Origin of the sequence: Dyadobacter chenhuakuii (assembly GCF_023821985.2) — a bacterium.
Lineage (GTDB): Bacteria > Bacteroidota > Bacteroidia > Cytophagales > Spirosomataceae > Dyadobacter > Dyadobacter chenhuakuii.
Genome location: NZ_CP098805.1, coordinates 3,114,254 through 3,575,626, shown reverse-complemented (window position 1 = coordinate 3,575,626; position 461,373 = coordinate 3,114,254). Strand labels below are relative to the sequence as shown.

365 protein-coding genes, 3 tRNA genes and 1 pseudogene (2 of these 369 only partly in view) are annotated in these 461,373 nt (G+C 45.4%); 182 read left to right on the top strand and 187 right to left on the bottom strand.

What is annotated here, in order from left to right:
• From NFI80_RS14740 to NFI80_RS14710, 7 genes are all read right to left on the bottom strand, one after another.
• A protein-coding gene (locus tag NFI80_RS14740; protein ID WP_235162571.1) for a putative oxidoreductase C-terminal domain-containing protein crosses the window boundary here: on the bottom strand, positions 1–622 show its start. The gene continues 758 nt to the left of window position 1, outside the view; only the first 622 of its 1,380 coding nucleotides appear in the window; it begins with the start codon at positions 620–622; its stop codon lies beyond the left edge, outside the window.
• A gap of 45 nt (positions 623–667) precedes the next feature.
• Positions 668–1,444 carry a glucosamine-6-phosphate deaminase gene (locus tag NFI80_RS14735; RefSeq protein WP_235162572.1) on the bottom strand — a complete coding sequence of 259 codons (777 nt, stop codon included), beginning with the start codon at positions 1,442–1,444 and terminating at the stop codon, positions 668–670.
• A 12-nt stretch (positions 1,445–1,456) separates the two neighbouring features.
• A complete protein-coding gene (gene nagA, locus NFI80_RS14730; protein ID WP_235162573.1) occupies positions 1,457–2,638 on the bottom strand; it encodes an N-acetylglucosamine-6-phosphate deacetylase in 1,182 nt (393 codons plus the stop codon).
• A 30-nt stretch (positions 2,639–2,668) separates the two neighbouring features.
• On the bottom strand, positions 2,669–3,991 hold the full coding sequence (locus NFI80_RS14725) for a sugar MFS transporter (RefSeq protein WP_235162574.1): 1,323 nt from the start codon (positions 3,989–3,991) through the stop codon (positions 2,669–2,671).
• A gap of 238 nt (positions 3,992–4,229) precedes the next feature.
• The gene (locus NFI80_RS14720) at positions 4,230–5,582 is read right to left on the bottom strand and encodes a Gfo/Idh/MocA family protein (protein ID WP_235162575.1); all 1,353 of its coding nucleotides are present in this window, start codon (positions 5,580–5,582) and stop codon (positions 4,230–4,232) included.
• A 31-nt stretch (positions 5,583–5,613) separates the two neighbouring features.
• Positions 5,614–6,621 (bottom strand): Gfo/Idh/MocA family protein, encoded by a 1,008-nt coding sequence (locus NFI80_RS14715; RefSeq protein ID WP_235162576.1) that lies wholly within the window; start codon positions 6,619–6,621, stop codon positions 5,614–5,616.
• Between the two features lie 172 nt (positions 6,622–6,793).
• The gene (locus tag NFI80_RS14710) at positions 6,794–7,852 is read right to left on the bottom strand and encodes a LacI family DNA-binding transcriptional regulator (protein ID WP_235162577.1); all 1,059 of its coding nucleotides are present in this window, start codon (positions 7,850–7,852) and stop codon (positions 6,794–6,796) included.
• Between the two features lie 346 nt (positions 7,853–8,198).
• Between NFI80_RS14710 and NFI80_RS14705 the strand changes: the two genes are divergently transcribed.
• Positions 8,199–9,653 carry an arylsulfatase gene (locus tag NFI80_RS14705; RefSeq protein WP_235162578.1) on the top strand — a complete coding sequence of 485 codons (1,455 nt, stop codon included), beginning with the start codon at positions 8,199–8,201 and terminating at the stop codon, positions 9,651–9,653.
• Positions 9,654–9,698: 45 nt separating this feature from the next.
• On the opposite strand, the gene NFI80_RS14700 is transcribed toward NFI80_RS14705, so the two are convergent.
• From NFI80_RS14700 to NFI80_RS14690, 3 genes are all read right to left on the bottom strand, one after another.
• Positions 9,699–10,406 (bottom strand): hypothetical protein, encoded by a 708-nt coding sequence (locus tag NFI80_RS14700; RefSeq protein WP_235157197.1) that lies wholly within the window; start codon positions 10,404–10,406, stop codon positions 9,699–9,701.
• A 70-nt stretch (positions 10,407–10,476) separates the two neighbouring features.
• Complete coding sequence (locus NFI80_RS14695; RefSeq protein WP_026630505.1) at positions 10,477–11,094, bottom strand: response regulator; 618 nt, start codon at positions 11,092–11,094, stop codon at positions 10,477–10,479.
• A gap of 44 nt (positions 11,095–11,138) precedes the next feature.
• Positions 11,139–13,067: a tetratricopeptide repeat-containing sensor histidine kinase gene (locus tag NFI80_RS14690; RefSeq protein WP_235162579.1), complete on the bottom strand. Its 1,929-nt coding sequence runs from the start codon at positions 13,065–13,067 to the stop codon at positions 11,139–11,141.
• A gap of 201 nt (positions 13,068–13,268) precedes the next feature.
• On the opposite strand from NFI80_RS14690, the gene NFI80_RS14685 reads away from it, so the two are divergent.
• Positions 13,269–13,673, top strand: coding sequence for a hypothetical protein (locus NFI80_RS14685; RefSeq protein WP_235162580.1), 405 nt, complete (start codon positions 13,269–13,271; stop codon positions 13,671–13,673).
• Positions 13,674–13,747: 74 nt separating this feature from the next.
• Here the strand turns inward: NFI80_RS14685 and NFI80_RS14680 are convergent, their stop codons facing one another.
• Complete coding sequence (locus tag NFI80_RS14680) at positions 13,748–14,911, bottom strand: peptidoglycan DD-metalloendopeptidase family protein (protein ID WP_235162581.1); 1,164 nt, start codon at positions 14,909–14,911, stop codon at positions 13,748–13,750.
• A 136-nt stretch (positions 14,912–15,047) separates the two neighbouring features.
• Here NFI80_RS14680 and NFI80_RS14675 point away from each other — a divergent pair, with 136 nt between their 5' ends.
• Complete coding sequence (locus NFI80_RS14675) at positions 15,048–16,169, top strand: PDDEXK nuclease domain-containing protein (RefSeq protein ID WP_235162582.1); 1,122 nt, start codon at positions 15,048–15,050, stop codon at positions 16,167–16,169.
• Positions 16,170–16,171: 2 nt separating this feature from the next.
• On the opposite strand, the gene NFI80_RS14670 is transcribed toward NFI80_RS14675, so the two are convergent.
• On the bottom strand, positions 16,172–16,669 hold the full coding sequence (locus NFI80_RS14670) for a DUF1579 domain-containing protein (RefSeq protein WP_235162583.1): 498 nt from the start codon (positions 16,667–16,669) through the stop codon (positions 16,172–16,174).
• Positions 16,670–16,900: 231 nt separating this feature from the next.
• Here NFI80_RS14670 and NFI80_RS14665 point away from each other — a divergent pair, with 231 nt between their 5' ends.
• Positions 16,901–17,914: a GlxA family transcriptional regulator gene (locus NFI80_RS14665; protein ID WP_235157213.1), complete on the top strand. Its 1,014-nt coding sequence runs from the start codon at positions 16,901–16,903 to the stop codon at positions 17,912–17,914.
• A gap of 77 nt (positions 17,915–17,991) precedes the next feature.
• Here NFI80_RS14665 and NFI80_RS14660 read toward each other — a convergent pair whose 3' ends face one another.
• From NFI80_RS14660 to NFI80_RS25615, 3 genes are all read right to left on the bottom strand, one after another.
• On the bottom strand, positions 17,992–22,152 hold the full coding sequence (locus NFI80_RS14660) for a carbohydrate-binding protein (protein WP_235162584.1): 4,161 nt from the start codon (positions 22,150–22,152) through the stop codon (positions 17,992–17,994).
• Positions 22,153–22,224: 72 nt separating this feature from the next.
• Positions 22,225–23,613 carry an alpha-amylase family glycosyl hydrolase gene (locus NFI80_RS14655; RefSeq protein WP_235162585.1) on the bottom strand — a complete coding sequence of 463 codons (1,389 nt, stop codon included), beginning with the start codon at positions 23,611–23,613 and terminating at the stop codon, positions 22,225–22,227.
• Between the two features lie 93 nt (positions 23,614–23,706).
• Positions 23,707–23,973 (bottom strand): filamentous hemagglutinin, encoded by a 267-nt coding sequence (locus NFI80_RS25615; protein WP_235157222.1) that lies wholly within the window; start codon positions 23,971–23,973, stop codon positions 23,707–23,709.
• A 243-nt stretch (positions 23,974–24,216) separates the two neighbouring features.
• On the opposite strand from NFI80_RS25615, the gene NFI80_RS14645 reads away from it, so the two are divergent.
• From NFI80_RS14645 to NFI80_RS14630, 4 genes are all read left to right on the top strand, one after another.
• A complete protein-coding gene (locus tag NFI80_RS14645; protein WP_233795270.1) occupies positions 24,217–24,492 on the top strand; it encodes an ArsR/SmtB family transcription factor in 276 nt (91 codons plus the stop codon).
• A gap of 167 nt (positions 24,493–24,659) precedes the next feature.
• Positions 24,660–25,736 carry an efflux RND transporter periplasmic adaptor subunit gene (locus NFI80_RS14640; RefSeq protein WP_235162586.1) on the top strand — a complete coding sequence of 359 codons (1,077 nt, stop codon included), beginning with the start codon at positions 24,660–24,662 and terminating at the stop codon, positions 25,734–25,736.
• A 15-nt stretch (positions 25,737–25,751) separates the two neighbouring features.
• Positions 25,752–28,877, top strand: coding sequence for an efflux RND transporter permease subunit (locus tag NFI80_RS14635; protein ID WP_235162587.1), 3,126 nt, complete (start codon positions 25,752–25,754; stop codon positions 28,875–28,877).
• A 32-nt stretch (positions 28,878–28,909) separates the two neighbouring features.
• A complete protein-coding gene (locus NFI80_RS14630) occupies positions 28,910–30,274 on the top strand; it encodes a TolC family protein (protein ID WP_235162588.1) in 1,365 nt (454 codons plus the stop codon).
• Between the two features lie 87 nt (positions 30,275–30,361).
• On the opposite strand, the gene NFI80_RS14625 is transcribed toward NFI80_RS14630, so the two are convergent.
• Positions 30,362–31,207 (bottom strand): hypothetical protein, encoded by an 846-nt coding sequence (locus tag NFI80_RS14625; protein ID WP_235162589.1) that lies wholly within the window; start codon positions 31,205–31,207, stop codon positions 30,362–30,364.
• A gap of 166 nt (positions 31,208–31,373) precedes the next feature.
• Positions 31,374–32,291 carry a hypothetical protein gene (locus NFI80_RS14620; protein ID WP_235162590.1) on the bottom strand — a complete coding sequence of 306 codons (918 nt, stop codon included), beginning with the start codon at positions 32,289–32,291 and terminating at the stop codon, positions 31,374–31,376.
• 273 nt (positions 32,292–32,564) lie between these two features.
• On the opposite strand from NFI80_RS14620, the gene NFI80_RS14615 reads away from it, so the two are divergent.
• The 4 genes from NFI80_RS14615 (at position 32,565) to NFI80_RS14600 (ending at position 39,453) form a co-directional block, all read left to right on the top strand.
• Entirely contained in the window at positions 32,565–33,446 is an 882-nt protein-coding gene (locus tag NFI80_RS14615; protein WP_235162591.1) for an SHOCT domain-containing protein, read from the top strand.
• Between the two features lie 102 nt (positions 33,447–33,548).
• Entirely contained in the window at positions 33,549–34,415 is an 867-nt protein-coding gene (locus NFI80_RS14610; RefSeq protein WP_235162592.1) for a mechanosensitive ion channel family protein, read from the top strand.
• A gap of 155 nt (positions 34,416–34,570) precedes the next feature.
• Positions 34,571–39,067: a M4 family metallopeptidase gene (locus NFI80_RS14605; RefSeq protein WP_235162593.1), complete on the top strand. Its 4,497-nt coding sequence runs from the start codon at positions 34,571–34,573 to the stop codon at positions 39,065–39,067.
• Between the two features lie 11 nt (positions 39,068–39,078).
• Positions 39,079–39,453, top strand: a complete 375-nt coding sequence (locus tag NFI80_RS14600; RefSeq protein ID WP_235162594.1) for a T9SS type A sorting domain-containing protein — start codon at positions 39,079–39,081, stop codon at positions 39,451–39,453.
• A gap of 152 nt (positions 39,454–39,605) precedes the next feature.
• On the opposite strand, the gene ahcY is transcribed toward NFI80_RS14600, so the two are convergent.
• Complete coding sequence (gene ahcY / locus NFI80_RS14595; RefSeq protein WP_235162595.1) at positions 39,606–40,922, bottom strand: adenosylhomocysteinase; 1,317 nt, start codon at positions 40,920–40,922, stop codon at positions 39,606–39,608.
• 299 nt (positions 40,923–41,221) lie between these two features.
• Here ahcY and NFI80_RS14590 point away from each other — a divergent pair, with 299 nt between their 5' ends.
• The 7 genes from NFI80_RS14590 (at position 41,222) to NFI80_RS14560 (ending at position 47,102) form a co-directional block, all read left to right on the top strand.
• Positions 41,222–42,322 carry a sensor histidine kinase gene (locus NFI80_RS14590; RefSeq protein ID WP_235162596.1) on the top strand — a complete coding sequence of 367 codons (1,101 nt, stop codon included), beginning with the start codon at positions 41,222–41,224 and terminating at the stop codon, positions 42,320–42,322.
• On the top strand, positions 42,322–43,047 hold the full coding sequence (locus NFI80_RS14585; RefSeq protein WP_235162597.1) for a LytR/AlgR family response regulator transcription factor: 726 nt from the start codon (positions 42,322–42,324) through the stop codon (positions 43,045–43,047). The genes NFI80_RS14590 and NFI80_RS14585 overlap by 1 nt, the downstream gene beginning before the upstream one ends.
• 150 nt (positions 43,048–43,197) lie before the next feature.
• Entirely contained in the window at positions 43,198–44,667 is a 1,470-nt protein-coding gene (locus NFI80_RS14580) for a PKD domain-containing protein (RefSeq protein ID WP_235162598.1), read from the top strand.
• A 2-nt stretch (positions 44,668–44,669) separates the two neighbouring features.
• Positions 44,670–44,987, top strand: a complete 318-nt coding sequence (locus tag NFI80_RS14575) for a hypothetical protein (RefSeq protein ID WP_235162599.1) — start codon at positions 44,670–44,672, stop codon at positions 44,985–44,987.
• On the top strand, positions 44,974–45,450 hold the full coding sequence (locus tag NFI80_RS14570) for a hypothetical protein (RefSeq protein ID WP_235162600.1): 477 nt from the start codon (positions 44,974–44,976) through the stop codon (positions 45,448–45,450). Before NFI80_RS14575 ends, NFI80_RS14570 begins: the two co-directional genes overlap by 14 nt.
• Before the next feature lie 60 nt (positions 45,451–45,510).
• Positions 45,511–46,344 (top strand): TapB family protein, encoded by an 834-nt coding sequence (locus tag NFI80_RS14565; protein WP_235162601.1) that lies wholly within the window; start codon positions 45,511–45,513, stop codon positions 46,342–46,344.
• Entirely contained in the window at positions 46,344–47,102 is a 759-nt protein-coding gene (locus tag NFI80_RS14560) for a carboxypeptidase-like regulatory domain-containing protein (protein WP_235162602.1), read from the top strand. Before NFI80_RS14565 ends, NFI80_RS14560 begins: the two co-directional genes overlap by 1 nt.
• 117 nt (positions 47,103–47,219) lie before the next feature.
• Here the strand turns inward: NFI80_RS14560 and NFI80_RS14555 are convergent, their stop codons facing one another.
• The 3 genes from NFI80_RS14555 to NFI80_RS14545 form a co-directional block, all read right to left on the bottom strand.
• Positions 47,220–47,810, bottom strand: coding sequence for a carboxymuconolactone decarboxylase family protein (locus NFI80_RS14555; RefSeq protein ID WP_233795288.1), 591 nt, complete (start codon positions 47,808–47,810; stop codon positions 47,220–47,222).
• Between the two features lie 11 nt (positions 47,811–47,821).
• Positions 47,822–48,373 (bottom strand): peroxiredoxin, encoded by a 552-nt coding sequence (locus NFI80_RS14550; protein WP_026630531.1) that lies wholly within the window; start codon positions 48,371–48,373, stop codon positions 47,822–47,824.
• Positions 48,374–48,591: 218 nt separating this feature from the next.
• Positions 48,592–49,896, bottom strand: a complete 1,305-nt coding sequence (locus tag NFI80_RS14545; protein ID WP_235162603.1) for a UDP-N-acetylmuramoyl-tripeptide--D-alanyl-D-alanine ligase — start codon at positions 49,894–49,896, stop codon at positions 48,592–48,594.
• Positions 49,897–50,000: 104 nt separating this feature from the next.
• Between NFI80_RS14545 and NFI80_RS14540 the strand changes: the two genes are divergently transcribed.
• The 4 genes from NFI80_RS14540 to NFI80_RS14525 all read left to right on the top strand — a co-directional run bounded on the left by NFI80_RS14540 (position 50,001) and on the right by NFI80_RS14525 (position 55,521).
• Positions 50,001–52,250: a T9SS type A sorting domain-containing protein gene (locus tag NFI80_RS14540; RefSeq protein WP_235162604.1), complete on the top strand. Its 2,250-nt coding sequence runs from the start codon at positions 50,001–50,003 to the stop codon at positions 52,248–52,250.
• Between the two features lie 47 nt (positions 52,251–52,297).
• A complete protein-coding gene (rhaT, locus tag NFI80_RS14535; protein WP_235162605.1) occupies positions 52,298–53,380 on the top strand; it encodes an L-rhamnose/proton symporter RhaT in 1,083 nt (360 codons plus the stop codon).
• 79 nt (positions 53,381–53,459) lie between these two features.
• Positions 53,460–54,665, top strand: coding sequence for an FG-GAP repeat domain-containing protein (locus NFI80_RS14530; RefSeq protein ID WP_235162606.1), 1,206 nt, complete (start codon positions 53,460–53,462; stop codon positions 54,663–54,665).
• A 1-nt stretch (position 54,666) separates the two neighbouring features.
• Positions 54,667–55,521, top strand: coding sequence for a sugar phosphate isomerase/epimerase family protein (locus tag NFI80_RS14525; RefSeq protein WP_235162607.1), 855 nt, complete (start codon positions 54,667–54,669; stop codon positions 55,519–55,521).
• An 88-nt stretch (positions 55,522–55,609) separates the two neighbouring features.
• Here NFI80_RS14525 and NFI80_RS14520 read toward each other — a convergent pair whose 3' ends face one another.
• The 6 genes and pseudogenes from NFI80_RS14520 to NFI80_RS14495 form a co-directional block, all read right to left on the bottom strand.
• Positions 55,610–56,803 (bottom strand): phage tail-like protein, encoded by a 1,194-nt coding sequence (locus NFI80_RS14520; RefSeq protein ID WP_235162608.1) that lies wholly within the window; start codon positions 56,801–56,803, stop codon positions 55,610–55,612.
• A 198-nt stretch (positions 56,804–57,001) separates the two neighbouring features.
• Positions 57,002–58,096 (bottom strand): phage tail-like protein, encoded by a 1,095-nt coding sequence (locus tag NFI80_RS14515; RefSeq protein ID WP_235162609.1) that lies wholly within the window; start codon positions 58,094–58,096, stop codon positions 57,002–57,004.
• Positions 58,097–58,291: 195 nt separating this feature from the next.
• Positions 58,292–58,411: pseudogene (locus tag NFI80_RS14510) on the bottom strand (malate:quinone oxidoreductase); the annotation flags it as partial.
• Positions 58,412–59,208: 797 nt separating this feature from the next.
• Positions 59,209–59,637: a hypothetical protein gene (locus NFI80_RS14505; protein WP_235162611.1), complete on the bottom strand. Its 429-nt coding sequence runs from the start codon at positions 59,635–59,637 to the stop codon at positions 59,209–59,211.
• A 15-nt stretch (positions 59,638–59,652) separates the two neighbouring features.
• A complete protein-coding gene (locus NFI80_RS14500) occupies positions 59,653–59,913 on the bottom strand; it encodes a phage tail-like protein (RefSeq protein ID WP_235162612.1) in 261 nt (86 codons plus the stop codon).
• Positions 59,914–60,074: 161 nt separating this feature from the next.
• Positions 60,075–61,601: a malate:quinone oxidoreductase gene (locus NFI80_RS14495; protein WP_235162613.1), complete on the bottom strand. Its 1,527-nt coding sequence runs from the start codon at positions 61,599–61,601 to the stop codon at positions 60,075–60,077.
• A gap of 471 nt (positions 61,602–62,072) precedes the next feature.
• On the opposite strand from NFI80_RS14495, the gene porU2 (NFI80_RS14490) reads away from it, so the two are divergent.
• On the top strand, positions 62,073–65,069 hold the full coding sequence (gene porU2 / locus NFI80_RS14490; RefSeq protein WP_235162614.1) for a putative type IX secretion system sortase PorU2: 2,997 nt from the start codon (positions 62,073–62,075) through the stop codon (positions 65,067–65,069).
• Positions 65,070–65,135: 66 nt separating this feature from the next.
• Positions 65,136–68,468 carry a putative type IX secretion system sortase PorU2 gene (porU2, locus tag NFI80_RS14485; RefSeq protein WP_235162615.1) on the top strand — a complete coding sequence of 1,111 codons (3,333 nt, stop codon included), beginning with the start codon at positions 65,136–65,138 and terminating at the stop codon, positions 68,466–68,468.
• Positions 68,469–68,472: 4 nt separating this feature from the next.
• Here porU2 (NFI80_RS14485) and NFI80_RS14480 read toward each other — a convergent pair whose 3' ends face one another.
• The 9 genes from NFI80_RS14480 to gcvT all read right to left on the bottom strand — a co-directional run bounded on the left by NFI80_RS14480 (position 68,473) and on the right by gcvT (position 78,517).
• Positions 68,473–70,248, bottom strand: coding sequence for an asparagine synthase-related protein (locus NFI80_RS14480; RefSeq protein WP_235162616.1), 1,776 nt, complete (start codon positions 70,246–70,248; stop codon positions 68,473–68,475).
• A gap of 172 nt (positions 70,249–70,420) precedes the next feature.
• The gene (locus NFI80_RS14475; protein WP_157486698.1) at positions 70,421–70,582 is read right to left on the bottom strand and encodes a lasso RiPP family leader peptide-containing protein; all 162 of its coding nucleotides are present in this window, start codon (positions 70,580–70,582) and stop codon (positions 70,421–70,423) included.
• 108 nt (positions 70,583–70,690) lie between these two features.
• Positions 70,691–71,389, bottom strand: coding sequence for a hypothetical protein (locus NFI80_RS14470; protein ID WP_235157308.1), 699 nt, complete (start codon positions 71,387–71,389; stop codon positions 70,691–70,693).
• An 83-nt stretch (positions 71,390–71,472) separates the two neighbouring features.
• A complete protein-coding gene (locus NFI80_RS14465; protein ID WP_233795302.1) occupies positions 71,473–71,973 on the bottom strand; it encodes a hypothetical protein in 501 nt (166 codons plus the stop codon).
• A 121-nt stretch (positions 71,974–72,094) separates the two neighbouring features.
• Positions 72,095–72,742, bottom strand: coding sequence for a uridine kinase family protein (locus NFI80_RS14460; RefSeq protein WP_026630544.1), 648 nt, complete (start codon positions 72,740–72,742; stop codon positions 72,095–72,097).
• 51 nt (positions 72,743–72,793) lie between these two features.
• On the bottom strand, positions 72,794–74,611 hold the full coding sequence (locus NFI80_RS14455) for a PorZ beta-propeller-like domain-containing protein (RefSeq protein ID WP_235157311.1): 1,818 nt from the start codon (positions 74,609–74,611) through the stop codon (positions 72,794–72,796).
• A 39-nt stretch (positions 74,612–74,650) separates the two neighbouring features.
• Complete coding sequence (locus NFI80_RS14450) at positions 74,651–76,660, bottom strand: hypothetical protein (protein WP_235157314.1); 2,010 nt, start codon at positions 76,658–76,660, stop codon at positions 74,651–74,653.
• A gap of 22 nt (positions 76,661–76,682) precedes the next feature.
• The gene (locus NFI80_RS14445; RefSeq protein WP_026630547.1) at positions 76,683–77,393 is read right to left on the bottom strand and encodes a 2-phosphosulfolactate phosphatase; all 711 of its coding nucleotides are present in this window, start codon (positions 77,391–77,393) and stop codon (positions 76,683–76,685) included.
• A gap of 41 nt (positions 77,394–77,434) precedes the next feature.
• Complete coding sequence (gene gcvT, locus NFI80_RS14440) at positions 77,435–78,517, bottom strand: glycine cleavage system aminomethyltransferase GcvT (protein ID WP_235157316.1); 1,083 nt, start codon at positions 78,515–78,517, stop codon at positions 77,435–77,437.
• 158 nt (positions 78,518–78,675) lie between these two features.
• Between gcvT and NFI80_RS14435 the strand changes: the two genes are divergently transcribed.
• Positions 78,676–79,845: an FG-GAP and VCBS repeat-containing protein gene (locus NFI80_RS14435; RefSeq protein WP_235157323.1), complete on the top strand. Its 1,170-nt coding sequence runs from the start codon at positions 78,676–78,678 to the stop codon at positions 79,843–79,845.
• A gap of 63 nt (positions 79,846–79,908) precedes the next feature.
• Here NFI80_RS14435 and NFI80_RS14430 read toward each other — a convergent pair whose 3' ends face one another.
• From NFI80_RS14430 to panD, 4 genes are all read right to left on the bottom strand, one after another.
• A complete protein-coding gene (locus NFI80_RS14430) occupies positions 79,909–80,589 on the bottom strand; it encodes a zinc metallopeptidase (RefSeq protein WP_026630550.1) in 681 nt (226 codons plus the stop codon).
• A 7-nt stretch (positions 80,590–80,596) separates the two neighbouring features.
• On the bottom strand, positions 80,597–81,085 hold the full coding sequence (gene rfaE2 / locus NFI80_RS14425; protein ID WP_235157327.1) for a D-glycero-beta-D-manno-heptose 1-phosphate adenylyltransferase: 489 nt from the start codon (positions 81,083–81,085) through the stop codon (positions 80,597–80,599).
• Positions 81,086–81,167: 82 nt separating this feature from the next.
• Complete coding sequence (locus tag NFI80_RS14420; protein WP_235157329.1) at positions 81,168–82,205, bottom strand: lysylphosphatidylglycerol synthase transmembrane domain-containing protein; 1,038 nt, start codon at positions 82,203–82,205, stop codon at positions 81,168–81,170.
• A gap of 46 nt (positions 82,206–82,251) precedes the next feature.
• Positions 82,252–82,602 (bottom strand): aspartate 1-decarboxylase, encoded by a 351-nt coding sequence (panD, locus tag NFI80_RS14415; RefSeq protein ID WP_233795310.1) that lies wholly within the window; start codon positions 82,600–82,602, stop codon positions 82,252–82,254.
• A 192-nt stretch (positions 82,603–82,794) separates the two neighbouring features.
• Here panD and NFI80_RS14410 point away from each other — a divergent pair, with 192 nt between their 5' ends.
• Entirely contained in the window at positions 82,795–84,267 is a 1,473-nt protein-coding gene (locus tag NFI80_RS14410; protein ID WP_233795312.1) for a Gfo/Idh/MocA family protein, read from the top strand.
• A 252-nt stretch (positions 84,268–84,519) separates the two neighbouring features.
• Here the strand turns inward: NFI80_RS14410 and panC are convergent, their stop codons facing one another.
• Complete coding sequence (gene panC / locus NFI80_RS14405; protein WP_235157330.1) at positions 84,520–85,362, bottom strand: pantoate--beta-alanine ligase; 843 nt, start codon at positions 85,360–85,362, stop codon at positions 84,520–84,522.
• A gap of 205 nt (positions 85,363–85,567) precedes the next feature.
• On the opposite strand from panC, the gene NFI80_RS14400 reads away from it, so the two are divergent.
• The 4 genes from NFI80_RS14400 to NFI80_RS14385 all read left to right on the top strand — a co-directional run bounded on the left by NFI80_RS14400 (position 85,568) and on the right by NFI80_RS14385 (position 89,947).
• Positions 85,568–86,374 carry a glycogen/starch synthase gene (locus tag NFI80_RS14400; protein WP_026630556.1) on the top strand — a complete coding sequence of 269 codons (807 nt, stop codon included), beginning with the start codon at positions 85,568–85,570 and terminating at the stop codon, positions 86,372–86,374.
• Between the two features lie 221 nt (positions 86,375–86,595).
• Positions 86,596–88,434 (top strand): glutamine--fructose-6-phosphate transaminase (isomerizing), encoded by a 1,839-nt coding sequence (glmS, locus tag NFI80_RS14395; protein ID WP_235162617.1) that lies wholly within the window; start codon positions 86,596–86,598, stop codon positions 88,432–88,434.
• Between the two features lie 138 nt (positions 88,435–88,572).
• Positions 88,573–89,157 carry a gliding motility lipoprotein GldD gene (gene gldD / locus NFI80_RS14390; protein ID WP_235162618.1) on the top strand — a complete coding sequence of 195 codons (585 nt, stop codon included), beginning with the start codon at positions 88,573–88,575 and terminating at the stop codon, positions 89,155–89,157.
• 73 nt (positions 89,158–89,230) lie between these two features.
• Complete coding sequence (locus NFI80_RS14385; protein ID WP_233795316.1) at positions 89,231–89,947, top strand: hypothetical protein; 717 nt, start codon at positions 89,231–89,233, stop codon at positions 89,945–89,947.
• Here the strand turns inward: NFI80_RS14385 and NFI80_RS14380 are convergent.
• On the bottom strand, positions 89,944–90,741 hold the full coding sequence (locus NFI80_RS14380; RefSeq protein WP_235162619.1) for an SDR family NAD(P)-dependent oxidoreductase: 798 nt from the start codon (positions 90,739–90,741) through the stop codon (positions 89,944–89,946). The two genes, NFI80_RS14385 and NFI80_RS14380, sit on opposite strands and share 4 nt — an antisense overlap.
• 42 nt (positions 90,742–90,783) lie before the next feature.
• Positions 90,784–92,502 carry an IlvD/Edd family dehydratase gene (locus tag NFI80_RS14375; protein ID WP_235157341.1) on the bottom strand — a complete coding sequence of 573 codons (1,719 nt, stop codon included), beginning with the start codon at positions 92,500–92,502 and terminating at the stop codon, positions 90,784–90,786.
• Between the two features lie 151 nt (positions 92,503–92,653).
• On the opposite strand from NFI80_RS14375, the gene NFI80_RS14370 reads away from it, so the two are divergent.
• Positions 92,654–93,868 carry a serine hydrolase gene (locus NFI80_RS14370; RefSeq protein WP_235162620.1) on the top strand — a complete coding sequence of 405 codons (1,215 nt, stop codon included), beginning with the start codon at positions 92,654–92,656 and terminating at the stop codon, positions 93,866–93,868.
• Between the two features lie 3 nt (positions 93,869–93,871).
• Here NFI80_RS14370 and NFI80_RS14365 read toward each other — a convergent pair whose 3' ends face one another.
• On the bottom strand, positions 93,872–94,264 hold the full coding sequence (locus tag NFI80_RS14365; protein ID WP_235157345.1) for a MerC domain-containing protein: 393 nt from the start codon (positions 94,262–94,264) through the stop codon (positions 93,872–93,874).
• Positions 94,265–94,529: 265 nt separating this feature from the next.
• On the opposite strand from NFI80_RS14365, the gene NFI80_RS14360 reads away from it, so the two are divergent.
• The gene (locus NFI80_RS14360) at positions 94,530–94,940 is read left to right on the top strand and encodes a Fur family transcriptional regulator (protein ID WP_235162621.1); all 411 of its coding nucleotides are present in this window, start codon (positions 94,530–94,532) and stop codon (positions 94,938–94,940) included.
• Here the strand turns inward: NFI80_RS14360 and NFI80_RS14355 are convergent, their stop codons facing one another.
• Together NFI80_RS14355 and NFI80_RS14350 are read right to left on the bottom strand one after the other, a co-directional pair.
• Positions 94,941–95,489, bottom strand: coding sequence for a hypothetical protein (locus NFI80_RS14355; protein WP_235157347.1), 549 nt, complete (start codon positions 95,487–95,489; stop codon positions 94,941–94,943).
• A gap of 43 nt (positions 95,490–95,532) precedes the next feature.
• Positions 95,533–97,854, bottom strand: coding sequence for a TonB-dependent receptor (locus tag NFI80_RS14350; protein ID WP_235162622.1), 2,322 nt, complete (start codon positions 97,852–97,854; stop codon positions 95,533–95,535).
• A gap of 207 nt (positions 97,855–98,061) precedes the next feature.
• Between NFI80_RS14350 and NFI80_RS14345 the strand changes: the two genes are divergently transcribed.
• Positions 98,062–98,787: a hypothetical protein gene (locus NFI80_RS14345; RefSeq protein ID WP_235157352.1), complete on the top strand. Its 726-nt coding sequence runs from the start codon at positions 98,062–98,064 to the stop codon at positions 98,785–98,787.
• A gap of 27 nt (positions 98,788–98,814) precedes the next feature.
• Here NFI80_RS14345 and NFI80_RS14340 read toward each other — a convergent pair whose 3' ends face one another.
• From NFI80_RS14340 to NFI80_RS14320, 5 genes are all read right to left on the bottom strand, one after another.
• Positions 98,815–99,876, bottom strand: a complete 1,062-nt coding sequence (locus tag NFI80_RS14340; RefSeq protein WP_235157355.1) for a 6-bladed beta-propeller — start codon at positions 99,874–99,876, stop codon at positions 98,815–98,817.
• 67 nt (positions 99,877–99,943) lie between these two features.
• Positions 99,944–100,903 carry a 1-phosphofructokinase family hexose kinase gene (locus NFI80_RS14335; protein WP_233795327.1) on the bottom strand — a complete coding sequence of 320 codons (960 nt, stop codon included), beginning with the start codon at positions 100,901–100,903 and terminating at the stop codon, positions 99,944–99,946.
• Between the two features lie 134 nt (positions 100,904–101,037).
• Entirely contained in the window at positions 101,038–101,814 is a 777-nt protein-coding gene (locus tag NFI80_RS14330) for an SDR family NAD(P)-dependent oxidoreductase (protein ID WP_235162623.1), read from the bottom strand.
• A gap of 106 nt (positions 101,815–101,920) precedes the next feature.
• Positions 101,921–103,165, bottom strand: a complete 1,245-nt coding sequence (gene clpX / locus NFI80_RS14325) for an ATP-dependent Clp protease ATP-binding subunit ClpX (RefSeq protein WP_233795329.1) — start codon at positions 103,163–103,165, stop codon at positions 101,921–101,923.
• A 255-nt stretch (positions 103,166–103,420) separates the two neighbouring features.
• Positions 103,421–104,095: a ClpP family protease gene (locus NFI80_RS14320; RefSeq protein WP_026630572.1), complete on the bottom strand. Its 675-nt coding sequence runs from the start codon at positions 104,093–104,095 to the stop codon at positions 103,421–103,423.
• Positions 104,096–104,342: 247 nt separating this feature from the next.
• Between NFI80_RS14320 and NFI80_RS14315 the strand changes: the two genes are divergently transcribed.
• A complete protein-coding gene (locus tag NFI80_RS14315; RefSeq protein ID WP_235162624.1) occupies positions 104,343–104,723 on the top strand; it encodes a helix-turn-helix domain-containing protein in 381 nt (126 codons plus the stop codon).
• A 55-nt stretch (positions 104,724–104,778) separates the two neighbouring features.
• Here NFI80_RS14315 and tig read toward each other — a convergent pair whose 3' ends face one another.
• Positions 104,779–106,128: a trigger factor gene (tig, locus tag NFI80_RS14310; RefSeq protein ID WP_235157363.1), complete on the bottom strand. Its 1,350-nt coding sequence runs from the start codon at positions 106,126–106,128 to the stop codon at positions 104,779–104,781.
• Positions 106,129–106,292: 164 nt separating this feature from the next.
• Positions 106,293–106,374: transfer RNA gene (locus NFI80_RS14305), tRNA-Leu, on the bottom strand.
• A gap of 171 nt (positions 106,375–106,545) precedes the next feature.
• Here NFI80_RS14305 and NFI80_RS14300 point away from each other — a divergent pair.
• From NFI80_RS14300 to NFI80_RS14290, 3 genes are all read left to right on the top strand, one after another.
• Positions 106,546–108,837, top strand: a complete 2,292-nt coding sequence (locus NFI80_RS14300) for a RelA/SpoT family protein (protein WP_233795332.1) — start codon at positions 106,546–106,548, stop codon at positions 108,835–108,837.
• 117 nt (positions 108,838–108,954) lie between these two features.
• Complete coding sequence (locus NFI80_RS14295) at positions 108,955–109,455, top strand: Fur family transcriptional regulator (RefSeq protein WP_026630576.1); 501 nt, start codon at positions 108,955–108,957, stop codon at positions 109,453–109,455.
• Positions 109,456–109,530: 75 nt separating this feature from the next.
• Positions 109,531–110,826 carry an adenylosuccinate synthase gene (locus NFI80_RS14290; RefSeq protein ID WP_235157364.1) on the top strand — a complete coding sequence of 432 codons (1,296 nt, stop codon included), beginning with the start codon at positions 109,531–109,533 and terminating at the stop codon, positions 110,824–110,826.
• Positions 110,827–110,961: 135 nt separating this feature from the next.
• Here the strand turns inward: NFI80_RS14290 and NFI80_RS14285 are convergent, their stop codons facing one another.
• The 7 genes from NFI80_RS14285 to NFI80_RS14255 all read right to left on the bottom strand — a co-directional run bounded on the left by NFI80_RS14285 (position 110,962) and on the right by NFI80_RS14255 (position 118,000).
• Complete coding sequence (locus NFI80_RS14285; protein WP_235162625.1) at positions 110,962–113,901, bottom strand: DEAD/DEAH box helicase; 2,940 nt, start codon at positions 113,899–113,901, stop codon at positions 110,962–110,964.
• Positions 113,902–114,107: 206 nt separating this feature from the next.
• Entirely contained in the window at positions 114,108–115,019 is a 912-nt protein-coding gene (locus NFI80_RS14280; RefSeq protein ID WP_235162626.1) for a bestrophin family protein, read from the bottom strand.
• Positions 115,010–115,468, bottom strand: a complete 459-nt coding sequence (locus NFI80_RS14275; protein ID WP_235162627.1) for a hypothetical protein — start codon at positions 115,466–115,468, stop codon at positions 115,010–115,012. Before NFI80_RS14275 ends, NFI80_RS14280 begins: the two co-directional genes overlap by 10 nt.
• 142 nt (positions 115,469–115,610) lie before the next feature.
• On the bottom strand, positions 115,611–116,987 hold the full coding sequence (locus NFI80_RS14270) for a HAMP domain-containing sensor histidine kinase (RefSeq protein ID WP_235162628.1): 1,377 nt from the start codon (positions 116,985–116,987) through the stop codon (positions 115,611–115,613).
• Positions 116,971–117,669, bottom strand: coding sequence for a response regulator transcription factor (locus NFI80_RS14265; RefSeq protein ID WP_235157382.1), 699 nt, complete (start codon positions 117,667–117,669; stop codon positions 116,971–116,973). Before NFI80_RS14265 ends, NFI80_RS14270 begins: the two co-directional genes overlap by 17 nt.
• Positions 117,670–117,776: 107 nt before the next feature.
• Positions 117,777–117,862 (bottom strand) — tRNA-Leu (locus NFI80_RS14260).
• 65 nt (positions 117,863–117,927) lie between these two features.
• Positions 117,928–118,000, bottom strand: a tRNA-Gly gene (locus NFI80_RS14255).
• A gap of 356 nt (positions 118,001–118,356) precedes the next feature.
• Between NFI80_RS14255 and NFI80_RS14250 the strand changes: the two genes are divergently transcribed.
• Together NFI80_RS14250 and NFI80_RS14245 are read left to right on the top strand one after the other, a co-directional pair.
• Complete coding sequence (locus tag NFI80_RS14250; RefSeq protein WP_235162629.1) at positions 118,357–119,421, top strand: TerC/Alx family metal homeostasis membrane protein; 1,065 nt, start codon at positions 118,357–118,359, stop codon at positions 119,419–119,421.
• Positions 119,422–119,449: 28 nt separating this feature from the next.
• Positions 119,450–123,442: an AAA domain-containing protein gene (locus NFI80_RS14245; RefSeq protein WP_235162630.1), complete on the top strand. Its 3,993-nt coding sequence runs from the start codon at positions 119,450–119,452 to the stop codon at positions 123,440–123,442.
• On the opposite strand, the gene NFI80_RS14240 is transcribed toward NFI80_RS14245, so the two are convergent.
• On the bottom strand, positions 123,437–124,147 hold the full coding sequence (locus NFI80_RS14240; RefSeq protein WP_235157391.1) for a 3-keto-disaccharide hydrolase: 711 nt from the start codon (positions 124,145–124,147) through the stop codon (positions 123,437–123,439). The two genes, NFI80_RS14245 and NFI80_RS14240, sit on opposite strands and share 6 nt — an antisense overlap.
• A gap of 127 nt (positions 124,148–124,274) precedes the next feature.
• Here NFI80_RS14240 and NFI80_RS14235 point away from each other — a divergent pair, with 127 nt between their 5' ends.
• Positions 124,275–124,667 carry an HIT family protein gene (locus NFI80_RS14235; RefSeq protein ID WP_235162631.1) on the top strand — a complete coding sequence of 131 codons (393 nt, stop codon included), beginning with the start codon at positions 124,275–124,277 and terminating at the stop codon, positions 124,665–124,667.
• A 22-nt stretch (positions 124,668–124,689) separates the two neighbouring features.
• On the opposite strand, the gene NFI80_RS14230 is transcribed toward NFI80_RS14235, so the two are convergent.
• The 22 genes from NFI80_RS14230 to aspS form a co-directional block, all read right to left on the bottom strand.
• Positions 124,690–126,162: a capsule assembly Wzi family protein gene (locus NFI80_RS14230; protein WP_235162632.1), complete on the bottom strand. Its 1,473-nt coding sequence runs from the start codon at positions 126,160–126,162 to the stop codon at positions 124,690–124,692.
• Positions 126,163–126,274: 112 nt separating this feature from the next.
• Positions 126,275–127,609: a capsule assembly Wzi family protein gene (locus tag NFI80_RS14225; protein WP_235162633.1), complete on the bottom strand. Its 1,335-nt coding sequence runs from the start codon at positions 127,607–127,609 to the stop codon at positions 126,275–126,277.
• A 155-nt stretch (positions 127,610–127,764) separates the two neighbouring features.
• On the bottom strand, positions 127,765–129,180 hold the full coding sequence (locus NFI80_RS14220; RefSeq protein ID WP_235162634.1) for a capsule assembly Wzi family protein: 1,416 nt from the start codon (positions 129,178–129,180) through the stop codon (positions 127,765–127,767).
• 39 nt (positions 129,181–129,219) lie between these two features.
• Positions 129,220–130,221, bottom strand: a complete 1,002-nt coding sequence (locus tag NFI80_RS14215) for a sugar transferase (RefSeq protein WP_254414149.1) — start codon at positions 130,219–130,221, stop codon at positions 129,220–129,222.
• A 257-nt stretch (positions 130,222–130,478) separates the two neighbouring features.
• A complete protein-coding gene (locus NFI80_RS14210) occupies positions 130,479–131,645 on the bottom strand; it encodes a glycosyltransferase family 4 protein (RefSeq protein WP_255703238.1) in 1,167 nt (388 codons plus the stop codon).
• Positions 131,646–131,708: 63 nt separating this feature from the next.
• Positions 131,709–132,701 carry an SDR family oxidoreductase gene (locus NFI80_RS14205; RefSeq protein WP_235162636.1) on the bottom strand — a complete coding sequence of 331 codons (993 nt, stop codon included), beginning with the start codon at positions 132,699–132,701 and terminating at the stop codon, positions 131,709–131,711.
• Between the two features lie 59 nt (positions 132,702–132,760).
• On the bottom strand, positions 132,761–134,026 hold the full coding sequence (locus NFI80_RS14200) for a nucleotide sugar dehydrogenase (RefSeq protein WP_235162637.1): 1,266 nt from the start codon (positions 134,024–134,026) through the stop codon (positions 132,761–132,763).
• A gap of 178 nt (positions 134,027–134,204) precedes the next feature.
• On the bottom strand, positions 134,205–136,394 hold the full coding sequence (locus NFI80_RS14195; protein WP_235162638.1) for a right-handed parallel beta-helix repeat-containing protein: 2,190 nt from the start codon (positions 136,392–136,394) through the stop codon (positions 134,205–134,207).
• Between the two features lie 255 nt (positions 136,395–136,649).
• Positions 136,650–137,756: a glycosyltransferase gene (locus NFI80_RS14190; protein ID WP_235162639.1), complete on the bottom strand. Its 1,107-nt coding sequence runs from the start codon at positions 137,754–137,756 to the stop codon at positions 136,650–136,652.
• Positions 137,757–137,802: 46 nt separating this feature from the next.
• Positions 137,803–139,128 (bottom strand): right-handed parallel beta-helix repeat-containing protein, encoded by a 1,326-nt coding sequence (locus NFI80_RS14185; protein ID WP_235162640.1) that lies wholly within the window; start codon positions 139,126–139,128, stop codon positions 137,803–137,805.
• Positions 139,129–139,201: 73 nt separating this feature from the next.
• Positions 139,202–140,320, bottom strand: a complete 1,119-nt coding sequence (locus NFI80_RS14180; protein ID WP_235162641.1) for a glycosyltransferase — start codon at positions 140,318–140,320, stop codon at positions 139,202–139,204.
• Positions 140,286–141,578, bottom strand: a complete 1,293-nt coding sequence (locus NFI80_RS14175) for a hypothetical protein (protein ID WP_235162642.1) — start codon at positions 141,576–141,578, stop codon at positions 140,286–140,288. Before NFI80_RS14175 ends, NFI80_RS14180 begins: the two co-directional genes overlap by 35 nt.
• A 21-nt stretch (positions 141,579–141,599) precedes the next feature.
• Entirely contained in the window at positions 141,600–142,643 is a 1,044-nt protein-coding gene (locus tag NFI80_RS14170) for a hypothetical protein (RefSeq protein ID WP_235162643.1), read from the bottom strand.
• Between the two features lie 25 nt (positions 142,644–142,668).
• The gene (locus tag NFI80_RS14165) at positions 142,669–143,970 is read right to left on the bottom strand and encodes a lipopolysaccharide biosynthesis protein (RefSeq protein ID WP_235162644.1); all 1,302 of its coding nucleotides are present in this window, start codon (positions 143,968–143,970) and stop codon (positions 142,669–142,671) included.
• Between the two features lie 52 nt (positions 143,971–144,022).
• On the bottom strand, positions 144,023–145,060 hold the full coding sequence (gene pseI / locus NFI80_RS14160; RefSeq protein ID WP_235162645.1) for a pseudaminic acid synthase: 1,038 nt from the start codon (positions 145,058–145,060) through the stop codon (positions 144,023–144,025).
• Positions 145,041–146,489 (bottom strand): UDP-2,4-diacetamido-2,4,6-trideoxy-beta-L-altropyranose hydrolase, encoded by a 1,449-nt coding sequence (gene pseG / locus NFI80_RS14155; RefSeq protein ID WP_235162646.1) that lies wholly within the window; start codon positions 146,487–146,489, stop codon positions 145,041–145,043. The genes pseI and pseG overlap by 20 nt, the downstream gene beginning before the upstream one ends.
• Positions 146,479–147,168, bottom strand: coding sequence for a pseudaminic acid cytidylyltransferase (gene pseF / locus NFI80_RS14150; protein ID WP_235162647.1), 690 nt, complete (start codon positions 147,166–147,168; stop codon positions 146,479–146,481). Before pseF ends, pseG begins: the two co-directional genes overlap by 11 nt.
• Entirely contained in the window at positions 147,161–148,336 is a 1,176-nt protein-coding gene (gene pseC, locus NFI80_RS14145; protein WP_235162648.1) for a UDP-4-amino-4,6-dideoxy-N-acetyl-beta-L-altrosamine transaminase, read from the bottom strand. The genes pseF and pseC overlap by 8 nt, the downstream gene beginning before the upstream one ends.
• Before the next feature lie 11 nt (positions 148,337–148,347).
• Positions 148,348–149,364, bottom strand: a complete 1,017-nt coding sequence (gene pseB / locus NFI80_RS14140; protein ID WP_235162649.1) for a UDP-N-acetylglucosamine 4,6-dehydratase (inverting) — start codon at positions 149,362–149,364, stop codon at positions 148,348–148,350.
• A 44-nt stretch (positions 149,365–149,408) separates the two neighbouring features.
• A complete protein-coding gene (locus NFI80_RS14135) occupies positions 149,409–150,458 on the bottom strand; it encodes a Wzz/FepE/Etk N-terminal domain-containing protein (RefSeq protein WP_255703239.1) in 1,050 nt (349 codons plus the stop codon).
• Between the two features lie 6 nt (positions 150,459–150,464).
• Positions 150,465–152,870, bottom strand: coding sequence for an SLBB domain-containing protein (locus NFI80_RS14130; RefSeq protein ID WP_235162651.1), 2,406 nt, complete (start codon positions 152,868–152,870; stop codon positions 150,465–150,467).
• Positions 152,871–153,011: 141 nt separating this feature from the next.
• The gene (gene aspS, locus NFI80_RS14125; protein ID WP_235157452.1) at positions 153,012–154,769 is read right to left on the bottom strand and encodes an aspartate--tRNA ligase; all 1,758 of its coding nucleotides are present in this window, start codon (positions 154,767–154,769) and stop codon (positions 153,012–153,014) included.
• Between the two features lie 92 nt (positions 154,770–154,861).
• On the opposite strand from aspS, the gene NFI80_RS14120 reads away from it, so the two are divergent.
• The 5 genes from NFI80_RS14120 to NFI80_RS14100 all read left to right on the top strand — a co-directional run bounded on the left by NFI80_RS14120 (position 154,862) and on the right by NFI80_RS14100 (position 163,618).
• Complete coding sequence (locus tag NFI80_RS14120; protein ID WP_235162652.1) at positions 154,862–155,779, top strand: PE-PGRS family protein; 918 nt, start codon at positions 154,862–154,864, stop codon at positions 155,777–155,779.
• Positions 155,780–155,788: 9 nt separating this feature from the next.
• Positions 155,789–157,672 (top strand): CocE/NonD family hydrolase, encoded by a 1,884-nt coding sequence (locus NFI80_RS14115; RefSeq protein ID WP_235162653.1) that lies wholly within the window; start codon positions 155,789–155,791, stop codon positions 157,670–157,672.
• Positions 157,673–157,704: 32 nt separating this feature from the next.
• The gene (locus NFI80_RS14110; RefSeq protein ID WP_235162654.1) at positions 157,705–159,792 is read left to right on the top strand and encodes a prolyl oligopeptidase family serine peptidase; all 2,088 of its coding nucleotides are present in this window, start codon (positions 157,705–157,707) and stop codon (positions 159,790–159,792) included.
• 291 nt (positions 159,793–160,083) lie between these two features.
• Complete coding sequence (locus tag NFI80_RS14105; RefSeq protein ID WP_233795368.1) at positions 160,084–162,207, top strand: bifunctional aldolase/short-chain dehydrogenase; 2,124 nt, start codon at positions 160,084–160,086, stop codon at positions 162,205–162,207.
• A gap of 127 nt (positions 162,208–162,334) precedes the next feature.
• Positions 162,335–163,618, top strand: a complete 1,284-nt coding sequence (locus tag NFI80_RS14100; RefSeq protein ID WP_235162655.1) for a sugar isomerase — start codon at positions 162,335–162,337, stop codon at positions 163,616–163,618.
• Between the two features lie 308 nt (positions 163,619–163,926).
• Here the strand turns inward: NFI80_RS14100 and NFI80_RS14095 are convergent, their stop codons facing one another.
• Both NFI80_RS14095 and NFI80_RS14090 read right to left on the bottom strand, forming a co-directional pair.
• Positions 163,927–164,946, bottom strand: a complete 1,020-nt coding sequence (locus tag NFI80_RS14095; protein ID WP_233795370.1) for a GntR family transcriptional regulator — start codon at positions 164,944–164,946, stop codon at positions 163,927–163,929.
• 95 nt (positions 164,947–165,041) lie between these two features.
• Complete coding sequence (locus tag NFI80_RS14090; protein ID WP_233795371.1) at positions 165,042–166,397, bottom strand: DUF6600 domain-containing protein; 1,356 nt, start codon at positions 166,395–166,397, stop codon at positions 165,042–165,044.
• A gap of 303 nt (positions 166,398–166,700) precedes the next feature.
• Between NFI80_RS14090 and arfB the strand changes: the two genes are divergently transcribed.
• Complete coding sequence (gene arfB / locus NFI80_RS14085; RefSeq protein WP_235162656.1) at positions 166,701–167,108, top strand: alternative ribosome rescue aminoacyl-tRNA hydrolase ArfB; 408 nt, start codon at positions 166,701–166,703, stop codon at positions 167,106–167,108.
• Positions 167,109–167,142: 34 nt separating this feature from the next.
• The gene (locus tag NFI80_RS14080) at positions 167,143–168,384 is read left to right on the top strand and encodes an MFS transporter (protein ID WP_235162657.1); all 1,242 of its coding nucleotides are present in this window, start codon (positions 167,143–167,145) and stop codon (positions 168,382–168,384) included.
• 12 nt (positions 168,385–168,396) lie between these two features.
• Here the strand turns inward: NFI80_RS14080 and NFI80_RS14075 are convergent, their stop codons facing one another.
• From NFI80_RS14075 to NFI80_RS14065, 3 genes are all read right to left on the bottom strand, one after another.
• Complete coding sequence (locus NFI80_RS14075; protein ID WP_235162658.1) at positions 168,397–168,738, bottom strand: DUF6984 family protein; 342 nt, start codon at positions 168,736–168,738, stop codon at positions 168,397–168,399.
• The gene (locus NFI80_RS14070) at positions 168,735–169,781 is read right to left on the bottom strand and encodes a hypothetical protein (RefSeq protein ID WP_235162659.1); all 1,047 of its coding nucleotides are present in this window, start codon (positions 169,779–169,781) and stop codon (positions 168,735–168,737) included. The genes NFI80_RS14075 and NFI80_RS14070 overlap by 4 nt, the downstream gene beginning before the upstream one ends.
• 86 nt (positions 169,782–169,867) lie before the next feature.
• On the bottom strand, positions 169,868–173,311 hold the full coding sequence (locus tag NFI80_RS14065) for a DUF7133 domain-containing protein (protein WP_235162660.1): 3,444 nt from the start codon (positions 173,309–173,311) through the stop codon (positions 169,868–169,870).
• Between the two features lie 216 nt (positions 173,312–173,527).
• Between NFI80_RS14065 and NFI80_RS14060 the strand changes: the two genes are divergently transcribed.
• Both NFI80_RS14060 and NFI80_RS14055 read left to right on the top strand, forming a co-directional pair.
• Positions 173,528–174,820, top strand: a complete 1,293-nt coding sequence (locus tag NFI80_RS14060; RefSeq protein ID WP_235162661.1) for a hemolysin family protein — start codon at positions 173,528–173,530, stop codon at positions 174,818–174,820.
• 65 nt (positions 174,821–174,885) lie between these two features.
• On the top strand, positions 174,886–175,278 hold the full coding sequence (locus NFI80_RS14055) for a hypothetical protein (RefSeq protein ID WP_235162662.1): 393 nt from the start codon (positions 174,886–174,888) through the stop codon (positions 175,276–175,278).
• A 170-nt stretch (positions 175,279–175,448) separates the two neighbouring features.
• On the opposite strand, the gene galU is transcribed toward NFI80_RS14055, so the two are convergent.
• The 6 genes from galU to atpA form a co-directional block, all read right to left on the bottom strand.
• On the bottom strand, positions 175,449–176,312 hold the full coding sequence (gene galU, locus NFI80_RS14050) for a UTP--glucose-1-phosphate uridylyltransferase GalU (protein ID WP_026630622.1): 864 nt from the start codon (positions 176,310–176,312) through the stop codon (positions 175,449–175,451).
• A gap of 112 nt (positions 176,313–176,424) precedes the next feature.
• The gene (locus NFI80_RS14045) at positions 176,425–177,420 is read right to left on the bottom strand and encodes a mevalonate kinase family protein (protein ID WP_233795379.1); all 996 of its coding nucleotides are present in this window, start codon (positions 177,418–177,420) and stop codon (positions 176,425–176,427) included.
• A 153-nt stretch (positions 177,421–177,573) separates the two neighbouring features.
• Positions 177,574–178,101: a YceI family protein gene (locus tag NFI80_RS14040; protein WP_235162663.1), complete on the bottom strand. Its 528-nt coding sequence runs from the start codon at positions 178,099–178,101 to the stop codon at positions 177,574–177,576.
• Positions 178,102–178,225: 124 nt separating this feature from the next.
• Positions 178,226–178,960, bottom strand: coding sequence for an outer membrane lipoprotein-sorting protein (locus NFI80_RS14035; protein ID WP_235157491.1), 735 nt, complete (start codon positions 178,958–178,960; stop codon positions 178,226–178,228).
• A gap of 128 nt (positions 178,961–179,088) precedes the next feature.
• Positions 179,089–179,973, bottom strand: a complete 885-nt coding sequence (atpG, locus tag NFI80_RS14030) for an ATP synthase F1 subunit gamma (RefSeq protein WP_026630626.1) — start codon at positions 179,971–179,973, stop codon at positions 179,089–179,091.
• A 6-nt stretch (positions 179,974–179,979) separates the two neighbouring features.
• A complete protein-coding gene (gene atpA / locus NFI80_RS14025; RefSeq protein ID WP_233795383.1) occupies positions 179,980–181,557 on the bottom strand; it encodes a F0F1 ATP synthase subunit alpha in 1,578 nt (525 codons plus the stop codon).
• Positions 181,558–181,847: 290 nt separating this feature from the next.
• Here atpA and bamJ point away from each other — a divergent pair, with 290 nt between their 5' ends.
• Both bamJ and NFI80_RS14015 read left to right on the top strand, forming a co-directional pair.
• Positions 181,848–182,606 (top strand): BamJ family beta-barrel-assembly machinery protein, encoded by a 759-nt coding sequence (gene bamJ / locus NFI80_RS14020; RefSeq protein WP_235162664.1) that lies wholly within the window; start codon positions 181,848–181,850, stop codon positions 182,604–182,606.
• A gap of 13 nt (positions 182,607–182,619) precedes the next feature.
• Entirely contained in the window at positions 182,620–184,743 is a 2,124-nt protein-coding gene (locus NFI80_RS14015) for a carboxy terminal-processing peptidase (protein ID WP_235162665.1), read from the top strand.
• Positions 184,744–184,839: 96 nt separating this feature from the next.
• Here the strand turns inward: NFI80_RS14015 and NFI80_RS14010 are convergent, their stop codons facing one another.
• Positions 184,840–185,100, bottom strand: a complete 261-nt coding sequence (locus NFI80_RS14010) for a helix-turn-helix domain-containing protein (RefSeq protein ID WP_235162666.1) — start codon at positions 185,098–185,100, stop codon at positions 184,840–184,842.
• 169 nt (positions 185,101–185,269) lie between these two features.
• Here NFI80_RS14010 and NFI80_RS14005 point away from each other — a divergent pair, with 169 nt between their 5' ends.
• From NFI80_RS14005 to NFI80_RS13990, 4 genes are read left to right on the top strand one after another with little or no spacing between them, the layout of a single operon-like run.
• Positions 185,270–186,256 (top strand): hypothetical protein, encoded by a 987-nt coding sequence (locus tag NFI80_RS14005; RefSeq protein WP_235162667.1) that lies wholly within the window; start codon positions 185,270–185,272, stop codon positions 186,254–186,256.
• 2 nt (positions 186,257–186,258) lie between these two features.
• A complete protein-coding gene (locus tag NFI80_RS14000) occupies positions 186,259–187,269 on the top strand; it encodes a thioredoxin domain-containing protein (protein WP_235162668.1) in 1,011 nt (336 codons plus the stop codon).
• Positions 187,270–187,303: 34 nt separating this feature from the next.
• Positions 187,304–188,152: a DUF4249 domain-containing protein gene (locus tag NFI80_RS13995; protein WP_235162669.1), complete on the top strand. Its 849-nt coding sequence runs from the start codon at positions 187,304–187,306 to the stop codon at positions 188,150–188,152.
• A gap of 18 nt (positions 188,153–188,170) precedes the next feature.
• The gene (locus NFI80_RS13990; protein ID WP_235162670.1) at positions 188,171–190,528 is read left to right on the top strand and encodes a TonB-dependent receptor; all 2,358 of its coding nucleotides are present in this window, start codon (positions 188,171–188,173) and stop codon (positions 190,526–190,528) included.
• A gap of 111 nt (positions 190,529–190,639) precedes the next feature.
• Here NFI80_RS13990 and NFI80_RS13985 read toward each other — a convergent pair whose 3' ends face one another.
• The 4 genes from NFI80_RS13985 to NFI80_RS13970 all read right to left on the bottom strand — a co-directional run bounded on the left by NFI80_RS13985 (position 190,640) and on the right by NFI80_RS13970 (position 197,051).
• Entirely contained in the window at positions 190,640–192,082 is a 1,443-nt protein-coding gene (locus NFI80_RS13985; RefSeq protein ID WP_235162671.1) for a TolC family protein, read from the bottom strand.
• A gap of 53 nt (positions 192,083–192,135) precedes the next feature.
• Complete coding sequence (locus NFI80_RS13980) at positions 192,136–195,288, bottom strand: efflux RND transporter permease subunit (RefSeq protein WP_235162672.1); 3,153 nt, start codon at positions 195,286–195,288, stop codon at positions 192,136–192,138.
• A 25-nt stretch (positions 195,289–195,313) separates the two neighbouring features.
• Entirely contained in the window at positions 195,314–196,462 is a 1,149-nt protein-coding gene (locus NFI80_RS13975) for an efflux RND transporter periplasmic adaptor subunit (RefSeq protein WP_235162673.1), read from the bottom strand.
• A 172-nt stretch (positions 196,463–196,634) separates the two neighbouring features.
• Positions 196,635–197,051 (bottom strand): hypothetical protein, encoded by a 417-nt coding sequence (locus NFI80_RS13970; RefSeq protein ID WP_026630637.1) that lies wholly within the window; start codon positions 197,049–197,051, stop codon positions 196,635–196,637.
• Positions 197,052–197,337: 286 nt separating this feature from the next.
• Between NFI80_RS13970 and NFI80_RS13965 the strand changes: the two genes are divergently transcribed.
• Positions 197,338–197,892, top strand: coding sequence for a GNAT family N-acetyltransferase (locus tag NFI80_RS13965; RefSeq protein WP_235162674.1), 555 nt, complete (start codon positions 197,338–197,340; stop codon positions 197,890–197,892).
• Position 197,893: 1 nt separating this feature from the next.
• On the top strand, positions 197,894–198,511 hold the full coding sequence (locus tag NFI80_RS13960; RefSeq protein ID WP_235162675.1) for a YdeI/OmpD-associated family protein: 618 nt from the start codon (positions 197,894–197,896) through the stop codon (positions 198,509–198,511).
• 53 nt (positions 198,512–198,564) lie between these two features.
• Here the strand turns inward: NFI80_RS13960 and NFI80_RS13955 are convergent, their stop codons facing one another.
• The 5 genes from NFI80_RS13955 to NFI80_RS13935 form a co-directional block, all read right to left on the bottom strand.
• Complete coding sequence (locus tag NFI80_RS13955) at positions 198,565–199,053, bottom strand: HmuY family protein (protein WP_235162676.1); 489 nt, start codon at positions 199,051–199,053, stop codon at positions 198,565–198,567.
• A gap of 56 nt (positions 199,054–199,109) precedes the next feature.
• Positions 199,110–199,646 carry a YceI family protein gene (locus NFI80_RS13950; protein WP_235162677.1) on the bottom strand — a complete coding sequence of 179 codons (537 nt, stop codon included), beginning with the start codon at positions 199,644–199,646 and terminating at the stop codon, positions 199,110–199,112.
• Between the two features lie 24 nt (positions 199,647–199,670).
• A complete protein-coding gene (locus tag NFI80_RS13945; protein WP_233795392.1) occupies positions 199,671–200,009 on the bottom strand; it encodes an avidin-fold protein in 339 nt (112 codons plus the stop codon).
• Between the two features lie 2 nt (positions 200,010–200,011).
• Positions 200,012–200,398, bottom strand: a complete 387-nt coding sequence (locus NFI80_RS13940; RefSeq protein ID WP_233795393.1) for a VOC family protein — start codon at positions 200,396–200,398, stop codon at positions 200,012–200,014.
• A 68-nt stretch (positions 200,399–200,466) separates the two neighbouring features.
• Positions 200,467–201,276 (bottom strand): helix-turn-helix domain-containing protein, encoded by an 810-nt coding sequence (locus NFI80_RS13935; protein ID WP_235162678.1) that lies wholly within the window; start codon positions 201,274–201,276, stop codon positions 200,467–200,469.
• A gap of 213 nt (positions 201,277–201,489) precedes the next feature.
• Here NFI80_RS13935 and NFI80_RS13930 point away from each other — a divergent pair, with 213 nt between their 5' ends.
• The 4 genes from NFI80_RS13930 (at position 201,490) to NFI80_RS13915 (ending at position 205,014) form a co-directional block, all read left to right on the top strand.
• Positions 201,490–202,344 carry a cupin-like domain-containing protein gene (locus tag NFI80_RS13930; protein ID WP_233795395.1) on the top strand — a complete coding sequence of 285 codons (855 nt, stop codon included), beginning with the start codon at positions 201,490–201,492 and terminating at the stop codon, positions 202,342–202,344.
• A gap of 75 nt (positions 202,345–202,419) precedes the next feature.
• Positions 202,420–204,438 (top strand): excinuclease ABC subunit UvrB, encoded by a 2,019-nt coding sequence (uvrB, locus tag NFI80_RS13925; RefSeq protein WP_233795396.1) that lies wholly within the window; start codon positions 202,420–202,422, stop codon positions 204,436–204,438.
• A gap of 43 nt (positions 204,439–204,481) precedes the next feature.
• Positions 204,482–204,700, top strand: coding sequence for a hypothetical protein (locus NFI80_RS13920; RefSeq protein WP_235162679.1), 219 nt, complete (start codon positions 204,482–204,484; stop codon positions 204,698–204,700).
• Complete coding sequence (locus NFI80_RS13915; RefSeq protein ID WP_235162680.1) at positions 204,685–205,014, top strand: type II toxin-antitoxin system PemK/MazF family toxin; 330 nt, start codon at positions 204,685–204,687, stop codon at positions 205,012–205,014. The genes NFI80_RS13920 and NFI80_RS13915 overlap by 16 nt, the downstream gene beginning before the upstream one ends.
• A 12-nt stretch (positions 205,015–205,026) precedes the next feature.
• Here NFI80_RS13915 and NFI80_RS13910 read toward each other — a convergent pair whose 3' ends face one another.
• The gene (locus NFI80_RS13910) at positions 205,027–205,554 is read right to left on the bottom strand and encodes a 5' nucleotidase, NT5C type (RefSeq protein WP_235162681.1); all 528 of its coding nucleotides are present in this window, start codon (positions 205,552–205,554) and stop codon (positions 205,027–205,029) included.
• 113 nt (positions 205,555–205,667) lie between these two features.
• On the opposite strand from NFI80_RS13910, the gene NFI80_RS13905 reads away from it, so the two are divergent.
• A complete protein-coding gene (locus tag NFI80_RS13905) occupies positions 205,668–206,417 on the top strand; it encodes a DeoR/GlpR family DNA-binding transcription regulator (protein WP_235162682.1) in 750 nt (249 codons plus the stop codon).
• 8 nt (positions 206,418–206,425) lie between these two features.
• On the opposite strand, the gene NFI80_RS13900 is transcribed toward NFI80_RS13905, so the two are convergent.
• From NFI80_RS13900 to ileS, 6 genes are all read right to left on the bottom strand, one after another.
• Positions 206,426–206,578, bottom strand: a complete 153-nt coding sequence (locus NFI80_RS13900; protein ID WP_235162683.1) for a hypothetical protein — start codon at positions 206,576–206,578, stop codon at positions 206,426–206,428.
• Between the two features lie 82 nt (positions 206,579–206,660).
• Positions 206,661–207,056: a hypothetical protein gene (locus tag NFI80_RS13895; RefSeq protein WP_235162684.1), complete on the bottom strand. Its 396-nt coding sequence runs from the start codon at positions 207,054–207,056 to the stop codon at positions 206,661–206,663.
• Positions 207,053–207,832 carry a 3-hydroxyacyl-CoA dehydrogenase gene (locus NFI80_RS13890; protein WP_235162685.1) on the bottom strand — a complete coding sequence of 260 codons (780 nt, stop codon included), beginning with the start codon at positions 207,830–207,832 and terminating at the stop codon, positions 207,053–207,055. The genes NFI80_RS13895 and NFI80_RS13890 overlap by 4 nt, the downstream gene beginning before the upstream one ends.
• Before the next feature lie 4 nt (positions 207,833–207,836).
• On the bottom strand, positions 207,837–208,007 hold the full coding sequence (locus NFI80_RS13885) for a hypothetical protein (RefSeq protein ID WP_233795404.1): 171 nt from the start codon (positions 208,005–208,007) through the stop codon (positions 207,837–207,839).
• 19 nt (positions 208,008–208,026) lie between these two features.
• Complete coding sequence (locus tag NFI80_RS13880) at positions 208,027–208,476, bottom strand: DUF6934 family protein (protein ID WP_235162686.1); 450 nt, start codon at positions 208,474–208,476, stop codon at positions 208,027–208,029.
• On the bottom strand, positions 208,476–211,922 hold the full coding sequence (gene ileS, locus NFI80_RS13875) for an isoleucine--tRNA ligase (protein ID WP_235162687.1): 3,447 nt from the start codon (positions 211,920–211,922) through the stop codon (positions 208,476–208,478). The genes NFI80_RS13880 and ileS overlap by 1 nt, the downstream gene beginning before the upstream one ends.
• A gap of 196 nt (positions 211,923–212,118) precedes the next feature.
• On the opposite strand from ileS, the gene can reads away from it, so the two are divergent.
• From can to NFI80_RS13830, 9 genes are all read left to right on the top strand, one after another.
• Positions 212,119–212,751, top strand: coding sequence for a carbonate dehydratase (can, locus tag NFI80_RS13870; RefSeq protein ID WP_026630650.1), 633 nt, complete (start codon positions 212,119–212,121; stop codon positions 212,749–212,751).
• Between the two features lie 108 nt (positions 212,752–212,859).
• Complete coding sequence (locus NFI80_RS13865; RefSeq protein WP_235162688.1) at positions 212,860–214,026, top strand: PepSY-associated TM helix domain-containing protein; 1,167 nt, start codon at positions 212,860–212,862, stop codon at positions 214,024–214,026.
• Positions 214,027–214,144: 118 nt separating this feature from the next.
• On the top strand, positions 214,145–215,164 hold the full coding sequence (locus tag NFI80_RS13860) for a bile acid:sodium symporter family protein (RefSeq protein WP_235162689.1): 1,020 nt from the start codon (positions 214,145–214,147) through the stop codon (positions 215,162–215,164).
• 11 nt (positions 215,165–215,175) lie between these two features.
• Positions 215,176–215,790, top strand: a complete 615-nt coding sequence (locus NFI80_RS13855) for a DUF4230 domain-containing protein (RefSeq protein WP_235162690.1) — start codon at positions 215,176–215,178, stop codon at positions 215,788–215,790.
• A gap of 28 nt (positions 215,791–215,818) precedes the next feature.
• Positions 215,819–217,195 carry a glutamine synthetase family protein gene (locus NFI80_RS13850; RefSeq protein ID WP_235162691.1) on the top strand — a complete coding sequence of 459 codons (1,377 nt, stop codon included), beginning with the start codon at positions 215,819–215,821 and terminating at the stop codon, positions 217,193–217,195.
• A gap of 34 nt (positions 217,196–217,229) precedes the next feature.
• Positions 217,230–218,003, top strand: coding sequence for a glucose 1-dehydrogenase (locus NFI80_RS13845; RefSeq protein WP_235162692.1), 774 nt, complete (start codon positions 217,230–217,232; stop codon positions 218,001–218,003).
• A gap of 2 nt (positions 218,004–218,005) precedes the next feature.
• Positions 218,006–219,397, top strand: a complete 1,392-nt coding sequence (locus NFI80_RS13840; protein WP_235162693.1) for an aldehyde dehydrogenase family protein — start codon at positions 218,006–218,008, stop codon at positions 219,395–219,397.
• Positions 219,397–220,101 (top strand): glutamine amidotransferase-related protein, encoded by a 705-nt coding sequence (locus tag NFI80_RS13835; protein WP_235162694.1) that lies wholly within the window; start codon positions 219,397–219,399, stop codon positions 220,099–220,101. The genes NFI80_RS13840 and NFI80_RS13835 overlap by 1 nt, the downstream gene beginning before the upstream one ends.
• 30 nt (positions 220,102–220,131) lie before the next feature.
• Complete coding sequence (locus tag NFI80_RS13830) at positions 220,132–220,650, top strand: phosphoribosyltransferase family protein (protein WP_235162695.1); 519 nt, start codon at positions 220,132–220,134, stop codon at positions 220,648–220,650.
• Here the strand turns inward: NFI80_RS13830 and NFI80_RS13825 are convergent, their stop codons facing one another.
• Positions 220,651–222,597 (bottom strand): KUP/HAK/KT family potassium transporter, encoded by a 1,947-nt coding sequence (locus NFI80_RS13825; protein WP_233795415.1) that lies wholly within the window; start codon positions 222,595–222,597, stop codon positions 220,651–220,653.
• Between the two features lie 183 nt (positions 222,598–222,780).
• Entirely contained in the window at positions 222,781–224,130 is a 1,350-nt protein-coding gene (locus tag NFI80_RS13820; RefSeq protein ID WP_235162696.1) for an Nramp family divalent metal transporter, read from the bottom strand.
• A 154-nt stretch (positions 224,131–224,284) separates the two neighbouring features.
• Between NFI80_RS13820 and NFI80_RS13815 the strand changes: the two genes are divergently transcribed.
• From NFI80_RS13815 to NFI80_RS13770, 10 genes are all read left to right on the top strand, one after another.
• Positions 224,285–224,947 carry a metal-dependent transcriptional regulator gene (locus NFI80_RS13815; RefSeq protein ID WP_026630661.1) on the top strand — a complete coding sequence of 221 codons (663 nt, stop codon included), beginning with the start codon at positions 224,285–224,287 and terminating at the stop codon, positions 224,945–224,947.
• Positions 224,948–224,966: 19 nt separating this feature from the next.
• Positions 224,967–226,043 carry an LptF/LptG family permease gene (locus NFI80_RS13810; RefSeq protein WP_233796326.1) on the top strand — a complete coding sequence of 359 codons (1,077 nt, stop codon included), beginning with the start codon at positions 224,967–224,969 and terminating at the stop codon, positions 226,041–226,043.
• A 2-nt stretch (positions 226,044–226,045) separates the two neighbouring features.
• Positions 226,046–226,960, top strand: coding sequence for a DMT family transporter (locus NFI80_RS13805; RefSeq protein ID WP_235162697.1), 915 nt, complete (start codon positions 226,046–226,048; stop codon positions 226,958–226,960).
• A 90-nt stretch (positions 226,961–227,050) separates the two neighbouring features.
• Complete coding sequence (locus tag NFI80_RS13800) at positions 227,051–228,001, top strand: glycosyltransferase family 2 protein (RefSeq protein WP_235162698.1); 951 nt, start codon at positions 227,051–227,053, stop codon at positions 227,999–228,001.
• A complete protein-coding gene (locus NFI80_RS13795; RefSeq protein WP_235162699.1) occupies positions 227,994–229,427 on the top strand; it encodes a DUF6056 family protein in 1,434 nt (477 codons plus the stop codon). Before NFI80_RS13800 ends, NFI80_RS13795 begins: the two co-directional genes overlap by 8 nt.
• Complete coding sequence (locus NFI80_RS13790; RefSeq protein ID WP_235162700.1) at positions 229,414–231,114, top strand: hypothetical protein; 1,701 nt, start codon at positions 229,414–229,416, stop codon at positions 231,112–231,114. The genes NFI80_RS13795 and NFI80_RS13790 overlap by 14 nt, the downstream gene beginning before the upstream one ends.
• A 72-nt stretch (positions 231,115–231,186) precedes the next feature.
• Entirely contained in the window at positions 231,187–232,134 is a 948-nt protein-coding gene (locus NFI80_RS13785) for a glycosyltransferase family 2 protein (protein WP_233795421.1), read from the top strand.
• 4 nt (positions 232,135–232,138) lie between these two features.
• The gene (locus NFI80_RS13780; RefSeq protein ID WP_235162701.1) at positions 232,139–233,599 is read left to right on the top strand and encodes an MBOAT family O-acyltransferase; all 1,461 of its coding nucleotides are present in this window, start codon (positions 232,139–232,141) and stop codon (positions 233,597–233,599) included.
• Positions 233,600–233,689: 90 nt separating this feature from the next.
• Positions 233,690–234,070: a co-chaperone GroES gene (locus NFI80_RS13775; RefSeq protein ID WP_233795423.1), complete on the top strand. Its 381-nt coding sequence runs from the start codon at positions 233,690–233,692 to the stop codon at positions 234,068–234,070.
• Between the two features lie 89 nt (positions 234,071–234,159).
• Complete coding sequence (locus tag NFI80_RS13770) at positions 234,160–235,476, top strand: DEAD/DEAH box helicase (protein ID WP_235162702.1); 1,317 nt, start codon at positions 234,160–234,162, stop codon at positions 235,474–235,476.
• Between the two features lie 78 nt (positions 235,477–235,554).
• Here the strand turns inward: NFI80_RS13770 and NFI80_RS13765 are convergent, their stop codons facing one another.
• Positions 235,555–235,746 (bottom strand): cold-shock protein, encoded by a 192-nt coding sequence (locus NFI80_RS13765; protein WP_026630672.1) that lies wholly within the window; start codon positions 235,744–235,746, stop codon positions 235,555–235,557.
• A 112-nt stretch (positions 235,747–235,858) separates the two neighbouring features.
• Here NFI80_RS13765 and NFI80_RS13760 point away from each other — a divergent pair, with 112 nt between their 5' ends.
• From NFI80_RS13760 to NFI80_RS13690, 15 genes are all read left to right on the top strand, one after another.
• A complete protein-coding gene (locus tag NFI80_RS13760) occupies positions 235,859–236,830 on the top strand; it encodes a YheT family hydrolase (RefSeq protein WP_235162703.1) in 972 nt (323 codons plus the stop codon).
• Positions 236,831–236,939: 109 nt separating this feature from the next.
• A complete protein-coding gene (gene serA, locus NFI80_RS13755; protein ID WP_235162704.1) occupies positions 236,940–238,847 on the top strand; it encodes a phosphoglycerate dehydrogenase in 1,908 nt (635 codons plus the stop codon).
• A 92-nt stretch (positions 238,848–238,939) separates the two neighbouring features.
• Complete coding sequence (locus NFI80_RS13750; RefSeq protein WP_235162705.1) at positions 238,940–240,013, top strand: aminotransferase class V-fold PLP-dependent enzyme; 1,074 nt, start codon at positions 238,940–238,942, stop codon at positions 240,011–240,013.
• A gap of 70 nt (positions 240,014–240,083) precedes the next feature.
• Positions 240,084–240,980 carry an Rpn family recombination-promoting nuclease/putative transposase gene (locus NFI80_RS13745; protein WP_235162706.1) on the top strand — a complete coding sequence of 299 codons (897 nt, stop codon included), beginning with the start codon at positions 240,084–240,086 and terminating at the stop codon, positions 240,978–240,980.
• A 160-nt stretch (positions 240,981–241,140) separates the two neighbouring features.
• On the top strand, positions 241,141–241,758 hold the full coding sequence (locus NFI80_RS13740; protein ID WP_235162707.1) for an RNA polymerase sigma factor: 618 nt from the start codon (positions 241,141–241,143) through the stop codon (positions 241,756–241,758).
• 41 nt (positions 241,759–241,799) lie between these two features.
• Positions 241,800–242,990 carry a FecR family protein gene (locus tag NFI80_RS13735; RefSeq protein ID WP_235162708.1) on the top strand — a complete coding sequence of 397 codons (1,191 nt, stop codon included), beginning with the start codon at positions 241,800–241,802 and terminating at the stop codon, positions 242,988–242,990.
• Between the two features lie 256 nt (positions 242,991–243,246).
• Complete coding sequence (locus NFI80_RS13730; RefSeq protein WP_235162709.1) at positions 243,247–246,750, top strand: TonB-dependent receptor; 3,504 nt, start codon at positions 243,247–243,249, stop codon at positions 246,748–246,750.
• Between the two features lie 17 nt (positions 246,751–246,767).
• Positions 246,768–248,690, top strand: a complete 1,923-nt coding sequence (locus NFI80_RS13725) for a RagB/SusD family nutrient uptake outer membrane protein (protein WP_235162710.1) — start codon at positions 246,768–246,770, stop codon at positions 248,688–248,690.
• Between the two features lie 28 nt (positions 248,691–248,718).
• The gene (locus NFI80_RS13720) at positions 248,719–249,420 is read left to right on the top strand and encodes a DUF3823 domain-containing protein (protein WP_235162711.1); all 702 of its coding nucleotides are present in this window, start codon (positions 248,719–248,721) and stop codon (positions 249,418–249,420) included.
• Between the two features lie 34 nt (positions 249,421–249,454).
• Positions 249,455–252,991, top strand: a complete 3,537-nt coding sequence (locus NFI80_RS13715; RefSeq protein WP_235162712.1) for a PVC-type heme-binding CxxCH protein — start codon at positions 249,455–249,457, stop codon at positions 252,989–252,991.
• A gap of 48 nt (positions 252,992–253,039) precedes the next feature.
• Positions 253,040–253,771 carry a ThuA domain-containing protein gene (locus NFI80_RS13710; protein WP_235162713.1) on the top strand — a complete coding sequence of 244 codons (732 nt, stop codon included), beginning with the start codon at positions 253,040–253,042 and terminating at the stop codon, positions 253,769–253,771.
• A 546-nt stretch (positions 253,772–254,317) separates the two neighbouring features.
• A complete protein-coding gene (locus tag NFI80_RS13705) occupies positions 254,318–255,436 on the top strand; it encodes a Gfo/Idh/MocA family protein (RefSeq protein WP_235162714.1) in 1,119 nt (372 codons plus the stop codon).
• 37 nt (positions 255,437–255,473) lie between these two features.
• Positions 255,474–256,322 carry a sugar phosphate isomerase/epimerase family protein gene (locus NFI80_RS13700; RefSeq protein ID WP_235162715.1) on the top strand — a complete coding sequence of 283 codons (849 nt, stop codon included), beginning with the start codon at positions 255,474–255,476 and terminating at the stop codon, positions 256,320–256,322.
• Between the two features lie 11 nt (positions 256,323–256,333).
• Positions 256,334–258,409 carry a CehA/McbA family metallohydrolase domain-containing protein gene (locus tag NFI80_RS13695; RefSeq protein ID WP_235162716.1) on the top strand — a complete coding sequence of 692 codons (2,076 nt, stop codon included), beginning with the start codon at positions 256,334–256,336 and terminating at the stop codon, positions 258,407–258,409.
• Positions 258,410–258,531: 122 nt separating this feature from the next.
• Positions 258,532–259,689, top strand: coding sequence for a cellulase family glycosylhydrolase (locus NFI80_RS13690; protein WP_235162717.1), 1,158 nt, complete (start codon positions 258,532–258,534; stop codon positions 259,687–259,689).
• A 68-nt stretch (positions 259,690–259,757) separates the two neighbouring features.
• Here NFI80_RS13690 and NFI80_RS13685 read toward each other — a convergent pair whose 3' ends face one another.
• Complete coding sequence (locus NFI80_RS13685; RefSeq protein WP_235162718.1) at positions 259,758–259,919, bottom strand: hypothetical protein; 162 nt, start codon at positions 259,917–259,919, stop codon at positions 259,758–259,760.
• Between the two features lie 12 nt (positions 259,920–259,931).
• A complete protein-coding gene (locus NFI80_RS13680; protein WP_235162719.1) occupies positions 259,932–260,381 on the bottom strand; it encodes a DUF6934 family protein in 450 nt (149 codons plus the stop codon).
• On the opposite strand from NFI80_RS13680, the gene NFI80_RS13675 reads away from it, so the two are divergent.
• From NFI80_RS13675 to NFI80_RS13605, 15 genes are all read left to right on the top strand, one after another.
• Positions 260,381–261,967 (top strand): sulfatase family protein, encoded by a 1,587-nt coding sequence (locus tag NFI80_RS13675; protein ID WP_254414148.1) that lies wholly within the window; start codon positions 260,381–260,383, stop codon positions 261,965–261,967. The two genes, NFI80_RS13680 and NFI80_RS13675, sit on opposite strands and share 1 nt — an antisense overlap.
• A 69-nt stretch (positions 261,968–262,036) precedes the next feature.
• Entirely contained in the window at positions 262,037–263,071 is a 1,035-nt protein-coding gene (locus NFI80_RS13670; RefSeq protein WP_235162721.1) for a T9SS type A sorting domain-containing protein, read from the top strand.
• 111 nt (positions 263,072–263,182) lie between these two features.
• Complete coding sequence (locus tag NFI80_RS13665; protein WP_235157672.1) at positions 263,183–263,791, top strand: RNA polymerase sigma factor; 609 nt, start codon at positions 263,183–263,185, stop codon at positions 263,789–263,791.
• A gap of 116 nt (positions 263,792–263,907) precedes the next feature.
• Positions 263,908–265,032: a FecR family protein gene (locus NFI80_RS13660; RefSeq protein ID WP_233795446.1), complete on the top strand. Its 1,125-nt coding sequence runs from the start codon at positions 263,908–263,910 to the stop codon at positions 265,030–265,032.
• A 210-nt stretch (positions 265,033–265,242) separates the two neighbouring features.
• The gene (locus tag NFI80_RS13655; protein WP_235157682.1) at positions 265,243–268,554 is read left to right on the top strand and encodes a TonB-dependent receptor; all 3,312 of its coding nucleotides are present in this window, start codon (positions 265,243–265,245) and stop codon (positions 268,552–268,554) included.
• Between the two features lie 27 nt (positions 268,555–268,581).
• The gene (locus NFI80_RS13650; RefSeq protein ID WP_235162722.1) at positions 268,582–270,021 is read left to right on the top strand and encodes a RagB/SusD family nutrient uptake outer membrane protein; all 1,440 of its coding nucleotides are present in this window, start codon (positions 268,582–268,584) and stop codon (positions 270,019–270,021) included.
• A 32-nt stretch (positions 270,022–270,053) separates the two neighbouring features.
• Complete coding sequence (locus NFI80_RS13645) at positions 270,054–271,715, top strand: FAD-dependent oxidoreductase (RefSeq protein ID WP_235162723.1); 1,662 nt, start codon at positions 270,054–270,056, stop codon at positions 271,713–271,715.
• A 121-nt stretch (positions 271,716–271,836) separates the two neighbouring features.
• Positions 271,837–273,078 (top strand): MFS transporter, encoded by a 1,242-nt coding sequence (locus NFI80_RS13640; RefSeq protein WP_233795450.1) that lies wholly within the window; start codon positions 271,837–271,839, stop codon positions 273,076–273,078.
• Between the two features lie 41 nt (positions 273,079–273,119).
• On the top strand, positions 273,120–273,641 hold the full coding sequence (locus NFI80_RS13635) for a gluconate 2-dehydrogenase subunit 3 family protein (protein ID WP_235125355.1): 522 nt from the start codon (positions 273,120–273,122) through the stop codon (positions 273,639–273,641).
• A gap of 29 nt (positions 273,642–273,670) precedes the next feature.
• Positions 273,671–275,383, top strand: a complete 1,713-nt coding sequence (locus NFI80_RS13630) for a GMC oxidoreductase (protein WP_235162724.1) — start codon at positions 273,671–273,673, stop codon at positions 275,381–275,383.
• Positions 275,384–275,548: 165 nt separating this feature from the next.
• Positions 275,549–276,214, top strand: coding sequence for an RNA polymerase sigma-70 factor (locus NFI80_RS13625; RefSeq protein ID WP_235157719.1), 666 nt, complete (start codon positions 275,549–275,551; stop codon positions 276,212–276,214).
• Positions 276,215–276,271: 57 nt separating this feature from the next.
• Positions 276,272–277,276 carry a FecR family protein gene (locus NFI80_RS13620; RefSeq protein WP_235162725.1) on the top strand — a complete coding sequence of 335 codons (1,005 nt, stop codon included), beginning with the start codon at positions 276,272–276,274 and terminating at the stop codon, positions 277,274–277,276.
• Positions 277,277–277,295: 19 nt separating this feature from the next.
• The gene (locus tag NFI80_RS13615; protein WP_235162726.1) at positions 277,296–280,769 is read left to right on the top strand and encodes a SusC/RagA family TonB-linked outer membrane protein; all 3,474 of its coding nucleotides are present in this window, start codon (positions 277,296–277,298) and stop codon (positions 280,767–280,769) included.
• Positions 280,770–280,795: 26 nt separating this feature from the next.
• Positions 280,796–282,301 (top strand): RagB/SusD family nutrient uptake outer membrane protein, encoded by a 1,506-nt coding sequence (locus NFI80_RS13610; RefSeq protein WP_233795456.1) that lies wholly within the window; start codon positions 280,796–280,798, stop codon positions 282,299–282,301.
• A 145-nt stretch (positions 282,302–282,446) separates the two neighbouring features.
• Entirely contained in the window at positions 282,447–282,947 is a 501-nt protein-coding gene (locus NFI80_RS13605) for a hypothetical protein (protein ID WP_235162727.1), read from the top strand.
• Between the two features lie 210 nt (positions 282,948–283,157).
• Here NFI80_RS13605 and xylA read toward each other — a convergent pair whose 3' ends face one another.
• The 3 genes from xylA to NFI80_RS13590 all read right to left on the bottom strand — a co-directional run bounded on the left by xylA (position 283,158) and on the right by NFI80_RS13590 (position 287,294).
• Positions 283,158–284,486 (bottom strand): xylose isomerase, encoded by a 1,329-nt coding sequence (gene xylA, locus NFI80_RS13600; protein ID WP_233795458.1) that lies wholly within the window; start codon positions 284,484–284,486, stop codon positions 283,158–283,160.
• 144 nt (positions 284,487–284,630) lie between these two features.
• Positions 284,631–286,748, bottom strand: a complete 2,118-nt coding sequence (locus NFI80_RS13595; RefSeq protein WP_233795459.1) for a peptidylprolyl isomerase — start codon at positions 286,746–286,748, stop codon at positions 284,631–284,633.
• A 57-nt stretch (positions 286,749–286,805) separates the two neighbouring features.
• Complete coding sequence (locus NFI80_RS13590) at positions 286,806–287,294, bottom strand: hypothetical protein (RefSeq protein ID WP_235162728.1); 489 nt, start codon at positions 287,292–287,294, stop codon at positions 286,806–286,808.
• Positions 287,295–287,450: 156 nt separating this feature from the next.
• Between NFI80_RS13590 and NFI80_RS13585 the strand changes: the two genes are divergently transcribed.
• Positions 287,451–287,753 carry an SCP2 sterol-binding domain-containing protein gene (locus tag NFI80_RS13585; protein ID WP_233795461.1) on the top strand — a complete coding sequence of 101 codons (303 nt, stop codon included), beginning with the start codon at positions 287,451–287,453 and terminating at the stop codon, positions 287,751–287,753.
• A 72-nt stretch (positions 287,754–287,825) separates the two neighbouring features.
• Positions 287,826–289,280 carry a Gfo/Idh/MocA family protein gene (locus tag NFI80_RS13580; protein WP_235162729.1) on the top strand — a complete coding sequence of 485 codons (1,455 nt, stop codon included), beginning with the start codon at positions 287,826–287,828 and terminating at the stop codon, positions 289,278–289,280.
• Between the two features lie 94 nt (positions 289,281–289,374).
• On the opposite strand, the gene NFI80_RS13575 is transcribed toward NFI80_RS13580, so the two are convergent.
• Entirely contained in the window at positions 289,375–290,094 is a 720-nt protein-coding gene (locus NFI80_RS13575) for a pyridoxine 5'-phosphate synthase (RefSeq protein WP_235162730.1), read from the bottom strand.
• Between the two features lie 311 nt (positions 290,095–290,405).
• Between NFI80_RS13575 and NFI80_RS13570 the strand changes: the two genes are divergently transcribed.
• The 6 genes from NFI80_RS13570 (at position 290,406) to nadB (ending at position 296,955) form a co-directional block, all read left to right on the top strand.
• On the top strand, positions 290,406–290,855 hold the full coding sequence (locus NFI80_RS13570; protein WP_082213687.1) for a GatB/YqeY domain-containing protein: 450 nt from the start codon (positions 290,406–290,408) through the stop codon (positions 290,853–290,855).
• Positions 290,852–291,415: a CvpA family protein gene (locus tag NFI80_RS13565; protein WP_233795464.1), complete on the top strand. Its 564-nt coding sequence runs from the start codon at positions 290,852–290,854 to the stop codon at positions 291,413–291,415. Before NFI80_RS13570 ends, NFI80_RS13565 begins: the two co-directional genes overlap by 4 nt.
• A 130-nt stretch (positions 291,416–291,545) precedes the next feature.
• The gene (gene rlmN / locus NFI80_RS13560) at positions 291,546–292,598 is read left to right on the top strand and encodes a dual-specificity RNA methyltransferase RlmN (protein ID WP_235162731.1); all 1,053 of its coding nucleotides are present in this window, start codon (positions 291,546–291,548) and stop codon (positions 292,596–292,598) included.
• 104 nt (positions 292,599–292,702) lie between these two features.
• The gene (locus tag NFI80_RS13555) at positions 292,703–294,124 is read left to right on the top strand and encodes an inorganic phosphate transporter (protein WP_233795466.1); all 1,422 of its coding nucleotides are present in this window, start codon (positions 292,703–292,705) and stop codon (positions 294,122–294,124) included.
• 183 nt (positions 294,125–294,307) lie between these two features.
• Positions 294,308–295,303: a quinolinate synthase NadA gene (gene nadA / locus NFI80_RS13550; protein WP_235157775.1), complete on the top strand. Its 996-nt coding sequence runs from the start codon at positions 294,308–294,310 to the stop codon at positions 295,301–295,303.
• 74 nt (positions 295,304–295,377) lie between these two features.
• Entirely contained in the window at positions 295,378–296,955 is a 1,578-nt protein-coding gene (gene nadB, locus NFI80_RS13545; RefSeq protein ID WP_235162732.1) for an L-aspartate oxidase, read from the top strand.
• Positions 296,956–297,008: 53 nt separating this feature from the next.
• Here the strand turns inward: nadB and NFI80_RS13540 are convergent, their stop codons facing one another.
• Entirely contained in the window at positions 297,009–298,358 is a 1,350-nt protein-coding gene (locus tag NFI80_RS13540; protein WP_235157785.1) for a vanadium-dependent haloperoxidase, read from the bottom strand.
• Between the two features lie 486 nt (positions 298,359–298,844).
• Between NFI80_RS13540 and NFI80_RS13535 the strand changes: the two genes are divergently transcribed.
• The 4 genes from NFI80_RS13535 to NFI80_RS13520 all read left to right on the top strand — a co-directional run bounded on the left by NFI80_RS13535 (position 298,845) and on the right by NFI80_RS13520 (position 308,747).
• A complete protein-coding gene (locus NFI80_RS13535; RefSeq protein WP_235162733.1) occupies positions 298,845–302,081 on the top strand; it encodes a SusC/RagA family TonB-linked outer membrane protein in 3,237 nt (1,078 codons plus the stop codon).
• Positions 302,082–302,092: 11 nt separating this feature from the next.
• Positions 302,093–303,976, top strand: coding sequence for a RagB/SusD family nutrient uptake outer membrane protein (locus NFI80_RS13530; protein WP_235162734.1), 1,884 nt, complete (start codon positions 302,093–302,095; stop codon positions 303,974–303,976).
• 96 nt (positions 303,977–304,072) lie between these two features.
• The gene (locus tag NFI80_RS13525; RefSeq protein WP_235162735.1) at positions 304,073–307,459 is read left to right on the top strand and encodes a VCBS repeat-containing protein; all 3,387 of its coding nucleotides are present in this window, start codon (positions 304,073–304,075) and stop codon (positions 307,457–307,459) included.
• Complete coding sequence (locus NFI80_RS13520; RefSeq protein ID WP_235162736.1) at positions 307,443–308,747, top strand: vanadium-dependent haloperoxidase; 1,305 nt, start codon at positions 307,443–307,445, stop codon at positions 308,745–308,747. The genes NFI80_RS13525 and NFI80_RS13520 overlap by 17 nt, the downstream gene beginning before the upstream one ends.
• A 4-nt stretch (positions 308,748–308,751) precedes the next feature.
• Here the strand turns inward: NFI80_RS13520 and NFI80_RS13515 are convergent, their stop codons facing one another.
• Positions 308,752–309,510, bottom strand: coding sequence for a patatin-like phospholipase family protein (locus NFI80_RS13515; RefSeq protein WP_235162737.1), 759 nt, complete (start codon positions 309,508–309,510; stop codon positions 308,752–308,754).
• 4 nt (positions 309,511–309,514) lie between these two features.
• A complete protein-coding gene (locus tag NFI80_RS13510; RefSeq protein WP_235162738.1) occupies positions 309,515–310,360 on the bottom strand; it encodes an MBL fold metallo-hydrolase in 846 nt (281 codons plus the stop codon).
• Between the two features lie 217 nt (positions 310,361–310,577).
• Between NFI80_RS13510 and NFI80_RS13505 the strand changes: the two genes are divergently transcribed.
• On the top strand, positions 310,578–311,726 hold the full coding sequence (locus tag NFI80_RS13505; RefSeq protein ID WP_235162739.1) for an FAD-dependent oxidoreductase: 1,149 nt from the start codon (positions 310,578–310,580) through the stop codon (positions 311,724–311,726).
• Position 311,727: 1 nt separating this feature from the next.
• Here NFI80_RS13505 and NFI80_RS13500 read toward each other — a convergent pair whose 3' ends face one another.
• The gene (locus NFI80_RS13500) at positions 311,728–311,925 is read right to left on the bottom strand and encodes a hypothetical protein (protein ID WP_235162740.1); all 198 of its coding nucleotides are present in this window, start codon (positions 311,923–311,925) and stop codon (positions 311,728–311,730) included.
• A gap of 64 nt (positions 311,926–311,989) precedes the next feature.
• On the opposite strand from NFI80_RS13500, the gene NFI80_RS13495 reads away from it, so the two are divergent.
• A complete protein-coding gene (locus tag NFI80_RS13495) occupies positions 311,990–313,009 on the top strand; it encodes a threonine aldolase family protein (protein WP_235162741.1) in 1,020 nt (339 codons plus the stop codon).
• Here NFI80_RS13495 and NFI80_RS13490 read toward each other — a convergent pair.
• From NFI80_RS13490 to NFI80_RS13395, 20 genes are all read right to left on the bottom strand, one after another.
• The gene (locus NFI80_RS13490; protein ID WP_233795479.1) at positions 313,006–313,407 is read right to left on the bottom strand and encodes a DUF1398 family protein; all 402 of its coding nucleotides are present in this window, start codon (positions 313,405–313,407) and stop codon (positions 313,006–313,008) included. The two genes, NFI80_RS13495 and NFI80_RS13490, sit on opposite strands and share 4 nt — an antisense overlap.
• A 70-nt stretch (positions 313,408–313,477) precedes the next feature.
• Positions 313,478–314,170: a DUF421 domain-containing protein gene (locus NFI80_RS13485; RefSeq protein ID WP_235162742.1), complete on the bottom strand. Its 693-nt coding sequence runs from the start codon at positions 314,168–314,170 to the stop codon at positions 313,478–313,480.
• A gap of 96 nt (positions 314,171–314,266) precedes the next feature.
• On the bottom strand, positions 314,267–314,680 hold the full coding sequence (locus NFI80_RS13480; protein ID WP_233795481.1) for a hypothetical protein: 414 nt from the start codon (positions 314,678–314,680) through the stop codon (positions 314,267–314,269).
• A 302-nt stretch (positions 314,681–314,982) separates the two neighbouring features.
• A complete protein-coding gene (locus NFI80_RS13475; protein WP_235162743.1) occupies positions 314,983–315,933 on the bottom strand; it encodes a DUF4249 domain-containing protein in 951 nt (316 codons plus the stop codon).
• Positions 315,934–315,943: 10 nt separating this feature from the next.
• Positions 315,944–318,352, bottom strand: a complete 2,409-nt coding sequence (locus NFI80_RS13470; protein ID WP_233796327.1) for a TonB-dependent receptor — start codon at positions 318,350–318,352, stop codon at positions 315,944–315,946.
• 136 nt (positions 318,353–318,488) lie between these two features.
• Complete coding sequence (locus NFI80_RS13465) at positions 318,489–320,543, bottom strand: M3 family metallopeptidase (RefSeq protein WP_235162744.1); 2,055 nt, start codon at positions 320,541–320,543, stop codon at positions 318,489–318,491.
• A 70-nt stretch (positions 320,544–320,613) separates the two neighbouring features.
• Positions 320,614–321,534, bottom strand: coding sequence for an SMP-30/gluconolactonase/LRE family protein (locus tag NFI80_RS13460; protein WP_235162745.1), 921 nt, complete (start codon positions 321,532–321,534; stop codon positions 320,614–320,616).
• 100 nt (positions 321,535–321,634) lie between these two features.
• Positions 321,635–322,015: a hypothetical protein gene (locus tag NFI80_RS13455; protein WP_235162746.1), complete on the bottom strand. Its 381-nt coding sequence runs from the start codon at positions 322,013–322,015 to the stop codon at positions 321,635–321,637.
• Positions 322,012–322,389, bottom strand: a complete 378-nt coding sequence (locus NFI80_RS13450) for a HEPN domain-containing protein (RefSeq protein ID WP_254414147.1) — start codon at positions 322,387–322,389, stop codon at positions 322,012–322,014. The genes NFI80_RS13455 and NFI80_RS13450 overlap by 4 nt, the downstream gene beginning before the upstream one ends.
• 152 nt (positions 322,390–322,541) lie before the next feature.
• On the bottom strand, positions 322,542–323,537 hold the full coding sequence (locus tag NFI80_RS13445; protein WP_235162748.1) for a glycosyl hydrolase family 18 protein: 996 nt from the start codon (positions 323,535–323,537) through the stop codon (positions 322,542–322,544).
• A 21-nt stretch (positions 323,538–323,558) separates the two neighbouring features.
• Positions 323,559–324,671: a Gfo/Idh/MocA family protein gene (locus NFI80_RS13440; RefSeq protein ID WP_235162749.1), complete on the bottom strand. Its 1,113-nt coding sequence runs from the start codon at positions 324,669–324,671 to the stop codon at positions 323,559–323,561.
• Between the two features lie 105 nt (positions 324,672–324,776).
• Complete coding sequence (locus NFI80_RS13435; protein ID WP_235162750.1) at positions 324,777–325,379, bottom strand: transcriptional regulator; 603 nt, start codon at positions 325,377–325,379, stop codon at positions 324,777–324,779.
• Positions 325,349–325,690 (bottom strand): type II toxin-antitoxin system HigB family toxin, encoded by a 342-nt coding sequence (locus NFI80_RS13430; RefSeq protein ID WP_235157831.1) that lies wholly within the window; start codon positions 325,688–325,690, stop codon positions 325,349–325,351. The genes NFI80_RS13435 and NFI80_RS13430 overlap by 31 nt, the downstream gene beginning before the upstream one ends.
• A 167-nt stretch (positions 325,691–325,857) precedes the next feature.
• The gene (locus tag NFI80_RS13425; RefSeq protein ID WP_235162751.1) at positions 325,858–326,238 is read right to left on the bottom strand and encodes a hypothetical protein; all 381 of its coding nucleotides are present in this window, start codon (positions 326,236–326,238) and stop codon (positions 325,858–325,860) included.
• Positions 326,239–326,524: 286 nt separating this feature from the next.
• On the bottom strand, positions 326,525–327,766 hold the full coding sequence (locus tag NFI80_RS13420; protein ID WP_235162752.1) for an MFS transporter: 1,242 nt from the start codon (positions 327,764–327,766) through the stop codon (positions 326,525–326,527).
• A gap of 24 nt (positions 327,767–327,790) precedes the next feature.
• Positions 327,791–328,561 (bottom strand): 3-ketoacyl-ACP reductase, encoded by a 771-nt coding sequence (locus NFI80_RS13415; RefSeq protein ID WP_235162753.1) that lies wholly within the window; start codon positions 328,559–328,561, stop codon positions 327,791–327,793.
• Positions 328,558–329,703 (bottom strand): Gfo/Idh/MocA family protein, encoded by a 1,146-nt coding sequence (locus NFI80_RS13410; RefSeq protein ID WP_233795494.1) that lies wholly within the window; start codon positions 329,701–329,703, stop codon positions 328,558–328,560. The genes NFI80_RS13415 and NFI80_RS13410 overlap by 4 nt, the downstream gene beginning before the upstream one ends.
• Before the next feature lie 9 nt (positions 329,704–329,712).
• Positions 329,713–330,537, bottom strand: coding sequence for a sugar phosphate isomerase/epimerase family protein (locus NFI80_RS13405; protein ID WP_235162754.1), 825 nt, complete (start codon positions 330,535–330,537; stop codon positions 329,713–329,715).
• A gap of 6 nt (positions 330,538–330,543) precedes the next feature.
• Positions 330,544–331,926 (bottom strand): glycosyl hydrolase, encoded by a 1,383-nt coding sequence (locus NFI80_RS13400; RefSeq protein WP_235162755.1) that lies wholly within the window; start codon positions 331,924–331,926, stop codon positions 330,544–330,546.
• Between the two features lie 92 nt (positions 331,927–332,018).
• A complete protein-coding gene (locus NFI80_RS13395) occupies positions 332,019–332,942 on the bottom strand; it encodes a helix-turn-helix domain-containing protein (protein ID WP_233795497.1) in 924 nt (307 codons plus the stop codon).
• Between the two features lie 168 nt (positions 332,943–333,110).
• Here NFI80_RS13395 and NFI80_RS13390 point away from each other — a divergent pair, with 168 nt between their 5' ends.
• Positions 333,111–334,889 (top strand): ABC transporter ATP-binding protein, encoded by a 1,779-nt coding sequence (locus NFI80_RS13390; RefSeq protein WP_235157849.1) that lies wholly within the window; start codon positions 333,111–333,113, stop codon positions 334,887–334,889.
• 58 nt (positions 334,890–334,947) lie between these two features.
• Here NFI80_RS13390 and NFI80_RS13385 read toward each other — a convergent pair whose 3' ends face one another.
• From NFI80_RS13385 to NFI80_RS13375, 3 genes are all read right to left on the bottom strand, one after another.
• Positions 334,948–337,506, bottom strand: coding sequence for a penicillin-binding protein 1A (locus NFI80_RS13385; RefSeq protein ID WP_374759636.1), 2,559 nt, complete (start codon positions 337,504–337,506; stop codon positions 334,948–334,950).
• Positions 337,507–337,588: 82 nt separating this feature from the next.
• A complete protein-coding gene (gene msrB / locus NFI80_RS13380; RefSeq protein WP_233795500.1) occupies positions 337,589–337,981 on the bottom strand; it encodes a peptide-methionine (R)-S-oxide reductase MsrB in 393 nt (130 codons plus the stop codon).
• 73 nt (positions 337,982–338,054) lie between these two features.
• Positions 338,055–339,602 carry a DUF5723 family protein gene (locus tag NFI80_RS13375; protein ID WP_235162757.1) on the bottom strand — a complete coding sequence of 516 codons (1,548 nt, stop codon included), beginning with the start codon at positions 339,600–339,602 and terminating at the stop codon, positions 338,055–338,057.
• A 234-nt stretch (positions 339,603–339,836) separates the two neighbouring features.
• On the opposite strand from NFI80_RS13375, the gene NFI80_RS13370 reads away from it, so the two are divergent.
• On the top strand, positions 339,837–341,267 hold the full coding sequence (locus NFI80_RS13370; RefSeq protein WP_233795502.1) for a circularly permuted type 2 ATP-grasp protein: 1,431 nt from the start codon (positions 339,837–339,839) through the stop codon (positions 341,265–341,267).
• Positions 341,268–341,384: 117 nt separating this feature from the next.
• A complete protein-coding gene (locus NFI80_RS13365; RefSeq protein WP_235157873.1) occupies positions 341,385–342,116 on the top strand; it encodes an esterase family protein in 732 nt (243 codons plus the stop codon).
• 73 nt (positions 342,117–342,189) lie between these two features.
• On the opposite strand, the gene pheS is transcribed toward NFI80_RS13365, so the two are convergent.
• Positions 342,190–343,230, bottom strand: a complete 1,041-nt coding sequence (pheS, locus tag NFI80_RS13360) for a phenylalanine--tRNA ligase subunit alpha (RefSeq protein WP_235157894.1) — start codon at positions 343,228–343,230, stop codon at positions 342,190–342,192.
• Between the two features lie 298 nt (positions 343,231–343,528).
• Here pheS and NFI80_RS13355 point away from each other — a divergent pair, with 298 nt between their 5' ends.
• Positions 343,529–343,927: a LytR/AlgR family response regulator transcription factor gene (locus NFI80_RS13355; protein WP_233795505.1), complete on the top strand. Its 399-nt coding sequence runs from the start codon at positions 343,529–343,531 to the stop codon at positions 343,925–343,927.
• Between the two features lie 145 nt (positions 343,928–344,072).
• Here NFI80_RS13355 and NFI80_RS13350 read toward each other — a convergent pair whose 3' ends face one another.
• The gene (locus NFI80_RS13350) at positions 344,073–344,792 is read right to left on the bottom strand and encodes a porin family protein (RefSeq protein WP_235157898.1); all 720 of its coding nucleotides are present in this window, start codon (positions 344,790–344,792) and stop codon (positions 344,073–344,075) included.
• Between the two features lie 167 nt (positions 344,793–344,959).
• Between NFI80_RS13350 and radA the strand changes: the two genes are divergently transcribed.
• Positions 344,960–346,333: a DNA repair protein RadA gene (gene radA / locus NFI80_RS13345; protein ID WP_082213645.1), complete on the top strand. Its 1,374-nt coding sequence runs from the start codon at positions 344,960–344,962 to the stop codon at positions 346,331–346,333.
• A gap of 24 nt (positions 346,334–346,357) precedes the next feature.
• Here the strand turns inward: radA and NFI80_RS13340 are convergent, their stop codons facing one another.
• Genes NFI80_RS13340 through NFI80_RS13330 form a run of 3 tightly spaced genes read right to left on the bottom strand, consistent with a single transcriptional unit; the run spans position 346,358 to position 348,934 of the window.
• Positions 346,358–347,506 (bottom strand): hypothetical protein, encoded by a 1,149-nt coding sequence (locus NFI80_RS13340; protein WP_235162758.1) that lies wholly within the window; start codon positions 347,504–347,506, stop codon positions 346,358–346,360.
• 48 nt (positions 347,507–347,554) lie between these two features.
• Positions 347,555–348,469 (bottom strand): DUF58 domain-containing protein, encoded by a 915-nt coding sequence (locus NFI80_RS13335; protein WP_233795509.1) that lies wholly within the window; start codon positions 348,467–348,469, stop codon positions 347,555–347,557.
• A 12-nt stretch (positions 348,470–348,481) separates the two neighbouring features.
• Positions 348,482–348,934, bottom strand: a complete 453-nt coding sequence (locus NFI80_RS13330; RefSeq protein WP_235162759.1) for a septal ring lytic transglycosylase RlpA family protein — start codon at positions 348,932–348,934, stop codon at positions 348,482–348,484.
• Positions 348,935–349,173: 239 nt separating this feature from the next.
• Between NFI80_RS13330 and NFI80_RS13325 the strand changes: the two genes are divergently transcribed.
• Both NFI80_RS13325 and ychF read left to right on the top strand, forming a co-directional pair.
• Positions 349,174–349,521, top strand: a complete 348-nt coding sequence (locus NFI80_RS13325; RefSeq protein ID WP_255703254.1) for a DUF3276 family protein — start codon at positions 349,174–349,176, stop codon at positions 349,519–349,521.
• Positions 349,522–349,679: 158 nt separating this feature from the next.
• A complete protein-coding gene (ychF, locus tag NFI80_RS13320; RefSeq protein WP_026630756.1) occupies positions 349,680–350,780 on the top strand; it encodes a redox-regulated ATPase YchF in 1,101 nt (366 codons plus the stop codon).
• Between the two features lie 56 nt (positions 350,781–350,836).
• Here ychF and NFI80_RS13315 read toward each other — a convergent pair whose 3' ends face one another.
• Positions 350,837–352,120, bottom strand: a complete 1,284-nt coding sequence (locus NFI80_RS13315; RefSeq protein WP_235162761.1) for a type IX secretion system plug protein — start codon at positions 352,118–352,120, stop codon at positions 350,837–350,839.
• A 124-nt stretch (positions 352,121–352,244) separates the two neighbouring features.
• Here NFI80_RS13315 and NFI80_RS13310 point away from each other — a divergent pair, with 124 nt between their 5' ends.
• Positions 352,245–352,802, top strand: coding sequence for a Uma2 family endonuclease (locus NFI80_RS13310; protein WP_252172064.1), 558 nt, complete (start codon positions 352,245–352,247; stop codon positions 352,800–352,802).
• 61 nt (positions 352,803–352,863) lie between these two features.
• On the opposite strand, the gene NFI80_RS13305 is transcribed toward NFI80_RS13310, so the two are convergent.
• Entirely contained in the window at positions 352,864–354,819 is a 1,956-nt protein-coding gene (locus NFI80_RS13305) for an ABC-F family ATP-binding cassette domain-containing protein (protein ID WP_235157936.1), read from the bottom strand.
• A 108-nt stretch (positions 354,820–354,927) separates the two neighbouring features.
• On the opposite strand from NFI80_RS13305, the gene NFI80_RS13300 reads away from it, so the two are divergent.
• The 5 genes from NFI80_RS13300 to NFI80_RS13280 all read left to right on the top strand — a co-directional run bounded on the left by NFI80_RS13300 (position 354,928) and on the right by NFI80_RS13280 (position 362,846).
• Positions 354,928–355,506, top strand: a complete 579-nt coding sequence (locus NFI80_RS13300) for a precorrin-2 dehydrogenase/sirohydrochlorin ferrochelatase family protein (RefSeq protein WP_235157939.1) — start codon at positions 354,928–354,930, stop codon at positions 355,504–355,506.
• Positions 355,507–355,700: 194 nt separating this feature from the next.
• The gene (locus NFI80_RS13295; protein ID WP_235162763.1) at positions 355,701–359,057 is read left to right on the top strand and encodes a SusC/RagA family TonB-linked outer membrane protein; all 3,357 of its coding nucleotides are present in this window, start codon (positions 355,701–355,703) and stop codon (positions 359,055–359,057) included.
• A gap of 44 nt (positions 359,058–359,101) precedes the next feature.
• A complete protein-coding gene (locus tag NFI80_RS13290) occupies positions 359,102–360,574 on the top strand; it encodes a RagB/SusD family nutrient uptake outer membrane protein (protein WP_235157966.1) in 1,473 nt (490 codons plus the stop codon).
• A gap of 18 nt (positions 360,575–360,592) precedes the next feature.
• Positions 360,593–361,519, top strand: a complete 927-nt coding sequence (locus tag NFI80_RS13285) for a zinc-binding metallopeptidase (RefSeq protein ID WP_235157968.1) — start codon at positions 360,593–360,595, stop codon at positions 361,517–361,519.
• Positions 361,520–361,541: 22 nt separating this feature from the next.
• Positions 361,542–362,846 carry a DUF4302 domain-containing protein gene (locus NFI80_RS13280; protein WP_233795519.1) on the top strand — a complete coding sequence of 435 codons (1,305 nt, stop codon included), beginning with the start codon at positions 361,542–361,544 and terminating at the stop codon, positions 362,844–362,846.
• A gap of 99 nt (positions 362,847–362,945) precedes the next feature.
• Here the strand turns inward: NFI80_RS13280 and NFI80_RS13275 are convergent, their stop codons facing one another.
• From NFI80_RS13275 to NFI80_RS13260, 4 genes are all read right to left on the bottom strand, one after another.
• Complete coding sequence (locus NFI80_RS13275; RefSeq protein WP_235157973.1) at positions 362,946–364,322, bottom strand: RagB/SusD family nutrient uptake outer membrane protein; 1,377 nt, start codon at positions 364,320–364,322, stop codon at positions 362,946–362,948.
• A gap of 28 nt (positions 364,323–364,350) precedes the next feature.
• Positions 364,351–367,443 (bottom strand): SusC/RagA family TonB-linked outer membrane protein, encoded by a 3,093-nt coding sequence (locus NFI80_RS13270; RefSeq protein WP_235157976.1) that lies wholly within the window; start codon positions 367,441–367,443, stop codon positions 364,351–364,353.
• Between the two features lie 130 nt (positions 367,444–367,573).
• Entirely contained in the window at positions 367,574–368,350 is a 777-nt protein-coding gene (locus NFI80_RS13265) for a glycosyltransferase family 2 protein (protein ID WP_235157978.1), read from the bottom strand.
• Entirely contained in the window at positions 368,343–369,596 is a 1,254-nt protein-coding gene (locus NFI80_RS13260; RefSeq protein WP_235162764.1) for a glycosyltransferase family 4 protein, read from the bottom strand. Before NFI80_RS13260 ends, NFI80_RS13265 begins: the two co-directional genes overlap by 8 nt.
• 135 nt (positions 369,597–369,731) lie before the next feature.
• On the opposite strand from NFI80_RS13260, the gene NFI80_RS13255 reads away from it, so the two are divergent.
• Positions 369,732–370,640 (top strand): class I SAM-dependent methyltransferase, encoded by a 909-nt coding sequence (locus tag NFI80_RS13255; protein WP_235162765.1) that lies wholly within the window; start codon positions 369,732–369,734, stop codon positions 370,638–370,640.
• A gap of 71 nt (positions 370,641–370,711) precedes the next feature.
• Here NFI80_RS13255 and NFI80_RS13250 read toward each other — a convergent pair whose 3' ends face one another.
• The 4 genes from NFI80_RS13250 to NFI80_RS13235 are packed head-to-tail and all read right to left on the bottom strand — an operon-like array spanning position 370,712 to position 374,615.
• Positions 370,712–371,518 (bottom strand): FkbM family methyltransferase, encoded by an 807-nt coding sequence (locus NFI80_RS13250; RefSeq protein WP_235162766.1) that lies wholly within the window; start codon positions 371,516–371,518, stop codon positions 370,712–370,714.
• Between the two features lie 15 nt (positions 371,519–371,533).
• Complete coding sequence (locus NFI80_RS13245) at positions 371,534–372,436, bottom strand: glycosyltransferase (RefSeq protein ID WP_235162767.1); 903 nt, start codon at positions 372,434–372,436, stop codon at positions 371,534–371,536.
• A 2-nt stretch (positions 372,437–372,438) separates the two neighbouring features.
• Positions 372,439–373,053, bottom strand: coding sequence for a class I SAM-dependent methyltransferase (locus NFI80_RS13240; RefSeq protein WP_235162768.1), 615 nt, complete (start codon positions 373,051–373,053; stop codon positions 372,439–372,441).
• 41 nt (positions 373,054–373,094) lie between these two features.
• Positions 373,095–374,615 (bottom strand): lipopolysaccharide biosynthesis protein, encoded by a 1,521-nt coding sequence (locus tag NFI80_RS13235; RefSeq protein ID WP_235162769.1) that lies wholly within the window; start codon positions 374,613–374,615, stop codon positions 373,095–373,097.
• 123 nt (positions 374,616–374,738) lie between these two features.
• Here NFI80_RS13235 and wecB point away from each other — a divergent pair, with 123 nt between their 5' ends.
• Positions 374,739–375,872 carry a non-hydrolyzing UDP-N-acetylglucosamine 2-epimerase gene (gene wecB / locus NFI80_RS13230; protein ID WP_235162770.1) on the top strand — a complete coding sequence of 378 codons (1,134 nt, stop codon included), beginning with the start codon at positions 374,739–374,741 and terminating at the stop codon, positions 375,870–375,872.
• On the top strand, positions 375,869–376,513 hold the full coding sequence (locus tag NFI80_RS13225) for an FkbM family methyltransferase (protein ID WP_235162771.1): 645 nt from the start codon (positions 375,869–375,871) through the stop codon (positions 376,511–376,513). The genes wecB and NFI80_RS13225 overlap by 4 nt, the downstream gene beginning before the upstream one ends.
• Here NFI80_RS13225 and NFI80_RS13220 read toward each other — a convergent pair whose 3' ends face one another.
• Positions 376,514–377,413 (bottom strand): GNAT family N-acetyltransferase, encoded by a 900-nt coding sequence (locus NFI80_RS13220; protein WP_235162772.1) that lies wholly within the window; start codon positions 377,411–377,413, stop codon positions 376,514–376,516.
• 300 nt (positions 377,414–377,713) lie between these two features.
• Here NFI80_RS13220 and NFI80_RS13215 point away from each other — a divergent pair, with 300 nt between their 5' ends.
• The 3 genes from NFI80_RS13215 to NFI80_RS13205 all read left to right on the top strand — a co-directional run bounded on the left by NFI80_RS13215 (position 377,714) and on the right by NFI80_RS13205 (position 379,545).
• Positions 377,714–378,334: a response regulator transcription factor gene (locus NFI80_RS13215; RefSeq protein WP_233795532.1), complete on the top strand. Its 621-nt coding sequence runs from the start codon at positions 377,714–377,716 to the stop codon at positions 378,332–378,334.
• A 116-nt stretch (positions 378,335–378,450) separates the two neighbouring features.
• A complete protein-coding gene (locus tag NFI80_RS13210) occupies positions 378,451–378,981 on the top strand; it encodes an RNA methyltransferase (RefSeq protein WP_445438749.1) in 531 nt (176 codons plus the stop codon).
• Between the two features lie 138 nt (positions 378,982–379,119).
• Positions 379,120–379,545 carry a histone H1/H5 family protein, HCT subfamily gene (locus tag NFI80_RS13205; protein WP_235162774.1) on the top strand — a complete coding sequence of 142 codons (426 nt, stop codon included), beginning with the start codon at positions 379,120–379,122 and terminating at the stop codon, positions 379,543–379,545.
• 53 nt (positions 379,546–379,598) lie between these two features.
• On the opposite strand, the gene pgeF is transcribed toward NFI80_RS13205, so the two are convergent.
• Complete coding sequence (gene pgeF, locus NFI80_RS13200) at positions 379,599–380,375, bottom strand: peptidoglycan editing factor PgeF (RefSeq protein ID WP_235162775.1); 777 nt, start codon at positions 380,373–380,375, stop codon at positions 379,599–379,601.
• Between the two features lie 210 nt (positions 380,376–380,585).
• Here pgeF and NFI80_RS13195 point away from each other — a divergent pair, with 210 nt between their 5' ends.
• Entirely contained in the window at positions 380,586–381,572 is a 987-nt protein-coding gene (locus tag NFI80_RS13195) for a glycosyltransferase family 2 protein (protein WP_235158059.1), read from the top strand.
• A 42-nt stretch (positions 381,573–381,614) separates the two neighbouring features.
• On the opposite strand, the gene NFI80_RS13190 is transcribed toward NFI80_RS13195, so the two are convergent.
• Positions 381,615–382,130 carry a DinB family protein gene (locus NFI80_RS13190; RefSeq protein WP_233795537.1) on the bottom strand — a complete coding sequence of 172 codons (516 nt, stop codon included), beginning with the start codon at positions 382,128–382,130 and terminating at the stop codon, positions 381,615–381,617.
• Positions 382,131–382,222: 92 nt separating this feature from the next.
• On the opposite strand from NFI80_RS13190, the gene NFI80_RS13185 reads away from it, so the two are divergent.
• Positions 382,223–383,452 carry a metallophosphoesterase family protein gene (locus tag NFI80_RS13185; protein ID WP_235158061.1) on the top strand — a complete coding sequence of 410 codons (1,230 nt, stop codon included), beginning with the start codon at positions 382,223–382,225 and terminating at the stop codon, positions 383,450–383,452.
• Positions 383,453–383,507: 55 nt separating this feature from the next.
• Here the strand turns inward: NFI80_RS13185 and NFI80_RS13180 are convergent, their stop codons facing one another.
• Positions 383,508–383,699, bottom strand: a complete 192-nt coding sequence (locus NFI80_RS13180) for a hypothetical protein (RefSeq protein ID WP_233795539.1) — start codon at positions 383,697–383,699, stop codon at positions 383,508–383,510.
• A 158-nt stretch (positions 383,700–383,857) separates the two neighbouring features.
• On the opposite strand from NFI80_RS13180, the gene NFI80_RS13175 reads away from it, so the two are divergent.
• A complete protein-coding gene (locus NFI80_RS13175; RefSeq protein ID WP_235162776.1) occupies positions 383,858–385,318 on the top strand; it encodes a gluconokinase in 1,461 nt (486 codons plus the stop codon).
• 64 nt (positions 385,319–385,382) lie between these two features.
• Here NFI80_RS13175 and NFI80_RS13170 read toward each other — a convergent pair whose 3' ends face one another.
• From NFI80_RS13170 to NFI80_RS13150, 5 genes are all read right to left on the bottom strand, one after another.
• Complete coding sequence (locus NFI80_RS13170) at positions 385,383–387,761, bottom strand: TonB-dependent siderophore receptor (RefSeq protein ID WP_235162777.1); 2,379 nt, start codon at positions 387,759–387,761, stop codon at positions 385,383–385,385.
• A gap of 193 nt (positions 387,762–387,954) precedes the next feature.
• Complete coding sequence (locus NFI80_RS13165; protein ID WP_233795542.1) at positions 387,955–388,362, bottom strand: c-type cytochrome; 408 nt, start codon at positions 388,360–388,362, stop codon at positions 387,955–387,957.
• Positions 388,362–389,528: a PQQ-dependent sugar dehydrogenase gene (locus NFI80_RS13160; protein ID WP_235162778.1), complete on the bottom strand. Its 1,167-nt coding sequence runs from the start codon at positions 389,526–389,528 to the stop codon at positions 388,362–388,364. The genes NFI80_RS13165 and NFI80_RS13160 overlap by 1 nt, the downstream gene beginning before the upstream one ends.
• Before the next feature lie 83 nt (positions 389,529–389,611).
• A complete protein-coding gene (locus tag NFI80_RS13155; protein ID WP_235162779.1) occupies positions 389,612–390,607 on the bottom strand; it encodes an aldo/keto reductase in 996 nt (331 codons plus the stop codon).
• A gap of 124 nt (positions 390,608–390,731) precedes the next feature.
• A complete protein-coding gene (locus tag NFI80_RS13150; protein WP_235162780.1) occupies positions 390,732–393,014 on the bottom strand; it encodes a GH92 family glycosyl hydrolase in 2,283 nt (760 codons plus the stop codon).
• A 222-nt stretch (positions 393,015–393,236) separates the two neighbouring features.
• Here NFI80_RS13150 and hslU point away from each other — a divergent pair, with 222 nt between their 5' ends.
• Entirely contained in the window at positions 393,237–394,634 is a 1,398-nt protein-coding gene (hslU, locus tag NFI80_RS13145; protein ID WP_233795546.1) for an ATP-dependent protease ATPase subunit HslU, read from the top strand.
• Between the two features lie 93 nt (positions 394,635–394,727).
• Here hslU and NFI80_RS13140 read toward each other — a convergent pair whose 3' ends face one another.
• The 4 genes from NFI80_RS13140 to fmt all read right to left on the bottom strand — a co-directional run bounded on the left by NFI80_RS13140 (position 394,728) and on the right by fmt (position 398,442).
• Positions 394,728–395,516 carry an alpha/beta hydrolase gene (locus NFI80_RS13140; protein ID WP_235162781.1) on the bottom strand — a complete coding sequence of 263 codons (789 nt, stop codon included), beginning with the start codon at positions 395,514–395,516 and terminating at the stop codon, positions 394,728–394,730.
• 41 nt (positions 395,517–395,557) lie between these two features.
• Positions 395,558–396,055: a dihydrofolate reductase gene (locus NFI80_RS13135; protein WP_235162782.1), complete on the bottom strand. Its 498-nt coding sequence runs from the start codon at positions 396,053–396,055 to the stop codon at positions 395,558–395,560.
• 959 nt (positions 396,056–397,014) lie between these two features.
• Positions 397,015–397,476 carry an IS200/IS605 family transposase gene (gene tnpA / locus NFI80_RS13130; RefSeq protein ID WP_235162783.1) on the bottom strand — a complete coding sequence of 154 codons (462 nt, stop codon included), beginning with the start codon at positions 397,474–397,476 and terminating at the stop codon, positions 397,015–397,017.
• Positions 397,477–397,521: 45 nt separating this feature from the next.
• Entirely contained in the window at positions 397,522–398,442 is a 921-nt protein-coding gene (fmt, locus tag NFI80_RS13125; RefSeq protein ID WP_255703270.1) for a methionyl-tRNA formyltransferase, read from the bottom strand.
• Between the two features lie 232 nt (positions 398,443–398,674).
• Here fmt and greA point away from each other — a divergent pair, with 232 nt between their 5' ends.
• From greA to NFI80_RS13100, 5 genes are all read left to right on the top strand, one after another.
• Complete coding sequence (gene greA, locus NFI80_RS13120) at positions 398,675–399,157, top strand: transcription elongation factor GreA (protein WP_026630790.1); 483 nt, start codon at positions 398,675–398,677, stop codon at positions 399,155–399,157.
• Between the two features lie 97 nt (positions 399,158–399,254).
• A complete protein-coding gene (locus tag NFI80_RS13115) occupies positions 399,255–399,587 on the top strand; it encodes a hypothetical protein (RefSeq protein WP_235162785.1) in 333 nt (110 codons plus the stop codon).
• Between the two features lie 54 nt (positions 399,588–399,641).
• Positions 399,642–400,712, top strand: a complete 1,071-nt coding sequence (locus tag NFI80_RS13110; protein ID WP_235162786.1) for a M20/M25/M40 family metallo-hydrolase — start codon at positions 399,642–399,644, stop codon at positions 400,710–400,712.
• Between the two features lie 87 nt (positions 400,713–400,799).
• Positions 400,800–401,852: a PA0069 family radical SAM protein gene (locus NFI80_RS13105; RefSeq protein ID WP_235162787.1), complete on the top strand. Its 1,053-nt coding sequence runs from the start codon at positions 400,800–400,802 to the stop codon at positions 401,850–401,852.
• A 17-nt stretch (positions 401,853–401,869) separates the two neighbouring features.
• Positions 401,870–403,138, top strand: coding sequence for an exo-beta-N-acetylmuramidase NamZ family protein (locus tag NFI80_RS13100; protein WP_235162788.1), 1,269 nt, complete (start codon positions 401,870–401,872; stop codon positions 403,136–403,138).
• On the opposite strand, the gene NFI80_RS13095 is transcribed toward NFI80_RS13100, so the two are convergent.
• From NFI80_RS13095 to NFI80_RS13065, 7 genes are all read right to left on the bottom strand, one after another.
• Positions 403,129–403,779: a hypothetical protein gene (locus NFI80_RS13095; protein ID WP_235162789.1), complete on the bottom strand. Its 651-nt coding sequence runs from the start codon at positions 403,777–403,779 to the stop codon at positions 403,129–403,131. The two genes, NFI80_RS13100 and NFI80_RS13095, sit on opposite strands and share 10 nt — an antisense overlap.
• Positions 403,780–403,784: 5 nt before the next feature.
• Complete coding sequence (locus NFI80_RS13090; protein WP_235162790.1) at positions 403,785–404,828, bottom strand: ATP-grasp domain-containing protein; 1,044 nt, start codon at positions 404,826–404,828, stop codon at positions 403,785–403,787.
• 18 nt (positions 404,829–404,846) lie between these two features.
• Positions 404,847–405,548, bottom strand: coding sequence for an NRDE family protein (locus NFI80_RS13085; RefSeq protein ID WP_235162791.1), 702 nt, complete (start codon positions 405,546–405,548; stop codon positions 404,847–404,849).
• A complete protein-coding gene (locus NFI80_RS13080) occupies positions 405,536–406,024 on the bottom strand; it encodes a DinB family protein (RefSeq protein ID WP_235162792.1) in 489 nt (162 codons plus the stop codon). Before NFI80_RS13080 ends, NFI80_RS13085 begins: the two co-directional genes overlap by 13 nt.
• A gap of 422 nt (positions 406,025–406,446) precedes the next feature.
• A complete protein-coding gene (locus NFI80_RS13075; RefSeq protein WP_233795557.1) occupies positions 406,447–407,181 on the bottom strand; it encodes a LytR/AlgR family response regulator transcription factor in 735 nt (244 codons plus the stop codon).
• Positions 407,182–407,374: 193 nt separating this feature from the next.
• A complete protein-coding gene (eat, locus tag NFI80_RS13070; RefSeq protein ID WP_235162793.1) occupies positions 407,375–408,709 on the bottom strand; it encodes an ethanolamine permease in 1,335 nt (444 codons plus the stop codon).
• Between the two features lie 109 nt (positions 408,710–408,818).
• Positions 408,819–409,604, bottom strand: coding sequence for a phosphatidylinositol-specific phospholipase C/glycerophosphodiester phosphodiesterase family protein (locus tag NFI80_RS13065; RefSeq protein WP_235162794.1), 786 nt, complete (start codon positions 409,602–409,604; stop codon positions 408,819–408,821).
• A gap of 206 nt (positions 409,605–409,810) precedes the next feature.
• Between NFI80_RS13065 and NFI80_RS13060 the strand changes: the two genes are divergently transcribed.
• Complete coding sequence (locus NFI80_RS13060; RefSeq protein WP_235162795.1) at positions 409,811–411,496, top strand: amino acid permease; 1,686 nt, start codon at positions 409,811–409,813, stop codon at positions 411,494–411,496.
• Here NFI80_RS13060 and NFI80_RS13055 read toward each other — a convergent pair.
• Both NFI80_RS13055 and hxpB read right to left on the bottom strand, forming a co-directional pair.
• A complete protein-coding gene (locus tag NFI80_RS13055) occupies positions 411,493–412,833 on the bottom strand; it encodes a sensor histidine kinase (protein WP_233795561.1) in 1,341 nt (446 codons plus the stop codon). The genes NFI80_RS13060 and NFI80_RS13055 overlap by 4 nt on opposite strands.
• 27 nt (positions 412,834–412,860) lie before the next feature.
• Positions 412,861–413,535 carry a hexitol phosphatase HxpB gene (gene hxpB / locus NFI80_RS13050; RefSeq protein ID WP_235162796.1) on the bottom strand — a complete coding sequence of 225 codons (675 nt, stop codon included), beginning with the start codon at positions 413,533–413,535 and terminating at the stop codon, positions 412,861–412,863.
• 79 nt (positions 413,536–413,614) lie between these two features.
• On the opposite strand from hxpB, the gene thiD reads away from it, so the two are divergent.
• The 6 genes from thiD to NFI80_RS13020 all read left to right on the top strand — a co-directional run bounded on the left by thiD (position 413,615) and on the right by NFI80_RS13020 (position 418,576).
• The gene (gene thiD, locus NFI80_RS13045; protein ID WP_235162797.1) at positions 413,615–414,436 is read left to right on the top strand and encodes a bifunctional hydroxymethylpyrimidine kinase/phosphomethylpyrimidine kinase; all 822 of its coding nucleotides are present in this window, start codon (positions 413,615–413,617) and stop codon (positions 414,434–414,436) included.
• Positions 414,437–414,565: 129 nt separating this feature from the next.
• Entirely contained in the window at positions 414,566–414,778 is a 213-nt protein-coding gene (gene vapB / locus NFI80_RS13040; RefSeq protein WP_235162798.1) for a type II toxin-antitoxin system VapB family antitoxin, read from the top strand.
• Complete coding sequence (locus NFI80_RS13035; RefSeq protein ID WP_233795565.1) at positions 414,775–415,164, top strand: type II toxin-antitoxin system VapC family toxin; 390 nt, start codon at positions 414,775–414,777, stop codon at positions 415,162–415,164. Before vapB ends, NFI80_RS13035 begins: the two co-directional genes overlap by 4 nt.
• A gap of 86 nt (positions 415,165–415,250) precedes the next feature.
• Positions 415,251–417,569 carry a TonB-dependent receptor gene (locus tag NFI80_RS13030; protein WP_235162799.1) on the top strand — a complete coding sequence of 773 codons (2,319 nt, stop codon included), beginning with the start codon at positions 415,251–415,253 and terminating at the stop codon, positions 417,567–417,569.
• A gap of 163 nt (positions 417,570–417,732) precedes the next feature.
• Positions 417,733–418,008: a 2TM domain-containing protein gene (locus NFI80_RS13025; protein WP_233795567.1), complete on the top strand. Its 276-nt coding sequence runs from the start codon at positions 417,733–417,735 to the stop codon at positions 418,006–418,008.
• A gap of 67 nt (positions 418,009–418,075) precedes the next feature.
• Positions 418,076–418,576, top strand: a complete 501-nt coding sequence (locus NFI80_RS13020) for a pyridoxamine 5'-phosphate oxidase family protein (protein WP_235162800.1) — start codon at positions 418,076–418,078, stop codon at positions 418,574–418,576.
• Between the two features lie 115 nt (positions 418,577–418,691).
• Here the strand turns inward: NFI80_RS13020 and NFI80_RS13015 are convergent, their stop codons facing one another.
• Complete coding sequence (locus NFI80_RS13015; protein WP_233795569.1) at positions 418,692–419,231, bottom strand: YciE/YciF ferroxidase family protein; 540 nt, start codon at positions 419,229–419,231, stop codon at positions 418,692–418,694.
• 256 nt (positions 419,232–419,487) lie between these two features.
• Here NFI80_RS13015 and NFI80_RS13010 point away from each other — a divergent pair, with 256 nt between their 5' ends.
• Positions 419,488–420,411, top strand: coding sequence for an LEA type 2 family protein (locus NFI80_RS13010; RefSeq protein ID WP_235162801.1), 924 nt, complete (start codon positions 419,488–419,490; stop codon positions 420,409–420,411).
• Between the two features lie 76 nt (positions 420,412–420,487).
• Here NFI80_RS13010 and NFI80_RS13005 read toward each other — a convergent pair whose 3' ends face one another.
• Complete coding sequence (locus tag NFI80_RS13005; protein ID WP_235162802.1) at positions 420,488–422,437, bottom strand: glycoside hydrolase family 127 protein; 1,950 nt, start codon at positions 422,435–422,437, stop codon at positions 420,488–420,490.
• A gap of 63 nt (positions 422,438–422,500) precedes the next feature.
• On the bottom strand, positions 422,501–423,868 hold the full coding sequence (locus tag NFI80_RS13000; RefSeq protein ID WP_235162803.1) for a sigma-54-dependent transcriptional regulator: 1,368 nt from the start codon (positions 423,866–423,868) through the stop codon (positions 422,501–422,503).
• Positions 423,869–424,229: 361 nt separating this feature from the next.
• Here NFI80_RS13000 and NFI80_RS12995 point away from each other — a divergent pair, with 361 nt between their 5' ends.
• The 20 genes from NFI80_RS12995 to NFI80_RS12900 form a co-directional block, all read left to right on the top strand.
• Entirely contained in the window at positions 424,230–425,477 is a 1,248-nt protein-coding gene (locus NFI80_RS12995; RefSeq protein WP_233796328.1) for an efflux RND transporter periplasmic adaptor subunit, read from the top strand.
• Positions 425,478–425,562: 85 nt separating this feature from the next.
• The gene (locus tag NFI80_RS12990; RefSeq protein ID WP_026632278.1) at positions 425,563–426,240 is read left to right on the top strand and encodes an ABC transporter ATP-binding protein; all 678 of its coding nucleotides are present in this window, start codon (positions 425,563–425,565) and stop codon (positions 426,238–426,240) included.
• A gap of 10 nt (positions 426,241–426,250) precedes the next feature.
• Positions 426,251–426,664 (top strand): DUF1129 domain-containing protein, encoded by a 414-nt coding sequence (locus NFI80_RS12985; RefSeq protein ID WP_235162804.1) that lies wholly within the window; start codon positions 426,251–426,253, stop codon positions 426,662–426,664.
• 11 nt (positions 426,665–426,675) lie between these two features.
• Positions 426,676–429,105, top strand: a complete 2,430-nt coding sequence (locus NFI80_RS12980) for an ABC transporter permease (RefSeq protein ID WP_235162805.1) — start codon at positions 426,676–426,678, stop codon at positions 429,103–429,105.
• 41 nt (positions 429,106–429,146) lie between these two features.
• Entirely contained in the window at positions 429,147–431,531 is a 2,385-nt protein-coding gene (locus NFI80_RS12975) for an ABC transporter permease (RefSeq protein WP_235162806.1), read from the top strand.
• A 229-nt stretch (positions 431,532–431,760) separates the two neighbouring features.
• Complete coding sequence (locus NFI80_RS12970; protein WP_235162807.1) at positions 431,761–433,365, top strand: ABC transporter permease; 1,605 nt, start codon at positions 431,761–431,763, stop codon at positions 433,363–433,365.
• Positions 433,366–433,394: 29 nt separating this feature from the next.
• Entirely contained in the window at positions 433,395–434,216 is an 822-nt protein-coding gene (locus NFI80_RS12965) for an ABC transporter permease (protein WP_235162808.1), read from the top strand.
• Positions 434,217–434,241: 25 nt separating this feature from the next.
• A complete protein-coding gene (locus NFI80_RS12960; RefSeq protein WP_235162809.1) occupies positions 434,242–436,662 on the top strand; it encodes an ABC transporter permease in 2,421 nt (806 codons plus the stop codon).
• Positions 436,663–436,712: 50 nt separating this feature from the next.
• Positions 436,713–439,127 (top strand): ABC transporter permease, encoded by a 2,415-nt coding sequence (locus NFI80_RS12955; RefSeq protein ID WP_235162810.1) that lies wholly within the window; start codon positions 436,713–436,715, stop codon positions 439,125–439,127.
• A 25-nt stretch (positions 439,128–439,152) separates the two neighbouring features.
• Complete coding sequence (locus tag NFI80_RS12950; protein ID WP_235162811.1) at positions 439,153–441,531, top strand: ABC transporter permease; 2,379 nt, start codon at positions 439,153–439,155, stop codon at positions 441,529–441,531.
• 320 nt (positions 441,532–441,851) lie between these two features.
• The gene (locus tag NFI80_RS12945) at positions 441,852–442,223 is read left to right on the top strand and encodes a hypothetical protein (RefSeq protein WP_235162812.1); all 372 of its coding nucleotides are present in this window, start codon (positions 441,852–441,854) and stop codon (positions 442,221–442,223) included.
• 319 nt (positions 442,224–442,542) lie between these two features.
• Positions 442,543–444,978 carry a TonB-dependent receptor gene (locus NFI80_RS12940; RefSeq protein WP_235162813.1) on the top strand — a complete coding sequence of 812 codons (2,436 nt, stop codon included), beginning with the start codon at positions 442,543–442,545 and terminating at the stop codon, positions 444,976–444,978.
• A gap of 171 nt (positions 444,979–445,149) precedes the next feature.
• Positions 445,150–447,552: an ABC transporter permease gene (locus NFI80_RS12935; RefSeq protein WP_235162814.1), complete on the top strand. Its 2,403-nt coding sequence runs from the start codon at positions 445,150–445,152 to the stop codon at positions 447,550–447,552.
• Between the two features lie 28 nt (positions 447,553–447,580).
• A complete protein-coding gene (locus NFI80_RS12930) occupies positions 447,581–449,992 on the top strand; it encodes an ABC transporter permease (RefSeq protein WP_235162815.1) in 2,412 nt (803 codons plus the stop codon).
• Positions 449,993–450,003: 11 nt separating this feature from the next.
• A complete protein-coding gene (locus NFI80_RS12925) occupies positions 450,004–452,379 on the top strand; it encodes an ABC transporter permease (RefSeq protein ID WP_235162816.1) in 2,376 nt (791 codons plus the stop codon).
• A 27-nt stretch (positions 452,380–452,406) separates the two neighbouring features.
• Positions 452,407–454,839, top strand: a complete 2,433-nt coding sequence (locus NFI80_RS12920; protein WP_235162817.1) for an ABC transporter permease — start codon at positions 452,407–452,409, stop codon at positions 454,837–454,839.
• 116 nt (positions 454,840–454,955) lie between these two features.
• A complete protein-coding gene (locus tag NFI80_RS12915; RefSeq protein ID WP_235162818.1) occupies positions 454,956–455,366 on the top strand; it encodes a hypothetical protein in 411 nt (136 codons plus the stop codon).
• A 183-nt stretch (positions 455,367–455,549) separates the two neighbouring features.
• Positions 455,550–457,931: an ABC transporter permease gene (locus tag NFI80_RS12910; protein WP_235162819.1), complete on the top strand. Its 2,382-nt coding sequence runs from the start codon at positions 455,550–455,552 to the stop codon at positions 457,929–457,931.
• Positions 457,932–457,966: 35 nt separating this feature from the next.
• Positions 457,967–460,345: an FtsX-like permease family protein gene (locus tag NFI80_RS12905; RefSeq protein WP_235162820.1), complete on the top strand. Its 2,379-nt coding sequence runs from the start codon at positions 457,967–457,969 to the stop codon at positions 460,343–460,345.
• Between the two features lie 33 nt (positions 460,346–460,378).
• Positions 460,379–461,373 carry the start of an ABC transporter permease gene (locus NFI80_RS12900; RefSeq protein ID WP_235162821.1) on the top strand. 1,420 nt of this gene lie beyond the right edge of the window, so only the first 995 of its 2,415 coding nucleotides appear in the window; its start codon is at positions 460,379–460,381; the stop codon falls past the right edge of the window.

The following is a 461,373-nucleotide window of genomic DNA, read 5'->3' as shown; positions in this document are numbered from 1 at the left end:
CAACGGCTGGGTTTTCCGCTGTTCCTTTTTGCAGTTCTCCGAAAATGTCGGGCATATTGGCCAGTTCGCGCTGTAATGCGTTGGTGATCTCATAACGCTCGGTCATGATGTCGTAAAGGAGCACTTTGTTCTTTTCTGCACTTGCAAATGCTTCTTTTAGTTTTTCAAAACCAGCCGCGTCGATGGCCATGGGCTTGTCCGCAAGCACATTTAGTCCCGCATCTACGGATTGCTTGATATAATCGGTCTTCTTCTGGTTATTTCCAGCCAGTATGACCACATTTCCCTTCTTTTCCGAAAGCATTTTTTCAAGAAAATCAGAACCCGTGTACACTTCCTCTTTCCAGCGGGTCGGGTCTTTTGGGCTTGCATTGTATTTCTCCACTTTATCCAGATACGCCTTCACATCCGGGCCTTCCGACGAATACACATGCACGACCGAATCGACATCCGGATACATGGATTTCTGAACCAAAGCAGCATGAAAATGCCCCGGTTCAACCACAATAAGGCTCAATGGTTTTTTGGTTGTCTCGTCTTTGGCTTCTTCTTTTTTCGTATCACATCCCTGATTTAATGCCATTGCGCTCATGAAAGCGATTGTCAAGAGTTTGTTTCTCATGTTGGTGGATTGAGGTAATAATGCAAGATAGGCCCAAAAATAATGTTACGCCTGACTGTAAGACGAAATTTCTTTCAGCTTCCCTGAACTGGCTTTATCAATAAACAAAATCGCATTGGGATGCTTGCGGAGGATTGTGGATGGATATTCTTCCTGAATTTCTTCGGCAACAGTGTGGTAAATGGCCTGCGCTTTTTTCTCACCCGGGACCATCGCAAAAGCCCATTTGGCCTTCATTAATGTTGGGATTGTTAATGTCAATGCCATTTGCGGCACTTCATCAAATGTATCAAAACAAGCATCATTCACTTGCTGCTGACGACAAGCCTGGTCCAGATCAACCTGTTTTACAATCAGCGGATCATCAAAAAACGCCACATGCGGATCATTAAATGCCAAATGTCCATTCTCTCCAATGCCCAGGCAAACAATGTCAATCGGATTCTCTTCCAATAGCAGCGCATAACGGTCGCACTCGGCCTCTATATTTTCAGCATTGCCATTCAGATAGTTAACCGATTTCAACGGCACAAAATCAAACAACTTGACTTTCAGGAAATTTCCGAAATTCTGGGGGGCATCGTCCGGCAGGCCTACATATTCGTCCATGTGAAAAGCATTAATTTTCTCCCACGTAATGCCCTTTTCTTCTTTCAATGCTGCCAGAAACTCATTTTGGGACGGTGCAGAAGCAAATATGATATTGACCGAATCTTTGGTTTGTTGCAATTCACGGATTTTATCAGCCACCATGTTGGCCGCATTGAGTCCCATTTCCTGTCTGGTGTCGAAAATTTTTATTTCCAAATCGTCAACCTTCATAATTTGTGTTCGTTAAAATTGCTTGTCGTATATAACCCTGCCACTTACTATTGTCTTTTGGATGTTGATATCACTGTCGAAAATCACGATATCCGCATCTTTGCCAGCCACCAATGTGCCTTTTTTGTGATCCACGCCCATGATTCGAGCAGGCGTGGCCGTCATCATCCGCACCGAATCAAGTAGCGAAACATCGGCCATTTGCACCATATTTCTGACCAGTCGGTCCGTCGTGGATACGCTTCCTGCGAACGAGGTGCGGTCGGGTAATTTGGCGACGCCGTCTTCAACGATCACTTTCAGGCCGTTTTTCAGGGAGCCTAATGTGCTTTCGCCCTCAGGCATTCCGGCGGCGCGCATGGCGTCGGTGATCAGTGCAATGCGGTCGGGACCTTTTATTTTGTATATCAATTTCAAAAGCGGTGCGGGCAAATGCACGCCGTCGGCAATGATCTCCACGTCCATATCGAGCAAAAAAGCGCTTTCAATGGTGCCCGCATAACGAAACGCATTCTTGCGTGTCACGCCGGACATGGCTGAATATAAGTGCGTTGCCAGCGTGTAACCGTTTTCATAAGCATCCAGCACTTCCTCATAAATAGCATCCGTATGCGCTACGGCTGCCAGAATGCCTTTTTGTTTTAATCTTTTGCCAAAATCAATGGCTCCGGGAAGCTCCGGCGCAGCGCTCCAACGCGTGATCGACGAGGAGTAAGCCAGCACTTCTTCATATTCCTTGGGGTCGGGATTGCGGATGTATCGCGGGTCCTGCGCACCGCGCTGACTTAATGCGAAATATGGCCCTTCCAGATGCATTCCGAGAAATTGCGCACCTTTCAAGTTCGTCGCATTGGCCTCTTCGTAATTGTCCAGCGTTTGCATCAGATCTTCTTTTTCACTGGTTAATGTCGTGGGAACCAGCGCTGTGGTTCCGTATTTGGCATGGGTTTCGGCAATGCGTAAAAAGGCATGCACGGTCCCATCCATAAAATCATAACCGCCGCCGCCGTGAATGTGCAGGTCAATGAAGCCCGGCGCAATGTAATTTCCTCCCGCATCAACGGTCTCCGCATCCGGAAAATCGACATTTCCTTCTTGTATGCCCAGTATCACACCATCTTCAACCAGCAATGTTCCGTTCCGGATGTAGCGGAATGGCGTGATAATGTGGCCGTTTGTTATTTTCAATTTCATAAGCAATGTGTTATTTCCTGTCAGGAGATTTTAAAATCCCCATCTCCTCAGCTTATGCCCTTTCACTGCATAAAAAACGAGATACAAATAGCAGGGCAGCAGCACCCAGTAAGCCTGATGCACATCCAGCATATCTGCAAAATAGCCGTAAAAAAGGGGCATAATGGCGTTTCCGCACAGTCCCATGATCATAATGGAAGCGCCGAGCTTGGTAAATCTTCCCAGATCATCCAGCGCCAGCGGCCATATTCCTGCCCAAACGAGTGAATTTGCCAATCCCAGCAGCACCACAAACCAGATGGAAATGTCCGCCGTATGCCCCAGGAATACCAATTCACCTTTGGCAAAAATGATCAGCAGCGTAAAAATGGTCCCCAGCAATGTGCAAATTCGAAGCGCCGTAACCTGACTAATGTATTTCGGAATGACGGTGATCCCGATCAGATATCCGCAAATGGTGCAAAAAAGCGTGTAAGAAGGGAAAACCTTTGCTTCCAGCAGATCAATGCCCATTGAATTGGCATAACCAATAATGGTGTCAATGGCGATCACCTGCGTTCCCACGTGCAAAAAGATCGCTAATGCGCCCAGAATGAGGTGTGGAAACTGAAAAATACTTGTTTTACCCGCATTCGCAGTGGCCAAATGTTCGCTTTCATGCTCGGTGTCAATCTCTGGCAAAGGTGATTTGTAAACTAAAAAACCAAGAATGAAAAGAAAACTTCCCAGCCCAATGTAAGGATTAATGACCCGCCGGATCAGCTCGTCCAATGCGGCACTTCGTTCAATGTCAGTCATCGAGCTCAGCTGCTGGAACATCGCCGTGTCGGTAGGACGGAGGATGACGGCTGCAAAAACGATGGGAGACAAAATCCCGGCCGCTTTATTGCAAATCCCCATGATGCTGATCCGCTGCGCTGCCCGTTCTTTTGCTCCGAGAATGGTAATGTAGGGATTAGCAGCCGTTTGTAAAATAGCTAGCCCAATGCCAATCGTAAACAATCCCAGCAGAAATATCTCGTAAGTCCGCGACATAGCCGCAGGCACAAAAATGAATGCGCCCAAAGCCATCGCCCAAAATCCAAACATCATTCCCTTCTTAAAACCCACCGCCCGCAGCAGATAGGAAGAAGGGACTGACATCACGAAATAGGCAATGTAAAAAGCAAAAGCGACGAGGTAAGCCTGAAAACTAGTCAGTTCGCAAGCGATTTTGAAATACGGAATAAGGATGGAATTCACCCAGGAAACAAACCCAAAGATGAAAAACATCAGCCCGATCAGAAAGATCGAGATCATTGTTTCCCGCTTCGTCAGGTTCTCTACCTTTATTGCTACGGAGGCGCTGCTCATGTGTTCGTTGGCGTTAGGCCCTGGACTGAGGTCCCGGGGTAATAAAATCTTGATCTTCTGATGGGAACCCTTTCTATTCTCCTTGATTTTGATCTTTTAAACCCCAGATTGAAATCTGGGGCTAGTTATGCTTCTCCCCTGACGGGGATTATTGCCATTATCCCTGTCAGGGGATTTTTATTTGTTGCCCCAGATTTTAATCTGGGGGCTTAATAATCTCAGATTTTGTTCTAGGATCTTAAATAGTTGGTTCCCAGCCTTTTTGGTATTCTCTTTTCCAAAGCTTTTCGGCTTCTTTGTTATTTTTAATGTGGCCGTTTGTGGAATCTATATGTAATGTGCCTTCGGAGCGGTAGGCAATGTTGCCGAGTTGCGCGAGCAATGTGCTTTGGTGGCCGCCAACAATTTCGGAAGCCAGTGGTGTCCCTTTTTTAATGGCATCAAAGAAGTTCTGAATGTGCAATGCATCCAGTCCCTGCGACGGGTTCATCTTATTTCTCGGATCAATTACAAAGTCATTTTTAACTTCCTTAATTACTTTGTTATCCAGCCCGTAAATGGTGTAAGTGTTGCCTTCCCCAATTTGCAATGAGCCCGTTTCTCCATAGAAAATCACTCCAACGCTGCTGCCTTCGTTGGTTCGGCCATTGCAGCTTCTGCCTTCCCACGACATCGCAGTGTTATTGTCAAATTGAAGGTTAATAATCTGCGTATCAGGTGTTTCCCAGTCATCCTTGTAACGATAACGTCCGCCTGAGGATGTTACGCGATTAGGATACTCAACCTGTAATCCCCAGCGCATCAAATCCAGCATATGGGTGCCGTTGTTAAGCGCTTCGCCGGTTCCCCAGTTCCAAAGCCAGTGCCAGTTGTAATGGATCAGATTATCCTTATAAGCGCGCCGCGGCGCAGGGCCTTGCCATAACTCATAATCCAGCCACGACGGCACGGCAGTTTCTTTTCCTACGCCAATGGACGCTCTGTTATTCGTATACCAACCCTTTACAAAATACGGACGGCCAATCGCACCGCTATGCACTTCCTTAATCGCAGCCATCACATTCGGCCACGAACGGCGTTGGTTGCCCATTTGAATCACATTCTTGTATTTTTTTGCGGCCTTAATCAGCATTTCACCTTCGTGGGGATTGTGGCTGCAAGGTTTTTCGAGGTAAACATGCTTTCCTGCTTTGGAAGCCAGGATAGCCGCAGGCGCATGCCAATGGTCGGGAGCAGCAATCACCAATGCGTCCATATTCTTATTTTCCAGTGCTTTCCGAAAGTCAGGCGTGTTCGCAGGCTTTGATTTTTGAATGTCGTTAACCGTATTAATGCACTTTTCTGCGGCTCTCGAATCGACATCCGAAATTGAAACAACCTCACAGTTTGGCTGCAATGCATAGTTGGAAGCAAGCGCCAGTCCACGACTGTTTACGCCCATAACGCCCACGCGAACTTTTTCATTTGCGCCAATGATCTTCGCATAACTTTTTGGGCTGAAACCCGGCAGAATGCCACCCACGGTCAGTAATGCGCTCCCTGCGAGTGTTTTCTTCAAAAAATCTCTTCTTTCGTTAGGAATATTTTTCATATCGTATGGATGATTAAGGGATTTGGCGGAATTACTTAGCAGACTTCCGGGCTTTATTCAGCACACTTTCCAACATAACGCTTTTTCCCCCCTGGCGCTTGCTTTCATCCGCAGCTTCCATAAATGCGAAAATTTCAATGGTTTCCTGAGGTGTAACAGGCATTTCACCCGTTTTGAAATACTTAATAATGTCCACCAAAAGTGGCTCATAACCTGCATATGGGCCTAAAACCTTATTGCCGTCTTCTGTAAAAACCGTCCCGCCGTAGTCGTGTTTGCCGGTCCGCGTTCCCCGGAATGTGCCGGTGCGGCCATCGCTCCATATGCCTACGACAATGTCCGTGTTAGGCGTGCCTACACGTGTGACGCTTTTACAGCCCGTTCCCATGACGGTGTAAAGCGTTTCAACACCATGAACGCCATACCAGAAAAAGTCAGGGTGTGTTTTTTCCAAAACCGCAGGGCTGTAAGTGTCAGCGCCCAAAACCTTGGCTTTGTCTATATTTTCAAGTCCTTTGATATAACGTAGGGAAGAAGCCGAGAAAACAGGGATCTTGTATTTTTCAGCAGCATTATAAATCGCAATAGTGTCTGATAATGAACCTGCTACTGGTTTGTCGATGAACATTCTTTTGCCAGCTTTGAAAACTTCCAATGCTTGTTCCAGGTGCAACCGGCCATCATTGGTTTCCAGAAGGATCACATCCGTTTCTGCGAGTAATTCCTGGATCGAGCCAGTGATTTTGACACCGAGCTTTTTCACTTCTTCAATGTAACCCGGGATGCGTTTGGTGCTGGATTCAATGTCCTTACTTCCTTGCGGATAGGCTGCTGTGACCTTGTAACCGTCATAAACCGGGTCCGGCGTGGCAGCATTTAGTGCCTTTGTAAATGCAATGCTGTGAGAGGTGTCCAGGCCGATAATGCCCACCCGTTTTCCATCAGCCGGCCTGGCAATGGCAGGTAAATATTCCAGTAATCCGAGTCCCGCACCGGTCGCGACGGATTTGAGAATGAAGTTTCTTCTGCTCAAATGCATATACTTATTATAAAGTGTTTAGGAATAGTCAGTCCGAAAAAGTCATTTCGGGCACGTACCCGTAAATATACAAACATATTTTTATTAACAACTTACTGTGCAATTTGATTATAAATTATTTTGAACAAGTAAGAAAAAGAAAGGTTTTATACTGCATTTGGCTGAATAGCGATCAATTCTGATAAAATGCCTGGTTCTCTTTTGTAATGATATCAATCGGCATGAAATGCATTTTTTCAACAGGCGCGCCGAGCACCAAAGTTTGGTATAAGGCCATTAATCCCCGGTAACCCTGCTCCTCAGGTTTGTGGCAGATCAGAAAATCAATCAGCCCTTCATTCAAAAAGCGAATGTTCTCCTTAAGGAAATCATAGCCAATTAAAGAAATGTCTTTTCGATTGTCTTTTTCTAGAAAGGAAGCCACGGCGGAAACGCGTGAATTGGTTACAAAAATAGCCTCAATATGCTCGTGCGTGTGCAGCATGCGTTTCAGATCTCTTGTCACGGAAAGGTTATCTGTATCCTTAATGTCCATCCGAATGATCTCACCGGGCAAGTTATGATCTTTAAAATATGACCTGAAACCCTCTTCGATCTGCAAATAATTGTAAGTATCCGTGTCTTTCGAAATATTGACAACCAGCACTTTATGATTTTCCTTTAAGCGATAAGTCAGCAATTTGGCCCCTACATAGCCACTTTGGAATAAATGAGGGCCGATATAGGTCAGGTTATCCTGATCCGGAATGTCGGAATCGATGAAGGCAAACGGGATTTTCAGTTTGGTACATTCAGCGGCAAACTCACGCGCTTCCTCTACAAAGGAAGGAGCAAGCAAAACACCATGAAAAGTGCCCGCCAAAATTAATTTCGTCTGTTCGTTGAAAGAATTATGGTCATTTAAATCAAAAAGAAATGTGCTCACCTGAACGCCATATTTCTTGATTTCCTGCTGCGCCCGGACGGTCCCTTTAAGTGGCGCCTCCCAGAAGTCTGTCTCGGCAGAAACCTTAGGAAGCAGCACAGCCAGGGAAATGATCTTGCGTGACGCCAGCCGGCTTGCTAATATATTAGGTTGATAATCAAGTTCTTTAATGATCTCATTGATCTTCTTTTTGGTTTTTTCAGAAACGCCGGTGCGGTTGTGAATGACCCTGTCTACTGTTGCAATCGAAACATTGGCCCGCCGCGCGATTTCCTTCACGCCGAAATAAGTATTGTCTTTCTCCATCCGGGAAGTTAACTATTGGTAGATGTGCAAAGAAGTTTTATTTCAAAAAATCTACCTGTTGATTAAGTATTATTGCTTTCGCCTGTTGTTTGTTTGATTTTAATATCTTTATTTTGTCTATCAAGTAAGTAGATTATACTTTCAAGGTCGCATTCAGGATAGATGTTATTGAACCCTGATACCCTATGAGACAGCTCAGGTCCGACTTGCCGGAATTTTCGGTGGTTGTCAATTCATGCCGGTCGTCTGTGCTGTCGTAGGGTATCAGGGCAAAGATAGCCGCCGATTTTCAAGTATTCCAGCGGTTGCAATGTCTTTTGGAGTATATCAAATATAGGAGTAAATAATGAAAAACGTTATTGCACTGTTTTGCTGCTTGCTAGTTTTATTCCCGGGAGCGCATTCACAAGCCCAGACACCAGCTACAAAAACAGTTCGTCCAAATATCATTTTCATCCTCGCCGATGACCTGGGTTATGGCGACGTCGGGTTTAACGGACAAAAATTCATCCGAACCCCGAACATTGACCGGCTGGCCCGAGAAGGGATGATTTTTAATCAATTTTATGCAGGAACTTCCGTCTGCGCACCTTCCCGATCTTCCTTGTTGACCGGCCAGCATACCGGGCATACCTATATCAGAGGAAATAAATCCGTTTTACCCGAAGGACAGCAGCCCATCGCCGATTCCGTACTGACGGTTGCTGAAATTTTGCAAAAAGCCGGTTACGTCACCGGTGCATTTGGTAAATGGGGGCTCGGGCCGGTCGGCTCTGAGGGAGATCCTAACAAACAGGGTTTTAATCAGTTCTACGGCTACAATTGCCAAAGCCTGGCGCATCGCTACTACCCGGACCATCTTTGGGACAATGCTAAAAAAGTTGTTCTTGAGGCAAACAAAGATCTGCTATATAATAAGGAATACGCACCCGATCTGATCCAGAAAAAGGCATTGGATTTTATGGATACCAGAGATGGTAAACAGCCGTTTTTCCTGTTCTTGCCATATATTCTGCCTCACGCAGAACTGATTGTGCCCGACGACAGTATTTTTCAATCATATAAAGGCAAGTTTGAAGAGAAATTTTACCGTGGAGCAGATTATGGCTCCAATGCAAAAAGTGGCGGGTATACGTCTCAGGAATTCCCCCGCGCCACATTAGCTGCCATGGTCACGCGTCTGGATCTTTATGTGGGGCAGGTTTTGGATAAATTAAAAGAAAAAGGACTGGATAAGAATACGCTTGTCATATTTACGAGCGACAATGGTCCGCATGTAGAAGGCGGTGCTGACCCCAAATTTTTCAGGAGCAGTGGCGGTTTCCGGGGTGTAAAGCGTGATTTGTACGAGGGTGGGGTTAGGGAGCCGTTCGCCGCACGCTGGCCGGGCGTAATCAAACCGGGATCGAAAAGTGATTTTATAGGCGCATTCTGGGACATTCTGCCCACATTCACCGAACTCGCCCAGGCACAAACGCCGCGAAACATTGACGGCATTTCCTTCACAGATGCACTAAAAGGCAAGCCTACCCAGAAAAAGCACGATTATTTATATTGGGAATTCCACGAGCAAGGCGGCAGGCAGGCTGTGAGGCAAGGAAACTGGAAAGCCATCAGGTTAAAAGCTGCCGGGAACCCGGATGCATTGGTGGAACTCTACGACCTCTCCAAAGATCCAGGTGAAACCACAAACCTAACCCCTCAATTCCCCGAAAAAGCAAAAGAGCTAGGCCAGATCATGAACAAAGCACACGTGTCATCTGCATTATTCCCGTTTGGGAGCCTGGTGACGAATGAATGACAAGCTGAGCATTATTCAATGCCGTTTTCATTACGCTAAATAAATTCAGGGAACGTAAGTCACTTGCAGGACCCAGCCTTGGGAGCCGTCGGCGTTGGAGCGTTGCCAGCCAACGGATACGGGTAAATGTTTCAGAAAATAGATGCCGACGCCTGTGGAAAGCTGCCCCTTGGAATGCGAGCCGGAAAGCCAGTCGGCGAGTAAATGTATTTTTTCATACCAAATGCCGGCGTCAAGTCCCAGCTGCACACCCTCGATCGGGCCTTCACCCAGGTAGCCATTGTTTGCCAGATAGCCGCCCGCCGCTAATTTATAATGGTCATCTGCAAGCGATGCCGCAAGATTGGTATATGTAAAATAAACCAAATGCTTCTTATGGGCAAGATTTGTCCCGATCAATCCCCCAATTCCGATTCCCAGCACTTTGTTAATCTTAAATAACTTCTGCGTATTGACGAGAAGCAAAGGCGCATAAGGCTCAACTACACTGGAATCGTTGCGGACAAAGTGATGTGAAGCCCGTTCATAATTTACATTAAACACATTGACCCCCACTTCCCAAAATTTCCCAAGCCCGTAAGTTGCAGTGGTTGTGGAATTAATAACGTCCTGGATTTCAAATTGCTGCTGAAAACTAAGCTTATTCTTTTCCGTAATCTCAGACGAGGAAACATTAAAAATAGTAAGCTGCGCAAAAGAGCTCGTCGCTGAAAAAATTAGTGCAAAGAAGAAGTAGTAAATCGTTTTTATCATGTGGATAGGATAAATATTCTTAACAGGAATAAAAAATCCTTGCCAGTATACGTCTAAAATGACTTTTTCCTCAAATCAGCCCCAGCCCAGCTGCAAGCTTAATAAGCGAGGCTGTGTTGGAAACTTCGAATTTCATTAGCAGATTTTGGCGGTGGCTGTTTACGGTGGTTACGCTGATGAAGAGTTTGTCGGCGATTTGGGGGTTGGTGAGACCTTCGGCGATGAGGAGAAGGACCTCTTTTTCGCGGCGGGTCAGGAATGGGATTGTTTTGGGCGTTGGTGTTGCTGCGGCCTGATCGAAATTGACATTCATAAAATACCCACCGGCTTGCACTTGCTGAATCGCTTCCAGGATTTCTTCCTTGCTCGAACTTTTAATGAGATATCCCGAAGCCCCGTTCTGGATCATGCGCGAAACGTAAGCGCGTTCACTAAATGTGCTCAACGCAAGCGTTTTTACTTCCGGGAATTGATCCTTAACCTTCTTACAAAGCTCAATACCGCTGATATCGGGCAGGTTAATGTCCAGAAAAGCGATATCCACTTCGTTGGATTTCAGAAATGCAATGGCGTCGATGGCATTAGAGGCGGTGCCTACGACCGATATCCCCTCGCTTTCAGATAAAAGGGATTTCAGGCCTTCCAACACCATTGGGTGGTCATCTACAATCAGGATTTTGGTGCTCATAAGTTGAGGTAAATTTGGGTTACGTTCTTTTTGCTAAAAGCACTTTATACTTCAATTTCTACCAGCACCGACGTGCCTTCTTCGGGCTTGGATTGAATGTCGAGCTTACCATTGAGATAATCCACCCTTGCCTGTACATTCCTGAATCCAGCGCCTTTGCTGGTTTCCAGGCTCTTGACATCAAAACCTTTACCATTATCTTCCACGGTAAGGCTTACATTGCTGCCTATCCTGGTAAGCTGCACCTGCGCTTCGGTTGCTTCGGCGTATTTCAGAACGTTGTTCAAAAGCTCCTGTACGACGCGGTAGAGCACGATTTCGATGGATGAATCGAGACGCTCTCCGAAGCCGAAGTCCTGCATTGTTACTTTTAACTGTCCGGATGCGCTGATCCCTTCGCAGAAATCGCTGAGGGCTTCGATCAGGCCAAACCTGACCAGCGTTTCGGGCATCATGCTGTGTGCTACGCGGCGCATTTCGCTGATGGCGCCATCCAGTTGTGTGATTGCCCGGGTAAAGGTCATAGCGCTTTCCTCGGGAAGAATTACATTTCCTTTCACGGAATTTAAAGTTAATTTAATACCAGATAATAATCCGCCGAGACCGTCGTGCAAGTCCCTGGCTACGCGGGTGCGTTCCTCTTCCTGGCCCTTCAAAATCGAGTTTGTGGCTACCAGCTGTTTTTCCTGTTGTAATTGTAAAACCTCCTGCTCAGCGATCCGCTTGCGGATCGCAATGTTCCTGTAAATCAAAACTGCTATAATGATGAATGCGATAAATCCTCCTATGAGGCTGTAGATTAGTGTGTTGCGGGTTTGTTTTTCCTTTTCTAATGTTACGATCTGCTTTTCTTTTTGGGCCGTCAGATACTTTGTGTCCAGTTCCTGTAATTGTTTTTGCACGTCAAGACCCTGGATTGCATCATTCATGAGGTTGTATTTCATCAGATAATCATAGGCGCCTTTGTAGTTGTTTTCCCGCGCCAGATCGGTTGCGTAATCCTCGTACAGCTCCACCAAATGGTCTGTCATTTCATTAGCTTCTGCAATTTTGAGGGCCTCCCGGGTGTATTTGGCGGATAGGGCAGTGTCATTATAATCCTCTGCAACGAACATTAGCGCTCGCAGGCACTCCATTTCCAGAAACACATTGCCCGTTTTTCTGGCGAGGGCCAATCCTTTTTCTCCATATTCCCGGGCAATGTCCAACTTTTTCAGCCCCCGGTTCACCCGGCAAAGCCCGCCGTAAGCTTGCACGATGAAAATGTCCGATTTGATTTTTTGAGCCACCGCAAGGCCCTCGGTATAAACTGCCAAACCTTCTTTGTAGCGCTTTAAATTGAAATAGTTGCCGCCAAGATTGGTCAGGATGTCGGCCAGTTGCAGGCTGTCCTTCATTGGACGGGCGAGCTGCAATGCTTTTTGTTTGTATACCAATGATTTATTGAAAAGATTGGCGTGTTCAAATGCGGAGCCGATGCTGATGTAAAGTCTGGGTAAAAATTCCTTCATTCCCAGCTTTTCAAACTGATCCGCTGAGCGTTGGTAATATTTAATAGCTTCGGTAAAATTGCCCATATAGACGTAACTGGTGGCAATATTGGCCAGACTTTTACCAATGTTCACCTGATGTTTCATGTCTGTTGCAATTTTCAGGCTCTCCTTATTCAATTTAAGTCCTTGCTCAAACTTGCCTTGCAGGTTCAGTATATAAGTGTAGTTGGAGCGGAATTTGAATTTCCCAATGTTATAATCCAGCTTTTGACTTAATGCTTCTGCTTTGAGATAATATTTGCCTGCGCTGTCGATGTTCTGGTTTTCGAGCAGATTGCCATATTCAATGTAAGCCAGCACGCGGTTTGTATCCTCCTTACTCTCCCTGATCTTCTTTAAAATCGAATTTGCATCACCGCTTTGCGCGCTAACATGACCATAAATAAGAATGAGTAAAGCCGTCGTAAAAACTGATTTCATCGATCGTGGAGGAGTTTTGACTTGAAAATTACGGGTGTAAAATTCCTAAATAAAACCTTTCAATAATATCCTCTAAAAGCATGATTTTTCGAAAATCCTACTTTCAGAGGATTGATTGGCGGGCTTGCACCGATCTACCTTTGTCGGGTCAAAAAGGACATTTTATGACATTTATTTATTCAAACATTAATTAAAACAGCCATGAAAAAGATTTTCCTGATTTTATTCCTGAGTACATTATTTTTTGCCTGCCAAAAGGACAAAGACAAAGATCCGGCACCCGAACTGGCCGCGCAGGTTGCGGGCTCGTATAAAGTTACCGAGTTAAATGTAGACGGGGTTAAAAAGCCCTTGAATGGAGCAGTAATAACGGTTCAGCTCGACAAGTTCTCTGCCGAAGTGGTAACTGCAAAAATGAAAGCCAAGATTGACGGCGTTTCTGAGCCCGATGAGGATCTGGGAACATTAAATCTTAAAAATTCCGGAAGCACGGGAATTGACATTTACGAGGGCTCCGAAAAAGTGGGCAGTGTAAAGTCCAATAAGCTGAACATTTTTGTAGTTTTTGAAAATCAGGAAATTGAAATGATCGCTGACAAGCAATAGTGCCCCCCATCATTTAGTATAGCCATGAAATAAAAGTGCGGCACAGATATACCAGTTATCTGTGCCGGAATTTGTTATTTAATTGAAGAGATCTCTTTCGAATATGCTTCCAGTGGCACGTTAGGGATATATCCTTTTGTTCCGTCTTCTGTTTCGACTCTGAAACCTTTTGCCATTTCACCCAATATCCTAACCAATGTATTAGCGGACAGGGAAGCAATCTGACCGGACTTTTCAAACTGCGGTGAAACATACAAATTGGCTTTACGCCGAATGCGGACCGTATCGCCAAGCCAGCGTGAGCGCTGGGGCAGACCGGTAATTTTTTCTTTCCGATTGTCTATGAATGGTAACGGATTAACGGCACCGGAGCCACGTGCATAAATCCCGAAATGCAAATGTGGTGCAGTGGTAATCGCATTTCCCGTGTTTCCAACCAATCCTAGTGTATCTCCAACCACAACGCGCTCACCAACCGAAACCAGCTGACTGTCTAAATGCGCATAATATAGGGAGTATGGGCTGCTCATGGAAGAGAGAAACACGACTTTTCCACCGAGATTATTGGTCCCTGTTTGTGTTACGAAGCCATTTTGTGCCGCAACGACCGGCGTTCCGCGTTTGGCCCGGATGTCAATCCCCTCGTGAGACCGCACACCTCCGTCGCGATCGGCTCCCCAGAAACTGATTACAGACGACATACTATGCCCGGAAACCGGGAAACCTAATACAGGTTCAGTGGTTAGTGAAAGCGAAACGGCCGTTTGCTCGTTCAGGCCGGTTTGCAAGCGCAGGAGTAAAGTGTCGGAGTCGTTGTTGGTATAGGTCAATGATTGTGTCTTGTCACTAATGTAGTCGAGTCGCTGCGGCTTGCCGTTACGCTTGATTTTATAAAGTTCCATGAAGAAATGTGCAGACGTGTCGCCCGGCTCCCTCGAAGGTGTGATGACTAATCTCCTTCCCTCCGGAATGTTCAAACGGATTGCCTGCGCCGGGACAGAATCGCCCAGATAAAAACGCTCCTGATAGGGCACATTGGAAAACACCGAATCATTCAGCACAGCTTCACCAACGCTGAACCACGTCTGGCCAGCCGCAGTGTTCTCCATTTTGGCCCTATACAGCTCCTTCTCATAATGTTCCCGCGGCGTTACAGGAAACCAATGCGAAACCGGCACCGGCTTACAGGAAACGGCGAAGGCTACAATAACCAGAAATAGTATAAAGCGAACAAACATGCTTACGGGGATAACGGCATTACCTATTTCCCGATAGTTAACAAATTCGTGCCATTGGAAAAGTGGATTGACCAGTTGCAAATCAGCCTCCCTATATTATCCGGCAGTATCATTCATTCAACAAACTTTTCTACCCATGCAACAATTCGATTCATTGATCAGCGAAATCAAAGGCCTCCACAGCGTAATGGAACAGAGCGCTGCGAAAGCAATCAACAGACATATAACAGTTCGGAATTGGTTAATTGGTTTTTACATTATAGAATTTGAGCAGAAAGGATCGAATAGGGCTACTTACGGAGATCGCTTATTAGAGGTTCTAGCTGAGAAGTTAGCAACAAACGGACTGAGTTTTCGTAACCTGAAGTTGTTCCGCCAATTCTATCTTGCATATCCTCAAATTGGGCAGACGGTGTCTGCCCAATTGCAATATTTTGGTTTACAGCCCTTTATAAAAAATTTACCGTCAGGCGGCACCATAAGTGATAATGCCCTTGCACCAATTGATAACATCATTTCAACAACGGATCAATTGGATTCGAACACACTGATTTCAAAGCTTTCCTTTTCGCATTTTAGTTTGCTGTTACCATTGAAAAACGCAGAAAGCAGAGTCTTCTACGAATCCGAGTGCATTAAGGGCAATTGGAGTGTGAGTGAGTTGAAGCGTCAGATTAATACGCTTTACTATGAGCGATCGGGGTTGAGCATTGATAAGCAGAAGCTCCGTTTGCATGCGAATGAAACTTCTGAAAAAACGAACATGGCAGATCTTATTAAATCGCCATTCACATTCGAGTTTTTGGGGTTGAAGGCTAAGGATGTGGTTTATGAAAACGATCTGCAACAGGCGCTGATTGATAATCTGGAAGAGTTTTTGATAGAACTTGGTCATGGATTTTGTTTTGAAGCGAAGCAAAAACGCATTACGATAGGGGGGGAATATTTTTTCATTGACCTGGTATTTTACCATCGCATACTAAAATGCCATGTGCTGGTCGAATTGAAGACAAAAGAGGCTAAGCATGAGCATATCGGGCAGCTCAAAACTTACATTAACTATTATAAAAAGGAAATAGCGCAACCAAGCGACAACCCACCCGTTGGGTTGTTACTTGTTACGGACCAGAATAAAGCGCTGATCGAATATGCAGTTGCAGATAGTGATATGCCGCTGTTTGTCAGCAAGTATATCGTTGAGTTGCCTACAAAGGAGGTACTTGAAATTTTTATCAATAAAGAACTTGCACAGCTATAATTTTACCCAACCCGCTTATAAACGGTCTCCGTGGCTTTGTCTTCCTGGCCTTCGGGAGAGATGTTGTAGGCTGTGATGATGAGATTATCGTTGTCGAGGAGCTCGATTACGGTGCGCCAGCCCCAGGGTTCGGGGATTTCCGGGCCACCGTAACTGCCGAGGACTGAAAAGCCGGAGGCCTGGGGAGCGCCGCTGGATAACATGATACCTGTGCCCATATGGAAGCTGTCGATCCAGGCCGATTGCAATTTGTTGTTCTGAATGTCGAAACCGTAAATTGCGATGCCTTCGAAGGGCTTGTCGGTTAAGGAGCCTTTGTATTCGTGCATGACAAATCTGCCTCCCAGTATAGGGCGGATCGTTCCTTCCATGGGTGACTCATCTGCTACTACGCCTGGCTCGAACCAGGTTTTGGTGGTCCCTTTCCAGGTTCCGATCAGGGATTGCAATCGATTATGGACGCCTGATTCCAGGGAAGTTTCAAATTTTGATTTGCTCATTGTTTTTTGTTTTTAGCCACGGATGCACGGATTAACACAAATAGCATTTAAACCCGGCAAACTTGCGCTGGATTGGGAATTACACTTCATCGTATGTCAATTTAATGCTTTTATTTATGACAAAAATAAGGGTATCATTGATAATTTATGTCTTTTAAAATCAGCAAATAGGGGCATTTGAGACAAAATAATATTATATTGTCGGGCATTTTGCTTTAAATCGCTATAACAATGATACAGTTAGGTCTTTTGATTACCAATAAGCATCGTTTGCTAAGTGTAGCGGCTATTCTGGATGTTTTCGAATCGGCAAACATGTTCTATGAACGCGAGCACGGAGCTCCGTTTTTCAATATTAATCTTTTTTCTCCCGAAGCTTCCCCATCTCAGTTTTATGGGGCTTATGAGATCAGTTCAGTCACTTCCGCCGCGCAGCAAAATCTGATTTTAGTGCCCGCATTCGGTGCTGGCGACCTGAAATCGTCCATTGCAAAGAATCAAATCTGTATCCCCTGGCTTTGGGAACAGTATCAAAACGGAGCCGAGATAGCGAGCTTTTGTACAGGCGCATTTTTACTGGCCGCTGCGGGGTTACTCAATGGGAAAGAGGCTACGACGCACATCGATTCCGCGATGGCGCTGGCGTCTAACTTCCCGGACGTGATCATGAAAAGTGATGCGGTTGTGACCGACGATAAGGGCATTTACACAAGTGGCGGAGCGACAAGCAGCTTTCATTTAATGCTGTATCTGATCCAGCGGTTTTGCGGAAAGGAACTGACCTTGCGTACGGCAAAAATGTTTGCAATTGATATGGACCGTGAGCAGCAGACCTATTTCGGGACATTTTCCCCATCATTGGATCATGGTGATGGTTTGGTGAATATGGCGCAGCAAAAAATTGAAAAGGAATACCAGGAAGGAAGCACGATTGAAACCCTTATCCAGGACATTCCGGCCAGCAGGCGCAATGTAGTTCGCCGTTTCAAGCAGGCGGTTGGCGTTACGCCCATCGAATATTTGCAGCGAACGCGCATAGAAGCTGCCAAAAAATTGCTGGCGCAAACGGATCAGAGTGTCCTGGAAGTGATGCTAAACTCAGGTTATAACGACCTGAAATCGTTTCGGCAGCTGTTTAAAAAAAGCACGGGCGTTACGCCAAAGGAATACCGGGACAAATTCAACATTTCAAAACTCGATGGCAGTCGCATGGCAAATCGCGGCACGGCGCATTATTTGAATTAAACCAAAAATGCCTGGGCTTAACTTCAATGTTAAATCCCAGGCGCGTTACAAGAATGCCTCAATGTACTAATGGTTCCTCAATGCACTTTTGCTACTTTTCGAAATGTGCTTTGGTTTCCCTGCTTCACTTCAATAATATAAGCGCCGATGGGCATATGCGTCAGGTTCAGTTTGTGAGATAGCTTGTTTGCAGACTTGTTTACAACGTCATTTTTGTATAGTCTTCCTGTTTTTGCATCAAAAACCTTCACTTCAACATTTGCACTGCTTTCATTTGCCAACTCAACGTTTACAAAGTCTGTTGCAGGATTTGGGAAGACATTTACATCTTCGTGCAAGGGCAGTTCCGGGATTAATTCAGGAGCAGGCGATGCGGCGGTCCGCGCATTAGGGGCGTTTGAAGCGATTACGAAAATCGGAGTTTCGGTAACAGTAACTGTCACTTTTCCATCCACGATGCCTTTTTCCTGCACAGCCATATAGTCGCTTCCTGCGGTTGGCGTGTAGACTTTTGCAATCCCGGATTCTCCCAGATTAAGCGTGTATTCGGTTGTGCGGCCCACTTCATCAGGGACAGCAAGGATAAACAGCGACTTGCCATTCAATTCATAACGGTCTACAACCGGGTCGGCGTGAATGGTCTCTTTGTAAACATAATCACCGAAAAGGTTTTTGGTCTGGATAAAATAATCTGTGACAGGTCTGCGTGAGAAATCGTCGTTGATCATTCCCGATGTTCCAAACATCCAGTCGTAAGCAGGATTGTCATCATACATTTGATAAAAGAAAACTTTTTCAATTCCGTGTCTGGCGGAGAAAAGGGAAGTTCTCAAAATCCAGTCGGCCTGAGTTTGCTGCGCTGATTTATTGCCGATCGGGATGGCTTTGAGCGGGCTGCTCTGATGCAGGTCATAACCGGCTTCTGTAATCCAGACGGGCATATCCTGAGAAACTTCTCTTGATGCCTTTACAAAATTGTCAAGGATAACGTTTGCATTGGTCACCTCCGGCGCAGCTCCACGGGTCGAATTTCCACCCTGGCTGGATGAGGCATCATCCGTATAAAGGTGGAAGTTCACAACGTCCCAGCACAGATTCACACTTCCATCCGCACGGTAACCTCTGAATTCTTTGCACCAATCCACCATTCCCCTGAGATAATCAGGCCCTGTTACCATTCCGGCAATGACCACTTTCATATTCGGGTCAGCGTTTTTCACGCCAACAGCGGTTCCCATCGTATTCTTGTGACCATCATAAAATGCGGACATATTAGCCGCATATTCCCGGGCTGTCTGATAACCTTTGCGGCCTTTCCACCATTTATCCCGTTCGTTATCACATTCAATGTATTTGATCAGATCCATGCCGATTTTCACCTCATTAGGCGGATCATTGGTCCAGCGTGGAATCGTCGAGACACTTAGCAAGCTTGGGTCAACATTCAAATTGCTGCCATAACGGGCTACATACTGGAATGCAACTTTGGCCTGCTCAATGTAAGAAAGCGGATCTTTAAAGTCTTTTCCATAGCGTACAGGCACATTTTCGGAATCTCTCTCATTTTCCGGATACGATTGCAGCATCCATGGCGGCAATGTTTTCAAGCAAGCGAGCACTTCGATGTTTTCCTGTTTCAGCCTTTGATAAATAAGGTCATAGTTCCAGCTTCCGCTGCGCGTAGGGTTAAAAGAAAATACGCCCTCATCGGCTTCCAGTTTTTCCCAGTCCATATAGTGACGGAATCCTGAAAAACTTTTTGCTGCCGTCACTTTTGGTTCTACGAGCGATTCAATATGTGCGCCGTCCTGAAAGTTCCACTCGTAACCGTTAACACCCATCATGTCTTTCAATCTGATATTCTTGGCGCGGGTAGGGCCATTGGAAGGTGCTGCGGGCGTATGACTTCCGTAAAATTCTATTTCGGTAGGAAGGACGTCAGGAAGAGTCAAAACGAGATAACGAATGTTGGAAACGGGTGCATCCAGGTTGAATTGGTTGTTCGAAGCGCGGTCAGGATAGGGACCTACCCATCCATTATATACGGTTCCGGTAAACGTTGCAACAGGAATGCGCTGCCATTGATCATTTATGACCGACAAAACCATTGGGCGATCAACTGTCGAACCCACATAATCAAAGAATTTAACACCTTCGAGTGTTATTTGCTCACCATCCAGAAGCGGATAATATGCATCGTAATAGTTGACAACTTTTCCCCAGCCCGTCAAAACTTCCGTTTGCGTGTCGCCGTCAAACAGTTTGTCCAAGCCAGTCGTTGCATTGGTTACCTGGTACCAGCGTTTCGGATCTAATGCAATTTTCGCCCCGGCAGTCGGATTCGTTGGATTGGATTGTCCGGTTACGGTTAAGTTCCTGCTTACATTTTCTGCGGCCAGGAAATGCTCACTGCCTGTTTGCGAAGCTGTTATCGTAGTCTGACCAGCACCAACAAGTGTTGCTTTCCAGGAGCCCGTTGCATTGGAAACGGTTGCTACTGCGGTGTTGGAAGACGTGAATGTGATTGGCGACTCATTATTATTGCTGCTGGCTACCAGATCAAATGTTCCTATATTCAAGCCCTTATCGCCTATTTCGTTGAATGTGATCGTCGATTGTTCCTGAACCGAGCCAGCCGAAATCTCAAACCAGTTCAGATTGAATGCGCCGCGATTTGCATAAATGCGCAGGATCTGACTTCCTGCCGGAAGATTCACAGTTGTGCGGATCGTGTTATAGTTGTTCCAGCCACCTGTTTGAGGGACATTAATGCTGCCCAAGACAGTGCCTGCGCCATTTTTAACTTCGATATTGCCATTGCCATAACTGTTGGAAACCCGAAACCCGATCGTATAAGCACCGGCTGCTGCGATTTTCACATTGTAATCAAGCCAGTCGCCATCGTCAATGTAGCCAACGGTCGTACCGCCATCCGTGTCGGTTGTTGATTCCAGACGCACGTCGCTGGATAGGTCGAAAGTTTCTGCTTCCATTTTGCCTGCCAGCGGGCGCGATGCCTTGGCTTCAAACCAGTTGAAATTCCAGCCGGTTTTCAGCGCCTGCACCCTCAATGTCTCGTTTCCAGCCGGAAGTGAAACCAGCATATTTACTGTTTTGTAAACCTGCATTCCCCCGGTTTGTGGCACCGTGGTTCTGCCCAGTTCCGTTCCGTCACTTTTTTTAAGGGCAAAGGAAGCTTCCGGGCTGTAACCATTCGATACGCGGTAACTCATTGTGTAAATACCTGATTCATCAGTGTTTACCTGGTATTCCATCCAGCTGTCTTCCTGGATCCAGCCCACATTTTCACCGCCGCCATCGTCAGCTGTTGTTTCGGTTCCTACATTATTGGAAGCATCGAAACTTTCAGCCTCAATTTTTGCTGGTAACGCCGTGCCGCTGGCTGCTGCCGCTTGCGGAACAAGCTCAAACCAGTTGAAATTGAACGCGCCCTGAGGCGTTGCGAGGTGAATAACCTGGCTTCCGGATGGTAAAGTTAATTGTGTAGATATGGTGGCCCAATTCTGCCAGCCGCCTGTTTGCGGTACATTCAGTTGCCCTAGTAACGTTCCGGCTGCGTTTTTAATCTCAATTATACCTGATCCATAACTATTGGCAATCCGGAAATTGGCCGTATAAGTGCCGCCTGCAAGATTAATGTTGTAATCCAAAAAATCGCCGTCGTCAATGTAACCGACATTCAGGTTTCCGTCTGTATCAGATGTGGTTTCGGTTCTGACATCGCTTACCGCATCGAAATCTTCCGCTTCAATCCTTCCCGAAACATTACGGGACGCCGCAGCTTCGAACCAGTTCAGGTTGAAACCGCCTTTCTCGGCATATACTCTTAATGTTTGATTGCCTTGTGGAAGGAATACTACAAACTTTACGGTGTGATAATTTTGCATTCCGCCCGTCTGTGGCAGAACACGTTGACCTAGCTTATCGCCATTAGCAGATTTCAGGGAAAGGGCAGCTTCCGGACTGTATCCATTGGCAACTCTGAAACGAAATGTGTAGTAGCCTGCAACTGTGACAGTAACGCTATAATCCATCCAGCTGCCGTCCTGGATCCATCCCACATTTTGACCGCCATCGGCATCTGACGTCGCCTCAGTGCCTACTGAGTTCATGGCTGCATAGTCTTCTGCTTCTACTCTTCCGGGAAGTGCTTTATAGGACTGTGCCTGAATTAGAAAAGAAGCAAATAGAAAATAGGAGAGTAAAATTTTTTTCATTCGTGACGGGTATAATTTTCGTCGGAAGATACAATTTGTTTAAAGTATTTTATAAAATATGTAGAAACTTTTCTAGGCTTTGTCTGCCACTACTTCCATTAAATAGAATCCGTATGGTTCCAGTACTAGAAATTCAGCATCATTCCCGGGCTCAACACAAATTTCCCGCCAATGGTCGTAAAGCTTTTCAGGCGCAATGCCGTTGTGCCTGAACGCCTGCCAGGTAAGGTAGGCACTTTCATTACTATAATTAAAAATGCAGTAAAGTGCTTTCTCCCGCCCATTTCGTACAAAACCGGCAATGTGAATATTATGCCTGGGCAACCATCTGGTATTTTTTGTATCAGAAACGACGTCAAGGCTTTTTCTGATCCGCAGCAATCTTTTGATCCCTGAAAAAATTTCCTCGCGAACGTTGCCTTCGACCTCATTTTCATAAGACAGAAAAGGAAGCCCGCCGAGAAAGAAGCTGTTTGCCTGCATCAGCAAAATGCGTTGAATAGCCATGCTGATCTGCATTTCACTTTTCTCCTGAATTGCCTTGTCCAGACCGCATAGCGAAGCTAATGTGGCGCTGTTTTCGTCATCATCTGGTGTTACAAAGTTAATCCAGGTTGTGCCAAAAGGTTTCTGAGTTAAAATAGTTTCTGCTTCGATCATGGCGGTAACCTGACCCGAAGCCAACGCATCCCATTGCAACGAAATTTGCGTATCGTTATATACAAAATCACATTCCTTGGCACTATATCTTCCCTCACCAAAGAACTTCAAAGCATGTTCTGATGAAGTCGTTGCTTTTACAGCCAGAGCCAGGCCAGGCGCCGTAACCTGCAAGCATTGTTTGATTAATTGCAGCGTGGTATGAATTTGCGATTGGGCGTCCTGGAAATCTGGAGCATTAATCCGCAATATATCCGCACCATGATTGGCGCAGAGAAAAATTTCTTGCAATAAGTTTACTATCGACGCAGATTGAGAATAATCCGATCTGTCCTTGTCTTTCAATGCAAGGTCTAGCATCAGATACATGCTATGCTCGTGAATTACTCTCGTTACTTCGTTAAGATTTTCTTTAACCTGTGTCAGATGCAGGACATTGATACCCAAATCCTGCAAATAGGGAAGCCTTTCTGCTAAATTGTTCAGCGTATCATTCATACGGTCCGTCTGAATATGCATTCCGACAAGCTCGTTGCTCAAATACCAATTTTCCGACTTTCTATTATCGCGTTCCTTTAAATCCTGGGGCCTACTCAGATGAGCGGATATCAGCACTTCGATCAGCTTTGTGAAGTTGGCGCTGGATTCCGGGTGGTCATTATAAAGTTGTGTGTATAAGTCTCGAATTTCTGCCGCATGCAAAACAAGTTTCGTATAAAATTTCTTATCTGCGTCGGCAATGTCAAGATTATTGTTTTGTACGGCGTCAAAAAGTGCCGTTACGATCTGATTGTTGTCCATGATTCTAAAATTAAGCCACTTCACTCCGAACTGATATTTAATCGACAGAACTGTAATAGGAGTAGATGAGACTTATTCAGGCGGTGCCGCGGCTTAATTAAAAGCAGGGAAACCGGGTTCTCCGCCTGGTTCACGCAGTGGTTCAACCTCTGGAATAACCGGCTCGACAGGCGGAAGTTCAGGTTCCGGGGCAATCGGCGGCGTTTCAGGTTCCCGCTCAAATGGTGGGGTTTCTTCCGGTGATTCAGGCGATGGCACTTCCGGGCGCGGATCAAAAGGCGGTGTTTCGCGCGGATCAGAAGGGTCATTCGCAATGCCAGCCCCGTCCCAGTATTCAGAAGCTATTTGATAAATATCCATGGTTTCAAACGTTTGTTGCTTGGTAGAAATGTAAATGGCAAGGATACAATAACTGTGCCGAGGCAAGATGCACGTTCCGGATTGTCAATGCTTTCTGATGCAGATTGATTTTAAGCTTGTTTAGTGCTCTTTCAAAATTTTTCAAAGTTTTCTCTCTTAGGGGAATTTTTTGTGAGGTTGCTTTGTAATGTACGCACTGTGCAGTTTATTAATACATTCAAATTTATCTATATATCGTAAATCATGGAGGTCAGGAGAGTGGAGCGGATATCGAAAGCGTTGAGCGACCCCAGCCGTATTCTCATATTACAGGAGTTGCGCCAGAAAGAAGATTGTTTGTATTGTCACGAGATTTCTGATTTTATCGATTTAACCCAGCCCTCGATTTCCCACCATGTTAAGCAACTGGCAGACGCTGATCTGATCCTGGTTGAAAAAGAAGGAAGAAACGTGAAATACAAATTGAACAAAGAGGTTCTCAATGAATACGTTGAGTTTTTGAACAAATTAAAAATCTGAGTTTTTTTACCCTAATATATCGATATATTTCGATATATTAATAAGTAACCGAAGTTTACTTGATCCGTCTCGGTTTCTGGAATGAAATAAATGCTGCGAAGCGATATTAGCCATGAAAAATAATAAACCATTATCTAATCAATCGAAATATTTAAATTAATCTATATATGGAAAAGACCATTCAGTCAGCCAAAATCATATCAGGCCTCATTATTACGGGCGTAATATTGCTATCCGTATTCTTCAAAGGATACACATCCGAAAAGCCAAAGCCAGCTACGCCGGCAGCTGCCACGCAGCCAACCGGAACTCCGGTCGACGGGCAGGTGCTTAAAGCGGAATCGTTAAATGAGGAAATGACCGTTTCAGGAACGCTGATGGCGTATCAGGAGGTGAATATTTCAAGCGAACTCAACCGCAAAGTGGTTGCGGTGCATGCCAGAGAAGGAAAATTCGTAAACGCAGGAACATTGTTGTTCAAATTGGATGACGCGGACCTTCTTGCCGAATTGGAACAATTGAAACAGCAGGAAAAACTGGTTTTGCTTAAGGAAAGAAGACTTAAAGATCTGATTGACAAAGAAGCAGCGATTCAACAGGACTACGACCAGGCATTTACAAACCTAAAAGTTTTACAAGCAAAAATTGAACAGCTGAAAGTAATGATTGCGAAAACGAGCATACGTGCTCCGTTCAGCGGTTACCTGGGCATTGTGAATGTTTACACCGGTGCTTTCGTCACGCCGGGAAGCCCGCTTGCCTTGCTAACAGACAACAGCCGCCTGAAAATTGACTTCGCCGTTCCCGAAAAACATGCAAATACGCTGAAAACAGGCGATGAAGTGCAGTATAATGTTGAATCCAACGACAAAATTTACAAAGGAAGGATTGTAGCGCATGAAGCCGGATTGGATCAAAAAACCAAAACATTGCTGATGCGTGCGGTGACGGATAACAAGGGGAGTGAACTTTTACCCGGGCAAAGTGCGCGCCTGACGTTACGTTTAAGCAACACCGGTAATGCATTAATGGTCCCGAACCAGGCTCTGATCCCTTCTTCAAAAGGTTATAGCGTGTATGTGGCCAATGCAGGCAAGGCAGGTTTTAAAGCCATTGAAGTAGGCGAGCGAAACGCTTATGCTGTGCACGTTACAAAGGGACTCGCGCCCGGCGACACGATTATTACAAGCAATATGCTGCGTCTGACACCCGGTTCCGCCATTCAATTGGTCTCTGTTAAATAAAAAAATCTATTAGTCATGAGTGCTATTTCACAAGTAAGTATTTCCCGGCCGGTTCTGGCCGGGGTGATGTCCGTACTGCTTATACTTTTCGGGATTGTGGGTTACACCTTCCTTGGGACACGCGAATATCCCGTTACAGATTCGCCGATTGTGATGGTAACAACGGTTTATCCTGGTGCCAGCGCCGATATCATCGCTTCGCAGGTTACAAAACCATTAGAGGAAGCCATTGCCGAAGCGAACGGAATCCGTTCTGTTTCATCCACTTCCCGCGAACAGGTGAGCATTATCACCGTTGAATTTGAATTGAATGCAGACCTGGAAGCAGCTGCGAATGATGTTCGGGATAAGGTTTCAAAATCCCGCCAGCAACTGCCGACAGACATTGAACCAACCATTGTAGAGAAAGCCGGGCCTGCGGATTTCCTGGTTTTTCTAACCGTTCAGAGTAAGACCAAAACACTGGAAGACGTTACCGATTTTGTTAATATCAACATTAAGGAAAGGCTCCAATCCATTCCCGGGGTAAGGCTGGTGGATTCGTATGCAGGCAGAAAGCGCGCGATGCGGTTGAGAATGGATCCCGTGAAACTGGCCTCTTATGGTCTGACGCCAACAGATATTCAGACTGCATTGCAACGTGAAAATGTGGATTTACCAAGCGGTCGCATTGAGGGCCAGAACACAGAAGTGACATTGCGAACGCAGGGAAGGCTCGTTACCGAGGATGATTTTAACAACATGATCCTGCGGGAAAGTGACGGCGCTATTGTTCGCTTCAAAGATGTGGGCCAAGCCGTAATGTCATCGCAGAATGAGCGCACGGCGATGATCATTTATAATGGTAAAATTGCTGAATACGGCGTTGGAACGGGTGTAAGCCCGCAACGTGGCGCCAACTCGCTGGCTATTGTGGATGAGTTTAAGAAACGGTTTGAAGAAATTAAAAAAACAGCTCCAAAAGAATATGAAATCGCCCTTGGTAAAGACTTTACAGTTCCCGTAAGAAATTCATTATCAGAAGTTGAAGAAACATTGCTGCTTGCCTTTGCATTGGTTTCACTCATTATATTCGTCTTTTTGAGAGACTGGCGAAGCACATTGATCCCGCTGCTGGCCATCCCCGTTTCGATCGTTTCGGCATTCTTTATCATGTACATGGCCGATTTCTCGATCAATGTTTTAACACTCTTAGGACTGGTTCTGGCGATTGGGCTGGTCGTCGATGATGCCATCATTGTTTTGGAAAATATATACAGCAAGGTGGAAGAGGGGATGTCGCCCATTCAGGCGGCGCGGGAGGGCTCCAATGAGATCTATTTCGCGGTAATTTCAACCACTATTACACTTGTTGCTGTGTTCCTGCCCATCCTCTTTTTGGGTGGCCTTACAGGTCGTTTGTTCAAAGAATTCGCGATTGTTGTGGCCGGTTCGGTGACTGTTTCAGCTTTTGTAGCACTTACTTTAACCCCCATGATGAGCGCCTATCTGCTCAAATCGGGCACTTCACAAAACTGGCTTTACAAGAAAACGGAGCCGTGGTTCATAGCCATGAACGACGCTTACGGAAGATCACTTTCCGCATTTATGAAAGTGCGCTGGCTGGGAATTGTGCTGCTTTTGGTGTCGTTTGGAGTCGCCTTCTGGCTTGCGCCGAAGTTACCTTCCGAGCTGGCGCCCCTGGAAGACAGGTCCATGATCGGGCTGGCCGTAATGGCTCCCGAGGGAACATCTTATGAGAGTATGGAGCAGAGTATGAAGGAGATAGGGAATTTTATCGGCGATTCTATTCCGGATTTGAACCAGCAGCGCACTTATACAGCCGTTGCAGCAGCGGGTGGAACATTAACGCAGCCGGTGAATGGTGGATTTCAATGGATTTTCCTGGAAGAACCAAAAGACCGTAAAAGCGGACTTACGCAGGGAGAGATTTTCAATAAATTGGTTATTGCTTCTCAGCGGTTTAGAAATGTCCTCATTATTCCAGTCCAAACACCAACAATTGGAGGTTACGGAAATACGCAGCCCGTTCAATATGTGGTTCAGGCCCCTGATTTAAAAGCGCTTATCGACATTATGCCCAAGTTAATGGGGGAGGTAAGTGCAAATAAAAAACTCGTTTTCGCCGACGCAGATTTTAAAATAAACCGTCCCGAAATCAGCATCAGCATTGACCGTCAGCGGGCTGCGCAACTGGGTATTTCCACCCAGGCCATCGGGCAGACGTTACAACTTGCGCTGAGCAGCAGGAGATATGGCTATTTTATTCACAATGATCGCCAGTACGAAGTGATCGGCCAGCTCGATCGGGAAGACAGATCCGCGCCTTATGACTTGAAATCGTTGTATTTAAAGTCAGGAAGTGGTCAAATGGTGTCCCTGGATAACCTTACGAAGCAAAATGAAGGCATCAGCCCTCCCGCCATTTACCGTTACAACCAATCTTACAGCGCAACCATTTCTGCAACCCCGGCGGCCGGCGTAAGTTTGGGGGAAGCCATTCAGGAATTGGATAAAATTACGTCCAAAGAACTTCCTAAGGGTTTCAGCACCGCATTAGCAGGACAAAGCCGGGATTACTCCGAAAGTAGTTCAAGCCTGATTTTTGCATTCATTTTTGCTATTGTGTTGATATATCTGGTTCTGGCAGCACAGTTTGAAAGCCTCGTAGATCCGTTTATCATTCTGTTGACAGTTCCTATGGCATTAACCGGCGCATTGCTAAGTCTTTGGTTCACAGCACAAACTGTCAATATTTTCAGTCAAATCGGGATCATAATGCTCATTGGTTTGATCACCAAGAATGGAATCCTGATCGTGGAATTTGCCAACCAGAGCAAAGAAGGAGGTGCTTCCACATTTGAAGCCGCAAAAATAGCAGCGATATCCAGGTTCCGCCCAATCCTGATGACCACACTCGCGATGATTTTCGGAACATTACCCATCGCATTGTCGCTCGGAACAGCATCGGGAAGTCGCCAATCGCTCGGTATCGTGGTTGTAGGAGGCTTGATCTTCGCCGGCGTGCTCACTCTTTATGTCATTCCTTCCATCTATTCTTACCTGTCCCGACCACACAAAAAGCGAACGGAGGACGGAAACGAGTCGGTTGCAGAAGAGGCTTTACTACACACGCATTAATCCTTTCAGGAATATTAATACCACATGAAATCATGAAAAAGTCAATTTTAAATCCATATAAAAGATCGGCGCAAGCATTTGTTATTGCATTGCTGCTGAGCCCTTTACTGTCTTTGGGGCAGAGTCAAACATTGTCTTTGCAAAAAGCCATTGAGTTAGCGCAAAGCCGGAACCGTGATCTCCGGATCGATTCGATCAACATTCACAAAGCCAAGCAACAGACCGCCATTACGCGCGGTTTGTTGATGCCAAACATTAGTCTTACAGGGCAGTTTCAGCATTATTTTCAAAAGCCGGTTTTCTTTGGTTTGAATGGGAATACCGGGAATTCTGAAAAAATCGGTTATGCACGTTTTGGTGGTGAAGACATTGGTGCCGCCCAAGTTTCGCTGGTCCAGCCCATTTATAATTCCGGTGCTAAGCACGAGATCGAGCGCCGCAAACTGCTTGAAAAACAAAGTCAGCTTTCATTTCGCCAGAGAGAAGTGGATGTGGTGGCGCAGGTGAAGCAAAATTACGTTCAGCTGCTTGTTCTGAATGAAAGACTGAAATTGCAAAAGGAAAGCATTGTCAGAAACCAGAAAGCCTTGAATGATTCACGCTCGCTGCTCGCGCAAGGCCGCGCATTGCGGGTGGACACATTACGCGCATATACATCCGTAAAGAATCTGGAACCGGACGTGCTCAGGCTGACGTATGCATTACAAATAAGCCAACAGCAACTAAGGAATTTGTTAGGGGACGTTTCGAAAACAAACTACATTCTTTCGGATTCGTTAGAGCTTAATGCCAGTGAATCAGTCCCGGCGGAAGACGAAACCTACAAGCTGTCCATCCAGCAGCGCCCTGATTTACAAATTCTGACATTGAACAAGGAAATCAGTGACAAAGAAATTGAGTTATACAAAACTGCGCGATTGCCGGTTGTGAGCTTTATCAGCCAGTATCAGATCCAGACGCAAACCAATCAGTTTCGCTTCGGAAATGCTGCTTATCCACCTGTTTTTTATGCCGGCGTGCAGTTTGCTATTCCCATTTTCAGCGGAAACCAGAACATTAACAAAATAGCATTAGGCAAAATTGAAAGGCAGCAAGCCGATGTCATTTACAGCAATGCGCAGGAGCAACTTAAATCCGAAGTAAAACATGTTCTGGCTAGTTTAATTGAAACCTCCGAAAGGATCAAAACCCAGCAGAATGTTTCCGAAACCGCAGAGCTAAGTTATTCCATCACCAAATACCGCTACGAAAAAGGAGTGGCATCGAGGCTAGAACTAATCGATTCCGAATTCGCATTAACCTCCGCCAAGTCCAATTACCTGGAAGCGGTTTACGATTATTTATCTTCAAAAATAGAGCTGGATCGTATTACAGGAAATGTAAAGGAGCAGTTGTAAGATTTTACTCAGCTTTAATAAGGAACAACTGGTTTTATATTGAAGAAGAACCCCAGATTGGGGTTCTTCTTTTGATTGTTACTGAGACTAGTTACTTGCCATGGTGGTTGAGTATATTCGTTCTTGCGCAGAATAAGTGTCTCCGTTCTTAGTGATTAACTTAACCCTTCCATTTACATAAAAATCGTAACTGAGCTCATTTGGTGTTGTTACACATTTATACGGTTTGTATTTGTGTTGTTTCTCAGTCATGGCTGTTGGTAGATGTGTTATGGGCGTCCCAAATATGGACAAATATTTGCCAGTTCCATACGCTGTTGAAGCATGGTTTATTGGATAGAAATCATGCTTCGCACCCATATAAGTGTAAATGATTTCTGATGTTTTGTAGTTGTTTTTATCATAAAATTCAACTGCAGTCAACCATTTTGTTTTACCATCAGAACTGTTGATATACTTGAATTCTTGTCGTTCACTTGGTGCCATCTTATTGTACGACTTGATCAATTGGCCATGATCATTATATTCATGGATTAAGGTTCCAACGCTGTTATAGCCAACACCAAAGATTGTTTCAGCGCACAATCCACTAGAATTTAAAATAAACGTAGCAGTCTTGATTTGCATTTTTGTAGTCAAGTCATAGCATGTAGCTTTAATGGCTTGACTAGAGTAAATGTACTCGATGAAATAATTTCCCTCTTCGTGAGTTTCTTTTGTAAGCAAATTTCTTGGGCCTGAATATTCAAGTTTTACCTTGCCATCTTTAATCAACTTGCTATCAGCCGAAATTTTAGCATTTTTATAACCTGCATTTTGTGCGTCTTCAGCAGCTGGGGTTACAACCGCATCTTTCTCATTCTGGCAAGCTCCCAGCATGCCGGCGATAATGATTGCTTTTGTAAGTGTGGGTAAATTTTGAAGTATTTTCATGTTATTCATAGTTGTGTTTGGAAATTCATTTTAACCGGGTCAAGTTATCGCTTGATTATGCCTAAGCGAGAATCAAATGGCTAAGTGGTTATATTAATTTAATTCGGCGGAAAGTAAAGTGGTCTGTTAACATTTGCTGACAGACGACTTTGTTTAAGTAATAAGACTACTGGCCTATCATTACAGCCTGTGGTGTAGTCGAGTATTTTCGCTCAACTTTTGACAATATCTTCCCAAAATCATCTTTTGTTATAAAATCATATGTTGTAATTTCTCCTCCCAAGCTTTTTGCTGATAAATTGTAATTGAAAACTGGGTATGGATAAATGATCTGCCCAACAAATGCTTTATGAACCGTTTGTTTTAAGACATATCTGCTGAATTTGCCGAATATTGGTAGGTATGCGCTATTTGCTTCCGCAAGTCCTACTGGATTTAAAGGATTCGCTTCAAGCGAAGTTTCGTCGTCGTTACCACTACTATTGCTTTGCGCTACGAACTTGCCGTTGGCGTGTTTAAAAATAATTTCCTTCTCTTTTTTGTCATATTGATCATAGAAAGTGATCTTGCTTAGAGATTTTCCCTGCAGGCTATTGTCGGCATCTTGTTCGTATTCAAATACCTGGCGCAGCTTAGGAAGGGATTTGTGATACACCAAGGTAAGTTGGTTCAGTTCATTGTATACATAAATGTAAGTTCCTCCAATAACTTTGTCAGTGGCAGTATGTACACTTTCAACACATTGCCCTTTCGCATTCAAAGTATAAGTAATGAAGTTTTTGTATACCGTAATCCCATTCGTTTTGAGGGCACAAGTAATATTGTTGCCGCTGTAAGTGTACTCTTTGAGCCATCCGGCGCCATCCAGTTCTTTCACCAATTGGTTTCTGATTCCGGAATAAGTAAGCTTGGTTCCGCCGTCTTTAATTAGATATGTAATAGCTGTTTTTGCATTTGCATCCTTTTCCTGCTCCACCGATGTTGCAGGAGAAATAACCGCATCTTTCTCATTTTGGCAAGCGCTCATCATGGCGGCTAGAACGATCGCTTTTGTGATTGCTGGGGCATTGTGAAGTAATTTCATAATGTTTGTGTTTTGTTAAAAAATTTTACTGCATCAAACTTATTGCAAGCTTGCTATGGAAAGAAATGCGTTGGTTGAATGGTACGGTTGGATGAGCCTGCGGCAGAATGGATCATCCAAATTAGATTGCCCAAATAGTAATTTGACAGGTTATTAGTAGTAGTAATTAGTGGGCTGCGGATTGAAAACAGACGCTGGTATTTATAGGATGAAATGCTTAAAATCTCCCAATGGCACCATTTTTTAATACATATAGGAAAAGAAAGAACAATTATGAAAGCACTTACAGGTTCAGGCAGGCAATATGTTGAAGACATTGCTGCGAAATATAATCTTAAGACCGAGAGCGTTGAGGCACTTTTGCGTGCTGTGATCAGCGGGAACGGGACAATGGCCCAATTTAACATTGCCGAATTGGGCGGCTCGGGACAGTGGATGAAAGGAGGGATGACCATGGTAGGGGATATGTTTAACAATTCCCTCAAAAGCACAGTTGATAAGGTTTGCAGTGAGCTGTCGGAGCAGGTCTCGACGAGGGTTTTATACGAGGATTCGGCTGATGAACCAAGTGAAGATCGCTCGAATGTGCAGCGCCAGGAAAGCGGCGCATCGTCTGGTAGGGATGGTTCCTGGCCTTCAGTTTTCGGAACTCCTACTGCGAGCGGATCCCAGAATAATTTTCGTTACGCCTATTTTGCGCCAGTAAGAAGGCTGGTTATTGAAGAAAATGGTAAACGGACTATTTATGACACGAAACATCACCACATTACCGGCATTTCGCAGCAACAGGGAGGTGGGAATTCGTATACATTTACGAGCCAGGATGGTTCGGTCGACTTGCAAAGCTTGGCCCTGATATCCGAACCGGGCGAACAGACACAGCCCACACCGGAAATTGCGTATGACGTTACGTCTAATGCCGATTTGCACGCTGAAACGCTTGATCTGAGTGCTGCTGACCGAAACGCGGCTGACAGTGGCTCGGCTGACCGCAGGCTGAGTGAACGCAGCCTGACTGACCGCAGCCCGACTGATCGCAGCCCGCAGGACATTATCATTGCTACTATTGAAAAGGTAAATGTTTTGTTTGAGAAAGGACAGATTACAGAGGAGGAGTTTAAAGCCAAAAAGCAAGAGCTGCTTTCGAGGTTGTGAGTTCGCTTCGTTTAAGATAACATTGAAGGGCCGGGAAAGTCAATTTCTTGGCCCTTTTGCGTGATGATTGTTATTCACGTTATTTGCGTGAAAATTGCACCCATGTTATTCGCGCAGATTTCAAAAATAACAGACCCGATCGTCGTGAAGCTGGACAAATGGTTTGACGAGAGCATTCGGTTTGTTCCTAACCTCATCATTGCGATCCTCATCCTGGTCGTTTTCCGTTTCCTGGCGCGTTACGGAAGTCGGTTCATGGAAAAAGGCCTTGCCAGGGCGTCTCAAAATATCGCGCTGGTAAGTCTCATTTCTGCAATAACGCGTATTGCCATTGTGATGACCGGCTTGTTTTTCGCACTTGGTGTTTTGGGACTGGATAAAACAGTAACGTCGTTGCTGGCAGGAGCGGGGGTGCTTGCTCTGGCACTTGGGTTTGCTTTTCAGGATCTTACCACCAATTTTATTTCCGGTGCATTTATCGCCATTCAGCGTCCTATTAAAGTAGGCGACGTTATTGAAACCAATGGATTTACGGGCAAAGTGCTTTCCATAGGTTTGCGTTCTGTTAAGCTGGATAATTTCGCCGGCCAGCTTGTAGAGCTTCCAAGCAAGGATATTTTTCAAAAACCCATTGTAAACTTTACAAATTCAGGCGATCGCAGGGTGCAGCTCGAATGCAGCATCGGCTACAAAGACGACCTGTTTATGGTAGAAAATGTCGCGCTCTCAGCCATCAAACCCCTCCCTTTTTTAGACAAAAAAAAGCCAGTCGAACTCAACTTCATCCGGTTCAGCGAAAAAAGCATCGACTTTGAAATCCTGTTTTGGATCGACCAATCAAAAATCGGCCCTGGCCCTGCAAAAAGTGTCGCTATGAAGGGCATTAAAAAGGTTTTTGATGAAAATAACATTGCGTTCCCGACGCCGGCGCGGCCGGTGGACCTGTTACCTCCGCTGACGAAGGATTAGCGATAACCGTAATTTTCTTACACCCTCTGAAGAGCTCACATTCACCGGAGGCTAATTGCATTCGTGCTCTTAAATGGCTTGTGCTATCCTTTGCATTTCAGTACAAAGGATAGCACAAGCTATCTTTTATTTAGCACATTTTAACCCGACTTTTTATGCAAGAATTCTATCCAATGACTTGGAAGGAAGAAGTAAGACATGCCCTGTTTCGAAAATCTTTGTTAACGCTGGCCTTGTCCATTTTATCTTTCTTATGCTATTCACAGCTTTATTATTTACCTAATGAAAAGCCGGGTCCGTTCGGAACAATGTATGCTCCGCAGCACTATAAAATTCCAGCTGGAAAAACTTACTATCATGACAAGGTCCCTTTGTATGCAACCAAATATCTGCGAAATCCAAATGATCCAACATCAACCTCGGTTGCACTATGCTCTTTTAAGGATGAATTAAAGGGGTTATATAGTAATACAGAAGTTATCGGTGAGGGTATCGATCCGGTTAACGGCGTGGATAAGGTTGCCTTACTTTTTGCATCGCCCGTAAGTGCAAAGGGGCAAAATGGGCCATTTAACACAATGGAATTTTTAAATTCCTTATCAGCCGACTTTACCCATCAATATCCTACGGTACATGGGATCAGCGTTTTGGCCCATACTCAGGAGTTTCATCGGATGACATATGATCTTTTCGGCTGGAAAGGAGTCGACATTGGTGGCTTAAAAACGGTTACAAGCGTCATTACAAACTCTCAGCCGACAGCTGTAACTCAGTTTGACCCAGCCATAGTTGCTTATAATGTGGGGCAGGGATTATCCAATCCATGTCTGACCAGGGATGTGATAGGTCACGAGCTTACACACCTTATTTGGCTGTCAGCTTGGGGACCAGGTCAGTATAACAAGGAAAGCAGTTCGCTAGGGGAAGGTTTTGCAGACGTAATTGGTAGTGCCCTGAAAAACTATTTTGCCATTCAGAACACACCAGGAGCAGGTTTTGCAAATCCTGACTGGGGATTTCTGATACAAGAAATGGGGCTAGATAGCAAGAGGAATTTTTCAATTTCACCTCATTTTTGGTCATTGCCTGAGTGTTACAAAGGATTGTTTTGGAAAAACCCAGATGAACCTGGATTCGATTCACATGGTAATGGTATGGTTCTCAGCAAGATCTTATTTCGGATGAATGTTGGGGAGACAGGTTATATTGATCAGAACCCCGCAAACGGAACTTTCATTGTATTGCCGCTTATTCCCAACAATCCAGCGGCAACTTATGCACTGTCATTAAAACTCTTTTTTAAGACGTTTACGGAGAAACTCTCATGGTCATCGACATTCCCTGATGTCCGCGTCAAAATGCTGGAAGTGGCAGAGGAAATGGGATATGGGGATGGCTCGCATGTTTACCAACAAATTAAAAATGCTTTCAAGGCAGCTGGAATTGGCGACGGATGGGGTTTCGCTAATCCAAATTGTGTTTCAGGTCCAAAGACGCTTGCGCAAGGTTGGAATGGATCAGTCCCAATTAACGTACAGGTTACAGACCTGGACAATGACCCCCAAGGTAAAAAAGTTCAATGGATTGGAGATTGTCAGGATGTTGATGTTTTAATACTTACGGAAATTTTTAACCCAATAAGTCCCAACGCTCCCTATTATCCAATTGATCTGGATAACGATGGCATTTATACTATTGATAATAATGTATCTCTGTCTAAATCGATTGTTAGTCTCAATCATGGTATAAGAGCAAGTGTGGACCATTTTGCTAAAAAGTTCAATTTTATAGGGCTTAAGGGCTCAAGCAAATTTATCGAACACCTTATTGGCTCTCCGAGCCCTGACTTTATCCCAGGAGCATATCTTGCTCAAATTAAATCTGATTCAGATCCTGCAAAAATGACCTTGGATCAGATTGCAGGAAATTACTTCGCGGGGATCTATAATACAGTAAAAAGTGTCCAACTCCCTGAATCCAAAGAATCGATAGCTATTCGCAAGGCCTTGATAGACATTTTCGGATTAGAAATCAGCAATGAATACCGACTTTCCAAAGGTGATGAAGCGTTATGGACGATTGGTTCAGATTTATTCGGAGACGGCAATTACTTGCGCAGTTTTGATAACCCAAAATCAAAAGGTCAATTGAATTTTTACAATGGCAAGGGTTGGGACATTGCAAATCCGGATGAAATGGCCGGAGTATGGACACAGTTTTATTATTTAATCTCGAAGGGAACCCCGCTAACGGGTTTTACCAATGAAAATGGGCAGACCCGCTTTTTTACCGGGCTTGAAGATGGCGTTCCGGAAAAGATCATGTTTGCGGCTTTCCTGTATTTTCTTCCCTCAAATCCGACTTTCAACGATGCGGTCGCGGCCATTCAATCTTCAATTCTGTTTCATGGTTATAAAGAGACATCAGGAACATGGAAGAAATGCAATGATGCGCTGACCTGCGTAATTGGCAAAGAATTTGTTCCTCAACCTAAATTATGGGCGGTTGATGCGGATGGTAACGAAGTTAAAGTGGTGGATCCATTTAATGCACAATTTCGCTCAGACGAATATTTCCCGGACAAGATCGAATATCGCCTGTTCGAAGTTTCCAAAGATGTAGCATTCAACGATTTGGTATCACCGGTTTACCGCGCCTTTCAGCATACAACCGAGGTGTTGCTTCCTTACATTGATGAAAAAGACCCGGGTAAGCGTACCAATACCACAAAATTTTTCTTGGATGAAGGGACATATTATGTTCGAAGCAGGCTTTACGCCGCTGGTGGACTGGGGTGCGCGAGCTCTTTGGGTGGGAACCTGGAATGCCGTGCTCTTGAAAAGATGGTAAATAATTGGAGCCCTATCCTGCAAGTAACAGCTGCTCCAATTACCACGAAACCAATCAACCCGTTGGAACATGATAAGCTCACAGCCTGGAAAAGCGTCTTTGAGTGGCAGGCGACACCTGGTGCTGCCGGTTATATTCTGAGAGTGACCGATTTGACAGGAAAAGTGCCTGTGCAGGATATCCCAGTCGAAGCGACTAGTGATGAGGCAGAAGCCAAGGAGCTTGCATTGGCTAAGGAACGTGATTATAGCTGGCAAATCACAGCCACACACAAACTAGGTTCAGAAGAGGGTGTTACCTGGGATAAGGGATTGAAAAAATTCGTACAAACTGGTTTGACTGATACGGACATTTTCGGCACCTGGACTGATGCAATGTCTTTTCAGACCAACCTGCCTGAATCGCCGTTGCTAGTTCCTCCCAGCCCTGCTGACGGCGAACACGTGCCTCCGTTTGGAGAAGACATTTTGCTCACCGCTAAGGAAGCGCCCGGCGCTGGCGGTTACCGCTATCACATTCAGGACAAAAAAGATGACAGAAACCTGCCGCAGGTGCTTTATGATCACGAAGATTTAAGGCTTCCTGATGTCTCGGATGGCAAAATATACACATGGGCGTTCGAACCATACAGGGACGTTACACCTCCCTTTATCACTGAAAAAGAGTTCGGCAAAAAGTACTTTTCGACTTTTGTGGTTGACTATTCTTTGATCCCGGCGCCAAAGTTGCTCTTACCATTTAACGATGCAGTTTTCAAATATGATAAAGCAACAGAAGTCTTTTCATGGTCGCCCGTTGCGGGCGCAGAAGAATATGATGTTTATTCTGATTTTGTTGAGGATGAAATAACCAATAATTACGGTTCTACGTCTGAGACAAGCATGCCAAAGGAGGTTGGTGGCGACCCGACGGGCACAAAAGGTGGGCATAAATGGCGCGTCAGGGCAAAGGCCAAAGACGAGAACGGCGATTGGATTGTAGGGCCTTATTCTCCCATGTCTTTTTATTGGTTAAGGCCGCCAACCACCAAACTGAAATCTCCATCCGACGGTGCGAAAACTGTCAACAATGATAAAGTCGAATTCTCCTGGTATGAACAATGGGCACCAGCCGGGCATTTATTCCGGTTGTATAAAGACAACAAGAAAATATTCGAGCAAGTTGTTCACGGAACAAGTATTACCATTGCAAACCTGAACGTAAACACGGATTACACCTGGGATGCCCCGGCCATGACCCAAACCCCAACGGCAACCCACTTTCCCGAAACCTACATTTTTGGACATTTTAGAACTGCAAATGCAAAAGAAGAAAAGGAGGATGGAGAAAATATCAAGGAGTATGATCCTAATGAGGAGCAGGAAACGGAACCGGAGCCTGGGGATAACGGCAATGACAATAATCCGCAGATAAAAAAAGATTTGGGTTTCACGCTTGACTTAGATGACAATGAAGGATTGAATTTGGGAACATTGTCTTTTAGCGTAACTGTAACAAGACCAGACGGTGCTATTGACCATTTTTCGTACGGAAATGACATAGCTCCCGTGAGCTTTATCCCTGGATCCAAAATATTAGGAAACGGCGATTTAAGTGAAATGGCAGGTACATACATAGTGCGTATTGAAATTACAGACCTGTATGACGAACACGACTTTGCAGAGGACCCAACTTACACTTTCAACTTGCTCGAATACGAACCGGCAACTGGTTTGTTCGAAAGTAAGGCCGCAAACGGGACGATAACAGGCCGTTATGTAGGTTCATACCTTGAATTCAGCTTTACCTACTTTCCACAATAAACTGCAATGAGATGAAAAGAACATATTTAACATTGGTGGTAAGCTTTGTGGCCTTGCTATCTGTTTCGGAGGGAATTGCACAAAAAAGACAAGACAAACCTGTTGTTTTCGATAAGCGCGTAGTGTTCCATCTACCGGATTATCCAAAGAATGAAATCAACCTGTTTCCTAACCCTGCAATTACAAGAGTGAATGTTAGATTTCCCAAGAGATTGGCTGGCATGAACTGTGAAGTATTTGATCAAGCCGGATCAAGGTGTGTTAAAAAGCAACTTCGGCCAGGGGACTCGATAGATGTCTCTAACCTACAAACTGGGACTTATATTGTCAGATTTACGAAAGGCAAGGAACATTATTCCCAAAAGCTGATTGTGCAAGATCAATAAGCTACTAACTTATTAATCAGAGATAGCAACTCATTACTTGATTATCTCTGATTGATACAATAAAACTTTTGAAGTTTAGAGTCATAAAAAACTCCCCCAGGTCTGAAAACCAGGGGGAGTTAAAAATTCAACCGATTCGGCCAAATCCAATATCAATAGCGATAAGTCTCCGACTTGAACGGCCCCTCGGTGCTAACACCAATGTAAGCCGCTTGCTCGTCTGAAAGCGTTTCCAGCTTCGCGCCTACGTGCGCTAAGTGGAAGGCTGCTACTTTTTCGTCTAGTGCTTTTGGAAGTACGTATACTTTTTTCTCGTAAGCTGCAGTGTTGGTCCAAAGTTCGATTTGAGCCAATGTCTGGTTAGAGAACGAGCAGGACATTACGAATGATGGGTGACCCATTGCGCAGCCCAGGTTTACCAAACGGCCTTCTGCAAGAATGATAATGTCTTTGCCGGCAACAGAATAAATGTCAACCTGTGGTTTGATTTGCACTTTTGAATCGCCATAAGTGGAGTTCAACCAAGCCATGTCGATTTCGTTGTCGAAGTGACCGATGTTACATACTACCGCTTTGTCACGCATTGCCAGGAAGTGACGGTCTGTGATGATCTTGTAATTTCCTGTTGCTGTTACAAAAATGTTCGCACGCGTTGCAGCTTCGTCCATTGTAACCACTTCAAAACCGTCCATTGCAGCTTGAAGCGCGCAAATTGGATCAATTTCAGTAACCAATACACGGCATCCTGCGCCACGAAGCGATTCTGCTGAACCTTTACCAACGTCACCGTAACCTGCTACAACTGCCACTTTACCAGCAAGCATCAAGTCAGTTGCGCGACGGATCGAATCTACAAGTGATTCGCGGCAGCCGTATTTGTTATCAAATTTAGATTTTGTAACAGAGTCATTTACATTGATTGCAGGCAAATGAAGCGTTCCGTTTTTCAAACGATCATACAGACGAAGCACGCCCGTTGTGGTTTCTTCTGAAAGTCCTTTAATGCCTTCGATCAGCTCTGGATATTCGTCGAAAACCATGTTCGTAAGGTCACCGCCGTCGTCCAGGATCATATTCAATGGCTTGCGGTCTTCACCGAAGAACAATGTTTGCTCGATACACCAGTTGAATTCCTCTTCGTTCATGCCTTTCCAAGCGTAAACCGGGATACCCGCTGCTGCGATTGCCGCTGCTGCGTGATCCTGCGTTGAGAAAATGTTACATGAAGACCAGGTAACCTCAGCTCCTAATGCTGTCAATGTTTCGATCAAGACCGCAGTCTGGATCGTCATGTGCAAGCAACCGGCAACACGTGCACCTGCAAGGGGCTGAGATGGACCGTATTCAGCGCGGATTGCCATTAAACCTGGCATTTCAGCTTCTGCAAGTGTAATTTCTTTACGGCCCCATTCGGCCAAAGTGATGTCTTTTACCTTATAAGGAATGTACGTTTCTGTTGACGTTGCCATTATTTGACAGTTTAGTTAATATCTTTATTTTAATACAAAACTAAGTAGAAAAACCACGGACGGGAAGAATTTTAGATACAAATTGTGATTTTGTGCGTGAATTTGGATGTTTTATCTTCCTATTGTGCCCTATTCCTCAATTTGTAAGTGAGTATCGGCTCAATCCACATGCCTGGCAGATATTTTGTCTTAACAGGGCTGAACCTATGGCTTTTATGCTGTTTGTCGATCTTAGGGTGATCTTTGTCGACAATGTTTTCAGGCTCGAAAAATAGGCGCTGAATTATTTATATTTGCCTATGCGCCCAAACGTTTACCCTACTCATCAGACCCGACTTAGGGTTTTGCAGCATGCAGCATTCTGGATCGCAGTCCTGGTTATCCTGACACTGATTTACGGCGCGGGAATGCCGGATTATTGGATTGCGATCGGGGTTGTTGCCTTGTTTTTGCCTATACACATTGCCTATTTTTATTCGATCGGGTATGTTATCATTCCGAAATTTTTCAACAGGAGAAAGCGGATCGAATTTTTTATCCTGCTCATTGCCGCCGTGCTGCTATCCACGCTGGCGTTCCGGTTAATGGAAATTTTTGTTGCTGATCCCATCATTTACGGCGCAGTTAGAAAGACGGACCCGACATTTGTCTGGAAAAAACTGGAAGGGAATTTCTGGCAGCAGCTTTCGAAACCGGTGTATCTGATCAGCGCGTTCGAGCAGACCAATATTTTTGTGTGGATCGCCTTATCAGTTAAATTTTTTAAAATGTGGTTTGAAAGAAGACAGGCGGCGATAGAGGCTGAGCTGAACTTTTTGAAAGGTCAGTTACACCCGCATTTTCTATTTAACACACTCAACAATCTCTACGCATTAACATTGAACCAATCACCGCAATCCCCTTCGGTGGTGATTGGGCTGGCAGAAATATTGCGTTATATGCTTTATGAGGCCAATACGGATGTGGTTGATTTAGAGCGTGATATAAGCATTGTCGAGCGTTATATTGAGCTGGAAAAAATCCGTTATGAAGAACGCTTGGACATTAATTTCAGCATCAATGGTCTTTCCGGCGAATACAAAATTGCGCCGCTGCTGATCCTTCCATTAGTTGAAAATGCATTCAAACATGGCGCCAGCGAGCAGGTAGGGCAGGCGTGGATTAATATGGATCTGCGGGTCAAAAACAATTTTCTTAAATTTAAAATATCAAACAGCAAACCCGAACGACCAGATTTGAAAGACAACCGAAGCCATCATGCAAGCATCGGCTTAGCCAACGTCAGGAAGCGCCTGGATATCTTGTATCCGTCTGCATATCAGCTCAAAATCCTGGAAGAAGATGAGGTTTTCGCAGTGATTCTGGAATTGGAATTGGATAAGAAAATGGAGATAGCCTGATGATTAAAATCAAAGCAATTTTGGTCGACGATGAGCCGCATGCTATTGAAGTGCTGGACAACTATCTCCGGAATTTCAGCGAAATTGAGATCGTTGCGCGATGCCAGGATGCCATTCAGGCTTTTCAGGTGCTGCGGCAGCGGGAAGTGGATCTGATGTTTTTGGATGTGAAAATGCCCGGGTTAACCGGGACTGAACTGTTAAGAAGCCTCAAAACGCCGCCAAAAGTGGTTTTTACAACGGCTTACCAGGATTATGCTGTGGAAGGTTTCGATTTAAATGCAGTCGATTATTTGCTGAAACCTATCCCGTTCGAGCGATTTTTGAGGGCTATGGACAAAGTTTTCACAAGCCTGAATGTCACCAATCAGTCCGTTTCTATCGCGCAAAAAGCCACTGTGAGTAACCAGGACGTCTTTTTGTATCTCAAAGTGGATAGGAAAATGGTGAAGGTCAATGTGAATGATATCCTTTGGGTAGAAAGCCTTCGGGATTACATTAAGGTGGTTTTGAAAGACAAAGTTTTGATTACAAAACAAAAAATCAGCCTGCTGGAAGAGTTGCTTCCCGAAGACAGCTTCATCCGCGTGCACCGGTCGTTTATTGTGCCGGTGGATAAGGTGGAAAGTTACCATGCCCACAAAATCGAAATTGCCGGGAAAGAACTTCCCATCGGCCGTAATTTCAGGAATGATTGTCAGCGACGCTTCAAGCTGACTTTTTAGCAAACGGTAAAAATTAGCGTCTACTGACGCCTTTTGTCGATAAAACCTGCTGTTAATCGACAGTAATTTCTCACGTCGCTATTTCGACTTACCATTGCACCGCCATTGAGCCGATGGCGAAAATCAGTGTCCAGTTAATTCAAAATAGCCATGTTAAAAAGTAAAAGAATTCTGCTTGCCCTCTTTTCACTTGCCCTTTTCGCAGCAAGCTGTAAGGAAGATGAAGACGTAAAACCAGGCAACACGCTTACCGCCCGCGCCGGTGCGGACCAGAATGTGAAGGTCGGTGACATCGTAACCCTCGACGGAAGTGCTTCGACCGACAGCGAGAACAAACCATTCGATTTCCGGTGGACGTTTACCAAAAAACCTGCCGGAAGCACAGTAGCGCTGAGTTCAGCAACGGTTAATAAGCCAACATTCAAAACAGACCTCCCCGGTGAATACGAAGTTGAGCTGACGACCAGCAATGCGAACGGCGAAAGCAAAGACAAAGTCCTGATCACAGCAGCTGCTATTCAGCCGATTGTGCTGGATGCGAATATTAATGCAAAAACCACATTGGAAGACCGCATTGATAATCCTGACCTTCCCGACTACATTGCTAACGGCAATATTGCAGTGAATGCCGAACTGACAGTGAAACCAGGCGTAGTGATCGCTTTCGCAAGGGACGCCCGTTTCGAAGTAAATGATAGAGGCGGGATATTGCTTGCATCCGGTGAACCTAACAAACCGATCCGCCTGATAGGTCAGGAAGCAAAAAAGGGCTTTTGGGCTGGCGTGATTTTCCGTTCTGCAAGCAGTGCCAATACATTGGAAAATGTGCATGTGCTGCATGCGGGCAGTAAGGTGCTTTACAGCGGAATTAAAGCTGGTATGGCCGTTACGGGCAGTTCCAAGGCAGAATTGTCAATCAAAGACTGCCTTTTTGAAAAGAATGACGGTTATGGTTTGTGGGTTGAAGATGCTGTTATTTTGTCCGCATTTGCTTTCAATGTGTTCAAGGACAACACGGAAGCGGGCATTTTGCTGACTGCCAGAAACGTTGCGAAACTGGATCCTAACTCCGTTTTTACGGGTGGAAACGGACGGAATGTGGTGGAAATATCTGCATCGCAGCTTCCCAAGAGTTCTGCCGGGGAAATTGTTTGGCAGGGTTTCAAAGACAAAACACCTTACCGCGTCCTGGAAAGCCTTACGGTGGATGCAAACTGGAAATTATTGCCAGGTGTAATCATTGAAATGTCAGCAGGCGCCAGAATGTCCGTTGACAACGGTTATATCAACGCAAAAGGAACCCAGGCTTCGAAGATCATTATCAGAGGCGCAGAGAACAAGCCTGCTTACTGGAGAGGGCTGATCTGCTTCTCGACCAGTGCGATGAATGTATTCGAATATGTGGAAATATCCGGCGGCGGCAGCACAGCGCTGGTTTCGGGTAAGAAAGTGAACATTGCCGTTTACGGAAGTCAAGCCAGTTTCCAGATCAAAAACTCGAAAATCTCGGGCAGCGGCGGATATGGTGTCTATGTGAATTATCAGGCTAACGTGAATGAAGACATTGAGACCGCGAACACATTTGCGGACAATGTTGAAGGCAAAGTCCTGAAAGAATAACAATGGTGACGCTCAATGTAATGCTCGCGGCTATGCTCATGGTCGCGGGCATGCAATACACGATGAAGTCTCCAAAAAGACCATTGCGGCAACCTTATCCCGCAACCGGTTTTTGGGTGACCGAAAGCAAGCCCGGGAAAACCGGCACGATCGTGCGGTATTATGCAAACAGCAATCGCCTTGTTTCGACAGTCGCGGAACCTGCAAACCTGGATATTACCAAACTTTCGGTTAGGAGATATTTGAACAAAAAACTTGCCGGAGAGCTGTCAAGGGATACAACAAAAGCCTCAATTCAAAAACTGTATGAAACCAATTGAGTTAATTTCCGTGGTGCGGATTGTTGGCATTGTGCTTTACTTTTTCATTGCTGCACAAGGCGCATTTTACCATTTTGGTTTTGGCAAAGCATTGTATAACATTCCATCCGAGGACTTTATCGTGCTGCGCAAAGCCGTCGATCCGATCGTGAGGGGCAGATTCAAAGTGCTTTATCTCTCGGCATTGGCGATTATGTTCATCTGGTTTCTGATGAGTGATAAAAGTGCGGGATTCCTTTCCTATGCGCCCGTTTTGATGGCCTTCCTGCTGTTAGTGGCTGATTTGGCGCTGATCGTCAAAGTTAGCGAACCAGTTAATGCATTGATTAACAGCGATACGCTGAGCACAGCAGAATCTTCAACTGTAAGATCCGAGTGGCTGAAATTCATCATGATCAGGGGCTATCTGTCCATTGCAGGGTTTTTCTTGCTCCTGATCCATCTCGTTTTCAAAGTCAGGTAATGCAATTTTAATACGTATAACATTATCCGTTTCCATGTTTCATTTTTTTACAAAAAAGCCATGTTAAATAAAATTCAACCTTCTATTACAACCGCCCGTCAGGCAAGGCAGGCATTTTTCGCACTGGCCATCGCCGCGCTCTCGTTCGCATCCTGCAAGGACGACAAAGACAACATTAAGCCAGACGACGGCAACCCGGCGACGGAAGACAAAGCATTTCTGCCAAACAAAGACGAGGTTTACACATACAGGATCTCCGACAGCGACGGCTCAAAAAGCAGCTCCACAATGAAAGTGGTCAGTGTAAAAGATTCCTCGGGTATTTCAGTTTATAACATTGAAAATGAAATCAAAGAGGGAAATGTTTATGTTACCACCAGAAACCGCGCATTCAGCAAAGGTGGTGTGACGACTTACGAGTTGTTTTACGAAGATGCAATCAATTCGCTTTATGCTAACACGGAGGAATTCGCTACGATTGAGAAAGTTACGATGAAAGGTTTTCCGCAGAAGCAGGTTATGGAAAACAAGGGCACGGTGGGCAGCAACATTACTTTCAGCAAGGAACCCATGGAAATCGGTCTGGAATTGTTGATCCCGATTGACGAAAACGACTCCATAGAAGCAGATTTGGAAACCAAAATCACTTATCTGGATGGAAAGGCGACCAAGCAAGAAATGATCACAACCCCCGCAGGAACATTCAATTGTACGAAATGGGAGTATAAATATGAGATGTACCTGAAATTATCGAGCCTTTTCATCCCGGTTGAAGAGAAGGAATTTGTGTACAACGTTGAGCTGTGGACAGCGCCCGGAATTGGCATTGTGAAAACCGTCGAAACATCCGATGACGACGTTTCTACCACAGAATTGCAGAAAATCACCAAGTAATGAAACAGATTTCATTCCTATTTCAATGGGCGCTTTTGGTGCTCATGGCGGTGGCCTGCAAAGATTCCGGAAGCCCCTCGCCGGATGGATTGAGCCCGGAAGAAGGGTATACCACCGGAAAAATCACGAGTACGGACGGTTCGCCCATGCCAGGGGTGAAAGTGGTGGTCGATAACACAATGTTCTATGCTTCCTACTCAATCGGTTCGTCGGATGAGAATGGGAATTATAAAATCCAGTTGCCGAAAGTGGGCACATTCATGGCGTCAGCTCATATTGTGAAAAAGTACAACGGCAAGGAATATGAACTGGACCTGCACCCCGATGTGTATGAGGAATTTAGCATTGACGGAGCGGTCAGGAATTTTCAATGGAAACTTACGGGCAGGCGGCCGGTGGAAGCACAAGGTTATTATGGTGTCACGATCGAGGTCAATAAAGACGTGATGAGCAGCATTTATGACTCAGAAAACATTGAGTTTACACTCATTCCGGTCGGCAACCTGATTGATGGCTCAAAAGGTAAAACCTTAAAATTAAAGCATGGGAAGCCGTTCACTGCTGAATACGGGAAACTGGTTGACATCCCGCTTGGCCGGTACACCATAACCGCCCATTACAACGGCGAGGCTGGCAAAATGCCATTGAAACTTAGAAAGCACTTTTCTGAGGATGCATATGAGAGCGAGATCACCATAGATTTTGAGCCTTCGACAATGTGGGGGAATAACATTGCTTTCATCAGCTATTTAGAATAGAAGAAAAAATCCCAAGTCGTGGAGACAGGATCGCCAGGACTTGGGATTGTAAAAGTTACGGAGTAAAGAGTAGTAGTGCAGACTTCCCGACCCTTTTATGGGACGGGAAGTTTTATTTTACACCAATACTGAAAAGCTTTTAAAGATAGCGCCAACCCTAACCGCGTCGAAAATACGCGCAGGTGTTCCGCCATGGTTCAGCACCGACTGTTCGTGTGAAGTCACGCACATTTCGCAGCCGTTCAATGCAGAAACCACAAGGCTCAGCAGTTCAAAGAATTCTTTACCCAGAACCGGATTCACCATAATGCTCATTTTAATTCCGGCAGGAGCATTGTCGTAAAATTCCTTGTGCATGAAGTGCCTGAAACGATAGAAAACGTTGTTGGCATTCATTAAAGAAACGCAGGCTGTAACTTCTGCAATCTCCTTCTCGTCTGCGCCTTCTGCTTTCGCCAGTTCTTCAAGAGCTGTGATCAACGCTGCATTTTTCTCATTCACAGCTACTGAAAGCGCAATCAGCAATGCTTCTTTACGGTTCAATGTCTGAGATTTCAACACATTACCAACATTAATCTTCAAATCTTTAAGATAACGATGGTCCAATGCCGCCAGCTTGTTGATCAGCACGCTTTCGAATTCAGCTGGCAAATTCACTTCTTTATACAGGGAATCTTTCGTATTTCCTGTTGTTGCGAATGGATACATTTGGTTTTTGATTAAGCTAATGTTGCTTCTCCTTTAACCCAGTTGCAAGGGCAAAGTTCGTCTGTTTGCAAAGCATCCAGAACGCGGATTACTTCACCAACATTACGGCCAACAGAAAGGTCATTGACACTCACCCAACGAATAATTCCTTGTGGATCAACGATGTAAGTTACACGGTAAGCGATTTTTTCGTTTGCTTCAAGAATGCCCAGTTCTTCTGCCAATGACTTGGAAGTATCAGCCAGCATCGGGAATTGCAGGTCGCGAAGATCATCGTGGTTTTTTCTCCAGGCCAGGTGAACAAATTCGCTGTCCGTAGAAGCGCCGATCAGCATTGTATCGCGATCCGCGAAGTCTTCAACGTGTTTGCCAAACTCAGCAATCTCAGTAGGGCATACAAATGTGAAATCCTTTGGCCACCAGAACATTACCATCCACTTTTCAGCGTTTTTGTGATCCTCTGAGGTAATATCGTAGAATTCGTTTCCTTTTTCAAGAGAAACAACAGATGTTTTTTTAAATGCAGGGAAGGTAGATCCCACGGATAAAATCCTATTTGACATGATATGCGTTGATTATATATTTTGTACTTTTTAGTGTTACAAAACTACAACCGCCGCTCTCAGAAGGCAACTTTTCGCCTGGTACTATATCAGGAAAGAGTTGTTAGAATCAAATGAATTTGATTTTATTGATTAGAATCTGATATTTATCAATTTTGTCGATAATAGGATAGATTCAGCCAATATAATTTAACTAATAATTACTTAAATTATAGAACTCATTCCGGCATCAGGTTCAGTACCGTTTCCAGCGCCATCCCGCGCGAGCCTTTTATGAGCATGTATGTATTTTCTTGCGGGTTGTCCATAACCCAATTATGCAGGGAAAATTTGTCGGGAAAATAATAGGCTTTCGGCAGTGCAGGCAATGCATGTTGCATTAAGGAGCCGGCCAGAATCACAATGTCAAAATTATGCTTTGCAATTTGTTTGCCCAGTGCCAAATGTTCTGCCGGAGCAGCCTCGCCAAGCTCAAACATATCGCCCAGGATTAGCATTTTCCTTGGCGCATCAATCGTGGCAAAGTTGGCAACAGCAGCCGACATGGAGGATGGATTGGCATTATAGGCGTCCATTATCACCGTGTTACTTCCTTTTTTTACAATTTGCGAACGGTTATTGTCGGGTTTATACGTTGCCACGGCTTCATTGGCATCGCTATCTTCCACACCGAAATATTTTCCAATGGCCAGCGCGGCGCACATATTGTCGAAGTTATATCCGCCTGTCAGCTGCGTAGAAACAGTTTTTCCATTGTTTTGATAAATTACAAAAGGACTTTCCTGCACCAAAACAGGATTAACCGCAGCATTCTCCGAGCAGTAAAACACAATTTCTCCAAAAGCCCTGCGCTTGCTCGCCATTTCCATGATCACGTCGTCCTTGGTGTTGACGAAAACGGTGCCCTTCTTTTTGGAAAGAAAATCGAAAAGCTCTCCTTTGCCTTTCATAATGCCCGCTATTCCGCCAAAACCTTCCAGGTGCGCTTTGCCAATGTTGGTGATCAGGCCGTGCGTGGGAATGGCAATGGTGCTTAACAAGGCAATTTCCTGCTGATGGTTTGCGCCCATTTCCACAACCGCCATCTCGTGTTTCTGCGGATCAATCGATAGGATGGTCAGCGGCACGCCAATGTGGTTGTTCAGGTTTCCCTTGGTTGCGTACGTGTTGTATTTCATGGATAACACCTTCGCTATCAGTTCTTTCGTTGTGGTTTTTCCGTTCGAGCCGGTTAATGCGATCACCGGGAAAGTGAATGTTTTGCGATGATGTCTTGCCAAGTCCTGTAATGCTTCCAGCACATTTTCAACCAACAGGAATTGCTCGTTAATCACAACTTCCGGATCGTCCACCACGGCATAAGCGGCACCTTTGCCCAATGCCTCGGCCGCATATTGATTGCCGTCGAAATTGTCACCTTTTAATGCGAAAAACAGACATCCCTCGCTGATTTTGCGGGTGTCGGTTGAGATCACAGCGCCGTTTTGGAAGTGGTTATAGAGCGTTTCGGTTGAAGTATACATGAAATCTGGAATCAATATAAAGTAATAAGCGCTTATTTCGTTAGGTTTAAAAGCCCGATCAGTAAGCCCTTTAACCTGCAAAACTAACAGATTATTCCTCAACGATGCGAACGAAATTTACCTCCTTTTTTCTCTTCCTTTTTTACATTATAACGCTTACGAATGCTTTTTCACAAAAGTCATGGTTTAAAATTGACACCCTGACCAGCGTAACATCCAAAGGCGTGAAACTGACCAATCCCTGGGCCGGTGGTCTTAATGCCTCGCAGTTTTTGAAAATGCATTTGAACAATGATGCTGATGAAGATCTGGTCGTTTATGATCGTACAAACAGCAAGATCACCACATTCCTGACCGCTGCCGACCCGCTGAACCAGGGCAAAAAGACATTCATTCACGCACCTTATTACGAATCGCTTTTTCCAAAAGCAGATAACTGGATGATTCTGGCCGATTATGACGGCGATGGTCATAAAGATCTGTTTACCAGCACTTCGCTGGGAATCAGCGTGTACCGACAGGCAAAAACCGCGCAATCCTGGACATTCAGGCAAATGCAGGAAGTGCTTTATACCAAAGGTTTTTCAGGAAATATCAATTTACAGGTTTCCGGAACGGACATTCCGGGCATTGTGGATGTGGACGACGACGGTGATCTTGACTTGTTGCTCTTTGATTTTTCGGGAAATTACATTGAGCTGCACCAGAATCTGAGCATGGAAAAATTTGGCAAGCCGGACAGTCTGGGTAACGTTCAAAATCCGGTGTTCCAGCGTAATGGGGATTGCTGGGGCAATTTCCATAAAGGCACTAATGAGGGTTTTGATTTTGGATTAGATTGTGGCGTCACTATCAAATCGGGTAACCGCGAAATGCATGCGGGGAATTCTATTCTGCTGCGGGATTTAAATGGGGATGGCAAAAAGGACCTTTTGGTAGGGCACGTCAGCAACACGCACGTCTCTTTCCTTACCAATGCAGCAAGCGGATTGATTGGAAATTTCACTGCTTATACCAACACATTTCCGGCGGTCAATCCTGTGCAATTGCACATTTTTCCGGCTGCGTATATGGAGGATGTAGATTTTGATGGAAAAAAAGACTTGCTTATTGCGCCCAATGTGGCTTCCAATGATGGTAATCTTACTGATTTCAAATCTTCCGGCTGGCTTTATCACAATGCCGGAACGGATAGCAAGCCGGATTTCAAGCTTTCGAAAAAGAATTTCCTGCAAGATCAAATGTTGGATGTCGGTGAAAATGCAGCGCCCTCGTTTTTTGATATTGATGGGGACGGCGATCTGGATTTGCTGGTCGGCACCGGCGGAGTACCGGGTCAAAGCGGTTATAAGGGCAGTTTCTGGCTTTTGAAAAACACCGGGAATAACACAACGCCTGCTTACGAAGTCGAATCGGAAAATTATCTGAATCTGGCTTCCGCATTCGCAGTTTACAACATCAAGCCGCAATGGGCTGATTTCAATGGAGATGGGGTGACAGACCTCGGTTTTGCAGCCACTTCAACCTCAACATTAAAACCCGAATATCGCTACATTCCTAATAAAGCGCCAGCTGGCGCGCCAGCGCAATTGAACGTAGCCGATGCCGTAACCATTGCCTTGCCGACCGAATCGCAAACGGGCGATTCGCCACATTTTTACGATGTGGACGGCGACGGCGACCTGGATTTGCTGGTAGGCAAGACGCAGGGGAATTTATATTATTATGCCAACACGGGAACCAGCAAGCAGTTCACTTTCAAGCTGGAAAGTGATGCTTTTGCGGGTGTTAGCATCAGTTTCGAAGGCCGCTCACCGCAACTGGCCGTAGCCGATTTCGACCTCGATGGCCGAGCAGACCTGATTACTGCGGATCATACCGGCAACATTCGCCTTTTTCACGGCGCTGAATGGGGTAAATGGACAGCGCGCGAAACATTGCTCGTTGAGCAAAACGGAAAAGTTGCCGCACCATCATTCGGCACTTATCTTTCAGTGGCCATTGGGGATTATAATGGTGATAAAAAGCCCGATATCGCTATTGGCAGCAACGCAGGCGGGCTGAGGCTGTTGACCAACGTTGTTCCTGTGACCATTACGGGCAACGAACCGGGCGCAGGGCCATTGGTGAACGTTTTTCCAAATCCGGCAGCCAACTATTTGAAGATTAAATCCTCAAAGCCCGCCACGTTTGACATTGTCAGTGTAAGCGGCAGGAAAGTCGTCCAGGATCAAAAGCTGAATGCAAATGTCGAACAGGAAATCGTCACGCAACACTGGTCTGCGGGGTTGTATTTGATTGAAATAAAATCGGGAAACAGCCGTGTAGTGAGGAAGGTGATGGTGGCAAATTAGCAAGTAGATAGCCGCAGGAAAGCTCTTACAAGATAAAATTCAATTTCATGCAAGCTCTTCTCGGCGTAATTTTCCATTTTATTGGCGGTTTTGCTTCCGGCAGTTTTTACATTCCATACAAACAAGTCAAAGGCTGGGCCTGGGAATCCTATTGGATCGTAGGCGGACTTTTTTCCTGGCTCATTGTTCCCCCGCTCGCCGCTTATCTGACCATTCCGGGCTTCACAGACATCATTGCCGCAACCGATGGAGGGATTTTACTAATCACCTACATTTTCGGTGTTTTGTGGGGAATAGGCGGCCTCACTTACGGGCTGGGAGTCCGCTATCTCGGTGTTTCGCTCGGAAGTTCCATCATTCTCGGGCTTTGCTCCGTTTTCGGTGCCTTAATCCCTTCCGTTTACTACCAATTTTCACCCAGACCGGGAAAAGACACGATTTCCGACTTGCTGACAAACAGCTGGGGGCAAATGGTCTTGCTTGGTTTGCTGGTCTGTGTGATTGGCATTGTCATTTGTGGCAAAGCAGGCGCGATGAAGGACAGCGACCTCAAAAAATCGGGATATGTAGCCGATGATAAAACGGAATTCAAAATCGGCCTAGGGCTTACCGTTTCCATCATTTCCGGCGTATTAAGCGCTTGTTTTGCTTTCGGGATAGATGCCGGAAAAGTAATGGCTGAGGAAGCAAACGCAGCCTGGAAAGCGCTGAACCCGGATCAGGGAGAGTTTTTATTTCAAAACAATGTGACTTATGTCGTGATCCTTTTGGGCGGGCTTACCACCAATTTTATCTGGTGCATGCTGCTCAATGCGCGCAACAAAACATTCGGCAATTACACCGATTCCCGCACGCCATTACTATCCAACTACATTTTCTCTGCCCTAGCCGGCACGACCTGGTTCCTGCAATTCTTCTTTTACGGCATGGGCGAAAGCAAGCTGGGCAACGGTCCGAGTTCATGGATCCTGCACATGGCATTCATCATATTAGTCGCCAATTCGTGGGGCTTAATCCTGAAAGAATGGAAAGGGATCAGCAAAAAAACGCTCACAACGATCATTTCGGGCATTTTGGTGATTGTGTTGTCTGTTTTGATAGTTGGATATGGTAATTATTTGAGGGAGTAGTTTCGACGGCATTTCAGTAAATGGCAGTAAAATTGACTTGCTTTTCTTTTTTATAATAAGAAATCTAAATCCTTGATAAATGAGAACAATTGCAAAACAGCTAAAATGGCTTTTCCTGATCCCGGTTTTAATGTTATCGGGCTATGCGTCGCAAGCGCAGACCAAAGCGAAACTGGGCAAGACTGTCTCATTTAAAAAACAGGTTTTAGTCAACAAATTCATTGCCGAAGGAGCAGCGATGGGGGATGTGAACAAGGACGGCAAGAAAGATATACTCGCCGGTGCATATTGGTTCGAAGCGCCCAGCTGGAAAGCGCACGAATTGGCCAAGCCGGATTCATTTATCGTCAATGGGGGTTATAGCAACTCTTTTCTCGATTTCGCCATGGACGTGAACCAGGACAGCTGGATCGATCTGATCAGAATTGACTGGCCTGGTAAAGCTGCCGTTTGGCATGAAAATCCGAAGGGCAAGCGCGGCCACTGGCCCACGCATGTGATCCATTCTTCGGTAGGAAATGAGTCGCCGATGTTGGTGGATATGGACGGAGACGGTCGTCTGGACTTGCTATGCAATGATCCGACGGCAAAAAAAGTGATTTGGCTGCGTTGTCCTGCTGAAAAAGGCAAGACGGAATGGGAAAAATTCACGATCAGCAATGATCCGAACATTGCTACACATATGTACACGCATGGCATCGGTTACGGGGACATCAATGGCGATGGCCGTAAGGATGTTATAGTCAAAAACGGCTGGTGGGAAGGTCCGGCAGAAGGGCCTTCTAAGGTTGCAAAAGATGCAGACTGGAAATTTCATCCCGCTGATTTAGGAAAAGATTGTTCTCAAATGTACGTCATGGACCTCAACGGCGACGGCTTGAACGATGTTTTAAGTGCATCCGCGCATGATTATGGCATTTGGTGGCATGAGCAAGGCAAAGACGAACAAGGAAACGCCACATGGCGGCATCATACCATCGACAATACATTCTCCCAGACGCACGGCCTTGCTTTGGCAGACATTAATGGCGATGGCAACATTGATTTTGTGACCGGAAAAAGATACTTCGCTCACCACGGAAACGATCCGGGTGAATTTGAGCCTGCTGTAATTTATTGGTTTGAATATAAACCGGGAAAAGTCCCAAGCTGGACCAGGCACGAAATCGACAATGATTCAGGTGCGGGTCTGCATGTCACCGTGGAAGATCTGAACAAGGATGGACTGCTGGACATTGTAACAGGAAACAAAAAGGGTGTTCGCATTTTTATTCAAAGCCGGTAACATGAAATTCGGTATCAACACCTATTTGTTCTCTTCGCCATTCACAAATGAAAGCGTTTCCTTCTTTCCGCAATTCAAGGAATGGGGTTTCGATTTCGTAGAAATTGCCGTTGAGGATCCTTCGAACGTTGATGCCAAATATGTCAGAAAGGCGCTGGATCACAATCAACTGGAATGCCGTTCCATATGCGCCGCAACCGGCCTCGGCCGCGACCTGCGCGGCACCCGAAAAGAGCAGGTTACGTCATTGGAATATGTTCAAACATTAATCGACATCGCCCCGATCCTGGGAAGTCAGCTCGTAGCCGGGCCTGTTTATTCTTCTGTCGGCAGGGCTGATCTTGTTCCTGAAGATAAAAAGGAAAAGCAATGGAAAACAGTTGTAAAAAATCTCACAATCCTCGCTGATTACGCAGGTGAGCGCAATGTTAAGCTGGCGTTAGAGCCTTTGAACCGCTATGAAACCGATTTCATTAACACCTGCGAACAGGTGCTTAAATTAATTGCCGACGTAAGAAGCGACGCGCTAATGGTGCACCTCGATTCCTTCCACATGAACCTAGAAGAAAAGGACCCAGCCCTAGCCATAAAAATGGCCGGCTCCAAACTAGCCCTCCTCCACGCATCAGGCAGCGACCGCGGAACCCCCGGCAACGACCAAATCAACTGGGACCGAATCTTCGCCGCCCTGGACAACATCAACTACCAGGGCGACATTGTTATTGAATCTTTCACGCCTGATGTAAAAGTCATCGCCAAAGCAGCTTCGATATGGAGGCAGGTGGAGCCTTCCAAAGAGGCGATTGCGGTGGATGGGTTACGGTTTTTGCGGGGGTTAGGTTGTTACATTAGATAATCACAATTTCATTGTTACTAACTTAAATTCTAATCTTGCATTAATTTTTCACGTAGTATTAAAGCAATTTTGTATTTAAGAGTTAAGCTTAAAGTTCAAACACTAGTCTTCCGGAAAAGAAAGATTTTTCGGGCATCGTGGTAAGAGTCGTTGGGCCGTAAGTTGCAGTTGAAGAGGCTATTAGATGTACTTTATCTCCTGCTAGAAGTTTTAAATCTGTTGATATTGTTGATGAATACCTTAAAGTCATCACTGTATTGTTTGTTGCTACATTAAAGGTTGAGTTGCCACGAGTCACGATGATCTGGAGACTCTGTTCGAAAGTTTTTGGGACTGGATTTCCCCCCGTATCATTATAGTTAAAAAATTCTACCTGAGCATCGAAATGATAAAGCCCGGCTTTTGGTGCAGTGAAGGTGCTGTGCGGGAAGCCATTCGCATCTTGATAATTATCACCTACATCATAATTCTCTCCTGCGAACGTAATCTTAACTTGTGTTCCGTCGACTGGTATCAGTTCACTTCCTCCGCCCTTAATCCCACTCGCCCGAAAAGCAACATTCCCCGAAACATTCTCCCAAGTAGCATTCCCACTCCCATCTGACATGAGCACCTTACCGTTGCCAGGTGACTGCCCAGGCCCTGCGATTTTCATTGGGCCGCTTACTTCCAGCGCTTTTCCGTTAGTGTTTGCAGCGGAGGCGATGACTCCTGTTCCATCTGAAACAGCGTAACCAGAAACGGCCACTCCCGATCCATTGCTCGTTCCGACTACAGCACGACCTGTATTCGTTACACCTTTCACACCGATCGAGCTTTCGCTTTCGCCCGTGATGGCTGAGCCTACTGAGATTCCCCCTGTGTTATTAATGTGAAAAAGCGAGCTTAGGCTACTTCCATTTTGGGAAAATGGTAAGGTTAAATTTCCTCCTTCACCGCCACCAACCAGACTCCAAACCGGACTCGCCGCCGTTCCGGAATTATAATAAAAACCTACTTTGCCAAGTCCCGCATTCGTATTATACACTAGCAGCGCTGTTGCAGGATTTGGAATGGTGGCATTGTCTGTCAGGGATTGGAGGGATACTCTTGGAATTAGTAGGCCTTTGTCTGTTCCTACAATGTCCAGGGCTGAGCTGGGATCAGGTTGTTGGGTGTTGATACCTACGTTTTGTGCGAAGATGCCTGGCCCGTATGAAAGTAGGATCGCTGATAATGCAAGTTTGCCAAAAGTTAGTTTTAGCTTTTGGTTGCTGAATGATGGTAAATGGAATGTTCTCATGTTATTGTCGGATGTGTGAAATTTATAAAAGCCCAAGGTTCGCCAGAATAGACAAGCAGAGCAAAAGCGTTGAGCAGACGGTATGCTTGGATGATTGATCGGAAATAAAAAAGTCCCGGCATTGCTGCGGGACTTTGAAATGAAAACTGCATTGAGACGAACCAATCAGGGATTGAATTTGAAAACCTTAGCCAGTCTCTATTGTTTAATAACCAGTCGCCCGTTGAAGAAGCTATGCTCTGCTGTTGTAAAGAGTTGAATGCCGCCCTCGGTGATGGGATTTTTAACTTCGACGTGCATCATGTCTCCTGCCAAAAGATTAACCTCGGTGGACAACTTGGATGAATTGTCCACTTCGCTATGCACAAAGTCACTGGCTATTACAACCTTTACTCCACCTCGTGTTCGGACCAAATGAGTCTCCGCGTAAAAGGAGGGGACATCTAGTGGCTTCTTCCAGGCAATGTTTAAATCAAAATGATATACACCATTAACTGGTGCAATGAAAGTGCTGTTAGGAGCGCTATTAGCGTTATTGTAATTTTGATTAAGATCATAGACTTCATTTTCAAAAACGACTTTTGCGGTAGCCCCAAGTGCTATGTTTTGGTTTCCACCACCCAATACACCATTAGCCCTGAAAGCAACGTCTCCCGAAATAGTCTGCCAGGTTGCATTCCCATTATCATCAGAAGTAAGCACTTTGCCATTCCCAGGTGACTGCCCGGGACCGGCGATTGTAATTGGGCCACTTACCTCCAGCGCTTTTCCGTTAACGTTTGCAGAGGAAGCGAAAACCCCTGTGCCTCCGGAGGCAGAATGTCCAACAACACCTTTGCCGGATAATGTAGCACCTCTTACTCCAATCGCGTTTGCAGCAATCCCACTAATACCAACTGACGTGCCATTCGCATCATTATTATTGATCAGAAACAATGGTCCATTATTTGTTCCGAGCTGCGAAAACGGAAGTGTCAAGCTTCCTCCTCCGTTTATTAGACTCCAAGCAGGATTTGCAGGTGTTCCGGAATTATAATAAAACCCAACCTTCCCTAATCCTGCATTTGTATTATAGACCAGCAATGCGGTGGCGGGATTAGGGACTGTTGTATTGTCTGTCAGCGACTGCAGCGAAACACGGGGAATAAGCAAGCCTTTGTCCGTTCCTGTAATGTCGAGCGCAGCGCTGGCGTCAGGTTGGGTGGTGTTGATGCCGACACCTTGTGCGAATGAGCCTTGGCTGGCAAAAAAGAGTGCAGCTGAGATCGCGAGAGGAGTAATTAGTTTTCTCATCGTTTTTTTGAGTGAATAGTATGAAACATTTGAACGTCCAATATTCACAAGAAAGGATAAGAACAATGAAACCGATGAGCCTGCGGTGGAGTAGGATGAGTGTACGGTCAAAAACAAGCAACGCGCTGGATTTAAATCCAGCGCTTTGGCAAAAAATAGATATAATGTCAGCAGCTAATTAATGTAGTCGCCTGAGCCGCCTACTTTCTTGTCTTTCTTAATGACTTGTACACGCTGTCCGGCCATTTCAAGATCCCAGTCTTCCAGTTTCGCCTCGGGCAGGTAATCTTTCAATGCTTCCAACCTGTCCTGCGGCCCTGGCAATCATTATGGCAGGCAGCAAAACTCGCCCTTCTCCAGGCATCAGGGAGCGAGCGCGGCACCGGCGGCAACGACCAAATCAGCGGGACCGAATCTTCGCCGCCTGGGACAACATCAACTACCAGGGCGACATCGTCAACGAATCTGTCACTCCAGATGTAAAATCATAGCCAAGGCCGCTTCGATACAGAGGCAGGTAGAGCTTTCGAAATAGGCGATGCAGTGCATGGATTGCGGTTTTTGTGGGGGTTGGTGATTTAGATTAAGTGCAGTACTTATTGTGGATAATATTTCTATTCAAAATCAATAAATTAGTGTAACTAAAATTGGGTCGCTTACTGTTTAAATAAGAGGCGGCCACTGAAATTACTTGATTCATTGTTAATGAAGATTTCCACAGTTTCTGATCCTATATTCTCTACCTCAACATGGATCATGTCTCCCTGAATCAATTGCAAATCTACTGAGGTCTTGGATGATACATCAAATATACTTTCGGAAAATTCAATTGATACATCAACCGGATTTCCTGCTCTTGTTCTTACTAGTCTTGTAAAAGTCTGGTATGAGTCAGTCACGCCATATGAATTCCAGGCCAGCTTTAAATCAAAATGGTAAATTCCATCGAATGGTGCTATAAATGTGCTGTGTGGAGATGCATTGACATCATTATAATTAGAATTCAAATCATACTCTTGATTCGCGAAGGCAACCTTGACTTTTGCACCAGCGGGAATGCTTTGGCTTCCATTTGGTGGGATTCCGGCGGCCTTGAAGGCTACTATCTCTTGTCAACTAGCGTTCCCATTCCCATCAGAAGCAAGCATCTTACCCTTTCCCGGAGACTGACCCGGTCCTGCAATCCGCATTGGGCCGCTTACTTCCAGCGCTTTTCCGTTAGTGTTTGCAGCGGAGGCAATGACTCCTGTTCCATCAGAGACTGCGTAGCCAGAAACGGCAGTTCCTGATCCGTTGCTCGTTCCCACAATGGCGCGGCCTGTATTCGTTACACCTTTCACACCGACCGAGCTTTCACTTTCGCCAGTGATGGCTGAGCCGACTGAGATTCCACCTGTGTTATTAATGTGAAATAATGAGCTTATGCTACTTCCATTTTGGGAAAATGGTAATGTTAGGTTTCCTCCTTCACCGCCGCCTACCAGACTCCAAACCGGAGCTGCCGCCGTTCCGGAATTATAGTAAAAACCTACTTTCCCCAATCCCGCATTCGTATTTTACACCAGCAGCGCTGTCGCCGGATTTGGAATTGTAACATTGTCTGTTAGGGATTGAAGGGAAACTCTTGGGATTAGTAAGCCTTTATCTGTTCCTACAATATCCAGGGCGGAGCTGGTATCGGGTTGCTGGGTGTTGATACCGACATTTTGTGCGAAGATGCTGGGACCGCATGAAAGTAGCATTGCTGATAATGCAAGTTTGCCGAAAGTCAGTTTGAGCTTTTGATTGCTGATTAGTTGTAAATCGAATGTTCTCATGTTATTGGCGGATATGTGGAATTTATAAAAGCCAAGATTGTCAGGAACAGCGAGGAATAGCGAAAGCGATGAGCCGGCGGCGAAGTAGGGTGATTAAACGGAAATGAAAAAGTCCCGACGCGATGCCGGGACTTTACATTAATATAATATGAAGCGAAATTTTAAGCAGTAAACTCCTCGGAATAATGTGAAGCACCCAGTTCCAGGATTTCAGTTGTTCTGGCGCGTGTTTTGGCTGCCAGTTCGGCATTTTTGGAAAGGGATTCTCCGAATGATGGGATGATCTTTTTGAATTCAGCCTGCCATTCGTCTGATCTGGCTTCTTTGAAACACTTCTGAATGAGTTCCAGCATGATCGAGACAGCCGTTGAGGCACCCGGGGATGCTCCCAATAATGCTGCAAGCGAACCGTCGGCAGCGGTGACCATTTCCGTTCCGAATTCCAGGACGCCGCCTACTTTCTTGTCTTTCTTAATAACTTGTACACGCTGTCCGGCCATTTCAAGATCCCAGTCTTCCAGTTTCGCCTCGGGCAGGTAATCTTTCAATGCTTCCAGCCTGTCTTGCGGCGACTGTCTTACCTGATCAATCAGGTATTTGGTCAACGGAATGTTATGGATCCCGGCGGCGAGCATAGGGCGGATGTTGTCGAGCTTAATGGACAATGGCAGATCCAGAAATGATCCGTTTTTCAGGAATTTGGTTGAAAAACCGGCATATGGGCCAAATAGGAGCGCTTTCTTGCCATCAATCATTCGTGTGTCCAAATGCGGAACCGACATAGGAGGAGAGCCCACAGACGCCTTTCCATAAACTTTGGCCTGATGCTTTTCAATGATTTCCTGATTGTTGCAAACCAGCCACTGGCCGCTCACAGGGAAACCGCCAAAGCCTTTTCCTTCCGGAATGTTGGATTTTTCAAGAAGCGGCAGTGATCCGCCGCCAGCTCCGATGAAAACGAATTTTGTCTGGACTTTTGAAGTTTTTCTGGTTGCGCGGTCTTTAACTTCAATGACCCAGGATCCATCTTTTTTCTTATCAAAATCATCCACTTCATGATTCAGATAGAGCGCAACGCCCTCTTGCTTTTCCAGATATTCAAACATGAATTTGGTGAGCGTTCCAAAGTTGACGTCCGTACCCAGATCCATTTTGGTTGCTGCCACTTGTATGTCAGGATCCCTTCCTTCCATGACCAGAGGAATCCACGAATTGATCTCGCTTTTGTCCTCCGTATATTCCATTCCGTGGAACAGGTGGTGTTTTGTGAGACCGTCGTAACGCTTTTTAAGATATTCTACATTATCATCGCCCCATACGAAGCTCAGGTGTGGAATGTTGTGAATAAATGCGTCAGGAGAATCAATAATATCATTCTCAACCAGATAGGCCCAGAATTCCTTAGAGACTTCGAAGGATTCAGCGATCTTAATCGCTTTTTTGGTGTCTACCGTGCCATCTTCCAGCTGCGGTGTGTAATTGAGCTCGCAGAAAGCGGAGTGTCCCGTTCCTGCGTTATTCCATGGGTCAGAACTTTCGGCGGTAACCCGGTCCAGTCTTTCAAAGATCGAAATGGAGATCGCTGGATTTAATTTTTTAAGTAAAACTCCAAGAGTTGCACTCATGATACCGGCCCCTATCAAAACGACGTCGGGGGCGATCGTCTTTGAAGATTTTTTGGTAATCATCGGAGAAAAAATGGTATGTTACAGGGCGGTAAAGCCCGGAATAGTACAAAAAATAATCTGCTACAATGTAATTAACACATCCTGCCCCGAAAATAGTTTAATTAAAAAAATAAAAGTTATGACGGGTTACAAGTTCTTGGATGAGGGCAATTAAAACTTTATTGATTGCAATCGTTTAAAACTCGACACAGTGTGCCTTGAACGTACACGAGATGCTATAATGATGGCCGTGTGGCTAAAACAACCGTTCCATTCAAAATACAACGTCGGAGAGTATCTCGCTGGAAAAGAGCATAATCAACCCAAACTTGTAACCGCCAATATTTGTCAACCTCAAAACTTGTCGTAAATTTATGTCGCATTGGTGTTACAAGTCGGTCGTAAGAGTGTTGTTGTCAAGTCCTTGAAACGCATTTTGAGTCATTATTTGAACACAATTCGTTGTAACAATTAATTCATCTAACAATTGGTATGAAAGCAAACTTTACTTTTTACACACTTCGCTTGTTGAATTTCTCCAAAATAGTCTTTTTCCTCTTTCTTACGATCGGTGGGGCCAATGCTCAGAAGTGGAGCGGGGTGAACGGGAACGAGTGGTTGGCAGGAAAGTATAGCCAGCCCTGGGTTAAAATTGGTGTCACTGCGAAAGGCATACACAAAATCAATGTGAACGACTTGCCGGACGCTTTTAAAAATGCAAATAAGGACAAAATTCAGATGTGGTATCGCGGTCAGCAGATTGCGATCATCAAAGCCGATGCATCGGAGATTTTGTTTTACGGCGTTCCGAACGACGGAGCTTCGGATGCGCTTCTTTATCGATTCAGCACAACCAGAAAAAATCCTTATTACAGCATTTATTCTGACCAAAGTACTTACTTTTTGACAGTTAGCTCTGGTGATAACGGCCTTCGGGCTGCTGCACCGGCCGTGGCAGCAAATCCTGGCGCTGTTGCATTAACAGCTCAGGTTCAGACAGATTTGAAACTATATCAGAATGAGCACACGCACTCAACGATACCTTTTTACAGACCAAGTGCACTGAACAGCTATTTTGAAGAAGGTAAGCAAACCACCGGGTCATCCATCATGGACGAGTTTGTGGGAACTGCGATTCAAACTTCTAATCCAAAGCCAGTAGCATATACCAACTCTTATGTGCCGGTTCCGTTCTCTTTTCAATTAAAATCGCCTGTTGGCGCTTTGGCCAAAAAAATTACGATCCATATCAAATCCAGGACCGGAACTACGATCGCAGGTATCTACGTCGGTAAAACGCCCGGCACTTTGAGATCTGTCGGGACATTGAACGTCAATGAGTTGAATGATTACGATTACACATTTAATCTCGAACCGACAGACTTTGATGCGAGCGGGAACGGAACATTGGGTTTCAAGTCTACCAAAATCGGAAGCGATGGCAGTGGTTTTTCGATCTCATATTTTACAGTTGAATACGAGCAAGCGATTAACATGCAAGGCTTAACCTCTTATGAGCTTACCTTCCCAGCCGTTGTAGCAGGATCCCAGTCAACACTTTCCATAGCAAATGCACCAGCAGGAACCAAAGTTTATAACATTTCGAATCCGAGTGCACCGCAGATCGTGTCGGGAACACCTTCGGCGCTGGTCATTAATCGTGACGATAAGGCCTTGAAATTGTTGGCGGCCAGTACTGTAACAACAGTTCCCACCTCAAAAATTTCAACGGTTAAGTTTACAAGCTTATCTCCCGCTGCCAATGATTACCTGATTATTTGCAGCAATTCTCTGAACACATCCGCAACCGATTATGCAAAGTATCGTAGCACAACGACGCCAGGCAGGAAGTTCAAACCTTTGGTCATTAACATTGACGACGTTTATAACCAATTCAATTATGGAGAGCCAAGCCCGGTTGCTATAAGAAGATTTGTTGATTTTATGGTCTCTGACGGACAATTGGACAAATATCTGTTGCTGATAGGCCGATCAATCACTTACTTCGAGCGTTCCATAAGAGAAATTCCTGACGAGGTGCCGACTGTTGGTTATCCGGGATCAGATCTTTTGCTTGTAGACGGCCTGGGCGGCGTGCAGGATGATGTTCCCGCTATTCCGGTAGGTAGAATATCGGCTACGGTAAATCAACAGGTTTATGATTATTTGGAAAAGGTTGTGACCTACGAAAGCCAACTGGATGTGGCTTGGCGGAAAAACGTGGTTCATATGAATGGCGGGAAGACTAACAATGAAATCACTCAGTTTTCTAATTATTTAAATGGTATTTCAAATGTAGTATCGTCTGCACCTTTTTCAGGAGCGGTTCTTCCCAGATTAAAAACGGTTGCTTCCAATAATGTTATCGAAATGACATTGGCCCCCGAGCTGAATGGTGAGGTTCCGGGTGTAGAAGGAGTGGGTATGATTACTTATTTCGGACACGGCGGTGTAGATAAAACAGATTACAATGCTGGCTATGTTTCAAATCCGAGCAAGGGCTATAAGGACACAAACAAGTTTCCAATCCTTTTCTACAATGGGTGTGGAGTAAACAACCTGTTCAGTGGGCGTAATGGCGAATTTGGCTCACTTCCTACGATTCTTGTCCGTCCTATGTCACTGGACTGGCTGCTGGCGCCTAACAAAGGCGCGGTAATTGTTTTTGGAAATACCTGGGATGCCTATGCGTCTACATCCAACCAATATCTGGATAAACTTTACGAGCAGATATTTTCAACAGCGGACGGAACGAGACCAGCCATTGGAAATATTCTTAAAAATGTAGCGCTGCAGACGAAGCTAGAGAAAAACTATTCGTATAATCCAGCTCAGAATGGGCGGACAATGTCTTATTACGATGCCGATCGCGCCAATGTGCATCAAGTGATCCTGCAAGGAGACCCATCATTACGCGTGCTAATCACTGAGGGTGCGCTGCCGGTTAACCTTATTTCTTTCAACGCGCATGCTGAGCAGGATCAGGTTAAGGTAACTTGGAAAACTGCATCAGAAAGTAATAACAGCCATTTCCTGGTTGAAAGAAGTTACAATGGGAAAAACTTCGAATCCATTGGAATGGTTGAGGGTAAAGGAACCACAGAAGTACAGTCTGACTATGTTTTCCAGGACCTTAAACCTTTAAGTGGAACGAGTTATTACAGACTTAAACAAGTTGATGGTGATGTAACGATCAACGGTAAGTTGGTGAAGGGAAAAGTGACGCAATCAAGATTGGTGTCTGTTTCAAGGGAAGTCAGCAAATTCCTGGTCATTTCTCCAAATCCTGTTTCAGATGTAGCGGAGATAGCATTGGATGCACCGGTAGCAATCAAAAGCTGGAATCTGATAGATGTGAAGGGAAGAGCAATCAAGTCCAACCAAACCGGCCTGAAAATCGATGTTTCGAATCTTGCTTCGGGAGAATATATTGTTGAAATACTGACTGAGAACGGCGACTTGTATCACAAAAAAGTAGTTAAGAAATAATCAATTAAATTCGCGGCTAAGGAAGTGCTTATCAGGTACTTTCTTAGCCGTTTCGCTTATATCGACATGAGATTAGGTAAAATTTTTCTATACACATTCTTACTTGTAACATCCGGAATGTTACAAACCGTCAACGCTCAATGGGGGGCACCATATACTAACAATTGGATTGTGTATGGCAAGCCTTATGTAAAGATCGGCGTAACACAGAAAGGGATTCACAAATTGCCGTTTTCACTTTTACCGACTAGTTTCCCGGTGGGCGATGCAGGTAAACTGCAACTATGGCATAGGGGAGAAGAGGTCGCAATCATCAGTACCGAAAATAAAGAAATTGTCTTTTACGCCGTGCCCAATGACGGTGCAAGTGACTCCTTGTTGTATCGCCCGATGAGTTCGCGTATTAACCCGTATTATAGCTTGTATTCCGATGAAAGTGCCTATTTTCTTACAGTAGGCGACAAGGCGGGAATGAGGGCTGAGCAGATTACGAGCAATGTTGACACCAATGTTCCGGTGACAACATTTCATACAGGCACCAATTTAAGCTTGTATAAAGATGAATACTCGTTAGGAACTATTCCCTTTTACAGACCAGCCTTTTTTAACAGTTATTTCGAGATAGGAGCCAGCAAAACTGGAAAGTCTTCCATGGAAGGCAAAGCCACAGACTATACACTACAGCTAACAAATTACTATAAAGAAAGCGGCATCAAACCCAGATTAAAGCTGCTCTTGCATGGCCGGACACCCGGCAATAAGAATATTGAAATTCGGGTAGGAAAAACGGCACAGTCACTACGGCTTGTGCGTGCACTGAATAACAACGGCTTTTCAGGATCAGAATTTTCCTTTGACCTGGAACCGGAAGATCTGACGGCTGATAATAAAATAATACTGAATTTAAAGGCAGTAGGCAGCAACTCAGCAGACGGTTACTCGCTGACTTACTATTTACTTTCATATCCGCAGCTCACGGATATGAAGGACAAGAAGAGTTTTGAATTTTCTCTTGCCAAATCAGCTCAACCAATAAACAGGCTGAATATAGCGAATGCACCTGGCGGTGCTACTATTCTTGATATATCTAATGTTAACAAGCCAAAAGTAATCAACGGACAGCCTGGCAACTTAATGGTTCCGCATTCTTCTGCGCGGACGCTTAACCTGCTTGTCACGAGTGAAGCTAAAACTATTGAAAAGGCGAAGGTTACGGAAGTTAAATTCTCAGCTAAATATCCTACCAATCCAAACTACATTATCCTAACCAGTGAAAATTTACTGGATGGAGCCAATAAGTATGCGGCATACCGTGCTTCGGCTGCGGGCGGTGGGTTTGTTCCTATTGTAGTGAACATTAAAGATGTCTACAATCAGTTCAACTATGGCGAGCCAAGCCCGGTTGCAATCCGCAGATTTGTGGATTACATGGTATCGAGCGGCACCAGTGGGAAATATTTACATCTGATCGGAAGGAGTATTACGTTCAACGAAAGGATGATACGTGAACTGCCTGATGAAGTTCCCTCTGTGGGCTATCCCGGTTCGGATATACTTTTGGTAGAAGGCCTGGGCGGGGTGCCGAAAGACGTACCCGCTGTTTCCATAGGCCGGTTAAGTGCGGTGACGAATCAGAATGTTCTGGATTACCTGCAAAAGGTGAAAGACTACGAGCAAGGTGCAACCAGCGATTTTGGCTGGAAGAAGGATGTTTTGCATTTGAATGGTGGCAAAACAGTTGGGGAAATTACTCAATTGAAAAATCTGTTAGCGGCATTGGAGCCGAAAGTTGTGAATGGTGTGGTTGGTGGAAAAGTAATCCCATTTGTGAAGCAGCAGGCAATCGGCGAGGTTGAATATGTGAACATTACGCCTGAGGTTAATGACGGAGTTGGGCTGATAACCTACTTCGGACACGGCTCGACCACCGTAACAGATCTTAATATGGGATACATTACAGATGCAAACCGTGGTTATAACAACAAGGGAATGTATCCAATGATGTATTTTAATGGATGTGGGGTTGGAAATATCTTCGCTGGACGATTTAATCCAAATCCAGCAGCTACCGACAGATACACCTTATCAATGGACTGGTTACTTGCTCCGAATGGTGGGGCCATTGCCGTCATTGCCAATTCTTTTGAAAGCTTCGTCGGACCTTCCTCGAAATATTTAAGTCAGTTGTACACATCCATGTTCACGGATTCAACCAGCTATAATCTTCCAATTGGTGATATTCAGCGGATTGTTGCCAGGAAAATTCTAGCGGAAGATTCAGGAATGTACAGCGTGGCTAATATACATCAGTCTATTTTACAAGGTGACCCTGCGTTAAAGCTGGTTTCTGTGGCAAGTTCCGACTATGCCATTAGTGCGGATAATGGAATAAAGATATTTTCTGAAAGTCCGGACAAGACGATAGCCAGTTCTTCCAAATTAAAGGTCAACCTGCTCATTCGCAATCTGGGCCGATTTGTAAAGGCTGAAAAAGTCCCGGTGGAGATTACCTACATTTATAAGGATTCACAAACCAAGTCTGCGCAAACTTTGCAAGGGTTTGCTTACAGCGACACATTGATCCTGGATGTACAGAATCAAAAGGAATTGCAAAGCATCGTTGTTAAAATTGATCCCCAGAATACATTAAAGGAACTGAACAAGCAGAACAACACGGCTGAACTGCTGGTTGATTGGGAAATTGCTAAAAATGAAAGTTATTACCCGCTAACGAGTGGTAAAGACATTATCGCGCCGTTGCTGGATGTTACATTCAATGATCGGACGATCAAAAATGGTGAGCAGATCAGCCCTAAACCACAAGTAACACTGACTTTACAGGATGACCGGGTTTTGACAGCTGATACCGCCCGGATCAGTATTTTCTTAAAGACCTGCGAAGACAATAGCTGTGAATTTGAGCGGGTTAATTTTTCGGACAAGTGGAAGATGGATCTGAAAAATATTTCAGATCACGTTATACAATTAAACTTAGACCCGGATCTGCTTGCCGAAGACGGAAACTACGAAATGCTCGTGATTTCAAGTGATGATGCTGGAAATAGCATTGCATCGCCTTTCACAATTCAGTTTTTAATAGGCGACAATGATGAAAATGTGAAGGTGATTGCAAGTCCTAACCCAGCCGTTGATTACATTCGGTTTGAAACACAATTGAATTCCAAGCAACCGGCAGCGAGTATTCATTGGAAAGTCTTTAACATTGCGGGCAAGCTTATGGATGAAGGGGAACGCACAGCGCCGTTATCCGGTACAAACGAATGGTATTGGAAGCCAAATTACGTTTCCGATGGACTTTACATTTACCAGGTTATATTTAAATATCTTAACTCAGAGGAAGACAAGACTGTAACGGGGAAGGTTGTGATCATCAAATGAGGCACTAGCTATTGTATCCTTTGCTTTTTAGCCAATTCAGCCAGACAGACAGCGATATGGTGCGCGTAATGAGAGCGTATGTAGTGGTTTTTTGCGCGAACGGGATTTTGCTGTTTTGCGCAATTTTAACTTGCTCCTGAAACTTAGCTCTGTCTACATACATCCATACTTCCTGCGAATCATCAAGGTAATCTTGTGATTCGCGGTACAGGTCCAGCGCCATTTTTTCTCCCTCACTCGAACTGACAGTGGCTTTATTGCCCCGGGTCCTGACCTTATCGATCAAGATTCCTTTCATTGATTCCCTGAAATGAGCACGGCCGATGCCATCTCCGAATTTGAGAATATTGGGGATGGCCATATTGAGCTCAAAAAGCTCTTTGTCCATGAAAGGCGCCCTGTTACTTACGCCATAGTGGCAACTCAAAACGAAGTCTTGTTCTTGCGTCCTGATGACTTGTGGATGGAATACATCATTCAGCAATTCCTGAAAATTCGCTGGAAGATCGCCTCGCAGGGATTGCGGAAAGTTTGGTTCCACTGAACCAGGATCAGCGCGGAGATCGCTTCGGATAATAGAGCCCGGGCGCTTTGTATTCATGTCAGCCGTGCGAAGCAGCAAACTTTTCAGCGCCCTGCCGAAGAAGTAACTTAATGAAATATTTAAATGAGGGGACACTTCCCGATATAATTGCAGCAGTTTCGAAACCGAGCCGGACGAAGCAGAAAACCTTCTGTATAGGGCGTTCTGTAGAACCAGATGATACTTTTTATCAAAATCATATTCATCCCAGGAAGGATGCAGGCGCTGCCGTGAAAAATAATTGACTCTCTTTTTAAGTAGCTCCTGGAATAGTTCGTAATCTTTTTGATGGAATGACTGAATAACCAACTCTGATCCATCCCCAATGACCGAATCCCCTCCAAAGCCATTAAGCAGAACGTCGCAGCCTAAGCTTTGCGCCGTTTTAAGCGTTTTGTGATTCGTTGCCGGCGAAAGAAATCCATTCTCTGGCTGGCCATATAGCTCAGTAGCAAGTTGTAATGATGCTAAATTGTCATTGGCCGGATCGATAAAATGTTGCTTTGAACTGATATGATTTGCAACGGCCTCGGCATACTCCCGTTCGTCAGCCTCTTTGCTCGTTGAGGGAATGTGAAAAGTGTGAATTGCCTTATCCGGATATAGATATCTCAGCGCCGAGCTAACAGACGAAGAATCCAGTCCGCCACTCAGGTGAGAGCCTAAAATGGAGCAATCTTTCGAAGCATAGGAAACCGAACCCTTGAACAGTCGAGCCAGTTCTTCGTTATACTCCGTTGACGTAAGGTGCGCCCATTTACCGGGGTTGAGCTGTACATGTGGCCTCGTGCTCACATTTTGGCTGTTCACCGTTAATAAGTGACCAGGCAGGACACATTTAATTTTGGTAAAAAATGTTGAAGATGCGTTGGATGTGTAATCATGACCGTTTAAAGAGATGTAAGCAGGGATTCTGCTTTGATCAACCGCGAGATGTGGTTGAACGTCTTTTAACGCAATTAAGCGCGTAAGGCTGGTTGAAAATGCAAAAAATGTATCCGGGATGTGAATGTAGAACAGGGGGATTTTTCCGAATAGCTCCCTAAACAATGAAAAGCTTTTGGTGGATTCATCAAACCATGCTGCAATTGCAACCTGAGAGTCAGAAAGACTGCGGATGTTATCGTTGTAAGAGTTTGCAGAAGGTGCAGCTGAGTTTGTGACAAAATCCGCCTTGACTTCATCCTGGTAACCCATAAAAAAGGAATAGTAACTATCAGTGCGAGACTTTAAGCCCTTTTCCGCAACAAACCAATTATCAAAAAAAAATCCATTATCATAAAAATGTTGAATCAAGTCGACATTTTTATGATAATGGATAATTCCTTCTAGTAACACCGACTAAGAAATGGTAGAAGCCATGCCTTGACTAGCTCTCTCCCAAATCATCGCGGAAGGCTGGTTGTCCTGATCCGTCGAATCCGCTTCCCAACTTACCCTTCGTCAGTTTACTTACACTTCCAAGCTTGTTAAGGCTAGGCTTAGCATAATTTTTTTTCGTCTGTGTAGAGTGCATATTAACTGTTTTCATAACTGTTTTGTTAGATTTTTTAATAGTCCGTTGTAAAGGTAAGTATTTTTGTCAATTTTCAAAAAGATAATAAAAAAAAGTATAAGCTGCTAATGTCTGTTGTAAATCTTACTTAACTGTACCAAACTGAGATACCATTTTAACTCTATGGTAGCCTGACTCAATTTTTTTGATGTCACTTGCGAAGCATTCTTCAGTTTGACAATACTCATAGGCTATTTGATCATCAAAAATCAGGCCAACTCCAAGTGCATACTTTTTGATGCCTATATATTGATTGATTGCTGAGGAGTCCTCACGTTCGACAACCGTTATTGAATTGTCAAACGAAAGTTTAGAGACTGTTGCAGGCTTATTAAGAGATTCGTAATGGTATTTCTGCGGGTCTGCACTGTGATAAGTGTTTCCATTCCACTCAGTTTGTCCGTTGAGAGGAAAAATCAAATTCATATCCGTTCTATTGTCAACAGTAGTTAGAACCTTATCCGGATATATTTTAACGCTGTATTCCTTTAATTTTTCCCAGGGCGCTGTTTCGGAAGTTCGCAATGATCTCGAAAAAATAAGCGTAGTAATCGATTCACTATCAACCGATTTTTTTATAACCTGGTCTTTTTCCTGCCATTTTTTAACTACCGGTTGATCTTTACCGGCAGAATAAATCTGCTCTTCAATATCTGAAATTACAAACTGGCCCAAGGACGTTGGCACATATTGATAGGGGTCAACGGAGGGGCGATCTGACTTTTCGCAGGAAGCGAGAAGTATAATCATGGGCACTATAACCCAGTTTAAATGTTTTTTCATAGAGTGTATTATAGTGTTGTGGCAAACATTTAAGCAATAGCTGGTAGTGAAACATATGCTAATACTTCACTACCAGCGTTATTCTACTGTTTTGTGAATATTTGAACTGGTGGAGTTTCTACCCTGCCAGTCTTTTTAGACGTTGCGGTAGAAGAGAACGTTAGTGTTTTTCCAGAAACGATTCCGACCCCTTTAATCATCAGGACATCACCTGGTACGATTTCTTCATCAGTTAAATTTAAGACTACGCTATTTGCCAAAGTGGTTGAAAGCGTGATGTTTTCTATGGGAGTAACAACAGTCTGCGACGTGTATTTCGGGTCTTTGGAGACAAACCTGTAAGTGGACACAACCTTTACAGCATTCTCAGACGCCTTCGAAATTTCCCAGTCGGAGCTATATTCGTATCCTTTCTCTTGTTTTACTTCGCCCTTCCAGGTTCCGACAAAATCCTTTGTCAGATCCGGATCAACATCGTCTTCTTTGCATCCTAAAAGCACAAATGAAAACAAGAAGATAAATAGCAACGCTTTCATTTTGCCTAAATGATTAGATAAGTTTGGTGTTAGCAAGGTGGTTTTCATATTGGAACTTAGTAGAATTGGTAAAAATGATTCCTTTGGTGTCTAAAAAAATTGTACCAACGCGGGACTCTATATCAGCACGTGATGTATTTAACGCAGCCCGACGTATATGCATTGCAATTTAGAGATTATTTTTCCTCTCTGCCAGCTTTCCTTTTAAAAAACCTTTTAACACTTCCAGGCCGGTGTCGAAGCGGGTGTTGTTGTTGATGATCATATCCGCCTCGGAGCGCAGGGGCAATATAAATTTATCATAAGTTGGCGCTACGTGATGTTCCCAGCGGTAGAGCACATCGTCCAGGTCGTAACCGCGCTCGTTATTATCACGAATAATTCTGCGTTTTATTTTAACGTGCTCCTTTGCATCTACAAAAATTTTTAAATCGATCAATCTGGCTATTTCCGGGAAGTAGAAGACAAAAATACCTTCTACAATGATGATTGGCCGTGGTTCGAAGACCAAAATTTCGGGTTTGATCAATGGATTGTTGAATGTGTACTCTTTCTGATGCACTTCCCGCCCTGCCCGCAGCACGGCAATGTGTTCGGCAAATAAATGGTGGTCAATGGTTTCGGGCAAATCAAAGTTTTCGACGCCGTTTTCGTCCCGGGGGATCTCGTGAATGGGGCGGTAATAATTGTCCTGGGAAATGCGGGTAATCTCTTCTTTCTCAAACGAATCGATCAGGCTTTTCATGAAGAATGTCTTTCCCGAAGCACTTCCGCCGGTGATGCCTACAATATAGGGTGCAAATTCTGGGGTTGTCATAGTTAGATTTATTGATTTACGAGGGCGTAAATCGCATTTCTGTTTTAATTATTAATCAATTACTGCCAATTTTCCGGCAAATGTTTCACTGCCATCTGGCGTTACTACCAGGATCATATAAATCCCTCCTCTGGCACGCTTGCCCGTATAATCATTCAAATTCCAGGTCGCAGTGCCACCTTGTGATTTTGTTTCATAGATCAGGCGGCCGGAAAGTTCGGTGATTTTTACAATGGATTCATTTTTCAAACCTGTTACTCCAACAAACCCGCCATAACCAGGATGAACCGGATTTGGGAAAATTTTAACATTCGAAAAATTTTCAGCTGAGGTTGTCGCATTGCTGCGGTAAGACACCATTCCATTCGGGGTATCAATAAACAAATTGCCCGTTTCTGAATCAAATTCCAAAGCACGGATTGAATCTGATGGCAAAGGACTGTCTGCTGATGTGAATTTTTGGACAAGCTCCGTGCCATCGGCATTAAAAAGATAAAGGCCATTCCGCGTTCCGATCCACTTTCGGTTACCCGGCTCAATGGCAAGGGCTGTACATTTCTCGTTGGCAAAAAGCTTCCTCTGACCGTATATTGGCAAAACCGCATCAACCCTGGCTGCATTCAGGATATTTTCTGATACAAAATACCCGATCCCCCTGTCGCTCGCAAACCAAATGTTTCCATCCAAATCCATGGCCAGATTATTAATGATGGAAGAGGGCAGGCTCCCATTGCCAACGTTCGTAGAAAGTACGCGTTGCTGGTTTTGCACATTTTTTACCAAAATTCCTCCTCCCAGATAATCAGGAAGCCGTGTCCAGATCAAACCGTTCAGATCCGTAATGACAGAGTCTTTCTTATCTACAATGGTGGTGTCAGCCTGCAATGGTGTGAAAGATTGAAATGCTTGACCTACGTTGTGGAGCAGGCCGTTTTTCGAATCGGCCACCCAGATTTTCTCACTATTTGTATGGACAGACTCCTTAGGTGACTTAAATAAAGGGCTTGTAAAAGTGCTTACGCCGTTTTTTGGATCCAATAAAACGACCTTATCATCTAATGTGACAGTAAGTCCGCTTTCGGATGCAGATATAAAATAAGCCTGACTGCCTGATGATAAGACGGACTTCCAGTTCCCTTTTTCTTTTAAATACAAACCCTTCCCTGCACAACCTATATATAACTGAGAAGCATTTGACGCAACGGCCACTATTTTTGCCGGCGTAGCAATGACTTTCCAATTGGCAAAATACTGGCGGTTAACAGCGGGCGACATGGATGTGCCGATCATTCCTTGCGGTGTTATGGCGTAAAGCGAGTCCGAAGCAAATGCAATGTCAATGACTGAAACTTGCATTCCGTTGGGGCCTATGTAGCGGTAAGTTTCATCAACTTGTTGATTTTTGGTGTCCAAAACCACAATACCAAAGCTGGTGCAGAGATAAGCCAGATTTTCCCGGATAATGATGCGCTTAATGTCCTTGTTTTCTGGTAAATCGGGATTTTGAGAAAAAACAGGCCAGGGTTTAATTTGTTCTGCCTGAGCAGATTCATTCAGATACACCAGATCAACATGGCCATCCCGATAAGCTAAAAGCAAAAGATTCTGCTCTTCGTCGAAAGCCAAACTTGCAATGCCGGTGCTGGTCAGGCCATCCGATTTTGACCAGATTTTGACTTGTTTGTCAGCAGTATGAATGCTGAAAAGGCCATTATGCGAGGCGCAGAAAATATGATCATTAACCTGTACAATGTGCTTTGCGGAAAGATAGTTGAAATGCGTTTCCCACTGGCCCAACGCCACATTTTGCCCCCAACTAATCCGGGACAGCGCGCCGCAAAGAAGCACAAATAAAACCAGCCGCTTCATGATCACATCCTTTTACGGCGATAAGCTGCCTTTTGCGTGTTAATTGGAAACCGTAACCAATGCCGATCCTTTTCCTGTTCCCGTGCCGCAGCCACTTTTCAGCGAGCTGATCGTGTATTCCGTCGTCGTCTTGGGAGAAACGGAAATCAGATATGGGTTCAGGAAAGTGCCGTTGATGGCGGTTCCGTCCGATAATGTGAACGACCAGGGCGGTAATCCGTTTTTGAATTTCAATTGAATGCGTGTGGTTCTTCCGGCCGTAATGGTGCCTTTGCCCGAAACTTCTGCAATTGCCTTGTCAGGCGCGACAATATCCAGCTCTTCAATGGCGCTTGACACGGCAGGCGATGAGGAAATGATCCTTATTTTCTGCGTCCTGATCGTATCGCCTTGCGCTGCACTGCTCAGTTTTACTTTCATCGTTGCAGCCGTTACGGTGGTCGGCAGGCTCACAAACCGGCCCGATTTGTCCGTAATCTGGACACTGAATTTGTTGTTAGGATTGTAACGGCCTTCTGTTTTGTATGGTATTTCAATGGTAGAACCGGCGCAGACCATATTCTGAGGCAGCTTTTCCAATGTAATGCTGGCAGGAGGGCTCTTCACCGAAACTTTTGCAGATCCTGAAAATTTACCTACTCCGCACAAACCTCCCGCGGAAGTGATCTGATAATTTGTGTCAAAAACAGGCTTAACCTTCACTTTGTAAGGCGATTCCTGAATGTTATTCTCATATGTGCCGTCGGAAAGCAGCACAAACCAGGGGCCGCCGCCGGTAAATTTTAGTGTCAGTTCTCCTGTTTCATTTTCGCCCAGTCTGAGGGAATCCCGCTGCAAAGTGGCAACAGTAGGCGAAACAATGGTAATGTTGGTTGTCTGGCTTACCAGGTAGGGAGCAGAAGAAACAACGCGCAGTTTGTACTCGCCAGGCTTGTAATCGGTTGGGATCTGGGTGGTAATGTAACCCGTTGTGTCCGGCGTGGAAATGGTTTTGAAAGCACCCGTCCGTTCTGCGATCTGCACCACAAATTTGTTTCCATCCTTATATTTCCCTGTTGCATTGAAAGGAACCTGGAATGGAATGCCGCTGCAAAGCTTTGCAATTTTTTCCACTTCTTTCAATTCCAGTTTCGGCTCGGGATTGTTATTCACATTCACAATGGCTTCTCCTGAAACATTCCCACTTCCACACGCATTGGCAACGCCGGTTAGTCTGTAAGCTTTTACATCGTTTGGTTTTACAGTAAGATAATGTGGATTAGACATTGTCTGATATACAACTGTGCTGTCCGACATAAGAAACGACCATGGCGCAGCACCCGTAAAATTCACTTTAAGATTAACTTCCTGACCCGGCATAATGCGCACAGACTGAGTTCCGTCGATCACTTCCAGTCTCGCGCTGGCCATTTGTAGCAGGCGGATAGGCACTTCCTGGCTCCTTACCACCGGGATAGAAGCTACAATTTGTATCCGGTAAACCTCGCCGCCTATTTTGTAAGATGGAATTACTGCCTTAACCGGACTTTTACTCACCGGCAGCGAGATAGGAACCGATTTGCCACTCGCGTCAATCAGATGTGCAATGAATGTGTTGCCTTCGTCATAAGGCCCGACCGTTTTAAATGGGATGTTAATGGTTGTTCCCGGACAAACGGACAGATAAGAAATATTGTCAATGATGATTTTGAAGGACCGTACGCTGTCTGCGGCCGGTTCTGTTTTAGCAAGCCTTTCTTCTGCTTCTTTCTCCGTGAGCGTGTCCGAAGAGATTTCAACATTGCTGCTATCCGGCGTAATAATGGTGTCCCGGACAGCGTCGCGAATTGCTGTTGTGTCCGCGGTGGGAGCAGTTACGGGCGCTGCCTGCGTTGCCCGTGGCGCGATGGCCGTGTCAGCTTTGGGCGTTACGGCTGGCCTGGTAGGGACAGGTGGCTTTTTCTTTGGCGCAAAAATTTGTCTTTTAGGTGTGCTGGTTCTTCGCTGGGCATTGGCCTGATTTGAAAAAATCAACAACCCGCAAAAGATAATAAAGACGAATCTGAACATGTAAAAGTTGTTAGTATTTAACTTAATTCATTGCTACCAAAGTGCTTCCGCGCAAAACAGGCACAACATCATAAAGGTCTTTTTGCAAGCAATAAGATATATCTTTCTGGATTCCCAAACGCTGCAGCCTGCGCACGTGGGATGAATTGGAAACGCTGGCCAGTAAGTTGTTACGGCTCTGGTCGTAAAGTCGCTGCGCCATCAATGTGCCATCTTCCAAAAGCATAAACTGGTCTTTCAGCGCGTCGGCAAGCGCACCTGCAAACAATGTATCTTCCAGGTTGGGCCGTCCTTTCCAGCCTGCGCAAAGCACCAGGATGTCATAAGGCTCCGAACGCAAATGATTCGTCAATGCACCCAGGTTCAGGAACGATCCGATCATTACTTTCACTGCCGATGCCTTTGCCTTAGCGATTGATAACGTTCCGTTTGTGGTTGTCATTGCGATCTGCGAGCCGATCAGCCGCTCATTCATATAACTGAAAGGCGAATTGTCCAGATCAAAACCTTCTACTTTCCGTGCGTCGCGTTCCGCAGCTGCAATGAAACCCTTATCCTGTAACAATTTACATTCTTCAATACTGGCAACAGGCGTAATGCTCTTGACACCATAAGCGAGGCCGGTAACCATGCACGAAGTAGCCCTGAAAACGTCTGCTACAACTACAATTGAATTATCCAGTTTGTGTAAATGAAGCAGGTCGGGTGTAAGGCAAACATCAAGTTGTTTCATAAAATGCAATCGATACTATGGAGTAAATTGGGGGGAGTTAATTAGTTTTTTACAAAAGGCAGTTTGACAACTTTGGCTTTCAACAACCTGTCGCGCACTTTTACGAAAATTTCCGTTTCAGGCTTGGCAAATGCGGCTGGGACGTAGCCCAGGCCAATTCCTTTTTGTAATGTGGGTGATTGTGTTCCCGAAGTCACTTCGCCCAATCTGGTGCCGGATTCATCGCAAAGCTCATAATGTCCGCGTGGGATTCCCCGGTCGATCATTTCAAAGCCCACCAGTTTTTTCTGCAAACCCGCTTCTTTCTGCTCTTTCAATTCCTTTGCGTCGATAAAGTCTTTGGTGAATTTGGTAACCCAGCCTAAGCCAGCTTCCAGCGGTGAAGTGTTATCGTCAATGTCGTTTCCGTAAAGGCAGAAGCCTTTTTCAAGTCGCAATGTATCACGGGCGCCTAGTCCCACAGGTTTTATTCCAAATTCCGCTCCGGCCGCAAATATGGCTTTCCACATGTTTACTGCGTCGGCGTTTTTAACATATATTTCAAATCCGCCTGCACCGGTGTAACCTGTTGCCGAGATGATCACATCCGGAATCCCAGCCATTTCACCGATTTTGAATGTATAATAATCCATTGCACTCAGATCTACCGCAGTAAGCTTTTGCAAAGTTGGCGTCGCATTCGGCCCCTGGACTGCAAACAGGCACAAGTCATCGGAAAGATTTTCCATCGTAACGCCTTCTGCATTGTGGCTTTGGATCCAGTTCCAGTCCTTTTCAATGTTGGACGCGTTCACAACCAGGAAATATTCGTCTTCTTTTATTCTGTAAACCAATAAATCGTCGACCACACCGCCTTTTCCATTAGGCAAATAACTGTACTGCACTTTTCCATCAAACAAAGCAGCAGCATCGTTGGACGTAACTTTTTGTATCAAATCCAAAGCCTTCGGCCCCTTAATGCTGAATTCGCCCATATGGGACACATCAAATACGCCGACGTTATTTCTTACAGTGTGGTGTTCATCCAGATCCGAGGAATAACGCACAGGCATTTCAAAACCTGCAAATGGGACCATTTTGGCACCCAAATCAATATGGACCTGGTGTAATGGGACAGTTTTCATGAATGGTAAATTGGTTCACAATAATTTACAAAAGTAGGTAAAGCCGATCAAAGCGACACAAAAAAGTCTTTTTTCAAATGCTGTTGCGCACTTTTGAAGTATATTGGGAAAAAATATGCTTAAATAATTAGAAGGGCAACTGCCCCGAAACGGAGACTATGAAGAGAAAATTTTTACTTTTTGCCCTCACATTGGTTGCAGCGAAAACGGTTGCTCAGACAGCGACTTTTGTAGGGGAGGTTATTGATGATAAGATCAGTATAGGTTATGGCGTCACGTCCGGCGACGTGGACGGAGACGGCAAGCCGGATATTTTACTGGCAGATAAAAAGGAAATTGTTTGGTATAAAAATCCAGGTAAAAAGGCTGAAAAATGGACGCGTTATGTCATTGCGAGAGACCTGACCGAGCAGGATAATGTATGCATTGCTGCGAGGGACATTGATGGCGATGGAAAAGTAGAAGTGGCCGTTGGTGCGCAGTGGAACCCTTCGGAAACAAAGAATTTGAAACAATCGGGAGCGGTTTACTATTTATCTGCCCCCAGTGACAGGACGCAGCTTTGGGAGCCAGTCCGCCTGCATCACGAAGTGACCATTCACCGCATGCAATGGTTGAAGAAAGCCGACGGCACATTCCAGCTTGCCGTGCTTCCCTTACACGGTGAAGGAAATTCGGGTGGCGAAGGCGCTGGCGTAAAACTTATTGCATTTGATGTTCCTCAAAATAAAACAGGAATCTGGGGATTTGATCTGGTAGAAACCGGCATGCACATGACGCATAATATGCACCCTATGGAAGTGCCCGGCAGAATGCTAGGCTTAGCTGTTGCTGGTAAAGAAGGTGTGCAAGTTTTTCTGGACGGAGCCGAAGGTTTGGCGCCATCAGGCACCTGGATGGTTCCGCAAACGGGAGTAGGAGAGGTTAGAACAGGAAGTCTGGGCAAAAACCAGCTTTTCACCGCCACCATCGAGCCCATGCATGGCAACACATTAGTCGTTTATTCCAAAGACAACAGAACAGTTTTAACAGACAAAATCAAAGAAGGCCACGCATTAGTCTGCGCCGATTTCTTCGGCCAGGGCCGCGACCAGGTCGTAATGGGCTGGCGCAACCCGAATGTTACCGGTGAAACAGGCGTAAGAATTTTCGTAGGATCAGATCCCGAAGGAAAAAAGTGGCAGGAATATGCGCTCGATGATAAAATCAAAATCGCTTGTGAAGACATTACGGCTGCGGATCTGGATGGCGATGGGGATCTGGATATCCTGGCATCGGGAAGATCGACGCATAATGTTGTTGTGTATTGGAATCAGAAGAAGAAATGAAAAAAGGTCTGAGAGCTTGTCTCTCAGACCTTTTTAGTTGTTGGTGTTGACTAGTAACTTCCCTTAGTCCCGTCTTCCCATTAACAAGCTTACATAATAAAGCAATGTTGCTAATGAACCAATTGCAGCAACCAGATAAGTCCTGGCAGCCCATTTCAATGCATCGGCAGACATAACATATTCTCTCTCATTCACAATCCTGTTGTTCTTAATCCAGGCAAGTGCTCTGTTACTTGCGTCGTATTCAACAGGCAATGTGATAAAACTGAATATTGTTGTTGCGGCAAATAATGCTACGCCGATTGCCAATGGAATCGGCGTTGTGTTTAACAAAACGATTCCGCCCAGGATGATCCATTGCATGTAAGACGAGGCAATGCTCAAAAACGGCACCATTTGAGACCTGAACTGTAACCATTTATAAGCAGTTGCGTGCTGCACTGCGTGCCCGCATTCGTGGGAAGCGACAGCGGCAGCGGAGACACTTCTTCCGTGATAAACGTCAGGGCTCAGGTTAACGGTTTTATCCTGAGGATTATAATGGTCGGTTAGGCGTCCTTCGACTGACAACACCCGAACATCATATATTCCGCTTTCGCGCAGCATGGTTTCAGCGATTTCTTTTCCGCTCATTCCATTACTCAGCCCTACTTGCGAGTATTCTTCAAATTTACTTTTGAGACGCCATTGCACATAAAGGCTAATAAGCATCACCAAAATACCAATTACATATGCACCAGCCATATTTGTGTTAGTTATATCCTTGTTTTATTTTCTCAATCAGTGCGGTAGTCGAGTAACCCTTTACAAGAGCGATCGTTTTTACCTCACCTCCTTTACCCAAAACAAAATCCGCGCCAGCAATAGTTTCAACGGTATAATCGTCTCCTTTGACCAAAATGTCAGGTTTTACAGCTTCAATCAACTGACTAGGCGTCGGTTCGTCGAACAAAATGACAGCATCAATGAAGGAAAGCGCTGCCATTAATCTTGCTCTTGCATACTCATTGACGACGGGTCTTAATGATCCTTTGAGGCGGCTTACGGAGGCATCAGTGTTCAGGCCTAAAACAAGCCTGTCGCCCAATGCACGCGCTTTTTCGAGATAGTCTATATGTCCTAAGTGAACAATGTCGAAGCAGCCATTTGTAAAAACAACCTTTTGTCCGGCGCGTTGCCAGTCTTCAATGGTTGGAATGGCTTCTTCGAGTCTTAAAATCTTGCTTTCGGTGAGGTTCATGGAATGAATCGGTGTAAGGATTTTTGTAAGGTTAGTACGATGTCATACGCGCTTTTGATATAACCGGACTACAAAACAGCCATTAATTTTCAATCGCAACCTGATTGTTTTCGGAAACCGATTTTTTGTTTTGAACTAAAACGTATAGGAATGCCAGTGCGCCGATAATAAGCATAAAAATCATTTGCGCTCCATGAATAAACGTAGCCAATGTAATGCCATCGTTTTGAGATAATCCGTACAAAATCATCACATTACCAACCAGCAAATGATAAGCTCCTATTCCGCCCTGTGTGGGTGCGGTCATACCAATGGCGCCTACAACCAACAATGTCAAGCCAGCCAATGGTCCGAGGTTGGAAGTTTCGGGAATGCAGAAAAACAGCACGTAGGACACGAAGTAATAGAAAACCCAGATGCCGATCGTGCTAAGAATAAACAATCCCGGATTCTTCAATTTACGGATGCTCAAAAAACCATCAAGCATTCCTTTTGCGAACGTAACGATCTTCTGGATCAATGCATTCTGCTGCAAACGGTCCCTTAAGGCGACATTTTTATAAACCGCAATGCCCGCGGCAACCACCACAACCATGCCCGTAACCAAAATCCCCGCCAGGATTCCAGTCCCTGTGCTGCCGCCCTCGCCGCCTGAAACTTTACTTTGAAAAAAATCAGTGAAGAATTTACTGAGCCGGTCAAATTCCAGAATAAAATTCAAACCGATCATGATGAGCAGGATCAGCACGTCGAATATACGTTCCGCAACAACGGTCCCGAAGCTGAGGTTGACGGGAATGCGTTCCAGCCTGTATAGCGTGCCGCAGCGCGTCACTTCGCCCATTCTGGGCACAATGTAATTGGCAAAATAACCGGTTAATACGGAAATAGAACTATTGAAAAGCCCGGGTTTGTGACCCAGCGGCTCCATCAGCATGCCCCAGCGCCAGGCTCTCGTTACGTGTGCGCAAAGCAGCAAAAAGCAGGATAATGCAATCCATCGCCAGTCCGATTTGGCAAACCTGTCCAGCATTTCTGCGAAGTTGATGTCTTTAAAGACAAACCAGATCAGGCCGCCTGCCAGCGCAAGCGAAATGATGTAACGTAAAGCGCTTTTCATAGCTGTTTAAAGAATTTTGAGAACCCGCAAAGAAAAGAAGTTTGGCCTACACCACAAGATGATTATTATGATCCGGAAACACGACCATTGGCTTGAATGTCTTGGCCTCTTCCTGGCTCATGGAGCCGTATGCAATGATAATGATGATGTCGCCGATCTGAACCCTGCGTGCCGCGGCGCCATTCAGGCAGATCATTCCGGACCCTCTTTCGCCCTTGATAACGTACGTCACAAAGCGCTCCCCGTTATTGTTATTGACAATGTGAACTTGTTCATTTTCAACCAATCCGGCAGCGTCGATAAGATCTTCGTCGATGGTGATGCTGCCTACGTAATTCAACTCCGCCTGAGTCACCTTAACCCGGTGAATCTTCGATTTCATGAGTGTTATTTGCATTACCAGGTAATGTAAGTCGGGAATTTATTAATGTCCTTATTCACCCCAAAGTTAAGGGAATAATATACAGCCTTCAAAACATCGGCGTTATGGTTACGGTTCCCGTTCACAAATGCGGACACTGCAAGTAATTATTATAACAAGTATGCTTTAAACAATATTATCCACTTTATCTTTTCACTATCAAATCAGATGCGTTCAGAAAATAAACCGAAGGATGTGAAGCGCCGGGAGTTTTTGCAAAAAACGACGGCAGCAGCGATTGGAAGCTTTTTTATTGTCCCACGGCACGTGCTGGGCAAAGGCTTCGTGGCACCAAGTGACAAATTGAACATTGCGGGAATAGGGGTTGGCGGAAAGGGTTTTTCAGATACAAATAATGCTTGGAATAAAGGTGCCGAAAATCTGGTAGCACTTTGCGACGTGGATTGGAACCAGGCCAAAAAGAATTTTGAGCTGCATCCGACTGCGAAAAAATACAAGGATTTCAGGAAAATGTTTGATGAAATGGAAAAGGACATCGACGCCGTAACCGTTTCCACAACCGACCATATGCACGCCATAATCGCGATGGCGGCCATGCAGCGCGGCAAGCACGTATATGTGCAAAAGCCGTTGACGCACGACATTTATGAAGCGCGGATGCTTACAGAAGCAGCCCGTAAATATAAAGTGGTAACCCAAATGGGTAACCAGGGCGCTTCCAACCCTGCGCAAACGCAGATGAAAGAATGGTTTTCCAAAGGTCTGATCGGTAATGTGCACGAAGCGCACGTTTGGACCAACCGTCCGGTGTGGCCGCAAGGAATTCCCGTTCCAACCGAAAAATTCCCCGTTCCTGCTGACATTGACTGGGAACTTTGGGTAGGATCGGCTGAATGGGTTGATTATAATCCGGCGTGGCATCCATTCAAATGGAGAGGCTGGTGGAATTTCGGAACAGGCGCATTAGGCGACATGGGCTGCCACCTGATCGACCCTGCTTTCCGCACATTGGGACTAGGCTATCCAACCGAACTGGAATGCAGCGTAGGACAAGTTTTCATTAAAGACTGGACGCCCGAATACATTCCCGAAGGCTGCCCGCCATCATCGAGGGTTCAGCTTAAATTCCCTGCGAACAAGATCAACAAATCCGAAGTAACATTAACCTGGCACGACGGCGGCCTGCGTCCTTTCCATCCGGACATTATCCCTGCCAACGATCCGCTAGGCGAGCCAGACAGCAGCAATGGTGTTTTGTTAATAGGTCAAAAAGGCGTTATGACTTGCGGGACTTATGGTATTAACCCAAAAGTTTACCTGAACGACGGCACGAAGCTCGAATACAAGCAAGGTGATTTTGGAAACAAATACACACCAATGCCAGAATTCGGTCACCACGTCTCCTGGACCGACGCCTGCAAAGCCGGTTTCAATAGCAAAGAACACAAAGCGTTAACCTCATCATTCGACTACGCCGGACCATTGACCGAAACCGTCATCATGGGTAACCTCGGAATCCGCAGCTACAACCTCCGCACAGCGAAAGCAGACGGCAAAGGATTTGACTATCCAGGTCGGAAGAAGTTGCTTTGGGATGGTAATAATATGAAGATCACCAACTTTGACGAGGCTAACCAGTTTGTGAAGAGGAAGTACAGAGGGGACTGGAAGTTGTCGTAAGGGCGGAGGAAGCGTTTATGTCGGCTGGGCTGACCCGGTCAGCCTGAGTTGACCAAGCCCTGTCAGCCTGAGTTAACCAAGCCCTGTCAGCCTGAGTTAACCAAGCCCTGCCAGACGGAGCCAACCAAACCCTGCCAGCCTGAGCCAACCAAGCCCTGTCAGCCTGAGCGGAGACGAAGGCGCGTTACCCAGAAGTAGCGCGCCTTCGTCTCCGCTCAGGCTGACAGGGCTTGGTAGCTGCTGACAGGCCTTCTAAAACACAACATTATCAATCAACCTCACCGGCCCTAAAAACGCAGCCACGCAAATAGCATTTGTTCCGGCAGCGCTGAGGCTGGGAATCGGCTGCAATGTCTTTACATCCGCCACTTCAAAGTAATCTAGCTTAAACTCCGGAATAGCATTAAATGCATTGCTAGCAGCGGAAACGGTTTCTGTAATGTCCTTTCCTGCCAGCAAACTTTGCTTCGCTTCTTCCAATATCCGATAAATATGCGGAGCAATGTTGCGTTCAGCGTCATTAAGCCTGCGGTTGCGGGAGGACATGGCCAGGCCATCCGTTTCTCTAATAGTGGGGCAGACGATCAGTTCCAGGTTAAACGCAAGGTCTGAGACCAACCTTTTGATGATGGAAACTTGCTGTAAATCCTTTTGTCCAAAATAAGCGCGGTGCGGGCTTACGATGTGGAAGAGCTTGGAAACGACTATGCCTACACCATTAAAGTGACCCGGTCTTGAAGCCCCTTCCATCACGCTTTCCAATGTGCCGAAGTTGATCAGTAAGGACGATTTTTCAGGATACATTTCCTCCACGGATGGCGCGAAGACGGCTGTGCAGCCTGCTTGTTCCAGCATAGCACAATCTGCTTCTAACGTACGCGGATATTTCAGCAGATCTTCGGGGTTATTAAACTGGGTCGGATTGACGAAAATGCTGGCGACTGTGACGTCGTTATCTTTAATGGAAGCGTCAACGAGTGAAATGTGGCCTTCGTGCAATGCGCCCATGGTGGGAATTAGCCCAATGGTTTTTTGCTCTGAAAGTTGTTGATCGAGTAAACTGCGCAGGCCTTTGATTGAAGTAAATACTTCCATTGAAAAAGTGGAATCAGAGGGAGTAATCAAACCGCAGCGGATGCTTTTCTTTCATGTGAGCAACTATCCGTGGGCGATGAAAAAATTTGGAATGGGAATTCCCAAACTGAGCGCAATATGACATTTAGTTTGGAATATTTTTTGATTTTGCCATTTTTTTTGTATAATTTTGCAAAACTTTTTTTCACAAACTGCTGAAACATCTATGGAGAAACTACGAATTTTGTATGTAGCCAGTGAAATCAATCCTTTCCTCCAAACCACCGATGTTGCCGATTACGTTAGGAAACTTCCTCAGGCAATGCAGGAACGAGGTGCAGAAATCAGAATTCTTGTTCCCCGTTTTGGTCTTATCAATGAACGCAAAAACCGGCTTCATGAAGTAGTTCGACTGTCAGGAATAAATATTACCGTAGGAGATGAAGAAAAGCCTTTGATTATCAAAGTGGCTTCTATCCCTAATGCGAAGTTGCAAGTCTATTTTATTGACAATGATGATTATTTTCACCGCAAATCGGTGTTCTTTGATAAGGAGAATAACTTTTACGATGACAATGACGAGCGCGCGATCTTCTTCTGCAAAGGTGTATTGGAAACGGTAAAAAAATTGGGTTGGGCTCCTGACGTGGTGCATTGCAACGACTGGATGACTGCTTTGATTCCATTGTATCTGAAAACTACTTACCGCAACGATCCAATGTTTAAGGATACGAAAAGTGTGTTTACGGTGCATAACAATGCTTTTGACTATAAATTTGACGCAGATTTACATAACAAGGCGAAAGCAATGGATGTAAGCGATGAAGCTTTGGCTCATTTGCGCTCTAACGACTTTGAAGGATTTGTTAAAATTGGCTGTGCATATGCGGACGCGGTTTTGAAGGCGGACGATCATTGCAGCGAAAGTCTGAACCAGATTTTCAACAATGCGCCGAAACGTGTTGAGCTTGACGAACAGGATGAGAAGTTCTCGGAATCATATTACAATCTTTATACGGATCTGATGAACTGATCCCGGATATATCACTGAAAATGATGGCGGCCATAATGGTCGCCATTTTTTTTGTACTAATCGTAAAAATCACGGAATAGGATATTTACGATGTGTTCGAGCACTCTTATGAAATTGGATAATTTTTAGTAATTAATTATAATATAGCTTGTTAAGCATTCCTGATTGCTATTTATTTGCACCGTATCATTTAACATACACTCAATTTAAATTCTTAAAATATGTGTGGAATTGTAGCTTACGTAGGAAGCAGAGAAGCTTATCCCCTAATTCTCAAAGGTCTTAAAAGACTAGAATATCGGGGTTATGACAGCTCGGGAATTGCCTTGCTGGAAAATGCCAAATTGGATATTTATAAGAAAAAAGGCAAGGTGTCCGACCTCGAAAGTGAGCTTGCTTCCAAACATTTAACCGCCACAATCGGCATCGGGCACACGCGCTGGGCCACACACGGAGAGCCAAATGACGTAAATGCACACCCGCATTACTCCAATAACCGCCGGCTTTCCATCATTCACAACGGCATTATAGAGAATTATGCTTCGATCAAACAAAATCTGGTCACAAAAGGGCATAAGTTTCTCAGCGATACAGATACAGAAGTTCTCATTCATTTTATAGAAGACATTCAGCAGGAGACGGGCGGTTCGTTGGAATCTGCCGTGAAACACGCGCTGAAAGAAGTCGTAGGCGCTTATGCGATAGTGGTGATGTCGCTGGATCATCCGGGACAACTTATTGCTGCCAGAAAAGGGAGCCCGCTGGTAATTGGCATCGGGGAAGATGAATTTTTCTTCGCTTCCGACGCCACGCCGATCATCGAGTATACTAAAGATGTGGTTTACCTGGATGATTATGAAGTTGCTGTGATCAGTGACGGCCGGTTAAGCATTCAAAATCTGGATAACACGGAAACGATTCCTTATATCCAAAAGCTGGAAATGGAGCTTGAAACCATCGAAAAAGGTGGTTATGACCATTTCATGATCAAAGAAATTTTTGAACAGCCGCGTTCCATTGCCGACAGTATGCGCGGAAGATTGCGTGCGGACGATGCACATTTGCAATTAGGCGGGCTGGCAAATTATCTGGATAAACTGGCCGAAGCAGACCGCATTGTGATCGTAGGCTGCGGCACTTCATGGCATGCAGGTCTTGTAGCGGAATATCTTTTCGAAGAATTGGCGAGAGTGAACGTAGAGGTCGAATATGCTTCCGAATTCCGTTACCGAAATCCTGTAATTAACGAAAAGGACATTGTTATCGCCATTTCACAATCCGGTGAGACTGCGGATACACTGGCTGCCATTGAGCTGGCTAAGTCAAAAGGGGCGACGATATTCGGTGTTTGCAATGTGGTGGGTTCTTCCATCGCCCGTGCAACGCATGCAGGCGCTTACACGCACGCCGGCCCCGAAATTGGTGTGGCCAGTACAAAGGCATTTACTGCGCAAGTGACTGTGCTTACTTTGATCGCCATTGCTACTGCGAAGCGCAAAGGCACGATATCCGAAGAAACTTACCGCCAACTGCTCGTTGAGCTGGAAACGATTCCGGCAAAGGTGGAAAAGGTGTTCGAGAATGCTAATAAGATCAAGGAAATCGCATTTATATTCACCTATGCACGCAACTTTATTTATCTGGGAAGAGGTTTGAATTTCCCGGTGGCACTGGAAGGCGCTCTCAAATTGAAAGAGATTTCCTATATCCACGCCGAAGGTTACCCCGCCGCAGAAATGAAGCACGGGCCTATCGCGCTCATTGATGAGGATATGCCGGTGGTTTTCCTGGCAACGAAAGATGGCTCTTACGAGAAAATCGTTTCCAACATTCAGGAAGTGAAGGCACGGAAGGGAAGGGTGATTGCCATTGTTACTGAGGGCGATACGCTTATCCCGGGCATGGTGGATTTTGTGATTGAGGTTCCCAAAGTGCACGAATTACTTACGCCTCTGGTTTCTGTAATTCCGTTGCAGCTGCTTTCTTATTACATTGCCGTTATGCGCGGCAGGAATGTGGATCAGCCCCGGAATCTTGCGAAATCAGTGACAGTAGAGTAATATTTGATTATAATCTTAAAAAGCGAAGTTGTCTCAAGGGCAGTTTCGCTTTTTATTTTGCATAAACTTTTGCAGGAAATAATGTAATGTTGTTTTCGTTAAGTTTGCGCGTTCAGTTTTATAAAAGAGATCATTTCAATGTATAAAAAAATACTGCTTTTCTCTGTCATATGCATTATATCAGCCGCATGCAGTAAAAAAGAAGCCAGTTATGTCCCCAAACCCAAGGGTTTTAACAGGGTGGATCTGCCTCCGCATACTTATCAAAAACTGACGCAGGAGCATCCCTATACATTTGAATTTTCTAAATACGCAGAGGCTGTCCCCGATACATTTGCAACGGCAGGCAAGCATTGGATCTTCATCAACTATCCTCAATTCAAAGCCAACATTCAAATCACTTATAAAGACGTCGGGAATAATCCTGCGCTGCTGAAAGCTTATATTGACGATTCCTATAAGCTGGCCAGCAAGCACCAGATCCGCGCTTCGGCCATTCAGGAACAGCGGGTTTTAAGTAGGACCGGGAAAACGGCCATTCTGTTTAAAATCGAAGGCGACGTGCCCAGCCCTTACCAGTTTTATACTACGGACAGTACAAAACACTTCATGCGCGGCGCCATATACTTTCCCACTGCCACGAAAAACGATTCGCTGGCTCCTGTCATCGATTATTTGCAAAAGGACATGATCCAGCTTTTGAACACACTGAACTGGAGATAAAATTCTGAAAGGCTTTGTTGCTGAATGTGCAAGGCTGTATCTTTGAAGTTCGGACCTCAACAACTGAAACACTATGGCTAAAAAGCAACCCAAGAACCAGCTACTTCTCGATTTTTCGGTGCGTGGTAACCGGATCGTCCTGCATCTTGGTCAGGTGGAGAGCCAGCGGTTGGCTGACGCGCTTTTTGAGGGATTAGTGAATGGGGATTGGATGATCGAGCCTGCGGGCGCGGTTGCAGACATTTCTTATGCGCAGGACATTGTACATCAGATCGGCCATAAACTTCCATATCCTGAGGGAATTAAAATCGCCCAACTGCATAATGTAGATCCGAATTTCAAAGGATTTTCTGCAATATATCGTCAAAAAGGATGGGTGTTTGTCAATGCCGCTTCGGAGATAAATGAACGTAATTATCACATTCATTTGCTGACCGTGTCACTGGGTTTGCATACATTATATACGAATACAACCTCGCTGGCAGCACGTTCTGAGCGATTGATATTTGAAGCCTTGCTTCCTTTTGAAGAAGTAGAAAGCTTTTTCAGAAATGACATTTCAAAAATACCTGATTTCCTGGCTGCTGACATAGCCAATTTCTTCAAAGTCCCATTCCCGATGGTGCTGAAAAGAGCATTGACATTGAAAATCATTTCAGATGCGCAGTATCGCACGTTCATGACGGTTGTTCCTGTCGCCTCCTCCAAGCCGCGTGAACTTTTCGTTTCGCCGGATGGAAACATTGATGACCTGGAAGCACAGCTGTTTTCCCAGGGAATGGAAGATTAATCCTTATTTACATGCAGGTTACTCAGGTCGGGTAGGGGGCTTACCGAAGTCCAGCCGCCATCTACGACGAGGCTTTGCCCTGTAATGTGCCCGGAATGCGGGGATAACAGGAATAACGCAGCATTAGCAATGTCTTCACAAATCGCCGGGCGGCCCATAGGCGTGATCGCAGACCACATTTTTGGGTAATTCGGATCTTCGGCCAGTGTCCTTTCGGTCAATGTTGCCCCGGGGGCCACTGTGTTAATGGTGATGCCGTGCGGGGATAATTCCAGCACAAGATTTTTTGCCAACATTTCCAATCCTGCCTTCGTCATCGCATATGCACCCAGAAACTGGTGCGCCTGATGGCCTACAACCGAAGACATCAGCAATATTCTGCCGCCCGCTTTTTGCGCACGCATTTGGCGGGCTGCGGCTTGTGTAAGTAAGAAAGATCCCATCAGATTCACTTCCAGGACCTTTCTTAAATTTTCTTCCGGATAAGTAAAAAAGTCGCCGAAGAGCGTAATGCCTGCATTTGCAACCACAATGGAAAGTTTTCCAAAGCATTTAACAGCCTCTTCCACCATTCCATTGATCACCTCAACTTTGGAAGCATCGCCTGCAAATGCAACACATTCGCCTTCCATACTCCGTATTTTACTCGCAGCTTCTTTGGCGAGGGCCTCGTCAAAGTCATTCAAAATCACGCAAGCTCCTTGTGACGCGAGTTGTTTTGCTATCTCAAACCCGATTCCCTGTCCCGCTCCCGTTACGATCGCTACTTGATTATCAAATAATTGGCTGCTCATTATACATGTTTTGATTTTGAAAGGGCTCTGCTCAGCCCTGCCTTAATGCGAATCTCTTGTTACTTTATCTCCCGATCCGCCAACCAGGAAATCGAGATCGGCACCTTCGTGCGCCTGCATGACGTGATTGATATGCAAATTCACATAACCCCGGTTATAGCCCATTTCCAGCGGTTTCCAGGATTTTGCGCGTTCTGCAAGCTCCTCGTCCGACACTTCCAGATTGAGTTTCCTGTTTTCAACGTCCAGCTCAATGTAGTCGCCGTCCCTGACCAATGCCAGCGTTCCGCCCACGGCCGCTTCGGGTGAAATGTGCAAAACAACCGTTCCAAATCCGGTCCCGCTCATGCGTCCATCCGAAATCCGCACCATATCGATCACCCCCTGAGCAAGCAGTTTTTTCGGTAACGACATATTTCCTACTTCCGGCATTCCGGGATAGCCTTTCGGGCCTACATTTTTAAGAACCAGAATACTGTTTTCATCCACATCCAGGTCCGGATCGTCAAGGCGTGCTTTATAATCGTCAATATCTTCAAATACGATTGCCCGTCCGCGGTGTTGCATCAGTTCTGGTTTCAATGATGCCGAGGGTTTGATCACCGCACCATTTACGCAAAGATTACCACGCACAACAGCCAATCCGGTGAGGTCTTTAACCGGCTCTGCCAGCGTAGCGATCACTTCCGGATCGAAGCATTCGGCCGTGGCACAGTTCTCTGCCATTGTTTTGCCGTTCGCTGTGATCACATTCTGATGCAGCAACCCGAGCATTTCTTTTATTACAACCGGTAAGCCGCCTGCATAGTAAAAGTCTTCCATGAAATACCCGCCGGAAGGCTGCAAATTGAGCAATAGGGGCACTTTCGCACAAAGCGCATTGAAGTCATCCAACGAGAGATCAACGCCGATCCGACCTGCAATGGCAAGAAGGTGTATGACAAAATTCGTCGAGCCGCCAATAGCCGCATTGAGCATAATAGCGTTTTCAAAAGCTTCTTTTGTTAATATCTGGGACAGGCGCAGATCCTCGTGCACCATCTGCACAATCCTGCGACCCGACAGATGAGCAAGCACTTTTCTGCGCGAATCCGCTGCCGGGATAGCCGCATTTTCGGGCAAGGTAAGGCCCAGCGACTCTACCATACAAGCCATTGTGGACGCCGTTCCCATTACGGCACAATGTCCGTTGCTGCGGCACATGCAAGCTTCTGAGGTCGTAAACTCTTCCTGTGAAAGTTCACCTTTGCGGTACATTTCACTGAACCGCCAAATGTCACTTGTGCCAATGCTTTTGCCCCTGTAACGACCTGTGAGCATTGGCCCGCCTGAAACGACGATTGTGGGAATGTTCACGCTGGCAGCGCCCATGACCAGTGATGGCGTGGTTTTGTCACAGCCACAAAGCAGCACAACGCCGTCAACGGGGTTGGCGCGGATCGATTCTTCCACATCCATACTCGCCAGGTTGCGGTAGAGCATGGCCGTGGGTTTCATCAATGTTTCGCCCAGAGACATAACCGGAAATTCAACCGGGAAGCCCCCTGCTTCCCATACGCCCCGTTTTACCGATTCTGCCAGTTCCCGAAAATGACCATTACAAGGCGTTAATTCCGAAAATGTATTGCAAATTCCGATCACCGGCCGTCCGTCGAATTCATCTGCCGGGTAACCCTGATTTTTCATCCAGGCCCTGTATATAAATCCATCCTTACCGGACTTTCCGAACCATCCGCGGCTGCGCAATTTATTTTCCTCCATTATTTCGCCCATGTTTATATTCAAATAAGTAAAGGCCGTTGGCAGTAAAATATAATTCCATTAACCCTTTAAAATAAATATTGTATCTTCGTTTTACACGTGCCCAGGGATTTCCATGATTTTGTTACGAGGTTATAAATTGTTGCTATACTTGCTCTTACCATTGGTTTCGTTACCTTCAACCGCACAATTTCAGGCCGATAACTTCATTGAAAAATTACTGAAAAAGCATCCGGAAAGATTTGCCGAGCTCCTTAAAGATCCGGATAAATACCAGATCCAGATCCTTTACACAAAGATTGACAGAAACCGCAAAAACGAGCCGCATTTCACTACGCACCGCTATCAGGTTGACAATTCAAAATACTTTTATCCGGCAAGCACCGTCAAGCTTCCGGCTGTTGCGCTGGCTTTTGAAAAGCTGAATAAACTGGGCATTGATAAGGATACGCCCATGTTTACAGGAGCGGAGCGACCCGAGCAGACGGCTGTAAAATCAGATTCAACTTCTGAAAATAAGTTACCATCCGTTGCACATTATGCCAAGAAGATCCTCCTGGTAAGCGACAATGATGCTTTTAACCGGCTATACGAGTTTATCGGACAGGAGGAGTTCAACGATTCTTTGCATAAAAAGGGCTTCACCAATGTAAGGATCACGCACCGGCTGGATTCACCCATAGGCCCTGAAAACAACAGATACACCAATCCGATCCGGTTCGAAAAGGATGGCAAGGTGGTTTTTGAGCAGCCGGCGAAATATGCGGCAAAAGAATTGAAATCGCCGACGCCAGTTTTGATAGGGAAGGGTTATATGAAGGACAATGTGCTGGTGAATGAGCCTTTTGATTTTTCAACAAAAAACTACTTTGCACTGGAAGATCAGCATCGGTTGTTGAAAACCCTATTCTTCCCGGAGCAAGTGCCCGCCAGTCAGCGGTTTAGTCTTACTCCCGATGATTACCGTTTTATGTATCAGTATATGTCCCAATTCCCGGTTGAAACGAGCTTTCCGGTACATTATACGGACGATTACTACGACGGTTATGCGAAATTTCTGCTGTTTGGAGCTACTAAAACGCGGTTACCAAGGCATATCCGGCTTTTTAATAAGGTAGGTGATGCGTATGGCTTCCTGCTGGATAATGCCTATATCGCAGACTTTGAGAAGGGAATTGAATTTATGCTGACTGCTGTCATCTATTGCAACGAAGACCAGGTCTTCAATGACGATAAGTATGACTACGACAAGGTTGGGTTTCCCTTTATGACCAATCTCGGTAAGACTATTTTTGAGTATGAGGTAAACCGGAAAAGGGCTAATAGGCCCGATCTGAGCCGGTTTGAAGTTGAGTACGACAAATAAAAGCTAAGAAACTTTCCACTTCATTTTGGGAGCGATCTGGCAGATGTACAGATTGGTCAAATGTCCTACGATCAGCAATCCCGAGCCAATGTAACCCAGCCAGGTGAACACAGGATGCGCTGCTTCGAAAATCAACGATACTGAAAATAACGCCAATGCTCCCCATAAGATCGTTCGTACAGCAATTGATTTGTGGTTTTTCGTTGCGTAAAAGACGGCAACACCGTTAATCAGAATAAAAAGATAATCAAGGGAAACCAATCCGGCGTGGTGGTGATGCGAAGACATCGTGGTGCCGAATGCCAGTGCAGGCATCAGCAGGCAATGCACGATGCACAACACAGAACCCAGGATTCCGATATAATCTGCTTTGCTATGTGAGTGTTCTGCTTTCATGCTATATACAATAATGTTGCAAAAATAAACCTATCTGGCATCACTTGCAACAGAGTTGCACAATTATTTTTGTGATCAGTCGGTTCTTCATTTTTTGCACTACCCAAATCCCTTTTGAAATTGTTACACTTAGAACTTAACTTTGACGGGAAAGGTTTTATAAAAAGTATTCCCGGTATGGAATACCCGGTATGGAATACCCGGTATGGAATTCCCGGTCTGGCATAAACCGTAACAGGATTCCGAAAATCAATTATTGGAAACAATGGATCAGTTAAGAGAAACATTGAAAGGGCATCATCTGCGGACGACAACATGCCGTGAAGATGTGCTTTCGACATTTATAAGTAAGAAAAATGCGTTGTCCCATGGTGATCTGGAAGGAGCGCTTGGCGAAAACTATGATCGGGTGACCATTTACCGAACATTGAAAACCTTTCTTGAAAAAGGCATCATTCATAAGGTGCTGGACGATGAGGGATTGCGCTATGCATTATGCTCGCACAATTGCTCGGAGGAAAAACATCACCACGACCATATCCACTTTAAATGCAGTGAATGTGGAGAAACCAATTGTCTTGAGAATATACACATTCCTGCCGTTCAGCTGCCAAAGGGTTATCACCCTGAAAATTTCAACCTGTTGATCCAGGGAGTTTGCCCGAAGTGCGGTTAATTACTGCACTTTCAGGTTAAAATCAAGATTTACATCGTCGCTTCCAGGTCCTGGCGTTCCATTCTTAGTGTCAGGCTGATGACGCAGCTGAACCTTCAATTTCCCTAATCCTGCGGCAGTAGTCACTGCTTTTCCGGTTAGCCCGATTGGGAAATTATTCTCATCCTTATCACCATAAGTGTAAGTAAGCAATGCGGATGGTGAAGGCGTGTACACAAATAAATGCTCGTCCGACTCCTCAGCAACTTCCTCCGTAATGTTATCCGCAGGCGTTTTGCTTTCGTCCAGTAACTCAATGGCCACCGTATACGTTTTGTTAGGTTTTAATGCGATGGTGTCGAATTGAGTTGGTGCATTCCCGCCGTCCCCATCAGCATCTTTATACGAAAATGATTGAACATTGGTCGTTCCATCTTCTGTAAATTTCAATGTCACAGAAGTGATCAATTCGTTTTCGTCGTCGATCTGAACATCATCGCCGGCATCTTTGCATTGGGTAAAGGAAACGGTCGCAGCCAAAAGCAACATCCAGGAAAATTTACGGTTCATTTTCATAGGTAAAGTATTTATGTAATTGAGTAAAAAAGCAATCTCACGCACCAAACTTCCATTTCAGGCGCAACGATGCATTGCGGCCCATGTCATCCGCGTAATATCTGAACCGGTTCAGATAGTCGCGGTAAGCCACATTGAAGAGATTTTGAACAGACAATCCGACTTCGAGCTGCTGTTTTTCGGAAATATTGAATGTCGTTCCCATTTGTACATTCCATAGCGAGTAGGCCTTGGGCGGCGCCAGAAAGTCACTAGCCGGCGGCACACGCTTCTGCTGTGCTACAAATAAATTTCCAACTGAAAAATAAGCTTTGTGCCATTTCGCATCTTCCGGCAGTTCATATTTGATCTGATTATCGATCCTGTTGGCAGGAATTAATACCAGATAATTGTCGTTCCGCCGGTCATAAACACGCAGATAGCTCAACTTGCTCGAAACGCTGGTGTATTTCATAAACTCCCAGGTCGCCGAAAGGTCTATGCCTTTAAAACTGGCGTCTGTTTGGGTATATTTAAAATATGGAAAGGCGCCGCGAACTGTCAAAATGGGTTCGGCTTGTGGTTTCAGGTAAATAAAATCAGAAATAATGTTGTAGTAACCGCCGATCTCAGCTGTAAACTTCGGGCTGGCATATTTTACGCTGGCAATGCTATTAAGCGCTTTTTCTGCCTTTAATGTAGCATCGCCTTTCTCAAAAGCAGCTGCGCCATGATGCACGCCGTCGCTGAACAGTTCACTCACATTAGGCGCACGCCATGCCGTTCCAAAATTCAGTCTTGCCGAGAATTTTTCAGAGAAATTTCGGGTTGCTCCCAATAATCCCGAGAAATTGGCAAATGTGAAATCCTGCGATACTTTTTCACGGTTCACGATCCGGAAAGACGTCAGCGAGCGATAATCGTAACGCGCGCCCGCTTCCAGTTCCCAGCCATTGGTCACATATCGCTCCATCCAGAAAAACCCAATGTTGAACTGATTGAAATTAGGGATCAGCGGCCTGCCATCCATCAGGTTAAACTGATATAATGTGCTGATTCCAAGCTGCCCGGCAAGTTTTCCGGCAATGGGCTTATGATCCCAGACTACATCATTGGTTAATGTGGTCAGTTTAAATGTCAGTTCGGGATGGTTCAGGGCTGCTATGGAGTCATTTCTTGGACGGTGCAGATCAAATTCGTTCCTATCGTTCAATTGCCGCGCAATGGTCCATTGAAATCGGTTGCCATTTTGAAAATGATAATGTGTCTCCGCCTTCATGAGCTCGTGGCTCACATTCTGGTTAGGCCGGCCAATGTTGTAACTGAAACCCGATTTTACAAACGGCTCGCCGTTTTCAATCACATTCAGTAAATCCGTAACGCTGCCAATGTGGGAGCCGGAAAATATCCCGATTTTCGTATCAAAACGGCTGTAAAAGACATCAATTCCCAAGCCTTTGTTGCGGTAACCTGCTGCCAATGAGAAGTTTTTTTCGCTAATGCCCGTATTATCCAGGAAATAATCGGGCGTTCTGATGTTCCCACCTCTTTTAATAGTTCCCTGCGCCCGCCATCCAAAGCCTTTGAAGCCCTTGATACTGCCTTGCAATGTTCCTGATAAAACGCCTTGACGGCCATTGGTAAAACCGACTGCATTCACTTCACCGCTCAATGCTTTATCGAAAGGAAGCTCTTCCGGTTCCACGAGAATTACGCCGCCGATCGCATCCGAGCCGTAACGCACGCCCGCAGCGCCTTTTACAACCGATAAGCGGGTCGCTATGAAAGGGTCAATTTCGGGTGCGTGCTCGGAACCCCATTGCTGGCCTTCCTGCCGCACACCATTGTTCATGATCAGGATCCTGTTGCTATGGAGGCCGTGAATGACAGGTTTTGATATCGAAGAGCCCGTTTGCAGGGATGTAACGCCGGTCATTCCTTTCAAACTTTCTGCCAGATTTTGCCCGCGCGTTTTGTCAAGATCGGCTCCTGTAATGGTCGATAACGGTTGCGAGCTTGGCGCATCGGTCCTGTGTGCCGTGATCTCAACATCCTTTAAATGCACTTCCTGTTCCAGCAAATTGAAGTTTTCTTCATGACCAGCAGTTAAATCCAGCTTTTCACGGAAAGGATTGTAACCAATGATCCTGCATTCCAATGTATAAGCGCCAGGGCAGAGATTCCGCAGCTCGTAACGCCCGTTTTCATCTGTAAAAACACCGCTGTTTTGTCCAACCACCAAAACCGTCGCACCAACGATCGGCTGCCCGGTGTGCTGATCCTTCACCACTCCCTTTACAAAACAAGCGCAATCCGTGGTTTGGGCATGTGCAATGAAGGAGGTAAAAAAGAGAAGGAGACTAATGGCAATCCGTTTCATTGTCAGCACTTTATGCCTTAAAAGAGAAGTTTGCGTAACATTAAACTGTTACAATGTTGCAAAAATATGCGTTTTGCAACTGCGTTGCAAATAAAAGCTTTAACAATTTTCTGATTTTAACGGCGATTTAATAGCTGAAACGTAAATTTGCGTCACATTTTATGCCCTGTTGCTTTGTCTGATCTCCTTCTTGCCAAAATATTGCTTATGCCTCCCCTGATTGCGGGCGTTACACTTGCCGTCAGAAAATGGGGTGAAGGCTTAGGCGGCTGGATCGGCGGATTTCCATGGGTTGCCGGGCCAATTTCCTTTTTTATCGCGTTGGAACACGGCCCGTTATTCGCTGCTTCCACGATCACTTCGGCATTGCTGGGCTCGGTTGGGACCATATTGTTCGCATTGGTTTACTCCGTCCTCTCGTCCCGGCTTTCATGGTTGCCTACCGTTATGATCAGTTACGTGGTTTTCTTCATCGTGGCGATCTTATCATTGGGAAGCACCATATCATTGGTATCAGCCGTGATTTTGAATCTCGTTGTGCTAACGGCAGTTTTGTATTTTTTTCCAAAACCAAAAGGAAAAGGGGAGGTGAGGAAGCAGCCGGTTTACGACATTCCGCTGCGTATGCTCGTTGCGACGTTTTTTGTGGTGGTACTAACTCAGGCCGCGGATTATCTTGGGCCCACCTGGAGCGGGATCTTGACTCCTTTCCCGATCATGACCTCCACATTGGCCGTTTTTACACATTCGCAGCAAGGATCTGACGCTGCCGTGCGGATTCTTTACGGATTGCTTTTGGCAGGTTATGGGTTTGTAGCATTCCTCGTGGGTGTGGCAATGCTGGTGCCGCAAATGTCCGTTGGCGCGGCCTATGGAATTTTAACCGTAGGCACAATGGTGATCAATGGGATTACAATCAAGCTGATTCGCTGAGGAAGCGAATCAGCCCGAATGCTTATTCTAAACTCTTTCCAGTTTCACCGGATACGTTTTCTTGGCGTTCCACTGGCAAACATAAATATTCTCATCCTGGTCTACGCACACGTCGTGGCAATGCATGAAGATGGGTTTTTCCTGCAACATTAATTGTAATTCGCCCTTTTGATAAACTGGTGCTGTTCCGCCGGGATTGGAAATAACCTTGTTGTTTTTATCAATAATAGTCACAAAACCTGAGTTTGGTGTCTGGTTTAAATAACGCAGCCTTGACCAGCAGACGCCGGCAAAAAGGGTGTCACCGTGAAATACGGGACGACAAACGAATGCGCCGGGCAGGAACAATGTGCTCAGGTATTTTCCGTCTAATGTAAATCTTTTGAAAGCATTGTGCGCGCGGGAGGTGATGAGCAATGTTGGGTTCGCTTTGTCACGGTAATCGATCGCTATGCCGTGGGCTGTTGAAAACTGCGCGTCGCCGTCTCCCGATCCACCAAATTTATCAATGAATTCACCTTTCTGATTGTATCTTAAAATCCACTGCGAGCCGTAACCGTCTGCAACATAAATCGTTCCGTCGGGCCCGATGGCTGTTTCTGTGGGTTTGAATGGATCGGCTTCTTTATAGGCGCCAACTTTTGAGGGGTGTTCAATGGTCAGCAGTATTTTTCCTTTTAAATCTGTTTTGAAGACCTTACCCAGGTTGGGATCGCTGATAAACAGGAACTCTTCGCCGTTTGCATTCCATAACGTGAGGCCATGTCCGCCTGGAAATTCGTGTCCCCAGGTTTCCAGCAATTTGCCCGATCTGTCGTAAATAAGAATGTTGTTTTTGACCTCATCCCCAACCATAATCAGCCTGCCTTTGCTGTCCTGCACCATTTCGTGGCAATTGTTAACCGGAAACTTGGCAGCATCCAGATTGCCCCAGCTTTGGTGCACTTTGTATTTATAGGATCCGTGGCCGATCACTTCCCCATCCACTTTTGGCTTGGCATGAAGAATATAGAACGGTTTGAATGTAATGGCAGCGGCAGTTAATGCTGTTAATTTGGCAAAATCACGGCGGGTATGTTGTTCAGGCATAACGATTGTTTTCTATGCAAAAGGCGAATGCAAGGAAATCTTACTATTTCACCTTTTTTACATAAAATCAACTCGCAGAATAACGTTTGCCGTAACGGTTCAGCCAATCCATGAGGCGGTTTACATCCTGCATCTTAAACAGTTCGCTTCCGGAGTTCATCGTGGCCGCGGTTCCGCAGGCAACGCCCATTCTCACAGCTTCCCGCACGGATTTCCCCTGTGATAATGTCCATATAATACCCGCAAGCATGCTATCGCCCGCCCCGACTGTACTTTTGGGTTCCACGGGAGGAGCCGGGATATGTTCCACCTGATCTTCCGTAACGAGCATTGCGCCCATTGCGCCCATTGAAACGACAACAATTTCACATTGACCGCGGATGATCAATGCCCTGGCAGCGTCGTCCACCTCGTCAAGTTCCAGTTTTTCAACGCCTACCAGCTCACTTAGCTCGTCAATGTTTGGTTTTAATAAATAAATGCCTGCTTCTGTCGCATAACGAAGGGCATCGCCAGATGTATCAGCGATAAATTTGGCGCCCTGCTGATTGGCGATCTTGGCAATTTGTCCGTAAAAGTCCGCCGGAACGCCGGGAGGTAGGCTTCCGCTGGCGATAATGTAGGATGGTTTTGGATCCAGTTCTTCCAATGTTTCCAAAATAGACCGCACTTCGGTAGGCATCATTTCCGTTCCCGGCATCCCGAAACGATATTGAAATCCCGTGCTCGTTTCCAGCACGTGGAAGTTTTCCCTGGTCCATTGCTTCGTTTCGATCACCATTGTTTCCACGCCTTCCGCTTTCACCAGTTTGTGCAAGCGCTGGCCTGTTGGCCCGCCTATCGTAAAGATGGCGATGGGGTTTCCGCCTAACCTATGCACCGCTTTGGCCACATTGATACCGCCGCCGCCCGCTTCAAAGTTTGGGGCGTCGCAGCGCAGTTTATTGTCAGGCACAATGCGTGAGACATTTGAGCTTTTATCAAGGGCTGGATTAATTGTAAGCGTTACAATGGGGCCGGTTGCCATATATTTCTATTGCGTAAGTTAAAAACCAACAAGTCCGAAAGAACTTATTAAACGAATTTACGCGAATAAAAGCAAAAAAGCGATCTGTGGTACAGCCTGCATAATTTCTTCACACAAGTATGACGTGATAACGCTTAGAATTGGCCATCCGTAATTTTCCAGCCACCATCCACGGTGAAGATTTGCCCGGTCGTAAAGCGCGCATAATCAGACATAAAGTAAACCGAAGCACCATCCAGGTCGCCTGCCAGGCCATAGCGGCCGCCATCGAGGGGTTGTTTGCTTCTGATGTATCGGTCTGAGGCCTCCGAGCTGTTCTCAACGCCCTCAATGATGCCGGGCGTTAATACATTCACGCGGATATTTTTGGAGGCATAGGAGGCTGCGATAGATTTTGAAAAACCAATCACGGCAGATTTCGCAGTGGCGTAAGCATGATTGGCAAAATGCTGTGAAGCCGGAGCATGTGCCAGCACGGAGCTCATATTAAGAATGCTGCCACCTTTGTTCATGCCCATAAATGTGCGGATCGCAGCCTGGTTTGAGAGCATGAGCGAAGTTAAATTAAGGTCCAGTGTCTTATTCCAGCCTTCGAGCGAGAGTTCGTGCAAAGGGCCGTCGCCGAATTTTTCGCCGCTTCCGCCGGCAACGTGGTATAAGCCATCAAAACTGCCGAATTCCCGGATACAAAGCTGAATGGCGTCCAATGCGGTTTGCGGATGTGTCGCGTCGCCTTGCTTGGCGCGGGCCGTGTTGCCCAGGTGCAGCTCGGCCACGAGACAGTTCTCCGGATTGCGGCCTACGACCACCACATTAGCACCATTTCTCACAAAAGCCTTAGCAGCAGAAAAGCCCAGCCCTGTTGTTCCTCCAATAATTACAATAGACTTATTTGCTAACCAATTTTCCATTTCAGAATTTAATTTTAATGCAAAATAGGACTATTGCCATAAAAAGTAAAACGCTCTGAATTCCGATGAGGAAAGCAGAGCGTTTTCAATATTGCCAATTGCTTGTTTAAGCCACTGAGCGAAGTAATGACATGGAAGATTTCTCGAACTTGTCTTTTGCGTAATCCAGCGAGAGCGTGAATTCTTTCACATCTTTTTGGGAAGGCAGATCAAACATCGCGTCCGTCATGATCGACTCGCATATCGCGCGGAGACCACGTGCTCCCAGTTTGTAAGTCATGGCCTGGTCAACGATAAAATCCAGCACTTCGTCTTCAACATGAAGTGTGATGCCCTCCATGGAGAACAATTTTGCATATTGTTTTACCAATGCATTTTTAGGCTCTGTTAAAATCCTGCGCAATGTTTCGCGGTCCAATGGATTCAAATGCGTCAACACCGGCAGACGGCCGATCAATTCAGGAATCAGACCGAATGATTTAAGGTCCATAGCAGTCACATAACGCATCAGATTTCCTTTATCAAAGATTTCGATAATGCGGTTATCTCCCGAAAAGCCGATCGGGCGCGTGTTAATGCGTTTTCCAATGTGCCTTTCAATGCCGTCGAATGCGCCGCCGCAAATGAACAGGATGTTTTCCGTGTTCAAAGTGATCATTTTCTGGTCGGGGTGCTTGCGTCCGCCTTGTGGTGGAACATTCACAGATGAGCCTTCCAGTAATTTCAAAAGGGCCTGCTGAACGCCTTCGCCGCTGACATCCCGTGTAATAGAAGGATTATCCGATTTGCGCGCGATTTTATCAATTTCATCAATATAAACAATCCCACGCTCGGCAGCTTCCACATTGTAATCAGCCGCTTGCAGCAGTCTGGTCAAAATTGTTTCAACATCTTCACCAACATAACCCGCTTCTGTAACAACGGTTGCATCCGCCACGCAGAAAGGAACTTGGAGAATGCGTGCTATGGATTTGGCCAGATAGGTTTTCCCGGTTCCCGTTTCGCCTACCATTATAATGTTCGACTTTTCGATCACAACATCATCTTCTGAAGTCGGCTGGTTGAGGCGCTTGTAATGATTGTAAACGGCAACTGCCAATGAGCGTTTTGCTTCGTCCTGGCCAATCACATATTGTTCGAGGAAATGCTTAATTTCTTGCGGGGGAATGGGTTTCAGCTTGGGTAACTTGGTCTTTTTTTCCTTTTTATCTTCTTTGGATCCCAACTCCTCTGTTATTACCTGATGTCCCTGCGCGATGCAGTGATTACATATATGTGCATCGATTCCGGAAAGTAATAAATCTACTTCGTTTTTCTTACGTCCGCAGAACGAACAACTAACTTGTGCCATTGATTTCGCTGTATTTTAAATAATTGCAGGTTTGTCGCCAACTTGAACTTGCTGTGTGATTACAAACCAGGAGCCACATTAACAAGAAGACTGAAATTAATGTTTCAAAAAATCTTACCGATGTTGACCTGTGTAGAGACAATATTACAAATTTCCGGTTTTTTGTCGGGGTTACCAAATCGGCCCCGGCCCTTATAATAAGAACCGCCCGGACAGGGGACCTATCCGGGCGGTTAAAGAAAAAGCATTCAAACCTTATTTGTCTCTTGTCAAAACTTCGTCAATCAGGCCGTAATCCTTTGCTTCCAAAGCTTTTAGCCACTTATCGCGATCGGAATCGATAGCGATTTGCTCAGGTGTCTGACCTGTGTGATTTGCCAGGATTTCGTACAACTCGTGACGCAGTTTTACAATTTCACGCGTGGTGATTTCAATGTCAACCGACGTTCCCTGCGCACCGCCTGATGGCTGGTGAATCATTACACGGGCATGTGGAAGTGCGGATCTTTTTCCTGCCGCGCCGCCTGCCAGAAGCACTGCACCCATAGAAGCTGCAAGGCTTGTACAAACCGTTGCCACATCCGGACGCACATATTGCATCGTGTCATAAATTCCCAAACCTGCATACACAGAACCGCCCGGGCTGTTGATATACATTAAAATATCTTTTTTCGCATCAGCCGATTCAAGGAACAAAAGCTGGGCAACGATAATGTTGGCAATGTTGTCATCAACACCGGTTCCCATAAAAATAATGCGGTCGGCCATCAGGCGCGAGAAAACATCTACTTCACGGAAGTTCATCGGACGCTCTTCAATGACTGAACGCGTCATATTTTCAACTGTGTGGTTTACGTAGCCGTCAACTGTAAGGCCATTCATTCCAAGGTGGTGAACGGCGTATTTTCTAAATTCATTTCCGTGGTTCATCGATCAATTTAAATTTTAATTGAAGTAATATTAAAGGGCAAATAAGTAAAAGAACAAAAAGCGCTATCTGTTAGTTTCTGTTAATAATCCGGCCTCTTTATTCTTTGGATTTCACAAAATTGATTATTTCATTGAATAATCCTTGTCTATTCAAGCGATAAATTATCGAAAATTGCGAGAGTCAGCGAAGAAGGTCTTTATTACATTGCATAACAAATGATAAATCGGCATGAAAAACGCGGTGGCTATGAATGTTGCATCAAACTTGTCTGAAAAAATTCGCATGATCCGGCTGCAAAAAGGCCTTTCTCAGGAAAATATGGCTGATATGCTCGGTCTCTCCACAACGGCATACGGCGATCTGGAACGTGGCCGGACTGAGCTTTCTGTTTCCAGAGTCGAAAACATTGCCAAACTGCTCGACGTTCCGCTCCCGGAATTATTGGGCTTCGACGGATTGACAATGTCGGAAACTGAATGGCTACGTCAGGAAAATACGCGGTTACTCGCTGAGAACCGAAGAATGCAGAACGAGCTCGATCAGTGGAAAATGAAATTCAAGCAATGGTTCGGCGACGGGATCATTCGGCATATCGGAGAGGAACGCGAACGCATTGGTTTTAAATAAAAACACCGTTCATGCAAATGCAATGAACGGTGAAAAAAAATATTATTGAAACTGGTTACGCGGCTACTTCTTCGCCTTTCGCCAGTTTTTCAAATTCGCTTACTTCAATGGTCTGCTCGTCCGTAGAAACCTGGCTGCGGATGATCTCCATTACTTTGTTATCAAAAACCTGATTGAAAACCTGTGTGTAGTTGTCACGCTCTTTATCAGCAAGGTAACCCTGAGCCACGCGGTCTATGGTTTCTTTCATGTTGTCGTCGTCTCCGTAGATTCCAAACTGTCCTTTTACCATGTTGCGGGTAAATTCAAGGATTTCAGGATATTCCACTTTAACACTTTCTTTGTCAGCCACTTTATTTTTGATCAAGCTCAATTTCAATGATTTTTTAAAATCTTCGAATTGCTCTTCGATCTGCTCGCGGGTGAACTTGCCTTCGTTGGTGCGCTCCAGCCAGTCTTTCAAGAAGTCGCCCGGAAGTTCGATGGCAATGCTGTCCAGCAAAGCATTCTCGATATCGCGACGAAGCAATGCTTCTGTTTCACGCTCGTAGTTTCCTTTGATGATTTCCAGAAGTTTTTCGTTGAACTGCTCTTCGTTTTCAACCTGGCCTGGTCCCAAAACTTTGTCAAAAAGATCCTGGTTCAGTTCCGATGCTGCCGAACGCGTTACATCTTCAACAACCAATGTATAGTCGCCGGAAAGCGTTGCTACATCTTCTTTTTTCTTGCCGGTAACGTGTGCAATCGCTGCTTCGTCGGCAAATGTATTTTGAATGTCGAAAACGACTTCGTCACCTTTTTTAACACCGATGAACTTCGCCAGCGCATCTGCTTTCACTTGTTTGGTAGGGATCGCAGTGCGGGTTGTGAATTCAGAAGATTCTTGTTTCAGCTCTCCGAAGATCATATCACCTTCTTCGCTCACTTCCGGATGAATGTTTTCTGCAAAGCGCTCACGCAGGTTTTCGATTGTTTTAGACAATTCTGTATCGTCAACATTAATCGTGTAACGTTTTACTGCTGGAAGCTCTGAGAAGTTGATTTCGAAATCCGTAGCAACACCCAGGTCATAAATGAATTCCAGCTCGCTTGGGCTGTCCCAATTAACTTCGGCAGCTTTTTCGCGGTTGGGAACAGGGTCGCCAACAACCTGCAATTTATTTTCTCTGATATAGCTGCTTACGGCAGTGCTCAACAGGTTGTTCACCTCGTCAACCAGAATGCTTTTACCATACATGCGCTGAATCACATGGGATGGCACTTTGCCAGGACGAAAGCCTTTCAGGTTAACCTTTTTTGAGTAATCCTTGATCGTCTTATCAATTTTAGGCTGATAATCGTCTTTCGTCAACGTTACTTTAAGAGAGGCTAATGTCGGCGAATTTTGTTCTAATACAACTTCCATGTGTCGCTTATGCTATGGGTAAAACTTTTAGATTAAATAGAAAAGAAAAACAAAAATGCCCTCAAAACTAAGTCCTGAGGGCATTTGACGGGTTTTACTTCGGAGCAGCTCATTTTTCTTATCGAGATAGGAATCCTGACGCCCCGTCATTCCCTTGTTAATCGTACGGGCGGAGGGAATCGAACCCCCACGCCTTGCGGCACTAGATCCTAAGTCTAGCACGTCTACCAGTTCCGCCACGCCCGCTCACTTATTTTCCCGTTTTCGACGCCTTTTGTCGAATTGGGAGTGCAAAGGTATTCTTATTTTTTAGATAGATGCAAACTTTTTTGAAAATTTTATCTTTGGGTAAAATTAAATTGAAAAATGTCGCCGGAATTTGTTATTTTGGTGAAGCATACCAATTAAAATATAGCAGTGGAGCAACTCGTTGAACCCCTCACCATTGATCTGGAACAGGAGCGGAAGGATATTCTCAAAAAATACCGGAGGTTATTACGAACAGCCAAGCCCTTCTTAAAGGATAATGATGCCAAACTAATCAAAAAAGCCTTTTACACCTCCGTGGACGCGCATAAGGACATGCGTCGCCGCTCGGGAGAACCCTATATTTACCACCCGCTTGCCGTTGCCCAGATCGTAGTTGAAGAGATCGGATTGGGTACGACGGGAATTGTGGCCGCCTTGCTGCACGATGTAGTGGAGGATACGGATATGCGTATCGAAGACATTGAGCGACTTTTTGGCAAAAAAGTAGCAAAAATCATCGACGGACTGACCAAAATTTCCGGAAGGTTCGAATATGGCAGCTCCCAACAAGCTGAAAACTTCCGGAAAATGCTGCTCACATTGTCCGACGATGTGCGCGTAATTCTCGTGAAACTTGCCGACAGGCTGCATAACATGCGGACGCTGGATAGCATGCCGCGCGACAAACAGCTGAAAATTGCTTCTGAAACCATTTTCATTTACGCACCCCTGGCGCACCGGCTTGGACTTTACAGCATTAAGTCGGAGCTGGAAGAGCTTTACCTGAAATATACCGAACCCCAGGAATACCGTGCTATTGCCAGGAAACTGAGAGAAACCAAAGGCATCCGTGACCGGTTTATTTCGAAGTTTATGGAGCCGATTGCGCAGGATCTGGAATCTGCGGGATTGAATTTTATTCTGAAAGGCCGCCCCAAATCGATTTATTCGATTTGGAACAAAATGAAAAAGCAGAACAAGCCTTTTGAAGAAATCTATGATCTTTTTGCCATTCGCATTGTCCTGGAATCTTCGGCCGAGAATGACAGGGAAAAAGCGATCTGCTGGCAGGCGTATTCCATTGTTACCGATCATTATAAGCCCAACCCGGATCGTTTGAAAGACTTTTTGAGCACGCCGCGTGCCAATGGTTACCAGTCGCTTCACTCGACGGTGATGAGCAAAAGCGGACAGTGGGTGGAAGTGCAGATCCGGACTTCGCGGATGGACGAAATTGCGGAAAAAGGATATGCTGCGCACTGGAAATACAAGGGCAATGATACCAAAGTCCGCGGTAACATTGAGCAGTGGATCACCCAGGTGAGGGAGACATTGGAGAATGGTTTTGGGGACAAAACGGCTGCTATTGAGTTCCTGGACGAGTTCAGGAGCAATTTATTCAATGAAGAGGTTTTTGTTTTTACACCAAAAGGAGAACTAAAAGTGCTGCAAAGCGGTGCCACGGCGCTGGATTTTGCATTTGATATACACTCTGAAGTCGGCGTGCATTGCATGGCGGCGAAAGTAGGAGGGATCCTCGTTCCGATTAGTTATGTGCTTAATAATGGGGATCAGATCGAGATTATTACATCCAGCAAACAGAAACCGAATGAGGACTGGCTGCGGATCGTAGTAACCTCGAAAGCGAGGGCCAGGATCAAGGATTTTCTGAAAGAAGACAACCGCCGTTATGAAACAGACGGGCGGCAGATGGTCGAGAAAAAGCTGAAAATCCTCGGAATGGAGCTTACGGCTGAGGTGGTGAACCAATTGAGAGCATTTTTTGAATGTAAAACGACAAGTGATTTCTTCTACCGGATCGGGAAAGGATACATTCATCTGGATGAATTAAAGCGGTTTAAAAGAGATAAGGAAGCAAAAGAGCGCAAAGCAACGGACAGCAATCCGGCGGCTCCCTCACCGGCAACAAATGCGGGCGACGGCAAAACGCTTACCAAATTTCTCAAACACATTCATGGCGACCGCGCAGACAGCGACACACTCCTGATCGGCGACGACATGGATAAAATCGATTACAAACTTGCCATATGCTGCAATCCGATCGCCGGAGATGACGTTTTTGGTTTTGTAACGATTAATGAAGGCATCAAGATTCACAGGACGACCTGCCCGAATGCCGCGGAACTGATGTCCAAGCACGGAAACCGCATCATTAAGGCCAAGTGGGAATCGGGTAAGGATGAAGCGTTCCTGGCAGGTCTATATCTGTCCGGAACCGACCGCGTAGGCTTGGTTAACGACGTAACCAGGATCATTTCCAACGAGCTGCACATTAACATGAGAGGCCTGACCATTGACACAAAGGATGGCGTTTTTAATGGAGATATTAAGCTTTATGTGCAGGATACCAAGCACTTGGACATTCTGATCGGCAAGTTGGAGCAGGTGGAGGGTGTGTACAATGTGCAGCGTTTTGACACCAACCTGAACGGCAAATAGCCGCAAGGAACCATTCACATACTAAGGTGTTATAAAACTGGATGGTCAGAACTAAGACTGTGAAAGTGACTGTGATTTAAGTAAAAAAGCGTATTTTCGCGCAAGAATATCAGAGATATGCCACAAGCCAGCAAACCGAATTTTGAAGCCGCAAAGAAAATCTTAACGGCTTACCTGGAAAATAAAGGACTGCGCAAAACGCCTGAGCGTTTTGCGATCCTGGAAGAGATCTACACCAGGGAAGATCACTTCGATGTAGACGAGCTTTACATCAGCATGAAAAACAAGCGTTACCGGGTGAGCCGCGCGACTGTTTACAATACATTGGATGTTCTCGTGGATTGTGACCTGGTTACCAAGCATCAGTTCGGTAAAAATCTGGCGCAGTTTGAAAAATCCTATGGTAACAAGCAGCACGATCACCTGATCTGCACGGATTGCCATAAAGTGATGGAATTCTGCGATCCACGCATTCAGTCGATCCAGAATATGGTGGGTGAAATGCTGAATTTCAGTGTAATGCATCACTCACTTATTTTTTACGGCAACTGCACCAAAGAAAACTGCCAGAACCGGAACGAGGTTCGGGAAACTTCTGCGGTTTACGAAGACAGATAATAAAACATTGGGCCGGGCAGCATTCGTTTGCCTGGCCAACCTTACACCATATTAGTTTCAGTAATCATAAATTGAATGAAAGTTGACGTATTACTTGGTCTTCAATGGGGAGACGAGGGAAAAGGTAAGATTGTGGACGTTCTCGCGCCACGTTATCAGGTTGTAGCCCGTTTTCAGGGAGGACCTAATGCGGGACACACCTTGGAGTTTGACGGGATCAAGCACGTTTTGCACCAAATTCCATCAGGCATTTTCCGCAGCGATATCCAGAACATTATCGGGAACGGCGTTGTTTTGGACCCGATCGTCTTCAAAAGAGAAATTGAAAATCTTGGAAAATACAATCTTGACCTGATCAGTAATCTTTTTGTTTCTAAAAAAGCATCGATTATTGTTCCTACCCATTCGCTGCTTGACGCTGCTTATGAGCGCTCGAAAGGTGATTCCAAGATCGGTTCAACATTGAGAGGAATTGGTCCTGCTTATCAGGATAAGGTGGCAAGATTGGGCCTTCGCGTAGGCGATGTGCTTTCTCCAAACTTTGCTGATAAATATAAAAGGCTGGTTGACGCACATAAAACCATCCTTGATTTTTATGCATTCGATTACTCAGAAGTGCTTCCAAAATCGGAAGAGAACTTCTTCGGTGCGATCGAATTTATGAAGCAATTCACGCTGGTTGATAGCGAATATGTTGTCAATGAAGCATTAGCAGCTTCGAAAACTGTTTTGGCAGAAGGCGCACAAGGATCATTGCTAGATATCGATTTCGGTTCTTATCCTTTTGTAACAAGCTCTACTACAATGACGGCTGGTGCCTGCACAGGTTTGGGTATCGCGCCGAGCCAGGTAGGAGAGGTTTTCGGGATTTTCAAAGCTTACTGCACACGCGTGGGAAGCGGCCCATTCCCAACAGAATTATTAGAAGAAACAGGTGAAAAAATGCGTCAGGAAGGCCGCGAATTCGGCGCCACAACCGGACGCCCACGCCGCTGCGGCTGGCTCGATTTGCCTGCATTGAAATATGCGATCATGATCAATGGCGTCACGCAATTGATTATGATGAAAGTGGATGTGTTAACTATTTTTGACAACATCCGCGTCTGCACCAACTACCGCCTGCCAGACGGCACATTGACCGACCATTTGCCATACGACCTTTGTGACGAAACGGTGGAGCCGGTTTACAAAGATTTCAAAGGATGGCAGCAGTCATTAGACGGAATCCACGATTTCGATGCCATTCCAGAGGAGTTGCTGGCTTACGTGAAGTTTTTGGAAGAAGAGTTGAAGCTGCCGATTACGTTTATTTCAACCGGGCCGGATAGAGAGGCGTTGATTAGCAGAGAGGCCTCGGCGTTGTCGGTTTAGAATAAGAGTTGCTAGCTTGTCAGCTTGAATACAGCCCTGTCAGCCTGAGCGGACCGGGCCGCCGGGCGGTCGAAGGCGCGTTACTTGCCAGTAGCGCGCCTTCGACTCCGCTCAGGCTGACAGGGTTTTAAGGGGTCATGCCAACAAATTCAATACATCCTCCCGGCTCAGCGACTTAATAAATCCTTCCTCATTCGAAATCAGATCATCCGCCAGCTGCTTCTTGGTTCTTTGAAGTGCTAGAATCTTCTCCTCAACCGAATTTTTAGTAATAAACTTATAAGTAAAGACTGTTCGGTCCTGGCCGATGCGGTGGGCGCGGTCTACGGCTTGGGCTTCTATGGCGGGGTTCCACCAGGGGTCGAGGATGAAAACGTAATCTGCGGCTGTGAGATTGAGGCCTAAGCCTCCGGCTTTTAGCGAGATCAGGAATATTTTAATGTCGTTGTTGTTTTGAAAGAGTTCCACTTGCTCCTGGCGGTTTTTGGTTGAGCCGTCGAGGTAAGCGTAGGTGATCTCTTTTTCGTTCAGAAACTGGCGGAACAGATCGAGGTGCTTAATGTATTGGCTGAAAATCAATATTTTGTGATTTTCGCTGATAGCGGTTTGCATCTTGTAAAGCACATCTTCAAACTTGCCGGAGCCGTGTGAATATTCCGGATCAACCATTAATGGATGATTGGCCAGCTGCCGGAGTTTAGTCAGGCCTTGCAGAACAACGAGTTGTGATTTCGAAATACCATCATTATCAATGCTTTGCAGGATCAGGTTGCGATAGTATGCTTTTGCTTCTTCGTAAGCTTTTTCCTGCTCATCGGACATATCGCAGTATTGAATGCTTTCAACCTTTTCTGGTAAATCAGTAGCGACCTGCGATTTTAACCTTCTTAATATGAATGGCTTAATGAGATTGTACAGCCTTTTTGTCTTCTCCTCATCCCCGCGCTTCTCAATGGGAACCTGAAATTCATCCCTGAAAAACGACTGGCTGCCCAGCAAACCCGGGTTCACGAATGACATTTGAGACCAGAGATCCAATGTATTATTCTCAATCGGCGTGCCCGTCAAAACCAGCCTGTTTGCTGCATTGAGCTTCTTAACCGCCTTGGTAATGATGGAAGCAGGGTTTTTAATGGCCTGGGACTCGTCCAGGATCACGTAATTGAAACGGTAAGACTGGATGAAATCAATGTCCAGCCGGACAATTCCGTAGGATGTCAGGATTAAGTCGTAATGATCGAACTGGGCGGTGTCTTTTTCACGGTTTGTGCCGGTATATAGCAATACTTTCATGTCCGGCGTAAAGCGTTTTGCCTCTAACTGCCAGTTATAGAGCAGCGAAGTGGGCATAATGAGCATGGAAGGCTCTTTTACGCCTGTTTCCTTTTCGGCTTGGAGCAATGCCAGCGTTTGCACGGTTTTCCCCAAACCCATATCATCCGCAAGACATCCGCCGAAGCGATATTGTTTCAAAAACCTTAACCAGTCATAACCGGTCTTTTGGTAAGGACGCAATGTTCCTTCGAAATGTAATGGTGGCTCAACTGCCTCAATGTGATTGAAATCCCGCAGATTTTCAAGTTTCCGGCTGATCGTGGCTGTGGCAAGGTTCTCTTCTTTTAGCTCCTGGACCAATGCAAGATGGTGCATACGCAGCCGCAAAGGATCGTCATCGCCATCGTGCTCCGTGAAAGAGAAAAATTCTGAATATTTGGTAAACCACCATTCGGGGATCACCGCAATTTCACCATTAGGAAGCAAAAATTCCTTCTTACGGTTGAGTATATAGCTTCTTAGCTGAATAAAAGGAATTTCAAACTCACCGAATTTCACTTTTGCATTGATATCAAACCAATCCCGGCCTTCCTGAATGGAAATATCAATGGAGGAATAACCCAGAAAATAGCGCTTAGCGTCACTCGTATTCTGACGGACGGAAATACCATTTTCAGCCAGTGTATTCGCATTGCTTTGCAGCCAGCCAAAAGCCTGTGACTTTGGCATCTGGATATTGCCGTTTCGTATATTGAGGCCCCAGTCTTTCAGCAGCGCCACATGCTGGCTTTCTGCTTCAATGCTGCGTTTAACCTTATTAAAGACATAATCATTATTCTTTTTCTCCATATGCACGCTCGACGCATGCGCAAAACTGTCGTAGTGGAAGGAGAAATTGGCATATTGAAATGACAAATCGAATGCCACATCATTGTCCTCTTCTTCCTCCATCACATCCACATCCCCATCCTGGAAAATGACCGGAACCTTTTTATTTGAGCTATATTCCGAGATTGTCAGGACAGTTTTAGGCGTTGATGAGACATTTCTGATCTCAAAACCTCTGGCCACCACATCATAGGAGGCTATCAGCGGAGCCACAAACCTGCCATAATATTGTTCTTCCACCTGTCCGGGAATGGCAATGAATTTTTTGGCGAGGAATGGTTTGATCTTTTTGCCATCCACGTGACCTTCAAAATGCAGCAAATGTCCGTCCACAACGAGCCAGGCGGGTTCTTCGCAAATCAGGAAGGCATTTTTATATTGAAAATCAACCTTTTGATATTTGTGACGGATTGTAGGGAAATAATGTGTGTTATCCTCGTTTCGGATAAAGTGAAAGCGGATCGTAGCTTTTTCCGGCTCCCAGAAAACCGGTTTCCACAATGGGTTTCCATCGCTACCCATAATAAAAATCTCTTTGCCGCTAAGCCTTTCGAGTATCTTGGCTTTACAATTTTCAAGATAAGCCGCAATGGTTTCCTGAGTCGCCTTATCGCCTTTTTGCGCGTCATAAACTTTCAGGAAAAAGTCTACGGCATTCAGTTTTTTGGGATTGAATTTTCGAAGAATAACATCTTGCTGAATGTCGTCAATCAACCCTACGAGTTCCACATCACGCTGGTCAATACCGGTGCGGAATTCTTTGATATTCTTGGATGAAATGTTCTGGATCTGGAATGAAAAATCGCCCTGATTGTTCAGTTGGACCACAAAGGATTCAAAAATGTATCCCAAAAATTCATGATTGAGAATGGAATAAACAATTTTAAACGGCTCGGTGGGAGAAACTTTCATTCTGTTACGGTTGGGTAGGCGTGAAGTGCTGGTAAAGAGCCGCTAATTCGATTTAACAGGCTCTTAACAATTTGGAAAACTTCAAATATAAGCGAAAAGGGATCAATAAAAAAGACTTCCAGGCGGAAGTCTTTTTTAAAGTCATAGAACAAGTTCCTAGTTAATTATCAAATAATTTAAGGCAAAAAGAGGGGTTTCCTTAATGATTAAAGGACATAGAAATGCGATGGCTGCTGAACTGCTACCGGCATTTGTTTATCGCGCATCATTTGTTTCAGATCGCGCTCAATGTTCCTTGAAATAGTCAGCATTGGCGTATCTGTGGGCTTATTTTCAAACGGATCCTGTAAATGAATGGCCATTTTTTCAATCAGGAAAAAGCAGCCTGTTATGACGATCAGCACAGGAACCATCAGAAAACCAAAGAGTTCAACAAGTCCGAACGGGAGCAACAATATGAAGAAGTGCAATGCCAGATGAATGTACAGACTATATGTAGATGGAAAAACGGTGTTTTTGATACGTTCACATTTTCCCATTGAATCTACAAGGCGCGTCAATGTTGCATCCATTTCGATTTGCTGATAAGGATTCACCCAGCCTTGCTTCAATGCATTGTTATAATCACGGGCATGCAACTGGATAAGGCCAACATGCTTATTATCATAATCTTGCAGAGATTCGCTCTCTTCCGGCGAAACATATTTTTCAATGTCTGGCATAGGATCTTCTTTCCGCAAACCATGCGCTAATGCATAACACCAGGCTATTTGTCGTTTGATAATGCGGTTTTTAAAACCTTCTATCTGATCCGGATCGTAAGGATCGTCGATTAAAAACATGACCTGACGTGCTAATGTCCTCGAATCGTTAACGATCGCACCCCAGATCTGGCGCGCTTCCCACCAGCGGTCGTAAGCCTGGTTGGACCGGAATGCGAGCAGCAGGGAGATGATTGTTCCGAGCACCGTTGGGACGGTCATTGGAATTGAAATGTCTGTAATGTTGAAGTTTTTGTAAATCACTTCAATTGCAAATCCATAAATGGCCACAAACAGTATTTCGTATTTGATCTTGCCAAAGATGTATCTGACGGGGATGTTTTTTTTCAGAAGCATATTTCCTGTGTGTTAGCTGGTTCCTCAATCTTGTCCACATTAATCAATTCTACACCTGCTTTTTTGATGATCGGCAATGCGTCCAGGCTGCTCTTCGACAGCTTTGGAATGCCATTGCTTTCCGAAAATGCAATGAAGTCCGCGTTATTGGCGTCCAGGAAGTTCTTGAATGCAGCAAGCTTGTTGCCGTAAAAGAATTCCACTTTGATACTGTGCACCTTATTGCTGTATACATCTTTAATTACATGACATTCTTTCCAGAAATCCTCTGAAACGAAGTCGTATTCTTTCTTCCTATAAGTTGAAAAAAGAAGGTCCTGAATGTCGTCTGCAACGTGGAAAAGATGTGTAAAGACGATGGAGAACTTCTGTTGGGCGTTTCGTGCCAGAACGTGTGCAACTTGCAGGCTGTCAGCAGTAAAGTCGGCCGGGATAATTACAGTCTTCATATTTTCTCGCTTGTTTTGTTGATTGATCCATTGAATTAAATTGATAATGCAATGTTACAGCGAGGTTGTTAGCACCACTTAAAAGCGGTGTTATAATACAATGTGAGACTTATTAGAAGGGGATTAGATTATTAAAATGACATTAGAAGGATGCTTTTGAGCAGGGCAAGTGAATTTTGAAGCTCGTTCCCGCACCAACCTGACTATCAACGGCAATGGTTCCATTATGCTTCTTGATAATGTTATTAGCCAAGGGAAGCCCTATCCCGAAGCCTTTGTAACGCTCCGTATTAGAGGCCCGGAAGAATGGGACATAGATCTGAGCAATCTCCCGATCAGGAATGCCGATCCCTATATCCTGAATTTCCACAATAGAATGGGTTCCATCAGAAGAAATGATAATTGTAACCGGTTTATTATCAGAATACTTACAACTATTAAGAACAATGTTTGACAGTGCTGCCGTGAGAAGGGTCTGATTTCCGTTAATTGTCAGCTTGGCTTCGTCCTCTGGTAAATGATTAAAATCGATATCCACCTGATTATCGGGAATAATCTTGTCCACCGCTTCTTTGACAGACAACACCAACTCGTCCACCCGTATAGGCGACCATTGTTCCTTTGTGCCATCGAAACCGGTTTGTGCCAGCTTTAACATACTGTTGGCCAGATGTTCGAGCTTTCCCGCTTCCTTGTAAATAACTTCAAACGAGGACTTCGCGGCAGGAGGGATTTCTTCAAGGGAAAGGCCTAGTTGCGCTTCGCCGCTGATTACGGTAAGGGGCGTTCTGAACTCGTGGGAGGCGTTGCTGACAAAGTTGTTTTGTATTTCAAATGTAATTTCGAGGCGGTTCAGCATATCATTGAACGTATGCGTGAGATCATCGATTTCGTCCTTACTGCCGGCAACTTCAAGGCGCTGGTGCAGGTTATGCGCACTAATCCCTTTTACATTGCGAATAATGCGTCGGATGGGATTGAAAATTTGTGTAGAAAACAGTTTTCCAAACGTGAAAACGAAGATCATGGAGATGAAAAAGCCTACAATCAGCAGTTTTTTGAGGTTTTCAATTTCTTCCAGACCGTAAAGATCCACCGCGGATGACAATATGATTATGGTTTTACCGGACTGGTTAATGTTCAATCCAACATAAGAAGTATCATTCTTGAAAAAGCGGGCAGGTTCTTTTCTAACAATATTATCGTAAAAAGCAGAAGGCATCGGCAGCCGTTCTTTCAGTTGTCTTGCCTTTTCAATCTCGCCGTTCTTGATGATATGGTGCTGCTCAAAAGGCAGGTCGCCCAGGTGTCGTTCCTTAATGTCGTAGTAAATAGAAGTAGTCGATTTACTTTCCTGCAATGCTGCGTGCCCGACAATGTCTGCCCGGACTTCCAGCCGGTGATAAAAGCTGTTTGAAACGCTTTCCGACCCGAATGTGTAAATAAATACGCTCAGCGCCACGATAATGCCTGACGTGAGAATCGTGAAGAGAAGGGCAATTTTAGTTTGTATCTTCATAAGACTGTCGCATCACATATCCCATGCCGAAAACGGTGTGTATCAGCTTATTTTTTTGATTTTTATCAACTTTTTTGCGGAGATAATTAATGTAAACGTCCACGACATTGGTGCCGAGGTTAAAGTTGATGTCCCATACATTTTCCAGGATCTCCATTCGGTTGAGTACTTTGTTCCGGTTATGGATTAGAAATTCCAGCAGGCGGAATTCCGTGGCAGTGAGGTCAATGATGTGGCCGTTTCTTTGCACGATCTTCGTCTCTGTATTCAGCACCAGATCTGCAATTTCAAGCTTCGTCCCGTTTTTCTCTTTTTCGACTTCCTTTCCTCGACGGGTGAGCGTGCGAATGCGGGCTTCGAGCTCTGCCAGCTTGAAGGGCTTGGTCATATAATCGTCTGCTCCGGCATCTAATCCCGATACGATATTCTCTGTTGTGCCCAGCGCTGTCAGCATGAGAATAGGCGTTGCATGGCCAGCGCTGCGGATTTTCCTGCATACTTCCATGCCATTGATGACGGGGAGCATCAGGTCCAGTATGATCATATCGAAGGTGTGGTTCGTAGCCATTTCCAGGCCCGATTTGCCGTCCATAGCCACCGTTATTTCGTGCCCGGAAGCGGATAGGCTTCTTTGAATGAGGGAAATTACGCTGGGTTCGTCTTCGATAAGCAAAAGCTTCATGCAGGCAGATATTGAAAAATCGTCAGGAAGATAAATGTAGAAAAGTATTGCTTAAATAAAGCATGCCTGAAAAGAAAAAAGCCTCTGGTGGAGTTCCAGAGGCTTTGTACCGGGGACGGGAATCGAACCCGTACGAGCGTTTCGGCTCACAGGATTTTAAGTCCTGCGTGTCTACCAGTTCCACCACCCCGGCATCATCCATGCGATTAGGATGGCATATAGAGAAAAAAAGCACCGTTTCCGGTGCTTTAACCTCTGAGCGAAAGACGGGGTTCGAACCCGCGACCTCGACCTTGGCAAGGTCGCGCTCTACCAGCTGAGCTACTTTCGCATAACCGTTTTTGATTATGGTGGTGCAAATGTAGGCACAGGGAGTATGTGACGCAAGTTTTTGTAAAAAATATTTAGGAAAAAAAACGCAACATTTTATTAACAAATTGTTACTCAATTGATACTGGACGCATTTTTTTTCAAAAAATATTAAAATGAATGTGCGCTGCCGGTGCAATGTGCAGTTTCTGCTTCTTGCTTGGGCTGGCCTCGCATAATTTTAATGCCGTCCGTCCTATTTAATTTTAGCACTTTATATTTTAATTACCTTTGCCTCCTTTGACAGGATTGCATAGATTGATGTTTTATTGCATTATCCTGTCTGTGGGTGATTTTAAATAGTAAATATATTTATTCATGTTTTCCAACGAAGTTCTGTTTTTTGGCGGGTTTATATTGGTGATCAGCGTCATGCTGCTTTTAGACCTCGGCGTTTTTAATAAAAAAGACCATGTTGTAAAATTCGGCGAAGCCGCTGCGTGGACTGTTGCCTGGATCTTTCTTGCACTCGTTTTCTACGTCATCATCAACACACATGGCGATCTGGTGCATGGCATGGAGAACTACGCTGATTTGGCAGCAGTTAAAGACAAGTATGCACCGCATTTGAAGCTCATTCCCGGGAATTTTGAGGGAAGCCTTGAAATTTACCGGAAGAATATGTCCCTGGAATTTATCACGGGCTATCTGCTTGAATACGCGCTCTCTGTTGACAATATTTTCGTTATTATCCTGATCTTTTCCTCGTTCGGCGTTCGTCCGCAGTATTATAAAAAAGTGCTTTTTTGGGGCGTTTTGGGCGCAATTATCATGCGTTTCATCTTTATCTTCCTGGGTTCGGCATTAATGCAGCGTTTTGAATGGATCATTTATATCTTCGGTTTGCTGCTGGTTTACCAGGGTGGTAAGATCTTCTTCGAAGCTGGCGAGGATGAAAAAATTGATCCGGCCAAGCATCCGGTTGTGAAATTTGCATCCAAATATTTACCCGTTTTCCCAAGATATGTGCGTGAACATTTCTTTGTTTTGAAAAAAGGAAAATGGCTGGTAACACCGCTTTTTGTGGTCGTTTTGATCGTCGAATTTACCGATTTGATTTTTGCTGTTGACTCGGTGCCGGCGGTTTTCTCTGTTACGAAAGATCCATATGTTGTGTTCTTTTCCAATATTTTCGCCATCATGGGACTTCGTTCCATGTTCTTTTTCCTGAGCAACATTATGGGCCTTTTCCGCTTCCTGAAATACGGGTTAGGAGTTCTGCTTGTATTTATTGGTGGAAAAATGCTGTTCCATTCAAAACTGGAAGAGCTTGGATTTGAGACGGTTTATTCGCTTTACGTAATCCTCGGCATTTTGGCGATAAGCGTGCTCGCCTCTGTTGTTTTTCCGGAGAAAAAGGTAGAAACACGCCAAATCCAATAGTTAAGCAATCAGGATCGTTTGAGTATCTATGGATCGCATTCTTAAAGCTTACTTAAAACGACTTACCAACCTTAGTACGCGTAATAAATCGTTATTGTTGCCAGGGCTGCCTTCGGAGCAGTTCCTGGATCTTCATGAAACTGATTTTTTGCTGGAAAAGCCTGCAATAGAACTTATCAGGCAGCTCGTTTCCGGGAAATCACGCATTGCCCTTTGTGATGTTGCCGATTCCCGTTTTGAAAAGGTTAACGAAGTCAGCAAGAAGCTCCGAAAGATTGCTCGTACAGAACGGTTTATCGAAGAGGAGAGAGGCTCGCGGGATTTGTATGTGGGGTTTCCATTTGTAAAGGGAAAGCTTTCCGATGGGACGCCCATTCATGCGCCGCTTTTGTTTTTTCCGGTTACTCTAAAAATGGACCGGGAGCAATGGTGCCTGTTTGAAGTGCCGGAAAGCAATGTGATCCTTAATTCCAGTTTTGCGCTGGCTTATGCACATTTCAATGAGTCGGTTATAACGGACGACATTCTTGAAAAGTCGTTTGAAGATTTCCCAAAGGATTTCCTGGAATTCCGGACCCAGTTATATGAATGGTTAAAGACCACGCCGCTCAAAATTAATTTCAATCAGGATCTTTTTGAAGACAAGCTCATTGCATTTAATGCGCTGAAAAGTTCAGAACTGGCTGCTAGTGAGCGAAACGGAGAGCTAAAACTTTTCGCTGAGGCCGTTCTCGGCATTTTTCCCCAAGCCGGTTCCTATCTTGTTCCGGACTATAATTTGCTGCTGGAAAACGCCCTGGATGCAGATTTCTCCATTCCCTTGCTCGAAGGAGAGTCATCAGAATCCGAAGCGCCAAAAGATATCCCCGATGCAATTATTAATGCTAAAACGGTCAGAGAAGAGGAGATCCTGACGCCGTTTCCGGTGGATCAGTCACAGGAGGAAATCATTTTGGCTGTGAAATCCGGGAAATCGGTTGTGGTGCAGGGCCCGCCGGGGAGCGGGAAATCACAGCTTATTTGTAATCTGATGGCTGATTTTGCAGCCAGAGGAAAGCGTGTTTTGCTTGTATGCCAGAAACGTGTGGCGCTGGATGTTGTGTACCAAAGGCTGCAAACCATTGGAATGACCGATTTTGTGGGCCTGATCCATGATTTTAAAAATGACCGCGCGGCATTATACAGACAGCTGGCGTCACAGATTGACAAGGTTGAAGCATATAAACAACAAAATTACAGCCTGGATGCCGTTTTTCTGGAAAGGCAGTTTACCCAGCAGAGTCGGGCCATTGACCGTACGGTTCAAGATTTAAATGCGTTTCGGGAAGCATTGTTTGATGAAACGGAATGTGGTGTAAGTATCAAAGAGCTTTACCTAAAAAGTGACCAAACGGCTCCAAAAATGGAGATGAAAGATCGTTACAGGTCTTTTCGTATGGACAATCTGGATCATTTCAGGAGGAAATTGAAAACGTATAGTGCATATGTTTTGCATTTTCCTGCCGGTCATGTCTGGGCAGAGCGCAGAAGCTTCGCAAAGTTTGGCATGAGCGAATTGCGAAACATGGAAGAGATGCTTGCAGAATGGCCGAAAGTGTTTTCCCGGCAAAAACAAAAATTCGAGCATTTAACCAGCCAGCCCTTTTCGCTTGACTATCTGGAAAAGAAAGGCGAGATCACCGAACGGCTCACCGACATTGCCGGGCTCATAGCAGACAATACAACATTTACGCTGTTTAAGAAATATATCAATTCCTCAGGTGGCCACGAACGGCTTGCATTCATCCGGCAAACCACGGATGCGCTTGAAGGATTTTTGACAGAAGATGGCATTGAATTTTCCTTACCAGCTTCAAAATTACAGTCATTCCTTCAATCACTGAAAAAATCCATTGAAGCAAACAGCTCGACGGTTTCGGGTCTTTGGTGGAACATGTTTGGGAAGGAAAAAAAGGAGGTGGAAGAGGTCGCGAAGGCAAATGGGCTTTCAACTGCACTCGACGATCTTTCAAAGCTTGAAATTAAAGTCAAAAACAGGATCGAACTAGAAGGCTGGCTTGCGAGCAAACATTTGAATTTCGACGTTTCCTACATTGATCAGAATGAGCTGAATGAAGGTGCGGAATACATTTCTTTTTTCCAAAAAGCAGAATCAGCCGCCGATGCGGCGGTAAGGGCTGCATTGGATCCTTGGTTGTTGACTTTGCGGCACATTGCTTCTGAAAGTACAGATTACACGACATTCAATGAGCGTATCCATGAGCTGAAAGCCTGGATCACAGTTTGGAGCAAATTGGAGGCTGCTATGTTTCCTTATTTGCTGCCGCAGCAAATAAGGAAATTGCTTAAAGATCCGGACCTTTTCAGCCAGCAATTGTCAGCAGCATTAGTCAGGGATTTTGATTCAATGGTTGATATGGACAACCTCACGGAAAGTATGACTGTGCCGGAACAAGCGGTTACCAAAATCATCGTTGAAAAAAGTGAAAATCTTGGGCATACCAGTTCGGAAGAGTTTGTCAATCTTTTTGAAAATGGCATCCGGCTAGCTTGGATTGAGCATATAGAGAGCAAATTTCCGGATCTGAGAGCGGTTACCTCATTGAAAATGAAGCAATGGGAGACCAGTTTGCAGGAAAGCATTACGGAAAAACAGCAGCTGAGCACGGACATTACCGGGATAAAACTCAGGGAGGCGACTTATGAGGATATCGAGAAAAACCGCCTTGGTAACCGCGTCACTTATCGCGAGCTAGGGCATCAGGTGACTAAGAAAAGAATGATCTGGCCGATCAGGAAATTGCTTGAAAACTACACAGATGAGGTTTTTTCTTTAATTCCCTGCTGGATGGCTTCGCCGGAGGCTGTTTCAGCAGTTTTTCCCATGCAGCGTGCATTGTTTGATCTCGTAATTTTTGATGAAGCTTCGCAATGTTATGCTGAATATGGCCTGCCCGCGGCATTTCGGGGGGCGCAGGTTGTAGTAACAGGGGATAGCAAGCAGCTGTCTCCGAGTGATTTATATAAAATACGATATGAAGAAAAAGCAGACGAGGAAGAATATACAGCTGCCATAGAAATCGAATCGTTACTGGACCTGGCAGCACAATCGCTTAATCAATACCAGCTTACAGGTCATTATCGCAGCTTATCGCTTGATTTGATTGATTTTTCCAACAGGAATTTTTATAAGAACACATTAAGATTGCTTCCTGATTTCCTGCGAATCAATAATGATGAGCCTGGCATTCAATATATTAAGACGGATGGGGTTTGGAAGAATAACATTAACCTCGTTGAAATTGAGCAGGTTGTTTCATTGATCAAAGAGCTTGGAGAAACCGGCAGGAGCATTGGTGTTGTGACATTTAACTTTTACCAGCAAAATGCGATTCAGGACGCGCTTGAAAGGGAAAATGTGTTCTTCAAGGACCTATTCGTTAAAAACATTGAGAACGTGCAGGGCGACGAGCGAGACATTATTATCTTTTCAACGGGATATGCGCCGGATGAGAAGGGGAGAGTTTCCATGCAATTCGGCAGCCTGAATATGCAGGGTGGCGAAAACAGGCTTAATGTGGCCGTGACACGCGCAAGAGAGCGGATTTATTTCGTAACGAGCTTATGGCCTTCGCAACTCCAAACGGATCAGACCGCAAATGCGGGTCCGAAAATCTTAAAAGCTTATCTTGAATATGCCCTGAATGTGTCGGAAGGGAAATTTGTGCCGGCACCGGTGGCAACCGGCAAATTCAGGTCAGATTGGCTGCTGAAAGACCAGTTGGTGAAGCAGCATCCGGATTTTGAGAAAGAGTTACCGTTTGGCGACATTACCATAAAAAAAGAAGGGGTTTACAAGGGTTTGATCCTGACCGACGATGATTTCTATCATTACAGCAAATCGTCAAAAGAACCGCACGCTTATTTACCCCTTCTTTTGCAGCAGAAAAATTGGCCTTACAGGCGTATTTACAGCCGCGAATACTGGACCAAGACTATGGACTACCAGCAGTTACTATAACTCCTTAATACGAATATTTCTGAAAGAAACCTTATTTCCGTGATCTTGCAAAGCAATTTTCCCTTTGGAAGAGGCGCCGAAGCCTTCCCAGGTTTTGAATTTGCTGTCGGAAACCAATTTATCCCATTCGCCGCCTTGTGCAGGGAAGTCAACTACTTTTTTGCCGTTCAACCAGCTTTCGCCACGACCGCCTTTGATTACAACTTTTGCCTTATTCCACTGGCCGGCTGGTTTTACAGCAGCAAAGTCAGTTGGTGGCAGCATGTCATAAAGTGATCCAGATTTGTGATTTCCAGCTTTTCCCGCTTTTGCATCCGGGTGCTTTTCATCATCCAGAATCTGGATTTCAGGGCCGGTAGAGTAGGGGCAGCAATATTTTTTGTCTTCAATGACGTGGTAAATGATACCGCTATTTCCTGATTCTGAAATTTTCCATTCCAGTTCTAATTCGAAATCGCCGTATTCTTTGTCGGTAACAAGGTCCTTGCCGCCTTTTTCCGCAAGAACAATAGCGCCATCTTCCACTTTCCATTGTGGTAACACATTATCCGACTGCCAGCTATGCCAGCCGTTCAAACTTTTGCCGTCGAATAATTTCACCCATTTCCCTTTTTCCTGCGCTTCTGCGGTGTTTGAAATAAGGGCGAGTGAAAATAATGCAACCACGCCTGCCTTAGTGAAAGCACGCCAATTCGTAAAATTCATATTCTTAGTGTTAAAGTTTGGAACGCAATATTAAGTACTTTTCAGTTTTTAATTACTTATTTGGGTAAAGATATGGCGCGATATGTCGCGCTGCTCTGCAACTAAACGATATTTAATTGATATTCTGATGGCGTCTATATTTTCAAAAATTGTAAGGGGTGAAATTCCTAGTCATAAAATCGCAGAAACGGATCATTTCCTTGCCTTCCTGGACGCTTTTCCGATCGCCGCGGGGCATACATTAGTGATCCCGAAAAGAGAAGTGGATTATGTGTTTGATCTTAATGATCAGGAATATTCCGAGCTGTTTCTCTTTGCGAAAAGCATTGTTCCTGCGCTCCAAAAAGCAGTTCCTTGCCTTCGTATAGGTTTGACAGTCATAGGGTTGGAGGTGCCGCATACGCACATTCACCTGCTTACCTTAAATAGCATGGCCGACGCGGACTTCTCGAAAAAAATACACACTACGCAAGAAGAATTGGCAGCGCTGGCAGCGAAGATTCGCGCAGAAATGGGATAGGTTTTTAGAAAATGGATTGTCCTCAGTTAAAAGAAAAATCTTTTCTGATTCCCAACATAAATCCGTGTGTCTTGCGATATAGATCGCCAATATCGCTGGCATAAGAACCTTTAATGGTCATTCCGCCAAGCACATTCACATTGGTTTGCGCGCCGATCAGGCCGGAGAATTGTTTTGGGGAGCCTTCAAAGCGGGAATTGTAAGCGCCCGAATTACTTGAGAAAGATAATTTGGTATGCCACTGCACCTGTCTGAAAAGTGTTCCTCTTAACCCTACATGCCATACTAACACGCGATTGTTGCTGGTAAAATTATCTGCGTAGCCGGGCCATTTCCAATTTGTCTGGGACGTCGGCGGAATAAAAGGTGTTCCGATGCCACGCCCGTAGTAGGACCATCCGTCGCGGATCTGCTGGTTGTTGAAATAGTTGTCATTACCGCGTTTCTTGCCATTCCCCATTTCAAATAGCGGACCTCCCTGATCTTTTGTGAAAAGCATTTCAATAACGCCTTCGGTTATCTCAAAATTGGCACCGTACGAGTTTTTCCGCTTGATCCGCAATCCGGTTAACCCGTCCTTGATGCCCTCCATATAGAATAGTGAACCATCTTCATAGATAAATTGCCTGTATAGATAAATGGTGCTTCCGTAAGTCTCCACTTCAACGGCCAGGTCAAGCGATCCCAAGTGATTTCCAACGCGATTGGTGCTATCAAAATGTGAAATGTCAGTCCCGGTTCCGCCGATGGTTCCAAAAACGGCATAGACATAATTAGAGAAACCATCGGGCAGCTTTCCACTTTCTGGATCTTTAACAAGGTATTTTGATTTTCCGCCCCACTGCACTTGGTGATTGAATCCACCGTATAATTTAAGCCTGGAATTAACTTTTCCCAGTCGTGCGTAAAAAGCCTTCTGATGAAATTTCAGGTTTGTCGTGGCCGGACGGTGTTTTTCGAAAAGTCCGTCGGAATAGAATGCGTTGAATGAGATCCAGCCTTTTGTAAAAGGGACAGCAACAAAACCACTGGTTCCGAAAAATATTTTGGGCACTGGCAACGCATTGCCCGACCATGCATAAGAGCCGGTACCGAGTGTGGAATCAGCCAGGCCGACATTCTGCTTTTTTCGTCCGATAAAAAGCTGCCAATTTTTGAATTTTACGGTTGCGTGCAGCTGCGGCACAAGCATTTTAGGGTGTTCATTGAAGTTCCCTACCGCTTCTACGCCGGCACCCACACGCCAGGATGAGTTAAGCGGCCAGTAATTTTCGAGCGAAATACGCGCACTTCCGGCGGGAACGTCCAAAGGAACGGTGCCGAACTGATTGGCCTGAATCCAGAATGGTGTATGCGTATTGTTGCTGCCAAAACCGGCAATCTCAATAAAATTATTTGTAGAATCCGGGAATTCAGTAGTCTCGGCAGTCTCAGATTGGGAAAAGCCGGCTATGGAAATGCATAACAGTAATGTCAGTATGGGAAAGATTTTCATAGGCGTGCCCTCAAGCTTTTTCTTCAATGTGTATAATGTGACATTTTGACAAAAATAAGTATAACTTTTTGCTATTCATATTGGACATATCAGGCAACGTAAAAAAGCAACGTTAATCCAGGAATCCACTTTTCCTAAGTCCTATGATCAGGCCATGAGAAGTAGGATAAATTTGTCCGAAATCAGTTGTAAGGTTGGAAAAGACACTGCAACCGTTTAATAACTTTATATTCTTTTCAGCTGTAAGAGACAAGGATACCTGCTCTTTCAGTGTTTCGAAAGGACTTAATAAAGACCCTGAATTTCTTGAATATGTGCCTCTCAGCCCAAAATAAGTCTTTTGCCAAGTAGCGGTAACACCAGTATGAAACGCCCAGAACCGGTTATTATTAGTAAACTCTGATCCAGTAACCGGTAAAGACGGCCTGGTCATGCCCGAAGATGGCGCCAGTGGCGTGCCTATGCCGCGGTTGAAATAAGACCAGCCACGTTGATAAATGTAACTGTTGTAATAATTTCCTTTTTCATAAATAGCCAGACCGGACAAAGGAGATTTATTTGTCTGGTTATTGGTCCCAACTGCTTCGAGCAGGAAGCTTTGAAACGCAAAAGCGGTTGATCCGGCTGGTAAAGGCTTGATCCTCTTCATCCTTATCCCGTTCAGACCATCTTCAAAATTGATAATGTGAAACAGGGAGCCAGTCTCGTAAATATTTTGTCTGTACGCAAAGTAAGACCACGTGCTACCTCGCCATTCGGCACCGATATCAACGGTTCCGAAGTGGTAGCCTACTTTATTGTAGTTTAATGTTTTACCAGAGATCGTATGCCAGTAAGCATTCAATGGTTCCAGTTTGTACAGCGGCGTGATCTTATCCTCGCCGCCCCACATAGCCTGATGGTTAGCACCAGCATGAATTTTTAAACGGCCGTGCTCCGGTCCGAACCTGAAATACAGCGATTTCTGATGAAAGTAGGTGTATGAAATGTTCCGTTCCACGCCATAATTCAGCCTGCTGCTTCCCAAATAACCTTCGGAATAAGAAAATTTGAGAGCCAAAAAATTTTTTGTGAAATACAACGGCAGATATTCGGGAAGTGAAATTTGCAGCCGGGGAAAGGGTCGGGAATTGCCGGAAACTGACAGAGAACCCGAAGTCATAGTTGTGTCCATTAACCCGACTACATTGTTTTTTTGTCCGGCCAGGATTTCCAACTTTCCTATCCTTGCAGCGATGTACGCATCTGAAAGAAACGCCTTACCCGATTTACCGTAGCTGGCAATTCCCTGAAGACCAGCGCTCCACTGGAATGTTCTGGGGTTGTGTGGATTATAAACTTTGTAAATGCCGACATTGGCCAGACCAAAATTTCCATTCATCGGCACATTGCCATTCTGGTTCGCGTGAGCCCAAAAAGGAGTATTATCGGTAGCACCAGACAACATTAGGCTGGCTCGGTAATAAATTGTTGAGTCTTGGGCGTTAGAATGTATCGCGAGACATGTCAAGACTGCAAAAAGGCAGACTCGTATCTGAGAGATTGGGACCGGCATTTAAATGTAAAAATTACTCATTAAGGGGTTGAGTTGACTTCCCAAAGTTATCTGATAAAACCGGATTTTCTCCATCCAATCAAAATAGCAGTGTTGTTTGGGTAAAATTGTCCAAAATCCGTGCCAATAGAAGCGCTCAAATGGCTTTCATTCATAAGTTTCAGTGGCATTTCCACGTGCGCTAGGAGGGAAGTCTGATTAATGGGGGATTTGAAAGGCTTATTATATGTACCTGAGTTGATTGAATAACTCGCTTTCAACAATAGCCTCACACGGTTCATTGAAGCTTCCAAACCGCCATGAAGGGCAACAAGGCGGTTGTTTGCAGTGAAAAGCCTTTGCGAGGTTCGCAATTCTTCGCGCATTAAATGCTGGGGAGCGATCACTGGAGTGCCGAGCGTCCGGCCTTTATAAGACCAACCCTGACTATAAACGTAGTGATTAAAATAATCATCGCGTCCAAATGTGCTATTAGCAAAATCGAAAACGTCGCCACCCTGTTTCTTTGTGTAAAGATATTCAAGCAAGATCGTATTGAGCTGAAAACCGTTGTTTTGAAGTTTGTTTCTTTTGATTCTGAGGCCATTAAGTCCGTCTGAAACATTCGCAGTATTTGCAATTGAGCCATCTTCGTAAATGCTCTGGCGGTATAAAAGCGTTGTCCATCTCTTTCCGTTTATTTCCAGTCCGGCATCGATCGTACCGAAATGATTCCCAACCCGGCTGGCCGCCCATGGCTTGCCCAAAACAACATAGCGATATGCTTCCGGGAATTTGAGTCCGCCTGAAAAGATTTTATCTTCCCCGCCCCACATTACCTGGTGGTTAAATCCTGCATGAAAATTCAGTAGATGCCTTCTCTTGCCAAGCTTGATGTATACGGATTTGTGGTGAAAATATGTTTCTGGCACAGCTTTCACATTGCCATAAATCGATTGTGCGGGGCCTAAGAGGCCATCTGAATACGAAAACTTAAATGAAAAGAGGTCATTGCGGGAAATCAGATTGACGAAGTGAGGGGTAGAAATCTGAATTTTTGGGAACGGTCGAGCATTGGATGATATTGCTACCGAGCCACTCGTTAACAGACTATCGCTCAATCCGTAGAATTCTTTCCGCTGTCCAATGCTGACTTCTATCGGGCCAGCTTTGCCTGCTACAAATAAATCGGTAAGGAATGCAGCCGGAGAATGGTTTGTGCTTGCTACCGCCTCAAATCCCCCGGACCATTGAAAAAACCGTGGGTTATTCTGGTTATAAATTTTATGAAGACCAGCTTGGGCCAGCAAAAACGATCCATTTGTAGGAGTAACACCATACGTGTTTGCATGAATTAAATATGGTGTTTGACCCGACGAAAGTGCGCTTTTAATTTCCGCAGAATAATGCCATGTAGAATCCTGAGAAAAACTGCCTGTTTGCGATGCTATCATTAATAGCAGCATTAAGAATGGATTTCTCATGCATGATAAGTTGACCGCGAAAGAATGTTCGAGAAATTGTTACCGCCCTCTTTTGCCAAAAATGACAACAGCCGTAAGAAGAATAATCTTCAATTCAAGAAACAATGACCAGTTTTTGATATAGTAGAGATCGTACATCAGCTTGTGCCGCGCATCGAAGACCCCGGCGCCGTAGGAATACATTACCTGAGCGTATCCAGTGATTCCGGGCTTAATGCTATGCCTGGAATTGTAGTAGGGGATAACCTCATCAAAGGTTTCTGTGAAAACCTGTCTTTCCGGCCGTGGACCAATCAGAGACAAATCTCTTCTGAAAATATTGATGATTTGTGGCAATTCATCAATTCGGCTTAACCGCATGAAAGACCCGTATGAAAAAGTCCTCGAATCATTCTTTTTGGAGAAAGTCGCCCCATTAGATTCTGCATCCAATGACATAGAGCGGAATTTGATACACTTAAATGCGATGTTATCCATCCCAACCCTTTCCTGATAATAAAATACGGGACCGGGCGACTCAAGCTTGATGCGGAAATAGCTTAAAATCCAGAGCGGAAAAGTCAGCAGGAATAAAACGATGGAAACCGCAACATCGATAATCTTCTTTGGATATCTCACTCTTTTACCGAATGCGGGCATATCAGATAAATTAGGATTGATTTCCGATATGTCTTCGGGTATATAAACTTTCTTCAAGCTCTTCTCGCAGAAGTCATAAACCGTAGTGATGCGAATGGATTTGTTTTTACGAATAACCAATTCATAAATGACCTTGTTACGCTTGTCATAGTGAGGATTGGTGACAAGGTGGACTTTCTCAAATTTGTCCAGCAAAGGCCTTACCGTGTAGTTAATGAGGTAATCATCGTCTTCTGTATGAGGGACCAGAATAATTTCCCTGTAAGTCTGACGCAGATGTTTTAAATCGTATTTCTGTAAAAAATAGTCATAACTCGTGATAATCAAGATTTCATCGGTAGAAGCATTTTTGCTCAACAATCGATGTACGTACTTTCGATTAGAAACAGAAGTTTGATCCATATGTGTGCGGCAATAGTAAAAGTTAAAGCGTGTGCAAAAAGAATGCAATTATAATGTAAAAATTCCTATTTTGAAACAGTCAGCAAGGCATACTGAACCATCGGCGGCTTTCATTTAATTAAAGGTTTATAGGTTTGAACAAACGTTAGATACGATTGTCTGTTCATATATCGAGGAGAGGGCATTGAGCAAGTATTTCACAAAGATAAGTGCGGTAAATTTATACTTCGCTTTTTAGAAAAAATATTTTGAACATATTATTTTCTTGCCGCCAGGTTTGAACTATAAAATGCATGAATGGCTCGCCAAAGTTGCTGCTGTTCGAAATTCCTGAGGACAAATTGTTGCGCCAGTTTCCCCATTTTTCTACTGTCCTGCGGATTGTTTATCAGCTTCTCACAGGCATTTACTATGGCATGGATACTTTTTGGCTGGATCAATATTCCCGTATTTCCATCATCGATCATTTCATTGCAGCCGTTAATATTGGTTGCAATGCACGGAATGCCCATGGCGCTGGCCTGCAAAAGCGCTTGCGGAAAGCCCTCCCGGTAACTGGGAAACACAAATATGTCAGAAGCAGCCAAAAACTTTCGCACGTCATGCTGATGCCCCACCGCAATAATGGATTTATTATTTGCGATTTCCGTTTTGGTGTGTTCTTCCAGCGGATTAAGGTCTTCTGGGGCTCCTATCAGTACAAGTTTGAGGTTTTCGTGGCGTTTCTGAAGCTCTGAAAATGCTGCAACCAATTCATTAACACCCTTGTAATTAGCAAGCCGGCCCATAAATGATAGTAAAATATCGCTATGGCCAATGTTATGTGCTTTTCTAAACTCATTGCTTTCAGCCAGCAGTTTCGGTGTAACCGAAAAGTATTCCAGATCAATTCCGTTGCTGCTGCCGTTGCCGATAACCTGCACTTTCGATTTGTCGGGACTGAGGTCGTTATCTAAAATGAATTTTTTGAGCTCCTGTGAGTTTGGTAAAACCCAGTGCGCACACTTGTAGGTTAACGATTCGACGAAGTCAAGAAGCTTTCTTTTCGGGCCGGTGACTTCCATGAGTGGCAGCCCGGCTACTGTGTGCATTCTAAGTGGAACCCTGCAAATATATGCCGCAAGCATTCCGATGATTCCGGCCTTAGGCGAATGGGTATGAACAACTTGCGGTTTGATTTTCCGGATAAGCCGGATGGTTCTAAAAAGAGCTAACAGGTCTTTGAAAGGTGTTAATTCCCGCGAAAGATTAAGAGGGTAAAACGGGGCTCCCTGATTAAGTACCAGATCACCAACATGTTTATCCGGAGTGCTTGCCATTGATACTTCCACACCCTGCTCCAACATAAATTTCAGTTGGCCCTTTAATAATATACGTAGCGAATAAGTTTCGGTTGTTATCCTAAGTAATTTGATTTTCTCCATTCAAGTGTGTTGTCTTTTGTTTTAATCGGTGGAAGTTTGATTGATCCGAACATGCCAGGCCAATCAGGAAGCGCTTGTCAATTCCTGGAAATAAAGAATAGTTTCTTTAAGTCCGTTTTTAAAAAGTACTTCCGGTTGATATTGTAATTGTGTTTTTGCTTTTGAAATATCCGCTAGACTGTGCTTCACGTCACCCCTTCTTTCCGTCACGTAAGTTGGTTCGAGTGGACTGTCTAGCTCCTCAGTGATAGCCGAAACGAGTTCGGTAAGAGAAGTCTGCTCATTGCAGGCAACATTGAAAACCTCGTGCTTCGTCAGATTGTCGGCAAGTAAAGCTTTGATATTCGCCTGAACAACATTGGATACGAACGTGAAATCGCGGGAGGTTAAGCCATCGCCGTTAATTACCGGTGCCTGACCATTCAAAACCTGGGTTATAAACAGTGGAATCACAGCAGCATAAGGACCATTCACATTCTGTTTTGGCCCAAATACATTAAAATACCGTAATCCAACGCTGTGGAACTGATAGGTTCTTGAAAACACATCCGCATAAAGCTCATTGACATATTTTGTGACTGCATATGGCGAGAGCGGGTTTCCAATGATCGCTTCCTGTTTGGGCAGTGATGGACTGTCCCCGTACGTTGACGACGACGCTGCATAGACCATACGCTTTACACCAGCCTCCTTAGCAGCCTGGAGAATATTCAAAAAGCCGCTGATATTTACTTCATTAGTTGTAATCGGATCATTAATGCTTCGTGGAACTGAACCCAGCGCAGCCTCATGCAGCACGTAATCAACATTCTGCACCGCCTTTACGCAGGTTTGATAATCCCTGATGTCGCCTTCGATAAACTCAACTTGTCCTTTATTAATGTACGCTGCAATGTTTTCCAGGTAACCCGTTGATAAGTTATCCAGCACTACGATCTTAGCAGCTTGATATTGAACAAGATATGCTACCAAGTTGGAACCGATGAATCCGGCTCCTCCGGTGATAAGGAATTTTGAGGAGGTGATATCCTGCTGATGATATTGGTTAAAAGTCATTGAGTTATGCGACTAAGATATAATTTGAATAGCTAAATTTCGGCAGCGTGACGCAACCATTATAGCCTGGTGTAGCCTTTATCTTTTGGAAATATTCCCTTCACGTCATAGACAATCGGAGCGTTTTCTCCTGATGGAATTTCAAGATCCAATAATTGATCGTGACCCACAGCTGCAATAATGCCCTGGTATCCGTTGAGTCCGTCCAGGTTGTCGATCAGGCGAATGCCATATTCGTGCTCAACTTCATTTTTATCCGCCCAAGGGTCATATACATGCACATTCATATCATATGATTCCAGCTCCCTGACAATGTCAATAACCCGGCTATTGCGAATATCCGGGCAATTTTCTTTGAAAGTTATTCCTAAAATCAGTACATCCTGCCCCTTTATTTTACGCTCGCTCTGAATTAGTAATTTTACAAACTGGGTAGCCACGTAAGGGCCCATAGAATCATTCAGTCTTCTGCCGGCGAGGATGATTTCGGGATGGTAACCCACTTCCTTTGCCTTTTGTGCCAGGTAAAAAGGATCAACGCCGATACAATGTCCTCCTACCAATCCTGGCTTGAATGGGAGAAAATTCCATTTCGTTCCTGCCGCTTCAAGGACCTCGCTGGTGTCGATTTTTAGCAGGTTAAAGATTTTTGCCAACTCATTGACAAATGCAATGTTAATGTCGCGCTGAGCATTCTCAATTACTTTCGCAGACTCCGCAACTTTAATGCTTGACGCTTTAAATGTGCCTGCTGTAATAATAGACGCATATAAATTATTGACCTCTTCTGCAATTTCGGGTGTGGAACCGGACGTGACCTTCCTTATTTTGGTCAGTGTATGGTGTTTGTCGCCCGGATTGATCCGTTCGGGAGAATATCCGCAGAAAAAATCCTGATTAAATGTCAAACCGGAAATTTTTTCCAAAATAGGAACGCAATAATCCTCAGTAACTCCCGGATAAACCGTTGATTCATAGATGACAATGTTACCGGATTTTAGATTACGGGCAACAGTTTCAGTTGCTTTTCGGACAGGTGTGAGATCAGGATTATTGAATTGATCGACGGGCGTCGGAACGGTGATAATGAAGATGGAGGCTTGTTTGATACTTGCGGGATCGAAAGTGAAGCTTAGTTTGGAAGCTTTTTTCAAACCTTCCTCATCGACTTCTAATGTTCGGTCAAAATGATTTTTTAACTCTGTAATCCGTTGCTGGTCAATGTCAAGACCGATTGTATCAAAAATTTTTCCAAACTCAACTGCGAGTGGCAGTCCCACGTAACCCAAGCCGATTACACAAATTGTTTTGTTTTCTAGGTGCATATAGTCTGTTAGTATTGCCAATAAATGACAAAAATAGTCGATGTGCTGAAAAAATGATTGTCATTAAATGAAAATGTTATCAAAATTGTTTCATAAGATTCAATTTTGATAACATTTTATAATTTACAATCACCGTGCTGCACTATGACAAATGCATCTGTGATGATTTGGTGTACACTTATGGCTGAACAGTCCAGGTTCCGATCATGTCCTTAACTTGCCACGTGTTCGTGCTTGTTTTTCGAAGCGTTATCTTGCTGCCTACAGTTGCGCTTTGGATATACTTGCCTTTGGTCGGAGCCACGGGGACTATGTTATCATTGACAGTTGGTATAAGCCTTAGAATCTGCGCATTTCTCACTTCAAATGTTATTTCAGGATAATTTGCTGGCAAACTGTTCAGTGAGATGGTTCTTATACCCGTGGATGTAGCGTTGTGAAATACTCTTTTGTAAAATCCATAAGTAAGCGTCCTGTTACCCTGCGCGATGTCAAAAGTTAACTTTTCGTTCTTGTCCGACAAGGCCAAATCTTCCAGCACCGCGAAATGAACGTAGTTCACCGGATTAAGTCCATTGATGACTACCGGATCTATAAGACTGCAGTTTTTAATACTCCCTTTCCTGGAAACGTCATCAAATGCAAAGGCAGAAAAGATTTTTTTCGTGCTTCGCGTATCTTCCACCTTTGGGCGTACTATATGAACATTACCAATATTGGCGTCACCTATTGCGTTAGCTTCGCGATATACCAAAAAGGCGGATCCGAAAACAGCATGAGCCATGCCATTTACATTGCAGTCGATGACAGTCGCATCATTGACCTGGATGGTACAAGCGTTAACGCTGTAATTACTCACGCAAAGGCCATTAGACTTATTGTTTTTCCAAAGCGGATTTTGAAACACGATGGATCCTGCAATGGCTCCCGTAGCTTTTGAAATATAAGTTCCATAAAAGCTTCCATCATCATGATGATTGGTGACTGTGATATCCACTACGCGATTAGTCCCTTTGAAATCATCTATAAGAATTACAATTCCTCCTCCGACATTATTTTTCGTTATTGGATTCGTAATGCGTATGCCTTCCAGAAATTCATCTGCATTATCCGGTTCTATGTCAATTCCTGCGGAAGGAGCAACGCCGTTGGTATTGGTTAAAACAGGACTAATAATTTCAATGTTTTTACCTGAAACGATGGAAAGGCCCTGTCTTCGATTATTGTCAGCGCTGATATTGATCAATTTCACATTTTGAGAGAACTTTTGCCATACGCTTGACCCTATGTAGTAGCCGTCACCACCGCTATTATTGGCTGCTATTCCTTCAATCGTCACATTGGTAACGCCTAGCATTGTGAAAATATGTCTTTGCTGTCCGCTGGTATAATTCGCTTTTTGATCTTTGAAAACGACATTGTTTCCCTTGATAGTAACATTTTGTATACCATTCATCAGGACCATTCTTTCCTCTAAGCCAAGCGTTCCCAAACCTTCAACGATCGTACCGTCTGCGAAAACGATATTCTTATTGGATCTCATGAACATTTCCTTCAAACGATAGGAAACCGCAGGTTTTGGAAAGAAAATGTTTGGGATGTCTGTCCTGTTTAATATAGCTTGGATCGTAGCAGTGTTGTCAGTAGTTCCGTCGCCTTTGACCCCAAACCACTCAACATTCACAGGACCTTCAAAGACACGCTCGAACCGTTTTCCGGATGATACAATAGTCAAGGCACCGTCATCTGCACGGGTTGAAGATGGATTGAGCTTAAAAGTGCCAGCCCGTCCCTGATCTGTAATAAAAACTGTTGTAGCTGTGTCTGGCAGTTGACGCAGGCTTGCCATTGTCAGGTATGGAACATAAGATATGGTGCCAACAAGTGCTATACGGGCATTGGATGGACTTTCAGATGCTGTTTCAGCCATGCCAAAAGGAAGTCGGCCTACCTCGACGAAGTCACTGCTGTTGTTTGCGTTTTCATGGCTTCGGAGTAACTGGAACACGCCGGCGCGTTCTGCACTTACAAATTTTCCTTTCAGATGAAAAACAGCGGTGGGTTTACTTGCTGTTAATTCTAAACCGACAAAATCATGGAAGGAACCACCAGTTTGCTGGAAACCTTGCGGTAAAATCAGTTTTAGCCTGAATGCCCGTGCACTTTTAAATACATAGACTGTATTAATGGGTATATCTATCAGATCTGCTTTAATTTCAATTTCGAACTCTTCATTAACAACCACCTCCGTTGTCTGTGTGGTTATTGAAAAGCGAATGGGATCAATAAATGCGGCTGCGTGTGTAAGGCTGTTGACAGAAGCATTCACTACGAAGAAGCAGAATAATGCTACGGCTCGGATCATCATAGATTTCCCAATGGTTATAATGAATAAATATGACCTCATATATAGAATATATTCTATAAAATTATAGATCAAATTTACGTAAGAAATCTATATAACTACAATTGCGTAGAATATTTTATTTTTATACTACACAATAGAAGGTTAAAAAGTCGTTTTATGTAGAATCACCTGTGATTTAAGCATTAAGATCGCGTGAAAATAAATAAAGCACGAACATGAAATGTTCGTGCTTTATAGACTATTGTAGAAGTTATTTTACTTTTTGAGTAATGATTGGTATAAACTAATATACTTGTCAACCATGAATTCCAAGTCAAAATTCTTAACGAAGGATTTTGCTGCTTTGACCATCGCCTCGCTAGCATCTGGATTATCCAGGATTGCCCGTGCTTTACTGGCTAATTCCTGACTATCAGCGGGTTTGAACAGAAAATCTTCGCTTGGTACAATCTCTTTTATACCATTTACGTCGGAGCCTAAAAACGGCACATTTGCGGCGAGTGATTCCAGGGTTACACCAGACATTCCCTCGTATTCGGAAGAAAGTACATTCAAATCAACGGATTTCATGAGCGAGGATATATCTGTTCGAAATCCCAGATAATGTATACGTTCGAGCACTTCACATTCTGCGGCTATCTTTTGTGTAGCTTCCATTGCCTCACCCTCACCTGCTAATAACAAGTGAAAGTCTTCCCCCAGCAATGCACATGCCCGGATAAGTGTTCCCTGATCCTTTGGATATCTGAAACCGGCAGCCATAAGGATCAGTTTCGAATTTGTTGGGATATTCAGTTCAGCACAGAGATGCTGCCTTTCAACATTACTAGCATTTGCAATAGTAGTGAGATCAACGCCATTATTTATTACTTTAATTTTATCACCCTGTCGGATCCACTCAGATAATTTTTCTTTTACACTATCGGTAATCGCAATGATCGCATTATAAGGACGATAAAAGGCTTTTTCGAGCGGTCTGAAATATTGCTTATCACGTCTCGTGTTATGATTACTATGTTCGGTAAATATTAAAACGGGCTTTGTTTTAAGCATGGAAATTGCCAAACTGGACCAATAGGACGCTGGGAACAAATGCACATGGACTACGTCAAACGGGTTGGCTTTAAGAAATTTCCAGATCTCAATCGCACATACCGGGTTGTAAAAATTGGAAATCCGAAGATCATGAATCGTAATGCCGGCATTTTCAATGTGGGCAAGAAAGGATGGAACCGAATTTTGTGCATTGAGCAGCAAAACGCTGATATCTATATCTTTCCTTTTAAAGATAGGCAGAGAGGATACAAGCAACTTCTCTCCGCCGCCTTGTGAAATATCATTAATGATTACAAGTACTTTCATTAAACTGTTTTTTGCCGGTTATGGCTTTTGGTCATTGCGATTAAGGCTATTCAACCAGAACGTTGTTTAGAAAAACATTAGACGGGTTTTCCGTTCTGGACGAAGTCACGCCTTTTGCGCTTATAGTCTTTTTCTGCTCGCTTTGATGGGCCATAACATCAACTTTTTTGTCTTCCAGTACAACGACCTTTGTGCCGCTTATTCTGTTGTTGACAAATCTGTATCCGGAATTCTTTCTGCCAAGATTAATAGCCAGGCTAGAGCTTTTGATATCGCAGTCTTCGAATGTAATGTTTGATGATCCTAACCCAAACTTTGCCAAAATTTCCCCGGAACTGTTATTGCTGAATTTACACTTCAAGAATTTAACATTAGTAACCTGCCTTGCTTGTCTTTTGGCATCAATCTCTGCTTCAATGTCAACTCCAGTTCCCGTAGCAGCGTACAAGCAATTTCCAGTTCTTGTTATCGATGTACTGATCACGTCAATTTTATCGCCACCTATAATGGCTAACCCGGTTCTTGCATTGAAGTTGAGGTCGCATTGGATAAGTTTCACATTTTTTTGGCCTGCCTCCGTGTGAGAGTTGGCTATCTGAATCCCGTCCAATCCAAATCGCTTGGCAGTAACGTTCCTGACAACAATGTTGCCCGAATGTGTAATCATCACTCCATAATGAGCGAGTTGGATACCACAATCACCATATCCGCCACCAATGTTAATCTTCTCAGGATCAAAGATTGTATTCTTTTTATCCATGCACTTCATGTTGAAAGTATTCATGTTATTCAGGTTCTCAGCATAAAAATTACCGTCCAGAACCAAGTTCTCGATCTTAACATTGCTGCTGCTTGCCACTACAATGCACCTTCCCAGATCAGCCCTTTTTGCGGAAGTCGCTCCTGGTTTAGGTGTGCATTCTACTGAGATGTTGGAGCTTGAGCCGTCCTCGGGATTAAATGAGCCAAACCGGAAGCCCGTATCATATTTCAGCTTGGTTCCAGGTTGGCCCTTTATTGTAACGTTCTTTGCATTAAGAATTTGAATAACATCTGCACCACGATAGTAGTAATCGCGATTGCTCAATTTTATCTGTTTGCCTACAATGTAATTTCCAGCTGGTATGAGCAGTTCGCAATTTCCTTTCCGGCTATTAATAAACTCCGATGCTGCCTGGAATGCGGCATGATCATTAATGGTATCATTAGGGATCGCACCAAAGTCCTTTTGAATGTTCAGTTTGATGATCGCCTTTTTGACTCTGCTCGAGTGTTTGGTTGAATCGTAGGATAAAACTTTGCGTTGGGAATGCGCCTGGGAATAAAATAAATGAAGGCAGATAATGGTTGCCCAGAATGTTGTTAGTTTCATAAGCGGAGTAATTGATTAATGCTGGTCGGACAACAACCATGCCTAATGGAATCTGCCCGTCAAAAAATCTCGTTTATTTTGACATCATCCGGTGCTTGTATAGCCGGTAATAATTCCCGGCCGTCGAGCGGATATGGTAATGTTGCGTGAAAGTGGCTACACCATTTTTAGCTATTTCTAGCTTGTTTCCTGATAGATGAAAGGCCATGATCGCTTCCAGGTAAGCTTCTTCGGTGACTTCCTTGCTAAGAAATCCATTTACATTATCTGTGATCATTTCGGTGATTCCACCAACCGCAGTGCAGATTGGGATACAACCGCGCGATAGCGCTTCAATGAGAGAAATCGGCATGCCTTCATAGTGACTTGACAGACAAAAAGCATCCGCAATGGAGAGATAATCCACAATGTTATCCTTTGCGCCAATCAATTCTATGTAAGGGTCATCCTTAACAAGTTCCTGCAACTTTTCGACGATATCTCCTTCCCTCAAATCACCGATGATCAATAGTCTGCATTTCTTATCAGCGACTTGTTTATTAAATCTTTGAACTGATCTAATAAGCATGGCTTGGTTCTTTACTTCAACCACACGGCCGACATTCAAAAACAGATATTCGTTTTCTCTTAAAGCATATTTTGTTTTAAGACCAGGCAATGCTGATGTTGGTAACAATTCGGGACGACCATTTACAATCGTAACGTCATTATTAAGGCCATAATACTCTTTAAAAGTGGCTTTGCCATCCTGTGAAATGGTAATGGGCGTAACCCGGTCATTTTGATAGTAACGCTTCCTGACTTGCTTCAAGATGTTATTTGGACATTCCTGAGCAGCTCTACTGTGAACGGTATGAAAATAAAACGTGCTGGAAGGAAGCTTAAAAAAAACATTTAGGTTGACATATTCGAACGCATTAATATGCGTATTTACCACATCAGGCTTTAACTTATTGATCCACCGAGTGATTTTTGATAAGGTTTTAGCATCAAATCCTGGCTTTTTCCCAAAAGAAATATAGTTGACCTGCTTATGCAATTCTGATACAAACGAGTCTGAGTCAGAATTATCTTTCAATGAGACCAGGTAAACATTTGTTGATTCGATATTTGCAAGCTCATTGCAGAGATCAATAACAAACCGCTCTGCTCCCCCTCTACTTAACGATGGAATAATGTGTACGATCTTCATTATCAGTTTCAATATTTTTTGATTTATGCGGAATCTGCATTCTAAATAGTGTTAATCCTGCATAAACAAGTAAAAAGTAATTCAAGGAAAATAATCCTGGCCGTTGAAAGAAAACCAGAGCCAGGAGCACCATGGATATCAGGCTGAATATCAAATACTGACGCCACGGATGGAAGTATGCAAAGAGAAATGCCAGGTATACCAGTATTATAATGCCTCGTTCGAGTACAAAAACTCTGTAAGACAAAGTAGATCCTCCATATTCTTTCAGCATATAGTCTTTGCCCTTGCCTGTGTAAAAATCAGCATTATCTCCCTTGGCAAAGCCTTGGTACATGGAATCAAAACCTCTGATCCGGGTATCTCTGTTGTTTACTATCCCAACTATCCAATCGTCTTTCCACTCAAAACGGTGATAGACCTTTAATGCCAGGATCGGGTCATCTTTTGTGCTCCTTGCAATGAATACAAATGCAACATATGAAATGAAGATGAAGACAAACGAGAAAGTCAGTCGCAGCATCAATTGTTTCGTTGAGAGCAACCTGGTATTTGAAAAGTAAAGGACAGGCAAAAAGACAATTAAAAAGAATAACGAAAACGATAGAATTCCTGTAATGATTAGTATCCAGTACTCAAATCCAGTCAGCATTCGCCTGTAATAATAGAGAATGAGCGGGATAATTGTGCCCACAACACCTGGTTCATCAAACACCGAGCTAAACCGATTTTCTACACCTGCCCGCGACCAATAGAAAAGTAAATAGTTATCGTATAGCCGGCCTTTACCCAGCTCACCGCGCTGAATTGAAAACAAAGGCGGAATACCGAAAATATTGATCAGCAGGAAAATGGGAATCCCGATTATCATTAAAAAGAGAAACACCTTGATATACCACCGTGCAACCTTATATTTCTCTTCGTCATTCAGCAGGATGAAAGTTAAGACCGGAAAAACGCCTGAATACAGAAGCTGAAAGGATATAATCAGTGAATCTTCATTGTAATACGCCCACCACATTGGAAGGAAAAGTGCTGCAAGGATATAGTTTCTGTAATTATTTTTGAATAGCAGAAACAGAAATGCATACAAATTCAAAAACTTCAAGCCATAAACACCCACTTTAACAAACAACATTGAACTATATACCGGGTACGAATCAACGAAAGCGATCAACACCAGGTTGATGCATATCAGATTACGGATATCAATTTTGAGATCCTTTTTGACGGTGATACTTGGCAGGGAAATTGTCATAAGTTGTACATCAACAAGGATTTATCCAAGAAGAATAGCTTTCAGTTCCTCAGGGGTTTTAACGCAATCAAACCCCCAAATGTAGTTGGTCAGTTTGTATTGATCGTCAGTTATTTGATCTTGGAAAACATTAAAAGCATCATATAGCATCTGGTTATCCCGGTCTTTCGTAGCCGTTACGTCCGGCATGTAGTGCTTTTTTACGAGCGACTCCCCGCTTTTTGACACTGCCACAAATGCTACATTCTGCTTGAACAAATAGTTGGGTTTATTTAAATAGATGCTGTATCCTACGTGTGTGCCGGTGCTATTCGAAATCACCATATCGGAAAGCATGATGATTGATTTTAGCCTATTCAGAAAATACAGGTCGTCGCGGTGCCCAGCAGTCGTGAGCTTGTAACCCATTTTGTTGTATGCTTCATGATCTCCGTTCTGTACATCTTTCCAATACATGCAGACCAACACCGTATCAAATCCAACTTTCCTCTTTTCTATTTCATTGCAAAATTCGTCCTGATCGTATTCGGACGATACGGAACCGATGGAGTGGCTGGGAAAAACCAATAACACCCGACCAAGCTGTTTTTTCAAATTGTCCAATTCATTTTCGCTAAGCAAACTCTCCGCGTAATGAATATAAGGCCCGATTGAAATCGAAGTTTTTTTTGCTTTCTCAGTTATATATTTTTCGCGATAGCTGCTATATGAGAGCGTTATTTTGGCGAGCTTCACCGAATCCGCTCTGACCACGCTTCCAATGACAATGCCGTGCTCCAGGTATATTTCATGCAAAGGGAGTCTGGCGTCATCAATTTTGATATTGCTGTATTCAAGTAAGCGGCACAGAATGCCATAATAATTGCAGTCGTCAAAATAAAATAAGGGATAATACGGCAAAGGGGTGCTCAACTTTTTCAGGTCAAAGATGTCAGTCGACCGTCTGGATTCAACCAGCGCTGGAAAATCAGTAGATTTTGACCTTTTGAAATGGCAATACATTTTGCGAAAAAGTCTACTTCTCTCCGCCCGCTTGACAACTTCTCTCTTTAAGGTATTAATCATAGTATGTTTTTTTAAGCTGCTTTAACTATCTCGCAAAAATCACGCGGAAGTTAAGCCATGGCATTGGGTAGACTTTGGCGCTGAGAATCATGACTATCGCAGTGTTGAGTACGCTGATCGCAAAGTTCGAATAAGCTGCCCCGATTGGTCCGACGCTTTTAACTAAATAGTACGATAATGCTACTTGCAGGGATGAACATACAAATGTTACTATTGCAAGGGATCCAGACCTTTTTACAAAAAAAATGAAACTCGCATACATGAGGTAGACCCCTTGAAAGGCTTGGGAAAAAAGGGCCCAACCTACATACATTTTAGCATCCGCATATTTTGCTGACAAATAATTGTCAATTGCAAAATTCGAAGCAATTGATGCAATGAATGTTAATCCTAATAACGCGACAATGTATAAATAGGTGAACCTGACCAACTTTTGTTTCTTCGATTCTAAAATACTTTCATCCGAAATGGATAAGCTTTTATAAACAAAGGGTGCATATGCGTTGTTAAATGCAAGGGTCAGAAATGAAATAAGCAAGCCAAACTGAAATCCTGCGGCATAAATACCACTTGCAGAAACTCCTGCCAGCTTAGACACGATGAGTCTGTCAGATCCAGCCCTTGCCCAGATGCTTAATGCATGAGGCACCAGCGGGAGGCAAAATCCCAATATTTCCTTGATATAGGATTTGTTGTAAAAGGCGTTGAGATAGCCCCGTTTCCATAATAAAAAGATACTGATAAAACCGTATATCACAGAGCTGGTGCCGATGCCAATGAGCCTTCCGCGCCATCCCATATTGAACATGGTAATCAGAATCAGTGATATAACAACATCGCAAATCGTTTGGGAAATCTGGTAGCCACCAAAAGCAAGTGGCCGTTCTTCCAATCTCCAAATAATAAGGCTTATCGAGCTGAGAACCTGAGAAAGGCCAATGGCCAGTCCACTCACAACGAAGATTTGAGTTACAGAAAGAAACTCTTCTATCTGCTTATTGAACAAGAAAATAACTAGCCCGCAAGTTGTAAGTGTTGTCGTTATCACGAAGAATATATTAAAAATATATTTCCCGATTTCTGCCTTATCCAGTTTATAAAAATTGACTGAGATAATGCTCTGAACACTTAGCCCAATGAATATTGCCAGGAAATTGACATAAACATTATAGTTGGCGACAATGCCGTAATCAGCTGGAAGCAGATAGTGCGTGAGTAATGGAAGAAGTAGAAAAGGAACTGCTTTGTTGACGGCGTCAGTGAGTACATACAATAAGCTATTTTTAACAAGCGGATGCTTTTGAATACTACCAATCCTTTGTTTCAAGCTTAATATCACCTTTTTCTAATGTGCTGTTTTGTTGTTATGAGCCAGTTCTCTAGGCCATTTTGTCCATCGACATCCTGGATCCTCTTTTGATATCCTCCTTTACAGGTTTTCCTATAATGTCTTTTAGATGTTTCGGGTGAAGTCCGAAGCCGGGACGAATGGACCGCACGTTCGCCGTTGTCACATTTTCTCCCGCAGCAATGTCCTGAACTACATATAGAGACCGCGAAAAATCTTTCCCTTTTGCCTGCTTTTCGGTCAACTGATAATCCACTTTGCCAACGGCCTGTTCGGCTTCACGGACAGATTTTACCATTTCGGAAAATTCAGCTTCGTTCATCGAAAAGGAAGCATCCGGGCCACCGATCGATCTATCCAGAATGAAATGCTTTTCAATGATTTTGGCGCCAAGAACGGTTGCAACAATTGGAACTGTGCTGCCAATGGTGTGGTCGGAAAGTCCGCTTATAACATTGAAACGTTCGCGGAAGTCCTTGATCATTGTCATATTTGCTTCCGCAATTGGCGCTGGATAGCTTGATGTGCATTTTAACAAGGCGATCTGATCATTGCCTTGTCTTCTGCAAGCATCCAATGCAAGTTCAATATCCTCCTCCGTGGCAATCCCGGTAGAAATAATCACAGGCTTACCCTTGGATGCAACCAGTTCAATAAGCGGGATATCTGTGATTTCGAACGAAGCGATTTTGTAAGCTGGTACATTAAGATTTTCCAGAAATTCGACAGCCGTTGGATCGAAGGGGGAGGAAAAACAAATCAGACCTTCTTCTTCCGCAACCCGGAATAGTTCGGCGTGCCATTCCCAAGGCGTGTAAGCCTCCTGGTACAAATCATGAAGATACTGACCGTCCCAGATCGTTCCGCCAATGCGGAAGTCGTCCATGCGCGAATCAATCGTGATGGTATCCGCCGTGTAAGTTTGTAGCTTTATGCAATCAGCTCCCGCACGTTTTGCTGCCCTGATCGTTGCTATGGCCGTTTCTAAGCTGCCGTTATGGTTTGCCGAAAGCTCAGCAATAATAAATACGGGGCTGTCCTGATTGATTTCAAATGTTCCTATTTTCATCACCGATATACATAGTGTATTTATAATTTTCGCCGTCTGTTTGTTTTACAAATCCGAAGCGTTCAAATGTTTTGCAAGATGAGATGTTTTCTCTCATAACTATCCCGGAGATCAAATTCGCCGAATGCGAGGCATTAATGAAAGACAAAATTCCTTGCTTAAGTAACGTTGCGCCAAGACCTTTGCCATGATATGCAGGATCCAACAAATAACTGATGACAGCTTCTTGCCCATCTATATCAAACCTGATGGATCCAACAGGTTTTCCCGAAAGAGACGCAATGTAAAATTTACACTTCGGATCATCCAGTTTGCGCGTCAGCCAGGCAATGTGTTCTTCAAATTTAATTTTGCCCTTACTCAGGGAATATCTCCGGACATTTTCATTAATTGCCCATTTGTAAGTCAATTCAGCATCATCGCTTGCCAGGTCCCTTATTGCAAAGTTTTTCTCGTTCAATAATTGCCTGAAAAGGTTTTGAATCCGGGTGCCCGACAACCCATCAACTAGCTGCTGGTTCTTGTCAGAACCCTGGCTGAAATATGTTTCAACCGCCTTTGTCAAATTCTCTCTAGAAAAATCTGCTGCGCTGATGAAAGCATTTGCGTCCTTATAGTTTTCAAAAACAAAGCGTTGATTTGAAACATACATTCCGGATATGATATTGGCTCCCGAGGTAAGCGCCTCCGTTAAAATCCCGCTCGAGGGAACAATGCAGAGGTCAACTTCTGACATGTATTGTGCCATATCCTCTGCACTGATATTTGAATAATGCAGCACACTTTCCTGCTCGCTCAGAATCTCATCAATTGTATTGTGATGAGCATAAGCTGCACCGGTAACGACAACTATTTTTTTGAAGCGCTTCGTGTCAAGCACTACTTCAGTTGCAAGTTTTGTTAAATTTCTGCTGTCCGATCCTCCGAAACATATCAAAACAGAATCGCTCTTACCAGGCAGCCTGCCTTTTTTTGCCAGATTTAAAAACGCCGGTCTGATCAGGGCATAATTTGGGCCTAATGCATATTGCGTATAAGGCTGTGCCGGATATTCACTCGGAGAAACGCAGGGCGTATGATTTAACACGAGGTCCGCATAGGTCGTTTTCTCATGCAGATCATCAATGCAGATCAAGCCGCAGCCGATCATTTTGATGGATTTCTGATAGTCACTTTCCAATTCGTAACTATCCAGCACGACCAAGTCGTCTGGTGACAAAATGGATATCAGGTCGTCATCATTGTCTAACCGAAGCAACTGAAAACCGTCTGTTTTTATTTCGTCAATAATGGTTTCGGGAACTTGCTTGCAGGCGAAAATGATGTCGAAGTCGTCAACTAGCATTTTCGCCAAAGCTATACATCTAACGAGATGACCTAGGCCAATACTGGGGCTTCCATCCGTTCTAATGTATAGCTTACTTTTCATATAGCAATCGAAATTTCATCTCCGCCATTAACCAGTCTGAATGTGTATCAATGTCCTGCACTTCCTCTTCTGAAAGAATTACAGGAGCGCTGTTTGAGCTAAAAAGCGAGTCGGTAACGCGCAATGGATTGTACCAATACCATTGACCGGCATCATGATAAACCGGTTTTAAATCCTGAGACCGGACATTTTTATTTTCCGGCCACACCATTTCTATCTTCCCATCATTCAATTGTAATCCGCGCCAAACGGGATACGAGAATGGTACAACCGGGAATACAGAATCGTAATTGAATGTATTGAGTAATGTTAGCCCTTCTGCCAAATGTTCTTTTCTGATCAGCGGTGCAGTAGGGTATATACAGCAAATGCTATCGAACCTCTTTGAAAAACGGGATAAATATTCTCGCTCAACCTCTTTGATCACGTCAACAGTGGAGGCGAAATCGTCCGAGTTCTTTTCAGTCCTTAAAAATGGGACCGCAGCGCCGAATTGTTTTGCAATAGCGGCAATCCCCTGATCATCCGTAGACACCATTACCTCGTCGAACAGGCCAGAAGCCAGCGCCGTCTCGATGGCATAAGCGATAATTGGTTTACCGAGAAAATCCTTAATATTTTTCTTCGGAATCCGCTTACTGCCGCCCCTTGCCGGAATGATCGCCAGGGATTTACTCATTGTAAAATTCATAAACAGACTTTATCACAAATGATTGCTCTTCGTCCGTCAGCGTAGGATACATCGGCAAGCTGATACATTTCCGATAATAGCTTTCAGCTTTCGGCATGTCACCAGCTTTCCAGCCTAAGCTTTGGTAATAAGGCATTAAGTGGCAGGGAATGTAATGGATCTGCGCGAAAATTTTCTGCTCCCGCAAATGGTTGTAAAGACTTAGACGATCGTCCGCTTCTATAATGTAAAGGTGATAAGCATGACCGGCATCCACGCCGCTTTGTCCTGAAATGAAGGATTTTCCTGAAAATGCATCATTGTATTTTTGAGCAATCAGCCTGCGTCTCGCTATTCCATCGTCTGCCCTTTTCAATTGGCTTGTTCCAAGCGCAGCCTGGAAATCGGTCAGGCGGTAATTGTAACCCAATGTCTGCATTTCCATATACCAGCCTGGGTAACTTTCGTCTCCACCAGCCAGTTCTATACTATTCACGTATAGGTCATTGGATTTTACGATGCCGTGTGTACGGAGTGCAAGAAGCTTTTGGTACAGCTCTATGCTATTTGTTGTGACCATTCCGCCTTCCCCACAAGCAATGTGCTTAACAGGGTGGAAGCTGAATATAGCAAGATCTGCAAATTTGCTGTTTCCACAAAGCTGGTCGTTGCCCTCAGAGTCTGTAAAAAAGCCTCCCGGCGCGTGGCATGCATCTTCAATAATCCACAAACCGTATTCGTCTGCAAGATTTTTTATTTCCTCCAGATTAACGGCCCTGCCAGCGAAGTCGACTGGAACTATGCCTGTGTAAGTCCCTTTTGGCGATGCTTCCAAAAGGCTTCTTACAGCATTGATATCAATTAAATAACTGGAAGGATCAATGTCTGCAAACACAATTTCGCCCCCGCAATAGCGGATACAATTCGCAGAAGCTGCGAATGTAATCGGCGTTGTTATCACCTTGTCCCCCGGACTTACATTCAGTGCGAGTGCGCATAAATGCAGTGCAGCAGTTCCATTTGCAACCGCAACAGCATATTTTGCCCCTACATACTTTGCAAATGCTGTTTCAAACTCCTGGATATTCGGACCCTGGGTCAGGTAATCGGATTTCAAAACATCCGTAACAGCCCTTAGATCTTCCTCAGTGATGTTTTGCCTTCCGTATGGTATCATACCCGAAAAAATTAAACTGTAAAATCTGAATCTACGTGCTCCTTAATCAACGCGCGCAGACTGTCAACTGTTTCCCACTCTGTATTATTTCCGGAATTATATGAAAAGCCATCAGGCACTTTCTTTGCATCGAAATGTGCAATGAAATCCGCTAAATTCCAGTTAGGAGTCTGAGGAACAATGGCATAGTACTTACCTAAATCATAAGTAAAGAATGAGTCCGAGGTTGTAATCATTTCCTCGTGGATCTTCTCGCCAGGACGTATACCGATGACGCGATGCTCACATTCGGGGCCAATGGCCTGCGCAATGTCCAGAATATTATAAGATGGGATTTTAGGGACAAAAAGTTCGCCTCCCCATGCAGTTTCCAATGCATGCAAAACCATGTCAACTCCACCTTGCAGGGAGATGTTGAAGCGGGTCATCGTTTCAACTGTTATCGGCAATACACCGGTTTTCTTTTTATTAATGAAAAAAGGAATCACGGAACCGTTAGAGCCCATTACGTTACCGTAGCGCACCACCGAAAACTTGATAGGATTACGTCCACGGATGTTATTGGCAGCAATAAAGAGCTTGTCGGACGTTAGTTTTGTGGCGCCGTAAAGGTTGATCGGAGCGGCAGCCTTATCTGTTGACAGTGCAACCACATGGCTTACCTCAGTGTCCAAGGATGCATTAATTACATTTTGCGCTCCGTTAATGTTAGTCTTAACACATTCCGAAGGATTGTATTCTGCAATAGGCACATGCTTCATAGCAGCAGCATGTATAACGAAGTCGATTCCTTTGAAAGCTCTTCTTAAACGTTCTTCATCTCTTACATCACCAATGAAAAAACGAATTTGGGGGTATTTTTCTGGTGTGTATTCCTGCGCCATCTGGAATTGCTTCTGCTCATCCCTTGAAAAGATTACTAACCTTTTCACACCCGGCCATCTTTTGAAGATCGTTTCGGTCAATGCTTTACCTAAAGAACCAGTTCCTCCTGTTATTAGTATTGATTTACCGGTCAAATCTAGCATGTTAGTTGTATTTAGTTTTAAACTTATTCTTATTGATTTATGAATTACACAAAATGTCTATGAAGCTTTTCCTTGAAGAATATGATGTAAGAGAGCGTTATAAATACGCCAAGGACGGAGAAAATGATGGCTATAAATAATCGCTTCGGACTGCTTTTGGCTAATGGCACGCGCACAGGTTCAAGCACTTTAAATACTGGTTTCTCTTCTTTTTCCCGGATTTTGAACTGTTCGAGCTTATTGGATAGATCTGAATATATGGCTTGTGAAAGCACATACTCCGCTTGCAATCGCTGTTCTTCAATTCTGGCTACGTTCAGGAACGTATTTCTGTGTGTGTCTCTATATGTTTGCAAGGCATATTCTGCGCTCTGCTGTCTTTTCTTCGCTTCCTCTACCCGTTTTTGCAGGAACTCAACTTGCTGCGTTGTTTTGGATACGGTATAATTCGTCACGTATTCAATGAGATATTTTTCGCTGGCTTCAACCAATATCGCGGCAACTACGGGGTCGGTCATTTCACTTTCAATAGTGATAATTCCGTCATTGGTCCCAACCGTAGCTTGAACGTAGCTTTTAGCTGCATTAACCATTGCTTCCTGTTGCGGCGTGAACGAAATGATCCGCTCATTGCTCGTTGCAGCCTTTTTCTCAGGTTTGTTCGGTTTATCCCTTCCAAATGACATGAGGCGGGATAGAAAGCTTTGCGAACTATCTCTTTTCATGAAACTCTCAAGCGAGGGATAGGAAACATTATCCTGGTCCGTAACCGGAACTTTTAATAAATACTGTCCGAACGGGACTGTTGAGAGGATGTTCGGATAAAGTTCCGGAACAAGCTTTCCACTCGGGTCAGAACCCGCACCCAGGGCCATGCTGAAGAAGGAACTGCTTCTGCTGGAACCTAACTCAGGCAGCAATATGGTTTGAGCGGTATATTTTTTTTGTAGCAGGAAACTGATTGCAACGCCAAGAACCGCAAAGGCAATGGCAGCAATCACCAACACTAAAAAATATCTTTTGAAGAATCCGACTACCTCAAGAAAGCTGATTTCGACGGTATCGGTTGTCTTTTCTAACTGAATATCAGGCATACTATCTTAAAGAATACGGATGAGAGCGATGGCAAGGGTAGTAAACAGGGATATAATCGCCAGTCTTTCTCCTCTCGACATTGGCTGTTCCAGTTTCGGTTCCTTCAGTGGAACGGTAACCGTAGATCCTGGCTGAACTTTAGGGTAGGATCTGAAAAACAAGAACTTACTTGTACGGTGCGTCCTACCATTTGGGTAAGATACGTAAACCCTGTTTTTACGGGCTCTTTCGGCAAATCCACCGGCCTGCGAAATGTATTCATGGAAGTTGAATCCTGGATCATAGTTTACCAGTGAAGGGTTATAAACACCTCCTTGGATCCTAACCATTTCCGATTTCTTTGGGATATAAATTGTATCTCCATCAGCCAAAAGTAAATTTGCCGGGATAGATGGCTTCTCAATGATAGCTTTTAGGTCGAGGGCAACTAACTCCCGGTTGCGGTAAAACCTCGCTCCTTCTATGTAAGCTTCCTTCCGCATGCCACCTGCCTTAGGGAACAGGTCCGATATTTTTTCGAAGTTGTTGAGAATGGTGTAAGTTCCCGGATAGGTTACCTGACCAAAAATCGTAACTGTTTTCTGCGTCTCATATCTTGGCGATTTACGCACCAGGACAATGTCGTAAGGGTAGAGCGTAAACTTCTGGTCCTGCTCATTCAATGTCAGGTTATCGGCAACGTCCAATGTGAAAATACGGACATTTTGGTCCGAAGGAAGCCCGGTTGTATCATTTTTAACCCTGCGCGAAACTTCGATACGGTAGGGGATACCGCCTTCTGTATAGCCGCCTGCCTGGAATATCAAATCCGCGATGGTGATATCTTTGTAATAATAATATTCACCCGGATTGATAACCGATCCTTTAACCGACAGGAAAGTAAATTCTTTAAGGTCCTCCACCGACTTAATGGTAAGGATATCACCAGGAAGCAAGGTTATATCCGGAATCTCATTGTTCATCAGTTTCCTCAGATCAATGGCAACAAGCCCGGTCTGTGTGTCACCGCTTGATCTTTCCAGAAGTGCGCGGTTCAGAAATGCGCGTGGACTGATCCCTTGCGAAATCGTAATCAATTCTTTAACCGTTTTGGTGCGCTCATCCAGTGGATATATGCCGGGCCTTGTTACTGCGCCGCGTACTTCAACTTGGTTAGCAACTACTTCCAGAATCCTTTTAACATTATATATATCCCCATTTTTCGGGATAAAAGTATTTACCTGAGCAGAGTCAATGCTTCCAATTATGAAGTTGTTGCCAGTGTTTCTCTGATATTGAATCAATTGTGTGAATGCCTCAGGCGTAAAGCCACCTGCATATTTCAAGATGTCTTTTACAGTTTCGCCTGCTTTGGCTTCAAAAATCCCACTTTTCTTAACTTCACCGGTGAGTTCCAGTCGGGTTTCATAAGGGCGGATCAAAATGATATCCTGGTCCTGCAAAGCAATATTATCCCTTAAATCAGCATCAATCAGAAACCGGTATAAGTCAATCTGACGGATTACTTTGTTATTTCTAATGATATCAATGTTCCGGTAAGAACCATTCCGGCCCGGGCCTCCTGAGACGTAAAGTGCATTGAAGGCAGTGGATAAAGAAGAAACAGTGTAAGTTCCGGGTCGTACAACTTCACCGGCGATCATAACCCGGATGCTGCGGACGTTACCCAGTGTAATCGTGGAATAGGTGCCGGATCCCGGGCGATTTAATGTTGAGTATGCTTGTCTTAGTCTGTTGATAATCCTTTCGCTAGCCTGTTCGATGGTCAATCCATTTACATAAACCGGCGCAAGATTCAGCATTTTAACTGTGCCTTCCGGGCTGATCTTCATGCGGAAGTTATCTACTGAATTGCCGTAGATGTCTACAACAAGCTCGTCGTCAGGACCTAGTATATAATTTCTTGGCGTAGGAATACGTAAATTCGGTTCAAATGTGGTTGAGGTTCCTCTGAAAAACGAAGAGCCAAATGTTCTGTCCAGTCTTCTCAACCGCGCTCTGCCAGCAGCAGTCGTGTCTCTTTCGTTGTTTGTTTCTTCTTCCAACTCGTCCAGATCATCCTGCTCCCGGGTTTCGTCCAGCTGGTCTCTGTTAGGGTCGTTTTTTGTGTTGTCTTTGGAAGTCTGTTCCAGGCGTTTCCGCATGGCAGAGATATCGTCCAGCGTGTAACCGCGTTGTAATGCTGCCTTTTCAATGTCCATATCCGACATTCCCGACTGCTTGGCCTGGTTATAGAATTCAACAGCCTGCGAATTGGAAACGGGCGCTCCGGTTGATGGTGTCGGGGTGGTTTGCCCCGGTACAGTGGTCGGGGTCTGTGGTACTGGATCCTGGGCTTGAGTGACTGTGCTTATCAGTAGGATAAAAAACGCTATCCGGATGGCGTTAACTGTTTTAGATAAATAATGCATGCAGTGTTAATTATATTAAATCGCGTCGGTACGCATTTCTTAATTTGATCCGGGGTGCTTGACCAAGCAAGCAGTAAAACTACGAAATCTTACAATATCTAAATTCCCCGGTAAAATATATTAATCCGATAAATATTTTCACTATTCTACTTTAATCGCCAATTCTTTCAATTGTGCGTCGGATATAACAGAGGGTGAATCAATCATCACATCACGCCCTGAATTATTCTTTGGAAACGCGATGAAGTCCCTGATAGAGTCCGCTCCGCCAAAGATGGAACACAGACGGTCGAATCCAAACGCAATCCCAGCGTGGGGAGGAGCGCCGAACTCAAATGCATTCATTAGAAATCCGAATTGCTCCTGAGCCTCTTCCTCGGTAAAGCCAAGAATTCCGAACATTTGCTTTTGAAGCTCTTTTTCAAAAATCCTTACAGAACCTCCGCCAACTTCAACGCCATTGATTACCATATCGTATGCATTGGCCCGAACCGCTCCTAAGTTCCCGTCCAGTAACGCAATATCCTCCGGCTTCGGACTGGTAAACGGATGGTGCATGGCAAACCAGCGATTTTCAGCTTCTCCATATTCCAAAAGCGGGAAATCCAGCACCCATAATGCTCTGTATTCATCCGGTTTTCTCAATCCCAGCCTCGTTCCCATTTCAAGGCGAAGCTCATTCAATTGCTTGCGCGCTTTGTCTGCTGCGCCTGAAAGGATCAAAATTAAATCTCCTGGCTTAGCATTAAACGCCTCAGCCCATTTCTTAATATCCTCTTCGGCGTAGAATTTGTCAACGGACGATTTCAGTGAACCATCGGTATTATAACGTACATAGATCAAGCCTTTGGCTCCGATTTGCGGACGTTTCAACCAGTCCGTCAGCTCGTCCATCTGCTTGCGGGTATATACGGCGCTATCCGGTGCGCAGATGCCCACCACCAACTCGGCATCGTCGAAAACACCGAAACCTTTGCCCGAAGTAAGATCCTGCGAAGCTCCTTTTAATTCAACAAACTGCATATCAAACCGGATATCCGGCTTGTCTGAGCCGTAAAGGCGCATTGCATCCGCATAAGTCATGCGCGGAACCTCCGGCAAGTCTAGTCCTTTTACTTTCGCAAACAGGTTACGGATAAGTCCTTCAAATGTATTGAGCACGTCTTCCTGCGTCACAAACGACATTTCACAGTCTATCTGCGTAAATTCAGGCTGACGGTCGGCACGTAAATCCTCGTCCCGGAAACATTTAACGATCTGATAGTAACGGTCGAAACCTGCTACCATGAGCAATTGCTTGAATGTTTGCGGAGATTGCGGCAGCGCGTAAAATTCACCCGGGTTCATGCGGCTCGGCACGACGAAATCACGCGCGCCTTCCGGTGTGGATTTTATTAATACGGGTGTTTCAACTTCTATAAAGTCCAGGTCGTCCAGATATGCACGTGTATGACGCGCAACCTGATGCCTTAATTGCAGATTTTTACGAACATTATTTCTTCTCAAATCCAGATATCTGTATTTCATCCGGATATCGTCGCCGCCATCCGTTTCATCCTCAATAAGGAAAGGGGGCAACTTGGCCGGATTCAGAATATTAAGCTCAGAAACACGGATTTCAATAGCGCCTGTGGCAATTTTATCGTTTTTAGAAAGCCTTTCAATTACCTGGCCTTTTGCTGAAATAACGAATTCGCGGCCCAATGAGCGCGCGATTTCAAGCACATCAGCCTGTGTTTTTCCCTCTTCAAAAAGAAGCTGAGTTAGTCCGTAGCGGTCACGCAAATCAAGCCAGATCATGCCGCCCTTATCACGGACACGCTGAACCCAGCCACACAATACAACTTCTTGATTTACATGTTCTAAGCTTAACTCTCCACAGGTATGGGTACGTAACATATAACTTTTTTAATACTGATATAGTGAAACTGCCTGATAATAAATGCCGCAAAAGTACGTATTTTTAGCAAATCTAACATGAAGTGTTTTTTATGAAATTATATAAAAGGCTGAGCAGACAAGCAGGAGTGGTTTTATCATCCATTATTTTTTGTGTGAACTGTTCCTGCGATACCGACCCCACTACAAACCCTACGACCGCCGCCGATTTCGATATGACGCCTCAGAAAGTGGCAATTACCCCCGGCATTATTGACGAAGCATCCGGCATTGTCCCGAGTTACAGCATGCCAGGAAATTTTTGGATCAACCAGGATTCAGGCCAGCCAAGCTCGTTGTATCTGTTAAGTGCAGACGGGAAAAATATAAAGGAAATGAAGGTTCCAGGTGCTGCTAACCGGGATTGGGAGGATGTGGAGATAGGCCCCGGTCCGAATGCAGGTGTTAATTATCTTTACATTGGTGATATTGGAAACAACAATGAGCCCAAAAGCCAGGTTGGTGTGATTTACAGGGTTCCGGAAGTGAGTGATGCAAATGCGAATTTTGACGAAACAAAATTGGAAAAGATCACATTCAGTTATCCGGACGGAACCAGAGATGCAGAGGCATTAATGCTGGACCCGACCACCAAGGACCTTTTTGTTATATCAAAAGAAGGGCAGAACACCGGAATTTATAAACTTGCCTTTCCGCAGTCTACAACGCAAACAATTGTTGCCGAAAAAGTAGGAACGGTGCCTGGCGTAGGATTAGCTACGGCTGGAAATATTTCCAAAGATGGCAGCGAAATCCTCATCAGAACTTATCTTGCTGTATATTATTGGAAAATAAAGGCAGGAGAATCTGTGGGGCAAACATTGACTCAATCCGCTACAAAGCAATTGCTGGTCGCGCTGGAACCGCAAGGAGAGGCCGTTTGTATGGATGCCGATGGAAAAGGATTTTATACGATCAGTGAAAAATCCAATGCTGCCAGCGTCACTTTGAATTTTTACAAAAGAAAATAAACCAAAGCCATGCTTAAAACTTTATTAAGCGTCGTTCTGATGCTCGTTATTACTGTTGCAAATGCGCAGAATGGGGATGAGAAATTCATCCGGGAAAACTACACCAAAGCCGAATATGACATCGCGGTTCGGGACGGCGTGAAATTGCACACGATCGTTTACAGCCCGAAAGACGCCTCGGCACAGAAGAAATATCCTTTCTTAATGCAGCGCACATGTTACAGCGTTGCGCCTTACGGGCCGGACAATTATCCGCCGAGAATTGGGCCGAGTCCGGCATTAATGCGTGATAAATTTATTTTCGTATACCAGGATGTGCGCGGCCGCTACATGAGCGAAGGCGAGTGGACCAACATGACGCCGCACATTGCACAGAAGAAAGGAAAGACAGATGTAGACGAAGCATCAGACACTTATGACACGATCGAATGGCTGCTCAAAAACATTCCAAATAACAACGGTAAGGTAGGCCAGTGGGGCATTTCCTATCCCGGATTTTACACCACAGCGAGCGCACTTTCCGAGCACCCTGCGTTAAAGGCATCATCGCCGCAAGCGCCCATCGCCGACTTCTTTTTTGACGATTTTCACCATAATGGTGCATTCACACAAGGCTATTACCTCACATTTCCGGTTTTTGGGATTAAACCGCCCAAGCCAACGACATCTTCCTGGTTTGCGGGAGATATGTTCGAAGCCAAGCCTGATGGTTACACATTCAACCTGAATATGGGCCCTCTCAAAAATTTTGATAAATATTATTCAAAAAATTTCTATTGGCAGGAAACAGTTAATCATCCTAACAAGGACGAGTTCTGGCAAAAAAGAGACATTCTGCCGCATTTGAAAAACATCAAGCATGCCTTCATGACGGTTGGCGGCTGGTTTGATGCAGAAGATCTTTATGGTCCTTTGAACACTTACAAAACGATTGAGAAAAACAATCCTTCTACTTATAATACGATTGTTGTCGGACCGTTCGGGCATGGAAGATGGAGCAGGGAAACCGGCCATACATTGCACAATGACATTTATTTCGGCGATAGCATTGCCACTTTTTATCAAAACAACATTGAGGCGAAATTTTTCAAACATTTCCTGAAAGAATCGGGCGATGGGAAAACGGGCTTGCCGGAGGCTTATATGTTCGATACAGGTAAAAAAGCCTGGCAAACATTCGACAAGTGGCCTGTCGCGGCTGTTGAAAAACGCAAACTATATTTCCACGAAAGTGGTAAGCTGGATTTCAAAGAGCCCGCACAAGCCAAATCGGTGAGTGAATATGTGAGCGATCCGGCCAAACCGGTTCCTTATACGGCCAATTACAAGCAAATGTCTGGCTTTACGCCATTTGAATATATGTCGGAAGACCAGCGTTTCGCTTCCACACGACCGGATGTGCTTGTTTTTCAAACAGATGTGCTGGAAAATGACATTACATTAGGAGGTGAGATTACAGCATTATTAAAGATCAGCACCACCGGAACCGACGCCGATTTTTTTGTAAAACTAATCGACGTGTATCCTGGCGACGAGAAAAATCACGCATATCTACCCAATCCAACAACCGTTCTGGCAGGTTACCAGCAAATGGTGCGAAGCGAAATCATGAGATCGAGATTCCGGAACAGTTTTGAAAAGCCGGAAGCACTGGTGGCCGGCAAAATGACGGACATTAAATTCCGCTTGCAGGATGTTTTGCATACATTCAAAAAGGGCCATCGCATTATGGTCCAGGTACAAAGCACAGCATTCCCGCTTTTCGACCGCAATCCGCAGAAATACGTGGAGAACATTTACAAGGCTGAGGCATTCGATTTTATCAGCGCAAAGCAGACTATTTATCATCAGGCCAGCGCAGCCAGTTCACTTGAAGTAGACGTTATCAAATAATGCGACATTTTTTTAATCTTAAAAACATTGCAATGAGTACGATTGCCGCTTCCATGCTGACCAATGGTTTGGCTCAAAAGCTAGATTATCCATCTACAAACCGCGTTGATCACATCGATGAATATCACGGAATCAAGGTTTCTGATCCTTATCGCTGGCTGGAAGATGACCGTTCAAAGGAAACCGGCGAGTGGGTTAAGGCACAGAATGATGTCACATTCAAGTATTTAGATAAAATCCCTTTCAAGAAGAAAATCTTTCTTGATCTGGAAAAGGCCTACAATTATCCCAAATATTCGGCTCCGAGGAAAAAGGGAGACTATTATTATTTTTATAAAAATGATGGTCTCCAAAATCAGGCAGTGCTGTATCGCCAGAAAGGAGAAAATGGAGCGCCTGAAACCGTAATCGATCCGAACAAACTCTCCGCGGACGGAACCACCAGACTTACTGTTTTCAGCCTTTCGAAAGAAGGGAACCATGCTGTTCTGGGCTTTTCGCAAGGCGGCTCCGACTGGCAGGAATATCAGGTGATGGACATGAAAACGCTCACAATGCTTGCCGATAAGGTAGAATGGGTGAAAATCTCCGGCGCGGCATGGCAAGGCGATGGCTTTTATTACAGTCGTTATCCAAAACCGGAAGGCAGCGCGCTGGCTGCGAAAAACGAAAATCACCAGGTTTATTTTCACAAAATCGGGACAAAACAAAGTGAGGACAAGCTCATATTCGAAGATCCGGCTAACCCGCAACGTTTCCACACCATCGGAACCACTGAGGATGAGCAATTTGCCGTGCTGAGCGTAAGCGATCGCGGAAAAGGAAAGGATGGAAATGGTTTGTGGATTTTGAAAAAGGGAGGTACGAAATTTACGCCTATCAAAGAAGAGATCACCGATTTTCAATATGGTGTGATTGAGAACATTGGCGACGACTTTCTAATTGAAACCAATGAAGACGCGCCAAATAGCAAGGTTATGCGCTATGTCGCGGCGTCCAAATCCTGGAAAACGGTTCTCCCCGAAAAGCCCGAGCCTCTGCTAGGCGCAGGACTTGCAGGTAACAAATTATTTGCGTCCTATTCCAAAGACGTCAGCAGCCGAGCTTATGTTTACAGCATCGACGGCGCATTGGAAAATGAGGTGAAGCTGCCCGGCTTGGGAACAGCCAGCGGATTTGGCGGTGAACGTGAGGACAGCTTTGTTTTTTACACCTATACATCATTCAATTACCCGCCTACCATCTTCAAATACGACATTGCCAGCAAGAAGAGCGCTGTTTTTCGTGAGCCCGAAGTGTCATTCAAGCCGGAAGATTATGAGACTGAACAGGTTTTCTATCCCAGCAAAGACGGCACCAAGATCCCCGCGTTCATTACTTACAAAAAAGGAATGAAACGCGACGGCTCCAATCCCACGATCCTGTACGGATATGGCGGTTTTAATATCAGCCTAACCCCGGCTTTCAGTCCTACGCGCATTCCTTTTCTGGACCAGGGCGGCATTTATGTGCAGGCCAATTTGCGCGGAGGCAGTGAATACGGCGAGAAATGGCATGAGCAGGGGATGAAGCTTAAAAAGCAGAATGTGTTCGACGATTTCATTGCTGCTGCGGAATTTTTGATCAAAGAGAAATATACGTCTGCTGCAAAATTGGCCATTCAGGGTGGTTCTAACGGCGGATTGCTGGTAGGAGCCGTCATGAACCAGCGGCCCGAGCTGTTCAAAGTTGCGTTTCCGGCAGTAGGAGTGATGGATATGCTCCGTTTCCACAAATTCACCATCGGCTGGAACTGGATCGCCGACTACGGCAGCAGCGATAACGCCGAGGAATTCAAAGTTCTTTACGCTTATTCTCCGTTGCACAACATTAAGGAAGGCGGCAAATATCCTGCAACCATGATCACCACTGCAGATCACGACGACCGCGTGGTGCCTGCACATTCATTCAAATACGCAGCGGAACTTCAAGCCAAAGCAGGCAAATCATCCGATAACCCATTACTGATCCGCATCGACACCAACTCCGGCCACGGCGCCAGCAACACAAAAAAAGCATTGGAAACGCAAGCGGATATTTACGCTTTTATGTTTGCGAATATGGGGTTGGTTTGGAAGTGATGCATTGGCGTGATTCAATGCGTCTATACTAACTCGCATATTAAGTAAGGTAAAAAGCTCTTAAAATGGTCTGAACTATGAAAGCATGGTTCGGACCATTCTTGTTTTCGGCTAACTTCTTAATCTCCCATTATTTCTCAATTTATTTCTACATGCAGGATACAACAGGACGGTGGGAATTGGTAAGTTTTCTAATCTTGTGACAGTTACAGAGTAGTATTCATGAAGTGATGCCCTTTCAGAAATTGGAATCACTTTCCTCAAAAATGATAATTAATCAACTAAGAATATATGAGCAGTTCTAATGTAAGCCAGTACAGGTATGTTAGCTATTTATGGGATGAAAGCAAAGCGGCCTCGCTTGGTGATGATCAGGTAGCACTTCTTTTGTACCGTTCCAATTTGTTGGGTGCAGACCTCCGTCTTACTAATTACGCGGGTGGTAACACAAGTTGTAAAACCATCGAAAAAGATCCGCTGACCGGTAACCCGGTTGAAGTAATGTGGATCAAAGGTTCTGGTGGCGACATTGGCACTTTAACAAGAAGCGGCCTGGCTGGACTTTATCAGGATCGCCTGCACAATCTGAAAAACATTTACCGCGGACTGGAATTTGAGGATGAAATGGTGGAGCTTTTCAACCATTGCATTTACGATCTTAAATCCAAAGCGCCTTCCATAGATACGCCTTTACACGGCTTATTGCCCTTTAAGCACATTGATCACCTGCACCCGGATGCATTAATCGCTATTGCTGCATCCAAAGAAGGAGAGGCTATTACCAGAGAACTGTTCAACGGGGAACTGGCTTGGGTGCCCTGGCAACGTCCCGGTTTTGATCTTGGATTAAAACTGGAACAGGCACTGGCAGAGAATCCGGGCATACGCGGAATCGTATTGGGCGGTCACGGCCTGTTTACCTGGGGTGATACGGCTTACGAATCTTATATCAATACGCTGGATACAATTGAAAAAGCATCGGAATATCTGAATGAGCATTATGGCAAAAGCCGTCCGGTTTTCGGAGGCCAGCGCCTGGAAAGTGAGCCTGAAACACGTCGCTCAGAAATAGCCGGCAAACTGGCCCCTTACCTGCGCGGATTAGCTTCCGAACAACAAGCCATGATCGGTCATTTTACAGATGACGCGCGCGTGCTTGAATTCATCGGCAGCCATGATCTTGATAAACTTGCACCATTAGGCACAAGCTGCCCGGACCACTTCCTTCGCACGAAAATACGTCCGTTGGTTCTGGATTTTCCATTTGAAAAACTCGGCGCAACAGACCAGGAAATCCTGGATCAGATCCGTCCTCAGTTTGAAGCTTACCGTGTTGATTACCAGGCATACTACGACCGTTGCAAGCATGATAACAGCCCTGCTGTCCGTGACCCTAATCCGGTCATTATCCTGTTACCGGGCGTGGGCATGTTCTCTTTTGCGAAGGACAAACAAACGGCTCGTGTTGCGGCTGAGTTCTATATCAATGCAATCAATGTAATGAAAGGTGCGGAAGCGATCTCTTCTTACGTCTCATTGCCTGAGCAAGAAGCATTTGACATTGAATACTGGCTTCTGGAAGAGGCTAAATTACAGCGTATGCCAAAGGAAAAGTCTGTATCACGCAAGATTGCGGTTGTTACTGGCGGTTCAGGCGGGATAGGAAAAGCTATTGCATTAAAATTGTTGCAAGAAGGCGCCTGCGTGGTGATTTCAGATATTGATGAAAAAGCATTGGCAGAAACCAAAGCGGAATTCGATGCGAAATTTGGCAAAGACTTTTCTGCAACTACCATAGCAAATGTGCTGGAAGTGGATCAGATCAAAGCTGCGCTTCATACCACGAAATTGAAATACGGCGGCGTGGATATTATTGTAAACTGTGCAGGTTTATCCATTTCAAAACCTCTGGCAGAAACGACCATTAAGGATTGGGATATTTTGCAGGATGTTTTGGTAAAAGGCCAATTCCTGGTTTCTCAGGAAGCGGTTGCTATCATGCGTCAGCAGGGATTGGGCGGTGATATCATTAACATTGCCAGCAAAAACGGAATCGTTTCGGGCCCTAACAATGTGGCTTATGGAACGGCAAAAGCGGCTCAGCAGCATATGTCGCGCCTTTTGGCAGCAGAATTGGGACCTGATAAAATCCGTGTGAACGTTGTGAATCCCGATGCTGTGATTGCAGGAAGCAAAATATGGGAAAGCGGCTGGGCAGCAGGACGTGCGAAAGCTTATGGCATCAGTGTAGCCGAATTGCCTGCCTATTACGCAAAAAGGACAGTACTGAATGCAGAAATCCACACAGAAGACATCGCTAACGGCGTTTATATCTTCGTAAGCGGCTTATTAAACAAAAGCACCGGAAACGTAATCAACGTGGACGGCGGTGTTCCCGCAGCATTCCTAAGATAGCAAAGGACAAACTATTTCCGCGACTTTAAAGTCGCGGAAATGTTTACAATAATCTTACATTTCAAGAATTTTAAATCAGACTTCCTGAGTTTTTACAACTTGGGAAGTCTTTTGAATTTTGACAAAAATGAAAATCGACCAATATCAGATAGACCAGCATAACGACAGCATATTGTCGCGCCATAACGGCCAGCTCAACTTCCTGAACGAGCAGCTGGGCGAGCAGGACATTAATTCAAACGAAATTATCAATGCTCTGAAAGCATTTCAAGTTGCCATTCCAAGCTGGGCGTTAGGCACGGGCGGGACGCGTTTTGGACGTTTTTCGGGCGGAGGAGAGCCGCGTTCGCTGGAAGAGAAAGTGGAGGATGTAGGTCTGTTACATGCATTGAATCGTTCGAGCGGATCCATTTCGCTGCATATTCCGTGGGATATCCCTCAGCAGGCAGAGTCCATTATCAGCCTTGCAAATTCACTCGATCTGAAATTTGATGCAGTTAATTCCAATACATTCCAGGATCAGAAAGATCAGGCGCATTCCTACAAGTTTGGGTCACTTTCTCATGTGGATCCGGCGGTTAGGAAACAGGCTGTTGAGCACAACATTGAAGTGATCAGATATGGCAAAGACCTCGGATCAAAATCGCTATCAATCTGGCTTTCAGACGGATCGTGTTTTCCTGGACAATCTAATTTTGTAAGAGCATTTCAAAATACGCTGGAATCTTTACAGGAAATTTACGCCGCATTGCCGGCGGATTGGAAAGTTTATGTGGAATATAAAGCCTATGAGCCGAACTTCTATTCGACCGTAATTCAGGATTGGGGCAGTTCCCTGCTATTCTGCCAAAAATTAGGGCCAAAAGCAGATGTCCTGGTTGACTTAGGACACCATTTGCCTAATGCGAACATTGAACAAATCGTAGCCACACTCATGATGGAGGGCCGTTTGGCAGGTTTCCATTTCAACGATTCTAAATATGGCGACGACGACTTGACGGTAGGCAGCATTCGTCCTTATATGTTGTTCCTGATTTTTGTAGAACTGGTAGAAGGCATGAAACGTGCCAACCGCGCAGCAGACACGTACGCCTGGATGATCGACGCAAGCCATAATGTAAAGGATCCGTTGGAAGATCTGCTGCAATCGGTTGAAGCCATTTTGATATCATACGCACAGGCATTGCTCGTGGACCGCAACAAACTGGAACAAGCCAGAATGCAAAACGACGTCGTCCTCGCTCAGCAAATATTGCAAAATGCTTTTAGGACAGACGTCCGTCCATTGGTTCGTGAATCCATGCGAATGAGCGGCGGATCGCTTGATCCGATTGGGTTGTTCCGGGATTTGAAAGTTAGGAATGAATTGATGAATGAGCGGGGGAGAGTGACTGTGGCGACTGGGTTGTGATAGCGTTTTGGTTAGCGGAGCCGTCGTGCTTGCACTTCGGCCGCCGGGCGGCCCGGTACGCTCAGTGTGATAGGGCTGGGCTTCACTTCGGGTTGGGGGGAGCGTTGGGGACGCACTTCGGCTCCGCTCAGTGTGACAGGGCATTGCAGTCCAAGTTGGACGTTGACAATAACAAGCAGTTAGCTGGCAAATACGCCCTGTCGACCTGAGCGGCCCGGGCCACCGGACGGTCGAAGGCACGTCCCCAACGCCCTGTCACACTGAGCGGAGCCGAAGTGCGTCCCCAATGCTCCCAACAAGCAAACACCTCAAAGCGACTTCCTCCGAATCAAGGTAAACGGGTTCTTTACAACTGCCCTTCTATTTTCCGTAATCAGCTCGGCAGCAGTCTTCCCCATCTGCTCATGATCGGTTGAAATGGTCGTAATCCCGTCCAGCAGAATTTCCTTCAACGGCGTTTCATTATAGGAAATAATGCCGATGTCCTTCCCAATCGTCAGCTGCTGTTCGCGGCATTTTTTGATCAGATTAACCAGGTCATTTTCTTCAATGACCACGTAGGCCGTATCTTTTACTGCCGTGCTGTTCTCATGAAAATCGTACATAATTTCGTGTTCGAACTCGTGTTGGATGCAGAAGATCCGGAAACCTTTGATGATTTCTTTGGGATAGCGAATGATGGTTGGAAAAATGAGGATCAGTTTTTTGTAAACTTTCAATAAGTCAACGGCCTCATTTAACGCATAAACGATATCTTTTTCGAAGTTTTGGAAGACAGAAGAATGCTTTTTACTGTTCAGTTCAATGTCTTTATCCAACAAAATCAGCTTCTCAGGCGGGATCATTTTTAAAGCTTCAATGGCCTCTTCCGCTTTTTCGTAGAAATGCGGCATGATCACATAGTAATCGTATTCACCCAGGCTGTTTTTTATCAGATTTTTGAAAATGTTGGCATTAGAGTGATGGATATGCAGGTCAACATTCACGTTGCGGCCGACATTCTCCACAAAAGCATTGTAAATCTGCTTCTTATAGTTGCTTATTTTGTTAAAAACCAGCAGAATACGCACCGATGTCTCAATGTCGACTCGGTTGATAAAATAACCTTTGCCCCGAACGGAAATGAGTACACCGTCTTTGATCAAATGTTTGTATGCCTTTTCAACAGTGTCCCGGGAAAGCAGATACTCTTCACTTAACTGATTGATCGAAGGAATTTTATCGCCACGTTTTAGTTTCCCCTTACTAATCGCCTGCAACAGCGACTTAATGATCTGCATGTATTTTGGCGCACTTTCCTTAAACTCGATATCAAACTGTATTTCCATTAAAACGGTATTTAAATGCAGGGTAACTATAAATTAAAAACAGCCGGGCAAGAAAACTACTTTCTTACCCGGCTGTTTTATTAGGCTTTTAAAATTTATCTTGGCCCTCTGCTGCTTCTATCCGAAGCACCGCCGCCGCCCCGTGAGCCTCTTTCGGAACTTCCCTGTGAAGAACGCGCATCAGGCGCGCTGCCTCTGGATTCATAAGAACCTCTTTCGGATGAACCACGGTCTGAGCGGCTTTCGCGTTGGACAGGCGCTTCATAGGAACCTCTGTTGGAACGGCTTTCGCGTTGGACAGGCGCTTCATAGGAACCTCTGTTGGAACGGCTTTCACGTTGAACAGGCGCTTCATAGGAACCGCTTTGCTGACGACTTTCGCGTTGAGCCGGAGCTTCATACGATCCTCTTTCCGAACGGCTTGGTCTTGTTGCAGGCACTTCGTAAGATTCTCTGTTTCCGCCGGGATTTACCGGCTCATTACCACGTTCCGACCGGCTGCTTCTTTCCGGGCCATTGTCAGGCACGTCACGGTTGGGAACTCGCTCCGCACGGGTTGGCGCTTCGTACTCGCGATTGCTGCGGCTGTTATTATCACTGCGGTTGGCCTCATATCCGGGGTTTCTGCCATTGCCTCTGCTGCTCCGGTCCGATGAACCTGCGTCGATGGTTGATCCGCGGCGATTCGCATCGTTATATCTGCTGCTGCGGTCGTTATAACCGCGGCTGTTGTCGTATCTGTCATTGCCACGGCTATTGCCCGCAACAACCACACGTCCCCTGTTCCGCATATCAATTTCACGAACGGAAACACTTCTTCTGGTTACACGCTCAATTTCATCACGTCTCGGGCCGTAAGCGTAGGTTCTGTTGTTATTATAATAGTAGTTGTTGATAATGGTCGTTCTGCCATAATAATGCGAAACGCGGTTGCGCGGAGCGCAGTACGAATGCCAGCGCGGGCTCGTAATGTAACGTTGCGGGACGAAAACCCACCAGAAAGAAGGCAGATTCACCGAAATGTTCACTTGCATACCAGGACCCAACGGTGCCCAGCCATAGTATCCGCCACCGGAACGCCAGTTAACCCATGCCGGGCCCCATTCATAACCCGGAATCCAGAACCAGCCATTATAATCATCAAAAGACCAGCGGCCGTAGTGAAATGGCGCCCAGCCCCAGTCGTATTCCGAAACCCAGGTATTGCCATATTCGGTCACTTCCCAGTATCCCGCAGTGGAGTAGGGCTGGAAGCCGGATGGTGCATCTGGTACCCAAACGGAGCCATATTGCGGCGTCCGGACCCATCGTCCGTAAGGAGATAGCTCCTCATAGAATGTTTGAAAAGAAATGTTAACTCCGGGCTGGGCCTGTGTCTTGCTAGATATGGAAACACCGCCGAGCAAAAGCAAGATCAGGCCCATTATCCGAAGTTTTCGCATGATTTTCATGGCTATATGGATTAGTTGTTTTTCTTTATTTAAATCGTAGGTAAGACACACTATTTTGGTTTTGGTTTAAACGCTGTAAAACGCCGCAATCGGTATAAACAATCCACGTTTCAACAGAGTAACATTCGGATTCCAGCTTTGTTGTTAAATAAGGAAATTAAGTAATTGATTATTAATGCTTTATTTGTCTATTATAAAAGATTTCAATTGCCGTTTGCTGACTGTAAGACAATTGTAAACTAATTTAGCCCTATCCGCCATCGTCAACATTAACAACACATTAACAATATTTTCAGTCAGCCAATGGTCAACCCTGAAATTTTACACAACGAACTGGTCTTTCAAACTGCGCGCAGCGGAGGAAAAGGAGGGCAGAATGTGAATAAAGTCGAAACAAAAGTGGAGCTGAGATTTGATATTAAAAATTCACAACAACTTACCGACGAGCAAAAACATACATTGATCGAAAAGCTCGCCAATAAGCTTACCAACGAGCAGGTTCTCATCCTGTATCATCAGACCGAGCGTTCGCAGCTGGCCAATAAGGATAAAATTATAGCCAAGTTTAACGATCTGATCAAAAAAGCATTCACCGTACAAAAAAGCCGACGTGCTACGCGGCCTACGCTTGCTTCGAAACTGGACAGGCTGCAAACGAAGCAGCGGAATTCCAGCATTAAATCATTACGTAAAAAGTCATTCGAAGAATAGATTCCCGGCGTCGCCAATTCCTCATTTTATCCAAATGAATGCCATCAATCCTGCTCAGCCTAAATTAAGTGCCGTTCTGACCATTCCCGTTATCGTTGCCTCGCTGGGTTACTTTGTGGATGTGTATGACCTGCTGTTGTTTAACATTGTCCGTGTGCCCAGCCTGAAAGATCTTGGGTTGTCGGAAGAGGAGATTTCCCGCATAGGCGCCAACATTTACAACTGGCAGCAGGCAGGCTTGCTCATTGGCGGCTTTATGTGGGGCATATTGGGCGATAAGCTGGGCCGGAGGTCAGTTTTATTTGGATCTATTTTTACTTATTCGCTGGCGAACATTGCATGTGGTTTTGCCAATAATGTTGAGTTGTACTCATTTTTGAGATTTATTGCAGGGTTAGGACTGGCCGGAGAGCTTGGCGCAGGCATTACGCTCATTGCCGAAATCTTACCAAAAGAGCTGCGTGGCTATGGCGCATCCGTAGTTGCCAGCGTAGGACTGGCCGGTGCTATCGCGGCATTTTTTGCAGTAAAACTGACGGATTGGCGCATCGCCTATTTCATAGGAGGAGGAATGGGGCTTATACTCCTGGGTTTACGGATTAATGTGCTGGAATCCGTTATTTTCAATAAAAGCATAGAAAACCGAGGAAGCAAGTCCGTTCCGTGGTGGACGATTTTTACGAGCTGGTCGCGGTTTGTGCGCTATATCCGCTGCATGGGAATCGGGCTGCCTACTTATATGGTCATTGGAATTTATTCCACTTTTGGAAACGAATTTGCGAAAGCGCTGGGCATTACCGCCGACGTACAAGCAGCATCGTGCGTGCTTTACACCTACATTGGCGTGGTAACCGGTGATTTTTTTAGTGGGATTTTAAGTCAATGGCTGCAATCCAGGAGAAAGGCAATTCTTCTAATGATGTCAATGACGCTAGCCGGGGTGGTGTGGCTGCTGTATGGCGGGATCGAATCGACTACAATGCTTTATGCTTGTTATGTATGGCTCGGATTCTCAATCGGCTACATTGCCATGTTCCTGACCACAACTGCAGAACAATTCGGGACCAACCTGCGGGCGACCGTAACAACCTCTGTTGCTAATAATGTAAGGGCAACGGTCCTGATTACATTGCCTGTTTTCCAGCTTTTAAAGCCGGGCTGGGGCGTTTTGAGTTCGGGTGCAATCGTTGGTGCCGTTTGCTTCGGGCTTGCGCTGCTTTCGCTCTGGCAAATGGAAGAAACTTACGGAAAGGAACTGGATTACGAAGAGGTCTGAAAGCGAACGTTTTTACTCTGCTTTTTGTGAAAATATCAGCTGATCTGGCCGCGGGTAGTCGATTAGTTTTGAAAAATCTACTTTCCAGAAGTCGAGGTCGAGGAGGTGATTTTGAGTGTCTTTCGTAAGTGTAATAACAACCGGTGTGCCGTCGCTGTCGACATACTCCGCCTGGATCAAATCGCCTTCATAAGCATCCACATTGCCACCCAAACTAATGCTGCCCATTTTTCCACCCTCATATTCGTCCACATCATTGTTGATAGGGAAATCCTTTGGGTCGAGGTTTAATGTTTGGAGCAGAAAATGTATGAGGTCAATTTCGTTTTGTCTGATGGGCCTGATGCTGCTCATGAATCCGCTTTTGATATGCTGTTTTTATTTCTCAACTGCTCGGCTTTTTTTCCTACAAACCAGAATGACAGCGCGAGAACGGCAAAGAAAATCCCTTTGTTGGTCCTGTCCCAGAAATATTCAAAATATCTTGTATAAATATTAACCAGGAAAAACACCAGTCCCAGGTCCCGCAATGTTTCCAATTTGTTCTGAAACGCGTAAACAAGCAATAGGGCAAGCATGATACTGAAACCCAGCGCCCAATACCAGAAATAACTCTGCTTAATCGCCGTCCAACCGCTCAGGTCATCGTAATTTCCAAAAATGGATAGTGTCCATGCAGCCAGCAGAAAAAGGAAAAGGCCAATGGAGTAAGTTGTTTCCTGAAAGAATGGCAGGAGTTTAAGCCTTTGGAAACCAATAGAAAATAACCAGATAGCCAGTCCGAAAACGGTCATCCGCAACGGATAATTCATTCCCAGAAACCGGTAACTGCCACCGGACCAAAAATGTGTCTGAGCGCCCCACCAGCCTGCCAGTGAAATGATCATCACCGTCCATAGCAATGTAGAACGGAGGAAAACCGCCACGCCACCGTAAACAACGGTTGCTATGAGCAGTGGAATGGCATAATTTCCGTCAAAATTGGTAAAACTGCGCGTCCAATAAGTGATTGCGACGCCAATGGTGAGGATGATGGTAATGTTGTAGGTTTCATTGCTTGCTTTTGAAGCGGGATATTTGGTTTGTCTTCTTTTGGCCAGATAAATAAATAAGGCCGCCAGTGCAGTAAAGCCAATCCCAAAAATGGTTTCCGAAAAGCCCCATTTGTTACGCAGTTGTTCCAGCCACTTTTCATCAAGCACCAAAGCACCAAATGCCAGCAATCCACACGAAACAGCCGAAATCAGCGCGTAAATAGCGATCGCATCCACATTGGCATTACGCAACTGATAACTGTTCCGCAATTCCTCCGCCAATTCCCCGGAAATCTTATTGCTCTCCTGCCAATGCTGAATAGCCTTACTAACCGCCTCCGCCTCCTTCTTATCTAATTCCATTAATGCGAACGTTGATGAACTGAAATTGTGCAATGGATTTTTGATAAAAAGTCCGGGCCAATTTCATAACCCGGACTTTCTTACTCTTATCTCCCGCTTTTCAATCCCGACAAAAACTCGACCATATCCCTGATTTCTCTTTTGGACATGATTGTGCCCATGGGGGGCATGCTGGATGGGACGTTGTCGCGTTTGGCGATCCTTGCGGTTGCGATTTTTAATGGTTCGGCTTCTGACGTTTTCAGGACCAGTTCGTGGTCGCTTTCCTGGGTCAGGATTCCCGCGGCGGATGTGCCGTCTTTCAATGTAAGCATAACCATTCCGAATCCGGGCGAAAGCCGTGCGCTTGGCTCGATCAGCGCTTGTAATATTTGATCTCTTGAAAGCACATTGCCAATGTTGGAAAGGTTAGGACCAACTTCGCCGCCCTGGCCGCCGATAGAATGGCACCGCACGCATTCCGCAGCCGAATTGGTCATAAAATATCTTCTGCCCAACTGCGCATTTCCACCAAAAAGCGCATCCTGGTAGTCAGCAACGGTCATTCCAGTCGTGCGCAGCGGAGCCAGTTTCGCGATCAGCGCTTCGGACTTGGTAGAGTCAACTGCCTCCGAAAGATCCAATGCAAGGCTCTGTGGCAATTTCTTGTCTGACATCTTACCGATCAGATCTTCAAAAATACCTTGTGTTTTAGCCACAGGGATCGTGCCCAAAACACGTAACATTTGCTGTTGTTCCTTTACACTTCCTTTTTCAAAAATGCTTTTCGAAATGTCGGTCAATGCTTCTTTTGACATATTTACGCTTCCTGCCATTCCCAATGCCGCTGTGCGCACATCCGCATCTGTATCGGTCATACCGAGCTTCATCGCCGTTTCCATATCCGAATATTTCAGTTCGTTCAGCGCGACAAGCATGGCGGTTCTTACTTTCGCGTCCTTATGCGTGCTCAGGATCTTTGCCAAAGCAGCATTGTTTTCAGACATTCCCAGGTTTGTTACCATTTGCGCAGCTGCGATCAATGTGCCTGCGTCGTTGTCATTCAGCAGGCCTGCAACAACCGGCTGAACTTTCGACTTCACAAGCGCTGGATCACGTTCCACAATCCCTCTGTAACGACCATCCACGCGATCCATAACGGATGGGCTGGCCCAGGTTCCCAATGCTGCCAAAGCCTCAGTGCGGACGTCTTTGTCTACATCTTTCCGTTGTGCAAAAGCAATGAGATTATCGAGCTGGTCATTTGTTCCAACGCGCAGGGAAGCATTTATCGCTCTTCTCAGTAATGGCTCGGAAGTGAATCTTTTCTGTTGCAAAAGCGCTGCTAATGCAGGCAGGGAAGCAGGAATAGACAAGTCGTCATTGATCGCACGAGCTGCCTCGGTTACAATGTATTCATCTTTATCCTGCAAAAACACGCTAACTTTTTCATTACGCAGTCGTCTTAAAACAAGCACGGCGGCAGTCCTGAGCGATTTTTCAGGGCTGGATGACAAGGCTACGATCGGTTCAACCTCACCAATCCGGGACAATGCAAGCACGGCGGCATGTCTTAAATAAACATCCTGATCATTATTGGTTTTTATCATTGCCAAAAGTGGCGCAACGGCTTGTTTGTCAGCAATGCGTCCGAGCGCCTGCGCTCCGAAGAACTGCATTCTTGGGTTCTTTGATGCAAGCATAGGGATAAGCATGGGGCCAGCTTCGGCGATTTTCGCGTCGCCGAGCACTTTCGCAGCTTGAACCGAAATTTCTTCATCCGAATCTTTCAGCAATGTCATCAGCACATTCGCATAGGCTTTGTCCTGACGCGCCAATTGGCCCATTCCCCAAATACCGTGAATTCTTTCCAGCTGATTGCCTGTTTGCGCAATGGCTTTGCTCAGAACGGCTGCACCTTTTGCGCCGTGCGTTGCCAGTTCAAACTGCGCTTTCTGGCGGATACGCATATCCTGGTTGCCCAATAAGGTCAACAGCATATCATCCGTTTGCTTGGTGTAGTCCAGTTGCATAAGGCGTTTTGTCACCGTGCGCAGCTCTTTCAGGTCATTTTTGTCATCAGAAACATCCAGTTTCCAAACCCTTCCGTAATTTTTTGTATCCCAACCATTGATCCAGTCAGCCACGTACAAAGCACCATCCGGCCCGAAGCGAATGCCCGTGGGCAGGATTCCGTTCAGAATATTTTTCTCTCCATCCAATACGAATGACGCACCTTTCGGCTTCAAGCCAAATGCCCAAATCGGTGAACGAGCAGGGTTACCCACGAACTCAACCAGGAAGAATTTATTTTTCCAAGCTGATCCCAATGCTGTCCCCGGGTTGTATTGCATACCCGTCGGACCGTTATGGAAATTTTGAATGGGCGGGATAATGTATGCCGCCTGGCCATCCCAACGCGGTTTATACAATTGTTCATCCATCCAAACTTTATAACTGTTGTTCTTAGGATCCGTATATTTTCCGTATTGCCAGTTCGACCTCCAACCTGCGTCAGAGCCTTCCACAACATGGACCAAACGCTCACTTTCGCCGGGATGGTCACCATCGTTATCCGAGCTGATCAGGTTTCCGTATTCGTCGAAGACAAATTCATGCGTGTTTCTCAAACCATGCGCAAAAACCTCAAAATCACTTCCATCAGGGTTGGAACGGGCAATGATTCCCGAGTTTGGATGCTCGTGTTTCACGCCTTCGGCTGTGGTAATGTTGGCGCCAATGTCTCCGATGTTCCAGTAAATTTTACCGTCCGGTCCTTCAATCGGGTTAGACATTCCGTGACCCCCAAAGCCAATGTGGACGCCATAACCGTGGCTAATGGAGGTTTTTTGGTCCAAAACGCCGTCACCGTTTGTATCTGTCAGTCTCCATAGATCCGGAGCAATTGCAACGAATGCATCCTTCGCGCGAATCAGGACACCACCGGCAACGTCGGAAACTTCCTCAAAGAAATCGTCCAGAATCCGCATGGAAACATCGGCAATGCCATCATTATCAGTGTCTTCTATGCGCCAAACTTCATCTTTTTCTACGGCTAGATCTTTCCAGTCATGGCTTCCGTCGCCATTCAGGTCTTTCAGCCAGCTGTTTTCCTTGCTTTTCTCAGGCGCAAAGGTGCTGCGAAGAAAAGCGCGGCGCTCTTCCACGGTCTGCAAGGCAATAGAAGCGGTCATCCAGTTCCGGTGACCCCGAATGTCAAACTCTGAATTTTTCTGACGGTTCGTTCTGTTCAAATAAACCCTTCCCTGATCGTCAACAGATATTGCAACCGGGTCCGGTGCAAGGGAATCTGATGCCCAAAGATCGAGTTTGAGGCCGTCAGCAAGCTTAACGACCGTTTTGTCACGGATTTCTTTGGCGCGTGCTTTACCTGTCGCTGCATCCTCTTTAATGATAACAGCTGTGCTGTTTGTCTTCGACGTAACACCCGTTTTGGAGCCAGTCGGCGACATTTTCATGCAAGAGACCACGACAACGCCCGTGGCAGCAAGAAGAAATAATGGTTTTCGTAAATGTTTCTTGGAAATCATTGAGGCAGTTCCTTATTCAGGATTTAGTTATAATCTTGTTTAGTCAGAATAAATGAAAATTAAAGAGGCGCTACACCAGTCATTATACTGTCAAAAACGCATTCAATACAATATTAAAACAATTCAGGTTGCACGCTTATGTGCCCTGCTGTATTATTTGGAATAATTTTTTCATAACATGCAGTTCATTACCCTTTTTTCAAAAACTCATCTTGAATGGCTATCCAGGTTTTAATAACATTAGTACTCGTCTTGTTAAATGGCTTTTTTGTGGCTGCGGAATTTGCGATTGTGAAAATCCGAGCCTCGCAATTGGAGCAAAAAGCGCAGGAGGGGAATCCAATGGCCGTTTTATCAAAAAAAATCGTTGCTAATCTGGATGGATATCTGGCTGCTACGCAATTTGGAATAACACTGGCAAGTCTTGGTTTGGGTTGGATAGGGGAGCCGGTTGTCTCTAAGATACTGATCGGGGGAATGGAACTGGTGGGGATTTCACTGGAACCTGAGCTGGCGCATCAGATCGCTTTGCCGGCCGCTTTCGCCATTATCACGGTGCTGCACATTGTTTTTGGTGAGCTGGCGCCTAAATCCATTGCGATACAACGCCCCGAGGCAACTACTTTATTCCTTTCGTATCCGTTGCATGGATTCTATCTTGTTTTCAGGCCGGTTGTATGGATGCTGAATGGCATTGCTAACTTTATTCTTAAAGGAGTGGGCATCACACCTTCGCACGGGAGCGAAGTGCATAGCAGCGATGAGTTGCGTTATCTGGTTCAGCAGCAGAAGGATAGCGGCATGATCGAAGCGGCAGACTATGATCTGATTAAAAACGCATTCAATTTTTCCGAACGGATCGCCAAACAGATCATGATTCCACGGCCGCAGGTTTTTGGCATTGATATCAACGACTTTGATGAGGCAAAGCTTGAAAAAGTCATTGAGGAAGGCTATTCCAGAATCCCGGTTTACGAAGATACACTGGACCAGATTGTGGGCGTGCTGCACTTGAAAGATCTGCTTTTAAGAATGAGGCAGGGAAAAGAAATCGTGCTTACTGAGCTTATCAGGCCCATTTCTACGGTTCACGAGTCCAAACCGATCGGTGCATTATTGCGGGATTTTCAGCTCAGCAGGCAGCAAATGGCGGTGATTATTGATGAGTATGGCGGTGTTGATGGCATTGTGACGATGGAAGATATCCTGGAAGAGCTGGTTGGGGAAATTCAGGATGAGTACGACAATGAGATTCCCATAGTGAAGAACGAAAGCGACAATACATATACAGTATTAGGTTCAGCATCGATCACGGATATTAATGACAAACTGCCACACGATATTTCAAAGGAAAGTGATTACGAAACGCTGGCCGGTTATCTGATCTACAAATTCGGCAGAATTCCGGCTATTGGTGAAAAACTTAAAACCAAACATTTCGAATTCACCATTCTAAAAAAGCAGCGGGCAACCATATCGCAGGTAAAAATCACTGTGTTTGATGACTGATTATTATTTGTTGAGATTCAATAACTCTCCAATCTGACAATGTTATGAAACAGGCCGGTATATGTTTGATTGTATTATTTCTTACAGCGTCTGGTCCTGCTTTCGCTCAAACAAAAAAGAAGGATTCTTTCCCTACTTATGAACAGATCAGAGGCAACAAATCTGAAATTTACGACTTCGTAGCGCCCCAAAGCATTCAGGTTAGCCCAACTTCCGCAATTCCCGAAACCGGTAAATACAATTCCATTAAGCGCAGCATTCTCACCGACCACGGGTTTGACGTTTTCGGCTATCCCAAAGACAGTGTTACTTATATTTTAAATGGCAGAAGGGAAAAGAACGCAAAACGAGCAGAGACGGAGATCAGGACAAACAGCAGGAACATTACCGATATTTCAATCGGCGCAGTGGATGCAAAGGGGAGAAGAGTGGTTCGGATTGATTATGAGGTGAAGTAGTCACTGGCTTGTCAGGTCGCCGGGCGGTCGAAAGGCCCTGTCAGCCTAAGCGGACCGGGCCGCGGGCGGTCGAAGGCCCTGTCAGCCTGAGCGGAGCCGAAGGCGCGCTACTCCTGGGTAACGCGCCTTCGGCTCCGCTCAGGCTGACAGGGCTAGAAAAAAGCAACTCCCTACTTATTCAAGATATCAATCAAAAACTGCCTGAACGGTTCGGCGAATTCTTTCCTTTTCAATGCAAACTCAACCGTTGTTTTCAGGTAATCCAGTTTATCTCCTATGTCGTGGCGTTTGCCTTCTATGCGGTGCGCGTAGATGTTTTCGCGTTTGAGAAGGAGTAACAATGAATCAGTTAGCTGGATTTCGTTGTTTTTGCCCTTTGGTGTTTGCTCGATTGTATTGAAAATTTCCGGAGTCAGAATGTAGCGGCCTGCAATGGCGAGGTTGGATGGTGCGACTTCGATGGCTGGCTTTTCGACCAGCGCGCTCAATTCCATGATGGTGTCGCTTAATGATGTTCCGCCTACAATTCCGTAGCGGTTTACTTTCTTGGGATCAACTTCTTCCACCGCGATGACTGAGCCGCCAAACTGCTCGTAAGTGTCCATTAACTGTTGGGTAACCGGGATTACAGAATCCATGATTGTATCGCCCAGAAGTACAGCAAACGGCTCATTACCAACGTGGTGACGTGCATAGTAAATTGCGTCCCCTAATCCGTTGGCTTCTTTTTGTCTTACAAAATGCACATTGGCCATGTCGGCCAGGCGGCGCATTTCATTGAACCACATCAAGTCTTCCTTCTCTTCCAAACGGCTTTCAAGTTCAACATTCCGGTCGAAATGGTCTTCGATGGCTCGTTTTCCTTTTCCTGAAATAATCAGAATGTCCTCAATGCCGGAATCAACCGCCTCCTGAACCACATACTGGATCGTAGGAATGTCGATAATAGGAAGCATTTCTTTAGGCATCGATTTGGTTGCAGGTAGAAAACGGGTTCCAAGTCCGGCAGCAGGAATTACAGCTTTACGAATCATATGATGTTGGCTTTCGGCCGTTAGCATTCAGCCTTCGGCATCTTTGGTGTTAATTGGTAAATATATCTTTTTTAATGAAGTCTTTTGAAGGTAACGGCGGATCACCGGTGGCCTAAACCACGAACGGCTTAATCACCCGCGCATTATGCTTTTTAAGCTCTACAAAAAGCTGGTTCAGCATATCGTCATCATGATAAATGCCGATGATCGTTCCGCCGGATCCCGCGAATTTCGCAGATGCGCCGCAGGAACGGGCTGCATTGATCAGCCTTTTGTTGGACTCGGGCACATTGTAAATTTTGCAGCGCAAATCAAAATTCTCATTCATTAACTGATGGAGATCGTGCGCACGACCCTCGATGAGGGCTTCGCGACCATCCGCTGCTTTTTTCGCAATCTGTCCCAGGACATCAATTACGTCGGTCTCTCCGCGGTCAAAACGTGTCCTGACATCGCTGTGCACCTTGCCGGAAACTTTGCTGAGGTTGGTGTTATAAGCTACATATAATTTGGGAAGCAAAGCTGGATCTATCCGTTCGTAAAGTCCATAACCTTGACGGTCGATGAGTTCTTTGTCAAAATCCATATAAACACAGCCTTCATAACATTGGATCACGCGGTCCTGTAACCCGGCTGTAATGCCGAGTTCTTCGGTTTCGGTCACCATGACGAGCTGCGGAAGGATTTCCTTCGGAATTTCAACCTTGTAAAACTGCATCAGCGCGCGGAACAATGCAACCACGATTGCGCTTGAACCTGACATGCCAACCTGACGCGGAATGGAAGACCGGTAACGAACAGTGAAATTCCGGTTAGGAAGCCGGATGCCGTTGTCTTCGCAGTAATCCCCGAATTTCTTGATCCCCGCTTTAATCAGCGGAATCCCACCATTGTAACCCAGCATGCTAACCGTGTCGCGCAAGTGAAAAATGCTGCGAAATGTGCTCTCATCCTGCGGCTCCGATTCAATATGGAGTTCAGGGGATTCATACAGTGAAATGGAAGCGCCAAAATTTCTGACAGAAATGGATATCGTTTTCCCAAAAAAACCATCAGAAGGATTGCCTAGCAGCCCGGCGCGGGCATATGCACGAGTTTCAATTATCAAGGTAGAATTCTTTTTTAGCCAAAAGTAATAACTTAATGACGATACAATGCGATTTTGCCCTGATATGCCTGCAATTATTCAGAATGGGAGGGCATAAAAAAAGCGGGACGATTGCTCGCCCACGCTTCAACAGGAATGGTTTACTATAATATCTTATTGCTTTACAACCTGGATGTTAGCGATCAGTTTCACATCGTCACCTACAACCACGCCGCCTGCTTCCGTTACAGCGCTCCATTCAAGGCCGAATTCTTTACGGTTGATTTTACCAGTTATTTCAAATCCTGATTTATTGTTTCCGTAAAAATCGGTCATGTTACCACCGTATTCAACAGCAAATTCAACCGGCTTGGTTACGTCTTTCACAGTAAGATCGCCTTTCAAAGTATAGCTTTCATCGCCTTTTTTGGCTAATGTTCCTTTGATAGTCAGTTTAGGGTGGTTCGCTGCATCGAAGAAATCTGCTGATTTCAAATGCTCGTCGCGTTGTGCCTGGTTAGTGTCGATGCTGTTAATGTCTGCCGAAAACAGAACGGTTGCACCTTCAAAATCTTCTGTTTCAGTTTCTACCGAACCTTCGAATGTTTTAAATGCGCCGGTTACAGTTGAGATAACCAAGTGTTTAACTTTAAACTGAACTTCTGAATGCGTTGGATCAATTACCCATGTTGTAGTAGCCATATCTATATCGTATTTAATGTTTTTACATTTAATGTATATACATGTAAATTTAAGTATTAGTTCAGAAGTGTAAAAAAAATCCCGGATATTTTTTATCCGGGATTCAAATGATGTACAAGCTTTTCTATTGTTTCGGCATTTCGAAAATCGTGGGATCTATTTTCGGATTCACTTCAAGTGAACTGATTTTTAACACCATTGCCGCGCCCGGCATGGCCGATGTTGTAACTTCGGAAGTGAAAGGGTAGGTTACGCCGTCCACCTGACGGAAGTCCGACTGTGTATTCTCCGAAGTGACTTCCTGTCCGTTGATCGTTGTAGCAACGATCATTTTAAGAATGTAGAACGTGTCTTTGGAAATGTAGTTCGTACGCTTCGTTCCGTTTTTCAGCGCCATCGACACTTTGTAAACTTTTGCTCCTGCAAGATCTTCCTCACCATCGAGCGTAAGTGTGTAACCTTTCTGCTTATAGTTGTATAGACCCGTTAGGTCAGTTTCGGTTGACATGGCCTTCACCGATTCTTCCGGCAATGCGGTTGCCGTGGTTTGTCCGGCCATCGGATTGATTGTCCAGCCCGTATTGCCATTGATTGCCTGTACAACGGTCATTCCCTGCACAGTTGTTTCGCTTCGGAAGCCTTTGTCCTGCACAATGATCGTGCTGATCGGCACTTTCATGTTCATGACCTCCATCTCTGCTGCAATTTTCACACTTTGCAGTTTGGCAAGTTTGTCTGCGCCGCCCATTGCTTTTATGTGCTTGTCGATGACCTCATCAACGGTCTGGGCAAAGGTTATATGCGTTGCTCCCAGCATTAGGATGGCAATCAGCGATTTGGAAAAAGTTGATCTTAACATGAAATGTTCGTTTGTTTTAATTGGAACTCTTAACGTGCCTCTATATTGTGAGTTTGGCAAGATTCAGAAAAAAAAACGGACGGATTATCAAATCCGCCCGTTTGTATAAAATATATTTCTAAGTCCTCTTAGTTCTTCAAAGCTTCTGCTCCGCCGACAATTTCAAGGATCTCAGTTGTAATCGCCGCCTGACGCGTACGGTTGTAAACCAATTTCAGTTCTTTCAAAAGCTCCTGAGCATTCTCTGTCGCCTTATCCATTGCTGTCATACGAGCGCCTTGTTCCGAAGCATTTGATTCTAAAACGGAACGGTAAAGCTGAATTTTCAATGACTTTGGGATCAATTCGGCAAGAATCTCCTCCTCAGTTGGTTCGAAAATGTAGTTAACCTCAGCTGTTTTTGTTCTTGTTGTTTTATCTTCTGTTGCAATCGGCAGATAACGGTCTGTGTGAATGATTTGGGTTGCAACGTTTTTAAATTCGTTATAAACCAGATCCACCGCATCGTATTGACCGTCTGAAAACGCTTTCATGATTTCTTCTGCGGCCTGTTTAACAGCCACAAAGTTCAATCTGCCGAAAAGGTCCATGTAAGTTTTATTCACTACAAAACCTCTTTTAGCAAGGGATTCGGCGCCTTTTTTACCAATGGCAAAGATTTCTACATTTCCTCTTGCCGCCTGCGCAGCATATTTTGTCTCGATCAACAGCAATGTTGCTTTCACAATATTCGTATTGAAAGCACCACACAATCCACGGTCAGAAGTAACAACCACGATAAGCACCTTTTCAACCGGACGAACCGTTTTCAAAGGACTATCCACCGCACTTTCTGCACCGGAAGAAACTGTTGTAAGCATATCACCCAGCTTCTGAGCATAAGGACGCATCTGCATGATGTTATCCTGAGCCCTGCGCAACTTTGCAGCTGCAACCATTTTCATGGCCTTGGTGATTTGCTGCGTTGAATTAACGGATACGATCCGGTTACGGACTTCTTTTAAGCTCGCCATATTTTATTAACGATATTTTACAGCAACTTCACGCGCAACTTTTTCAACTACGTCGGTTACGCTGTTGTCCAGTTTACCAGCACGCAATGCCGATAAAGTGTCTTTATGCTGAGTAGTCAGAACGGTAAGGAAATCTTTTTCAAACTCCTTCACACGGTTCACGTCAACCAAGTCAAGCAGACCTTTTGTAGAAGCGTAAACTGTTGCTACTTGCTGTTCAACAGGAACCGGAGAATATTGAGGTTGTTTCAAAACCTCCTGGTTACGGCGGCCTCTGTCAATGGCCAGTTTTGTAGCCGCATCAAGATCCGAACCGAATTTCGCAAACGCTTCCAATTCACGGAATTGCGCCTGATCCAGCTTCAATGTTCCTGAAACCTTCTTCATCGACTTGATCTGCGCATTACCACCTACACGGGATACCGAAATACCCACATTGATTGCAGGACGGATACCAGAGTTAAACAAGTTGGATTCAAGGAAGATCTGTCCGTCCGTAATCGAAATTACGTTCGTTGGAATATATGCAGAAACGTCTCCCGCTTGTGTTTCGATAATCGGAAGCGCTGTTAATGAACCACCACCTTTAACGATTCCTTTCAATGAAGGAGGAAGGTCGTTCATGTTTCTTGCGATTGTATCATCCGCGATGATTTTCGCTGCACGCTCCAAAAGGCGGCTGTGCAGATAAAATACGTCACCTGGATAAGCTTCACGTCCCGGAGGGCGGCGAAGAAGCAGGGAAACTTCACGATAAGAAACCGCTTGCTTCGAAAGGTCATCATAGATAACCAAAGCAGGACGGCCTGTGTCCCGGAAGAATTCTCCAATCGCTGCACCTGTAAATGGCGCGTAGAATTGCATTGGAGAAGGATCTGATGCACCGGCAGCAACGATTACCGTGTAGTCCATGGCTCCGTAGCGGCGAAGTGTTGCTTCAATTCCTTTGATGGTTGAAGCTTTTTGTCCGCAGGCAACGTAGATACAGAATACAGGTTCGCCTTTGTCGAAATATTCTTTTTGATTGATAATTGTATCAATAGCAACTGCCGTCTTACCAGTCTGGCGGTCACCGATGATCAATTCCCGCTGGCCGCGGCCGATGGGGATCATTGCGTCGATTGCCTTGATACCAGTCTGAAGAGGTTCAGTTACAGGTTGACGGAAAATAACCCCGGGAGCTTTACGCTCAAGTGGCATTTCGTAAAGGTCACCTGTCAACGGACCATTCCCGTCGATTGGTTCAGCGAGTGTATTTACAACGCGGCCTATAATTCCGTCTCCAACCTTTACAGAAGCGATTTCTTTGGTTCGCTTCACGGTGGCTCCTTCCTTGATGTCGCTAAAATCACCCAGCAACACGGCTCCGACGTTGTCTTCCTCGAGGTTAAGCGCGAGGGCTTTAAGGCCGTTCTCGAAAACAAGCAGCTCACCTGCCTGCACCTGGGAAAGGCCATAAATGCGGGCAACACCGTCGCCAACCTGAAGGACTGTTCCTACTTCTTCGAGTTCTGCTTCTGATTTAGCTCCTGCAAGTTGTTCGCGCAGGATGGCCGAAACTTCATCCGGTCTAACAGATACCATAGTATAATTGACTTATTAAAAGTATAGTAGTAAGTTTTTGAAAACTGCCGCAAAGGTAGCGTTTTATTTTAGTATAAAAAGAATGTTTCGGGTAAAACCTATCACTAAAAATTAGATTTTTCCAAGGCTCGCGACGCAACCGCCCAGCCGATCCTGATTTCGCCGTTTATCCTTCATAATGAACATTTTTAAAACTTTTTTAGGTACTATTTGTGTTTTTGTTGTAATTGAGTTCGTTAATAGCACTTACAAATCCATTTATATAACTAATCGACCATCCTTACAGCGTAATGTACAAATTAGAAAAAACCATTTTAGCGGCCTTAGTTGCAGGAGTTTTGGTAACAACAGGAAGCGAAGCACAGACTATCAAAAAGACAACAAAACCGGCAGCGACAGTGAAGAAGGCTCCGAGCACACCAGTAAAAGCAGCAGCAACGCCTGCCGTACTCAAAAATAAGATGGATTCTTTGTCGGCTGCCATTGGCGTAAGCTTTTCAAATTCATTAAATTCTCAGGGAATTTCGGACATTAATACGGAGGTTTTAACAAAAACCATCAATGCTTCGCTCAAAGGCGGTAAAACAGCATTTACGCCGGAAGATGCCAATAAATTTATCGGTGAATATTTTCAAAAATTAACTGAAGAAAAAGGAGCTGTGTTCAGAGTAGAAGGAGAGAAATTCCTGGAAGAAAATAAGAAGAAAGAAGGGGTTGTTACAACAGAAAGTGGTCTTCAATATCAGATCATTAAGGCGGGCGAAGGCCCTAAGCCTGCGGCAACCGATAAAGTGAAAACCCATTATCACGGCACTTTAACCAATGGAACGGTTTTTGACAGTTCGGTAGAAAGAGGCGAGCCCGTGGAGTTTCCGGTTAATGGTGTGATCAAAGGGTGGACAGAAGCGTTACAGCTTATGCCGGTTGGTTCAAAATGGAAGTTATTTATTCCTTATCAACTTGCTTATGGTGAACGTGCAGCAGGCCCTCAGATCCCGGCTTATTCAGCGCTGGTGTTTGAGGTTGAATTATTAGAGATTGTTAAATAGCAAACGTTCAACAATGAAAAAGTACTTAATCACGCTTATTCCGGTAGTATTACTGGGCTGGCAGAAGGGGCCTGTTCAGGAAAAAGCGGCAATTATACCAGCCGCAGAGGTGTCAATGGACGAGGATATCAAGCCTATTCCTGCTCAGTTTAAAGCTGAGGAGCTGACAACCAGGATTCTCTCTAGTTATCATTACAGAAAGACCAGGCTCAGCGATTCGCTTTCACAAGCGATTTTTGATAAGTACATTGACGGCATTGATCATGGCAAGTTGTATTATCTGGCCAGCGATTTAGCCGATTTTGATAAATACAAAAATTCGTTTGATGACTATCTTCAAAAGAGAGAATTGGATGTGCCTTTTGCCATGTATAATGTTTTCAGAAAACGTTATAAGGAAAGAAGCGATTACATTCAGGGACTTCTGAAAGAGGAGAAACCATTTGATTTCACGGCAGACGAGTCTATGAACACCGACCGTGAAAAAGCGGCATGGGCTAAGAGTACGGACGAACTGAACGACACATGGCGCAAGTATCTGAAAAGCGAAGCGCTGGATTTGAAGTTGTCGGGCAAAGCGGATACGGCCGTTATTTCAACATTGAAGGACCGTTATAAAAACCGTGACCGTGCATTGGGCCGCATTCGTACCGAGCAGGTTTTCCAAATGTTCATGAATGCTTATGCTGAGTCTATGGACCCGCATACAAGTTACATGGCACCAACTTCTGCGGACCGTTTCAAGCAGGAAATGAGCCAGTCGCTGGAAGGAATCGGCGCATTGCTTCGTGAGGAAGATAATTATATCAAAATCGTAGAAGTAATCCCCGGCGGTCCTGCATTTAAAGGAAAACAGCTTAAAAAGGAAGATAAGATTATTGCCGTTGCCCAGGGAGATGAAGGTAAAATGGTGGATATCGTAGGCTGGTTTGTGGATGACGCAGTGAAACTGATCAAAGGGCCAAAATCGACTGTGGTAAGGCTTCAAGTTATCTCCGCAGATGCGATTTCAGGAACACCTCCAAAAGAATACAGGTTGGTGCGTGAGAAGATCAAATTGGAAGAGCAACGCGCGAAAAGTGAGATCGTTTCAGTTAATAACGCCAACAAAGAATACAAAATTGGTGTAATCGACATTCCGCTATTCTACCGCGACTTTGAAGGCGCGCAACATAAGGAGAAGGAGTTTTCAAGCACAACACGCGATGTTCAAAAGCTGATTACTGAGCTGCAGACTTCTAATGTCGACGGTATTGTAATTGACCTGAGAAACAACGGTGGTGGTTCATTGACAGAGGCGGTTTCATTGACAGGTTTGTTCATCAACAGAGGACCGGTGGTTCAGGTTAAGGAAGGACAGGGAGAAGTTGAAGTTCAGTCTGATAATGATCCAACCATTGCTTATGACGGCCCTATGGCTGTGATGGTGAACCGTTTCAGTGCTTCTGCATCAGAAATTTTTGCAGCAGCCATTCAGGATTACAAACGTGGAATTATTGTTGGAGAGCAAACTTACGGTAAAGGAACCGTTCAAACATTGATCGACCTGAACCAGTGGGTTCCGAAAGAAACAGACCAGTTGGGACAAGTGAAGCTTACAGTTGCTAAATTTTACAGAATCAACGGAAGCAGCACGCAGCTTAAAGGTGTAATGCCTGATCTGGAATTGCCAACTGCATTTAAAGTAAACGAATTCGGCGAAGGTTCTCAGCCAAGCGCATTGCCTTGGGATCAAATCGCATCTTCGCGCTACGAGCCAACCAACAACATTAATGCAAAAGTGGTTGACCAGCTCAAAGGCAAATACAACCAGCGTTTGAAAACGGACGAAGAGTTGAAAACTTTGGTTAAAACACTTAACGATTTTAAAGAAGCGCGAGAAAACAAGATCGTTTCCTTGCAAGAATCAAAACGTAAAGTTGAACGTGCCGAAGCGGAGAAAAAAAGGCTTGCTATGAAGCAACTTGGCGAGGACAATGCTGATGGCGAAGAGGAGGAAGAAGATGGCAAAGCCGTTGAAGCTCCGAAAGAGGTTAAGAAAAAGAAAGACATTTATCTAACCGAAACCAGCCGGATGCTAGCCGACTTGATCGTAATATCGAAAGAGCCGAGTTTGGCAGGGACTAAGAAGAAGTAATTGTTTTAATAGAATGTGAGAGCCTGAACCAGTAATGGTTCGGGCTCTTTTAGTTTATCAAGTTCGACCAATTTTGAATCTAACATTTGATGTCATTCATATATACCCATGATTTGCCTCTGCATTCTTCTGACGGTGTTTGAGAATGTGCTTTTCGTAGAAGAGCTCCATTTCTTCCTTACTGCGAAAGCCTAAATAGTTCGCAACCTTTTCAGCTAGTTCGCCACTGATGTTGGTTTTATCGTTTTCCAATTTGCTGATAGATTGCTGTCTGACATTCAAAAAAGAAGCAAGCTCCGATTGTTTAATCCCTTTCATCATTCTGACAGCACGAATTTTCTCACTGAAGGCGGGCATATTATTAAATTTTAGTGTGTTAAGGTGAGCGCAAAATATGATTAATTCTCCCGACTGCCAAGTTGTAAAATACAACCAACTGAGGCGTACTATACAACCAGATATTTTTGCTCGATGGGAATTAGATGTCTCTCTTTGTAGAGTTATTTAAAACTAAACATCGTGGCCCATGCTATCACACATTTTCAGAAATTGGGTATTTCTATTTTCCTTTCTGTTCACCCTTTTGCTCTTGCAAGCATGTCAAGACGAAATTACTCCTAACTCCAACCTTGAAGCCACAAATGCCTCAGGAACGGATGAAGCCTCCATCACGAGGGTCATAGAAAAGATAGAAACAGCTTATACTGAGGGAGAGCTAAAAATAGAAACTGGCGGGCCGAAAGAACTAGAAACTCAGGCTTCGCCATTAATTATGGCATCTGTTAAATCAAGACTTCTGGCTTATCAAAAACAGTTTGAATCCAGGTACAACGAGTCTAGTGATTTTTCAGAAGCCTACCCCGTGGGAGTGATACCAATGAATGAAGCATGCCCTGCAGGTACAACGAAAATCAAGTTCTTGATGGACAATCAAGACAACGGCAATTCAGCAAAGTCTGGCTGGACCGGATCCTGGTATGTGAATGGGAATGGCAACGGCATACATACTTTATGTTCCGTTTGGGGTGGTGCTTTCACCTTCATGACTTTAAATAAGTCAACACAGTATTTGCTGGTACGATTAGGCAATAGCAAGACGATGTTTATGGAACCTCGAGTTTGGAATGTGTATTTTGACAATGAGGACAATAATAATGCAAACACACTGTACGATGGTAACCTGGGGCCTGGCACGATAAATAGTCAGGGAATTAACCTACAATTCTGGGCCATTGCAGGAAAAGATACGCCTGGTGTAAATCAATCTGCAGAATTCCCTGATCTGGGTTTTTCTTATGGAGTATTCGGCACATTTACTTCCCCGGTTGTAGGAGGAGCCGCGGGTATGGGAACATTCAAAACAGACGATGAGAATAAGAACAATGCTAACCAGCTTTATTCAGTTGATTGGGTCACCAATGTCATTACCCACGGTTCATATGTGCATGGGTATGGCGTAGACCGCACCAACGATCCTGGAAATACTTTGTTTAATATTCGTCGAGTAAGGTGATCATGCAGACGACAAGCTTGCTGAAGATGCTTGGCATGTTCTGCATTGGTTTAGTAGCCATCTGTTCGTGCGAGAAACAGGCTGAAAAAAGGATAGTAGCAGTAGTGGAGGGTGAGGCAATAAGCTTGGAGGAAGTGGATAACCTGATTAAAAACTCGCTCTATGAGTATCTTTTCGCCATTTATGATGTTCGGAGAATTGCACTGAATGAGCTAATTAATAGCAGGATGATTTCCAAAGAGGCAAAGGCACTGCATGTTAGTGTTGATTCAGTCACCTCTCTGAGAATTGCGGAAATGAAGCAAAAATTGACAAAGGATCAATATGTCTCGGATAATGCTTTGCAGCATGGGGTCGTGGATGAAGAGAATCCATTTAAATTGATCCCACTTCATACTGACGAAGGGCAAAGAATACTGGAAAAGAGCTATGTTAAATTTTTGAATCAGATGCTCAACAAAGAACTGAGTGCTAAATACAAAGTCAAGATTTCACTTGAACCGCCGGAAACGCCTAAACTGGACTTACGGGGGACCATTACTTACGCCCGCAGAAACATGCAATCATTGAACGTTGTCACCATCGTCTCTGACTTTGATTGCCCGGTTTGTCAGAGTAAAGTGCCTGTTTTTAAGCAGTTGTTCAAGAAATATAGCGATAGGGTTCGCTTTGAATATGTTCATCTTTCCCCGTCGATTAGTAAGTCAATCTTATTTTCTGCGTGTGCCGCGAAACAGGGTAAATTTTGGGAAGCACATGATTTGCTGTTTCGAATGGGTCAGAATGGATCTCAGGAAATAGAAAGTTTAATGACGAGCTTAAATCTGGACCCCAAGGCTTGTAAAACCTGTATGGAATCTGACAAAGTTGCTGATGAAATTAATGCAAGTATGGAGCAGTTGAGGGCGTTAGGCATTAAGGTTACGCCTACCATAATCATTAATAACAGAATTTATTATGGTGAGATTTCCGAAGAAGTTATGGGTCAGTTTATCGAGAAGTCCCTTAAATGATTTGTGGTTAGCATTCATTAGTTCATTCCTCCTGATGCTGATCCCTCTTTCATGCGTACAGAATGTCGAGTTGGACTTAATCAAGGGCAATGAGAAAGTTTTGGTGGTCGAGAGTGAATTTAATAACCTAAACACTGGGAACTTCGTAAGGTTGACTTGGACGCGCAATGTTCAGGAAAAGGAAGTGCTGCCAGTTGATCATGCTTTGATTGTAGTCAGTTCTGACAGCGGTGAAACTGATACTTTGAAGAAAGAAAACGATGATAATAATAATTTTGATGGATATTATTTTTCAGATAGATTAAAATGTGAGCCAAACAGAACGTACACCCTGAAAATTGACGTTGATGGGAGAATGTACGAGGCAACCGCGACAATGCCCCGTCCTCCTAAAATTGATTCTTTACGCCTGGGTTTTGTCAAGTATGAAATTGGGAAATCTGATGGGGTTATGCCCTTTATTTATTTTAGAGAGCCATCAGTAGAAAAAAATTACTACATGGGAAAGTTGTGCCCGGATGGGTACTTTTCCCGTCGAAATCCTTGTCCAGTGATGACTTGGTATGCCAACCGGGCGGTACTGCTTTTGGACGATAAATATCTAGCTGGATATGTCAATGGTATTAACATCAATTTACCCGATGACCCTAAGAGAAAGTACATTCCAAGCCTTTTCGGAGACTACCTTGCCATTCTCTATTCGATAACCCCAGAGAGCTATGAATATTTTCAATCATTAATGGAAGCCCTTAAGAGCGATGGAGGAGTGTATTCGCCATCACCAGCAAATCATCCAACCAATATTAAAAGCAAGCATAAAGTAGTCGGATTTTTTCATGTAGCAAGTCTTGATTCATTCCCATTTTTTGCACCGCTTCGCTGATTAAACGCATTTGAATTCATGACTAAATTGCTCATAATAGCGGCGTTTTTCATCTCAATTAACACTTACGCTCAAAGGCATAACCTAAGCGGTATAGTGACGGATGCTGTTTCCGGAGAAAGCTTGCCCAATGCGAGTGTTAAGGTTGCCGGAATGGATGCGGGAATACAGAGTAATGCATACGGTTATTATTCTCTGAGCCTTAAAAAGGGGATTTGTCTGATAGAAATTTCCTATCTGGGTTATCTGAAAAAATCAGTTCGCGTTGATTTGCAGCGGAATTTGAAACTGGACATTCAGCTGACACCTGCCAATCAACAGCTGAAAGAAGTGCAGGTTAAGGAGCGAGATCAGGTGGATTTAGGTAACACTATTCCGGGCAAGTCCAGCATTCAGATGAGTCAGGTTAAAAGCATGGGCACAATGGCAGGTGAAGCGGATATATTTCAGGCGTTGCAATATCTTCCCGGCATTAAGGCGGCAGTTGAGGGAAATACGGGTCTCTCTGTTCGCGGAGGATCATTTGATCAAACATTGATTCTGCTGGATGATGCGCCTGTATATAATCCTTCACATGCACTTGGCTTTTTTTCTGCGTTTAACAGCGATGCCATCAAGTCAGTGGACATTTATAAGGGAACCGTTCCAGCCCAGTTTGGCGGAAGACTTTCCTCTGTGGTCGACTTGAAAATGAAAGAAGGCAATGTTAACCACTTGAATGTCTCGGGCGGGTTAGGTGCGATCGCAAGTCGGTTGACCGTGGAGGGGCCGATCAAGAAGGAACGATCGTCGTTTATTGTCTCCGGAAGATATAGTTATGCAGGCAGCACGGCAAATCTGATCGGAAAGTTGGCCCAGCAAATGAATGTTTATCCGTTTCGGAATTTCACGGGCGGAAATGACATTCGCTTTTATGACCTTAATGCGAAGATCAACTGGAAATCAACGGATAGCAAGGATCAGTTTTTCATCTCCGCTTATGCAGGAAAGGATTGGTTTAAGTATTACCTTTTTCAACAAGGCACTTTCATGAAATGGCAAAACAATACGTTGTCGTTCAGATGGAACCGCGTTCAGCGTAGCAACCTGTTTTTCAACACCACGGCTTATTTCAGCAACTATGGCTATAATTACAGCCTACTGATGGATCGGCGTGATTTTGAGTGGAAAGCCGGTTTGCAGGAAGTTGGACTAAAAAACGAGTGGGACTATTTCATCGATCCCACTGCATCACTCAAAGCGGGTGCAATGCTAACGTATACGCATTATAGTCCAGGAGCAATCAAGCCAAAATCTGATAGTTCGATAACGATTCCTTTTACATTAAGGGCACAAAATACTTTGCAAAACGTCGTTTTTGCTGGTTATACAAAACAGTTGTCCAAGGGCTTTTCTATGTATGCAGGGCTCCGTGTATCCATTTATTCGATGGTAGGGCCTGGTATGACATATGAATATTCGCAAAAGCGCGACCCTGTGCAGGATTCAACGCGTTACAAAGCGGGAGGACTCATGAATTTGAGAGCGGGAATTGAGCCGAGATGGTCTTTAAATTACATGCCAGACAGCATTTCCGTGCTTTCAATCGCAGCGAATCGTTCAATGCAATATTCCCATTTGCTTAATTCCTCAGCGGTTGGTTTGCCCACGGATGTATGGCTTCCTTCCAACCGCAATGTCGCGCCGCAATCTGCAACCCTGATCTCTCTCGGCTACAAGCGGATTATTAAAAATGTTACGATTTCGGTTGAAGCTTATCAGAAGTGGATGAAAGGAGTTATTGATCTTGTCGACAATGCACAACTGTTTGTAAATCAATATTCTGATTCCCAGGTTCGCTCTGGAAAAGGAAATGCTTGGGGACTTGAAACAATGCTGGAAAAGAAAACAGGCAGATTAACCGGATGGATCACCTACACATTATCGAAGACAGATCGGACCATTCCGGGTGTTAACAATGATCTTGCTTATCCAACCCGATATGACCGCCGGCACAGCATTTCGTTCGTTACGACTTTCCATGCGACAAAAAGAACGGCGCTGTCAATGGATTTTCAATTTAACTCGGGTGGGGCGGCGTCATTTCCTGTGGGTGCATATGAATACCTGGGAGCGTCTTTTAATTATTACACCAGCCGAAACGGATACAGGTTACCCGCCTATCACCGGCTCGACGTGCAGGCTATGTTCACCAGGAAGCGAAAAAAATGGGAAAGGCAATTTGTTGTGGGCATTTTCAATGTGTATGATCAGCGTAACCTTTTTTCTGTGCAAGTTGAGCCCGATACATTCAGCCAGCCTTATGAGCTATCACGTATATCAGCCATTTCTTTATATGGCGTTATGCCGTTTTTTAGCTACGGATTCAAAATCTGATCCCATATCAGGCTTTTCCTAACGGTAGGTGGAGAATGAAAAACAAAACGGGCCACCCCGATATAGATAACCCGTTTTGACAAAAAAAGGAAGGATTTGCTTGTGAACTTTTTACTCCCAACCACCCCCCAGCGAGCGATACAATTCAATCAATGCTAGATACTGATTCTTTTGAACGTCGGTTAATGACAATTCAGCTTCCAGAACGGTTCTTTGCGCGGTGATCACTTCCAGGTAGGAAGCATAGCCTGTCAGGAAAAGGTCTTTTGACGTGACAACGGCTTGTTGCAGCACATCCACTTCCTGGGTTTTGAATTCGTTTATTTTTCGGTTGTTTTCAAGTTTTTTCAGGCTTGTGCTTACTTCCTGGAAACCGGTTAAGACCGCCTTGTTGTAAGTAAACAATGCTTCAAGGCTTGCGGCTTCGGCTCTTTTTTGTCCTGCTTTCAGCGCTTTTCTGTTGATAAGCGGCCCGGCCAAACCACCGATTGCATTATAAGCCATGGAACCCGGATTGAAGAGTAAATTGCTTTTAAATGAATTAAAGCCCAGAAAAGCAGTAATGTTCAGCGATGGCAAAAATGCAAGCTGCGCGGCTTGCTGTTCCGAATAATTGGCTAACAGGTCAAATTGCGCTTGCTGGATATCCGGTCTTCTTCTCAGCATGTTGGCAGGAATTCCGGTTGCGGCAGTCTGAGGCAATGTCTGTTCCAGCCGGGCGCTACGCGTAATAGGCTGGGGAAAGCGGCCCAGTAGCAGATTAAGTTTGTTTTCAGCTTCGATAATTTCCTGTTGTTTTTCAACTTCAAGGCTTTGTGTATTAAACAATTGTGCGCTGAATTGCTGTACGCCCAATTCATTTGCACGGCCGCCTTCTTTCTGGATTTTAATGGTCTCCACGGCAGATTGCTGCAAGGCAATGTTCTTTTGAATGATTGCCATTTCTGTATCCAGCGCGATAAGCTCGTAGTAAGCACTTGCAATTTCAGCGATCAGGCCGGTAATGATGGCGTGACGAGCTTTTTCGGTGGCCAGAAGACGGTTATATGCTGCTTTTTTCTGCGTTTTTAATTTCCCCCAAATATCAATTTCCCAGGCACTTCTTAATCCAACAAAATAATCCGGCATGAAAGGGGCAGGTAGCCGACGGTCTGCGTCGATGTTTTCGGAAAAATTGGTGTCATAATTTCCTACGCCATCCATGGTGTAATCCCCGAATTTCCGGCCGCCACCAGTCACTTCGGCCGAAACGGATGGAAGCAATGCTCCCTGTGCAGCCAGAATGTTGGATCGCACCATTTCTATTCTTTGCGCCGCGATTTTCAGGTCCAGGTTGTTCTGAAGCGCTGTATCGATCAATGCCGTTAAATAGGCGTCTTTGAAAAACGTTTTCCACTCCATAGCCGCAATTCCTGTTGAATCGGTTTGGCCGGCGAATGTTTGTGGCGTGCTGATGCGCGACTTCTGCGCAATGGGCTGGGTGAGCTTGCAACCTGCCAGGGTTACTAATGTGCTCATCAGCAGTATGCTATATAAATTTTTATATGTTTTCATGAATGCAGGATCTTAGAGGAAGCAGCCGGACGGACGCCCGGCTGCCGAAAGTGTCATTCGAGAATGAGCTCTTCTTTCTGGTTTACAATTTTAGATGTTTTGGGCCTTACCATGCTGGCGAATAGCACGTATAATCCCGGAATAATAATCACCCCGAAAATGGTTCCGATCAGCATCCCGCCAGCAGCCGCGGTCCCGATAGACCGGTTTCCGATCGCACCTGCACCTGAGGCCATCACCAACGGGATAAGTCCGGCTATAAATGCCAGCGAGGTCATCAGGATGGGGCGAAGCCGTTCTGTGGCGCCTTCCAGTGCTGCCTCAATGACGGATCGTCCTTCTTTTTGCCTGATAATCGCGTATTCTACAATCAGAATGGCATTTTTACCTAATAAGCCTATGAGCATGACGAGCGAAACTTGCGCGTAAATGTTATTTTCGAGCCCCATTAATTTCAATGCGACGAATGCGCCGAAAATACCGGTCGGTAAGGAAAGTATAACAGGTAATGGAAGCAGGAAACTCTCATATTGAGCGGCTAGGAGCAGATAAACGAAGATCAGACAGACGCCAAAAATGTAAATGGCCTGATCGCCCGACAGGATTTCCTCCCGCGTCATTCCGGACCATTCATAGGTGAAACCACGCGGCAGGCTGGTGGCAGCAACACGTTCTACGGCCTTGATAGCATCGCCGCTACTGTAACCCGGCGCTGCATCCCCATTGATCATCGCCGAGGTGTACATGTTATACCGCGTCAGCAATTCAGGTCCGTAAACCCGTTCCAGACGGATGAATGTGGAGAACGGGACCATTTCACCGCGGTTGTTTTTTACATATAGTTTTAAAATGTCCTCAGGATTTTTCCGGAAATCCGGATCAGCCTGGACCATTACCTTATACATCTGGCCAAAACGAATGAAATTGGAAGCATAAAAACTCCCTACCAATGTCTGTAATGTGCTCATTGCTACGTCCACCGAAACGCCTTTTTTTGCAGCGATATCGGCATCGACGTGAATCATATATTGCGGGAAACTTGCATCGAAGCTGCTGAATGCGCTGGCGATTTCCGGCGAATCCATCAGGTCTTTTACAAATTTGTTGGTGATCTCAGCAGTTTTTTGCAAATCGTCGCTTCCCGTGCGGTCTTGCACACGGAGCTCAAAGCCACTCGAGTTACCAAATCCCGGAACAGTAGGAGGTGGGAAAAACTGAATTTCAGCATCCGTAATGTGCTTGGTTTTGGCTTCCATTTCAGAAATGATGTCCTGCACGGAAGCCGTCCGTTCATCCCAGGGTTTCAGGTTGATCATAGCCATACCATAGGAAGATCCCGCGGATTCCGTGATCAAGCTGTAACCCGACAGCGACGAAACGGATTCTACTGCTTCCAGTCCTTTTGCCACTTTTTGAATTTCATCCAAAACAGCCTCGGTTCTTTCCACGGTGGCTGCTACGGGAGTTGTCACATTTACATTAATAACACCCTGATCTTCTGTGGGAATGAAACCCGTAGGCAGAACCGTGTTGACTCCATAAGTCGCTACGCAGAATGCAATGAGAAGTCCGATTGTGATTACCCTCCGGTTAATGATCAAGCCTAGCAACTTTCTGTATTTTGCCGAAATGCCATCATAACCTTTGTTGAAACCTGCAAAAAATCTATCCAGAAGCGTATTTTTCGATGGCTGACCGTGGGTGTTTTTCAACATTAAAGCACAGAGCGCTGGTGTTAATGTCAATGCATTAATCCCGGAAATAACGATTGAAATAGCAAGCGTGATGGAGAACTGGCGATAGAAAATCCCGACTGGACCAGACATAAAGGCCACAGGAACGAAAACCGCAGACATGACCAGCGTAATCGCGATGATAGCGCCGCTCATTTCCTTCATCGACTCAATGGTCGCTTCGCGCGCATCCAAAAGTTTTTCGGCCATCTTTGCGTGAACGGCCTCGACGACGACAATGGCATTATCCACCACAATCCCGATGGCCAGAACCAATGCAAACAATGTTAAAAGGTTGATTGAGAAACCGAATAACTGCATGAAAGCGAATGTTCCGATCAAGGCAACGGGAACGGCCAGGGCAGGGATAAGCGTCGAACGGAAATCTTGCAAAAACAGGTAAACAATAATGATTACCAATATAAATGCTTCAATCAATGTGCGTACAACCTCGTGTATGGACGCATCCAGGAAGCGGGAAACGTCATACGAAACCATGTAATCCATGCCGGGAGGGAATGTAGTCTCCTTCAATTCGGCCACTTTCTTTTTCACATTGGCAATTACCTCCTGCGCATTGGAGCCGGGGCGCTGTTTCAGCATGATCGATGCCGATGGCTTGCCATTGGATTTGGAAGCCATATCATATTCCAGCGTACCAAACTCAATATCAGCCACATCCTTTAATTTCAACATGGAGCCGTCGGGGTTTGAGCGCAGGACGATATTTTCATATTGAGCCGGCTCAAACAATTTTCCCGTGTATTTCAGCACGTATTGCAGGGCTTGCACTTCGCGTCCTGAGCTAACCCCGGTTTTACCCGGCGCAGCCACGACGTTCTGTTCGCGGATCGCTTTTACCACGTCATCTGCGGAAATGTTGTAACCATTCATCCGGTCGGGTTTTAGCCAGACACGCATCGAATAGTCACGGCTTCCCATGATCACGGCGCGGCCTACGCCGTCAATTCTTTTGAGCTCCTTAAGCAGGTTAATGTCGGCAAAATTGTATACAAAGTCCTCAGCAACAGACGTATCCGAACTCATGATGTCCAGATACATAAGCATACTGTTTACCTCTTTTTCGGTGGTTACACCGGCTTTGATTACTTCTTCCGGGAGTTCATCAATGACAGTTTGAACGCGGTTCTGCACGTTCACAGCCGCCAGGTCGGGGTCAATTCCTACGTTGAAGGAAATTGTAATGGTCGTTACGCCATCATTACCCGATACGCTGGTCATGTAAGTCATTCCGGGAACACCATTAATGGCGCGTTCGAGGGGAACGGCAACGGCGTCCACGCCAACCTCGGAATTAGCTCCTGTATAGGTTGCCGTTACGACAACAGAAGGCGGCACAATGTCCGGAAACTGCGAAACTGGTAGGTCTGAGAGGGCGAAAAGCCCAAGTAAGGTTATGAAGATTGAGATGACCAGTGATAGCACTGGCCTCTCTATAAATTTTTGAAACATGATTTAAAATTCAGGTGAAAGGATCTTACCGTGCGGTCAGTTCTATTTTGGTGGCTTTTACATTCAGACTGTCCAGCGGGATATTTTTAGGCGTAATAGTTGCGCCGTCCTTCAATCCCTGAAGTCCTTCGTACACAATGGTTTCTCCTGATTTTAAACCTGATTTTACAACGTAGTATCCTGCTAATCTCGATTTTGGTACGAAGCTGCGGGTCTTGATCTTGTTGTCTTTCCCAAGCACATATACAAAATTCTTATCCTGTATTTCAAAAGCAGCCTTTTGCGGGACCAGAATGGCATTTTCGACGGTGTTAGTAAGTCTGATAGTTCCTGTGGAGCCGTGTTTCAATAGTTTCTCGGGATTCTGAAAACGCGCTCTGAATGCAATGGAGCCGGTTCCTTCGTCAAATGCGCCTTCCATTGTTTCCACAGTTCCTTTTTGTTTGAAATAAGAACCATCGGCAAGTTCAAGCTCTACGACTGTCGCACTTTGGCCCTGGCCGCGCGCTTTCACGTATTCCAGATATTCATTTTCGGAAACATTGAAATAAGCAAAAACACTTTTTGTGTCTGAAAGCGTTGTAAGCAATGTTCCTTCGTCAATAAGGCTTCCCATTTTATGCGGGATCCGGTCTATAATGCCGTCAAAAGGTGCTTTAATTTCGGTTTGGGCCAGATGGATGGACGCCTTCGATTTTTGCGAACGCGCTTCTTCGATCTGCGCATTTACAGCAGCCAGTTTCGCTTCCGCAACCTCGACTTCCGTTTTAGAAATCACATTTTTCTCCACCAGCAGCTTTACTCTTTTCAGTTCAAGTTCGGCTCCCTTCGCTTCTGCAATGGCACTTTGCAAATTGGCTTTCGCCGACGCCAGCTGCGCCTCATATTCTTCGTTGTTGATCCGGAACAATGTTTGTCCTTTTCTTACTTCTTTACCTTCATCCACGTAAACTTCTTCCAGGTAACCTTTTACGCGGGCATATATTTCAACATTGCGGACTGCATGAATGTCGCCCACATATTCGCGGTGCACTTCGGTTTTTTGAGGGACTAATTCCGTCACCGGAATGGTAGGAATGGTGGTTTCTTTTTTGGATTCGCTTGCGCCTTCACTTGTGCAGCCGTATGCAAACAGACTTGGAATGGCAAGTAAAAGCCATTTGAAATTCTTCATAATAAGTTGATTGTTAATGTAATAATGAGTTTTTCGGAAATAGGAATAGCCGCAATGTTGACTGATTTAGCCAGCAAAACATATGTACTGATCCGGGGCAGATGAACGGCGCTTTTTAAAGCACAGCAATCTGTCCGTCAGTGAGCATAACGGGGCATTTAAATTTAAAAACTCAGAATGGACAAAGTCGGTGCAGGAAGCCGTAATAGCCGGGAAGCGCAATATTTTGTTGGCTGACATTAACCGTAAGCAGTTTCTCACGGATTAATTTGGGCGTGCGCAGGAAGTAATAATTTGAAAAAACAACGGTTTCGAAGGATACGAACCGGTAAGTAGAGTGGCGGTGGCGAAGCAGCTTGGATAAATTCTCACGCCATTTACAGCCGTCTGCTTTTACAATGGTGCGATTGGGATCAATTGTATCATCCACAATAACCACATCCTTCGACTCAACGCTTGTCTCAATTGAAAAAGGGGAGAACCCCGTTCCGTAATCAAGCTTGCATAACTGTCCCGGCTGCTTTGCTGACAGCGATAAAGCCAGGAAGTGAACAAGGCAGAAAAACAATACAAAAGTTCTTTTTGTCATGATGCTGATCTGATCAGTACATTAAAAAATCCATACTTTTATAATGAATTCAAGAATGATTGGGAATATTAGAAAGGAATCTCAATAAAAACATGCAATTGTTCAAATATAATAATTCAAATGTATACAACAAATTTTAAGGGTTGTTAATGACTGTTAATTAGGAATAAAATCAAGAATCTCATTCAAATTGACGTGTTTTAATCCTACCTGTTTAAAATTCACTTAGGCTATAATGTGACTTATTTGAGAAACAGCGTATATTTAAGAGTAACACATATGCTCGATGCAGGTTAAATCGATAAAGACGGAACACTTTGTGCTGACCAAGATGAGCGCGGCGGATGGGGACAAATATTTCAGGCTGAGTAATAATGACAATGTGATGAAATATGTGACCGGGCACGCGCTGGACCGTCAGGAGTCGGACAAAATGCTGGCTACTTTTCTGGCGGAATATGGAACTGACACATTTTTGGGGCGATATTTGATCGAGGGCGTTGCCGGCGATTTGATAGGCGTTGCCAAACTCGATATGGATGGAAGTGATGTGGAAATCGGTTACCGGATCATGGAAGAATATTGGGGAAAAGGGATTGCAACAGAGATCGCAACGGGCTTAATCCGCTTCGCAAAACGCGAACTGAACGCCAGGCAGGTTATCGCTTATGTTAACGTAAGTAATGCGGCATCGATCCGGGTGCTTGAAAAAGCCGGCATGGTGAACATGGAGCGGATTGAAGATCCGGATGAAGTCAAGTATAAATTTGTTTACTCACCTCAAATCAATGCCCCTCTTAGGAAAGTGTTTTACCAGATCCTTGCTTTAATCGGAAAATAACATGCAAACATCAAAAACGGACCCCAGAATTGACACGTATATCTTGAAGTCGGCCAATTTCGCTATTCCTGTACTGACTTACTTTCGGGACCTTGTTCACGCTTATTGTCCGGATGCTACTGAAACAATGAAATGGAGTTTTCCGCATTTCGAGTACAAGGGCAGCATTCTTTGCAATATGGCATCATTCAAGCAGCATTGTTCGCTCGGCTTCTGGCATGGTTCGCAACTCTCGGATCCGCAGCGTATTCTGGCTTTGGGAGAGAAGGCTTCCATGGGACATCTGGGAAGGATCCAGAAAATCGAAGATCTGCCCGACGAATCTGTTCTGGCTGATTTTGTAATCCAATCCATGCAGTTGATCGACAAAGGAGTGAAAATAGTCAGGGAAACGAAACCTGCTGTGAATAAGGAGCTGGATGTTCCTTCTTATTTTCTGGAAGCAATGACACCCAGAGCAAGGCAGACATTTGACAATTTCAGCTATTCCCAAAAAAAGGAATACGTCATGTGGGTGACGGAGGCAAAAACAGAGGCGACGCGCGAAAGACGAATAGCCACGTCCGTTGAGTGGCTGGAAGAAGGGAAGGTCCGGCTTTGGAAATATGCAGCAAAATGAAAAGCCTGGAAAGTTTTTAAAGCTTTCCAGGCTTTTCATGTATGAATGATCAATTAAAACTTCCCGTTTTCATCTGCTAATGCGTAGCGGAAAGTGAAATAACTGGATTCTTCCGTTGGCAATTCTTCCGGCGCACCTTTGTAATAACTAATGATCTGCACCTTCGCATATTTGCCGTCAGCAGTTTTTACCAGAAGCGTTCTTCCCGGAATGGTCCTGATCGCGTGCACGCTCATATCATATTTGTACCAGGAATTTCCGCTTCCGCCAGGAAACGCGAACGTATCGTCGTGATCCGACTTATATCCGTCTGTCGGCGCTTCCGTTATTGCTTCGAATGGCTGTTCCACCACCAATGCACCTGCCTGGCCCGGCCCGCTGCTGCCGCTGTTTACGGCAATAGTCGTTTTGCTGAATGCAATGTCCCAGTTTGCGGTTTGCGCTTCACCTGCGGAAACGGCTTTGCCAGTTGCCAGGCTGAAATAGGCGTATGGCTTGGCATTTGCGTCCAGATCTTTGATGACAATTATTTCAGATTTCATGTTATCAGGTTCCTTATGGTTGTTAGTGTTGAAAAATAGGTAAGTCGGCTTGACTTTTACTTGATAATGGCCTTCAAATCAACGGTAACGACATCTTTGAGCTTCCAATCTTTTGTTCCGACCTTGTAGTCCAGCCGGTTAATTTCAAATTTGCTGGCAAGGGCGTAAGTGCCATCCGCATTCTTTTTTGCCTCAAAAGGAAGCGTTACGCTCTTGGTTACGTCGCGTATGGTAAGTTTGCCTGTTGCCTCATATTGGCCATTCTTTTTCTCCACTTTTGACGATTTGAAGTGAATGTTCGGGTATTTTTCAACAGCAAAATATTTGTCGCTTTTCATATCCTTATCCCGTGAATCGTTCCCGGTTTCAAAAGTGCTGGCAGCAATCTTAATATCGAAAGAAGCATTCTCCGGCGATTTTTCATTGAAAATAGCTTCCCCTTTCGGAGCTGCAAAAGTCCCTTCACAGGTTCCTAAGATATATTTTACTTTAAAATCAATAGAACCGGAAACGATTTTTGAGGTTTGCCCAAAAGCAATGTTTGATCCTAAAAATGCAAGAAAAAAGCCGATAACTTGAAAGCGGTTACGCATATAAACAGGGTGACGTGATAAAATCTATATTTCTTCCAGCAGCGACTCACCCCGGGACTGATCCCCGGAAGTCCATTGCCATTGCTCATGCATACGGATTTTTCCGTTCGGGAGTTGCTCAGGTGTCGATCTACAAATGCCTGTCGTGATCTCGCCCTTGTCATTCACCTGGTGGTAACGCATATCCAGATTCCCATTTTCGTCCACCAGCGCAATCAGATGCCCCAGCTGAATGCGGCCGCCGGAATACGTGGAAGTTACAATGTTGCCATTTTGATGATAAACAAATTGCATCGAAAGGTCAACCTCACCATTTTCAGAATTTGAAAGCGGGACAAAGATCTTGTTGTTGTAATTAATCATTTTTAAAGAACAGAAGTGATCCACCAAACATTACCGCAAGGGTCTTCAACACCGCAACTGCGCCCATAATCCTGGTCTGCAGGCTCCATAATGGAGTTGCCGCCTTCTGCCAATGCTTTTTGATAAGTGTCGTCGGCATTTTCAACATATATAAACATACTCGCAGGCTTCGCGGGCCACTCCGCCCGGCTATCGCAAAACATGATCGTGCTCTCGTTAATGCTTACTTCGCTGTGCTTGATCAGGTTAGGTTCGTCTTCCTGAAAATGCGTTTGCGTGACAACGCCGTTGAAGACTTTGGTCGTAAAATCTAGGAATTTCGACGCGCCATCTAACATTAAATAAGGCATAATTGCCTGGTGGCCATTTGGAATTTTCACAGTGCTCATAGTATTTGTTTTTTTGTTTACGCAAATGTAGCCGCAGCGCCATCGCTAAAAATTGGAAAAACACGACATTATACATCCCGGTAGGCTTGCCCTTCGGACCTGCCGGAAAAATAAAAGCGTGGATGCTGGCCAGAGAATGTTTTAAAGTCATGAATAAAATGCGACTGATCGTAATAGCCGCATTCATAAGCAATCTCCGTCAGCGACTTATCTTTGTCCCCATAGGCATCTAATGCAGCATGGAAGCGGGCAATCCGTAAATATAATTTGGGACTGAAACCTGAGAATTCCTTGAATTTCCTTTCAAACTGGCGGGTCGAAAGGAAGCTTTGGGCTGCAAGGTCCTGCACATTGGTCAGTCCGTTATGTCTGATAATCTGGTTTATGACTGAAAAGACGGCCGGCTCGTATTTTTTTGTTTTGGAAAGAAGCGATTCCAGAAAGGTCGATATAATCGCGACCGGCTCGTTATGATCAGCTGCCAGCATCATACGCTCTTCCAGGCCATTTGCTTTTTGACCTAAAAATGTATGTAAATCAGGCATTTGCCCAGTCAGTTCAGTAGAAGGCATTCCAAACAAAACCGGAATGGCAAAAGGATAAAGGTAAACCCCGAAAATTCCGAAATCTTCATGAATCACAAATCGCCGAAATGTCTGCGACTGCCCGTGAATTCCTGAATAAAAAGAAGGCTCCGTTTTGTCAGCAGTCACAAATTCATCAAAACGCCCTTTATAATGAAATATCATTTCCGCGCACCCATCGGCCATAGTCCGGTGAATGTAAGGCTGTCCTGATCCGATCTCATGTTCGAGGACCCAAAAAAACCGCACATATTTTGCTAGCGCAGGAGAGGGCGGAATGGTAAAATATTTCATTACAACGGGTTAAATGAACATTCTACTAATGGTTTACAGCGGATCACACATTCAAGGAATAATTCAGAAATTTATATTTTTGAAATCTCTTTAATACATTTGATCTAACTAAGATTCGAATAAATTTAGAATTATTCACTTTCAAAGGTTGTTAGAAAATAATTCTGTCATTAGTTTTTTCAATAGTCGCTTACCATTTACTCAGTTTCTGTCATGAAATTAGTGCCCATAGAGAAACGCAGCGGACTTACCCGCGAAGAATTCATTGAAAATTATTTGAAACCAAGTCGCCCGGTCGTGTTCACAGATCTGGCAAAAGATTGGCCGGCAGTGCAAAAGTGGACGTTTGAGTGGCTTCGTGAAACGCACGGAAATATAGACGTCCCCCTGGTTGACAACCACATGCACGACGCAGACAAATATTTTCAGATCGCGAAGACAATGAAATTCGGCGATTACCTGAAACTTATTGAAGCCGGCCCAACTGATCTCCGGATTTTCCTTTTTGATATCTTTAAGAAAGCGCCCGAACTGGCCAATGACATCCGTTTTCCGACCATTATGGACGGGTTTTTGAAGTCATACAAATTTGTATTTTTCGGTGGAGAGGGCTCTATTACCAGCCTGCATTATGATATGGACTGCTCCAATGTGTTTTTAACGCAGTTCCAGACGCGCAAGCAAGTCATTTTGTTCTCGCCGGAAGAAAGCAGAAGGTTGTATCACCACCCATTTACAGTAATGAGCAAAGTGGACCCGATCAACCCGGATTATGAAAGATTCCCTGCATTAAAGGGCGCTGTGGGCCATGAAACAACATTGCTGCATGGTGAAACGATCTTTATCCCTTCACTTTGGTGGCATTACATCCGCTATGTGGATGGCGGTTTCAGCTTAGCACTCAGGGCTAATAACTCTATTTTCACGGCAGTACGCGGCGGTATGAACCTTGTAAGACATACATTCGTCGATAAAAGCATGACCAAGTTGCTTGGCCTGGGCTGGCAGCATTGGAAAGAGAAAAAAGCGGTCGAAAATGCACAGGAAGTGCTGACAGAACACGCGTAGAAGTATCCGGGACGCATTTCAAAGAAACTAATCTATCTTTGAAATGCGTTATCTCTGGAATGCTTACAATACGCTATGGACTTTGAAATAACCTCAGAATATCAGCCAACGGGTGACCAGCCGGCGGCTATTGAACAACTCGTGCAAGGCATTCAGGCCGGCGAACCTGCCCAGACGCTTTTGGGTGTAACGGGTTCAGGTAAGACATTTACCATAGCCAACGTGGTGAAGCAGGTCAATAAGCCTACTCTCGTTTTAAGTCATAACAAAACACTTGCTGCACAGCTTTACGGGGAATTCAAACAATTCTTCCCGAATAATGCAGTGGAGTATTTTATCAGCTACTACGACTATTACCAGCCGGAAGCGTTCATTTCCAGCACCAATACTTACATTGAAAAAGACCTGCAAATCAATCAGGAGATTGAAAAGTTGCGGCTTCATACTGTATCATCGCTTATGAGCGGCCGTCGGGATGTCATCGTTGTGGCTTCCGTATCCTGCATTTACGGTGCAGGTAATCCCAATGAATACAAGAAAAGCATTGTCAGCGCCAAACTAGGCGACATTGTGAGTCGCAACCAGTTCCTGTTCCGTTTGGTTGAAATCCTTTACAGCCGTACAGAGCTTGAATTCAACCGCGGCACATTCCGCGTGAAAGGCGACACGGTCGACGTTTTCCCGGGTTATGCGGATTTTGCTTACAGGATCATTTTCTTTGGTGACGAAATAGAAGAAATTCAGCGTATCGAGCCTGAGACAGGTAAGAAAATATCTTCGGAACGTGCCATTGCAATCTTCCCCGCCAACCTTTTTGTGACGGGAAGAGATGTTCTGGTGCAATCGATCAAGGAAATTCAGGACGATCTTGTTCAGCAAATTAACTTCTTTACCAAAGAAGGAAGATTGGCAGAAGCCGAGCGCGTTAAGGAGCGCACCGAATTTGATATGGAAATGATGCGGGAGTTGGGTTACTGCTCTGGGATTGAGAACTATTCCCGCTATTTTGACCGCCGCTTACCAGGTCAACGGCCATTCTGTTTGCTCGATTACTTCCCGGATGATTTCTTAATGGTGGTGGACGAAAGTCACGTTACCATGCCGCAGATCCGCGCCATGTGGGGAGGTGACCGTTCGCGTAAGGAGCAGCTCGTGGAATATGGTTTCCGGCTGCCATCTGCTATGGACAACAGGCCGTTGACATTCCAGGAATTCGAAGATATGACACCGCAAACCATCTTCGTAAGCGCAACGCCTGCGGATTACGAGCTGCGTAAGTCAGAAGGTGTTGTGGTAGAGCAAATTATCCGCCCAACCGGCTTGCTGGACCCTGAAATTGAAGTAAGGCCAAGCCTGAACCAGATTGACGATCTGCTGGAAGAAGTCCATAAGCGCATTAATATGGGCGACCGCGTGCTGATCACGACCCTGACAAAAAGAATGGCAGAAGAGCTGAGCAAATATCTGGAAAGGGTAGGAGTAAAGTGTCGCTATATCCACTCGGAAGTGAAGACGCTGGACCGTGTGGAGATTCTGCGGGAATTAAGGTTAGGTATTTTTGATGTACTGGTAGGCGTTAACCTGCTGCGCGAAGGATTGGATTTACCGGAAGTCTCACTCGTGGCGATTATGGATGCGGATAAGGAAGGATTTCTTCGGGATACACGCTCCATGATCCAGACTATCGGCCGCGCCGCGCGTAATGACCGTGGAAAAGTAATCATGTATGCGGATGTCATGACCGGATCCATGCAACTCGCTATTGATGAAACCAATAGGAGAAGGAGCATTCAGCTGGAATACAATGCTGAAAATGGGATCACGCCAAAAACCATTCTCAAATCGAAAGAAGCGATCATGGAACAAACATCCGTGGCCGATTCGAAAGTCCGCAAAGTTTATGTGGAGCCAACCGAAGTCCGCGTCGCTGCCGATCCGATTGTTCAGTACATGGGCAAAAACGACCTGCAAAAGCTAATTTCCGAAACCCAGCGCAAAATGGAAACAGCCGCCAAGGATCTCGACTTTTTGGAAGCTGCAAGGTTACGGGATGAATTGTTGCAATTGAAAGAACGAGCGAAGCAGGCGGCTTGATCTAATAATTTTCTATATTTAATGCGTTTTAAATATACATGCTATGGTCAGAACATTGTTAGTTCCGGATAATCAAGACGTTTCAATTCAGCTGCCTAAATCTTTCGTTGGCAAGCAGGTGGAAGTGATTGCATTTACCATTAATGAAGCGATCGACGGTTCTCTGGCTCAGGATAAGCCGTTAACACATTATGCCAGCCAAAATGTGTTGGCAAAGGACTGGCTTACTTCTGATGAAGATGAGGCATGGAAAAATATTTGAAAGGAGAGGTTGTAGTTATCCCATTTCCTTTCTCAGACCTGTCTGGCTCCAAGCGGAGACCAGCAGTTGTGATTGCTGATTTGGACGGTGACGACATTATACTATGCCAGATAACATCCCAACATTCAAGAGATAATCATGCTATCCCACTGAATTTGAAGGATTTTACAAACGGCTCGCTGCCGATTGACAGCTACATCAGGCCAGCCCGCATTTTCACCGCTGACAAAAACATCATTGTGCGCAAAGCCGGAATGATAAATTCCGTCCTTATCAATAGGCTCACCCAAAGCATTATAGATATTATCAAGTGAGTTTGTTTTGTATCAATGTAATCCCAGCAACGCCAACGCTTCGTTCCAGTTGTTGACACGCTTGTGTTTGGTGACGTTTACATTATGGCTTGCGGTGAAGAGGATTGGGGTGCCTTTGCAAAAATCAAGGTTTTTCAGATGGTCGTCGATGAGATAATCGGTGTCAATGATTCTTTTGTCGCCGCAGAAAACAATGTTTTTCCAGGAGATGAAAGGGAAGTGTTCGTTGAGCCAATCATATTTTTCGGGGAGGGAATTCGGGAATTCCATGGCGGCTGATACGATGAAAATGTCGTAATGTTCCTGCAATTTTAGAAGCGCTTCCTGTGCTCCCTCGATAATCGGTGCATGTCGAAAAAAGCCGGTTTTATAGATCAGGCTTAGCGCAGCAGCAGGGTCCGGGAAAGCTTCGTCTTCGGGCTTTCCAAGCAATTCCTCCCTTTCGATTTTCACACCAAATTCCTTTTCATACCAATTGATCCAGTTTGTTTCAATATCAACGATGACATTATCCATGTCAATGGCTATCGACTTTCTCATAATAAACAGTGCTTTTTAGTTGCAATTTTATGCAACAAATGTAAATTTTATCTGCAATATTTTGCAATTTTATTTCTATAAATTTTATATTTTTGCATAAAACAGAAACGAAAATGTTAAAAGAGGAACGGTTTCATGTGATATTAAATCAGCTGAACAGTGAGCAGAAAGTGTATCTGCCGGGGCTGAGTGCGCTGCTGAATGTTTCGGAAGATACGGTTCGGAGAGATATCAAAGAACTTGCAGATCAAGGGCTTCTGAAATCGGTCAGAGGCGGGGCTGTGCCGCATTCACCCGGGCCTCATCATTTTAAAGACAGGGTTTTGTATGATAACGAGCAAAAACAGATCATCGCAAAAAAGGCTTTGAATTTTCTGAAAGATGGTCAGCTTGTCATTTTCGATGGCGGGACGTCGGCGCTGCTGATCGCCAAGTCGTTTCCCAAAGACCTTCGTTTAACGGTTGTTACCAACAGCTTCCCGATTGCTTCCATTCTCGAAGAACACGAGCATGTTGAAGTGCTGTTTGCCGGTGGACGGCTGTTGAAAAATTCCTTTGTGACCATTGGCAGCGACACCATTCAGTTTATAAAAAAGTTTCGCGCGGACATTTGCCTGCTGGGGATATGCAGCATTCACTCCCATCTGGGCGTTACCGGGCCGGATTATGAGGAAAGCGAAGTAAAAAGGGCAATGATTGAATGTTCAAAAGAAGTAATTGCGCTCGCATCCGTGGAGAAACTCGCAACTGCGGAAGCACATTATGTCTGTCCGGCTGAACAATTATCCATGATCGTAACCGATCAGCCGGCAGACAAAGAGGAATTTAAAATTTACACTGATATCGGGATTCGGATGGTTTAAGTTAAGGCTTATCCCTTATTGTCCTTCTCAACTTCTTCGGTATTGAAGAAAGTGTCGTCCACAGTTTTGACTTCTTGATTTATTGCGTTGGCAAAGCCAAGCATATAGGCCATAGCAAGCCTTTTGAGCCACTTTTTGATGGCTGGTAATACATTTTCCATTCCATTGTCTGATTATAAATGAAAAGCAGCTCATTCCTTTGAGGAAAGAGCGCATTTACTACTGATGAAAATCAGCTGTGTTTCAGGAATGGAAAGGGAATGGTTCTTCGGAAGATTGTGATCTGCCGTTAAGATGCTGCCCGGTCGAGTTCATTATGATCGGTTGCAAGTCGGGCGCATTGGAAACTGCTAATGCTGTATGTATTTGCAGTGATTTGGAAAGAAAGCAAAGGCGTCTGAATTGTAATAAATGGCTTTTGGGAGAACACTTTTGCTTATCAGTACTTTTATAAGCATACGAGAATGTTCCGGTTCTGCGAAGATGGCTTTCTCTGGATCCATTGGAAATGACTTCCTCGATCCTGTAAATGGATTTCGGCTCAGCGAAATGATGTGAGACAATGCTGGTCAGCAGCAGTGCCAAAAGCAACCAGCGCCACATAGATTTTCCTTCAAGGAATGTCAGCTTCTCTCTCATTTCGGGCTCATCCTAATCGCCCCATCCAAGCGGATTACTTCTCCGTTCAGCATGGGGTTTTCCACAATCGATTTTGCAAGCAATGCGTATTCAGAAGGTCGTCCTAAGCGGGAAGGAAATGGAATTTGTTGCCCTAGTGAAACGCGCGCCTCTTCGGGCAGCCCTAGCATTAATGGCGTTTCAAAAAGCCCCGGCGCGATGGCCATAACCCGGATGCCTGACTTTGCAAGATCGCGGGCAACAGGCAAAGTCATACTCACAATGCCGCCTTTACTGGCAGCGTAGGCGACTTGCCCCATCTGGCCGTCATAGGCAGCAACAGATGCCGTATTAATGATCACGCCGCGCTCACCTTCTTCATTAGGCACATTCTTTTCCATCGCAAACGCTGCCAGTCGCATTACATTGAATGTGCCGATCAGGTTTGTTTTAATTGTTTTTTCAAAAAGATGGAAGGAATGCGGGCCATATATCCCATCTGCTTTGCCAACGATTTTTCGGGCAGGAGCAATGCCAGCGCAGTTGACAACAATGCTTATAAAACCAAATGTTTCCAGCGTGAGATCAACGGCTTTTTGCACATCGCTTTCACTGGAAACATCAGCTTTTATAAATCTCATTTTATCAGAAAATTCAGCTTGAAGCTTTTCCCCGGCAGCAACATTCAGATCAAGAATAACAACATTAGCACCCGATGCAGCAAACAAACGCGCCGTTGCTTCCCCAAGCCCGGAAGCGCCGCCTGTTATTAGAGCTGTTGCGTTGGCTAGCTGCATTGATTTATCTTTTCAACAAATGTTCCGGAACAGGATGCTCTTGCAAAAGTTTGCGGGCACCTTCCGCTTTCTTCAACACAACCGGGTGATTCGAAAGGTCCGGCAAGGTATTATCAACAGTTATCTTTGGAGATAAATTGGAAGGAACCAAATACTTTTTCTCTAAAACTTTCATAGCCACAAACCAGTGTTTATCATGAAATTAAGAATTTCCGTGCTATTAAAAAACTTTCGAAAGATCCATTAGGTTCAAAGGTTAACCATTCGACGCCATTAAAACCTAAAATTTGCAGATCTTCCTGGACAACTTCCCACACTTTCCCGATTGCGATTTGATATAACCGATTTCTTGACTTGGAATTTCCAGTCAGCACGATGCGCCGCGCTGGGTGTTCATTCAAATAGTTTAAAATGACAGCTATAACGGTCGCCATTATTTCCGGCATATCGCCGTTGTCGGTTACAGAGTCATCGATATAATTCTGCGTCACGGGATCAAAATCCAATAACGCAAGATTATAAATATCTATGCTTAGTTTGGAGAAAGAAATCGCTTTTTCGATAACTCCACGCTTGCCGATGCTTTCAAATTTATAGTGTGTTTCCGCTTCGTTCAGGACGAACGGATATGCCTGATACTGCATCAGGACACAACCTCAATCTTCACTTTCAACAAAAACTCATCCATTTCAATCTCGTTGGCTTCGCCGTTGAGGTCGTTGATGATGTTCAGTTCCAGGGCTTGCACTTCCTGGCAGATGTAATCTTTGTTGGCGGTTACGGCGCTGGCCAGCAGGCGGTCGTTGTCCTGTAATGTGATTTTTATTTTATCTGTTACATCGAAACCACTGTCTTTCCGCAGGTTTTGAACGCGGTTGACGAAGTCACGTGCTATGCCTTCGAGACGCAGTTCGTCTGTGATCGTAACGTCCAGCGCTACTGTCAGACCGCCTTCGCTCGCTACTAACCAGCCTGGAACGTCCTCAGCGTGGATTTCCACGTCGGTAAGGGCGATTTCGATGGGTGATGATGCGCCGTTTAGGGTTATCGAACCATTTTTCTCGATTTCCTTGATGGCTGCTTCGTCCATTGCGGAGATTGCTGCTGCCACTTCCTTCATTTTCGGGCCGAATTTCGGTCCTAATGTCTTGAAGTTTGGTTTGATCTTCTTGATCAATATGCCGCTGTCATCATGCACGAATTCAATGTTCTTGACATTAACCTCCGACAAAATAATGGCCTTAACCTGCTCAATCTGACGTTTTGTAGTATCATTCAGCACAGGGATCAAAATCTTAGAGAGCGGCTGGCGTACTTTGATCTTATGCCCCTTACGGATGGAGTGGACCAGTGAACTGATCGTTTGCGCTTGTTCCATGGCGGCTTCCAGGTCCAGATCAACATATTCTGCTTCGATCTTAGGCCAGTAAGTCAGATGCACAGATTCGTATTGATGGCCCGTATTATTGGCAATCGAAGCGGCGCGGTCGCCGTCGGTCAGGTTTTTATATAACCATTCTCCAAAAAACGGAGCAATCGGCGACATGAGCTGCGAAACGGTAACCAGGCAATGCTGCAAAGTTTCGTAGGCGGCTTGTTTGTCTTCCGTAAGACCTTCACCGGAATCCTGCGACGGGTTCCAGAAACGGCGGCGGTTGAGACGGATATACCAGTTGGAAAGCTGATCGGTTACAAAATCCTGAACAAGTCTTCCGGCCTTGGTAGGATTGTAATCATCAAATTGCTCACCAACTTCCTTCACCAATGTATTCAGCTTTGATAAGATCCAGCGATCCAGTTCCGTGCGTTTTTCAATGGGCACAGAAACGGTCTCATGGAATTCATAACCGTCCAGATTGGCATATAATGCGAAGAAATTGTAAGTGTTTACAAGTGTTCCGAAAAACTTACGCTGCACTTCACCAATGCCTTCAATGTTGAATTTAAGGTTATCCCAGGGTTCCGCATTGGTGATCATATACCAGCGCGTAGCATCAGGACCGAATTTGGACAGGGTAGCAAATGGGTCAACCGCATTGCCAAGACGCTTGGACATTTTGTTGCCATTTTTATCTAAAACCAAACCGGTAGAAACGACATTCTTGAATGCAACAGAATCAAACAACATCCCGGCGATGGCGTGCAGGGTAAAGAACCAGCCGCGCGTTTGATCCACGCCTTCGGAGATGAAATCTGCCGGATAACTTTGCTCGAAAATCTCTTTATTTTCAAACGGATAATGCCATTGCGCGTAAGGCATAGCGCCCGAATCAAACCAAACGTCGATCAAATCCGGCTCGCGGTGCATGATGTGGCCCTTCTTCGAAACCAAAACAATGTTATCTACATATGGCCTGTGCAGGTCATAATCGCCGTTTTCCAGCTTTAATAAATATTCCGAATTTTTAGCAGCCTGTTCTCTTGTCAGGTTTTCCGAAAGCAATGCTTCTTCCAGCTGATCTTTCAGTTCTTCAATCGAGCCGATGCAGACTTCTTCACCATGCTCGTTGCGCCAGATCGGCAGGGGCGTTCCCCAGTAACGGGAGCGGGACAGGTTCCAGTCGACCAGGTTTTCCAGCCAGTTGCCAAAACGGCCCGTTCCGGTGCTTTCCGGCTTCCAGTTGATGGTTTTGTTTAGCTCCACCAGGCGGTCTTTCATCGCTGTGGTTTTGATAAACCAGCTGTCCAGCGGATAATATAAAACCGGCTTATCCGTACGCCAGCAATGTGGGTAGGGGTGTTCGTATTTTTCTACTTTAAATGCCTTGCCTTCTTCTTTCAGCTTGATCGCTATCAGGACATCCGTTGCCCTGAATTCCGGATCATTTTGTTCTTCTTCGGAATAATATTCAGGCTTGACGAAACGGCCTGCGTAATCTGTGATCTCTTTTACAAAACGCCCCTGGCGGTCCACAATGGGCACATCTTTGCCGGTCTCGTCTTTCACCATAATGGCCGGAATGCCATTGGCTTGCGACACCCGGAAGTCATCCGCACCGAATGTCGGAGATGTATGCACAACGCCCGTTCCGTCCTCTGTCGTAACGAAGTCGCCCAGAATGACGCGGAATGCGGGTTTCGCAGACGCCTCAACCTTAGGCTGCACATAGGGCATTAGTTGCTCGTATTCAATGCCTTCCAGATCTTTTCCTTTCAATTCTGTCAGGATAGTCCAGGGCAGAATCTTTTTGTCACTGGCTTCATAACCTGCAAAGTCGCCGTCACGGCCCTTATCAGAGAAATATTTTGAGATGAGGTCCTTTGCCAAAACCACTGCGACGGGCGCATGTGTGTAAGGGTTAAAGGTTTTTACCAGAACATAAGTAATGTTGCCGCCAACTGTCAATGCCGCGTTTGCAGGAAGCGTCCAGGGCGTGGTTGTCCAGGCCAGGATGCGGATATCGGACTCAGAAAAGTCTGCGAAAACTTCCGCGGCTTTTGCGCCCTTTGTCTTAAACATGGCCACAATGGTCGTGTCCTTCACATCTTTGTAGGTCCCGGGCATGTTCAGCTCGTGAGACGAAAGCCCGGTTCCTGCGGCTGGTGAATAAGGTTGGATCGTGTAACCTTTGTATAGCAAACCTTTGTCGTAGAGCTTTTTAAGCAGGTTCCAAAGGCTCTCGATGTATTCGCTTTTGTAAGTAATATAAGGATCTTCCAGATCAACCCAGTAACCCATTTTTTCGGTCAGGTCATTCCATTGATCTGTAAATTTCATGACGGTCTGGCGGCATTTTTCGTTGTAATCTTCAACGGAAATCGTCTTTCCAATATCATCTTTGATAATGCCCAGCTCTTTCTCAACCTGCAATTCCACAGGCAGTCCGTGCGTATCCCAGCCTCCTTTTCTTTTAACCTGAAAACCCTGCAATGTCTTGTAACGGCAAAAGATATCCTTGATCGAGCGCGCCATAACGTGGTGAATACCAGGTGTTCCATTCGCGGAAGGCGGGCCTTCGAAGAATGTAAATGAAGGTGCACCTTCGCGTGTTTCAACCGACGCTTCAAATATCTTTTTGTCTTTCCAGAATTTCAGGACTTCGTCTCCAATCTGCGGATAACTCAGGTTTTTATACTCGTTGTATTTCATATGTGCTGTTAGCTGTTAGCGCTAGACTATTAGCTTTCTAATGTAAAAACAATGTATTAATAACACCAAACGGGATTTTAAGAGCGCAAAATTACGATTTTTTTTCTGCTAAAAGGATGCTTGGATTTCAATGAATGTGAAAGCATATTCTTATTTTGCAGCGCTTTCACAAGCTGTAACACTACTCAAAATATATATGGAACAATATCAAAGGCTGCTGGACTTCAATAAGACCTGGGCTGCCGAGCAGTTAGGCGTGGATGAATCTTATTTCGAGATTCTTGCCAAAGATCAAAAGCCCGATTTTTTATGGATCGGGTGTGCCGACAGCCGCGTTCCGGCGGAAGACCTTACGGGCTCGCGGCCCGGTGAAATGTTTGTGCACCGCAATGTGGCCAACCTGGTCGTGCATACGGATATGAACATGCTGAGCGTGCTGCAATATGCGGTTGAAGTGCTGCATGTCAAGCACATTCTGGTCGTTGGACATTACCAATGTGGCGGCGTGAGAGCTGCTATGACAAACAATGATTTTGGTTTGATCAACAAATGGTTGTGCAACATTAAAGATGTGTACGACAAGCATGAAACTGAACTGGAAGCCATCGACGATCAAGGCAAGCGTTTTGACAGGCTCGTTGAGCTGAATGTGATCCAGCAGGTGAAAAATCTTGCCAAAACCGACATTGTACAACGGGCGTGGAAGAAAAACCAGTCTTTGCATTTACATGGTTGGGTTTATGGAATGCACGACGGCATCTTAAAGCCAATCATCGACATGCCGCCAGGCACTGAGGTTACCGGCATTTACAAGTATCAATTTGACTGAAAAACAAGAAATCCTGGTCCTGATCGACCGGGATTTCTTGTTTTTTAAAATGTTCGCACTACATTAGTAATTTGATTGAGTCTAAATAGTGATAGGAACATTGCGTCAATGAAGAAACTGATCGGGAAATTACATCTTTACCTTGGCCTGACATCCGGGATTATCGTGTTTGTAGTAGCCATAACGGGTTGTATCCTGGCTTTTGAGCACGAAATAAAAAGCTTTACACAACCTTACATGTTTGTAGAGCCGCCGGTAAATGCCAAAGTGCTGCCTCCATCGGTTTTACAGGCAAGCGCTGAAAAAATGCTTCCCGGCAAAAAGGCAAACGGCGTGCTATATGGCGTCCCGACGCGCAATGCAGAAGTGGGCTTTTACAATGCGAATCCTGAATATTATTATGTCGTCTATGTGAATCCTTACACGGCCGAAGTGCAGCACGTCTGGAACGAAAAAGGCGATTTTTTCCACTTTATCTTACACGGACATTATTATTTATGGTTGCCGCCGACCATCGGCCAGCCCATTGTGGCGTCGGCGACATTGGTTTTCCTTGTGATGTTGATCAGCGGACTTGTGCTTTGGTGGCCCAAAAATAAATCGGCAGCAAAACAGCGCTTCTCAATCAAATGGAATGCGGCGTGGAGGCGGAAAAATTACGATCTGCACAACGTTTTCGGTTTTTATGTTTTGTCAATCGGCTTCCTATTAGGCTTTACAGGGCTGGTTTGGGGTTTCAAATGGTTTTCCCAGGGACTTTATACGGCAACGGGCGGTAAGGGCTCGGACGAATATTACCTTCCAGCTTCGGATTCAACATTGCTAGCCGGTGCGTTTACGCCTATTACCGCTGTCGACAAGGCATGGCTTGCATTGAAAAAGGAATATCCGGTTAATGAGGGGATCAATGTTTCGATTCCGCATACCAAATCTGAATCGATCTTCTCTTTCGTGAATTTCAGGGCTGGGACTTACTACAATGTTGATTACAATTATTTTGACCAGTATTCCCTTAAAAAAATAAAAATGACCGGCCCTTATTCCGGCCGTTTTAAGGATGCCGACTTTGCAAATACATTGCGGAGAATGAATTATGACATTCACGTAGGGGCTATTTTAGGGCTTCCGGGCAAGATCATTGTTTTTCTGGCCAGCCTAATTTGTGCCAGCCTGCCCGTAACCGGAACGATTATCTGGTGGGGCAGAAGGAAAAAGCAGTCCAGGAAACCTAAGAAAAACCTGCGCGCATTACAGCCGGACCTCGTCGCCAGATAACTTGCTTCGTTTAATCTGGTTGCCGCCGATCTGCTTTTAAGGTAAAATATTTCGGTCTGAAAGGAATTTTAGATTAAACTTTTCGCCTTCTATAGGAAACAACCTATATTGGGAACCGATGAGTAAAATATTTGATACAGCCAAAAAAGCAGGTTTGGACGGCTTTATGCTTGCTTTGCTAAGCATGATCCTGCTGGCCTGGCTCTGGCCATACCCAGGCATGAATGACAGTCCATTGCCGCTTTCAGAAATCTCTACCATTGCCGTTTCCATCATTTTCTTCTTTTACGGGTTAAGGTTAAGTCCTGAAAAACTGCGCGCGGGCCTGGTTAACTGGAAGTTGCATGTAATGGTGCATTTATCCACATTTGTCCTTTTTCCATTGCTTGCCCTGGCTTTCCGGCCCCTTTTCAAATCGGGTGACAGCCAGACATTATGGCTGGCGATATTCTTTCTGACGGCGCTTCCTTCCACGGTGTCGTCGTCCGTTGTTATGGTTTCCATCGCGAAAGGCAATATTCCGGCGGCCATCTTCAACGCAAGCATTTCGAGCCTGATCGGCGTTTTTCTTACACCATTATGGATGGGGCTGGTGATGGATGCGGGCACTGGGCACGCCGGTCCCGGGCATTTTGATCTGCTTTCAGTAGTCGGAAAGTTGTCTTTACAAGTATTATTACCAGTTTGTGCAGGCATTGCATTGAATAAAAGATGGGGCCATTTTGCGGAGCGATATAAAAAATACATCCGCTATTTCGATCAGTTTTCGATTTTGCTTATCGTTTACACCTCTTTTTGCGAATCGTTCGGGGAGCATTTGTTTAGTTCGCTGGGACTAAAAGAAATTGTATTTTTAGGGATAGGAATGCTGTCGCTGTTTTTCGGGATTTATTTCCTGCTCACATTCATCAGCAACCTGTTACATTTCAACCATGAGGACAGGATCACGGCCGTATTCTGCGGTTCCAAAAAATCCCTGGTGCAGGGCGCAGTAATGTCCAAAGTGCTTTTTCCAGGCGCTCAGGCAGGGTTAATGTTGCTTCCGATCATGATTTATCATGCTTTGCAACTAATTGCGGCGAGTATCATTGCGCAGCGGATGGCGCGTTTGAACGAGGAGGAGCGGATTATTAATTAAAACAGAATGATATGCGTTGGATAGTGCGTTTGCTTGTGTTGATCCTTTTGCTGGCCGGGCTTCAATCGATATGGAGTAATTTCAGGGCGGGTAACTGGGTGCCGGATTGGCTGGGCAGCCAGGAAAAATCCGAGACGACGCACGCGCTGGTTTTGGAGGAAATAACGACAATGGGTAAGTTGGAATTGGTAAAATATAATTTTAAAGACGTTGTTGAACAGCAGATTACAAAAATGTGGCTGCCCAATGCGAAGGCTATACTAATCGTCCAGGGCGAGGCGATCGGCTGTATTGATCTGACCAAAGTTGAAATTGCCGACATTACATCCGAAGCCGAAACACTGGTTGTGAATATGCCTGAGCCGGAACTTTGTGTTTTTAAGATAGACCATAGTAAATCAAGGGTTTACAATACAGAATATGCTTTCAATGAAGAAGCCAAGCTTGTCCAGGAAGCATATAAACAGGCGGAAAAGCAAATCCAGCGATCAGCTCTTGATATGGGAATTTTGGAACAGACCCAGATCAATGCCCGCAAAATACTGACCCCGGTTTTGGAAAAAGCATCGGGGAAAAAAGTGGTTTTGAAGTTTCCGCTAAATACCAAAATAGACAAGTTGCGTTGATACCAATTTCAAAAATTAACCCTTTCCAATGAGTAAAAGAGGATTCCTTACGCAAGAAGAACTTACAGCTAAGATCGGGGAAGGGTTGATAGAAACCATCGTTGTTGCTTTCACAGACCATTATGGCCGCCTGATGGGCAAGCGTGTGGATGCCGATTATTTCCTCGATTCGGTGATTAAATCAGGCACGCACGGATGTAATTATCTGCTCACAACAGACATGGCTATGGACCCGGTTCCGGGCTATAAATATGCCAATTGGGAGCTTGGTTATGGTGATTTTCACCTCGTGCCCGATCTCGCAACAATGCGGATCGCGGATTGGCTGGACAAGACGGCATTGGTAATTTGTGACCTGCATAATGAGAAATTGCATGCATTGGAGTCAATCGGTCCAAGATCGATTTTGAAAAAACAGCTGGAAATATTGCAAGGAGATGGTTTACAATGCTTTGCGGCCTCTGAACTTGAATATTATCTGTTGGAAAACAGCTATAAACAAGCATTCCAGCAAAATTATCAAAACCTGACACCGGCAGGCTATTATCTTGAAGACTACCACATTATGCAAGGAACGCGTAATGAAAAATATACTTCCGCAGTAAGGCGGCATTTGAAAAATTCGGGCATCGAAATTGAAACTTCAAAAGGTGAATGGGGACTGGGGCAGCATGAATTGAATGTAAAGTATGCAGAAGTGCTTCCTATGGCCGATAACCATGTGGTTTACAAGCAATGTTTGAAAGAAGTGGCGGACGCCATGGGCCTGTCTGTGACCTTCATGGCCAAGTTTCAATCCGACCAGGCCGGTTCCAGCAGCCATATTCACATGAGTTTGTGGAAAGATGGCCAGAATGCATTTGCAGGCGATCAGGAATTCGGGCCGGTGAAAGGTTCTGATATTTTTCGCTGGTTTTTGGGGGGCTGGATCCAGCATGTGCCGGATGTGATGCCGTTTTATGCGCCTACGATCAATTCATACAAGCGTTTTGTAGATGGTTCCTGGGCACCCACGCGCCTTGCATGGAGTTACGACAACCGGACGGCAGGCTTCCGTGTAGTAGGAAGCGGCGCCAGCTTGCGCATTGAATGCCGCATCCCGGGAGCGGACTGCAATCCGTATCTCGCTTTTGCAGCATCATTAGCTTCGGGTCTGGATGGGATCAAAAACAAAATAGAGCCGCCGGAATGTTTCATCGGGGACATTTATGCCGCGGCGCATTTGCCACGCGTTCCTTATACGCTCGCAGAAGCCACAACATTATTTGAAAACAGTGAATTTGCTAAAAATACATTTGGCAAAGAAGTCGTCGAGCATTACAGCCATTTTTTCAGATCCGAGCAAAGGGCGTACGACACGTCCGTGACGGACTGGGAAAGAAAGCGGTATTTTGAACAGATATAACTCAATTACTATCCATATTAACCCCATAAAATCCATGCGTTTAGAAAATAAAGTTGCGCTGATAACCGGCGGAAGTGGCGGAATCGGGCGTGAAACTGCACTTTTGTTTGCCAAAGAAGGAGCAAAAGTTGTTGTTACCGACGTCAATGATGCGGCCGGACAGGAAACTGCGGATGAGATCGTTGCTAACGGAGGCGAGGCGTTTTTCCTGCATTCGGACGTTTCCAAAGCCGCTGATAATGAGGCGGCTGTTGCATTCGCGGAAGAAAAATTCGGCAAGCTCAACATCATTTTCAACAACGCAGGCATTATGCACAGCGACGATGACAATGCGATGACAACCGACGAGTCCATCTGGGACCTGACGATGAATATCAATGCAAAAGGGGTGTTTTTAGGCTGTAAATACGGCATTCCTGCATTGCAGCGCGCAGGCGGCGGTTCGATAATCAACACTGCCTCTTTCGTCGCAATATTAGGTGCTGCTACTCCGCAGATTGCTTATACAGCTAGTAAAGGAGCTGTTTTGGCGTTGACGCGCGAGCTGGCCATTATTCATGCGCGTGAAAATATCCGCGTCAATGCATTGTGTCCCGGTCCGCTGCGCACGGAGTTGCTGATGAAATTTTTAAATACCGAAGAGAAAAAACAACGCAGGCTTGTCCACATTCCCATGGGCCGCTTCGGCGAGGCGAAAGAAATGGCTTATGCCGCATTGTTCCTCGCTTCCGATGAATCCTCATTTGTAACAGGAACGGATTTTCTGGTAGACGGCGGGATCACTTCTGCCTATGTAACGCCCCTCTGATCATGGCAACTCAAAAAACGATAAGCCCGATTGACGGCTCCGTATATGTGGAACGCACCTTAGCAGAGCCGCAGGAAGTTGAAACAGCATTGGCTAAGGCCGTTGCTGCACAAAAAGAATGGCGAAAAACTTCGCTGGATGAACGGGAAGCGATCTGCCGGAAAGCGGTGGAATATTTCCTGAATAATGCAGATGAAATTGGACTGGAACTGACCTGGCAAATGGGCCGGCCGATCCGGTATACGGCCAATGAGATCAGAAAAGGATTTCAGGAACGCGCCAATTATATGATTTCCATCGCACCGAAAGCGCTGGCCGATGTGGAAGTGGAGGAAATTGCAGGGTTTAAAAGGTTTATCCGGAGGGATCCGTTGGGCGTTGTCTTCGTGGTTGCGCCGTGGAATTATCCTTATCTTACTTCCGTGAATTCCGTAATTCCGGCTATTATGGCTGGTAATGCGGTTGTCTTGAAGCATGCGCAGCAAACACCATTGTGTGCCGAGCGCTATGCCGCGGCTTTCGAATATGCTGGTTTGCCTGAGGGTGTATTTCAATATCTGCATTTAAATCATGAGCAGGTGGCCCGGGTGATTGTGGATACGCGCATTGATTACGTGGCATTTACAGGCTCGGTAGAAGGTGGACATGCAGTTCAGAAGGCGATTAATGAACGTTTTATCATTGGCGGACTGGAATTGGGCGGCAAAGATCCTGCCTATGTGCGCGCGGATGCTGATCTGGCAGACGCGATTGAAAATCTCGTGGACGGTTCGTTCTTTAATTCAGGGCAATCGTGCTGTGGGATCGAACGGATTTATGTGCATAAGGACGTTTATGATCAGTTTGTTACTGACTTTGCAGCATTGACCAGAACTTACACTTTGGGAGATCCTACAAACACCGGAACAACGCTCGGCCCGATGGTCCGCACGGCGGCAGCTGAATTTGCGCAAAAGCAGATAAATGAAGCCATTTCGCAAGGTGCTACGGCATTGATCGATCCGGAACTCTTCCCTGCACACCAGTCCGGGACGCCGTATTTTGCACCACAAGTGCTTGTTAATGTGAACCATAACATGAATGTGATGACCGAAGAAACATTCGCGCCGGTGGTGGGCATTATGCCTGTGGAAAGTGATGAAGAGGCCATCAGGTTGATGAATGACAGCCAATACGGGCTTACTGCTTCCATCTGGACGTCGGATATAGAAGCTGCGCTGGCAATAGGCGAGCAAGTAGAAACCGGAACCTGGTTCATGAACCGCTGCGATTATTTAGATCCTGCCCTGGCATGGACAGGTGTAAAGAATTCTGGCAGAGGCTGCACGCTTTCCACGGTCGGTTATGAAGCATTGACCCGACCAAAATCATTTCATTTGAAAATTAACGCATAATGGCGGTGAAAGTTGGCTTACTCGAATGCGATCACGTGCGGGAAGAGCTGCGGCACATAGCGCGCGATTACCGGGACATGTTTCCGGCCCTGTTTTCAAATGTGGCACCGGAGTGGGAATTTCATTTCTATGATGTCTGCAATGGTCACTTTCCTGTGTCCGTTGAGGAATGTGACATCTACATTTGCACCGGTTCCAAAAGTTCGGTTTATGATCAGGAAGATTGGATTACCCGGTTAAAAAACTTCGTGGTGGACATTTATCAGTCCCAAAAAACATTTATTGGTGTCTGTTTCGGGCATCAGATGTTGGGAGAGGCATTAGGCGGGAAAGTGGAAAAATCATTGGTTGGCTGGTGTGTGGGCGTGCATCGTTTACAGCTGATCGCCCGGGAAATCTGGATGCAGCCGTTTACAGATGCATTCAATTTGCTGATGATGTGCCAGGATCAGGTGGTGCAATTACCGCCTGATGCTACATTACTGGCCGAAACGCCCGACTGCCCGCATGCCATGTTCCGCGTGGGTGAGCGCATGTTGGGGATACAAGCGCATCCCGAGTTTTCTAAAAAATATGACCAGGCATTAATGGAGCTCCGGGTAGAGCGCATTGGCGAAAAAAAGGTTGAACTGGGCATCGCCAGTCTGGAATTGCCGACGCAGGAAATCATGTTTGCGCATTGGATAAAGAACTTCTCTTCTTAATTTTATCCCAACAAGCATTAAGCTCACCCAATGACCAACAGTACAATTTCAAAGAAACGCCAGATATTAAGTCCGCTTCAAACGAGCCAGAAGATCCGCAGGATCGCGTTTGAAATATATGAGCATAATTTTGAAGAAACGAGCATTATCATCGCCGGAATAGCCGGGGAAGGTTATGCTTTTGCAAAAAGGCTCGTTGCCGAGCTCACGGACATTTCCCCGCTGCATGTCGAGCTCGTTGAGCTGCGTTTTGACAAACACATTCATTTTCAGAGCCCTGTGGTTTTTGACAAGGATGTTCAGATCGAAAATCAGGTCATTGTTATTGCCGACGACGTGCTGAACACCGGACGGACATTGGCTTTTGCTTTGGAACCCTTCCTGAAAGTGAGTATGAAAAAAGTGCAGGTTGCCGTTGTCGTGGACAGGAGCCATCACAAATTCCCTATCCACGCAGACTACGTGGGTTATGCGCTGAGTACCACGCTTACTGAGCACGTGGAAGTGGTTTTAAGCCGTGCGGAGGAAGAAGGTGTTTATCTGAAATGATCAGTTAAAAACGCGCCGCAGCTTCACATTTTCAACCGGCCTGATGATCAAAGGCACTTTCTCGATTTTCACCGAGCTGCTGTCCAGTCCAAACCACTTGTCCTCAGACGTGGTGAAGTCTTTAACAAAGAAATAAGTCTTCATCACGAGCTGTTCAAACAGCGGCAGGTCGTTTTCAAATGACAGGAACCTTTCCAGCACAACAAAACGGAAATCACCCGTAATGTTCTGTCTGCTAAGGGATTCGTATCGGCTGGTAATGTCCACTTCCTTGTTCATTACCATATCTTCCACCACTTTCCTGAAGAACATATTGATCCGCTGATCCACCCGGAAGCCCAGACGGAAATTGATCTTGATTACATTATCATTGTTATCGTCGTCGGACAACACCTTGTATTCCATTGTGTACGGATCATCTGTAATGTCAACGTGGATAAACCAGTAAACGTCAGCACGTTTCGGCCGTTTTTGGAATATGGAATAAATCACTTTTGTCTCGATCTCCGTAGCCCGGGAAGCATTGGTCATGAACACCAGGTGCGTCGTGTATTTGGGGATACTGATGTCGCGGCTGAGCTCGTGCAGGGCCGGTAAATATTTTTCCAGTTTCGTGTATTCCGTCAAACGCAGCTTAATGTAGAAGGCTTTAAGCCAGATCGTCATCAAACCAGCAACCACTGTTCCGACGAGAATCGTAAACCACCCTCCGTGCGTGAATTTCAGCAGGTTAGCGCCCAGGAACATGCCTTCGATAAATAAATAGAAAAGCATGAAGGCGATCACGATCCAGAGATTTACCCGTTTGATATACAGATAATAAGAGAAGAGAATGGTCGTCATGATCATCGTCAGCGTAATGGCCAGACCATACGCAGCCTCCATATTGGATGATTTTCCAAAATATAAAACTACACCGCAGCAGCCCAGCCAAAGCAGCCAGTTGATACTTGGCACGTAGAGTTGTCCTTTCTGATCGCTTGGATAAATTAAGCGCACTTTTGGCCAGAAATTCAGGCGTATTGCTTCAGAGATTAAGGTAAATGAGCCGGTTATAACAGCCTGGCTGGCGATAATCGCTGCCAATGTTGCTATCACAACGCCGGGCAGCAACCACCATTCGGGCATGATTTCATAGAATGGCTTGCGTGCTTCCAAAAGATTGCCCATTTCGGTAAGAAGCCATGCTCCCTGGCCGAAATAATTGAGTAACAAGCATATTTTTACAAAAATCCAGCTAACCCGGATGTTCTCCCGGCCGCAATGTCCGAGATCCGAATACAATGCTTCGGCTCCTGTTGTACAAAGAAAAACAGCTCCCAGGATCCAAAAACCGCCTGGATGTTTGGTGATCAGGTCGTAGCCGTAGACAGGATTTAGCGCTTTTAAGATTTCCGGATGTTCCATGATCTGGTGGAGACCAAGCACGCCCAGCATCACAAACCAGGTGACCATAATAGGGCCAAAAGCACGCCCCACAACCTTTGTTCCAAATGCCTGAATGACAAAAATCAGCGTTAGGATACTGATTACGATGGGTATAGTCTGAATGTTGGGATAAATAAGCTGCAAACCTTCAACGGCAGATGATACGGAAATGGGTGGGGTAATGATCCCGTCTGCAAGCAGTGTACTGCCGCCGATCACGGCAGGGACCGTGAGCCATTTGGCGTGCTTGCGAACAAGCGCATAGAGGGCGAAAATCCCGCCTTCTCCCTTATTATCAGCTCGCAGGATAAGGATTACATATTTGACGGTTGTCTGTAAAGTAAGTGTCCAGAAAATACAGGAAATGGCGCCATAAATGATTTCTTCGGTAATGACTTCATTCAGGATGATCGCCTGCATTACGTACAGGGGCGAAGTGCCTATATCGCCATAAATAATCCCGAATGCAACCAGTACACCGGCTGCCGTAATCTTGTTCAATTTATGCTTTGATTCCATTCACTTTAGGTCGAAAAAACGGCGAAAGTTAGGAAACCGCATGCAAAAAGGTTCTTACATGGATAAAATTAATTTTCAATCAGACAGTTCTTTCCGAACGTATGCGGGAAGAAATGTGTTTTGGGCGGCAAGTTGTGGCCGGGCGCAGGGGAGACTTTGTTAAACTAAGTTAAAGTTTAAGGTTCAAAAGAAGGTTTTCCAAAGCAAAAAGAGGTTCAAACTAATAATAATCAGGGTGATTACGCAGGCCAGAACGGTCAGAAATCGCGAATTGGCGAAGCGTCCCATGATGTTGCTGTTGGACGTGAAGAACACCAGCGGCACCACAGCAAAGCTCAGTTGCAACGACAAAATCACCTGACTGAAAACGAGCAGGTCCGCCGTTCCTTTCTCGCCATATAATGATGAAACGATCAGTGCCGGAATGATGGCAATGCCCCGGGTTATGAGCCTGCGCAGCCAGGGTTTAAGACGGATATTTAAAAAACCCTCCATCACGATCTGCCCGGCCAATGTGCCTGTTAATGTAGAACTTTGCCCGGAAGCAAGTAATGCCAGCGCGAAAAATATACCAGCCAGGCCTACGCCCAAAACCGGATCCAGCAGGTGATAGGCGTCCGTAATGTCTGCAATTTCAAAGTGTCCGTTTGCGTGAAAAGCGGTTGCGGCGAGGATCAGGATGGAGGCATTAATGAAGAATGCAAGCGCCAGGGAAACCGTGGAATCGATGGTTGCGAAGCGTATGGCTGATTTTTTGCCTTCGTCATTCCTGTTATACGCCCTGGTCTGGACAATGCTGGAATGCAAGTAAAGGTTATGCGGCATCACAGTAGCGCCCAAAATCCCGATCGCAATGTACAGCATTCCCGAGTCGGTCACGATTTGTGTTCTTGGGATCAAACCATCGACGATTCCGGCGATAGAAGGCTGGGATAAGATCATTTCATAGATAAAGCTCAGGAGGATAATGCCCATTAAACCAGCGACGATACTCTCAATAATCCGAAAGCCTTTTTGTTGAAAATAAAGAACCAGCAGCACATCCAGCGCCGTAAAAACCACGCCTACGGGCAATGGAAGCCCAAAAAGCAGGTTTAGTGCAATGGCTGAACCGATGACTTCGGCAAGGTCAGTGGCGGCAATGGCAATTTCAGAAAGTATCCAGAGCACAAATGAAACCGGCCTGGAATAGTAATCGCGGCAGGCTTGTGCCAGGTCGCGTCCAGATGCAATCCCTAATTTGAGCGAAAGATGCTGCAAAAGCATCGCAAAAAGGTTGGAAATCAGGATTACAGATAACAATGTGTAGCCAAACCGCGAACCGCCTTCAATGTCCGTTGCCCAGTTTCCCGGATCGATATAACCCACGGCGACCATGAGTCCGGGGCCAGTAAAGGCCATTAGTTTCCGCCAAAATCCCGCGCCTTCCGGAACTGTTATGGATGAATGCACCTCCGATAAAGAAGCAAGTCTTCCACCTTCACCGGGTGTTACATTACGCGAGGTTTCTTTGATTTTCAAACTATCAAGCATTTTTTAAAGCAGTTGTAATAAACAATTTAGTTTACTAAAAACAAAGATAAATGTTTTCGCAAATATATTTTTAGAGTAGTCTAAATTTTTTATTTTCCGATTAGTAAGTCGTACTTTTGTTCATATCAAGATTAATGCCTTGGTGATGACTTCAATGCAAAACTCCTTCACAGAAGAAAATTATTTAAAGATCATTCACTCACTTTCCGGCCGGGAGGGCGTGGAGGTCAGTACGAATGCGCTGGCAGAAAGCACATCCACCCGCGCCGCTTCCGTGACAGATATGTTACGTAAACTGGCGGAAAAAGGATTAATCCATTATAAAAAATACCAGGGCGTAAGGCTTACGGACAGCGGCGAGAAGGTTGCGATCAAGGTGATCCGCAAGCATCGGCTATGGGAAGTATTTTTGGTTGAGAAATTGGGCTTTGGCTGGGATGAGGTGCACGACATTGCGGAAGAATTGGAACATATCCCATCTGAGATCCTGGTCGAGAAACTTGACACATTTCTGGGTCACCCCAGATTTGACCCCCACGGCGACCCGATCCCCGACGCCAAAGGCAACCTGACCGAGCCGGATTATACCATATTGACGGACATTCAGGTGGGTGAAAAAGTGTTGATGATGGGAGTGCTGGATCACGCACCTTCCTTTTTGCAGCATCTGGATCGGTCCGGGATTACTTTGGGCGCTGTTATAGAAGTGAAAGAAATTAATGAATATGATAAATCAGCTTCTGTACAAATAAACGGCGGTCAGACGTTGTTTATCAGTCTCGAGGTGTCCAAAAATTTACTGGTTCAGCGCCGATGAGACTTCCCCAGCCATGAGATTGAAAATACTGGATCGTTATCTGATCAAAAATTTCCTGATAACATACGTTTTCGTTGCATTCGTGATCGTGCTTATCATTTGCATGATCGATTACACGGAAAAGGTGGATGACTTTCTGGAAAAAAAGGCGCCGCTCAACGAGATCATCGTTGATTATTACTTCAACCTCATTCCTTACTGGATCAATTACATCAGTCCGCTGATGGTTTTTATTGCTACGGTTTTTTTTACTTCCCGGATTGCGGCCCGCACGGAGATCATAGCCATGCTCAGCAGCGGGATCAGCTTCGGGCGGATGCTTTTGCCTTACATGATCGGCGCAACGGTTTTAGGATGTCTCACATTCGTTCAGGTAGGCTGGATTTTGCCTAAAGCGAATAAGGTCCGTAACAGCTTTGAGAAGACTTATGTGAAGCAGGAATTCTATTTCAGCGGCCATAATGTGCACATTACCATCGCCCCGGATGTGTATGCTTACCTGGAAAGCTATAATACGATGACCAAGACCGGGAATAAATTCACGATGGAAACGATAAAGGGCAATAAGCTTTTGCAGAAATTCTACGCGGATAAAATCGTTTGGCAGCCCAAAAAAGGCAAATGGACTTTGCAAAATTACCAGGTCCGGACATTGGATAGCCTAGGTGAAAAGCTGCGTGCGGGCGCAGAAATTGACACTACGATCAATTTATCCCCCAAAGATTTTGAAAGCGATTATAACCTTTTTGAAACATTCACCTTACCCGAGCTGAATGCATACATTGACCTCCTCAAAAGTCGCGGTGCGGATGGTCTGGAAGTTTATTTAATTGAAAAATACATTCGGTTTACCCAACCTTTCGCCATTCTGATCCTTACCGCAATCGGCGTCATAGTGTCCGCCAGGAAAAGCCGGCGAGGCGTGGGCTGGCAGATTGCGCTCGGGTTTATGCTGGCATTTATTTACATATTATTTTTTCTTTTGTCAAAAGGTGTGGCGGAGGCGGGCACGATCAACACATTGTTTGCGGTTTGGCTGCCCAACATTGTTTTTTCATGCATAGGGCTGATTTTGTATAAAACATTGCCCCGTTAACCATGTTTTCACCCACGGCGCTGCGTTCGTATCTGCATCTTCATTTTCTGGTCCTGATCTGGGGTTTCACGGCCATTGTGGGACTTATGGTTACCATTTCACCTGTTTCCCTGGTTTTCTACCGGACCTTGTTTGCGGCGGTTGGGCTGGGGGTTATCATTTTCTTTAAGCAAAAGCAATTCAAAGCCGACAGCAGGGACATGATCCGGATGTTGTTGGTTGGTTTCATTTTATCCGCGCATTGGATGCTGTTTTTCGCCTCGGCGCGTGTTTCCACGGCTTCGGTTTGTCTGGCAGGAATGGCCACCACATCATTATGGACGAGCTTAATTGAGCCTTTGGTCAATAAAAGAAGCGTTCGGCCGCTCGAAGTAGGGCTGGGGATTCTGGCGTTCGCGGGTTTATATGTGGTTTTCAAATTTGAATTCGACCATGCGCTGGGATTGGCACTCGCGCTGGCTTCCGCCTTGCTGGCCGCCATGTTCACCGTTGCCAACAGCAGGCTTGTGCAACGCATTGATGCTTACATCATTACATTTTATGAAATGATCGGAGCAACGGTTTTCTCATTGTTTTTTGTAATGATATTCGAGTGGCAGGGCTGGTCCAACGGCGAACCTTACATTCCGGTTGCGAAAGATTGGATCTGGATCTTGTTCCTGGCGTTCATATGCACGGTTTACGCGAGCACGATGGCCACGCAGCTGATGAAGCAATTTTCGGCTTATCTCATCAATCTGACCATTAATCTGGAACCGGTTTATGGCATTGCACTGGCTTTTTTCTTTTTTGGAGAGAAAGAGCGCATGACTTCCGAATTTTACATGGGCACATTGCTGATATTACTCGCCGTGCTGCTTTACCCGATGCTGATTAATACGGTTTTAGGTAAAAAAGGCGGGGAAGTCAGGAAATAATCGGGGCAGCCGAATGCGAAGACTCAACCGATAAAAAGAGCATATTAACTTATTACTGCTATTTTTGTCGACTTAATTAAAAGGTGTTCTATGAATCCAGCGCGTTTACTTCTGGTAATTCCATGCTACAACGAAGAGGCGATATTACATCTGACCTATTCCAAACTGAGCGTTTACTACAACTCGCTCAAACAGCAGGGCCTTATTACAGAAGACAGCCGCATTTGTTTTGTGAATGATGGAAGCCGGGATAAAACCTGGAACATTATAGAATCCCTTTGCCAGCAGGACCCCAACGTTATCGGCGTAGGACTATCCCGGAATTTCGGCCACCAAAGCGCGATTATGGCCGGTTTGGAAAAAAATATCGACAATTTCGACTGCTTCATCACCATCGATGCCGACTTGCAGGACGATATGAACGCCATTGCAGCCATGGTAGAAAAGCACCGGGACGGCGCAATGGTGGTTTACGGGGTAAGAGGGGACAGAAGCTCCGACAGCTGGTTCAAGCGTGTTACTGCGGAAAGTTTTTATGTATTAATGCAAAAAATGGGCGTTCCGGTTGTTTTCAATCATGCCGATTTCCGGTTAATGGATCGCCGGGTTTTGCAGGAGCTGGGTAATTTTAAAGAAATTAATATGTTTCTGCGCGGCATTGTGCCGTTGGTGGGTTTCCGGAATGATAAGGTTTACTATAACCGACTGGAACGTGAAGCCGGAGAAACGAAATATCCGCTGAGCAAAATGTTGCTTTTTGCGTGGAATGGCATTACGTCTTTTTCCACCTTCCCGATGCGCCTCGTTTTGTATTTCGGCGTTTTCAATTTTATGGTCGCAATGATCATTGTGGCTTATATCCTTTTCTCTTATCTGGTCGGTTACACGGTTCCCGGCTGGACGTCCACCATGTTGCCGCTCACGTTTTTCAGTGGTTCCAACATGATGGCGCTGGGGTTGATCGGAGAATATATTGGCAAGATTTACGAAGAAGTAAAAGGCCGTCCTCGTTACATCATTGAAAAAACTTTAAATGAATAGATTTTATCGAAAATATCGGATCGTAGGCAACTGGATCAACATTTTACTGATGGTCACAGTCCTGGCTCCGTTATTCGCGCTCTCTTATTTTAATCACCCTTCCCCGGCCGACGATTATTGTTACATTGATACGGTGTTCAAGTTCGGATGGTTCGAAGCCATGAATTACTACTATTCGGGCTGGACGGGCCGTTATTTCGGGATTTTTCTGAACCATTCCAATCCGCTTCTTTTTCACTGGATCAATGGTTTCAAGATTTTGCCGGTTATCCTGCTATCGGGAGTTGTTTTCGCCCTTTACAGTCTTTTCAGGCATCTTACGCCCACATTATCACGCATGGCGCATTTAGGGTTTGCCGGGGTTGTTTTCTTCCTGTATATCCTTAAAATCGCCAGCATGTCCGAGGCTTTCTACTGGATGGCGGCGTTTGTGACTTATACGATTCCAAACATTTTTACATTGCTATGGATCGTGCTCGTGCTGCGTTGGTATCGCCAGGACACGCAGACGGCAAAGGTTATTTTAAGCAGTCTGGCAGGATTTCTGGTTTTTGCCATCGTTGGAAGCAGCGAAACCAACCTGCTCATCATTGTGCTGCTCATTGGCGCGTGGTGGGTTTACCGCATTCTTTTTCACAGGAAAGTGGATGGTTTTATGATCGCAATGCTGGCTGTCTGTGCGGTTTCCTGTTACTTGTATTTTAGCTCACCGGGCAACCAGGCGCGCATCGGCGGCAATCCATTGGGTGGGAATATTCCGTTTTCGGTTATTTCATCATTCAAAAAGCTTGCTGTACTGAGCTTCGACTGGATATTCCGTACACCGCTGATCTTCTTCTCATTGGCATGGCTGGTTGTCCTTTCCAGGCTTTCGGCCGGGGCCAGGAATTACTTTTCGATCCCGGTCTGGTATGCAGTGCTTTTGTTCATTGGTGTCCTATCGGCCCAGCTTTTTCCTTCTTATTATGGGGTAGGAATTGAGCCGACGCCGCGTGTGATCAATTGTGTTTATTTCTTTTTCCTGATCGGCTGGTTTTATGTGATCGGGGTGGTTTTCCATTATTTCAAAAAAAGCACTACCAGTCCATTCCAATTCTCAATGGTTCGATACGGCATACTTTACGCAGTTTTGACGCTGTCTATAAGCCTGTCATTTTACCGCAGCGCCAATGTTCGTTTAATGTATTCAGATCTGATAAATGGGAAAGCAGCAGCATTTGATAAAGAAATGTATGCGCGCTATGATATGTTGCGCAGCTCCAAGGAAAGCACCGTTTATCTGCCGCCGATCCATTCTAAGCCATTCTCAATTTTTGTAGACGACGACATCAAGGACAATCCCGACCATTGGTGGAACAAATGCATGGCCGGATATTTCGGCAGGAAAGTAATTATCATGAAAGATTCGCAAGGTGAACAGCAATAAAAAGTTAGCTATAAGTGCCGCCATGACGCTGCCCGTGCTGCTTTGGGTGTTTGTCATCTTATATTATTCCGTCAACCTGCCCTGGTACGACGATTTTGACCCGTTTCCGGATTTCCTGCGAAAGTGGATCACCGATCCTTCTTTTTCCGACCGGTTAACATTGCTATTTCAGCCTAATAACGAACACCGTATGGTGATCGGGAAGCTCGTCACACTTGCTAACTATTGGGTTACCGGGCACTTGAATTTCACATTCCTGCACATTGCCGGGGCTTGTTTTACGCTGGGCACATTAAGGATTTTCTGGCTTTCTTTTGCCAGGACGAAGATAAACTGGTGGTATTTTCTGCCAGTCCCATTTTTGCTTTTCCAATTACAATATCACCTTGTTTTCCTCTGGGCGATATGCAGCTTGCAGCACCAGCCGGTGGTGTTTTTTATCAGCCTTTCCATGTTTCTCTTATCTAGGGAAAGGTTTGGTTGGGCGGTTTTGGCGGCTGTATGTGCCACTTATGCCATGAGTAACGGGATTTTCGTTTGGCCGGCGGGTGTGATGATACTGCTTTTAAGATCCAATTATAAACAGCTTACCGTTTGGCTCATAGCGGGCGCGGTTGCCGTAGGGCTTTATTTTTACGGAATGTCGGCCCAGGGCAACGAATCCAGCATGGAGTTCTTTGCAAAATATCCGCATTTATCCGTTTTGGGTTTCTTTGCGTTTTTGGGTGGTCTGTTCGATTTTTTTCCGGAGAAAACCATTGTCGTCCGCTCCGCATTGCCTGTTCTGATGGGCTTTTTGGTGACGATCTGGGTTGCGATCTGGTTGTACAGCCAACTCCTTCCCTGGCTTACACGCACTTTCAACCGGCCTAAAAACATCCCTTACACAGGTCAGGAAACCTCAATCGACAAGAAAAATCAGGATATGTTCTTGCTGGGTATTTTGACATTCCTGTTAGTCAATGCATTGATTATCGGTTTGTTAAGGCCTCGTTTCGGCTTTTTTGTAATGATCGTCAGCAATTACAAAATGTATCCTGCACTGTTTTTAACCGTAGCTTATCTTACATTCATCAATACAGTAAAGGGAAAGCAAGTCCAGGAATGGATATTCCAATTTACTTTAACCACGAGTGTGATCATTTGGGGATTTTCTGTTTACGGTTACCTGCCGGTCATTGCTGAAAGGAATAAATATCTGACAGTCAATGGTTATAACCAGGAGCATAATGGATTTGGACTGGGCCATGTCCCGTTTTCGACAAGCGCAGCTTATGTAGACACCATGATGAAGCAGATGGTAAGCTGGGATGTTTATAAATATCCGGATGCGCCCGAAAAGCTGGCAATGGAAATTAGGAAGATGCAAAATCCAATGCCCGCAGATGAAGGCATTTCGATCTCCACTCACGGGAACGTTTTACATATTCATGATCCGCAAAGCAGTATGTGGCTCAATCGTAACAATGGTCATTATGCCTTTGTCAGAGACGCCAGGCAGCTTTATTTCTTCAAAATGACTCCTCAGGCATACTCAGGCAGGAACATTTTCAAGCAATATGACAAAGGGGCCGACACCGAAATCCCACTCACTGCTCTCAAACCCGGATCGTATGATTTGGGCATCATTCACGTGGAAAACGGAAAGTCGCAAGGTGGTATTCTTAGAAAAATTACAATCCCATAAATCATTTGGGCACTTGATAATGCGCTGAAAGGTGTATTTTTGCCGCCATAGGTCAAATAGCCAAACAGAAGAATGTCTCAAATCCCTCAGATATCCATTGTCGCGCCGCTTTATAATGAGTCCGAGTCATTTCCCATGCTCATTCAGCGAATCAATGCATTGATGGATTCCAGTCCGCTTTCTATTGAAGTTGTGCTTATCGACGACGGAAGTAAAGATGATACAGCATTAAGAATCAGGCAGCTGGCACTTACGGACGAACGTTATCATGGTGTATTTTTATCGCGAAACCATGGTCACCAGCTCGCATTAACAGCCGGAATTGCAGCAGCCCGTGGAAGTGAGGCGCTTTTCGTCATTGATGGCGATTTGCAGGATCCGCCCGAATTGCTTCCGGATTTTTATAAATTACTGAAAGAAGGGAATGATGTGGTTTACGCGGTCCGTAAAAAGCGTAAGGAAGGTTTTGTGAAAAAAATGGGCTATCATTTCTTCTACCGCATTCTACGTTCTATTTCATATGTGGAGATCCCGCTGGACAGCGGTGATTTCGCGCTGATAAGCCGCCGGGTTGTGGATGTGCTGAATAAAATGCCCGAAGAAAGCCGTTATTTGAGGGGAATGCGCTCCTGGATCGGTTTCAAACAGGTTGGTTTTGAGTATGAAAGAGATGCAAGGGCTGCGGGGGAATCCAAATATTCGTTCAAGCAATTATTCCAGCTTGCTTACAACGGGATTTTCAATTTTAGTGAATTTCCGATCAAATTCATGAGTAGAGTAGGGGTGATTGCCATCCTTATTTCCTTGTTTTATTTCATTGTTGTCGTGGTTAAAAAGATGTTTTTTGCCCAGGTTATCGAGGGTTTTACGTCTTTGTTGTTTGTGATTATCCTGTTCAGCGGCGTGCAGTTACTGGCGCTGGGCATCATTGGAGAATACGTTCTCCGCATATTTTTTCAGTCCAAAAATCGCCCTTTGTTTATTATTAAAGAGGAGATAGTCAACCGAGAGTACATTTGAGCTGATGCTGTTTACCGATATACAATTTATCATTTTCTTTATTGTCGTTACGCTGGCTTATTTCAGCCTGTCGTGGCGTGGGCGGTGGATGCTTTTGCTGGCAGCCAGTTGCTACTTTTACATGGTTTTCAAGCCGATCTTTATCCTGATCCTGTTTGGAACCATCGTAATCGACTATTATGCAGGCATTTGGATAGAACAATCAAATGATCAGAAACGAAAAAAGTTGCTGCTGATCATTAGCTTGATTTCCAACATCGGGATTCTCGCATTCTTCAAATACTACGATTTTTTACAGGATTCCATCAACAGCGTGCTCGCCAGCTTCGATTTGCGGCCCGCCGTCCCTGCATTAACGAGGATTGTTCCCAGCCGCATAGCCGAATGGATGACGACTGGCGAAGGAAAGATCTTGCTTCCGATCGGCTTGTCATTTCACACTTTCCAGGCCATGAGTTATACCATTGAAGTCTACCGGGGAAATCAGACCGCCGAGCGACATTTTGGTATTTACGCATTGTATGTCATGTTTTACCCGCAGCTGGTCGCCGGTCCGATTGAGCGTCCGCAAAACATGCTTTTCCAATTTCATTCGTATTTCAAATATGATTTTGAGCTGGTTAAGTCGGGATTAATGCAAATGGCCTTCGGGTTTTTCAAGAAAATGGTGATTGCAGACCGGCTTTCTGTCTTCGTGGACTATGCCTATGATCCGGCCTCCGACCATAACGGACTTACATTACTTACTGCCACCGCATTTTATTCATTTCAGATTTACTGCGATTTTTCCGGCTATTCCGACATTGCCATTGGTGCTGCCAGGGTAATGGGTTTCACATTGATGGACAATTTCCGGTCGCCATATGAGTCCAGATCCATTCCCGAATTCTGGGGAAGATGGCATATTTCGCTTTCCACATGGTTCAGGGATTATTTATATATTCCATTGGGAGGCAACCGGCGTGGAGAGTTTATCAAATTTCGCAACCTGATGATCGTCTTCATGGTCAGCGGACTATGGCACGGAACAAGTTGGAGCTTTGTCATATGGGGCGCTTTGCACGGATTTTACCAGATTACGGCCCTGCTGCGCGACAAATATTTGAAGCGGGCGAACATTCAAATCCCCGATAACTTCTTTGTACGGACCGTTAATGTGCTACTGACCTTTGCTTTGGTAACATTAGCCTGGATATTTTTCAGGAACTCACTCAGCCGCTCAATGGTGATTTTTGAGAAGATCGGGAGCCTTTCCCTGTCAGATCAGATATTAAGCCCATTCAATCACGTAGAAATGTGGTTCTGCGTATTCCTGATCGGATTTTTACTTTGGAAAGAACATTACTTTGAAAAAATTCCAACCCGCAGCACTGCCGTATTTTTTATATTATTCCCCATCATTGCCTTCCTGACTTACTTTTTAGGTGTTATTACTGAAAATCAGTTCATTTATTTTCAGTTTTAGGAAGATAAAAGGCAAAACATTTGCGTTGGAATTTTTGTTACCAAATGTGGGATGGATGATTAATGTCTTTTAGATTAACGATTTAATAAAATGTACGAAGTAACAGCCGATAATAAATTAAGAAGCCTTATAGTTGTGGGTGATCGCGTTTTGATCCGCCCGAAAAGCCCGAGTGACCGCACAAACAGTGGCCTTTATCTGCCACCAACGATAACGGAAAGGGAACAGGTGCAAAGCGGTTATGTTATTAAAGTAGGCCCGGGTTACCCAATTCCCGTTGCCGCAGAGGACGAGCCGTGGAAGGAGACTGAGGAAAAAGTAAAATATATGCCTTTGCAATCCAAAGAAGGCGATTTAGCCATATATCTGCAACGTAACGCCATTGACCTGGAATACGACGGCCAAAAATACGTCATCGTTCCGCAGGCTTCTATTTTAATGCTGGAACGCTCGGAGGATTTGTACGATTAACAAGCCCGGATTACATTGCCCCGGATTTTAATCCAGCCCGGATTACATTGCCCCGGATTTTAATCCGGGGCTAACTATTATCTTTGGCTATGACAAATCCGGAAAATACGACAATAGATCTTGCTGGCCTGGGCATTACAGCGCTGAACGAAATGCAGCAACAGGCCAATGAGGCGATTCAGCAAAACAGCGAAGTAGTGCTGCTGGCACCAACTGGTTCAGGAAAAACACTCGCTTTTTTACTTCCGGTGGCATCCATTTTGAAACCGGAATCCGATCATGTGCAATGCATGGTTATCGTTCCCACGCGGGAACTCGCGCTCCAAATCGAGCAGGTTTGGAAGAAAATGTCGACCGGATTTAAGGTTACGTGCTGCTATGGCGGTCATGATATGCAGACTGAGATAAGAAGCCTGGTGGAAGCGCCCGCCTTGATCGTGGGAACGCCGGGCCGCATTCTGGATCACATTCGCAGAAACTCGTTTACCGGCAGGCACATTTCCACGCTTATTTTGGATGAGTTTGATAAATCCCTGGAACTGGGTTTTCAGGAAGAAATGTCAGAAATCGTCCGGAATCTGAGGAATGTTAAAAAGAAAGTTTTGGTCTCTGCTACAACCACTAAAATTCCCTCATTTACCAGCATTAAGGCACCCGTTACCGTTGATTTTGTAACAAATAAAAACAAAAGCGAAGGGCTCACAGTGGTTCAGGTGTTGGCTGAAAAGGACAAAATGACCACACTGGTGAGGTTACTGAGCTATTTGGGAGCCGAATCAACATTGATCTTCTGCAACCAACGGGATTCGGTAGAACGCATTAGCGCCGTATTGAAAGAAGAAGGCATAGACTGCGCGTTTTTCCATGGGAAATTGGAGCAGGAAGAGCGTGAACGGACATTAATCCGCTTCCGGAATGGTTCGGTGCTTTTCCTTGCTGCAACCGATCTGGCCGCCCGCGGGCTCGACATTCCGGATATGAAGCACGTGATCCACTTCGAATTACCGATGAAAGGCGACGAATTCACGCATAGGAACGGCCGCACCGCACGCATGCTCGCAGAGGGGACGGCTTATATTTTAATGGATAGGGAAGACAAGTTGCCCGATTACATCATTGGCAAGCCCAAAGTTCTGGATCTTCCCGCAAAACTGGCCGCGCCACCGGTTTCGGATTGGGTGACGATTTACATTAGCGGCGGCAAAAAAAGCAAGCTCAATAAAATGGACATTGTTGGTTTCCTTTTACAAAAGGGCAAACTGGAAAAGCAGGATCTCGGATTAATCGAGGTGAAGGATAATATTTCGTTTGCGGCCGTGAAACGCGGAAGAGCCAAAGCTATGCTGCAATTGATTTCTGCAGAAAAGATGAAAGGGAAGAAGTATAAGATAGAAATTGCAAGGTAGTTCCACTGAAAGAACGGAAAGGGCATAAAAAAAGCATGCAGTACAGCATGCTTTCGAAATGTCTTATTATGACTAAACTTAGATAACGCGAACGTTAACAGCGTTTAGACCTTTTTTTCCATTTTCTACGTCGTAAGACACTTTGTCATTCTCACGGATGTCGTCTTGAAGACCTGAAACGTGAACGAAAATGTCCTTCTCACCAGTTGATGGTTGGATGAATCCAAATCCTTTGGAGTCATTGAAAAACTTTACTGTACCTTCTGCCATTAGTATTGATCTTATATTTTTAAAAACCAAATGTATACAGAAAATATCTAAAAGCAAGATAAAATTAAAAAACGCTTAGAATTATTCTAGTTTATTCAATAATCTTTGTTGCATGCCATTGATTGAGACTGCGTCCAAAATATCGCCCTACTGGCTCCCAAACGGCCATTTACAGAGTATTTACCCTGCTCTTTTCCGCAGCATTAAGGGTGTATTTTACCACCGGGAAAGAATTGTAACTCCTGATGAAGATTTTCTGGATCTGGATTGGTCTTACGCAAAAAGCCCGGGATCGAAGAAGCTGGTGATCCTTTCTCATGGCCTGGAAGGCAACAGTACAAGACAGTATATTTTGGGTATGGTGAGGCTGCTGAACCAGCACGGGTTCGATTGCCTTGCCTGGAATTTCCGGGGCTGCGGCGGTGAAATGAACAAAACGGCGCGTTTCTACCACAGCGGCGCCACCGAGGATCTTGATCTTGTGATTCAAAATGCATTAGGTAAGGATTATGAGCAGATACATTTGCTCGGATTCAGTTTAGGAGGAAATCTTACGCTTAAATATCTCGGGGAATCAGGTGTTCATTTAAATCCGAAAATAAAGAATGCATTGGTTTTTAGCGTTCCTATGGACCTTCGCGCGTGCAGCCTGTCCATCATACAGCCAGAAAACAGTGTTTATATGCACCGCTTCTTGAATACATTAAAACCAAAAGTGAATGCGAAGGCGGCCATTTTTCCGGACAGCATTAATATAAGTGACCAAAAGCACGTGCGGACACTTTACGATTTCGATCACATTTTCACCGCTCCTTTACACGGATTCGACGGCGCCGATCATTATTATGAACAATGCAGTTCAAAGTTCTTTATCAGGGACATAGCAATCCCGACCATGGTTATCAATGCGAAAAACGATCCGATCGTGCCTTTCGAAAGCCTGCCGATAGAAGAACTGAGAGCTCATGCAAATGTTTGTCTTGTTGCGACACAGGACGGCGGGCATTGCGGATTCAGGCCTGCCCGGGTGAAAAACGGCGTTTACTGGTCAGAGGAGCGCGCATTGGAGTTTCTTTCACGATAAAACTGATTCAGATATTATTTTGTTAGTGTGATATGTTTGAGATTCGTAATTTTGCGGCTGGTAACGCCAATTCTATTTAACCGATTAATATTCAGTTATTTCCCTTTTCATGTCCACATTAACACTTAATCCATCACCGTACATTATCATTGATTTTGACAGCACTTTTACAAAAGTGGAAGGGCTGGACGAATTGGCAGCGATCGCCTTAAATGGCCATCCAGAACGTGATCAGGTTGTTCAAAAGATAGCTGACCTGACGAATAAGGGCATGAATGGCGAAATGTCGTTTGCTGACGGGCTCCGTCAGCGGATCGGACTTTTAAAGGCCAATCGTTCCCATATTCAGGAACTGGTGACTTTTTTAAGGACAAAGGTTTCGGATTCGTTTCAGCGCAACAGGCAGTTTTTGACTGAGCATGCAGATCAGATATTTATCGTTTCGAGCGGTTTTAAGGAGTTTATTGTGCCCGTAGCGACAGAATTGGGCATCCATGCCGATCATGTGTATGCCAATGAATTCCTGTTTGACGAAGACGGTAACATTACAGGAGTGGATGAAGAAAATGTCCTTTCGACGGATGGTGGAAAAATAAAATTGCTTTCCTCACTGAACCTGACGGGCGATGTTTACGCCATTGGGGACGGTTATACAGACTATGAATTAAAAGCATCAGGGCTGGCCAGTCGTTTTTACGCCTTTACAGAAAACGTTGAACGTCCGCGCGTTGTGGCTGTTGCGGATCACATTGCAACATCATTCGATGACTTTTTATATGATAATAAAATGAGCAGAAGCCAGTCTTATCCGAAAAGCCGGATCAAGGTGCTTTTGCTTGAAAATGTGCACCCTGCGGCGCTTCGCGCTTTCGAAGAGCAAGGTTTTAATGTTGAGTTTGTAAAAGGCGCTTTGGACGAAGACGAGCTTTGCGAGCGTATAAAAGATGTTTCGATCATCGGTATCCGTTCTAAAACGAACATTACCAAACGCGTTTTGGACAACGCGAACCGTTTGATGGCGATTGGCGCATTTTGTATCGGGACTAACCAAATCGATCTGGAAGAAGCTGCGAAGAAAGGAATAGCCGTTTTCAATGCTCCGTATAGCAATACGCGTTCTGTTGTCGAACTTGCTGTGGGTGAAATGATTATGCTCATCCGTAACATTGTTGGCAAAAGCAATCAGCTGCACCAGGGAATCTGGGACAAATCGGCGAACGGAAGTTTCGAAGTTCGGGGTAAGAAATTAGGCATGGTGGGTTACGGAAGCATTGGAACCCAGCTTTCTGTTGTTGCGGAAGCGCTTGGTATGGAGGTCTATTTTTATGATTCGGTAGAGAAATTATCTCTGGGTAATGCACGGAAAGTGAACACATTGGAAGAGCTTTTAGCGATTTCTGACGTGATCAGCATGCACGTGGATGGCCGCAAAGAAAATACGAGCCTGATAGGAAAGCGGGAATTTGACCTGATGAAAAACGGCGTCATATTCCTGAATTTATCACGCGGTCACGTGGTAGACATTCAGGCGCTGGCGGATGCGGTGAAGAGTGGAAAAGTGGCAGGAGCAGGTGTGGACGTGTTTCCAAAAGAGCCAAAAACCAATGACGAGATATTTGAAAGTGAATTGAGAGGCTTGCCTAATGTAATCCTGACGCCGCATATTGGTGGAAGCACCGAGGAAGCGCAGGAAAACATCGGTCATTTTGTTCCTTCCAAACTACTGGAATTCATGAACAACGGCAGTTCTTACGGAAGCGTTAACTTCCCCGAGGTCCAGTTGCCGAAGCTGAAAGATTCCCACAGGTTATTGCACATTCACGCAAACGTTCCTGGAATTTTGGCGAAGCTGAACCATATTTTTGGTAAAAATAATATCAACATTACAGGGCAATATCTTAAAACCAACGAGCACATTGGTTACGTGATTGTCGACATTGCGAAAGACTATACCGAAGAATTCATTCAGGAAGTAAAAGATATAGAAGGGACGATCAGGTTCCGGATGCTGTATTGAGATTGAACAAACAAGATTCAACGGTGCCGGCCAGCTGATCGGCACCGCCAACTCATTCAGCATTCCTTCCATCAAAACTCAGTCATTAATCGATGTCTTTAACCTATTTTACCCCAGGCCCGGCTCAGTTGTATCCTACATTTGAGCAGCATTTACAAAGTTTTGTCAGCGGTCAGCTGGGATCTATTTCGCACCGCAGTCAGCAATATCGTGACTTGCATAAATTTACCGTAGACCAGCTCCGTATTCTCCTGAACGTGCCTGATACACACGCTATCATGTTCCTGGGCTCAGCATCGGAAGCGTGGGAGCGGATCTTGTTCAGCTGTGTGGAGCTGGAAAGTTTCCACCTGGTTAACGGATCCTTCTCGAAGAAGTTTTGTGAATATTCGAGTGCATTGAATAAGTATGCACACAAATTTGAAAAGCCGATGGGCGAAGGTTTTACCGCTGATGAAATCGAAGTGCCTGAATATGCCGAATTGATCTGTGTAACGCATAACGAAACGAGCTCGGGCGTGCAAATGCCTGTAAGCGAAATCCATAAGCTTAAAGAAAAGAACCCCGACAAGTTCATCGCCGTAGATATCGTGTCTTCCGCTCCATATCCTGATCTGGACTATAACTTGATCGATACAGCATTTTTTTCTGTCCAAAAAGCATTCGGGCTTCCGGCTGGTCTGGGGGTTTGGATTGTGAGTGAGAAGTGTTTGGAAAAGGCAAGGCAAATCAAAAACCAATATTCAATCGGTGCTCATAATGATCTGCCGACGCTTTGGAAAAACGCCCTGAACAATGAAACGCCTGCTACACCTAATGTGATGGGGATTTATTTGTTGGGTAAAATCGCAGAGGACTTTAATAAGATCGGCGCTGGCGAACTCAGGAAAGCAACAGAGCAAAAGGCAGCACTCATTTATGATTTCATTGAGAAGACCAATGGCTTTTCTTCCTTCGTAAAGGAAGTGCAAAACCGCTCTCAGACTGTGGTTGTAGCCAACGTAGAAACTCCCTCCGCAGACATTATCAAGAAGATAAAAGAAAAAGGAATGGTGATCGGAAGTGGTTATGGAGAATTCAAAAGTTCCCAGCTCCGCATCGCCAACTTCCCGGCAACTTCATATGATGCAGTAGAAAAACTTGTGTATGAATTAGGGGACATCTAAAATAAAAAATACGATTTGAGTGACCATAGGGATGACGGGACGTATCAATGTCCTAATCATCCCTATTTCTGTGAAAAGAAACGACATTCTCTGGAAATCCATTCTGGAAGACACATTCGAAGATTTCTTACGGTTCTTCTTCCCCGAAGCTGACGACGTATTTGATTTCTCCAAAGATTTTGAATATCTGGACAAAGAGCTCGAACAGCTTTTCCCACCTGATAATGATCATTATTCCAGCAAATTTGTTGATAAGCTTGTTAAAGTCTTTACCAAAGAGGGCCAGGAGGAATGGATATTGGTTCACATTGAAGTGCAAGGCTACACCGACCCACATTTTGCAGATCGAATGTTCACATACTACTATCGGATCTGGGACAGATACCGCAAGCGCACAACGGCACTGGCAATCCTGACGGATGACAATAAGCATTATTATCCAAGCTGCTTTGAACAATCATTTCTTGGAACATCACTTCGGTTTGAGTTTAACATTCTGAAAGTATTGGATCAATGCGATCGAAAGCTAGCTGAAAGCGATAATGTGTTCGCGCATATTTTAACGACGGTCAAGATCGCGCTAAAAAGTAAAAAGCTAAGTGATAAAGATCTTTTTGACTTGAAAATCCAGTTGGCCAGGAAACTTCTCAGCGAGAAAATATCCAAGCCTAAGATTGCAAAGCTGATGAAATTTTTGAAATTTTATGTCGTACTAAATGATCCGTTTCTTTCGGCTTCATATAGTCAGGAGGTTTACAATTTAACACATAAAACATACACGACTATGGGCATTGATGAAGCAGTGATCTATATCACACGAGAAGAGGCTAAGGAAGAAGTCAGTCTTGAAAAGGATACCTTCTTCACGAAAAACTTGCTAAACGCAAATCGGTTTAGCTTGGAAGAAATAGCCGAACTGGTTGGCGTGCCTGTTGCGTTTGTTCAGGAAGTGAAAGCGAGATTATAGTTTCGGAATTGGAAGATAGATATGAAGCGCAGGACAACCCGGTCCTGCGCTTTTTTTATTCTTACCGGTTGTACACAACAAAAGCCCTAAAAATCTTTCAAATAGTATTTTAGAGATAATTATTTAGCTTTATGCCTTGTTAGTAAAAACGGACTTGGCGGTGATCAATTTTGATACCTTAATAGGGGAAAAAACGGACCAGCAATTGTGGCAACGGATTCGCGAAGGAGACGAGCAGGCGTTTACAATCATTTTTGAGAAATACCACCGCACGCTTTATAATTACGGAAGCAAGCTCTCACAAAACTCAGCCATTGTCGAAGATGCAGTTCAGGATGTTTTTATCGACATATGGCGACTGCGTAGTAACCTCACCGATAATGTAACATCCGTTAAATTTTACCTTTACCGGGCTCTTAGAAGGCGCATTCACCTGGCTAACGACAAGTTTCCGGTTACAGAGGAAATTACATCGCTGAACGACACAGAAACACCAGCGAATGGCGGAAACTCCGAAACATTGTTAATCGACATTGAGTCTGCCTCATTACGCGCAAAACAAGTGCAAAATCTGATGTCGCGGCTTCCCGAGCGACAAGTTGAAGCGTTAACATTGCGTTATTTTGATGATTTCAGCATTGAAGAAATAGCCGGGATTATGGGCGTCAGTGAAAAGTCGGTCCGCAATTTCATTTACAAAGCCCTCACTTCCCTCCGCCATAACCGGGAGATTTTGCTGATATCCAGCCTGATCTTCTGCCTGTTAGGTCTTTTTTAGAATTTTTCTTCAAAAAAGTTTGATTTTCGAGGGGTCATTTCGTGAATTCCCTGCTCTTTCCTTATGAAAGACGAATTCCCGCCGATATGACGCATGACCCTTACTCCTTAACGGAACTGATCCGAAGCGATGAATTTATCGCGTGGGTGATGCGCCCGGACGCACATAGCAATGAAAAATGGCGGCTTTTCCTGGAAAATCACCCGGAAAAGCAACGCACAATAGAAGCCGCCCGCGAATATGTGATCCTGCTGGCCAAAGATACGGGCAGAGACCAGCCTACTGAAAAGCAAAGCGTAAGAATGTGGAGCGCAGTGGAAAGTCAGATGCATAATCAGGAAACCGGACCCTCAAAAGTGGAAGAGGCTGCCGAGCCTAAACGGATTCTATCAGGATGGCGCTGGATAAGGGTCGCTGCATCTGCAGCATTGATACTGAGCATCGGTTCGGTGAGTTACTGGTTTTACTACAAGCAGGGCAACGGGCGGGTGAGTGGATATTTGAGTACTGAGCAAGTTGCTGCTGACAAAGTCGTGCAAAAGTATAATGATACGCAAAAGCCGCTGACGATCCTGCTAGCCGATGGCAGTTCGGTGGTTTTGCAGCCAGGCGGACATTTGAGCTATACGGAAGCTGTTAATGCGAAACGTCGGGAAGTGACTTTAACAGGAAAAGCTTTTTTTGAAATTGTCAAAAACAAGGAGAAACCTTTCCTGGTTTATAGCTATGGCCTGGCTACCAAAGTATTGGGGACCAGTTTCATGATTGATGCTTCCGAGGCAAACAAGGAAATCAGGGTAGAAGTGAAAACAGGGACGGTGTCGGTTTTTTCAATCAATAATTTGGATAAAAAAGAAATCGACGAAGAATCAGATAAACCGGAGCTGACCGGAATAACGCTCGGCCAGGATCAGAGAATTGCATTTTCAAAAGAAAGCGGCAGGATCGTCAAGCTGGATGGTCAGGAAAAGGGATCGGTTCCCGATATGGATATTTCGAAACAAGGTTTTGTCTTCGATGAGACGCCTGTTCATAAAGTGTTTGAAACGCTGGAGACAGTATATAATGTGCAAATCAGTTATGATAAGATTAAAATGGGCGATTGTACATTAAATGCAACGCTGATCGGGCAGCCTTTCAGGGAAAAACTGGACGCCATTTGCAATGCGCTGGACGCTCAGTATGAGATAAACGATAACTTGGTTTCCATTGTTGGCAATGGCTGCAAGTAAAGGATCAGATTACCATTGAGAAAATAATTATTGAACAATTGCCGGATATATACATGAAAACATCTCAACCAAAATGCTGCTGCTTATGACATAACCTATCCGCTTTGACACAAAAAAAAAGACCAGCCATGTTCCAGCATGACTGATCTCAAGATTCCCCGAAGTAACTGACATTACTTTACATCCGCTTTTGCAGGGGATGCAAGGGAAGATTTCGTTGAATAAATCTCCTTAACCAACAAATTCATTCAAAAATATGAAAAAAGTTCGACGACTTGAAGACTTTCTCATCACACTCATGCGAATAACAGTCATTCAATGTATCCTGGCGGGTCTATTCGTAGGCATTTCATGGGCACATGATGGAAGAGCTCAATCTGCATTGAGCCAGAAGGTTACGGTTGACATCCAGAATGAGGACATCAAAAAAATCCTTGGACAACTGGAGAAGCAAACCAATGTAAAGTTCGTGTTCAGTTCCAAACTGATCCAGTCAGAAAGAAAAGCTTCCATAAAGGCTCAAAACGGCGCACTAGCGGACGTTTTGGATGCGCTTTTGAAACCAATGGAACTGAACTATAAAGCAAAGAATAACCTGATCGTCATACGACCTGATAATCAGCCTGAAAAAGCGGGTGAGGTTGGGATTGAGCCAGCCGCTGCGCAACCAGCCGAAGCTGCCATTGAGAAAACGATAACAGGAACGGTTAAGGAAGACGGGGGAGCCGGCTTGCCTGGCGTGAGTGTGGTGCTCAAAGGCACGCAAACCGGAACATTGACCGACGAAAAAGGAAAATACTCAATCACCGTTCCCGATGGAGAAACAACATTGATTTTCTCATTTGTGGGTTTTATATCGCAGGAAGTGCTGGTCACTGGTGCTCAGAGCACATTTGACGTTGCGCTTAAAGTGGATGACAAATCACTGGAAGAAGTGGTGGTTGTCGGTTACGGAACGCAAAAGAAAGAGTCGCTTACCGGCGCCATAGCTACGGTTACCAGCAAAGATCTTGACCGCGTGCATGGCGGCTCAACGGTAAGTTCCGGACTGGCCGGAAAAATACCAGGCGTAACATTCAGGATGCCGGATGGACGCCCGGGAGCAGCTGCAACGGTGCAGATCAGGAACATGGGCAATCCGCTTTTTGTCATCGACGGGATTCAGCAGGACGACAAGCAGTTCAACAACATTTCCCCGAACGATGTAGAAAGCATTACCGTGCTAAAAGACGCTTCTGCCGCTATTTACGGGGTTCGCGCGGCGAATGGTGTTGTGGTGGTTACAACCAAAAGAGGAAAAAACGGAACAAAGAATACAATCAACCTTGACGCTTACACCGGCTGGCAAAACTGGTCGAGATTTCCGAATGTAGTCAATGACTCGTATCAATGGATGCACGGAAAAGCGGAAGCGGAAATGAACCAATATGGTAAAACCTCCATCACCCAGGCGGAACTCGACAAGTATAAAGCCGGCACCGAAATGGGCTATAAGAGCTTCAACTGGAAGGATTTCATTGTAAAGAAAAATTCGCCGCTGACCTCGGTTAACCTGAACATGACGGGAGGATCAGATAAAATCTCCTACTACATTTCGGCAACGCGGTTAAGCCAGAATTCGGTCCTCGGACGTGAGTTTACATTTACAAGGAATAACCTGCAAAGCAATGTTGACGCCAAGATCACGGAGAATTTGAAAGTAGGCATTCAGATCAACGGCCGGATCGAAACCCGCGATCAGCCGGGTATCCCGGGCGGTGATGATTACTGGCTGCCTCGTTTTGCAATCCTGCGGAATCGTCCGTTTGAACGCCCTTATGCCAATGATAACCCATTGTATCTCAATGATATTAAGCACAATGAAACCAACTGGGCCTATAATAACAAGCGACTGGGTGGTTACCAAACGGACATTTGGCGCGTATTGCAGACCAATATGACAGCAGAATACAAAATTCCGGGCATTAAAGGCTTGGTTGCCAAGGGAATGTATTCCTATTACATTGGAGACCGGGTTTTGAATGGCCACGAATACACTTATGAAGCCTACACCTACAACCCGACGGACGACACTTACAAAGTAACCGGCGGAAGCACAAACCCCTGGCGTGAAAGACGTACGCAAAAGATCATGCGCAATGTGTATCAGGGGCAGCTGAACTACAACAACACATTTGGCAAAAATACAATCGGCGCCACCTTTGTTGCAGAACGCCAGGAAGAGCGTGATCAGGAACAATGGGTACACTCGGTTCCTAAAACCAATGTGCTTCCCCTGGTCTATTTTGCAACGATGGACACTTACGACGACAAGGATAATCAGCTTGCGCGTATAGGGTATATCGGTAGGATTAATTATGACTATGCAGGCAAATATTATGTAGAAGTTTCGGCTCGCCGCGATGCTTCCTGGAAGTTCGCTCCGGATCGCCGGGTGGGATATTTCCCATCAGCTTCTGCGGGATGGAGGATTACAGAAGAGCAGTTTTTCAAAAATATCATTGGCACGAGAAGCATTCTGGACGATCTTAAACTGCGGGCTTCCTATGGGATTTTGGGAGATGATAACATTCTTTTCAACAATGACGTGAACCGTCCGCTGGATCCATATGCTTATTTGCCAGGATACAATTACAACCAGGGTAACGCGATTTTAAGTGGAACGGCAGTAGTAACGTCACGTGATAAAGGACAGATTATCAATAATATATCCTGGTTCAAAAGTAAAATCACGGACGTAGGTGCAGACTTTTCTTTGCTAGGAACCAAGCTGACAGGTTCGGTTGACTATTTCTACCGGTTGAGAACAGGACTTCTGGGACGCAAGTACGACCTGCTCGTTCCAAGTGAACTGGGTTACAGCCTGCCGGATGAGAATGTTAACAGCGATTCACAAGCCGGATGGGAACTTGCCCTGGCTTATAATGGAAAAGCCGGCGACATTGGCTATTCTGTTGGTGGTAACGTGTCCTTCTCACGCACCAAATTCGTCTCTTCCTATAAGCCCGTTTTCAACAATTCCTGGGACCAGTACAGGAATTCTGAGGAAGGCCGTTACAGGAATATTTACTGGGGTTATGAGACAATCGGACAGTTTCAGTCGCAGCAGCAGATCAATGAATATCCGGTTAACATTGATGAACAAGGCAACCGCACATTATTGCCGGGCGACCTGATTTACAAGGATATCAATGGCGATAATGTGATCAATAACCTGGACGAAAGGCCAATTGGTTATACAACAAATGGTCAGCCTAACATTAACTTCGGTTTGAACTTTGCGGTTACCTGGAAAGGCGTTTCATTTAACGCAGATTTCTCAGGCGGCGCCATGTATTCCTGGAACCAAAACTGGGAGCAGCGCTGGGCTTATCAGAACGACGGCGCTTTGAACAAAATATTCCTCGACAGATGGCATCGCGCAGATCCATTTGACCTGAACAGCGAGTGGATCCCGGGCAAATATCCGGCATTGCGCTACAACGATGGCGGACATAGCAACTACAAGCGAAATTCCACTTTCTGGATCCATAATGTGAAATATATCCGCGCCAGAACCATCGAGCTGGGTTATTCTCTGCCAAAAACATTGCTCGAAAAAGTGAAACTGCAACGCGCCAGGATTTACATCAATGGTTACAATTTGTTCTCCATCGACAATCTGAAAGAATTTGGCATCGATCCCGAAATCTCGGAAGAAAACGGTCTGCAATATCCGCAGAACAAGTTTGTCAACGTAGGGATCAATCTTTCAATCTAATAAAACCGTATTTCGCGATGAAAAAGATATTTTATATACCAGTATTTGTATTGCTATTGCTGAGCTGGGGCTGTAATGATGATGAATTCCTGAACCGGCCGCCAACAAACATTCTGACAGAAGAACAGGTCTGGGGCGATGAAGGCCAGGTGCTTTCCTTACTTGGAAACTTGTACAACCGTTATGTCGATCTGGGCAACTTCCGCGATTTTGAGCGGCCCGGCCTGGATGCCCTTACGGGATGGACTCGGTTAGCAGATTTCAATGAAGCATTCTGGTCGGAATCAGGGCGTTATAAGGAATTCCAAAACAGCGGCTGGGATTTGAACACGTGGTCGATCTGGGATTACGGTTATATCCGGGAGATGAATTTATTCATCCAAAAATGCGAAGCAGCAGAGAAGCTTTCTCCCGCAGCCAAAGACCGCTTTCTGGCAGAAGCACGATTTCTGCGTGCTTCCTATTATTTCGAGCTGGTGAAACGCATGGGCGGTGTTCCATTGATCCTGGAACCCATGACTTATGATTTCAGCGGAGATCCTACTTACCTGCAACATGCGAGGGCTAAGGAGTCGGAAATCTATGATTTTGTAATTAAAGAGGCGGATGAAATCAAAGCCAAGCTTCCTGCCAATGCCGGGGAAAAATCAAGGGCCACGCAGGCAGCTGCATTGGCCATGCAGGCCCGTGCAGCATTGTATGCCGGTTCGCTGGCGAGGTATGGTGTGAATACGCCTTCGGTTTCTTTGCCTGGCGGCGAAGTGGGAATTCCTGCAAATCTGGCCGTAGGTTATTATACCAAAGCGTTGGCCGCAGCGAAGGAGATTATCAGCGGAAGCGTGGGTGCGTATGCGCTTTATAACAAAAAGCCCGATCTCTCGGAAAACTTTTCAAGTATATTTTATGATAAAGCAAACAATCCGGAAGCCATTTTTGTAGACGATTACAAACTGCAAAGTGGTAAAGTGCATTATTTCACCGGCTCTAACCAGCCTCGCTATGGTGCTGAGGAAGAGGAGGGTGGAAGAATTAATCCATCATTGAATTTTGTGGAGTCATTTGAAAAGCTGGACAACACATTTGCCCGCATTCCAACCACCAATGCAGCCGGCGCTCCTATTTATTATGCCAATCAAACCGACATATTCGAGGGTCGTGACGCAAGGCTTGCCGGAACGGTTATGCTGCCCGGAACCACATTCAAAGGCCGCACCGTAGACATTTGGGCTGGCTTCCAGCTAGGAAACGGCTCCATCGTAAGCGGCGACGACCGCGGAGCCCAAAAGACATTGCCAGGCAAATCGGTCCCTGAACAAGTTGTAGGATTCGATGGCCCGATCGATGGTTTTGAATTCACTGCGCAAACAGGATTTTATCTGCGTAAATATCTGGATCCGGTTGTAGGATCAGGGCAGCGCGGGGTTAACAGTGAAGTTTGGTTTATCCGTTACAGATATGCCGAAGTGCTTTTGAACGCTGCTGAGGCCGCATTTGAACTAAAACAACCCGCCGTAGCAGCCGGATATATGAACCAGGTGCGTGCCCGTGCCGGATTGGTAAAACCACTCGTGGCCGGAGACATTACATTCGACCGCATCGCGCATGAACGCCGCGTGGAGCTGGCTTTTGAAGGACATTATCATTTCGATATCCAGCGCTGGAGAATTGCCCACATTGTTATGGACGGCAACGCGATCAGCGCGGCAGACCTTTCCAAAGACCTGGGAAAAGCGACCAAAAGAAACACGCAGCCCTGGGCATTATGGCCTTACAAAGTGTATGAGCCAGGATCGCCTAATAATGGTAAATGGATTTATAAACCTGTGAAATTGAGCCGTGTAACCGGTGCTGACCGCTTCCAGTTAGGGAATTACTATTCTCTGATCACAGACGAAGTCGTCAACAACAATCCGAAGATCATACGGAACCCAAATCACTAGGCCATCACATTCAAAAAGATCAGCTATTATGAAAATCAGATCTCAATTTATACCATTCCTGGCATTGCTTTTCCTTATTTCAGCATGCGCAAAGGACAATTTTACCGAGCCGAAATCAACTTTATCCGGCCGGATCGTCTATAATGGAGAGCCTATCGCCGTGGAATACAACCAGGTAAGGCTGCAACTCTGGCAGCCGGGCTTCGGCAAGCTAGCGGCGATCGATACGCAGGTCGATCAGAACGGTTCATTCTCCGCTTTGCTTTTTAATGGTAAATATAAATTGGTTGTACCAAAGGGAAGAGGGCCTTTCAAGACGCTGGAAAAAGATGCTGCCGCAAAAGATACATTGTTTGTGACACTGGAAGGTAATCAGCAGCTGGACCTGGAAGTGATGCCCTACTATATGATCCGCACGCCTCAGTTTGCAGGGGCTGAAAACAAGGTCACAGCCACATTAAAGCTTGAAAAGATCATTAACGGCGCCGACGCCAAGGCCATTGAACAGGTTTCCCTTTTTATTAATAAAACAGAATTCGTGTCGCGCTCAACCAATGTGGGCGTAACGGATATAGCAGGGGCAGACGTCAAAAATTTGAATGCAATCACCATAGCGACCGAAATTCCTGCCCTTGTGCCGACCCAGAAATATGTTTTTGCAAGAGTCGGTGTGAAGATCAAGGATGTAGAAGACATGATTTTTTCACCGGTTCAAAAGGTGGAATTTTAATAACAGACTCCAAGTGAATTTAAATCGCGTATTAATGAGGAAGTACAGTTTAGTATTGCTGATCGGGTTATTTGTGTTAGGGTGCGCCAAGAGCAAAATGGGTTCTTCCGTTACAAAAACGAGTGTTTCGCAAGGCCGCAGGGCAGAAGTGCTGTTTCTGGGTCATAGTAGCAAGCACCACGATTCGGGAAAATATGCGCCCTGGCTCTCCGTGAAATTGTTTAAAAGCGGGATCAACATGACTTATACCGCGGATCTGAACGACATCAACGCCGACAACCTGAAAAAATACGACGGGCTGATCATTTACGCCAATCACGATTCACTGTCGCCATTACAGGAAAGCGCAATGAAGGCCTTTGTCGAAGGCGGCAAGGGTCTCATTCCGCTGCATTCGGCTTCGGGCTGTTTCAAGAATTCGAGCTGGTATATCAAAACAATCGGCGGCCAGTTTGCTTCTCATAAGGTAGGCAGTTTTAAAAATAAGATTTTAAAACCCGATCATCCGGTGATGCAGGGCATTACGGATTTTGAGACCTGGGATGAAACCTATTTTCACAAAAACCTGAATCCTGATAAGACTGTGCTCGGTGAGCGCGTCGAAGGTAATGTGCATGAGCCTTATACATGGGTGCGCAACGAAGGTAAAGGCCGCGTTTTTTACACGGCTTATGGTCATGAAGACAGCACCTGGACCAACAGAGGATTTTTGGATCTAGTAAGAAATGGTGTCATGTGGGCAGTAGGCGATAAAGTGAAGGCGGAAATTGCTGCCTTGAAATTGCCGGATGTAGACATTTACCAGTCGGATACCATTTCTCATTATACCAAGAGGCATGTCGTTCCGAAAATGCAGGAATCACTTTCGCCATTGGAATCGAATAAATTGACTCAGATCCCGGCTGATTTTGAAATACAACTTTTTGCGGCCGAACCCGATATTACCAACCCCATTGCCATGGCCTGGGATGAGCGAGGCAGGCTATGGGTCGTAGAATCTGTGGATTATCCCAACACATTCAAAGAAACAGACGGTGCGGCCAATGACCGAATCAAGATCTGTGAAGACACCAACGGCGATGGCAAAGCCGATAAATTCACCGTTTTCGCAGATAAGCTGAACATTCCGACCAGCATGGTTTTCTCCAATGGCGGGATCATCGTTTCCATGGCGCCGGATTTTGTTTTCATGAAAGACACCAATGGCGATGACGTTGCTGACGTGCGGGACGTAATCATGACAGGCTGGGGCAAGAATGATACGCACGCAGGGCCGTCCAATCTGCAATACGGATTTGACAATAAGATCTGGGGCGTGCTGGGTTATTCGGGCTTCAAAGGCACCATCGATGGCAAGAAAATGAATTTTTCACAAGGTGTTTACCATTTTAAACCGGATGGAAAGGAGTTTGCCTACCTTGGGAGCAGCAGCAACAACACCTGGGGCCTCGGCATGACGGAGGATAACAATGTATTTCTTTCGACCGCCAACAACACGCATAGCGCTTATTATTCCATTCCCGGCCAGTATATGCAGCGCACCATCGGCGATGATCAGCCTGCTCTTTTATCCGTCCAAAAAATCGACGGACATTATGACGCGCATTCGCTAACGCCGAATTTGCGGCAGGTGGATGTGGTAGGAGGGTTTACTTCCGCTGCCGGCCACCGCTTTTACACGGCCAGAAATTTCCCAAAAGAATACTGGAACCGCATTGCATTTGTTTCCGAACCCACCATTCGTATCGTGCATAAAGCCATTCTGGAACCGGATGGGGCTGGTTTTAAGGAAAAAGACGGCTGGAATTTTATGGCTAGTTCCGACGAATGGTTTGGTCCGGTGCAGGCGGAAACAGGTCCGGATGGAGCGGTTTGGATTGCAGACTGGTACAACTTCATTATTCAGCACAATGTGTTCGTGCCTGCGCAGTCACCCGCAGAATTTATTATGCCCTCCAAAGAACAGCCCCCAGGCCCCGGAAATGCATTCAGCAGCCCCATGCGCGACCTGAATCACGGTCGGATTTACCGGGTTGTTTATAAAAACGCCAGGAAAACGCCTCCTATGAAGTTGTCAAAGGATGACCTGCCTGGCCTTGTAGCCGCGTTGGAAAACGACAACATGTTCTGGCGCATGACGGCTCAGCGCCTTTTGGTAGAGTCCAAAAAACTGTCTGTTGTTCCTGATTTGTATAAAATCATCAACAACCCGAAAGTAGACGAGATTGGACTGAACAGCCCAGCCGTCCATGCATTATGGACATTACATGGCCTGGCTGTCTTGGACGGTTCTAATGCGGAAGCGTTGCAAGTTGTAAACAGAGCATTAACACACCCGGCTGCGGGCGTTCGCAAGGCAGCAGCAAGTGTTTTGCCAAAAAATGAACAAAGTTTTGAAATGCTTCAAAAAGGCATGAAAGATGCCAATCTGAATACGCGTTTAAGTGTTTTTGTTGCTCTGATCACATTGCCGGCATCGGAAAAAGTAGGTGAAGCAGTTTATCAGGCAGCATTGGACGAGCAGAACGCGAAAGATCCTTGGTTGTCCAAAGCATTGTTGGCAGCCGCTATTAGCCATGAAAAAGGATTTTTGGCGGCTTCGGAAAAGCAGTCCGATAAATCCGCATTTGCCGAGCAGGTTACCAAAGCGCTTGCAAAGGAAGTATATCCGTTGGGCCGTCGCAATACGTTGCAATATCCGCCTGATGTATCCGGAAAGGAAATTACCATTAAAGCCAGTGTCACCAAGGCAAAAGACAAAGCATTGCAAGGTTTTATCGCTGGACAAGGTGGAAAAGATGGAGGTTATGCATTGTACATTCAGGATGGCAAGTTGATTATGGCGGTCAAACAGCATGGTATGGTGAGTCAGGCAGCAACCACTGAGCCGCTCCCTGAAAAATTCGATGTTGTAGCCAGTTTGACCAAAGCGGGAGACATTATCATCGCTATCGATGGCAAAGAAGTTGCAAAAGGAAAAGCGCATATGCTTTTTGCTACGCCGCTCAGCAACTCCGTCCGCACTGGCGAAGATATGGAAGGCGAAGACAAGATTGGTTCATATGAAGGTAAATTTGGCTTTGCAGGCAATTTTCAAAAGGCATCTCTGGAACTGAATCGTCCGTCGGAAGAAAATGCAGGGGCCATGGAGCGCGAAAAAACGACAACTGCCAGCAGCGCAAAATCATCCAATGCGACGGTGATCGAGCTGAAAGTTGAAAAGGAAATTATGCAGTTTGACAAAAAGCAGCTTACGGTGAAAGCCGGTCAAAAAGTGGTGATCAACCTGGAAAACCCGGATGGAATGCAGCATAACCTGGTCATTATCAAGCCTGGGACATTGCAAAAAGTCGGTCAGGCAGCAGACGAAATGCTACGCGATCCAAAAGCTGCTGAGAAGCAGTATGTTCCGAAAGTTCCCGAAGTTTTATACGCAACCCGACTCGTCAACTCAGGCGAAACGGTCACATTGGAATTTACGGTTCCTAATGAGCCCGGCGACTACACTTACGTATGCACATTCCCGGGCCACTGGCGCGGAATGAACGGAATTTTGCGGGTAGTTAAATAATTTAAAATACCTTTTAGGACCAGAAGCTAAACTTTTAATTTCCTTCAAATGACAAATTCAATTTTCAAAACTGCATTAACATGGATCCTGCTGCTGGCTTTTTCAGTGGCATATGCAGGCAATAGCATTGATAAAACCGGTAAAAAAGCCATACGCGTTTTAATGGTAGGCGGCGGCTCTTCTCACGATTTTGATAAATGGTATAAGGGCACAGACGTAGAAACGCTGCAAAAAGGGGGGTTGGCAACGGTCGAATATACCAGTGACCCGACCACTATTTTACCAAAACTGAAAGACATTGACGTGCTTCTTCTGGCCAATAACCAGCCCATCGCTGATGATGCGACGAGGAAAGCAATATTTGCATTTGTAGATGCAGGTAAAGGCCTGGTCCTTGCCCATCCTGCGCTTTGGTACAATTGGAAAGACTGGCCTGAATACAATCAGAAGCTGGTAGGCGGCGGCTCAAAAGGGCATGATAAATATGGCCCGTTTGATGTGACAATAACCAAAAAGCACCCGGTGACGAAGAATGTGCCCGAAACATTTCATCTGGACGACGAGCTATATTACCAGATTCCGGATGAATCAGGATCGCCGATAGAAGTTCTGGCAACTGCGAAAGCGGCCGGTTCAGAGAAAGTTTTTCCAAGCCTATTCATTGTAAAATATCCCAAAGGAAGGATTGTAGGGATTGCCTTGGGTCATGATGCGGCATCACACACCATAGCACCATATCAGACTATTTTGCGGAATGCTGTTCAGTGGGCTGCTAACTAGTTTTCCCCGGGTTAAAACCCGGGGCCATGATATGGATCGTCCCGATGGGACTTGCTAACTGGTTTTCCCGGGTTGAAACCCGGGGCCATGATATGGATCGTCCCGATGGGACTTGCTAATTGGTTTTTTCAGGGTTGAAACCGAGGGCCATGATATGGATTGTCCCGATGGGACTTGCTAACTGGTTTTTTCAGGGTTGAAACCCGGTGCCATGATATGGAATGTCCCGATGGGACTTGCTAACTGGTTTTTCAGGGTTGAAACCCGGAGGAACAATATAGATAGTCCCGATGGAACGTCTATTATCTCCTAGGCCCCAAATCCAAAGGCACTTATTACAGTCCCATCGGGACAATTTATTTATAGCCCCAGGTTTCAACCTGGGGATAGAGAGATAGAGATAGAGATAGAGATAGAGATAGAGATAGAGATAGAGATAGAGATAGAGATAGAGAGATAGAGATAGAGAGATACAGATAGAATAGAGAGAGATACAGACACAGACAGAGAGGCATAGTAAAATACAGACAACTAAACAAAACAAAAATGAGTCAGAAGCAAATCACAGTCGTTATTGTTGGAATGGGTTTTGGAAAAGAATTTATCCCCATTTACCAAAGTCACCCGAACATTAAAGCCGTAGGAATTTGTACGCGCAGCAAAGAAACCCGTGACGAACTGACTGCCAAATTCAATCTCGACCCAAATCTGGTTTTCGAACATTTTGAAGATGTTCCTAAGCAGGAAGATGTAGATGCCATCCACGTCGTAACACCTGTTCCCGAGCACGCGAAAATGACATTGGCATCGCTAAATGCTGGAAAACACACCGCGTGCACCATCCCTATGGCCATGACCCTGGAAGATTGCACAGCGATTGTCGAAGCCAAGCGCCGCTCCGGAAAGGTGTATATGATGATGGAAACCGCGCTTTATACGCGTGAATTTTTATATGGGTTGAAACTGGCAGAAACGGGCGAACTAGGTCGTATTCAGTTTGTCCGCGGATCCCACATTCAGGATATGAGCATGGAAGGCTGGGGCGAATATTGGAAAGGATACCCACCCATGCTGAACGGCACCCACGCCATTTCCCCGCTCTTAAAAATCAACAACACCATTGCCGAAACCGTTGTATGTCACGGATCAGGCCGGTTAAGCGAAGATCTGGCAAGTCGTTACGGGTCGCCGTTTGCAGTGGAAACAGCAACATTTACGCTAAAAAATTCGGACGTAGTTGCAGAAGCAACGCGTTCATTGTTCGACGTTGTGCGTCAGTATCGTGAGAGTTATGACGTTTACGGCACCAAAATGTCCTTTGAATGGGAGCAATTGCAAGATGAAAGCCACATCATCTTCGACGGCGGCGAAAATGCAAAACGCATTGATGTGCCCGATACAGACGAACTTTTGATCGAACCAATCAAACATTTCACAAAACGTGAAAAAATAGACGATCCAAACCACGTTTCCTTCCTCCAGGGTGCAGGCCACGGCGGATCACACCCGCATTTGGTGCAGGAATTCGTAGCCGCCATCGTTGAAGGCCGCGATTCTGCGGTTGACGCAGCATTAGCAGCGAATTACACTTGCGCAGGCATATGCGCCCATGAATCTGCCATGAATGGCGGCATAAGGGTCAATGTGCCGAGCTTCGAGGCGTAACACCTCACATTCAATACTCACCACTAACATTCCTCCAATGCTATTCGGAGCAAGCACATTTATATGGGTTTCCCCATTCTCAACGCAGAACATTGACCTCCTTACCAAGGTTAAAAACATGGGCTATGACATTATTGAAATAGCCGTGGAAGCAACAGACATTATCGATTGGGAATTAATAAAAACCGTCGCCCGAGACCTGGATTTGAAAATTACCATCAGCGGCGCTTTCGGGCCGGAGCGGGACATTTCCAGCACCGAGCCATTGCATCGGCAGCTGGGGAAACAATACATTATCGACTGCATTAAAATTGCACAAAATGTAGGCAGCCCTATCTTCGGAGGGCCGGTTTATTCCGCTGTCGGGAAGACGAGGATCGTTTCGGATGAGCAGAAAAAACAGGAACGTGCCTGGTGTATTGAAACACTCGTTGAGATTGGACAAATTGCTGCGGATTATGGCGTTGTCGTTGGTCTGGAGCCGCTTAACCGCTTTGAGACAGACATGGTCAACACGGTTGATCAGGCACTTTCCATTGTGCAGGAAGTGGCGAGCCCGAACCTCAAAATCGTTCTGGATACATTCCATTCCAACATTGAAGAAAAAGACATTCCTGCTTCGGTAAGGAAGATTGGGAAGGACTTGCTATGCCATGTCCAGGGTAACGAAAGTGATCGTGGGACGCCTGGGACCGGACATTTGGAATGGGAGGAGATCCGGGATGCATTGGTCGGGATCGGCTATGACGGTGCTGTTGTGATTGAAACTTTCGGTCAGCCTTCCAAGGAGCTTGCGCGTGCCGCTTGCATCTGGCGTCCGCTTGCTAATAGTGCCGATGAACTGGCCGAGGAAGGTTTGGCCTTTTATAAAAAAATGTTCTCTTAAAATTTTGCCTTATGCGTAAAGTCCTGTTGTTCCTTTTTGTCTTTTCCAACCTATGTGCTCATGCTCAAATCCCTGTTGATTTGGCTGGTTTCGATAAAAAGAAAGGAGTGAAAGTAACGAATGAAGGCAATTTGCTGCACATAGAATGGCCCGCAGGCAATGCGGAATCCGGGAAAATTATCATTGATCTTAGCAAAGGACAGCCCATTATCAACGGCCTGTTGATGGGCAAAAACAATGCCTACAAAACCATTGTTAAAAACCTGGATCCGGCCGTCATCCTGACGGTTGGCAAACGTGATCTTGTTTCGCAGAACGGCTGGAATATTTTCTTTGACAAAACGGCTTATCTGCCTTACAAAACTTATCCGGTTAAGCTGGATAAAACGGGCGTGAAGGTCGTTTCCTCGGGTTCTCAGACCGAGATTATTGTCTCTGGCGCCATGGCAGGGCCATTTTCGGGTTCATACAATTTTACCCTTTACAATGGCAGTCCGCTAATGAATGTTGCGGCTGTCATGGCCACCGATGTGGATTCGCTGGCGGTGGTTTATGATGCGGGATTGGTGAGCCAGCAGACGCCCTGGGAAAAATTGTTTTGGTCGGATACTGAGAACAATGTCAGGAGCAGGGCCGTTGACAGGATGGACACAGTGAATATGATGGCCGTAAAATATCGCACCATTATCGGAGAAGGAAAAGAAGGCAGTCTGGCTGTTTTTCCAGCGCCGCACCAGTTTTTTTACCCGCTGGACAATGCTTATAACCTCGAACACATTTGGTATGGAAACAATTATCGGAACCAGTTTCCGGGTTTTGGCATAGGCCTGCGGCATGACTTACTGGGCGACCGCCGGTGGGTTCCATGGTTCAATGCGCCGCCAAAAACACAGCAGCGATACAATTTCTTCTGCCTACTGAGTGCAGAAAAGGATGGAAAAGTGCTCGAAAAGGTCGAAGCGTTCACGCATAATGATACTTATGAACCGCTGCCCGGCTATTACACCATGTCCAGCCACTTTCACCAGGAGCATGTGGATGAGGTGCTTACGCGGAGGCCCATGCCGGAAATGCCCGGTTTCGTAAAGGCATTCCGCAACACAGGCGTTAACATTGTTCATCTTGGAGAATTTCACGGCCCGGGAAGTCCACGCGGACCCGAAGCGAAGCGCTGGCCCGAATTGAAGATGATGTTTGAAGAATGCAAGCGGCTTTCGGATGGTAATTTCCTGCTTCTGCCCGGTGAGGAGCCGAACAATTTCTTTGGTGGACATTGGATGAATATTTTCCCAAAACCTGTTTACTGGCTCATGTCGCGGGAGAAAAACCAGCCATTTGTTGAAGAAAATGCGGAATATGGAAAGCTTTACCGCATAGGCAATAAGGAAGAAATGTTAAAGCTGCTGGAACTGGAAAAAGGCCTCGCCTGGACTGCCCATGCAAGAACAAAAGGCTCAACCGGCTTTCCTGACAAATATAAAGATGAAGCTTTTTATAAGTCGGACCGATTCCTGGGTGCCGCCTGGAAGGCAATGCCTGCGGATCTATCCCAGCCAAAATTAGGCAAACGCGTCCTGGACCTGATGGACGATATGGCCAATTGGGGACAGAAAAAATATGTGATCGCCGAGGCAGATCTGTTCCGAATTGAGCCAAATTATGAATTGTATGGTCATTTGAATGTGAATTATATGCAGCTCGATCATATGCCGCAATTTGAAGATGGCTGGCAACCTTTACTGGACGCAATGGAAAAAGGCAAGTTCTTTGTCTCGACGGGAGAAGTACTTTTGCCGAAGTTTACAGTAAATAATGCCACTTCCGGAGAAACAACGAAAGTCGATGCGAAAGGGAATGTTGAGATTAGATTAAATGCGAAATGGACATTTCCATTGAACCGGGCGGAAGTGATTTCCGGGGATGGAAAAGAGGTTTTTCACGATGTGATCAATTTGAATGATACGGAAGCATTTGGAGAGAAGTCATTTACATTTACCAAAAATTTGAAAAACAGGAAATGGGTGCGCGTGGAAGTTTGGGATGTGGCTGCTAATGGCGCATTTACGCAAATAGTATGGCTTGAATAGCATACTTTTAAGATAACTGGTAACGTAGAAAAATAGCTGACCGGAAATTCTTCATGCGCAGCCAAGTGTAGAAAAGGCTGCTGCGCGTCTTTTAAATAATTATAAACAAAATCCTTAACTGAATGAAATTTTTAAAAACGACAGTCTGGGCGATCCTTATTTGCCTTTCATTTCAAAACTGTGCGAAAAAAGAGCGGAAAGATGAAAGCGCCGCAACGGAGCAAAAGGATACGCGCGAGATTTGGACCAAGGAGCAGGCAAACGAATGGTATGCTAAACAAGGTTGGCTGGTAGGTGCCGATTTCCTGCCCAGCACCGCCATTAACCAGCTCGAAATGTTCCAGGCGGCCGATTTTGACACAGCCACCATCAATAAGGAGCTTGGCTGGGCAGCTGATATCGGCATGAACACGATGCGGGTTTATCTGCACGATTTGTTGTTCCAGGAAGATTCTGCTGGCTTTGTGCAGCGGTTGGACGTGTTTTTGGACATTGCAGAAAAACATAAGATAAAGCCATTGTTTGTATTATTCGATTCCTGCTGGGACCCGTTTCCTAAGCTGGGAAAACAACGTGCACCAAAACCAGGCGTCCATAACTCAGGCTGGGTGCAGAGCCCGGGGCTTAATGCACTGAAAGACAGTACGCAATATCCGCGTTTGGAAAGATATGTAAAAGGCACAGTCGCTGCTTTTGCAAACGATAACAGGGTGCTGGCCTGGGACATTTGGAACGAGCCGGATAACCCGAATACAAGCTCTTACGGCAAAGTTGAATTGCCTAACAAAGTGGATTATGTGATCCCATTGCTGTCAAAAGCATTCGTTTGGGCACGGTCCGTGAACCCTTCGCAACCATTGACAGCGGGAGTCTGGAATGGTGACTGGACTTCTCAAGAGACTTTAAAGCCAATTGAAAAAGTAATGATCGACCAATCGGACATTGTTACTTTTCATAATTACGAAGACGCAGCAGATTTTGAGAAGCGTATCAAGCAGTTGCAGCAATACGGCCGCCCGATGATTTGCACAGAGTATATGTCACGTGGAAATGGCAGTTTCTTCAAAGGATCGTTGCCTATCGCCAAGAAGTACAATGTTGGCGCCATCAACTGGGGACTTGTAGACGGCAAATCGCAAACGATCTACCCATGGGATAGCTGGAAAAAAACTTACACCAAAGAACCCGACCTCTGGTTCCACGACATCTTCCGCAAAGACGGAACGCCTTATAAGAAGGATGAAGTTGAGTTGATAAAAAGCTTGACTGCGGCGAAGTAACTCAGGTTGAGTTAAAAAATAAGACCTGCCAGATTTGCTTTGGCAGGTCTTATTTTTGTCTATTACTGTCAGTGATTTTTAACAAATTCCTTAACATTCATTTTAGAAATCCTTTCCCAAAGTTCTCCGTTTTTCGCATCCGAAGCTTCTTTCTCTGTTGCAAAAGGTCCTAAATTCTTTTTTTTGAAAGGAGTGACGGTTGCAGCCTTGTCTTTGTGTGTAGTTGCCATAATTTATTTTTTTTATTCAATATTAACATTTTTAAGCATAACAAGAAAGCTGTCATAGCATCTATCAGGTGCGAATGACTCGATGTGGTCTCCTTTTATACCGAATAGTTTAAAACTTGCTGATGCTTGACCGAGCTCCTGACCTATTAGAATATTATACAAGCGTGATCTAGAAGGCGTGTTACCCGTAAAAGCGATCATCGCCGTCGGATAAACGTCAAGAAATGTCATTAATGTCTGGACGACGGTTGCCATTACAACTTTTAAATCGCCATTATTACTGATTGTTACAAAATCCAATGAGTCGTCTTGTAAAACATTGGCAAGACTCAGAAAGAAAATTTGAGGATCGGCAGTTTGACTATAAATTACGGCTTTGTGAATTTCTTTCTTGCCAATGCTTAAAAAATCAAATCGCGTTGCATTATTCAGCGAGTCAAACTCATAAAAAGGATTATTCATTGACTTATCATAGTATGTGTATTGCCAATATTACAAAAAAGCATTTGTTCCGGACCCCAAGTATTCTTGCCATTTTTCTAACGGTAACACTGGTTAGTCAAGGGCTGCTGTTCGCTCAGAAAAAACAGCAAAGACCCAATGTTATTTTCATCTATGCGGATGACGTGGGTTATGGTGATTTGAGCAGTTATGGCGCGACAAAAATCTCGACACCCAGCATTGACCGGATCGGGAAGGAAGGAATCCGTTTCACGAATGCGCATACGACCTCTGCGACTTGTACGCCTTCAAGGTTTGGATTGTTAACGGGAAAATATCCCTGGCGGCAGAAAGGGACGGGCGTTTTGCCGGGCGATGCGTCTCTGATTATTCCTACTGACCGGCTCACTTTGGCGAAGGTCTTTCAAAATGCAGGATACAAAACGGCATCGGTTGGAAAGTGGCATTTGGGACTAGGTGAAAAAAACAAGCAGATCAATTGGAATGAACCTATTACCAAAGGCCCCAATGAAACTGGCTTTGACTACGCTTACTTTTTCCCCGCAACCTCCGACCGCGTCCCCACCGTTTTTATCGAAGATCAAAATGTACAAGGACTCGATAAATTGGATCCCATAGCAGTGGACTATTCCAAAAAAATAGGCAATGAGCCCACAGGTCTGGAAAATCCTGAACTTTTGAAATTACCTGCCTCGCCGAATCACGGGCATAATAACACCATCGTGAATGGAATTGGTCGCATTGGATGGATGACGGGCGGGAAGCAGACCCGCTGGACGGATGAGGAAATTGCACATGTGTTTTTGAGCAAAGCGGAACAGTTCATCGAGGAAAACCAAAAGAACCCGTTTTTCCTGTATTTCTCATTGAATGACATCCACGTTCCGAGAATGCCAAGCAGCCAGTTCAAAGGAAAAAGCCAGATGGGCTTGCGCGGCGACGTGATCCTGCAAATGGATTGGACGGTAAGCGAAATACTTAAAAAGCTGGATGAATTGAAGCTGACTGAAAATACGCTGATTATCTTTTCAAGTGACAATGGTCCCGTTCTGGACGACGGTTATGCGGATAAAGCGGTTGAACTGGCTCAGGGGCACAAACCTGCGGGCGTGTTAAGAGGTGGAAAATATAGCGCTTTTGAAGGTGGAAGCCGCGTGCCATGGCTCGCGCGCTGGCCGCAGGCGATCAAACCAGGCACTGTTTCGGACGCATTGATCTGCCAGATCGATCTGCTCGCATCATTCGCTCATTATTTCCAGCAAAAAATGGAAGTCGATGATGCCCCGGACAGTTTCAATACCATGGATGCCATCCTGGGAAAATCAAAAATCGGCAGGCCGTATCTCATCAAACAAGGCGGAGCATTGTCTATCACCAGGGAAAACTGGAAATACATTGAGCCAAGAGAAGGCAAAGCGATCCAGGAACTGACAAACACAGAAACCGGAAATAACGCATCCCCTCAACTTTACGATTTAAGCAAAGATCTGGGAGAAAAAACAAACCTGGCAACCAAATATCCCGCGAAAGTAAAGGCTATGGCAGGGGAGTTGGCAAAGATTAGGGAGGCTGAAAGGAGCCGATAAAAAATTTCCCAAAAATACTTTGTGACCATTACTAAGACCTGACGTCTAAACACATAAAACCCATGTTTTATGACGTCACATTTTATTTCTTTTTTGAGCGTTTTGGCAGCTGTTTTGTGGTCGGCGCTGTTTCAATGTGCATTGGCGCAGACTATTTATTTTCACCAGGATTTTTCGAAATCGGGGCCTTATGTCAGTGCTGATCCTGATTCCGGACAGTTTAGCCATATTGTTGAGACGGTTCCTGAGCTTTCTTTTTCTAAATTTTCCAAAAACTATATGGATCTCGTGCGGACGCAGGAGGATTCTGCGACGGGTGGGATTATAAGAGTTTTGCGGGCGACACCATTTAAGCCGAACCCGGAAACATTATTTATCCAGATCACCCTCAGCGCTGAATCTGTGCAGTCGGCGGCGCTGAATGCGATGTATTTTTATGTGGGTGAAAATTTTAATCCTGATAACCATTCCTTTCCGGGCAATGCATTGATGTTCGGAAAGTTCTCGCTTAATTTTCAGGATGGTGGGTTTAGTATCAAGGACTTCGCAACGCAAAACACCAGTAAGGTTATCCCCAAAAAGAAGCAGGTTACATTGACCTGGGTCCTGAATAATTCAAAGAAAATACTGGCTTACAAACTGTCCTCCACTCATGCTGTCACCTACAACGCCCTGCCGGGGAGTTACGATTTATGGGTTAATAATGAGCCGGTAAGCCTCAATAGTCCCGCTTATCCAGGCAATTCCTTATATGCTGCTAATAAACTTTCCAACTTCGAAATGCGGTTCCGGAACGGGCAGGGTAAGGTGCGTATTCACGAGATAATGATCCGTGATGGTGTATCTGAACTGAAAACGGGAGAGGTTGTAGTCGCGCCCAATCCGGCAACTCGGAAAATGATCACATTACGTGCTGAAAACGTGGATAAATCGTCGCTCCGGCTATTTAATATGTGGGGGCGGGATGTGAATATTTCGGCGGAGATAGTGGCTTCTGATAAAATCTTCATCCATCCTGTCGAGGAGCTGGCGTCGGGAATGTATATCGTGCATTTCCAAAATAAGGAGCGCAAGAAGAAATCTGTCAGGGTGATGGTGGAGTAATGTTCAGGGTGTAAGATTTTTTGGTATAGGATGAAAATTGGATTAAGTTTGACTAATCGTTGTAATTAAGCAAGCTTGCGTTTGTAACCTTGTGGCAACTTTTACAATGTTATGAAACCACATTCTCAGCCTCCTCAATCTTCTGATGACAATGCGCTCTGGCGACAGTTTTTGTCGGGGAATGTGGCTGCGTTTGAGCAATTGATGTCTTCTCATTTCCGCGTGCTTTTCCGTTACGGCTGTAAATTTTCGAAAGACCAGGAATTTGTTAAGGACTCGGTGCAGGATTTGTTTTTGCATTTGTGGGAAAAACGGGAGAATCTGAGTGCGGAAGTTGCTGTCAAACCTTATCTGATGGCTTCACTGCGCCGCCTTATGCACAGAAGCGTGTCGTCCAGGTCGTGGGTCGGAGAGGGGAATGCTGAGCAGGCGGATGAGGCATTTGATCTTGAATTTTCTGTTGAGCAGCAATACATTATCAACGAATCTACGCTCGTGCGCACGCGCCAGCTCGAAAAACTGCTGATGGAGCTTCCTAAGCGTCAGAAGGAAGTGATCTATCTGAAATTTTTCCAGGAGCTGAGCCGGGAGCAGATCTCCGAGATCATGTCCGTTTCCCCGCAAACCGTTTCCAACCTCCTCCAAATCGCCATTAAGCAGCTCAAAAAACATTGGAAAGCTGAATTCCTTACCTTCTTTTTGATCCATTTATTTATATAAAAAAGGGTCATAATGCCACTGAAAATGCGGTTTTATTGATTTTTCTAGAAATAATTTAAAATTTATTGGTATCCCGATCCGCTTTGTGTCTATCGTATGTTAGAAGCAAGCCTCATATGGATCATTACAGAGATTTTACCGTTGAAGATTTTGTCTGGGATAACGTTTTTAGGCAATGGGTCCTGTCGCCTACGCGCGAAACGGATGAGCTTTGGGAAGCGTGGATTGAAAAAAATGCAGATGCCCATGACAAAATTCAGCAGGCTAAGAGTATAGTGCTGTCGTTGCGATTGCACGAACCCGAATTAAGCGATCCTGAGATTACAGAAATCGTAAAGAACACCATTGGCCGCATAGACGGTTTTGAAAAATATCCCACTTTTGCCGAGCCTGTAAAACAGCTAAAAACTTACCATTTTCCATGGTTTCGCATGGCAGCAGCGGTTGCATTGCTGCTTATTTCAGGTTGGATCATTTACTCACTTTCTACCAAAAAAGAGTCTCGGCAGATCACATTCGAAAAGCCCATTCAAGAGGATAAGGACAGCATTACCGAGAAGTGGAACGCTTCTACGAAGCCTATGACGGTGGTTTTAGACGATGGGAGCAAGGTGACATTGTCTGCCAAGGCCCGCATCCGTTATGCCAACAAGTTCGTGGCTGCCAAGCGCGAAGTTTACCTGGAAGGCGAAGCATTTTTTGATATTACAAAAGACGCTGACCGTCCGTTTTTTGTGTATTCCAATGGCTTGGTTACCAAGGTTTTGGGTACAAGTTTTACCATTAGGGCATATGGAAATTCGAATGAGGTTACGGTGGAGGTGAAAACCGGGCGAGTTTCCGTTTTTCCGCAGTCGGATCCTGATTTTGAGCAAAAAACTTCGGGTAGGGAATTGCAAGGCATTGTGCTGAGCCCGAATCAGAAAATTATTTATTCGAGGGAGGAAGTGAGAATGGTGAAGACGCTGGTCGAGAAACCCGAAATAGTCGTTCCTAAGGCTGAAATCCCACAATTTGAATTCGAAGACACGCCTGCGAGCGATGTTTTTGCAACCGTTGGCAAGGCTTATGGCATTGAAATCCTGTACGATGCGGAAATTCTAAAAGACTGCCCGCTAACGGCAACACTGGATAACCAGACACTTCACGAAAAGCTTTTTATTATCTGTCAGGCTGTGGAAGCCAGTTATGAAATCATCGACGGGCAGGTTGTGATCCACAGCAGAGGTTGTAAGAATTGATATTAATATGTTGTAAATCAATGTTCTACTTTAACCCAACACCTAAACGACCCGATTAAAAAACAGAAAGAATAATCCATAAAAAAGAGCCGGCAATGTTCCCGCATCACCGGCTCCGAATAATCCCTTTTGGTTGTCGCCATTTTTCCTCCTATGCGGAGGCAGGGATCGTTTTGCCAGCTTTTGAATCATAACAAAACAATCAAATCTATGAAAAAACCCTTTAAATACCGCCAGGTATTACTTTGGACGATGCGAATAACAGCTACACAATTGATATTTGCCATATGGTTCATTGGAACCGGCCAAGCCCACGACAGCAACGCGCAGTCGCTTCTATCTCAGAAAATTACGATTAAGGCCAGCGGCAGTGAAGTAAAAAAAGTGCTGGGCCAGGTCGAAAAGCAGGCCGATGTCCGGTTTGTGTTCAGCTCCAAACTAATCAAATCGGCTAGAAAAGTGACGGTTAATGCGACCGAAAAACCTTTATACGAAGTCCTTGACCAGATACTGACGCCCTTGGAGCTTGAATACGAAGTTTCAGGGAAAATAATAATCCTTAAAAGACAGGACGCCCTTCCGCCGGCTGAACTGCCTTCCAAAAGCATTTCTCCCAAGCGTAACCTTACAGGCAAAGTGGTGGATGAAATGAACGCGCCGCTTCCGGGGGTAAGCATTGTGGTGAAGGGAACGCAAACCGGCACAACAACGGATGCCGATGGCGGTTTTACGCTGGATGTGCCTGATAATGGAGTGCTTGTGCTGAGTTTTGTAGGGTATATGACCAAGGAAATTCCGGTCGGAAATCAAAGCACGATCAACATTACGCTTGAAGCTGATGTGAAATCACTGAGCGAATTAGTGGTGGTGGGTTATGGAGTTGTTAAAAAGTCTGATTTGACCGGATCGGTTGCTTCTATCAAATCCACAGAATTGAATGCTTACCCGGCAACAAACCTCATGCAATCACTGGCCGGACGCGCGACAGGTGTGCAGATTTCGCAAAACACAGGCGCGCCGGGAAGTCCTATCAGCGTACGGATCCGGGGAACAAACTCGGTTCAGGGGGGTAACGAGCCACTTTATGTGGTGGATGGCTTTCCTTATTCCACCAGCCCGACATTGCTGAACAATGCCGATGTTGAATCCATTGAAATCCTGAAAGACGCTTCTGCCACAGCCATTTATGGTTCGAGAGGGGCGAATGGCGTTGTCTTGATCACAACCAAAAAAGGAAAGTCAGGCAGGATCAGCGTGGACCTGGACAGTTATGTAGGTTTTCAAAAGCCGAGGAAGAAAATTGAAATGATGAATGCCAATGAATATGCACAATTCTACAACGAACAAGCTGCTAATGACGGTCTTGCACCGCATTTTACACAAGATGAAATCAATGGTTTCGGCACAGGAACCGACTGGCAGGATCTGACACTCCGGACAGCTGCCATTCAAAACCACTCGGTTTCAGTAAACGGCGGAAATGAGAAAACACGCTTCTCGGTTTCAGGAAGCAACTTCAATCAGGGCGGTATCATTATTGGAAGCGACTATGTGCGTAACTCCATCCGGGCCAATCTGAGCACCGATTTCAGCAAAAAGTTTAAGTTCGATATCAATACAATTTTGACCCGCATCGACACGGATCGCAAGAATTCAGGCGGTGGAAACCGGGGTAACTCATTGATTTCGGCTATGCTTTCGGGTTACCCGACTGTGGATGCGCGTTTGCCCGAAGGTGGTTATTCCAATTTGGCCACGGTTTATTCCTGGGGTTCCAATGTGATCACCAATCCGCTGAACTTCATTGAGCAGCAAACGGATCACCTTCGTTCCAATAAAGTGCTTGCCAACGGAGCGCTTACTTACATGCCGCTGGAAGGACTTTCTATCAAAATCTCGGGCGGGATTGAGAATACGGATGACCGCGGCGACTTTTATACAACTAAAAAATTCGTGAATTCCCTGGGGTCAGCCTCCATTAACACCGCCCAGACCACCAGCTTGTTGAATGAGAATACGGTAAGCTATGTAAAAGAAATTGGCAAGCACAGCATTTCCGCAGTGGCCGGTTTCACTTACCAGGACCTGACCCAGACTGAGCTGAACACAAACGCGAGTGGCTTTGTGAGTGACATTCAGGAGTCATTTGATGTTGGCGCTGGTGCAACGCAGGGTGTGCCGAGATCGAGCTATTTTAAATGGTCACTTTTGTCTTATCTGGGCCGGTTAAATTATTCATTTAACGATAAATTCCTGGCAACGGTCAGTTTCCGTGCGGATGGTTCCTCACGTTATACCGAAGGTCAGAAATGGGGTTACTTTCCTTCGGGATCCATTGCGTATCGTTTGTCGGAGGAGAAATTTATCCAAGATATACCCTTCATTTCGGACCTGAAAATCCGGGTGGGTTATGGCGAAACGGGAAGCACGGCCATTGATCCTTACTACACATTAAACCAGCTGTCGTCCAACAAAGTGGTTTTTGGAGACGCCTTAACAACTTCCTATGCACCGGGCTTACGCCTTGCCGGACCATTGAAATGGGAAACTACATCGCAGTCCGACATTGGATTGGACATTGGGTTTTTTCAAAACCGATTCTCGCTGACATTGGATTATTATATCAAAAATACGCGTGACCTACTCAATAATGTGCCTTTGCCTTCATCACTGGGCTATGCTTACACCATTGATAATGTCGGAAAAGTGCAGAATAAAGGTTTTGAGATCTCGGCCAATGCCAATGTGCTTACCGGCGCTTTCAAGTGGAATGTGTCTGCTAATGCATCCATCAATAAGAACAAAGTCTTGAAATTATATGGCGGCAATGATGTACTGGGCCAGGCAATCGACATTTCGGTGATTAATGACAATGTGAATGTGCTGCGTGAAGGCGAGTCGATCGGGACTTTTTACGGATACATTGAAAAAGGATATGATGAAACCGGCAAGATCGTTTACGAAGATTTCAACGGAAACGGCACGCGTGACATTGGCGACAAACGCATCATCGGAAACCCGAACCCGAAGCTGATTTACGGTTTCAATTCGAGCATGAATTACAAAAATTTCGAGTTGAATGTGTTTATTCAAGGCACGCAGGGGAATGATATCTTCAACCTGAGCTCTGTAAACCAAACCATGGATTACGGTCAGGCCCTGAATATGCCGCGAGAAGTGTTTGCAAACCACTGGACGCCAACCAATACCAATGCCAAATATCCATTGATCACAGGCAAAGTGTCGCAAGCGCAGGTTTCGAACCGGTTCGTAGAAGACGGATCTTACCTGCGTTTCAAGAACATTCAGCTGAGCTACAATGTGCCGGTGAAAAACATCAAATGGCTTACCAGTGCGCAGGTTTATGTAAGCGCACAAAACCTGATCACATTCACCAAATATTCCTGGTTTGATCCTGAAATCAGTTCCTATGGCAGCTCTAACTCGATCCGCATGGGCATTGACCATTACAGCTATCCTACTGCAAAAACGACGACTATCGGCTTGCGCGTAGGTTTCTGATCTATCAAACATTAAAATTTACCTGTAATGAAAAATATAGCTATCTGTTTAATACTCGCCCTTTCCCTCATGGCGTGTGAAGACGTTCTGAAAGAAGAGCCAAAATCACTGGCTGCGGAAGTTTTTTACAACACCCCGGACGAAGCACGCGCGGCGGTGAATGCCATCTACGGTCCTATGCGTGGCCCTAATGGTTTGAGTGTCAATTACCCGGCGCAGCAGGAGGGGTTGCCGGACTATGGAAATTCAAGAGGCAGCCAAACGCCCGTGAGCCTGTACCAGGGGCTGGACAATACGAACATTAACCGTGTTGGCGCGATCTGGGATGCCTTTTATCAGTCTATCCGGAATGCCAACATTGTGATCGATAATGTGCCGAAAGCGAAAGAAATTTCGGAAGGTGACATTGCCAAGTTTGTGGCCGAAGCCAAATATCTGCGTTCGCTGATCTATTTCGCAATGGTCCGCAACTGGGGCGGCGTTCCTTTGCGGACGGAGGCAAACATGACGGTTACCGACCTGAAACGCGCCAGCATTGAGGAAGTGTATGATCTGATTTTGAGTGATGCATTGAACGCCGAGCAATTTCTGCCCGATGCGCCGTCGGAAGTAGGACGTCCTACGAAATGGGCTGCGAAAACCTTGCTTTCGGAGATCTACATGTATCAGGAAAAATGGAAAGAATCCAGCGAACGGGCCAAGGAGGTGATCGCATCGGGAAAATATTCATTGGTGCCTGTGAGTGTTTCGGAAGATTTTCAAAAAATTTATGGTCCGGAAGTAGTATCCACTCCCGAAGAGATCTTTTACTTCAAATTCTCACGTCAGCAGGGTTTCGGACTGGTCGGCTACGCGCACCGAGCCATTGGGCCGTATCGTTACTATGGCCCGGGCGGCGTATATGCACAGTATACAGATTCGACTTCCAATTCTTTTATCAAAACCTGGGATATGAAAGATTTGCGTAAAGCCCACATCCTGTATAATGTAGACGTAGGCCTTGGCCCGAACACCTGCCTGTACCGGAAATTCCGCGATCCAGTGGCAACCGACGGCGGGGGAAATGACTATCCATGGTATCGCTATGCTGATCTATTACTTTTCCACGCCGAAACCGCAGCCAGGGCCAATGGCGCGCCAACGGCCGAAGCATTGGAAAGTCTGAACAAAGTCCACCGCAGGGCTTACGGCTATAATGCAGAAACTGTATCACCAGTGGATTTCAAACTCGCAGGACAAACATTGACGTCATTTATTGACCTTGTTGTACGTGAGCGCGGCTACGAAACCATGTACGAAAGCAAGCGCTGGCTCGACCTGAAACGCCTGGGCATTGCCAAAAAGCGTATTAAGGAAGTGAAGAACATCGACATTGCCGACAAGCATATGATGTGGCCGATCCCGAATTCAGAATTGCTTTATAACAAGGCACTTGACCCTGCCAAAGACCAAAATCCAGGTTACTGATTTTTCCTATTCCCAACCAACAATTGATGAAAATGAATAAGTATTTGATTTATCTGATTGCATTTTTTTTAATCGCCGCCAGCCCTTCATGCTCTGAAAAGAAGAATGAAGAAGCAAAAGACGCCCTTACCGCGGACGTGATCATTTACGGAGGAACTTCCGCGGCGGTTACAGCTGCTGTTCAAGTGACTAAGTCTGGGAAAACAGTGCTCGTGGTTTCGCCGGATAAGCATTTGGGCGGACTTTCTGCGGGCGGCCTGGGATTCACGGATACCGGTAACAAATCCGTGATCGGGGGACTTGCAAGAGAATTTTACCACAGGTTATACCAGCATTACGACAAGCCCGAAGCCTGGAAATGGCAAAAAAAGGACGAATATGGCAACAAAGGCCAGGGAACTCCGGCGATGGACGGAGCTGAGCGCACCATGTGGATTTTCGAGCCGCACGCAGCTGAGCAGGTTTTTGAGGATTTTGTAAAAGAAAACAACATTAAGATCTACCGCGACGAGTGGCTGGACAGGGATAAAGGCGTTGAGAAAAAAGACGGCAAAATTGTTTCCATCAAAACACTTTCAGGTAAAACATTCGCAGGCAAAATGTTCATTGACGCCACTTATGAAGGTGATCTGATGGCAGCTGCGGGCGTAAAATACCATGTGGGACGTGAGGCAAACAGCGTTTACAATGAAAAATGGAATGGTGTGCAGGCGGGCGTTTTCCAGCACGGACATTATTTCAAGAAAAACATCAGCCCTTACAAAGTGGAAGGCGACCCGAAAAGCGGCCTGTTGCCGTACATCAGCGACGAGCCGATTGCGGAAAACGGCTCGGGCGATAAAAAGATCCAGGCTTACTGCTTCCGTATGTGCCTTTCGTCAAATCCTGATAACCGCATTCCGTTCGAAAAACCGGAAGGTTATGACGTTGGCAACTACGAATTACTGGCCAGGGTTTACAAAGCAGGCTGGGACGAAACATTTGATAAATACGACCCGATTCCTAATAAAAAGACGGATACAAACAACCACGGCCCGTTCAGCACGGATTTTATTGGTGAAAATTATGATTATCCTGAGGCAACCTACGAACGCAGAAAAGCGATCATTAAGGCGCATGAAGTGTATCAGAAAGGCCTGATGTACTTCCTTACCAACGATCCCCGTGTCCCTGCGGATGTGCGTAAAGAGATGAGCAAGTGGGGTTTACCCAAAGACGAGTTCAAGGACAACGGCGGATGGCCGCATCAGATTTACGTGCGTGAAGCGCGCCGGATGATCTCGGCAACAGTGATGAACGAGAACCATACAATGGGCATCACACCTGTGGAGCAGCCAGTCGGAATGGGCTCGTATGCACTGGATTCGCACAATGCGCAGCGTTATGTGAAAAAAGATGGCTATGTGCAAAACGAAGGGGACATAGGTGTGCACCCAAAATCACCGTATAGCATTTCCTATGCCTCTATTGTGCCTAAAAAAGAGGAGTGTGAAAACTTGTTCGTTCCAGTGTGCCTTTCCAGCTCGCACATTGCCTATGGATCGATCCGTATGGAGCCTGTTTTCATGATTTTAGGACAAAGCGCAGCAGCGGCCGCCGTGCAGGCGATTGACACAAAAGTGGCCGTTCAGGACGTGGATTATGCGAAATTGAAAGAGCAGCTTTTAAAAGACAAACAAAAATTAGAATTGTAATATATTATTTTGTCAATTACATTTGCAGCCTAATTTTCGATGTATAAATGGTCAATAGCCGGGTGAAAATCCGGCTATTTATTTGAAACGATAACAACTCCTTAACCCGATATTAATCACAATGGCCACCATTACTGCTGAGCGATCAGACTTTTCCCATCTTTTTAGTGCCCCCGTCATTGTCGCTGCCCTAGGATATTTTGTTGATATATATGACCTGCTGCTTTTCGGGATTGTACGCTTGCCCAGCCTTGCCTCACTCGGTCTTTCGGAAACAGAAATTTCACTGACTGGTGCCAGCATCCTGAACTGGCAAATGACAGGTTTGCTGCTGGGCGGCATCCTGTGGGGTGTGTTGGGGGACAAAAAAGGGCGCTTATCTGTGCTTTTTGGCTCCATTATTACTTATTCGCTTGCCAACATTGCCTGCGGTTTCGTGCAGGATCCTACTACTTACAAGCTTTTACGTTTTATAGCAGGCATCGGGCTCGCCGGTGAGCTGGGTGCTGGAATTACATTGGTTTCCGAAATTTTACCAAAGCATTTACGCGCCATAGGCACATCATTGGTTGCCGGGATCGGGCTTTTGGGCGCAGTAGTGGCCTATTTTACCGTAGAATATTTCGATTGGCGTTATGCCTATTTCATTGGCGGCGGACTGGGGATTTCGTTGCTGCTGCTGCGGATCGGCGTTTTTGAATCCGGTATTTTTAAGGATATCAAGAATCAAAAGCATGTTGAAAAAGGAAACTTCTTTGCCCTTTTTACCAATAAAGACCGGCTGATCCGTTATCTCAAATGCATCGGGATCGGGCTTCCTACCTGGTTTGTGATCGGGATCCTGGCCACATTCAGCAACGAATTCGGGAAAGCGCTGGGCCTGTCAGAAGTCGTAAAGCCCGGATTATCAATCATGTGGTGTTACGTTGGGTTGTCTATGGGTGACTTATGCAGTGGTTTTTTGAGTCATTGGCTGGAATCGCGTAAGAAGGCTGTATTTTATCTGATGATATTTACGTTAATATGGAGCGTCGTTTATTTGTATGCCGGAATTAAATCTGTGTCAACATTTTACGGCGTAGCAGGATTACTGGGGTTTGGTATTGGTTACTGGGCCATGTTCGTAACCATTGGTGCTGAGCAGTTTGGGACCAATTTGAGAGCAACAGCAGCCACCACCGTGCCTAATATGGTGCGCGGGACCGTAGTGCTTATGACAACATTATTTGCTACTTTTAAAGACTCTTTTTCAGTCATTAACTCAGGAGCGCTGGTCGGAATCATATGCTTTGCGATAGGCCTTTTCTGCATTCTGACCATTCCAGAAACCCACGGCAGAGACCTTGACTTTCTGGAAGAATAAGCTTTCAACAGCGTAACAACAACATTCAAAACATAAAAACAATGGAAAGACGCGTAGCGCTTAAAAGCATGGCACTGGCCATGGGCGCAATGGCGGGGCTGCCTGCTTGGGCATCCGGATGGAGCAAGGGCACTTTGGAAAAAGGTACATTGCTTACAGCCGACCAGTCTAAAATATTGACCGGAATGGTGGAAACCATTATCCCAAAAACAGACACGCCGGGTGCAGGCGAACTGGGCGTAGGTGGTTTTGTTCAAAAAATGGTGACAGATTGCTACGATAGCAAAGCGCAGGCAAGCCTGAAAAGCGGCATTTCCAACTTGGACGAGCAGAGCATTCAGCGGTTTGGTAAATCATTTGCCGACGCAGGCAAAGATCAGCGCATGCAGCTTTTGCAGGATATGGACAAAGGCAGCGACGCAGGCCAGAAAGCGTTTTTAGGAATGGTTAAAAACCTGACGATTCAAGGTTATATGTCGTCGGAATATGTGATGACCAATCTGACCCATTATGAAATGATCCCGGCACGTTACCACGGCTGCGTTCCGGTTACAAAAGGCTAGGAGTTCCCTTCCTATCTCACAAAAAAATTATGGCGAATTTTAATATTGACAGTAAAAAAGCCCGCACTTATGATGCCATCGTAATTGGCTCAGGAATCAGCGGCGGCTGGTCGGCGAAGGAGCTGACTGAAAAAGGTTTGAAAACACTGGTGCTGGAACGCGGCCGCGATGTGCAGCACATTAAGGATTATCCTACCACGAATATGATGCCGTGGGAGTTTGAGCACCGCGAAAGGCTTCCGAAAGAGGTTACCGATGCAAATCCCATTGCCAGCAGATGCTATAACTTCAAGGAATCTTCTGCGCACTTTTTTGCCAAAGACAATGAGCATCCATATGTGCAGGAAAAGCCGTTTGACTGGATCCGTGGCTATCAGGTTGGTGGCAAATCGCTGCTATGGGCACGCCAGACGCAGCGTTGGAGCAAGTACGATTTCGAAGGCCCGGCACGTGACAAGTTTGCCGTTGAATGGCCGATCGGGTACGACGACATTGCACCCTGGTACAGCCACGTGGAGAAATTTGCCGGCATAACCGGAAACAAAGACGGCATCGACACATTGCCGGATGGTGAATTCCTTGCTCCGCACGATCTGAACTGTGTTGAGAAATACTTCAAGGAATCTGTTTCAAAACAATACAAAGACCGCCACATTATCATCGGCCGCGCGGCGCACATTACCGACCCGCAGCAGATCCACCTCGATCAGGGACGCGCGAAATGTCAGCATAGGACCATTTGTGAGCGCGGATGTCCGTTCGGAGGCTATTTCAGCAGCAACTCGTCCACCATTCCCTGGGCTATGAAAACCGGGAATATGACATTGCGCCCGCATTCTGTCGTGCATTCGATTATTTATGACGACAAGAAACAAAAGGCGAGCGGCGTTCGGGTTATCGATGCCAATACCAAGGAAACGATGGATTTTTATGCGGATATTATTTTTGTAAATGCAGCCGCATTGAACAGCAATCTTATTTTATTAAACTCCATATCATCACGCTTTCCGAATGGCCTGGGCAATGATAGCGGTGTGCTGGGCAAATACGTCGCCTTCCACAATTATCGCGCAAGCATTTCCGGCGAGTACGAAGGCTTCCTGGATTCAACCACCGAGGGACGACGCCCGAACAGCGGCTACATTCCAAGGTTCCGTAATGTGTACAAGCAGGAAACCGATTTCCTGAGAGGTTATGCAGCCGGTTTCGGCGCGAACCGCCAGACCTATAACGATCGGGACGGAATGGGCGAGTCGTTGAAAGCGGGACTTCTGGCTACAAAATATGGCAATTGGAGCGTGGGATCACACATGATGGGTGAAACCATTCCGAAAGAAAGCAATTACGTGGCGCTGGATCAGACGATGAAAGATCCTTTCGGCATGCCCCAGCTTAAAATTTCGGTTGGGTATGACGATAATGATGAGAAAATGATCAAGGATTACATTGAGCAGGTTAGCGAAATGTTTACGCAAGCTGGTTTCAAGAATGTAAAATCACATGACGGACACAGAAATCCGGGGAATGACATTCATGAAATGGGCGGTGTACGAATGGGTAAGGACCCGAAAACGTCCATGCTGAACAAATTTAACCAGCTGCATGCCTGCAAAAATGTGTTCGTAACCGATGGCGCTTGTATGACTTCGACGTCTACACAAAATCCGTCGCTTACTTATATGGCCTTGTCCGCACGTGCCGTTGACCACGCAGTGAAGGAAATGAAGGCCAAGAATTTATAATCTTACGAAAGTATATTGCAAACCGCCACCTCACCGTGGCGGTTTTTTTTATTCCCCTCAGGCTGCAAACGATATAATTAAAAAAAGTTTTAGTTTTTTCTAATTCAGACTAAGGGAATTCGAGTGCAATAAAGTCTTTTAATTATTACATAAAATAAAGACTCAATGCACGACCCTTTGCTTAACCCGGAACCAAAGCGCACAAGTACATTCGTGTCTCCTTTACAAGAAGGGAAGAGTAATGTCAATGAAATCGATTCAGCCGTTTTTTTAAAGGCAACATTTGAACAGGATCCTGGGAAAGGACTTGAACTATTGTTCCGGCGCTATTACAACCCGCTTTGCAGTCACGCAGTGCGGTTTGTCTACTCCAAGCAAATCGCGGAAGACCTGGTAAGTGAAGTGTTTTTCCAGTTCTACCGGACACGGGCTTACGAGAACATTACATCTTCCTATACAAGCTATCTTTTCCGGTGTGTGCGGAATGAATGCTATACGTATATGCGTAGAGAGTTCGGGAAAATGGCCTCCTTGGAAGCGAGTGAAGAAAACACCATTTCAACTTACCATCAGCAGCCCGACGCTGAAATCCATTATAACAACCTTTTTCTGAAAGTGAATGAAGTAATTGCGCGCCTGCCGATGCAATGTCAGAAAGTATTTTTACTCAGTCGCTTTGAGAATAAAAAATACCACGAAATCGCTGCTGAGCTTCATATTTCGCCCAAGACGGTGGAAGTGCACATTTCAAAAGCTTTGAAACACCTTCGGCTGGCCCTGCGAGGCGAATGGATGATTTCTGCGGGATTAACGCTGGTAAGCTTCATTTAAAACCTGAATGTCATGTGTCAAAAGGACCGTGACAACTATTTCGAAACTAAAAACATGATGAAAAAAATTATATCAAAATACACGCTGTTCGAGTATTTGGCGGGTCGCGCCAATCCGCTGGAACGGCAGCTTGTAGAAGATTGGATCCGGGAAAAAGATAATGAGGAGACATTCAGTCAATGGCTGATGGAATATGAAACAAAAAGCCCGCAATTTGTTCCGGATCAGGACGCCGCAATCAAATCCCTGCTGCATCGCCTGGAAACGGAGCCCGTTGAAGAATCTTCCAAAACATCGGTCGGCCACGTTCGCCCGAACTTCTTCTCGGCAAGGTCTAACAGCTTCTGGTTAATGGCAGCTTCGGTAACATTCGTTGTGGGATTTGGCTGGTGGTTTCGCGAACCCTTGCAGTATAAAACCTACCAAACCGCTTACGGCCAAACGACCGACGTATATCTCGAAGACGGCAGCCGCGTTGCGCTAAACTCAAACTCAAAGCTGAAAATCCCGCGGTTAGGATTTGACGACGAAGTAAGAAATGTGATTCTGGAAGGAGAAGCGGAATTTGCAGTAAGCCATACCATTGATGATAAGCGGTTTGTGGTAAAAACATCAGATGATTTTCAAGTGGAAGTGCTCGGGACAACATTCTCGGTGTTTGCCCGTCCGCGGGGAACCAAAGTAGCTTTAAAAAGTGGCAGCGTCCGCATTGACTATTCTCAGAACAACGAGCGTAAAGAAGTCATGATGGAACCAGGCGACATGGCAGTGGTAGATCCAGCCGGAGCTGTTCAGCTGGCCAAAAAGCAGGATACCAACACATTTGCGACCTGGAAAGAGCAGCGCTATGTTTTTAATTCCACATCAGTAAGGGATATTCTGGCCATGATCGATGAAAATTTCGGTCAGAAAGTAAAGCTTTCCCATGCAGAGATCGCGGAGCGGACCATTACGGGAAATTTCAAAACGAAGAATGCCGACGAGCTGTTGAAAACGGTTTCTGAGGTTCTCGACATGAAAATAGAGCAGAACGGCGATACCATCATTTTAAAAAACCAATAAATACCTAAATCAATTAACTATGAATATAACGCTATCAGCTAAGCAATGGGTAGCAATCGGGATTGTGCTGATGACGCAATCTTCTCTGGTTGCCCACTCCCAGATTATCGCTTACGCTTCTATTCCCACGCGCCAGCATACCAGTTTCGGCCAGGAAATGAAGTTAAAGAATGTGCTGCTTGATTTGCAGAAACATTATGGGGTTGAGATTATTTTCGAGGACCGCCTGGTAAGATCCGTCAATGTTGCCGTTGGCACACTGGATTTCAACCAGTCACTTGAAAAAAATCTGGGTTTATTGTTACAACAGAACGGTTTGACCTACAAAAGGACGCGGAAAAATACTTTTGTCATTACGGAAATCAGGACAAAAGACGCTGCTCCCGGCAAGCCAACATCCACAGACCAGGCTTTGCTGAACCAGCAGGCGCTGCTGACTTCATCTGGCACGCAAGCGGTGGCAGACAGGACGGTTAAAGGAAAAGTTTTGGACGAATCGGGCGGCGGACTGCCCGGCGTAAGCGTGGTTTTAAAAGGAACCCAACGCGGGACTTCAACCGGCGCCAATGGAGAATTTACACTGGATATTCCGGATGGCGGATCTCAGAACGTGCTTGTAATGAGCTTTGTAGGATATAAATCCCAGGAAGTAACAGTCGGAAGCCAGTCGGCCATTGACGTGACAATGTTACCTGACGAAAATGCGCTTGACGAGATCGTTGTTGTGGGCTATGGAACAGTGAAGAAATCTGACCTTACCGGCGCTGTTGGAACGATAAAAGGAGAAGTTTTACAAGAACGCCCTGCATCCTCCCTGAACCAGGGACTTTCGGGCCGCATTGCCGGTGTGAATGTGTCGTCCAACTCGGGTCGGCCGGGTGGGCGCGCGAACATTCGTATCCGTGGAGCAAGCTCGATTTCTGTTTCTAATAATCCGCTGTATGTGATCGACGGAGTCATTTTGAATGCAGTGGACCTTGCGAACGGAAGTACACCCATTGATTACATTAACCCGAACGACATTGCTTCCATTGAAGTTTTAAAAGATGCCTCTTCCACGGCTATTTATGGTGCCAGAGGTGCGAACGGGGTAATCCTTGTAACCACGAAGCGCGGAACATCCGGCGGCGGAAAAGTTACTTACGATACCGACATTTCCATTGGTATAGCACCTAAAAAACTGCCAGTTTTGAATTCGAGAGAGTTTTTGGCAGTGGAAGAACAGGCTTATGTCAATGCCGCAAAATTCGATCCGGTAGGCTGGGCGACGGGAACCAAATACACCGATCCTAAGCTGAAACGTACTAATCCGCTGCTATTCGATGCAAGTGGTAACCCGCTTTACGACACGGATTGGCAGGATGAAACATTCCAGAAAGCATTTACACAAAACCACCAGCTTGGCTTAACAGGCGGAAGTGAAAAAGGAAGCTACGGCGCATTCCTGAACTACCGGAATGAAAACGGGATCGTGCGCGAATCGTGGCAGAAACGGTTTGCAGGAAGATTTGTATTCGATAGCCAGATCAAAAGCTGGCTAAAAGTAGGAGGAACCCTGGGTTATACCGACCAAAACGAAAAGCAAATTGACCAGTTGGGCGGTGGAGGTATCACGGCTATGCGCCAGGTGCTGGAAGCTTTGCCGATTATCCCAGTTAAATATCCTGACGGAAGATGGGCGAGCAACAGGGATTATCCCGGAATGGAAGGTGGCGACAGCCCATTGCGCGTAGGAGCGGAGCGGTTGTCCTACCTGAGAACCCAGACAATGCTTGGAAACATGTACGCGACAATAAGCCTGGCACCAGGCCTGGATTTTCGCTCGACAATAGGAACCAATGTGATTAATCAGCGCGAGGACTATTTTGCTGCGGCGGGCTTGCAGTACATTTCAAATAATGGTGATGCCTCTGTTCAGAACAGACGTTTCAATTCATGGCAGTTTGAAAACTACTTGACCTATGTCCGGGATTTTGGGAAAATCCATTCCATTAATGCAATGCTGGGTTTGTCGTGGCAGCACGTGGACCGGTTTGAAAATCTTGCCAGGAGCCAGAATTTTACGGATACTTATTTTCAGTTCAATAACCTTGGAGCAGGAGCAACTGCACTGGCCCCAACTTCCAATGCGCAGGCTTATGGGCTCAACTCTTACTTTGCAAGGCTGAATTATAGCCTGATGGATAAATATCTGGTCACCTTCACAGGCCGGATAGATGGTTCTTCCAAATTCGGGGATGCCAACAGATATGCATTCTTCCCATCGGCGGCACTTGCATGGCGCGTGTCCGAAGAAGAATTCCTGAAATCGAACGCGGCGATCTCCAACCTGAAAATCAGGGCGAGCTATGGCGCTACGGGTAACTCGGAAATCCCTGCTTACCGCGCATTGGCCGGTATGACCAACAATATCTCGAATGTGATCGATTATAGTGTGATTTTTGGTGGCAACCGCGCCATTGGCACGGGCATCAGCCGAATGTCGAACTCGAACCTGCAATGGGAAAAAACACAGCAGGTTGATTTGGGAATAGAACTGGGCTTGTTTTCAAACAGACTGAGCTTTGAACTAGACCTTTATCGGAGAAAAGTGAATGAAATGCTTCTTGATGCGCCACTTCCTTTAAGCAGTGGTTACAGCAGCATTTTTACCAATGTCGGAAGCATGGAAAACAAAGGGGTTGAGTTTGCAGTGAATTCTACCAACATTAAAGCGGGTGATTTCTCCTGGAATACCACCTTCAACATTTCTGTCAATAAAAACAAAGTACTGGCATTGTCCGGTGGCAGTGACATTTTCTCGGGAGCCACGGTAATCCGGGTTGGTGAGCCGGTGGGTTCGTTTTTCGGAAGGGTGAACCAGGGAACATGGTCAACAGCAGAGGCAGATCTGGCAAAGAGTTACGGCGAGCTGCCGGGTGACGTGAAATACGCGGACCTGAACGAAGACGGAGCAATTAATGACCTGGACCGGGCGATCATCGGAAAAGGTATTCCCGACGGTTTCGGAACATTCCTGAACACCTTTCAGTACAAAGCCTGGTCGCTCACGGTGGATTTGCAATATATGTACGGAAACGACGTGCTGGACCGGAGTATCCACTCGGCAGAAGACAGACAAGGCATTGCCAACAGTTATAAAACAGTGCTGAACGCCTGGACAGAGACAAATCAGAATACGCCAATTGCACAAGTACGGCCGATCAATGCGGGTTACGACACCAACAACGACAGCCATAAAGTTACCGATGGTTCATTCATCCGCGGGCGCAACCTGTTGCTGGCCTACTCGTTCCCGGCGTCGACGGTCTCGAAGCTCAAACTGGACCGCCTGAGAATCTATGGCTCAATCCAGAACTTCTTCGTGACCACCAAATACAAAGGTTATGACCCGGAAGTTTCCAATTCAGGCTCACCATTTGACCAGGGATTTGGATTGTACGATTATCCGAAGCCAAGAGTGTTTATGCTCGGACTCAACATTGGTTTGTAAATCTTGACCTTTATTCGAATCATTATATGAATAGTATATCAAAAAAAATCGGACTGTTCACCACCGTGGTGAGTATGTTTTGGGCCACAGGTTGCAAGGATTTCCTGGATGAATCAGATCCCAGCAATTTCACAACCGACAGCTATTTTACTACCCCCGCACAGGGCCGTAGTGCAGTCAATTCTATCTATGCTAGTTTGCGTGAGCCTCTTTCAAGCGGATTTGGCGGCGGTGCCTGGATGATGACTGAATTTGCAACCGGACTGGCCGGGACGGATCTGGGGCAGGCTGTTAACAGCTATTTTGTCAAAGATCTGAGGAATACTTCTGATAACGGGTACAGCCAGACTTATTGGGCGGCCTATTACAGGGGCATAGCCAACGCCAATCTTTCCATCGAGAAAATACCCAATATCCCTGCTATTAACCCTGCTGAGGCCAAAATGCTCGTTGGTGAAGCAAGTTTCCTGAGAGCTTTCTATTATTTCAACCTGGTGCGCATGTTTGGCAACATTCCGCTGGTAACCAAGCCGGTGGATCTTACATCCGAGCAATTGAAGCCAACCGCCGCGGCTGCGGAGGATGTGTATAACCTGATTGTGGAGGATTTAAAGGTGGCGGAAGCATCCGGCTTGCCCTGGGCTGATGTTTCGGGAAAAGTGAGCATGGGTGCTGTGAAATCGCTGATGTCTCAGGTTTACCTTACTATGGCCGGTTTTCCATTGCAAAAAGGCGCTACTCATTATGCACTGGCAGCTGAAAAAGCTGGCGAAGTGATTGATTCGAAACAATTCAAGCTTTTTGCTTCCTATGATGACCTTCACAACCCGGCTAAGAAAAATGTGGAGGAAAATATCTTCATGATCCAGTTTAGGACGCAGATCCTTCCGTCCAACTGGCAGGTGTCGATCATCCCTTACAACAAAAATATCTCACAGTATTCGGATGAAACGGGTGGGATTTACTCAACAGCAGATTTTGTAAAATCGTACGATGCCGCTGATTTGAGGATCAAGGAAAAGCAATTTTTCTACACCAAATTCACCAACGAAACAGACCGGACCAAAGAAGTAGATCTCGGTGGATATTTTATTTACAAACATTTCGATAACGTAGCCCAAACCAGCACAGCCAACAGCGACCTGAACTGGCCTGTGATCCGCTACGCCGATGTTTTACTGACTTACGCGGAAGCTGCAAACGAAGCAACCGGGCCATCTGCCAAAGTTTTAGAAGCGGTTAATGCCATCAGGACACGCGCACAATTGCCCGCACTGACCGGTTTGGCGAAGGATAAATTGCGTGAAGCGATCTGGAAAGAGCGCTGGCATGAGCTGTGTTTCGAGAACATTACCTGGTTTGATATGGTAAGATTGCGGAAAGCATTCAACGTTAAAACCAAGACGTTTGAAAATTACGTAGGCCACAAATTTACTTATGGACCCACGGTAACAGAACGCGAACTGCTGTTCCCGATCCCCACCGCCGAAATCCGTAACAACACGAATCTGCGCCAGAACAACGGATATTAAGCAGTCAGAAACGTTACAATTCGTGCATTTAGGTTAATAGTTAAGCATATTAAAGGTGCAAGCCGCTGGAAATTTTTCAGCGGCTTCTTTGTTGCTGGCATTGTATTTTATCCGTTTGGACTATCATCACCAAATTTGATCTGATATGAAGAAGTTAACAAGAATCGTTTTCGCAAATTTCGCAATAGCCGCTGGCGCTTTGCTGGTAGGTTGCAACTCAGGAGCTGATAAAGACAGAAAAGAATTGGCAAATGCGGAAGAAAAAGCCCTGGAAACCGCCGACGAAGCCAGTCAGGAAATAGCCAGCACTTCGGATACAACCGACATGGCCGCTGCGAAGGAAGATCTGCTGGAAGCGAATGATAAATTGAACGAGAAGCAGCGCGATTACATGGCATCGCTCAAAAAAGAAGAATCCAGCTTACAGGAGCGCATTGCCAAGCTCAATGATAAAATAAAGTCCGCCGATGGAGACGCCAAAAAACGCCTCACGGCGAAGATGGACAAAGCCGTAAAAGAGCGCGACCTGTTACAGGCTAATATCCTGGAAATGGCAAAGCCTATGGAAGATAAAAGATTGGAGACAGTCCAGAAAGAGATTCAGCAACGGATCGTTGCTATTAATAAGGAGCTGAGTGAAGAGTGAAAGTAGGTTGCCAACCTGAGCGGATATAAGCCTGTCACATAGCCTGTCAGCCTGAGCGCCCATTAACACTGTCAGCCTGAGCGCCCATTAACACTGTCATGCTGAGCGGAGCCGAAGCACGTTACCCAGGAGTAGCGCGCCTTCGTCTCCGCTCAGGCTGACAGGGCATATACGGTGTAAGCTGACAGGGTCATAGCCCAACCCACATCCCTAGATAAACCGATTAATCAAGTTCTCCAAATACTCCTGTTTGCCAGAAATCGTTGCAGGCTCGCCTTTACCGGCAGCCAGATCAAACAGATCTTCCAGTTTCAGTTGTCCTTTTTCGAAGTCAGCGCCTTTTCCTCCGTCGAAGCTTGCGTAGCGGTCGGTGCGGATTTTGTCGTATTCTCCGTTTTGGATGATCTTATCGGCAACGATCAATGCTCTTGCTACTGTGTCGATACCACCGATGTGTGCGTGGAAAACGTCTTCTACATCGGTTGAGTTACGACGACGTTTTGCATCGAAGTTGATTCCGCCGCCTTGCAATCCGCCGCCTTTCAGGATTACCAGCAATGCTTTGGTCCATTCAGCGAGGTCGTTCGGGAATTGGTCTGTATCCCATCCGTTTTGGTAATCACCACGGTTAGCGTCGATCGATCCCAAAATTCCTGCGTCAACAGCAACTTGTAGCTCGTGCTCAAATGTATGTCCCGCCAATGTAGCGTGGTTTACTTCCAGGTTCAATGCAAAGTCGCCCAGCAAGTCGTGCTGACGAAGGAAACCGATTACGGTTGCTGCATCATAGTCATACTGGTGTTTTGTAGGCTCGCAAGGTTTTGGTTCGATGAAGAATTTACCTTTGAAACCATTTGCACGTGCATAAGCCACAGACATTTTAAGCATCTGCGCAAAGTGCTCCTGCTCACGTTTCATGTCTGTATTCAGCAAAGTCATATAACCTTCGCGACCGCCCCAGAACACATAATTTTCTCCGCCTAGCGCGATTGTAGCGTCCAAAGCCATTTTTACCTGAGCGCCTGCGTGTGTAACCACATCGAAATCAGGGTTGGTAGAAGCGCCGTTCATGTAACGGTGATGGCTGAACAGGTTAGCAGTTCCCCAAAGCAATTTAACGCCGGATTCCTTTTGTTTCTGACCCAAATAGGCTGTCAATGCTTGCAAACGCTGTTCGTTTGTCTTTACATCGTCCTCATAATCAACAACGTCCAGATCGTGGAAGCAGTAGTAAGGGACACCTAATTTGGTAATAAATTCAAATGCAGCATCTGCTTTGTCTTTCGCGCGGTCAACGGCATCTGCTTTTTTGTCCCATGGGTAAAAAAGGGTAGGTCCGCCAAATGGGTCAAGGCCTGAACCGCAGAATGTATGCCAGTAAGCAACAGCAAAGCGAAGGTGATCTTTCATGCTTTTGCCTGCTATGATCCGGTTTTCGTCGTAGAAACGATAAGCCAGTGGATTGTCTGATTCAGGACCTTCAAATGCGATTTTCCCGATTCCTTTGAAATACTCCTGTTCTCCGAGTAAGATGCTCATTGTGATTTGTTCTTTATTAATAAGTGTAACATTGACATTTCATGCTGCAATACTATCACTTTTTTCTGAATTTTTTGCAGTGAAAATAAAAAGAGGAGCAGAAATGATTTCTGCTCCTCTTTTTATTGAATGTTTTGAATCTAATCAAAAGAATTTCGCGCGGCGATCTTCGATTTTAGCGTTCTCGCGGATCGCTTCGTTTACAAGATACGACATGCGGCTTTCCAGTGATTGCGTCAGCTGCGTTTTGTATTGCGTGTAATCCGCAACCTTAGGCGCCTCTGTTTTGCTAACCAGTTCCATAATGAAAACACCATTCTCACCCGTGAAAACATCTGATTTCTGACCTGGCTTCAAGCCGAATGCTTTACCCAATGCGATCGGATCAAATCCTGCGCTGGTTAAAAATCCTGTTGCAAGTGAAATATCCGTTGCGTTTTCAACCAATGCACCTGCGCCGTATTTGGCAGCGATAGCAGGAAGGTCGCCTGTTGCACCTTTCAGCTTTGCAGTGATTTGTTCTGCTTTGATCTGGTTACGAACCTTAGTAGTAAGCTCATCGCGGAAGTCAGCAACTTTTACATCCTTCGCGTCAGACTTGCCAACAAGCACAGCTACGATATATTGTTCCTCAGTTTCAAAAACAGGAGAAACCTCGTTAATGTCTGAATCATCTTTAAATGCCCATCTTACGATATCACGGCCGTTTTGGATGGCGTTAATGTTCGTTGCAGATTCAGGGATGCGGTTTGCGTTGGCTACAACCAATGCTTTGTTTTTCTTAACCGCTTCGTCAAAGTCAGTTTTTGTTTTAACCGTGTTTGCAAACTCATCCGCTTTTCTGTAAGCCTCATCACGTGTTGCCTGGCTTGGGGCAATCGTTTTTCCGATGGCTGCAATGCGGTACAATGTGTTTGATTTTGGATCAGTAACCTTGATAATGTGGAAACCAAACTGGCTCTCAACCAATCTTGGGATCAGGCCCGGAGCAGTTGCAGAGAATACAGCTTCTTCGAAAGGCTTCACCATTTGACCATTATTCTGGAAATAGCTCAGGTCACCACCACGCTGTGCAGATTGCGGGTCAGCGCTGGTTGTTGCAGCCAATGCTTCAAAATTAGCACCCGCACGGATTTGGGCAAGAATGCCTTCCGCCTTGGTACGAGCCGCAGCTTTTGCAGAGTCAGACTGGTTTTCAGCACGGATCAGAATGTGGCTGGCTCTTGCAGAAGCAACCGTATCCACGCGCGTCCCGCCGTATTTGTATATATAATAAGTGTTGCCTTCGCGGTAAGGGCCATAAACGCCACCCGGAACGAATGTTTTTACGGCTTCTTTCAACTGATCGGACATGGTTCCCAATGACATATTGATTGGCAAAGGAATGTCTGAGTTCATAGCTGCGAAAGATGAATCGTTCTGCGCAGTGGCCAGGCCGCGGGCAAGTTCCTTAATTTCGCTGTATAATGCAGCGCTGTCGTCTTTGGCAGGCTGGATCGGGAAAGTAACGTATTCGATTGAACGCGTATCGGTCCCTTTGTATTCCGAGCGGTGCGCGCTCAGATAATCTTCAAGTTGCTTGTCTGTAACTTTAATTGTGGTGTCCACAACCGAGAAATAAGGCACATACAGGTAACGAAGTGTTGCTTTGCTGTTTTGCGCCACATATTCTTTTTCAGCCAGTGCTTTCGGAATGTAAGTTGAAAGTCTGAGCATGTTTTCATATTTGGCACGCGTCCGCTCTTCACGAAGGCTTTTCTCAAAATTCTCCCAGGATTTTTGTTGTTCAACAGGGAGTGTTTTAAGATTTTTCAGATAGTTAACAACGGCGTTTTTATCAAATTTACCAGTGGTAGGATCAGAAAAAGCTTGTAGAATCGATGGGCTGATGTGGTTACCCTGAACCATTTCGACCAATTCCTGGTCGGTAACAGTGAGTCCAAGATCTTCAAATTCTTTTTTATAGGCAATGTCGACTACGAACTGGTTCCAGGCCTGATCTCTCAGCGACGCCAGCTCATTTTCGTTCAGGCTGCGTCCCGACTGTGCTTCGTAATTCTGACGAAAGCCGTCCACGCGTGACTGGAAGTCTTTAATGTTGATTTCTTTGCCGGCGATTTCACCAACAGTCTGATCATTTCCCCCTCCAAGCATGGAATTTGGGCCCATTAAGTCGCCCCCCACCATAAAAAGAATTAAACTGATCGCGATAACCGTCACAGCGATCCCGGATTTTTCTCTGATTTTTGTAATTAAAGCCATTTTCTCGATTCAAATTAGTCCGCAAAATAAAATCTTTTCTTCGTGGAATGCAAGAGGTTATGCCGAATGCATGTGTTTCAAATTGAAAGCATACATAATTAGCATAAAAATACTGAAGAAGACCCCAGCCATGGATGTAATAACCCCTAACCAACCACCGATCAGAAACAGCGGCAAAAGAAAAGCAACGGCGATTCCGCCCATATATAAGTAGAAGCCCCTTTTATCGAGGTTCCACATTAAATAAGCCGCAAATAAGGACAGCGATTCAAAAATCAGCATAATGATCGCTCCCGTTTTAATGGACCCGGCAGTAGTTTGCTCGATCACCGCCTCGAACATTTTGTCCATGGTCTCCGTATCCGCAGTTGTTGCCTGATTTTCAAGGTTTTCACGCACGCCTTCAAATGTTTCACGTGTCTTGTCAGCCATGATTTCAGGGTTCCATAACCTCTCGGATTGTGTCCAGAGGCCGGACACGGAGCTCATAAAAGTCAGGATACATAATATGGTAAGAAATGTAGGACGGATTACTGGTTCACTCATTGGGTAGTAAATAATATCAGCAGGATTTTCTGATGATGCGTGTAAAATTTGTGGTTTTAGCTGAAAACACCAAAGCCATTTGAATATTCTTATAAGGGAACATACATTTGTCATTTTTAGTCCGAAAATAATTCAACAACCGAAAGACCAGCTTATATGAGCCTACAAATTCTGACCGACCGTGTTAAAAATATCCTGGGAACCGACAGCGGCCTTAATGCAACCGTTAAGTTTAAAACCGAAGAAGGAAACGTATTTATAGACAGCAAATCAGTGCCTAACACGGTTTCCAATGATGACCTGGAAGCAGATTGCACATTTGAAGTTTCTACCAAGAATGCGCTCAAACTCATCGACGGCGACCTGAATGCCATGATGGCATATATGACAGGCAAGCTTAAAATCGACGGTGATATGGGCGTAGCGATGCGCATCGCCGAAACTTTCGGGGGACGTTAGTAGTCTTCCGCAGCCAAATCCTTTTCATTTTTGACGGTTAATATTTATTCAAAACCTAAATCATGACGTGTTATGGAACAGCAAAATGAGTCCGGAAATAATGAGATCAGGCGCAGGGATTTCTTAAAAGCCGGCGCGCTGACGGCCGGGACTTTCATGATCGTTCCAAGACATGTTTTGGGTAAAGGTTTTATCCCGCCCAGCGATAAGCTGAACATTGCGGCAGTGGGCTGCGGTGGAAAAGCGGATGTTAATATCAGGCTGGCTTATAATAATGGTGCGGAAAACATTGTTGCGTTATGCGACGTCGATGACCGTCAGTCGGAGAAATACCGCAAGCAATTTCCGAATGCACCTTATTATAAGGATTACCGGAAAATGTTTGAAAAGGAAGCCAAAAACATGGATGCCGTGATCGTTACCACGCCCGATCACATGCATTTCCCGATTGCGATGGCCGCAATGGAGCTTGGAAAACATGTATATGTGGAAAAACCCCTGACCAAGGACATTTGGGAAGCGCGTAACCTCACCATTGCCGCAAAAAAATATAAAGTGGTAACCCAAATGGGCAACCAGGGAAGCAGCAGCGATGGGACCCGGCAAACAGAAGCATTGGTCCAGTCCGGCATTATCGGGGACGTGCATAAAATTGAAGTCTGGACAGACCGGCCCGTGTGGCCGCAAGGCGTGCAATCGCCCAAAGACAAAGGAGAATCACAACCCATTCCGCAAGGTGTGGACTGGGATCTCTGGCTGGGCACCGCTCCGAAACGCGATTACCACGAAGCCTATATGCCATTCAGATGGCGCGGTTACTGGGATTTTGGCACGGGCGCACTAGGCGATATGGGCTGCCATTTCATCGACGTGCCGTTCCGGGCATTGAAACTGGGCTACCCCACATCGGTGGAATGCAGCGTAGGATCCGTGTATGCCGACTTTTTTAAGCAGGCATTTTTCGATGACGTAGCCCCGCCATCGGCTTCCATCCACATGAAATTTGCCTCCAAAACGCCGGGTAAGGACATTAATTTCTCCTGGTACGACGGCGGAATGCGCCCGCAGCTGCCCGAAGGCTGTGATTACAAAACCGTTTTCGGAAGTGTTGACGGCGGCATGCTCTTCACCGGCACCAAGGGAATCCTGAGCGCAGAAATGTTCGGTAACAATCCGCGCTTATGGCCCGAAAAGAAATTTGAAACAGTAAGACCGAACATTAAACCCCGTGCATTAGTCCCGGGCGGCTCAGAAGGGCATCAGCAGCAATTTGTACAAGCTTGCAAAAAGGGCCACGGCACATACACAAGTTCCGCATTCGAAGAATCCGGACCATTAACCGAAATCGTCTTAATGGGAAACCTGGCCGTACGTTCCTACCTCCATCGCGAACCCAAAGCAGACGGAAAAGGCGGCTTCAACTTCCCAGGACGTCAAAAGCTCATTTGGGACGGTGCTAATATGAAGATAACGAATTTTGACGTGGCTAACCGCTTTGTGAAGAGGGAGTATCGGACGGGGTGGTAGCACTTCGGCTCCGCTCAGTGTGACAGACTTATTGCCTGTCACACTGAGCGGACCGGGCCGCCGGGCGGCCGAAGTGGAGGACCGCTACGCTACACTACAACTCCAACTCCCTTAAATACATCTGGATCGTATTTTCCAGTCCCAAATACAACGCGTCCGAAATCAAAGCGTGCCCTATGGAAACTTCATCCATCCAGGGAATGCTTTGTTTCAAAAAGTGAAGGTTATCAAGGCTAAGGTCATGTCCAGCATTCAATCCTATTCCAACCTCCCGCGCTTTTTCAGCAGCCAAAACGAATGGTAACACCGCTTTTTGGCGATTTTCGAAATATTGTGCAGCATATGGCTCTGTGTAAAGCTCCACACGGTCGGCGCCGCAGATTTTTGCGCCTTCGACCATTCTTTCGTCCGGATCTACAAAAACCGAAACACGGATTCCAGCGGATTTGAATGTCTGGATCAGATCAGTCAGCTCGCTTCTGTTGGTAACCGTATCCCAGCCTGCATTGGAAGTGATGGCATGCAATGCGTCCGGCACCAATGTTACCTGGTCTGGTTTGTTCGTCAGCACCAGCTCCACGAATTTTTTTTCAGAAGGATTTCCCTCGATGTTAAATTCCGTAGTCACAACTTCTTTCAGGTCATAAACATCCTGGTAACGGATATGACGTTCGTCGGGGCGGGGATGGACCGTAATGCCTTGCGCCCCAAACCGCTCACAATCCAGCGCCACTTTAAGCACATTGGGATTATCGCCCCCGCGTGAATTACGCAGGGTTGCTATCTTGTTGATGTTAACGCTTAGACGTGTCATAGGCAATGAGTGAATGAGTGAATGAGTGAATGAGCGGGCGCCGTTGCGCTGAATGACTGAATGACTGAATGATTGAATGATTGAATGATTGAATGTGTGTGAATGATTGAATGAGTGGTTACGTGGAATAGGACAATTTATAAGGTTTCCTTTAACTTTGCAGCCCCATTGGCCGATTTTAATTCAACCTTTGATATTCAAATTTAAAAATACATTCAGTCATTCAGCGCAACGGCGCCCGCTCATTCAATCATTCAAAATTAGAAATCATTCAGTCATTCACTCATTCACTCATTCAAAATTATAATACCATGTCACTAAAAACGCAAGTTGAATCAGGCATTAAGGATGCCATGCGGGCGAAAGATCAGGATACATTGCGGGCTTTGCGCGCGATTAAGTCACTTATCCTTCTGGAAGAAACAAAAGGCGGCGCTACGGGTGAACTCACTGCTGATGACGAACTTAAACTGCTCACCAAGGCAGCAAAACAACGTCGCGAATCGGCCGATATTTACAAAACTCAAAACCGTCCTGACCTTCTGGAAAAGGAGGAAGCGGAGCTCGCGATTATCGAGCAATTCCTTCCGAAACAGCTTACAGAAGATGAGGTTAAGGCCAAATTGCAGGACATTATCGCCCGGGTAGGAGCGTCGTCACCTGCGGATATGGGTAAAGTGATGGGCGTGGCAACCAAAGAATTGGCTGGACAGGCAGACGGACGTGTGGTTTCTACTTTGGTAAAGAGCTTGTTAGCATGAAATTATTGGATGTTCTCATCCTCCTTCCCCTCCTTTGGGGGGCATTGCATGGTTATCGCAAAGGACTTTTAATTGAAATTATCGGCATTGCCGGACTTGTGATAGCCATGGTATTGGGTTTCAAATTTTTAGGGCTGGGAATGGAAATTCTCACACCTTATTTCAGTGATAGTGTGGCCAAGAAAATCCTTCCTTATGTTGGGTTTTCGGCCATTTTCTTTCCTACTATTTTTCTTTTAAACCAATTTGGCTATTCTATCCGCAGATCGCTCCGCTTTTCCATGCTGGGGACATTTGATAGCCTCGCGGGCGGCATGGTGGGCGTGCTGACCTGGGTTTTCGGGATCAGCGTTTTTTTCTGGCTTGTGAATGCGATTGGTGTAAAAATCCCTGCGCACAGGACGGACGATACTTATCTTTATCCAATTGTGGTGCCCGTTGCGCCAAACCTCATTACAAAAGCACTCACCTGGATGCCGTCTGGAACCGAGCTGATTAAAGAATGGAAGCGGGAATATCTGGATGATGAAAAGGAGGAAGTTTCGCAGGAGGATCTGTGATTTGTACAAAAATCACCATGATTTGAACTTTCAAAATTCAGCAAAGGTTACGTTCCCTGATTGAGTTTCAGTAACTTTGCGAATCAAATCGTCCGGATGCTTCACGCACCGGGCTAATAGAAAGAAAATAATGATTGAAATTAATAAGCGGCAGGATATCCGGAAAATGGACGTTGAACAGCTTAAAAGCTGGCTGGCCACGCATGGAGAGAAGGGTTTTCGTGCCAAACAGGTTTTTGAATGGATCTGGAAAAAATCGGCACATTCATTTGATGAAATGACCAATTTGTCGCTCGCAACACGCCAGTTGCTCAACGAGCACTTCCTGATCCACTCGCTCGACATCGCCAAGCAGCAGCAAAGCAATGACGGGACTATAAAATCTGCATTCAAACTGTTTGACGGCAACCTGGTTGAAGGCGTTCTGATTCCTGCAGCCGACCGCATGACGGCTTGCGTAAGCAGCCAGGTGGGTTGCTCATTAACCTGCAAGTTCTGCGCAACAGGTTATATGGACCGCAAACGCAACCTGGAAGCAGGAGAAATTTACGATCAGGTTGTAGCGATCGCAAGACAGGCGGAAGGAAGTTTCAAGGCACCATTGACCAACATCGTATACATGGGCATGGGCGAACCTTTGCTTAACTATGCCAATGTACTGGAATCTATCGCACACATTACTTCTCCCGAAGGCCTCAATATGTCGCCCCGGCGCATTACGGTTTCCACAGCTGGCATAGCCAAGATGATCAAAAAGCTTGGGGATGATGAGGTTAAGTTCAGACTTGCATTATCATTGCATGCTGCCAATGACGAGAAGAGAAATCAGATCATGCCTATCAATGAGTCCAATTCACTGGATAACCTGGCGGAGGCTTTGAACTACTTTTATAAGAAAACAGGTAACCGCATCACATTCGAATACATTGTTTTTAACAACTTCAATGACACTTTGCAGGACGCGAAGGAATTGTGGGAGTTTACAAAACGTGTTCCGGCGCGGGTGAACATTATAGAGTACAATCCGATTGCTGAGGCAGATTTTAAGAACACCGAAGCAGCCAGACTGGACAAATTTGCCGCATATCTCGAAGACAGGGGCGTTTCTGTGCATGTTCGCAGGAGTCGCGGCAAGGACATTGATGCAGCTTGCGGCCAGTTGGCCAATAAAGAAGCAGCATAATCTCCGATACTTATTCTGAAACCTGAATTAACAATTTGGTAATATTGCAACGGTAAGGAATAAGTAGTTTTGTCTCCTATTAAATAAACCTATATTCTTCTTTTATGTTTGGTCTTGAAACCGACATTTTTATCCTCCTCGCTCTCAGTATTTTAGCGGCTTGTGCATTCGAGTTTGTAAATGGTTTCCACGATACAGCCAACGCAGTTGCGACAGTTATTTATACCAATTCATTAAAACCCAATGTGGCCGTAATCTGGTCAGGTTTTATGAATTTTTGCGGTGTGTTCCTGGGTGGGATTGCCGTTGCGATGGGGATTGTCAACCTGCTTCCCGTTGAATTATTGATCGATCAGAATGTCTACCATAGCGCCGCTATGGTTTTTTCATTGCTGATCAGCGCCATTATCTGGAACCTTGGAACCTGGTATTTCGGACTTCCCAGTTCAAGCTCACATACATTGATCGGCTCCATTCTGGGTGTTGGTCTGGCATTTACATTCATGCCTGAAAATTCAGAAGGCGCGGGTGTGAACTGGACCAAAGCACAGGAGCTTTTCACTTCATTGCTTACATCGCCGATCTTCGGTTTTGCGCTGGCGATCATCATTATGTTCATTTTGCGCAGAATGCTTTCCAAGCCGCTTCGCGAAATTGTTTTTAGTGAACCAAAGAAAAATCAGCCGCCTCCGCTCTGGATACGTGCTATTTTGATCACAACCTGTACATTGGTAAGCTTTTTTCACGGATCAAATGACGGGCAAAAAGGCGTGGGCCTTGTCATGCTAATTCTGATCGGCATTGTTCCTGCACATTTTGCACTTGACAACAGCATTGATCCTGCCGGCATGAAGGCGGACCTGGCCGGCATTGAACGGGCGGTTAGCACCATTGATTCATCCAGACTCTCTGTTTCTGACCGTCACCATCTTTTCACCATCCAGTCGGAAATTGATACACTCAATGCGCAGATCCAGAAGCCGCTGGTAGATCACAAGCTGCCTTTGGAAGACCGGATGAATGCCCGTCGCTCATTGCTGCTGATCAGCCGTAACCTGAAAACGATTCTGGATAACGGCCATGCTAACCTGAATACGGACGATAAGGCATTCCTTAAAATGCAGTCGGGAAGTGAAGGCGGGATCAGAAGATATACAGATTATGCGCCGGATTGGGTGATCTTGATGATTTCACTTTCCCTGGGACTTGGCACCATGGTAGGCTGGAAACGGATTGTGGTTACCATCGGTGAAAAGATCGGTAAGCAACATTTAACCTACGCACAAGGGGCGTCTGCCGAACTAGTGGCAGCCAGCACCATCGGCGTTTCTTCATACTTAGGACTTCCCGTAAGCACCACGCACGTGCTTTCTTCCGGGATTGCAGGTTCCATGGTGGCGAGTAAGGGCGTTAAGAACTTGCAGGGCGGCACGATCCGGAATATCGTGATCGCGTGGGTGCTGACATTGCCTGTTACCATGCTGTTATCTGGAACACTTTACGTTTTCTTCCGCTGGATATTATAATAGCAGACATCAGACAAACCTATAAAAAGGCCGCTGGAAACATTTCCGGCGGCCTTTCATTTTTATACCGATGCACTTTCTTTGCTTTTCATTGGTTTATTAGTGTAAATTCGGGTCCACGCGGTGGCCGCCACGCGGTGGCCGGAATTTTTATGATCAACTAAAAGCCAATTATTCACCATAATGACAACTATTGAAGAGCAGGTCAACCGTTACGGTTATGTTACCGAGGCTGTTGCTGATGATATTGATTTAATTGCTGAAATCAATCGATTGAAAAAAGAAAAGAATGCCGTGATCCTGGCGCACTATTATGTAGACGCTGAAATCCAGGATCTTGCAGACTATATCGGTGATAGTCTTGGCCTTTCGCAGCAAGCCGCGGCCACAGAAGCTGATATGATCGTATTCTGCGGTGTGCATTTCATGGGTGAAACGGCAAAGGTTTTAAGTCCGAGTAAAAAAGTTGTCATTCCCGATTTGAATGCAGGCTGCTCCCTGGCGGATTCTGCTCCGGCTGATAAGTTCGCTGCATTCAAGGCACAATATCCTGATCATATTGTGATCAGTTACATCAACTGTTCGGCTGAAATCAAAGCCTTGACGGACATTGTCTGCACCTCTTCAAACGCATTGCAGATTGTTAACAGTTTGCCGCCTGATCAGAAAATTATTTTTGCTCCCGACGCTAATCTGGGAAGATACGTGGCTCAAAAAACGGGGCGTGAAATGGTTCTTTGGGATGGCGCCTGCATCGTTCACATTGATATTTCAAGAGAAAAATTAAAACAACTCCGGGAGGAACATCCGGATGCATTGCTGATTGCGCATCCCGAATGCAAGGAAGACATATTAATGCAAGCCGATTTTGTGAGCTCAACTACCGGATTGCTGACTTTTGTAAAAGCATCGCCGCATCAGAAATTCATCGTTGCGACAGAAGCGGGAATTTTGCATAAAATGAAACAATCGGTTCCGGACAAGAAATTGATCCCGGCTCCCGGCTCAGACAATAACACCTGCGCCTGCTCCGAATGTCCTTATATGAAAATGAATACATTAGAGAAAGTGTACAATGCCCTTTTGTATGAACAACCGGAGATTTTTGTTCCGGAAGATATCCGGCTGAAAGCATACAAATCCGTTGCCCGGATGCTGGAATTAAGCAGAGGAATTTAGAACAGCTTTTGACAGTCGGCGCTTAACCGACTGCCGAAAGCCGGACACATTGCCCAAACATTAACCTGAAACAAATGCCCCAATTCGATTTCCTGATTATCGGTTCCGGGATTGCCGGATTAAGTTATGCAGCCAAGCTGGCGAGACATTTTGACGAATTACAACAGGAAATTTCCATTGCGGTCATTACCAAAGTCCAGGCAGATGAAACCAACACCAAATACGCGCAAGGTGGAATTGCGGTGGTTTGGGCCGAATCGGATTCGTTCGAAAAGCACATTCAGGACACCATGGATGCGGGCGATGAGGTTAACAAGCGTAACATTGTCGAAATTGTAGTGCGCGAAGCGCCCCAGCGCATACAGGAACTGATCGATTACGGAACACGATTTGACAGAGAAAAGGGCGGGGAATACGATTTAGCCAAAGAAGGCGGACATTCGGACCACCGGATCCTGCATTTCAAAGACATTACCGGCGCGGAGATCGAGCGCGCGTTACTGGAAGAGGTAAACAGGCACAAGAGCATTCAGGTTTTTACACATTACTATGCCGTAGAGCTCATTACGCAGCATCATTTGGGTGAAACCGTTTATCGTTACCGGGAAGATATCCAGTGTTACGGCGCTTACGTGCTGAACCGCCAGACCGGCGAAGTGGAGAAATTTGTGGCTAAAACAACCATGTTAGCCACGGGAGGAATCGGCAACATTTATCAAAGCACAACCAATCCTACCATTGCAACCGGCGACGGCATTGCCATGGCTTATCGCGCCAAAGGCCTGTGCGACAATATGGAGTTTATCCAGTTTCATCCCACCAGTTTTTATCAGCCAGGGCAAAAACCCTCTTTTCTGATATCGGAAGCGGTGAGAGGATTTGGAGGGATTTTAAAACGCGCGGATGGCAGCACTTTCATGGAGCTTTACGACGACCGGCTTTCGCTCGCCCCGCGCGACATTGTAGCCAGGGCCATCGACTCCGAAATGAAAAAGAATGGTGTCGATCATGTGTATCTGGATGTGCGCCACCTGGATTATGAGAAATTTTTAGAGCATTTCCCCAACATTACCGAATACTGCCTTAAATCCGGCATTGACGTCAGAAAAGACATGATTCCGGTTGTTCCTGCGCAGCATTATATGTGCGGAGGGATTAAGGTTAATGAATGGGGCAAAACCAACATTAACTTCCTTTACGCAGTGGGAGAATGTTCCTGCACAGGTCTGCATGGTTCCAATCGCCTGGCTTCCAACTCATTGCTTGAAGCTGTTGTGTTCGGGCACAGGGCTTATGAAAGTACGGTTGACAGTTTTAATGATGCAGTCACGCCCGACAACATTCCGGAATGGGACGATACGGGCACCACGCATCCCGAAGAACAGGTTTTGGTGACTGAAATGACGCGGGAATTGAATAGCATTATGTCCAATTATGTTGGCATTGTGCGCACAAACCGTCGTATGAAACGGGCCTATGACCGCCTGGAACTGCTTCACGAAGAGCACGAACAGCTTTACCGGGAATCCAAAGTTTCCGTAGCCATTTGCGAGCTCCGGAACATGATTTCGGTTTCCTATCTGATCATTAAAATGGCAATGGCCCGACGCGAGAACATCGGGCTGCATTACAATTCAGATCATGTGAAATAAGATTAGCTTTCGGCTGATCCGGAAAACCGTTTTTTTGACTGGATCAGCTTACATTATTTCGCAGCGATTTCGTGCCGGCCTTTTTTGGTAACGGCACGTTTCCAGACATTTTCACCTACCTTCTGACCTAAATAAGTTCCTTGCTCGACACCGTCGCGGTAATGTATCCCGCCGTAGACCCGGCTTATGGAGGCATCCCAATACGCCTCTTCAAAGGATTTAAATGATTTGATACCATGGCCGTATTTCTTTTCGGTCGTATCGGTGAAGGCAACATTGTCACCAATCAGATGCGTGAGTACAGTTCCGCAGGCGGCTGAAATAGCGCTGTGGCCGCTCACATATTCCGGGAATGCAGGGGTTTCCAAAAATGGCCGCCAGTTAGGGTCCCAGTTGTTGTTGATCACAGTTTCCGGGCGGATCCGAACTGTCCGGTATTTCTCATCCCAGCAAGCCGAAAATGCATCGAAAAGGGATAATGCTCCTAATGTATAAGCTTCGGTCGAACGCATCAGATCGAGTTTCTTGTCTGTGGCTACGGTCCTGATAATTGCCAGCCAATGTCCGGCCGGGGTCATTTTCTTGTTTGCAAACATGGCATGGCCTACCACATTTGTTACAAACGCATTATCATCCCAAAAATAAGCCGTTGCCTTCTGTTCCTCGGTAATCGTTTTGCCTATATTGTAAACTTCCATCGCCAGTTCCATGAACTTGCTTTTCTTGTCAAGATCGTATTTGGCTGGCGGCGGACAGCGGAACTGCGTCACGGAATCCAATGCAAAAGTCCTAACGGTGTTCCACATAGGCTCGCAGGCATCCGCATATGCAGGCGGCGTAGGCACCCAGGTTCCGGGCGCATTTGTCACCGTATAGCGATAACCGCGAATCTCTTTGTAATGATCTTTTGCAGAATAGGCGAGCACATGCTTGGCCACAGAGTCACCGTATGCAGTGGAGCGTTCAAAAACATCGTCCGGAATGCCCATATCGCGATATTTTTGAAAAAGATCCTTCTCATAATCGTCCCACATATTCCCGGAAAACGTAAGCGTGCGGCCCACCGTTGCAAATGCCTTTATACTGGCAAGCGGATAGCAATACGCAAGGGAGGAATCCGGTTTCTGCGGTGATGTAAATTTGACGAGTTGTCCGCCAAGTGACTGATATTCAGGATATGCTGGCACGAGCGCTTCGTAGGCAGCAAGGAAAGAATAACTGTAAATACGGCTGGCAACCGGCGGTTTGAAAATGTCATGAATGATCACATCCGTCAGGTGCGTCGCTGTTTCATGGAATATTTTTGGGTCAGCTGCTTTGGCATTGTATTCGTCCGGTGACACATTTTTGGTGCAGCCGAATGCAAACGACATGCATATCAGGGAGAGTAAACGGAATTTCATTATGTAGACAATGGTAACAAATACAAGATTACTATAAGGCGAAGTTAGTAAACATCCGTCACATTTTGGACGCAAAATATGTAACTTTTAGTATACAATTCTATAATTATTCGAATTTGAAGTGAATAAAATTGTTATTTTCGTAGAATGCATATGTTAAAAGACAGAATGTTTTCTTTTGTAAAATATTTAATATCTTTTTGTACAAACGAACGAGCAAAACAAAAATCCAGCGGCTTATCCAATGCGCTTTCCCAGGATCACGCGTCGAATTGTGTACAAAATACACGCTGGATAAAACTGACTGATAACTTCTCTAACTCACCAAAACAATCATCGCTAACCTATGTAAATACTTTCCGATCTGAATCTTATTACTTCTAATGTCCGGTTTCTTCATGTAAGCCGGTGGCTGTCTCTACGTTCCGTGCTTATACGGTTAAGCAACTTTTTTTTAATTCTACTATTTAATCAAAATTTCAATCTATGAGAATTTCTACTGGATGGACATCTCGTGCTGCATCGCGATGTGTTTTTTCTCTTTTACTGGCTCTGATCGCAGTAGTAGGGGCTTACGCCCAGAATGTGGTGAAGGGAACAGTCAAAGATGATCAAGGAGTGGCCTTGCCGGGCGTGAGCGTGGTAGTGAAAGGGACCACAGCCGGAACGGTCACTGACAATGAGGGCGTTTACTCTGTGGCAGCCGACAAGCAAGGCACATTGGTCTTCTCTTTCATCGGCTATCTGACACAGGAATTACCGGTCGGCAGCAAATCAAATATCGATGTCAAACTTGTTTCTGACACCAAAGCATTAACCGAGGTTGTGGTTGTAGGTTATGGTACTGCCAAAAAAGCAACCCTAACCGGCTCTGTAACAGCAGTAAAGGGAGCAGAGCTTGAAAAAGCGCCTGCCGCAAACTTATCTAACACGCTGGGCGGTCGTCTGCCTGGTATTTCGGCTGTACAAGCAAGCGGTGAGCCTGGAAATGATGGTTCTGCCATCCGTATCCGCGGTACAAACTCGCTGGGTAACAGCAATGCACTCATCGTTGTGGACGGCGTTCCTAACCGGAGTGGTGGTTTGGACCGTATCAACCCTGCGGACATTGAAAGCATTTCGGTTCTGAAAGATGCTGCGGCTGCGATTTACGGTTCACGTGCGGGCAACGGGGTAATCCTGATTACCACCAAACGTGGAAAAACAGGCAAGCCACAGTTATCCTATGACATGAACTTCGGTGCTTCACAGCCAACAAGAACACCTGAAATGGCTAACGCTTCTGAATACGCTACGATCCGTAATGAATTGCAGATTTATGATAACCTCCAGGTAGGAGAGTGGGGAAACGCTTTGACAGGCTTTAACACGACGGGTTCTTATAAAAGACAAGACAACGGAAACGTCATCAATGCGGTTTTTAACCCGGATGACATGAAGAAGTTTAATGACGGAAGCGATCCTTTGCTTCATCCCAACACAGACTGGTACGGCTCGGTAATCCGCAAATGGGCACCGCAGCAGCGTCACAATCTGCAATTGACAGGTGGTAGCGAGAACATTAAATATCTTGCCTCTTTGGGTTATATCAATCAGGAAGGTTACTACAAAAACACGGCGACCGCTTACAAGCAGTATGATATGCGTATCAATTTGGATACAAAAATCAACAAATACATTTCTGCAAACGTGGGCCTTACATTGCGTGAAGAAGATCGTAACTATCCAAGCGGTGGTAACGATGCAGGTCCGATCTTCCGGATGCTGATGCGTGGTAAGCCAACTGAAATAGCGATCTGGCCTAATGGAAAAGCAGGTCCTGACATTGAAAATGGTCAAAACCCAGCGGTTATCACAACCAACACAACTGGTTACGAGCGCGACAGAAGAGATTATATCCAAACAAACGGAGGTCTTGAAATTCTGATTCCAGGTGTACCAGGGTTGAAAATCAACACCATGGCAGCATTGGATAAGCAAATCCGCCGTCAGAAAAACTTCGAAACGCCTTGGACATTATATTTCTGGGATAAGAAAACCTATGAAGCGGATGGCACTTCACCATTGCTTACAGGAACAGTTCGTTCTACTTTCAAAGATCCGCGTTTGACAGAAGGCTCCTACCAAGAATTGTCTATCCAGCTGACAGGCCAGATGTCTTACGAGAAATCAATCGGCTCGCATAACTTCAATGTAATGGCGGGTGTGCAGCGCGAAAAAGTGGATGCTGATGGTTTCTTTGCATTCCGTCGCTACTACATTTCACCGGTCGTGGATCAGCTTTTCGCTGGTGGAACGCCTGAGCAGAACATTGGAAACTCAGGGACAAACAATGGTGACTTGTTCTCACGTGCCCGTTTGAGCTATTTTGGTCGTGCAGGTTACAACTTCAAAGAAAAGTATCTTGCTGAATTCCTTTGGCGCGTAGATGGATCTTATGTATTTCCAAAAGAAGGCCGTTTCGGTTTCTTCCCGGGGGTTTCTGCGGGTTGGAGAGTTTCGGAAGAAAGTTTTTGGAAAAACAGCATTTCGCAAGTTGTTGATAACGTAAAGCTGCGTGCATCGTGGGGACAGATGGGTGCTGAGCCTTATTTCCTTGGAACAGAAACGCTTGCTGAATATCAGTATCTGTCCACAATGGGCTTTGGTAGCTACATTATCAATGATCAGGTGGCTAAATCTCTGTTGGAAGCACGTGTTGCCAACAGGAACTTCACCTGGGAGGTTGCCAATAACTCTAACTTCGGGATTGAAGGAACATTGCTGAACGACAAGCTCGCATTTGAATTTGATTACTTCGTAAACAACCGTTCTAACATTCTGATCCCGAAAGCGGGTTCAACGCCTTCTTCTGCGGGTATCGATGGAAAGCTTCCTCCTCAAAACCTTGGAAAACTGCAAAACAAAGGATGGGAGTTCAAGTTGAGCTATGACGGCAATGCGGGTGACGATTTCAGATATTCTGTAAGTGTGAATGGTGGTTATGCCAAAAACAGGATCAAATACTGGGATGAAACACCGGGCGCACCTTCTTATCAGCGTTCGACCGGAATGCCTTATAACTCATTCCTTGTGTATCAGTTCGACGGAGTATTTAAAGATCAGGGTGAGATCGATGGAAACAAGCTGGACTACACGCCGATCACGGGCAACCTGAGACCTGGTGACATGAAGTTCAAAGACGTGAATGGAGATGGAAAAATCAGTGCTGACGACCGTTTGAGAACTGAGAAAGTACAGCGTCCATATTTCACAGGTGGTGCGTCGATCAACCTTGGCTACAAAGCATTCGATCTTTCTGTATTGATGCAGGGAACATTGGGAGGTTTGCAGATCGTAGGTCTTACGGAATCAGGAGACATTGGTAACTATCTGAAATACGATTACGATCACCGCTGGACAATTGACAACCCAACAAGTGAATATCCGCGTTTGACAAACCGTAACAACCGGTATTATACCAACACAGGACAAGCTGGTATCAACAACTACTTCCTGAAAAGCAATAATTACCTGCGTGTGAAGAACGTTGAGATCGGATACAACCTGCCATCAGAATTGGGAAGCAAAATCGGTCTGAGCAAATTCCGCATCTACGTAAACGGATTGAACTTGTTCACTTTTGACAAGATCAAGGTTTGGGATCCAGAATCCACTACCAACAGCGGCCAGTACTATCCACAGGCAAGAATTATCAATGCCGGTCTACGTGTAGCATTTTAAAGACAACGAATATGAAATTGAAATATAAAAGTATAATCTTAATTGCGTTGCTTACGGCGACTGGATTATCGTCTTGCGACACTGAGTTTCTGGATGTAACGCCTCCTACTGAAATCCAGGCCGACGAAGTCTGGAAGGATGGTGCGCTTGCAGAAGGTTTTGTAACGGGCATTTACGCGGGACTTCAACAAGGCGGATTTAGCGAGCAAATGCTTGCTTCGCTGACAGATGAAGCCGTGTTCACCCACACAGGCCGGAACATTAACACCGTGAACGAAGGCAGTTTGAGCCCGTCCAACCTAGGCTGGGTGGACGACACTTATGGCTGGGGACCCATGTATACACGTATCCGGGCTGCTAACCTTGCAATTGCCAACCTGCAAACTTCAACATTTACGGATGAGACGCTGAAGGCGCGCTTAAAAGGAGAGGCTTATTTTCTGAGAGCATATTACTATCAGCAATTGGCGCGCTACTATGGTGCTGTGCCGTTGATCAAGAAAGTATATGCGCTGAACGAAGATTACAGCGTTCCCCGCAACACCTGGGACGAATGCATCCAGGCTATTGTAAGTGACTGTGATAGTGCAGCATTGCTTTTGGACGGCAAAACACTTGTAAAAGGCCGCGCTTCTAAAATTGCTGCTCAGGCCTTGAAATCCCGCGTGTTGTTGTACGCTGCAAGTGATCTGCACGACATTCCAACTGCAAAGGCAAAGTCAGCTGTGATTGCTGCTTATCCGAACCCTGAATTTTTGGGATATATTTCCGGCGACCGTAAGGCGCGCTGGACGGCTGTACAAGCTGCTGCAAAAGCTGTTGTTGATGCAGGTGCAGGCAACGCTTACAAGCTGAACCTGACTGCTCCCGTTTCGGCTGCGGCAGGAAAGCTGAACTACATTTCTATCGCAATGGCGGGAGCAAGTGCGGATAAAACGCTCGATCCTTCTGCTGCGAGTGAAATCCTTTTCGGCCGTTATTTCACACCAAGTTTGGGTGAAGGCGCGCGCCAGACAGGCTTGAACAACGGACCGAACGGTTACCACAACTGGGCTGGAAACACGCCGATAGGAACATTGGTGGATGATTACGAACTGATGGACGGAACGGCATTTAAATGGACCAACCCAACGCATGCTGCGGCTCCTTACAACAACCGTGACCCCCGTTTCTACGCTACTGTCATGTATGATGGTGCAGGCTGGAAACCACGCCCTTCCGATGCAAAGGATCCTGCAAACCAGATCCAGACCGGTGCTTACGACCTTCTGGACGACAAAGGCGCATTAATCAACCGCAAAGGATTGGATACCCGCAGCAGCTCTATCGAAGACTGGAACGGAAGCCGCACAGGTTACTACATGCGCAAGTTTATCGATCCAAACCCTGCATTGTACGACAACACCGATCGTCAGAACATTCCATGGCCATTCATCCGTATTACGGAGTCCGTTTTCAATTACATTGAGGCGAGCATTGAATTGGGTCAGGATGCAGAAGCACTGGCTTGGTTGAATAAGATCCGTTTCCGTGCCGGTATGCCTGCACTGAAAGTATCAGGTGCTGCGCTGAAAGATGCTTACCGTCACGAAAGAAGAATTGAAATGGCTTATGAGGAGCAACGTTACCATGATGCACGCCGCTGGATGATCGCCAAAGAAACATTAGGCCGTCCATTGGAATACATCAACGTGCTCGGCAAATTCAAACCAGGCAAATCGATGAAGGAGCCTTATCATTACGATACAGATGTATATACTTACACTTATACGCCGATTGTCGAGAAATCGCATGAAAACCGTACATGGGCTGATAAAATGTACTTCCGTCCGTTCAGTCGTGATGAGATCAACAGAAATGCAAAACTGGTGCAGAATCCGGGTTATGATAAATAGTTAGTCCTCGCTTTATTAGTAAATTTGTGGAACTATGTCTTCGTTATGAAGGCATAGTTTCTTTTTTCTATACAGTTCAACCTTCGTGGTCCTATTATGAAGCGAATAAAATCCTGGACCCCAGGAATGATGTTGCTGGCAATGAGTCTTGGTTTTGTGGGATGTGATAAATCCGCAGATTCCGATAAGCCCAAAGATGGCACAAGCCAGACGCCTTTGTTTACCCTCTTACCTGCCGAAAAAACAAAAATCGATTTTGCCAATACATTAACAGAAGGGCTGAATACCAATGTGCTGATGTACGAATATTTTTATAATGGAGGCGGCGTGGCAGCAGGCGATCTCAATGGCGACGGACTGGACGACATTTACTTCACAGGCAACATGGTGCCTAATAAGCTTTATCTTAACAAAGGCCGGATGGTTTTTGAAGATATTACTGCACTCGCGGGCGTAGGAGGCAGGGAGCGTCCGTGGAAAACGGGCGTTACCATGGCGGATGTAAATGGCGATAGCAAGCTGGATGTTTACATTTGTTATTCAGGGAACGTCTCGCCGGAAAGTCTTAAAGGGCAGCTTTTTATAAACAAAGGAAATGATGCAAACGGCATTCCGCAGTTTGAAGAATCGGCCGAGAAATATGGTTTGGGTGCGCCTAGTAACAGCACCCAAGCTGCCTTTTTCGATTTTGACAAAGATGGTGATATGGATCTGTTCTTGTTAAATCACAATCCCAAATCACTACCGATCCTGGATGAAGCCAGCACAGCCGATTTGCTAAAAAAGGATGATCCGGTTACAGGTGTGCGGTTTTTCAGGAATGACCCCAAAGCAGACGGAACACCTTACTTTACAGACATTACCAAGAAAACAGGCATACAAAGTTCGCCCCTTACTTACGGCCTGGGCATTGGAGTAGCCGATGTAAATCAGGACGGATGGCAGGATATGTATATTTCGAACGACTATTCGGTTCCCGATTTTTTATATATCAACAACAAAAACGGCACATTTACCGACGTGCTGAATGCATCCATCGGCCACACGTCCCATTCCTCCATGGGCAATGACATTGCAGACTTCAATAATGATGGTTTGCCCGACATTTTTACGCTCGATATGTTGCCTGAGGACAACCGCAGACAGAAGTTACTAGCTGGCCTGGATAATTATGAGTTGTTTGATTTCAATGTCAAGATGGGTTTTAATCACCAGTATATGCGCAATATGCTGCAACTCAACCAGGGGCAGGGCGGAAAAACCAAACTGCCTGTTTTCTCGGAAGTGGGGCAATTATCCGGGGTTTCCAACACCGACTGGAGCTGGGCATCGCTGTTTGCGGATTACGATAATGATGGCTGGAAAGACATTTTTATAACTAACGGTAACCTTCGTGATTTTACGAATATGGACTTTGTAAAGTTCATGGGCGATCATTTGAAGCGTATCGAAGGACAGGTGAAGCGCGAGGATGTGCTCAATATGGTGTATCAAATGCCGTCCTCCAATATGAAAAATTACCTTTTTCAAAACAAAAAAGACCTGACATTCACCAATGTTGCCGACAACTGGGGATTACGAGAAATTTCAAACAGCGGTGGCGCAGCTTATGCCGATCTGGACAATGACGGCGACCTGGACCTGATCGTCAACAACATTAACAAGCCCGCCTTCATCTATCAGAATGATGGTGATAAGCTTTTGAAAAACAACTATTTGAAGATTAAACTGGAAGGTGAGAAGGCCAATAAGCTGGGCATAGGAGCGAAGGTGACCATTTATAGCAAAGGCCAAAAACAATATCTCGAACAAATGCCCACACGCGGTTACCAGTCGAGCGTTTCGCCGGTTTTGCATTTTGGTTTGGGCAAAGAAAGCATTGATTCCCTGCAAATTGTATGGCTTAGCGGCAAGCGCGAAAGCGTGCTTAAACCTAAGGTGAATGCGCTTTTGACATTAAATGAAACAAATGCAAAAGTGGCCAAACCCAATGCGGAATCTGCCAGCCCGCTCTACAATGTTGTTCAGTCACCGATCGCATATAGCGGAAAGGCCAGTAATACGAATGATTTTAAACGACAGCCGTTGCTGATTAACCCGATTTCTTTTTCGGGCCCTTGCCTGGTCAAAGGTGATGTAAATGGTGACGGTTTGGAGGATATTTACGCAGGCGGAGGTTCGGGGGAAGCCGGAAAGCTCTATTTACAGCAAAAAGGCGGTTCTTTTACCAGCAAACCAGTGGCGGCTTTTGAATCAGACAAACAAAGTGACGACACGGATGCGGCGTTCTTCGACGCGAATGGCGATGGTTTTCAGGATTTGTTCGTTTGCAGTGGAGGTTATGCCGCCTTCATGCCCGAAGATCCGTTGCTGCAAAGCCGTTTATATTTAAATGATGGCAAAGGTAACTTTACCAAAAGCGCAGGCGCATTGCCCAAAATGATCACCAGCACAAGCTGTGTGCGCATTGCAGACGTTAACGGTGACGGGAAACCCGATCTTTTCGTGGGTGGTCGCGTGATCCCGGGCCGTTATCCCGAAACGCCAAAAAGTTACGTGCTGATCAATGACGGCTCAGGCAAATTTTCCGACAAGACAGCCAGCGTGTCTGCCGAGCTGGCAAACATTGGTTTGGTGACCGATGCGGTTTGGACAGATATGAATGCTGATAAAAAACCAGATCTGATCGTGGTAGGCGAATGGATGCCGGTAACGGTTTATATCAATGTCAATGGTAAACTTGAAAACAAAACGACCAGTTATTTTGATAAACAATACAGCGGCTGGTGGAACAAAATATTGCTCACCGACTTAAATGGCGATGGTAAGGAAGACCTGGTAATCGGAAATTTAGGTCTGAACAGCCAATGTAAAGCCAGTGACAAAGAACCCGTTGAAATGATTTACAAAGATTTTGACGACAACGGTTCCGTAGATCCGATCATGAGTTTTTACATTCAGGGCAAAAGCTATCCCTATGTAACGCGTGACGAAATGCTGGACCAAATGAGCATTATGCGGACGCGTTTTCAGGATTACAAAGGCTACGCTGATGCAACAACGAAAGAAATATTTACAGCGGACGAACTTGCGGGAGCAAAGGAATTGAAAGCCAATTACCTGAAAACCGCCTATTTCGAACGAGGCGCGAATGGCAAGTTCACCGAAAAGCAGCTTCCCTTCCAATCCCAGATTTCTCCCGTGTACACCATTACGGCTGTTGATTTTGACAAAGATGGGAACAAGGATTTGCTCCTTTGCGGCAATGTGAGCAAGGCTAGGCTGCGGTTTGGTAAGTATGACGCGAATTTCGGTGTTTTGTTAAAAGGAAATGGTAAAGGCCAGTTTGCTTACATTAAACAAGATAAGTCCGGCTTCAATTTAAAAGGAGATGTAAGAAGCGTGCTGCCGATTGGTGACAAGCTGTTGTTTGGAATAAATCAACAAGAAATTAAAGCATATCAAATTGGCAAAGTTAATTAAGGGCTGGCTGATCATTGTCGGCATCTGTTTTTTTGCAAGCTGCAAGAAGGATGCGCCGGCCAACATCAGTCCGGATGAGATCGGGAATATGACCTTGCAAATGACGGACGTCATGATTCATGATGTGACCAATCCGCCACTTAGCGCCCGGTTTTTCGCATATGCGTGCCTGGCAGGATACGAAGTCGTTTCACAAAATGACACCGCTTACAAAAGCATGCATGGCATTTTGAACGATTACCCGAAAATGGAAAAGCCTGCGGTAGCCGCGTATTCTTACCAGCTCAGTGCCATCCTGGCGATGCTCGAAACAGCAAAAAAAATGCAGCCTTCCGGTTCACTTTTGCAGACATATCAAGCCCGGCTGCTCGATTCGTGCAGGAATGAAGGGGTTAGTGAAGAAATGATCGCCGGCTCGCAGGAGTATGCATTGGCGATCAGCAAGCAGATTTTGAAATATGCCAAAGCAGACAAGTACAATCTGATCAGCAATTTTCCCCGATACGAACCAAGTCAAACGCCGGGAGCCTGGTATCCGACGCCTCCGGGCTACTTTCCGCCGGTGGAGCCTTATTTTGAGACCGTTAGGCCATTTACGCTCGATTCTGCCGCACAGTTCCGTCCCCAGCCGCCCGTTGCGTTTTCCGAGGATAAGAATTCTGCTTTTTTCAAACTAATGAAGCTCAATTACGACGATAAAAAGGAGCCTGAGCACAGGGTTATGGCAGCGTTTTGGGATTGTAACCCATTTGCCTTGGAGAATAAGGGACATTTGCTGGTAGGGATGAAGAAAATTTCGCCCGGGGCGCACTGGATGGGGATTACCAACATTGCCTGCAAACAAGCAAAGGCCGATTTTTCCAAAACAATGTTGGTAAACACTTCCGTCGCCATTGCATTAATGGATGGCTTTATGACCTGCTGGGAAGAAAAATTCCGCAGCAACCGCATACGCCCCGAAACAGCCATCCGAAAATACATTGATCCAACCTGGACACCATTTTTACAAACACCACCTTTCCCGGAATATCTCAGCGGCCATTCCGTCATCTCATCTGCCTCGGCCATTGTATTAACCCATTATTTCGGCAACCAATTTGAATACACCGACACGGTCGAAGAACGTTTCGGCCTGAAAGCCCGCAAATTCCCATCATTCATAGCCGCCGCCGAAGAATCCGGCATGTCACGCTTCTACGGAGGAATCCACTTCATGGACGCCATAGAAAATGGACAAAAGCAGGGCGTTCAGGTGGGTGAATGGGTTGTTAGGAAGCTTGGAGATTAGATGTTTATTCAATTATAAGCTCGGTTTCCTTTAATAACCGCTTCGTATAACCATAACCCACATCAAACAACTGCCCGGCTTTTCGGAAGTCGAAAATGCTGAACTTACTTAGTTCCGGGGGTTCGATGAGGAGGTTGCATTTTTTGAAACGTTCCTTGGTTTTGCTGTGCATGGCCAGGATGAGGCTGCGGTAGACGAGCTCTGTGGTTTTTTTAAGCGGCTTGTCCAGCGTAAATGGGTTGCAGTGTATGCCGATGATGAAGTCGGCTTCTTCCATAATGGGCTCGACGGGCAGGTTGTTCAACACGCCACCGTCCACCAGTTCGCGGCCTTGAAAGCGGATAGGGCTGAACAGGCCAGGGATGCAGCATGAAGCTAGCACCGGAATGGCTAGTTCGCCGTTTCGGAACTGCAATTCTTCTCCGGAAACAATGTCGGTTGCTGTTACAACAAGCGGGGTTTTCAGGGATTCGAATGTGTTTTCGGGAATGTATTTGCGAAGTACGGCTTCCAGCTTGTTCATATGCAAAAGCCCGTTCGCGCCGAAGCCGAAGCGGATATAGGGGTAAAAACTGGTCTGGATGATCATTTCAATGATCTCGTCGGGCGTGTAACCGTGCGCCAGCATAGCACCAATAAATGCGCCGGAGCTTGTCCCGCTGATCACGTCGGGCTTAATTCCATGCTCCATTAATGCTTTTATTGCACCAATGTGTGCAATACCACGTGCCCCGCCACCGGACAAAACCAAACCGATTTTCATAACATTAGCTGATAAATGTGCTCAATGCACCGCGCTCACGAATCGCAATTCCTTTTTCTGTCTGCTCCACAACGGCTGCTTCAAAAACGGGATCATGCTCAAATAATATGATGTGCTTTTCTGCTGCGGCATTTTGCAGAACTTCCTGTTTCTCCTGCATCGTAACAAGTGGACGCATGTCATAACTCATGATCCAGGCAAGCGGAATGTGGTAAGAAGATGGCAACAGATCCGCAGCGTAAATGATCTTTTGGTCCTTGTATTGAATCACTGGCAGCATCATTTGCTCGGTGTGACCATCCACGTGGATAAATGCAATGTTGGAAAAAGGGGATTGGTCTTTCTCAATGAATTTCAACTGACCGGATTCCTGCAAGGGAAGAATGTTCTCTTTTAAAAACGAAGCTTTCTCGCGCGGATTAGGGTCGACAGCCCATTCCCAATGTGCTTCATTGGACCAGTAAACGGCATTCGGAAATGTCGGAAGCAATTGTGACCCGTCGGGGTTGTATCGCACGGCACCGCCTACATGATCGAAATGCAAATGCGTCAGGACAACATCTGTAATGTCAGTAACGTCGTAGCCGCAGTTTTTGATGGAGCCAATAAGGCTGGCGTCTCCGTGCAGGTCGTAATGTCCGAAAAACTTTTGATCTTGTTTGTTCCCGAGTCCGGTATCGATCAAAATCAGTTTTCCGCCGTCTTCAATGAGCAGGCAGCGCATGGCCCAGGTGCAAAGATTTTTTTCATCAGCCGGATTATGCCTGTTCCAAAGCGATTTAGGGACCACGCCGAACATTGCGCCGCCGTCCAGTTTGAAGAAGCCAGTGTCTATAATGTGAATGTTCATATCGGAAAGTTACCTAAATCGAACGCACTTCAAAATTTTCAGCGCCTTAATCCGCGTTCGATATGGAATGATGCGTATGACAATGGTGCGTTATAATTGTATTAATCTGTAATAGCTGCAATAATGTTTGGGTTAAAGTAAATGGTTCAATAGAATATTTGTAAAAACTAATGTTCCTCGCTATTTTTCAAGTGTATCACCTTCTATTCCATCCTTAATGAACCGCAGAAATTTTTTCGAGAAAGCCATTCCCGCCAGTTTTGCATTAGGCACCATCGCCTCATCCTGTGCACCTAAAACCCAGCTATATTACCCAGACAAACATTTCCACATTGGCCGCGGTTATCATCAGATTCCAAAATTACGGCTTTCAATGGACCGCATTGTGAAGGAAACGGTTGGTCTGCGGCCGTTCAGGGCGTCGGGGCCGCGATTGGACGTGGAGCAATTGGGCAGTAAAACCATTGTCCATAACTACGGGCATGGCGGCAGCGGCTGGTCACTTTCGTGGGGAACAGGGAACATTGCCCGTAATAATGTGCTGGCAACCAACGAAAAGAAAGTGGCCGTAATAGGCTGCGGAACCGTTGGCATTGCAACGGCGCGTCTCTTGCAGGAAAGCGGTTGCGAAGTAACCATTTATACGAAGGACGTTCCCCCAAACATTACCAGTAACCTGGCAACCGGAACATGGTCGCCTGCTTCTCGCGTTTGCGATGTAAAGGTGGCCAAGCCCGAGTTCAAGGCGATTTGGGAAGAGGCGACACGCTTTTCGTTCCGCCGGTTTCAGTTCTTTCTGGGATTGAATGACATTGCTTGCTGGGCCGAGGAATATGGGGTTTTTAAACAAATGCCTGTCTACACACCCGGCGCCGGCGGAGAGGATTTTGAAATACACGGTCTGATTCCTGAACGCGTAAAGCTCGAAGCAAAAGAACATCCGTTCAAAGCGGACCACGTTACCAGACGGACGAATTTAATGTTTAACATTCCGAGTTACCTGCGGCATCAGCTGGAAGATTTCGTCATGTTCGGCGGCAAAGTCAAAATCCACGAGATCAAAAAACTGGAAGATATTGATGCATTACCCGAAAAAGTGGTGGTAAACTGCATGGGGCTCGGTGCAAAACCCGTATTCAATGATCAGGAATTGACGCCCGTTTCCGGCCAGCTTTCTTGCTTGATCCCGCAAAGTGACGTGAATTACAAGTTGTATACACAGGGTGCAAACTTCATTTCCCGGAAAGACGGCATTTACATTGGCAGCAATGGGATCGTCGGGAATTGGGATACGACGCCGAGTAAGGAACAAACCGAAAAAACAGTTGGGATACTAATGAAGCTGATGGAAGATATGAAAGGCTAAGTTATTGCGGCTTCGAAACGTCTTCTTTCAAATGATAGCGTCTCCGGATTTCGTTGACCAGGAATTTTTTTTGCGCGGTAAAACTTTCGGGATGCATGGTGACAAACAGCGATTTCCATTCCGCATACCGGTCGGGGTCTAACGTGCTGAATGTTTGCGGATCAATTTTTTTTAACCTTAAATATGCTTCAAATTCCATTATCCCGATTTTTTCGCAATATATGCGCATACTTTTGCATATTATTTAAAATCTGAGTCCGAATATGAAAATTGACCTGCGCAGCGATACAGTCACGAAGCCAACGAAGGAAATGCAGCAAGCCATGTGGGCGGCCGAAGTGGGTGACGATGTATTGGGCGATGATCCGACGGTGAACGCCTTGCAGGAAAAGGCAGCAAAGCTTTTTGGCATGGAAGAAGCACTTTTCTGTCCGTCCGGAACAATGACTAATCAGCTGGCGATCCGCGTGCATACACAACCGGGCAGCGATGTGATCTGTGACAAATACTCGCACATTTACTTATACGAAGGCGGTGGCATCATGCTTAATGCGCTGTCGTCCGTGAAACTGCTGGACGGCGATCGTGGCAGGCTCACAGCACAGCAAGTTGCAGGAGCGATAAGCCCCGAGCACGACATTCATTCAACGGTAACCCGCCTCGTTTCCCTGGAAAATACGATGAACAAAGGCGGCGGCTGTTATTATGATTTAGTTGAAATTGAAGCCATTAAGAGGGTTTGTCGGGATAAAAAAATTCCCCTGCATCTCGACGGAGCACGGCTTTTCAATGCATTGGTTGAAACGGGTGAAAGCCCTTTGCAATATGGTCAGGCCTTTGACAGCATTAGTATTTGTCTTTCAAAAGGATTGGGCTGCCCGGTTGGATCGCTGCTTTTGGGGACTCATGAAGTGATAAAAAAGGCAAGACGTTTCCGTAAAGTAATGGGCGGTGGCTGGCGTCAGGCCGGATTCCTGGCAGCGGCAGGCATGTATGCGCTGGATCATCATGTTGAAAGGCTCAAAAAAGATCACGCCCGGGCAAGGGCTATCGGTGAAATGTTCCGGCATTTGCCCGAAGTGGAAGAGATTTTTCCTGTTGACACCAACATTGTCATTATCCGGCTCGGCGAAGGCATTTCAGAGATTGACTATGTAAATAAATTGGCTCAGCAGGGGATCCTGGCTGTGACTTTTGGGAAAAACCTCGTCCGCTTTGTTACCCACCTGGATTTCACGGACGATCATTTACACGAAATGAACAAGCGTATCAAGTCCTTTTAAACTTCCGGAATCGCTTCTTCATATTCATATTCCGAATTGGGTCCCTGATAAATAACCTTCATACCCGCCAGGTCAGCCACATATGTATGTATGCCCGCAGCGCCTATTTCGCGCAGGAATGTAGGATAGTCGGTAACCCCCTCCTGATTGCGTTTGATGGCCGTTTTCACAGCTTCCAGCTCAAATGTTTCTGCACATTCAAACTCTGGAATGTCGCCTTCAATCACCAGCTTATCACCAATAACGGATGTATAAGTACGTCTGTGGTTTCCTACCTTAATTTCATAATTGTCAACACCGATGGCTTTCAGGTTTTTGACGAAATAAGGGTAAGCCTGTCCGGCAGATCGCTCCTCGGCAGATTTTATTAAGTCGTCGGTCAATTCTACCATATGCATAATAGTATGCGTTTAAATTTTTTTGTTAAACATGATTAAATACCCGTGCCAGCTCAAAGGGCTGTTTTTACTAACTTAATCTGGATGTCTTAATGGCAAAAACCCATTCTTCTCTTTCACATACCGGACAAACGGCTGCCCCTATGGCCAATTTTTCAACATTTCCGCAAAACGCACAGGCATGAAATCCATCTTTGAAGATCTTCTTGCTCTTCGCATTATAAAGGTCGGGCAGCAGCGGCAATCCGTATTTCACTTCATTATCAGGATAAAAGAAGACGCTGACTTCTCCCGAGGGTTCGAGATAAGCGCTGCAAACCTGTCCTAAATGTGAGATACTTTTCACGCGCAATTCAGAGAAAAATTCATCTTGTGCCAATGTTTCTTTCTTAAATGCGCTGATGGAAAACCGGCCTTCGTGGATCAGGCAAACCGTTTTGCCTTCAATCAGTTTTTCAAACCAAACACTTTTCCCTGTAAGCCAGGTTACAAACCTGTAAAGCAGGATAATGGTCGTAAATACAACAAGGGCAGGAATTAAACCCACATCTTCATAAAACATCGGGTCTCCGGCTGCGGAACCCAACGCAATGATAATGACGGTTTCAAAGACCGAAAGCTGTCTTACCCCCCGCTTTCCGGTCACGCGAAGCGCGGTCAGGAGAATTACGAACATGATCGTTGAACGCACAACCACTTCTGCCAGGAACTTGTATGGCAGGTCGTTCATCAGAAACCTTTCCAACTCAAAAATCTCTTTCATGCAATGCTGGTCTACAAAAAAAGATGCTACCCGGCCATCTCTATGGCAAAGTAACATCTTAATCTGAACTAATGGTCTAAACGGCCGAAAATGGGCTTAATGCGCCATGTCATCTTCCTCCGGGTGATGCACGATCAACGAGCTGCGTGTATCGAGTTTCTTGATCATCTCATTGGACATTGCATCTGCATAAACACCATAACTGCTTACCAATGTGCCTTTTAGCCCATCTTTCGATTCGATGGCATAGAGGATCGACATATCGGATGGATTGGTCATTCCCTCAAAACGGTAAACCTTGATAATATCGAAGTCCTCCGGTGAAAGGGTCAGGCAAATGCCGTCCTCTTTATGCAATTCCAATGCGTGTGCGGTCATATTGAAATCGTAGGTATAACCCTCTGCCTGTAAGTCTTCGAGCGTTTCAATAAGCGTATCCGGTTCGTCCATGTTTTTATTGGACGGATGTCTTTTTTGTTCTTTATCTTGATCTGAGCCTTGCAAGTCCATAACAAAGTGGTTTAAGGTTAGTATTTCTTTCGAATGCCAACAATTGACATTGATAATTTTATTGTTTGAAAGTCAAATATTACTGCCCGCAAGGCAGCTGCCTCAAAACGGCCGAAACGCATAGTGGTGCTTTTTGAAACAGACGCACGAAAAAAGTATGCCTTGCAGCGTCACTCCCGGTAAATTGCACCTGCTTTAATTAATGCACAGATTTCCTGTTATTGTTGTAAAAAAGAGATGAACATTTTGAGGTGCTTTGACCTCAATTTGCCAAAAATGTAGAATGCAGCGCGCTTCCGGGATCAGGGACGATAAGTAACCTGCCCGGAATTGTAGGCGGCAAAGCAACCAAGGCCGCCGCTGATATTGCTGTAAATCAAAGACGGCTCGATAAATGGATTATCCGAAGTGCCGCGCATTTCCAGCGACCGGTGATATTTGAAATAGTGGACGTCGGTGTTGTAAATTTCGAGCATTACCATCGCAATCTTCGCCTTGGGATACAACGTGAATTTATTGCCGTTTCCATAATCGTAAACGATCACATTCGGCAAGACAGTGCGGCCTAAGGGTGAAGTGAATTCAGCCCCATCCAGGTTCGCGTCGCTTTGGTAATCATTACGGCCAATGGTTTCATCCCAATTAAAATTGAAACGGTTCTTCACCCGCCTTTCTTTAAATGTCTCCGCGCTTGTGCCTTCAACAACACTATATTCCAGATCAACTGAGCTTCTTACCCGATAATAATTGGTATCCCGGGGAGCGTCGGTCCAGCTCATTTGAACGGTCAACACGGTGTCCTGTTCAAAAATATTGCTCGAAAAGGAAGTGTCCAGCTTATAGGAAGTGGCCAGCACCTGGCCCGCAGGAACCGTACAGACGCCGGTAGCTACGCGATTGCCGTCAGAAACGAAAAGTGAATAAGTTTTCCCTGCTATAATGGGGAAAACGGATGTATCAATGCTGTATAATGTGCTGGCGGAATCAAAAGGAATGGCCACTTCTTTGGTCCCATCTGAAATTTTTACCAAGGCATTTCTTATAACGCCTCCTTTATTCCCTGAATCCGTAAAGAGCGGAATAGATTCCGTAACCACCACATTAATGTGCGGCGATTGCGGTGAAATGAATGATTGTACAACAAGCTTGGATTCTGTTCTCGGCAGCTTATCCGCAGGAATGTCCGTAATCAGCGATTCGCAGGCTGAGAAGCAAATTGAAATGAGTATAATAATGATAGAATGCAGTCTCATGGCGGCGCAATTAGAACTTAAAATTATAGCTGAAATAGGGAAGGACCGGAAACAGTGAATAGCGTTTGAGCGTGTTTTTGTTGTTGGTGCTGGTTCCTGTATCCGCGTCGTCGTTATCTATATCATAGAAAAACGGGTTTCTGCGATTGTATACATTGTACACACCAAACTCCCACGTCCTTTCATGCCGTTTTTTCTGTTTACGGAATTGAATGGCAAAATCCATCCGGTGAAAAGGCTCTGCACGGAAACTGTTTTTTGCGCCGTATTCGCTTACCATAGGCCCGTTCCAGCCGATGGCCGGTTTGCCGTTCGGGTTTATCCGGGTGATGAAATTGTCACTCACGCCCGTGTAAGTTGCAATTGGCAATGTTAATGCATTTCCTGTTCCGTAAACCCATGTTGAAGAGATGGTTATGCGCTTGGTGAGCTCGTAGATCCCGACCACCGAAAGGTCGTGACGGCGGTCGTAACGTGGGAAAAATGTTTTACCAAAATTCAATTCCGGGAATTTCCAGTAGGTCCACGACAATGTATATCCTACCCAGCCCGAAAGTCTCCCTGTTTTTTTCTGAATTAAAAATTCACCTCCGTATGACCAGCCTTTTCCAGCCGTAACATTGTCTTCCCAGCTCAGCTCATTGGCATTTTCACCATTAATGCTCAAAAACGAAGATCCTTCCTTGTAATTTAGGATGTGGTTCATGTCCTTATAATAGCCTTCCAATGTCAATGTAAGCGCGGGCCGTTCCAGATCCTTGGCAAAACCAAACGCGACCTGCTGCGACTGCTGCGGGGCAACGCGGTCGGTTGTGGGCACCCAAAGGTCCGTTGGCAGACCTAATCCGGTGTTGGAAAGCAAATGCACGTATTGGTTCATCTGGGCATAAGAGGCCTTTACGGAAAAGTCCTTTGCAAGCCTTAATGCTGCCGAAAACCGTGGTTCGGGGCGGATGTAAGTTTTTGTTTGGGTTTGAAATGCGCTTAACCGGAAGCCGGCATTCATTTTCAGTGATTCAAAAGGTTGCCAGGTGTCTTCCACGTAAGCACCGGCCTCAAATGTATTGATCGGTTTTGCCGATCTTTCAATTGGATTATCAATAAAAGAGCCCTCAATTGCTAGCGCCGAAGGGATAAATTTATGCTGCGTAACCTGTGCTCCAAACTTGATCGCGTGCTTGGCAGACGGATAAAAATCAAAATCGGTTTTTAAGCCGAAATCCCTGATCCGCGAATCGTATTCCAGACTAAACTCATCCTGCACCGTCCCATCGCCGTTAATGTCCTTGGAATAACTGGAAACGCCGAAATTGAAATTGCTGAAAATGAATGATGTATTAACGAAGAGTTTCTGGCTCAGCAAATGGTTCCAGCGCATGGTTGCCGTTGCATTGCCCCAGTCCAGGCCAGCCCGGGTTTCGGAATCAGGGCTTTTTTCTTCTACATAAAATTTATCCCTGCCAAAATATCCGCTTACATAAAGCTTGTCTTTAGGGCCGAGATCATAGTTCATCTTTGCATTAAGATCATAAAAATAATAACCTGGCCTTACCTGGCTTTCATCGCCCTTTTGGGACTGCTTAATAAATGGAGAGGCCAGCAAATCAATGTAAGTCCTGCGTCCCGAGATCAGGAATGAAGATTTTCCTTTTGAAATAGGTCCTTCCAGTGTAAGTCTGGACGATATGAGCCCGATCCCGCCTTCGCCGTGCAGCTTATCCTTGCTTCCTTCTTTCATGTTCATTTCCAAAACCGAGGAGAGCCTGCCGCCATAGCGAGCCGGAAATCCGCCTTTGGTGAGCTCTACACTTTTTAATGCATCACTGTTGAAAATGGAAAAGAAGCCGAAAAGGTGATTGGCATTGTAAACAACCGCATCGTCGAGAATGATGAGGTTCTGGTCGGGCCCGCCGCCACGCACATACAACCCAGTCTGTCCCTCGGTCCCTTTTTGAACGCCGGGCATGAGTTGGAGCACGCGTAAGACGTCTTTTTCGCCAAAAAAGGCAGGGACTTTCTTCAACTGAGCAATCGGAATCTCAATCTGGCTCATCTGCACAGACCGGCTCACATAATCTTCCTGGCGACGCGCCGAAACGACCACTTCTTCCAGTTGATTAATGGTCGCCAGGAAAATACTCAATTCCTGATTTTTAGTCAGACTGACGCGTAAATCCGTTTTTTCGTAACCAACAAATGAAAAGGAAAGCATTGCGCTGTCGCCTGCCGGCACGGTCAGGGAATAAAAGCCATACGTGTTGGTAACTGCTCCGTAGGGTGTGCCTTCAATGTACACATTAACCCCCGGCAACTGCTCCTGGCTGCCTTTTTCCTTCACAAAACCGCTGATCGTTACGCGTTCCTGAGCGGAAACGGCCATAGAAAACAGCAGTAATGAGACGACAAAAATGAAGCGCATAGCAAGCGGGCTGGTTGATTTTTGTAACAACACTTCCGATAATAAAGTATGGATCATAGTAAAGGGTAAAATGGCCTGAGCAAACCTCCGCTTAGCCGTATATACTCCTTTTTGTGCACGTTGGATCAATGTGCGCTTATGCTTTTACCAGTCCCCTGTTTTCCAGCAGATATTTTTCGTCAGCCATTCTTCCGCGGAAGGATTTGTAAAGCGTCGCAGGCTCTTCTGTGCCGCCTTTTTCCAGAATATTTTTTCGGAATGAAAGCGCCGTAACCGGATCGAAAATGTTGCCTGTTTCCTTGAAAGCTGCAAACGCATCGCTGTCCAGCACTTCGGACCAGATATAGCTGTAATAGCCCGCAGAGTAGCCGCCTGCAAAAATGTGCTGGAAATATGTGCTTCGGTAACGCGGTGCAATCTGCCTGATCAGACCTGCGTCTTTCATCCGTTGTTGTTCAAATGTGTCAGGATCGATGGGCTTTTCGGGGCTGATACTGTGATAAGAAAGGTCCAGCATGGAAGCTGCAAGATATTCCACCGTAGCAAAGCCGTGGTTAAATTTCGAAGCATTTTTCATCTTTTCCACTGCTTCGTCGGGGATCGTTTCGCCGGTTTGGTAATGTTTTGCGTAAAATTTGAGGACTTCCGGTTCGAAGGCCCAATGTTCCATGATCTGGGAGGGCAATTCCACAAAGTCACGGGGGACCGAAGTGCCGGATAATGATTCAAATTCAACATCGGAAAGCAGACCGTGCAGCGCGTGGCCGAATTCGTGGAAGAAGGTTTCTACTTCCTCTGCGGTCAACAGAACAGGATTTTCACCGGTTGGCTTAGCATAGTTGCAAACAATGGACACAATAGGAGCAACGCGCTGGCCGTCTTTCACACTTTGTTTGCGGTAAGAAGTCATCCAGGCACCGCCTCTTTTGGAATTTCGCGTAAAGAAGTCCATGTAAAAAATACCCGTAAGATCGCCATTTGCCTCTCTTACTTCATAGGCAGTAACATCTTCATGATATTTCGGAATGTCGGTGATTTCAGTGAATGTAAGTCCATACAGGTTTTTCACAACCTGAAAAATGCCGTCACGGACGTTAGCGAGTTGGAAGTAAGGTTTCAGGGTTTCGGCGTCGTAATTGTACTTTTCCTTCCGGACCTTATCTGCATAGTAGGCCCAGTCCCACGCTTCCAGTTCATCGGAGTTTCCTTCCTTATTCATTAATGCCTGCATCTGCAATGCTTCGGATTTGGCCACCGGCAATGCAGCTTTCCATAATCCATCCAGCAGATCGAAAACATTAGAGGTCATTTTGGCCATACTTTCTTCCAAAACATAGGCTGCGTGATTTGGGTAGCCGAGTAAGTTCGCCCTTTTGGCACGCAGGGATGTGATTTGTACGATGATATCCTTATTATCAAAGTCGTCGTCGTGGTTGCAGCGACTTGTATAAGCTTTGTACATTTCCTCCCGAAGTGCCCGGTTATCAGCATATTGCAGAAAAGGCATCACGCTGGGTTGATGCAATGTAAACTTCCAGCTTCCTTCTTTGCCCGCCTCCTTAGCCAGTTGTGCAGCATTCAGTTTGAGAAACTCCGGCAAGCAAGAAAGCTGCGTTTCATCCTGAATGATCAGTTCAAATTTGTTGGTTTCAGCCAGCAAATTCTGGGCGAAACGGACAGTTAGCACGGATAATTGCTTGTTAATGTCCCGCATTTCGGCCTGATCCGCATCGCTCAGATTTGCGCCGCTCCGCACAAAGGCTTTGTAGGTTTTCTCCAGCAAGCGCTTGCTGGCTGCATCCAGGTTTAGCGTATCGCGAGTGTCGTTGATTTTTTTAACACGCTGAAAAAGCGTGGCATTCAGGAAAATATCATCGCTATGCTTAGATAATTGCAGCGCAATGTCTTTCGAAAGCGCTTCGATCTCAGGATTTGTATGGGCGGATGCCAGATTGAAAAACACCGAACTCACCCTGTTGAGCAGCTCGCCGGTGCGTTCCAATGCTAAAACAGTGTTCTCAAAAGTCGGTTCCGCTTCATTGGAATGGATGGCCGCAATGCTATTTTGCTGCTTGGCCATGCCTTGCTCGAAAGCCGGTAAAAAATGTTCAGGTTCCACTTTGTCGAAAGGCGGAACCTGAAATGGGGTGATATATGGTGTTAAAAATGGGTTATTGGCTTGCTGAGACATATTGGTATCAAATGTTTTTCAGCATGCAAGTTATGGTTTCAATAAAGCGCCTGCAAAGTAGTTTGCAAGATTATTTCACACCCTTAACCTTCATTTTCAATCCGTAAACTGCTGTTTCGGCCGTTACAAAAAGAAGATCATTGTCTTTTCCGCCAAAACACAAATTTGCGGTCCAACCATTGTGAATCGGGAAGTGAGCAATTTGTTCACCTTTTTTATCGAAAACGGTAACACCCTTGCCCGTAATGTAAAGATTTCCTTCTGCGTCGAGGATCATTCCATCAGATCCTTTTGGCACAAAAAGCGTCCGGTTGGTTAATGTTCCGTCTTTTTGAATGTCGTATTTGTAGGTCTTGTTGTCGCCAATGTCCGCCACATACAACGTCCTGCCATCTTTCGTGCCGATGATCCCGTTTGGTTTTTTAATGTTGGCATCAACTCTGATCAGATTTTTTCCTTTCGGATCAAGATAATACACGTGCTCACCATCCTGCTGCATTTTCGGATCGCGCTTCCAGTAGTCTCTTTTATATAAAGGGTCTGTCAGATAAATGCCTCCCTGCGGATCGATCCAAAGGTCATTGGGGCCATTCAAAAGCTTGCCTTCGAAATCTTTTACCAACACCGTAGGCTTACCGTTTTTATCAAAGGACCAAACCTGATTGTCCTCATCCGAACAAGCCACGAGGTTTCCTTTTTTATCGAAATACATGCCGTTCGCACGACCTGCATTGTCCGAGAAAACGGAGAATTTATTTGTTTCTGCGTCCCAGCGAACGATTTTATTGTTGGGCTGATCTGTGAAAAACACATTACCATCCTGATCGGCAACCGGGCCTTCTGTAAATTTATAACCGTCGCCAAGTTTCTCAACCTGTGCGCCGGGCGCTACTATCGATTTTGAATCCATCATCTGTGCTGAAAGTAATGCCGGGAACAGCAATGCTGCCAACCCGGAAAAAATTGAATAAATACCTGCTGACTTTTTCATATCAAAATAATGCCGGATGAAGTTAGCCCGGGTGGCTGTAAAAGTCAGAGGAGGAGGGTTGGTTACTTATGTAGTTACGAATGAGGTTTGGGTGTGTAGGTTAGGCGGCCTGGTTGCTGTTAATCGTAATCACATAACCACGTTCAATTTGCTGCCCTGAAAACTCCTCATCTTTAAACCTTGTGGAGCCGTGTTGTAGATTAACATCTTCAAGAAATTCAGGAACCTCGAACAGGTCGTTATCAAGAATGGCTATGTGCGAGATTTTTACAATTTCAGTTACGTCCAATGCATCCTGAACCTTTTTTGCTAAATAGCTTCGGGCAGCACTCTTGTCTTCGTTAATCCATTTTGATGCTACCACAATATCCCAGCGATTTGCAGAATTTTCTCTCAAGAGCAAAGCAAAAAACGTGTAAGCTCCCATCTCCCTAGCAGTTTCTTCCTCTATTTGAATAAATTTTTTAACAATCTCTCTCATAAAATTTGGATCATTGTTTTAACACTCTCTATCATTTCCTCAGCCTCTTCTTCCCTAACAGTGCCCACGACGCGGTACCGAAACTCTGGATTCCATTCCAGCAATGGAGACCAACTTAATAAGTGCTCCTTTAATACAAAGTTTTCTGCACCTGATAAGGACAAAAGTACACCCAAATCATGTGTTTTTAAACTTTTGAACTTTTCGAAATCCTTCCCGGTAGATGGGAATCCCGGCCAGTTAAGCGTCTGGCAAATTTTGTGCTTCAAGTAAATCTCCATGCAATAACCACACAGATAAACGGCGCTGTCAAATCGCTTCGCTCGGAACAGGATCTCTGCATCCGAGAGTCGCTCAAAGGCAATGTGTTTCAAATCATCAGCAGGTATCATTTATAGTGTGTTCGTTTGGGAAATAGCAAAATCCAAAAATAGCGCTTCATGTGCAGCTTGCCATGTTATCCTTTGCACCTTTTATCCTTGGGCCGGTAAGATTTACCTAAGTGGTCATATTTATTTTCTAACGGTCACTTCCCCTTCACCACCCCATCAATCTCCCCAAGCAACGACTTCACCCCAGTCGAATCCTGCAACAATTGCCAGATCATCACCCCGCCAACCTTCTGCTTCGCCAGCTCCGTCTTTTTCCGAATCATCGTTAGGCCATTGTAGTAAACCATCCCACCATTCAAATGCATCTGATCCTGATTAACGGAGTCGGGATATTGTCGGAGGATGTTTTTGTAGGACATGCTTTCCGGGGCGGTGCCGCCGAAGCCGTAGCCGTAGAATGGAACGCCCAGGGTGAGTTTATTTTTTGGGATTTTGCGCGTTTCGAGCCAGTACTGGAGATCCTCTTCGGCCATGGAATAGGGGGCGTGCGGGCCGGGTTTGTCGGGGCGCCATGGACCGGTGCGATCGTAAGACATGATGTTGACGAAATCGAACTGGGCTAATGCTTTGTCTGAAAATTGATCCTTGTAAACGGTGGCGATGGCGGCTGTGATGAGTTTGTTTTTTTGTTTCAAAGGGGCTGCAAGATCGGTTACAAAGCTTTCGTAATTGGCGTCAATTAATGCGCCTTCCAGATCTACGTCAATGCCGTCAAGATTGTTATCAACTGCCAGGTTTACAAGGTCATTGATGAGTTTTGTTTTCTTTTCTCCTGTTAAAAAAGAAGGATAATAGTCCGGAGCGCCGCCGCCACCGATAGATGCCATAATCCTGACGTTTTTGGAATGGGCCAGGGCGGCAACTTCTTTGAGATTCCCAGTTCCTGTGAGATTCCCCAGGGAATCGGGATTAATGAAGGCAATGTATAAGTGGGTGATTTTGCCAAAATCGATTTGTTTGGCAGACGCCAGAAGATCGGTTCGGTTTGGCAGATAGCCGATAACTTTGAACCGATTATCTATATCGCCGCCGCCGGAAGCGGTGATGTTTTTTTTACTACAACTGGTATTTAATGCAAGAATCACCATGAGAACGGAGATGCATTGCTTTAACAACTTCGAAACTATCATGGCGATGCTGATTATGAATGTCTATTTGCCTGCTAACATGATTTTTGCACCGCCTTTACGGATTGATTCATAAACGGCGTCAACAACGATCATATCCTTTAATCCTTCGGCTCCGCTTACATTGGGGTCGGGCTTGTTGTTGAGGATAATGTCGGCAATGCCATCCATTTGCAACGTCTGGTGCGTGACTATGGGCTGATTCATTGGTCCGTTGTGCGTCCGGCCTTTGATCGGGCCGTAGCTGAATGCCGGGCTTAGTTCCACAAAGCCTTTTTCGCCAATTACATAAAGCCTTTCGTAATTATTGAAGTTGTAGGTCGTGCCGCAACTCGCCACCACGCCGCTGGGGAAGCCTAGCTGGAACATGATCGTTTCGTCCACTTCCTTGAATTTCACCGGGTCGGTTTTCGTTTCCTGCGCCGTCACCCAGATCGGCTCTTCACCTGTTGCATATCGTGCGCCGTTCAGTGCGTAAATGCCCACGTCCATCATCGCTCCGCCGCCAGCCAGCGCTTTTTTCAGTCTCCATTGATTCGGATCGCCGGATTTGAAACCCATATAATTGTTTACATGCATAATCTTACCCAGCTCGCCAGCCTCACGCATGCGGATCAGTTCGCGGGTGTGCGGTTCAAAATGCATGCGGTAACCAATGTAAAATTTCACTCCGGCTTTCTCGCATGCTGCGATCATTTCACGCGTCTGTTTCGCATTGTCAGCCACGGGTTTTTCACAAAGAACATGTTTGCCGGCAGCAGCTATTTGCAAAACATGCTTGTAATGCAATGAGTTAGGCGTTGTAATGTACACGAGATCAATATCCGGATTGTCCTTGATCTTACTGACCGTATCGTAATTGTAAGTGTTCTTCTCAGGAATGTTATATTTCTTTTTCCAATCTTCGATCTTGGCTGGTGTGCCCGAAACGGCTCCCACAAGTGTTGCCATTTTACAATCTTTCATGGCATCCGCAACCCGCGTTCCATAACTGCCAAGTCCCATAATGGCGACGCGTAGTTGTTTGTCTGCTTTTGGGCCGGCATAAAGCTCTCGTGCAGCAGCGGGCAGGTCGGTTAGCGCGGTTGCACCAATTCCGAGGGTTAATTTTTGAAGAAAATCGCGACGTGAGTCCATAGTAATGAGTGAATAGTTATTGATAAATATTTTTGCGAACCGGTTCGTAAATGACGTCTATTAGGATCATATCTGTTGACAGGCAGTTGTTTAACAACAATGTGTTTACGAATAAAGCGCTTTCATTAAAGAAGTTACCTGTGCTGGTTTTTTTGATTTTGAAGTATTTTCGGCAGCTTTTTCAAATGTTTCCCTTATCCTCAGTTCTACATTCGGAGTTATCTCTGTGAAAATAAGATCCTCCAACTTTATTTTGAAGAGCTTATGGATAATGACCAAGTCATTCATTGAAAAAGACCTGATCCCATTCAGCAGCTCGGAAGTGTACGATTTGCTATGTGCCAGTATTGCGGATAAGTCATTTTGATTGAGCCCATTTTGTTTCAATGTTTGGATGATCAGCTCGCGCCTTTGTTTATAAAACTTAAACTCCCTAGCTGCGAGCTTTTCAGCCAGGTTACTATCTTTCACTTGTTTTTCTGTGACTAGCTTAAAATCGGCCCAGTTTGTCGATTCATAATCACGAATTAAAGTGCTTAATTGTTGCTCTAGCGCAGCCAATTCTGGTTGGTCCTCACCTTGAAGCCTGAGAAATCTGGCGGCAAGTGAAGCGCGTTCTAATTCTAACTCGGAAGAGATCTCTCCTTTGCGAATCATTGATTTTATATCTGTTTCTTTCAGCGTATGTGCCCCTTTGATCTTAGCCATTTTTCAATCGTAGTTTTGTTGTTCCTAAATAGTTTTTCATAACTGCTATGTGTGCCTATCCATAGCGCTATCGCTCGATTCTTCTCAAATTTGATCGCAACCAGCACACGGTCATTCTCAACATTGAAGAAGAAAATGCCCTTAGTATGCACCTGATCCGCATCTTTACGTTCTTTCAGTAAATGCGTGTAAGAAGCATATTCAGAATTCTCTAAATCAAAAATCAGTTTGTCAATTGCATCTAATAGTCTGCGATTGCCGCGGTTTTTTTGTTGCCACTTAGTTAAGATTCTTTTTTCGTCTAACTGCATCGCGAAGTTAAATTTAATTAAAAAGTTCTACAAAAAGTAGAACTATCAAAATGGATTTTAACCTTTTGACGCTATTCTTCTAAAAAAGTAACGGTTACCGGACATTTGGAAACAAAAAAGGCCTCCGGGTTTCCGGAGGCCTTGAAAATTTAAGGTTTACGTTCTAATTATTTGACGGTTAAAGAGCGTTCCAATTTTTGTTCCGAGAGTTCGAAAGATTTGGATTGGATTTCTTTGCCGCTGATGACGTCCAGTTCGTATTTCCCTGCGTCCATCTGGTCCATGTTCAATGTGCGACCGAATTTTTGGTTGTCTTTGCTGACAGTTTCGCGGTAAACAACGATTCCAGCTTCGTTTTTAAGTAAAATCACTGTGTTGGCGTTGTTATTTGCCTTGTTCACCAGAACATTGATCTTACCGCTTTTAGTTGGGTAAATTCCTGTTCCGAATGTTGAAGCTTTCTTGGTTTCCTTGTCTTCTGCGTTGGCAGCAAATGAAGATGCGATTAATGCTAAGGCAAATGCGAAGGTTTTGATTGTGATTTTCATGGCTTATTTTATTTTTATGGCTAATATTTTATTTACTTTTTGTCTCTGAGGACATAACAAAGGTGGCGCAAATCCCGGTACTATGTAATACAAAGTACAGGAGTGGAAACTTTACATGAATGAGTGGTTTATATCTTTCATGAGTAATTAAATGGTTTCTTAAATTCGGTTCAATGATGGTTTGAACGAGGCATGTGTTGCTTACTAATCTGTTAATAAGTGTTAAAAAAAACGGCTCGCTGCAATGCAGGAGCCGTTTTAGCAGAATTTCAATTAAGAGTATGAACTATTCCTTTTCCACGTAATCCATATCCTTTGTAAATGTTTCTTCTAAAAAATATAAGGCTAGCAATGCAACCAGCGACGTGGCCACGCCAATGAGCAGGGCACTCTGGATGACGCCGAGATCCGGTTTGAAGCTGACAAACAATGCAGCCAGCGGGATCGTAGCGCCTCTTACAAAGTTAGGAACAGTTGTCGCCACGGTGGCACGCAGGTTGGTTCCAAAAAGTTCTGCGGCGATGGTGATAAATAAGGTCCAGTAACCGTTGCAAAATCCTAACAATGCGCACATCAGATAGAATGTAAACAGATCGAGCGACGGGATCATCAGATATCCAACCATCATGGTTAGTGAAAGGATGATAAACAAGCCAATTACGCGCTTTCTGCTTTTCAGATATTGGCTTAACAAACCACTGAAAATGTCCCCGAAAACTTGTCCGGAAAACGCCAGCATAACCGCCTTTCCTGCATTGATTCCTTCAATTCCCTTTGCAGCGCCAAATTCGGGGGAAAATGTGATCAGGATACCAACCACAAACCAGATGGGCAACCCTACCAGGATGGCCATCATATATTTGGCAAAACGCTTCCCATTCGTCAGAATCATCATAACATTGCCGCGGTCCACAGTTCGCTCCTTAACCTGCTTGAACATGCCCGATTCAAATACATTGAACCTCAATACGAGCAATAGCAAGCCCATTCCGCCGCCAACAAAATAGGAAATTCGCCACGCAAACATATCCGCCACAAAATAGGCAAGGATAGCGCCGAGAACGCCTAATGTTGCAACCAATGTAGTGCCGTAACCGCGTATTTCTTTGGGTAAAACCTCGGTTACCAATGTGATTCCCGCTCCCAGCTCTCCCGCAAGGCCCACACCCGCAATGAAACGTAGAAACGCGTATTGATCCAGCGAAGTGACAAAGCCGTTCCCGATATTGGCAAGCGAATACATGATAATAGATCCGAAAAGCACTGAAAGCCGTCCTTTTTTATCTGCAATAACGCCCCATAAAACGCCACCAATGAGCATTCCGGCCATTTGATAATTGAGCAGCCGGATGCCTTCGCCGAGCAACTGATCTGTCGGCACATTCAGCGCTTTCAAACTTGGAACGCGCACTACGCTGAACAAGAAGAGGTCGTACATGTCGACCAGATAGCCCAGCGCAGCCACAATGACCGGCACTTGAAGCAATTGTGAGAGTAAGCTAGGGCGAGGAGTGGAATGTTCGGACATAAGTGATTTGGTTTACTTTGAAAGCTATAATCTATCAATCAACATTCCGCCGTCCACACCAATCACCTGGCCGGTGGAGTAGGGGAAATCACCTCTTGTGAGCGATGCAACGGCCTTTCCTACGTCCTCAGGCGTTCCCCAGCGTGGCTGCAAGGCGATGCCGCTCTGGAACAGGTTATCATATTTTTCCTGCACTTTGGAAGTCATATCCGTGGCAATAATACCTGGCCGTATCTCGAAAACGGGAATGTTAAACTCTGCCATACGAACTGCAAAAAGCAGATTCGTCATCGCCAGGCCCGATTTCGAAATACAATATTCACCCCTGTTTATAGACGCAACCGTTGCCGAAATGGAAGTCACGAAAACGACCGTCGCTTCAAACGCGTGGTTATTTTGCTTCGCATGTGCCATTCGTTTTGCAATGGCCTGCGTCAGGAAAAATGGCCCTTCAAGGTTGGTTTGCATAACCTCCTGAAAATTTTCGGGAGTCGTTTCCAGGATATCCAGTCGTTCCCGCGGAGCGATTCCTGCATTATTTACGAGAATATTAATTTGTCCAAAAACCGAATAGGCTTTCTCGATAATCGCCTCGCGATCGGCTGCATTGGCAATATTTCCCTGGCAGTAAGCCACTTCCGCACCCAATTCTCTAAGTTCGTTCAGGGCTTCTGCTGCGCCAGCTTCATCGCGCACTCCGTTGATGGCGAGGTTATAACCTTCGTTGGCAAGGGCTTTGGCGATCCCAAAGCCGATGCCACGACTTCCGCCGGTGATTAACGCCGTGTTTTTCATAATTCCTCAATGTTAACCCACTGACGTTTTTCCCAGCTTTCAATGCCTTTTTCAGCCAGTTGCACACCGCGTGCCCCTGCTTTCAAATCCCATGGGAATGGCGTGTCTTTTACAATGTGTTTCAAGAAAAGCTCCCACTGCGCTTTGAATGCATTGTCGAAAATTTCCTGCTCAGGCACTTTCGCCCAACCTTCAAAAAATGGGATTGGTTGTGGAATATCCGGGTTCCAGACTGGCTTTGGCGTGTTTCCGTAATGTTGCGTGTAGCAATCCCGTAGGCCAGCGACTGCGGAACCGTGCGTTCCGTCCACTTGCAATGTCAGCAGGTCATCGCGGCGGACGCGGACGGTCCAGGATGAGTTGAACTGCGCAATGACGTCATCTTCAAGCTCGAATGTGGCATAGCACGCGTCGTCGGCAGTTGCTTTGTATGGGTTACCATTTTCATCGATGCGCTCGGGAATGTGCGTGGCGCCGAGGCAGGAAACAGCTTTTACTTTGCCAAAAAGGTTGTCCAGAACATAGCGCCAGTGGCAAAGCATATCTACGATAATGCCGCCATCGTCTTCTTTCCGGTAATTCCAGGAAGGACGCTGCGCCGGAATGCTATGACCTTCGAAAACCCAGTAACCAAATTCTCCGCGTACGGAAAGGATTTTTCCAAAGAAACCATTTTCCATTAAACGCTTCAATTTCAGCATTCCGGGAAGCCATAGCTTGTCCTGAACAACGCCATTTTTCAAACCGGCGGCCGTTGCAAGCTCATAAAGTTCAAGTGCTTCTTCGGTCGTTGTGCCTGTTGGTTTTTCACAATAAATGTGTTTTCCGGCAAGAATAGCTTTTTTCACAGCAGCCGCGCGGCGACCCGTAACCTGGGCATCAAAATAAATCTGATACTGCGGATCAGACATTACAGAATCCAGATCCGTTGTGTATTTCGCTATTCCGGACTGTTTGCAAAGCGATTGCAGCTTGCTTTCGTTGCGACCAACCAGGATTGGATCCGGCATAATCACTTCGTCTGCCGAGATTTTCACCCCGCCTTGCTCGATAATGGCTTTGATGGATCTTAATAAATGCTGATTCGTTCCCATACGGCCCGTCACGCCGTTCATGATAATGCCAATGTTATGTGTAGTCATGTTTTTATTTTAAACAGTTTTTAAAAATGCCTCTGTAATCTCTCTCAAAAACAAATGCTGATCCTTGGCCCAGTGAATGTTGGAGAAAATCTCCACCTCACAAAAGCCATTGAAACCAGTCGCTTCCACCCATCCGCGGATCTTTTTAAGATCAATGCAGCCTTCGCCCATTAGCCCGCGGTCATTCAGCAGATCAATGGTGTTGACCTTCCAGTCGCAAACGTGGTAAGCCAGCAAGTTTCCGTTTGCACCGCAACGGGCGATTTCCTTTTCCAGGTCGCCGTCCCACCACAAATGATACACATCCACCGCCACGCCGACATACGGAGAATTAAAATACTCAGCCATATCATTCGCCTGTGCCAATGTGTTAATTGCTGATCGATCAGCAGCATACATCGGATGCAGCGGCTCAATGGCCAGCTTCACTTTCAGTTTTTCGGCCAATGGTAAAATGGCTGCAATGCCTTCCTTGATCTGTTCGCGGGACTTTTCCATGGACTGATCGGGCGATGCGCCGCATACGAGCACGATCATGGGAGCACCCAAAGCTGCGGCTTCTTCGAGTAACTTCCGGTTGTGATCAATGGCCTGTGCACGTCCTGCGCTGCTCGTATGGGGGAAAAATCCGCCACGAACGTAAGAGACGATTTCAAGCCCGGCAGACCGGATCAGCTCTCCGGCACGGTGAGGGCCGATCCGTTCGGTTGCATTCTGCCAGACACTTATTCCTTTCACACCAGCTGCCGCATAGTTCTCCACCGCCTCCGAAAGCTCCCAAGGCTTCGTCGTAATGGTGTGTATGCAGCAACGGTCTAATGTTATATTTTCCATTTTCGATTACTTAACAGCGCCCAGATAAGTGTAGTAAGGCAGGTTTTTATTAATGCGGTCTACATAAAGCGCCACTTCGCGTGCATGGTAATCGCCCCACATACTGGATTCGCCGCAAGGGATTTTTTGCCCTGCCGGAATGTTGTCCCAGCCATTCGGACGGTGGTAGATCGAATGCAGGATCAAGCCCTGATGCGTTGGGTCAGTTGATAAATAAGGTTCTGCAAATAGCGAGTCCAATGCCGTTAAGCCTGCCTGCCAGTATTTTTTTCCTTGTTCCGTTTCGCCCTTATCATTCAGATATTTTCCCAAACGAAGCAAACCTTGCGCGCCTATGGCTGCCGCGGAGCTGTCTATGGGCTCAAATTCATTGTAAGGATCGGAAGTTCTAGACGTGTAATCGCCTAATTTATAAAGTTGCGGCGCGCCGGTGTCCCAGTAAGGAATGCCGTCGGAAGCGGTGTTATCAATGTAGAAGTCGCAGGTTGCTTTTGCACCTTTTAAATATATTTCCTCGATTTCTGCTCTGCCCCCCAGTTGCGCCAGTTCTTCGTCAGAAAAGCTGGAAAGCGATTCCAATTGTTCTGCGAAACCCGCCATGGCCCACGCAAGTCCGCGTGTCCAGGTGGTGAAACCGGAGAAACCTTGCTGGGAATTGGGGCAGCGGTAATTGCCATCGTTGGTGTTAAAAACGCTTTCATGTGCCGTGCGGCCCCATATGTCATAACTATCCCGGCCTTCGCCATAGTAAACGGCATATTTGGCGGTGGCGATAGAATGCAATGTGCCGCGTTCGAGCAGGCTTGTTTTAACATCATTTTCACCCATTAAGCTATGCCCTAGCAAGTGCGAAACCATCAGCGCACGCACCGAACGTATCGTATCTACAAATAGAGAGTGCGGGCCGTTGAAGGAATGGATAAAACCTTGTCCGTCTTTTGTGGTCGTCCATCTTTTGGCCTGAACTGCGCCGGAAATTTTCAAGGCGATCTCGTAAAAGTTGCGTTCCCACTCGTTTTCTTCAATGCGGCCTTCGTTCATCAATCTTAATAAGTTGCCGTAAGTGCTCACATTATTGAAACCATGGTCATGCACCCCGAAATGGCCAACATGCGAAGCCATGCTGCTTACCGTGTTCTTACGGGCACTTTCCAAAAACTGCGTTTCGCCCGTTGCATCGAACTGCAAAACCTCCGCGCCATATTGGAAACCTTGTGTCCATTCCGTCCAGCCGCGCAATGTATATTTGCCATTGACTGTGAAAACGGGCGTTCCTTTTGAATTGTCGTATTCCCGGGAAATAAGGTTGATTTTCTCGGCGGAAAGCTGCCAGAGCTTGTCAATTTTAGGCTGAAGCGAAGCGGCGGTAAGATCGTTGCGAATCTGCATAGTGGATATCGATAGTATTATTTAGCCATTTTATTTTTGGATAATACAAAGATATCCGCCCATACAGGCGGGGGCAAGGTACATTTTTGCTATTAAATGGTACTTTTCCGAACATGATCGCGATACTCGTTGGGCGTGAGCCCGGTTTTCTTCTTGAAGATTCTGCTGAAATAAGAAGGATCGTCCATGTGAATGTGGTAGCCTATTTCCTTGCTGCTCAGATTGGTAAATACAAGCAGCCTTTTGGCTTCCAATAGCAGTTTGTCCAGAATGTATTCCTGAGAAGGCGTACCGAGATATTTTTTAATGATCTTGCTTAAATAATCGGGCGAAACAGAAAGTTCCTGCGCATACTGCTGAACCTCATGCATTTGACGAAAGTTTTTCTCAACCAACTCCTGAAATCTTCCTACCAGCTCCGGCACGGTTTGCACAGCAGATTCGGCAGGCTGAATGTTTTTTGGTGCGAGGAAAGCACATTTTTGCAGAATAAGACCCAAATACTTTCCGATCATCGTCTGATCCGTTTCGGATGCCAGGTGATCCGAAACCATGTTTTCCAGAATGTTATGAAAATAGCGTTTCTCGGCCTCGGAAAGCGTAATGATGGGCTGCTTGCGTGCGGGCTGGAAAAAGGGAAGCTGTGACAGCGATGGGCTTACGGGATTATAAAAAGTGTAAAAATCTTCGGAAAAGGCAACGATGTAACCTTGGAATGAGGTTGAGAATGTGAGCAAATGCACTTGTCCGGGCGTTAAGAAGTGCAATCCGGCTCCCTGAATGTTGTAGGAATGGAAATCGATCTCGTGAAAGCCAGCACCTTCTTCTATAAAAAGGATCTCATAGTAAGTGTGACGGTGCGGGGTGTCGGTAGGTAAGGGCGTAATGGGCAGGGAAACAGGCGATTCCCTTAATTTTCCTTCGCTGTTTTTGAAACGAAAGATCTTTAATGCAGGAACCTGGCTAGGTGTTTTGGGTAAGGAATGTACAGGAATTGCATCGGGAACGAAAGCCATGGACTGTGATTTTGCTGACTCAATAACCCTCATAAAAGCCGGAAAACCAAGAGAACTACCACCTTACCGACTATAATGCCAGAATTTTTAATCCCCGGGTGACATTTTTTACTTTTACGTTGTTGGTCAATAACACAGTCACAAACTTTGTCAATTTAATTTCAGCAGGTGAATCAGGAAACCAAAAGCGGCCAGATATTCGATCTTCCTACATTACGGCGCTTATATACATTTGTACGTCCGTATGAAAAGCAGTTCTATCTGCTGATTGTCATCATCTTACTCAATGCATTACTTGCACCGCTGACACCACTGCTGATCAAATATACCATTGACACGCCCATTGCGAACGGAGATTATGCGCAATTGACTGTCATGCTGGGTATTATGATCGTCGTAACCATTCTGCAGGGCTTCGCGCAGTTTTGGAATACTTATATGTCCGGGTGGCTGGGGCAGCATATTATCAAAGACATCCGGGTCCAGCTGTATCAGAAAATCATTGGTTTAAGGCTTAAATTTTTTGATAACACGCCTATTGGAAGGCTCGTAACCCGCACCATTTCGGATGTGGAAACGCTTTCCAACGTTTTCAGTGATGGTATGGCGGCTATTGCCGGGGACATTTTGCAGTTGGTCCTTATCATTGCGGTGATGTTTTACACGGATTGGAAATTGTCGATCATCAGCTTATCGACCATTCCATTGATGCTGATTTGCACTTACATTTTCAAGGAGAAGATCAAAGATTCTTTTAACGAGGTGCGTGCGGCTGTTTCCAACCTCAATTCCTTTGTCCAGGAACATTTGACGGGCATTGGTATCGTGCAGATTTTTAGCAGCGAAGACATTGAGTTTAAGAAGTTCAGGGAAATCAACAAGGTCCACCGCGACGCGAACATCCGGTCTATCCTTTATTATTCCATTTATTTTCCCGTTGCGGATGTGATAGCGGCTGCGGGAACGGGTCTGGTGGTTTGGTATGGTTCCAAACAGATTTTGAATGCAGAAGTCACATTCGGGACGGTAACCGCATTCGTTATGTTTATCAACTTGTTTTTCAGACCTATTCGTCAGCTTGCCGACCGTTTTAATACACTTCAAATGGGCATAGTGAGCACCGACAGAATCCTGAAAGTGCTTGATAGTGACGAATATACTTCCAACGAAGGCACATTTGCACCGGAATCCATTAAGGGAAATGTGACTTTCAAGGATGTTTGGTTTGCCTATAATGAAGAAGAATATGTGTTGAAAAATATCAATTTCAGCGTCAATTCCGGGCAGACCATTGCCTTCGTAGGCGCAACTGGTGCAGGTAAGTCGTCCATTATCAACCTCTTGACGCGCTTTTACGACATTAACAAAGGGAACATTTATATTGACGGCGTGGAAGTTCATGACTATGATCTTAATGCACTCCGGAAGCACATCGGCGTTGTTTTGCAGGATGTTTTCCTGTTTTCGGATACGATCGAAAATAACATCAGGCTGGGCGACAGCAGCATTACCCACGAAAAGATCGTTGAAGCAGCTAAACTGGTCGGCGTTCATGATTTTATTGAAAGATTGCCAGGTGGTTACAGTTATAATGTAATGGAGCGCGGCGCCACGCTTTCGGTAGGGCAGCGGCAGCTGATTTCGTTTGTGCGCGCCATGGTGCATGAGCCGGAAATCATCGTGCTGGATGAGGCAACATCGTCCGTTGACAGTGAAACGGAGGAATTGATTCAAAAGGCAATTGAAAAATTAATGAAAGGCCGCACGGCTGTTGTGATTGCGCACAGGTTGTCCACAATCCAGGAAGCGGATAAGATCATTGTTGTGGATAAAGGTGAGATCGTTGAGGAAGGTAACCACGAGCAATTGCTTGAAAAAGAAGGTTTCTATGCTAACCTTTATCGCATGCAGTATAAGGAAGTGTTGAAGATCGGAACGGATTTATAAAAACAAAAGACATTCCGGGTTAAACCAGAATGTCTTTTGAATTCAATTATTTCCTTCCTTAGTTTCTTCCTCCTGTATCCAGCGGAATCGGTGGCGGGCCGATCAGGAAGTCATCTTCATCATTCCGTTTGGCCGGTGTGCTGTCACCGCCAATGCCCAGCGAATCATTCGCAGCTGGCGCCCATTGCGTCGGGCAGTTGTAATTTTTAGAGATTTTGAATGTGGGCTTAGGGAATGGTCCGGGCTCCAATGCCAGCGATTTATCCCTGTAAATTTTCTCCAAAAAGCTTCCTACGATCGGTAGGGCTGTTTTAGCGCCTTCCCCCAGATCGGTGGATCGAAAGTGAATGCTGCGGTCGTCGCCGCCCACCCAGGCACCTACAACCAGGTCGCGCGTGATGCACATAAACCAGCCGTCGGAGTTATTGGAAGTCGTTCCTGTTTTGCCGCCCAGCTCGTTGCCATTACGAGTCACATCAAACTTCCAGCGAATGCTCCCCGAAGTTCCTCCCGGCTCTTCCACGCCGCCTTTCAGCATTTGAACCATTAAAAACGCGGATTCTTCACTAATGGCCTGGCGGTGTTCCGGCTGAAATTCTTCGATCACTTTTCCGTTGCTATCTTCAATTTTGGTTACCAGGATCGGCTGCGTGTAGGTTCCGTTATTGACAAAAACGCCATAAGCGGCCACCATATCATAAAGCGAAACGTCAAATGGCCCAAGCCCGATGGAAGGCAATGGTTTCAACGGTGTGGTAATCCCCATTTTCTTGGCATAGCGGGCCACATTTGCAGGGCCAACCTGATCCGTGAGTTCAGCAGTTACCGAGTTGATGGATTGTGCCAATGCGCGGCGCAATGTCATATTTGCATAAGAGAATGTGCCCGTTGCATTCCGCGGCCTCCATTCCTTTTGTTCGCCGTCTTCCATGTATATTTTTTCAAATGGCTTATCCACGATCTGATCACACGGTGACATATTGAATGTCGAATCGTCGATGGCCGTAGTGTATACAAATGGCTTGAATGTGGATCCCGGCTGCCTTTTGCCTTGCTTTACTGCATCGTATTTGAAATAATTGTAATCCAAACCGCCTACCCAGGCCTTAATCTGGCCCGATTGCGGGTGCATGGCCATCATTCCCGCGCGCAAAATCCGCTTATAGTATTCCAAAGAGTCCATTGAACTCCAATACTGCGTCATTTCACCGCTGTTTTTCCAGTCATACACAGTCATAGTATCTTTTTTGTTCAGATAATATTTGATACTGTCCGGTTGGTTTGGAAACTTGGCGGCGAGTGATTTGTATTTGCTGGTGCGTTTTACAACATTGTCCAGGAAGTCCGTAATCTCTTTTCCCTGCTCATCGCGCCATGGATTCTGGTTGCGCCAGTGATCTTCGAAAACGCGCTGCAATTGCTTCATTTTCTGCACCATAGCCTCTTCGGCAGCTTCCTGCATGCGGGAATCGATCGTGGTGTAAATCTTCAATCCATCCGTATAAAGGTCATAACCATTTTCTTCACCCCATTTTCTCACAAAATCAACTACTGCATTCTTGAAATAATTGGCATTTCCATCGTATGGTGTCTCGAACTTTGTCTTTAAAACAATCGGCAACGCACTGATAGAATCCGCTTGCTTCGCCGAGATATAGCCATATTTCTGCATTTGATTAATCACCACATTACGCCTTTCCAGCGACCGTTTCATGTTACGGATCGGGTTATAGGTTGTCGTAGCTTTCTGTAAACCAACCAAAACGGCCGATTCCTGAATGTTAAGGCTGTCCGGGGATTTGCTGAAATAGGATTGTGCCGCCGTGTTGATCCCGTACGTGTTGTTACCATAATCCACCGTGTTGAAATACATGGTCAGGATCTCTTCTTTCGTAAAATTTCGTTCAAGCTTAATGGCGGTGAGCCATTCTTTGGTCTTATAAATTAATGTACTGAAACCAGGAATGGAACCGAGCAAGCCGCGAGCGCCGGTTTTACGGGTCTTGAAAAGTTTTTTGGCTAATTGCTGTGTGATCGTGCTGCCGCCTCCGCGGTCTGTTGCGCCAGTGATAATGCCTACGGCTACGCTCGCCATAGCTTTGTAGTCAATCCCTGAATGTTTGTAAAAACGTACATCCTCCGTCGCAATCAATGCTTTCACGAGGTTGGGGGAGATCATTTTGGCTGTAACCGGCGTCCTGTTTTCTGTATAGAACTTGCCGATCATGACACCGTCCGACGTATAAATTTCGGAAGATTGCGCCACTTTCGGGTTTTGAAGGTCTTCTACGCTCGGCATACTTCCCATGAGCCACAGGAAGTTGGTTTCAACGCAAAAAATGTAAAGGGCGAATGTAACGAAACCGTATACGAATGTTTTCCAGAGGATCATAACCGGCCTGTAATAAGCCGCATTCACGTCTATGGTGTTATGCCACCATTCGTGAATTGATCTTTTCTTGTTTCGGTAGGATTGAAAATAAGCATCGGCGCGGTTCTTACCCGTAACTAGCGAAGTTAACTTGTATGCAACACGGTTGATGAATGTTGAAAGCTGTGCCCCAATGAATTGGAACATTGCCCTTATTTTATTAAAAAACGATCTGATAACTTCCATCAAACGGTAAGGTTCGTAAGAATTCAAAGATAAGAAAAGCCGGACATTTTTGAGTTCGTCCGGCTTTTTATGAACTATTTGATCAGGCTTTGTTGAATTTCAACGCCGCGCCATTCATGCAATATCTGAGACCTGTTGGTTTGGGCCCGTCATTAAAAACATGTCCAAGATGCCCGCCGCAAGTCCTGCAAACGACTTCTGTGCGGATCATGCCATGGCCTTTGTCCACGATCTCTTCCACATTTCCGGATGAGATCGGCTGGAAGAAACTCGGCCATCCCGACCCGGATTCATATTTGGTCTCCGAGCTGAACAATGGTGTGCCGCAGGCAGCGCATACATAGGTGCCTTCTTCCTTATTGTCATTATATGGGTGTGAAAAAGGCCTTTCTGTCCCTTTTTCGAAGAGCACGAAGCATTGTTGTCCGGTCAGCTCTTTTTGCCATTCTTCTTTTGTTTTTTCTACTTCTCTCATTTCAGTTTGTGTTTTAAAGATCATAGCATCAATAGAAATTGTGCCATATCAATATTAAACGCGCAAGGCGTATTTATCGTTTGCTAAAAATGCGTCTTATCCACGAATCTTCTGGTGGCCAGCATTGATTTTGTGATTCGGGCGGGCGGCGGAAAAGCCCTGCCGAAATCCCGAAATACAAGTTAAAGGATTTTGGATTGCCAATATTCAGTAATCCCGTTAAATGATCCGTTCCGAGCCACAAAGGACCGATGCGGCCGGCGAGGCCGATTGCGGGCGATCTGTAACGGTTCATCAATGTTAAAGGAACGGAAATTTCATACCATTTATGCTCATAGCGCGGTGTTACAGAAATCGCAGATTCGGCTTTCATGCCAAATGCACTTTGAGGAATCAGATTTTGGACCCATAACCCGCTTACGTAAACCCGCTGCTGCACATGATAATCAACACTTGCCTGAAAAGCCGTTGGTAACACCGACTTAAAATTGGGTGCCAGCGGCGCTCCACCGTCCAGAGAACTGTTGATCGCATTGAAAATTCCCTCAGAACCTTCCAGCTTCTGGAATGAATCGTAACGGAGTTCCTTGTTGGTTGTATGAATTTCCTGTTGCAAAACATAAGCTGGATTCTTGAAATGAACCCGGCCAATGTCTGTTAGCGAAACGGCTACGCGATACAGATATTTGTTTTTGGATGCGTCACGCTTTCTTTCGCCTTTTTCCGTGTATGAAAATTTGTTAATATCCGGCCTGTATTCATAAACGGCACCGAGGTCAAAACCCCAGCCGCTTCCCGGAGGTGCGCCGCCTATCAGCCATGCTGGTGAAGGTTTTATATTTTGAAAACCCTCATCACGGGTTATCCCGTAACGCATATTAATTTCTTCCACGCGGATAAACTGGCGTTTGTTCTCCCAGGTTTCGTCGGGCTGAATGTCATATGAAGAATTGTCAATGATCGCATGCGCGTTATAAAGCCCGATCAGCCTTTTCACGGTGAATCCGACTTTCAAAAAATCCGTTTCATTATCATACACCGTCCCGCCAAGCGTGAACGCAACTTCCCCCATCCCATTCAAATGCAGCCTGCCTGCCTGGTTATCGAAGAAAGGGCCTTGCAATTCTTCCAGCTGGGTGGTTTTACTGATCAACCTGGCGAGCGGCTCCGTGACGCCGGATGTATTCAGCATGTATCTTACCCGCGTTGAAATACCTACGCCGATCTTTCCTTTGAACAAATTGAACATTACAGAAGGCAGCCGGGCGTCTCCACCGGCGTTCAGATATTTCTGATTTCCATTCAATTTTTCCCCCAGATAGGAACGCGGAAACTGTAAAACGCCTCTTTCGTTACGGTATTCGTCGGAGACGGTGTTGGTAACCAGGCTCAAAAACGAGTAGGGCGCTTCGTATCTGACGTGATTGTTGGCCGTGTAAAACTGAGTGCCGACCACATTGACATAGAAGCTGTAACGACTGTCTGCAACAAAGGCCGGATTGTGATATAATGCATTGGTTCCAGCATAGTTACCCATTGCAACACCTGGCAAATGCTGGGCTTTGGCAGCCTGCGCCAATCCCAGAATAAGTGCAATTGCAGGTAAACTATATTTAAACATATTATTAAGAAGACGTTGATGCGGGGCCAATTCGCTTGCAAAGAAAAGCCTAACTGCACGGACTTGCAACCAATGTTTATTGATTGGAAAAATAATGTTTGCATTAAACGAACGCCATGATTTTAATATTTAGCATAACCTCGTATTTATCAGTTTATTTGTTTGTTAGTTGAAAGATTGACCATATATTGTTTTGTAAACAACTGATATATACTTATTCAAATTTTGTATTGTATGAATTTTTCATTTTCTGATTATCAAAGCGAAAATTTCTTCGATGAAATGTTCACAGCTGATGGGGAAATAAGGCCGGGTTACGAACATTTAAAGAACAAATTTGAAAACCTCACACACGACGACCTTACCAACCGCCAGCTGGCTACCGAGCGTGCATTGCTTTCGATGGGGATAACTTTCAATGTATATTCCGAAGGCGAAGGAACGGAGCGGATCATGCCCATCGATATCATTCCGCGCGTGCTTTCCAATGCAGAATGGGAGTGGCTCGAAACCGGTCTGAAACAGCGTATTAAGGCATTGAACATGTTCATTGATGATGTTTATAATGAACAGAATATCCTGAACGACGGCGTTGTGCCGAGAGAGCTGATCGAGTCAAGTAAATGCTTTTTGAAACCTTGTATCGGGCTGAAACCTCCAAAAGGAATCTGGTGCCACATTACAGGCACGGATCTCATCAAAGGCGATGACGGGACATTTATGGTTTTGGAAGATAACCTGCGTTGTCCTTCCGGTGTATCTTATATGTTGGAAAACAGGGAGTTGTCCAAGCAGATTTTTCCTGACGTGCTGGCCAGGACCGGCGTAAGGCCCGTATCGGATTATCCTACCCGCTTGCTGCAAATGTTACAGCATCTGGCCGACCGTCCTAATCCGACTGTGGCTGTGCTTACGCCCGGAATTTACAACTCTGCGTATTTTGAACATTCCTATCTGGCGCAACAAATGGGCGTCGAGCTGGTGGATGCGCGCGACTTGGTGGTTTCGGATGGATACGTAAAGATGCGGACGACCAACGGACTGCAAATCGTGGACGTTATTTACCGCCGGATCGACGACACTTTCCTGGATCCCGAATCATTTTATGCCGATTCTCTGATTGGAATTCCTGGGATTTTTGAGGTTTATAAAAAAGGCCGTGTCGCATTAGCGAACGCGCCGGGAACTGGTGTGGCCGATGATAAGGTTGTGTATGCGTACGTTCCGCGAATTATCAAGTATTATCTGGGAGAAGAGGCAATCATTCCTAATGTGAAAACCTACATCTGCGGGGAGCAGGAAGACTTCGATTATGTGCTCGAAAATATTTCTCAGCTCGTGGTAAAGGAAGCAAATGAAGCAGGAGGTTATGGCATGCTCATCGGCCCCAAAGCGACAGAAGAAGAACACGAGCTGTTCAGGCAAAAAATACGTGATAACCCGAGGAACTACATTGCGCAGCCCACGATTTCACTATCGCGTGTGCCTTGCATGGTGGACGGACATGCGGAAGGCCGGCACGTGGACTTGCGCCCTTACATATTATATGGTGACGACATCAGTGTTATCCCGGGTGGTTTAACGCGGGTGGCCTTGCGTAAAGGTTCTTTGGTCGTAAATTCGTCACAAGGCGGAGGGGGCAAGGATACGTGGGTGTTGTATTAATTTATCATTAACAGTTGCTGGCAGGCTGTTAATGATGTTGGTTTATTTTATTCTTTAAACCAAAATTGTTGACTGCCTGATTTTATCAGTATATAACGCAACTTAAATGATTGAACAATGCAACGTGAAGTAACCGGTTGGTATAGTCCGGCGCTGAATGAGAATATGGATATTGCCGTCTACGGACATTATGGAGTAGCCTTGTTGATGATTCCCACAGCAGCTTCGGATTATTTGGAATATGAACAAAATGGACTAATAGAGAGCATTGCACCTTTTATTGATGCAGGAAAAGTTAAAGTTTATTGCATTAACAGTATCAATTCGGAAAGCTGGATGAACCCGTATATGCATGGCTACGATAAGGCCGTGCGGCACCAGCTGTTCAATGATTATGTAATTAAAGAAGTAATCCCTTTTATCAAGGATACTTCAAGCCAGGACAATGAAATCATAGCAGTAGGCGCGTCTTTTGGGGCAATGCATGCCGCTAACCTGTTTTTCAAGCATCCGGATTATATCCACGGCATCATTGCCATGAGCGGATGTTACGATCTGAGCCAGTATACGGACGGTTATTACGATGATAATGTGTATTTTAATTCACCAGTGCATTATTTGCCGCAATTGAAAGCCGAATGGCATCTTTCGATGTATCGCGATAGCCGCCACATTCACTTCGTCACAGGTTCAGGTGCATATGAGGTTCCCGAATATTCCAGGGCCATCTCATCGATCCTGACTTCAAAGAATGTTCCGCACGAGCTGGACATCTGGGGGCCGGATATGCCGCATGAATGGTGGGTTTGGAAAAGAATGCTTCCTTACTATCTGGAAACGAGGTTTTAGTAAAAGAAAAAAGCTCAAAGTGGCAGACACAGCGTCCAGCAACTTTGAGCTTTTTTTGTTTAACTCTATCTAATTAGGCACCTTCAAATTGTCTTAAAAACCGCACATCGTTTTCAGTAAACAAACGCAGATCATTGATTCCGTAACGGAGCATTGTAATCCGCTCAATTCCCATCCCGAATGCAAAACCTGTATATTCTTCACTGTCGATCCCACAGTTTGTAAGCACATTAGGATCAACCATTCCTGAGCCAGCGATTTCTACCCAGCCGGAATATTTACAAATGTTGCAGCCTTTTCCTTTACATATAAAACACGTCACATCAATTTCCGCGCTGGGTTCCGTGAACGGGAAGTAGGAGGGACGCAGGCGAATTTTTGATTCCTTACCAAACATTTCTTTGGCAAAATGATATAATGTGTCTTTCAAATCCTTGAAACTCACATTCCGGTCCACATACAATCCTTCCACCTGGTGAAAAACACAATGCGCACGGGCCGAAATAGCCTCATTCCTGAAAACACGTCCGGGCATAATAGACCGGATCGGTGGTTTTTGTCTTTCCATCAACCGCACCTGCACATTGGAAGTGTGCGTACGCAAAAGCACATCGTCCTTCACCTCACCCTGGCTTTTTGAAATAAAGAACGTATCCTGCATCTCACGCGCAGGGTGGTTATCTGCAAAATTCAAAGCGCTGAAATTATACCAATCTTTCTCAATTTCAGGTCCATAGGAAACATTGAAACCCATTCTTTCGAAAATTTCAATGATCCGTCTTCTTACAATGGTCAATGGGTGCAGGCTTCCCTGCTGGTTAGGAACGACGGGTAAAGTCAGGTCAAAAACCATTTCGGGATTCGTGTCGACAGCGTTTTCAATGGCTGCATTAAATTCCTGAAACCGGTCCTGTGCAAGATTTTTAAGCGTGTTCAGCTCCTGACCAACCGCGCGACGGTCTTCCTGAGGAATGTTTTTCAACCCGTCGAACAATTCTGATACGACACCTTTTTTACTGATATATCTGAGGCGGAAAGCTTCCAGCTGGTCTTTGCTGTTGACTGTGGCTTGCTCTATTTCCGAAATTAACTCTTTAACGCGTTCGGTAACCATAAACTATTGTTGTTATCAAATGATTGGAGGCTGGTATGTATCAGGATTCACACCAAAAGCGGTGCAAAGATAATTAAAGTTCGGCCTAGTGATGTGAATTGATTGCGGCTAAGATTTCGGGAGTAGGTAAAATTACGCATTTAACTAAGTTTAGTTACGTCTTTTCCGTTTTCTGCTAATGTTAAATTATTGTATATGAATTAGTTACAAATGCATACGTACTTCTACGTATTTTCTGAATATACGCTATGTACTAATTTTGAATACAAGAAAACAAAACATATTAGTCTCTATTACCATGAAAAATTTTTCAAGCTTTACACACCGCAACCTGTCATCAAAATCAATCAATGGCAGTGCCGCTTTCATCTCCGTACAATCAATGGGACGGACCGTTTACTTAGCTCCTGAGGTAATTACTTTCCTGGAAGGCGAAGGCAATTACACTTTCATATATACGAACACTGGCAAGAAATATCTGGTTTCCAAGACTTTGAAATCACTGGCCGGTCAATTAAATCAAAACTTCATGCGTGTGCACAAATCCTACCTGGTAAATTCGGATTACGTGGTTGCACGCCTTGAAGACGATCGCATGCTGAAACTGTCTTGCGGCAAAGAAGTGGTGGTTTCGCGCAGGAAAATTAAAGAGGTTTCCGGAATGTTGGATCATACCAACCTGCGCATTTCCGCATAAGCGATTTTGGTGAATTAAATTAGTGGGTTATTCATAAAAACAGCAGCCATCGCATAGATCGAAGGCTGCTTGTTTTGTTTTAATGAGTGAGTTAATGAGTGAATGATTAATAAATGCTGATTAAGAATATTCGCTCATTCACTCATTAAAAAATCTTCAATCCAAGCGTCACCTGCCAGGATTTAATCTTTTGCTTCACAGACTCATTGCCGTTTCCAACATTTTGTCCATTCACCTGGAACGATGCAAGATTGGTAAATGAACCTTCCCTTCTCACATCCAGGCTAAAACTGCCGATATCCAGGCCAGCACCCAGCTGATATCCGAATGTTGCCTCGGACATTGCATTGTTCAGGTCCGACGTATAGTGTTCAAAAGCATCTCTTAACCGCTGATTATCGCCAATTCTGAATGAAGTTACGGGTCCCGCCAAAATTCTTAACGGACCGCCTTTGAAACCGATGAGCAAAGGCACATCAATGTTGCTGTATTTGACATTAATTCTTTCTGTTACGGGTGTTTCAAGATCATTCTTAACGATTTCAAATGATCCTCCTTTGGTGGAGACGAGCACTTCGGGCTGAATGAATAATGTACGGCCGAATCTTGCGTAAATCCCGCCTACTGCACCGGTTCTTGTATCAAAACTTTGTTTCAGATTATCCTTCACTTCCTTGCCATCATATCCCAGGTAGGGATTCCCCGCAGCGTCGTATCTCGTTGTAAAAACATTTCCCATCGTCAGGCGTGATAAATTCACACCACCCTTAATACCGAACGCAAAACCTTTTTTCTGTGCTTGCGCGGATGTTATGGCAATCAAGCATAACAGGCAGAGGCAAGCTACTTTTTTCAGGATGTTCATGGATAATATAATTTTTTAAGTAAAACCGGTTAATAACGCCAAAAAATAAAAAACTATACCCGACCCATATTTTTTTTGATTTTGTGATTGAAACGTACAAATATTTAAATAATTATTGGGTAAATCGTGTTAGTCTTTAAGGATATATAAATATTACTTTTCTACTTATGGCCAAAGCCAAGACAGCTTATTTTTGTCAGGAATGTGGGTATAATTCACCCAAATGGGTGGGTCGCTGCCCGTCGTGCGGCGAATGGAATACTTTTGTTCAGGAAGTTATTGAAAAAGAAGATAAGAAGACCGCAGTTGCCTGGAAAGGTGTCAATCTGGCCAGCAGGCCGCGTTCTATTGCTGAAATTGAATACCAGAACGAGCCGAGGATCACAACATTTGACGGAGAACTCAACCGCGTGCTGGGAGGCGGGATTGTACAAGGTTCGCTGGTTCTGATCGGTGGCGAGCCGGGAATCGGGAAGTCAACATTAATGCTGCAAATTGCACTTACGCTGTCCAATAAGAAGGTTTTATACGTTTCAGGAGAGGAATCCGATCAGCAGATCAAGATGCGGGCGGAGCGGATGGATTCTAAAAGCGACAATTGCTTCATTCTCACCGAAACGCATACGCAAAATATTTTCCGGCAAATAGAAGATTTCCAACCCGAGATCCTGATCATCGACTCCATCCAGACGATGCAATCCACTTACATTGAGTCGGGCGCAGGCAGCGTTTCGCAAGTGAGGGAATGTACGGCCGAATTTATGAAATACGCCAAAGAAATGGGCGTCCCGGTTTTTCTTATTGGCCACATTACCAAAGATGGTTCGCTGGCAGGGCCGAAAGTGCTGGAACATATGGTGGACACCGTTTTGCAGTTCGAGGGCGATCGCCACAACACCTATCGCATTCTCAGAACCGTAAAGAACCGCTTTGGAAGCACTTCTGAACTTGGTATTTACGAAATGCACGGTTCCGGTCTGCGGCAAGTTAGTAACCCATCCGAAATTCTTATTTCACAGCGCGACGAGCCGGTAAGCGGCATTGCCATAGGCTCCATGATGGAAGGTAACCGACCATTATTGATTGAAATACAATCCCTTGTAAGCGTCGCCAATTATGGAACGCCCCAACGAAGCAGCACAGGATTTGACGGAAAACGGCTTCAAATGCTGCTCGCAGTTCTGGAAAAGCGGGGCGGTTTTCGGTTAGGCGTCCAGGATGTTTTTTTAAATGTGGCTGGCGGATTAAAAGTGGAAGATCCTGCGATTGACCTGGCTGTGATCGCTTCCATTGTTTCTTCCTATGAAGACAAATTCATCCCGCCGTCAGTTTGTTTCGCGGCGGAAGTAGGGCTTGGGGGAGAAGTGAGGGCAGTCAGCAGGATCGAAAACCGAATTTTTGAGGCTGAAAAATTGGGTTTCAAAAAAGTTTACATTTCCAAATACAACAGCAGAGGATTGGACTTGAAAAAATTCAGGATCGAAGTCATAGCGGTTGCGAGCCTCGACGAGCTATTTATGTCGCTCTTTTTAAATACTTAGTACAGAATTTGATGACTCGCCTTATCAGTATTTTGCATAATAACTTTGCAGCTTGCTGGTAAGGCGTTCGTAAATCGGTTTGCTGAATTCTACGAATAGTTGCTGCGGCGCAGGCGGCATTAACTCCTGGCTTTTACATTTCCTAAGCTGAGCGGCAGTTAGCGCCCGTTCGTCGCCATTGAAGGAAGCCCATTCGCACATCCAGTTGTATTCACCATTAAATTTTTCCTGGGTTACTACTCGTTTTGTCTTGAAATCCATAATCTGCATATCGAGCAATCCGGCAGAAAGAACAGTTTTACGGCTTTGCGTCAGTTTGGCTGTAACTTTATTAAACACAGGCTTTTTGATCCTGCCCACCTGGACCTCACCCACTTTTACGCTGTCTTTACTAATCACAACTTCCGTATTTTTTTCAACAAGCGTATTTCCCACGACGAAATCATCGAATTGCAGTCTGATAATGTGGTCGGGTTCGAGTTTGAGGTTTGCCGCTTCTTCGGGCATATAAAATCGCACGAATTTATTCAGCCGCTTATTGGTTTGCAGATATTCATTGACCCTTTCCTGAAAATATTCATTACTCAGCTGGTAAGTCCTGGAAGTAACCAAGACCTGCTCCACAACCACTTTGAAAGAAGCAACCTCATAAGCCAGATCCAGCTTTTTCTCCACATCATTGAAATTCGGGATCAGGTTATTGACCACTTCAAAATGCTCGTAGGCCTTTCGTGCGTTTTCGCGGTCGCCTATCGCCAGCAATGTTTGCCCCTCTTTGTAACGGACGTTTGCAGCATTATGCCTTGCCAGTTTCTCCTCTTTTTCGAAATTCTGGGCGGTAACCAGTTTAGCGCACGAACTGCATTGATCAATCGCCTGAAAGAGCCTGTTTAGTCTAACGTAGGATTGCAATTCAGCTTCCCATTTAAACAGGTCATCCGACTCCCTATTCTGCTTGATATCATTCAAATGTTGTTCGAGCGCGAGGGGATAGGCTTGTTTCAGCGCTTCGATGGAGGAGCTGTGCGTGGCATTGTTGTTCAGCTTATCAACCGCCCGGATGACAGATTCATCAAAATCACCCTTTTTAAGCGATTTCTCAGCAGATTTACACCCTGCCAGCGAAAATAAAGTGAAGGTAAAATAGAAGAAGCGGGTAAAATGTTTTTTCATATCTGACAGCAAATAGGAAAGGGATCTGCTTTCAAATTTCTGAAAAAATTACCTCATTTTAGCGTGTTTCACCAAATACGCCATCAGGATAGGATCGAAGCCTTTTGCAATGTCCGCCTCAATAAAGTCGATCTTATACTGGCCGCATTTCAGTTTAAGCTTTTGATAAAAATCACCTACAAATTCTTTGTAAGATTCCCTTACCTGATCCGGTTGGACCTTAACCCTGTCGCCCGATTCGAGGTCGATAAATTCATAAGGGCGGTTTTCGAAAGCGAACAGCTCCTCGGTTTGACGGTCGGTAACGTGGAATAGTAGGACTTCGTGGAGATTATGTCTTAAATGTTGTAATGCGGAGAAGATCTTATCGGCTTCTTCCAGGTTATCGAACATATCACTGAAAATCACAACAAGCGAGCGCTTATGGATTTTCTCCGCGATCTGGTGCAAAACGGTGGCGACGGAGGTTTTTGTTAGCGGCCGCTTGCTTTGCAGCACATTGTCCAGTTCCAGGATAATCTTGTGCACGTGAGACGGCGTAGATTTTACAGCTGTCTGGATTTCGATATTTTCGGAGAATGTGCAGAGGCTTACTGCGTCTTTTTGTCTTTGTAAAAGATAAGTAAGGCTTGCAGCAGCCATGACGCTGAAAGTCATTTTGCCGTAACTTTCTTCGGGGTAATACATTGAAGAGGAAGTGTCGAGCAGTAAATGGCAGCGGAGGTTTGTTTCTTCTTCGTAACGTTTTACATAAAGGCGGTCTGTTTTGGCGTAGACCTTCCAATCAATGTTACGGGTGGATTCTCCTGTGTTATAGAGCTGATGTTCAGCAAATTCAACGGAAAAACCGTGAAACGGGGATTTGTGGAGGCCTGTGATAAAGCCTTCCACAAGTTGTTTTGCTAGAAATTCCAGATTGCCAAACTCCCTTACTTTTGCTAGATCAAGTTGCCGGCTGTTCATTCTGAAATTACATTATCTGTTGCCGCGCATAGCGACTACTTTTCCCGATCTGGCGTCAATTTGTTCATTAGGATCAAGGAGCACCATTCCTTCCATGCCTACTACGCGGATGGAGACATTGGCAACACCTTTTGAAATTATGCCAAGTAATCTGGCGGCCTCGTTGCTAAGATCGACCAATCGGTTTTTTGCGAAAGGTCCGCGATCGTTAACTCTTACAATTACTTTTTCGTCGTTTTCCAGATTCGTTACTTCGAGCATCGTATTAAGCGGGTAGCTTCTGTGAGCTGCTGACAATTCTGTGCTTTTGTGCACTTCTCCAAAGGAGGTTTTTTTGCCATTGAACCGGGTTGCATAATAGGATGCGTGACCAGTTTCAGTTTTGCCGAGTTTAACCTGTGCGATGGTTTCAGGCGTGAAAGCGAAAGCTAACAGGATAAGAATCAGGATACGATTATAAGTCATATCTGTGGTTTTAGGTGAAACATAAATAAGGTAAAAGCCCTTATTTCATACCATTTATTTGGAGTTTGCCGAGAAATTGGAAACCCACGAATTTCAAAACTAATAAAAACTTTTTAAAAAAGAGCAATTCCGAAAGCAAAAGTGAAAGCGCTACATGAAAAATGTACTAGTCAATACTAACAAATTGCTAATATGCTCTTGTTTTTTTGTTAGCAGCAATAAACTTTATATTTTAGCGTTTGAAAACCTATTTAAAACTTAACATAGTGGAAGACAGAGAGCAAATCTACTCCAAAAGGGTCAGGGCAGGAAAAAGGACTTACTTCTTCGATGTTCGCTCGACGCGATCCAACGATTATTATCTTACCATCACAGAAAGCCGCCGCCATCCACAGGGAGACGGTTTTACGTATGAAAAACACAAGATGTTTTTATACAAAGAGGATTTTGATAAGTTCGTTGATGCTTTGAAGGATGCCGTGGATCATGTGAAAACAGAGTTGATGCCGGAAGTTGACTTTTCTCAGTTCGATGCCAAGGCAGATGAGGTGGACGTAGTTGGAGAGTCGGACCTTAAGTGGGATTAAAAAAATTAACAGAATGAAAAAGCCTTCGCAATCTATTACGAAGGCTTTTGGTTTTTCTACTCGCTAAGTGGTAATTTTGTAAATTATCATCTGGCAGACAGGAGCTCTTTGCATTGTTGCATGGAAAACTACCTGCTTTTAACTGCATAAATTATAACATGAGTCTTCAATGTGGGATCGTGGGATTGCCGAACGTAGGGAAATCCACTCTTTTTAATGCCATTTCAACCGGTAAAGCCGAAGCCGCCAATTATCCTTTCTGTACAATAGAACCCAACGTTGGCGTGGTAACCGTGCCTGACGAGCGTCTGGATGTTCTTACAAAGCTGGTAAGTCCGCAGAAGGTTATACCAACCATCATAGAATTCGTTGACATTGCCGGCCTTGTGAAAGGTGCAAGCCAGGGAGCAGGGTTAGGGAATAAATTTCTTGCCAATATCCGGGAAGTTGATGCCATTGTGCATGTTGTAAGATGTTTTCAGGACGAAAATGTTGTGCACGTGGAAGGTCGTGTGGATCCTGTTTTTGATAAAGAGATCATCGACATTGAGTTGCAGATGAAAGACCTTGAATCTGTTGAGAAAAAAATTCAGAAAACAGAAAAAGGAGCCCGTGCCGGTGATGCAAAAGCGAAAGCGGAGCTGGAATGGTTGAAAAAATATAAAGCAACGCTCGAAGAAGGCAAGAATGCCCGCAGCGTGGTGATCGATGCAGAAACCAAAGAAGCCGTAATCGGTGATTTGCAATTGCTGACTGCCAAGCCGGTGCTTTATGTTGCCAATGTGGATGAAAACTCAATGCTAACCGGCAATGAATATTCTGAAAAATTGCGCGAGGCTGTGAAACATGAAGGCGCAGACGTAATTGTCCTTTGTGCAGCTATCGAATCACAGATTTCAGAAATTGAAGATCCGGAAGAGCATGAAATGTTCCTGGGAGAATATGGTTTGAAAGAATCCGGTTTGAGTAAATTGATCAAAGCTTCTTATTCACTGCTGAACCTGATCACTTATTTCACAGCCGGTGTGAAGGAAGTAAGAGCCTGGACGATTGAAAAAGGCTGGAAAGCGCCACAAGCTGCGGGTGTGATTCACAGTGATTTCGAAAAAGGCTTCATCCGTGCGGAAGTGATTAAAATTGCTGATTACGAGCAATATAAAACGGAAGCAGGCGTGAAAGAGGTTGGTAAAATGGCCGTTGAAGGCAAGGAATACGTTGTTGCGGATGGTGACATTATGCACTTCCGTTTCAATGTATAATAAAGATATTTCAATGATGAAGGAGCGGCTAATGGTCGCTCCTTTTTTTGTGCCTTTCAGCGCCGTCTGTTCCATTCCACGGTTCGGTAACCGATCAGCAGATCGGCTCTTCCTGCTTGCGGGCGATGGTAAATGAGGATGTCGTAATCATTCTCTGTTGCGCCATAATTGCCTTCAATGTATCCCTCATCGGGTGTTTGTCCCGCCTTAACCATTGTGTAATTATAATTGATGACGCCTTGTTTGATCATCATTTCAACTTCATAAGCATTGGTCGCCGCATTGTAAGTCATCTTATTGGCATCCGTAAGTTGCCAAAGATTGAAGGCCCCATTCACGTAAAATGTAGCCTCGGGGTCTTGTTGGGTTCTCAATGTGAACAGGACAGGCGTATAGTCAGCTTCGACACTTCCGTTCCCTGATTCGCGCTGATCTACAATGTATTGACCATTAAAATCATCTGTTTGAATGTATGCATTGTTAGCCCGGGACTTGTCAGGGAATAACATCAGCCTTGTAAATTCGTCCGACCGCTCGATTTCATTAACCCCAAAGCCTCTTCCGGTCAGGCTGCGGCTATCGAAATAGCGATATTCATTTCCGCCTGGAAAAGTGTTTTCGAGATCAAAGAATGTGTACTCCAAAATCTGATCAAAAGGCCTGACATTGGTCGGTTTAAAATTGGTCCTTATTTCATTGAAACGGAAGTTTTTCCTGAGGACCACTTTCAGGTCTGTTTGCGGCGCATTCAAGGGATATCCTTTATAATCAACTACAAAATCAATCTGCTGGTCCGAGAACTGCTGCTGAATCCCTTGTGAAAAACGCGCTTTCGCATCAATGTTCACGCGTGATTCGTAAAGCATGAAACGGCGGCTTAGCACAGGCTTTCTATCCCGATCGGAATAAACATAAATGACATAATTTCCTGATAATTTGAGTTTAGGCAAATCGAGTTTGTAGTGAAAATAGGGCACTTTCGTACTGAATGCCTGCTGATAATCATTGATCGGATATTCGTTGAATTCAAATGTAAATTCAATGTCGTTCAGGTTTGATTTGGTCCAATCCGCATTGCAATGGATGATTTTGGCACGGTAACCCTCAAATTGACCCGAAAGATCATCAAATTCTAAAACAAGCGGGGCAGGACTCGTTAGCGGCTTAATGGCAGGCGTTAGCAGGCGGGTTGGGTTTTCGGGGTTTTCCAATGCTGGTGCAAGCAGCACGGTTTTTATTTTATCATTATATATATAATCTTCCAATCTGATGTTTTGAGATTGCGCATTCGCATTTCCATACGTCAACCCAAACCACAAAAAAAGCGAAATCAACCTCATAATAAATCATTAAAATTATCCTGTGACTTTTTATGTAATGTACGTCTGAATAGCCAAACGTGTTTTGCACGCTGGCAACTATTTTTTAACTTACATAATCAACATGATCGCACAGACTATTAAAATGTATTCAGAACAAGAATATTTGGAGCTGGAAAGAGAAGCCGAGTACAAAAGCGAATATTACCAAGGGGAGATATTTGCAATGGCAGGGGCGAGTCCTAATCACAATCGGATTATGGCAAACCTATCAGGGGAAATTTACATGGCACTGAAAGGCCGATCTTGTCAAAATTTTTCAAGTGACATGCGCTTGCATATTCCCCAAAACGGTCTTTATACTTATCCTGACATAATAATCCTTTGCGGGAAGCCGGAATTCTCTCAAAATGATAAGGACACATTAATCAACCCATCTGTAATAATTGAAGTATTGTCTAAATCTACAAGCGCATATGATAGGGGTGATAAATTTCGGCTTTACAGATCAATCCCAACATTGACGGACTATATCCTTGTTGATTCCTTATCAATTTCCGTCGAGGTCTTTCGGAAAAACGAAGACGGGACTTGGTTGTTGAATTCAGAAATCAACAACATTAACGAGCGGATCACATTGACAAACATTAATGTCCAGATCGAGCTGAAAGACGTTTATGCTCGAACTATTGGATTGAATTAGACATTAAAAGCAAAAAGGGAAATCGTTTGATTTCCCTTTTTGCTTTACTAACATTAAATACTTACTTCCCAGCCAGCGCATCCACTTCCAGCATCAGATTCTCCCAGGTCTCCGTGCTTTGATCCAGCTTCTGCTTAATGTCTGTATAGAATCGGTTTAAATCAGCAAGTGCTTTTGAATCGTTGTAAATTTCCGGGTTCGCTAGCTTAACTTCTGTTTCTGTTTTCTTGATTTCCAGATTGTTGATAGTAGCTTCAAGTTCTTCGATCTGCTTCTGTGCTTTCTTTATTTTTTGCGAATCTTCGTTGGAAACAGGCTTGCCGTTATTTTTGGAGGCATTTCCGTTGGACGCAGGTTGCGGAGCTGCCTTCTGTGGCGGTGCGCTGCTAACCGTTGCTTTGTCACTCACAGCCGATTGCAAACCACGCTCTTCAACCCACACTTCATATTCCTGATATGTGCCTGGATATTCCTTAATCTGGTGATCTTCAATGTACCAGATCTTGTTCGCAATGTTTTCAACAAAATATCTATCGTGGGAAACCACAATGTAACTGCCTTCATATTGCTGCAAAGCCTGGATCAGAATGTTCACCGACTGCATGTCCAAGTGGTTGGTAGGCTCATCGAGCAGCAGAAAGTTGGCTTGTGAAAGCAAAACCTTGGCCAATGCAACCCGTGATTTCTCACCTCCCGAAAGGACTTTTATTTTCTTAAAAACATCATCCCCGGTGAATAAAAAACATCCCAAAACCGTCCGTAACTCCGTCTCGGTTTTGTTAGGATTAGCGTATTTAAGCTCTTCAATGAGGTTATGGTTCACATTCAGCGATTCCAGCTGGTGCTGTGCGTAGAATGTAAAAGAAACATTGTGCCCTAATCTTCTTTTTCCTTCAATCGGCTCTGTTCCAGCTACAACACGAAGCACTGTTGATTTTCCGCGTCCGTTCGCTCCGATCAATGCAATTTTATCACCGCGTTCCATGCTAATGTTGGTGCTGTCCAGAATGACCTTATCGCCATAAGCTTTGGAAGCATCTTCAAGCTGGAAAACGTGTCTTCCCGGTTGCGTAGTAAATTGGAAACGGAAATGCACTTTCGCATTCTCGTCGATCACCTGGTCCACAACATCCATTTTATCCAATGCCTTCACACGGCTCTGAACCTGACGCGATTTGGTTGCTTTGGCTTTAAAACGCTCGATAAATCGTTCTGTCTGGCGAATTTTGGCCTGCTGGTTTTCATAAGCACCGCGCTGAATTTCGTTGCGTTCCTCTTTTTCCTCCATATAGTAGGAATAGTTTCCGGCGTAGTAATTCAGCTTTCCATTGGCAACTTCAACCGTTGTATCAATGGTGTTATCCAGAAATTGCCTGTCGTGGGAAACCACGATTACAGCGCCTTCATAACTCTGAACATATTTCTCAACCCACTGAATAGAAGGTAAGTCCAAGTGGTTGGTTGGCTCATCGAGCATGAGTAATGATGGTTTTTGCAAGAGCAACTTTGCCAGCATAACCCGCATTCTCCAACCCCCGGAAAACAATTTCAATGGTCTGTGTAGATCATCTGTAACAAAACCCAGGCCTTCCAGGATCGCTTCTGCCTTGGATTGAATGGTGTACCCGTCCAATGCTTCAAATTCTTCCTGGACCCGCGCCAGCTTATCGACCAGTGCATCTGTATAATTGTGCTCCATGTCGTGCAGGATCTTGTCCATCTGGATCTGCAACACATTTTGCCGTTCAAAAGCCTGCATGGCTACCGACAAAATGGAATCATCGCTCTGGTAAGAAAGCAAATCCTGGTTCAGGAAACCGATGGTACAGTCGCCCGATTTGGAGATATTTCCGCCGTCCGGCTGGAACTCCCCGTTTATCATTCTAAGCAATGTTGACTTTCCTGTGCCATTCAGACCGATAAGGCCGATCTTTTGTTTGGGCTTGATATGCAGCGAAGCACTGTCGTAGAGTGCCCGGTCGCCAAGAAAGTAACTGAGGTTGGTAATCGCGATCATGCCGCAAAGGTACGGCGAAAGTGGGAGATAGAAAAAGTGGATTTGTTGGAATAGTTATAAAAGCCCGCGCATAACCACGTTATTGTCAGATTTAATGTAAATTTGACCATGAACAATCTCTTCCCGATCTTCCTCAAACTCGAAAACCTGCATACGCTTATCGTGGGTGGAGGATATGTAGGACTGGAAAAAATCACAGCGGTGCTGGACAATTCGCCCCTTGCCAATGTTACGCTCGTTTCCCCCGACATCCGCCAGGAAATACGCGATATAGCAAACCTGAATTCCCGGATAAGTTTAATTGAACGCAGGTTTGAGGACGCGGATCTTGACACGAAAGACATGGTTATTGTCGCAACCAATGATAAGCTGGAAAACGCCCGGATCGCCGGCGTAGCCAGGTCGCGGAACATGCTTGTCAATGTGGCCGATACGCCCGCAATCTGCGATTTTTATCTTTCTTCGGTGGTGAGGAAAGGGAATTTGAAAGTGGCGATTTCCACAAATGGAATGTCCCCAACGCTCGCCAAGCGTTTGAAGGAGGTTTTAGGCGAAGCCTTGCCCGATAATCTGGAAACGGCAATGGAGCAGTTAAAGGCAGTTAGGGATATGTTAAAGGGCGATTTTGCCTTTAAAGTTGAAGAATTGAACCGCATTACTTCCGTTTTGACAGAGAAAAAAAAATAGTCAAAAAAAGGCCTACAACGCCCGGTTACATCACAATAAATTTGAGTACAGAAAGTTTTATTAATTGCAAAGCGAAAGTTTAGCGCCACCCCTCCGTATCGTTCCGTTTTTCTGCGTATTATTGAGATAATTAATCATTAAATCCGTCCTGGCGGAAACCCATTAATTTGCGTTAGACTTATACTTTGTTTTATATGAATGTTCTCTATCGGATCAGTGGCCTGAGTCGGCTTTCATTTTTGCTTGCATTCTTCGTTTTCCTTTCCAGTTCAATTTCTGTTTTTTCAAATACAATATCCACTGCGGATATTGACATTAAGGGCGTTGTCAAAAGCGCGACCGGAGAAACGTTGGTTGGGTCGACAGTCCGGGTGAAAGGAACGCAAAAAGGCACGGTAACGAACGAAAAAGGTGAGTTTGTGCTGCAAGGAGTGAATGAGGGTGCCACGCTGGTTGTAACAATGATCGGATTTTTGCCCAAAGAAGTGAAAGCTGCGCGAAGTGTTTCTATCGAACTCGCCGAGGATGCAGTGGGCTTGCAGGATGTGGTAGTAACTGGTTTTCAGCAAATTGATAAAAATAAATTTACAGGATCGGCTGTAACATTAAAAACGGACGATGTCAAAATCGACGGTCTGCCCGATGTTAGCCGGATGCTCGAAGGACGTGCAGCGGGGGTTTCTGTCCAAAACGTTTCCGGAACATTCGGCGCTGCGCCCAAAGTGCGGATTCGCGGTGCAACTTCATTGAATGGCGATAACAAGCCACTATGGGTGATTGACGGTGTCGTGCAGGAAGATATTGTGAACATTTCCAATGATCAGCTTTCAAGCGGCGATCCCACAACATTGCTGGGCTCCGCAGTGGCAGGGGTTAACCCGGCTGATATTGAGACATTTGATATTCTTAAAGACGCTGCCGCCGCCGCGCTCTATGGTGCGCGAGCCATGAACGGTGTAATCGTGATCACTACGAAAAAAGGGAAAAGCGGCAAGCCTGTCATTACGTATTCCGGGAATTTTAGCACGCAGCTGACTCCTAGTTACAGGAATTTCAACATTATGAACTCCGCTCAGCAAATGTCCGTGCTGGGTGAGCTCGAAAGAAAAGGATTCCTTACTTCCAGCGTCCTGTCCAAACCCGATTATGGTGTTTATGGCAAATATTACAATTCCCTCGCAGGCGACGACCAGGGAAATTTTCCCCTCGCCAATACGCAGGAAGCGAAGCGGAATTTCTTGCTGGGATACGCCCGGACCAACACCGACTGGTTTGATGTCCTTTTCAAGCAAAACTTCATTCAGGAACATTCTGTAAGCGTATCATTCGGGACAGACAAATCACAATCTTATGTATCAACCAGTTATCTCGATGATAATGGCTGGACAATTGCTGATAAGGTCAAGCGATACACATTAAACTTTAAAAACAATTACCAGCTTTCACCGAGAATTACGCTCGGGCTGCTGACGCTTGCTTCCGTAAGAAGACAGGAAGCGCCTGGTTCGCTGAGCCGGAGAAGCAATCCGGTCGAAGGCAAGTTTGACAGGGATTTCGACATTAATCCTTTCAGCTACGCGCTCAATACGAGCAGGACGCTGACTGCTTATGACGAAAATGGAAACCTTGAATTTTTCAGAAGAAACTTCGCACCATTCAACATCGTATCGGAGCTGGAAAACAACCGGATCAAGCTTAATCTGGCCGATATCAAATTGCAGGGTGATTTTTCCTATAAAATCACGGATAACATTACCTATGATTTTATAGGTGCGTTGCGCTACATTCAAACGGGCCGCGAGCACATTATCACCGAAAATTCCAATATGGCCAATGCATATCGCGCGGCGGATAACTCGACGATTGCATTAGCAAACAAATATCTCTACACCGATCCCGATGTGCCCAATGCATATCCTGTGGTTGTGCTCCCTAGCGGTGGTTTCTACAACCGGAACGAGGATCAGATGTTGTTTTATAACATTCGTAACAACATCAGATACAATAAAACATTTAATGAAAGGCACGCTGTCAATGTGCTGGCAGGGCAGGAGATTAAATATACTAACCGGCAAAATTCCAATAACACCGGTTACGGCTTTCAATATGGGCAGGGTGGGACGCCGTTTGTGGATTACCGGATCTTGAAACAGACCATTGAGGCCAATTTCCAATATTACGGCATGCGGATGGATTACGAGCGTTTCGCTGCATTTTACGGAAGCGCCGGTTATACATTAGACGACAAGTACAATTTCACAGGTTATGTCCGCTACGATGGTTCCAACGGCTTCGGAAAGTCGGCCATAGCACGCTGGCTGCCAACGTACACTGTAGCAGGTTCCTGGAATTTTGACCGTGAGAATTTTATCAAAAGGTTTAAATGGCTCAGTATGGGTCGGTTGCGCGCGAGTTATGGACTTTCTGCGGACACTGGCCCGGCAACAAACTCAGCAGCATTGTTCCAGAGCATCATTACCAGACGCCCTTATGGTGATGAAAAAGAGTCTGCTATACAGCTTGCTTCTCTCGAAAACACAGAACTTACCTGGGAGAAGCTTTACAGCGGAAACGTGGGATTGGATCTTGGCTTTCTGGCTAATCGCATAAACCTGAGCGTGGACGGTTACATTCGCAACAGCTTCGACCTGATCGATCAAATCAAGACGTCGGGAATAGGGGGGCAGATTTATAAAGTGGCCAACTACGCCGATATGCAATCCTATGGTGTGGATTTTTCGTTGGATGGGGTTTTATTTAAAAACAAAGACTGGGATTTCCGCTCGCGTGTGACGGTGGGTTATGCCCGTACACAGATCACGAATGTGGATAACAGCCCCGGCATCTTTGACCTTGTCAAAGCAGAAGGCGCCAATGTAAAAGGAAGACCCGTTCGGAGTTTATTCTCGATTAAATATGACGCACTGAATCCGACAACGGGCGTGCCTATCTTTTTGAACGAAAATGGTGAAGTCAGTTCGGATGTTTATCTGCAAGATCAGAATGTAGGTTACCTCAAATATGAAGGGCCGGTTGACCCACCATTTACAGGCGGTTTTAATAACACATTAACTTATAAAGATCTGTCGCTGAATGTGTTTATAACGTATCAGGCCGGAAACAAAATTCGCCTCAACCCGCTTTACAAGGACACATTCAGTGATCTGGATGCCATGCCGAGAGAATTCCTAGATAGGTGGGTAATGGCAGGTGATGAAAGCGTAACAACTGTTCCATCCATCAGCGATATGCTTGAAAAACAATATCTGTCAGGAACATATCCCTATAACATCTATAATTATTCAACCGAGCGCGTTGCCAGAGGGGATTTTATCAGATTGAAATCAGTCTCACTGGCATATAAAGTCCCGTTGGTCGTTGCTGCAAGATACGGTTTCAAAGGAGCGAGCATTCAGCTTTCATCTATCAATCCATGGTTGATTTATGCGGATAAAAAATTGAAAGGACAGGATCCTGAGTTTTTCAACTCGGGTGGTGTGGCCCAGCCGATCCAGAAGCAATTCACGGTGGCACTCAAACTAACATTATGATCGTGAAGGGGGTAATCAGTATGGATGATTTTAAGTTTTTAAATATGAGCAAGACTAAAATTTTTAAAAAGATACTTTTCGTTCTGCCGCTCTTTATGCTGGCGGGTTGCGAAGAATTTCTTTCAACAGAACCGGATAGTACCAGGGCCACGATCAACACGCCGCAACAGGTTTCTCAGTTGCTTACAACAGCTTATCCGCAAGGAGGTTATGTTGTTTTTGCGGAGTCTATGAGCGATAATGTTGCAGACAAGGGCATTGGCGAAGATGATAAGACGAACCGCGCATCTTTTCTTTTTGAAGAAGTGGAGGCCACGGTCGATGAACAGGATTCCCCTGATCAGTACTGGGCTGAATGTTACCGCGCCATTTCTGTTGCTAATCAGGCGCTGGACATTATCAGTAAATCTTCAAATCCGTCGCAATATGATGCCCAGCGAGGTGAAGCATTAGTGGCGCGGGCTTATGCACATTTCATGCTGGTCAATTTTTTCAGCAAATTTTTCGATCCCAGCCAGCCGAATACAGAGCCGGGCGTTCCCTATGTTACTGAACCTGAAACGGTTGTTTTGAAAAAATACGAAAGAGGCACCGTTTCCAGTGTGTATCAAAAAATTGAGCAGGATTTGGTTGAAGGTTTGCCGCTGATCAGTGACGGTTCATACACCATTCCGAAATACCATTTCAACCGGGCAGCAGCGAATGCATTTGCGGCGCGTTTTTATCTGGTAAAAAGGGATTATCCCAAAGTGGTGCAGTATGCCAATGCGGTTTTTCCGGGCAGCAGCATTGTGGATAACCTCCGCCCCTGGAACACAACCTATTCCAGTCTTTCGCCACAGGAACTTTACAACACTTATTCAAGAGCAAGTCAGAATGCTAACCTGATGCTCGTAGAAACTGCTTCCCTTTTCGGAAGACATGTTGCGCGTTATCGTTTTGGAATGAATTTCCAGAAATGGCAGGAAATTTCAGCAAGTGAAAACATTATCAATGATTCGCCGGGATGGTCTTATCCATTGTATTCCCAGGGAGATAACAATTATCTGATCCCTAAACTGAATGAATATTTTGTAAGAGAATCCGTCAATGCGGAAATTGGGCAGCCCTATGTCATGTTGCCGATTTTCACGGCGGAGGAAGTCCTTTTCAACCGCGCCGAGGCCAATGCATTCCTGGGAAATACCGCCGCTTCCCTGGCGGATCTGAATTTATTTGTGAGCAAGCGTGTCGGCGGCTATCAGCCTGCTAAGCATACTGTTACAGCCGCGAGTATCCGCAGGTTTTTTGGGCCGGTCAATCTCCGGGACGGGATCATTAGTACAATCTTGTCTTTCAAACGCGTCGAATTCGTCCAGGAAGGCATGCGCTGGTTCGATTTGCAGCGCTATGCGCTGCCCGTGACCCACCAAACGGTTAATGGCGGCACGCTCACGGTTCAGGCCAATGATCCGAGACGAATTTTACAAATTCCACAATCCGCAACACTGGCAGGCATTGAACAAAACAAGCGATGATCCTAAGCATATAATGATATGATGATAAAACAGTTACATAAATTATTCTTCGCAGCATTGTTCCTGACGGTGGGATTAAGCAGCTGCAAGGAGGAGGAAATAGGGGAGGCGGAAGATATTCCAGGCCTCGGAGGTGACGAATGGGTGCAGGGACCGATCGACAAATGGATCCTGGACAGTCTTGTAACACCTTATAACATTTCGGCCAAGTACAAATGGGACCAGTTTGAATTTGGTAACATTACCAAAACGCTCGTTCCGCCGGACGAGTCACAGGTTGTGCCGCTGCTGAGCACCATCAAAAAAGCCTGGACTATGCCGTATGTGCAGGAAGCAGGGAAAGTTTTTTATAACAAATTTTCGCCCAAATTCTTCATTTTATCCGGCAGTAACGAGTATAATGCAGAAGGGTCGGTCACGCTTGGAACGGCAGAGGGCGGCCGTAAGGTTGTATTATTCGGTGTTAATCTTTTCAAGATAAAGGGAATGGCAGGATATGATGCGGCCCGGGATTCGTCCTTTGTAAAAGACTGGTTTTTACATACGATCCATCACGAATTTGGTCACATTTTGCATCAGACTGTTCTTTACCCTGTTGAATATAAGGCCGTTTCAAGATCATTATACCAAGGCGGAAACTGGATCAACTGGTCGGATAACGATGCGCGCCGGGATGGCTTCATTACGGCTTACAGTTCGCTGAATTTCGATGAGGATTTTGTGGAAATGATCGCCATGATGCTGACGGAAGGGAAAGCCGGTTTTGACAAAATTGTAAATGCTATTCCCGAAGGCACCAGCCCGCGGGGGACGACCAAAGCGCAGGCACAAGCGGCATTAAGACAAAAGGAAGCGATTGTGGTCGCTTATTATAAAAACACCTGGAAAATTGATTTTTACAGCCTGCAAAACAGGGTTAGGGGATCAATGAACAAGCTTTTTTAATTGTATTTCAAAATATTTCCGGATGAAAAAATCCATTTTATATCTGCTGTTTTTATGCGTCTCTCTCACGGCTTGTGAAAATAACGACGACACATTGTTTGAAGAAACAGCCGATGCGCGACTGAACGCAGCGCTGACATCCTACGAAAAGCAACTTGTGGAGTCTCCATATGGCTGGAATGCAGTCATTTATCCTGGCGGTGGCGGGACTTACGGTTTTCATTTCAAATTTGATGCTAAGAACCGCGTCACCATGTACTCCGATTTTTCCGATGAGTCTGCTGCCAAACCAAAGGAAAGCAGTTACCGCCTGAAAGCAGTGCAAACGCCGGTTCTGATCTTTGATACCTATTCCTATCTCCACATTCTGTCTGATCCGGACGAGGAGGTAAATGGCGGTGTGCGCGGCGACGGGCTGTTGTCTGATTTCGAGTTCAGCATCTTTCCGGATTCGGTTAAATCGGAATCGATTACACTTGTTGGCAGGAAAAATAATAGCAGACTTGTTTTGACCAAAGCAACCCAGGCGCAGGCAGCATCATATGCGGCGGGTAATCTGGCAAAAGGCGCTTTGTTCAATAATATCACAAAGTATCAGGCCTATTTCAAAAGGGTTACTTTGGGAAATGTGACCTATGAAATTACATTAAGCCCAAGTACGCGCACCATTAAAATGACGTGGCTGGATGGAAACATTCCGAAAGTTTTTACCAGCAATTATTACTTTACAGAGGCAGGTGTGGCATTCTCCTCGCCGTTGGTCAATGGTTCACAAACCATCAACGGGTTTACAAATGTAACATGGAATGCTAATGCGGGCCAGGTCGGGGTTACCGGGGCTGGTTTGAAGGGAACCGTAGTAAGTGCCACCAAGCCGCTATCCGTGGATCTGGCGGCATCCAGAAGATGGTGGCAAGAGCCGATTGAATCCGGCGGAGACTGGCGTTCACTGCAAGGATTTCATGTAAATGGCGTCGACGATGCATTTAAAATACAAGACCTAACAGAAGATGGAGCGCAATACGCTTTTGTCATTTACCAGCCTGGATATGATGCAACTTATGACCTTTTTGGTCCAATATTTTTTAAAGATGATGCGCTAAGACTTATTTACGGTTTTGCGCCCGATACACCGACTTTTGCCAGCGATGGCCGTATCATTTTCCGTGATGCAGGAACGTTAGGTAAGGCTCCTGCAACAGGCCCGGCAGTAGAAACTGCTAAGTTGCTATATGAACCGAGCGGCTATTATCTTATCCAAACTTCTTCATCAACGTATGATATGGTCAGCGCAAAGGATGCCAAATCGTGGATCAGCTGGCAGTAATAACATCATACATTTGTTTTTGTACAAGGCACTAAAAAAACCACTTCCAGGCAGAAGTGGTTTTTTTATTATTCTCGAAATGACCTTTTGTCAAATCCCTTAATTATAGCCCTCATTCTGAACCAGTTTCTGATTTACATCGATCTCGCGTTGCGGGATAGGGAAGATCAGTCTGGGCGAATTATAGGGGATTGTGCTGATGTTTTGCTTATTCCGTTTTGCATCATGGAGCGCCAGGCCTTCAAAAGCAAGTTCTAAGTGGCGCTCTTTCAGGATGGAAGCCAATGTTACAGCCGTTGTCGCTTTCAGTCCTGCTCTGGCCCTGATGCGGTTAATGTCGGCTAGCGGCGTCGCGCCTACGACAGTTCCGAGCCGGAAGTTTGCTTCCGCCCGTGTGAGATACATTTCGGCCAAACGGAACTGCAATACATTGCCCAAATTGTCAAGATGCTTTTGCGTATATGTATTGTTGGTTGGCGTCAGGAAAAATTCGCCGCGCTTGTCGCCTGCTTCATAAAGTGCCCTGTGCTTATTCAGAATACGGATATCACCGCGTCCGCCAGTTCCCGGAATGTCATCAATGGTAGTTCCGAAAAATGTGTTTAAATCATTTACACCGTCCTGTTGGGTCACAATCATCGCGAAAATATATTCAGCAGGATTGGCGCCACCATTGTTTAAGAAGGTGTAGAATAGTGATTCAAAGTCGCTGTTCAGGGTGTATTTGCCTGATGCAATTACGGCATTAGCCTCATCGCGTGCCAAAGCGAAATTGCTTTGCTGTAAATAAACCCTCGAAAGCTGAGCCGATGCGGCATATTTTGTCGCGTAAATGGTGTTGGATTCGGGTAGCAGCGATTTTGCAGCATTCAAATCTTCCAAAACCTGCGCGTACACTTCGGCCACCGAGTTTCTCGCCAGCTTATCTTCCTCAGTCACAACGCGTGTTGGTTTGAGCACGAGCGGAACGCCTGGATTCGTTGCGTTATCTCCGTCTCCCCAGGTTTTAGCATACAATCTTACAAGGTCGAAATACAACGAACCACGGATAAATCTCGCCTCGCCTTCGATGCGTGCCCGCTTTTCTTCGTCCACAATGCTCAGCGCTGACAGCACATTGTTGCAGCGGTTGATCGCAATATAGGAGTCGCGCCAGATCAATTCGGCAGTCAGGTTTTGTGTCGTAAGCTGTCTGGCAGATATTTCGAGCATATTCCTGAATGTCCCGCCGAAGGCGATTTCATCATTATTGCCCAGAAGCTCGGAAGCGTATTGAAAAGCGCCACCATAAACGTCAACATCCTGCAAAGCGTCGTAACAGCCGATCAGCGTCACTTCTACGTCTTTCGATGTGCTTAATGCGGCCGTTTCGTCGATACTTTGTGTTGGGTCAACGTCCAGTTTGCTATCGCAGGCACTCGTCAAAAACAACCCGGCGGCTAATGCCACATTATATATGAATATTTTTCTTTTCATGATTTTTAGAATAAATGGCTGAATGCAATTAGAAACCAATGTTAACACCGAAGAGCAACGTGCGTGGCTGAGGCGGTGTATAAAAGTCGTTTCCAAGTGCGAATTTCAAATCTCTTACGGGAATATCATCCGTGCTTACTTCGGGGTCCCAGCCTTTGTAATTGGTCCAGGTGGCCAGGTTCATGGCGGATACATACACACGGACACGGTCCATCTTGATCCGGCTCACAATGTTGGAAGGTAGATTGTATCCCAATGTCATGGTTCGCAAGCGTAGGTATGAGCCGTCATAGATGTAACGCGTAGATGCCTCGTTACCATTTCCTTTGTAAAAACGCGCCTCCGGTACATTTGTATCGGTGTTTTGCGGAGTCCAGGAATTAAGCTGATCCACTGTCTGGTTGTCTTCATAGATCCCGTTGGCAGAAGCATATTGGCCAACACCATAAAAATTGATTTTATTTCCGGCAACACCATTCAGGAAAACTGTCAGGTCTAATCCTTTGTAAGAGAATGTGTTGGTGATCCCGCCTACGAATTTAGGGTTTGGATTACCCGCAACTACCCGACGTGCGCTGTTGTAGGAAGAGGTTGTTGATCTGTCAATGTTGCCATTGGCTTCTTCCGTGTTTTTGTAGAATAGCGCATCGCCGTTTGCTTTGTCGACACCAGCATATTCTACGGTGTAAAACACACCCACAGCCTCACCTTCCATCACCCGGCTCATATTGGAAATCCCGCCTTCAATGATTTGTTTCTGGATATTTGTGACCTTGTTTTTGTTATTGGCAATGTTAAATGAAGTGGTCCATTTGAATGCACCCACAATGTTCTGTGTATTCAGCACGAATTCGAAGCCCTTGTTTTCCAGCTTGCCTACATTGGCAACCTGGATAGCAAAGCCCGAAGTTGCTGGAACATTCACTTCCAGTAACAGACCATTGGTTTTTTTGATATAATAATCAATTTCACCATTGATACGGTTGTTGAACAAGCCGAAATCAAGACCTATATCAGCCTGCTTCGTTGTTTCCCATTTCAAATTAGGGTTAGCCAGCTGTGAAGGCCGCTGCCCGGCTGCACCGCCATAACCCGCATCTCCTGAAAACAATCCGAGTTGCGGGAAATCACCGATTTCTGAGTTTCCTGTCGAACCATAGCTTCCTCTCAGTTTAAGGAAGCTCAGCGTATTATTTTCTTTCAAAAAGTTCTCCTCCGTCAGCACCCAGCCTGCGGATACAGAAGGGAAAAACCCATAACGCGAATTCGCTCCAAATCGCGAAGAACCGTCGATACGGGCGCTGGCAGCGAGAAGATATCTTTCAGATAACTTATAATTGAAGCGTAAGAAGTAGGATAGGAAACGATAATTGGTTTCGGTAGAACTTCCGTCCGACTTCGTGGCCGCACTCGCGATCTTTTTGTATGAGTTCGAGGGAAACTGTGTTCCTGCAATGAAGTTTTCTTTCGTTTGGGAATCTTGATAGGACATACCCAATGTTGCGCTAATGCTATGGATGTCAAATACTTTGTCGAAAGTGAAGAAATTATTGGTGTTGTAGTTGGTCACAAACGTGCCGAAGTTTTCGCCCAATCCATTCACCGCCTCGTCCACATTACGCAGGTTCTGGCTTTGGTAATAGCTCTCTTCATTTTGATTTAATAAATCAACACCCAGCTCGGTCCGGAATTTCAGCGAAGGCAGAATGTTGATCTGTGCATAAGCATTGGTAAGGTTCCGGAATGATGTGGCCGTGAAGTTCGAATATTTAACCGAGATCATCGGGTTGAAATATAGGGGCAGGTTCACATCTCCCGGCGGCGTACCAATCGGCAAACCCGTTTCCGGATCTGTAAATGGGGTTAATGGCGTTAATGCAGACATTTGAAGCGGATTCGAGAATGAATTGTCACCCGGCAAGCGCTTGTTCACCGTTCTCGCCAAACCCATTGATAAGCCGACCTGCAACCAGTTGGACGCCTGGTGATCCAGGTTCATGCGTGTTGAAAGCCTGTCCAGCTCATTGCCGATGATGGTTCCTTTCTGATCCAGATATTGACCTGAAAGGAAAAATTTCGTCTTATCATTTCCTCCATTCAGCTGGAAATCAAGCTGCTGCATGCCGCCTTTGGTGAAGGCCTGATCCTGCCAGGGGTAGTTTTTCTGCTGAGGTGTGTTGGCAGTTCCCAAACTATAACGGTTTAGGTTATCCAGGAAATAGGCCGTATTCGACTCCGGATCGCTGGGGTCGTATTCATCTATCCGGTCGCTGTTAAGGGCTGCGGCCGTGTAGAACCTTACGTACTCATCTGCATTCAAAAACTGCACGCGTCGTGTTGCTTCCGAAGATCCCTGCTGATAATTGATACTAACATTCGTTTTTCCCGCCTTACCACGCTTGGTTGTGATCAAAACAACCCCATTAGCAGCCCGGGAACCGTAAATAGAGCCCGCAGAAGCATCTTTCAGGATTTCTATGGATTCGATGTCGTTGGAATTAATGTCGGACAGCGGGTTGGTGGCGCCACCAGTGCTGCTACTCAGATCGGACGTTGTAATGGGCATGCCATCCACCACATACAATGGCTGGCTGCTTGCGCTGATTGATGAATTTCCGCGGATACGGACATTGATCGCCTGGCCTAACTTTCCCGAGCCGCTATTGACATAAACACCCGCCGCACGTCCCTGCAACGCCGCATCCACGCTCGCAACAGGCATATTCTGTATTTCCGTGCCTTTCACCTGCGCAATGTTACCCGTCAGATCGCGCTTGATCTGTGATCCGAAACCCGTCACGACCACTTCGCTCAAACTGCGGGTGTCGGTTGACAGCTTTACATCGATCACACTTCGGCTGCCGACAGTAACTTCCTGCGCAGTTAACCCCACAAAACTGAAAATGATAACAGAACTCGACGAAGGCGCGCTGATCGTGTAGTTTCCATCAGCGTCGGTTTGTGTTCCAATGGTCGATCCTTTGATCTGAACCGTTGCGCCCGGCAGCGGTGCATCGTCACTGTCCGTTGTAACTTTACCGGTAATCTGAACACTCTGCCCATAGACGGACATCCACGTGCTCAGCAAGCATAACATGGCTAATAGTAGATTTTTTTTCATGATTACTAGAAATAATTAGAATAGAAAACATCGAAACAAAAATATGGTTTTCAGTACAATAACAAAATATTGTAACTGGTGTGGCTCAGAAACGACACTATTTATTCTTGTTCAAAAGAGGAGGAAACGCCTACCAATATTTGCCTTTAGACCGGGCAAACTGCGTTCCACGCACAAAAATGCGGATATGATTATACAGAGATGCGGCCAGACCGAAATGTTTTCGTAAAACATAAAATCGGTCAATTAGTGAACGGCGGTGATTTTGTACGGATAGCCCGCCAACCAGATAGCGGCAAAGTGGGTTTTCAATGAACTGAATCCGCTCTGCCCGCTTCAAACATTCAATTTCCCAATCAATGTCTGCGCTGAGGTTGTTAATGTCATAGGGTGGGGCAATGGACTTTTTGGCGATAAACGCCTGATGGCAAACTTTCATACCCAATGCAAAATCCTGCCATTTCAGTTTGCGAGGCAGCGAATGCGGTGTGAATTCGCTCCGCAGACCTATTTCAACGCCATTTTCGCGAACCAGCATTGCATCGCTATAATAGACATCAGCATCTGATCCGAATGCAGAAAAGAGGTTTTTCAGAACATTAGCATCATAAATTTCATCCCCTGCATTTAAGAACCAGACATATTTTCCGCTGGCCAGTGCAAGGCCTTTGTTCATGGCATCATACAAGCCGCGGTCAGGCTCCGAAACAATTTTGGATATAAATGAATGTTTATCAGCGATTTGCAGCGTAGTATCATTGGATTTCCCGTCAATGATCAGATACTCCACAGCCTCCGGAGCGGCCATGTTGCTCAGCGCGTGCCGGGCACTTTGGAGGGTGCGTTCAAGAAATGGTCCGGCATTGTATGTGATCGTAACGATCGTGAGCAGCGGGAAATCATTCATTTGCGAGCAGTGTGTGATATAATTGTTGGTATTGATCCGCTACGACGCGCTCGCTATATGTTTGCAAAACTTTGGAACGTGCCTTACCGGGCAATTCAGCATTGTTTTCAGGATTCAAAATCCACTCGATTCCTTCCGAAAGCGACTGTGCCGAGGCTTGCAATGCAATGTATCCGTTGTCTTGATGGTCGATCATTTCAGGGATGCCACCAGTGGCAAATCCCAGAGCCGGCGTGCCGCAGGACATAGCCTCCATGATCGTATTGGGCAAGTTGTCTTCCAGGGAAGGCACCACGATCATATCAGCCGCATTATAGGCTTCCACCATGGCATTGGGATCCGAAATTTTCCCCAGATAATGGACCGGCACAGGAAACGAAGCCATCACTTCAGGATTTGCTTTTCCAAGCACCAGTATTTCGATATCGCTGGTCGGCAAGCCTTTTTTTTCCAAAGCTTGTCTGAAAAATGTAAAGCCTTTTCGCGGGTCACCAATGTTGGCGCCGGCAAATAGGATCAGTTTTTTTGATTCGGGCAGGTTGAGTTTTCTTCTGATAGCAAGTTTGTCAAAAGGCCTGAACAATTCCGTATCAATGCAGTTGGGGATGCTTAATGATTTTTTAGCTCCCGTTAATGCGGCCTTTTTTACCAGAGAATCCAGCCACTGGCTTGGGGAAACCAGTGCCATCCGGCTCTTTTTATAGATGGAGCGCTTACGCTCAAACTGCGCGAAAGATATGTCGTATGCGTCTGGTTTAGCCAGATAAGGGCAGTAATGACAATGCGTCAGGAAGTTTTCACAACCCCGGCTGTAATGACACCCGCCTGTGAATGTCCACATATCATGCAACGTCCAGACAATTGGTTTACCCAACGCAAAAAGCTTGTCAAGCGAATCCAGGGACAGAAATCCGAAGTTAATCCAATGTAAATGAATGATATCCGCTTCCTGCACCCAGGGATTGTTGGTGATATCGGCACCAATCTCAGCCGGCGAGAACGCAAATCGCACAGATGCATCGCGCTCCTGCGGATAAAAATAAAGCCTCTCGCCAACAAACCGCGCCCAGGCTAGTTTTGACTGCAATGCTGTGCTTGAAAGTCCGCAAACACCCGGCTCTTCGGCCGACAAACCAGACACCAGTAACCTCGACTCTGTGCCTGATTTCAGCAGCGCCCGGTGCAATCGCGTGGCGGCAACGCCTGCTCCTCCTTCCAGGTGAAAATTGCTGAGGTGAAGCACCATTTACTGCGATCGTTGTTTGAAAGTTATAAGAATTGAATGCCCTGCGATTGTAAGAGGGTAAAATTAAATAGTTCTGTGGTTAAATAAATTTTATGCTTAAAAGTATCTTTATCAAAAAATAGTAATCAAGGTAAAATGTCTACGGAAAAGCAAAGCCATGAGGCGCATTCAGGTTGGTATGAGGTGCAGTATGCTACTCAGGAGGCAAAAGACAAGGCGATTGAAAACTGGGAGTACGACGAACAGCACAAAACGATCAATCACTGGATCCACCGCAGGCAGCTGGAATTAACTGCGCCATTTACCCTGGAAAAAAAATCCTGGCTTACCATCGGCGATGGGTATGGTTTCGACGCCAACTACTTTTTCCGCCAGGGCCTGGACACCACTGCCACAGACATCTCCGGCACATTCCTGCCATTATCGCAAGCCAGGGGCTTTTTTGACCATTATTCGGTCGAGAATGTTGAGAAACTGAGCTTTGGCGACGACACTTACGATTACATCTTTTGCAAGGAAGCCTATCACCATTTTCCAAGGCCTTATCTTGGGGTTTATGAAATGCTGCGGGTCGCCAGGGAAGCAGTCATCCTGGTAGAGCCACATGATCCGATCTCAAAAATGCCGTTTTTGTTGGCATTACGGAACATTTTCGATCGTTTTGATACGAAACTGCTTCAAAAATATTGGAAGAACCGCTATTCTTTTGAGGAAGTAGGCAACTATGTTTTCAAGCTTTCGGAGCGGGAAATGGATAAATTAGCGAACGGAATGGGCCTGCCAGCCGTCGCATTCAAAGGCATCAACAACAACTATTACCACCCATCCTACGCCAAAGACAAAGCGGACGATTCGTCCCCCTCATTTCGAAAAATAAAACGGAAACTGGCATTGCACGACTTCCTGACCAAATTCTCGCTCATGCCCTCACAGGTGCTATGCGCCGTGATTTTCAAGAAATTACCTTCACAAAAAGTAATGGAAGCAATGAAACGCGAAGGTTTCCAAATACACATCTTTCCGCCGAACCCTTACGCTAGATAATTTAGGACTTCCTTGAGATCACAATTTGTGATCTCAAGTTTCCAAGAAATGTCAGCTATTTATCAAGCGCCTTACTCCCGCCAGCCGAAAATATTTAGCTGTAAATCCATGACGTCGTTGCCTCGGTAGCGGTAGTTGGTGAAGGGTTTTAGGCGGTGCTGGTTGGTGTCGATGTAATAACGGAAGTTGTTTTCTTCGAAGATGCGGATGATTTCTGCCAGTCCCTGCGGATTGCCGATGTAGGAGTGGAATTCGACAAATAGATTCTGAACATGGCTCAGGGCGTCGCGGCAGTCATTGAGCACTTCTTTCTCAGCGCCTTCAATGTCGATTTTCAGAAAATCAATGCGCTTTTCGGCCAGGAGAAAGTCCCTTAAACGGATTGAAGCGATTTTTTTCTTTTCAGCACTGGAATAAATGGAGGAAGAATCTGCCGATTCGCTCCCAAACCAAATGCCCTCATCATTCATCCAGACGGCCTTATCAATGATCGTAACATCATTAATGTTGTTATTCCTCAGGTTATCACGAAGCAATGCGGCGATTTCAGGTTCCGCTTCGAAGGCCGTAATGTGTGATTTTGGAAAAAGCTTTTTGAAATATAATACACTCATCCCAACATTGGCCCCACAATCGAAAATGACCGGCTCAGGATTTTTTGACTCAAAAAAATAAAACTCATCAGCAAAAATCTCCTTATGCTGCCAGAGAAATGACATTGTATCAGGCACCGTCAGTTTTGAATTTCCAAATTCAACCTGCGTCCGCGTATGCCTGCGACTGTTGCCATATTTCAATAGCAGACCCATAAACTCACGGTTGGTTGAGGTCCGCAAGGCGTTGAAAGGTTCTTTCAGTAAATAGCGCAGCCAATACATATAATTTCTGTTTCGTCAGATCCGGTATTTGATCCGGTTCTTGATCTTTAATGCAAGCGGAAGTTTGTAATAATCCGCAAATGCCTGAATAACCTGATGGTCAGGCACAATGTTCGGGTCGATCCGGATTTTGCTATCGCTTACTTCCGAGCCATAATAGCCCGTTTTGAATGTGAAATTCGTCCCGCTGCCATCTGTGCCAATGTTCCTGATTTTCGAATGCACCGGATATACGCCATATGCATCATTCAGAAACTGGCTGTAAGTCCAGCGGATCGCCCAGGAATCGATGACTTTTCGCTGTTGCTTTACCAGCATGGGCCAAAGATCTTCTCCGCCTGATTTAAACTGTTTTCTTTTAGTTTTATCCTTTTCCAGTTCGTCAAACGTTGTAACGTCCCAATCGGCCTTATTCCATTTGCTCAGCCAGGTTCCCCAGCCCCACGAACTTGCGCGCGGTGCGAGATAAAGGTCTTCCTTATAATGTGCCGGAAACGAGATCGGCGGGCCGTAAGCCGTTACTGAAAAAACGTCTTTCCGCGATTCGAATGCAGTTAACGCCTCATTCATAAAAACCAGGAAATCCGGCGCGGTAAGCATGTCATCTTCCAGCACAATCACCTTTTCAAACTGGTTTAGCACTTCGGTAACGCCTCGGATCACAGAAGCCGCCAAGCCCTTATTTTGCTCTGAATGATGGATCTTAATGTGCTTGAAACCAGTAATTGAGGCTATATAAGTCCTTACATCCGCTACCGGGGTTTCATCGGACTTATTCCGGGGCCCGTCCGAGTAAATAATCAGCTCGCTTTCCGTTGCCAGCATGTTCTGTTGCAGCGCCTCGATCGTTTGCTGCAAATGCGCAGGGCGATTAAAACAAAACAACACGATAGGGGCAAGACTGGCGGGCAAACTCATTGTTAGCTTTTATAAGCATCGATGATCAAAGAAGTATAACCCAGTTTTCCGCCAGCATTACGGCTGTCGTGGTCCGCCGAGCGCCTGATCATACCATCTTCGGGCTTCCAGGGCGACTTGTGAAACCGGCCTTCTTCATCAAAATATTCGAGCAATTTTACTGTAAAACCAACAGCTTCGAGTGAGCGCGACATGATTTGGTAATTGTAGAGCAGCTTATGGTCATCTGCTCCGTTTCCCGTGCCGCCGGGCTTTACATAATTGATGTATTCTTCGCTGGGATTAAAACCATCCGGAACCGCAACTCTCAGAAAACCACCGGGTTTGAGATACGTATGGCAATGTTTGAATGCGAGCTGTCCTTCTTCCAGTGTCAAATGTTCCCAGACGTGCTCGGCCAGGATTTTATCAATTGAATTTTCGTTGAAATATTTTTGCCAATCACTTTCTTTCAGCAAGTTAAGTGTCTCAATATCAGAATGTATCCAGCCTTTGTAAAGCGAGTACATGCTTCCCACGACCATATTGACCGGTTTGGTCGGATCGTAAGTGGTCAATTGATATAAACTATATGGCTGTTTGAGAACGCCGGCAATTATTTTTTCCTTTAACGACATCAGAAATGGATCTGTTTTAATGCTTCAAAGATAGCGGTCTCTTATTTTATCCTCAGAATACTTGTCTTAATTAATTTCCAGCCACTTCCGAAGCCCGCCGAAATGTCCTCTGATACATTCCAGATCAGGATTCCGCCACCAAAAATCACTGTAACAATAACCGAACGGGCCAGAATGATCATTACGGTGGAAATCAGGTCATCAGATTCGGGAAACGGCATGTAGTGAGCGACCAGATAGGCAACAGTCCCCAGCAATATTACCTTGAATGTTCCCAATGTAAAGGGTTGTATGCCAAGTTTTTGTCTGATAAAAAACAATTTGACAAAATTATAAATGACCGTGGAGAAAAGCGCAGCGGCAGCCGCACCATTGAAGCCGTACAGCGGGATCAGGAACTGGCTGCTGAATAAGATCAGGATCGTGAAAAACAGCATGAAAACAATGTCGTAGCGATAGTATTTCGAATTGGTCAGGATTTCCGTATTCAGGCCGGTCATCATATCAACGATTCGGGAAATGCCGACCATTAACACGACCCATTTGCCTTGTGAGTAAATATCTGATTTTGGAATAATACCAAAAATAGCATCAATGTTGGTCCATATGCCCAGGAACAGGAAGGAGCCGATAATGAAGAGGTTAAGCGAGGATTTTTTATAGATCGTGTCAATGTGCGCAATGTCGTTGCGCGTATAAGCTTCTGAAATAATCGGCGCGCTTATCATCACAATGGCATTTCTGGGAATGGAAATGACCAGTGCTATCCGCGAGGCAATGTCGAAAATGGCAGTGCTGCCCAGACCGCCTTTGAATGCGGGTAAAAGGACTTTTTCAATATGCGGAAGCAATGCGGCACTGGCCCCTCCAAGCAAAACCCAGAGCCCGTAACGATACATTTCCTTGAACGCAGGGTGTTTTACAAAGCCAAAATCCAGCCTGGTATAAAGGCGTTTTTGCAGGTGCAGATAGATCAGCATGGCCGCAATGGCAAGTCCGTAGCTCAGCACGGTAAGGTTCACCATCGTGTCAAAAGTGATGATTTTATAACCAAACATGATGACCACCGCGCTGTTAAAAAGCCGTAACCCAACCTCGCGGATGAGGGAAGGAACCGCTATACGTAAGTTTATTCTTGAATAAGATTCCAACGCCAGCAGATAAACCATTCCTACGGTGAGCGGGATAAAAACGTAATAATACTTGACCAGCATAGGAGAATGGTCAAGGTAAAATTTGAGATAAAGCGGCTTGAAAAGCAGATATAGCACCACAAAAGCGGCCAGACCGACCAATGGCGTAATGATGATAAATGTAAAAAGCTGCCTCCGTGACTCGTGATCCTGGAACCGGCTATGAAACCGCACGGCAACCGACGGAACTCCCAAAAGCGCAAAGGACATGTAAATAACTGGGAAAGTCAGCAGGGTGGAAGCGTACAAACCCAATTGTTCCTGGGTCAGAAACTGGTTATAGAGGATGAGGATGTTAAAAATGCCGATGACAACCCCGACGTAAGAAACGATTGAACTTTTAAAACCCTGACGTACAATTATCCCCATGAAGGTGCAATGATTACAAGGCAAAATTAAGACAAAAACCAGAAGATAGCCTAACCGCGAAGCCCGATTAGTTCCTCTGAATGTTTGTAATAACTTTGCTTCCTTAATTAAACACACTATTTCTTGAAAGTAATCAATATCGTTGGGGCACGTCCCAATTTTATGAAAGTCGCGCCGCTGCACCGCGCTTTCACACTCTTTCCGGATATCAATTCCCTGATCGTCCACACCGGCCAGCATTATGATTTCCGGATGTCCGGCATCTTTTTCGAACAGCTTCAACTTCCCGAACCGGATTATTTTTTAGGCGTAAGCAATGGTTCGCAAGCGCAGCAAACGGCAGCGATAATGGTTGCATTTGAAAAGGTGCTCCTTATCGAAAAGCCGGACATTGTGCTGGTCGTGGGCGATGTAAATTCTACGCTGGCTTGCGCACTGGTGGCAGTAAAAATGCACATTCCCGTAGTTCATGTGGAAGCGGGGCTGAGGAGCGGCGACAGGAAAATGCCCGAAGAGATTAACCGGATTGTCACCGATGCCATTGCAGATCAGCTTTTTGTAACGGAGAAGTCGGCGGTTTGTAATCTTTTAAGAGAAAATATTTCGCCTGAAAAGATTCACTTCGTCGGCAATGTAATGATCGATTCGCTGCTGCATTGTTTGAATCAGGTTACCGAAGATGCGCGGCAACGTGTAAGGCAAAACGAATATATCTTAATGACCATGCACAGACCAGCTAATGTGGATAATGCGGTGGTAATGCTCGAAATCGCAAACATGATCAGAAGATTATCGGCATTGCATCCCATTATCTTCCCAATCCACCCGCGTACATTGAAGAGCCTTGAAGCGCAAGGGTTATTGCATGATTTGAAAAAAATCAAAAATCTGGAAATTACTGAACCTCAGGGTCACAGGGAGTTTTTAACATTGATTAACAACGCGTCTCTTGTCATCACCGATTCGGGCGGCATTCAGGAGGAGACGACGTTTCTGAAAGTGCCTTGCATTACATTAAGAGATAGCACCGAGCGTCCGATCACTGTTGAAGCCGGCACAAATCATCTGCTGCCCGACTGGAATGCGCAATCCGTGGTGGAACTGGCCAGAAAGATAATGGGGGGACATTGTAAAAAAGGACAGATCCCGGAATTATGGGATGGTTGCGCAGCAGATCGCATCGTGACAATTCTGCGAGAAAAGTACATTAATTCGTACGTTTGTGCCGGTAAGCGTCAACCGTCGGATTTGAAATGATTAAAAAAATAAAAAACAACACCTGGGATCTGCTTAATGGGATCGGCCTGGGTGGCAGTGTGCAGCTTTTTCTGGACGGTGCTTTGAAGCAGTACGGCTGGTTCAGAAGTTTTCATACCAAACAATCCGTTGACGCAAATGGTGATCCGCTTCCCTGGTATACATATCCATTTATATTGTTTTTGAAACCGCGTTTGAAGCCTGATTTCGTGGTTTTTGAATATGGTTCCGGAAATTCCACCCGCTGGTATGGTGCCCGCGTGAAGCAAATTACGGCTGTGGAACACGATGCGGAATGGATCAAGCTTATAAAGCCAAAGCTTCCCGGCAATGCAAAAGTTATCGAAAAACCGCTGGGCGAGTCTTACATTCAGGCGGTTAAGGATGCTGGTGAGCGTTATAACATTATCATTGTTGACGGACGCAACAGGGTAAAGTGTGCCAACTTTGCAGTCGATTATCTGACCAATGATGGCGTCCTGATCCTGGACAATTCGGAACGTGAGTGGTATCAGAAAGCGAAGGAATATTTGAAAGAAAGAGGTTTCCGAAGACTGGATTTCATTGGTATGGCGCCAATTGTAGGCATCGAAACGTGCACGAGCGTGTTTTACCGGGATGGTAACTGTTTGGGCATCTGATCAGCGGAAAGTTATTTCATAAGTCATTTTCAAACATTCTTTCCCACCAATATTTTTCTTGAACCTGCTAAGCGAAGGCTTGTGGACCCCATTGCCATCCAGCGAAATGCCCAGGTCTAATATCCTGATGTTTTCCCGCTGACAATGTTGGTAAACGCGATCCATTAACATGACTACCGGGCTGTAAACGCGGTATTCAGGTAAATCCCCGCACAAAAAATTATAAAGTATATGATCGTTAACCCGCACCGTCAGGGTAAGGGCGATGATCTTTTCCTGGTCAACAACCGTAAAAATCTGATATGCTTCGGGAAATTTGTGTTTCAATATTTCAATTTGAGATAATGTTAACGGCATGCGGTAACCATTACTTTCACGGCAGTGTGCCAGGAATTCATAAGTAACCTGGGATGAAATTTCATGCGCTGGCCCAGCTCTGAATCCCGCAAGAACAGCTTTTTTGAGTTTTCGTTTTTCAGCCGGCCTGATGTGAGCAATGAAGTCATCGCCATCCACATTAATATAACTATTAACGCAGGCCTGAACGGGGATAAGTCCAGTATATAGATAAGCGTCGTGTAATAAGCGTTGTTGATCAGCTTCATAGCAGCATGGAGCAGTTTTAATCGTCAGCTGTTTTCCTGAGCGATCATTGATCCACTTTTTAATACAATTTATAAAAAAGACAATCTCGCTTTCCTGGCAATCCGTACCGCATTGAATGCCGCCAAATGGAGCGTTAGGAGGCGAAATCCAGCTGCTATCAGGCATTTCTATACATTGAAAAATGGCTATGACATGCGGAGGATCCTGGCGGAGCAGGGAGAATTCATATATCTGACCGACAGTCTGGGTTGATAAATGCTCCGGTTCCAGATATAAAAAAGGCAGAAAAGCCAATGTCTTTGAAAAGTGGCTTTTTCCAATATCCAGACAAACTTCCAGTTTATCTGTTTTTCCTAAATAGTGTGTGTTGTGAGAAATAATCTGAAAGCTAAACGACTAATTAGTAGTATGTAACTGATGGTTTACTTTTAAGTAGGCCCTCAGGAGACTATTTTATTCAAAATTGTTAAAAATTGAGATACTAATTTGATATTTTTTATGTTTAATACAATGCTGATTGCTATTTTTGTTGATTCCCTGGTTTTTATAGACTGGCACCTGCATTTTTTTAATTAATTGGACTCAAACCCGTACATGAAACACATACTTATTGCCGAAGATCATGCAGTAGTGAGAATAGGCACCAAACACCTCCTCAAATCACTGATACCGGACTCAACTATTTCGGACGTAGACGATTTTGACAAGATACTTCAGGAGATTGAAGTGAAATCGTACGATCTTCTGATCCTCGATATCAACATTCCTGGCGGGAACACGACGAAAATGGTTGAAACCATCCGTCAAAAATCTCCCGGCATAAGGATATTGATGTTTTCAAGCTATGACGAACAGCAATACGGTTTAATGTATCTCCAAGCCGGTGCGGACGGTTATTTATCGAAGGACGCGCCTGAGGAAGAGTTTAAAACAGCCGTTATGAGCGTTTTGAATAATAAAAAATACATGAGCGAAGATATGCAGCAAATGAATATCAACAGGCTCATCAATCCAAGAGAGTTTCTTCCGGACCCGATCGTAAGTCTTTCGCCACGCGAAACGGACGTAATGAATCTTTTGAAAGAAGGATTAGGAACCGCTAAAATAGCTGAAAAACTCAACCTACAGCTCTCAACCGTTAGTACTTACAAAGCTAGGATTTTTGAGAAACTGGGTGTTAAAAACATCGTTGAACTGATCACGAAGATCAAATAATTGACTCAGAAAAAAGATTGAACCCTGCACTTGGCCGTGCGGGGTTTTTTTGTGGGGTTTGAAAAATTAATTTGCTTCTTTCCCGTACGTTTGCCGAAACATCAATGAAAACGCGGATGCGCAAGTTGCAGATTGAAGAAATGGGCCGGTTGACGGTTGAAGAATTTAAGGAATCGGAGAAATTCCCATTTGTTATTGTCCTTGATAACATCAGGAGCCTGGCCAACATTGGCTCCTTTTTTAGAACAGCAGATGCTTTTCGGGCTCAGAAGATCATTTTATGTGGTTATACCCAAAGTCCCCCGCACAGGGAAATTACCAGGAGCGCCATTGGTGCCGAGTTGTCGGTGGATTGGGAAAAGAACGATAGCGCCGAAGATGCGGTGAAACTGTTGAAGGCTCAGGGTTATGAAGTGTGGTGTGTGGAGCAGGCGGAAGGGAGCGTAATGTTGCAAAATTTTGCTCCGAACATGGAGAAGCCGTGCGCATTTGTGTTTGGAAATGAGGTAGAAGGCGTCGCGGATAATGTTATTGCCGCTGCCGACGGCTGCCTGGAAATCCCGCAGTTTGGAACAAAACATTCCTTTAATGTGTCTGTATCCGCTGGAATCGTGCTCTGGGAATTTGTAAGCAAAAAGATAACATAAATATAATACGAGATATTTGGTGTTTATCGCTTAATAAGCATTAATTGCAGGTTATAAATGCAATGATATATCCTCACGTTCACAGGCCGTTTGCTTGTTCAACCGGGTAGAAACTTTACCAGAATTTAAAACTACATTATGAAATCTGCTACAAAAAAATTATCGACCGAAATTGCAGAAACGCTTTCCGGCAAAATCGCTGCAGTTTCTGCAGGTTCCAAGAAAATAAAGAAGTCTATCGAAAAGGCGGCTGAAAAACTGGCTAAGAAAGTAGCAAAGTTTGAGAAGGAAACTGCCAAAAAACAGGCTAAGGATGCTAAGAATGAAGAGAAAAAGCTGAAATCGAAAGACAAAGGTAAAAAGGAAGGCAAGAAAGAAAAGGCTGCTAAGGTTGCTGCGCTCGTTGCCGCTGCATCCACAAAAGCTGCTGTTGCCGCTCCTGCTAAACCGATCGCTGTAAAAGCAACCAATGCTAAGCCAGCCGTTGGCCGCGCTGCTTCGAGACCAACTACCCAATCTTCATCGGAAACGGAAAATCCGGTTGTAGAAACACCAGCTCAATAAAAATACATGGAAGTAAAAGAAAGACAGCATCCCAGGATGCTGTCTTTCTGCTTTTAGCCTCGGTCGGTCATTCCGATCGTCGCCAGTAACCTTCCTGTAAAACCTTTTTCCAAGCGGTAGGAAAAGTAATCTTCGTTGTTGAGCACCGTCGAGAAAGGGGAGACTTCTATGTTCTCCTCAGACAGCCCTGATGCCAGGAGCTGGTCGCGGTTGCTCGCTTTCAAATCCACAAAATACTTCTGTTTTTCAGAATCAAAGCGTTTATATTTTCCTTCAAAATGTTCAGAAACGTCTTCGCCGACTTCAAATGAACAATCATCAATGCATGTGCCAATGTAAGCGACGCAATTCGCCGGGTCTGCGCCGAACTCTGCTTGGAGCATAGCGATGGTTTTAGCTGCAATGCCTTTTACGGTTCCGCGCCAACCTGCATGGATAGCAGCAACACTCCTGGTTACCGGATCAAAGATCAGGAGCGGGGTGCAGTCCGCGATCGTTACTGCTAGCTGAATGTTCGTTTTGTTGGTAATAAGCGCATCGTAACCATCAAACCGGCCTGGATTTTCGACATTTAAAATTTTATCATCATGCACCTGATGCGACTTGGCAACGGTTTCAAACGGAACATTTAATGCATTGAAAAAGCGAATGTTGTTTTCCGCCACGTCCGCAGGATCGTCTTGCGAGCCGCCCAGGTTCAATGATGAATAAGGTGCTTTGCTTACGCCACCGTGCCTGGTGCTTTCCGCAGCGATAAGGCCGGCGAATCCGGAAAATATATGCGGGGCCCTGAAAAGGGGCATGCTAATGTTGGTTTCTGTTGAAGACATGAAGAAAATGGTCGTGGTCAAACTTTCACAAATGTAGATTATAGCAAATTAATGTTGGGTAACGGAATTTATTTCACCGGGTTATAAGTTTAGTGTCTGTACTGACGAGCTGAAACAGTGGCAATCTCCGCCGGAAAATATCATGATTCGGGTAAAACGGGAATAAAAAATTAAATTTACAGCCAGACGTGCATCAATTGACTAATGAATATGATAAAAGTGAGTGTGTGTGTTGTCACTTACAACCACGAAAAGTTTGTAGCCCAAATGCTGGATTCGATTTTAATGCAGCAAACTACATTTCCTTTTGAGATTGTTGTAGGGGACGATTGCTCCAAGGATAATACGGCCGCTATATTAAAGGATTACCAGCAACGGTTTCCAGATAAGATCAGGCTTTTGCTGCATCCGAAAAACATGGGGCTTAATGGTAAATTCAATGCACTTGCCACATTCGCAGCCGCCAAAGGCGAATACATAGCGCAATTTGACGGCGACGATTACCTGATTTCTCCGCATAAGCTTCAAAAACAAGTGGAAATGATGGACGCAAATCCGCATTACTCGGCTTGTTACCATAACGCCCGCGTGATTTTTGACGACAATGCAGCGCCGCCTTATCTGGTAAATACGCTTTCAAAACCGGAAATAACCGTGGAGGACCTGGTAGGAGAGGACGAGCTTTGTTTCATCGCGACGTCCAGCTTAATGTTCCGTCGGGAGGATTTTGCCAAACATCCTGATCCTGAGTGGACCAACCTTTCAACCAGCGGCGATATTCCCAGAAATATCATGTTCGCCACCCGTGGCCCTATCGGCTATATCGACGAAGTGATGTCGGTTTACAGGAAAAACAGGGGAGGGGCAAGCTTTGCGGATAACCATTATGGTGCCGATTTCCTTTTCAACCGTATTCAGCTTTATTCCAATATTAATAAGGAGCTGGGCTATAAATACGATGATAAGTTGAAGAAGAACATTGCCACTTACTATTATAAGTTGCTGTTTTCGAAGGAATATGGCAAAACTTACTGGCCAAGATTGAAGTATGCGCTGAAATATCTGGCTGATGGAGATCCTTCACCGCAGCGAAGGAAGGAAGTGATCCGCGACTTTGTTATACCACCCGCGTTTATGAAATTATACAGCTTCTTTGCATTGAACCTTTATAATATCAAGTCAAAAGCAAAGGCTTGAAGCAAAACAAAAATGGGATCTCGTCGATCCCATTTTTGTTGACTAGAATAACATTTCTTTTGGAGGCGTCGCGCCTTTCATACGGATGTAAGGCGTTGTCTGTCCGCGGTGGTGTGTTTGATGCTCAAATGCTTTTTCGAATGCAACACCCGCTTTCATATCCATTCCGAATACTTTCACGTCTTTCGCAAGGTCTGCTTCGGTCATGCCTTTCAATGTGTTGATAACAAAATCATAGCTTTCCATAACCGCCTTAGAAACAGCAGCTTTCGATTGATCTGTCATTTTTTCTGCTGAACCCTCAAACGGACTTTTTTTACCGGATGCGGCCGAAACAAATGCAAAATTAGCATCTGCAATATGGTCCATCTGGGCCGCAAATGAGCGGATTTCAGGTGTGGGCTTGAAAGCATAACCTTCTTCCGGCATTGCATCCAGATATTGTTGGGTGTATTTTTTTGCTCTTTCCCAGTCAGCAACCTGCTTGGCGATCATCGTTTGTGCAAATGCAGCACTCGCCGCAAAAAAGAACATAAGAGTAAAAGTCAATTTTTTCATTTGAGTCTGTGTTTATGGTGGTTTAATTTTTTTGGGAAAGGTAATCAATAATCATTTTATTTACCGGTTAACATCCGAATATCGAATTACATATGCCCGAGTCAGCAGAAGACCGAACCAAAAAGTATCTGGACCTTGGTCACAGCGAAGCCGAAAATCATGCAAAAACCCAACTTGAACTTTACGAAAAGCACGTTAAGGATACATCCAGTGCAACCAATGTTGTTTCTAACTTCTTCAAAACCAATCTGCTGGGTTTTGCCTGGCATTATCTGAAAAGTCGTTTCGGGCCGCGGCATCCTTACCAGGCTTATCCGAGGAATGGTGATACGGGCGTTTACAAGTTAAATTCTTCTATTCCGTCGAGGGATGAAATAAGCATTGCATTGCTGTCTGATTGGGCCAGCGATACGGCGGAGTCAGATGCAGTCGCGCATTTGGTTGCCCGCTACGCGCCTGATTATACGATACATATGGGCGATATTTACTTCGTAGGTGCGCCAAAAGAGATTGAAGATAATTTTACCGCTCCGCACGCTTCCTGGTATTATGGGGCGTCGGGAAGTTTGGCTTTATCGGGCAATCATGAGATGTATTCCAATGGAAATGCCTTTTTCCAGCACCTGCTGCCTGCTATGTACATTCAGGAAGGCGATGTGAAAAAATCGCAACAAGCCGGGTTCTTTTGTCTCGAAAACGAACATTGGCGCATCATAGGGATTGATACGGGTTATACTTCCGTCGGCAGGCCGTTTGTAGAGATCCTTTCGCCGCCCGATTGTCATTTGAAAGATGAACAGGTGGCGTGGCTCAGGGATGTTGTTCAGCTGGGTAACCCGGAGGACAAGCGCGGGATCATTTTCCTGAGCCATCATCCTTATATATCATCATTCAGGGAAGATTATGCGAAGCCAGGCGAACAGATCCGGGAGCTGATGGGTAATGTAACACGTCCCGTTGTGTGGTTCTGGGGGCATGATCACAGGCTGGTTGTGTACAATGTTGGTACTAACGGAAAAGGTCCCCAGGCTTATGGGCGTTGCATCGGTCACGGTGGCTTACCCGTTGAAACGGCGATGCCTGTTGGGAAGGACCTCGAAAAAATAGGTTATTATGACCGCAGGGTGCGGAAAGTGATAAAAAGACATCAGATCGGTTACAATGGCTTTGTCCGATTGCTGCTGAAAGGCAATGTCGTTACCGCAGACTATCGCGACTTGGAGGATCAATGTGTGTTTGAAGAATCCTGGACGTCGGACATGACAAACGGCCAGTTGGAATGGAAAATATTACAATCCATGCCCGAAATGGCCGTTCGTTGAAACGTTTTTGAAACGATTAATCAGCTTGAATCAGCGATTGATCAGCTCAGAAATATCAGTGGTGATCGTCGCCGTGGTGGCTGTTATCTCTGTAAAAAGCTGCGAATGTTATAACAAGTCCGATTGTTCCCAAAATAAAGGTAAACAGATCAGCAAGTACAGCCAGCACCAGGAACAGAATGATAAATGCTGCAACGTAAACTCCGCTGGAAAGTGAACTGGATTCGTTATGTGTTGTATCGGACATGGTCGGATGTATAAAAATCTTAATGCGTTTATTTCTGCGAAAATAACAAATCCGTGCCAAGTTGTTGGCAAGATTTCAGATTTTTTGATTTGTTTTAATTAAATAATCGGGCTGCCTGACTGGGTTTTAGCCCGTCAATGCCTTCTAAATTTAACAAAATGCCCTACATCATAGGTTGTGATATTGGTACAACAAATGTAAAATGCGTCGCTTTCGATTCCGTGAAAGGCAACATTCTGGCCTCACACAGTGAAAGTTATGAAATGTACCATCCGCACCCGGACTGGAGTGAGCAGAACCCGGATGAAATTTATGATGCGGCCTGCAAAACCATCAAAACCGTTGTGAAAGCTTGCGCGGGGCGGCACAAATTGCTGGGCATCAGTTTCAGTGCAGCCATGCATGGTGTGCTGGCATTGGATAAGGACGGAAAGCAGCTTACGCAACTCATCATTTGGGCCGATAACCGCAGCTCCGACATTGCGCTCAAACTACGCACTTCCAGGGTCGGAAAAAAAATCTATTACAACAACGGAACGCCTGTTCACGCCATGGCGCCGGTGTGTAAGTTACTCTGGCTCAAAAAGCATGAGCCGCAAATCTATAAAAAGGCAAACCGTTTTGTCGGCATTAAGGAATACATTATTTATCGGTTGACGGGCAAATTTGTCATTGACTACTCGGTCGCTTCTGCCACAGGAATGTTCAATATCCGGGAATTGCAATGGGATGCTTACACACTCAAAAAGCTGGGTTTGACGGCTGAGAAATTATCCACCGCAGTTTCTCCGTATCACATTGAAGAAACGCCCGCGAAAAACGATGCGGGTTTACCAGGAGGAACCGCGCTGATCATGGGCGCCAGCGATGGCTGCCTGGCCAACTTGGGCAGCGGAGCGGTTCAGACGGGCTCCATGGCCGTTACCATCGGCACTAGCGCAGCGGTAAGAATTTGTTTTGATAAACCCTACTCAGATCCCCAGATGCAGACTTTCTGCTATGTCCTGGATGAGCATACATTCATTATAGGAGGTCCTTCCAATAATGGGGCTGTCATTTTTGAATGGTTAATGAATACATTTTTCCCAAAAGAGGAATTTGACACGGTTTTTGAAGAAGCTTCGAAAATAGATGCAGGCGCTAACGGACTGCTTTTCTACCCTTATCTGCTGGGCGAGCGCGCGCCGCTTTGGAGTTCTACCGTGCGCGGCGGCTTCACCGGACTCGATATTCAGCACACGCGGTCACATTTCGCCAAGGCAGTTATGGAAGGCATTCTACTCAATCTCTTCGGAATTGGTAAAATCCTGATGGAAATGCAAAAGGTTAATGTGATCTACGCCAACGGCGGTTTTGCGCGCAGCCCGATCTGGGTGCAAATGCTTTCGGATATTTTTGGAAAGGAAGTAAAATTGAATGAAACAGTCGAAACCGGTGCGGTGGGTGCTGCTATGATGGGGCTTAAAGCGCTTGGCATCTTCGAACATTATGCCGATATGAAGGCATTTACAACTGTCGGGCAGGAGTTTGATCCAAATGGAAAAGTGCATGTAACTTATGAAGCGCTGAGTGATAAATTTAAAAAAGGGGCAAGGTTAATGCTGGCGCATGCCGTCTGAAAACAAAAAAAGGCATTCAGCATATGATCGCTGAATGCCCGGAAAATATGTTGAATAAATGTTCTCAGAACTTATAAGCTAGCCCCAAACGATAGTTCCTTGGCGCTTCTGACTGTGTGTAGTAGGCATTGATATAACTCTCGAAACTTCCGCTGTACAGATATTTATCAAGCACATTGAACACGTTCAATGTCAGTCTGATTTTGTCTTTCTCCCAGAAAAGTCCACCGTCCAGCTTGAAGTAATTCGGCAGGTTCTGTTTGTCATTCGTGAGGCTCCATGTAGCCGTAGCGCGGTCCGCCAGATACGTAAAACCACCGGACACGCCGAGCCCTTTAGCTGCGCCTTGCTGTAATGTGTAGCTTAGCCAGCCGTTTGCCGTGTGCTTGGCAAACCCCGGGATTACGTCGCCAACAGTAAATGTCTGGACGCCCTCGTTCACTTTCGATACTTCCGAATTGGTATAGGCGTAGTTTGCCGTCAGATTAAGTCCTTTTACAATGGATCCGCGAAGGTCGAATTCTACTCCCTGGGCACGCTTTTGACCAAACACAACACTAATTCCTGAGTTGTTCGGGCTGAATGGATCTGGTGTCAGCTCATTGCTTTTGACAATCCGGTAAACCGAGACGGTTGTGTTCCAGCGTCCCTCCGCCCAATCTCTTTTCACCCCAAGTTCACGGTTGCTTCCGGTAATGGGTTTGGCATTGCCGCCACCTCTGATCCTTCCGGATTGCGGTAAAAATGCTTCATCATATAACGCATACACCGAAGTGTTTTTATCAATTGAAATACTTAATCCAACTCTCGGCGTGAAATGGCTGGCTTTATCCGGCGCACCGCCCCACGACGACTGGCTCACGTGCGTGTAACGCCCGGCCAATGTCAGCCTGATCTTGTTATCAATGAAACCAAGTTCATCCTGCAAGTAGATTCCAGTGTATTTCTGGTCCATGGTTCCACCACCGTTTACAGCTCTTGCTTCCAGGTTCAGCGAGCGGTCCCACACCGGGTAACCATTGTTGGGCGTTGAATAATATGGATTTTTTGGGTCAAACAGCGCGCCTAGTGTATCCAGCGCGTGCGTCTGCGACCAGTCTGCAAAATAGTTTTTTGTCCCAATGTCGATCCCGCCCAATATGCGGTGCTGCACGCCGCCGGTCGTTACCGAACCATTAATAAACGTTTGTGCAAGTGTCATTTCACTTTTTGCATCCCATATCCCCACGCTCCTTACCATTCGAGCATCCTCGCTGATGGAATCCGGCCACATGCTGGACCCTTTTTGATTATAGTTGAAATAACCGACTTGCGCTGTCAGCTTCCAGTCGCTGTTGATTTGGTGTTGCAGGTTTACAAAAAGGCTTTGATCTTTGATTTTCGTGGGATCCAGTCCCGGAGGCATAGCCGTGAAATTTCTTGGCAATGTCGCGTAACCGTCTGTCGTGAACGCGTAATAGGAGCCAACATCCGACATTTTTGCATATTGCATGGTGTATTCCGCCGTCAGTTTCGTCTTATCATCGATCTGGTAGGAAATGACCGGGGCAATGCTGTAACGGTTGTTATATTCGTAAGGGCGGTGCGAGTTTTTATTCTGTCCGGCCAGGTTCAGGCGGTAAAGCAGTTTTCCGCTTTTATCCAGTTTTCCGTCCAGGTCCAATGTTGCGCGGTAAAAGTCAAAGCTGCCCATTGTCAGCGACACTTCACCTTTTGTTTCACCAGTTGGTTTTTTGGTAACCACATTATAGAGGCCGCTAGGATCACCATTTGCCAGCATAAATCCAGCAGGGCCTTTTACAAATTCAATGTGGTCCACAAAGCTCATATCCTCGGTAAGCGGTCCCCAGAATGAGCTGACAACATTAAACCCATTGCGAAAAGCCTGGATCTGCGAGCCGCGCATGGTAATGTTGGCGTACAGATCGCCCCAGTGTTCCAGGCGGGTAGCACCGCTTACATTCCGGATCAAACCGTCGCTCATGCTGATGATCTGCTGATCGGCCAAAACTTTGGAGGTTACAACCTGTACATTCTGAGGTGTTTCCAAAATAGGAGTAAGCAATTTCAAGCTCGAAGAGACTTGGTCAGATTTGTAAGGGTTTCCACCTTTTACAATCACTTCCGACAGTTGGTTAGCACTTTCCGAAAGCGTGAATGCAACATTCACCGTTTCGCCGGCAACCACTTCCACCGATTTTTCCTGCGTTTCCAGTCCTACGAAGCTTAACAGCAGGGTATAATTGCCTGGTTTCACTCTTTCGATCACAAATTTTCCTTCTGCATCGGAAACGGAGCCTTTGGAACTTCCCTTAATGCCGACCGAAACCTGTTCCGCAGGTTGGCTGTCAGAGCTGAGTATCTGGCCTGTAATTCTGCCGTTTTGTGCGAATGCAGCAGTTGCACAAAGTATAAACAGGATAAAAGCGTAAAATCTTTGCATTGTATTTAAAATTGGTCTAAATAATATTTTGGCTGGCAAATATCGTTCGGCAATTTTTTCGAACCAAGCGTTTATTTAGATTTATTTCAAATAGTGAAGTTGGTGGCTATGTTGCAGGCATTTGGTTTTATATAAAAAGAAAAAAACAGGATCGTTTATGGCGATCCTGTTCTATATCAAGCTTTTGGTTAACTTATTTCTTCTCCTTGATTTCGTCAACCATTTTCTCCGTTATCATTTTCTTTTCGGACGAGTTGCCCCAGGTGTTCATAATGTAGTTCGTAACATCGGCAATTTCGTCATTGCCCAAACCCGGGTTCGGCATCATGTTATCATAGTCCACATCATTCACCTTAATCTTACCGATCAGCCCATATTTGATCGCTTTGATCGCCAGTTCCGGCGTTTTCATCAGATAATCCGATTTTGCCAAGGGCGGAAATGTGGCCGTTACGCCTTCGCCGGTGCCCATGTGGCAGCTTATGCAGTTTTCGGAATACACCATTTTACCCCGCTCAATGCTTTTGGCAAGCTCATCGTCCTGCGGCAACATGGCCGAGCAGAAAACCGCGACCGTTAGTAATGCGAAAACACTCTTCATTATGATTTTGGGCTGATGCGGACAACTTTGCCTGAATTTTCAAGCACCACATAAATATTACCGTCCCATGCCTGGCGCACATCCCGCACACGACCTATTTTATCAAAAATAATTTCGCGGCTGATCACTTTATTTCCTTTAACTACCAAATGTTGCAGATACATGAATTTGAGGGAGCCAACCAGCAGATCGCCATTCCAATCCTTGAATTTATCGCTCGTAACGAATGTCATTCCACAAGGCGCTATGGACGGTTTCCAATAAACAACCGGCTGTTCAAGACCTGCACGTGCGGTGTCTTTTGAAATAATGCTGTTATCATAATCGATCCCGAAAGTGATCAGCGGCCAGCCGTAATTTTTGCCTTTTTCAATGATATTAAGCTCGTCACCTCCCTGCGGACCGTGTTCATGCTCCCAAATCACGCCCGTAGTCGGGTGAATAACCATTCCTTGCGGGTTGCGGTGGCCGTAAGTCCAGATTTCGGGTCTTGCACCAGCCGTTTTTACGAAGGGATTGTCGGTGGGAATTTTGCCGTCTTCATGCAAGCGGATCACTTTGCCCTGATCTTTTCCAAGATCCTGCGCATTTTGTTTTTGTCCGCGCTCGCCCAGGGAAAGGAAAACGTAACCTTTTTTATCAAATACAATGCGTCCGCCATAGTGCGGGCTTCCCTTCACATTCGGGATGGCCTTGAACAATGGCTGGATGTCGGTTAATGCATGGTCTTTCAATTTTGCACGCATCAAGGCAGTGTTGGCGCCGCCGTCTTCACCTTCTTCACCCGCTGCTTTTGGGGAAGAATAGCTGATGTAAATCCAGCCATTGGTTTTGTAATCCGGATGCAATGCAACGTCCAGCAAGCCGCCTTGTCCTTTGTAAAAGACTTCGGGAACGCCTGTGATTTCCTGGGGATCAAGCTTTCCACCTGTTACCAGCCGCAATTTTCCGCCGCGCTCAGTAACCAGCATATCGCCGTTTGGCAACAATGCTGAGGCCCATGGCATGGTAAGTCCTGATGCAACCGTGTCGACTTTCAGGTTAGCTTCCGAAAGTTTGCCGGGTTCAAGACCGCTGTTACTCATTAATCCGATTGAGGCGGTAAGCAGTAAACCTCCCAATGCGACGGGAAGATATTTTTTAAGGAAAGGAATGTTTTTGTTCATAATGTTGGATAAATATGCCTGATTTTGATTCGTGGTGAACATGTCAAAGATAGCGAAAAGAAAGGCCTTCCGGCCTTCCCTCCTTATTTAACTAATTGGAGTTTATCCAATTCTGTCGTGATCGTATTGATCTCTTCCGCACTCAGCAAAATGTCGATCGCAGCCGCATTCTGCAATGCCTGAGTGGCATCCCGCGCACCAACGAGCGCAATGCTGATGCCCGGCTGTTCTACCGTCCATCGCAGCACAAGCTGGCCAAGTGTTGCGTTTTTTGTTTCGGCAATGGGCTTGATCTTATCCAGGAATGCATTGACGCGTTCCAGGTTTTCATCTTTATAAAAATGAATGGAAGCCCGGTGATCGTCCGCAGCGAATTTGTGGCCCGGCTTCATTTTTCCGGTTAATAATCCGCGTTCCAAAGGACTGTAAGCCAATATGGATTTGTTGTTTTCAATGCAGTAAGGCACCAATTCTTTCTCAATTTCACGCTTCACCATGCTGTACGGAACCTGGTCCGAAACGAGATCAATGTATTGCGCTGCTTCGCGCATGAGTGCTGCGTCATAATTACAAACGCCCGCATGCCGCACTTTGCCTTGCTGGATGAGCTGAGAAACAGCTTCCATAGTTTCCTCGATCGGCGTGGTCTTGTCGTGCCAGTGGATTTGATAAAGGTCAATGTAATCCGTTCCGAGGCGTTTCAGGCTGTCTTCACATTCCTTGACAATGCTGTCTTTGGCTGCATATTTATAAATGTCGATGTCCTCACCTGCATTGTTTTTGCTATGCATGGCAAAATCCCCTTTCGTAAGATCCCAGCGCATCCCGTATTTGGTCAGGATCTGAACTTTGTCCCTGGGCAGGTCTTTAATTGCCTCACCAACAATTTCTTCACTTAATCCCTGCCCGTAAACAGGCGCCGTATCTATGGAGGTAACCCCGGCATGGTATGAAGCCTGGATGGCCTTTACAGCTTCGCTTCGCTCGGTTCCGCCCCACATCCAGCCGCCGGCTGCCCAGGCACCAAAAGTGATCACCGAAACTTCCAGGTCAGAGTTTCCTAGTTTCCTGTATTGCATTGTTAATTGATTTAGTTTTTTGGTTTGTGTCAAATAATTATTCCACTTCCCGGCTTGCCAGACCTAAAAAGTGGAATAATTGGAAATTGTCCTGGTGCATGACCAGATTATAAAGCAATAACTTCTATTTGGTCAGCGAAAATGGCGCTGCATCCGCGGCTACGCCCCAGGTTTTGGAAGGCTGAGCGCCCATATTGAACTGAACCGTTCCGCCTTTTTGAATGTCGGCATGTTCCAGGAATGTCTTGCCATATGTTTTACCATTCAGCGAAGCGCCCTGAATGTACAAATTGGCATCATTCGATGCCGGAGCCTGGACTATGAATTTCTTACCGTCTTCCATCGTCAATGTGGCTTTTTTGAAAAGCGGCGAGCCGATCACATACTGCGTTGTTCCGGGTGTTACCGGATAAAAGCCCAGGGAAGAGAACACATACCAGGCCGAAGTCTGGCCATTGTCTTCATCCCCGCAGTAACCGTCCGGCGCTGCCTGATAAAGCTTGTTCATCACCTGGCGCAGCCAATATTGAGCCTTATAAGGTGCTCCTGCATAGTTATAAAGGTAAATCATATGCTGGATCGGCTGGTTTCCATGCGCGTAATTACCCATGTTCATGATCTGCATTTCGCGGATTTCGTGAATGGGGAATCCGTAATAACTATCGTCAAAAATAGGGGGCAATGTAAAAACCGTATCCAGTTTCTGAACAAAAGCTTCTCTGCCGCCAACCAAACCAATTAAGCCCTTAACATCCTGAAAAACAGACCAGGTGTAGTGAATGCTGTTCCCTTCGGTGAATGCATCGCCCCATTTGAACGGGTTAAATGGCTTTTGAAATTGTCCGTCCTTCATTTTTCCGCGCATCCATTTCGTTTCAGGATCAAATACATTGCGGTAATTCTGGCTTCTTTTCAGAAATAGATCAACTTCTTTCTGAGGCTTTTTCAAAGCTGTTCCCAATTGGGCTATACAAAAATCTGCATAAGCATATTCCAGCGTACGCGCTACGTTCTCATTCACTTTTACGTCGTAAGGCACATAACCGAGTTCGTTATAATATTCATGACCGAAACGGCCCACTGAACTCACCGGGCCAGCATTCTCGGTGTTTTTGATTACGGCTTCGTACAGCTTATTAATGTCATAACCGCGGATTCCCTTAATGTAGGAATCTGCGATCAACGATGCAGAATTGGAACCGATCATACAATCGCGGTGGCCTGGGCTTGCCCATTCCGGCAGGTAACCGCTTTCGTCATAAGCGTTGGCCAAACCTTCCATAATGTGCGCATTGAGCGTTGGGTACATTAATGTGAAGAATGGGAAAACCGCCCGGAATGTATCCCAGAAGCCGTTATCCGTAAACATATAACCTGGCTTCACCTCGCCGCTGTACGGGCTGTAATGTACGATCTTGTTGGCTTTATCAAACTCATAAAACTTCCTTGGGAACAAAAGCACACGATACAGGCACGAATAGAAAGTGCGGATCTGGTCTTTGTTATCACCCTCCACCTGTATACGCGACAGCTCCGCGTTCCACGCCTTGCGCCCTTTTTCTTTGGTGGCCTCAAAGTTGTCACCCGCAATCTCGCGCTGCAAATTAAGCTCCGCCTGCTCCGGACTGATGAACGAAGAAGCTACCTTCAGTCCAACTTGTTCGCCTTTTTTTGTTTTGAAACCAACAACCGCACCCACGTGGCCCGCTTTCAGTTCCAAAGTGTCTTTGGCCAATGTCTTGCCATGAAATGCCGAGGAAAATGTAAATGCTTTGTCAAAAACGACCACAAAATAGTTTTTGAAGTTAGCCGGCACGCCTCCGCTGTTTTTGGTGGTGTAACCAATGATCTTGCGTTCAGCAGGGATGATTTTAATGTAAGAACCCCTGTCAAATGCATCGATCAGCACAAATGAGCTGTCGGCTTGTGGAAAGGTAAAACGGAATTGCGCCGCTCTTTCCGTGGGCGCGATCTCTGTCGTTACGTCGTGATCGGCCAGGTAAACCTTATAGTAATGGGGCTTTGCCACTTCGGCCTTGTGAGAAAACCAGCTTGCGCGGCTTTCCTCGTCAATTTTCAGCTTTCCCGTAACAGGCATGATCGAAAACTGGCCGTAATCATTGATCCAGGGACTTGGCTGGTGGGTTTGTTTGAAACCGCGGATCTTCTCTGCGTCATACATATACGCCCAACCATCACCCATTTTGCCCGTTTGCGGCATCCAGAAATTCATTCCCCAGGGCAGGGCTATGGCAGGATAGGTGTTACCGGACGAAAGGCTGAATTTGGACTGCGTTCCCATCAGCGGGTTCACCAGGTCCACGGGATTGTTATCAGCCGAAGTCTGCGCGAAAAGGAGGGGAGTGCTTGCAACCAGAATGTAAAGGGCTTGCAGGATTTTTTTCATATTATAAACAAATCTTTTTACAGAAACTTGAAGAGAAAACAAAGGTAATGGAAGGCTATGTACAAAATGTAAACGCGTAAAAGATTTCCCGAAACACGCCAGCATGACATTTTGTACCGGCATAGTTCTTTTCATCAATCTGGAAAAGCATGGCCTCTTTTTTCGGAAAACATGGCCATTTTTGAGTAAAACCAATAATAATACCTATCGATATTAAATCACATGACTGAACACTTAAATCGCCTAACCCCGCGTCAGATCGTTTTCGAGCTTGACCAATACATCATCGGACAAAATGACGCGAAGCGCAATGTTGCGATCGCATTGAGGAACCGTTGGAGGCGAATGAATAGTCCCGAGGATATACAAAAGGAAATTATTCCCAACAATATATTAATGATCGGCGCAACGGGTGTGGGCAAAACAGAGATTGCACGCCGCCTTGCCAAAATTGCAGATGCGCCATTTGTGAAAGTGGAAGCATCGAAATTTACCGAAGTAGGTTACGTAGGCCGGGACGTGGAAAGCATGGTCCGTGACCTGGTGGAGCAGGCTGTGGGCATGGTGCGGACGCAGAAAAAAGAAGAAGTAAAGCTCAAAGCCGAGCAGGCTGTGGAGGACATTATCCTTGATGCACTGATCCCGCCCGTTCATGGTTCGAGTTCAGTTAAAATCCAACCGGACAATAACACGTCCGAAGTAATGCCCGAGAACGATGCTGAGCTTAACCAGCGGACCAGGGAACGTTTCCGGGAAAAGATCCGCAACGGCGAGCTCGACAGCCGGAAGATCGACATTGAAGTGCAGCAAAACCAGGCGCCTAATGTAGGCATGATCGGCGGCGCAATGGACGATGTTTCTATGATGAACATTCAGGAAATGATCGGTAACATGATGCCGCGCCGAGGCAAAAAACGCAAAGTGACCGTCGAAGAAGCCAGAAAAATCCTTTTGGACGAAGAAGCTTCCAAGCTGATCGATATGGATGAGGTGAAAATGGAGGCGATCAAGAAAGCGGAGAACCTGGGGATTATTTTTATAGATGAAATTGATAAAGTAGCATCCAGCAGATCGGGCGGAGGCGGCGGCCCGGATGTAAGCCGCGAAGGCGTTCAGCGCGACTTGCTTCCGATCGTAGAAGGAAGTGCCGTAAATACGAAACACGGCGTGATCAACACGGACCACATTCTGTTCGTTGCAGCCGGTGCATTCCACGTTGCAAAGCCTTCGGACCTTATTCCTGAATTGCAAGGACGTTTCCCCATCCGCGTGGAACTGAACAGCCTTACCGAAGCCGATTTTTACCAAATCCTGAAAACCCCGAAAAACGCCCTTACCAAACAGTATGTGGCCATGATGGAGTCAGAAGGCGTTGAATTGGAGTTTGAGGATAGCGCATTGAAAGAGATCGCGAGGATCGCTTTTGAAGTGAACAGCGAGGTTGAAAACATTGGCGCGCGTCGTTTGCAAACTGTAATGAGCTTGTTACTCAATGATTTCATGTTCGACATTCCGGACGTTATCGGCGCCGATTCACACATTGTTGTGACAGCGGAACTGGTTTCAGAAAAGCTTTCTGCCCTGGTGAAGAACAGGGACCTTAGCCAATATATCTTATAATAGCTTATTGACAAATGAAAAAGGGAGAGCTGGGCAATGCGCCGCTCTCCCTTTTCTATATTAATGCGATCAAAATCAATGTGATCAAGGGTTTTATTCTTCAAAAAACAGCCATCTCAAAGCCTTAGGGAATTCTTTGCTCCATTGTTTTTCCTCATGCTCTCCCTCAGGATCGACCGAACTTTTAATTTTTACACGCTTATAACCAAAGCCTTGGTTTTCAAGCGTCTTATGTAATTTTTCAAAGTTGGGTAACATATTAGCGCCTTCCTTGCCACCGGCGTATAAGTAAATCCGTGTTTCAAACGGCTCGAAAAAGTGAATGGCATCGAAATAAACCTTCTGCGAAATCCATAGCGACGGCGAAAAGATCATCAGGCGTCCGAAAACGTGCGGGAACATCAGCGCCGCATAAATGCTGAGCAATCCGCCCACCGAACTTCCACCCATGCCCGTGTTCAAGCGCTCGGGCTTGGTGCGGTAATGGGCATCTACGTGTGGTTTAAGCGTTTCAGCAACAAAGCGCAAAAATAAAGAGCCAAGTCCTTTTCCCAGGCGCGGGTTGTCGTAAGGAGAAAATTCATTGATGCGTTCTTCATCCCCATGGTCAATCGCCACGATAATTACGCCTGCTTTATTTTCCCTGGCCAGTTCAGCCAGGCTTTTATCGATTTCCCAGTTGCCGTAAGGCGAGCCTTCACCAAAAAGGTTCTGCGCATCCGTCATATATAGGACCGGATAACGCTGCTCCTGGTTTTCGTAGTAATCGTGGGGAAGCAAAACGTGAACACGCCGCTTTTTTTTGAGCTGAGGAATTTCAAATGTCTCCGAAAGCACCTCAATAATAGGTGATAGTGCTGTTTTTTCTTCTAAAACTTGCATTGCGCTGATAATCACTGTGGGTTATGCCCCAAAGGTACTTATTAAAATTTTTGTTTAATGTAATTTACAAATTCAAATTTCCATTTATGCCGCTCATCTGCCTCACGCACAATCCGCTCCGTTTCTTTCCACGCGCCCGGATCGGTGATTTCAAAGTAAGTGTCTCCATCGATAATTGTTTTGACTTCGGTTACATATAGCCGGTCTGCAAGCGGCATCGACTGCTTATAAATTTCGCCCCCGCCGATCACGAATGCTTCCGATTCTTCCAGGCTCCTGGCAACATCCAGCGCCTCATCCAGCGAATGCGCAACCAGAATGCCTTCCGCATTAAAATCCTTCTGGCTCGTGATCACAATAGAAGTCCGCCCGGGCAAAGGTTTGCCAATGGATTCAAATGTCTTCCGTCCCATGATCATCGGATGCCCCAACGTGAGCTGCTTGAACCGTTTCAAATCATCCGGCAACCGCCAGAGAAGTTGATTATCCTTTCCTATAACGCCGTTTTCCGATACGGCTACGATGATTGAAATTTGCATTTTAATTAAGAATATGAATGTATAAAACGGTCAAAAGGATATTAAGGGAGCAACAAAGATAACATTGACGCAACGTCGGAATCCCAAAGGAATGAGATATCGGTAGAAAAACGCCCAAAAAATGCATCAGCAAAATCCCGGAGGGAAGTAATATCGGTAGCAACGAAATTTGTGAATCGAATGAAAATCCCGAAGGGATGCAATATCGATAGCAATCAATATGTGAATCGAACGTAAATCCCGGAGGGATGTAATATCGGTAGCAACGAAATATGCGTATCGCATGAAAATCCCGGAGGGGGATGCAATATCGGTAGCAATCAAATATGCGTATCGCACGTAAATCCCGGAGGGATGCAATATCGGTAGCAATCAAATATGTGTGTAGAATGTAAATCCCGGAGGGATGCAATATCGGTAGCAATCAAATATGTGCATCGACGTAAATCCCGGCGGGATGCAACATCGGTAGCAATCAAATATGCGTATCGCACGTAAATCCCGGAGGGATGCAATATCGGTAGCAACGAAATTTGTGGATCGAATGAAAATCCCGGAGGGATGCAATATCAGAAGCAACGAAATATGCGTATCGCATGTAAATCCCGGAGGGATGCAATATCGGTAGCAACGAAATATGCGTATCGCATGAAAATCCCGGAGGGATGTAACATAGAGTGTCCCGTGACATCCCTCCGGGATTTATTTTTTCGTATAAATTATTTTGCTACCGATATTACATCCCTCCGGGATTTATTATTTCCGTCCTAACTATTTTGCTACCGATATTATATCCCTCTGGGATTGCCTATTGTTGATGATCGTTTCTACCAATATTGCATCCCTCCGGGATTGCCTTAATGTTGATGACCGCTGCTGCTACCGATATTATATCCCTCCGGGATTGGGCTGGTAATTGCTTTTCTGCCAAAAATCTATCTCTCCGGGGTTGCCTATTGTCATTCCGGGGCTTTGAAAATGTATTCTTCCTTGTAATCCACTCCGAATTTTTCCAACATCAACTTATACTCGTCAAGAAAACTCATCTTCCGGTGGTGCTCTTTTTGATTTAAAATGTACTGGATAACGGAGTCTACGCTGGACTTGCTATATGAGAAAACACCATATCCTGCCTGCCATTCGAATCTCGTTTTGCAAAACCTGTTGTTATTAATCCATTGCGACGAGTCGGCTTTGACGTCCTGCATGAATGCTGCGATGGATTGCGTAGTCTGAAATCCTATCAGCATGTGCACATGGTCTTCAGTGCCATTGATTGCAAGCATTTTATGCGTATTCTTTCTGGTGATGCCGGTAATGTATTTGTGCAAATCAGCTTCCCAGGAAGTATGGATAAGAGATGCCCGGAATTTGGGTGTAAAAACGAAATGTAAATGAACTTGTGAAAAAGTGTCCGCCATTTTGATAAAGTTATAGTGTGTAATGAATGCTTGGAGACTGCTTATTCAAAGCCTGTTTCCCCTTAAAAAATCCCCGATCTCCATTCGTTTCTTTCCTTCCAGTTGCAAAACTTCGATGGATAGCCAGCCGTCGCCTGTCTTGAAGTAAAGATAGGATTTGCTGTCTGTCCGGAACTGGCCTGGGGTGTCGTTGGCTTCAAACTCGACGATGCTCGATTTGAAGATTTTGCACGACAGTCCGTTAAGGGTTGTCCAGGCGGCGGGGTAGGGAGAAAGGCCGCGAATGAAGTTATGGATTGCTGATGCGGGTTTTTGCCAGTCGATTTCGCAGGTCTCCCGGAAAATTTTGGGGGCGGTGCGGATTTCGGCGGGCTCTTCCTGCGGTTCCTGCGGATAATTGCCTGCCTCGATCGCTCTTACAGTCTTTACAACTAGTCTCGCGCCTTTTTCCATCAATCGTTCATATAAAGAGCCCGCGTCATCTTCCCGGTGGATGGGTTCCTTGTCCTGGAAAATAATCTTTCCGGTATCAATGTCTTTTTCAATAAAGAATGTTGTGACGCCGGTTTCGGTTTCCCCGTTGATGACGGCCCAGTTAATGGGCGCCGCGCCGCGATATTGCGGGAGGAGTGAACTGTGTAAATTGAATGTTCCTTTCGGTGGCATGCTCCATACGACTTCGGGCAGCATGCGGAATGCGACCACGACCTGCAAGTCTGCTTTATAGGACCTGAGCTCTTCTAGAAACTCAGGATTTTTCAATTTTTCGGGTTGTAAAACGGGAATGCCCTGCGCTTCTGCGTATAGCTTAACAGGCGATGCGGTTTGCTTCTGTCCGCGGCCTGCGGGCTTGTCGGGAACAGTTATGACAGCCACAACATTAGAATTGCTTTCGACCAGACTTTTTAAACTCGGGACCGCAAATTCGGGCGTTCCCATGAAAATTATTCTTAACGGGGTTGACATAGTTTGTTACCGCTTTTGGATAAAAAATGGTGATACCATTTACAAATATTGTTATTTTTGTCGTTCTTAACAGAAAATTATGATACAGACGAAATCATATACGAACCGAAAAGATAAGGTTTTCTAGCCTTCTACTACGAGTGTTGTAACTCTTGTAGAGCGGTCTTAGAGCCGTTCTTTTTTTTTATTCAAACTTTCAAAAATTTAAAGGATTGTAAACCAATTTAAGGTCATGGCTAAAATTTCATACTATACGGAAGAAGGATTAAATAAGCTGAGGAATGAGCTGAATGATATGAAAACAAAAGGCCGCACGGAGATTGCAAAACAGATTGCAGAAGCGCGGGATAAGGGCGATTTGAGCGAGAATGCAGAATATGACGCGGCGAAGGATGCGCAGGGAATGCATGAAATGAAAATTGCCAAGCTTGAAGAGATCATGTCCAATGCGCGGGTGATCGATGAATCATCGATTGACACTTCGCAGGTTGCGGTGCTTTCCAAAGTGAAGATCAAAAACCGGAAAAATGGAATGGAAGTGACATATACTTTGGTTTCAGAAGAAGAGGCGGACCTGAAAACAGGCAAGATCTCCGTGGGATCGCCGATCGGGAAAGGTTTGCTGGGTAAAAAAGTAGGAGATACAACGGAAATTAAGGTCCCTGCGGGATTGATGGAATTTGAAGTCCTGGATATCAGCAGGTTCAGCGAGTAATTTCATAAGACATAAATAGGATGTTGGATTGGAGAATGTTGGATCATTCGCAATCCAACATTTTTGTTTTAAATTGGTTTGGATCACGGTCGCCGCTATGAAATTCAAAGGATTTTTATTGAATGTTTCTTTCCTTTGGGTGGAGGGTATGGCGTTGTTTCCATTCATTTTGGTTAAAAGAAAACCATGCAGCCGCTTCCTGATCAACCACGAGCGAATCCATTTGCGGCAACAGCTTGAATTGGGTTTGATTCTCTTTTATATTTGGTATTTTGCCGAATATTTAGTCCGCCTGATCCAGTACAAAAAGCATTATCTCGCCTATCTCCACATTTCTTTCGAGCGGGAGGCATATCAGCATCAGGCCGATCTGGATTATCTTAAAAAAAGACGGTTATGGGCTTTCTGGGGCTATTTGAAACAACATTAAGCGCTGATTAAGGCGTTGTTTAACAGCATTTTTTAGTAAGTAATTTTGATAAATATGTCAGACCAAAGCAGAGAGTTTCTTTATAAATACCTGAACAATGCATCGCCGACCGGCTTCGAAGCAAGTGGTCAGCAGATATGGCTGGATTACATCAAGCCTTACATTGAAGACACCATTGTGGACGTCTACGGAACGGCTGTGGGCGTGATCGGCGGAGGCCAGGACTACAAAGTTGTAATCGAAGCACATTCGGATGAGATTTCGTGGTTTGTGAACTACATTACAGATGACGGTTACATTCATGTGCGCCGCAACGGAGGCTCGGATGCGATCATTGCACCTTCCATGCGCGTGAATTTGCACACGGCAAAAGGCGTTGTAAAAGGAGTTTTCGGCTGGCCTGCGATACACGTCAGGGACGTCGCCAAGGATGCCGTTCCCAAAGTGCATGAATTGTTCATCGACGTGGGCGCCTCCAAAAAGGACGAAGTTTTCGAAATGGGCATTCACGTGGGAACGGTTGCCACGTTTGCAGACGGGCTGGATGAATTGAATGACAAATATTACCTGGGACGCGCACTGGACAACAGAATGGGCGGTTTCATGATAGCCGAAGTGGCGCGGATGCTGCATGAGAATAATGTTCGACTGCCCTTTACATTATATGTGGTGAATGCCGTGCAGGAAGAGATCGGATTACGCGGAGCGGAAATGATCGCGCGGCGTTTAAAGCCCAATCTGGCCATCGTTACAGATGTAACGCACGACACGCAGTCGCCCATGTACAACAAGAAGGAGCAGGGCGATCTGAAAAGCGGTGGCGGGCCGGTAATCTGCTACGGACCTGCTGTGCAGAACAATGTGCGCGATATGCTGATCCGCATTGCCGACGAGAAAAAGATCCCGTTCCAGCGCCAGGCAGTAAGCCGTTCGACAGGAACCGATACGGATTCATTTGCCTACTCAACCGAAGGCATCGCCTCGGCGTTGATATCACTTCCGCTGAAATACATGCACACCACCGTGGAAATGGTTCACAAAGAGGACGTTCAGAATGTAATCCAACTCATGTACGACGTATTGCTGTCGCTAAAAGGCGACGAGGACTTTCGTTATATAAAATAATGATTGAATGACTGAATGACTGAATATTAAACATTCAGTCATTCAATCATTCAGTCATTCAAAATTACACTTCATCATCAACCAAACATGGACAACAGGGCTAGGGGCCGGGGGGCTGCTATTAACACCCATAACAAATTTTTTAAGCATGAAATAGAATACATATCGGAGGATTGGCAGCAGTGGGAAGAACCGGCGGTGAACCCGAAAACGCAGTTTATCGAAGAGCATTCCAAAACATTGCTCAGCGTTACGGATAGCCCGGATCTGGGTCATTTTCATTCCATTAATCCTTACCGGGGCTGCGAACACGGATGTATTTATTGCTACGCACGCAATTCCCACGAATACTGGGGCTATTCTGCCGGGCTGGATTTCGAAACGAAGATCATTGTTAAGAAAAACGCCCCTCAGTTGCTTGAAAAGCTTTTCAATTCGAAAAATTGGGAGCCTAAGGTCATTCATTTTTCAGGAAACACGGATTGCTACCAGCCTGGCGAGAAAAAATATCGCTTAACCAGGCAAATGCTGGAAATCTGCCTCAGATATCGCAATCCGGTGAGTGTTTTGACCAAAAATGCTTTGGTACTCAGGGATTTGGACGTGTTGGAAAAGCTGGCAAAGCTGAACCTGGTACACGGCGCAATTTCCATCACATCATTAAATGAAGATTTGCGCAGCGCATTGGAACCGAGGACTGTGACGGGAAAACGCAGGTTACAGGTTGTGAAGGCCCTGCACGAAGCGGGTGTGCCAATGGGCGTAATGACCGCGCCGATCATTCCGGGATTAAATGATCACGAAATTCCTGCAATTGTGCAGGCGGCTGCTGAAAACGGCGCATTATGGGCCAATTATACGATTGTGAGGCTGAATGGTGCCATTTCCACTTTGTTTGAAGAATGGATCCATCACCACTTTCCTGACCGCGCGGCGAAAGTCCTGAACCAGATCGCGGAATGTCACGGAGGCAATTTGAATGACTCTCAATTTGGTCGCAGAATGGTTGGCGAAGGTAACTTTGCAGAAAATATCAGGCAGCTTCACGCGCATGCCTGCCGTAAACATTTCAAGGATGCCGTGTTGCCAGGCCTCGATACGACGCAATTTATGCGGGCCGGACAAATGCGCTTATTCTAAAATTAATCCTGAATCCAATGAAATCAATTTCCACCTTACTATGCCTCACACTATGCATCTGCTTGTTCAGCAACTGCGTTAATTCTTCCTCACAAAAGACGCCTGCCATAACGGAAGGTGATTCTTTAAATGTTGGTAAAAATCCGGTGGCATCTGCCAAGTCGCCGGTTACAGGAGCAGATCAGGTTTCGGAATATCTGGATTATCTGAAAGGGAAAAAGATCGGGATATTGGTTAACCAGACTTCCATCATTGGGAAAACACCGATTGTAGACAGCCTGGTGGCATTGGGTGTGAATGTGGTGATGATATTCGGTCCGGAACATGGTTTTCGGGGAACGGCCAGCAACGGCGATAAAGTGAGCGACAGCGTGGATCCTAAAACGGGCATCCCTGCGATTTCACTCTATGGCAAGCAAAAGAAGCCTACTAAGGAACAAATGGCCGGTATAGACCTGATGATCTTTGACATTCAGGACGTTGGGGCTCGTTTTTATACATATATCAACACATTAGGACATGTGATGGAGGCTTGCGCCGAGACAAACAAGGAGATGCTCATCCTTGACCGCCCTAACCCGAACGGTTTCCTGGTGGACGGTCCGATCCTGGAAGATCATTTGCGTTCGGGCATCGGGATGTATAAAATTCCCGTTTCGCATGGCTTGACCATCGCCGAATTTGCGCAGATGATCAATGGCGAAGGCTGGCTGCCAAACAAAATGCAATGCAAATTGAAGATCATTAAAGTGGCCAACTATGACCACAAAACGCCATATACATTGCCGGTGATGCCATCGCCAAACTTGAACACACAGCAGTCTGTAATGCTTTACCCGCATATCTGCATGTTTGAAGGCACCATTATCAGTCAGGGACGCGGGACTTACATGCCCTTTACCGTTTTAGGCGCACCGTTACTGAAAGGAAAATACGATTTTGTTTTTAAGCCGAAAAGCATCAAAGGCATGAGCGAATCGCCATTGCATATGGATCAGGAGTGCTACGGGCTCGATCTGCGGAAATACGACATTGCTAAACTCGAAAAATCAGGAAAACTGAATCTCGCATGGATCATGGATATGTACAAAGCCTATCCCGAAAAAGCCAGGTTTTTTGACATGAGCCAAAGCAAGCAAATGGGCAACTTCGACAAATTAGCTGGCACTGAAAATTTAAAAAAGCAGATTATTGCGGGTGTTTCTGAGGAAGAGATTCGCAAAAGCTGGGAGCCCGGACTGGGAAATTACAAGGATATGCGCAAGAAATATCTGATCTATCCCTGAGTTTGGTAATGTTTTTTATAAAACTTAAATGCCTGAAAAGCAGCCAATAGCAGCATTATGGCCGGAAAAAAGTGGTAAGCCAGCTGCGAACTGAACCCCGAGGCCTTTTGAAAAAGCTGTTGGAAAAACAACACAAAAACCAAGATGCCGCTGAATGTTCCGACCGATGTGCCGGTTACGTAAGCATACTTTTGTTTGCCTTTTACATTGATCAGCGCTGCGTTGATCAGATAGACATTCCAGCCAGTCCAGAATGGAACCTGAACAAAATTGATCGCATTAAGAAAAAGCCCAAGCACCAGCGGGGGATAGGCAACCAGGAAATGGCTTGAAATGTTGTCGCCCGTGGCAGCATTCGCTGGCTCAGTGTAAAAGGATAATGCGATTAGCACAATGAATACGATGGAAAGCAATTCCGCCGCTTTGACGATTTTTTCATGATTAAGCAGCCATTGCGCGCCTTTAAGCGTTAGCAGGATGAGGAAAAATTCAATGGTCACCACGCCCAGCAAAAAGGAGATCAGCGCAGGTAAGCCTTGCGTATCAAACACTTTAAGTGCTACAATATTTATATAACCCATTGGTAATGAGCCTACTAAGCTGACCAGGAATCCAACGCCCAGATTTTTCAGACTTCTCATTTATTTCAAAAGTTCTCTAATTTCCGCACGTGCAGGCTGTTTTGCCTGAACATTTCCAGACCTTCCTGAAACGTCAGAAAAGGAAATCCTTTTTTGTAATTCTGCATGCTGATCCTGAAAAGCATTCCGAAATGTCTGCTAATTTCTTTCCAGGCTACAAAAATGGATTGTCCGGGATCGTAAATGTGCGTGGGTTCGCTGCCTGCGCCATTGAGCTCAATGATGGAAATGTTTTGTCCATTTTCAAGTTCTTCCCATGTGTTATATTTGATATCCAGCCTCCCATAATAGAAGTGCGGCACCTGCGTGCAGAGCTTATTGATGGTTTCGGTAAGCCGGTCCGTTGCGAGATGCGTTGCATTGATAAACCTGGAACCCCGCGCATGGTTTCCATAAGGGACCAGATTAACCAGTTCACCGCGTGCCGGAATGTCGAGCAATTTTTCACCATACATTCTTGAAAGCGCACCCAATTGTAAATGGTAACGCGGATTGCTTTCAACGAGATTTCTTAAACTCGATTTTCCGTCGCCAGTCACGATGAGATATTCTTTGGCGACTATCCCGGTAATTTTTCCTTGGCTTTGATCCGGCTCGCGGACGTAGAAAATCCCTACTTCGTTGGGCAAGTCAACGAACTCCTGGATCAGAAAGTTAAAGTCAGCCTTTTTGAAATACATTGCAAGATCTGTATCCGTTTCCAACTTTTGCACAGCCATTCCGCGCATTCCGATATCCGGTTTAGCGATCAGCGGATAATGTAACCCGACCCGGACACATTCTTCTGCAACCGTTTCAAAAATATCACCAAGCCTTACCAGAATGGTTTTTGGATAATATTGATCGGGAAGGATATCATAAATTTCCTTTTTCGATTCCATTAGGAAACCACCATTTTTGATGGTCGGATTTGATGCATTGAAGAAAAAGAAAGACCTAGCCCGGAAGGAGTAATAAAACCAGACGAAGTGCATCGGAATGTAAACGATGCCGAATGGCCAGTATTCCCAATGCGTTACTTTATGAAGCAGAAGTGCTAATTTTTTCAAAAAAGAACGGTTAAATAATTACAAATGGGTTGGAAATGACGCTTCTTCCAGCAAATCGTAATGAAAGAGCGCTGCTTTATTTTGTTCAATGACCGTTTGCGTAATGCTGAACGTTTTCATAATATCGTTTCTGTTGATGATCAATCCGTTTTTTTCATTTCCATTGCCCGCGTACATATGAAAATACTTCATATCCTCGGCATCAATGTCCTCCTTACCGGCCACGAACGCGGCCAGCCATTCTTTCCTTTCTTCTTGAATTTCTTTTGAATAAAGTGTTGAGGATGACCAGATATGATTTTCAGTCGCATCGAGTACAAGGGTCTCTTTTTGTATAAAATCCCAGCGAAGCTGATACAGCTTTCCCTGTTGCATCAAGATGATGGTAAATGGCTCTATACCGGTCAGATTATAAGCATGCCATGTTTCGATAGGCGAAGATCCGGCAATGATATCGAGCAAAACCAGCCCCCGGCTTTTTACGTAACTGCCTCTTGAAATGTGCCGCACTGCTGCGCCATTGAGCAAAACGCCCACATTGGCAGCCTCGTCCGTGACAAACCAGGTCCCGCCTGCTTGCGGATCTTTCGGAAAAATCAGCCGCTTACCGTGCACCATATAGGACTGCGGCGATAGGGAAGCAGGACGGTTCACGTGTTCGTCGCGGTTGGACGTAATGATTGCCCTGCCATTCGCCCAAATGTATGTTACTGTGCACATTGCTTTTTGAATTCGATAGTGGAAGGCGCTACACCAAAATTCTCGTGAACCTGCAAATCGCGCATGCCAACGGTAGCGACTTTAATTAGTGCCTGGTGATGAATGCAATGTTCGAGATTGTAAAGCAACTCCCGATGGTAATTGGATTGAAGTGTAATGCGCTCACCCGCGATCCGTTGCGCCAACATAAGCTGCTTATCCGGCTTATTGATCGACTTCCTGACTTTTTCTACACATTCCCTGGCGTAATCCGGCAAAGTTTCGGTGAGCGGGTTCCGGCAACGGTTGTCGTAATTGATCGTGCCCTCGTCATATTGATTGATCAGGCATTCAAACAGCTCGATAATGTGCCTGGTATGCTGCCCGATCGTAGAACCGCTGAGTTGGGGGCAAGGATAATTGTACTGATCGGCTGAAACTTGACTGAGAAAATGATCGATTTCGTCCAAAGTGTGTCGTACTGCCTGGATGAGCATATTGAAAAGCGGAGTTAAAAATTAGGAATAGGACCTTTGAAAAATCCTCCTAAAATATTATTCCACGCATTAAAATAAGATTAAAACAAAACATCCCAGGGAATGTATTCCCGGGGATGTCTAATTATTCTCAACGATATTAAAATAAAAAAAACTAATGGTAATAATTTAGTTTAGGTTATGTCGGCGCATCATGGTCGATGCTATGCAGAAAAATCTCAGTTTACACCATTTACGTTTTTGTAAATCAATTGGATGCCTGAACTTCAAATTTTTTTATTAAAGGTTGAAGTTCAGGCTGCTGGTAACTACTAATAGTAAAAATAGAAGAGGGTTCTTACGTGGTGTAATAATAATTCGTAGTGAGCTTGCAGGCAAAATAATGGGGTGAAGCAGTCATTTTCCGGGGTAAAAGTCGGAAATCATGAGAATGTCTTCACGCGGCTCAGCAGCTCGTTCCTGTTATCGTTCGTGATCGGGATCTCGATGTCATTGATCATTACATGAATGTAATTGATGGATGTAATGGCATTGAGGTTGATAATAAACGACTTATGAACCCTAAAGAAGTAATTTGCAGGCAATTGCTGCAGCATATTTTTCAATGTTTCCCGGATCGTATATTTCTTTTTCTTGGTATGCAATTCGAGATAATTGTCGTCGCTGCGGATATATAGGATGTCTGCAAGCAGGATTTTGGTAAACATGTGCTTCTCCTTGATGAAAAGCGCATCCTTAATGACCGTAGAATCCTGCTTTTCTTCCTCGTTGGATTCACCTGCCAAGGCCGCAAGGCGATAGTTCTTCAAAGCCAGCTTTACTGCCGTGTAAACAGTGATTTTTTGACAGGGCTTTTGAAGAAATGCGTGCGGGGAAGCCTGCAAAGCGGCGTTTACAATCGCAATGTCTTCATGACTTGAAAGGAACAGAAACGGGATTTTAAAATTTTCCCGGATGTAATGCGCAAGATCGATCCCGGTTTGGTAACCATTGATACTGATATCGAGAACCGCAAGATGAAAAACTTTGGTATTCAGCAGCTCGACGGCCGAATTGTAGTCTGTTGCAACGTCATTCGCCTCATAACCGAAGCCATTAAGAAGATATTGAAGATGTTTTGCAACAACCAGATCGTCCTCAACAATTAAAATGTTCATTCTTGACTATAAAATGGAGACCCGCGCTTTAAAAATCAGGGCTTTAGCGCAAGGGCAATGTTAATGTTTTTATGATGTTTCAAATTTGAGATAACCGTTGAGTAAGAATTCCAGTTTAATATACGAATTAGTTAAGCGTTGCGACCATTTTGATGAAACTATTTAGTAACCGGTAGATGCTAAACGAAGATTTTTATTTTAAATGTTCGGTTCCCGCCATGCCGTTTTCGACCACCTTATGCCTGCCGGTTGCCATATACAGAATGGTCACTAATATCAATCCCGCAAAAAACCATAGGCTCAGCAGAACATTGTAATAAACGATCGCGATAAGGCACACGATGGATAGAACAAGTGCGATCAATGGAAAATAGGGGTAAGCCGGCACTGTGAAAGGGCGTTCAAGTCCGGGTTCTTTGCGGCGAAGTGCAAAAAGTGCGGCCATGCTGATAATGTACATCACAACGGCTCCCAATGCGGCCAGAATAATCACCTGGTCCGTGGTTCCGAGTTTCAGCGCAACGCAGCCGGCGAGGCCGCCCGCGATCAAAGCCCAGTGTGGGGTCTGGAACCTGGCATTGACATTTCCTAAAAATGACGGCAACAAGCCCGCCCTGGCCAATGCAAAGATTTGCCGTGAGTAACCGATGATTGTCCCGTGAAAAGACGCGATCAGCCCGAATAGTCCCAGACTGGCAAAAAGCTGTGTAAGCGCACTGTCGCGTCCCAGCACGATACCTAGCGCAGCGGGAAGCGGATAGTCGATCTCGCTGAGCAGCCGCCAGTGCGCGACGCCGCCGGTGAATATCATTACTGAAAGCGCCAGCACAACCAATGTGAGTATCCCATAAATGTAGCCGCGTGAAATGGTCCGTTTGGGATCCTCCACCTCTTCGGCCACCATCGCTACGCCTTCAATGGCAAGATAAAACCAGATGGCAAACGGCAACGCAGCAAAAACGCCCGGCCACCCGAATGGCATCGGCTCGGTAACAAAGGTTTCGTAAGAGAAATGGGGCGCTACGATGCCAATGTATATCAGCAGCTCGCCCACAGCAAGCAATGTTACCACGAGGGAAAACATGGCCGACTCTTTGATTCCAAGTAAATTAATCAGAATAAAAATCACATAACACGCAAAAGCAACGTCCAGCACTTCAAGTGACGGATAAAGGAAATGCGTATAACTTCCCAGCGCGAACGCAATAGCAGGCGGCGTTACCAGGAATTCCACGAGGGTGGCGTAACCCGCGACTAGGCCGCCCAGCCATCCAAAAGCCCTTTGTGAATATGAAAAAGGCCCGCCAGCTTGCGGGATGGAAGTGGTCAGTTCGGTAAAACTGAAAATGAATGTGACGTACATTAGCGTCACTACCAGGGTTGCGATCAGAAAACCCACTGTGCCTGAAACGCCCCAGCCATAGTTCCAGCCAAAATATTCACCCGAAATAACCAGCCCGACGGCAATGGCCCAGAGATGTATTGGTTTTAAAACTTTTTTAAGCGCAGCGTTTTGATCTGATGACATGCAGGAAAGGTTGGTAGGTTAGAAAACAATACAATATAACCTATAACTCCCCGAACGCCATTCAATACGATTGAATATTGTAAAGTTGCCTAAATTTTATTTTGAAATGTCAGCGCGGTGCAGTTCTGAGGTAATCTCCCATTTCTTTCACTTTATCAGTATTAAGGTAATCAACACCCAAAGTCATCATGATTTTCCATGAATTAATGTTGTCGGGTGTTGCCCACAGCCGCATTTTTTTTCCAAGATCGTGCGTTTGCTTAATCACTTTCTGAATCGCTTTCTTGTCTTTTTCCGGTAATGGGCCTTCTCCGTTCCATTTTGAATATTTCGCAAATCCCTGACTGATCAGGCCAATGCGTTTGAGCTGCTCCGGCGTGTAGGTGATCTCAGGACGGCCATCAAAAAATATGAAATCGGGGTATTTGTTAAAATTGGCGGGATCGGGCGTGTTGCCGCTGGCCACAATTGTGAGGTTGCCGTCAGGCGCTAAAATGTGCTTATGCGGTTCCAGTTCTTTGACCAGTGCAGCCAGCGTTTCCGTAGCGCCGGTTTTCAAATCGATCAGAAATTGAAGGGGAACGTCTTTTTGCGGATAAATGCTGCCGCCATTCTTTTCTATTTTAGTCAATATAGGCTGAATGTAAAGCGTGTTTAATGTTCTTTTGGGATGAATGTCTTTGAGATTATGCGCCACGAAGAGCGTATCATTTACCAAAAATAAGTCCGCTTCAATCGAGCCGAACTGCTGATCGATCGCATCATAAAATGCGCCTCTCCGTTCGTAATCATTGTGGGAATGCGCCTGCGCTGTGGTGTAAGCTTTAATGTCCTGAGCGTCCAACATCCTGGCACAAAGCAGAATGAGTACAAGTAGCGTAACGATTTTTTTCATGGAATGTGGTGGGGTTGCTAGTCCGAAAATTAGGTAATTTATAGTCACAAACACATTGTTTTGGCGTTTGATTTCATGCCGGCGAATTTTCTACTGGAAACCTGCATTTTATTGAACAAAATTTCAACCGTTGGCAGGATGCGTTGAGAATATCATTATTTTAGCCGACTTATTAACACAACAAGACATTGCCAATCAGCGCTTGCATGAAACAAAGTTCTTCTCTCTTTCGTAAAAAAACAGTTAGCCAAATACTCAGGGACGCCGACTCAGCTGAAAACGGCGGACTAGCCAAGATCCTCGGCGTAAGGGACCTGGTTTCCCTGGGCATCGCGGCGATTGTTGGGGCTGGGATTTTTAGTACGATAGGCGTTGCGAGTTATAATGGCGGGCCCGCAGTCTCACTGTTATTTGTCTTTACGGCCATTGCGTGTGTTTTCACGGCATTGTCCTATGCGCAGTTTGCGAGCACAGTGCCGGTATCCGGTAGTGCGTACACGTATGCCTATGTTGCCTTCGGGGAATTGTTTGCGTGGATCATAGGCTGGTCATTGATTCTCGAATATGCTGTTTCGAATATGGTCGTCGCCATTTCCTGGTCGGAATACTTTACGGGGATGCTCAAAGGTTTCGGGATAGTGCTGCCGGGGTGGCTTACTGTCAACTATGAAACGGCTTCCGATGCCTTTGCAAAATTACACAGCGCCGCAGCAGCGGAAATGAGCACCTATGAGCGATTTGCGGCTGCCGCCTACGAAACATCTCCCGTCATTGGTGACCTGCACATTATGCTCAATCTGCCCGCCGGGCTTGTTACATTGCTCATTACCGCGCTGGTTTACATTGGTATACGCGAATCCAGGACTGCCAGCAACATTATGGTGGTTTTAAAGATCGGGGTTGTTCTGCTGGTAATTTTAGCCGGTGCATTTTATGTAAAACCCGAAAACTGGTCACCATTCGCACCCAATGGCATCAAGGGCGTTATGGGCGGAGTTGCCTCCGTTTTCTTCGCATTCATTGGTTTTGATTCTATATCAACAACCGCCGAGGAATGTAAAAATCCGCAGCGCGATATGCCCAAAGCCATGATTTACTGCCTTATTATCTGTACGGTCTTATATGTGCTCATCACGCTGGTGCTTACCGGGATGGTCAATTATACAGAACTGAAAGTGAGCGATCCGCTGGCATTTGTTTTCGAGAAAAATGGCCTTGATTTCATGGCCGGCGTTATTTCCGTGAGCTCCGTAATTGCTATTACGAGCGCTTTGCTGGTTTATCAGCTTGGACAGCCGCGTATCTGGATGACGATGAGCCGCGACGGTTTGCTTTGGAAAAAATTCTCGAAAATCCATCCCAAATACCAGACGCCATCGTTCGCAACCATTGTTACGGGCTTTGTGGTCGGCATTCCTGCATTGTTTTTTAAGATGGATTTCTTTGTGGATCTGACCAGCGTAGGGACGTTTTTTGCATTCATCCTCGTTTGCGGCGGCGTTCTTTATTTGGATCATACGGGCATTTCAGCACAATCCAAATTCCGCGTTCCTTACCTGAACGGGAAGTATTTGATCGGTTTAGCACTGATCCTGGCCATTGCGGGAATTACTATTTACGGACAAAGTGTGATTGATGAATGGAAAGCAATGTCTGCGATGGAAATCGTCGAGCATAAGCTCCTAACAATCATTTTCTGGATCACATGGTGCATTCTGGCTGTAATGGGCTACAAATATAACTTCTCGGTTTTACCTGTTGCGGGCATTCTGACAAACCTTTATCTGATGACCGAACTGGGATCTTCAAACTGGCTGATCTTTGTGATCTGGCTGGCGATCGGGCTTGTGATCTATTTCAGCTACGGTTACAGGAAGAGCAAACTGGCCTAAATAATTAAGGTAAAAACGGTTCCTTTTCCTACTTCCGAGGAAACATTCAGCTGACCATTGTGCTGTTGTAAGATCTGTCGCGAGAGGCTGAGACCGATTCCGGAACCGGTTTTTTTGGTGGTGTAAAAAGGGATAAAAATATTCTCAATTGCCTCAGGTTCAATGCCGTCACCATTGTCTTCAACATCGATAATGGTCACGCTGTCAGACTGATATGCGCTCAATGTGATCAGTCTGTTTGTTTGGGTTGAGAATGCTTCGGAGGCGTTTTTCACCAGGTTAATCAGCACTTGCTGGATCTGGCTGGCGTCGGCCTTTACGGTAAGCGTTTCAGGTTTGACAGAAATCTTCCATAAAACCCCTGAGCCGGTAAGGTCCGTTTGTAATAATTGGATTACTTCCTGAAACAACTCCGCAACGCTAAGATTAGCAAACACCGGCTTTGGTAATGTGGTAAAATCGCGGTAAGCATTCACAAATTGCATCATGCCCTTACTGCGTTTTTCAAGCGTATGCAATGCCTCTTTCAAGTCATTTACTGCCTCCTGATCGCTGGTTGACTTCTCAATGTCCTCATTTACAATCAGTCGCATTGTACCGACGAGCGACACGATCGGTGTCATCGAGTTCATGATCTCGTGCCTTAAAACGCGCGTCAGGTTTTGCCACGATTCTACTTCCTGCTGTTGAAGTTCCGTTTGGATATTCTGTAAAACCACGATCCTGACCCACATTCCCCGGAGCTGGATCGCAGCACCCTGCAAGGCAAGCGGCTGGTCCGAAGGCGTCCGGTAAAGCTCGCGTACGCCGCTGTCGAGTGTAGAAAGTAGTTCATACAGTCTTGGATGCTTGTCTTTAAGCTCGCTCAGCTGATGCAGCCGGTAAATTCCCAGCATACGCAAAGCAGCATTATTAATGAGGTTAACCTGTCCGTTGCTGTCAAAGGTGATCAGCCCGGTCCCGATATGTTGCACAATCGTGTTCAGATATTGCAGGTTAGCCTCTTTTTCAGCCCGCGCCTGCCGGAATGCGTGAAGCACTTCATTGAACTGCTGGTTGAGTTCCTTGAATGTCCGGCCCATCTTATTGTCCGAACGGAAATTGATCGTAAAATCAGAATAGCGGACCGATTCGAGGAAGTAAGTCAGCTTGCGGTTGACATTGGTAACATACTGATACAATAATGATCCCTGGACAAAGATGAAAATGGTCCCAAGCACATATACCAGCACCTCGTTCGTGTGCTTGGACGCTAGCCAGGCAACCGCGATGACGCTCAGGATAATGACCACTATCCGGATCATGATCACAATGCTGAAATGTCTTAATCCGATCATTAATAAATGAGATAGAAGATTTGGGTTTTAATTTTCAATCGCGCTTTGCGGCACGCCGGACATTTCGCTCAATATATATTTTTCAAGGGAATTGATCTTATAATGTGCCATATCAAACTTGGCATCGTCAAAAACTTCCATCGCGGGCACCGAAATCGTGATCATTCCTGCCGCGTGGGCAGATCGGAGACCTGCATGCGAATCTTCAAAAGCAATGCATTCGTCAGGGCGTAATCCCAGTTTAGCCGCCGTTGTCAGGTAAACCGCCGGATGAGGTTTTGTGAATTCTTCGAGCTCGCCAGAATGCCAGGTGTCAAAGTAATCAATAATTTCGAGCCTTTTTAGCACGCCCTCGATAAGGTCCATATGCGAAGCCGAAGCTACGGCTAGTTTCAAACCCTGCGCTTTCAGGTTTTTTACCAAATCAATTGCGCCTGGCATAGCCACCGCGTGAGCCAGGATATTTTCATGGGCATATTCCAGTATCTCCCGTTCCAATTCCTCGAAAGAAGGTGTGTTCCAGGGCTGGATTTTGTGACAATATTCAAGAAAAAGTTTGATAGAAAGGCCGGTTGTCTGATTTTTCAGCGCGTCGGAAATCGTGAAATTTACTCTTTGCATTACCTTACGGGCAGCATCTGTCCAGATTGGCTCGGAATCTATCAGCAATCCGTCCATGTCAAATATGGCAGCTTTAATCATTATTAAGTGGGTCTGTTTTTTTAAAACTATTCAAAACTACTACTTTCACCGATAAGTATTTACAAATCGCGGACCATTCATGAACCGATATCCAACCATACTTACCATTGCGGGATCAGACAGCGGCGGCGGCGCAGGAATTCAGGCAGACTTGAAGACGATCGGGTCACTGGGAGGGAACGGTTTATCCGCAATTACCGCGCTTACGGCCCAGAATACAGTGGAAGTGCGGTCTGTATTTCCAGTTCCGGCTGATTTTTTGAAAGAGCAATTGCTCGCCGTTCTGGAAGATATTCAGGTGGATGCGATCAAGATCGGCATGATCGGGACGGTTGAGAATGCATGGGTTATCGCCGACATTATTGCGCAGTTTAAGCCGGGATTCGTGGTCTTAGATCCGGTTTTTGCATCATCCAGCGGGACCAGGCTCGCCACCGCTGAGATGATCAATGTATTTTGGGAAAAATTATTTCCGCTGGCAGATTTGGTTACGCCTAACATTGATGAGGCAAAGTTGCTGTTGGGCCGGGAAATCAATTCCTTGGAATCCATGCAAGAAGCTGCTTCGGAAATGATTGCCAAAGGTTGCCGGGCCGTCTTACTTAAAGGCGGACATCTGATTTCCGAGCAATTATTTGACGTTTTAGCCCAGAAAGGCCAGGAAGTGTTGGTTTTTGAATCCGCGTTCATCCCCAGTCCTAATCTCCACGGAACCGGCTGCACATTATCCTCCGCCATCGCCACTTTCAAAGCCCTGGGCAACTCCCTTCCCGAAGCCATTATTTTTGCAAAAGAATACATCTCCGCCGCCATCGCAGCCGGTAAAGACGCCAAAACCGGAACCGGCAACGGCCCCTTAAACCACTTTTTTGATCCCGTACCAATGCGGGTTTTGGATTAGCGAAAAAAATATTTTCTGTTTTAATGTGACCAATTGGCAAAGCGTACGTCTAAATATATAAACCGATCATTAGTAGGGTTACTTAACTGATATTGAGCTTTAAATTGTAAATTTGTTTAGACAGTTATCATGATGACAGACTTAAAACTATACACGAAACTTTCAAATTTGCCTGTGCAGCAGAAAGCGCAGGTAGCGAGTTTTATTAATAATCTGAAAAAAGATTTTGCGGTAACGCCCCAGCCCAATAAAAAAAGGCAGGCTGGAATGGCAAAGGGATTGATCGCTATGAAGGACGATTTCGATAATGATATCGAGGGATTTAATGTCTTTACCAAATGAATTTACTGCTAGATACGCACGCAGTTATTTGGTTTATCACAGATGATTTGAGACTTCCACGCAAAACAAGGGCATTGTTAGAAGACGCTGGTAGCAGCTGTTTTATCAGCGTCGCAACTTTGTGGGAAATCGCCATTAAAAATTCTTTGGGCAGATTGGAATTACATACCGGGCTCAAAGAGATTTTTGCAATTATCGACAAGACAGGTTTCGAACTGCTCCCTATAACAGCAAGTCACATTTTAACGAATGCGAATTTGCCGCATCATCATCATGATCCCTTTGATCGCATCATCATTGCGCAATCAATTGAAGAAAATCTTGCGGTGGTAACGAAAGATGAAAAGTTTGTGAATTATAGTGCCACAATTGCATGGAAAAAATAGTGTTCGCAAAAACATTCCTGAAAAATAAATTCTTAAAAAGTTAGGGTAAGACATAGCTAGGTTGTCTGGAAGGAAAACTATTAGCTATGAAAAAATATATTCTTTCGCTGATCGCGATGGCGGTCCTTTCGCTGGCTTATGCCCAGCAGCCTGCACAACTTGTGAAGGGCCATGTCATTGATGCTGAATCGCTTCTGCCCATCATCGGTGCTAATGTGATCATTACTACGCTTAACCCGATCATGGGCGGCGCGACGGATGCAGAAGGCGGATTTCGAATCGAGCATGTGCCGGTCGGACGGCATTCCATTAAGATCACAAGCATTGGCTATGACGACGCTTTTTTGCAGGAAATCGCTGTCGGTTCGGGCAAGGAAGTAGAGCTGACGATCAAATTGGCGGAATCTTTTAAATCGTTGGATGAAGTGGTGGTGAAGGCGCAGAAGGAGAACGGTGCTCCGCTGAATGATATGGTAAGCGTTAGCGGACGATCATTTACGGTGGATCAAACCAAAAGGTTCGCGGCTTCGGTGAATGATCCGGCGCGGATGGCACTGTCTTTCGCAGGCGTTGCAACCAACGATGATGGTGGTAACCAGATCATTATACGCGGTAACAGCCCGAAAGGAATGTTGTGGAGAATGGAAGGCGTTGAAATTCCTAATCCCAACCATTTCGGAGAGGAAGGATCTAGCGGCGGCGGCATAAGTGCATTAAGCGCCAACGTTTTAGGGAATTCTGATTTTCTGACTGGTGCGTTTCCGGCGGAATATGGCAATGCTACTTCCGGGGTTTTTGACTTAAAATTAAGAAACGGAAACAATGAAAAGCGCGAGTATGCGCTGCAAGCCGGCGTTTTGGGCCTCGACTTTGCTGCGGAAGGACCGATCGGTGCAAAAGGCGGCGCTTCCTACTTGGCCAATTATCGCTATTCCACTTTATCCGTTCTTGACAAATTGGGATTGAACATTCAGGGCGATGCATCCACGGACTTCCAGGATGGCGCTTTTAAAATCCACGTTCCTTCGGATGATCGGTCTGTGGTGACGGTTTGGGGAATTGGCGGGATCAGCACTTCCAAGGAGCGTACGCCGCAGGAAAATGAAGTTTTTACGTCAAACAGAGGCATATTGGGCATCAATTATCTGCGCTATATCAGCAACAAGGCTTACGTGGAAAGCATCATTTCATACGCTGGTACCAAGGTTACGGACGACTCCGATGACCTTGGAAAGCAAATCTCGTATCACCAGAGCTTCATTAATCAGACCCTCAGGATTTCTTCCCTTCTCAACTACAAATTGAATGCAAGAAATACCTTCCGGGGCGGGTTCATCATCAATCATTTGGATTTCAACCTTTTCGACCGGAATAATGAAAATGGTCCTGTCCGTGTTTTTCTGGATCAAAAGGGCAGTACTCAGCTTTATCAGGCATATGGTCAGCTTAAATCGCGTATATCGCCGACAGTTACGATCAATGCGGGTGTTCACGGCATGTTATTGGGACTTAATAACCAGTTTTCTCTCGAACCGCGGTTAGGGATGAAATGGGCCGTGGCATCCCGATCGACCGTTAGTTTCGGGGCCGGGCTGCATAGCAAAACAGAATCGATCTCAACTTATTTCGCGCAGGTGAATGCAGAAAGTGGAAAAACGGCCGCTGCTAATAAGGATCTTAAACTGATGAAATCGGCGCATTTTGTGGCTGGCTACGAGTTCCGCCCGACCAGCAGCTGGCGTATCCTTACCGAAACTTATTATCAGCATCATTACCATGTGCCAATCGGTTCACCGAACGCGACCCAACCATATCTTTTGCATAATTCACAAATCAATGAGATCAGCGGCTTTGCCAATGATTCCCTAACAAGTGACGGAACCGGACGCAGTTATGGCGTGGAACTGACTGTTGAAAAATCGCTGACGGGCGGCATTTACCTGATGAGTACAACATCGCTATATCAGGCCAAATACACTGGTCGGGACGGCATTGAGCGCGACAGCAGGTTTAATGGTCAGTTTGTTCAGAATGTTCTGGCGGGAAAAGAGTGGAAAGTGGGAAAAAACAAAACCAATGTATTTGCGGCGAACATTAAGCTGCTCGCGTCGGGCGGAAACCGCGTAACACCTGTTGACCTTGAAAAATCGAAACAAACAGGAAAAACGGAGCGCGACTGGACAAAGGCATATTCGGAGCAGCTGCCGCATTATTTCCGCTCGGATGTTCGGGTAAGTTATACAAAGAATAAAAGGCGCACGGCATCCACAATCTCGTTGGACATCCAGAATGTGACCAATCGTTTGAATGCATATGAGCAAACTTACGACCCTACCAACAAGGAAATAAGAAACACAACGCAGACCGGGCTGATCCCGGTGCTGAACTATCGTCTGGAATTCTAAATAGGGCCAGTCGGTTCATCCGGCTAATCTGTTTCTTCGTCGTGGAAATGCTGAACTCCATCTGTATTCGCTTTTCGTAAGGATAGGGGTGATGTAATTTGGTTGTATCAATGTAAAAAGCAGTTCATTGAAACGAAACCTTACATTCTAAACCGATACAAATATGGAAACGCCGCGTAACGAATTTATCTGGAGAAAAGCGAAAAAGAGAGCATCGTTCAAAGTTCATCTGAGCACTTATATGGTTGTGAATGGGGGTTTATGGCTGCTGTGGGCTGTAACCGCTTTTCCGCACTTTGGCAATGATCATATGCCATGGCCGATATTTCCAATGCTGGGGTGGGGCATAGGACTTGCCTCTCACTATATCACCGCATACGGTAATCTCGGCGAAAAGGAAATGGCAGAGCGGGAATATGAAAAATTAATGCGCAGCTAGCCAGCCCTTGGAATAGTTGTTTTACAATCCCTGATAAATAAGATCAGAGATTCAAACAAAAACAATTATGGAAAAGGACCTTCAAAATAAGGAAGCGATAGAAAAATTGAAATCAATGGCCGAGGACATCCGGTTCTGCATGTATACGACATACGCCAACGAGAAAATCGAATCGCGGCCTATGACTACGCAACAGATTGATGAGAACGGTAACGTTTGGTTTTTTACAAATAGAAACACAGACATTGGCGACGGCTCGAACCAGGGCGAACCGGTTACATTGATTTATTCAGAACCCAAAAATAACACCTATATCAGCGTTTCCGGAAAGGCTGAAATTGTTGAAGACGAAGCGAAAAAAGAGGAATTATGGAATCCGATGGCAAAAGCCTGGTTTCCTGAAGGCAAAGAAGATCCAAACCTGGTGCTTTTAAAAGTGACAACGGGAGAAGCTGCTTACTGGGATGCGACGTCATCCAAAATGGTGGTTTTCTTTTCTATGGTAAAAGCCGTGCTTACAGGCACCACGCCGGATGGCGGCGATCATGGAAAGTTGAATTTGGCATAAGCGCCTGATTTCGGCTCCTAAATTCCTGATAGGATTTTTCGATTTACCAATAACTGAAAAGGGTTGACCATATGGCCAACCCTTTTTCTTTAATCTGATGATGAAGTGTATTAACTTATTCAGCGCTGGCTTCTTCATTCACATACGTTTCAGCTAGCTCTGTCAATTTATGGTCTGTTTCGCCTTCCTGGTCAAGCGTTTGTTGCAGTAAATCTGCTACGTCGCTGTGGCCTAATGTTCTCGCAATGTTTCTCAATGTTCCGTAAGATGCGATTTCATAATGCTCAACTTTCTGAGCAGCCATGATCAATCCGCAATCGCGAACCATTGTTCCTTTATCGGTGCTGCTGATAATTTCTTCTGCTTCTTCGATAAGTCCTTCCATGGCCGCACATTTCTTAGCTTGTGCTTTCTCGCCGATCAGACCGAAAACTTCTTCCAATCTCGCAGCGTGTTCTTCTGTTTCAGTTGTATGTTGTTCAAAAGCTGCTTTCAGTTCTTCCGAAGTAGCATTTTTAGACATTTTTGTCAATGCTTTTGCAAGGTGTTTTTCTGCCCAGTAAATGTCTTTAAGGCCATCTACAAATAGTTCTTTTAGCTTTTCGCTGTCTGTTCCTGTAATCTGGTTAACGGTTTTACTTTTAGTCGCTTTCATGATTCGTAGTTTTAATAGTTTATTGTTGTCTGTGAAGGATCTTGTTATCGTCCTTGCCCCCACCATTGGTAAAAACCGTACCAGCGTTTTGCCCGTGGCCCAATGCTGGTTGCCAGGTTTCTATGAAGATTTAAGTACACATATAGCTGCGTAAAATCCAGTTTTGGGGAAGTTTTCGTGGCATTGCGTACGTGCGGGTTATTTTTTGGAATGATTTTTGAGCATTCCCATTATCCATTTGAACCCTCATTTATCTATGCAGTCCATTCGATCGCTCAAAATCGTACTTATTGTTTTTGTCTTCATTGCAGCCGGTGCCATAGGCTGGTTCCTTTTCAAAAAATATAAAAATGAAAACGCCAATCCCGTTTCGGGATTGAAACCGCGCGTAGAAATGGGAATCGGGCAAATCAGCAACATTACGGACAGTACTATTGATTTATCACTGAAACTTTTGGTGGACAATCCCCTGCCCGTAGGTGTGGACGTAGAGCGCTTCAGTTATTTTGTGCAGATGAACGGAGTGACCATTGTAGAAGACGAATATGCTAAACCGTTAACCATTAACCCGCGCGACAGCACATTGGTTACCATTCCTGCCAAGTTGAAGATCGCGAAGCTAAAAAAGGAAGGGGATTCGGAAAATGCTGCGGGAGAAGATAGCGCCGATTATCATTTCGAAGGCCATTTTCATTTGAAGAAGCCGATTTTAGGAAAAGACAGCATTGTGCTTGATATGGACAAAAGGCTGCCGCTTTACAGGCTTCCCAAAATTGAAATTGTAGATTATGACATGAAAAAATTCAGTCTGGGTAAATCTGAAATTGTCTTAAAACTGAAATTCTCTAATCAGAACCCGTTTCCCGTTCAGTTTGAAAATCCTGCTTACGTTGTTGACCTGGGCAAGCAGGATCGCCTGGCCGAAGGGAGCGTTAAGGGCGTTACCAAGGTGAAAGGGAAGAGCAGCGAGATCTACGAAATCCCGCTCGCCATTGATATGGGCAAAGTTCTCAAAGCAGCCGGTCAACTGGTTTCAAAAGGGAAACAGTTACCATTTGTTTTGTATTTCAAAAGTAAACTGGTCTCAGAAAACGACATCTTTAAAAACAGCGACGTTAACATTATCGTCAACGGAACATTAAAGGATCTGGAAACGGTACAAAAAAACCTTTCGAAGTAAACCGGACTTCGAAAGGTTTCCTACACTTTAAAAAGCTTATCAGATATTGGCTAGTTACCTGGCTGTTACTAGCAAGTTACCGGGCTTTGTTGAACCAGATGACCATTTCATTCGGGCCGCGGTTAGCCCAGGCATAATAAGGAATAAGCGTTACATTACCGGCTTCGGCTTTCAGAACATTAATGCCGCCCAGCAAGCTTTGCTGGTAACTCGCAGCGAAGTTCTGGCTTTCCGAGATAGGTATATCCAGTGCCTTTCCGTTGTTGTCATGGCCTTCTGCGCAATACAAAACAGGTCCGCGCTCGATGGCTATTTTATCTTTATTAGCCATTATATTTTCGTTGGAAATGATCTTTCTGACCGGCATATCCAATGCAAGCTCCACCTGATCCCCTTTTTTCCAGTTACGAGCCAGCTTTATATAACCTTTTTCAATCGTTGCAGGCATGTTTTTGCCATTAACCCGCAATGTTACGGGCTTGGAATCTTTGTTGGTATACGCATACAAGTTACCGGGAATCGCCTCGCCCGTTGCCCAGCCCGGAATCCGCACCGACAACGTGAAGTTTCCTGCCTTTTCCGGATCGACCAGTATTTTGACATTCCCGTCCCAGGGATAATTGGTTTGCTGCGCAAGTTTAACAGCATTATTATTTACTGTTAATGTTGCTTCGTTATCTGCAAAAAGATTGACGATCAGCTCGTTGCCTTTTGTTGCATAAATGTAAGCAGGCATTGATGGCAAGAACCGGGATACATTGGTAGGGCAGCAAGCCGTTCCAAACCAGGCCTGTCTTTCAGCGCCAGAGCCCTTGTTAAAATCATTGACACCATTGGAAGCCATGGGGTTTACATAAAAAAACTTATCTCCCTTGACCGACATGCCACCCAGAAAACCATTATAAAGTACACGCTCGAAAACATCCATGTATTTGGACTCACCCGTATACAGATACATTTTATGGTTCCAAAGCATGTTGGCAATCGCCGCGCAAGTTTCGGCATATGCGTTGTCATTCGGGAGGACGTAAGGTTTGTCAAAAGCTTCGCCATCCTCGCGCGCGCCTACACCGCCGGTGACATACTGCTTTTTTTCCGTGGCATCGTTCCATATTGTATGAATAGCATGGGCGTGTTCAGGTTCGTCCTCGATCGTCAGCATGTCCGCAACGGCTGTGTATAAGTATTGCGCACGAACCGCATGACCGACCGCTTCTTTTTGTCTCAAAAACGGAACCTGGTCCTGGAAATATGCAGGGCCAAGTTTGTGCTCGTCCAGATACAAAGCACGCTTGTCCGAGCGACCACGCATATCAATGAAGAATTTAGAAAGATCCAGATATTCCTTTTTTCCAGTAGTCCGGTAAAGTTTGATCAATGCAATTTCAATCTCCTGGTGTCCGGGAACGACTAACAGCTGGCCAGGTTTGGTGCCAAAAGTCTTGACGAGGTGATCTGCATTTTTGGTCGCAACGTCAAGCAATGTTTTCTTGCCTGTAGCTTCGTAATGGGCAACGGCCGCTTCATAAAGGTGCCCCACATTGTAGAGTTCGTGACTGCCGTTTTCGAATCCGTAGCGGTAAGGGCCGGCAATCCAGTCGTAAGAACCGGTGCTGTCTTTATTGATGGTCCGGATTGTATATAAATAGCCATCCGGCTCCTGTGCGGCTGTAAAAAGCGTGATCAGGCTATCTAGATAATGGTCCAGCTTCGGATCATATTGGTTTTGCAGCACATAGGACGCGCCTTCCACAACCTTAAAAACGTCAGAATCATTGAAGCGTACGCCTTCGAATTTTCCCTTTTTGAGCCCGCCAGCCACTGCAAAATTGTCGATCCGGCCCGATTCTTCGCATTGTTGCAAAGCATGCGGAACGGTCACTTCACGTGCAGCTTCCACGCGTGTGTGCCAGAAACCTTGTTTGGTTTTTACATTTTTAAGCGGAACGGCGTTGATTTTGCTGTTTTGCGCAAAAGACAACTGATAGCAAAACAGCAGGGAGAACAGCAAGAAATATTTGGTCATTATATGAATAAATTGAGATTAACCTGAGAAACCTTATTCGATATGACCCAAAAAACATGCCAATTAAAGCCCGTACTTCTCCATTCTCCGGTAAAGTGCCGCGCGGCTGAGACCAAGCTCACGCGCTGCATCTGTAATATTTCCGTTAAAACGTTTCATCGCTTTCACGATCAAAGTCTTCTCCATATCTTCCAGGTCGAAGCCGGTGGCGGTAGTTGGCGTGCCGCCGGAGCTTTTCAGGAAAAGGTCGTCGGGCTGCAATGTTTTTTCCTGCGAAAGGATCACAGCGCGTTCAATCGCGTGCTGCAATTCGCGGATGTTTCCCGGCCAGTTGTACTGCTGCATTTTTTTGATCAATGCACTGCTGATGTCGTTAACCGGGCGGTTGTATTTTTTGCCGTATTGTTTAAGATAATATTCGGCCAATGCGCTGATGTCCTCCGGACGCTCGCGCAATGGAGGCAAGTCTAGTTCAATGGTGTTAATCCTGTAGAGCAAATCCTGGCGGAACGTTTTTTCAGTCACCATTTTTTCAATGTTCATATTGGTAGCGCATAACAACCTTACGTCCAGAGAAATGGGTTTGTTGGATCCCACCCGTGTAACGCGCCTTTCCTGAATGACAGTCAGCAACTTCGCTTGTAATGCCAGCGTAAGGTTTCCTATTTCATCCAGAAAAATGGTTCCGCCTTTGGCCTCTTCAAATCGTCCTGCACGGTCTTCCTTTGCATCCGTAAATGCACCCTTAACATGACCGAAAAGCTCGCTTTCGAACAAACTCTCACTCAATGCACCCAGATCCACAACTACGAAGGGCTTGTCGGCACGCTTTGAATGCTGATGTATATGCTTGGCCAGCTGTGTTTTACCCGTTCCGTTCTCGCCCAGAATCAGGACGTTAGCATCTGTCGCGGCTACGCGTTCTGCGGTGGCCAGCACTTGTTTCATCGAATCACTTGATGCTACTATGGCTTCGCCGGTTGACTTGCTTTTTTTGCCGTCGTCCTTGCTTTTTTCCTCCGCAACAACCTGTATTTTATCATTGCCTCCTTCAAGTGCGCCGCTGATCGTGGTTAGGAGCTTATCATTTTCCCAGGGCTTCAGTACAAAATCCGTGGCACCGGCCTTGATCGCGCGAATGGCCATTTCAATGTCTCCGTATGCCGTGATCATGATCACTTTAGAAGCTGGCTTAATGTCCAGAATGCGATCCAGCCAATGAAAGCCCTCGCGGCCGCTGTTCACGTCGCGGGTGAAGTTCATGTCCAGCAGGATCAGGTTATAATCGCCGTTGGTGACGAGGAATGGTAGTTTTTGCGGATTTTTTTCAATGTCCACCGCTTTGGCGTGGCGCTTCAACAGGAGTTTGGCCGCACTTAATACGTCTACATCGTCATCGATGATCAGGATTTTTGCTTCAGAGAGTTGCATGGCTGGTTTTGGAGTTGCTAAGGGCTAAATCCCTTTATTGGCTATTGTTTGGAAAGATAGCAGAAGCATTTTGAAATTTAATTTTATAACCCGTTAAAAAGTCAGTATTTTACCCTAATTAGCATAAAAATGGCTTGTCCGCACCCGAACAAAATTGTCCGTTATCGGACATTCAAAATGGTTTTAAATAAGGTTAAGGGATTGATATTTAGTGTTTTGTATGGCTATGGCTCCTTTGGCATAGGGATTGGATAGAATAGATCAAAGTTTAACAGCGAATCCAATCACCAACAATATAATGGAAGTCAAAACACCTAACTCATCCAGCACCAGTAACAACGGTTTCACCGGGGGCTCGACAATGGATAAAATCAAACCAAAGAAATTCTGGAACACACAACGCATTGGTATAATCGCCGGCAGCACGCTGCTGATTGCCTTTTTAGTATATCAATTTTTCTTTGCCGATAAACGCAGCAAGCTCAATGTGGAGCAAGATAAACTGACAGTTTCAACGGTTAAGCAAGGCAAATTCGACGAATTTATTGTGGTAACCGGCGTTGTGCAGCCATTGAAAACTATTCAATTGGATGCCATTGTAGGCGGATATGTTACCGAGAAACTTATTGAAGGCGGTAACATGGTAAAACAAGGCGATGTACTTTTAAGATTGGAAAACCAAAACCTGAAACTAAGCTTTCTACAATCAGAAACGGAGGCGAGCCGACTGGTAAATGATCTTCAGAATACACGCCAGAGCTTGCGTATTGCCCGGTTTAACCTGCAAAAGACATTAAGCGAGCTCGATTTTCAGATCGATCAGGCGAAGGATGCACATGAGCGGAATGCTAAGCTTTACAAGGATAAAGTGATTCCCGATGCAGATTATCTGAAAACAAAAAGAGAATTTGACCGCCTGACCAAGCAGCGCGAGATTGAAGTTGAATCGCAGAAATATCAGGAAGAAAACTCCAAAATGCAGATCGCGCAGCTGGAAGGAACATTGGCCAGCACGCAGAAAAACGTGAACCTTTGGAGACAAACGCTTGAAAACCTTTCGGTTAAGGCACCCGTTTCCGGCTTGCTTTCTTCTATGAATGTGGAAGTAGGATCGAATATTAACCAGGGCCAGAACATTGGACAAATCGATGACCTGAACGGTTTCAAAATGCGTGTTAGCGTGGATGAACATTACATTTCGAGGATCTTTGCTGGCTTGATGGGTTCTATGGAATTCAACGGAAAAGATTACGGACTAAAGATCATCAAAATCTATCCCGAGGTTTTGAGCGGAAGATTTGAAGTGGACATGCAATTTGATAAAGGCGCTCCTGAATTGATCAAGAGAGGCCAGTCGGCTCCGATTCGTTTGCAATTGGGACAACCTTCACAAGCAACATTGCTTCCGGTGGGTGGATTCTTCTCCGAAACTGGCGGAAACTGGGTATATGTGGTGGGTGAGGACGGCAAGCGTGCTTCAAAACGTAAAATCACATTGGGCCGTAAAAACCCTGAGTATTTCGAGGTTCTGGAAGGTTTGCAGCCAGGTGAGAAAGTGATCACAAGCTCATACGAGAACTTCGGGGACAATGAGGTGCTGGAATTTTAAGAATCAGACTCTATTAGTAATCAATTTAATCAATCATAAAAGGCCCATAGCCCTCAGCTGAAAGCCGATAGCCAAAGAAAACCCAATGATCAAAATTAGCAACCTTCATAAGATCTTTTCTACCGAGGAAGTAGAAACCACTGCCCTGAACGGCATTGACATGGATGTAAAAGACGGCGAGTTTGTCGCTATCATGGGACCATCCGGTTGTGGTAAATCTACCTTACTGAACATTCTCGGTCTGCTTGACAACCCTAGTGAAGGCTCCTACGAATTCTACGGCACGGAAGTAGCCAAGATGTCGGAAAGGCAGCGCGCACAAATCCGTAAAGGTAACATTGGATTTGTATTCCAGAGTTTTAACCTTATCGACGAACTGACTGTTTATGAGAACGTTGAGCTTCCATTGCTTTATCTGAAAACACCGCCAGCCGAACGCAAGGAGAAAGTAGAAGCAGCATTAACCCGCATGAACATGATGCACCGCCGCAATCACTTTCCACAGCAACTTTCCGGGGGGCAGCAGCAACGTACGGCCATCGCCCGCGCCGTTGTGGCCACACCAAAAACAATCCTTGCGGATGAGCCTACGGGTAACCTCGACTCCAAAAACGGGGAAGAAGTAATGAACCTCCTGAGCCAGCTGAATGCAGCAGGGACCACCATTTTAATGGTAACGCACTCACCATATGATGCGGGTTTCGCACACCGTATCGTCAACTTGTTCGACGGCAAGATCGTGACCGAAAAAGTGCACGTTTAGATCAGGCGCCATGAAAAGAATCCTTACAATCCTCCTCGCCGGCGTAAGTACGCTGGCGATCGCACAAAAGAGAATGAGCCATAGCCACGTGCTTCCAGCTCCGCCTGCGCCTGTTGCGCCGTCCGCTCCGGCCGCACCTCACGCGCCGGTTCTTTATTCTTCCGCAGATGCCAAAGCGCAAATCTGGATCTCCGACGATGAAAATCAGCAGCACGCTACGATCATTGGCGACAATGGTTATTCCAAACAAGTAAGGTTCAATAAGGAATCGGGAGAGCTGTTTTTGCAATACAAATTCAGCAAGCGGAATGAAGAATTCATTTACGAAAAAACGGTGAATGCGGCGGAGAAATCAGAGGAAGAACGCCAGCAGATCATTGACCACTTCGAGATTGAAATAGAGCTTCCCGGACGGGGCATTTAAAAACAACGGACATGCTGCAGAATTACATTAAGATCGCGTGGCGGAACCTGCGTAAGCATAAGTTTTATTCATTCCTGAACATTTTCGGATTGGCACTCGGCCTTGCAAGCTGTTTGCTGATTACGCTTTATGTGTTGGATGAGCTCAGTTTTGATAAGTCTTTTGAACACGCAGACCGTATTCACAGGGTCAATGCAGACATTCGTTTCGGTGGGGCAGATATGGCGCTTGCTGTCGCGCCCGATCCGCTCGCATTTACATTAAAAAAGGATTATCCACAGATTGAACAGGTTGTGCGGCTTCGTGAGAATGGAAGTCAGCTTGTACGCCGGTCCGAGGGCACCGAGAACCTGAAAGAAGATCAGGTATGCTTCGCAGATTCTACATTTTTCAAGGTATTTTCTCTTCCGTTAATCATGGGTGATAAGGAAAAGGCCTTGAAAGATCCCTATACTGTGGTGATCTCGGAAAGCAATGCGCTCAAATATTTTGGGAAAGAAAATCCGATGGGTAAGGGCTTAACAATTGAAAATGACCAGACTTACACGGTAACAGGCGTGATGCAGGACATTCCTGCGCAGTCGCATTTGCGGGATATGAATATGCTGCTATCCATGAGCTCCAATCCTGAAAGTAGGCTGAATGGCTGGGGAAGCCATAATTTTAACACTTATTTATTGCTTAAAGAAGGTGTCGATCCCAGGCAGTTTGAAAACAACTTCGAAACTGTTTTGCAAAAATACACAGCCAAATGGCTGGTAAGCTTCATGGGTGCCTCGCTGGATGAGATTCGCAAGTCGGGCAGTTACTTGCGTTACTCGCTTATTCCGCTGACTGAAATCCATTTGCATTCAGACCGTACGGCTGAGATTAATGTGAATGGCAATATTCAATACGTATACATATTCGCGGTTGTTGCTTTGTTCCTCCTGACCATTGCTTGTGTTAATTTTATGAACCTGGCAACGGCCCGCTCCTCAAACCGGGCAAAAGAAGTCGGCGTCCGCAAAGCGCTGGGTTCGGAGAGATCTTCGCTGGTCAACCAGTTTCTCACAGAATCGGTCATGCTTAGCTTTTTTTCACTGGCATTGGCTGTTGCGCTGGCATATTTCGCTCTTCCGCTTTTCAATAATCTGGCAGGCAAGCAAGTCAAATTTCCGATTGGGGAAGTTGGATTTTGGATAACATTATTGATTACGGGCGGTGTTGTGGGTGTTCTTGCAGGGAGCTATCCTGCATTTTTCCTGTCGGCCTTCAATCCACTGAAAGTTTTGAAAAACAGCGTAGAGCTGCAAGGAAAGGGAGGCTATCTGCGCAATGCGCTCGTTGTTTTTCAATTTGTGATCTCGGTCATGCTCATTGTCGGCACCGGTGTTATTTATCGTCAGCTAAATTTTATACAAACTAAAAAACTGGGCTTTAATAAGGATCAGATGTTGATCGTGAATGACGCTTATGCTCTCGATAAGCAGGTTACGGCATTCAAGGAACAGGTAATGCGACATCCGAATGTGGAAAATGCCACGGTAACAAGTTTCCTGCCAACGCCATCGTCACGTACAGATAATACATTTTTTCCGGCTGGCCAGATGCAGCAAGACAAGGGCATTAATATGCAGAACTGGGCCGTTGATTATGATTTTATAAATACTATGGGATTGCAAATGGCGAACGGTCGACCATTCCAGGAAGAATTCCCTTCGGATTCATCCGGCATTATCATCAACGAGGCCGCTGCAAAAGTGCTCGGGTACGCTGAGCCCATTGGGAAGAAGTTATTCGGATATGCAGATCAGGAGATGAAACAACGCATTGATTATACGATCATTGGCGTTGTAAAGAACTTTCATTTTGAATCATTAAAGAAAAATATTGGTGCATTGAGCCTGGTGCTTTCGCGCAGCAACGGAACAGTCGTTTTCAAATTGAATGGCGGCGATGTGGCCCAAACCGTTGATCAGGTGGAGCAACTCTGGAAGAAAATGGCTCCCGGGCAGCCGTTCAGTTACCGGTTTATGGACGAAGATTTCAACAATGTTTACCGCAGCGAGCAGCGCGTAGGGCAGATCTTCATCACATTCGCAACGATTTCGATCATTATCGGCTGCCTGGGATTGTTTGGTTTGTCGGCTTACACGGCTGAGCGGCGCACAAAGGAAATCGGTGTGAGAAAGGTGCTGGGTGCGAGCGTTGCCAACATTGTAGCTTTGCTTTCAAAAGAATTTTTAAGGCTGATCATTATCGCGATCCTGATCGGCATCCCTATCGCCTGGTTTGGGATGAACCTATGGCTCAACGATTTCGCCTATCACGTAGACCTGGCCTGGTGGATGTTCCTGGCTGCCGGGGCGATTGCTATCACCATTGCGTTGCTAACCGTTAGTTTTCAAAGCATTAAGGCCGCACTTATGAACCCGGTGAGGAGTCTGCGGAGTGAGTAGGGGCGCTTAAAGAGGTAAGTCAACATTCATACCCAAAAGCCATGATCAAAAACTATCTGAAAATTGCCGTCCGTAGTTTGATGAGGAATAAAATTTTCTCCTTTATCAATATTGCCGGGCTTTCGCTCGGGCTTACGTGTTGCATGCTTATTGTGCTATATACCAAGGATGAAGTCAGTTTTGACCGGTTTCAGGTGCATAAGGATCAGCTTTTCCGCATAAAAGTAACCCTGTCGGACAGCCGTGAGACACGGACGCTCGGCAGTACAAATGCCATTCACGGGCCGAGCTTTAAAGCGGAGATTCCGGAGATTAAGGAGATTGTGAGAGCGCAGAGCAACACGTTTGTGACGAGGAAAGGCAATGAGCTGCTGAGCGAAGATGTGCTGTTTGCTGATAACAATTTCTTCACAGTTTTTTCGATGCCGCTGGTTGCAGGCGACCCTGGAACGGTGCTGTCCAATGTCAATTCGATAGTTCTGACAGAAGAAATAGCTGAGAAATACTTCAATACAACAGATGCGGTTGGCAAGACAATGGAGCTGAAAATAGGCGATACTTTTGAGAAGTTGGTCGTGTCCGGCGTAGCCAAAAAGTGCCCGCAGAATTCGTCAGTGCAGTTTGGTGCTGTGATCCCATTTGAGTTGCAGGTCGTGAGAGGCTGGACGGACAAAGATTGGCTGGGTTTTTATATGAACACATTTGTTTTATTGCATGATAAAGCCAGTTACCAGGCCGTTATTCCTAAACTAAATCAGGTTTTCAAAAGCAAATCAGCCGAAGAAATCAGCAAGATCAAGGACTTTGATCAAAAGATCAGTTTTAGTCTGCAACCGTTCCTGGACATCCATCTCGACAGCGAAGTAAGCGACTTGCGCAATGGCCTCGGACGCGGCAGCAGCGCTATTTACAGTTATATCTTATCTGGCATAGCCATTTTCATCCTGCTGATCGCATGCATTAATTTTGTAAATCTAACTGTTGCCCGTTCCCTGAAAAGAGCCAAGGAAATCGGCATCAGGAAGGTTGTGGGAAGTCAGCGGAAACAATTGATTTACCAGTTTCTGGGTGAATCATTTTTTCTTTCGTTTGTGGCATTTGTCTTTGCAATTGTTCTGACGCTTGCTGTTTTGCCTACGTTCAATGAGCTGGCCAATAAGCAATTGGCATTGTCATATTTACTGGATAGCAAGCTGGTTTCCGGATACTTTGCATTGTTCCTCGTAACCGGGGCAGTGGCGGGCTTTTATCCCGCATTGGTGCTCTCCGGATTCAGCCCGGCGCAGACATTATACAACCGGACCAGGCTGACACAGAAAAACTATCTGACCAAAGGCCTGGTCGTTTTTCAGTTTGCGTTGTCCGTTTGTCTTGTTATCGGGACGATTGTTATTTATTCACAATTTAAATATTTGACAAATAAGGACTTAGGTTATAACGATAAAAATCTGATGAGTTTCAGCCTGGGTCGGGGCCAATCCGGTGAGAAGTATCTGGCTGTGGTGAAAGAAGAACTTGAAAGCATTGCAGGCATAGAAGAGGTTGCAGCATTTAACGGCAACTATAACGGAACACTGGCCAATATCGAAACCGGGAAAATGAATTTTGGATACATCGGCGTGGACGATAATTTTCTTAAAACCTTGGGAATTCCGATCATTAGGGGACGTAATTTCTCGAAAAGCTTTCCTTCTGATCCTGTGCAGTCTGCGGTTGTGAATGAGGCATTTGTGAAAAAGGCCGGATGGCAGAATCCGGTTGGGAAGCAAATTAATTTTGAATGGAAGAATCAAAAGTTGACGGTCATCGGCGTAGTCAAAAATTATCATTATGCGTCGCTGAAAGACACAATCCAGCCGCTGTTGATGACGCAGGATCCTAATTATGGGTTAAGCACCTTATTTCTCAAACTGAGCAATGGGAACACTGTGGAAACCGTAAAAACGGTTGAAAAAATATTTCGTAAATACGTTCCGTTTATGCCGTTTGAATATCAATTTGAAGATGCGAAAAACCTGAAACGCTACGAATCGGAAGCGAAGTGGAAGGAAATGATCACATTAGCAGCCATGCTGTCCATTTTTGTTTCCTGCATCGGGCTATTTGGCCTGGCAACGTTCAATGCGGAAACGCGGGTGAAGGAAATCGGCATCAGAAAAGTGCTGGGAGCGTCCGCCGCCAGCATAGCAGCATTGCTATCTTCTGATTTCATCAAACTTGTCCTGGTTGCCATAGTCCTTGCCTTGCCCTTTTCCTATTACGCGGCAGACACCTGGTTACAGGATTTCCCTTACCGCATTGTCATTTCCTGGTGGTATTTCGCCGTCGCCGCCCTATTAGCCATCACCGTCGCCCTGTTAACCGTAGGCTATCAAAGCATCAGGACAGCATTGATTAATCCGGTTGAGAGTTTGAAGAATGAGTAAATCACCAACCAGTCCATTACCGAACAAAAGTGTCCGAAACCGGACACTTTTGTTGTTTTAAATTAGATATAATGAATTGATAATGAGTGTAATATGATGCTTATCCGTGTCTTGGTATAATTATTCAATAGACTCAAATATCTATTTAGCTATGAAAAATAAAATATCCTCTGCATCTCATGAAAATGAGCGCGTTTGCGGGGTCAAGATTAATTAAGGAAAACTAGCCATGATTAAAAATTATTTGAAAATTGCCTGGCGGAATGTGCTTAAAAGTAAGCTCTTTTCCGCCATTAATGTGTTTGGACTATCCGTTGGAATGACATGCTGCATGCTGTTGCTGCTATACATCCAAAGTGAGATCTCTTTTGATAAACAGCACGAACACATTGACGACCTGTATCTCCTGCGCAGCGAAAATGTCCAGTCCAGTGGTGAGAAAATGGATAACCCGCGGGGTCCGGCACCATACGCAGAGGCTATGAAAATGGAATTTTCGGAAGTGGTGCAGGTCACCAGACTTTGGCAGAATTTCCTGGAAGACAAGTCGCTATTTACTGTAAACCAGCCGGGGCAAGGCGAAAAGTCATTCTACGAAACCAAGGGAATTCATGCAGACTCCACATTCTTTGATGTTTTTACCTACGAGTTTGTCGAAGGCGATCCGCACACGTCGTTGAAAGATGCGCATTCTGTGGTCCTTTCGGAAGCTGCTGCCCATAGGCTTTTTGGAAGTGGGCCTGCGCTGAACAAGACGGTTAAAATTGGCGGGAAATCAGGGAATAATGAGAATTTCAAGGTAACCGGCGTTTTTAAAAGTCAGGAAGGGAAGTCGCACATTGATGCAAATTATTTTGTCTCGCTCCAAGTGGGCTGGGTGGGCGATTACCTGCGGCAGCCTGATCTGAATTTTACGAGTAACAATATGTTTTACCATTATCTGCGTTTGAAGCCTGGCACCAGCGAAGAAAAATTTAGTCAGAAACTTCCTTCATTTATCGAAAAATATGCACGTAAGGATCTGAAAATCGCCGGTTTTGATAAAAAGCTTGCATTACTTCCGGTGAAAGACATTCACCTGTTCAGCAGGATAGATAAGATTGTTACCAGCACCACGAGCACCACTTACCTTTATGTCCTTGCTTCGATAGCGATCTTTACATTGCTGATCGCCTGCATCAATTTCATGAATCTTGCGACCGCGCGCTCGGCAAAGCGTGCCGCAGAAGTGGGAATGAGAAAAGTAATGGGTGCAGGAAAAAGTGGCTTGATCGGTCAGTTTTTGGGTGAATCCCTGGTACTCACATTCCTCGCGCTCATTGTTGCGGCTGTTTTTGTGGTTCTGTTCCTTCCCATTTTTAACCAGCTTGCGGATAAAGCATTGTCTTTATCGGAACTGTTCAAGCCTGAAATCATTGCCTCATTTGTGGTTCTGGCATTCATTACCGGCTTGCTGGCCGGGAGTTATCCAGCTTTTTATCTTTCCGTTTTCAACCCGCTGGATGTCATCAAGGGAAAATTTGTCAATTCGGTGTCTGCTACTGCCTTGCGGAGAGGATTGGTAGTTTTCCAGTTTGTGATCTCGATTGGTCTGGTTGTGGCAACGATGGTGATTCAGGGGCAAATCAAATTTATGCAGGAGCAGCCATTAGGTTTTACCAAAGAACAGCAAATTGTAATTCCGTTCAGAAGTGAGGAATCGCGGAAAGCGTATACTGCCCTCCGTAACGAGATGTTAGAGAATAATCAAATCACCGCTGCTTCGGGAACAGCCTATTATCCGGGTATTCTCAATCCGAGTGATATGTTTTTTTTTTGCCTGGACAAAGTGTAAATGAAGATGAATTAGTTAAAACAAACTGGGTGTCTCCCGACTTCATGGAAACCATGGGTTTCAAAATGGCGGCAGGCCGGATGTTTTCTGCCGCATTTCCGGGCGATACCAATTATAAGATTGTCGTGAATGAAGCTACATTGCGGAAGTTTGCGATCCCGCTGGAAAAGGCAGTTGGGCAGCACCTGGACTTTAATTCAGGCAATAATGCAATCAGTTCGCTCGAAATTGTAGGTGTAGTGAAAGATTTTCATTATCAGGACCTGCACAAAGCCATTGAGCCGTATGCCTTTTTTCTAAGTGCCGATGCAAATCATAATTACATTATCGCCCACGTCAACACGAAAGATGTAAGCCGGGTTCTGCCCTTTATGGAAGCCAAATGGAAGTCGCTGGTGCCTGGTGAGCCATTTACATATACATTCCTTGACCAGGATTTTGAAAGCAATTATGCTGCTGATGCACGTACAGCCAGGATTGTGAATTCATTTACGATTATTTCCATTCTGATTTCCTGTCTCGGTTTGTTCGGTTTGGCGGCTTTTGCGGCGCAGCAAAGGATTAAGGAAATTGGTGTAAGGAAGGTTTTGGGCGCTTCAATCGGAAGTATTGTTGGGTTGCTTTCAAGTGATTTTATCAAATTGGTGATCATTTCCATGCTGATTGCAACGCCGCTGACCTGGTACATTATGAATCAATGGTTGCAGGATTTTGCTTACAAAATTAGCATTCAGTGGTGGATGTTTGTGGCAGCAGGTGCATTGGCAGTGGTTATCGCTTTGATCACTGTGAGCACACAGGCGATAAAGGCAGCAGTTACCAATCCGATTAAATCGTTAAAAAGTGAATAGAAATAAATATTAGCCTGATAATAAAATGTTCAAAAATTATCTAAAAATAGCGCTGCGTAACCTTTGGAAAAGCAAGGGTTACGCGTTTATTAATATTGTAGGCCTGTCCGTAGCATTCTGCATCAGCGCTTTCCTGTTCCTGACGGCTTACTTCCAGTTGTCATTTGATAATTTTCATAAAGACAAAGAGCGCATTTATCAAACCTATTTTATGTCCAATGATCCGGAAAAAGCGCAGGCTTCCGGCTCGATGCCTTTTCCGCTAACACCCGCATTGAAAGCGGAATTTCCGGAAATAGAAAGCATTACGAGAGTAGTGAACGGCAGTGATGTGCTGGAATACAAAGGGAAATATTTTGATAAACAAGTAATGTTTGCAGACCCGGATTTCCTGAAAATATTTACTTTCCCACTTGTAAAAGGGACGACGGAAGCGGCGCTGCAAGATTTGAGCAGCATTGTCATCAGCGAGAACATGGCTAAGGCCATATTTGGAAAGGAAGATCCGATGGGCAAGTCGTTGAAAGTTGGTTTGGATGAAAATCGTAAGGAATATGTGGTTACAGGCGTTTTGAAAGACTTCCCTGAGAACTCGACAATCAAATACGATGCATTTGTGCGAACAGAAAACGACCGGGGATATCAACAGTCGAAGGAGCAGTGGGACGCGCATTCACACAGGGTATATTTAAAATTAACCCCCAATGCAGATCAGGCAGCGTTTGAAAAGCGGCTGAAACCATTTGCAGAAAAATACTTCGCAGATAACATTACCAGTTTAAAAAGAAAGGGTGCAAAGCCGGACGAAAGGGGTGACATTTTTGCAATCAGAATCCAGAGCCTGAAAAACCTTCGTTTCGATTCAAGGATATCAGGCGGAGGTGCGGCGCCGATTGCGCTTGTATATGCGCTTATGGGAATCGGTTTTTTTATTCTTCTGATCGCTTGTATCAATTTTATCAACTTAAATGTCGCCCGGTCATTCATTCGGGCGAGGGAAGTGGGTGTCCGCAAATCGCTTGGCGCATTGAAAAACCAGCTGTTTTTTCAGATCTGGGGAGAAGCTGCCGTGATCTGCTTTTTTGGCTTCCTAACCGGTGTGATACTTGCTGTTTTATTGTTGCCAACCTTTAATGCCACTTTCCAAAGCAAGCTAAGCCTGGATTACATGCTGGAACCGGACAAAATTGCGCTGCTTTTGGGACTGTTTATCCTGGTAACATTGATTGCAGGCGGTTATCCGGCCTGGCAAATGTCCAAGTTCAATGCGGTGGAAGTACTGAAAGGCAAGGTAACATTGAAAAAGCCAGGTGTGCTTCGGAATTCGCTCATTATCGCGCAGTTTACATTATCGAGCTTACTGATTTGCAGCACAATAATTGCCGTTCAGCAGGTTAACCATTTGCGGACTCAACCGCTCGGATTTGATAAGGAGCAGGTGATCAGCATTCCTGTTGGTAATAAGATCAATGGCAATAAAGTCCTGCGGAGGCTGCGTAATGAGCTTGAAGGAGATCCTAATGTGCTTGCTATCAGCGGAAGTGCGGTGAACTTGGGTGTGGGCAAGGACAGAAGCACGTCCAGGAGCGTCATTGGATTTACCTATAAAGAAAAAGAGGTCACAACTGACTGGCTCCCCGTTGATTATGATTATCTCAAAGTGCTAAATATCAATTTGCTGGCAGGGCGGGAATTTAGTCCGGCTGTTCCAAGCGACTCGCTGGATAGGGTGATTATTACGGAAAGTATGGCCAAAATGATCCAGGAAAACGATCCGGTCGGCAAATACTTCCAGACTGATACGGCCGGTGTTAAATATCAGATCATCGGTGTAATTCCGGACTTTACGCTCTATTCTTCCAAGAATGAGAAAAAGCCTATCACCATGCATTTAGGCGGCTCGGGGTCTGTGAATTATATTTTGGTCAGGGTTACTCCGCAGAGTGTGCGCATGGCCATGGATAAGTTGAAAAGTGTTTGGAACGAAGTCGCACCCGAAACAGAATTCACTGGAACATTTGTGGACGAAAACACCAATTCCTGGTATCGCGAGGAGGGACATTTGTCGAAAGTATTCAGCCTTGCGTCAGGCATTGCAATCGTTCTTTCCTGCCTGGGACTGTTCGCCGTCGCATTGATCGTGATGGAGCAGCGGACCAAGGAGATTGGTGTGCGTAAAGTGCTGGGTGCCAGCATTGCGAGTCTGGTTTTTGTGTTGTCCAAAGATTTCGTCAAGCTGGTTTTGATCGCAATTGTCATCGCCACGCCGCTGGCCTGGTTCTTCATGCAGAAATGGCTTGATAATTACGCCTATCGCATTGAAATCAACCCGTTAATCTTCGTTTTAGTTGGTCTGGCAGCTATAATGGTCGCCGTAGCAACAGTAGGTTTCCAAAGCATCAAAGCCGCATTGATGAACCCGGTGAAGTCGCTGAAAAGCGAGTGATGCAGATATAGCGCATTTGAACATTCTCCATTGAAAAGCAATAAACAGCCATGATCAGGAACTATCTCATCACCTCTTTCAGAAATTTACGGCGTAACTGGAATTTCACTTTGATCAACATTACCGGGCTTACATTAGGGCTGGCTTGTTGTTTGCTGATCTTCTTTACTATCCGGTATGAGCTTAGTTTTGATCGGCATCATAAGCATGTGGACCGCATTTACCGTATCCTGAAACATACGAAAGGGGAGGTGGACAAGGGCTATAACACAGGAATGCCGCTTCCGGCTTTGGCAGCATTACGGAATGATTTTCCAGAGATCCGAAATCAGGTTTCCTGCACATATGCCTTACGCGGTGCACTTGTAACGATTGGCGAAGGGCCAAACAGGAAAAAGTATCCTGAGGACAATAATGCGGTTTCATTTATCGATCCCGAATATTTCAAACTATTCGATTACAAGTGGTTAAAAGGTTCTGCTGCCACTTCGCTGAACAATCCGGGCACAGTGGTGCTTTCTGAGAACCAGGCGAAAAAGTATTTTGGGAATGCGGATCCGATGGGAAGAACCATCCGGGTCGAAAACCATAAGAATTTTATTGTTACCGGCATTATCCAGGACCCGCCTGCGACGACAAACTTCCCTTTCACAACCATGCTGTCGTTCGCGTCGCTGAAAGATTACGGCTCATTTACGAACTGGGACGACTGGCAAAGCACTTACGGCGGTGGGCAAATGTATATGATGCTGCCGGAAAATGTGAGCGAAGAAAAAATGGAGCAGCAGCTGGTTTTATTTGTCAAAAAATACAGAGAACCAAAGGATGCGGCGACCGAAGAGTTTATCCTGCAACCTGTTAATGATATTCATTTTGATACAAAAACCTCCAATTACACCGGCAGAACCATCAGCAAAGGAATGATCTGGGCAATGGTTCTGGTAGGGTTGTTTATTTTAATTACGGCTTGTGTAAATTTCATAAATCTTGCGACCGCGCAGGCGCTCAGACGTGCCAGAGAGGTGGGCGTAAGAAAAGTGTTAGGCAGCACCAAGGGGCAGTTATTAAGACAATATTTTTCAGAAACTGCGGTCATTACCTTTCTGTCTGTTATCCTCGCGCTGATCGTGGCGCAGGTTGTGCTGCCCAACGTTGCCAACATCCTGAACATCAAGGCGGAAGGCGTTGTTTTCGTTACAGATGCTTCGGTTATGACATTTTTGGTTGTGCTGACTATCATAACGACCGTTCTCGCCGGTTTCTATCCTGCAATGGTGGTGTCGGGTTACCAGCCTATCCTTGCATTAAAAGGCAAAATGCGGACGGTGGGAAGCGGACAGGCGAATTTGCGTTCGGGACTTATTGTGTTGCAATTTACCATTTCTCAGATCGTGCTCGTCGGAACATTGATTGCTTACAGTCAGATGAAATACTTCCGTACACTGGACCTTGGTTTTCAGAAAGACGAAATTATCTGTATGCAGATTCCAAGCCAGGATCCGGGCGTTATGGAAGGTTTGTATGCTAAGCTGGCAAATGAACCGGGGATTAAATCCATGAGTTTCAGTGCCTTTACACCGATGTCGAGGAGCAATTGGCAGACGGGTTTTAAATATGAGAATGATGCTGAATTTCTTGATTACGAGATTGTTATGCGGCCTGCGGATACGGCTTATGTGAAAACTTATGGTTTGAAGCTCATTGCCGGTCGCATGTATTTGCCGGCGGACACTATGCGGGAATATGTGGTGAATGAGGCATTTGTGAAAAAATTAGGTTTCAAAAATCCGGCTGAGGCGATCGGAAAGCGGCTTACAATCGGTGGATCGGAGCATAAGCTGCCGATTGTTGGTGTGGTTAAAAACTTTAATACATATAGTCTGCACCGTGAAATTATTCCCTGCGTGCTTACCAGCGATCGAGGCAATTACCGCACATTAGGCATCAAGCTGTCGGAAAATGCGGATGCGAAGCAAATCGAAAGGATTGAAAAAGTTTGGTCAGCCACATTCCCGGATTATTTATTCAGCTATACATTCCTGGATGAAACGCTGAACAGTTTTTACGAAAAGGAGTCCAAATTGTTTGACCTGTTCAAAATCCTTACAGGAATCGCCATTTTTATCGGTTGTCTGGGCTTATACGGCGTCGTGGCTTTTATGGCTGAATCGCGCACCAAGGAAATGGGCATTCGCAAGGCGATAGGTGCGTCGGCATTTAATATTTTCAGTTTGTTTTCGGTCGATTTTATAAAATTGGTCTTAATCGCATTGGTCATTGCGTCTCCTATTGCATGGTATGTAATGAAGGGTTGGCTGGAAGATTATACGTATCAAGTGGAGATCAGTGCCTGGTTATATGTCGTGGCTGGCATCGGGGCGGTCATTATTGCATTGGTAACAATAAGTTTTCAGAGCATCAAAGCAGCTTTAGTGAACCCAGTTACATCATTAAGAAGCGAGTAACGATTCACCCAAAACTGCACAGGCAATGATCAAGAACTATTTGAAAATCGCATTCCGGAATCTCTCAAAAAACAAGATCTATTCATTCATCAACATTGCCGGGCTGGCCGTAGGCATCGCGGTCGCAATGCTGATCGGACTTTGGGTATGGGATGAGCTGTCATTTAATAAATATCACAAAAACTACGACCGGCTTACGCAAGCGTACATTAGTCAAACGTTTAATGGCCAAACGGGGAGCGGAAGGGCCGTGTCGCTGCCGGCGGTGGCGGAAATGGCCAACAGATACTCCGCAGATTTTAAAAACACCTCCATGGCATCGTGGAATTTCGGGCATTTGCTGGCCAATGGTGATAAAAAAATCAACAAACCAGGTATGTGGGCGCAACCAGCCCTTCCCGAAATGCTTTCTTTGAAAATGCTGAAAGGCGATTTGAAAACAGCATTGAAAGAGCCAGGCTCGGTTGTTATCTCAGAATCGGTTGCGAAGGCACTTTTTGGTAAGGAAGATCCTTTGAACAAAACACTTAAACTGGACATTAAGAAGGATGTAAAAGTGACTGGCGTTTATGAAGACATTCCCTTCAACTCTGAGTTTAATGAGCTCAACTTGCTGCTGCCCTGGAATGATTATCTGCTTGCCGAGAATTGGGTAAAAGAAGCTCAAACGCAATGGGGAAACCATTCTTTCCAGTTTTATGCGCAGGTTGCGGACCATGCAGATATTGAAAAGGTGTCCTTAAAAATACGGGATGTGGAACTGCCGCATGCTTTTTCGAAAACGGATAAACCACAATATTTTCTGCATCCGATGAGCCGCTGGCACCTGTATTCGGATTTTAAAAATGGCAAAAATGTAGGTGGTGGCATCCAGTTTGTGTGGCTATTCAGCATTATCGGCGTCTTTGTGCTGCTGCTGGCCTGCATCAATTTTATGAATCTAAGCACCGCAAGGTCCGAAAAACGTGCGAAAGAAGTTGGTATTAGAAAGTCTATCGGATCATTGCGCAGCCAGCTGATCTTCCAATTCCTGAGCGAATCGTTTCTGGTGGTTTCCTTCGCATTGATCCTCGCTATTCTTATTGTTTTGGTTGCGCTTCCTGCGTTCAATGATTTGTCCGGCAAGCACGTGAGTTTTCCTTGGCAGTACATTCAGTTCTGGTTGATGCTGGTCATTTTCTCATTATTCACGGGCCTGATATCAGGCAGTTATCCGGCCTTTTATTTGTCATCGTTCAATCCGCTTGCCGTTTTGAAAGGCACATTTAAAGTGGGTAAGTGGTCAGCCGTGCCGCGTAAAGTGATGGTTGTAATGCAGTTTACAGTTTCTATCACATTAATTATCGGAACGATCATCGTTTTCCAGCAAATCCAGCATGCCAAAAACAGGCCGGTCGGTTATGACAGACAAGGGCTTTTACAGATCAATATTTCGCCAAATCTTTTTGGCAAATATTATCCATTGCGTGACGATCTGCTGAAATCCGGCGTGGTATACGAAATGAGTGAATCGTCAAGTCCTACGACCGGCATTTATTCCAATCAGATCGGTTTTGAGTGGGAAGGGATGGAAGAAGGTTCTGTTCCTTTGTTCGGGACCATTGCTTGTACGCATGATTTTGGAAAAACAATTGGCTGGAAAATCATTGAAGGCCGCGATTTTTCGAGAGAATTCTCGACGGACACAGCAGCATTTGTATTTAATGAATCGGCCGTTAAGCTGACGGGTATAAAGGATATTATTGGTAAAACGATCCGCTTCAATGGAAAACCGAGACAAGTGGTGGGCGTTGTTAAGGATATGGTCATGCAATCTCCCTATGAGCCTGCCGTCCCGACTGTCTTTTTAATGGATTACGAATGGGCTAACCTGATCAATGTGAAGCTATTGCCTGGCGCTCCCATAGAAAAGTCTCTCAAAAAAGTAGAGGCCATATTCAGGAAGCACGATCCGGATTCGCCATTTGAGTTCAAGTTTGCGGACGAGGAATATGAGGCTAAATTCCGCGCTGAGGAACGGATTGGGAAGTTGGCGAGAGTTTTTGCTGTGCTGGCTGTGTTCATATCCTGCTTAGGTTTATTCGGTCTGGCCGCTTATACGGCTGAGCAGAGAACCAAGGAAATCGGTATCAGAAAGGCGCTCGGCGCAAGCGTTGCGCAAATGTGGGCAATGCTCTCTAAAGAATTCGTGTATCTGGTCATCGTTTCCTGCGCCATTGCATCACCCATCGCATTGTATTTCCTGAGCGACTGGCTGAAAAAGTATGAATATCACATTGAGCTAAGCTGGGTCGTTTTCGCCGTCTCAGCCATCACTGCCATCCTGATCACGTTACTGACCGTAAGTTTCCAAGCTATCAAAGCCGCATTAATGAATCCCGTGAAGTCGCTGAGGAGCGAGTAGGGTTCTTTTTTTCTCTCTCTCTCTCTCTCTCTCTCTCTCTCTCTGCCTCTGCCTCTGCCTCTCCTCCCCGGGCTGAAACCCGGGGTTAAAAATGTACGTGCCTGACGGCACTCGTCCTGACAAGTGCCGTCAGGCACGAAAGATTTCCTGGCGCCGGGTTTTAACCCGGCTTTTATAAATATATAAAAGCAATTCATCGGTGCCGATGGGCAGATGATCTGGTAATTGTTACAGTTCGCAGATTGCTTTTCTGGTGCGTTAAACGTTTGTGGAAAATAGGCCTCTAACCTACATAAACAAACAATTTAATATTAGAAACCATGAAAAAGACCATCTTGGCAATCGCAACCATAATAACACTGACCATTGGTAACAGCTTCGCACAACGTTACCGCCATGAAGTTCCTGCTGTGAACAATTCGCGCGGAGACAATGCGTTGGAGGAATACCAAATCAACAAGCTGGACCAGATTGTAAAGCTGACCCGCAAGCAGGAAAATAAAATCAAAAAAATCGAAAACCACTATGATGAGCTGATGTCTAACAGAAGATACAGCAGTTTTCAGAATGCAAAAAGACTGGAAAAGGCTAAACAAAAAGACATTCTCGAAGTGCTGACACCCGCGCAACGCCAACGCCTGTTTGCGTACCAGAACAGCTACAATAACGGACGTTACAACCGGAGAGGTTAATCAAACCTAACCTGATTTTTTTGACTTGCTAAGTTTTGAAGGACTCTGTTTCTTCAAGACTTAGCAAGTCTTTTTGTTTTCAGGCAATCCCAATTCAGTAGCTAGACGACAACATTATACAGCTAAAAATTAATTTAGCATAGTACCTTGCATCGCAAAGTACCTTTGTATACATTTGTTGTGTCGCATGGTGTGCATTAAGTCAAGCGCGCCAAGGGCAAATTTCAAAATCATTTAGTGCCGGAAATTTTAAAAGAGTGAAAACTCTTACCGGAATTTCTATGCCTTTTTTTTATCTGTTAGCCATAATCAATTAGCCATGAAAACTTTATTCTCAACTATTCTTGCAGCCCTGATCTACGGGCTGGTATGCATCTGTTCCGCTGCTCGTGGTCAGTCCTTGCCACCTGGCGGTAAAATTTCCGGTGCGGTATCCGACTCTGCAAGCGGAAAGCCGCTTGATTTTGTAACCGTTAATCTGATGCTAGGAAATGCCGCGTTGAAAGCTGATTTTACAAAAACCGATGGGTCCTTTGCTTTTGAGAAACTGAAACCAGGAAAATATTCAGTAGTCCTTGTGGGAGTAGGTTATCACTCAAAAACACTTACCGCTGATCTTTCGGACAGCTTAAAAAATACAATTGACTTAGGGTTGATAGTGATTAGCCCTGCAACTGTTGGCTTGAAAGAAGTTACGGTTACGGCTTTTAAACCCATTGTAAAGCAGGAGATTGACCGCATTACTTACGATTTGCAGGCCGATCCCGAAAGCAAAGTTTACAGTGTGCTCGAAATGATGCGCAAGGTCCCTTTCCTGTCAGTGGATGGCGATGAGAACATTTACCTTAAAGGCAATGCGGACTTCAAAATTCTGATCAACGGCAAACCGTCCAGTATGGTCGAACGCAGCTATAAAGAAGTGTTGCGAAGCATGCCAGCCTCTTCCATCGAACGCATTGAAGTGATCACAATGCCGCCAGCAAAATACGACGCGGAAGGATTGGCAGGGATTATCAACATTATCACAAACAAAAAACTGGATAATGGTTACAATGGCACATTGAATGTAAGCGAACGTTTCCGCGTTGGCGGGCCTGGTTTTGGCGGGACATTTTCTGCAAAGCTGGGCAAATTTGGGATGACAGCCCTGGCCGGCGGCAGCATCTACGACACGCCGCTGACACGTACGCAGGTGGGACGGACCGCATTGGGAACGGAACCATCAGAATTGTTTCAGGAGAATTTTACACAATCAGGAAATAAGAACGGGTATATCGGATATGAGATTAGTTATGAGGCAGATAGCCTCAATTTATTAAGTGCCCAGGTGAATTTCAACGGGAGTAAATCTGATGGGTCGGGCAATCAGACTTCGGTAATCAACGTGAATGAGGAAGTGGTGGAGGGTTATCGTGTGAGAAATTTCAATGACGGTCGTGGAAAGGGAATGGACGCAGCACTGAATTATCAAAAAGGCTTTAAAGCAGATAAAAACAGGCTTTTGACTTTGTCTTATCGCTACTATGGTTTTGACAATGACCAAAACAGCAACCTGCTGATCTCCGAAAGGATTAATTACGACACACCGGATTACCGTCAGATCAACGATCAGAGCTTCTCAGAGCAGACATTTCAGGTGGATTATGTGTATCCGATTAAAAAACTGAACATTGAAGCTGGCCTGAAAGGCATTATGCGGGATAACCAGAGTGATTTTCAATATAGCACCTACGACGCTGAGCGTAAGACATTTGTGGTAAATACCGCCATGAGTAATATGTTCAATAATACGCAGAATGTTTTTGGGGCTTATAACACGTATCAATACAGTTTCAAAAACTGGGGCGTAAAGGCAGGCGCAAGGATTGAGCAAACCGTCATCAATGCCGACTTTGTTTCTACCGATTCGAAAGTGAAGCAAAATTATTTCAATGTGATTCCTTCAGTTTCGATCAACAGGAAATTTAAGGATAATGTCGGTGTGAATTTTGGCTATACCCAACGCATTCAGCGTCCAGGCATTTATCAGCTCAATCCATTCGTCGACCGCACGAATCCGAGTTTCGAAAGAACAGGAAATCCGGATCTCCGGCCTGCGTTCGTGCATGATCTGCAATTGGGTTATAGCAAATCTAAAAAGGGATCTATCAATTTTGGTGTGGGTTTTACACAATTTAAAGACCTGATTTTTGCGGTTGCCGTGTACAATCCGGAGACCGAAATCACCCGCACATCGTACGGAAATACAGGCCGGGCCAGGCTCATTAATGGAAATTTGAATATGAACTATCCGATCACCAAAAAATGGAATTTCAGCGCGAACCTGCGCATTGCTCACGGAAAAGTGACGGGCGTTGTGAACGGCGCGATCATTACTAACAGCGGTGTGATGTATCAGCTGTCAGCTTCAACGGGTTACAAACTGGAAAAAGACTGGCGCATTAATGCAAATTTGGTAAGTATGGGGCCAAGCGTGAATTTGCAAGGCACGTCCAATTCAATGATCAGCCCCTCGTTCAGTGTGAATAAGGACATTATAAAGGATAAACTCTCGTTTTCCGCCGCAGCAAATAACCCATTTACAAAATTCAGAAAATACCATACAGAAACATCCGGGCCGAATTTTACATCCTTCAACGACCGGAGAGATTACTTCCGTTACTTCAATGTAAGCCTTAATTATAAGTTTGGCCGGTTGAAAGAAGCCATCAAGAAAAACAAGCGCAGCATCAGAAACGACGATGTTCAGAATTGATGTGGCTGACTGAGACAGGCTTCCGAGGTTTAAGCCAGAAGTCTGTCTCGGCGCACAGGCGAACAACCATGTCCGTTATCGGACAATTGCTTTCGCTTTAAATTTCTGACAATCAGCCCTTTATATGGATGGCATAAATTTATTGGCGTGCAAGTCAAACGCCCAATAGCCATGTTTCAAAACTATCTTAAAATTGCACTCCGGAACTTACTGAAACACAAGACATTCAGTTTTATCAATATATCTGGGGTTGCCATCGGCCTTGCTTGTTTTTTGCTTTTATCTCTTTATGTTAAAGACGAGCTGAGCTATGACCGTTTTCATGCAAATGCCGAACGCATTTATCGTTTGAACCGGACATTCCTTTCCAAAGACGGCACCGAATCGCTTCGTTTGGGACATGCAGCACCGCCATTTGGTCCTTTGGTGAAGCAGGATTTTCCTGAGGTTGAGCAGGTTGTGCGGTTACTTGAAATGGGCGGGCTGATTGAGTACGGTGAGAATATTTACAATGAAAATGACGTTTTCGCAGCCGAGGCCAACATTTTTAAGCTTTTCTCTTTCAAGGTATTCCAGGGTAACCCCGACAAAGCGCTTGAAAATCCCTTCTCCATCATGTTTTCCAAAAAGATGGCGGAGAAATATTTTGGCAAAGAAAACCCGATCGGAAAGACTGTTAAGCTGGAAAACCAGTTTGATTGCACTGTAACGGGTGTTTTTGAGTCCTTGCCATCTCAATCTCACTTTCATCCGGAAGCATTGATTTCCTTTTCTACACTGAATGACGACCGGGTTTATGGAGCTGAGGGTTTAAGGTCAAACTGGGGGAATAATTCGTTCTCGACATTTTTGCTTTTACCTAAAAATTATGATCCCCAAAAGCTGGTAAAAGCCTTTCCGGCATTCCAGAACCGCCATATTGATCCCAAAGCGTCCACTTACTCGGTTCTTAACCTGACAAAACTTACAGACATACATTTGCGCTCGCACCTTGATTCAGAAATTGAATCCAATGGTGATATCCAATATGTTTACCTGTTTTCAGCTATCGCGATTTTTATCCTGGTCATTGCCTGCATTAACTATATGAACCTCGCTACCGCGCGTTCCGCTACGCGGGCCAAGGAAGTGGGCATGCGGAAGGTGATTGGCGCGGTAAGGCACCAGCTGGTGCGGCAGTTTTTGAGTGAATCTATTTTGCTGGTCGTTGTGTCGCTGTTTTTTGCCGTTCTGTTGGTCGTTATATGTCTCCCGTTTTTGAATGACTTTACACAAAAACAACTTTCTTTCGATGCATTATTGGATCCTGTATTCCTGAGCATTGTGCTGGCTATCACCTTATTCACGGGCGTGATAGCAGGAAGTTATCCGGCATTCTTCATGACTTCATTTCAGCCGCTAAGTGTTTTCAAAGGCCGCATTGCATCTGCATTGAAAAATGGAAAACTGCGTCAGGGCCTTGTGGTGACACAATTTGCGATTGCCGTTGTGCTGATCATTTGTACGGCGGTGGTTTATAATCAGATGAAATATGTAAAAAATTACAAACTGGGTTATTCCAAAGATCAAATGGTGCTATTGCGTGCCGGAAGTGATTCGGTCATTAACTATGAGAGCATTAAGCAGCAGTTGAAGGCAAACAGCAACATTGTGGAGGTGGGACGATCATCACGCATTCCTTCGGGCCGTTTGCTGGATTCCTGGGAGGCCTATGTCATGAAAGGCGATTCCATGGCATCAGCAGATATTGGCGTGAAATCATTGTCTGTGGATGAAGACTTTATTCCGGCATATGAAATAGAAATGGCAGCCGGACGGAATTTTTCGAAAGCTTTTTCGACAGATAAGACCAACGGTTTTATTTTGAATGAGACTGCCGTAAAGCAGTTAGGCTGGAAAAATCCTGCCGACGCTGTTGGTGCCCGCTTTGGTTACGGCGAGATCCGCGGCCAGATCGTGGGCGTTACCAAGGATTATCATTTCGAATCACTCCACCAGAAAGTGGCTCCTATTGCCATGTTTGCACAAACAGACCGGTTAGGCTGGATGTCGGTGCATATTTCGGGTGGTAATATCAAAGAAGCTTTGGCTCACATTGAGTCCGTTTGGAAGAAACAGTTTCCTGACCGGCCATTTGAATATGAGTTTCTGGATCAAAAATTCGGCGTTTTGTACGCAACAGAACAAACCCAGCAGCTGCTTTTTGGTATGTTTTCGGGCATTGCGATCTTCATTTCCTGCATGGGCTTACTGGGTTTGTCGATCTTCATGGCGGAAATCCGGACGAAGGAGATTGGTGTACGGAAAGTGCTTGGCGCGTCAGTCACCAGTCTTGTGATTTTGCTATCCAACGATTTTCTGAAATTGGTGCTGGTTGCCATTGTAATTGCTTCACCCATAGCTTGGTATGCAATGAATTCCTGGTTGCAGGACTTTGCTTATCATACAAATATTCATTGGGGCGTATTTGTATTTGCAGCTGTTATTTCCGTCGCGATTGCCCTGTTTACCATCAGTTTTCAAAGCATAAAGGCCGCGTTGATGAACCCGGTCAAGTCATTAAAAAGTGAGTAAAATTTAAACCTGATCATATACATAACACATGCTTAAGAATTATTTTAAAATTGCCGTTCGAAATCTCTGGAAATACAAAACCAACTCTCTTGTCAGCATCATAGGGCTTTCACTGGGGATTGGTTGTTTCCTTTTGCTGGCCACCTATGTCCTGCACGAAGTCCGTTATGACCGCTTTCAGGTCAATAGTGCTGATATTGTAAGGGTGAATTTGTTTTATCAATCCGGTGACAGCGAGCCGGTGAATGTTGCAGTCACACCCACGGCGCTGGCGCCTGTTTTTGCGCGCGAGTTCGGTGAGATCAAAGAAGCGGTCCGGCTTTATCCTTACAGCGGTGGGGGAGCAGTGGCTGTCAAATATGATGATAAGCTCTTCAATGAGAAGAAAGTCCTTTTTGCGGACGCCTCCTATTTCAAGATTTTTCCCTCCGAGTTTATCGAAGGCGATCAGGCTACGGCGCTTGCGCAGCCTAATTCGTTGGTTATAGATCAAACCACTGCCAGGAAATATTTTGGTGACGAAAGCGCGATCGGCAAGTCGGTGTTGATGAACGAAAATCTGACCATGCAGGTAACCGGCGTTATTGCCGACATTCCGTCTTATTCACATATAAAATGGAATTGGTTAGGCAGTTACAGCACATTGCCCCGCTCCAAAACGGAAACATTTGATGCTGCCAATGAGTACACTTATTTGCAGCTGCAACCACAGGCGAACATAGGTGCATTGCAGGCCAAAGTGGATCAGTATGTTGCCAAAAACCTGAATAATCCGCAGGACCCGTCTACAAAGCTAAGATTTGAACTGGAAGCATTTAACCGTATTCACCTTTATTCCAACGTCTCTGCGGGCTTGGAGGCCTCGGGCAATTACAAATATGTTTATATCCTTTCCGGCGTCGGCTTGCTGATTCTGGTTATTGCCTGCATTAATTTTATCAATCTCGTTACAGCCAGGTCTGTCGTTCGTGCGCGTGAAGTAGGTGTTCGGAAAGTGATGGGGGCAGACAGAATGCAGGTTTTTCGTCAATATTTATTTGAATGCGGCCTTATTACGATCCTTGCGATTGTGATAGGGTTGCTTATTTCCTTTCTGGGTTTTCCAATTCTTAGCAATCTCACAGAAAGCGCATTGGGGTTGGGCATCTGGCCGGCTTATTCCGTCATCCTGCTGATGATCGGCTTGGCTGTTGTTGTGACTTTATTGTCGGGACTTTATCCGGCCGCGGTGCTTTCCGGCTTTGAGCCTATTAAGGTGCTGAAAGGGAAAATCCTTGCAACCAATAGTGGCTCCGGCTTGCGCAGCTCGCTCGTTGTTTTCCAGTTCACCGTTTCGGTCCTTTTCATCATCGGGACGATCATTGCCAACCAGCAGCTTCATTTCATTCAGAACAAAAATCTGGGTTTGAATCCTTCGCAAATCATTGTTGTGAACATGGGCACCGGCATTTCCACCGGGAAATTGACGACGATCAAAAACGAATTGCTCAATAATCCCATTGTTAAGTCGGTTACCGCCTCTTATGATTCGCCGCTGAATGTGCAGGGCGGCTATACCATCACTGCCAGCGACAAACCGCAGAATTTCCAGTTGAACATTACTGCCATTCCGGTAGAAAAAGATTTTGTGCCAACACTCGGAATGCAGCTCGTTGCCGGTCAGAATTTCAACGACACCGATATTTTACAGGCAACAGCGGATTCGGCGGCGTTAAGAAAATTCGCATTCATTCTCAATGAATCCGCAGTAAAGGCGCTGGGCTGGACGGCAGAAACGGCCATTGGTAAATTGGTCAGCATGAATGGCAGGGAGGGAGCCGTGAAAGCGGTTGCCAAAGACTTTCATTTCAGATCAATGCACGAAAAAATAGGTCCCATCGCCATCATTCCGGAATACAATTATTTTGGAAAAATAATGGTGAAAATTGCTGGTAACGAATCAACGCAGGCCGTAGAACTGCTCAGGAAAAGCTGGAAAGAAAACTTCCCGATGCGCCCATTTGAATATCATTTCCTGGACCAGGAATTTGACGATATGTATAAGGCAGAAAACCGTATTTCTTCAATTCTTGCATTGTTTTCTGGCATTACCATTTTTATAGCATGCCTGGGGCTGTTCGCATTAATTGCTTTTATCTCAGAACAAAGAACCAAGGAAATCGGTGTCAGAAAAGTGCTGGGCGCTTCGGTTGCAAGCATTGTCCTGTTGCTTTCGAAAGATTTCGTGAAACTAATGCTGATTGCGATCGCAATAGCGGTTCCGGCTGCTTGGTATGGTATGAACAAATGGCTCTCCGACTTCGCTTACCAAATCAAAATCAGTCCTTTCACATTTGTATATGTCGGGCTTGCAACCATAGCAATCGCCTTGCTCACAACTAGTTTCCAAAGCATCAAGGCCGCTTTGATGAACCCGGTAAAATCGTTGAAAAGTGACTAAATAATAAGCCAATGCTTCAAAACTATCTCAAAAATGCCCTGAGGAATCTTGCCAGAAACAAGACTTACTCTTTTATCAACATTTTTGGACTGGCGGGCGGAATGGCCGTTTCCGTGCTGATCCTTATGTTTGTAATGCATGAATTTAGTTTTGATAAATTTCATACAAATCACGACCGAATTTACCGGATCCTGGCGCGGGTGAAAATGGGCGACACGGACCTGCAGTTCAATTCATTTTCGACAAAACTCGGTCCGTTTTTAAAGGAGTATAATCCACAAGTAAAGGATTATGCACGCGTTAAAACCATTGTGGATAAGGTGGTTATTAAAAATCCAGAAAATCCGTCACAAGTCTTTTTTGAGCAGAATGTAATGTTCGCTGATCCCTCATTTCTGCGGGTGTTTACATTCAAGCTGGAAGAAGGAAATCCAAAAGCGGTGCTGGAAAATCCCTTCGACGTGGTCATCTCGGAGCGTGCTGCTGAAAAGTATTTCGGAGCAACAGACCCGATCGGCAAAGCACTGATTTACGAAGGGAAACATCCGTTGCGTATCACCGCCGTTGCCGAAAATCCGCCTTCCAACTCCACTTTTAATTTTGATTTCATACTCTCGTCGCTGACATTTCCTGCGCTGAATGATCATAATAAAAATGCCTGGGACAATGCGGGTGCATTCAACACTTATCTGCTCCTGGATTCTGAGCAGTCGGTGGCGGCGGTGGAGAAGAATATCAAACGGGAAGGCATGCGCACAGGTGCATTTGACAATGAGGCCACTTACGTGCTGGAAAGCTTCGCCACAACGCATCTGGGAAATAATTTCAATGAATCCGGCAACTCGAAGCTGATATCCATTTTTGCGGGCGTCGCTTTGCTGATCCTGTCACTGGCGCTTTTCAACTACATGAGCCTTACCACCGCCCGAGCCACTTTGCGCGCAAAAGAAGTAGGCGTTCGCAAGGTGATAGGCGCGGGTAGGAGTGGCCTCGTTCGTCAATTTTATGCCGAATCGGTTCTGGTTTGCGTGCTTGCGTTTTTGCTGGCTTTCATCTTTGTGTATCTGTTGCAACAGCCTTTTTACGACCTGCTTAACCTGCAAATAGATGCCTCGTTTCTTATTTCCCCGTCATTTTTAGGCTTTTTGGTGGTTCTGCTATTGTTTTCAGCATTGATGGCCGGAAGTTATCCTGCGTTGATTTTATCCGGGTTTGCACCTTTGGATGTCTTGAAAGGAAGATTTGGAGGAAACCATAATGGCGCTACATTACGCAAGTTTTTTATGGTCTTTCAATTCACGGTTTCCATAGCGCTGATCATTTGCAGTTTGGTTGTAAAAAACCAGCTGACATTTATGCAAAACAAAAAGCTGGGTTTATATAAAGATCAGATCCTGAGCATTCCGCTTTCGGCAATGGTTGCAAAAAGTTACTTTCCGCTGCGGGATGAAATAAAACAACAAGTTGGTGTCCAGAATGTTACCGTAACCAATGCCGGGCTTTTCAAGGGCTATAATATGTGGTTTGTCAAAAACTTCACCACAAAAATAGATGTCGGGCTGGCGAACATGGTCACTGATAATCAATTTGTAAAAACGCTTGGCCTGAAATGGAAAACGGAACCGGCGGCCGGGGTGATGAAAAACCGCAAACACGTATTACTGAACGAAACGGCGATCAAGGAGCTCGGTATCAAGGGGAATCCGATCGGTCAGATGCTTGGCGAAACGGATGAAATCGCTGGCATTGTGCAGGATTTTCATTTCACTTCCTTGCAGAACAGTATTAAAGCCATGGAATTGATCGTCGTGAGCGACACCACGAACATTCTCAATTTTCCGGGCTCGAACGGTGTGCTCTATGCCCGCCTGGATCCGGCTGCGAACATTCAGGATAAAGTAGCATTGATAGGGAAGATTTTTAAAAAATACGACCACGAAAAGCCATTCGAATATTATTTCTTGGATGAAGCTTTCAATGAGACTTTCAAAACGGAGATCCGGATGTCGACAATGTTCTCTGTCTTTACAGGATTGGCGATTTTTATTGCCTGTATGGGCCTGTTTGGTCTGGTAACCTTTACGGCTGAAACCCGTACCAAGGAAATCGGCATTCGTAAGGTGCTCGGTGCGTCCGTTTCGGCAATAGTCGCATTGTTGTCCAAAGATTTTGTAAAACTGGTTGTGATTGCAATTGTCCTGGCCGTGCCGGTTGCCTATTACTTCATGGATAAATGGTTGCAGGATTTTACTTATAAAATTCAGATGCCTGTCTGGATATTCGCAGCAGCAGGCAGCCTTGCCATTGTCATTGCATTGATTACCATTAGTTTCCAAAGTATCCGGGCCGCATTGATGAACCCGGTCGAATCTTTAAAAAATGAGTGAGCAGGCCTTGGCCAAAAACCGTAACTTATGCTTAAAAATCATCTCAAAGTTGCATTGCGGACCATTCTGCGTTATCGCAACTACACCATTCTGAATGTCCTGGGCTTGTCTGTGGGTGTGGCCGCCTGTTTGTTGCTTTACGTAGTATATTCCTATGAGTCGGGATTTGACAAATTTCACAGCAAATACGACCGCATTTACCGGATCGTAAAGCAAACGGATTACGTCACCGGACAAACCGATTATACGCCCGGAAGTCCGTTGCCTTTTTACGCGGCATTAAAAGTGGATGTGCCGCAATTTGAAAAGCTCGTGCCCGTCTATGGCACGCTCGAACCGCAGGTCACGGTGCTAGGCAAGGATGCTAATAATCAAACTTCCGAAAAAAAATATTACGAGGATGATGACGGTTTACTTACTGTTCCAGAGTTCTTTGATGTCTTTGACTTTCCATTCTTAGCAGGCTCGAAATCGGTTTTGAAAGACCCGAACGTGATCGTGCTTTCTAAGCGGCGTGCCGAAAAATACTTTGGCAACTGGCAAGAGGCCATAGGACAATTCGTTAAGATTAATAACAAAACAGTGATGAAAGTAGGCGGGATCCTGGCCAATCCGCCGATTAACACGGATTTCCCCGTTGACATGGTGGTCTCTTATGAATCCAAAAGACAGCAGCCTCAGTTATTTGGCTTCGGGGGTTTTGAAAGTTGGGGCGGCACAAGCAGCAATGATCAGCTTTTTGTGCTTCTGCCTGAGAATGTCGCACCGGCCAGCATTGACAAGCTTTTGGTAAAATTTGTTTCCAAACATTACAATAGCAAGAAGGATAATTTCAAGATAAAGCACTTCCTCAGCCCGCTCGCAGACCAGCATTATGACGACCGTTTTGTCAATTATTCCGACCATATCATGGGCAAGGACGTACTCTGGACGCTTGTAGTGATTGGAATTCTTATTATTTCAATGGCTTGTATTAATTTTATCAATCTGGCCACTGTCCAATCTGTGCGTCGTTCAAAAGAGGTTGGTGTGCGGAAGGTGCTTGGAAGCGGTCGCTCAGAACTGATACGGCAGTTTTTAAGCGAAACTGTCCTCATAGTTGGTTTTGCGGTAGTACTTGGAGTGTTTATTGCCATGCTTAGCATGCCTTTACTTGGTAAAATCTCACGTGTTCCTGCGGACCTTCCCGTTGTAAAAAATCCGCAGCTTTGGCTTTTTATTGGCGCTCTCACTATCATCGTAAGCTTTGTTGCGGGATTCTATCCGGCGGTGGTGATGTCGGGTTTCCGGCCGATAGAAGCGATTAAAAGTAAGATCGCAAACCGGTCGCTGGGTGGTGTTTCCTTACAAAAAGCACTTATTATCATTCAATTTGGCATTTCTCAAATTCTGGTCGTAGGCACCATTGTGACCATTGCGCAGATGAAATACATCGGCAACCTCGATCTTGGATTTGTCAAAGAAGGAGTCTATTCCGTGAATCTGGACGAAGCATATCAAACCCGTTTTGAAACATTAAGAAATGAACTCCTGCAAATTCCTGACATCTCTTCCGTCAGCTTCTCATCCGATGTTCCTTCTTCCGATGATAACTGGTCCGGCAATTTTGCTTTTGACAATAAGGGAAAAGACGAGGATTTTCAGGTTTTCAACAAATTCGCCGACCATCATTATTTCCAGGCTTACGGGATGGAATTCGCGGCTGGCGGGCCCTATCAGGCAGGCGATTCCATCGGTTCCTGCGTTGTAAATGAAACATTTCTGCATAAGGTCGGGATTAAGGATCCGCAAGAGGCCATTGGAAAAAATATCCGGATGGGTGGCGGAGAATGGCAGCCTATCGTTGGTGTCGTAAAGGATTTCAAGGCTAATTCAGCGAGGGATGCCGCCAAGCCGATCATGATCATGCCTGTGCCAAAATTTTACTGGCTTGCAGGAATCAAGATCCAGACCAAAAACGTGTCAAAGGCAGTTGGTGAGATCGAAAAGATATATGCGCGCGTGTTTCCGGAGGTAACTTTACAAGGGAAATTTTTTGATCAGAGCATTGAGGAGTTTTACAATCAGGACCGGCAATTGAGCTTACTCTATCAGATTTTCGCGGGGCTTTCCATCTTCATCGCCTGCCTTGGATTATTTGGGCTAGCCACATTTATGGCGCAGCAGCGCATGAAGGAAATCGGCGTACGAAAAGTGCTCGGTGCATCTGTATCCAGCATTGTCGCATTGCTTTCCAGAGACTTCCTGTTGCTGGTATTTATCGCCATTGTGCTCGCGTCACCCGTTGCCTGGTATTTTATGAATAAATGGCTGCAAGACTTCGAATATAAGATCACTATAAGCTGGTGGATGTTTGCCATCAGCGCTGTAACGGCCATTTTGATCGCATTCACAACGGTTAGTTTTCAGAGCATTAAGGCTGCATTGATGAACCCTGTTAAGTCGTTAAAGAGTGACTAAACGTATATTGCAGACCGATTAATAATTCTGTGGGATTTAGTATTGAAGTTTTGGCCAATATTTAGTAATATTTGTTGTATTATGGTCATATTTAACTACCTCAAACAACTATTTATATGCGCCGTACGCTCTATTATTCCCTGATTTTTGCATTAATGCTTTTCACGCAAGCTTGTGTGGATCACGAGCTCCCTGGAAATCCGCCTCAGTTGGAAACACTGAAATGGACTTCGGGTAACGGTTGGAAGTGTAGTTACACTTTTAATCTGGACATTAAGGATGTGGGCACGAAGACAGTGAAAGAGTATGGAATCGTTTACACTACAAAAGGAGTTGGTAATCCCCGCGTAGGTAATCCTGTTGTTGAGAGTGATATGAAAGAAGTTTTTCCGATGCCATTTCTTCCCGGGCCTAAGCATAAGTTATCCGGAGAAGTTTGTGGCGGTAATGTTTATTACCGTGCTTATGCTATTTTAGACGACAACTCGGTGGTCTATGGAAATGAAATAGCATTCAACTATAATTAAGATTTTTCCTGTGTTCAGGTTAAAAATTAGCTGTCCGATTTCGGACAGCTAATTTTTTTGTTTTGAAGGATAATCGTTTAATAGTCAGTGAGTTGTATTCGCTGTAAGATTTGGCACATATGTTTTGTTTGTGCTCAGAGCGCTCAGCGGGCGCTTCCTCTATAATTTTTTCGACTCATAACCATGCTCAGAAACTACCTTAAAATTGCCTTTCGGAATTTGTGGAAGCACAAAGTGTTCTCTTTTATCAATATCATGGGACTTACGGTCGGGATGTCGGCCTGTTTCCTGATATTTCTTTACGTGAATTTCGAGCTGAGTTATGACGCGTTCAATACCAAGTCTGATCGCATTTACAGGCTGGTGACCGATATTAAAACGCCTTCTGAAACTATTAATGCGGGTATAACATCTTGGGCGTTTGCGCCGAACATTAAAAGTGATTTTCCCGAAGTGGAAGCTTTTACGCGCGTGAGCAGCGGCAGCTTTTTAGTAAGAAAAGGGGATATTAAATTCCAGGAGGAAAAAACGCTTTTTGCCGATTCAACCCTGTTCCAGGTTTTTGATTTTAAACTAATCAAAGGAGATCCTAAAACTGCTTTGAAGGAACAATTAAGCATCGTTTTTACAGAAAAAGCGGCCAAAAAATATTTCGGAGACGCAGATCCTATTGGCCAGACATTGTTGCTTTCGGGCGAGGGCTTACCAGCGAAGGTAACGGGCGTGATGAAGGATATTCCCGAAAATTCGCAGATTAAAGGCGATATGATCCTGTCGATGACAACCATGACGCAGCGCTTCAATAAAGGACTTGACGATCAATGGGGCAATTTTGGCGCAACAACCTATTTGTTACTCACGCCCGGTGCCACAAAAACGGCGCTTGAAAGCAAATTTCCTGCATTCCTTGAACGGCGCGCTGGGAAAACAATGAAAGAGTCGCAAATGTATTATAAGCTTTTCTTGGAGCCGCTGCGCGATGTTTACCTGGAATCGACCAGGGACGCCGAAGAGTCGGGCAGCATGAATAATGTTTACGTGTTCTCGGTTGTGGCCATCTTTATTTTGCTGATTGCCTGCATTAATTTTGTGAATCTTACTACGGCGCGTTCGGTGGAGCGGGCGAAGGAAGTGGGGATTCGCAAAGTTGTAGGTGCGCCTAAGATGCTTGTAGCGAGGCAGTTTATCAGCGAATCCATTCTTTTGTGCTTGATCGCCTTTGTCTTCGCTGTTGTACTCTCCACTGCATTGATCCCGCTCTTCAATAACCTTTCCGGTAAAATTATCAGCACCGGAATTCTTAATAACCTGCCTTTTGTGGCTGGAATGTTCGTTGCTGCGGTGATTATCGGGATAGTAGCAGGGATATATCCGGCTTTGGTTTTGTCTTCATTCGAGCCCGTAGTTGTACTGAAAGGTCGTTTTACGACAAGTGTGAAGGGAATTTTGTTAAGAAAATCATTGGTAACCATTCAATTTGCAATATCGATCGCATTGATCATTGCCACCATTGTGGTTTACATCCAGATGGATTTCATGCGGAACCGCGATCTTGGGTTTAGTAAAGACCAGATGATGATCGTAAACTCCCAGGGCGATCCCAAAAAAGATGCATTCAAGCAATCGCTGGCAGATCTTACAGGCGTAAAGTCCACAGCGACATCTTCCAGCGTGCCGGGCAGCGGCAACCCAGGCGCATACTCAGAAATCGAGAATAAAAGCGGGGATTTGCAGATCGCAAACCTGGACCTGTATTTCGTTGACTTTGATTATATCCCGCAATTTGGCCTGAAAATGGCTGCCGGACGTCCGTTTTCAAGGGATTTTGGAACCGATACTACGCAGGCAATGGTGATGAACGAAGCCGCCGTGAAATTGTTTGGTTACAGCTCGCCGGAAGAAGCCATTGGTCGCAGGTTTAAGCAATGGGGCCGTGAGGGCAAGATTGTGGGGGTTGTTAAAGATTTTCACTTCCGGTCTTTGCAGGAAACAATTAAGCCATTAACCATGCGCATCGAGCCACGCGGCAGCGAGCTGGTTTCCATCAAAATCGATGGAGGCAACATTAAGGAAACCGTTGCGGCTGTGGAGCAAAAATGGAAGACGGTCATGCCAAACCGTCCGTTTAGTTACTATTTTATGGACGAGTTCTTCGACCGGCAGTACAGAAGTGAAGAGCGTTTTGAAAAGCTTTTCTTCAATTTTGCCATCCTCGCCATCTTTATTTCATGCCTCGGATTGCTTGGCTTGGCCTCTTACAGCACCATGCAGCGCACAAAGGAAATCGGCGTGCGGAAAGTAATGGGAGCCTCAACCGGCAGCATTGTAGGGTTATTATCCAAAGACTTTTTGAAATTGGTGCTCATTGCATTTGTGATCGCTTCGCCAATAGCATATTATGGAATGTACCGCTGGTTGGAAAACTTTGCTTATAAGACCGACATTTACTGGTGGATCTTTGCAGTTGCCGCCTTTTTATCAGCGGCCATCGCATTCGCCACTGTGAGTTTTCAGAGTATCAGGGCGGCGCTGATGAATCCGGTGAAAAGTCTTCGGAGTGAATGATTATTCAATGAGTGAATGAGTGAATTTAATTTTTTATGCTTAGGAATTATTTTAGGATTGCCTGGCGGAATTTGGTGAAGAATAAGGTTTACTCGGCTATCAATATGACCGGTCTGGGGATTGGTATGGCTGGGGCGATCATTATTTTTCAGCTGGTTTCCTATCATTTAGGTGTTGATAAGCATCATCGGCAGGCGGATAAGATCTTCCGTATGGTGGTTGATCTGCATTTGGAGGATGGTTCCGTGGAGCATGAGAAGGGCTCGGCTTTTCCTTTGCATACAGCGCTCAGGAAGGAGTTTGCAAATGTTTCGCATACCGCCTACCTGGCTCAGCGTGAATTAACGCTCAGCATTGAGGAGGCCAACAATTCCAGGAAGTTTTTTGAAAAATCATCCGCGGCTTTCACGGATTCTGAATTCTTTAAAATATTTGATTATCAGTTTATTGCCGGTAATGCAACAGTTTTGAACCTGCCGGGACAGGCTGTGCTCACAGAGCGTTACGCAAAAAAATACTTTGGGAAATCTAATCCGATGGGCCGCCTGATCCGGATCAATAATGCTGAAAATGTCACAGTTGCCGGCGTTATCAAGGATTTTCCGGAGCACACTGATTTTAAAAAAGACATCTTCGTTTCACTTCCTACATTAAAGAAGCTGATTCCCGAATATGGTTATGAAGACTGGGGCTGGATCGATAGCAACCGGGAAACGTATGTGAGTTTGCGTTCCGAAGAGGATAGGGAAGCTTTGGAACAACAGCTGATCGCATTCGCGAAAAAGATTCACGGTGCGGACAGCAATGTGTTCCATTATCATTTGCAGCCACTTTCGGACGTCCATTTCAACATGCATTATGGTGGTAAAATCAAATACTACACCATTATAATGCTTGCAACAGTTGGTTTGCTGCTGATACTCATTGCTTGTTTCAACTTCATTAACATTACAACCGCCCAATCTTTAAAAAGAAGCAAGGAAGTAGGGATCCGGAAAGTGCTTGGCGTTTCGCAATGGCAAGTGTTCTGGCTTTTTATTCATGAAGCCGCGTTGTTTACGGGCATATCATTCATTCTGGCCATTCTGCTTTCCAAGTTGCTGATGCCAATGATCAGTAACTGGCTGGAAATCAATTTAGATATCAATGTGTTTGCCGATTTTCAGCTGCTCGCATTCAGCCTAGCGCTTTTGATTTTTGTCGTGTGCGCAGCGGGCATTTATCCCGCATTTGTTATCTCAAATTTTAATCCGGTCCGGGCGATCAAGGGCCTGGCGGTTGCTAACGACCGGGGTACGTTTTCCGTGAGAAAGTCGCTTGTAGTAGTGCAATTCAGCATTTCCTTTGTTTTGATCGCTGTATCAATGGTGATCATTCTGCAATCCAGATATTTGAAAAATAAAGATTTGGGCTTAAACAAAGAGCTGATACTGCATGTAGGACTGCCCGACACAGGAACTACTAAAATTGCAGCCCTAAGCAACGAAATTCCCAGAATCAAGGAAGTCGCCAGCATCTCATTTTTTAGAAATCCGCCTTCATCGCAGACAGGCAATGGCGGCAGCATTAAATTTGAAAACCGCGATTGGGAAAAGTTTGTGGCCCGGTCCAGAAGCGCGGATAACCATTATGTGGCAACTTACGGATTGAAGCTTATTGCAGGTCGCAATCCAATTCAGTCGGATACGCTTCATGAGCTGCTGATTAATAATAAGTTAGTAAAAGCATTGGGGCTGAAATCCCTTCATGAAGCGTTGAACAAGCGTCTGGTGGTGGGTGATATGGATAATAAAACGGGCGTGATCGTTGGTGTTTTGTCCGATTTTAACAATGCAGATCTATATTCCAACATTGAACCAACCGTCATTTACGCATCCAAAAAACATTACCGTAGCGCCGGGATCAAGCTGCAAAATTTAAGTGCTTCGACGATTCCGGACATTATGAAAGTCTGGCAGAAACACTTTCCGGAATATGTGTTCCAATATAGTTTTTACGACGAAGAGATAGCAGGATTTTACAAAAGAGAGGAGTTAGCCTCCAATCTTACCTCCATGTTTGCGCTTCTATCCGTATTCCTATCTTGTCTCGGACTTTTCGGGTTGGCGCTGTTCTCCATTGAACAACGCACCAAAGAAATCGGGATTCGTAAAGTATTGGGCGCATCCATTGCCAGCATAACCACCTTGTTATCCATGGATTTTTTGCGCCTGGTGGGCATAGCGATCATTATAGCGAGCCCGGTGTCCTATTACTTTATGAAAAAATGGTTGCAGGATTTCGCATTCAGGATCGACATTGAATGGTGGATCTTTGCTGTTTCCGCACTATTAGCCGTCGCCATCGCTTGCCTTACTGTCGGCTATCAGTCCATCAAAGCCGCGCTTGCGAATCCGGTGCAAACATTGAGATAATAAATGAAATGATTATCACTAAACAGGCCTTTCATGCTACGAAACTATCTGAAAATCGCACTGAGGAATCTGCTGAAAAATAACGGTTACTCAGCAATCAACATAGGCGGATTGGCTATCGGGATGGCGGTTGCCATGCTCGCCGGGCTGTGGATCTATGATGAATTATCATTTAATAAAAACCACAAGAATTATGATCGCATTGGTATGGTTGTCGTAGATCAGACTTTTGCAGGTGAATTGCAAAAGTCCAAATCGGTGCCCTACCCATTGGTAGCAGAATTAAAGAGCAATTATAGTGAGAGTTTTAGGTTCATTGTGCCATCCACGCATACCAGTGAGCATATTCTCACCGTGGGTGAAAAGAAGCTGAGCAGAAAAGGCCAGTTCATTGCTGCGGCAGGTCCCGAAATGTTGTCCCTAGATATGCTCAGCGGCTCCCGGGCTGGCTTGCAGGACCAGCAGTCGGTCATATTATCGGCGTCGGCGGCGAAAGCGCTTTTTGGAGCAAAAGATCCGGTGAACAAGGTGGTTATGGTTGATGCTGACCTGCTTTTAAAAGTCTCGGGCATTTATGCAGATTTTCCTGCTAATTCACAGTTTCACGATGTTCAGTTTTTGGGAAGCTGGGATTATTTTATTGCTAGAAACAGCTATATGAGTGAAAAGCAATGGGATAACCATGCTTTGACGATGTATGTGCAAATCAAGCCAGGGACAGATTTTGCAAAGGCTTCGGCGGCGATCAGGTATTCGGAATTAAATGTCATCCGGCACATGGATAACATGAAGAACGAGGTGGCCACCAACCCGCAGATGTGGATACTCCCTATGAGCGACTGGCATTTGTATTCCACTTTTAAGAATGGCGAAGTAAGCTCGGGGCCGGTACAATTTGTATGGCTGGTGGGCGTAATCGGCTTTTTCGTTCTTTTTCTAGCATGTATAAATTTTATGAATCTGAGCACGGCCCGCTCGGAAAAGCGAGCAAAAGAAGTAGGCGTTCGCAAGGCGATCGGTTCACTGCG

Bases quoted from the DNA above. Each gene is read 5' to 3' on its own strand.
- NFI80_RS14735 (WP_235162572.1), bottom strand. From the start codon at position 1,444: ATGAAGGTTGACGATTTGGAAATAAAAATTTTCGACACCAGACAGGAA.
- nagA (WP_235162573.1), bottom strand. From the start codon at position 2,638: ATGAAATTGAAAATAACAAACGGCCACATTATCACGCCATTCCGCTAC.
- NFI80_RS14725 (WP_235162574.1), bottom strand. From the start codon at position 3,991: ATGAGCAGCGCCTCCGTAGCAATAAAGGTAGAGAACCTGACGAAGCGG.
- NFI80_RS14720 (WP_235162575.1), bottom strand. From the start codon at position 5,582: ATGAAAAATATTCCTAACGAAAGAAGAGATTTTTTGAAGAAAACACTC.
- NFI80_RS14715 (WP_235162576.1), bottom strand. From the start codon at position 6,621: ATGCATTTGAGCAGAAGAAACTTCATTCTCAAATCCGTCGCGACCGGT.
- NFI80_RS14710 (WP_235162577.1), bottom strand. From the start codon at position 7,852: ATGGAGAAAGACAATACTTATTTCGGCGTGAAGGAAATCGCGCGGCGG.
- NFI80_RS14705 (WP_235162578.1), top strand. From the start codon at position 8,199: ATGAAAAACGTTATTGCACTGTTTTGCTGCTTGCTAGTTTTATTCCCG.
- NFI80_RS14700 (WP_235157197.1), bottom strand. From the start codon at position 10,406: ATGATAAAAACGATTTACTACTTCTTCTTTGCACTAATTTTTTCAGCG.
- NFI80_RS14695 (WP_026630505.1), bottom strand. From the start codon at position 11,094: ATGAGCACCAAAATCCTGATTGTAGATGACCACCCAATGGTGTTGGAA.
- NFI80_RS14690 (WP_235162579.1), bottom strand. From the start codon at position 13,067: ATGAAATCAGTTTTTACGACGGCTTTACTCATTCTTATTTATGGTCAT.
- NFI80_RS14685 (WP_235162580.1), top strand. From the start codon at position 13,269: ATGAAAAAGATTTTCCTGATTTTATTCCTGAGTACATTATTTTTTGCC.
- NFI80_RS14680 (WP_235162581.1), bottom strand. From the start codon at position 14,911: ATGTTTGTTCGCTTTATACTATTTCTGGTTATTGTAGCCTTCGCCGTT.
- NFI80_RS14675 (WP_235162582.1), top strand. From the start codon at position 15,048: ATGCAACAATTCGATTCATTGATCAGCGAAATCAAAGGCCTCCACAGC.
- NFI80_RS14670 (WP_235162583.1), bottom strand. From the start codon at position 16,669: ATGAGCAAATCAAAATTTGAAACTTCCCTGGAATCAGGCGTCCATAAT.
- NFI80_RS14665 (WP_235157213.1), top strand. From the start codon at position 16,901: ATGATACAGTTAGGTCTTTTGATTACCAATAAGCATCGTTTGCTAAGT.
- NFI80_RS14660 (WP_235162584.1), bottom strand. From the start codon at position 22,152: ATGAAAAAAATTTTACTCTCCTATTTTCTATTTGCTTCTTTTCTAATT.
- NFI80_RS14655 (WP_235162585.1), bottom strand. From the start codon at position 23,613: ATGGACAACAATCAGATCGTAACGGCACTTTTTGACGCCGTACAAAAC.
- NFI80_RS25615 (WP_235157222.1), bottom strand. From the start codon at position 23,973: ATGGATATTTATCAAATAGCTTCTGAATACTGGGACGGGGCTGGCATT.
- NFI80_RS14645 (WP_233795270.1), top strand. From the start codon at position 24,217: ATGGAGGTCAGGAGAGTGGAGCGGATATCGAAAGCGTTGAGCGACCCC.
- NFI80_RS14640 (WP_235162586.1), top strand. From the start codon at position 24,660: ATGGAAAAGACCATTCAGTCAGCCAAAATCATATCAGGCCTCATTATT.
- NFI80_RS14635 (WP_235162587.1), top strand. From the start codon at position 25,752: ATGAGTGCTATTTCACAAGTAAGTATTTCCCGGCCGGTTCTGGCCGGG.
- NFI80_RS14630 (WP_235162588.1), top strand. From the start codon at position 28,910: ATGAAAAAGTCAATTTTAAATCCATATAAAAGATCGGCGCAAGCATTT.
- NFI80_RS14625 (WP_235162589.1), bottom strand. From the start codon at position 31,207: ATGAAAATACTTCAAAATTTACCCACACTTACAAAAGCAATCATTATC.
- NFI80_RS14620 (WP_235162590.1), bottom strand. From the start codon at position 32,291: ATGAAATTACTTCACAATGCCCCAGCAATCACAAAAGCGATCGTTCTA.
- NFI80_RS14615 (WP_235162591.1), top strand. From the start codon at position 32,565: ATGAAAGCACTTACAGGTTCAGGCAGGCAATATGTTGAAGACATTGCT.
- NFI80_RS14610 (WP_235162592.1), top strand. From the start codon at position 33,549: ATGTTATTCGCGCAGATTTCAAAAATAACAGACCCGATCGTCGTGAAG.
- NFI80_RS14605 (WP_235162593.1), top strand. From the start codon at position 34,571: ATGCAAGAATTCTATCCAATGACTTGGAAGGAAGAAGTAAGACATGCC.
- NFI80_RS14600 (WP_235162594.1), top strand. From the start codon at position 39,079: ATGAAAAGAACATATTTAACATTGGTGGTAAGCTTTGTGGCCTTGCTA.
- ahcY (WP_235162595.1), bottom strand. From the start codon at position 40,922: ATGGCAACGTCAACAGAAACGTACATTCCTTATAAGGTAAAAGACATC.
- NFI80_RS14590 (WP_235162596.1), top strand. From the start codon at position 41,222: ATGCGCCCAAACGTTTACCCTACTCATCAGACCCGACTTAGGGTTTTG.
- NFI80_RS14585 (WP_235162597.1), top strand. From the start codon at position 42,322: ATGATTAAAATCAAAGCAATTTTGGTCGACGATGAGCCGCATGCTATT.
- NFI80_RS14580 (WP_235162598.1), top strand. From the start codon at position 43,198: ATGTTAAAAAGTAAAAGAATTCTGCTTGCCCTCTTTTCACTTGCCCTT.
- NFI80_RS14575 (WP_235162599.1), top strand. From the start codon at position 44,670: ATGGTGACGCTCAATGTAATGCTCGCGGCTATGCTCATGGTCGCGGGC.
- NFI80_RS14570 (WP_235162600.1), top strand. From the start codon at position 44,974: ATGAAACCAATTGAGTTAATTTCCGTGGTGCGGATTGTTGGCATTGTG.
- NFI80_RS14565 (WP_235162601.1), top strand. From the start codon at position 45,511: ATGTTAAATAAAATTCAACCTTCTATTACAACCGCCCGTCAGGCAAGG.
- NFI80_RS14560 (WP_235162602.1), top strand. From the start codon at position 46,344: ATGAAACAGATTTCATTCCTATTTCAATGGGCGCTTTTGGTGCTCATG.
- NFI80_RS14555 (WP_233795288.1), bottom strand. From the start codon at position 47,810: ATGTATCCATTCGCAACAACAGGAAATACGAAAGATTCCCTGTATAAA.
- NFI80_RS14550 (WP_026630531.1), bottom strand. From the start codon at position 48,373: ATGTCAAATAGGATTTTATCCGTGGGATCTACCTTCCCTGCATTTAAA.
- NFI80_RS14545 (WP_235162603.1), bottom strand. From the start codon at position 49,896: ATGTATACTTCAACCGAAACGCTCTATAACCACTTCCAAAACGGCGCT.
- NFI80_RS14540 (WP_235162604.1), top strand. From the start codon at position 50,001: ATGCGAACGAAATTTACCTCCTTTTTTCTCTTCCTTTTTTACATTATA.
- rhaT (WP_235162605.1), top strand. From the start codon at position 52,298: ATGCAAGCTCTTCTCGGCGTAATTTTCCATTTTATTGGCGGTTTTGCT.
- NFI80_RS14530 (WP_235162606.1), top strand. From the start codon at position 53,460: ATGAGAACAATTGCAAAACAGCTAAAATGGCTTTTCCTGATCCCGGTT.
- NFI80_RS14525 (WP_235162607.1), top strand. From the start codon at position 54,667: ATGAAATTCGGTATCAACACCTATTTGTTCTCTTCGCCATTCACAAAT.
- NFI80_RS14520 (WP_235162608.1), bottom strand. From the start codon at position 56,803: ATGAGAACATTCCATTTACCATCATTCAGCAACCAAAAGCTAAAACTA.
- NFI80_RS14515 (WP_235162609.1), bottom strand. From the start codon at position 58,096: ATGAGAAAACTAATTACTCCTCTCGCGATCTCAGCTGCACTCTTTTTT.
- NFI80_RS14500 (WP_235162612.1), bottom strand. From the start codon at position 59,913: ATGAGAACATTCGATTTACAACTAATCAGCAATCAAAAGCTCAAACTG.
- NFI80_RS14495 (WP_235162613.1), bottom strand. From the start codon at position 61,601: ATGATTACCAAAAAATCTTCAAAGACGATCGCCCCCGACGTCGTTTTG.
- porU2 (WP_235162614.1), top strand. From the start codon at position 62,073: ATGAAAGCAAACTTTACTTTTTACACACTTCGCTTGTTGAATTTCTCC.
- porU2 (WP_235162615.1), top strand. From the start codon at position 65,136: ATGAGATTAGGTAAAATTTTTCTATACACATTCTTACTTGTAACATCC.
- NFI80_RS14480 (WP_235162616.1), bottom strand. From the start codon at position 70,248: ATGGGTTACCAGGATGAAGTCAAGGCGGATTTTGTCACAAACTCAGCT.
- NFI80_RS14475 (WP_157486698.1), bottom strand. From the start codon at position 70,582: ATGAAAACAGTTAATATGCACTCTACACAGACGAAAAAAAATTATGCT.
- NFI80_RS14470 (WP_235157308.1), bottom strand. From the start codon at position 71,389: ATGAAAAAACATTTAAACTGGGTTATAGTGCCCATGATTATACTTCTC.
- NFI80_RS14465 (WP_233795302.1), bottom strand. From the start codon at position 71,973: ATGAAAACCACCTTGCTAACACCAAACTTATCTAATCATTTAGGCAAA.
- NFI80_RS14460 (WP_026630544.1), bottom strand. From the start codon at position 72,742: ATGACAACCCCAGAATTTGCACCCTATATTGTAGGCATCACCGGCGGA.
- NFI80_RS14455 (WP_235157311.1), bottom strand. From the start codon at position 74,611: ATGAAGCGGCTGGTTTTATTTGTGCTTCTTTGCGGCGCGCTGTCCCGG.
- NFI80_RS14450 (WP_235157314.1), bottom strand. From the start codon at position 76,660: ATGTTCAGATTCGTCTTTATTATCTTTTGCGGGTTGTTGATTTTTTCA.
- NFI80_RS14445 (WP_026630547.1), bottom strand. From the start codon at position 77,393: ATGAAACAACTTGATGTTTGCCTTACACCCGACCTGCTTCATTTACAC.
- gcvT (WP_235157316.1), bottom strand. From the start codon at position 78,517: ATGAAAACTGTCCCATTACACCAGGTCCATATTGATTTGGGTGCCAAA.
- NFI80_RS14435 (WP_235157323.1), top strand. From the start codon at position 78,676: ATGAAGAGAAAATTTTTACTTTTTGCCCTCACATTGGTTGCAGCGAAA.
- NFI80_RS14430 (WP_026630550.1), bottom strand. From the start codon at position 80,589: ATGGCTGGTGCATATGTAATTGGTATTTTGGTGATGCTTATTAGCCTT.
- rfaE2 (WP_235157327.1), bottom strand. From the start codon at position 81,085: ATGAACCTCACCGAAAGCAAGATTTTAAGACTCGAAGAAGCCATTCCA.
- NFI80_RS14420 (WP_235157329.1), bottom strand. From the start codon at position 82,205: ATGAAAAGCGCTTTACGTTACATCATTTCGCTTGCGCTGGCAGGCGGC.
- panD (WP_233795310.1), bottom strand. From the start codon at position 82,602: ATGCAAATAACACTCATGAAATCGAAGATTCACCGGGTTAAGGTGACT.
- NFI80_RS14410 (WP_233795312.1), top strand. From the start codon at position 82,795: ATGCGTTCAGAAAATAAACCGAAGGATGTGAAGCGCCGGGAGTTTTTG.
- panC (WP_235157330.1), bottom strand. From the start codon at position 85,362: ATGGAAGTATTTACTTCAATCAAAGGCCTGCGCAGTTTACTCGATCAA.
- NFI80_RS14400 (WP_026630556.1), top strand. From the start codon at position 85,568: ATGGAGAAACTACGAATTTTGTATGTAGCCAGTGAAATCAATCCTTTC.
- glmS (WP_235162617.1), top strand. From the start codon at position 86,596: ATGTGTGGAATTGTAGCTTACGTAGGAAGCAGAGAAGCTTATCCCCTA.
- gldD (WP_235162618.1), top strand. From the start codon at position 88,573: ATGTATAAAAAAATACTGCTTTTCTCTGTCATATGCATTATATCAGCC.
- NFI80_RS14385 (WP_233795316.1), top strand. From the start codon at position 89,231: ATGGCTAAAAAGCAACCCAAGAACCAGCTACTTCTCGATTTTTCGGTG.
- NFI80_RS14380 (WP_235162619.1), bottom strand. From the start codon at position 90,741: ATGAGCAGCCAATTATTTGATAATCAAGTAGCGATCGTAACGGGAGCG.
- NFI80_RS14375 (WP_235157341.1), bottom strand. From the start codon at position 92,502: ATGGAGGAAAATAAATTGCGCAGCCGCGGATGGTTCGGAAAGTCCGGT.
- NFI80_RS14365 (WP_235157345.1), bottom strand. From the start codon at position 94,264: ATGAAAGCAGAACACTCACATAGCAAAGCAGATTATATCGGAATCCTG.
- NFI80_RS14360 (WP_235162621.1), top strand. From the start codon at position 94,530: ATGGATCAGTTAAGAGAAACATTGAAAGGGCATCATCTGCGGACGACA.
- NFI80_RS14355 (WP_235157347.1), bottom strand. From the start codon at position 95,489: ATGAACCGTAAATTTTCCTGGATGTTGCTTTTGGCTGCGACCGTTTCC.
- NFI80_RS14350 (WP_235162622.1), bottom strand. From the start codon at position 97,854: ATGAAACGGATTGCCATTAGTCTCCTTCTCTTTTTTACCTCCTTCATT.
- NFI80_RS14345 (WP_235157352.1), top strand. From the start codon at position 98,062: ATGCCTCCCCTGATTGCGGGCGTTACACTTGCCGTCAGAAAATGGGGT.
- NFI80_RS14340 (WP_235157355.1), bottom strand. From the start codon at position 99,876: ATGCCTGAACAACATACCCGCCGTGATTTTGCCAAATTAACAGCATTA.
- NFI80_RS14335 (WP_233795327.1), bottom strand. From the start codon at position 100,903: ATGGCAACCGGCCCCATTGTAACGCTTACAATTAATCCAGCCCTTGAT.
- NFI80_RS14330 (WP_235162623.1), bottom strand. From the start codon at position 101,814: ATGGAAAATTGGTTAGCAAATAAGTCTATTGTAATTATTGGAGGAACA.
- clpX (WP_233795329.1), bottom strand. From the start codon at position 103,165: ATGGCACAAGTTAGTTGTTCGTTCTGCGGACGTAAGAAAAACGAAGTA.
- NFI80_RS14320 (WP_026630572.1), bottom strand. From the start codon at position 104,095: ATGAACCACGGAAATGAATTTAGAAAATACGCCGTTCACCACCTTGGA.
- NFI80_RS14315 (WP_235162624.1), top strand. From the start codon at position 104,343: ATGAATGTTGCATCAAACTTGTCTGAAAAAATTCGCATGATCCGGCTG.
- tig (WP_235157363.1), bottom strand. From the start codon at position 106,128: ATGGAAGTTGTATTAGAACAAAATTCGCCGACATTAGCCTCTCTTAAA.
- NFI80_RS14295 (WP_026630576.1), top strand. From the start codon at position 108,955: ATGCCACAAGCCAGCAAACCGAATTTTGAAGCCGCAAAGAAAATCTTA.
- NFI80_RS14290 (WP_235157364.1), top strand. From the start codon at position 109,531: ATGAAAGTTGACGTATTACTTGGTCTTCAATGGGGAGACGAGGGAAAA.
- NFI80_RS14285 (WP_235162625.1), bottom strand. From the start codon at position 113,901: ATGAAAGTTTCTCCCACCGAGCCGTTTAAAATTGTTTATTCCATTCTC.
- NFI80_RS14280 (WP_235162626.1), bottom strand. From the start codon at position 115,019: ATGCTTCTGAAAAAAAACATCCCCGTCAGATACATCTTTGGCAAGATC.
- NFI80_RS14275 (WP_235162627.1), bottom strand. From the start codon at position 115,468: ATGAAGACTGTAATTATCCCGGCCGACTTTACTGCTGACAGCCTGCAA.
- NFI80_RS14270 (WP_235162628.1), bottom strand. From the start codon at position 116,987: ATGAAGATACAAACTAAAATTGCCCTTCTCTTCACGATTCTCACGTCA.
- NFI80_RS14265 (WP_235157382.1), bottom strand. From the start codon at position 117,669: ATGAAGCTTTTGCTTATCGAAGACGAACCCAGCGTAATTTCCCTCATT.
- NFI80_RS14250 (WP_235162629.1), top strand. From the start codon at position 118,357: ATGTTTTCCAACGAAGTTCTGTTTTTTGGCGGGTTTATATTGGTGATC.
- NFI80_RS14245 (WP_235162630.1), top strand. From the start codon at position 119,450: ATGGATCGCATTCTTAAAGCTTACTTAAAACGACTTACCAACCTTAGT.
- NFI80_RS14240 (WP_235157391.1), bottom strand. From the start codon at position 124,147: ATGAATTTTACGAATTGGCGTGCTTTCACTAAGGCAGGCGTGGTTGCA.
- NFI80_RS14235 (WP_235162631.1), top strand. From the start codon at position 124,275: ATGGCGTCTATATTTTCAAAAATTGTAAGGGGTGAAATTCCTAGTCAT.
- NFI80_RS14230 (WP_235162632.1), bottom strand. From the start codon at position 126,162: ATGAAAATCTTTCCCATACTGACATTACTGTTATGCATTTCCATAGCC.
- NFI80_RS14225 (WP_235162633.1), bottom strand. From the start codon at position 127,609: ATGTTGTCTGGTGCTACCGATAATACTCCTTTTTGGGCTCACGCGAAC.
- NFI80_RS14220 (WP_235162634.1), bottom strand. From the start codon at position 129,180: ATGAGAAATCCATTCTTAATGCTGCTATTAATGATAGCATCGCAAACA.
- NFI80_RS14215 (WP_254414149.1), bottom strand. From the start codon at position 130,221: ATGGATCAAACTTCTGTTTCTAATCGAAAGTACGTACATCGATTGTTG.
- NFI80_RS14210 (WP_255703238.1), bottom strand. From the start codon at position 131,645: ATGGAGAAAATCAAATTACTTAGGATAACAACCGAAACTTATTCGCTA.
- NFI80_RS14205 (WP_235162636.1), bottom strand. From the start codon at position 132,701: ATGACTTTTAACCAATATCATCAGCAGGATATCACCTCCTCAAAATTC.
- NFI80_RS14200 (WP_235162637.1), bottom strand. From the start codon at position 134,026: ATGCACCTAGAAAACAAAACAATTTGTGTAATCGGCTTGGGTTACGTG.
- NFI80_RS14195 (WP_235162638.1), bottom strand. From the start codon at position 136,394: ATGATGATCCGAGCCGTAGCATTATTCTGCTTCTTCGTAGTGAATGCT.
- NFI80_RS14190 (WP_235162639.1), bottom strand. From the start codon at position 137,756: ATGAAAGTACTTGTAATCATTAATGATATTTCACAAGGCGGCGGAGAG.
- NFI80_RS14185 (WP_235162640.1), bottom strand. From the start codon at position 139,128: ATGAAACTAACAACATTCTGGGCAACCATTATCTGCCTTCATTTATTT.
- NFI80_RS14180 (WP_235162641.1), bottom strand. From the start codon at position 140,320: ATGAAGATCGTACACATTATTCCATCGTTAAGTAGAGGGGGAGCAGAG.
- NFI80_RS14175 (WP_235162642.1), bottom strand. From the start codon at position 141,578: ATGACAATTTCCCTGCCAAGTATCACCGTCAAAAAGGATCTCAAAATT.
- NFI80_RS14170 (WP_235162643.1), bottom strand. From the start codon at position 142,643: ATGATTAATACCTTAAAGAGAGAAGTTGTCAAGCGGGCGGAGAGAAGT.
- pseI (WP_235162645.1), bottom strand. From the start codon at position 145,060: ATGAAAATAGGAACATTTGAAATCAATCAGGACAGCCCCGTATTTATT.
- pseG (WP_235162646.1), bottom strand. From the start codon at position 146,489: ATGAAAAGTAAGCTATACATTAGAACGGATGGAAGCCCCAGTATTGGC.
- pseF (WP_235162647.1), bottom strand. From the start codon at position 147,168: ATGAGTAAATCCCTGGCGATCATTCCGGCAAGGGGCGGCAGTAAGCGG.
- pseC (WP_235162648.1), bottom strand. From the start codon at position 148,336: ATGATACCATACGGAAGGCAAAACATCACTGAGGAAGATCTAAGGGCT.
- pseB (WP_235162649.1), bottom strand. From the start codon at position 149,364: ATGCTAGATTTGACCGGTAAATCAATACTAATAACAGGAGGAACTGGT.
- NFI80_RS14135 (WP_255703239.1), bottom strand. From the start codon at position 150,458: ATGCCTGATATTCAGTTAGAAAAGACAACCGATACCGTCGAAATCAGC.
- NFI80_RS14130 (WP_235162651.1), bottom strand. From the start codon at position 152,870: ATGCATTATTTATCTAAAACAGTTAACGCCATCCGGATAGCGTTTTTT.
- aspS (WP_235157452.1), bottom strand. From the start codon at position 154,769: ATGTTACGTACCCATACCTGTGGAGAGTTAAGCTTAGAACATGTAAAT.
- NFI80_RS14120 (WP_235162652.1), top strand. From the start codon at position 154,862: ATGAAATTATATAAAAGGCTGAGCAGACAAGCAGGAGTGGTTTTATCA.
- NFI80_RS14115 (WP_235162653.1), top strand. From the start codon at position 155,789: ATGCTTAAAACTTTATTAAGCGTCGTTCTGATGCTCGTTATTACTGTT.
- NFI80_RS14110 (WP_235162654.1), top strand. From the start codon at position 157,705: ATGAGTACGATTGCCGCTTCCATGCTGACCAATGGTTTGGCTCAAAAG.
- NFI80_RS14105 (WP_233795368.1), top strand. From the start codon at position 160,084: ATGAGCAGTTCTAATGTAAGCCAGTACAGGTATGTTAGCTATTTATGG.
- NFI80_RS14100 (WP_235162655.1), top strand. From the start codon at position 162,335: ATGAAAATCGACCAATATCAGATAGACCAGCATAACGACAGCATATTG.
- NFI80_RS14095 (WP_233795370.1), bottom strand. From the start codon at position 164,946: ATGGAAATACAGTTTGATATCGAGTTTAAGGAAAGTGCGCCAAAATAC.
- NFI80_RS14090 (WP_233795371.1), bottom strand. From the start codon at position 166,397: ATGAAAATCATGCGAAAACTTCGGATAATGGGCCTGATCTTGCTTTTG.
- arfB (WP_235162656.1), top strand. From the start codon at position 166,701: ATGGTCAACCCTGAAATTTTACACAACGAACTGGTCTTTCAAACTGCG.
- NFI80_RS14080 (WP_235162657.1), top strand. From the start codon at position 167,143: ATGAATGCCATCAATCCTGCTCAGCCTAAATTAAGTGCCGTTCTGACC.
- NFI80_RS14075 (WP_235162658.1), bottom strand. From the start codon at position 168,738: ATGAGCAGCATCAGGCCCATCAGACAAAACGAAATTGACCTCATACAT.
- NFI80_RS14070 (WP_235162659.1), bottom strand. From the start codon at position 169,781: ATGGAATTAGATAAGAAGGAGGCGGAGGCGGTTAGTAAGGCTATTCAG.
- NFI80_RS14065 (WP_235162660.1), bottom strand. From the start codon at position 173,311: ATGATTTCCAAGAAACATTTACGAAAACCATTATTTCTTCTTGCTGCC.
- NFI80_RS14060 (WP_235162661.1), top strand. From the start codon at position 173,528: ATGGCTATCCAGGTTTTAATAACATTAGTACTCGTCTTGTTAAATGGC.
- galU (WP_026630622.1), bottom strand. From the start codon at position 176,312: ATGATTCGTAAAGCTGTAATTCCTGCTGCCGGACTTGGAACCCGTTTT.
- NFI80_RS14040 (WP_235162663.1), bottom strand. From the start codon at position 178,101: ATGGCTACTACAACATGGGTAATTGATCCAACGCATTCAGAAGTTCAG.
- NFI80_RS14035 (WP_235157491.1), bottom strand. From the start codon at position 178,960: ATGTTAAGATCAACTTTTTCCAAATCGCTGATTGCCATCCTAATGCTG.
- atpG (WP_026630626.1), bottom strand. From the start codon at position 179,973: ATGGCGAGCTTAAAAGAAGTCCGTAACCGGATCGTATCCGTTAATTCA.
- atpA (WP_233795383.1), bottom strand. From the start codon at position 181,557: ATGGTATCTGTTAGACCGGATGAAGTTTCGGCCATCCTGCGCGAACAA.
- bamJ (WP_235162664.1), top strand. From the start codon at position 181,848: ATGTACAAATTAGAAAAAACCATTTTAGCGGCCTTAGTTGCAGGAGTT.
- NFI80_RS14015 (WP_235162665.1), top strand. From the start codon at position 182,620: ATGAAAAAGTACTTAATCACGCTTATTCCGGTAGTATTACTGGGCTGG.
- NFI80_RS14010 (WP_235162666.1), bottom strand. From the start codon at position 185,100: ATGCCCGCCTTCAGTGAGAAAATTCGTGCTGTCAGAATGATGAAAGGG.
- NFI80_RS14005 (WP_235162667.1), top strand. From the start codon at position 185,270: ATGCTATCACACATTTTCAGAAATTGGGTATTTCTATTTTCCTTTCTG.
- NFI80_RS14000 (WP_235162668.1), top strand. From the start codon at position 186,259: ATGCAGACGACAAGCTTGCTGAAGATGCTTGGCATGTTCTGCATTGGT.
- NFI80_RS13995 (WP_235162669.1), top strand. From the start codon at position 187,304: ATGCTGATCCCTCTTTCATGCGTACAGAATGTCGAGTTGGACTTAATC.
- NFI80_RS13990 (WP_235162670.1), top strand. From the start codon at position 188,171: ATGACTAAATTGCTCATAATAGCGGCGTTTTTCATCTCAATTAACACT.
- NFI80_RS13985 (WP_235162671.1), bottom strand. From the start codon at position 192,082: ATGAAAACATATAAAAATTTATATAGCATACTGCTGATGAGCACATTA.
- NFI80_RS13980 (WP_235162672.1), bottom strand. From the start codon at position 195,288: ATGTTTCAAAAATTTATAGAGAGGCCAGTGCTATCACTGGTCATCTCA.
- NFI80_RS13975 (WP_235162673.1), bottom strand. From the start codon at position 196,462: ATGAAGAATTTCAAATGGCTTTTACTTGCCATTCCAAGTCTGTTTGCA.
- NFI80_RS13970 (WP_026630637.1), bottom strand. From the start codon at position 197,051: ATGACAAAAAGAACTTTTGTATTGTTTTTCTGCCTTGTTCACTTCCTG.
- NFI80_RS13965 (WP_235162674.1), top strand. From the start codon at position 197,338: ATGCAGGTTAAATCGATAAAGACGGAACACTTTGTGCTGACCAAGATG.
- NFI80_RS13960 (WP_235162675.1), top strand. From the start codon at position 197,894: ATGCAAACATCAAAAACGGACCCCAGAATTGACACGTATATCTTGAAG.
- NFI80_RS13955 (WP_235162676.1), bottom strand. From the start codon at position 199,053: ATGAAATCTGAAATAATTGTCATCAAAGATCTGGACGCAAATGCCAAG.
- NFI80_RS13950 (WP_235162677.1), bottom strand. From the start codon at position 199,646: ATGCGTAACCGCTTTCAAGTTATCGGCTTTTTTCTTGCATTTTTAGGA.
- NFI80_RS13945 (WP_233795392.1), bottom strand. From the start codon at position 200,009: ATGATTAATTACAACAACAAGATCTTTGTCCCGCTTTCAAATTCTGAA.
- NFI80_RS13940 (WP_233795393.1), bottom strand. From the start codon at position 200,398: ATGAGCACTGTGAAAATTCCAAATGGCCACCAGGCAATTATGCCTTAT.
- NFI80_RS13935 (WP_235162678.1), bottom strand. From the start codon at position 201,276: ATGAAATATTTTACCATTCCGCCCTCTCCTGCGCTAGCAAAATATGTG.
- NFI80_RS13930 (WP_233795395.1), top strand. From the start codon at position 201,490: ATGAAATTAGTGCCCATAGAGAAACGCAGCGGACTTACCCGCGAAGAA.
- uvrB (WP_233795396.1), top strand. From the start codon at position 202,420: ATGGACTTTGAAATAACCTCAGAATATCAGCCAACGGGTGACCAGCCG.
- NFI80_RS13920 (WP_235162679.1), top strand. From the start codon at position 204,482: ATGGTCAGAACATTGTTAGTTCCGGATAATCAAGACGTTTCAATTCAG.
- NFI80_RS13915 (WP_235162680.1), top strand. From the start codon at position 204,685: ATGGAAAAATATTTGAAAGGAGAGGTTGTAGTTATCCCATTTCCTTTC.
- NFI80_RS13910 (WP_235162681.1), bottom strand. From the start codon at position 205,554: ATGAGAAAGTCGATAGCCATTGACATGGATAATGTCATCGTTGATATT.
- NFI80_RS13905 (WP_235162682.1), top strand. From the start codon at position 205,668: ATGTTAAAAGAGGAACGGTTTCATGTGATATTAAATCAGCTGAACAGT.
- NFI80_RS13900 (WP_235162683.1), bottom strand. From the start codon at position 206,578: ATGGAAAATGTATTACCAGCCATCAAAAAGTGGCTCAAAAGGCTTGCT.
- NFI80_RS13895 (WP_235162684.1), bottom strand. From the start codon at position 207,056: ATGAGAGAGAAGCTGACATTCCTTGAAGGAAAATCTATGTGGCGCTGG.
- NFI80_RS13890 (WP_235162685.1), bottom strand. From the start codon at position 207,832: ATGCAGCTAGCCAACGCAACAGCTCTAATAACAGGCGGCGCTTCCGGG.
- NFI80_RS13885 (WP_233795404.1), bottom strand. From the start codon at position 208,007: ATGAAAGTTTTAGAGAAAAAGTATTTGGTTCCTTCCAATTTATCTCCA.
- NFI80_RS13880 (WP_235162686.1), bottom strand. From the start codon at position 208,476: ATGCAGTATCAGGCATATCCGTTCGTCCTGAACGAAGCGGAAACACAC.
- ileS (WP_235162687.1), bottom strand. From the start codon at position 211,922: ATGAAATACAACGAGTATAAAAACCTGAGTTATCCGCAGATTGGAGAC.
- can (WP_026630650.1), top strand. From the start codon at position 212,119: ATGGAACAATATCAAAGGCTGCTGGACTTCAATAAGACCTGGGCTGCC.
- NFI80_RS13865 (WP_235162688.1), top strand. From the start codon at position 212,860: ATGAAGAAACTGATCGGGAAATTACATCTTTACCTTGGCCTGACATCC.
- NFI80_RS13860 (WP_235162689.1), top strand. From the start codon at position 214,145: ATGAGTAAAATATTTGATACAGCCAAAAAAGCAGGTTTGGACGGCTTT.
- NFI80_RS13855 (WP_235162690.1), top strand. From the start codon at position 215,176: ATGCGTTGGATAGTGCGTTTGCTTGTGTTGATCCTTTTGCTGGCCGGG.
- NFI80_RS13850 (WP_235162691.1), top strand. From the start codon at position 215,819: ATGAGTAAAAGAGGATTCCTTACGCAAGAAGAACTTACAGCTAAGATC.
- NFI80_RS13845 (WP_235162692.1), top strand. From the start codon at position 217,230: ATGCGTTTAGAAAATAAAGTTGCGCTGATAACCGGCGGAAGTGGCGGA.
- NFI80_RS13840 (WP_235162693.1), top strand. From the start codon at position 218,006: ATGGCAACTCAAAAAACGATAAGCCCGATTGACGGCTCCGTATATGTG.
- NFI80_RS13835 (WP_235162694.1), top strand. From the start codon at position 219,397: ATGGCGGTGAAAGTTGGCTTACTCGAATGCGATCACGTGCGGGAAGAG.
- NFI80_RS13830 (WP_235162695.1), top strand. From the start codon at position 220,132: ATGACCAACAGTACAATTTCAAAGAAACGCCAGATATTAAGTCCGCTT.
- NFI80_RS13825 (WP_233795415.1), bottom strand. From the start codon at position 222,597: ATGGAATCAAAGCATAAATTGAACAAGATTACGGCAGCCGGTGTACTG.
- NFI80_RS13820 (WP_235162696.1), bottom strand. From the start codon at position 224,130: ATGCTTGATAGTTTGAAAATCAAAGAAACCTCGCGTAATGTAACACCC.
- NFI80_RS13815 (WP_026630661.1), top strand. From the start codon at position 224,285: ATGCAAAACTCCTTCACAGAAGAAAATTATTTAAAGATCATTCACTCA.
- NFI80_RS13805 (WP_235162697.1), top strand. From the start codon at position 226,046: ATGTTTTCACCCACGGCGCTGCGTTCGTATCTGCATCTTCATTTTCTG.
- NFI80_RS13800 (WP_235162698.1), top strand. From the start codon at position 227,051: ATGAATCCAGCGCGTTTACTTCTGGTAATTCCATGCTACAACGAAGAG.
- NFI80_RS13795 (WP_235162699.1), top strand. From the start codon at position 227,994: ATGAATAGATTTTATCGAAAATATCGGATCGTAGGCAACTGGATCAAC.
- NFI80_RS13785 (WP_233795421.1), top strand. From the start codon at position 231,187: ATGTCTCAAATCCCTCAGATATCCATTGTCGCGCCGCTTTATAATGAG.
- NFI80_RS13780 (WP_235162701.1), top strand. From the start codon at position 232,139: ATGCTGTTTACCGATATACAATTTATCATTTTCTTTATTGTCGTTACG.
- NFI80_RS13775 (WP_233795423.1), top strand. From the start codon at position 233,690: ATGTACGAAGTAACAGCCGATAATAAATTAAGAAGCCTTATAGTTGTG.
- NFI80_RS13770 (WP_235162702.1), top strand. From the start codon at position 234,160: ATGACAAATCCGGAAAATACGACAATAGATCTTGCTGGCCTGGGCATT.
- NFI80_RS13765 (WP_026630672.1), bottom strand. From the start codon at position 235,746: ATGGCAGAAGGTACAGTAAAGTTTTTCAATGACTCCAAAGGATTTGGA.
- NFI80_RS13760 (WP_235162703.1), top strand. From the start codon at position 235,859: ATGCCATTGATTGAGACTGCGTCCAAAATATCGCCCTACTGGCTCCCA.
- serA (WP_235162704.1), top strand. From the start codon at position 236,940: ATGTCCACATTAACACTTAATCCATCACCGTACATTATCATTGATTTT.
- NFI80_RS13750 (WP_235162705.1), top strand. From the start codon at position 238,940: ATGTCTTTAACCTATTTTACCCCAGGCCCGGCTCAGTTGTATCCTACA.
- NFI80_RS13730 (WP_235162709.1), top strand. From the start codon at position 243,247: ATGAAAAAAGTTCGACGACTTGAAGACTTTCTCATCACACTCATGCGA.
- NFI80_RS13725 (WP_235162710.1), top strand. From the start codon at position 246,768: ATGAAAAAGATATTTTATATACCAGTATTTGTATTGCTATTGCTGAGC.
- NFI80_RS13720 (WP_235162711.1), top strand. From the start codon at position 248,719: ATGAAAATCAGATCTCAATTTATACCATTCCTGGCATTGCTTTTCCTT.
- NFI80_RS13715 (WP_235162712.1), top strand. From the start codon at position 249,455: ATGAGGAAGTACAGTTTAGTATTGCTGATCGGGTTATTTGTGTTAGGG.
- NFI80_RS13710 (WP_235162713.1), top strand. From the start codon at position 253,040: ATGACAAATTCAATTTTCAAAACTGCATTAACATGGATCCTGCTGCTG.
- NFI80_RS13705 (WP_235162714.1), top strand. From the start codon at position 254,318: ATGAGTCAGAAGCAAATCACAGTCGTTATTGTTGGAATGGGTTTTGGA.
- NFI80_RS13700 (WP_235162715.1), top strand. From the start codon at position 255,474: ATGCTATTCGGAGCAAGCACATTTATATGGGTTTCCCCATTCTCAACG.
- NFI80_RS13695 (WP_235162716.1), top strand. From the start codon at position 256,334: ATGCGTAAAGTCCTGTTGTTCCTTTTTGTCTTTTCCAACCTATGTGCT.
- NFI80_RS13690 (WP_235162717.1), top strand. From the start codon at position 258,532: ATGAAATTTTTAAAAACGACAGTCTGGGCGATCCTTATTTGCCTTTCA.
- NFI80_RS13685 (WP_235162718.1), bottom strand. From the start codon at position 259,919: ATGGCAACTACACACAAAGACAAGGCTGCAACCGTCACTCCTTTCAAA.
- NFI80_RS13680 (WP_235162719.1), bottom strand. From the start codon at position 260,381: ATGAATAATCCTTTTTATGAGTTTGACTCGCTGAATAATGCAACGCGA.
- NFI80_RS13670 (WP_235162721.1), top strand. From the start codon at position 262,037: ATGACGTCACATTTTATTTCTTTTTTGAGCGTTTTGGCAGCTGTTTTG.
- NFI80_RS13665 (WP_235157672.1), top strand. From the start codon at position 263,183: ATGAAACCACATTCTCAGCCTCCTCAATCTTCTGATGACAATGCGCTC.
- NFI80_RS13660 (WP_233795446.1), top strand. From the start codon at position 263,908: ATGGATCATTACAGAGATTTTACCGTTGAAGATTTTGTCTGGGATAAC.
- NFI80_RS13655 (WP_235157682.1), top strand. From the start codon at position 265,243: ATGAAAAAACCCTTTAAATACCGCCAGGTATTACTTTGGACGATGCGA.
- NFI80_RS13650 (WP_235162722.1), top strand. From the start codon at position 268,582: ATGAAAAATATAGCTATCTGTTTAATACTCGCCCTTTCCCTCATGGCG.
- NFI80_RS13645 (WP_235162723.1), top strand. From the start codon at position 270,054: ATGAATAAGTATTTGATTTATCTGATTGCATTTTTTTTAATCGCCGCC.
- NFI80_RS13640 (WP_233795450.1), top strand. From the start codon at position 271,837: ATGGCCACCATTACTGCTGAGCGATCAGACTTTTCCCATCTTTTTAGT.
- NFI80_RS13635 (WP_235125355.1), top strand. From the start codon at position 273,120: ATGGAAAGACGCGTAGCGCTTAAAAGCATGGCACTGGCCATGGGCGCA.
- NFI80_RS13630 (WP_235162724.1), top strand. From the start codon at position 273,671: ATGGCGAATTTTAATATTGACAGTAAAAAAGCCCGCACTTATGATGCC.
- NFI80_RS13625 (WP_235157719.1), top strand. From the start codon at position 275,549: ATGCACGACCCTTTGCTTAACCCGGAACCAAAGCGCACAAGTACATTC.
- NFI80_RS13620 (WP_235162725.1), top strand. From the start codon at position 276,272: ATGAAAAAAATTATATCAAAATACACGCTGTTCGAGTATTTGGCGGGT.
- NFI80_RS13615 (WP_235162726.1), top strand. From the start codon at position 277,296: ATGAATATAACGCTATCAGCTAAGCAATGGGTAGCAATCGGGATTGTG.
- NFI80_RS13610 (WP_233795456.1), top strand. From the start codon at position 280,796: ATGAATAGTATATCAAAAAAAATCGGACTGTTCACCACCGTGGTGAGT.
- NFI80_RS13605 (WP_235162727.1), top strand. From the start codon at position 282,447: ATGAAGAAGTTAACAAGAATCGTTTTCGCAAATTTCGCAATAGCCGCT.
- xylA (WP_233795458.1), bottom strand. From the start codon at position 284,486: ATGAGCATCTTACTCGGAGAACAGGAGTATTTCAAAGGAATCGGGAAA.
- NFI80_RS13595 (WP_233795459.1), bottom strand. From the start codon at position 286,748: ATGGCTTTAATTACAAAAATCAGAGAAAAATCCGGGATCGCTGTGACG.
- NFI80_RS13590 (WP_235162728.1), bottom strand. From the start codon at position 287,294: ATGAGTGAACCAGTAATCCGTCCTACATTTCTTACCATATTATGTATC.
- NFI80_RS13585 (WP_233795461.1), top strand. From the start codon at position 287,451: ATGAGCCTACAAATTCTGACCGACCGTGTTAAAAATATCCTGGGAACC.
- NFI80_RS13580 (WP_235162729.1), top strand. From the start codon at position 287,826: ATGGAACAGCAAAATGAGTCCGGAAATAATGAGATCAGGCGCAGGGAT.
- NFI80_RS13575 (WP_235162730.1), bottom strand. From the start codon at position 290,094: ATGACACGTCTAAGCGTTAACATCAACAAGATAGCAACCCTGCGTAAT.
- NFI80_RS13570 (WP_082213687.1), top strand. From the start codon at position 290,406: ATGTCACTAAAAACGCAAGTTGAATCAGGCATTAAGGATGCCATGCGG.
- NFI80_RS13565 (WP_233795464.1), top strand. From the start codon at position 290,852: ATGAAATTATTGGATGTTCTCATCCTCCTTCCCCTCCTTTGGGGGGCA.
- rlmN (WP_235162731.1), top strand. From the start codon at position 291,546: ATGATTGAAATTAATAAGCGGCAGGATATCCGGAAAATGGACGTTGAA.
- NFI80_RS13555 (WP_233795466.1), top strand. From the start codon at position 292,703: ATGTTTGGTCTTGAAACCGACATTTTTATCCTCCTCGCTCTCAGTATT.
- nadA (WP_235157775.1), top strand. From the start codon at position 294,308: ATGACAACTATTGAAGAGCAGGTCAACCGTTACGGTTATGTTACCGAG.
- nadB (WP_235162732.1), top strand. From the start codon at position 295,378: ATGCCCCAATTCGATTTCCTGATTATCGGTTCCGGGATTGCCGGATTA.
- NFI80_RS13540 (WP_235157785.1), bottom strand. From the start codon at position 298,358: ATGAAATTCCGTTTACTCTCCCTGATATGCATGTCGTTTGCATTCGGC.
- NFI80_RS13535 (WP_235162733.1), top strand. From the start codon at position 298,845: ATGAGAATTTCTACTGGATGGACATCTCGTGCTGCATCGCGATGTGTT.
- NFI80_RS13530 (WP_235162734.1), top strand. From the start codon at position 302,093: ATGAAATTGAAATATAAAAGTATAATCTTAATTGCGTTGCTTACGGCG.
- NFI80_RS13525 (WP_235162735.1), top strand. From the start codon at position 304,073: ATGAAGCGAATAAAATCCTGGACCCCAGGAATGATGTTGCTGGCAATG.
- NFI80_RS13515 (WP_235162737.1), bottom strand. From the start codon at position 309,510: ATGAAAATCGGTTTGGTTTTGTCCGGTGGCGGGGCACGTGGTATTGCA.
- NFI80_RS13510 (WP_235162738.1), bottom strand. From the start codon at position 310,360: ATGAACATTCACATTATAGACACTGGCTTCTTCAAACTGGACGGCGGC.
- NFI80_RS13505 (WP_235162739.1), top strand. From the start codon at position 310,578: ATGAACCGCAGAAATTTTTTCGAGAAAGCCATTCCCGCCAGTTTTGCA.
- NFI80_RS13500 (WP_235162740.1), bottom strand. From the start codon at position 311,925: ATGGAATTTGAAGCATATTTAAGGTTAAAAAAAATTGATCCGCAAACA.
- NFI80_RS13495 (WP_235162741.1), top strand. From the start codon at position 311,990: ATGAAAATTGACCTGCGCAGCGATACAGTCACGAAGCCAACGAAGGAA.
- NFI80_RS13490 (WP_233795479.1), bottom strand. From the start codon at position 313,407: ATGCATATGGTAGAATTGACCGACGACTTAATAAAATCTGCCGAGGAG.
- NFI80_RS13485 (WP_235162742.1), bottom strand. From the start codon at position 314,170: ATGAAAGAGATTTTTGAGTTGGAAAGGTTTCTGATGAACGACCTGCCA.
- NFI80_RS13480 (WP_233795481.1), bottom strand. From the start codon at position 314,680: ATGGACTTGCAAGGCTCAGATCAAGATAAAGAACAAAAAAGACATCCG.
- NFI80_RS13475 (WP_235162743.1), bottom strand. From the start codon at position 315,933: ATGAGACTGCATTCTATCATTATTATACTCATTTCAATTTGCTTCTCA.
- NFI80_RS13470 (WP_233796327.1), bottom strand. From the start codon at position 318,352: ATGCGCTTCATTTTTGTCGTCTCATTACTGCTGTTTTCTATGGCCGTT.
- NFI80_RS13465 (WP_235162744.1), bottom strand. From the start codon at position 320,543: ATGTCTCAGCAAGCCAATAACCCATTTTTAACACCATATATCACCCCA.
- NFI80_RS13460 (WP_235162745.1), bottom strand. From the start codon at position 321,534: ATGAAAAAGTCAGCAGGTATTTATTCAATTTTTTCCGGGTTGGCAGCA.
- NFI80_RS13455 (WP_235162746.1), bottom strand. From the start codon at position 322,015: ATGAGAGAGATTGTTAAAAAATTTATTCAAATAGAGGAAGAAACTGCT.
- NFI80_RS13445 (WP_235162748.1), bottom strand. From the start codon at position 323,537: ATGATAGTTTCGAAGTTGTTAAAGCAATGCATCTCCGTTCTCATGGTG.
- NFI80_RS13440 (WP_235162749.1), bottom strand. From the start codon at position 324,671: ATGGACTCACGTCGCGATTTTCTTCAAAAATTAACCCTCGGAATTGGT.
- NFI80_RS13435 (WP_235162750.1), bottom strand. From the start codon at position 325,379: ATGGCTAAGATCAAAGGGGCACATACGCTGAAAGAAACAGATATAAAA.
- NFI80_RS13430 (WP_235157831.1), bottom strand. From the start codon at position 325,690: ATGCAGTTAGACGAAAAAAGAATCTTAACTAAGTGGCAACAAAAAAAC.
- NFI80_RS13425 (WP_235162751.1), bottom strand. From the start codon at position 326,238: ATGAAAATCACAATCAAAACCTTCGCATTTGCCTTAGCATTAATCGCA.
- NFI80_RS13420 (WP_235162752.1), bottom strand. From the start codon at position 327,766: ATGTCCGAACATTCCACTCCTCGCCCTAGCTTACTCTCACAATTGCTT.
- NFI80_RS13415 (WP_235162753.1), bottom strand. From the start codon at position 328,561: ATGAAAAACACGGCGTTAATCACCGGCGGAAGTCGTGGCATCGGCTTT.
- NFI80_RS13410 (WP_233795494.1), bottom strand. From the start codon at position 329,703: ATGACTACACATAACATTGGCATTATCATGAACGGCGTGACGGGCCGT.
- NFI80_RS13405 (WP_235162754.1), bottom strand. From the start codon at position 330,537: ATGGAAAATATAACATTAGACCGTTGCTGCATACACACCATTACGACG.
- NFI80_RS13400 (WP_235162755.1), bottom strand. From the start codon at position 331,926: ATGCAGATTCGCAACGATCTTACCGCCGCTTCGCTTCAGCCTAAAATT.
- NFI80_RS13395 (WP_233795497.1), bottom strand. From the start codon at position 332,942: ATGGCTTTCGTTCCCGATGCAATTCCTGTACATTCCTTACCCAAAACA.
- NFI80_RS13385 (WP_374759636.1), bottom strand. From the start codon at position 337,506: ATGGAAGTTATCAGATCGTTTTTTAATAAAATAAGGGCAATGTTCCAA.
- msrB (WP_233795500.1), bottom strand. From the start codon at position 337,981: ATGAGAGAAGTAGAAAAAACAAAAGAAGAATGGCAAAAAGAGCTGACC.
- NFI80_RS13375 (WP_235162757.1), bottom strand. From the start codon at position 339,602: ATGTTTAAATATAGTTTACCTGCAATTGCACTTATTCTGGGATTGGCG.
- NFI80_RS13370 (WP_233795502.1), top strand. From the start codon at position 339,837: ATGAATTTTTCATTTTCTGATTATCAAAGCGAAAATTTCTTCGATGAA.
- NFI80_RS13365 (WP_235157873.1), top strand. From the start codon at position 341,385: ATGCAACGTGAAGTAACCGGTTGGTATAGTCCGGCGCTGAATGAGAAT.
- pheS (WP_235157894.1), bottom strand. From the start codon at position 343,230: ATGGTTACCGAACGCGTTAAAGAGTTAATTTCGGAAATAGAGCAAGCC.
- NFI80_RS13355 (WP_233795505.1), top strand. From the start codon at position 343,529: ATGAAAAATTTTTCAAGCTTTACACACCGCAACCTGTCATCAAAATCA.
- NFI80_RS13350 (WP_235157898.1), bottom strand. From the start codon at position 344,792: ATGAACATCCTGAAAAAAGTAGCTTGCCTCTGCCTGTTATGCTTGATT.
- radA (WP_082213645.1), top strand. From the start codon at position 344,960: ATGGCCAAAGCCAAGACAGCTTATTTTTGTCAGGAATGTGGGTATAAT.
- NFI80_RS13340 (WP_235162758.1), bottom strand. From the start codon at position 347,506: ATGAAAAAACATTTTACCCGCTTCTTCTATTTTACCTTCACTTTATTT.
- NFI80_RS13335 (WP_233795509.1), bottom strand. From the start codon at position 348,469: ATGAACAGCCGGCAACTTGATCTAGCAAAAGTAAGGGAGTTTGGCAAT.
- NFI80_RS13330 (WP_235162759.1), bottom strand. From the start codon at position 348,934: ATGACTTATAATCGTATCCTGATTCTTATCCTGTTAGCTTTCGCTTTC.
- ychF (WP_026630756.1), top strand. From the start codon at position 349,680: ATGAGTCTTCAATGTGGGATCGTGGGATTGCCGAACGTAGGGAAATCC.
- NFI80_RS13315 (WP_235162761.1), bottom strand. From the start codon at position 352,120: ATGAGGTTGATTTCGCTTTTTTTGTGGTTTGGGTTGACGTATGGAAAT.
- NFI80_RS13310 (WP_252172064.1), top strand. From the start codon at position 352,245: ATGTATTCAGAACAAGAATATTTGGAGCTGGAAAGAGAAGCCGAGTAC.
- NFI80_RS13305 (WP_235157936.1), bottom strand. From the start codon at position 354,819: ATGATCGCGATTACCAACCTCAGTTACTTTCTTGGCGACCGGGCACTC.
- NFI80_RS13300 (WP_235157939.1), top strand. From the start codon at position 354,928: ATGAACAATCTCTTCCCGATCTTCCTCAAACTCGAAAACCTGCATACG.
- NFI80_RS13295 (WP_235162763.1), top strand. From the start codon at position 355,701: ATGAATGTTCTCTATCGGATCAGTGGCCTGAGTCGGCTTTCATTTTTG.
- NFI80_RS13290 (WP_235157966.1), top strand. From the start codon at position 359,102: ATGAGCAAGACTAAAATTTTTAAAAAGATACTTTTCGTTCTGCCGCTC.
- NFI80_RS13285 (WP_235157968.1), top strand. From the start codon at position 360,593: ATGATGATAAAACAGTTACATAAATTATTCTTCGCAGCATTGTTCCTG.
- NFI80_RS13280 (WP_233795519.1), top strand. From the start codon at position 361,542: ATGAAAAAATCCATTTTATATCTGCTGTTTTTATGCGTCTCTCTCACG.
- NFI80_RS13275 (WP_235157973.1), bottom strand. From the start codon at position 364,322: ATGAAAAGAAAAATATTCATATATAATGTGGCATTAGCCGCCGGGTTG.
- NFI80_RS13270 (WP_235157976.1), bottom strand. From the start codon at position 367,443: ATGAAAAAAAATCTACTATTAGCCATGTTATGCTTGCTGAGCACGTGG.
- NFI80_RS13265 (WP_235157978.1), bottom strand. From the start codon at position 368,350: ATGAATGATTTCCCGCTGCTCACGATCGTTACGATCACATACAATGCC.
- NFI80_RS13260 (WP_235162764.1), bottom strand. From the start codon at position 369,596: ATGGTGCTTCACCTCAGCAATTTTCACCTGGAAGGAGGAGCAGGCGTT.
- NFI80_RS13255 (WP_235162765.1), top strand. From the start codon at position 369,732: ATGTCTACGGAAAAGCAAAGCCATGAGGCGCATTCAGGTTGGTATGAG.
- NFI80_RS13250 (WP_235162766.1), bottom strand. From the start codon at position 371,518: ATGTATTGGCTGCGCTATTTACTGAAAGAACCTTTCAACGCCTTGCGG.
- NFI80_RS13245 (WP_235162767.1), bottom strand. From the start codon at position 372,436: ATGAGTTTGCCCGCCAGTCTTGCCCCTATCGTGTTGTTTTGTTTTAAT.
- NFI80_RS13240 (WP_235162768.1), bottom strand. From the start codon at position 373,053: ATGTCGTTAAAGGAAAAAATAATTGCCGGCGTTCTCAAACAGCCATAT.
- NFI80_RS13235 (WP_235162769.1), bottom strand. From the start codon at position 374,615: ATGGGGATAATTGTACGTCAGGGTTTTAAAAGTTCAATCGTTTCTTAC.
- NFI80_RS13225 (WP_235162771.1), top strand. From the start codon at position 375,869: ATGATTAAAAAAATAAAAAACAACACCTGGGATCTGCTTAATGGGATC.
- NFI80_RS13215 (WP_233795532.1), top strand. From the start codon at position 377,714: ATGAAACACATACTTATTGCCGAAGATCATGCAGTAGTGAGAATAGGC.
- NFI80_RS13210 (WP_445438749.1), top strand. From the start codon at position 378,451: ATGCGCAAGTTGCAGATTGAAGAAATGGGCCGGTTGACGGTTGAAGAA.
- NFI80_RS13205 (WP_235162774.1), top strand. From the start codon at position 379,120: ATGAAATCTGCTACAAAAAAATTATCGACCGAAATTGCAGAAACGCTT.
- pgeF (WP_235162775.1), bottom strand. From the start codon at position 380,375: ATGTCTTCAACAGAAACCAACATTAGCATGCCCCTTTTCAGGGCCCCG.
- NFI80_RS13195 (WP_235158059.1), top strand. From the start codon at position 380,586: ATGATAAAAGTGAGTGTGTGTGTTGTCACTTACAACCACGAAAAGTTT.
- NFI80_RS13190 (WP_233795537.1), bottom strand. From the start codon at position 382,130: ATGAAAAAATTGACTTTTACTCTTATGTTCTTTTTTGCGGCGAGTGCT.
- NFI80_RS13185 (WP_235158061.1), top strand. From the start codon at position 382,223: ATGCCCGAGTCAGCAGAAGACCGAACCAAAAAGTATCTGGACCTTGGT.
- NFI80_RS13180 (WP_233795539.1), bottom strand. From the start codon at position 383,699: ATGTCCGATACAACACATAACGAATCCAGTTCACTTTCCAGCGGAGTT.
- NFI80_RS13175 (WP_235162776.1), top strand. From the start codon at position 383,858: ATGCCCTACATCATAGGTTGTGATATTGGTACAACAAATGTAAAATGC.
- NFI80_RS13170 (WP_235162777.1), bottom strand. From the start codon at position 387,761: ATGCAAAGATTTTACGCTTTTATCCTGTTTATACTTTGTGCAACTGCT.
- NFI80_RS13165 (WP_233795542.1), bottom strand. From the start codon at position 388,362: ATGAAGAGTGTTTTCGCATTACTAACGGTCGCGGTTTTCTGCTCGGCC.
- NFI80_RS13160 (WP_235162778.1), bottom strand. From the start codon at position 389,528: ATGAACAAAAACATTCCTTTCCTTAAAAAATATCTTCCCGTCGCATTG.
- NFI80_RS13155 (WP_235162779.1), bottom strand. From the start codon at position 390,607: ATGCAATACAGGAAACTAGGAAACTCTGACCTGGAAGTTTCGGTGATC.
- NFI80_RS13150 (WP_235162780.1), bottom strand. From the start codon at position 393,014: ATGAAAAAAATCCTGCAAGCCCTTTACATTCTGGTTGCAAGCACTCCC.
- hslU (WP_233795546.1), top strand. From the start codon at position 393,237: ATGACTGAACACTTAAATCGCCTAACCCCGCGTCAGATCGTTTTCGAG.
- NFI80_RS13140 (WP_235162781.1), bottom strand. From the start codon at position 395,516: ATGCAAGTTTTAGAAGAAAAAACAGCACTATCACCTATTATTGAGGTG.
- NFI80_RS13135 (WP_235162782.1), bottom strand. From the start codon at position 396,055: ATGCAAATTTCAATCATCGTAGCCGTATCGGAAAACGGCGTTATAGGA.
- tnpA (WP_235162783.1), bottom strand. From the start codon at position 397,476: ATGGCGGACACTTTTTCACAAGTTCATTTACATTTCGTTTTTACACCC.
- fmt (WP_255703270.1), bottom strand. From the start codon at position 398,442: ATGTCAACCCCGTTAAGAATAATTTTCATGGGAACGCCCGAATTTGCG.
- greA (WP_026630790.1), top strand. From the start codon at position 398,675: ATGGCTAAAATTTCATACTATACGGAAGAAGGATTAAATAAGCTGAGG.
- NFI80_RS13115 (WP_235162785.1), top strand. From the start codon at position 399,255: ATGAAATTCAAAGGATTTTTATTGAATGTTTCTTTCCTTTGGGTGGAG.
- NFI80_RS13110 (WP_235162786.1), top strand. From the start codon at position 399,642: ATGTCAGACCAAAGCAGAGAGTTTCTTTATAAATACCTGAACAATGCA.
- NFI80_RS13105 (WP_235162787.1), top strand. From the start codon at position 400,800: ATGGACAACAGGGCTAGGGGCCGGGGGGCTGCTATTAACACCCATAAC.
- NFI80_RS13100 (WP_235162788.1), top strand. From the start codon at position 401,870: ATGAAATCAATTTCCACCTTACTATGCCTCACACTATGCATCTGCTTG.
- NFI80_RS13095 (WP_235162789.1), bottom strand. From the start codon at position 403,779: ATGAGAAGTCTGAAAAATCTGGGCGTTGGATTCCTGGTCAGCTTAGTA.
- NFI80_RS13085 (WP_235162791.1), bottom strand. From the start codon at position 405,548: ATGTGCACAGTAACATACATTTGGGCGAATGGCAGGGCAATCATTACG.
- NFI80_RS13080 (WP_235162792.1), bottom strand. From the start codon at position 406,024: ATGCTCATCCAGGCAGTACGACACACTTTGGACGAAATCGATCATTTT.
- NFI80_RS13075 (WP_233795557.1), bottom strand. From the start codon at position 407,181: ATGAACATTTTAATTGTTGAGGACGATCTGGTTGTTGCAAAACATCTT.
- eat (WP_235162793.1), bottom strand. From the start codon at position 408,709: ATGTCATCAGATCAAAACGCTGCGCTTAAAAAAGTTTTAAAACCAATA.
- NFI80_RS13065 (WP_235162794.1), bottom strand. From the start codon at position 409,604: ATGAAAAAAATCGTTACGCTACTTGTACTCATTCTGCTTTGTGCCAGG.
- NFI80_RS13060 (WP_235162795.1), top strand. From the start codon at position 409,811: ATGAAACAAAGTTCTTCTCTCTTTCGTAAAAAAACAGTTAGCCAAATA.
- NFI80_RS13055 (WP_233795561.1), bottom strand. From the start codon at position 412,833: ATGATCGGATTAAGACATTTCAGCATTGTGATCATGATCCGGATAGTG.
- hxpB (WP_235162796.1), bottom strand. From the start codon at position 413,535: ATGATTAAAGCTGCCATATTTGACATGGACGGATTGCTGATAGATTCC.
- thiD (WP_235162797.1), top strand. From the start codon at position 413,615: ATGAACCGATATCCAACCATACTTACCATTGCGGGATCAGACAGCGGC.
- vapB (WP_235162798.1), top strand. From the start codon at position 414,566: ATGATGACAGACTTAAAACTATACACGAAACTTTCAAATTTGCCTGTG.
- NFI80_RS13035 (WP_233795565.1), top strand. From the start codon at position 414,775: ATGAATTTACTGCTAGATACGCACGCAGTTATTTGGTTTATCACAGAT.
- NFI80_RS13030 (WP_235162799.1), top strand. From the start codon at position 415,251: ATGAAAAAATATATTCTTTCGCTGATCGCGATGGCGGTCCTTTCGCTG.
- NFI80_RS13025 (WP_233795567.1), top strand. From the start codon at position 417,733: ATGGAAACGCCGCGTAACGAATTTATCTGGAGAAAAGCGAAAAAGAGA.
- NFI80_RS13020 (WP_235162800.1), top strand. From the start codon at position 418,076: ATGGAAAAGGACCTTCAAAATAAGGAAGCGATAGAAAAATTGAAATCA.
- NFI80_RS13015 (WP_233795569.1), bottom strand. From the start codon at position 419,231: ATGAAAGCGACTAAAAGTAAAACCGTTAACCAGATTACAGGAACAGAC.
- NFI80_RS13010 (WP_235162801.1), top strand. From the start codon at position 419,488: ATGCAGTCCATTCGATCGCTCAAAATCGTACTTATTGTTTTTGTCTTC.
- NFI80_RS13005 (WP_235162802.1), bottom strand. From the start codon at position 422,437: ATGACCAAATATTTCTTGCTGTTCTCCCTGCTGTTTTGCTATCAGTTG.
- NFI80_RS13000 (WP_235162803.1), bottom strand. From the start codon at position 423,868: ATGCAACTCTCTGAAGCAAAAATCCTGATCATCGATGACGATGTAGAC.
- NFI80_RS12995 (WP_233796328.1), top strand. From the start codon at position 424,230: ATGGATAAAATCAAACCAAAGAAATTCTGGAACACACAACGCATTGGT.
- NFI80_RS12990 (WP_026632278.1), top strand. From the start codon at position 425,563: ATGATCAAAATTAGCAACCTTCATAAGATCTTTTCTACCGAGGAAGTA.
- NFI80_RS12985 (WP_235162804.1), top strand. From the start codon at position 426,251: ATGAAAAGAATCCTTACAATCCTCCTCGCCGGCGTAAGTACGCTGGCG.
- NFI80_RS12980 (WP_235162805.1), top strand. From the start codon at position 426,676: ATGCTGCAGAATTACATTAAGATCGCGTGGCGGAACCTGCGTAAGCAT.
- NFI80_RS12975 (WP_235162806.1), top strand. From the start codon at position 429,147: ATGATCAAAAACTATCTGAAAATTGCCGTCCGTAGTTTGATGAGGAAT.
- NFI80_RS12970 (WP_235162807.1), top strand. From the start codon at position 431,761: ATGATTAAAAATTATTTGAAAATTGCCTGGCGGAATGTGCTTAAAAGT.
- NFI80_RS12960 (WP_235162809.1), top strand. From the start codon at position 434,242: ATGTTCAAAAATTATCTAAAAATAGCGCTGCGTAACCTTTGGAAAAGC.
- NFI80_RS12955 (WP_235162810.1), top strand. From the start codon at position 436,713: ATGATCAGGAACTATCTCATCACCTCTTTCAGAAATTTACGGCGTAAC.
- NFI80_RS12950 (WP_235162811.1), top strand. From the start codon at position 439,153: ATGATCAAGAACTATTTGAAAATCGCATTCCGGAATCTCTCAAAAAAC.
- NFI80_RS12945 (WP_235162812.1), top strand. From the start codon at position 441,852: ATGAAAAAGACCATCTTGGCAATCGCAACCATAATAACACTGACCATT.
- NFI80_RS12940 (WP_235162813.1), top strand. From the start codon at position 442,543: ATGAAAACTTTATTCTCAACTATTCTTGCAGCCCTGATCTACGGGCTG.
- NFI80_RS12935 (WP_235162814.1), top strand. From the start codon at position 445,150: ATGTTTCAAAACTATCTTAAAATTGCACTCCGGAACTTACTGAAACAC.
- NFI80_RS12930 (WP_235162815.1), top strand. From the start codon at position 447,581: ATGCTTAAGAATTATTTTAAAATTGCCGTTCGAAATCTCTGGAAATAC.
- NFI80_RS12925 (WP_235162816.1), top strand. From the start codon at position 450,004: ATGCTTCAAAACTATCTCAAAAATGCCCTGAGGAATCTTGCCAGAAAC.
- NFI80_RS12920 (WP_235162817.1), top strand. From the start codon at position 452,407: ATGCTTAAAAATCATCTCAAAGTTGCATTGCGGACCATTCTGCGTTAT.
- NFI80_RS12915 (WP_235162818.1), top strand. From the start codon at position 454,956: ATGCGCCGTACGCTCTATTATTCCCTGATTTTTGCATTAATGCTTTTC.
- NFI80_RS12910 (WP_235162819.1), top strand. From the start codon at position 455,550: ATGCTCAGAAACTACCTTAAAATTGCCTTTCGGAATTTGTGGAAGCAC.
- NFI80_RS12905 (WP_235162820.1), top strand. From the start codon at position 457,967: ATGCTTAGGAATTATTTTAGGATTGCCTGGCGGAATTTGGTGAAGAAT.